At 50.6% G+C, this 461373-nt stretch carries 417 protein-coding genes, 6 tRNA genes, 3 rRNA genes, 9 pseudogenes and 3 riboswitches (2 of these 438 cut by a window edge); of the genes and pseudogenes, 363 read left to right on the forward strand and 72 right to left on the reverse strand.

What is annotated here, in order from left to right; translation table 11 throughout:
* From MCJ35_RS04265 to MCJ35_RS04280, 4 genes are all read left to right on the forward strand, one after another.
* Positions 1-200, forward strand: partial view of a PDDEXK nuclease domain-containing protein gene (locus MCJ35_RS04265; RefSeq protein WP_051400558.1) — the end only. Its footprint begins 826 nt before the window's first position; only the last 200 of its 1026 coding nucleotides appear in the window; its start codon lies beyond the left edge, outside the window; it ends in the stop codon at positions 198-200.
* Positions 201-556: 356 nt separating this feature from the next.
* The gene (locus MCJ35_RS04270) at positions 557-1825 is read left to right on the forward strand and encodes an alkyl sulfatase dimerization domain-containing protein (RefSeq protein WP_025482810.1); all 1269 of its coding nucleotides are present in this window, start codon (positions 557-559) and stop codon (positions 1823-1825) included.
* A gap of 68 nt (positions 1826-1893) precedes the next feature.
* Positions 1894-2172 carry a type II toxin-antitoxin system HicB family antitoxin gene (locus tag MCJ35_RS04275; protein WP_025482809.1) on the forward strand — a complete coding sequence of 93 codons (279 nt, stop codon included), beginning with the start codon at positions 1894-1896 and terminating at the stop codon, positions 2170-2172.
* Positions 2173-2274: 102 nt separating this feature from the next.
* Positions 2275-2454 carry a DUF6019 family protein gene (locus MCJ35_RS04280; RefSeq protein WP_034576156.1) on the forward strand — a complete coding sequence of 60 codons (180 nt, stop codon included), beginning with the start codon at positions 2275-2277 and terminating at the stop codon, positions 2452-2454.
* A 198-nt stretch (positions 2455-2652) separates the two neighbouring features.
* Here MCJ35_RS04280 and arfA read toward each other — a convergent pair whose 3' ends face one another.
* The 5 genes from arfA to MCJ35_RS04305 form a co-directional block, all read right to left on the reverse strand.
* A complete protein-coding gene (arfA, locus tag MCJ35_RS04285) occupies positions 2653-4167 on the reverse strand; it encodes an arabinosylfuranosidase ArfA (protein ID WP_008722452.1) in 1515 nt (504 codons plus the stop codon).
* A gap of 29 nt (positions 4168-4196) precedes the next feature.
* Entirely contained in the window at positions 4197-5081 is an 885-nt protein-coding gene (locus MCJ35_RS04290) for an ArsR/SmtB family transcription factor (RefSeq protein WP_025482808.1), read from the reverse strand.
* Positions 5082-5231: 150 nt separating this feature from the next.
* Entirely contained in the window at positions 5232-6068 is an 837-nt protein-coding gene (locus tag MCJ35_RS04295) for a carbohydrate ABC transporter permease (protein WP_025482806.1), read from the reverse strand.
* 3 nt (positions 6069-6071) lie between these two features.
* The gene (locus MCJ35_RS04300; RefSeq protein ID WP_008722459.1) at positions 6072-6974 is read right to left on the reverse strand and encodes a carbohydrate ABC transporter permease; all 903 of its coding nucleotides are present in this window, start codon (positions 6972-6974) and stop codon (positions 6072-6074) included.
* Positions 6975-7079: 105 nt separating this feature from the next.
* Positions 7080-8504, reverse strand: coding sequence for an ABC transporter substrate-binding protein (locus MCJ35_RS04305; protein WP_227796656.1), 1425 nt, complete (start codon positions 8502-8504; stop codon positions 7080-7082).
* A gap of 508 nt (positions 8505-9012) precedes the next feature.
* Between MCJ35_RS04305 and MCJ35_RS04310 the strand changes: the two genes are divergently transcribed.
* Positions 9013-9174, forward strand: a complete 162-nt coding sequence (locus MCJ35_RS04310) for a hypothetical protein (protein WP_155858381.1) — start codon at positions 9013-9015, stop codon at positions 9172-9174.
* 2 nt (positions 9175-9176) lie between these two features.
* Here MCJ35_RS04310 and MCJ35_RS04315 read toward each other — a convergent pair whose 3' ends face one another.
* Both MCJ35_RS04315 and MCJ35_RS04320 read right to left on the reverse strand, forming a co-directional pair.
* Positions 9177-10268 carry a HAMP domain-containing sensor histidine kinase gene (locus MCJ35_RS04315; protein ID WP_025482801.1) on the reverse strand — a complete coding sequence of 364 codons (1092 nt, stop codon included), beginning with the start codon at positions 10266-10268 and terminating at the stop codon, positions 9177-9179.
* On the reverse strand, positions 10265-10939 hold the full coding sequence (locus MCJ35_RS04320; protein WP_025482800.1) for a response regulator transcription factor: 675 nt from the start codon (positions 10937-10939) through the stop codon (positions 10265-10267). The genes MCJ35_RS04315 and MCJ35_RS04320 overlap by 4 nt, the downstream gene beginning before the upstream one ends.
* A 178-nt stretch (positions 10940-11117) precedes the next feature.
* Here MCJ35_RS04320 and MCJ35_RS04325 point away from each other — a divergent pair, with 178 nt between their 5' ends.
* The 4 genes from MCJ35_RS04325 (at position 11118) to MCJ35_RS04340 (ending at position 17852) form a co-directional block, all read left to right on the forward strand.
* The gene (locus MCJ35_RS04325) at positions 11118-12293 is read left to right on the forward strand and encodes an efflux RND transporter periplasmic adaptor subunit (RefSeq protein ID WP_025482799.1); all 1176 of its coding nucleotides are present in this window, start codon (positions 11118-11120) and stop codon (positions 12291-12293) included.
* Positions 12294-12305: 12 nt separating this feature from the next.
* Positions 12306-15311, forward strand: a complete 3006-nt coding sequence (locus MCJ35_RS04330) for an efflux RND transporter permease subunit (protein WP_025482798.1) — start codon at positions 12306-12308, stop codon at positions 15309-15311.
* A 74-nt stretch (positions 15312-15385) separates the two neighbouring features.
* Complete coding sequence (locus MCJ35_RS04335; RefSeq protein WP_130789656.1) at positions 15386-16573, forward strand: TolC family protein; 1188 nt, start codon at positions 15386-15388, stop codon at positions 16571-16573.
* A gap of 31 nt (positions 16574-16604) precedes the next feature.
* Entirely contained in the window at positions 16605-17852 is a 1248-nt protein-coding gene (locus tag MCJ35_RS04340; RefSeq protein WP_025482796.1) for a TolC family protein, read from the forward strand.
* A 22-nt stretch (positions 17853-17874) separates the two neighbouring features.
* Here the strand turns inward: MCJ35_RS04340 and MCJ35_RS04345 are convergent, their stop codons facing one another.
* Together MCJ35_RS04345 and MCJ35_RS04350 are read right to left on the reverse strand one after the other, a co-directional pair.
* On the reverse strand, positions 17875-19761 hold the full coding sequence (locus MCJ35_RS04345; RefSeq protein WP_025482795.1) for a sensor histidine kinase: 1887 nt from the start codon (positions 19759-19761) through the stop codon (positions 17875-17877).
* Complete coding sequence (locus tag MCJ35_RS04350) at positions 19761-21314, reverse strand: response regulator transcription factor (protein ID WP_025482794.1); 1554 nt, start codon at positions 21312-21314, stop codon at positions 19761-19763. Before MCJ35_RS04350 ends, MCJ35_RS04345 begins: the two co-directional genes overlap by 1 nt.
* 148 nt (positions 21315-21462) lie before the next feature.
* On the opposite strand from MCJ35_RS04350, the gene MCJ35_RS04355 reads away from it, so the two are divergent.
* The 9 genes and pseudogenes from MCJ35_RS04355 to amrS all read left to right on the forward strand — a co-directional run.
* Positions 21463-22497, forward strand: coding sequence for a substrate-binding domain-containing protein (locus tag MCJ35_RS04355; RefSeq protein ID WP_025482793.1), 1035 nt, complete (start codon positions 21463-21465; stop codon positions 22495-22497).
* A gap of 141 nt (positions 22498-22638) precedes the next feature.
* Positions 22639-22866 (forward strand): HPr family phosphocarrier protein, encoded by a 228-nt coding sequence (locus MCJ35_RS04360; RefSeq protein ID WP_008722508.1) that lies wholly within the window; start codon positions 22639-22641, stop codon positions 22864-22866.
* A 347-nt stretch (positions 22867-23213) separates the two neighbouring features.
* Complete coding sequence (locus MCJ35_RS04365; protein ID WP_025482792.1) at positions 23214-24101, forward strand: MurR/RpiR family transcriptional regulator; 888 nt, start codon at positions 23214-23216, stop codon at positions 24099-24101.
* A 263-nt stretch (positions 24102-24364) separates the two neighbouring features.
* Positions 24365-25141 carry an ABC transporter ATP-binding protein gene (locus MCJ35_RS04370; RefSeq protein ID WP_240299369.1) on the forward strand — a complete coding sequence of 259 codons (777 nt, stop codon included), beginning with the start codon at positions 24365-24367 and terminating at the stop codon, positions 25139-25141.
* A 25-nt stretch (positions 25142-25166) separates the two neighbouring features.
* A complete protein-coding gene (locus MCJ35_RS04375) occupies positions 25167-27797 on the forward strand; it encodes an ABC transporter permease subunit (RefSeq protein ID WP_240299370.1) in 2631 nt (876 codons plus the stop codon).
* 33 nt (positions 27798-27830) lie between these two features.
* Positions 27831-28952, forward strand: a complete 1122-nt coding sequence (phnW, locus tag MCJ35_RS04380; RefSeq protein ID WP_025482791.1) for a 2-aminoethylphosphonate--pyruvate transaminase — start codon at positions 27831-27833, stop codon at positions 28950-28952.
* Between the two features lies 1 nt (position 28953).
* Positions 28954-29721 (forward strand): phosphonoacetaldehyde hydrolase, encoded by a 768-nt coding sequence (gene phnX / locus MCJ35_RS04385; RefSeq protein WP_025482790.1) that lies wholly within the window; start codon positions 28954-28956, stop codon positions 29719-29721.
* A gap of 173 nt (positions 29722-29894) precedes the next feature.
* Positions 29895-31301: an AmmeMemoRadiSam system protein A gene (amrA, locus tag MCJ35_RS04390; protein ID WP_025482789.1), complete on the forward strand. Its 1407-nt coding sequence runs from the start codon at positions 29895-29897 to the stop codon at positions 31299-31301.
* Positions 31302-31321: 20 nt separating this feature from the next.
* Positions 31322-32059, forward strand: a pseudogene (gene amrS, locus MCJ35_RS04395) (AmmeMemoRadiSam system radical SAM enzyme); the annotation flags it as partial.
* Here amrS and MCJ35_RS31855 read toward each other — a convergent pair.
* On the reverse strand, positions 31980-32234 hold the full coding sequence (locus MCJ35_RS31855) for a DUF6783 domain-containing protein (protein WP_353656105.1): 255 nt from the start codon (positions 32232-32234) through the stop codon (positions 31980-31982). The pseudogene amrS and the gene MCJ35_RS31855 overlap by 80 nt on opposite strands.
* On the opposite strand from MCJ35_RS31855, the gene MCJ35_RS31860 reads away from it, so the two are divergent.
* The 7 genes from MCJ35_RS31860 to MCJ35_RS04420 all read left to right on the forward strand — a co-directional run bounded on the left by MCJ35_RS31860 (position 32133) and on the right by MCJ35_RS04420 (position 36998).
* Entirely contained in the window at positions 32133-32378 is a 246-nt protein-coding gene (locus MCJ35_RS31860) for a DUF6783 domain-containing protein (protein ID WP_353656106.1), read from the forward strand. The genes MCJ35_RS31855 and MCJ35_RS31860 overlap by 102 nt on opposite strands.
* A 346-nt stretch (positions 32379-32724) precedes the next feature.
* Positions 32725-33057, forward strand: coding sequence for a hypothetical protein (locus tag MCJ35_RS31865; protein WP_353656060.1), 333 nt, complete (start codon positions 32725-32727; stop codon positions 33055-33057).
* 296 nt (positions 33058-33353) lie between these two features.
* Positions 33354-33788 (forward strand): hypothetical protein, encoded by a 435-nt coding sequence (locus MCJ35_RS31870; RefSeq protein ID WP_353656061.1) that lies wholly within the window; start codon positions 33354-33356, stop codon positions 33786-33788.
* Positions 33789-33825: 37 nt separating this feature from the next.
* A riboswitch (TPP riboswitch) is annotated at positions 33826-33942 on the forward strand.
* A 77-nt stretch (positions 33943-34019) separates the two neighbouring features.
* Positions 34020-34316: a thiamine-binding protein gene (locus MCJ35_RS04405; protein ID WP_008722530.1), complete on the forward strand. Its 297-nt coding sequence runs from the start codon at positions 34020-34022 to the stop codon at positions 34314-34316.
* A complete protein-coding gene (locus MCJ35_RS04410) occupies positions 34285-35058 on the forward strand; it encodes an ABC transporter permease (RefSeq protein ID WP_025482786.1) in 774 nt (257 codons plus the stop codon). The genes MCJ35_RS04405 and MCJ35_RS04410 overlap by 32 nt, the downstream gene beginning before the upstream one ends.
* A gap of 85 nt (positions 35059-35143) precedes the next feature.
* Positions 35144-36172 carry an ABC transporter substrate-binding protein gene (locus MCJ35_RS04415; RefSeq protein ID WP_025482785.1) on the forward strand — a complete coding sequence of 343 codons (1029 nt, stop codon included), beginning with the start codon at positions 35144-35146 and terminating at the stop codon, positions 36170-36172.
* Positions 36173-36242: 70 nt separating this feature from the next.
* A complete protein-coding gene (locus tag MCJ35_RS04420; protein WP_025482784.1) occupies positions 36243-36998 on the forward strand; it encodes an ABC transporter ATP-binding protein in 756 nt (251 codons plus the stop codon).
* Positions 36999-37151: 153 nt separating this feature from the next.
* Here the strand turns inward: MCJ35_RS04420 and MCJ35_RS31880 are convergent, their stop codons facing one another.
* On the reverse strand, positions 37152-37310 hold the full coding sequence (locus MCJ35_RS31880) for a DUF6783 domain-containing protein (RefSeq protein WP_353656107.1): 159 nt from the start codon (positions 37308-37310) through the stop codon (positions 37152-37154).
* Between the two features lie 59 nt (positions 37311-37369).
* Here MCJ35_RS31880 and MCJ35_RS04425 point away from each other — a divergent pair, with 59 nt between their 5' ends.
* From MCJ35_RS04425 to MCJ35_RS04470, 10 genes are all read left to right on the forward strand, one after another.
* Positions 37370-42022, forward strand: a complete 4653-nt coding sequence (locus MCJ35_RS04425; protein ID WP_025482782.1) for an EAL domain-containing protein — start codon at positions 37370-37372, stop codon at positions 42020-42022.
* A 299-nt stretch (positions 42023-42321) separates the two neighbouring features.
* Positions 42322-43104, forward strand: coding sequence for an SDR family oxidoreductase (locus MCJ35_RS04430; protein WP_025482781.1), 783 nt, complete (start codon positions 42322-42324; stop codon positions 43102-43104).
* A gap of 11 nt (positions 43105-43115) precedes the next feature.
* Positions 43116-44558, forward strand: a complete 1443-nt coding sequence (locus MCJ35_RS04435; RefSeq protein WP_008722541.1) for an FAD-binding oxidoreductase — start codon at positions 43116-43118, stop codon at positions 44556-44558.
* 16 nt (positions 44559-44574) lie between these two features.
* Positions 44575-46008, forward strand: a complete 1434-nt coding sequence (locus MCJ35_RS04440; protein ID WP_240299371.1) for an FGGY-family carbohydrate kinase — start codon at positions 44575-44577, stop codon at positions 46006-46008.
* A 69-nt stretch (positions 46009-46077) separates the two neighbouring features.
* Positions 46078-46869: an electron transfer flavoprotein subunit beta/FixA family protein gene (locus tag MCJ35_RS04445; protein ID WP_025482779.1), complete on the forward strand. Its 792-nt coding sequence runs from the start codon at positions 46078-46080 to the stop codon at positions 46867-46869.
* On the forward strand, positions 46866-47843 hold the full coding sequence (locus tag MCJ35_RS04450) for an electron transfer flavoprotein subunit alpha/FixB family protein (RefSeq protein ID WP_025482777.1): 978 nt from the start codon (positions 46866-46868) through the stop codon (positions 47841-47843). The genes MCJ35_RS04445 and MCJ35_RS04450 overlap by 4 nt, the downstream gene beginning before the upstream one ends.
* Positions 47815-49239, forward strand: coding sequence for an FAD-binding oxidoreductase (locus tag MCJ35_RS04455; protein WP_025482776.1), 1425 nt, complete (start codon positions 47815-47817; stop codon positions 49237-49239). Before MCJ35_RS04450 ends, MCJ35_RS04455 begins: the two co-directional genes overlap by 29 nt.
* On the forward strand, positions 49181-49957 hold the full coding sequence (locus MCJ35_RS04460) for an electron transfer flavoprotein subunit beta/FixA family protein (RefSeq protein WP_240299372.1): 777 nt from the start codon (positions 49181-49183) through the stop codon (positions 49955-49957). Before MCJ35_RS04455 ends, MCJ35_RS04460 begins: the two co-directional genes overlap by 59 nt.
* Complete coding sequence (locus MCJ35_RS04465) at positions 49950-50918, forward strand: electron transfer flavoprotein subunit alpha/FixB family protein (protein WP_008722555.1); 969 nt, start codon at positions 49950-49952, stop codon at positions 50916-50918. The genes MCJ35_RS04460 and MCJ35_RS04465 overlap by 8 nt, the downstream gene beginning before the upstream one ends.
* 66 nt (positions 50919-50984) lie before the next feature.
* Positions 50985-51563 carry a glycerol-3-phosphate responsive antiterminator gene (locus MCJ35_RS04470; RefSeq protein WP_034576142.1) on the forward strand — a complete coding sequence of 193 codons (579 nt, stop codon included), beginning with the start codon at positions 50985-50987 and terminating at the stop codon, positions 51561-51563.
* 111 nt (positions 51564-51674) lie between these two features.
* On the opposite strand, the gene MCJ35_RS04475 is transcribed toward MCJ35_RS04470, so the two are convergent.
* The 3 genes from MCJ35_RS04475 to MCJ35_RS04485 are packed head-to-tail and all read right to left on the reverse strand — an operon-like array spanning position 51675 to position 56381.
* Complete coding sequence (locus MCJ35_RS04475; RefSeq protein ID WP_008722559.1) at positions 51675-53252, reverse strand: BCCT family transporter; 1578 nt, start codon at positions 53250-53252, stop codon at positions 51675-51677.
* A gap of 36 nt (positions 53253-53288) precedes the next feature.
* A complete protein-coding gene (locus tag MCJ35_RS04480; RefSeq protein WP_025482767.1) occupies positions 53289-54941 on the reverse strand; it encodes a sulfatase-like hydrolase/transferase in 1653 nt (550 codons plus the stop codon).
* Between the two features lie 27 nt (positions 54942-54968).
* The gene (locus MCJ35_RS04485) at positions 54969-56381 is read right to left on the reverse strand and encodes a sulfatase-like hydrolase/transferase (RefSeq protein WP_025482765.1); all 1413 of its coding nucleotides are present in this window, start codon (positions 56379-56381) and stop codon (positions 54969-54971) included.
* A 485-nt stretch (positions 56382-56866) separates the two neighbouring features.
* Here MCJ35_RS04485 and MCJ35_RS04490 point away from each other — a divergent pair, with 485 nt between their 5' ends.
* The 6 genes from MCJ35_RS04490 (at position 56867) to MCJ35_RS04515 (ending at position 63478) form a co-directional block, all read left to right on the forward strand.
* Positions 56867-58129 (forward strand): MFS transporter, encoded by a 1263-nt coding sequence (locus MCJ35_RS04490; protein ID WP_025482763.1) that lies wholly within the window; start codon positions 56867-56869, stop codon positions 58127-58129.
* 368 nt (positions 58130-58497) lie between these two features.
* Positions 58498-59598: a TRAP transporter substrate-binding protein gene (locus MCJ35_RS04495; RefSeq protein WP_240299373.1), complete on the forward strand. Its 1101-nt coding sequence runs from the start codon at positions 58498-58500 to the stop codon at positions 59596-59598.
* Between the two features lie 77 nt (positions 59599-59675).
* Positions 59676-60218, forward strand: a complete 543-nt coding sequence (locus MCJ35_RS04500; RefSeq protein WP_025482761.1) for a TRAP transporter small permease — start codon at positions 59676-59678, stop codon at positions 60216-60218.
* Positions 60215-61507 (forward strand): TRAP transporter large permease, encoded by a 1293-nt coding sequence (locus MCJ35_RS04505; protein WP_025482759.1) that lies wholly within the window; start codon positions 60215-60217, stop codon positions 61505-61507. The genes MCJ35_RS04500 and MCJ35_RS04505 overlap by 4 nt, the downstream gene beginning before the upstream one ends.
* A gap of 60 nt (positions 61508-61567) precedes the next feature.
* Positions 61568-62740 carry a mandelate racemase/muconate lactonizing enzyme family protein gene (locus tag MCJ35_RS04510; protein ID WP_081739030.1) on the forward strand — a complete coding sequence of 391 codons (1173 nt, stop codon included), beginning with the start codon at positions 61568-61570 and terminating at the stop codon, positions 62738-62740.
* Positions 62741-62794: 54 nt separating this feature from the next.
* The gene (locus tag MCJ35_RS04515; protein WP_025482757.1) at positions 62795-63478 is read left to right on the forward strand and encodes a GntR family transcriptional regulator; all 684 of its coding nucleotides are present in this window, start codon (positions 62795-62797) and stop codon (positions 63476-63478) included.
* A 164-nt stretch (positions 63479-63642) separates the two neighbouring features.
* Here MCJ35_RS04515 and MCJ35_RS04520 read toward each other — a convergent pair whose 3' ends face one another.
* A complete protein-coding gene (locus tag MCJ35_RS04520) occupies positions 63643-64665 on the reverse strand; it encodes a PTS sugar transporter subunit IIC (protein WP_025482756.1) in 1023 nt (340 codons plus the stop codon).
* Positions 64666-64903: 238 nt separating this feature from the next.
* On the opposite strand from MCJ35_RS04520, the gene MCJ35_RS04525 reads away from it, so the two are divergent.
* The 4 genes from MCJ35_RS04525 (at position 64904) to MCJ35_RS04540 (ending at position 69117) form a co-directional block, all read left to right on the forward strand.
* Positions 64904-65452, forward strand: a complete 549-nt coding sequence (locus tag MCJ35_RS04525; protein WP_025482755.1) for a phosphatase PAP2 family protein — start codon at positions 64904-64906, stop codon at positions 65450-65452.
* Positions 65453-65472: 20 nt separating this feature from the next.
* Entirely contained in the window at positions 65473-66498 is a 1026-nt protein-coding gene (locus MCJ35_RS04530; protein ID WP_008722579.1) for an MBL fold metallo-hydrolase, read from the forward strand.
* Positions 66499-66765: 267 nt separating this feature from the next.
* Positions 66766-66870, forward strand: a riboswitch (THF riboswitch).
* 158 nt (positions 66871-67028) lie between these two features.
* Complete coding sequence (locus tag MCJ35_RS04535; RefSeq protein WP_008722581.1) at positions 67029-67595, forward strand: folate family ECF transporter S component; 567 nt, start codon at positions 67029-67031, stop codon at positions 67593-67595.
* A gap of 304 nt (positions 67596-67899) precedes the next feature.
* Positions 67900-69117: an NAD(P)-dependent oxidoreductase gene (locus MCJ35_RS04540; protein WP_025482754.1), complete on the forward strand. Its 1218-nt coding sequence runs from the start codon at positions 67900-67902 to the stop codon at positions 69115-69117.
* Positions 69118-69271: 154 nt separating this feature from the next.
* Here MCJ35_RS04540 and MCJ35_RS04545 read toward each other — a convergent pair whose 3' ends face one another.
* Positions 69272-70642 carry an MATE family efflux transporter gene (locus tag MCJ35_RS04545; RefSeq protein WP_025482753.1) on the reverse strand — a complete coding sequence of 457 codons (1371 nt, stop codon included), beginning with the start codon at positions 70640-70642 and terminating at the stop codon, positions 69272-69274.
* A 190-nt stretch (positions 70643-70832) separates the two neighbouring features.
* Between MCJ35_RS04545 and MCJ35_RS04550 the strand changes: the two genes are divergently transcribed.
* Positions 70833-71624 carry a Cof-type HAD-IIB family hydrolase gene (locus MCJ35_RS04550; protein WP_008722600.1) on the forward strand — a complete coding sequence of 264 codons (792 nt, stop codon included), beginning with the start codon at positions 70833-70835 and terminating at the stop codon, positions 71622-71624.
* 112 nt (positions 71625-71736) lie between these two features.
* Here the strand turns inward: MCJ35_RS04550 and MCJ35_RS04555 are convergent, their stop codons facing one another.
* Positions 71737-73296 (reverse strand): putative polysaccharide biosynthesis protein, encoded by a 1560-nt coding sequence (locus MCJ35_RS04555; protein ID WP_025482751.1) that lies wholly within the window; start codon positions 73294-73296, stop codon positions 71737-71739.
* 383 nt (positions 73297-73679) lie between these two features.
* On the opposite strand from MCJ35_RS04555, the gene MCJ35_RS04560 reads away from it, so the two are divergent.
* The 19 genes from MCJ35_RS04560 to MCJ35_RS04645 all read left to right on the forward strand — a co-directional run bounded on the left by MCJ35_RS04560 (position 73680) and on the right by MCJ35_RS04645 (position 95391).
* Positions 73680-74201, forward strand: coding sequence for a TRAP transporter small permease (locus tag MCJ35_RS04560; protein WP_008722607.1), 522 nt, complete (start codon positions 73680-73682; stop codon positions 74199-74201).
* Positions 74202-74205: 4 nt separating this feature from the next.
* Positions 74206-75498, forward strand: coding sequence for a TRAP transporter large permease (locus MCJ35_RS04565; protein WP_008722609.1), 1293 nt, complete (start codon positions 74206-74208; stop codon positions 75496-75498).
* 7 nt (positions 75499-75505) lie between these two features.
* Positions 75506-75790, forward strand: coding sequence for a DUF6783 domain-containing protein (locus MCJ35_RS31890; RefSeq protein WP_488473290.1), 285 nt, complete (start codon positions 75506-75508; stop codon positions 75788-75790).
* 2 nt (positions 75791-75792) lie between these two features.
* Positions 75793-77610 (forward strand): sensor histidine kinase, encoded by a 1818-nt coding sequence (locus MCJ35_RS04570; RefSeq protein ID WP_025482750.1) that lies wholly within the window; start codon positions 75793-75795, stop codon positions 77608-77610.
* A 6-nt stretch (positions 77611-77616) separates the two neighbouring features.
* Positions 77617-79347 (forward strand): response regulator transcription factor, encoded by a 1731-nt coding sequence (locus MCJ35_RS04575; protein WP_025482748.1) that lies wholly within the window; start codon positions 77617-77619, stop codon positions 79345-79347.
* Positions 79348-79489: 142 nt separating this feature from the next.
* Positions 79490-80842: an ABC transporter substrate-binding protein gene (locus tag MCJ35_RS04580; RefSeq protein ID WP_025482747.1), complete on the forward strand. Its 1353-nt coding sequence runs from the start codon at positions 79490-79492 to the stop codon at positions 80840-80842.
* A gap of 155 nt (positions 80843-80997) precedes the next feature.
* A complete protein-coding gene (locus tag MCJ35_RS04585) occupies positions 80998-81891 on the forward strand; it encodes an ABC transporter permease subunit (protein WP_207302021.1) in 894 nt (297 codons plus the stop codon).
* A gap of 11 nt (positions 81892-81902) precedes the next feature.
* A complete protein-coding gene (locus MCJ35_RS04590) occupies positions 81903-82730 on the forward strand; it encodes a carbohydrate ABC transporter permease (RefSeq protein ID WP_008722616.1) in 828 nt (275 codons plus the stop codon).
* Positions 82731-82795: 65 nt separating this feature from the next.
* On the forward strand, positions 82796-84994 hold the full coding sequence (locus MCJ35_RS04595; RefSeq protein WP_488473309.1) for an alginate lyase family protein: 2199 nt from the start codon (positions 82796-82798) through the stop codon (positions 84992-84994).
* Between the two features lie 41 nt (positions 84995-85035).
* Positions 85036-86214: a glycoside hydrolase family 88 protein gene (locus tag MCJ35_RS04600; RefSeq protein ID WP_025482745.1), complete on the forward strand. Its 1179-nt coding sequence runs from the start codon at positions 85036-85038 to the stop codon at positions 86212-86214.
* Between the two features lie 150 nt (positions 86215-86364).
* Positions 86365-87990 (forward strand): WG repeat-containing protein, encoded by a 1626-nt coding sequence (locus tag MCJ35_RS04605; protein WP_025482744.1) that lies wholly within the window; start codon positions 86365-86367, stop codon positions 87988-87990.
* 154 nt (positions 87991-88144) lie between these two features.
* Positions 88145-89341 carry a cysteine desulfurase NifS gene (gene nifS, locus MCJ35_RS04610; RefSeq protein ID WP_008722624.1) on the forward strand — a complete coding sequence of 399 codons (1197 nt, stop codon included), beginning with the start codon at positions 88145-88147 and terminating at the stop codon, positions 89339-89341.
* Between the two features lie 27 nt (positions 89342-89368).
* Positions 89369-89806: a Fe-S cluster assembly scaffold protein NifU gene (gene nifU, locus MCJ35_RS04615; RefSeq protein WP_008722626.1), complete on the forward strand. Its 438-nt coding sequence runs from the start codon at positions 89369-89371 to the stop codon at positions 89804-89806.
* On the forward strand, positions 89803-90879 hold the full coding sequence (gene mnmA / locus MCJ35_RS04620; RefSeq protein WP_008722628.1) for a tRNA 2-thiouridine(34) synthase MnmA: 1077 nt from the start codon (positions 89803-89805) through the stop codon (positions 90877-90879). The genes nifU and mnmA overlap by 4 nt, the downstream gene beginning before the upstream one ends.
* Positions 90880-91184: 305 nt before the next feature.
* Positions 91185-92207, forward strand: a complete 1023-nt coding sequence (locus tag MCJ35_RS04625; protein ID WP_488473310.1) for an N-acetylmuramoyl-L-alanine amidase — start codon at positions 91185-91187, stop codon at positions 92205-92207.
* A 134-nt stretch (positions 92208-92341) separates the two neighbouring features.
* A complete protein-coding gene (locus MCJ35_RS04630) occupies positions 92342-93148 on the forward strand; it encodes a DUF6612 family protein (RefSeq protein WP_008722631.1) in 807 nt (268 codons plus the stop codon).
* Positions 93149-93240: 92 nt separating this feature from the next.
* Positions 93241-93329, forward strand: a tRNA-Ser gene (locus MCJ35_RS04635).
* Positions 93330-93610: 281 nt separating this feature from the next.
* Entirely contained in the window at positions 93611-94126 is a 516-nt protein-coding gene (locus MCJ35_RS04640; RefSeq protein ID WP_025482741.1) for an RNA polymerase sigma factor, read from the forward strand.
* Positions 94123-95391, forward strand: a complete 1269-nt coding sequence (locus MCJ35_RS04645; protein WP_025482739.1) for a DUF4179 domain-containing protein — start codon at positions 94123-94125, stop codon at positions 95389-95391. The genes MCJ35_RS04640 and MCJ35_RS04645 overlap by 4 nt, the downstream gene beginning before the upstream one ends.
* A gap of 33 nt (positions 95392-95424) precedes the next feature.
* Here the strand turns inward: MCJ35_RS04645 and MCJ35_RS04650 are convergent, their stop codons facing one another.
* The 4 genes from MCJ35_RS04650 to MCJ35_RS04665 form a co-directional block, all read right to left on the reverse strand.
* Entirely contained in the window at positions 95425-95589 is a 165-nt protein-coding gene (locus tag MCJ35_RS04650; protein ID WP_165443117.1) for a hypothetical protein, read from the reverse strand.
* 6 nt (positions 95590-95595) lie between these two features.
* Positions 95596-95787, reverse strand: coding sequence for a hypothetical protein (locus tag MCJ35_RS04655; protein ID WP_008722637.1), 192 nt, complete (start codon positions 95785-95787; stop codon positions 95596-95598).
* Between the two features lie 191 nt (positions 95788-95978).
* On the reverse strand, positions 95979-96866 hold the full coding sequence (rsiV, locus tag MCJ35_RS04660) for an anti-sigma-V factor RsiV (RefSeq protein WP_034576136.1): 888 nt from the start codon (positions 96864-96866) through the stop codon (positions 95979-95981).
* Between the two features lie 15 nt (positions 96867-96881).
* Entirely contained in the window at positions 96882-97385 is a 504-nt protein-coding gene (locus MCJ35_RS04665; protein WP_025482736.1) for an RNA polymerase sigma factor, read from the reverse strand.
* A gap of 170 nt (positions 97386-97555) precedes the next feature.
* Here MCJ35_RS04665 and MCJ35_RS04670 point away from each other — a divergent pair, with 170 nt between their 5' ends.
* On the forward strand, positions 97556-98818 hold the full coding sequence (locus MCJ35_RS04670; RefSeq protein WP_240299374.1) for a peptidoglycan recognition protein family protein: 1263 nt from the start codon (positions 97556-97558) through the stop codon (positions 98816-98818).
* A gap of 99 nt (positions 98819-98917) precedes the next feature.
* On the opposite strand, the gene MCJ35_RS04675 is transcribed toward MCJ35_RS04670, so the two are convergent.
* Positions 98918-99727, reverse strand: a complete 810-nt coding sequence (locus tag MCJ35_RS04675; RefSeq protein WP_025482731.1) for a histidinol-phosphatase HisJ family protein — start codon at positions 99725-99727, stop codon at positions 98918-98920.
* 302 nt (positions 99728-100029) lie between these two features.
* On the opposite strand from MCJ35_RS04675, the gene gap reads away from it, so the two are divergent.
* From gap to MCJ35_RS31895, 9 genes and pseudogenes are all read left to right on the forward strand, one after another.
* Complete coding sequence (gene gap / locus MCJ35_RS04680) at positions 100030-101061, forward strand: type I glyceraldehyde-3-phosphate dehydrogenase (protein ID WP_008722649.1); 1032 nt, start codon at positions 100030-100032, stop codon at positions 101059-101061.
* Positions 101062-101168: 107 nt separating this feature from the next.
* Entirely contained in the window at positions 101169-102383 is a 1215-nt protein-coding gene (locus tag MCJ35_RS04685; RefSeq protein WP_008722651.1) for a phosphoglycerate kinase, read from the forward strand.
* 88 nt (positions 102384-102471) lie between these two features.
* Positions 102472-103224 carry a triose-phosphate isomerase gene (gene tpiA, locus MCJ35_RS04690; RefSeq protein WP_025482729.1) on the forward strand — a complete coding sequence of 251 codons (753 nt, stop codon included), beginning with the start codon at positions 102472-102474 and terminating at the stop codon, positions 103222-103224.
* A gap of 92 nt (positions 103225-103316) precedes the next feature.
* Positions 103317-104858, forward strand: coding sequence for a 2,3-bisphosphoglycerate-independent phosphoglycerate mutase (gene gpmI, locus MCJ35_RS04695; RefSeq protein WP_025482728.1), 1542 nt, complete (start codon positions 103317-103319; stop codon positions 104856-104858).
* A 181-nt stretch (positions 104859-105039) separates the two neighbouring features.
* Positions 105040-106764: a cache domain-containing sensor histidine kinase gene (locus tag MCJ35_RS04700; RefSeq protein ID WP_025482727.1), complete on the forward strand. Its 1725-nt coding sequence runs from the start codon at positions 105040-105042 to the stop codon at positions 106762-106764.
* On the forward strand, positions 106761-108326 hold the full coding sequence (locus MCJ35_RS04705; protein ID WP_025482726.1) for a response regulator transcription factor: 1566 nt from the start codon (positions 106761-106763) through the stop codon (positions 108324-108326). Before MCJ35_RS04700 ends, MCJ35_RS04705 begins: the two co-directional genes overlap by 4 nt.
* Positions 108327-108430: 104 nt before the next feature.
* The gene (locus tag MCJ35_RS04710) at positions 108431-109282 is read left to right on the forward strand and encodes a purine-nucleoside phosphorylase (protein WP_240299375.1); all 852 of its coding nucleotides are present in this window, start codon (positions 108431-108433) and stop codon (positions 109280-109282) included.
* Positions 109283-109311: 29 nt separating this feature from the next.
* Positions 109312-110697, forward strand: coding sequence for an ABC transporter substrate-binding protein (locus MCJ35_RS04715; protein ID WP_025482724.1), 1386 nt, complete (start codon positions 109312-109314; stop codon positions 110695-110697).
* Positions 110675-110815 (forward strand): annotated as a pseudogene (locus MCJ35_RS31895) (DUF6783 domain-containing protein); the annotation flags it as partial. The gene MCJ35_RS04715 and the pseudogene MCJ35_RS31895, both read left to right, overlap by 23 nt.
* On the opposite strand, the pseudogene MCJ35_RS31900 reads toward MCJ35_RS31895, so the two are convergent.
* Positions 110759-110986, reverse strand: a pseudogene (locus MCJ35_RS31900) (DUF6783 domain-containing protein); the annotation flags it as partial. The pseudogenes MCJ35_RS31895 and MCJ35_RS31900 overlap by 57 nt on opposite strands.
* On the opposite strand from MCJ35_RS31900, the gene MCJ35_RS04720 reads away from it, so the two are divergent.
* The 5 genes from MCJ35_RS04720 to MCJ35_RS04740 all read left to right on the forward strand — a co-directional run bounded on the left by MCJ35_RS04720 (position 110892) and on the right by MCJ35_RS04740 (position 114943).
* A complete protein-coding gene (locus MCJ35_RS04720) occupies positions 110892-111761 on the forward strand; it encodes a carbohydrate ABC transporter permease (protein WP_025482723.1) in 870 nt (289 codons plus the stop codon). The pseudogene MCJ35_RS31900 and the gene MCJ35_RS04720 sit on opposite strands and share 95 nt — an antisense overlap.
* An 8-nt stretch (positions 111762-111769) precedes the next feature.
* A complete protein-coding gene (locus MCJ35_RS04725) occupies positions 111770-112603 on the forward strand; it encodes a carbohydrate ABC transporter permease (RefSeq protein ID WP_025482721.1) in 834 nt (277 codons plus the stop codon).
* A gap of 25 nt (positions 112604-112628) precedes the next feature.
* Positions 112629-113561: a nucleoside 2-deoxyribosyltransferase gene (locus MCJ35_RS04730; protein WP_025482720.1), complete on the forward strand. Its 933-nt coding sequence runs from the start codon at positions 112629-112631 to the stop codon at positions 113559-113561.
* 290 nt (positions 113562-113851) lie between these two features.
* Positions 113852-114556, forward strand: coding sequence for a DUF6896 domain-containing protein (locus tag MCJ35_RS04735; RefSeq protein WP_025482719.1), 705 nt, complete (start codon positions 113852-113854; stop codon positions 114554-114556).
* A gap of 30 nt (positions 114557-114586) precedes the next feature.
* Positions 114587-114943 carry a hypothetical protein gene (locus MCJ35_RS04740; RefSeq protein ID WP_025482718.1) on the forward strand — a complete coding sequence of 119 codons (357 nt, stop codon included), beginning with the start codon at positions 114587-114589 and terminating at the stop codon, positions 114941-114943.
* Between the two features lie 249 nt (positions 114944-115192).
* Here the strand turns inward: MCJ35_RS04740 and MCJ35_RS04745 are convergent, their stop codons facing one another.
* Positions 115193-116878 (reverse strand): helix-turn-helix domain-containing protein, encoded by a 1686-nt coding sequence (locus MCJ35_RS04745; RefSeq protein WP_034576129.1) that lies wholly within the window; start codon positions 116876-116878, stop codon positions 115193-115195.
* 228 nt (positions 116879-117106) lie between these two features.
* Here MCJ35_RS04745 and MCJ35_RS04750 point away from each other — a divergent pair, with 228 nt between their 5' ends.
* From MCJ35_RS04750 to arcC (MCJ35_RS04775), 6 genes are all read left to right on the forward strand, one after another.
* The gene (locus tag MCJ35_RS04750; RefSeq protein WP_025482715.1) at positions 117107-118468 is read left to right on the forward strand and encodes a YjiH family protein; all 1362 of its coding nucleotides are present in this window, start codon (positions 117107-117109) and stop codon (positions 118466-118468) included.
* A 253-nt stretch (positions 118469-118721) separates the two neighbouring features.
* Entirely contained in the window at positions 118722-120239 is a 1518-nt protein-coding gene (locus tag MCJ35_RS04755; protein ID WP_025482714.1) for a YfcC family protein, read from the forward strand.
* A 24-nt stretch (positions 120240-120263) separates the two neighbouring features.
* On the forward strand, positions 120264-121259 hold the full coding sequence (locus MCJ35_RS04760; protein WP_025482713.1) for an NAD(P)-dependent oxidoreductase: 996 nt from the start codon (positions 120264-120266) through the stop codon (positions 121257-121259).
* A 57-nt stretch (positions 121260-121316) separates the two neighbouring features.
* Positions 121317-122438, forward strand: coding sequence for a Rossmann-fold NAD(P)-binding domain-containing protein (locus MCJ35_RS04765; protein ID WP_025482712.1), 1122 nt, complete (start codon positions 121317-121319; stop codon positions 122436-122438).
* Between the two features lie 14 nt (positions 122439-122452).
* Positions 122453-123724 carry an agmatine deiminase family protein gene (locus MCJ35_RS04770; protein ID WP_051400555.1) on the forward strand — a complete coding sequence of 424 codons (1272 nt, stop codon included), beginning with the start codon at positions 122453-122455 and terminating at the stop codon, positions 123722-123724.
* Positions 123725-123751: 27 nt separating this feature from the next.
* Entirely contained in the window at positions 123752-124693 is a 942-nt protein-coding gene (arcC, locus tag MCJ35_RS04775; protein WP_025482710.1) for a carbamate kinase, read from the forward strand.
* 126 nt (positions 124694-124819) lie between these two features.
* On the opposite strand, the gene MCJ35_RS04780 is transcribed toward arcC (MCJ35_RS04775), so the two are convergent.
* Positions 124820-126142 carry a cation:proton antiporter gene (locus MCJ35_RS04780; protein ID WP_025482708.1) on the reverse strand — a complete coding sequence of 441 codons (1323 nt, stop codon included), beginning with the start codon at positions 126140-126142 and terminating at the stop codon, positions 124820-124822.
* Between the two features lie 149 nt (positions 126143-126291).
* On the opposite strand from MCJ35_RS04780, the gene MCJ35_RS04785 reads away from it, so the two are divergent.
* The 6 genes from MCJ35_RS04785 (at position 126292) to MCJ35_RS04810 (ending at position 135002) form a co-directional block, all read left to right on the forward strand.
* Positions 126292-127185: a LysR family transcriptional regulator gene (locus tag MCJ35_RS04785; RefSeq protein ID WP_008722678.1), complete on the forward strand. Its 894-nt coding sequence runs from the start codon at positions 126292-126294 to the stop codon at positions 127183-127185.
* A 79-nt stretch (positions 127186-127264) separates the two neighbouring features.
* Positions 127265-129040 (forward strand): ABC transporter ATP-binding protein, encoded by a 1776-nt coding sequence (locus tag MCJ35_RS04790; RefSeq protein ID WP_025482706.1) that lies wholly within the window; start codon positions 127265-127267, stop codon positions 129038-129040.
* A gap of 26 nt (positions 129041-129066) precedes the next feature.
* The gene (locus MCJ35_RS04795; protein ID WP_025482704.1) at positions 129067-129936 is read left to right on the forward strand and encodes a DegV family protein; all 870 of its coding nucleotides are present in this window, start codon (positions 129067-129069) and stop codon (positions 129934-129936) included.
* Between the two features lie 18 nt (positions 129937-129954).
* The gene (locus MCJ35_RS04800) at positions 129955-131406 is read left to right on the forward strand and encodes a sensor histidine kinase (RefSeq protein WP_034576131.1); all 1452 of its coding nucleotides are present in this window, start codon (positions 129955-129957) and stop codon (positions 131404-131406) included.
* Between the two features lie 47 nt (positions 131407-131453).
* Positions 131454-132350, forward strand: coding sequence for a GerMN domain-containing protein (locus MCJ35_RS04805; RefSeq protein WP_240299783.1), 897 nt, complete (start codon positions 131454-131456; stop codon positions 132348-132350).
* 66 nt (positions 132351-132416) lie between these two features.
* Positions 132417-135002, forward strand: a complete 2586-nt coding sequence (locus MCJ35_RS04810; RefSeq protein ID WP_025482701.1) for a ComEC/Rec2 family competence protein — start codon at positions 132417-132419, stop codon at positions 135000-135002.
* A gap of 85 nt (positions 135003-135087) precedes the next feature.
* Here the strand turns inward: MCJ35_RS04810 and MCJ35_RS04815 are convergent, their stop codons facing one another.
* The 4 genes and pseudogenes from MCJ35_RS04815 to MCJ35_RS31905 form a co-directional block, all read right to left on the reverse strand.
* A complete protein-coding gene (locus tag MCJ35_RS04815) occupies positions 135088-135558 on the reverse strand; it encodes a low molecular weight protein-tyrosine-phosphatase (protein ID WP_025482700.1) in 471 nt (156 codons plus the stop codon).
* Positions 135559-135740: 182 nt separating this feature from the next.
* Positions 135741-136667, reverse strand: a complete 927-nt coding sequence (locus tag MCJ35_RS04820; protein WP_025482698.1) for a type II toxin-antitoxin system death-on-curing family toxin — start codon at positions 136665-136667, stop codon at positions 135741-135743.
* Positions 136668-137157: 490 nt separating this feature from the next.
* Positions 137158-137751: pseudogene (locus tag MCJ35_RS04825) on the reverse strand (IS3 family transposase); the annotation flags it as partial.
* Positions 137690-137860 (reverse strand): DUF6783 domain-containing protein, encoded by a 171-nt coding sequence (locus MCJ35_RS31905; protein WP_353656108.1) that lies wholly within the window; start codon positions 137858-137860, stop codon positions 137690-137692. The pseudogene MCJ35_RS04825 and the gene MCJ35_RS31905, both read right to left, overlap by 62 nt.
* On the opposite strand from MCJ35_RS31905, the pseudogene MCJ35_RS31910 reads away from it, so the two are divergent.
* A pseudogene (locus MCJ35_RS31910) lies at positions 137819-137944 on the forward strand (DUF6783 domain-containing protein); the annotation flags it as partial. The gene MCJ35_RS31905 and the pseudogene MCJ35_RS31910 overlap by 42 nt on opposite strands.
* On the opposite strand, the pseudogene MCJ35_RS32510 reads toward MCJ35_RS31910, so the two are convergent.
* The 3 genes and pseudogenes from MCJ35_RS32510 to MCJ35_RS04840 form a co-directional block, all read right to left on the reverse strand.
* Positions 137917-138012 (reverse strand): annotated as a pseudogene (locus tag MCJ35_RS32510) (IS3 family transposase); the annotation flags it as partial. The pseudogenes MCJ35_RS31910 and MCJ35_RS32510 overlap by 28 nt on opposite strands.
* 151 nt (positions 138013-138163) lie before the next feature.
* Positions 138164-138505: pseudogene (locus tag MCJ35_RS04835) on the reverse strand (transposase); the annotation flags it as partial.
* 604 nt (positions 138506-139109) lie between these two features.
* Positions 139110-139499 (reverse strand): UPF0236 family transposase-like protein, encoded by a 390-nt coding sequence (locus MCJ35_RS04840; protein WP_025482692.1) that lies wholly within the window; start codon positions 139497-139499, stop codon positions 139110-139112.
* A 116-nt stretch (positions 139500-139615) separates the two neighbouring features.
* Here MCJ35_RS04840 and MCJ35_RS04845 point away from each other — a divergent pair, with 116 nt between their 5' ends.
* The 6 genes from MCJ35_RS04845 (at position 139616) to MCJ35_RS04870 (ending at position 144741) form a co-directional block, all read left to right on the forward strand.
* A complete protein-coding gene (locus MCJ35_RS04845) occupies positions 139616-139822 on the forward strand; it encodes a hypothetical protein (RefSeq protein ID WP_008722699.1) in 207 nt (68 codons plus the stop codon).
* A gap of 100 nt (positions 139823-139922) precedes the next feature.
* Positions 139923-141314 carry a serpin family protein gene (locus tag MCJ35_RS04850; protein ID WP_051400554.1) on the forward strand — a complete coding sequence of 464 codons (1392 nt, stop codon included), beginning with the start codon at positions 139923-139925 and terminating at the stop codon, positions 141312-141314.
* 301 nt (positions 141315-141615) lie between these two features.
* On the forward strand, positions 141616-142506 hold the full coding sequence (locus tag MCJ35_RS04855; RefSeq protein ID WP_162158509.1) for a DUF1266 domain-containing protein: 891 nt from the start codon (positions 141616-141618) through the stop codon (positions 142504-142506).
* 54 nt (positions 142507-142560) lie between these two features.
* Positions 142561-143538, forward strand: coding sequence for a DNA polymerase III subunit delta (holA, locus tag MCJ35_RS04860; protein ID WP_025482685.1), 978 nt, complete (start codon positions 142561-142563; stop codon positions 143536-143538).
* 17 nt (positions 143539-143555) lie between these two features.
* Positions 143556-144128, forward strand: a complete 573-nt coding sequence (locus tag MCJ35_RS04865; RefSeq protein ID WP_025482683.1) for a TIGR01440 family protein — start codon at positions 143556-143558, stop codon at positions 144126-144128.
* A 28-nt stretch (positions 144129-144156) separates the two neighbouring features.
* A complete protein-coding gene (locus MCJ35_RS04870; RefSeq protein ID WP_025482682.1) occupies positions 144157-144741 on the forward strand; it encodes a cytidylate kinase-like family protein in 585 nt (194 codons plus the stop codon).
* Between the two features lie 256 nt (positions 144742-144997).
* Here the strand turns inward: MCJ35_RS04870 and MCJ35_RS04875 are convergent, their stop codons facing one another.
* The 3 genes from MCJ35_RS04875 to MCJ35_RS04885 form a co-directional block, all read right to left on the reverse strand.
* Entirely contained in the window at positions 144998-145141 is a 144-nt protein-coding gene (locus MCJ35_RS04875) for a hypothetical protein (RefSeq protein ID WP_240299376.1), read from the reverse strand.
* 52 nt (positions 145142-145193) lie between these two features.
* Positions 145194-145343 (reverse strand): hypothetical protein, encoded by a 150-nt coding sequence (locus MCJ35_RS04880; protein WP_034576109.1) that lies wholly within the window; start codon positions 145341-145343, stop codon positions 145194-145196.
* 68 nt (positions 145344-145411) lie between these two features.
* Entirely contained in the window at positions 145412-146644 is a 1233-nt protein-coding gene (locus MCJ35_RS04885) for a helix-turn-helix domain-containing protein (RefSeq protein ID WP_025482677.1), read from the reverse strand.
* A 185-nt stretch (positions 146645-146829) separates the two neighbouring features.
* On the opposite strand from MCJ35_RS04885, the gene MCJ35_RS04890 reads away from it, so the two are divergent.
* Genes MCJ35_RS04890 through MCJ35_RS04900 form a run of 3 tightly spaced genes read left to right on the forward strand, consistent with a single transcriptional unit; the run spans position 146830 to position 150868 of the window.
* Complete coding sequence (locus tag MCJ35_RS04890; protein WP_034576107.1) at positions 146830-147684, forward strand: HAD family hydrolase; 855 nt, start codon at positions 146830-146832, stop codon at positions 147682-147684.
* Between the two features lie 60 nt (positions 147685-147744).
* Positions 147745-149454: a glycoside hydrolase family 3 protein gene (locus MCJ35_RS04895; protein WP_025482675.1), complete on the forward strand. Its 1710-nt coding sequence runs from the start codon at positions 147745-147747 to the stop codon at positions 149452-149454.
* Positions 149455-149467: 13 nt separating this feature from the next.
* Positions 149468-150868 carry an MFS transporter gene (locus tag MCJ35_RS04900; RefSeq protein WP_240299377.1) on the forward strand — a complete coding sequence of 467 codons (1401 nt, stop codon included), beginning with the start codon at positions 149468-149470 and terminating at the stop codon, positions 150866-150868.
* 81 nt (positions 150869-150949) lie between these two features.
* On the opposite strand, the gene rpsT is transcribed toward MCJ35_RS04900, so the two are convergent.
* Entirely contained in the window at positions 150950-151213 is a 264-nt protein-coding gene (gene rpsT, locus MCJ35_RS04905; protein WP_008722714.1) for a 30S ribosomal protein S20, read from the reverse strand.
* A 192-nt stretch (positions 151214-151405) separates the two neighbouring features.
* The gene (locus MCJ35_RS04910) at positions 151406-151729 is read right to left on the reverse strand and encodes a hypothetical protein (RefSeq protein ID WP_240299378.1); all 324 of its coding nucleotides are present in this window, start codon (positions 151727-151729) and stop codon (positions 151406-151408) included.
* Between the two features lie 106 nt (positions 151730-151835).
* Here MCJ35_RS04910 and gpr point away from each other — a divergent pair, with 106 nt between their 5' ends.
* The 17 genes from gpr (at position 151836) to dhaM (ending at position 169313) form a co-directional block, all read left to right on the forward strand.
* Positions 151836-152846, forward strand: coding sequence for a GPR endopeptidase (gene gpr, locus MCJ35_RS04915; RefSeq protein WP_025482673.1), 1011 nt, complete (start codon positions 151836-151838; stop codon positions 152844-152846).
* 451 nt (positions 152847-153297) lie between these two features.
* Positions 153298-154683, forward strand: a complete 1386-nt coding sequence (locus MCJ35_RS04920; protein ID WP_025482672.1) for a stage II sporulation protein P — start codon at positions 153298-153300, stop codon at positions 154681-154683.
* Positions 154684-154850: 167 nt separating this feature from the next.
* Positions 154851-156665 carry a translation elongation factor 4 gene (gene lepA / locus MCJ35_RS04925; protein ID WP_008722721.1) on the forward strand — a complete coding sequence of 605 codons (1815 nt, stop codon included), beginning with the start codon at positions 154851-154853 and terminating at the stop codon, positions 156663-156665.
* 90 nt (positions 156666-156755) lie between these two features.
* Positions 156756-157997 carry a radical SAM family heme chaperone HemW gene (gene hemW, locus MCJ35_RS04930; protein ID WP_025482671.1) on the forward strand — a complete coding sequence of 414 codons (1242 nt, stop codon included), beginning with the start codon at positions 156756-156758 and terminating at the stop codon, positions 157995-157997.
* A gap of 74 nt (positions 157998-158071) precedes the next feature.
* Positions 158072-158815: a DNA alkylation repair protein gene (locus MCJ35_RS04935; protein WP_025482670.1), complete on the forward strand. Its 744-nt coding sequence runs from the start codon at positions 158072-158074 to the stop codon at positions 158813-158815.
* Positions 158816-158943: 128 nt separating this feature from the next.
* On the forward strand, positions 158944-159510 hold the full coding sequence (gene ahpC / locus MCJ35_RS04940) for an alkyl hydroperoxide reductase subunit C (RefSeq protein ID WP_025482669.1): 567 nt from the start codon (positions 158944-158946) through the stop codon (positions 159508-159510).
* 4 nt (positions 159511-159514) lie between these two features.
* Entirely contained in the window at positions 159515-160180 is a 666-nt protein-coding gene (locus MCJ35_RS04945) for a thioredoxin family protein (RefSeq protein ID WP_008722725.1), read from the forward strand.
* A gap of 246 nt (positions 160181-160426) precedes the next feature.
* Entirely contained in the window at positions 160427-160996 is a 570-nt protein-coding gene (locus MCJ35_RS04950; protein WP_025482666.1) for a glycerol-3-phosphate responsive antiterminator, read from the forward strand.
* A gap of 179 nt (positions 160997-161175) precedes the next feature.
* Positions 161176-162672, forward strand: a complete 1497-nt coding sequence (gene glpK / locus MCJ35_RS04955; protein WP_008722736.1) for a glycerol kinase GlpK — start codon at positions 161176-161178, stop codon at positions 162670-162672.
* A 51-nt stretch (positions 162673-162723) separates the two neighbouring features.
* The gene (locus MCJ35_RS04960; RefSeq protein WP_008722738.1) at positions 162724-163437 is read left to right on the forward strand and encodes an MIP/aquaporin family protein; all 714 of its coding nucleotides are present in this window, start codon (positions 162724-162726) and stop codon (positions 163435-163437) included.
* 114 nt (positions 163438-163551) lie between these two features.
* Positions 163552-164991 carry an NAD(P)/FAD-dependent oxidoreductase gene (locus tag MCJ35_RS04965; protein ID WP_025482665.1) on the forward strand — a complete coding sequence of 480 codons (1440 nt, stop codon included), beginning with the start codon at positions 163552-163554 and terminating at the stop codon, positions 164989-164991.
* Positions 164992-165006: 15 nt separating this feature from the next.
* A complete protein-coding gene (locus tag MCJ35_RS04970; RefSeq protein ID WP_008722740.1) occupies positions 165007-166272 on the forward strand; it encodes an NAD(P)/FAD-dependent oxidoreductase in 1266 nt (421 codons plus the stop codon).
* Positions 166273-166275: 3 nt separating this feature from the next.
* Positions 166276-166632, forward strand: coding sequence for a DUF1667 domain-containing protein (locus MCJ35_RS04975; RefSeq protein ID WP_008722744.1), 357 nt, complete (start codon positions 166276-166278; stop codon positions 166630-166632).
* Between the two features lie 195 nt (positions 166633-166827).
* The gene (locus MCJ35_RS04980; protein ID WP_008722745.1) at positions 166828-167022 is read left to right on the forward strand and encodes a hypothetical protein; all 195 of its coding nucleotides are present in this window, start codon (positions 166828-166830) and stop codon (positions 167020-167022) included.
* 140 nt (positions 167023-167162) lie between these two features.
* Positions 167163-168149, forward strand: coding sequence for a dihydroxyacetone kinase subunit DhaK (gene dhaK / locus MCJ35_RS04985; RefSeq protein ID WP_025482662.1), 987 nt, complete (start codon positions 167163-167165; stop codon positions 168147-168149).
* 90 nt (positions 168150-168239) lie between these two features.
* Positions 168240-168863, forward strand: coding sequence for a dihydroxyacetone kinase subunit DhaL (dhaL, locus tag MCJ35_RS04990; RefSeq protein WP_025482661.1), 624 nt, complete (start codon positions 168240-168242; stop codon positions 168861-168863).
* Between the two features lie 69 nt (positions 168864-168932).
* Entirely contained in the window at positions 168933-169313 is a 381-nt protein-coding gene (gene dhaM / locus MCJ35_RS04995; protein WP_008722747.1) for a dihydroxyacetone kinase phosphoryl donor subunit DhaM, read from the forward strand.
* A gap of 44 nt (positions 169314-169357) precedes the next feature.
* Here dhaM and MCJ35_RS05000 read toward each other — a convergent pair whose 3' ends face one another.
* Both MCJ35_RS05000 and MCJ35_RS05005 read right to left on the reverse strand, forming a co-directional pair.
* Positions 169358-169708: a NusG domain II-containing protein gene (locus tag MCJ35_RS05000; RefSeq protein WP_025482659.1), complete on the reverse strand. Its 351-nt coding sequence runs from the start codon at positions 169706-169708 to the stop codon at positions 169358-169360.
* A complete protein-coding gene (locus MCJ35_RS05005; RefSeq protein ID WP_025482657.1) occupies positions 169705-170211 on the reverse strand; it encodes a hypothetical protein in 507 nt (168 codons plus the stop codon). The genes MCJ35_RS05000 and MCJ35_RS05005 overlap by 4 nt, the downstream gene beginning before the upstream one ends.
* A gap of 238 nt (positions 170212-170449) precedes the next feature.
* Between MCJ35_RS05005 and MCJ35_RS05010 the strand changes: the two genes are divergently transcribed.
* From MCJ35_RS05010 to MCJ35_RS05045, 8 genes are all read left to right on the forward strand, one after another.
* A complete protein-coding gene (locus MCJ35_RS05010; RefSeq protein WP_240299379.1) occupies positions 170450-171820 on the forward strand; it encodes a tetratricopeptide repeat protein in 1371 nt (456 codons plus the stop codon).
* 106 nt (positions 171821-171926) lie between these two features.
* Positions 171927-172472, forward strand: coding sequence for a Gx transporter family protein (locus tag MCJ35_RS05015; RefSeq protein ID WP_120056848.1), 546 nt, complete (start codon positions 171927-171929; stop codon positions 172470-172472).
* Between the two features lie 82 nt (positions 172473-172554).
* Positions 172555-174075, forward strand: coding sequence for a UDP-glucose--hexose-1-phosphate uridylyltransferase (gene galT, locus MCJ35_RS05020; protein ID WP_008722766.1), 1521 nt, complete (start codon positions 172555-172557; stop codon positions 174073-174075).
* Between the two features lie 281 nt (positions 174076-174356).
* Positions 174357-174806, forward strand: a complete 450-nt coding sequence (locus MCJ35_RS05025) for a PTS sugar transporter subunit IIA (RefSeq protein WP_008722768.1) — start codon at positions 174357-174359, stop codon at positions 174804-174806.
* 4 nt (positions 174807-174810) lie between these two features.
* Entirely contained in the window at positions 174811-175872 is a 1062-nt protein-coding gene (locus MCJ35_RS05030) for a PTS fructose transporter subunit EIIC (protein ID WP_008722770.1), read from the forward strand.
* A gap of 83 nt (positions 175873-175955) precedes the next feature.
* Positions 175956-176264 (forward strand): PTS fructose-like transporter subunit IIB, encoded by a 309-nt coding sequence (locus MCJ35_RS05035; protein WP_008722775.1) that lies wholly within the window; start codon positions 175956-175958, stop codon positions 176262-176264.
* A 141-nt stretch (positions 176265-176405) separates the two neighbouring features.
* Positions 176406-178442 (forward strand): BglG family transcription antiterminator, encoded by a 2037-nt coding sequence (locus tag MCJ35_RS05040; protein WP_025482655.1) that lies wholly within the window; start codon positions 176406-176408, stop codon positions 178440-178442.
* Between the two features lie 118 nt (positions 178443-178560).
* Complete coding sequence (locus MCJ35_RS05045) at positions 178561-178893, forward strand: cupin domain-containing protein (RefSeq protein WP_025482653.1); 333 nt, start codon at positions 178561-178563, stop codon at positions 178891-178893.
* Between the two features lie 58 nt (positions 178894-178951).
* Here MCJ35_RS05045 and MCJ35_RS05050 read toward each other — a convergent pair whose 3' ends face one another.
* The 3 genes from MCJ35_RS05050 to MCJ35_RS05060 form a co-directional block, all read right to left on the reverse strand.
* Complete coding sequence (locus MCJ35_RS05050; RefSeq protein ID WP_240299380.1) at positions 178952-180220, reverse strand: FAD-dependent oxidoreductase; 1269 nt, start codon at positions 180218-180220, stop codon at positions 178952-178954.
* A 122-nt stretch (positions 180221-180342) separates the two neighbouring features.
* Entirely contained in the window at positions 180343-181752 is a 1410-nt protein-coding gene (locus tag MCJ35_RS05055) for a spore germination protein (RefSeq protein WP_008722785.1), read from the reverse strand.
* 420 nt (positions 181753-182172) lie between these two features.
* On the reverse strand, positions 182173-182571 hold the full coding sequence (locus MCJ35_RS05060; protein ID WP_008722791.1) for a desulfoferrodoxin family protein: 399 nt from the start codon (positions 182569-182571) through the stop codon (positions 182173-182175).
* A gap of 209 nt (positions 182572-182780) precedes the next feature.
* Between MCJ35_RS05060 and MCJ35_RS05065 the strand changes: the two genes are divergently transcribed.
* The gene (locus tag MCJ35_RS05065; RefSeq protein ID WP_008722793.1) at positions 182781-183215 is read left to right on the forward strand and encodes an RrF2 family transcriptional regulator; all 435 of its coding nucleotides are present in this window, start codon (positions 182781-182783) and stop codon (positions 183213-183215) included.
* Between the two features lie 75 nt (positions 183216-183290).
* On the forward strand, positions 183291-184190 hold the full coding sequence (locus tag MCJ35_RS05070) for a YitT family protein (RefSeq protein ID WP_008722795.1): 900 nt from the start codon (positions 183291-183293) through the stop codon (positions 184188-184190).
* A gap of 58 nt (positions 184191-184248) precedes the next feature.
* Here MCJ35_RS05070 and MCJ35_RS05075 read toward each other — a convergent pair whose 3' ends face one another.
* Complete coding sequence (locus tag MCJ35_RS05075) at positions 184249-184989, reverse strand: ThiF family adenylyltransferase (protein ID WP_025482649.1); 741 nt, start codon at positions 184987-184989, stop codon at positions 184249-184251.
* Positions 184990-185323: 334 nt separating this feature from the next.
* Here MCJ35_RS05075 and MCJ35_RS05080 point away from each other — a divergent pair, with 334 nt between their 5' ends.
* The 12 genes from MCJ35_RS05080 (at position 185324) to MCJ35_RS05135 (ending at position 196638) form a co-directional block, all read left to right on the forward strand.
* On the forward strand, positions 185324-187303 hold the full coding sequence (locus MCJ35_RS05080) for an NAD(+) synthase (RefSeq protein ID WP_240299381.1): 1980 nt from the start codon (positions 185324-185326) through the stop codon (positions 187301-187303).
* A 41-nt stretch (positions 187304-187344) separates the two neighbouring features.
* Positions 187345-188139, forward strand: coding sequence for a TrmH family RNA methyltransferase (locus MCJ35_RS05085; RefSeq protein WP_008722800.1), 795 nt, complete (start codon positions 187345-187347; stop codon positions 188137-188139).
* 41 nt (positions 188140-188180) lie between these two features.
* Positions 188181-188423, forward strand: coding sequence for an NfeD family protein (locus MCJ35_RS05090; RefSeq protein ID WP_025482648.1), 243 nt, complete (start codon positions 188181-188183; stop codon positions 188421-188423).
* Positions 188420-189643, forward strand: coding sequence for a patatin-like phospholipase family protein (locus MCJ35_RS05095; protein WP_240299382.1), 1224 nt, complete (start codon positions 188420-188422; stop codon positions 189641-189643). The genes MCJ35_RS05090 and MCJ35_RS05095 overlap by 4 nt, the downstream gene beginning before the upstream one ends.
* 72 nt (positions 189644-189715) lie before the next feature.
* A complete protein-coding gene (gene argF / locus MCJ35_RS05100; RefSeq protein ID WP_025482646.1) occupies positions 189716-190705 on the forward strand; it encodes an ornithine carbamoyltransferase in 990 nt (329 codons plus the stop codon).
* Positions 190706-190710: 5 nt separating this feature from the next.
* The gene (locus MCJ35_RS05105) at positions 190711-191013 is read left to right on the forward strand and encodes a DUF6637 family protein (protein WP_008722804.1); all 303 of its coding nucleotides are present in this window, start codon (positions 190711-190713) and stop codon (positions 191011-191013) included.
* 38 nt (positions 191014-191051) lie between these two features.
* Entirely contained in the window at positions 191052-192032 is a 981-nt protein-coding gene (locus MCJ35_RS05110; RefSeq protein ID WP_025482644.1) for a biotin--[acetyl-CoA-carboxylase] ligase, read from the forward strand.
* Complete coding sequence (mutY, locus tag MCJ35_RS05115; RefSeq protein WP_025482643.1) at positions 192019-193194, forward strand: A/G-specific adenine glycosylase; 1176 nt, start codon at positions 192019-192021, stop codon at positions 193192-193194. Before MCJ35_RS05110 ends, mutY begins: the two co-directional genes overlap by 14 nt.
* A gap of 40 nt (positions 193195-193234) precedes the next feature.
* Positions 193235-194125, forward strand: a complete 891-nt coding sequence (locus MCJ35_RS05120) for a diacylglycerol/lipid kinase family protein (RefSeq protein ID WP_008722807.1) — start codon at positions 193235-193237, stop codon at positions 194123-194125.
* A gap of 99 nt (positions 194126-194224) precedes the next feature.
* Positions 194225-195370 (forward strand): RNA polymerase sigma factor RpoD, encoded by a 1146-nt coding sequence (gene rpoD / locus MCJ35_RS05125; RefSeq protein WP_007870074.1) that lies wholly within the window; start codon positions 194225-194227, stop codon positions 195368-195370.
* Between the two features lie 130 nt (positions 195371-195500).
* Positions 195501-196166 carry an epoxyqueuosine reductase QueH gene (locus MCJ35_RS05130; protein ID WP_025482640.1) on the forward strand — a complete coding sequence of 222 codons (666 nt, stop codon included), beginning with the start codon at positions 195501-195503 and terminating at the stop codon, positions 196164-196166.
* A gap of 205 nt (positions 196167-196371) precedes the next feature.
* On the forward strand, positions 196372-196638 hold the full coding sequence (locus tag MCJ35_RS05135; RefSeq protein ID WP_008722810.1) for an HPr family phosphocarrier protein: 267 nt from the start codon (positions 196372-196374) through the stop codon (positions 196636-196638).
* Positions 196639-196846: 208 nt separating this feature from the next.
* Here the strand turns inward: MCJ35_RS05135 and MCJ35_RS05140 are convergent, their stop codons facing one another.
* Positions 196847-197389: an AAA family ATPase gene (locus tag MCJ35_RS05140; protein WP_025482639.1), complete on the reverse strand. Its 543-nt coding sequence runs from the start codon at positions 197387-197389 to the stop codon at positions 196847-196849.
* Positions 197390-197742: 353 nt separating this feature from the next.
* Between MCJ35_RS05140 and gltB the strand changes: the two genes are divergently transcribed.
* The 18 genes from gltB to htpG all read left to right on the forward strand — a co-directional run bounded on the left by gltB (position 197743) and on the right by htpG (position 218720).
* Complete coding sequence (gltB, locus tag MCJ35_RS05145; RefSeq protein WP_008722819.1) at positions 197743-202284, forward strand: glutamate synthase large subunit; 4542 nt, start codon at positions 197743-197745, stop codon at positions 202282-202284.
* Between the two features lie 14 nt (positions 202285-202298).
* A complete protein-coding gene (locus tag MCJ35_RS05150) occupies positions 202299-203786 on the forward strand; it encodes a glutamate synthase subunit beta (RefSeq protein ID WP_025482638.1) in 1488 nt (495 codons plus the stop codon).
* 1 nt (position 203787) lies between these two features.
* The gene (locus MCJ35_RS32515; RefSeq protein WP_488473291.1) at positions 203788-203880 is read left to right on the forward strand and encodes a DUF6783 domain-containing protein; all 93 of its coding nucleotides are present in this window, start codon (positions 203788-203790) and stop codon (positions 203878-203880) included.
* Positions 203881-203961: a DUF6783 domain-containing protein gene (locus MCJ35_RS31930; RefSeq protein ID WP_353656110.1), complete on the forward strand. Its 81-nt coding sequence runs from the start codon at positions 203881-203883 to the stop codon at positions 203959-203961.
* 13 nt (positions 203962-203974) lie between these two features.
* Entirely contained in the window at positions 203975-204181 is a 207-nt protein-coding gene (locus tag MCJ35_RS05155) for a hypothetical protein (RefSeq protein ID WP_025482636.1), read from the forward strand.
* A 109-nt stretch (positions 204182-204290) separates the two neighbouring features.
* Positions 204291-205289 (forward strand): LacI family DNA-binding transcriptional regulator, encoded by a 999-nt coding sequence (locus MCJ35_RS05160; RefSeq protein ID WP_008722823.1) that lies wholly within the window; start codon positions 204291-204293, stop codon positions 205287-205289.
* Positions 205290-205586: 297 nt separating this feature from the next.
* Entirely contained in the window at positions 205587-206585 is a 999-nt protein-coding gene (locus MCJ35_RS05165; RefSeq protein ID WP_008722824.1) for a LacI family DNA-binding transcriptional regulator, read from the forward strand.
* Between the two features lie 84 nt (positions 206586-206669).
* A complete protein-coding gene (locus tag MCJ35_RS05170; protein WP_008722825.1) occupies positions 206670-208190 on the forward strand; it encodes a sugar ABC transporter ATP-binding protein in 1521 nt (506 codons plus the stop codon).
* A 17-nt stretch (positions 208191-208207) separates the two neighbouring features.
* Positions 208208-209176, forward strand: a complete 969-nt coding sequence (gene alsC / locus MCJ35_RS05175) for a D-allose ABC transporter permease (RefSeq protein WP_008722826.1) — start codon at positions 208208-208210, stop codon at positions 209174-209176.
* A 16-nt stretch (positions 209177-209192) separates the two neighbouring features.
* The gene (alsE, locus tag MCJ35_RS05180) at positions 209193-209870 is read left to right on the forward strand and encodes a D-allulose 6-phosphate 3-epimerase (RefSeq protein WP_008722827.1); all 678 of its coding nucleotides are present in this window, start codon (positions 209193-209195) and stop codon (positions 209868-209870) included.
* A 12-nt stretch (positions 209871-209882) separates the two neighbouring features.
* A complete protein-coding gene (gene alsK / locus MCJ35_RS05185) occupies positions 209883-210794 on the forward strand; it encodes an allose kinase (RefSeq protein ID WP_025482634.1) in 912 nt (303 codons plus the stop codon).
* Positions 210795-210903: 109 nt separating this feature from the next.
* Positions 210904-211974, forward strand: coding sequence for a D-allose transporter substrate-binding protein (alsB, locus tag MCJ35_RS05190; RefSeq protein ID WP_025482633.1), 1071 nt, complete (start codon positions 210904-210906; stop codon positions 211972-211974).
* 85 nt (positions 211975-212059) lie between these two features.
* Positions 212060-212524, forward strand: a complete 465-nt coding sequence (gene rpiB, locus MCJ35_RS05195) for a ribose 5-phosphate isomerase B (RefSeq protein WP_025482631.1) — start codon at positions 212060-212062, stop codon at positions 212522-212524.
* On the forward strand, positions 212517-213461 hold the full coding sequence (locus tag MCJ35_RS05200; RefSeq protein WP_227809953.1) for an ROK family protein: 945 nt from the start codon (positions 212517-212519) through the stop codon (positions 213459-213461). The genes rpiB and MCJ35_RS05200 overlap by 8 nt, the downstream gene beginning before the upstream one ends.
* Before the next feature lie 274 nt (positions 213462-213735).
* Positions 213736-214617 (forward strand): Rpn family recombination-promoting nuclease/putative transposase, encoded by an 882-nt coding sequence (locus MCJ35_RS05205; protein ID WP_025482629.1) that lies wholly within the window; start codon positions 213736-213738, stop codon positions 214615-214617.
* 159 nt (positions 214618-214776) lie between these two features.
* Positions 214777-215268 (forward strand): DUF5721 family protein, encoded by a 492-nt coding sequence (locus tag MCJ35_RS05210; protein WP_025482628.1) that lies wholly within the window; start codon positions 214777-214779, stop codon positions 215266-215268.
* 37 nt (positions 215269-215305) lie between these two features.
* Positions 215306-216535, forward strand: a complete 1230-nt coding sequence (locus MCJ35_RS05215) for a sigma-70 family RNA polymerase sigma factor (protein ID WP_008722836.1) — start codon at positions 215306-215308, stop codon at positions 216533-216535.
* 172 nt (positions 216536-216707) lie between these two features.
* Positions 216708-218720, forward strand: a complete 2013-nt coding sequence (htpG, locus tag MCJ35_RS05220) for a molecular chaperone HtpG (protein ID WP_025482625.1) — start codon at positions 216708-216710, stop codon at positions 218718-218720.
* A gap of 133 nt (positions 218721-218853) precedes the next feature.
* On the opposite strand, the gene MCJ35_RS05225 is transcribed toward htpG, so the two are convergent.
* Both MCJ35_RS05225 and MCJ35_RS05230 read right to left on the reverse strand, forming a co-directional pair.
* Entirely contained in the window at positions 218854-219816 is a 963-nt protein-coding gene (locus MCJ35_RS05225) for a sigma-54 interaction domain-containing protein (protein ID WP_227796416.1), read from the reverse strand.
* Positions 219817-219934: 118 nt separating this feature from the next.
* A complete protein-coding gene (locus MCJ35_RS05230) occupies positions 219935-221344 on the reverse strand; it encodes a sigma 54-interacting transcriptional regulator (RefSeq protein WP_025482623.1) in 1410 nt (469 codons plus the stop codon).
* Between the two features lie 520 nt (positions 221345-221864).
* Here MCJ35_RS05230 and MCJ35_RS05235 point away from each other — a divergent pair.
* From MCJ35_RS05235 to MCJ35_RS05295, 13 genes are all read left to right on the forward strand, one after another.
* Positions 221865-223016 (forward strand): acyl-CoA dehydrogenase family protein, encoded by a 1152-nt coding sequence (locus MCJ35_RS05235; protein ID WP_008722849.1) that lies wholly within the window; start codon positions 221865-221867, stop codon positions 223014-223016.
* A gap of 44 nt (positions 223017-223060) precedes the next feature.
* Positions 223061-223528 carry a MaoC/PaaZ C-terminal domain-containing protein gene (locus MCJ35_RS05240; RefSeq protein ID WP_008722851.1) on the forward strand — a complete coding sequence of 156 codons (468 nt, stop codon included), beginning with the start codon at positions 223061-223063 and terminating at the stop codon, positions 223526-223528.
* A 13-nt stretch (positions 223529-223541) separates the two neighbouring features.
* A complete protein-coding gene (locus tag MCJ35_RS05245) occupies positions 223542-224294 on the forward strand; it encodes an SDR family NAD(P)-dependent oxidoreductase (RefSeq protein ID WP_008722858.1) in 753 nt (250 codons plus the stop codon).
* A 20-nt stretch (positions 224295-224314) separates the two neighbouring features.
* Positions 224315-225613: an acetyl-CoA hydrolase/transferase family protein gene (locus MCJ35_RS05250; RefSeq protein ID WP_025482619.1), complete on the forward strand. Its 1299-nt coding sequence runs from the start codon at positions 224315-224317 to the stop codon at positions 225611-225613.
* Between the two features lie 14 nt (positions 225614-225627).
* Positions 225628-226851: an L-lactate MFS transporter gene (locus tag MCJ35_RS05255; protein ID WP_025482618.1), complete on the forward strand. Its 1224-nt coding sequence runs from the start codon at positions 225628-225630 to the stop codon at positions 226849-226851.
* 16 nt (positions 226852-226867) lie between these two features.
* Complete coding sequence (locus MCJ35_RS05260) at positions 226868-228139, forward strand: GntP family permease (protein ID WP_025482617.1); 1272 nt, start codon at positions 226868-226870, stop codon at positions 228137-228139.
* Between the two features lie 25 nt (positions 228140-228164).
* The gene (locus MCJ35_RS05265; protein WP_025482616.1) at positions 228165-229823 is read left to right on the forward strand and encodes a class I adenylate-forming enzyme family protein; all 1659 of its coding nucleotides are present in this window, start codon (positions 228165-228167) and stop codon (positions 229821-229823) included.
* Positions 229810-230742 carry an MBL fold metallo-hydrolase gene (locus MCJ35_RS05270; RefSeq protein WP_025482615.1) on the forward strand — a complete coding sequence of 311 codons (933 nt, stop codon included), beginning with the start codon at positions 229810-229812 and terminating at the stop codon, positions 230740-230742. Before MCJ35_RS05265 ends, MCJ35_RS05270 begins: the two co-directional genes overlap by 14 nt.
* Before the next feature lie 29 nt (positions 230743-230771).
* Positions 230772-231575, forward strand: coding sequence for an electron transfer flavoprotein subunit beta/FixA family protein (locus tag MCJ35_RS05275; protein ID WP_008722878.1), 804 nt, complete (start codon positions 230772-230774; stop codon positions 231573-231575).
* 14 nt (positions 231576-231589) lie between these two features.
* A complete protein-coding gene (locus MCJ35_RS05280; RefSeq protein WP_008722883.1) occupies positions 231590-232597 on the forward strand; it encodes an electron transfer flavoprotein subunit alpha/FixB family protein in 1008 nt (335 codons plus the stop codon).
* A 21-nt stretch (positions 232598-232618) separates the two neighbouring features.
* The gene (locus tag MCJ35_RS05285) at positions 232619-234544 is read left to right on the forward strand and encodes an oxidoreductase (RefSeq protein ID WP_025482614.1); all 1926 of its coding nucleotides are present in this window, start codon (positions 232619-232621) and stop codon (positions 234542-234544) included.
* 240 nt (positions 234545-234784) lie between these two features.
* Positions 234785-236161: an RNA polymerase factor sigma-54 gene (locus tag MCJ35_RS05290; RefSeq protein ID WP_025482613.1), complete on the forward strand. Its 1377-nt coding sequence runs from the start codon at positions 234785-234787 to the stop codon at positions 236159-236161.
* 203 nt (positions 236162-236364) lie between these two features.
* Positions 236365-237219, forward strand: a complete 855-nt coding sequence (locus MCJ35_RS05295; protein ID WP_025482612.1) for a PhzF family phenazine biosynthesis protein — start codon at positions 236365-236367, stop codon at positions 237217-237219.
* A 17-nt stretch (positions 237220-237236) separates the two neighbouring features.
* On the opposite strand, the gene MCJ35_RS05300 is transcribed toward MCJ35_RS05295, so the two are convergent.
* On the reverse strand, positions 237237-238106 hold the full coding sequence (locus tag MCJ35_RS05300) for a helix-turn-helix domain-containing protein (RefSeq protein ID WP_240299383.1): 870 nt from the start codon (positions 238104-238106) through the stop codon (positions 237237-237239).
* A gap of 378 nt (positions 238107-238484) precedes the next feature.
* On the opposite strand from MCJ35_RS05300, the gene MCJ35_RS05305 reads away from it, so the two are divergent.
* Positions 238485-238946: a YbhB/YbcL family Raf kinase inhibitor-like protein gene (locus tag MCJ35_RS05305; protein WP_008722899.1), complete on the forward strand. Its 462-nt coding sequence runs from the start codon at positions 238485-238487 to the stop codon at positions 238944-238946.
* Between the two features lie 1123 nt (positions 238947-240069).
* Positions 240070-240330 carry a putative signal transducing protein gene (locus MCJ35_RS05310; protein ID WP_008722904.1) on the forward strand — a complete coding sequence of 87 codons (261 nt, stop codon included), beginning with the start codon at positions 240070-240072 and terminating at the stop codon, positions 240328-240330.
* 8 nt (positions 240331-240338) lie between these two features.
* Here the strand turns inward: MCJ35_RS05310 and MCJ35_RS05315 are convergent, their stop codons facing one another.
* On the reverse strand, positions 240339-241142 hold the full coding sequence (locus MCJ35_RS05315) for an EcsC family protein (protein WP_025482610.1): 804 nt from the start codon (positions 241140-241142) through the stop codon (positions 240339-240341).
* 212 nt (positions 241143-241354) lie between these two features.
* Here MCJ35_RS05315 and MCJ35_RS05320 point away from each other — a divergent pair, with 212 nt between their 5' ends.
* The 4 genes from MCJ35_RS05320 to MCJ35_RS05335 all read left to right on the forward strand — a co-directional run bounded on the left by MCJ35_RS05320 (position 241355) and on the right by MCJ35_RS05335 (position 245431).
* Positions 241355-241804 carry a MarR family winged helix-turn-helix transcriptional regulator gene (locus MCJ35_RS05320; protein WP_008722908.1) on the forward strand — a complete coding sequence of 150 codons (450 nt, stop codon included), beginning with the start codon at positions 241355-241357 and terminating at the stop codon, positions 241802-241804.
* The gene (locus tag MCJ35_RS05325) at positions 241794-243149 is read left to right on the forward strand and encodes an MATE family efflux transporter (protein WP_008722910.1); all 1356 of its coding nucleotides are present in this window, start codon (positions 241794-241796) and stop codon (positions 243147-243149) included. Before MCJ35_RS05320 ends, MCJ35_RS05325 begins: the two co-directional genes overlap by 11 nt.
* A gap of 208 nt (positions 243150-243357) precedes the next feature.
* Positions 243358-244536 (forward strand): glycosyl hydrolase family 18 protein, encoded by a 1179-nt coding sequence (locus MCJ35_RS05330; RefSeq protein WP_025482608.1) that lies wholly within the window; start codon positions 243358-243360, stop codon positions 244534-244536.
* Positions 244537-244657: 121 nt separating this feature from the next.
* The gene (locus tag MCJ35_RS05335; RefSeq protein ID WP_240299784.1) at positions 244658-245431 is read left to right on the forward strand and encodes an inositol monophosphatase family protein; all 774 of its coding nucleotides are present in this window, start codon (positions 244658-244660) and stop codon (positions 245429-245431) included.
* A gap of 75 nt (positions 245432-245506) precedes the next feature.
* On the opposite strand, the gene MCJ35_RS05340 is transcribed toward MCJ35_RS05335, so the two are convergent.
* Positions 245507-246637 (reverse strand): helix-turn-helix domain-containing protein, encoded by a 1131-nt coding sequence (locus MCJ35_RS05340; protein ID WP_025482607.1) that lies wholly within the window; start codon positions 246635-246637, stop codon positions 245507-245509.
* Between the two features lie 406 nt (positions 246638-247043).
* Here MCJ35_RS05340 and ptcA point away from each other — a divergent pair, with 406 nt between their 5' ends.
* The 8 genes from ptcA (at position 247044) to MCJ35_RS05380 (ending at position 256623) form a co-directional block, all read left to right on the forward strand.
* Complete coding sequence (gene ptcA, locus MCJ35_RS05345) at positions 247044-248060, forward strand: putrescine carbamoyltransferase (protein WP_025482606.1); 1017 nt, start codon at positions 247044-247046, stop codon at positions 248058-248060.
* A 26-nt stretch (positions 248061-248086) separates the two neighbouring features.
* The gene (locus MCJ35_RS05350; protein WP_025482605.1) at positions 248087-249493 is read left to right on the forward strand and encodes an APC family permease; all 1407 of its coding nucleotides are present in this window, start codon (positions 248087-248089) and stop codon (positions 249491-249493) included.
* A 55-nt stretch (positions 249494-249548) separates the two neighbouring features.
* Complete coding sequence (gene aguA, locus MCJ35_RS05355) at positions 249549-250640, forward strand: agmatine deiminase (protein ID WP_008722920.1); 1092 nt, start codon at positions 249549-249551, stop codon at positions 250638-250640.
* A 184-nt stretch (positions 250641-250824) separates the two neighbouring features.
* Positions 250825-251766: a carbamate kinase gene (gene arcC / locus MCJ35_RS05360; RefSeq protein ID WP_025482603.1), complete on the forward strand. Its 942-nt coding sequence runs from the start codon at positions 250825-250827 to the stop codon at positions 251764-251766.
* A 171-nt stretch (positions 251767-251937) separates the two neighbouring features.
* Complete coding sequence (locus MCJ35_RS05365) at positions 251938-252924, forward strand: diaminopimelate dehydrogenase (protein WP_008722923.1); 987 nt, start codon at positions 251938-251940, stop codon at positions 252922-252924.
* A gap of 122 nt (positions 252925-253046) precedes the next feature.
* Positions 253047-253143: riboswitch (NiCo riboswitch) on the forward strand.
* A gap of 191 nt (positions 253144-253334) precedes the next feature.
* Complete coding sequence (locus MCJ35_RS05370; protein ID WP_034576116.1) at positions 253335-254195, forward strand: cation diffusion facilitator family transporter; 861 nt, start codon at positions 253335-253337, stop codon at positions 254193-254195.
* Positions 254196-254320: 125 nt separating this feature from the next.
* Positions 254321-256339: a molybdopterin-containing oxidoreductase family protein gene (locus MCJ35_RS05375; RefSeq protein WP_025482599.1), complete on the forward strand. Its 2019-nt coding sequence runs from the start codon at positions 254321-254323 to the stop codon at positions 256337-256339.
* 77 nt (positions 256340-256416) lie between these two features.
* Positions 256417-256623 (forward strand): DUF378 domain-containing protein, encoded by a 207-nt coding sequence (locus MCJ35_RS05380; protein ID WP_008722930.1) that lies wholly within the window; start codon positions 256417-256419, stop codon positions 256621-256623.
* Positions 256624-256711: 88 nt separating this feature from the next.
* Here MCJ35_RS05380 and MCJ35_RS05385 read toward each other — a convergent pair whose 3' ends face one another.
* On the reverse strand, positions 256712-257584 hold the full coding sequence (locus MCJ35_RS05385; protein WP_025482598.1) for an AraC family transcriptional regulator: 873 nt from the start codon (positions 257582-257584) through the stop codon (positions 256712-256714).
* A gap of 210 nt (positions 257585-257794) precedes the next feature.
* Here MCJ35_RS05385 and MCJ35_RS05390 point away from each other — a divergent pair, with 210 nt between their 5' ends.
* From MCJ35_RS05390 to MCJ35_RS05415, 6 genes are all read left to right on the forward strand, one after another.
* On the forward strand, positions 257795-258742 hold the full coding sequence (locus MCJ35_RS05390; protein ID WP_025482597.1) for a Gfo/Idh/MocA family oxidoreductase: 948 nt from the start codon (positions 257795-257797) through the stop codon (positions 258740-258742).
* Between the two features lie 82 nt (positions 258743-258824).
* Complete coding sequence (locus MCJ35_RS05395) at positions 258825-259718, forward strand: DUF1266 domain-containing protein (RefSeq protein ID WP_025482596.1); 894 nt, start codon at positions 258825-258827, stop codon at positions 259716-259718.
* A gap of 33 nt (positions 259719-259751) precedes the next feature.
* Positions 259752-260732 carry a Gfo/Idh/MocA family protein gene (locus tag MCJ35_RS05400; RefSeq protein ID WP_025482595.1) on the forward strand — a complete coding sequence of 327 codons (981 nt, stop codon included), beginning with the start codon at positions 259752-259754 and terminating at the stop codon, positions 260730-260732.
* Positions 260733-260948: 216 nt separating this feature from the next.
* Positions 260949-262892 (forward strand): OPT family oligopeptide transporter, encoded by a 1944-nt coding sequence (locus tag MCJ35_RS05405; protein WP_008722938.1) that lies wholly within the window; start codon positions 260949-260951, stop codon positions 262890-262892.
* Positions 262893-262991: 99 nt separating this feature from the next.
* Positions 262992-263342: a PqqD family protein gene (locus MCJ35_RS05410; RefSeq protein WP_025482593.1), complete on the forward strand. Its 351-nt coding sequence runs from the start codon at positions 262992-262994 to the stop codon at positions 263340-263342.
* Between the two features lie 152 nt (positions 263343-263494).
* Positions 263495-264793: a DUF1576 domain-containing protein gene (locus tag MCJ35_RS05415; RefSeq protein ID WP_050927340.1), complete on the forward strand. Its 1299-nt coding sequence runs from the start codon at positions 263495-263497 to the stop codon at positions 264791-264793.
* Between the two features lie 93 nt (positions 264794-264886).
* Here the strand turns inward: MCJ35_RS05415 and MCJ35_RS05420 are convergent, their stop codons facing one another.
* Both MCJ35_RS05420 and MCJ35_RS05425 read right to left on the reverse strand, forming a co-directional pair.
* Entirely contained in the window at positions 264887-265195 is a 309-nt protein-coding gene (locus MCJ35_RS05420; protein ID WP_008722943.1) for an AzlD domain-containing protein, read from the reverse strand.
* Positions 265185-265904 carry an AzlC family ABC transporter permease gene (locus MCJ35_RS05425; RefSeq protein WP_008722945.1) on the reverse strand — a complete coding sequence of 240 codons (720 nt, stop codon included), beginning with the start codon at positions 265902-265904 and terminating at the stop codon, positions 265185-265187. The genes MCJ35_RS05420 and MCJ35_RS05425 overlap by 11 nt, the downstream gene beginning before the upstream one ends.
* 604 nt (positions 265905-266508) lie before the next feature.
* Between MCJ35_RS05425 and MCJ35_RS05430 the strand changes: the two genes are divergently transcribed.
* From MCJ35_RS05430 to MCJ35_RS05460, 7 genes are all read left to right on the forward strand, one after another.
* Positions 266509-266943, forward strand: coding sequence for a PTS sugar transporter subunit IIA domain-containing protein (locus tag MCJ35_RS05430; protein WP_025482591.1), 435 nt, complete (start codon positions 266509-266511; stop codon positions 266941-266943).
* A gap of 41 nt (positions 266944-266984) precedes the next feature.
* A complete protein-coding gene (locus MCJ35_RS05435; protein ID WP_240299384.1) occupies positions 266985-268175 on the forward strand; it encodes a glycoside hydrolase family 88 protein in 1191 nt (396 codons plus the stop codon).
* Positions 268176-268196: 21 nt separating this feature from the next.
* Entirely contained in the window at positions 268197-268688 is a 492-nt protein-coding gene (locus tag MCJ35_RS05440) for a PTS sugar transporter subunit IIB (RefSeq protein WP_008722957.1), read from the forward strand.
* 31 nt (positions 268689-268719) lie between these two features.
* On the forward strand, positions 268720-269508 hold the full coding sequence (locus tag MCJ35_RS05445) for a PTS mannose/fructose/sorbose/N-acetylgalactosamine transporter subunit IIC (RefSeq protein WP_008722959.1): 789 nt from the start codon (positions 268720-268722) through the stop codon (positions 269506-269508).
* Entirely contained in the window at positions 269498-270307 is an 810-nt protein-coding gene (locus tag MCJ35_RS05450; protein WP_008722960.1) for a PTS system mannose/fructose/sorbose family transporter subunit IID, read from the forward strand. The genes MCJ35_RS05445 and MCJ35_RS05450 overlap by 11 nt, the downstream gene beginning before the upstream one ends.
* Positions 270308-270512: 205 nt before the next feature.
* Positions 270513-272522 (forward strand): alginate lyase family protein, encoded by a 2010-nt coding sequence (locus MCJ35_RS05455; protein WP_025482588.1) that lies wholly within the window; start codon positions 270513-270515, stop codon positions 272520-272522.
* Positions 272523-272574: 52 nt separating this feature from the next.
* A complete protein-coding gene (locus tag MCJ35_RS05460) occupies positions 272575-273579 on the forward strand; it encodes a LacI family DNA-binding transcriptional regulator (protein WP_008722964.1) in 1005 nt (334 codons plus the stop codon).
* 158 nt (positions 273580-273737) lie between these two features.
* Here MCJ35_RS05460 and MCJ35_RS05465 read toward each other — a convergent pair whose 3' ends face one another.
* The 3 genes from MCJ35_RS05465 to MCJ35_RS05475 all read right to left on the reverse strand — a co-directional run bounded on the left by MCJ35_RS05465 (position 273738) and on the right by MCJ35_RS05475 (position 276168).
* The gene (locus MCJ35_RS05465; protein ID WP_025482587.1) at positions 273738-274259 is read right to left on the reverse strand and encodes an ECF transporter S component; all 522 of its coding nucleotides are present in this window, start codon (positions 274257-274259) and stop codon (positions 273738-273740) included.
* Positions 274260-274492: 233 nt separating this feature from the next.
* Positions 274493-275140: an HAD family hydrolase gene (locus MCJ35_RS05470; protein WP_025482586.1), complete on the reverse strand. Its 648-nt coding sequence runs from the start codon at positions 275138-275140 to the stop codon at positions 274493-274495.
* Between the two features lie 50 nt (positions 275141-275190).
* Complete coding sequence (locus tag MCJ35_RS05475; RefSeq protein WP_240299385.1) at positions 275191-276168, reverse strand: ROK family protein; 978 nt, start codon at positions 276166-276168, stop codon at positions 275191-275193.
* A 231-nt stretch (positions 276169-276399) separates the two neighbouring features.
* Here MCJ35_RS05475 and MCJ35_RS05480 point away from each other — a divergent pair, with 231 nt between their 5' ends.
* Both MCJ35_RS05480 and MCJ35_RS05485 read left to right on the forward strand, forming a co-directional pair.
* Positions 276400-277344, forward strand: coding sequence for an AEC family transporter (locus MCJ35_RS05480; protein ID WP_025482584.1), 945 nt, complete (start codon positions 276400-276402; stop codon positions 277342-277344).
* A gap of 16 nt (positions 277345-277360) precedes the next feature.
* Complete coding sequence (locus MCJ35_RS05485; RefSeq protein ID WP_025482583.1) at positions 277361-278230, forward strand: DMT family transporter; 870 nt, start codon at positions 277361-277363, stop codon at positions 278228-278230.
* A gap of 45 nt (positions 278231-278275) precedes the next feature.
* Here MCJ35_RS05485 and MCJ35_RS05490 read toward each other — a convergent pair whose 3' ends face one another.
* Positions 278276-279289, reverse strand: a complete 1014-nt coding sequence (locus MCJ35_RS05490) for an asparaginase (RefSeq protein WP_008722978.1) — start codon at positions 279287-279289, stop codon at positions 278276-278278.
* Positions 279290-279518: 229 nt separating this feature from the next.
* Between MCJ35_RS05490 and MCJ35_RS05495 the strand changes: the two genes are divergently transcribed.
* The 9 genes from MCJ35_RS05495 to MCJ35_RS05535 all read left to right on the forward strand — a co-directional run bounded on the left by MCJ35_RS05495 (position 279519) and on the right by MCJ35_RS05535 (position 287698).
* Complete coding sequence (locus tag MCJ35_RS05495) at positions 279519-279983, forward strand: NfeD family protein (RefSeq protein WP_008722979.1); 465 nt, start codon at positions 279519-279521, stop codon at positions 279981-279983.
* Positions 279984-280073: 90 nt separating this feature from the next.
* Entirely contained in the window at positions 280074-281024 is a 951-nt protein-coding gene (locus MCJ35_RS05500) for an SPFH domain-containing protein (protein WP_008722981.1), read from the forward strand.
* Between the two features lie 125 nt (positions 281025-281149).
* Positions 281150-282544 (forward strand): MATE family efflux transporter, encoded by a 1395-nt coding sequence (locus tag MCJ35_RS05505; RefSeq protein WP_025482582.1) that lies wholly within the window; start codon positions 281150-281152, stop codon positions 282542-282544.
* Between the two features lie 40 nt (positions 282545-282584).
* Entirely contained in the window at positions 282585-282767 is a 183-nt protein-coding gene (locus tag MCJ35_RS05510) for an HPr family phosphocarrier protein (RefSeq protein WP_008722985.1), read from the forward strand.
* A 304-nt stretch (positions 282768-283071) separates the two neighbouring features.
* Positions 283072-283908, forward strand: coding sequence for an NAD(+) diphosphatase (gene nudC / locus MCJ35_RS05515; protein WP_025482581.1), 837 nt, complete (start codon positions 283072-283074; stop codon positions 283906-283908).
* A 75-nt stretch (positions 283909-283983) separates the two neighbouring features.
* Positions 283984-284652, forward strand: a complete 669-nt coding sequence (locus tag MCJ35_RS05520) for an HAD family hydrolase (RefSeq protein WP_008722989.1) — start codon at positions 283984-283986, stop codon at positions 284650-284652.
* Between the two features lie 159 nt (positions 284653-284811).
* A complete protein-coding gene (gene ilvN, locus MCJ35_RS05525; protein WP_008722991.1) occupies positions 284812-285315 on the forward strand; it encodes an acetolactate synthase small subunit in 504 nt (167 codons plus the stop codon).
* A gap of 147 nt (positions 285316-285462) precedes the next feature.
* Positions 285463-286473 (forward strand): ketol-acid reductoisomerase, encoded by a 1011-nt coding sequence (ilvC, locus tag MCJ35_RS05530; RefSeq protein WP_008722993.1) that lies wholly within the window; start codon positions 285463-285465, stop codon positions 286471-286473.
* Between the two features lie 307 nt (positions 286474-286780).
* A complete protein-coding gene (locus MCJ35_RS05535; protein WP_025482579.1) occupies positions 286781-287698 on the forward strand; it encodes a hypothetical protein in 918 nt (305 codons plus the stop codon).
* Positions 287699-287832: 134 nt separating this feature from the next.
* Here the strand turns inward: MCJ35_RS05535 and MCJ35_RS05540 are convergent, their stop codons facing one another.
* Both MCJ35_RS05540 and MCJ35_RS05545 read right to left on the reverse strand, forming a co-directional pair.
* On the reverse strand, positions 287833-288714 hold the full coding sequence (locus tag MCJ35_RS05540; RefSeq protein ID WP_025482578.1) for a LysR family transcriptional regulator: 882 nt from the start codon (positions 288712-288714) through the stop codon (positions 287833-287835).
* A gap of 248 nt (positions 288715-288962) precedes the next feature.
* Positions 288963-289862, reverse strand: a complete 900-nt coding sequence (locus tag MCJ35_RS05545; RefSeq protein WP_025482576.1) for a LysR family transcriptional regulator — start codon at positions 289860-289862, stop codon at positions 288963-288965.
* 173 nt (positions 289863-290035) lie between these two features.
* On the opposite strand from MCJ35_RS05545, the gene MCJ35_RS05550 reads away from it, so the two are divergent.
* From MCJ35_RS05550 to MCJ35_RS05895, 71 genes are all read left to right on the forward strand, one after another.
* On the forward strand, positions 290036-291313 hold the full coding sequence (locus tag MCJ35_RS05550) for an L-cysteine desulfidase family protein (RefSeq protein ID WP_008723002.1): 1278 nt from the start codon (positions 290036-290038) through the stop codon (positions 291311-291313).
* A gap of 2 nt (positions 291314-291315) precedes the next feature.
* On the forward strand, positions 291316-292509 hold the full coding sequence (locus MCJ35_RS05555) for a dicarboxylate/amino acid:cation symporter (RefSeq protein WP_025482575.1): 1194 nt from the start codon (positions 291316-291318) through the stop codon (positions 292507-292509).
* 373 nt (positions 292510-292882) lie between these two features.
* Entirely contained in the window at positions 292883-294142 is a 1260-nt protein-coding gene (gene hydF / locus MCJ35_RS05560; protein ID WP_025482574.1) for a [FeFe] hydrogenase H-cluster maturation GTPase HydF, read from the forward strand.
* A gap of 225 nt (positions 294143-294367) precedes the next feature.
* Positions 294368-295507 carry an N-acetylglucosamine-6-phosphate deacetylase gene (nagA, locus tag MCJ35_RS05565; RefSeq protein ID WP_008723008.1) on the forward strand — a complete coding sequence of 380 codons (1140 nt, stop codon included), beginning with the start codon at positions 294368-294370 and terminating at the stop codon, positions 295505-295507.
* Between the two features lie 173 nt (positions 295508-295680).
* Complete coding sequence (locus MCJ35_RS05570) at positions 295681-296148, forward strand: ribosome maturation factor RimP (RefSeq protein WP_008723010.1); 468 nt, start codon at positions 295681-295683, stop codon at positions 296146-296148.
* A gap of 51 nt (positions 296149-296199) precedes the next feature.
* Complete coding sequence (nusA, locus tag MCJ35_RS05575; RefSeq protein ID WP_025482573.1) at positions 296200-297387, forward strand: transcription termination factor NusA; 1188 nt, start codon at positions 296200-296202, stop codon at positions 297385-297387.
* A 67-nt stretch (positions 297388-297454) separates the two neighbouring features.
* Positions 297455-297727: an RNase P modulator RnpM gene (gene rnpM / locus MCJ35_RS05580; RefSeq protein WP_008723014.1), complete on the forward strand. Its 273-nt coding sequence runs from the start codon at positions 297455-297457 to the stop codon at positions 297725-297727.
* On the forward strand, positions 297687-298052 hold the full coding sequence (locus tag MCJ35_RS05585; RefSeq protein ID WP_420361333.1) for a L7Ae/L30e/S12e/Gadd45 family ribosomal protein: 366 nt from the start codon (positions 297687-297689) through the stop codon (positions 298050-298052). Before rnpM ends, MCJ35_RS05585 begins: the two co-directional genes overlap by 41 nt.
* Positions 298039-301548: a translation initiation factor IF-2 gene (gene infB, locus MCJ35_RS05590; RefSeq protein WP_240299386.1), complete on the forward strand. Its 3510-nt coding sequence runs from the start codon at positions 298039-298041 to the stop codon at positions 301546-301548. Before MCJ35_RS05585 ends, infB begins: the two co-directional genes overlap by 14 nt.
* 200 nt (positions 301549-301748) lie before the next feature.
* Positions 301749-302150: a 30S ribosome-binding factor RbfA gene (gene rbfA / locus MCJ35_RS05595; RefSeq protein ID WP_008723021.1), complete on the forward strand. Its 402-nt coding sequence runs from the start codon at positions 301749-301751 to the stop codon at positions 302148-302150.
* Positions 302150-303100, forward strand: a complete 951-nt coding sequence (locus tag MCJ35_RS05600; RefSeq protein WP_008723023.1) for a DHH family phosphoesterase — start codon at positions 302150-302152, stop codon at positions 303098-303100. Before rbfA ends, MCJ35_RS05600 begins: the two co-directional genes overlap by 1 nt.
* A 35-nt stretch (positions 303101-303135) precedes the next feature.
* Positions 303136-304071 (forward strand): tRNA pseudouridine(55) synthase TruB, encoded by a 936-nt coding sequence (gene truB / locus MCJ35_RS05605; protein WP_240299387.1) that lies wholly within the window; start codon positions 303136-303138, stop codon positions 304069-304071.
* 47 nt (positions 304072-304118) lie between these two features.
* Positions 304119-305072 carry a bifunctional riboflavin kinase/FAD synthetase gene (locus tag MCJ35_RS05610; RefSeq protein ID WP_025482569.1) on the forward strand — a complete coding sequence of 318 codons (954 nt, stop codon included), beginning with the start codon at positions 304119-304121 and terminating at the stop codon, positions 305070-305072.
* Between the two features lie 212 nt (positions 305073-305284).
* On the forward strand, positions 305285-305551 hold the full coding sequence (gene rpsO, locus MCJ35_RS05615; protein WP_002569329.1) for a 30S ribosomal protein S15: 267 nt from the start codon (positions 305285-305287) through the stop codon (positions 305549-305551).
* 278 nt (positions 305552-305829) lie between these two features.
* Entirely contained in the window at positions 305830-307950 is a 2121-nt protein-coding gene (locus tag MCJ35_RS05620; RefSeq protein WP_008723039.1) for a polyribonucleotide nucleotidyltransferase, read from the forward strand.
* 40 nt (positions 307951-307990) lie between these two features.
* The gene (locus MCJ35_RS05625; protein WP_008723041.1) at positions 307991-308692 is read left to right on the forward strand and encodes a hypothetical protein; all 702 of its coding nucleotides are present in this window, start codon (positions 307991-307993) and stop codon (positions 308690-308692) included.
* Positions 308693-308857: 165 nt separating this feature from the next.
* Positions 308858-310315, forward strand: coding sequence for a glutamate--tRNA ligase (gltX, locus tag MCJ35_RS05630; RefSeq protein WP_008723043.1), 1458 nt, complete (start codon positions 308858-308860; stop codon positions 310313-310315).
* A complete protein-coding gene (locus MCJ35_RS05635; RefSeq protein ID WP_025482565.1) occupies positions 310305-312131 on the forward strand; it encodes an ATP-dependent helicase in 1827 nt (608 codons plus the stop codon). The genes gltX and MCJ35_RS05635 overlap by 11 nt, the downstream gene beginning before the upstream one ends.
* The gene (locus MCJ35_RS05640; RefSeq protein WP_025482563.1) at positions 312128-312664 is read left to right on the forward strand and encodes a cob(I)yrinic acid a,c-diamide adenosyltransferase; all 537 of its coding nucleotides are present in this window, start codon (positions 312128-312130) and stop codon (positions 312662-312664) included. The genes MCJ35_RS05635 and MCJ35_RS05640 overlap by 4 nt, the downstream gene beginning before the upstream one ends.
* A 94-nt stretch (positions 312665-312758) precedes the next feature.
* Complete coding sequence (locus MCJ35_RS05645; RefSeq protein ID WP_008723049.1) at positions 312759-313088, forward strand: DUF1292 domain-containing protein; 330 nt, start codon at positions 312759-312761, stop codon at positions 313086-313088.
* 161 nt (positions 313089-313249) lie between these two features.
* Positions 313250-313930: a response regulator transcription factor gene (locus MCJ35_RS05650; RefSeq protein ID WP_008723051.1), complete on the forward strand. Its 681-nt coding sequence runs from the start codon at positions 313250-313252 to the stop codon at positions 313928-313930.
* Entirely contained in the window at positions 313927-315450 is a 1524-nt protein-coding gene (locus tag MCJ35_RS05655) for a sensor histidine kinase (protein WP_025482561.1), read from the forward strand. Before MCJ35_RS05650 ends, MCJ35_RS05655 begins: the two co-directional genes overlap by 4 nt.
* Positions 315451-315590: 140 nt before the next feature.
* Positions 315591-316883 (forward strand): DUF3798 domain-containing protein, encoded by a 1293-nt coding sequence (locus MCJ35_RS05660; RefSeq protein ID WP_008723055.1) that lies wholly within the window; start codon positions 315591-315593, stop codon positions 316881-316883.
* 78 nt (positions 316884-316961) lie between these two features.
* Complete coding sequence (locus MCJ35_RS05665) at positions 316962-318551, forward strand: sugar ABC transporter ATP-binding protein (protein WP_008723057.1); 1590 nt, start codon at positions 316962-316964, stop codon at positions 318549-318551.
* Positions 318552-318563: 12 nt separating this feature from the next.
* Positions 318564-319643, forward strand: a complete 1080-nt coding sequence (locus MCJ35_RS05670; protein ID WP_025482558.1) for an ABC transporter permease — start codon at positions 318564-318566, stop codon at positions 319641-319643.
* Positions 319640-320767 (forward strand): ABC transporter permease, encoded by a 1128-nt coding sequence (locus tag MCJ35_RS05675; RefSeq protein WP_008723061.1) that lies wholly within the window; start codon positions 319640-319642, stop codon positions 320765-320767. The genes MCJ35_RS05670 and MCJ35_RS05675 overlap by 4 nt, the downstream gene beginning before the upstream one ends.
* The gene (locus MCJ35_RS05680; RefSeq protein WP_025482556.1) at positions 320764-321240 is read left to right on the forward strand and encodes a DUF6672 family protein; all 477 of its coding nucleotides are present in this window, start codon (positions 320764-320766) and stop codon (positions 321238-321240) included. The genes MCJ35_RS05675 and MCJ35_RS05680 overlap by 4 nt, the downstream gene beginning before the upstream one ends.
* Before the next feature lie 34 nt (positions 321241-321274).
* A complete protein-coding gene (locus tag MCJ35_RS05685; protein WP_155858378.1) occupies positions 321275-321415 on the forward strand; it encodes a hypothetical protein in 141 nt (46 codons plus the stop codon).
* A 520-nt stretch (positions 321416-321935) separates the two neighbouring features.
* A 16S ribosomal RNA gene (locus MCJ35_RS05690) occupies positions 321936-323466 on the forward strand.
* A gap of 80 nt (positions 323467-323546) precedes the next feature.
* A 5S ribosomal RNA gene (gene rrf / locus MCJ35_RS05695) occupies positions 323547-323664 on the forward strand.
* A 6-nt stretch (positions 323665-323670) separates the two neighbouring features.
* Positions 323671-323743: transfer RNA gene (locus tag MCJ35_RS05700), tRNA-Ala, on the forward strand.
* 234 nt (positions 323744-323977) lie between these two features.
* Positions 323978-326868, forward strand: a 23S ribosomal RNA gene (locus tag MCJ35_RS05705).
* Together the 16S, 23S and 5S rRNA genes with 2 tRNA genes alongside form the textbook arrangement of a ribosomal RNA operon.
* 96 nt (positions 326869-326964) lie before the next feature.
* Positions 326965-327036, forward strand: a tRNA-Gly gene (locus MCJ35_RS05710).
* 218 nt (positions 327037-327254) lie between these two features.
* Positions 327255-327503, forward strand: coding sequence for a hypothetical protein (locus MCJ35_RS05715; RefSeq protein ID WP_025482554.1), 249 nt, complete (start codon positions 327255-327257; stop codon positions 327501-327503).
* A gap of 285 nt (positions 327504-327788) precedes the next feature.
* Positions 327789-328511: a DUF554 domain-containing protein gene (locus MCJ35_RS05720; RefSeq protein ID WP_008726122.1), complete on the forward strand. Its 723-nt coding sequence runs from the start codon at positions 327789-327791 to the stop codon at positions 328509-328511.
* Between the two features lie 33 nt (positions 328512-328544).
* Positions 328545-329711, forward strand: coding sequence for an aminotransferase class I/II-fold pyridoxal phosphate-dependent enzyme (locus tag MCJ35_RS05725; protein WP_120057637.1), 1167 nt, complete (start codon positions 328545-328547; stop codon positions 329709-329711).
* 109 nt (positions 329712-329820) lie between these two features.
* The gene (locus MCJ35_RS05730) at positions 329821-330375 is read left to right on the forward strand and encodes a VanZ family protein (protein WP_240299388.1); all 555 of its coding nucleotides are present in this window, start codon (positions 329821-329823) and stop codon (positions 330373-330375) included.
* Positions 330372-331121, forward strand: a complete 750-nt coding sequence (truA, locus tag MCJ35_RS05735; protein ID WP_025482552.1) for a tRNA pseudouridine(38-40) synthase TruA — start codon at positions 330372-330374, stop codon at positions 331119-331121. The genes MCJ35_RS05730 and truA overlap by 4 nt, the downstream gene beginning before the upstream one ends.
* On the forward strand, positions 331118-332302 hold the full coding sequence (locus MCJ35_RS05740) for a cation diffusion facilitator family transporter (protein ID WP_008726116.1): 1185 nt from the start codon (positions 331118-331120) through the stop codon (positions 332300-332302). Before truA ends, MCJ35_RS05740 begins: the two co-directional genes overlap by 4 nt.
* Positions 332303-332328: 26 nt before the next feature.
* Complete coding sequence (locus MCJ35_RS05745; protein ID WP_025482551.1) at positions 332329-332862, forward strand: RNA polymerase sigma factor; 534 nt, start codon at positions 332329-332331, stop codon at positions 332860-332862.
* Positions 332863-332995: 133 nt separating this feature from the next.
* Positions 332996-333067 (forward strand) — tRNA-Gln (locus MCJ35_RS05750).
* A gap of 152 nt (positions 333068-333219) precedes the next feature.
* Positions 333220-334251 carry a lysylphosphatidylglycerol synthase transmembrane domain-containing protein gene (locus MCJ35_RS05755; protein WP_025482550.1) on the forward strand — a complete coding sequence of 344 codons (1032 nt, stop codon included), beginning with the start codon at positions 333220-333222 and terminating at the stop codon, positions 334249-334251.
* A gap of 153 nt (positions 334252-334404) precedes the next feature.
* Positions 334405-335079: a YczE/YyaS/YitT family protein gene (locus MCJ35_RS05760; RefSeq protein WP_025482548.1), complete on the forward strand. Its 675-nt coding sequence runs from the start codon at positions 334405-334407 to the stop codon at positions 335077-335079.
* Positions 335080-335358: 279 nt separating this feature from the next.
* Entirely contained in the window at positions 335359-336387 is a 1029-nt protein-coding gene (locus tag MCJ35_RS05765; protein WP_025482547.1) for a Gfo/Idh/MocA family protein, read from the forward strand.
* A 106-nt stretch (positions 336388-336493) separates the two neighbouring features.
* Positions 336494-337486, forward strand: coding sequence for a LacI family DNA-binding transcriptional regulator (locus MCJ35_RS05770; RefSeq protein WP_025482546.1), 993 nt, complete (start codon positions 336494-336496; stop codon positions 337484-337486).
* Between the two features lie 86 nt (positions 337487-337572).
* On the forward strand, positions 337573-338658 hold the full coding sequence (locus tag MCJ35_RS05775) for a uroporphyrinogen decarboxylase family protein (RefSeq protein WP_025482544.1): 1086 nt from the start codon (positions 337573-337575) through the stop codon (positions 338656-338658).
* The gene (locus MCJ35_RS05780) at positions 338648-339694 is read left to right on the forward strand and encodes a Gfo/Idh/MocA family protein (protein WP_025482542.1); all 1047 of its coding nucleotides are present in this window, start codon (positions 338648-338650) and stop codon (positions 339692-339694) included. The genes MCJ35_RS05775 and MCJ35_RS05780 overlap by 11 nt, the downstream gene beginning before the upstream one ends.
* A 16-nt stretch (positions 339695-339710) precedes the next feature.
* Positions 339711-340889, forward strand: coding sequence for a hypothetical protein (locus MCJ35_RS05785; protein WP_150825040.1), 1179 nt, complete (start codon positions 339711-339713; stop codon positions 340887-340889).
* A gap of 150 nt (positions 340890-341039) precedes the next feature.
* Positions 341040-341111 (forward strand) — tRNA-Gln (locus MCJ35_RS05790).
* Between the two features lie 211 nt (positions 341112-341322).
* Positions 341323-341394, forward strand: a tRNA-Gln gene (locus MCJ35_RS05795).
* A 96-nt stretch (positions 341395-341490) separates the two neighbouring features.
* Positions 341491-342204, forward strand: coding sequence for a Crp/Fnr family transcriptional regulator (locus MCJ35_RS05800; protein WP_240299389.1), 714 nt, complete (start codon positions 341491-341493; stop codon positions 342202-342204).
* Between the two features lie 72 nt (positions 342205-342276).
* Complete coding sequence (gene asrA, locus MCJ35_RS05805) at positions 342277-343308, forward strand: anaerobic sulfite reductase subunit AsrA (RefSeq protein ID WP_025482538.1); 1032 nt, start codon at positions 342277-342279, stop codon at positions 343306-343308.
* Positions 343308-344102: an anaerobic sulfite reductase subunit AsrB gene (asrB, locus tag MCJ35_RS05810; protein ID WP_240299390.1), complete on the forward strand. Its 795-nt coding sequence runs from the start codon at positions 343308-343310 to the stop codon at positions 344100-344102. The genes asrA and asrB overlap by 1 nt, the downstream gene beginning before the upstream one ends.
* 10 nt (positions 344103-344112) lie before the next feature.
* Complete coding sequence (gene asrC / locus MCJ35_RS05815; protein WP_008726103.1) at positions 344113-345075, forward strand: sulfite reductase subunit C; 963 nt, start codon at positions 344113-344115, stop codon at positions 345073-345075.
* 21 nt (positions 345076-345096) lie between these two features.
* The gene (locus MCJ35_RS05820) at positions 345097-347196 is read left to right on the forward strand and encodes a molybdopterin oxidoreductase family protein (RefSeq protein WP_025482537.1); all 2100 of its coding nucleotides are present in this window, start codon (positions 345097-345099) and stop codon (positions 347194-347196) included.
* A complete protein-coding gene (locus MCJ35_RS05825; protein WP_008726099.1) occupies positions 347183-347605 on the forward strand; it encodes a 4Fe-4S dicluster domain-containing protein in 423 nt (140 codons plus the stop codon). Before MCJ35_RS05820 ends, MCJ35_RS05825 begins: the two co-directional genes overlap by 14 nt.
* Positions 347602-348915 (forward strand): NAD(P)/FAD-dependent oxidoreductase, encoded by a 1314-nt coding sequence (locus MCJ35_RS05830; RefSeq protein WP_025482536.1) that lies wholly within the window; start codon positions 347602-347604, stop codon positions 348913-348915. Before MCJ35_RS05825 ends, MCJ35_RS05830 begins: the two co-directional genes overlap by 4 nt.
* 4 nt (positions 348916-348919) lie before the next feature.
* On the forward strand, positions 348920-349858 hold the full coding sequence (locus MCJ35_RS05835; RefSeq protein ID WP_025482534.1) for a TDT family transporter: 939 nt from the start codon (positions 348920-348922) through the stop codon (positions 349856-349858).
* Between the two features lie 297 nt (positions 349859-350155).
* Positions 350156-351358: an acetate/propionate family kinase gene (locus tag MCJ35_RS05840; RefSeq protein WP_025482531.1), complete on the forward strand. Its 1203-nt coding sequence runs from the start codon at positions 350156-350158 to the stop codon at positions 351356-351358.
* Positions 351359-351463: 105 nt separating this feature from the next.
* Positions 351464-352216, forward strand: a complete 753-nt coding sequence (locus tag MCJ35_RS05845) for an acyl-[acyl-carrier-protein] thioesterase (protein WP_025482530.1) — start codon at positions 351464-351466, stop codon at positions 352214-352216.
* A complete protein-coding gene (locus MCJ35_RS05850; RefSeq protein WP_025482528.1) occupies positions 352209-353042 on the forward strand; it encodes a CvfB family protein in 834 nt (277 codons plus the stop codon). The genes MCJ35_RS05845 and MCJ35_RS05850 overlap by 8 nt, the downstream gene beginning before the upstream one ends.
* A 148-nt stretch (positions 353043-353190) precedes the next feature.
* Positions 353191-353403, forward strand: a complete 213-nt coding sequence (locus tag MCJ35_RS32520; protein ID WP_051400548.1) for a DUF6783 domain-containing protein — start codon at positions 353191-353193, stop codon at positions 353401-353403.
* Between the two features lie 2 nt (positions 353404-353405).
* Positions 353406-354248 (forward strand): YitT family protein, encoded by an 843-nt coding sequence (locus tag MCJ35_RS05855; RefSeq protein WP_025482527.1) that lies wholly within the window; start codon positions 353406-353408, stop codon positions 354246-354248.
* Between the two features lie 227 nt (positions 354249-354475).
* Positions 354476-355588 (forward strand): ABC transporter ATP-binding protein, encoded by a 1113-nt coding sequence (locus MCJ35_RS05860; protein ID WP_008726084.1) that lies wholly within the window; start codon positions 354476-354478, stop codon positions 355586-355588.
* Positions 355589-355729: 141 nt separating this feature from the next.
* A complete protein-coding gene (locus tag MCJ35_RS05865; protein WP_008726083.1) occupies positions 355730-356818 on the forward strand; it encodes a PucR family transcriptional regulator in 1089 nt (362 codons plus the stop codon).
* A gap of 13 nt (positions 356819-356831) precedes the next feature.
* Entirely contained in the window at positions 356832-357500 is a 669-nt protein-coding gene (gene ftsE / locus MCJ35_RS05870; RefSeq protein WP_008726081.1) for a cell division ATP-binding protein FtsE, read from the forward strand.
* A gap of 6 nt (positions 357501-357506) precedes the next feature.
* Positions 357507-358415 carry a cell division protein FtsX gene (locus tag MCJ35_RS05875; RefSeq protein ID WP_008726080.1) on the forward strand — a complete coding sequence of 303 codons (909 nt, stop codon included), beginning with the start codon at positions 357507-357509 and terminating at the stop codon, positions 358413-358415.
* 33 nt (positions 358416-358448) lie between these two features.
* Positions 358449-359657, forward strand: a complete 1209-nt coding sequence (locus MCJ35_RS05880) for a murein hydrolase activator EnvC family protein (protein WP_008726078.1) — start codon at positions 358449-358451, stop codon at positions 359655-359657.
* 77 nt (positions 359658-359734) lie between these two features.
* Positions 359735-361090, forward strand: coding sequence for a S41 family peptidase (locus MCJ35_RS05885; RefSeq protein ID WP_488473311.1), 1356 nt, complete (start codon positions 359735-359737; stop codon positions 361088-361090).
* 511 nt (positions 361091-361601) lie between these two features.
* Positions 361602-363584 carry an excinuclease ABC subunit UvrB gene (gene uvrB / locus MCJ35_RS05890; protein WP_008726074.1) on the forward strand — a complete coding sequence of 661 codons (1983 nt, stop codon included), beginning with the start codon at positions 361602-361604 and terminating at the stop codon, positions 363582-363584.
* A 149-nt stretch (positions 363585-363733) separates the two neighbouring features.
* Positions 363734-364912 (forward strand): N-acetylmuramoyl-L-alanine amidase family protein, encoded by a 1179-nt coding sequence (locus tag MCJ35_RS05895; protein WP_025482525.1) that lies wholly within the window; start codon positions 363734-363736, stop codon positions 364910-364912.
* A gap of 586 nt (positions 364913-365498) precedes the next feature.
* On the opposite strand, the pseudogene MCJ35_RS31950 reads toward MCJ35_RS05895, so the two are convergent.
* Positions 365499-365600: pseudogene (locus MCJ35_RS31950) on the reverse strand (DUF6783 domain-containing protein); the annotation flags it as partial.
* Between MCJ35_RS31950 and MCJ35_RS31955 the strand changes: the two are divergent.
* From MCJ35_RS31955 to MCJ35_RS06030, 30 genes and pseudogenes are all read left to right on the forward strand, one after another.
* Positions 365556-365696: pseudogene (locus MCJ35_RS31955) on the forward strand (DUF6783 domain-containing protein); the annotation flags it as partial. The pseudogenes MCJ35_RS31950 and MCJ35_RS31955 overlap by 45 nt on opposite strands.
* 81 nt (positions 365697-365777) lie before the next feature.
* On the forward strand, positions 365778-366407 hold the full coding sequence (locus MCJ35_RS05900) for a 3D domain-containing protein (protein ID WP_034576078.1): 630 nt from the start codon (positions 365778-365780) through the stop codon (positions 366405-366407).
* Between the two features lie 78 nt (positions 366408-366485).
* Positions 366486-368162 (forward strand): methyl-accepting chemotaxis protein, encoded by a 1677-nt coding sequence (locus MCJ35_RS05905; protein ID WP_025482523.1) that lies wholly within the window; start codon positions 366486-366488, stop codon positions 368160-368162.
* 26 nt (positions 368163-368188) lie between these two features.
* Positions 368189-369961: an EAL domain-containing protein gene (locus tag MCJ35_RS05910; RefSeq protein ID WP_025482522.1), complete on the forward strand. Its 1773-nt coding sequence runs from the start codon at positions 368189-368191 to the stop codon at positions 369959-369961.
* 295 nt (positions 369962-370256) lie between these two features.
* Positions 370257-372020 (forward strand): methyl-accepting chemotaxis protein, encoded by a 1764-nt coding sequence (locus MCJ35_RS05915; protein WP_025482521.1) that lies wholly within the window; start codon positions 370257-370259, stop codon positions 372018-372020.
* A 168-nt stretch (positions 372021-372188) separates the two neighbouring features.
* Entirely contained in the window at positions 372189-372299 is a 111-nt protein-coding gene (locus tag MCJ35_RS31960; RefSeq protein ID WP_488473312.1) for a hypothetical protein, read from the forward strand.
* Positions 372299-372580, forward strand: a complete 282-nt coding sequence (locus MCJ35_RS31965) for an EAL domain-containing protein (RefSeq protein WP_025482519.1) — start codon at positions 372299-372301, stop codon at positions 372578-372580. Before MCJ35_RS31960 ends, MCJ35_RS31965 begins: the two co-directional genes overlap by 1 nt.
* 76 nt (positions 372581-372656) lie before the next feature.
* Entirely contained in the window at positions 372657-374417 is a 1761-nt protein-coding gene (locus tag MCJ35_RS05920; protein WP_025482517.1) for a HAMP domain-containing methyl-accepting chemotaxis protein, read from the forward strand.
* Between the two features lie 553 nt (positions 374418-374970).
* Positions 374971-375630 carry a type I-C CRISPR-associated protein Cas5c gene (gene cas5c, locus MCJ35_RS05925; RefSeq protein WP_240299392.1) on the forward strand — a complete coding sequence of 220 codons (660 nt, stop codon included), beginning with the start codon at positions 374971-374973 and terminating at the stop codon, positions 375628-375630.
* On the forward strand, positions 375631-377511 hold the full coding sequence (gene cas8c / locus MCJ35_RS05930; protein WP_025482515.1) for a type I-C CRISPR-associated protein Cas8c/Csd1: 1881 nt from the start codon (positions 375631-375633) through the stop codon (positions 377509-377511).
* Between the two features lie 4 nt (positions 377512-377515).
* Positions 377516-378343, forward strand: coding sequence for a type I-C CRISPR-associated protein Cas7/Csd2 (cas7c, locus tag MCJ35_RS05935; RefSeq protein WP_081739019.1), 828 nt, complete (start codon positions 377516-377518; stop codon positions 378341-378343).
* Between the two features lie 80 nt (positions 378344-378423).
* The gene (locus MCJ35_RS05940) at positions 378424-379878 is read left to right on the forward strand and encodes a Gfo/Idh/MocA family oxidoreductase (RefSeq protein ID WP_240299393.1); all 1455 of its coding nucleotides are present in this window, start codon (positions 378424-378426) and stop codon (positions 379876-379878) included.
* Positions 379875-381038 (forward strand): sugar phosphate isomerase/epimerase family protein, encoded by a 1164-nt coding sequence (locus MCJ35_RS05945; protein WP_025482513.1) that lies wholly within the window; start codon positions 379875-379877, stop codon positions 381036-381038. The genes MCJ35_RS05940 and MCJ35_RS05945 overlap by 4 nt, the downstream gene beginning before the upstream one ends.
* Positions 381032-381976, forward strand: coding sequence for a sugar phosphate isomerase/epimerase family protein (locus MCJ35_RS05950; protein ID WP_025482512.1), 945 nt, complete (start codon positions 381032-381034; stop codon positions 381974-381976). Before MCJ35_RS05945 ends, MCJ35_RS05950 begins: the two co-directional genes overlap by 7 nt.
* Positions 381942-383054 (forward strand): Gfo/Idh/MocA family protein, encoded by a 1113-nt coding sequence (locus MCJ35_RS05955; RefSeq protein WP_240299394.1) that lies wholly within the window; start codon positions 381942-381944, stop codon positions 383052-383054. Before MCJ35_RS05950 ends, MCJ35_RS05955 begins: the two co-directional genes overlap by 35 nt.
* A gap of 243 nt (positions 383055-383297) precedes the next feature.
* Complete coding sequence (locus MCJ35_RS05960) at positions 383298-385835, forward strand: hypothetical protein (protein WP_240299395.1); 2538 nt, start codon at positions 383298-383300, stop codon at positions 385833-385835.
* Between the two features lie 75 nt (positions 385836-385910).
* Positions 385911-386639: a glycerophosphodiester phosphodiesterase family protein gene (locus MCJ35_RS05965; protein WP_025482510.1), complete on the forward strand. Its 729-nt coding sequence runs from the start codon at positions 385911-385913 to the stop codon at positions 386637-386639.
* 27 nt (positions 386640-386666) lie between these two features.
* Positions 386667-387830 carry a methyltransferase domain-containing protein gene (locus tag MCJ35_RS05970; protein ID WP_025482507.1) on the forward strand — a complete coding sequence of 388 codons (1164 nt, stop codon included), beginning with the start codon at positions 386667-386669 and terminating at the stop codon, positions 387828-387830.
* A gap of 130 nt (positions 387831-387960) precedes the next feature.
* Entirely contained in the window at positions 387961-388812 is an 852-nt protein-coding gene (locus tag MCJ35_RS05975) for a LicD family protein (protein WP_025482506.1), read from the forward strand.
* Positions 388805-391105, forward strand: a complete 2301-nt coding sequence (locus MCJ35_RS05980; protein WP_051400542.1) for an NTP transferase domain-containing protein — start codon at positions 388805-388807, stop codon at positions 391103-391105. Before MCJ35_RS05975 ends, MCJ35_RS05980 begins: the two co-directional genes overlap by 8 nt.
* Before the next feature lie 27 nt (positions 391106-391132).
* Complete coding sequence (locus tag MCJ35_RS05985; protein ID WP_240299396.1) at positions 391133-392362, forward strand: glycosyltransferase; 1230 nt, start codon at positions 391133-391135, stop codon at positions 392360-392362.
* 19 nt (positions 392363-392381) lie between these two features.
* Positions 392382-393548: an FkbM family methyltransferase gene (locus tag MCJ35_RS05990; protein WP_240299397.1), complete on the forward strand. Its 1167-nt coding sequence runs from the start codon at positions 392382-392384 to the stop codon at positions 393546-393548.
* Between the two features lie 57 nt (positions 393549-393605).
* The gene (locus MCJ35_RS05995; protein ID WP_051400540.1) at positions 393606-394715 is read left to right on the forward strand and encodes a glycosyltransferase family 32 protein; all 1110 of its coding nucleotides are present in this window, start codon (positions 393606-393608) and stop codon (positions 394713-394715) included.
* Positions 394716-394726: 11 nt separating this feature from the next.
* On the forward strand, positions 394727-395803 hold the full coding sequence (locus MCJ35_RS06000) for an FkbM family methyltransferase (RefSeq protein WP_025482499.1): 1077 nt from the start codon (positions 394727-394729) through the stop codon (positions 395801-395803).
* A 54-nt stretch (positions 395804-395857) separates the two neighbouring features.
* Positions 395858-397018 carry a glycosyltransferase family 2 protein gene (locus tag MCJ35_RS06005; RefSeq protein WP_162158508.1) on the forward strand — a complete coding sequence of 387 codons (1161 nt, stop codon included), beginning with the start codon at positions 395858-395860 and terminating at the stop codon, positions 397016-397018.
* A 112-nt stretch (positions 397019-397130) separates the two neighbouring features.
* The gene (locus MCJ35_RS06010; protein ID WP_025482497.1) at positions 397131-398369 is read left to right on the forward strand and encodes a glycosyltransferase family 2 protein; all 1239 of its coding nucleotides are present in this window, start codon (positions 397131-397133) and stop codon (positions 398367-398369) included.
* Positions 398370-398404: 35 nt separating this feature from the next.
* The gene (locus MCJ35_RS06015; RefSeq protein WP_081739018.1) at positions 398405-399844 is read left to right on the forward strand and encodes a DUF4422 domain-containing protein; all 1440 of its coding nucleotides are present in this window, start codon (positions 398405-398407) and stop codon (positions 399842-399844) included.
* A gap of 48 nt (positions 399845-399892) precedes the next feature.
* Complete coding sequence (locus tag MCJ35_RS06020; protein WP_025482494.1) at positions 399893-401215, forward strand: glycosyltransferase; 1323 nt, start codon at positions 399893-399895, stop codon at positions 401213-401215.
* A gap of 10 nt (positions 401216-401225) precedes the next feature.
* Positions 401226-402401 carry a capsular polysaccharide synthesis protein gene (locus MCJ35_RS06025; protein ID WP_025482493.1) on the forward strand — a complete coding sequence of 392 codons (1176 nt, stop codon included), beginning with the start codon at positions 401226-401228 and terminating at the stop codon, positions 402399-402401.
* Positions 402402-402430: 29 nt separating this feature from the next.
* Positions 402431-404809 carry an FAD synthase family protein gene (locus MCJ35_RS06030; protein WP_025482492.1) on the forward strand — a complete coding sequence of 793 codons (2379 nt, stop codon included), beginning with the start codon at positions 402431-402433 and terminating at the stop codon, positions 404807-404809.
* A gap of 248 nt (positions 404810-405057) precedes the next feature.
* Here the strand turns inward: MCJ35_RS06030 and MCJ35_RS06035 are convergent, their stop codons facing one another.
* Positions 405058-405423 carry a helix-turn-helix domain-containing protein gene (locus tag MCJ35_RS06035; RefSeq protein WP_025482491.1) on the reverse strand — a complete coding sequence of 122 codons (366 nt, stop codon included), beginning with the start codon at positions 405421-405423 and terminating at the stop codon, positions 405058-405060.
* Positions 405424-405903: 480 nt separating this feature from the next.
* Here MCJ35_RS06035 and MCJ35_RS06040 point away from each other — a divergent pair, with 480 nt between their 5' ends.
* From MCJ35_RS06040 to MCJ35_RS06245, 41 genes are all read left to right on the forward strand, one after another.
* Complete coding sequence (locus MCJ35_RS06040) at positions 405904-406071, forward strand: hypothetical protein (protein ID WP_162158507.1); 168 nt, start codon at positions 405904-405906, stop codon at positions 406069-406071.
* A 38-nt stretch (positions 406072-406109) separates the two neighbouring features.
* On the forward strand, positions 406110-406499 hold the full coding sequence (gene flgB, locus MCJ35_RS06045; RefSeq protein ID WP_025482489.1) for a flagellar basal body rod protein FlgB: 390 nt from the start codon (positions 406110-406112) through the stop codon (positions 406497-406499).
* 32 nt (positions 406500-406531) lie between these two features.
* Positions 406532-406849, forward strand: a complete 318-nt coding sequence (gene fliE, locus MCJ35_RS06050; protein WP_025482488.1) for a flagellar hook-basal body complex protein FliE — start codon at positions 406532-406534, stop codon at positions 406847-406849.
* 36 nt (positions 406850-406885) lie between these two features.
* Positions 406886-408589, forward strand: coding sequence for a flagellar M-ring protein FliF C-terminal domain-containing protein (locus MCJ35_RS06055; protein WP_025482486.1), 1704 nt, complete (start codon positions 406886-406888; stop codon positions 408587-408589).
* Between the two features lie 37 nt (positions 408590-408626).
* Positions 408627-409628 (forward strand): flagellar motor switch protein FliG, encoded by a 1002-nt coding sequence (gene fliG, locus MCJ35_RS06060; protein WP_240299785.1) that lies wholly within the window; start codon positions 408627-408629, stop codon positions 409626-409628.
* Positions 409603-410436 carry a FliH/SctL family protein gene (locus MCJ35_RS06065; protein ID WP_240299398.1) on the forward strand — a complete coding sequence of 278 codons (834 nt, stop codon included), beginning with the start codon at positions 409603-409605 and terminating at the stop codon, positions 410434-410436. The genes fliG and MCJ35_RS06065 overlap by 26 nt, the downstream gene beginning before the upstream one ends.
* A gap of 8 nt (positions 410437-410444) precedes the next feature.
* Entirely contained in the window at positions 410445-411746 is a 1302-nt protein-coding gene (locus tag MCJ35_RS06070; protein WP_025482482.1) for a FliI/YscN family ATPase, read from the forward strand.
* Positions 411747-411760: 14 nt separating this feature from the next.
* Positions 411761-412219 carry a flagellar export protein FliJ gene (locus MCJ35_RS06075; protein ID WP_025482481.1) on the forward strand — a complete coding sequence of 153 codons (459 nt, stop codon included), beginning with the start codon at positions 411761-411763 and terminating at the stop codon, positions 412217-412219.
* Positions 412220-412287: 68 nt separating this feature from the next.
* On the forward strand, positions 412288-413535 hold the full coding sequence (locus MCJ35_RS06080) for a flagellar hook-length control protein FliK (protein ID WP_025482480.1): 1248 nt from the start codon (positions 412288-412290) through the stop codon (positions 413533-413535).
* Positions 413536-413552: 17 nt separating this feature from the next.
* Positions 413553-414128, forward strand: coding sequence for a flagellar hook assembly protein FlgD (locus MCJ35_RS06085; RefSeq protein ID WP_025482479.1), 576 nt, complete (start codon positions 413553-413555; stop codon positions 414126-414128).
* Positions 414129-414157: 29 nt separating this feature from the next.
* A complete protein-coding gene (locus tag MCJ35_RS06090; protein ID WP_081739017.1) occupies positions 414158-414541 on the forward strand; it encodes a TIGR02530 family flagellar biosynthesis protein in 384 nt (127 codons plus the stop codon).
* 69 nt (positions 414542-414610) lie between these two features.
* A complete protein-coding gene (locus tag MCJ35_RS06095; protein ID WP_025482476.1) occupies positions 414611-415612 on the forward strand; it encodes a flagellar hook-basal body complex protein in 1002 nt (333 codons plus the stop codon).
* 92 nt (positions 415613-415704) lie between these two features.
* Positions 415705-415905: a flagellar FlbD family protein gene (locus tag MCJ35_RS06100; protein ID WP_025482475.1), complete on the forward strand. Its 201-nt coding sequence runs from the start codon at positions 415705-415707 to the stop codon at positions 415903-415905.
* Positions 415906-415932: 27 nt separating this feature from the next.
* The gene (locus tag MCJ35_RS06105) at positions 415933-416757 is read left to right on the forward strand and encodes a motility protein A (RefSeq protein ID WP_025482474.1); all 825 of its coding nucleotides are present in this window, start codon (positions 415933-415935) and stop codon (positions 416755-416757) included.
* Entirely contained in the window at positions 416747-417715 is a 969-nt protein-coding gene (locus tag MCJ35_RS06110; RefSeq protein ID WP_025482473.1) for an OmpA/MotB family protein, read from the forward strand. Before MCJ35_RS06105 ends, MCJ35_RS06110 begins: the two co-directional genes overlap by 11 nt.
* Before the next feature lie 23 nt (positions 417716-417738).
* Complete coding sequence (locus tag MCJ35_RS06115) at positions 417739-418785, forward strand: flagellar motor switch protein FliM (RefSeq protein WP_025482471.1); 1047 nt, start codon at positions 417739-417741, stop codon at positions 418783-418785.
* Positions 418786-418814: 29 nt separating this feature from the next.
* Entirely contained in the window at positions 418815-419177 is a 363-nt protein-coding gene (locus MCJ35_RS06120; protein ID WP_025482469.1) for a response regulator, read from the forward strand.
* Positions 419178-419189: 12 nt separating this feature from the next.
* Entirely contained in the window at positions 419190-419639 is a 450-nt protein-coding gene (flgC, locus tag MCJ35_RS06125; RefSeq protein WP_025482467.1) for a flagellar basal body rod protein FlgC, read from the forward strand.
* Between the two features lie 41 nt (positions 419640-419680).
* A complete protein-coding gene (gene fliN, locus MCJ35_RS06130; RefSeq protein WP_025482466.1) occupies positions 419681-421021 on the forward strand; it encodes a flagellar motor switch protein FliN in 1341 nt (446 codons plus the stop codon).
* Positions 421018-421311, forward strand: a complete 294-nt coding sequence (locus MCJ35_RS06135; protein WP_034576030.1) for a flagellar biosynthetic protein FliO — start codon at positions 421018-421020, stop codon at positions 421309-421311. Before fliN ends, MCJ35_RS06135 begins: the two co-directional genes overlap by 4 nt.
* Positions 421304-421960, forward strand: coding sequence for a flagellar type III secretion system pore protein FliP (gene fliP, locus MCJ35_RS06140; RefSeq protein WP_025482464.1), 657 nt, complete (start codon positions 421304-421306; stop codon positions 421958-421960). The genes MCJ35_RS06135 and fliP overlap by 8 nt, the downstream gene beginning before the upstream one ends.
* A gap of 24 nt (positions 421961-421984) precedes the next feature.
* A complete protein-coding gene (locus MCJ35_RS06145) occupies positions 421985-422248 on the forward strand; it encodes a flagellar biosynthetic protein FliQ (RefSeq protein ID WP_025482463.1) in 264 nt (87 codons plus the stop codon).
* A gap of 6 nt (positions 422249-422254) precedes the next feature.
* Positions 422255-423007 carry a flagellar biosynthetic protein FliR gene (locus MCJ35_RS06150; protein WP_025482460.1) on the forward strand — a complete coding sequence of 251 codons (753 nt, stop codon included), beginning with the start codon at positions 422255-422257 and terminating at the stop codon, positions 423005-423007.
* Between the two features lie 44 nt (positions 423008-423051).
* Positions 423052-424125, forward strand: coding sequence for a flagellar biosynthesis protein FlhB (gene flhB, locus MCJ35_RS06155; protein WP_025482459.1), 1074 nt, complete (start codon positions 423052-423054; stop codon positions 424123-424125).
* 21 nt (positions 424126-424146) lie between these two features.
* Positions 424147-426273, forward strand: coding sequence for a flagellar biosynthesis protein FlhA (flhA, locus tag MCJ35_RS06160; RefSeq protein WP_025482458.1), 2127 nt, complete (start codon positions 424147-424149; stop codon positions 426271-426273).
* Between the two features lie 19 nt (positions 426274-426292).
* On the forward strand, positions 426293-427069 hold the full coding sequence (locus tag MCJ35_RS06165) for a sigma-70 family RNA polymerase sigma factor (protein ID WP_025482457.1): 777 nt from the start codon (positions 426293-426295) through the stop codon (positions 427067-427069).
* Between the two features lie 19 nt (positions 427070-427088).
* Positions 427089-427880: a flagellar hook-basal body protein gene (locus MCJ35_RS06170; RefSeq protein WP_025482456.1), complete on the forward strand. Its 792-nt coding sequence runs from the start codon at positions 427089-427091 to the stop codon at positions 427878-427880.
* Positions 427881-427891: 11 nt separating this feature from the next.
* Complete coding sequence (locus tag MCJ35_RS06175) at positions 427892-428680, forward strand: flagellar hook-basal body protein (RefSeq protein WP_025482454.1); 789 nt, start codon at positions 427892-427894, stop codon at positions 428678-428680.
* A 40-nt stretch (positions 428681-428720) separates the two neighbouring features.
* Positions 428721-429338 (forward strand): chemotaxis protein CheC, encoded by a 618-nt coding sequence (locus MCJ35_RS06180; RefSeq protein WP_025482452.1) that lies wholly within the window; start codon positions 428721-428723, stop codon positions 429336-429338.
* A 2-nt stretch (positions 429339-429340) separates the two neighbouring features.
* Positions 429341-429826: a chemotaxis protein CheD gene (locus MCJ35_RS06185; RefSeq protein WP_025482450.1), complete on the forward strand. Its 486-nt coding sequence runs from the start codon at positions 429341-429343 to the stop codon at positions 429824-429826.
* Between the two features lie 19 nt (positions 429827-429845).
* Positions 429846-430799: a chemotaxis protein gene (locus MCJ35_RS06190; protein ID WP_025482448.1), complete on the forward strand. Its 954-nt coding sequence runs from the start codon at positions 429846-429848 to the stop codon at positions 430797-430799.
* A gap of 12 nt (positions 430800-430811) precedes the next feature.
* Positions 430812-431210 carry a bacteriohemerythrin gene (locus MCJ35_RS06195; protein WP_025482446.1) on the forward strand — a complete coding sequence of 133 codons (399 nt, stop codon included), beginning with the start codon at positions 430812-430814 and terminating at the stop codon, positions 431208-431210.
* Between the two features lie 54 nt (positions 431211-431264).
* Entirely contained in the window at positions 431265-432047 is a 783-nt protein-coding gene (locus MCJ35_RS31595; RefSeq protein ID WP_025482445.1) for a PocR ligand-binding domain-containing protein, read from the forward strand.
* Entirely contained in the window at positions 432034-432951 is a 918-nt protein-coding gene (locus tag MCJ35_RS06210) for a hypothetical protein (RefSeq protein WP_240299399.1), read from the forward strand. The genes MCJ35_RS31595 and MCJ35_RS06210 overlap by 14 nt, the downstream gene beginning before the upstream one ends.
* Before the next feature lie 45 nt (positions 432952-432996).
* Entirely contained in the window at positions 432997-433794 is a 798-nt protein-coding gene (locus tag MCJ35_RS06215; protein WP_025482442.1) for a ParA family protein, read from the forward strand.
* Positions 433775-434353 (forward strand): late competence development ComFB family protein, encoded by a 579-nt coding sequence (locus MCJ35_RS06220; RefSeq protein WP_025482441.1) that lies wholly within the window; start codon positions 433775-433777, stop codon positions 434351-434353. The genes MCJ35_RS06215 and MCJ35_RS06220 overlap by 20 nt, the downstream gene beginning before the upstream one ends.
* A gap of 122 nt (positions 434354-434475) precedes the next feature.
* Positions 434476-437025: a flagellar filament capping protein FliD gene (fliD, locus tag MCJ35_RS06225; RefSeq protein WP_025482440.1), complete on the forward strand. Its 2550-nt coding sequence runs from the start codon at positions 434476-434478 to the stop codon at positions 437023-437025.
* A gap of 37 nt (positions 437026-437062) precedes the next feature.
* The gene (locus MCJ35_RS06230; protein WP_025482439.1) at positions 437063-437467 is read left to right on the forward strand and encodes a flagellar export chaperone FliS; all 405 of its coding nucleotides are present in this window, start codon (positions 437063-437065) and stop codon (positions 437465-437467) included.
* Positions 437468-437475: 8 nt separating this feature from the next.
* The gene (locus MCJ35_RS06235; RefSeq protein WP_025482438.1) at positions 437476-437877 is read left to right on the forward strand and encodes a hypothetical protein; all 402 of its coding nucleotides are present in this window, start codon (positions 437476-437478) and stop codon (positions 437875-437877) included.
* A gap of 20 nt (positions 437878-437897) precedes the next feature.
* Positions 437898-439214 (forward strand): flagellar filament capping protein FliD, encoded by a 1317-nt coding sequence (gene fliD / locus MCJ35_RS06240; RefSeq protein WP_240299400.1) that lies wholly within the window; start codon positions 437898-437900, stop codon positions 439212-439214.
* Between the two features lie 77 nt (positions 439215-439291).
* On the forward strand, positions 439292-440491 hold the full coding sequence (locus tag MCJ35_RS06245) for a nucleotidyltransferase family protein (protein ID WP_025482437.1): 1200 nt from the start codon (positions 439292-439294) through the stop codon (positions 440489-440491).
* 42 nt (positions 440492-440533) lie between these two features.
* On the opposite strand, the gene MCJ35_RS06250 is transcribed toward MCJ35_RS06245, so the two are convergent.
* The 7 genes from MCJ35_RS06250 to MCJ35_RS06280 all read right to left on the reverse strand — a co-directional run bounded on the left by MCJ35_RS06250 (position 440534) and on the right by MCJ35_RS06280 (position 445679).
* On the reverse strand, positions 440534-440782 hold the full coding sequence (locus tag MCJ35_RS06250) for a carbon storage regulator (RefSeq protein WP_025482436.1): 249 nt from the start codon (positions 440780-440782) through the stop codon (positions 440534-440536).
* Positions 440754-441254: a flagellar assembly protein FliW gene (fliW, locus tag MCJ35_RS06255; protein ID WP_025482434.1), complete on the reverse strand. Its 501-nt coding sequence runs from the start codon at positions 441252-441254 to the stop codon at positions 440754-440756. Before fliW ends, MCJ35_RS06250 begins: the two co-directional genes overlap by 29 nt.
* A gap of 14 nt (positions 441255-441268) precedes the next feature.
* Complete coding sequence (locus MCJ35_RS06260) at positions 441269-441907, reverse strand: hypothetical protein (RefSeq protein WP_051400539.1); 639 nt, start codon at positions 441905-441907, stop codon at positions 441269-441271.
* Positions 441908-441959: 52 nt separating this feature from the next.
* On the reverse strand, positions 441960-443036 hold the full coding sequence (locus MCJ35_RS06265; RefSeq protein WP_240299401.1) for a flagellin family protein: 1077 nt from the start codon (positions 443034-443036) through the stop codon (positions 441960-441962).
* A gap of 109 nt (positions 443037-443145) precedes the next feature.
* Positions 443146-444828 (reverse strand): flagellar hook-associated protein FlgK, encoded by a 1683-nt coding sequence (locus MCJ35_RS06270; protein WP_025482430.1) that lies wholly within the window; start codon positions 444826-444828, stop codon positions 443146-443148.
* 45 nt (positions 444829-444873) lie between these two features.
* On the reverse strand, positions 444874-445356 hold the full coding sequence (gene flgN, locus MCJ35_RS06275; RefSeq protein ID WP_025482428.1) for a flagellar export chaperone FlgN: 483 nt from the start codon (positions 445354-445356) through the stop codon (positions 444874-444876).
* Between the two features lie 17 nt (positions 445357-445373).
* On the reverse strand, positions 445374-445679 hold the full coding sequence (locus tag MCJ35_RS06280; RefSeq protein ID WP_025482426.1) for a flagellar biosynthesis anti-sigma factor FlgM: 306 nt from the start codon (positions 445677-445679) through the stop codon (positions 445374-445376).
* 207 nt (positions 445680-445886) lie between these two features.
* Between MCJ35_RS06280 and MCJ35_RS06285 the strand changes: the two genes are divergently transcribed.
* The 11 genes from MCJ35_RS06285 to MCJ35_RS06335 all read left to right on the forward strand — a co-directional run bounded on the left by MCJ35_RS06285 (position 445887) and on the right by MCJ35_RS06335 (position 457671).
* On the forward strand, positions 445887-447314 hold the full coding sequence (locus MCJ35_RS06285; RefSeq protein WP_240299402.1) for a hypothetical protein: 1428 nt from the start codon (positions 445887-445889) through the stop codon (positions 447312-447314).
* Entirely contained in the window at positions 447301-447636 is a 336-nt protein-coding gene (locus tag MCJ35_RS06290) for an EscU/YscU/HrcU family type III secretion system export apparatus switch protein (protein ID WP_240299403.1), read from the forward strand. The genes MCJ35_RS06285 and MCJ35_RS06290 overlap by 14 nt, the downstream gene beginning before the upstream one ends.
* 13 nt (positions 447637-447649) lie before the next feature.
* Positions 447650-449032 (forward strand): N-acetylmuramoyl-L-alanine amidase family protein, encoded by a 1383-nt coding sequence (locus MCJ35_RS06295; RefSeq protein WP_240299404.1) that lies wholly within the window; start codon positions 447650-447652, stop codon positions 449030-449032.
* A gap of 16 nt (positions 449033-449048) precedes the next feature.
* Positions 449049-450194: an N-acetylmuramoyl-L-alanine amidase family protein gene (locus MCJ35_RS06300; RefSeq protein ID WP_025482424.1), complete on the forward strand. Its 1146-nt coding sequence runs from the start codon at positions 449049-449051 to the stop codon at positions 450192-450194.
* Between the two features lie 30 nt (positions 450195-450224).
* Positions 450225-450989, forward strand: coding sequence for a lytic transglycosylase domain-containing protein (locus MCJ35_RS06305; RefSeq protein ID WP_025482422.1), 765 nt, complete (start codon positions 450225-450227; stop codon positions 450987-450989).
* Between the two features lie 22 nt (positions 450990-451011).
* Positions 451012-451626 (forward strand): PilZ domain-containing protein, encoded by a 615-nt coding sequence (locus tag MCJ35_RS06310; RefSeq protein ID WP_025482421.1) that lies wholly within the window; start codon positions 451012-451014, stop codon positions 451624-451626.
* Positions 451623-452735, forward strand: a complete 1113-nt coding sequence (locus MCJ35_RS06315; protein ID WP_025482420.1) for a glycosyltransferase — start codon at positions 451623-451625, stop codon at positions 452733-452735. The genes MCJ35_RS06310 and MCJ35_RS06315 overlap by 4 nt, the downstream gene beginning before the upstream one ends.
* Before the next feature lie 103 nt (positions 452736-452838).
* A complete protein-coding gene (locus MCJ35_RS06320) occupies positions 452839-453696 on the forward strand; it encodes a flagellin N-terminal helical domain-containing protein (protein ID WP_025482419.1) in 858 nt (285 codons plus the stop codon).
* 183 nt (positions 453697-453879) lie between these two features.
* Positions 453880-454812 carry a flagellin N-terminal helical domain-containing protein gene (locus MCJ35_RS06325; protein ID WP_025482418.1) on the forward strand — a complete coding sequence of 311 codons (933 nt, stop codon included), beginning with the start codon at positions 453880-453882 and terminating at the stop codon, positions 454810-454812.
* Positions 454813-454940: 128 nt separating this feature from the next.
* Positions 454941-456317, forward strand: a complete 1377-nt coding sequence (locus tag MCJ35_RS06330) for a tetratricopeptide repeat-containing glycosyltransferase (protein WP_025482417.1) — start codon at positions 454941-454943, stop codon at positions 456315-456317.
* Position 456318: 1 nt separating this feature from the next.
* On the forward strand, positions 456319-457671 hold the full coding sequence (locus MCJ35_RS06335) for a glycosyltransferase (protein WP_025482416.1): 1353 nt from the start codon (positions 456319-456321) through the stop codon (positions 457669-457671).
* Positions 457672-457719: 48 nt separating this feature from the next.
* Here MCJ35_RS06335 and MCJ35_RS06340 read toward each other — a convergent pair whose 3' ends face one another.
* The 5 genes in view from MCJ35_RS06340 to MCJ35_RS06360 are tightly spaced (at most 39 nt apart) and all read right to left on the reverse strand, a layout consistent with a single transcriptional unit that may run on beyond the window.
* The gene (locus MCJ35_RS06340; protein WP_240299405.1) at positions 457720-458649 is read right to left on the reverse strand and encodes a C39 family peptidase; all 930 of its coding nucleotides are present in this window, start codon (positions 458647-458649) and stop codon (positions 457720-457722) included.
* Positions 458650-458669: 20 nt separating this feature from the next.
* A complete protein-coding gene (locus tag MCJ35_RS06345) occupies positions 458670-459725 on the reverse strand; it encodes a protein-glutamate methylesterase/protein-glutamine glutaminase (protein WP_025482414.1) in 1056 nt (351 codons plus the stop codon).
* Positions 459726-459764: 39 nt separating this feature from the next.
* On the reverse strand, positions 459765-460580 hold the full coding sequence (locus MCJ35_RS06350) for a CheR family methyltransferase (protein WP_025482413.1): 816 nt from the start codon (positions 460578-460580) through the stop codon (positions 459765-459767).
* Between the two features lie 29 nt (positions 460581-460609).
* A complete protein-coding gene (locus MCJ35_RS06355) occupies positions 460610-461089 on the reverse strand; it encodes a chemotaxis protein CheW (protein WP_025482412.1) in 480 nt (159 codons plus the stop codon).
* Positions 461090-461107: 18 nt separating this feature from the next.
* Positions 461108-461373: the 3' end of a chemotaxis protein CheA gene (locus MCJ35_RS06360; protein ID WP_240299406.1), read on the reverse strand. The gene runs 1837 nt beyond the window's last position; the window shows 266 of its 2103 coding nt (coding positions 1838-2103); its start codon lies beyond the right edge, outside the window; its stop codon occupies positions 461108-461110.

The raw sequence follows: 461373 nt of genomic DNA on the forward strand, positions 1-461373 counted from the left end.
AGGTAAACGATGAACACGACAATCCACCTATCGGCATCATCTTGTGTACGGACAAAGACAGCGTAGCCGCCGAATATGCATTAGGTGGTCTTTCAAACAATATCTTTGCTTCCCGGTATGTTTCTTATATTCCAAACAAAGAACAGCTTATCGCACAAGTGGAAGCAGTATTGCAGGAATGGCATAGTGAAAAAAAGTAAAAAAGACAGGGCACGGTAGCCAGCAAAAAAAATTGCCACCGTGCCCTGTCTTTTTATGGGTGCAGTTTTATGGCGTCTGTTACGAAATAGGAAGCCGATTACAAGGAAACAGGTATAGTTTCCTTGCCGCTTGATACGAGGCTTTGTCTGCCATGAGGTCTTGCATGGTTTCCTCAAAGTCAGCCAAACCATATCCGCGAATGGCTCCGCGATTGCTCCGGCCACAAGGTTTATCTTATTCTTACTGATTTTGCCAGAATGAATGCCGGAATAATTACGATTTCATTTCCCCAAAACCCTGCTATAATAAAGTTATTATTGTAATTGGAATTGAAAGAAGAAAGGACGGGCACATTATGCTGATGGAACAGGGCGGCAGGAAGCTGCGGGAATTTACAGAGGCCAGTTATCAGGAGACACACACAAAGGTTACGGACGGGATATGGCACATATCGGGGCTGGGACACAGCAATGCGGTGGTGATTGAGGGGGAATCCGGTGTAATCCTGATTGATACTTTAGATTCCCTGGAGAGGGGCAGGAAGCTGCTGTCAATCATCCGGGAAAAGACTGGGAAGGAGGTGGGGACGGTCATCTATACCCACGGACATCCGGACCACCGTGGCGGCGCAGGCGCTTTCCTGGAGGGAAAACCTGAGATCATTGCCTTTGCCCCTAAGACGGCTGTGCTGGAGAGGACGGAGCGGCTTAAGGATATCCAGAACCTGCGCGGTTTCAGACAGTTTGGATACGGGCTGACGGACGAGGAAAACATTTCCCAGGGAATCGGGCCAAGGGAGGGCATGGCTTATGGGGAACACCACGCTTTTGTACCGCCCTCTGTTGTGTATGATCAGGACCAGGTAATCCGCGAGATAGACGGGGTGCGCCTGGAAATGCTCCGCCTTCCCGGAGAGACCGAGGACCAGATCATGGTGTGGATTCCTGAGAAAAAGGTGCTGTGCTGCGGGGATAATTACTATGGCTGTTTCCCCAATCTTTATGCAATCCGCGGAAGCCAGTACCGTGACCTGGCCGTCTGGATTAAAAGCCTGGATGTCCTCATGTCATATCCGGCAGAGTATCTGCTTCCGGGGCATACGGGCGTCATATATGGGAATGATACTATAAAAGAGGTCCTGGGTAATTTCAGGACTGCCATTGATTATATACTGGAAAAGACCCTTGAGGGAATGAACCTGGGCAGGAGTGAGGACCAGCTGGCGACTGAAATCAAACTGCCGCCGGAATATGAAAGCCTTCCTTATCTGGGGGAATATTATGGATGTGTGGAATGGACCGTCAGGGCCGTCTATACCGCATATCTGGGCTGGTTTGACGGGAATCCCACCCATCTTCATCCCCTTTCGCCAAAAGCCAGGGCGGATAAAAGGACGGCGCTTATGGGCGGAAGGACGGAGGTCTTAAATGCAGCCAGAAAAGCCTGTCAGGATAAGGAGTACCAGTGGTGCCTGGAACTGTGCGACCAGCTGCTGGACAGTGACGGGGATGACCGGGAGGCGGCCCTTCTGAAATCAGATGCCCTTAAATCCATTGCAGGGTATGAGACAAGCGCAAATGGAAGACATTACTATCTGTCCTGCGCAAAGGAATTGAGGGGTTAAGTCTGTACAAGCAGAGGAAACCGGTATATAATGATATTGCTTTATTTTAGATATTGGAGGAAGAAAATATGACATTTACTTACCCGGCTGTATTCACACCCCATAAGGATGATAAGGGTTTTCATGTAGTGTTTCCGGATCTGGAGTGCTGCGAGGCAGATGGTCCGGATCTGGAGGATGCGGTGGAAAATGCAAGGGAAGCTGCCTATAACTGGCTTTACCTGGAGGTGGAGGAACAGACCTACGATTTTCCGGCCCAGTCCCATATAGAAGATATGGAGCTGGAGGAAGGTGCTTTTGTGAAGCAGATCATGGTCATTGTAAAGATCATGCCGGATAATGATTAACGGATATCAATGAAAATTAAGATTTTGTATACTTTGTTTCCCGCCCTTTTTGTCATATAATGGAATATATTACACTGCTATGGCATGATAAGGAGGGATAAAATGAGTATGGCAACAGGTATGGGCGTTTTCTTTTTTATTTTTGCACTTTTGTTATACATCGGTATCTTTGCACTTATTTTCACTGTTACCTATTTTGTATTCAAAAAGGCAATCAAAAACGGGCTTCTTGAAGCATACAAGGAAATCGAGAAAATGAAACATCAGGATTTCCAGGAATAAACAGATATACACAGGGATTATCAAAAATAACCAGTTCATACAACTGCAGAAAGGGGGCTGTCTCCCGGACATATGACCGGTCCGCATACCGGTTTGGGTCTGGGGACAGCCCTGTTTTTGTGTATTTAATTCGTAATGTATTTATTCCTGGTTGTTCTGCGGCAATTCATAATCATAAGGGTGGCGTACAAATGCGGATTACTTCCCAAGCCGTATCACATTCCAGGAACAGCTCTTCATGACCGTTGTGAAAATGCCGTCCTCCATCTGATATTCCTTTTTGGGGTAAGGCGTCACCTTTTCGCCTGTAAGGGAATTAACCGCCTTCATATCGTCATTTTCCATTGCAAGATATTCGATGACACGGTAGCCCTCAAAGCTGTTTAAGTCTGCTTCGAATGGGATATCCTGTCCGGCGCAGCGGTTGACCGCGAAGATGGTGACCTCGTCCTTCTCCTCATTATATACGGCTGCGGCGTCAATGTCCGTTACCTCCCCGTGCCTGCTGGTGTCATGGCAGGTGGAGCTGATCACGGGCGTCAGGGCAATGCCGCGTCCATATCTGGATGCGTGCAGGAAAGGATAGTAGATGGACTGGCGGAAGGCGCCGCCCTCGTTATCCGTCATAATCGGCGCGATTACATTGACAAGCTGTGCCAGGCAGGCAATCTTTAAGCGGTCCGCATGTTTCAGGAAGGTGATGAGGATCAGGCCTACTAAAAGCGCGTCCTCGAAGTCATAGATATCTTCCAGGAGATGGGGGGCTGTCTGCCATGGACGGTTTGCCATCTCCTCACTGTCGGATGCCTTGGAGTGGAACCATACGTTCCATTCGTCAAAGCTTAGGTTCAATGTTTTTTTGCTGCGCTTCTTGGCCTTGATATAGTCACAGGTGGCGGTTACCGTGTGGATGAAACGTTCCAGGTCCTGGGTCTTGGCCAGGAAGTCCTCGGTGTCATTGTCATAGTTGCCGTAATACTGGTGAAGGGAAATGTAGTCCACGTAATCATAGTCCTGTTCCAGAGACACGGCTTCCCATTCCGGGAAGGTGGCCATGTCCACATTGGAGCTTCCGCAGCTGACGAATTCCAGGGAGGAATCCATTTCCTTCATGGCCTTGGCTGTCTCGGCTGCCAGGCGTCCGTACTCGTAGGCTGTCTTATGTCCCATCTGCCATGGGCCGTCCATCTCGTTGCCAAGGCACCAGGTCTTTATATTATAAGGTTCCTTCACGCCGTGGCTTTTCCGCAAATTGCTGTAATAGGTGTCTGTGTCAAGGTTGCAGTATTCCAACAGGTTCAGGGCGTCCGCAATCCCCCTGGTGCCGAGGTTGACGGCCATCATGATGTCAGACCCGGCCTTCTTCGTCCAGCTGGAAAATTCTCCCAGTCCAAATTCGTTGGTTTCCAGGGTGCGCCAGGCCAGGTCAAGACGTTTCTTCCTCTGGTCCTTTGGCCCCACGCTGTCCTCCCAGAAAAAATTGGATACAAAATTGCCTCCCGGATAGCGGATGATGGGAACCTGCAGTTCCTTTACCAGCTCCAGCACATCCTTCCTGAAGCCTTCCCCGTCTGCCGAGGGGTGTCCTGGCTGATAGATGCCGTTGTACACAGCCCTTCCCAGGTGTTCGATGAAGGATCCGTATACGCGCTTATCCACCGGTGCAATCCTGAAACTTTTATCTACAATCATTTTTGCCTTTTTGCTGCTCATGATATTCCTCCTGAAAATTGGTTTATGGGTCATTCATATCTCACGCATACATATATATCCTGGGGGTAATCCCCGAATTTGCTGCCGAACAAGGTCAGGCCGCCGGGATTGCCGGAGTCCTCGTTTACTGCAAAGCGCAGTGTCCAGTAATCCTTTTCCGTATGGAAATGTCCCAGTGGCTTTTCTGCCTTCAGTTCCTTGTCCAGGTAAACGCCCAAACTGTTGATTTCATAGCGTTTGAGGATACCGTACTGCCCGGCGTGCCACCAGGAAGGCGTATACCTGCCGCGCCTGTCGCCGAAATCCCCGGGGGACTGCCAGGTGCACAGATGCTCGTCATTGAGGAAAAGGTCTATGTCGGATACGGCGTCAATCTTCACATCCGGGTATTCGGAACACATTTCCGCACAGATTTCTATGCTGGTGACCTGGCAGTCATCCGGCACATAGTTGGGGATGTAGTATTCCACATACCCCTTTGAGAACCAGATAAGCTCCGCGTTCTCACGTCTTGGGTCGTAGAAGCAGCGCGGGTCGTCGTAATCCCCGATTACGCTGTGTTCGGTTGCAATCCCGCAGGTAGGGGAGATTTCGGCACGGGTGTACTGGCCCACCTTCAGGTTTACATCGTAATGGGTAACGGCCAGGCGCGGCGTGGGGAAGAGCAGCATGTAGTTGGTTCCCACCAGGCTGCATACTTTTCCGTATTGTTTGCTTTTCTTGGATTCCACCAGATGGGCGCTCTCCAGCTTTTTGATATGGGAAGTCATGATGGCGCTGCTGACGCCGACATTTTCTGCCAGTTCCTTGATGTTCATGCTGCGCTTGGACAGGCAGCCGATGATTTTCAGGCGCACAGGGCTTGCAAGCGCCTCGAAGAACTCCAGATTATCTTCCGATATGCTGACTCTCATAACCACTCCTCCTCGTAGCGGCCGCAGCTGCGCGGCCGGTTGTATGTCCTGCTTCCAAATCCCGCTTCCAAATCCTGCTTCCTGCTTTCAAATCCAGCTTTCAGATCCTGCTTCCTGCTTTCAAATCCAGCTTTCAGATCCTGTCAGATCCTATCCTTTCACGCCGCCGGCAGTCATCCCGTCGATAAAGTAAGACTGGAAACAGATGAACAGGATCAGGATCGGTATGATTGCAAAGCAGGAGCCTGCAATCAGGATATCATAGTTGTTGCCATAAGGCGTAATCAGTCCTGCCAGTCCGACGGGCAGCGTAATCTTTGTGGCGGTGCGCATGACAATCATGGGCCACAGGAAATTATTCCAGCTCTGCATGCCCTGGTAGATGCCCATGGCTGCAAAGGACGGTTTCATTAATGGTAACATAATTTTAAGGAAAATGCCATATTCCGTGCAGCCGTCCACCCTGGCGGCATCCAGGAAATCCCTTGGAATACCGCTTAGATACTGGCGGAAGAAGAATACCAGCATGGGGAGGACCAGATAGGGAAGGATGATGCCCCACATGGTGTCGATGGTTTTCATGGCAATGGTCATGCGGTACAGTGGAAGGAGGATGATTTCCGTAGGTATCATCATCACAAGGAGGACGCAGACAAACAGGAGGTTCTTACCCTTAAAGTCGTACATGGCAAACCCATAGCCCACGCATGCGCTAAGGAATAAGGTCATGGCCACCTGGACAATGGTGATGGTCAGGCTGTTCCTGTACCAGTAAAAATAGGAATTATTGCCGCCAAAGAGCTGTACATAGTTGTTCAGGGAAGCCTTGGCAAAGTCAATGTTAAAATTCAGTCCGTTCCTCATCAGTTCGGATCCCGGGCTTAAGGACGCAACGGCCAGCAGGACCAGGGGCAGGAGGGTGATGCCTGCCACAAGGATGAAGAACAGGACAAGACAGATGGAAAATGCATTTTTTTTGGCTTTCATCCTCTAGTCCTCCTTTCGGAACGTTCCGTTGATGCCCAGCTGTATCAGGTTGATGATCAGGACCATGACCAGAAGGAAGCATCCGATGGCGCTTGCCAGGCCGATGTTGTTCTGTTCCCAGCCCATCCTGTACAGATAACCCACAATGGTGGTGCCAACGTTGTTGGGCGAGGTGTTGCCGTTAAACAGGATGTAGGATTCCGTGAACATTGCCAGTCCGGCAAATATGGATATGGTCAGCACATAGACCGTTGTGGGCTTTAATAGCGGAAGGGTGATGTGCCTGAATTTCTGAAGGGCAGAGGCGCCGTCAATGGAAGCGGACTCATACAGTTCCTCGGGAATCTGCTGAAGCCCGGACAGGTAGTACATCATATTGACACCGGTCCAGCGCCACATGCAGATGGTAAAAAGGGCAATCCATACGGTCAGGGGCTTTCTCAGCCACACAATGGGACCATTGCCCAACATGGCCATGACCTGGTTGGCAAAGGAACCTTCCAGTTCGCCGTAAATCAGGCGGAAGATGGTGCCTGCAACCACCACGGATGTAAGGGCCGGTACAAACATGGAGCTTCTAAAGACGGTCTTGCATTTCATCAGCTTGGAATTAAGTATGGTGGCCAGGAGCATGGGGACCGGTATCATAAGGCACAGGGTCACGATTGTGTAGAACATGCTGTTCCTGACCGCCTTAAAAAAGATAGGGTTCATAAGGGACTTATAGTTTTTAAGACCCACAAAGGTATTGCCTGAACCGGATACCTTCTGGAAACTCATGACCACGGTATTGATGACCGGATACACAAAAAAGATGGAAAAGGTCAGGATAAATGGCAGTATGAAGACATACGGTGCCACTTTCTGGGAATACAGAAAATGAGAAACTATCTTTTTGCGGTTCAATCTCGATTCCTCCATTCATGGGATAAACGTATGCTTGGGGGCGCAGGGATTGTTGATGGCGCCCCCTTTCCTCATACTGTTTGATTCATACGCGGGATTCAGATATTATTCATCGTAAATGACGCTGGCCTGTTCATTCTCAAGCAGCTGGTCCACGTCCTCGTCCAATGAAAGTTCAAATGCATTGGTGTAGGTGGTGGTTCCAAGTATGCTGCGGACATTGGCGTATGCGCCGGAGATATTGGGGGCGGTCAGGTCAATTCCGTATTCAGCCCTGATTTCGTTCAGCACGTCAAATGGATTGGTCCTGAAGTACTGGATGAATTTGTTGTTCTGGTCATGGGTCAGTTCCCCGTCATCCCAAAGAGAGGTCCTGATTGGGTCGAATCCTAATTTCTCCCAGATATATCGGTTGCCTTCCTCGGACAGCTTTGCATATGCCAGGAATTCCTTTGCCAGGTCCTGGTTGGCGGACTGGTTAGTTACACTGGTCCCGGTTCCGCCCTGGAGCACGCAGCGGGTATCTCCCTTGTTCCATACAGGAATCTTATAGATTGCAATCTTACCGTTTAAGTCAGGACAGTAATCCGTGAAACGTCCCATGTACCACAGCGGCATGGCGATGGAGGCAACCCCGGCATTATTCAGGTGGCCGTACCATTCCTCACAGTGGAACTTGCCGCCAGGGGCAACTTCACAGATGCCTGCGTCAATCATCTTGCGGATGAAGGTGATGGCCTCGCCGTGCTCCGGCGTATCGATGTTTGGCTGGCCGTCTTCGGTCACATACTGCACACCCTTTTCCAGAAGCAGAAGCTGGGGAAGGAACAGGTCGCTCAGTTCCACCGCGCACATGGGCTTGCCGGTCTTTTCAAGAACCGTAAGGCCTGCATTGTAGTAGTCATCCCAGGTTTCGATGGTCCCGGGGTCAACACCAGCGGCATCCATGATATCCATGTTGTAATAGCACACGCTGGCGCCCAGATGGAAATCAATACCGTACTGGTTACCCTCGGAATCCCCGTACATGTTAACACGGGACATGACAATGTCATCCTTGTACGGCTCTACCACGTCATTGATGGGCAGCAGGTAATTATCCTTTAAGAATGTGGCGTATCTTCCGATTTCAATATCTGCGATATCAGGGGCGCCCGTGCCTGACTGGAGGGCTACCAGCAGCTTTGTATGTACGGCGGAGCTTTCGCCTGTGGTCACGGTCAGGTTGATGGGCTTATCCGGATGGGATTCATTCCATTTGTCCGCCATTTCCGTATAGAAGTTTACGTGAAGCTCCTGGAAGGTCCACAGCGCCATCTCGGTTCCGCCATCCACAAAGGTGTTGGTGCCTGTGGTCCCGCCGCCCGCCGGGTCGGCTGCCTGTGCGGCGGGCGCTTCTGTGGCGCCTGCCTCGGTCTTTGTATCTGCTGCAGGTGTCTGGTCAGTGGTGCCGGCCTTGGAACCGCATCCCATTAATGATGTGCTTACAAGTGCTCCGCATAATAACATACTTAATAATCGTTTCCGCATAATTCCCTCTCCTTTTAAACAGTTGTCATCCATTGGAATCACATTAAAATATAAAGTTGAATACACGTGTATTTTGCTAAAGCTAAATCGAAAAGATGTTTTTAAGATTTAGTTTTAAGTTAATATTATTATAATGGATATGTGTATAATAGTCAATATATAAGAAGTATAGTTTGATATTTTTGGATATAATGCATATAAAATAGAAATAAATTCATTTAAAATGACTCGTTAATTAATATTAAAATTAATTCATTGAAATTAAGGAAAACAAGGATTAATTTGTTTGTAAATTGTACAGACCCAAAAAATGGGGAATAAACGATGGGGATGGGGGTGATAGGAGAGAAATTAAAAGCAGATGTAGGGGAGGCAAAAGACGGATAGAAGAAAGACAAAGGGCAGATGGAGGGAAGGTAAGAATCAGGTGGAAGGAGGGCAAAAGGAAAATGGGCAGAAGAAAAGCAGATTGCAGTCGAAAGACAATCAGAAGACAGGCAGAACGCAGATGAAAGGTAATCAGAAGACAGGCAGAACGCAGATGAAAGGTAATCAGGAGGCAGGCAGAACGCAGTCGAAAGACAATCAGAAGGCAGGCAGAACGCAGATGAAAGGCAATCAGAAGGCAGACAGAAGAGGGATAAACGGATGGCAGGCCATCCGTTTATAAGACTACATAGGACAGGACTTCTCCATATCCGGAATGAAACCCGTCTGGATTTCCGGCAAGGTGACTGTAAACGTGGTGCCGATACCTTCCTCGCTTCCCACCGTGATATGTCCCTTGTGCAGACGGACAATCTTATCCACCACGGTCAGTCCGATACCGTTGCCCTCGGTAGTGTGGGAGGGATCCCCCTGATAGAAACGGTCAAATATGTGAAGACGCATGTCCTGGCTCATGCCGCATCCATTGTCAATGATCTGGAATATGGTATTGCCGTCTTGCTGATGCAGCTTTATCTTGATTTTTCCCCTGTCAGGGGAGAATTTGACGGCATTGTCAATCAGGTTGATCCAGACCTGGTTTAACAGGTTCCGGCTGCCATGATAGCTGACCTCGTCCATATCGATGATCAGTTCCAGTTCTTTTTTCTGCCATTTGGATTCCAGCAGAAGGATGGACTGGCGCACTTCCTCGGTCAGGTCAAACCGTTCCATATCAGATAGTATGCTCATATTCTCAATTTTGGAAAGATTCAGCACATTGGCCGCCAGCTGGGAGAGGCGGGTGGATTCATGGATGATGATATCCAGATACTCGTCCCGGTCCTCCTGGGACAGATCCGGATTTTTAAGCAGTTTTGCAAACCCCCGAAGGGACACGATGGGGGTCTTGAATTCATGGGAGAAATTATTGATGAAGTCAGAGCGCAGAAGCTCGGTATTCTCAAGCTCCTGGGCCATGGAATTAAAACTCTCGGAAAGCCGGACAAATTCATGCGTCAAATCCAGATGGACCCGCACATGGAAATTACCGTCGGCCAGCTGGTTAATGGCGTCTATCAGATCCCGGATGGGTCTTAAGGGAATCCGGCTGGCCAGGATGGTCAGGACCATCCCCACCAGGGCGCTGACCAGGATGATGAATGGAATGGGACGCCAGAACTGGGGCATGGGTATGTCGGCCTGATACCAGATTTTCAGGTACAGGTACATAAGGGCGCCCTGGAGGGTCATGACTGCAAACATGATGACAAATATGATAAGGGACAATACCAGGGTGATGGTTCCCAGTGGTTTGTGTTTCGGCTTGTGTTTCATATATGTTTCACCGCCTTGTAGCCCAGGCCGCGTATGGTTTCGATGGTGAATTCCGGATAGTGTTCGAACCGTTTGCGCAGCCGGTTGATATGTACATTGATGGTATTGTCATCGGTTTCCGATTCGATTCCCCATATCTCATCCATGAGCTGGATGCGGGTAAATATCTTGCCGGGATAGGACAGTAGCTTGTACAGAAGATAGAATTCCTTCCGGGGCAGTGTCTGGCTGCTGCCGTCCCTGGTGACGGAAAGGGAATCATAGTCCAGGATTACGTTTCCTATGGTGATTTTCCGTTCGCTGGCAATCTGCGCCCTTCTCAGCAGGGCGCGTATGCGCAGGACCATTTCCTCCTCATCCACCGGCTTTGTCATGTAGTCGTCTGTTCCGGCCATGAATCCTTTGCGTTTATCCTCTGGCAGCAGCTTGGCGGTGACCATGAGGATGGGCAGGTTGTAATCCATGGAACGCAGCTGTGTGGTCAGCTCGTATCCATCCATGCCCGGCATCATGATATCCAGCACGGCCAGGTCGATGTGGTGGCTGTCAAGGAGTTTTAAGGCTTCCTCCCCGCTGCTGGCCGGAATTGGGTTGAAACCGTTGCTTTTCAGGACAGCCTCCATTAATTTTCTTGTATTCTTATCGTCTTCAACGATTAAAATCTGGAACATGGCATTCTCCTCCATCTGAAATCTATTATACATTTATAGCATCCAAATATAAAGTGAACATGAATAAATCACAGAAAGTTCACTTTTTTTATTCGTGTACAACCGCTTTTGTTAATGTTCAATTTATCTTCAGGTTTTACTATATGAGACGAATGCAAAATGGTAAAGGAGAGCGACAATGGATAAGAAAATGAAGGTAAAGATAGGAATCGGAGCAGCCATTGCAGTTGTGGCAGTCCTTCTTGTGCTGTCAGGAAAGAAAAAAGGACAGCAGGGCCCTGTGGGAATGGGGCAGGAGGCGGCGGCAACCATCGTGAAGGCGCAGAAGCCGTCCGTTGGGGATATCAGCCTGACCACGGGGCTTACCGGAACCGTGGAACCCTCTGACGTTGTCTATGTATATGCCAAGGCTTCTGGCGATGTAACAAGTGTGCTGGTAAAAGCAGGTGACATGGTGGAACAGGGCCAGGTCCTGTGTGAGATTGATACGGAGCAGGTGGAGACTGCCAGGAATTCCATGGATTCCGCGTCCGTATCCCTTTCCGAGGCCCAGAGCAATCTGAGCAGGATGCAGATATTGTACGCCAGCGGCGATTTGTCAGACCAGGAGTATGAACAGTATACCAACAAGGTCAAGTCAGCCAGGCTGCAGTATGAATCAGCCAAGCTGGCCTATGACAGGCAGGTGGAATACAGCACGGTCACGGCGCCTATCAGCGGCAAGATCGAAAGCTGCGACATAGAGGTCCATGACCGTGTCTCCCAGTCAGCCCAGCTGTGCGTTATTGCAGGGGAAGGGGAAAAACGTGTCTCCTTCTACGTGACAGAACGGATGATGGGGAATATTGCCGTTGGCGACAGGCTGGATATACAGAAGGATGGCACGGGGTATGAGGCATATATCAGTGAAATCAGTTCCATGGTGGATTCGGATACCGGCCTTTTTAAGGTAAAGGCAGAACTGAAAAATGCAGACGGCATTGCCACTGGCAGCACCGTGAAGCTGAATCTGGTGACTGAGCATACGGAAAACGCAATGATGATTCCGGTGGATGCTGTTTACTACAGCGGAGGGGACGGATATGTTTACCTCTACCAGGATGGTGTTGCGGCGATGGTGCTGGTGGAAGTAGGGCTTTATGATGCGGAACACGCTGAGATACTGTCGGGACTGTCCGCTGACGATATGGTTGTCAGCACGTGGTCTTCTAATCTGTACGAGGGCGCCAGGGTACAGCTGAGGTCGGAAGACGGTCAGGACGATGGTGCAGATGCCCAGGGCCAGCCAGGTGCGGATACCCAGGGCCAGCCAGGGCCAGACGCCCAGACGGCCGCAGACAACCGTGCAGAATAGGGAGGCATACATATGGGACTTACAAGACTTGTACTGAAACGGCCGGTAGCCACGGTCATGACCCTGCTCTGCCTTCTGGTGTTCGGCATTTCCTCCGTGTTTTCAGCAACCCTGGAGCAGATGCCGGATACGGATACGCCCATGCTCATTGTAATGGGAAGGTATTCCGGCGCAGGACCTGAGGACATCAATGAACTGGTGACAGAACCCATCGAAGATGAGGTCAGCACCTTGGAAGGCGTGAAGGGCATGTCCTCCTCGTCCAGCGACGGACGGTCCATGGTCATGCTGGAATATGACTACGGCACGGATATGGATGAGGCTTACGATGACCTTAAGAAGAAGCTGGATAACCTGGAACGCCAGCTGCCTGATGATGTGGAGACTTCTGTCATGGAAATGAACAACAATGCCAGCACCACCATGATGCTGTCCATTGCCCATAAGACAGAGACAGACCTCTACGATTACGTGGACCAGAAAATCGTTCCTGAATTTGAGAAAATCACTTCCGTGGCAGATGTGGAGGCCATGGGAGGTTCATCTGAGTACATTAAGATTGAACTGCAGTCAGAAAAGATGGCGCAGTATAAGCTGACCATGAACCAGATCAAGTCAGCCATGAGCGCCGCCAACCTGTCCTACCCTTCCGGGGACGCGGTGGCAGGCAACCTGGAACTGTCCGTGACAACTTCGGTTGAGAACGATACATTGGATGATTTAAAGCGGGTGCCCATTACCACCTCCAGCGGGCAGATTGTTTACATGGAGGATATAGCCAACGTATATGAGGCCGAGGAACAGAGGGGAGGCATTTCCCGGTATAATGGCCAGGAGACCATATCCCTGTCCATCTCCAAGCAGCAGAGCAGCACGGCCATGGATGTGTCGTCCGCGGTACAGAAAACCATTGCCTCCCTGGAGGCGGCTGACGAGGACCTGAAGATTACGGTTGCAAGGGATACGGCGGACAGTATCTTAAGTTCCCTGCAGGATGTGGCGGTGACCATGGTTCTGGCAGTCATCATATCCATGATCATCATTTTCATATTCTTTGGTGACTATAAGGCATCCCTGATTGTTGGAAGCTCCATTCCCACCTCCATCCTGCTTTCGCTGATACTCATGACCAGTGTGGGATTTTCCCTGAACGTCATTACAATGAGCGCACTGGTATTGGGCGTCGGCATGATGGTGGATAACTCCATTGTTGTTCTGGAGAGCTGCTTCAGGGCAACGGATGCATGTGAGGACAAGGGATTGCTGGGGTATGCAAAGTCAGCGCTGGGCGGTACGGGAATCGTCCTCCAGTCCATCATAGGTTCTACCATTACCACCTGTGTGGTTTTCATCCCTCTGGTATTCTTGCAGGGCATGACGGGCCAGATGTTTAAACCGCTGGGATACACCATTGTGTTCTGTATGACGGCATCCCTGTTCTCAGCCATGACCGTGGTGCCATTAAGCTATATGATGTATAAGCCTAAGGAAACGGAAAAAGCGCCAATGTCCCGCCCGGTGGTCCATCTGCAGAATGCATACCGCCGCATCATGCCGGGGCTGTTAAAACATAAGGCCGTGGTCATGCTGTCATCGGTGGCCATCATTATTGCCACCCTGGTACTGGCAAGCGGAATGGAGACAGAGCTTATGACATCCGATGACACGGGGACAGTAAGCGTATCCATTGAGACAAGGCCGGGAATCCTGTCAGAACAGGCGGACGAAATGCTGTCCAGGGCCGAGGCAATTGTGGCTGCGGATGAAAATGTGGAGTCCTACATGCTGCGCTATAACAGCAACAGCGGCACCATCACCGCTTATCTGGAAGATGACAGGACCATGGACACGGATGAGGTGGCAAGCCTGTGGGAAAAGGAAATGGCGGATATTGACAACTGTACCATCACGGTAGAGGCGTCCACGTCCATGAGCTTCATGGGAAGGGGCAGGGGATATGAGACCATCCTGCGCGGAACCCAGTATGATGAGCTGAAAGAGGTAAGTGACAGGATTGTAAAGGAAATGACGGCCAGGAGCGATGTGGCGAATGTCCATTCCAGCATTGAGAATACAGCGCCTATTGTAACCATTGAGGTGGATCCGGTCATGGCGGCGGCAGAGGGGCTTACCCCTACGGAAATCGGGAGCATGGTGAGCCAGATGCTGGACGGCGTGGAGGTCACCACACTGGATATTGACGGACGGGAGGTCAGCGTGATGGCTGAATATCCGGAGGAGGACTACAGGACCGTGGACCAGGTGAAAGGAATCATCCTGACCAAGCCTTCCGGCGGTTATGTGGCGCTTAGGGATGTGGCTGAGATTTATTTCAAGGACAGCCCGGCGTCCATTTCCAAGACCGATAAATCCTTTGAGATAACAATTACGGCAGATTATACCGGGGGAAATGTGAAAACAGTGATTGACAGGGAGGTCATCAATCCGAACCTGTCAGGCACAATCACTACCGGGGTCAATTCCAGGGATAAGATGATGCAGGAAGAATTCTCGGCGCTTTACAAGGCCATTGCCATTGCCGTGTTCATGGTATTTGTGGTCATGGCTGCCCAGTTCGAGTCGCCCAAGTTCTCTTTCATGGTCATGACCACCATACCATTCAGCCTTGTGGGTTCCTTCGGGCTTTTGAAGGTGACGGGCGTGACCATCAGCATGACTTCCCTGTTGGGTTTCCTGGTCCTGGTGGGAACCGTTGTCAATAACGGTATCCTCTATGTGGATACGGTGAACCAGTACAGGATGACCATGGACCTTAAGACTGCCCTCATTGAGGCAGGGGCTACCAGGCTCCGTCCCATCCTCATGACAAGCCTGACCACCATCCTGTCCATGATTCCAATGGCCCTTGCCATTGGCAGCAGCGGTTCCACAACCCAGGGACTTGCGGTGGTTAATATCGGAGGCCTGACAGCCGGTGTGCTGGTGGCGTTGTTCATCCTCCCGATTTATTATGCGGTCATGAATGGCAATAAGAAGCGGGTGGTTCTTGATATATAGAAGCACTTGATATAATAGAAGTATCGGTAAGGAAAGGTGAGTACATGACAGGTAGAATGAAAGCAGGATGGGGGATGGCTGGGGAGAATGTGGCAGGAAAGAGTGTAATAGGAAAGCCCGTGGCAGGTATCCTTCTGTGCATCGCGGTTGCAGCGTCATCGCCCTCCGTTTCCCTGGCGGGAAGCCCGGAATTTGCGTATACTGCGGAGCAATGGGCTTCCTTTAGGGATAATAAACTGGAATTTGATGAGATTGCATATCTGATCCACGAATACAATAACACGGTCATCCAGAACCAGATTGCGTATAAGGAGTACAGAGGGGAGACGCGGGACGACATTTCCCAGGATTATTACGATGCGGCGGATGATGTATACGGCGCCATGGATTATCCTGACTCAAGTGATTCCGACTATGCCAGCAGGCTGTCCTCCTATCTGAACAGCCAGATCCAGGTGGATAAGCTGAGGGAGCAGGGCGATGATAATGTGGATGACGGGGAGATTAAGAAGTTAGGCTACGACCAGACGGAAGCCACCCTGGTAAAACAGGCCCAGACATCCATGATTAATTACTGGACCCAGGCCTATAACCTGGAGAGCCTGAATGAGGGCAAGACCCAGGCCCAGCTGGCCTATGACTCCACGGTCACGAAGTTCAGCGCGGGTATGAGTACCCAGGCGGATGTGCTTACGGCTAAAGAGTCCGTGTCCTCGGCAGAAGCCTCCATCCTGTCAGCCCGGACCAGTCTTGATAAGACCAGGGAGGAACTGTGTCTGATGCTGGGCTGGACCTATGGGGCGGATGTGGAGATCTGCGATGTGCCGGAACCGGATCTTGACGGTATCAGCGCCATTGACCTGGAAGCGGACGTCACAAAGGCGCTGGAGAACAACTACAGCCTGAAGATATTGGAGAAACAGATAAATTACGCGGTCAGCGCCACCAACAGGGAAAGCCTGGAACAGTCCTATAAGAACCAGAAGGAGGTTGCTGCAAACAGTGTGAAGACCGCGTATCAGAACCTGATACTGGCAAAAGAGGATTATGTGCAGGCACAGCAGTCCTATGAATTAGAGAGCAGCACCATGGCAGCCGCGGACAGGAAGCTTCTCGCAGGCACCATGACAAGAAATGATTACCAGAAACAGAAGTCCTCTTTTACGACCGCAGAGGTAAATGTCCGCACAAAGAAACTGGCGCTTCTGACAGCCCAGGTCAACTATGACTGGGCCGTGGACGGCCTGGCGTCCGTGTCATGACAGGGGCAGGAATCGGAAAGGAGGCAGAAAGATGAAGGGAAAATATTGGCTTCTGTCAGGTATGCTGTCCCTTTCCATGGCTTTGTCAGGCACATTGACGGTCCTGGCAGAAGGGGCGGATGCGGAATATACGACAAATACAGAATATACGGCAGATATAGAATCCATGGCAGATACAGAATATACAGCAGATAGGGCAGATACGGGGGTATCCATGGCAGCTTCCGCGGTAATACAGGAGGCCGCATCCCCGGAAATGACTGTGGAATACGGCAATCTGCGCACTCTTTTGAAAGAAGGCAACCTGACCCTTAAAAAGACCATAGAAGACCAGGAAGATTCCATCAATGCGTATCAGGAAATGTGGGACACCATGAAATGGGAACAGGATAACCTGGAAGATAAGGCGGAGGAAATGGAAGATGACGCGGACAGCAAGGGAATGGAGACAGCCGCCCTTTACGCATCCAATGCCTCCATGCTGAAATCTTCTGCCAAACGTATCTATAACCAGATAAAGAACCTGACAGATGAAAAGAGCACCAGAAGCATTGAGAAATCCGCGGACTCCTATACCTACACGGCCCAGACCCTGATGAATTCCTACAATCAGATGGCCAGCAATGTTAAGGCCACGGAAAAAAGCGTAAATGCCCTGGAAGCTTCTTACCAGTCCCTTGTCAGGAAGGGCCAGGCGGGAACCGCCACACAGGCAGAGGTACAGGAAGGGCAGAACCGCCTGGAACAGGCCCGCACATCCCTGGCCTCCCTTAAGGAACAGGAAAAGCAGCTGCGGTTTAAGCTGCTTAACATGCTGGGGCTGGAGGACAGTGAATCTGTATCCATCGGAGCCATACCTGAGCCGGACCTGTCCGCCATCGGGGCCATTGACTTTGAGGGCGATAAGAGTAAGGCCATTGGCAATGATTCCAATGTCCAGAGCCAGCGCCATTCAAAGGCCGTCAGCACAGCGGAGATTAACCAGAGGTTCAGGCAGGTGGATGAGGCGGAGGGAACCGCTGAAGCCTCCATTACCGCCGCCTACCAGGAACTCCAGGCACAGCTTTTACAGTACCAGGCAGCGCTGGAATCCTATACAGGCGCGGAACTTGTTTACCAGTCCCAAAAGCGCAGGCAGGCGGCAGGTATGCTGTCCAATACGGAATATCTCCAGGGAGAGGCGGACTATGCCAAAAGTAAGGCTGCAAAAGAGACTGCTTCCATGAACCTGGTCCAGGCGTATGAATCTTATTGCTGGGAGGTGAAGGGGATTAGCTGACGGGGGACTGCAGCAGGCCACATCACACCTGCTCCAGCGAATCCGTAATATGCCGCGCCGGTATCCGCACGGTGACCTCGGTCCCCCTGCCCAGCGTGCTGGTAAAGGAAAGGCCGTACATTTCCCCATACAGGCTTTTGAGCCTGAGGTTCGTGTTATAAATCCCGATATGCCCGGGGGAAGCCTGCTGCTTTACCCCGGCGTCCATATCCGCATGCCCCATATCGTGCATCAGGGTATCCAGTTTTTCAGGCGGTATGCCTGCCCCGTCGTCAGAGATGATGAATTCGATATCATCCCCTGACTTCCATCCGGTGAGCAGGATGCTGCCTTTTTTCTGTTCCGTTGTCATGATGCCGTGTAAGAATGCATTTTCCACAATGGGCTGGAAGGTAAGCTTGGGGATGGTGTAATCGTAAAGCTCATCCGGCACATCCATCACAAAGGTGACGCAGTTGTCATAGCGCATGTTCTGCAGGCTGATATAAAGGCTCACATGCTGGAGTTCTGTCTCGATGGAGTTCATAAGCCCGTTGCGGCTTAAGGTCAGCTTGTAGAAACGGGACAGGGCCTGGATGGCCCGTGTTACCTCCTGGTTCCTCCCGGTCTGGGACAGCCAGTTTATCATGTCCAGGGTATTATAGAGGAAATGCGGATTGATCTGGGCCTGCAGGGCGCGGAATTCAGCGCGCCGCAGATTGTCCGCGGCATCCTTCTGGCTGTCCATGAGCAGGCCGATTTCCTCTGTCATGTAGTTGTAGGTGTCGGCCAGCACGCCGATCTCGTCACAGCCTGTGTCACCGATGTCTAAGGGCTGGGGCCGTCCGGTGCGGACCTTTTCCATCTGCAGGGCAACGGTAATGATACGGTCTGCTATGGAGCCGGACAGCTGAAAGGAGATGTACATGGCAATCGCCGTAAAGAAAAGGTAGATCAGCGCAAAGTGTGTCATCATGTCCCGGCCAGCGTCCGTGATATGGAGGGCGGGAATCACGGAAACCATGATCCAGTCCGTGTCCTTGATTGGAAAATAGGCCGCGTAAGCAGAGCTGTCCATAAATGAAACCAGGGAAAACTCCTTTTCCATGCCCATGCGTGAGTTGAATTCGGAATGGGGCATATAGTACATCCCGGCCAGCGCCATGTCTGATGCAGAGACAATCACATCCCTGCTGTTGATGATGAACGCGGCCTCGTCCATGACCGTCGCGTCCTTGCTGAGCACATTATCAAAGGAAGTCCTGGAAAAATAGACTGCGATATAGGCAGAAGCGCTTCTGGAACTGTCAATGGCAGGTTCGCTGTCCGAATATGGAATGCGCGTGATATATGCAAGGCGCCCATTCTTTTCCGCCTCGGTGGGGGACAGGTACAGTTCAGGGCAAAGCAGGGAAGTACTGTGGGAGGTGCTGTAAATCCCGTACCAGTAGCTGCTGGATATTGTGGACATGGGCAGGAACAGGGCGTTATTGATCTGGTTGTACTGCTGCAGGTCACCGTACGCCTGGTCATCATAGTATATTTTCACATCTGTGATCAGGGAGGTGTCTGTCATGCTGCGGGCCAGATGGAAGAGGCTGTTCATCCTGGAGGTAGAAATCGTCTTATCCTTTGCATCCTCTATGGGGATACGGAACACGTCCTGTACAAACAGGGAGTTGGTTATGGTATCAGAGGATGAGGACACATGGGATATCAGGTTCTCAAGGGAATTGACGGTCTGGGCGGACAGCACCTGCTCAGAGCGTATGCTGTCCTTCATGACAATATCATAAATGCGCAGGAAAAAGAAGCCTGACAGCACTGCGGTGGGCAGCAGGATCAGGACGATATGGGATATGACCAGTTTCGTCTTCAGCCGCATATCATACGTATAGCGGTGGATCAGCTGTTGGATTGGATTTTTCATCAGAGCATCTTCTCCCTGTATTCAGAAGGGGACAGCCCCACGATTTTTTTAAATGCCTTGCTGTAATAATTGCCGTCGCTGTATCCCACCTTGGAGGATATGTCCGCTATCTTATAGCGGGGGTCGCTTAAGAACTGCTTGGACATCTTGATCCTGTAATCCGTCAGGTACTGGTTTAAGGTCTGGCCTGTCTCATTTTTAAATACCGTACACACATAGCTGGGTGACAGATGGACGTGTTCGCTTACATCCGGGACGGATAGGGAGGGCGCGGCGTAATTCTGCTGGATGAATTCCTTAATCTGGAACACCACGGGATTCTCGCCCTGGCTGTCCTCCAGCTGTTCAAAGAACTGCCTGATCTTGGCACACAGCAGGTCATGAAGTTCCTTCAGGGTAGCGCACCCCATGACGCCCTCCCAGATGCTTTCCGTATTAAGTCCTTCTTTCTGCCACAGGGAAATGTAGTTGTTCATGCCGTGTTCATCCAGCTTGCTTAAATACTTATAATAGATATCCTTGACCTGGCTGGGACCCAGCACGTCATTGGGCACAAACGACTGGTAAAGCTGTCCTGCCAGTTTAAGGGCCTGGTCCTCCTGCTTTTCGGCCAGGGCCATGGAGAATTCCAGCAGCACGTCGGCCGGGGGATGGAAGGGGGCATTGGCCGTGTCCTTGTCCAGGATGAAACCATATTCATGGAAGAAGCTTTCTTTTAAATGCTCCTTTGCTTCCATATAGGAGATGTGTGCCCGCTCCACGCCGCTGACCACCGGGCCTACGGAAACGAAGAAACGGGAGATTTCATTCAGCTGTTTGGACAGGAAGGCGGCGCAGTCGTGAATCAGCTTCTCCTCCTGCCTGGCATCGGAATACAGGAAAATGATGATATAGCGGTCCGCCCGTATGAAATACATCTGTCCTATCCCCTTGTCCGCCAGCATGCTGCTGAATGAATCCCTGACCTCGTCCATCCTGTTCTCAGGAAGCAGGGTGACGGGGGTCTGGCTGTCCAGCAGCAGGGCGCTGAAACAGGTGGAGGAATTGATGGGAAGCCCAAGACTCCCAATCAGTTCACCGGCCTCATCAAGGCTTTCCGGCTCCGGTTCGGTCAGCAGGAGGGTGAGATGGCCCAGCTGTTCCTTTTCGTGGCTTCTGGACGCGGCCAGGTGGGTGCTCATGGTCCTGCGTGTTTCCACGGCCTCGCCCAAAGCCTGTTTCAGCTCTTCCATATCCAGGGGTTTTTCCACATAACTTACGGCCTTCAGCTTGATGGCTGCTTTCAGATATTCCTTATCTGAGTAAGCGCTCATGAAAATGATGACAGTACCTGGATTGGCGGCCAGGATCTGCTCCGCCATCTGGACGCCGTTCATCCGCGGCATCCGTATATCCGTAAGCACGATGTCGGGCGATTCCTTCAGGGCTGTTTCAAGGCCGTGGACACCGTCATCAGCCAGGAACACTCCGGATATCCCCAGACCCTGTAAATCCAGGCGGTCCCGTATGCCTTCCCTGGTCAGCTTCTCATCATCAGCAATTAGTAGTTTCATCTATATCAACGTCCCTTTCTGTCGGTAAACCCATAATGATGGCTTATATCATTATTTTAACAAGAATTCGATAATTTGCAATGAAAATAGACAAAATCCCCTGTTAGGTATATACTGGAAAAAGAAATTCATTGAAGGCGGTGGGAAGATGAAAGGCAGGCATGGTGCATGGATACTTGCTGTGATACTGATGATAGCAGGGATTTTCATAAGTTCCTGTTATGGACAGCAGCTTCATGACAAGGGGACCTACGCCATTATCATGAAGTCCAGGGACAACTGGTATAACGAGCTGGCCAGCCAGGGATACCGCCGTGTCATAGAGGATGCGGGCAAGAACTGCATCACCCTGTATCCGGATGAGGCCACGGCACAGGAACAGGTCCGGCTGATCCGCAACCTGATCCACGAGCAGGTGGATGCCATTGCGGTGGCTGCCAATGATGAAGATGCTCTGGCGCCGGTCCTCCGGGAGGCCAGGGAAAAGGGGATATCCGTGATTACCCTGGACGCGGACGTCAAGGCGGACAGCAGGAGCATTTACATTAAACCGGTGGACGCAGAAAAGCTGGGGCGTGCCCTGGTACGTTCCGCCTGTGACATATGCAGCGGCAGCGGCCAGTGGTGCATCCTTTCCGCGGGCAGCCGTTCCGCCAACCAGAATGAGTGGATGTACTGGATGAAAAAGGAACTGGAGGAGTCCGGATATAAGGACATGCGCCTGGTGGACATTGCTTTTGGGGAAGGCGTGTACGATAAGGCTGTAAAGGAGACGGAACGCCTGTTAAAGAACTACCCGGAGGTGAAAGTCATCTGCAGCCTGTCCACGGAGGGAATCAAGGCTGCCGCGGATGTGGTAAAAAAGCAGGGAAAAGAAAAGACGGTGAAGGTAATAGGCCTGGGCCTGCCCAGCCAGATGGCGGAATACATTGGGGACGGGGAAGAGGATATATGCCCTGTGATGTACATATGGGACCCGGTGGAGATGGGAAAGGTGGCGGGCTTCGTGTCCATGGGGCTGTGGTCCGGGAACATAGAAGAACAGCCGGGGAAGGATATCCTTCTGGATAATGGCGCCGCATACAGGATAAGCACGGGATATGACGGCGGTCTGGAAATCATATCCGGGGAGCCAATCCGTATCGATAAGGACAATATTGGGTACTGGGAAACGCGGTTATAGGAAAAGAAAGGACAATTTTACGCCATTTAAAAAGATATTACCATAGAATTGCAATGGTCTGCGTGCTATGATAAGAGCGTAAAGAAAAAGAACGGTATACAGATGAAGAATTCGAAATATACTATACGGAGGTGAATAAAGATGAAACATATACTTGTAAAATTTGACCAGGCAGACCAGATCATTAATTTCGTCCGGATCATCAACCGCTATTCATATGATGCAGATGTAAAATGCGGCAGCCGTGTGGTCGATGCCAAATCAGTGGTCGGGGTGTTATCCCTGGCAAAGTCCAAAACAGTTGAGCTGATCCTTCACACAGATGAATGTGACGGGCTTCTGGAAGAAATCGCTCCTTATGCAGCGTGATTGAACATGAATTCCCATACTTAAAATACAGGAACCGGCCGGTTGCAGGATATGCACCGGCCGGTTCCTTTTTCCCTGGATTATCCTGCTTTTCTATATTTTACCATCCCTTTACGAAAGTTTTATAAAACAATGGTATCGCTCCTTCTGGCAGGATGTGACAATGGACAGGAACCTGCCCGCAATCCTTTGTACGGAAAAAAGTACAAAGGGCTGCAGGGTCTTTGATCCGGACAGGAAAAATGGCACTTGGGTACGGGCGCAGGACGGATGCTGGGATCCTGTAGAAAAAGTACCGGGCAGATAATTGGGGGTTCGGAAACAGAATCCCGGAAAGAAGGGGAGAAATGGCAAAACCATTGGAATATGAGATAAAAAGAATATATGCCAGCCTGCGCAAATCCGAACAAAAGGCAGCGGACTATTACCTGGGGTATGACGGACCGGTGGAGACAATGTCCATTGCGGCCATGGCCAGGGCGGCCGGGGTCAGCCAGCCCACCGTGATGCGGTTCGTGAAAGCTCTGGGACTGGAAGGCTTTAAGGAATTCAAGTACCAGGTCCTGAAGGCGTCCCTGGGCGGTAATGGCAGTGGGATGGGAGAGGAGGAAGGCGGGCGTTCAGAGGAGGTCCTGCGGTATGGCTATGAGATATCCGCCCGGGACCGGCCGGAGGAAGTTCCCGGGCGCGTGGTGGCCCAGTCCGTGTCTTATCTGGATGATGCGTTAAAACATATATCCCCGTCATCCATCGGCAGGGCGGCAAAACTCATCTGCGGCGCCAGGCAGATTGCCGTCTACTACGTGGAGAATTCGGCCTCTGTTGCAGGGGACCTGGTCACAAAGCTTATGTATCTGGGGTTTAACTGCATCATGTACAACGATATCTATCTCCAGCATATAAGCGCCGGCAATCTGGACAGCCGGGATGTTGCAATCGGCATATCCTATTCCGGTTCATCTAAGAATACGGTGGACGTGATGAAGCTGGCGAAAAAGAAGGGGGCTGCCACCATTGCCATCACGAATTTTGAACATTCGCTGATTGCGGGCCATGCGGATATACTGCTGTGTACCAGCAGCCAGCAGCTCCTGTATGGCAATGCCATATTTTCCCGCATGTCCCAGACTGCCGTGGTAGACATGATTTACATGGGTATCATCCTCAGGGACTATGGACATTTTACAGGAAAGCTGGATGAGAGCAGCCGGATCATACGCAGGCATGCATACTGAGGGCAGCCGGATCATACGCAGGCAGGCGTACTGAGGGCAGCCAGGTCATACGCAGGCATACCGGGGCGTGCTTGGCAATTCATTCCCGCCGTATTAGAAAGAAGGTTTTGTAGAAATACTACAAGCCTTCTTTTTTTCCATTTTGTGGCTTTACCCTCCCTTTACAAAGGACTTACATGGATCTTGTTGTATTCGGCCGGACGGTTGTGCTTTAATGTGGGTGTTTAGAAAAACGGTCTGGGCAGATTAAAAGGAGGGCATTTATGCTGGAATTAAAACATATCAGGAAATCATTTGACGGGGTAACCATATTGGAGGACATCAACCTGACAATCGGGGACGGGGAAATCGTATCCATCCTGGGTCCGTCGGGATGCGGGAAAACCACCCTGCTGAACCTGATTCTTGGAATCACGGACGCGGACAGCGGGCAGATGCTGTTCCAGGGACAGGACATCACCCGGGTTCCCATGGAGGAGAGGGGATTTAACATTGTATTCCAGGATTATGCGCTGTTCCCCAACCTCAATGTATATAAGAACATTACATACGGGCTTAAGAACCGGCCGGGGATTTCCACGAACCAGGAGGTGGAGGAATTCATTGACCTTTTGGGACTCAGGGAACATCTGTGCAAACGGATTGACCAGCTCTCCGGCGGGCAGAAGCAGAGGGTGGCGCTGGCCAGGACCATGGTCATGAAGCCCAGGATCCTGCTGCTGGACGAACCCTTAAGCGCCCTGGACGGGGTAATCAAGGAATCCATTAAAGAAAAAATCAAGGAGATTGCCAGGGAATTCAAACTGACCACGGTGATTGTGACACATGACCCGGAGGAAGCCCTGACCCTTTCCGACAAGGTGATGATTGTGAATCAGGGAGGCATTGCACAGTTTGGCAGGCCGGAGGAGATTATAGGCGCGCCAGCGGACGGCTTTGTGGAGGAATTCATCTTAAACCAGCTGGAGATAAAAAAGAACAACATTTTCTCCCTGTTCCAGAGGGAACTGGCTGACCGCGTGATCATGCAGGCGGGCTGACCGGGAAATGATGGGAGATTTTACAATGAAGACGATGAAAGAGAGAGAAATCAAGGGCATTTACGCGCTGGTCACCGGTGTTTTCCTGGTATTCCTGCTGGTTCCCATCCTGCTTCTTTTGGGGAAATCCTTTGAGTGCCAGGGAGGCATTGCCCTGTCGCATTATGCGGATGTGCTTACCGGGAAGGGATTTGCGGGAGCATTTGCAAGGAGCGCGGTTGTGGCCTCCCTCAGCGCGGCCGTGACCACGGTCCTGGCATTCATCCTTTCCTATACCATCCATTACACCAATGTGCCCAGAGGGCTTAAGGGGTTCATACGCCTGGCGGCCGTGATTCCCATGCTGCTGCCCACCATCACATATGGATTCGCAATCATCTATTCCTTTGGGAAACAGGGGCTTCTGACCAGGCTGTTGGGAAGGCAGCTCTTTGACATATACGGCTTCTGGGGACTGCTTTTGGGGTATGTGATCTACACCCTTCCTGTTTCCTTCATGCTGATATTCAATTCCATGAGTTTTATTGATAAAAAGTTCATGATTGTATCCAGGATCATGGGGGACAGCCCGTTTTCCACCTTTCTTGGAACCGTGCTCAGGCCGCTTCTTGGAACCCTGGCAGCTTCGTTTGTACAGTGCTTTTTCCTCTGCTTCACGGATTACGGCATCCCGGCGTCCGTGGGAGGGCAGTATGACGTGGTGGCTTCGGTGCTGTACAATGAAATGCTGGGAAGCGTGCCGGATTTCAACCGCGGGGCCGTGGTGGCCATGTCCATGCTGGTGCCGTCCGTTGTGAGCATTTCCCTGCTCCATTACCTGGAGCGCTATAATATCCGGTACAGCCGGATTTCCAATACTGAAATCCGCAGGGGCAGGCTCCGGGATGTGTTCTGCGGCGCGGCGTCCTGCGCCATCCTGACTTGCGTCCTGTGCGTGTTTGCCGTCATATTCGTGGTGCCCATGGTGCAGGAATGGCCCTATCAGATGGATCTTACATTCAGCCATGTATGGGATGTGTTCCGGGATTCCTCCCTGTCAGCAGTGTACAGGAACTCCATCCTGGTTGCGGTGCTGACCGCCCTGACCGGCTCGCTGATTGTTTACGGGGCAGCCCTTGCAACGGCCAGAAGCAGCCTGGATCAAAGGCTGAAGGACATCATAGAAAGCATTGCCCTGGTGACAAACACCATACCAGGCATGGTAATCGGCATTGCATTCCTGTTCACCTTTTCCGGCACCCCGGTGCAGAATACGTTTTTCCTCCTGGTCATCTGTAATGTGGTGCATTTTTTCTCCACGCCATACCTGATGATGAAGAGCTCCCTTGCGAAAATGAACGCATCCTGGGAGACAACCGCCCTGCTCATGGGGGATACCTGGTTTAAGACTATCCTGCGGGTGGTCACGCCCAACGCGGTGTCCACCCTGCTGGAGGTATTCAGCTATTATTTTGTCAATGCAATGGTGACGGTCAGCGCCGTCATTTTCATCGCAGGCGCCAGGACCATGGTCATCACGACGAAAATAAAGGAACTGCAGTATTATACAAAATTCAATGAGATATTTGTGCTCTCCCTCCTGATCATGGCCACGAACCTTGGGGCCAAGGCGTTGTTTGGCGCTTTATCAGGAAGAAGGGAAAATATAAAAATGAAAAGAGGAAAGTTTATGAAAAAGTGGAAAAAAGCAGCAACCCTGGGAATGACTGCATTGATTGCAGCGTCAGCCCTCACATTAACCGGCTGTTCCGGGAAGGAATCACAGGTGGTAATCTACTCCAATGCGGATGATGAGGCCATAGAAGCCATGAAACATGCCCTGGACGGCAATGGATTTGAAGGAAAATACCTTCTCCAGTCCTTTGGGACCTCTGAACTTGGCGGCAAGCTGCTGGCAGAGGGGACCAACATAGAGGCGGACGTGGTCACCATGAGCTCCTTTTACCTGGAAAGCGCCCAGGACCAGAACCATATGTTCGCGGACCTTGCCTTTGATGCCGGGGCAATGGAGGAATACCCCTCTTACTACACGCCCATTACGAAGCAGGAGGGCGCAATCATTGTCAACACCGAGATGATGAAGGAAAATAACCTGGCCATGCCCGTCTGTTTAAAGGATCTGTCAAAGCCGGAGTATGAGGGCTTTGTATCAGTGACGGATATCAAAAGTTCATCCACCGCATGGCTGCTGATGCAGGCCCTTATCAGTGAATACGGTGAGGACGGCGCCAGGGAAGTGCTTACCGGGATTTATAAAAATGCCGGACCCCATGTGGAAAGCTCCGGATCGGCTCCCCTTAAGAAGGTGCGCGCAGGGGAGGTGGCCATTGGATTCGGCCTGCGCCATCAGGCCGTGGCAGATAAGGCCCAGGGACTGCCGGTAGACTATGTGGATCCCCTGGAAGGGAACTTCTCCCTGACTGAATCCGTGGCAGTGATTGATAAAGGCGGTAAGACTAGCCCAATGGCCCAGAAGATGGCTGAGTGCATCATTAAAAACGGAAGGGCGGAGCTGATTAAGACATATCCCCTGCCGGTTTATGAAGGGGAGCAGGGGAATCCTGCCAATATGTCCGCCTATCCAAAGGTATTTCCCCAAAAGCTGACAGTGGACCTGCTGAAACAGCATCAGGACCTTTCAGAAAGCTGTAAATAAACCACAAACAAGAAGAAAGAGGAGTAAACGGATATGATGAATTATAAGCTGCTGACACCGGGGCCTTTAACGACCACGGATACCGTGAAGAAAGAGATGCTGTTTGACCACTGCACCTGGGATGATGATTATAAGGAAATCACACAGGAAATCCGCAGGAAACTTCTTGGGCTGGCCCATGTCGGGGAGCCTGAATATACATGCGTACTGATGCAGGGCAGCGGGACCTTTGGGGTGGAGTCCGTCCTCACAAGCTCCGCCGGGCCGGAGGACTGCCTGCTCATTGCCTCCAACGGCGCCTACGGGGACCGGATGGCGGATATTGCAAAGCACGCAGGAATCCCGTTCATCCAGTACTGTGAGGAGTATGACCGGGTGCCCTGTGCGGACCGGATCCGTGAGCTCATTCAGAAGAACCCGGAAATCACCCATGTCTCCATGGTGCACAGCGAGACAACATCCGGGATTTTAAACGATATCGCATCTGTGGCAAAGGTGGTGAAGGAAGCGGGGCGTGTCTTTATCGTGGACGCCATGAGCAGCTTCGGCGGCGTGGATATACCGGTCGGGGATTTAGGGATTGATTACATCATCAGCAGCGCCAACAAATGCATCCAGGGTGTGCCGGGATTTTCCTTCATCATCTGCCGCCGGGATGAACTTATGAAATGCAACGGGAAGGCGCCAAGCCTGTCCCTGGACCTGTACAGTCAGTGGGAGACCATGGAAAAGGACGGGAAATGGAGATTCACCTCCCCCACCCATACGGTGCTGGCCTTTGCACAGGCGCTCAGGGAAATGGAGGAAGAAGGCGGGATTGAGGCCAGGAGCAGACGGTATGCCGGCAATAACAGGCTGCTGATTAAAAAGCTGGCGGAACTTGGGATCCGTCCATATATTGAAGGGGAATATCAGGGGCCCATCATCACCACTTTTTTCTACCCGGAGGACAGCAGCTTTTCCTTTGAGGAAATGTACCGTTACATAAAGGAACGGGGATATGCCATCTATCCTGGCAAGGTGACGGACGCGGATACCTTCCGGATTGGTAATATCGGGGAGATTTATGAGGATGATATCATAAAGCTTTACGGTATAATAAAAGAGTTCCTGGAGGATAAGGAAAACCAGGAAAATGACAGGGAGGAACAGTAAAATGGCATTATTTGACGCAGTTATTCTTGACTGGGCAGGCACCACCGTGGATTACGGGTGCTTTGCCCCGGTACAGGCCTTTGCGGAGGCATTTGGGGAATACGGCATCCAGCCCACCATGGACGAGATACGGGGGCCCATGGGCATGCTGAAACGCGACCATGTGCGGACCATGCTGGAGATGGAGCGGATTTCCGGGGAATGGGAAAGAATCCACGGCCGGGCGTTTACCCAGGAGGATGTGGAACAGGTCTATCTTCTCAGCGAAAGTAAGATCCTTGGCCTGGCAGGCGGATTCACCGATGTGAAGCCGTATGTGACAGAAACCGTGGAAACGCTGCGCGGCCACGGAATCCGGATCGGCTCCACTACCGGATATACGGATGCAATGATGGGCATCGTGGCGCCTGCCGCTGCGCAGAAGGGCTACAGCCCGGACTGCTGGTTCAGCCCGGATTCCACGGGACACAAAGGGAGGCCGTACCCATATATGATTTTCCGCAACATGGAGGCCCTGGGGCTATCCGATGTCAGGCGGGTCATGAAAGTGGGGGATACGGTTTCTGATATAAAAGAAGGAAAAAACGCAGGTGTTTATACGGTGGGCATCGTGGAGGGAAGCTCTGCCATGGGCCTGTCCATGGAGGAATATGAGGCCCTTTCCCCGGAGGACAGGGAATATGCCTGCAAGACCGTGAGCCGGAAGTTCCTGGAGGCAGGGGCTGACTGGGTGGTCAGGGATATACGGGGGGTCCTGGAACTTATATAAGTTCCGGCTGTCAGCTGCATCTGCGTGTCAGGGGTGTCGGCTGCAGCTGTTTTCCAGGGCTGTCAGTTACATGTGCCGGTTTCATGGTTCCCCGGCATTGAAGTATTCCTTTCTTTTGGCTATAATATTAAGTAGTTATGGTTGGAAAGGCAACAAAGGAAAGGAGATGCCCTATGGCTATTATTGCAGGAATCATGGTACCCCACCCGCCCCTTATCATACCCGATGTGGGACGGGGCCAGCAGGTACGGATAAAGGATACGGTGGAGGCATATCACCAGGCGGCCAGACTGGCCGCGGCCTCAAAGCCGGACACCATTGTGGTGCTGTCGCCCCATGCCGTGATGTATGCGGACTATTTCCACATTTCCCCGGGAACAGGGGCAAAGGGTGACTTCGGCCAGTTCCTGGCTCCCCAGGAAGCAGTGGAAGTGGAATATGACACTGAATTTGTAAATGAACTCTGTGACCTGGCGGATGATATTGATTTTCCCATGGGCAAGGAAGGGGAGAGGGACAGGGAGCTGGACCATGGAACCATGGTTCCCTTATACTTCATCAACCAGTATTACCATGATTACCGTCTGGTGCGGATTGGCGGTTCCGGCCTTCCCTTTACAGACCATTACAGGGCCGGACAGTTGATTGCACAGGCGGTAAAGCGCCTGGGCAGGAGGACGGTCATCATTGCCAGCGGCGATCTTTCCCACAAGCTGAAAGAGGACGGCCCTTATGGTTTCAGCGTCCAAGGGCCGGAATACGATAAGCGCATCATGGACGTGATGGGCATGGGCAGGTTTGGAGGGCTGTTGGATTTCACGGAAGGGTTCTGCGAAAAGGCGGGCGAATGCGGACACAGAAGCTTTACCATGATGGCGGGCGCCATGGACGGTATGGCGGTAAAACCGCAGCGCCTGTCCTATGAGGGTCCCTTTGGGGTAGGATATGGTATCTGTACCTTTGAAGTACAGGGGAAGGATGAGGGCCGCTGTTTCCTGAAGGCATATGAGGAGCGGGAACAGGCCGTGTGCAGGCAGAAGCAGGAAGCGGAAGACGCCTACGTATCCCTGGCAAGAAAGTCCCTGGAACATTACGTGCATACCAGAAGGATGATACCGGTCCAGGCAGTGGAGGAAGGCCTGCCCGGCGAAATGTTAAAATCACGCGCAGGCGTCTTTGTCTCCATCCATAAGAACGGTGCGCTGAGGGGCTGTATCGGCACCATCGCGCCTGTGTGCGGGAATGTGGCTGAGGAAATCATCCAGAACGCGGTAAGCGCTGGCATCCATGACCCCAGGTTCCCGTCCGTCAGGGAGGATGAACTGCAGCAGCTGGTATACAGCGTGGATGTGCTGGGGGAGACATCGCCCATAAGCGGGCCTGAGGAACTGGATGTGAAGCGTTACGGGGTCATTGTGACAAAGGGACGCAAAAGAGGGCTTCTGCTGCCAAACCTGGACGGAGTGGACACGGTAGGGGAGCAGATCGGCATTGCCAGGCAGAAGGCCGGGATTGGGCCGGATGAGGACGGGGTCGGTCTGGAGCGCTTTGAAGTCATAAGGCATGGTGATAAGGGATGAGGATGACATGTGATGTATGCATGCACCGGTGCAGCCTGGAAAACGGGCAGACCGGTATCTGCCGGGCCAGAGGGAACCGGGGCAATGGGATTGTCCCCCTGAATTATGGCAGGCTTACATCCATGGCCCTGGATCCGATTGAGAAAAAGCCCCTGCGCATGTTCTGTCCCGGAAGCCGGATCCTGTCCGTGGGAAGTTTTGGCTGCAATTTAAAATGTCCCTTCTGCCAGAACCACGGGATATCCATGGCCGGGGAAAGGGACAGTGAGGTGGTGACGGTGACGCCGGGGCAGCTGGCGGACAGGGCCGCGGACCTCAGGGACAGGGGAAACATCGGCGTGGCCTACACGTACAATGAGCCGCTGGTGGGATGGGAGTTTGTCCGGGATACGGCCCGCCTTGTCAGGATGGCAGGCATGAAAAATGTAATCGTGACCAATGGCAGTGCATCGGACCGGGTGCTGGACGGACTGCTGCCCTATACAGATGCCATGAACATCGACCTGAAAGGATTTACGGACCGCTATTACAAAAAACTGGGAGGCAGCCTGGAGGTGGTGAAGCATTTCATAGAACGCGCGGCAGGAGAATGCCACGTGGAGCTGACAACACTGATTGTGCCGGGGGAAAATGATTCAGAGGCAGAGATAAAGGAACTTGCCGCATGGGTTGCGTCGGTTAATCCGCGGATTCCCCTGCATATAACCAGATTCTTTCCGATGTGGAAGATGACGGACCGGGATGCAACGGATATAGGCTGTCTGTATGCGCTGGTGGAGGCGGCACGCGGCCGCCTGGAGTATGTGTTTGCGGGGAATTGCTAGGGCGTGTTTGAAAATTGCTTTCCGTCAGCTGTGCGTTCCACTTTGTGGGAGATTTGGTCCCGATGAGGGAGGCGTAGCGGGCTACGTTGACCGAATTGGGACCAAATATGCCGCGAAGTGGGGCCTGCAGACGGCGGGAATGAATTTTCAAACACGTTCTAGGCGTGCAGATACCGGTAATGGATTTTCTGTCAGGGTCAGGCTCTTCTCACAGCAGGTGTCCAGGAAAAATGGATTTTTCAACAAATATTAGCAAGGATTCTCCCATCCTCTAAGGTGGTGAGATGAATTGCCAAAAACAAACTTAACGGCAGTGGTGGGCGGAGAGTAATCGGTATCCCCCACTGCCATGAGGTCAACCACGCATCTACGTAGGATGCAGTCGCACTTCGACAATATACCGGGCGTGGATTGAAACAATAGGTTCGGATACCCCTTGCCACGGATGCGCATATAATGATAGTAACGGATGCAAATGCACTGCCGCCTGAAGCCCGGCAGTGCATTTGCTGTATGCCACAAGGGGGAGAGTATGATGTATTACAATCAAATGGATGGATGTAACTTTGGTGCTCAGGATGACTTAGGGCCCCGGGAATGTGATTGCTGCTGTTGCCGCGGCCCGGCAGGGCCTATGGGTCCTCAGGGGATACCTGGGCCGGAAGGGCGGCAAGGGGCAACAGGCCCCACAGGCCCACAGGGCATCCCCGGGCCGGAAGGACGGCAGGGGGAAACAGGCCCCACAGGCCCACAGGGCATCCCCGGGCCGGAAGGGCGGCAGGGGGAAACAGGCCCCACAGGCCCACAGGGCATCCCCGGGCCGGAAGGACGGCAGGGGGAAACAGGTCCCACAGGTCCACAGGGCATCCCCGGGCCGGAAGGGCGGCAGGGAGAAACAGGCCCTACAGGTCCCATGGGGCTTCAGGGAGTAACCGGACCCCGCGGGGCAACAGGGGACACTGGACCACAGGGGGCAACAGGTGAGGATGGTCCACGGGGAAATACAGGAGCCACTGGCCCTCAGGGAGAAGCTGGCCCAACCGGACCAGCCGGGCCCCAAGGCCCCATGGGTCCCCAGGGGGACCCTGGCCCGGAAGGCGTACAGGGGCTGCGGGGTGCCACCGGTCCTCAGGGGCCAGCCGGCCCCCAGGGAGATGCAGGGAATACAGGGGCTGCCGGAATACAGGGCCCAACCGGCCCAACCGGGCTGCAGGGACCCACTGGCCCCATGGGTCCGACTGGCCCGACCGAACCATATCCCGATGACATATTTGCCTCATTCATTAATTTTGCCGCTCACTTCGTCAATGCGTCGCTGATGCCCATGGGAATCGGGGTGGAGGATGTGACCAACCACATTGTGTTGACGGATCCGACCCATATAACGCTGGAACCTGGGTTCTATTCCATCTTTTATGAAGTGTCGGTATTGTATCCGGGGACCACGTTCATGCAGATTACTCCGTTCTATAACGGCAGTGCCCATATTGAATACGGGATTTATTTCATGACGGGCCCGGACCGCTCCAGCGCCTTCGGGTCGGTGTCGTTCATCATTGAGGTGCCGCAGCCCACGGTGTTCACGCTTACCTACAACAGCCCGGTGGACGGAACGGAAGGCACCCTGACCATGGTAATCAGGAAGCTGCGCAGAGAAACTTAAATTGACTTTTAAAACAGGCCGTAGTATACTGTAGCAAGAAAACAAAGAGGGGTGCTGGTCTGCAATCCATACCGGCTGAGATGGAACTTCGGTTTCCGAACCCTGATACCTGATCTGGATAATGCCAGCGTAGGAAGTGCTCAGACCATGTCTGTTATATCCCGCCCGGATTGTCCGGGCGGGATTTTTATGACCGGCACCACGAATAAAAGACGAAGAGGAGAGGTATCCATGAACGCAAGCGTAGCTATTCAGACATTACCGGAGGCAGGGAACAACGAGGAGTTAATCCGTATTGTGGATGAGGTGATTGATTACATTAAAAGCACGGGGTTAAACTACTATGTAGGACCTTTTGAGACGGCCATTGAAGGGGATTATGACCAGCTCATGGACATTGTAAAGGAATGCCAGCACATTGCAATCAGGGCAGGCGCACCTTCCGTTGCCGCCTACATCAAAGTATCCTACCATCCTGAAGGAGATGTGCTTACCATTGAAAAGAAAGTTACAAAACATCACCAGTAAGATATGGTCGTTTTCAGCAGCGGCATGCATCCTGGCTGTGTGGCAGGCAGCGGTATCCCTCGGCTGCATTGAGGGCTTCATGCTGCCTTCCCCCGTCCAGGTCCTGAGGACTTTTATAAGCGAGTTTCCCATACTTATGGACAATGCCGGGATAACCATGGCGGAAGCAGCCCTGGGGCTGCTGTTTGGAATTGCCACGGGTTTTGCCGCGGCTGTGTTCATGGACCGCTTTGAGCGGGCGTATCAGGCATTTTATCCCATCGTGGTCCTGACCCAGACCGTACCGGCCGTGGCCATGGCCCCGCTTCTGGTGCTTTGGTTTGGCTATGAGATGACGCCTAAGGTCATATTGATTGTCATTACCACATTTTTCCCAATTACGGTGGGGCTGCTCACCGGATTTAAGTCCGCTGACCCGGATGCGGTGAACCTGCTGCGGGCCATGGGGGCGGGGAGGATGCAGATATTCCGTTACCTTAAGCTGCCGGGAGCCATGAACCAGTTCTTTTCCAGCCTTAAGATATCGGCAAGCTATGCAGTGGTAGGGGCGGTCATATCAGAGTGGCTTGGCGGTTTTGGCGGACTGGGCGTGTATATGACAAGGGTAAGGAAGGCGTTTTCATTTGACAAGATGTTTGCGGTCATCTTCCTTATATCGGTCATCAGCCTGCTGCTTATGCGGGCAGTGGAACTGCTCCAGAAGAAATGCATGCCATGGGACAACGGCGCCAAGGACAGATGATCATGCCATGGGATAACGGCGCCAGGTACAGATGATCATGCCATGGGACAGGAGGCCTGGACGGGACAGGCAGGAGGAGGAACAGATGAAAAAAACATATACAGTGATTCTGGCAGCGGCATTGCTTGGAATTGCCCTGACCGGGTGCGCGGGAGCATCCGGCGGGAGCAGTCAGGCGGCGGGTGACCGGAAGGAACAGTCCCTTAAGGAGATTACCTTTGTACTGGACTGGACGCCCAATACCAACCACACAGGCTTATATGTGGCCCAGGAAAAAGGATATTTTAAGGATGCCGGGCTTAATGTGACCATGGTGCAGCCCCCGGAAAATGGCGCGGAGGTGCTGGCCGCGTCCGGCAAGGCGCAGTTTGCCATGTCCTTTCAGGACAGCCTGGCGCCTGCGTTTTCAGGCGAAAACAAGCTTCCGGTGACAGCGGTTGCGGCGGTCATCCAGCACAACACATCCGGCATCATTTCCCGGAAGGGGGAGGGGATGGACAGGCCCAGGGGACTGGAAGGCAGACAGTATGCCACCTGGGACCTTCCCATTGAAAAGGCCACTATCCGGGAGGTTGTGGAAGCGGACGGCGGGGATTTTGATAAGGTTAAGCTGATTCCCAGCATGGTTACGGATGAGGTGACTGCCCTTAAGACAAAATCAGTGGACGCCATCTGGATCTTTTATGGCTGGGCCGGGGTGAAGACGGAGCTGGAAGGACTGGAAACCGATTATTTTGCATTTGCAGACGTGGATCCTGTATTTGATTTTTACACCCCGGTCATCATTGCTAATAATGATTTCCTGGAAAATGAACCCGACACGGCAAAGGCGTTTATGGAAGCAGTGAGCCGGGGGTATATGGATGCGGCCAGGGACCCGCAGGCGGCGGCGGATATCCTCTGCAAGGCGGCGCCTGAGCTGGACCCGGAACTTATAAAGGCAAGCCAGATTTACCTGGCTGATAAGTATCAGGCAGATGCAGCGCAGTGGGGATACATTTCCCCGGAACGCTGGAACGCATATTATGACTGGCTGTCCAGGAATGGGCTGACGGAAACGCCGATTGAGGAAAATACAGGCTTTTCCAATGAATATCTGCCAAAGGACGGATGACGGGAACGGATTTTTAGACACGGCCTGATCCGGATAGAGGGAAGGCGTGGCAAAGGGACGGGAGGAATACATGGCACAGCTGAAGGTTGAGGGGGTATCCAAATCCTTTGACGGGGAACCGGTCATCCGGGATATCTCCATTGAACTGCACAAGGGGGAACTGGTATCGCTGTTAGGCATCAGCGGTGGCGGTAAGACCACCCTGTTCAACATCATTGCAGGCTTAAGCACCCCGGATGAGGGGCGGGTGGTGATGGAAGGGGAGGATATAACAGGATGCCCGGGGCGGGTAAGCTATATGCTCCAGAAGGACCTGCTCTTCCCCTTCAGGACCATTGAGGATAACGTGGCCCTTCCCCTGATTATCAAGGGCGTGAAGAAAAAGGAGGCCAGACAGCAGGCAGGGGAGTATTTTGCAGGATTCGGCCTGGAGGGAACCCAGAAGAAGTATCCGGCCCAGCTCTCAGGCGGGATGCGCCAGAGGGCGGCGCTTCTTAGGACCTATCTTTTTTCCGGCAGCGTGGCGCTGTTGGATGAGCCCTTCTCCGCCCTGGACATGCTTACCAAACAGTCGGTCCACAACTGGTATCTGGACGTGATGGAGCAGATCCGCCTTTCCACCCTGTTCATTACCCATGACATTGACGAGGCAGTGCTCCTGTCTGACCGGATATACCTGCTGACAGGAAAGCCGGGCACCATAACCGGGGAAATCGTGGTGAAGGAGCCGAAACCAAGGGCAAGGGATTTTCAGGTGACGGACGTGTTCCTGGATTATAAAAAGACCATATTGAACCATCTGAAGAAGTACTCGGATGAAGTATGACATAAAAGGATTCCCATCAGTAATGGCCGGGAATCCTTTTTCCGTACTGGAGCGTGTTTGAAAATTCATTCCCGCCGTCTGCCCTAAGGAATCCACCAGAGGTACCCCCTTAGGACCAAGCACGCCCCACTTCGCGGTATATTTGGCCCCGATTCAGTCAGCGTAGCCCGCTACGCCTCCATCATCGGGACCAAATCTCCCACAAAGTGGGACGCACAGCCGACGGAAAGCAATTATCAAACGCGCTCCAGGGGCCTGAAAGAAGATTCTCTGGTTGACGGGGATGCTGAAAAAAGAATATAATGGTACCATAAGTGTTAGGGAATGAATTTTCAAACACGCCCTGGCAGATTAGGGAAAAGAGGTTGTGCATGAACACGGTGAAAAGCAGCAACGAAACCAGTATTTATATTATTGATGACAATTACCGGATTGTACATTTTAATTCAACCCTTCGGGATAAGTTCCCGGAACTGCAGTGCGGTGACATATGTTATGAGAAGCTGTGCCAGGAAGTGAGGCCATGCGCACGCTGTCCCTTTAACCAGGAGGGTGACGAGGCGGTGGTATTCTATAATAAGGTGGTCCAGAAGTGGCTGGAGGTAGGGACTGGCCGGATTGAGTGGCCTGGAAAGGGCACATGCAACATGGTCCTGGTGCGCGAGATCCGTGAGGGGAATAAGAACCTGTTTTACAGCCTGACCAATATATCTGCATATGACGAGCTGTATGAGCTGAATCTAACCAGGGACAGCTACCGTCTTCTGTATCATGTGGAGGACAAGTATGTAATCCACGGCATGGAAGGAAAGCTTAGCCGGATGCTTGAGGAAGTGGCGGGGCACATGGTCCATCCGGATGATGCTGGTTCCTTCCGGGAATTCTGGAACAGGGATACAATCAGTGAATGCCTGAAGCATGAGGGGGATAACGCGGCGCTCAAGGGACAGTTCAGGAGGCTGCGCCTGAATGGCGCCTATACCTGGGTGTCCCAGATTGTGGTACCCCTTAAGCGCGGTTCCAATGATGATGAGACCGTGATGTGCTTTATCCAGGATATCAGCGAACAGAAATCCAGGGAAGATGAGATAAAGAGGATGCTGGCCTCAAGGGACGGGGAGTTTGACCATCTGACCGGACTGCTTAGAAGGACCGTGTTCCTTAAGCGCGCCCAGGAATTCCTTTCCAAAAAGAACGGGTCATACTGTCTGGCAGCGGTTGATATAGAGCATTTCAAGCTGTTTAATGAATGGTACGGACAGGAGGAAGGGGACAGGCTTCTGGCCAGGATTGGCGGCCATCTTAAGGATATTGAGACTTCATACAACGGGATTGCAGGATATATGGGAGGGGATGATTTTGTCATCATCATCCCGGATGACAGGGAAGCCATCGGGGAACTGCAGAACCGGATCATGACGTATGTAAGGCAGAGCGGGGGAACGGCCGGTTTCCTGCCTGCCTTTGGAATCTATGGTATTGAGGACGGATCCCTGTCCATCAGCACCATGTACGACAGGGCGTGCATAGCCCTGGCATCGGTGAAGGGAAGCTACGCCAGGAGGCTGTGCCGGTATGACAGCCGTATGATGCGGGAGATGGAGGAAAACCATAAGCTGCTGTCCGAGGTGCAGAAGGGGCTGGACCATGGGGAATTCTTATTTTACGCACAGCCCAAGTGTAACCTGAGTACGGGCAAGATCGTGGGGCTGGAAGCCCTTGTGCGCTGGAACCATCCGGTCAGGGGGCTGATCCCTCCCGGCGTATTCCTCCCGCTTTTAGAGAATAACGGCCTGATTACCAAGCTGGACCTGTTCATCTGGGAAGAGGTCTGCCGGAAACTGCGCAGATGGATTGACAGGGGACACCGTCCGGTCCCCATATCGGTCAATGTTTCCAGGATGGATATCTATGCAGTGGATGTGGCCGCTGTGTTTAAGGAGCTGGCAGACAGATATGCCATTGAACCGCGTCTGTTGGAAGTGGAGATTACAGAAAGCGCTTATGTGGAAGAGTATAATGTCATTACCGGCGTGGTGGAATCACTGCGGGAGGCTGGTTTTACTGTCCTGATGGATGACTTTGGAAGCGGTTATTCCTCCCTTAACATGCTGAAGGATGTCAATGTGGACGTGCTCAAGATTGACATGAAATTCCTTGAGATGGATGGCAGGTCCATGGGCAAGGGCGTGGAAATCCTGGAGGCAGTCACAAGGCTGGCCAATATCATGGGGCTGCGCATAATCGCGGAAGGGATTGAGACAAAAGAGCAGATTGATTTCCTGATGAACATGGGATGCACCTATGGACAGGGGTATTATTTCTTCCATCCCATGCCCATAGAGGTATTCGAACCCCTTCTGGCGGATGAGGATAACATAGACTTCCGGGGAATCAGGGCAAAACAGATTGAACGTGTAAGGCTTAAGGACATGCTGGAAGAGGATATTGCCAGCGATGCCATGATGAATAACATACTGGGCGCTGTTGCATTCTACGAGGTATATGACGGGCAGCTGGAGCTGCTGCGGGTAAATGAACAGTACTGCGCGCTTACAGGCACCAACGCAGTGGAACTGGAGGAACAGAGGAAATCCATCCTTAAGGATACCAGGGAAGAGGACAGGGAGTCTGCTTTTGGCATATTTACCCAGGCATATGATAATCCGCTGAAAGGGGCGGAAGGGGACCTGCGCCGCAGAAGAGGGGACGGCACCTATATGTGGATGCATCTGCGCGTGTTCTTCCTCAGGGAGCAGGATGGACGGAAGCTGTTTTACGGCGCGGTGTCCGATATTACGGAGCAGCGGCGCCGGGAACAGATGCTGGAGGCCTCCCAGAGGGCCTTATCTGCCGTGGTCCACATCTCTGAGAAGGATGAGTCCTTCATGCAGCTGGCAGAGGATAACCGCCGTGTGGCAGCGTCCATATTTGCACAGATGACGCCAGGCGGCATGATTGGCGGATACTGTGAGGATGGATTCCCGCTGTATTTTGCCAACCATGAGATGGTACGGCTTCTGGGCTATGAGACATTTGATGAACTGGCGGAAGCAATTGATTATCAGGTGGTCAATACCATCCATCCCGATGACCGGATGCGGGTGGGGAAGGATATCGGACCGGAATATTACGCAGGGCTGGAGTATACCACCACCTACAGGATGCCAAAAAAGGACGGGACCTGGTTCTGGACCCTGGATAAGGGCCGTGTAATCGAGGCAGAGGACGGGAGGCTTGCGATTGTCAGCGCGTGTACGGATATCTCTGAGACCATGGAGGCCCAGCGTCTCCTGCTGGAGAGCAACAGCAGCCTGAAACAGAGGAATGGGGAACTGAATTTCCTTAACAACGACATGCCGGGGGGATACCACCGCTGTGCCAAGAACAGTGATTTTGATTTCACATACATAAGCAACCGTTTCCTGGAAATATTCGGATATACCAGGGAGCAGATTAAGGAACTGTTTGATGACAAATTCATAAATATGGTGCATCCGGATGACAGGGACAAGGTGCAAAGAGGGGTGAACTTCCTTACCAGCAGCGAAAAACCCTATAATATGGAGTACCGGATGAAGGCAGCCAGGGGATATATCTGGGTCATTGACCAAAGCAGGCACATGATGTATGAGGGAAATGAATTCTTCCAGGGAGTGGTCCTGGATGTGACGGAGCTGGTAACCCTGCGGGAGCGTCTTCAGCTGCTTCTGGCCCATGTGCCGGAGGATTTTGTCCTTGTCAGCTGCCATGACGGAAGGTTTGAACATGAAATCATTGCTGACGGGCTGGCACGGACCATGGGCTATTCCAGGGAAGGGTATCTGGAACTTTTAAAGGACGGAGGATATCTGAAGGGACAGACGGGCCATGGATTTGAAACCCTGCTCCGCGAAATCAGGGAAATGTCGGAAAAGGGCGGAAGCTTTGTACATATATCACCGTTCCTGTGCAGGGGCGGCAGGCGTATGTGGATCAGGACAGAGGCCATGTCCGTGGAGCGTACGGTCAATGAAACCATTTACCTGTTTAATTACAAGGATGTGACCGGTATACAGGAGAAAAGGATGGAGCTGGACCTTCTGGGACGGAAACAGGAATCCATCCTCAGGCTGGCTGATATTAACAGCTGGGAGTGGAATCTCAGACAGGATACCCTGGTACTGACCAATGTGACGGATTCAAACTTCATGAAGTATTTCTGCAGCAGGAGAAGGGAGGCTGGGAACGTCATACGCGGCCTGTCCCAATGCCTGGAAACCCTGACATGCATTCCCGGTGAATACAGGCAGGCGTTACAAGCCTTCAATGAAAAGCTTCGCACGGACCGGAGCGGGGAGACCCTTGTTTTTGAATTCCCTGTGGCTGCAAAGGACGATTCCATGGTGTGGTTCAGGACAGCGGCCCAGACGCTGGTGGATGAAGACAATACCCCGGTGGTCGTGGTGGGATATACCACGGATATTACCGAGACCAGGCTGCAAAGCCAGATGCTGACAAGGATGGCCTCCACAGACCCCCTGACCGGGCTTTTAAACCGCCAGTCCGCCATACCGGCCATACAGGCTTACCTGGCCCAGGGAACACGGAATCCATCATCCCTGATCATGTTTGACCTGGATAATTTTAAGCTGGCCAATGATGTGTTTGGACACGATTTCGGGGATACCATGATTGTCCAGAATGCAAGAAAGCTGAAAAGTTATTTCCGCAGCGATGACATCGTATGCCGTATTGGAGGGGATGAGTTCATCGTCCTGTGCAAGAATATCAGCGAAAAGGATGTGGAGGCAAAGCTGGTCAGGATTGTGGATGAAATGTCCATGACACGCCGCGGAGGAGGACGCGATATCGTATTCTCCCTTTCGGCGGGCTATGTCATGGTACCGGAGCAGGGGACGGATTTCGATGACCTTTACCATAAGGCGGATGTGGCGCTGTTTGCAGCCAAGATGTGCGGCAAGTGCGCGTTCAGGAAGTATGAGGCTTCCATGAAGAACATCAGGATTGAGCTGGCGGAGTGACGGGGATGGATTTTCAGGGCCGCCAGACCAGGCGGCAGGAAATGCCATGTGTAGAGACAAAATGTATAATAAATCCAATTGTATATTGTGCATAGTCACGAAAGAAAACAATTATTTAAAACCCTATTGACAAAATTGCACATTGTTGAGAGAATGAATACATAAGTTGTGAGATATCATAGAGAGAGGTAACTTAGGCCATAACTATGCGCTTAAAGTCCCTCTCTTTTTTGTGTATGTTACGCGCGGATGTACATGAGGGTTGAACAAATTATGAATCCATATGAGGAGGAACAGGTATGAGTTATAATATTGAAGATTTTAATCTGGATTTTTTTTCATTGAAGGGTAAGAATGCGGTTGTCACGGGAGGCAACAGCGGTCTGGGGCAGGCGTTTGCCCTTGCATTAGCTAAGGCAGGGGCGAATATCCTGGTTGCCAGCTATGCGCTGGATAAGGGAGAAACCCAGAAGATGATTGAGGATACCGGGGTTAAATATGAATTCATCCAGGCAGATATATCAAAGCCAGGAATTCCGAAACAGATTGTGGAGAACTGTGTGAACAGCCTGGGCAGTATTGATATCCTGGTAAACTGTGCTGGTATCTGCATCTGCAAGGATGTTCTGGATTTCGGCAGGTCCGAGTGGGATCCAATGATAGCCATTAACCTGACAGCGGCATTTGAACTGAGCCATGAGGCGGCCCGTTTCATGATTCCGCAAAAGAGTGGAAAAATCATCAATATCTGTTCCCTGTTTTCCTATTTGGGAGGATTGGGTTCCCCCGCATATGCGGCCATGAAGCATGGATTGTCCGGCCTTACCAAAGCATATGCTGATGAATTGGGTAAGTACAATATACAGGTTAACGGTATTGCGCCCGGATACTATGCGACGGATATCACGGTTGGGACGAGGAGCAATCCCGAGACAAATAAGAGGGTCCTGGACCATATTCCGGCCGAGAGATGGGGGGAGAGGCAGGATTTGATGGGGACCGTGGTATTTCTTGCCAGCAGGGCATCAGAGTATGTAAATGGTTCAATGGTAATTGTTGACGGCGGATATATGGTCAGATAGGAGATAAGGACATGGAAAGGCAGACAATCATTGAGGAACTGGGAAAAATAGTACCATCAGGATATATGGTAACAGATGAAACCATCTTAAAAGAACACAGTGTGGACCGGTTCCGCAAATTTGAAAAGGTATTCGGCGTGTATAGCCGTCCGGTTCCCGCGGCGCTGGTGCGTCCCAGGACCCCTCAGGAAACAGCGGATATCATAAGATTCTGTAATGACAACAAGATTGCCGTGATTCCCCGCACAGGCGGTTCCTCCATTGAAGGCGGTCTGGAGGCGGCTGTCCCTGACAGCATCGTAGTGGATGGAAGCGAGATGGACCAGATCCTTGACATTGACACATATAATATGCAGGTCACATGCCAGTGCGGTGTGAACCTGGAGGTGTTGGAAGAAACACTGAGGAAGCTTGGATATACGACCGGTCATTCACCACAGTCAAAGCCCTTGGCCCAGATGGGCGGTCTGGTAGCCACTAGGAGCATCGGGCAGTTCTCTACCTTATATGGGGGGATTGAGGACATGCTGGTTGGACTTGAGATGGTCATGGCAGATGGTACCATTGCCAGAATTAAAAACTGTCCGCGCCGGGCAGCAGGACCGGATATCCGCCATATCCCCATGGGAAGTGAGGGGGCCCTCTGCTTCATCACGGAAGTAACGGTCAAGATATTTAAGTATATGCCGGAGAATAATAAGTTTTACAGCTGGCTTCTGGATGATATGAAGACAGGATTCGAAATACTCAGGGAGGTCATGGTACAAGGATATAAACCATCCTTTGCAAGGCTCTATGATTTTGAGGACGGGGAATATTATTTTTCTCATTTCTGTGAAGGGAAACCAGTGCTTATCTTCATGGTCGAGGGACCAAAGGGCGTGGCGGAGGCCACCGGGACAGCCATAGAAGAGATAGTAACGCATTTCCATACCTATAAGAAGGTGGACAGCCATTACATAGATACATGGTATGCCGGATTGAACTGGAACGAAGGTAAGGTGGCGGAAGAGTATAAATTAATTGAAAAGACCCACAATGTTGGGTTCACAACGGAAATATCGGCTAATTGGAGTAATATCCATGACATATATGAAAATGTCATCATGAGGATTAAAAATGAAATTCCGGACATCACCATGGTGGGCGGACATTCATCCCACAGCTACATGAACGGGACCAATCTATACTTTATGTATTATTACAATGTGGTAGACTGTGATGTGACGGAGGAAATCACGAAATACCATAACCCGATTAATACAATCATTGTGGAAGAGACACTGAAGCGGGGCGGTTCCATGTGCCACCATCACGGTGTGGGCAAATACAGGGTGCGGTGGATTAAGCAGGAGCATGGAAGCGCATACCCTGTGCTGAAAAAGCTGAAGGAAGCGCTTGATCCCAACAATATCATGAATCCAGGAACCATCTTTCCCATTGAGGATAATTAAAGAAAAGAGGAAAGCAATGAAATACATACTTGCAATCGACGGGGGCTCCCAAAGCACCAAGTTAATTATTTTTGATACCCATGGAAATATTATCTGTGAGGAGAGTGAACCGCTGCGTCCGATGTCACTTCCAAAGGTGGGATGGGTGGAACACCCGGATGACGATTTGTGGACATCCCTGGTGGCGGTCAGCCAAAGACTTATGGAGCGGTTTGAGGGTGACCCTGGTGACATTGTGGGAGCAGGCCTGTGCAGCATCCGTTTCGACCGCGTGATATTAAAGAAAGACGGCACGCTGGCCCAGCCGGCGCTGAGCTGGATGGACTCCAGGGTTTCAGTTCCCTATGTACATGATAATCCGGAGGCAGCGTATGTCACATCCACCAACGGTTACCTGACCAGAAGGCTGACTGGGGAATGCAGGGATACTGCGGCCACCTATCAGGGACAATGGCCGATTGATACGGATACATGGGAGTGGAGTAATGATGGGAAAGTGATGAGCCATTACAATATTCCCAGGGAGATGCTATTTGACCTGGTGATGCCCGGGGAGATACTGGGATATCTGACAGCAGAAGCCGCGTCAATCCTGCATCTGCCCAAGGGGCTGCCCATTGTGGCTACCAGCAATGATAAGGCGGTGGAATCGCTGGGAACAGGGACCATTGACTATGAAAACGGGATGATTTCACTGGGGACTTATATATGCGGCGCGGTCCATGGGGAATCCAACCCCAAAGACTGCAGGAATTACTGGGTGAATTTTGCATGTATGCCTCATAAGTATCTATATGAGAGCAACGGAATCAGAAGAGGTATGTGGCTTATAAGCTGGTTTAAGGAGCTGCTGGGCGAGGAAGTGCGGATGCATGCCAGGGAACTGGGCATAGGGCCGGAACAATATTTGGAAACGCTGGCAGCGGATGTGGCGCCGGGAAGCGATGGACTGATGATCATTCCGGAGTGGCTAGCCCCGGCAGGGCAGCCTTATAAGAAGGGCATCATGCTGGGCTTTGATGTAAGGCATGGGGCAGGGCACATTTACAGGGCAATCATGGAAAGCATAGCCATGACCATGAAAAACAGGATGGACGAGATGTGCGCGGAACTGGGAATCACTCTGAAGCAGATAACTGTTTCAGGAGGAGGGTCCAACAGTAACCTTTTCATGCAGATTTTTGCAGATGTCTTTGGGGTTCCCGCCGTGCGCAATGTGGTAAACGGTGCGGCGGCCGTGGGTGCGGCAATCTGTGTGGCTGTGGCAGCCGGAATATATCCTGATTTTGGGACAGCGGCGAAGGAGATGGTAAGGGTGAAGGATATCACAGATCCGATTCCTGCCCATGCAGGGTTATATAAAAAAATAAACGAAGGAATTTATAGCAGCCTTACGTCAGTGACAGATGGTCTGATGAAGCGGGCATACGACATTTTTGATGGGAATTAATCTGGCGTGGAAAAGGCATCGGTGTGGAAACGGTGCCTTTTCGCTCGGCAGGGACCGCGGGGTGGGAAAATGAAACTTCTGGGATGTTTTAAGATAGTGCCGGACTTGGAGCAGCTGGCCGAAGAGGAATGGAAGCCGGATGAACAAGGGATTATTGATACAAGATTTGTCAGGAGGGAATGGAACTGTTATGATGAGAGCCTTCTGGAATTAATGCTCAGGGCCAGGGACCAATCTGCCAGGGGGGAGACGTTGGAGGCATTGACCGTAAGCGGTACGCTTCAGGATGGGGTTATTAAGACACTGTATGCCCTGGGGTTCGATAAGGTAATCAGGGCCGGGACCTGTTCCGGGATAGTGTTCTCCCCATATCATACAGCCAGGCTTATCAGCAGCTATTGTAATGCCGGACAGCCGGATTGTCTCATTTTAGGGGCACAGTCATCTGATGAAGGGAGTGGAATGGTTCCCTATCTTGTGGCAGAGATGCTGGGATGGCCCTGTGTTTCCGGGGTCATGGATTTTGCGCTGGAACAGGACCGGGGTATTGTGGCAGAACATATGCAGTTTTCTAAGAAGATGCGCCGCCGCATGAAGGCGCCCTGTGTTCTGGTCGTGGGCAATGTACCGAATACTTATCTCAGGATCCCTACCCTGAAAGAACGGCTCGGGGCGTCGGGGCGGAAGGTTGAGGAATGGGGAACGGACCATGTCAAGGAGGAAAAGATGGAACCACAGCTTGTTAAGCTTGAGAGGAAGGGACAAAGCCGTGCATCCATACATCTGGATGTGGATGACACAGAAGAATTGGTGCGCAGGCTGTATCTGGAACATATAGGCGGGAGGATGATGGACAGTTGACCTGTTATCTGATTTTGAATATGTGGGCAGGGGAATGGGAGCGCCAGTGGGCGGGACTGTGGCAGGCGTATATTAATATATGCAGCTGCTGCCAAAGCGTCAGGGTAATTGTTTTTTCCGGTCTCTCCCATGAACTTGGGTTTGTCCAGGGACTTAAGGTGGATGGTGCATTGATACTGGAAGATGCATTCTATAATCCGGAGAACCTGCTGTCAGAAATTGAAAAAAATAGTAATAGAAATGCCGTTTACATATTCGGATATGGTGATTATTCACATGAGATGGCTGTAAGGCTGGCTTTCAGGCTGGGAGGGGATTCCCTGACAGCCGTCAACCGCTTTTGGTTTGAGGGCGGCTGTATTCTTGCCGCAAGAAATGTTTACTCCAATAATATGGAAGGTACTTTCTGTGTAAAACGTTTTCCGTTCTGTGTAAGTCTCGTCCGCTCAACAGAAAAGACCGCGCCAGGGATTTCGGGACCGATACCGGATGTCCGGAGAAAAAACATATCAGATAACAGTGGGTATGTGATGGAATACTCAGAAGAGCCGGTTGGAACAGATTGCTCCCTGGAAGATGCACGGATCCTGATTGCCCTTGGAAGAGGCGTACGGACGAAAGAGGACTATCGTAAGGCGGAGGAACTGGCCAGGATGCTGGGGGCTGGGATTGTGGCCTCGCGTCCCCTGGTAATGCAGGGGATTGCCCCGCTTGAGAGACTTGTGGGGGCATCCGGCATCATTGCACACCCAAGGCTGTGCATTGCGGCGGGGGTGTCAGGGGCAGCGGCATTTTACGTGGGAATAGAAAAAAGCGGCTATATCATAGCAATTAACACGGATTCGGATGCATTCATCATGAGCCGGGCGGATGTGGCGGTTGAGCGGGATTACAGGGAAGTATTTGGGGCGTTAAGAAAATATCTTATAGAGGAGGAAATGCCGGATGATTTTGCAGATGGAGGAAAAATTTGAGGATTATCTTCGGGACGAATCTAAGCTCCAGGGGTATGCGGATAGTATCTCATTTCCTTCGAGTGAGGATGATATACGGCAGATCATAGAAGGAAACCGGGAATCGTGTATTACCATCCAGGGAGGAAGAACCGGGCTTGTAGGGGGGGCGGTCCCTATGGGGGGGCATCTGATGAACCTTTCCAGAATGAACCGTATCTTGTCTTATGACAGCAGCTGCCAGGATAACGCCATCCTGGTGGCGGAGCCTGGGGTATCACTGATGGAACTCGAACAGGCAATCCGTTGTAACAGCAGGAAAAGGCCTATGTTCTGGCCCTGTATGCCTACTGAGAAATCTGCAACTGTAGGAGGATGTGTGGCTGCAAACGCCAGGGGGATTTACGGAAACGTGTATGGTCCGGCAGGGGAATATGTGGAGGAAGTACGCCTGATGCTGTCCAGTGGGGAAATCGTGGAAGCCTCCAGGGACAAGGACAGCCGCCTTTTGGAAGAAATTGTGGGAAGTGAGGGCATATTGGGGGTTATCACCCGGGTAACGCTGCGTCTGGTACCCAGACCTGCCTGTATATGGGGACTGGCCCTGTTTTTCAGGGAAGAGGGGATGGGAGCGGCATTTGCGGACGCTATTCCTGCTGATACAGGGAAGGAGGCATTTGTGGCAGCGGCAGAATGGATAGACAGAAGGGGGATTGAACTCCTTGAGGAGAGGAAAATGTCCATGAGCAGGCTCAGGGACTTCCCGGAAATTGACAGACAGTACAGCTGCGCCGTCCTTCTGGAGCTTCATGCCCAGGATGAGGAACATATGCTGGAACTGGCTGGACGCCTGATGGAACTGAGCGCCGGATACGGCGCTGACCCGGACTGCACATGGGCCATGGCTGGAGAGCAGGAAGCATGCAGGCTGCGTGAGTACAGGCATGGTGTGGCGGAGGCAGTGAATATGAAGGTAGAAGAAAACCATCGCCGGTGCAGCAGGATTGTGAAGCTGTCCTCAGATATGACCATGGTGGGGGGATTTTCCGGGATTTTGGGCCAATACCGCGGCCTGCTGGACCAATCAGGCATGGATGGCACAATCTTTGGACATATAATGAGCCGGGACCTTCATATGAATCTGCTGCCGGTCAATGAGGAAGAATATGGGACAGCCCGGAAAATCCTTGAGGGACTGGCTGGACAGGCCCTGTGCGGCGGGGGAAGGCCTGTCAGTGAACATGGAGCCGGAAAGATAAAAGCTGGGATGTATGGAGTGATGGAAACCCGGAAACGGATGGCCAGGAAGCAGTCTTTTGATCCCGGGGGAATGTGGAACAGAGGGGATGTGGCAAACGATGGACTATGCGGTATGTATCAAACAGGTACCAGCCATATCGGAAGGGGATATGGATGAGCGGACAGGTAATCTTATCCGAAGCGGTTTGGGACAGGTGTGCAATCCCTGCGATCTGTCTGCTTTGGAAGCGGGGATACGGATGAAGAGGCAGATGGGGGGGACTGTGACCGTGTTTTCCGTGGGACCGGATTCAGCCAGGTCCGTGCTTATGGACGGGGTGGCCAGAGGGGCGGACAGGGGGGTCCTCATCTCGGATCCGGCGTTGTCCGGCGCGGATGTACCGGCAACCGCATATACCCTGGCCCAAGCCATAAAAAGTACAGGACAATATCCCTGCGTGCTCACAGGAAACCATACCACGGACGGGGATACAGGATTCGTAGGGGCGGCTTTGGCACAGTGTCTTTCTTATGCGTACCTGTCCGGGGTAAAATCCATAGTAACAATAGAAGAGGATGGGATTACCGTGATATGTGAAAGAACAGGATACACACTGCGTATGAAAGCGTTGTTTCCCTGTGTGATTTCCGTGGAGCCCGGTGTGGCGGCACCCGCAATACCGACATTTTCAGGCAGGATAAAGGCAGGGAAGATGGACTTTGCAAAGATAGGGGTGACGGATCTGGAAGATACGGATGCAAGCCATTATGGCAGCGCTGGTTCTGCAACAAAGGTGAAGCGTATATATCCTCCTGTCAGGGAAAAGAAGACGGCTGTGCAGGTGGCTGACGGGGTCACGGCGGCCAGTATGATATGGGAGAAATTGCATGGATAGGGCGGATGGGAGTGTCAGGGATACCGGAATCCTGGTTTTTTTGGAAATGACTGAGGGCGGGATATGTGATGTGGGCCTGGAGATACTCTCCCATGCGGCAGACATGGCGGCCCGGGCGGGGATACCCTTGTATGCCTTCCTGCCCGATAACAGGGAATTGGCCGGATATCCGGTGAGGACCGTATACTGTGCCTCTGAGTCCCTGTGCGATTCGGAGGAGCTTCAGTTTCTGGCGCTGAAAGAGTGTGTGGCGGCATGCCGCCCATCCATCCTTCTGATTGGCAGCACCTTTCTGGGAAGAAGGCTTGGGGCCCAGCTTGCAGTGGAATTTGGCACCGGGGTCACAGCGGACTGCACTGCCCTAAAGCTGTATGATGGGGAATGTCTCCTGCAGACAAGGCCTGCTTTTGGCGGAAATGTCATGGCGGACATCATCACGCCAGACAGAAGGCCGCAGATTGCTACCGTGCGGCCGGGAACATATGAGAAGAAAATGGCGGGCAGTGGGATGCGGGTGCCCAGGATAATCATTCCTATGGTCAGTGCCGGCCGGCGGGAGTGGGTGCTGGAGCGGAAGCGGCCGGAAAAGGAATGGGGCCTTCAGGAATACCGGACAGTCCTGGCTGTTGGCAGGGGACTTAAGAAGCGGGAGGACATATTGCTATTTCAAAAGCTGGCCGGCTATCTGGATGCAGGGCTTGGATGCAGCAGGGCTTTGGTGGAGAAGGGATGGATGTCCCCAAGGCATCAGATTGGCCTGTCGGGAAACTATATACGGCCGGAAGTGGTCATTACTTTTGGGATTTCAGGCTCTGCGCAGTTTCTGGCCGGTTTGAAATCGCCGAAAATGATGATTGCTGTCAATTCCGATCCCAAGGCTCCCATATTTGACATGGCACACCTGCCGGTCTGCGCCGATTTATATGAAACAGCGGAGGCATTCTGTGGTATGTTTTCATGATTTGTTGTATAATAGAGGTCATCAATCAATTTGGTTGAAACATAGGGGAAGGGGATTACTGAAGATATGGAACAACTGACAAAAGAGATATTCCTGGATATGACGGAGCGGTGCCCGGTCATACCCGCAATCAAGAATGACCAATGGCTGTCCGCCTGCAATGAATCGGAATCAGAGATTGTATATCTGATATATGGGAACATATGCAATATCATGGAACATATTGATACGTTGAAATCCATGGGGAAATATGTGGTAGTGCATGTCGATCTGATTGAGGGGCTGGCATTAAAGGAAATCAGCGTGGACTTCATTAAAAAGTATACCAAGGCGGATGGCATAATAAGCACGAAACCGGGGCTGATAAAGCGTGCCAATGAACTGGGGATGTTTACGGTACAGCGTTTTTTTATGACAGATGCACTGTCATATGCCAATATTGTAAAATATGTGCATAATACCAATCCCGATGTGGTGGAACTGCTTCCGGCAGGGCTGCCCAAGGTAATCCGTTACCTTTTGGAGGAGATACAGCGCCCGGTGGTGGCCAGCGGCCTGCTTCTGGATAAGAAGGATGTCATAACCGCGCTGGGCGCCGGTGTACATGCGGTATCTACTACCAACCGTGAACTGTGGGACTGCTGAGAAGTGGCAATACACCAGATCGGCAGGGCTTTAGTGGCAGCATTCAATGGAAAAAGCAGTGGATTAGGAAAAATCATCCTGTAATCCACTGCTTTTTACGTTCCTATGAAATCATCCGGCATCCTCCATCTGATCATCCTTTGGCAGGCTGCTATCAGGATGACCTTCATTGCCGTCCGGTCCGCTATCCATTAATGTGGGCCGGGATACCACCTTCATCAGGGATACCATGCACAGGATAAGCAGGAACATGGCTGGAAGGCCGCCAAAGGCGGAAAGCTGTTTCAGGCCTGCCACGCCCTGGGTATTAATCATGAGAATGGCTATGGAGCCTATCAGGATACCCCATAATATCTTTAACACAGTTGGCGCTTCCGGGTTTTCCGGATTGGTTCCCTTCCAGCAGAGGCCGGACATGGCATTGATTGTGGAATCTGCCGCCGTGACAAAGGAAATGAATGTAGCAAATACAATAAGCGGGATTGTAATCTTTCCAAGCGGGATGAAGCCAAGCACCTGGTACAGTACTTTTTCAAACCCCTCGGCCTGAATCAGGACGTACAGATCCTGGACGTTCAGATGATAGTAGATTGCGCTGCCGCCGAAGATACCGATCCAGAATACGCAGAACAGGGATGGGACAGCCAGATTGATCTTAATGAAGTCCTTGACCGTGTGGCCGTAGGATATGCGTCCCAGGAACAGGGCGGTAACCGGAGCCCAGGCCATCCAGTTCCCAAAATAGGAGATGGTCCAGAAGTGGGTCCAGTGTTCCGGATCCAGGGTACCGGTAAAAAGATTCCTGGTAAAAAAGTTGTCGGCAAATACACCAAAGGATTCCGTGGTCAGGTTAAGTATATACGCAGTGGGCCCCATGATAAAAAGCATGAGGATGATGACCATGAACAGGCGTACATTAAAAGTAGACAGGAAACGGATGCCCTTCATCAGCCCGCTGGCAGAGGAGATGATGAATACAGTGATGATGACGCAGGCAACCAGGGTCCACAGCGCTGGCCTGCTTGCGATTCCGGTAATATTTGAGACCCCGCCGGAAACACTTAATATGCCGGTGCCAAGGGAGGATGCCATACCGCAGGCCATGGTGAATAGGCAGATGCTGTCAAGCAGGGAAAGGCATTTCTTTGTGCGCCCCAGTCCAATGGCAGGGGAAATACAGCCCTGGAAACTATAGGGCTGTTTCATATTGTAATATGCAATGGCGAACATGAGTCCCGGGACACAGTAAATCGCATACGGTGTTATGGTCCAGTGGACAAACATGGTGGACAGGGAGAACATGGCGGCTTCGTTGGAATTGGGTTCAATACCCAGGAAAGCAGGAGGGGCTGCCAGATGAAAAATCGGTTCAGCCGCAGCCCAGAGAATCATACCGGCCGCCACGGTGGTACACAGACTTACGGCAAACCATTCCCTTACCCCCAGAAGAGGTTTGGCGTCCCTTCCTCCGATAACCTTGTTGCCAATAGGAGAAAAATAGACGATGACACAGATGACCACCATTGCCAGGGATGTAAGTGTGAACAGCCAGCCGAAATTGATTTTCACCCATGTGTTGAGTCCCTGGACAATGCCCAGGAATGCATCTGTCTGGGTAAGGCAGAGGATGACTGCCAGTACCATAAGGATGAATGTTGGAAAGAAAACGGTCTTTCTGAGTTTTTTCAATGTAACCCCTCCTAACTAAAACAATACGGATATGATTTACAGGACCTGGCCGGAGGCGCTTCTGGGGCGGACCAGGGTGCGTATGTAACGTCTGCCTCCTGGAAAATCCGGTGTATAATCCCAATCCTCATCAAAGTTGTTATTAGCGCTGTCTATGATGCGCTTTTTCTCATGGGCAGTGGTATAGTACTCAATGATATGTTCAGGGTGGAAGCGGTCTGTAATTGATTTTCTCATGCTCTCAACCAGGGACGCATACTGTGGTTCATCAATCAGATCATGCATTTCTGAAGGATCCTCCCTGAGATTGAACAGCTGGCCCTTGAACTCATGGATATGTATGAGCTTATAACCACCTCTTACCACGGCGTAGCATGGCCAGAAAGTTCCGTCTGCGTGGAATTCAATGAAAATATCCCTCTCTTTTACGGACTCAGGTTTATTGATATAATCAAAGAGGCTGACGCCGTCGGACGGAAGCCTGCTGGCGTTAAGTGTTCCCGTGATTTCACGGATGGTCATACCTATATCCATGAGGGAACATGGATCCGTGATGGTGGTGCCGGCATGTTCCTGTCCGGGAAGCCTTAGGATCATGGGGATTCTTGTGGCCCACTCATGGAAATTACGCTTTTGTATCATGCCGCGGTCAATCAGCATATCCCCATGGTCACTGGTGAACATGATTACGGTATTATCTATCAGGCCTTCGTCCTCCAACAGGTTCAGCAGTTCTCCTATCCTGTCGTCCACATAGGTTGCGAGGGCAGCATAGGCACGTCTCGCATTCTGCAGATGGTACGGGTCTGCAAGGTCAATATCCGTTATGTTTTCATGGGCATTGATCCAGATATCCTGTATGTTCTGGGGACAAGCCTCAATTTCTTCCCTGGAAGGCGCATCCATCTCCATGTCCTTGTACAGGTCCCAATATTTTTTGGGAGGCATGAACGGGTCGTGTGGGTTGTGGGTGGATACCACAAGGCAGAATGGTTCGTGCGCATTCTCCTTTCCAATCCCATAAGCATTAGGTTTGCCAGGATAGGATGGGGAATCCGGATCCCAGTAAAAGTTGCCGTGTATGTATTCCTTTGCACGGAAAAATGTCTCATCATCATAGTTCACATAGAGGTTGGATTCTGTTGGGAAACACAGGTCCCCGCTGTAATGGACTGCGTGTGAAGGATATTTTGGGGGCGGCGCATCCGGGGATTTTGGCTTGCCGAACCAATCCTCAGGATAATGGGCCTTATGTCCTTTGGACGGGTCACCTTCATCCGCAAAGGAGGGTTTGGGGACAGGATACCAGTTAAAGGAACCGGGGTATATATCTGTCGTCAGTCTGCGGTTGAAGCCATGAAGCTGGTCAGGCCCAAGAAAATGCATCTTACCGCTCAGTACCGTATCATAACCGGCCAGTTTGGCATAATGGGCAAAGGTTGGCTCGTCACTGGCAAAGGGTGATGCATTGTCATAACAGTCCAGCTCACTGCAAAGGCGGCTGGTCATCATGGATGCCCGGGCCGGGGCGCACAAAGGGCATGAGGTGTATGCGTTCTCAAAACGGATTCCTTCCCGGCACAGACGGTCCAGGTTAGGAGTCATGACCTGTTTGTTGCCATAGGCTCCGGTCATGAAGGGTGTGAGCTGATCAGCCATGATTAACAGTATATTATATCTTTTATCCATAACTCCCTCCCATGTGTTAAGTGAATATCATTCATAGTCATAGGTGGCCTGCATCACGGCACAGCATCCGTTGGGATCCAGCTGCCCGTCAGCCTTAGGGGCATCCGTCCAGTATGCTTCCAGATCCCTCCGCCAGGTGAGGGCCTTTTCTTCCAGTTCTTTGGCCAGTTCAGGCATTTCTTCCACCAGGTTGTGTTCTTCGCCCATGTCCTGGGATAGGTCGGAGAGCCAGACCTCATGCTTTGTCTCTGTTTTCGGGTCCAGGGGGAGGCTCCATCCATCCCTCAGGAAGCCATTGATGACAAGCTTGTAATTGCCGCGTCTGACTGCGGTCTGCTGGCCCATTTCCCAGTACAGGCAGTCCTTGTCACGCCTGGCGCCAATGGTCATTACAGGAAGGATATCGCATCCGCTGATTTCATAATCAGAAGCATTGCCTCCGGCTGCATTGATGAAGGTTGGGAATATATCGGTACCCATGCACGGTTCGCTGATGACCTGACCGGCAGGAACCATGGCAGGCCAGCTAAAGATGGCCGGTACCCGTATGCCTCCGTCAAAAAGACTGAATTTATGCCCTTTTAATCCGCCTGTTGATCCGCCATAGTAGTAGTCTTTCCTCTCATCCAGCCAGTTCCTGGATTCCTTGGACGGCCCATTGTCACTCTGGAAATAAATGATTGTGTCATTGAAGATGCCCCGGCGTTTCAGATAGTTCATGATCTCGCCAACCCCGTCATCCACCGCACTGAGCATGGCGGCCATAATCTGCCTGTCTTCTGGAAGGTGTTTAAAACGTTCCAGATATTTATAGGGGGCATGCATCGGGTAATGAGGCGCATTGAATGCACAGTAAAGGGCGAACGGCATGTCCTTCTCCACCTGCTCCCGGATGAATTCCAAGCCCTTCCTTGCAAATAATTCGGTGGAATATTCCCCTGTATACTTTAAGCAGCGCTCATCATTTTCCCATAAATCATGATTGGGGTTGATGCCGGGATGGGAATTGGCTTCCGTGTAGTGAATATGTGAGAAATAATCATTCACACCAGAAAGAAAGCCGCAGAAATAGTCGAATCCCATATGGGTGGGTCGGCATTCCGGCACGGCTCCCAGATGCCATTTACCGACCATTCCGGTAGCATAGCCAAGATCCTTTAATGCACTTGCAAAGGTCGGTATTCCTGGATTCAGGCTGGTGGTTGTCTTAATCCCGCCAAGAATTGAGCGGACACCTGTCATGTAGGGATAACGGCCGGTCAGCAGGCAGGCCCTGGATGGGGAACATACAGCGCTTCCGGCATAAAAATCAGTGAATCTTGCCCCTCCGGCAGCCAATATATCCAGATTGGGTGTGCATACATCGGTGGAGCCCATACAGGATAAATCTCCATAACCCTGGTCGTCTGTCAGGAATACAATAATATTTGGTTTTTTCATAATCGTCTCACCTTTCTGAATGGGTTGGTTTGATGCCATAACAAAAAAAGAATGATGTGCCCGTCTCAACGGCACAACCATTCTCTTATACTCTGCTGGCTTATAGCGCTATAAAGTTATCATAGGATATTTGTCAGATGTTGTCAATATGATGACTATAAAAAAAGTTTTTTTAAGCAGTATAGACAAAAACACACACTATTTATTGACAATTATCACGAAGAGAAAAATGCACATTGACAAATGGAAAACGCTAGTGTAGAATGAGCCCATAGGTACTAAGAGATTCTAGAGGAAGGTATTTACCTGATTTGTGTTGGGTAATTCTTTCCTCTTTTTTGCGTTGTTTTTTATAAATACGCAGGGCAGAATCAGACACTCCTTATGTAAAAGTCCGTACCGGTGCGGGGTTTCATAGGGTACCGGTACCTGTGAAAAAGGGGAAGGGAAACAGAAAGATTATATGATGAGGAGGGCATTTTCAAATGAAACAAAAATGGACGTTGAAGCGGGTAATCCAGTTCTGCTGTCTGTGTGGGGCAGGCCTGATGTATTATGTTCCTTATGGATTCAGCATTTATTATGATACCTTTATCGAAGCATTTGGGGTGAGCAACGCACAGCTTGGGGCGATTCAGAGTGCATATACCATGGTGTCCATGTTTACGTATTTTTTTGGCGGATTGGTTGCGGATAAGTTCTCAGCCAGAAAGCTGCTGGTATTCTCCTATGTGGGGACTGCCGCGCTTACTTTCTGGTTCGGTATGTTCCCTGCCTATGCGGTTGCCCTGCTGATTATGGGGCTGATGGGCTTCATTAACACGGTTACCTTCTATTCAGCCATGATGAAGGGGGTCCGTATCTTTGCGGGAGAAGGTAATGAAGGCATGGGAATGGGATGGCAGGAAGCGTTCCGATGCCTGGTGGCCTCCGGTGCTTCCATCCTGGCCATGTTCTTATTCAGTCAGTCCGCTGATGATATAACCGGACTGCGCAATGTAATCTGGCTGTTTGCGGCAGCCATCCTGGCAATCGGTATCCTCAGTTTCATTTTCCTTGAAAGGGATGTGGTAACCCAGGATGCGGACCACAATCTTATGAATAACCTTAGGATCTGTTTTAAGGACGTAAACATATGGCTGATTTCGTTGATAGTAGCCTGTCTGTATATGTCCAATGTGGCAATCCGGTTCATGACCCCGTTTGCAACCAGTATTTTTGGGATTACTGTTTTAATGGGAGCTGTTTTGGGCAATTTCCGCGAGTATATGCGTCCTTTTGGCGCATTTGCCGCAGGTTCCCTGTCAACCAGGGTTGGAATCACAAAGGCCATGTTCATTTTCTCAGCCATATTCTGTGTCCTGAATTACGGACTGGCATTCATGCCCCAGTCCAAGAGTCTGGTATATGTAATATTCATTATGGCTGCGGTTGGATGGATTGTGCTGGGCGCTATGAGAGGCCTGTATTTTGCGCCCATTGGGGAGGCAAATATATCCATGGCCATAACCGGGACCGCAGTGGGGATTATTGCCACCATAGGATATATTCCGGATGCGGTCATGCCCATGGTGTACGGTAAAATCATAGACTCCTTCCCGCCGGAACGGGCGTACCCCATAATATTTACAATCGCCGGGACCAGCATCCTGCTGGGGCTTGTGCTGATGCTTGTGTTCATGAAGAGAAATAAAAAGAGCATAGCGGCGCTGATGGAAAAGAAACGCCGGGAGGCCACTGGTTCCTGATAATTTCATACCAGCCGCTTGAATGGCTGCTGTCCATCCTTTGTGGTGGTAGTTCCTGGCTTCAGGGAACTATCACCTTTTTTGGATTATGGCACAGATGAATATTAGGCCTAATAAAGACTTGCCACATTTTGTGAATGGGCAAGGAAATATTAGGTCTAATTTTGCGCTTTTAAAAGTAAGACACAAATAAAATAGTTCTTACTATTGTAATATGTGCATAATATTAGACCTAAAAATTAATAAATATTGCACATAGACACAACGGCAATTAATTTATATAATAAATGCATGAAACAAATTAGACCTAATATTATCAAACAACATGGGTCGGGGAATCAACACCGAAAAAGCAAAGGAGAATCATTATGAAATCAAGAAAAATCATGGCGTTACTTTGTTGTACCGTACTGGCAGCCGGTCTGACCGGATGCGGCGGTTCAGGGACATCCTCCCAGGTTACATCCGCAGCCGGACAGGAAGCGGCAGGGACCTCAGAGGCGGCAGGACAGAAAAGTGAAGGGGCCGCGGCTTCATCAGATGCAGCCCCGCAGGATGACAAGACCTTTAATATCGACCTGGCCACGGCCTATGCATCCGATGGTCCGGCCGGAATGGCCCTTCTACAGTTTGTGGCAGATGTGGCGGAGCAGTCCGGCGGCACCATCAACATCAGCCTTTTTGCAGATGGGACCCTGGGAAGCGCTTCCGACAACTATTCCTCCGTGGCCAGCGGGGACCTGGACATGGCCATGACCGGACTGGAGGGACTGGATCTTTACGCACCTGAATACACCTTCCTGGACTGCCCGTTCCTGATTAAGGACGAAGCCCACCTGAAAGCCCTGCTGGACAGCGGGATTGGTGATAAACTGAAAGAACGCTATGAGGAAAATGGTTTCGTGACCCTGGGCTGGCACCAGAGGGATGTCCGTGAACTGGCTTCCAACAAGGAAGTGAAGTCCCCGGCCGATGTAGCCGGATTAAAACTCCGTCTTCCAGGCATGACCGTGTACGTGGATACATGGAGCGCGCTGAATGTAAGTTCCACCACGGTTGCCATGAGTGAACTTTATACGGCCCTGCAGACCAAGGTGGCAGAGGCCTGCGAGGGCGGCTATGAGCAGATGGATACCCTGAAGCTTTATGAGGTGCAGAAGAATATTGCTGAGACAGACCATGTATATGAGTTTGTGGGATTGTTCATCAACAAGGACCTGTACGATTCCATGAGCGACAGCCAGAGGCAGGTATTGAATGACTGTGCGGCTAAGGACCTGGCCTATGCGGACCAGCTGGCCAAGGAAAACAGGGAGCAGTACAAGAAGGACTGCCTGGACGGAGGCATGACGTTAGTGGATGTGGACCGTGATGCATTCCGCGATGCCCTGACGGATTATTACAAGCAGCAGTTTGAGACAAAATGGACCGTATCTACATATGACGAGGTCATGAGCTACGCAAAATAACAGGACAATCCGGCCGGGGCAGCGGGCAGTATTTTGGCCCTGTTACCCGGCTGGTTTCATCAAGGAGGTCTTCCCGCATGTTCAAAAAAATCGCACACTGTTATCTTAAAATAGTGGAAACCGTCTGTGTATTCCTTCTGCTTTTAATCCTGGCCTGCATGTGTATCCAGATTTCCTGCCGTCTGCTTACCATTGGACAGAATTTTACAGAGGAGCTTTCAAGGCTGAGCTTCAGTCTCCTTATCTTCCTTGGGGCGCCGCTGGCGCTGACGGAGGGAGCGGATATTGCTGTTGATATGGTTGTGAATATGCTTCCCCAGGCAGCACAGAGGATCATCAGCATCCTGGTCAGTGCCCTCACTGCGGTATTCAGCGTGTTCTGTATCCGAAGCCTGATTACATTTACAGGAAGCAACCAGGGCGTCACCGCTGTTTCCATGACATGGATAAAAATGAACTGGCTTTACTATGCGTTCATGTTTTCCTTTGGCTGCATGCTGGTTGTCTCCATCATAAAAGCAGGAGCCGCCATCCTTGGAAAACCCCAGACCATGGATATTAACGCAGAAGCAAAAGAAAAGGCTTTGCAGGAAGAAAAGGAGGTTGACCTGGGCATATGAAACTTATTATAATTGTAATCCTGATCTGCATGCTGGCCCTGTTCCTGTTAAAGGTCCCGGTATATATCAGCATGGCCCTTACCGGCTGTGCTTTGATGATGGCTACCACCGGAATGAAGTGGAGTATACTAAGCCAATATCTGTATACAGGTACCAACTCATTCACCCTGCTGGCAATCCCCCTGTTCCTTCTGGCCGCCAAGCTGATGAATACGGGCGGGATAACGAGGAAGCTGTTTGCGTTCTGTATGAAGGTGGTGGGCTGGCTTCCGGGAGGCCTGGGCCATGTGAATATCCTGTCCAGCGTGATTTTTGCCGGGATGTCCGGCACCGCCGTGTCGGATGCCGGCGGGCTGGGGGCCATCGAAATCAGGGCCATGAATGAAAATGGATTCGACAATGACTTTTCATGCTGTGTAACAGCCGCTTCCTCCACGCTGGGTCCGATCATACCCCCAAGCATCCCCCTGGTGGTATATGCCACCGTGTCCGGCGCATCCGTTGGGGCTCTGTTCATGGCTGGAATCGTACCTGGCATTGTAATGGCATTAATCATGATGGTGGTCGTCACCATCTATGCGGTCAGGCGTCATTATCCCAGGACCAAATTCCCCACTGCCAGGGAGTTTTTCCACGCGCTGAGGGAAGGTATCCTTCCGCTCATGGCCCCCTTCATCCTGCTGGTGGGCATCTACGGCGGCGTGTTCACCCCTACCGAAAGCGCTGCCATCGTGGTGCTTTACAGCCTTGTGCTGGATGTATTCGTTTACCGTGAACTGACCATGAAGAAATTCATCGCCATCCTGCGGGAAACCGTAAGGGATTCCCTCACCATTGCCCTGATCATAGCAGGCGCCACCTTCTTTGGCTATGTGGCGACCAGGGCCAAGATCCCGCAGATGATACTGGCTTCCATGACCAGCATCGTGTCCAATAAGTTCACGCTGTTAATCATCATCAACGTGTTCCTGCTGATCATCGGCTGCTTTCTGGAGACTGCGTCGGCCATTACCATTGTGGTTCCGCTGATCCTTCCGCTTCTGGCTGCCTATGACATCAACCTGACCCAGTTTGGCATTGTCATGGTGCTGAACCTGATGATCGGGCTTCTGACTCCTCCGTTTGGGCTGGTCCTTTTTGTCATCAGCAAGATTGGCCATATTTCCATCGGAAGGTTTTCCAAAGCCCTGGTGCCGTGGCTGGGCGCCCTTCTGGCAGCCCTGTTGCTGGTTACCTTTGTCCCCCAGTTAAGCCTGTGGTTCCCCACCCTGTTGGGGATGAGCGTGTGATGATGGCTCTCCGGGATGTGTTTTGATATTGTATCTATTAAGAAAGAAGAGGAAATTACCATGAAAATCACAGCAGTAAAAGGAATCCCCCTGGGCTGTACCTGTTCCCCCATCAGTGACGCCCTGTCAACCTCTGCTGCCAGACAGGCGCTTCTTGTGAGGATAGAGACCGACTCCGGATATTACGGTATCGGTGAGGCATTTACATACGGGGCCCCGCTGGCTGTCATGAAGTACATTGTGGAAATGCAGCTGGCCCCCATCCTGGTTGACCAGGACCCGGCGCGGATTGAATTGCATTGGAACACCATGTACTGGCGCACCATTGCCCATGGCCGCAGAAGCATGGTAATGGGAGCAATCAGCGGTATTGACATTGCACTCTGGGATCTGTTGGGAAAAATCTGCCATATGCCTGTGTATAAGCTTCTGGGCGCGTGCTCGGACACGGTCCCGTCCTATGCCAGCGGAGGTTTTTATGCACCGGGTAAAGGGATTGACGGGCTGAGGGCAGAACTTGAGGGATATATGGAAAAAGGCTATCAGGATGCCAAAATCAAGATTGGGCGCAACCTGGACCGTCCCGGTTCCCCGCTGCGTTACATGGCGAACCAGGAATACAGCGTGACCGTGGAAGAGGATATCAGGCGCATGGAGACAGCCAGGGAGATCCTTGGGCCGGGCCGCCTGATTGTGGATACCAATGCGTCCTGGGATTCCTATACGGCCATCCAGGCCGGGCCGGAGCTGCACCGCCTGGGTGTGTGCTGGCTGGAGGAGCCGGTTCCCTTTGAGGACCTGGAGGGGATGCAGCGGATTTCCAGGGAGCTGCCTGACATACTGGTGGCGGGCTGTGAGACACAGCAGGGGCTGAAGAATTTTGAAACCATGGTGCGCATGGATGCGGTTGATATCCTGCAGCCCGACATCGGCTGGGCGGGAGGATTCACGGAGTGCCGCAAGATCGGCGCCATGGGAGAGGCGGCCGGACGGAAGGTTTCCCTCCACTGCTTTGGTTCCGCCGTGCTGTTTGGGGCCAGCCTGCACCTGGCGGCATCCATGGCCAATACGGAAATGATGGAATCCGAGGAGAATCCCAATCCTCTGAAAACAGACATTGTCAAAGAGCCGTTCCAGGCAGACCGCCATATGAACTTTTACGTCCCCCAGGGGGATGGTTTGGGGGTTGAGCTGGACTGGACGAAATTGGAAAAATATATTATAATGATGTAAAATAACTGGAATTAAGATTCAATAAGGTCCAGTGCTGCAGGGGAGAGTTGCCACATGGGAAAGAGGCATGAAGGACCTGAGCTGCTTGCGGATGAGGTGGCACAGAAAATCAGGGCAAAGATTCAGAATCAACAATATCAGCCAGGGGACCGCCTTACCGTACGTCTGCTCTGCGAGGAATTCGGGACCAGCGAGACCCCGGTCAAACAGGCGCTTAACCAGCTGGTCGCAACGGGCCTTGTGGTATCCATACCAAAGTGCGGCATGAAGGTGCGGACCTTTAACTTCCAGGACATGAAGGACAACTGGGAGGCGCGCCTGATGATAGAGCAGTTCTGCGCCGTGCCTGCAGTGGAGCGCGTACGCCATGACGAGGATTTCGTAAAGCATATCCAGGACCTACTGGATATCTCCAACCGAGAATACGGCAAGTGCATTGCGGATTTTACAAAAGAGAACTTCAACCTCCTCACCGAGCATGACCTCATGCTGCACACGGAACTGGTCAGATGCAGCCGCAACCAGCAGATCATGAATATGTACAACAGCCTGAATGCCCATTCCTGCATGTTTGCAGGATATGGCTGCCACACCCCGGAGACCCTGCGCCAGGTACAGAACCAGCACACGGAGATAGTGGACCAGCTGTTGCTGTGTGATGTGGATGGACTGAGGAAGGCGCTGGAATCCCACATTTACAGTACGGTCCAGATTTACAGGTCGGCTTGGAAGGAATAGGCTTCCGGGCAAAGGCGGTGAAAGGTGATGCCTGAAAGAAATGATGAAAGGAATTACCATTGAAAGATGTCATAAAACAGACAGGAAGACAGGAATCCACCGTCTAGCGGATTCCTGTCTTCCTGTCTGTTCATATCCCTGCCAGACGGCAGTGGTTCCGGTTTCTAAAGGTCCAGCTTCAGATCCCCTTCTTTAATCCATCCCATCTTCCTTAAAATCTCACCAAAGATAAAAGTAAGGACTGCAGGAAGCACAAAGCACACCATAAGGATTCCAATCCACATACTGGAACCGCCTCCCATGGCGGTATAGATCCCGATGGGGCCTACCAGGCCGCAGGTGCCCATGCCTGAACCGGCAGGGATGTTCTGGAGACGGAAGACCATGGTGGCAATGGGTCCGGTTATCATGGATGCCAGTGTGGGAGGTATCCAGATGCGCGGGTTCAGGACGATGTTGCCCATCTGAAGCATGCTGGTGCCAAGCCCCTGGGCCATCAGGCCGCCAATCTTATTCTCCCGGTAGCTCATGACTGCGAAGCCGATCATCTGGGCACAGCAGCCCGCCGTGGCAGCGCCCCCCGCAAGTCCGTCCAGGGAAAGGGCGATGCAGATGGCCGCGCTGCTGATGGGGAGGGTGAGGGCAATGCCGATAAGGGCTGAAACCAGGATACCCATGATGAAGGGCTGCATTTCCGTGGCGGTCTTGACCAGGTTGCCGAACCAGTCCATGAATCCGGCCACCCCGGGACCTACAAACTGGGCAATGAGCACGCCGGAGATGATGGTGACGCCGGGAGTCACGATGATGTCCAGGCGGGTTTCCTTGGATACGATCTTGCCAAGCTCCGCCGCCACGATGGTGGCCACCAGGGCGCCTACGGGGCCGCCCAGGGTGTTGCCGGCGATTCCCACGGTGGCTGCGGAGAACAGTACCAGCTGCGGTGCCTTTAAGGCATGGGCAATGGCGATTCCCAGCGCAGCGCCTGTGGCGCTTTTGGCATAGTCTGCAATCACGTTGAAGATTTCAATACCGAACTGCTGGCCCAGGGTACCGAAGATGGTCCCGATGAGCAGGGATGCAAAAAGGCCGAAGGCCATGGCTCCCAGCGCATCAATCAGATAGGTCTGTACGGTGATGTTCACATTTTTTCGTTTCAGAAACTCCTTGACACTCGTCGATTTCATACTCATACGCTCCCTCTTTTAGCGGTTTCGGAAAAACACACCCTAAGGTGTTTTTCAACCATGCTTTAGTTAGGGATTTTATCATAGTTTTATAAAAATGCAAGTTATTTCGATTAGAATACACTAGATTGTGAAAATATTAACATATTGCAAATTTATAGGCAGTGGGATATAATGGTACGAACAGGGGACATTATTTTTAGAACTGCATTGCATGAGCTTCAGCGGTCAGAGAGAGGTGGACAAAATCGAATTCCGTTTTTTATATTTACTGCAGGAGCTGCACACTCCGCTGGTTGATGGGCTTATGACCTTCATCACATCCCTGGGGGACCATGGCATATTCTGGCTGTTGCTGGCCGCCGTGCTTTTTGCGGTCCCAAGGACCAGGATGATGGGCGGGTGCATGCTGGTATCCATCGGTATCGGTTTCCTTCTGGGGAATGTGGCCCTTAAGAACATGGCTGCCAGACAGCGTCCCTGCTGGCTGGATCCGTCGGTACAGCTGCTGGTCCAGGTTCCCCGGGATTTTTCATTTCCATCCGGGCATTCCATGGTTAGCTTTGAAGGGGCGGTTACTGTTTTCATGCTTAACAGGAAGTGGGGGATACCGGCCCTGATGCTGGCTGTGCTGATTGCATTTTCCAGGCTGTATCTGTTTGTGCATTTCCCCACGGATGTGCTGGCAGGAGCGGCGTTGGGGACCGTGATTGCCTGGTGTGTGGCCAGGACGGCAAAAAGGCGGCGCTTAAATGATCCTCCCCGGACAATGACAGAAAAATCGTGACAGAAAGACAGGTGGCAGATATGTTGGAACGCGCACCGGGTATCTATGAAGTGGTGCTTCACAGCAATCAGAAAAGCATTGATGAGATAAAGATTTTCCTCATTCCCGGCAGGGAAGGGGAGCGCAGCCTGATGGTGGATGCCGGTTTCAGGAAAAGGCAGTGCCTGGAAACCATGGAGGAAGCCATGGGAAGCCTTGGGATTACGTATGATAAGCTGGATATTTTCCTGACCCACAAGCACCATGACCACTGCGGGCTGGCCAGCGTCTATGCGGAGCGGGGGGCCAGGCTGTTCATGAACCCCCAGGAAGACAGGCATTGCTATGACTGCCTGTACTATAACCACAGCCATGGTTCGAAAGAGGACCAGCCAGAGGTGCTGAGGGCCGTGGGCGTGACAGAGGAAGGGACGCCCGAGGTCTGGAACATGTTCATGGAAGTGAACCGGCGGGTCAGCGAGCACAAGGGCTGGGAATTTGAGATTCCGGGATTTTCCTATACGCCTGTGAAGGCGGGGCAGATCCTTTCCTATGGAGGATATGATTTTGAGGCAGTGCCCCTTAAGGGACATACCTTCGGGCAGCTGGGGCTTTATGAAAAGAACCGCAGGATACTGTTCTGCGCGGACCAGGTCATTGACGGGATTGTCCCCATTGTGGGTACCACCTACCCGGATGAGCACCTGCTGATGGGGTATTTTGAATCTCTGGAGCATTTTAAGCATGAGTATGCGGACTGCCTGGTGCTGCCGGCCCATAAGCTTCCGGTGGCGGATGTGAAGCGGGTGGTGAACCGGATCGTGTTTGCCTATCTTGACAAGACGGACCTGATTAAGCATATCCTGGACCATGGCCATCACAGGATGACCACCAAGGAGGTGGCGTGCCTGGCTTACGGCATGGAGTCCGTGCCAAGGGATGAGGCGGAGTTCATCAAGCTTAAGATGGTGATCAGCAAGACATTTTCCTGTCTCGAATACCTGTATGACACGGACTTCGCCATCCGTTCCAAGGAGGATGGGATTTATTACTGGGAATCCCCGTAGGCGCCTTTGTTCAACAAATATTAGCAAGGATTCTCCCATCCTCTAAGGTGGTGAGATGAATTGCCAAAAACAAACTTAACGGCAGTGGTGGGCGGAGAGTAATCGGTATCCCCCACTGCCATGAAGTCAACCACGCATCTACGTAGGATGCAGTCGCACTTCGACAATATACCGGGCGTGGATTGAAACAAAAAGTGCTTGCATATTTCACCATATGGTGTATAGTATAGTAAGTGCCGTGTTGAACGGCATAATAAAATATTGAAAAGCAGAGTAGGCATATGTGCGTTAAGTGCCGGCTGAACAGGGAGTTGTCAGCTGGACGAAAGGAACCTTCGGTTTCCTGCGGTACATAAGCCGCATCCCGCTGCATACAGAGATGATGGAGCGGCCTGACTGCGCGGATTTTCCGTGCAGGGCCGCTTTTTGTGCCTTCCATGGATGCACCGCCGTGCGCGGGGCAGCCCAATGGCAATACCTGGCATGCTCTCCGTCTGTAGTACGAGAAATCTGCAAAGGAGGTAATTGCCATGAAACGATTCAATGAAACATTCACAAGTTCTTTCCGGGAACTGAAGCAGGTGAGGACCATCACGGTCTGCGCCATGCTGGCAGCCATTGGTGTGATCCTGGGCTCCCTGACCATCTACATAACAGATACGGTCAGGGTAGGCTTTTCCGGGATTCCCAACATGCTGGCCGCCTATCTGTTCGGCCCTGTGGCCGGAGGCGTGTTTGCCGGCGCCCTGGATATCCTCAAGTACCTGGTAAAACCAATGGGGCCATTCATGCCGGCCCTGACCCTGATCGTGGCGTTAAAGGGCCTGCTGTACGGATGCGCGTTTTACAAAAAGCCCATCAGCTTCTGGCGGGTACTGGCAATCCAGCTGGTGGTTGCCATTGTCTGTAACCTGCTTTTAAACACATGGGCGCTTTCCCTGTTATACGGAAAGGCATTCATGGCAATGCTGATACCGCGTATCATGAGGAACCTGATCATGTGGCCCATCGATTCCCTGATCTTCTTCAATGTGGCAAAGATACTGGAGGTGACAGGGGTGTTCCGTGCCCTGGGCAGGAGCAGGGCTGCCGCATAAAAGTTATTTTATTAACGGATGAAAAATTTAACAATATCTAGGAATGGGAAAATGCCTCCGGCGGACCTGTAAAATGGTCTGCCGGAGGCATTTTCCCGTATAAAGGCCCAGGGCAGGGCCGTGGGCAGCAACTGGAATATCATGGGAAATTCCCCGTGATACCGTTAATTTTGCGTCAAGCTGTTCTGCAAAAAGTACACCATCGCTCTTGCAGCCGTCCTAAGGCCGTGCTATGATGGGTCTGCAAAAAACGGAATGAAGAGAAAACAGATGACCATGTTTCAAAATGAGGAGGAAACATACCATGGCAGTTCATGTAATTGACGAAGCAGATAGATGCCTTCAATGTAAAAAACCGATGTGCCAGCAGGGATGCCCCATCCATACGCCGATCCCGGCCATGATCAAGGCCCTTAAGGAAGGCGGCCTTGAGGATGCGGGAGCCATGCTGTTTGCCAATAATCCCATGTCCCTTGTGTGTTCCCTTGTGTGCAACCATGAGCGCCAGTGCGAAGGACACTGCGTCCTGGGGAGGAAAGGGCAGCCGGTTCATGTGAGCAGCATTGAGAACTATATATCGGATACATGCCTGGAGAGGATTAAGATAGACTGCGCGCCTAAGAACGGGAAAAAGGTGGCTGTTATCGGGGCAGGTCCCGCAGGCATCACCATTGCAATCATGCTGACCCAGAGGGGCTACAGCGTGACCATATTTGATTCCAGGGACAAGATCGGGGGCGTGCTCCAGTACGGCATACCGGAATTCAGGCTCCCCAAGTCCATCCTGGACCGTTATAAGAAGAAGCTTCTGTCCATTGGCATTAAAATCAGGCCCAACACCACCATCGGCGGCGCACTGGAGATTAAGGACCTGTTCCGCGACGGATACAAGAGTATTTTCATCGGCACAGGGGTGTGGCGTCCAAAGACCCTTGGGGTTAAGGGGGAGTCCCTGGGCAATGTCCATTTTGCCATTGATTACCTGGCGAACCCGGATGCATATGATCTGGGGGATAAGGTGGCAATCATCGGCGTGGGCAATTCCGCCATGGACGTGGCCCGCACCGTGATCCGGAAAGGTTCCCGCCATGTGACCCTGTACGCCAGGGGCAGGCACTCTGACGCCAGCCTCCACGAGACACAGTATGCAATGCTTGACGGGGCAAAGTTTGAATTCTGCAAGGGGATTGTGGAAATCAATGATGACGGTCCGGTGTTTAAGGACGTATTCTATGATGAGGAGGGCAATATCACCGGGTATTCAGAGGATACGGAACAGGTTCACGTGGATTCGGTTGTCATCTCCATCAGCCAGGGGCCAAAGAGCAAGCTGGTCAACACAACGGACGGCCTGAAGGCCACCAGGAACGGCCTGCTTCAGACCTCGGAGAATGGCGCCACCACGGTGGAAGGGATATTTGCCTCCGGCGACGTGGTCCTGGGCGCCAAGACCGTGGTGGAGGCAGTGGCATATTCAAAGACCGTGGTGGATGCCATGGATGAATATATGAAGGATAAATAACCGTCCGGCGGCATGGGATTTTCCCGTCATACACGGTTTGGCTGGCTGCGTGCCTGCCGGATATGAAAGAGCAGATACCGTTCCCTTTTGGGAATCAGGTACCTGCTCTTTTCATTATCCCATACTGCATGATTGGATTTAAAAGACCGCAGTACTACCCCATGGTCCTCCTAAGCTTCCGGAAGGATATTATGAACAACGTAACCGTGGTACATACCGCAATGGTATCCGCGATGGGCTCTGACAGGAAAACAGCAAACACCTTGTTCTCAAAAAGTCCGGGCAGCACATAGATAAGCGGGATCAGCAGGATGACCTTTCTCAGCAGGGCCAGGAACAGGGAGGTCTTGCTGTCGCCCAGGGCGATGAAGGTCTGCTGGCAGGCCAGCTGGGCGCCGAAGAGCAGGGCGGCCGCCATATAGACATGGATGGACCAGGTACTGAAGGCGGTCAGGGCAGCGTCCTTTGTAAAGATGGAGATGAACACCCCCGGTGCAAACATGCTGACAGCCCACAGCACGGTGGAATAACACATACATGTGGCCAGCAGGATCCAGAAGGTGCGGCTGACCCGGTCTATCTTCCTTGCGCCGTAGTTGAAGCTGATGATGGGCTGCGCGCCCTGGGTCAGGCCCTGGAGGGGGAGGAGGGAGAACTGCATCACGCTTCCCATGATGGTCATGGCGCCCACGGCCACGTCCCCGCCGTATTTTAACAGCGAGGTATTAAAGCAGATGTTCAGGATGCTTTCCGTGAACTGCATGACAAATGGGGCCGCGCCCAGTGCGATGGCAGGCATCAGGATATCTGCCCTGGGCTTCATATAACAGGGGCGTATCTTTAAGTAGCTTTTACCGGACAGAAGGAACAGCACCACCCAGGTGGCGGAGATGCCCTGGGAGATAATGGTTGCCAGGGCCGCGCCCCGTACCCCCATGTGCAGCCCGAACATCAGGATTGGGTCCAGGATGATGTTGCAGACAGCGCCGATGAGCACGGTAAGCATGCCTGTCTTTGCATATCCCTGGGCATTGATGAATGCGTTAAGCCCAAGGGCCAGCTGCACGAAGATGGTTCCCAGGGAATAAATCTGCATGTAGGCCCAGCCATATTCGATGGTATTGCCGCTGGCACCGAACATCAGCAGGATGCTCCTGCCAAAGGTCAGGAAGAATACAGTGAGCACAAGGGCCACCGCAATCAGGGCAGTGGTACAGTTGCCCAGGATGTTCTCAGCCTCCTCCTTCCTGCCCTTCCCAAGCATGATGGACGCCCTTGGCGCTCCGCCCATGCTCACCAGGGCGGCAAAGGCCGAGATGGCCATGATGACCGGGAATGTGACACCCACACCGGTCAGGGCGCTGGCGCCCACGCCGGGCAGGTGGCCGATGTACATGCGGTCCACCATGTTGTATAAAACATTGATGATCTGGGCAGTGATGGCAGGAACAGCCAGCTTAAACAGCAGCCGTCCCACGCTTCCTGAACCCAGGTCTATTTCTTTTGCTTCTTTTGCAGAACCCATAAAAATTCAATCCTTTCCATATATAAATATCCGAATGTCTAAAAAACAGCCGTTTAATAAATATATATCCAAACCAGAAGAAAGTCAATAACGGTACTTCCGCAAATGTTTCCATACTGCTATAATGGTAACAGCCTCTTGACAGGAGCGCGTGTTTTCGGGAAAACGGGACGGAAAGGAAGGAAAGGACATGGTTAAGGCGATATTTTTTGACATAGACGGTACGCTGAGAGGATTTAATCAAAAGGGGATTTCAGAGGATACCAGACATGCCCTTGACAGGGCAAGGAATGCGGGGATACGGCTGTTCATTGCGACGGGCCGCCATTTCCTGGAGGTGGAATCGGAGAACCTGCTGGAGGGACTGGCATTTGACGCGTATATTACCCTGAACGGCCAGTACTGCTATGAAGGAACCCCTGGCCGTCCGGTCATCTATAAGAACCCTATCCCACGCAGCCAGATTGCCATCCTTCTTAAGATACTGGAAGGGACACCATTCCCCTGTCTGTTCATGGAAGCGGAAAACTGGTATCTGAACTACGTGGATGAGCGTGTGATCCGGGTGCAGGATGGGATCGGAACCAGGATTCCTCCGGTGGGGGATGTGAGGCAGGCCCTGGAACATGATATATACCAGGTGATCCCCTATCTTAATGAAAGGGAAGCCGTCAGGCTGGCAGCCTTCCTGCCGGAATGTGGGTATACGGTATGGCATGACGGGGAAGGCGTGGATTTAACCCCCAAGGGCGGAGGCAAATGCTCAGGCATCCGGGAAGTGATTGCCCGGTACGGGATTGAACCTGAGGAAATGGCGGCCATTGGGGACGGGAATAACGATGCGTCCATGCTTGCATACGCAGGCATTGGTATCGCCATGGGCAATGGGACCAGAAAGGCCCTTGAGGCCGCGGATCATATCACTGGCAATGTGTGGGAAGGCGGTCTGGCCCAGGCAATCGATTATCTGCTGTCACAATAAAACAGTCCATTGGAGGGGGGAGTGCACCCCCTCCTTTTCTTATGGTAGTGATTACCCTTACGGAAGCGGCTGCCCTTACAGAAATGATTGCCCTTACGGAAGCGGCTGCCCTTTACGGAAGCGGTTTCCTTTTATGGAACAGCAGAAGCAGCCCCATATAGCAGAGGCACAGGAACAGGATATTCACTGCTGTCTCGACAAAGAGCGGCAGGCTGCCAAGGGAGGCTGCCACACAGGAGAATGCCAGGTACATCCCAATGGATATGAGAAGGAGGATGACCGGCTTCACAATCATGTTGGCCGTGTCCCAGTGGAAAGGGACCTGCCGTTTCACTGCCAGGAAACTCATAAGCGCCAGGGCCAGCTCGCTGGCCAGCATCCCCCAGAGATAACCCTGGATCCCAAACCTTGGAATGGCAAAAAGCACAAAAGCCAGCCGTATGACCATGGCCCAGACATTCTGGAAAAACGTGACCGAGGTTTTCCCAAGTCCGTTTAAGATGCTTCCCATGGTGGTGGCCAGATACATGAACGGGCACAGCCATGACAGGATGGTGATGAAGGTGCCTGCATTCTGGTCATGGAACACGCCCACGCCCAGCTGGTTACCGAATAGGGTGAAGATGCCGATGCACAGGACCCCCATGTAGCAGCTGTAGCGCAGGGACATGGAAATCATGGAGGAGATACGTCCCTCGTTGCCGTCCGCCTGGGCCTGGGCAACCGTTGGAAGCAGCAGGACGGCCATGGAATTGGTGATGGCGGAGGGGAACAGGATGAACGGCAGGGCCATGCTGGTGAGCACGCCGTATATGGACAGGGCCTCTGAGTTGGTAAGGCCGGAACTCATCAGCTTGTTGGGAATCCAGATTGCCTCGGCGCTGCCAAGGACATTGAGTATCAGCCGGTTGCCCATCAGTGGAAGGGCCAGGGCCATCAGTGGGGCGGCTGTTTCACGGAAGGAGAGGGGGATTGCCTTCCTTATCTTATTACCCTCCGTTCCGGCAGGCGGGAAGAATCCAAGGCAGAATACGGTAAATGCAGCCGAAGCCATTTCCCCGATTAAATGACCGTATACCGCAAGGCTGACCGTGATCTCACGTCCTGAATCCAGCCATACGCCGGCCATAAGGAACACGGCCCCCATGCGGATGACCTGTTCCGCCACCTGGGAGAACGCGGGCACCCTGGCCTTCTGCATGCCATAATAATAACCGTTGATACAGGCGTGGAGGGCTGCAAAGGGCACGGACACGGCCATCACGGGCAGGTAAGGGGCGCACCTTGGTTCTAACAGGAACTTTTCCGCCAGGAAACCGGCGTTGCCGTAAATGCCCCAGGCCAGGAGGAATGACATGCCCATGGCAATGACCAGGCCTGTCTTGAACACGGCCCTGCCCCGGGCCTGGTTGGCGGCCACGTACTGGGACAGCGCGGTCTGGATGGAGCCTGCGCACACCGCGAAGCAGATGCTGAATATGGGATGTACCATATTGTAAATACCCAGCCCCTCTGCGCCAATGGTCCGGGACATGAATATACGGTAAAAAAATCCCAGGATACGGCATATGAACCCCGTTGAGGTGAGGAGCAGTGTTCCTGTAATGAATGCCAGCTTCCGTGGGGAGAGGCGTTTGGATATGTTTGAAGATGGTGTTAAGGACTCCTTCATGAGAACTCCGGGAAATGGGAATTATTAAAAGTATATTGGGAGCGGGCGGGTTTTATGACATTCCAGGCCCCCTTCCCGGTACATTAAGAAATCATAAGGACAGCATAAGAAAAGCATAAGGATAGCTAAAAAGGGCACGCTGCAGCATTAAGATACCATAAAAATAGTGTTAAAATATTGTTAATAATAGCCTGTTAAAATTTCTTAACAGGCATATTTTTTGTGCATAATATATAAAAAGATAAAATTTTACTAAAATTCACAAAAACTTACGGTAGGAGAGTCCCGCCATCTCCTTTATAATATTTTTATAATGACTTAGTCAGTAAGAGCTCGCTGCGGTCAGGTTTCTTAATGCCATCATCAAAAGAAGGGAGAGTGCCATGTCATCTCTGTTTCAAACCATTGACAAGATCAAACCTGTATATGACAGGACCTATGCATTCGTCATGTTCCTGTGCAAACTGCTCCTCACCGTGGATATCCTCATCACCTGTATGGCGGTTGCCGGACGTTACATACCGTTTATCCCGGACCCGGCCTGGAGTGAGGAGGTTGTGCTGACCTGTATGGCCTATATGGCAGTGCTGTCAGCCGCCCTGGCCATCCGCAGGAATGCCCATATCCGCATGACTGCCTTTGACACCTATCTGCCAAAGCAGGTGGTGCGGGCCCTGGATATCCTCTCGGACGCAGCTGTCCTTGTGCTTGCCGTCATCATGATTACCGTGGGCTGGAAGTATGCAAAGGGCATTGGCTCCAAGGGCTTCTATGTGAGCATGCCCTGGCTGTCCAGGTTCTGGATGTATTTCCCGGTTCCCCTGGCAGGCGTGGCGATGCTGATATTTGAGCTGGAAGCCCTGTATAACCACATAAAAGCAATCTGCACCAGAGAGGAGGAATGATCATATGGGCGGTGGGAATACTGCAATCCTGATTTTACTTGCAAGCTTTTTTGCCATGATATTACTGAGGTTCCCCATTGCGTACGCAGTGGCCCTTTCCTCTGTGCTCTGCCTGCTCTACCAGGGTCTCCCCCTGGCAGCCATCTGCCAGCAGATGGTGAAGGGAATCAGCTCCTTCAGCCTGATGGCGGTGCCGTTTTTCATTGTAATGGGCTGTCTCATGGGCTCGGGAGGCATCTCTGAGAAACTCATAGCCCTGGCCGATGCCTGTGTCGGATGGATGCGGGGCGGCATGGCCATGGTGAATATTGTGGCATCCTATTTCTTTGGAGGGATTTCCGGTTCCGCTGCGGCGGACACGGCCTCCATCGGTTCCATCCTGATCCCCATGATGGTGGAACAGGGCTATGACGATGACTTTTCAACTGCGGTCACCATCACCTCCTCCTGTGAGGGGCTTCTGGTGCCTCCCAGCCACAATATGGTCATCTATGCAACCACGGCCGGAGGCGTTTCCGTGGGAAGCCTGTTCCTGGCAGGGTACATACCGGGCGCGCTGCTGGCGGTTTCCCTGATGATAGGTTCCTATATCATTTCCGTGAAGCGCAATTATCCAAAGGGCGACCCGTTCAGCATTTCCAACCTTTTAAAACAGCTGAGTGTGTCCTTCTGGGCCCTGGCGGCCGTGCTGATCGTGGTGGTAGGCGTGGTGGGCGGCGTGTTCACTGCAACTGAGTCGGCTGCCATTGCGGTCATCTACAGCCTGGTTGTCAGCGTGTTCATCTACCGGGGACTTGACTGGAAAGGCGTGTGGCGGGTCATGGGAGAGTGTGTGGACACACTGTCCATTGTGCTGATCCTCATCGCGACCTCCAGCATATTCGGTTACTGCCTGACCCGTCTCCATGTTCCGGTGATGGCTGCAGGTGCCATAACAGGTTTTACCAACAACCCCATCATCCTGGCCCTGCTGCTGAACCTGATCCTGCTGATCCTTGGCTGCATCATGGACATGGCCCCCATCATACTGATAGCCACGCCAATCCTGCTGCCCATTGCCACCTCCATCGGACTTGACCCGGTCCAGTTCGGCATCATGGTAGTGTTAAACTGCGGCATCGGCCTTCTGACCCCTCCGGTGGGCGCCGTGCTCTTCATCGGCTCCGCCGTCTCCAAGGTGCCCATGGAGCGGGTGGTGAAGGCTACCCTGCCGTTTTACCTGTGCATGGTCATCACCTTGCTGCTTATTACGTTCATCCCGGCCATCAGCCTTTGGCTGCCCCAGGTGCTGGGCTAGAGCCTGTTTGAAAATTCATTCCCGCCATCTGCACGCCCCACTTCGCGGTATATTTGGCCCCGATTCAGTCGGCGTAGCCCACTACGCCTCCATCATCGGGACCAAATCTCCCACAAAGTGGGACGCACATCTGACGGAAAGCAATTTTCAAACACGCCCTAGGATTACAATCAAAATCATACTTGAGGGCTGTCCCGGCAGGGCAGCTCTTTTTTCAGTTGTTTGCAAGAAACAGGGCGCATGGTATAATAGAGGGAAGCCCATCGCAATGGGACAGGCGTACGGGAGGTAGTCATGAAGGAACTCATATGGGGAAAAACGCTGCGCTCGCGGCTGATACGGTACAATTTTTTCATTATCTGCGTCATTGCCATATTTGTCAGTGTGTGCACTTACATAACGGCCAGCCGCAAGACGCTGGAGGTGGCCAAGAACTCGCTGCAGCACCAGGTGGAGGGGGTATCCTACCGCTACCAGCTGGCCTACGAGGAAATGATCAACATCGTGCTCAACTGCACGGAGCGTGGAACCTTCAACCTGGGGGAAGTGGGCAGGCAGACAACGCCTGCGGCCAGGAAGAAGGGACTGGATTATGCGGAGCGCATCAAGGATTACTGTGCAATCACGGAGTACGGGGACTATATTGTGAAGCTGTCCGTCTTTGACGACAGGGGGAGCCTTGTGCAGACAGGCACCTCCTTTGGAAGCACGGAGGATGCCAGGGAAATATTAAAAGGCGGCTGGCTGGAGGACGAGTTGTTAAAAACAATGGACAGCTATGAGCTGGACCTGGTGCCCAACCCGTTTTTCCAGCATGAGGGAAATGTGCTCCCCATTGCCAGGACCCTGGGCAGCAGCGCCGCGCCTGGGGGCTGGGTGGTGTTAAGCCTTTCCACCCAGCTGTTCCAGGATATGCTGGAGGATGCGGGCGGCGGCCAGGAAGCCGTGGTGGTGACCGGGGACGGCAAGCGGGTGGCTTCCCTCTACGAGCCGGAGGAACACAGGGAGGAGAATGACAGGATCATCCGGAGCCTTCTGGACTCCGGGAAGGATAAGGGGCTTCTTGAGATGAAGGTCCACGGGAAGCAGAGCCTGGTGGCCTTTGAGAAATACCAGCGCAGCGGTATCCTGGTATATGAGAACCTGGCCCTGGACAGCCTGACCAGCGACCGCCTTATGATCATCCAGACCGTCATCATCATGTTCGCGGCCTGCCTGATATTCGGGTTCATCCTGTCCGTGCTCATCACCAACCAGATTAAGAAGCCCATTGACCGCCTAGTCAGGCACATCGGGGATGTGGCGGCCGGGGACTTTACAAGGGACCCTGATATTGAGGGTGAGGACGAAATCGGGACCGTGGGCAAGGTGGTCAATGACATGTCCCAGCAGATTGACGGACTGATGGCGGAACGGCTGGAGAATGAAAAGGAAAAGGGCGTGCTGGAACTGAAAATGCTTCAGGCCCAGATTAATCCCCATTTCCTCTACAACACCCTGGATTCCATCCGCTGGATTGCCGTCATCCAGAAAAACAGCGGCATTGTGAAGATGGTGACCGCCCTTTCCGGCCTGTTAAAGAACATGGCTAAAGGCTTTGACGAGAAGGTCACCCTTCAGCGGGAACTGGATTTCCTGAACGATTATGTGACCATTGAAAAGGTGAAATATGTGGAGCTGTTCGACCTGGAGGTAAAGGTGGACGATCCGAAGCTTCTGAACGCCATGGTAATCAAGCTGACCCTTCAGCCCCTTGTGGAAAATGCCATCTTCAACGGCATAGAGCCGAACGGCAAACACGGCACCATCCTGATCCGCGCATATGAGGAAGAAGGATGCCTGCTGATCCAGGTAAGGGATGACGGCCGGGGGATACCGAAAGAGAAGCTTGCCGCCATCCTTGACAACACGGAAAAGGTCAAGGGCAATACCATGAGCGGGATTGGCCTACCCAATGTGGAGCGCCGCATCAAGCTGAATTACGGGGAGCAGTACGGCCTCACCATTGAGAGCGAAGAGGGGAAATATACGGAAATCACTGTTAAGATACCCCTGGAATATGATACAATCGTGGGGCGGGGGGATGGAGCCGATGAAAAAGATAAGGGGTAATGAGATATGTACCGTGTGATGATAGTTGATGATGAACCATTGATCCTGGCCGGGATTGCATCCCTGCTGAACTGGGAGGAGCACGGCTGTACCGTGGGGGCCAGGTGCGCCAACGGCCAGCAGGCCCTCAGGCAGATGGAGGAACAGAAGCCGGATATCGTGATAACGGATATCAAGATGCCGGGCATGGACGGGATTGAGCTGATGAAGCAGGTCAAGGACAAGGGATGGGACGATGTCATCTTCATCCTGCTGACCAACCTGGAAGAGTTCAGCCTGGCCCGCCAGGCCATGAGCCTTGGGGCAGTGGAATATCTGGTGAAGATGGAACTGACAGAGGATAAGCTGGCTGACAGCCTGAAGGCGGCCGTGGCCCGGCGTGAAATGAAACGCAAGGCAGAGGCGGCCGATACCGTCATGGCCCGGTCGGAGGAGGACATACTGAAAGAGTATATAGAGGGACTTCTCATCGGGCGAGGGGAGATGGTCAATGGGGATGGTACGGGGATAGGACGCGATGTGGATATCCGGGCCGATGTGGATACCTGGGGTAATGCAGATACCCGGGCGGATGCAGATACCCGGGTCAATGCAGATATCCGGACCGATGCAGACCGGACGGCTTCTGGTACCATCCCTGTATTCCGGGAACCAATCATGGCCATCATCAGTTTCAACTATGGTTATGAGGGATTTTCCTCTGATTTCACAAGGGAGGACCAGAAGAAGGTAATCTCCTTTGCGGAAAATATCATCGGGCAGATGGTAAAAGGTTATTTTGACCACAGCTGCCTGGTGCGCAGGGAACTGACCAGCCTGGTGCTGGTGGTTTCGGCAGAGGGCATGCCGGATTACAGGGAGCAGATGAGAAGCCTTGGGGAGAAAATCATTTCCGTGGTAAAGGACTACTTCGAGGTGTCCGTGTCCGTACATGTCAGCACCAGGAAGGAGAGCCTTGAGGACTTTGGCGAGCTTCTGTATGAGGCCATGAGCGCGGCCAACCATTATTTTTACTGCTTTGCTGACCCGGTTGTGTTTTATTCGGCTGAGTGTGAGACAAGCGCCAGACATACGGCAAGCTTCCATATCGGATTCCTGAAAAAGGATCTGTCCCAAGCCGTTGCCATGAATGACAGCGCCGCCCTGGAAGGGATATTGGACCAGGTGGTATGCCTGCTAAAGGAAAATAACCCCTCCAGGCAGCAGGCCGTGAACGCCTGTGCAAACCTGTATTTTTTCCTGGCCTCCTTTTTTGAGGAAGGGGAGGAAGAGGATTTCCCCTATGAGGTCAATATCATGGAAAAACTGGGGAGGCTTGGGACCCTGGGCCAGATCATACAGTGGATTAACTGGTTTAAGGCAGCCGTTTCCTCCATTTTAGAACGCCGCAGGGACACGCGGGTGGATAAGATTGCGGAGATGGTGCGGGAATATGTGATGGAGCACTATAAAGAGCGCATAACCCTGGGCCAGGTAGCGGAAGCTCTGAACATCAGCCAGGGATATTTAAGCACTGCCTTTAAGAAACAGTCCGGGGAATCATTTACCAGCTATGTGTCCGCCATTAAGATAGAAAAAGCCAAGGAGCTGATAGAAGGCCATCAGTATATGATGTATGAGATATCGGACCTGCTGGGCTTTGACACGCCCTTTTATTTCAGCAAGGTATTCAAGAAAGTCGCGGGGATTTCGCCGAAGGAGTACGAGGCCCAGTGCCTGAAGCAGAAAAAATTATAAAAACATGAAAATTTTACATGTAAAAATCATGCCCACCTGAAAATTTTGTAAAAAGTATGTTGAGGGTGGATTCGGTTCATAAAACCTTTCTGGTATGATTATATCAAGATTTGAAATAACAAATTTTAAGGAGGGTTTTATTATGAAATTAAAAAAGACAGTGGCACTGGCATTGGTAACAGCCATGACAGCAACCATGGCAGCTGGATGCGGCGGATCATCTTCGGATAAGGGCGCTGCACCGGAGACCACGGCGGCAGGAAGCGAGGCAGCGGACAGCAAGGAGACAAAGGCGCCTGAAACCGGCACAGGGGAGAAGCAGAAGCTGACCGTGTCTGTCTGGGACAATGACGCTACCCCGCAGTTCACTTCCGTTACAAAGGCATTTAATGAGAAATATCCGGACGTGGAGGTTGAGTTCATTGACGCCCCGTCCGATGAATATAACAACAAGGTAACGGTCATGCTGGCTGGCGGCGATTCTGACCCGGATGTCATATTCGTAAAGGATACAGAGAACCAGGTAACCATGAAGGATAAGGGACAGATCATGAACCTGGATGAATATATTGCAAAGGACGGCATTGACCTTGGGATGTATAACGGGGTTGCGGACCAGTTAAAGATGGACGGCAACAGCTATACGCTTCCATTCCGTAAGGACTGGTACATGCTGTACTACAACAAGGATTTATTTGACAAGGCAGGTGTGGAATACCCATCCGCTGACATGACATGGGATGAGTATGAGGAACTGGCTAAGAAGATGACAAGCGGCGAGGGAAGCAGCAAGGTATACGGAACACACAACCACACATGGCAGGCCCTGGTTTCCAACTGGGCTGTACAGGATGGGAAGAATACCCTTATGAGCGAGGACTACAGCTTCTTAAAGCCATACTATGAGCAGGCTTTAAGGATGCAGGACGAAGGCGTGCTGCAGAGCTATGCCAACTTAAAGACAGGCGGCATCCACTACATCAGCGTATTTGAGCAGCAGCAGTGTGCAATGCTTCCCATGGGTTCATGGTTCATCGGGACCCTGATCCAGGATAAGGATGCAGGCAAGTTTGACTTTAACTGGGGCGTTACAGCCATTCCCCATCCGGCTGACACCAAGGCCGGTGCAACCGTTGGTTCCACCACACCGGTTGCAATCAATGCAAAATCCGATGTGCCTGACCTGGCATGGGAGTATGTGAAGTTCGTCACCGGCGAAGAGGGCGGGGAAGTCCTGGCCGACAACGGTATCTTCCCGGCAGCAGAGTCCGAGGCCATCAGCAGCAGGCTGGCCGCAATCCCAGGATTCCCTGAGGACAGCCAGGATGCGCTCAAGACCACCAGCTGGGTCCTGGACCGTCCGCTGGATGCCAAGATGGCAGCCGTAAGGAAGGTTCTGGAAGAAGAGCATGATCTGATCATGATTGGCGAGGAAGATGTGGATACCGGTATTGCCAACATGAACCAGAGGGCCCAGGAGGCAAGGGAAGACTAAGGATTCACGGGATAAAACAAAGAGCGTCTGATTATTCAAACACGCCCTGGTTTAAGGGCGTGGCACGCGCTGACGTGCTGACGGAGGTTGGACGCTCTTTTTGTGCCTTAAAATAAGTGTGTAAGCGTGTTTGAATAAGGGATATGGTGATGGAAATGACAGGAAAACAGAAAAAAGCATTGAAGAGGAACGCCATTGGCTACTCTTTCATACTTCCGAATTTTATCGGATATTTTATCTTTATATTTGTTCCGGTAATTCTGACCTTTGTATTATGTGTGATGAAATGGGACGGCTCCAGCGCGCCCATGGAGTTTGTAGGGCTTAAGAATTTCGTGAAGCTGTTCCATGACAGCGGCTTTCGGATTTCAGTCAGCAACACCCTCTTTTATGCGGTCTTTACCGTTCCCCTTACCATGGTGGCGGCCCTTCTGATTGCAGTGCTGCTGAATTCCAAGATTAAGGGAATCGTGGTTTACCGTACCGCGTTCTTCTTCCCCTATGTTGCCTCGCTGGTGGCGGTGGGCGCTGTCTGGAACATGCTGTTCCAGCCTGAGTTCGGCCCGGTTAATGAATTCCTCAAGTTCGTCGGCGTTGCCAATCCGCCTAAGTGGTGCGCGTCCACGGACTGGGCCATGATTGTCATCATCATTGTCAGCGTGTGGAAGTACATGGGGTATTACATGGTGGTGTACCTGGCCGCCCTTCAGGGCATTTCCCAGGACCTGTACGAGGCAGCCAGCATTGACGGGGCCACCGGCTTTAAGAAATTCCGCTATATCACCATTCCCATGCTTAAACCTACCACCTTCTTTGTCATCATCATGATGACCATCCAGTGCTTCAAGGTATTTGACCTGATTTACGTCATGACGGGAGGCGGCCCGGGACGTTCCACCAATGTGCTGGTGAACCATATCTACAACGCGGCCTTTGTGGACTTCAAGTTCGGATATGCAAGCGCAAGCGCCCTGGTGCTCTTTGCCATTGTGCTGGTGGTGACCCTGGTACAGTTCCAGGGTGAGAAGAAGTTTACGGATTACGTATAGGAGGCAGGAAGATGGAGACAAGAACATTACATAGCAAAGTTATAATCTATACACTGCTGACCGTACTGGCAGTCCTGGTGGTGGTTCCCTTTTTCTGGATGCTTCTGGCTTCGGTCAAAACCAGCAACGAGGTGTTCAGCATTCCCATGCGGCTGTTCCCCAAAGAGTTCCAGTGGGGCAATTACCAGACAATCTGGGATAAGATTCCCCTCCTGACCTTTTTCAAGAACACATTCAAGATTGCGGTCCTGACAACGCTTTTACAGGTATTTACCAGCTGTTTTGCGGCTTACGGCTTTTCCAAGGTGGAATTTAAGGGAAGGGATATCCTGTTCCTGATATCCGTGACCACCTTTGCAGTGCCTTGGCAGGCATATATGGTGCCTCAGTTTGCGCTGATTTCCAGGATGGGCCTTACGGACTCCCATCTGGGACTTATCCTGATGCAGGCATTTTCAGGGTTCGGCGTGTTCCTGATCCGCCAGTTCATGATCGGCGTTCCCAATGAACTGCTGGAGGCTGCCAGGATTGACGGGCTTTCCGAGTACGGCATATTCGCAAAGGTTGCCCTGCCCCTTGTGAAACCTGGTATTGCAACCTTGGTCATCTTTACTTTTGTAAATATATGGAATGACTTTATGGGACCGCTGATTTATTTAAACAGCACCAGATTAAAGACCATCCAGCTGGGCATCAGGATGTTCATTTCCCAGTATGGCGCGGACTATGCGCTTATCATGGCGGCTTCGGTGTGCTCCCTGATTCCGGTCCTTGTTGTGTTCATGGTCTGCCAGAAATGGTTTGTGGAAGGAATCACGGCTGGAGGCGTAAAGGGCTGATGGAGAAGGAAATGGATGAAAGGATAGCCATGGATGAAAGGACAGCCATGGATGGAAGGGCGGTCATGGATGGAAAGACGGCCACGGATGGAAAGACGGCCGTATACGGAGCCATATCCGATGACTGGAAGTGGTGCAGCGAGTACTGCCAAAATTACTGGCCCGAGGAATGCGCCCATATCCTGCGGATTGCGGATGATGCGGTAAGGCAGAGGTTCGTGTTCGACCTGCCCTGGGACATGGAGCAGACCGTCAGGGCAGTGGAGTTCGGCGGAAATACGGGCGGGATTGACTGGCAATACATGCCGGACGGGGATCCGGAGTTCATCTACCAGTTTAACCGCCACCGTTACTGGATCTGTCTGGGCCAGGCCTATGCCATGACGGGGGATGAACGGTATGCGGAATGCTTTGCCAGCCAGATGGTTTCCTGGGTAGAGAAGAATCCCATCACGAAAGAGACAAAAAGGACCACATGGCGCAGCATCGAGGCTGGAATCCGGGGAGAGAACTGGGTAAAGGCCATGGAATATTTTAAGGACAGCCGGACCGTGACAGATGGGATAAAGGCCGTGTTCAGGAAAGGTCTATGGGAACATGGGAATTATCTCATGAACCACCGGACGCCCTTCAGCGACAAGAGCAACTGGGGCGTGCTGGAAAGCCATGGACTGTTCTGCATCGGGGCCGCACTTTTGCGGGAGTCCGGGCAGGCGGGACAGTCCGCACAGGAGGGACGGTCCGTACAGCCTGGACAGCCCATGCAGACGGAGCATCCCATTCAGCCGTACAGCCCCGGTGAAGCCGCCCTCTATGTGGAGGAATCCCTGAAGCGCCTGGTGCGCCAACTGTCCATCCAGGTCATGGATGACGGGGTCCAGTGGGAGCAGTCCCCTATGTATCACAACGAGGTCCTGCGCTGCGTGCTGGAGGTCCTGCGCATGGCACGCCTCCACGGCATCCGCGTGCCGGACATCCTGAAGGACAAGGCACGGGCCATGGCCCATGCGGACCTGGCCTGGATGAAACCGGACCATACCCAGCCCTGTAATGGGGACAGTGACAGGACGGACCTGAGGGATGTGTTCACACCCGCCGCATTCTTACTGAAGGACAAACACCTGCGGTATGCCGGATATGGACGTCTTGACTTTGAAAGCGTGTGGGAACTGGGGCCGGAGGCCGCCATGGAATATGAAAGCATGAAGTCTAAGGAACCGGAGCAGCTTTTTTCCGTCATGGAACACAGCGGGAACTGGTGCCTGCGCTCCGGCTGGCATGGGGACAGCGACTACCTGCATTTCAAGTGCGGTTCCCTGGGCGGCGGACACGGACATTTTGACAAGCTTCACATCGACCTGTCCGTCCACGGGGAGGATGTGCTCATTGATTCCGGCAGATACACCTATGTGGACGGGGGCCTGCGGCGGCAGCTCAAATCCTCCTGCGCCCATAATGTCCCGGTGGTGGACTGGCAGGAATACACACAGTGCACCGGCTCCTGGGATGTAAAGGGGACGGCCTGCGCCACGGGACAGCAGTGGTGCAGGAAGGGGGAATTTACCTTCCTTCAGGGAACCCACCTGGGATACCTGCCCGCTGGAGTCCTGGTGAACCGCCGGATTATTTCCATCGGCACCAGGATCCATGTTATCGTGGACGGGTTCTATGGACAGGGAACCCATGTGTGCAGCCAGATTTTCCATCTGAACCCGGCTGGAACCACGGAAATTAAGGGGAATACCTTCCTTTATCATGGAAGGGCTGCCGAGGCCGTGTTTACCGTGCTCACCCCCGGCGCTGCCCTGGAACTTGAGGATACCCCGGTTTCCTTCCATTACAACCAACTGGAACAGGGACCATGCGTCAGCATTTCCAGGGAAAACAGCCTGTTTACTTCCATGGTGACCGTCATTACAGGTTACGGCGGGGAAGATGGGGAACGGTGCGACATCCGGCGCGTGCCTGTCATTGCCCCTGTTACCGGGCGTCAGCTTGGGGACGGGGAGGCGGAGGCGGTCCGCATCCGGGAAGGAGGGCATTCCTGGCTGGTGGTCATCAACCACAGGGAGACAGGGGCTGACAGCGAATACATCGGCGCTGACGGCTGCTACGGCCTGGGGCGCGTGATGGCCTGCGATGAAGCGGGATATGGGGAACCGGCCCAGGGGACGGATATCCCAGGAATCCCGGGAACTTCAGGACGTCCGGGAAATCCAGGGACTCCAGGGACCGCCCCGCTGATGACCGTGCTTCAATGGTAGGACGCACAATGGAACCATAAGGATCATGATGAGGAGCGATTATGCAGACAAAATCCAGTTTACTGACATATAAGACCATAAGCAATCAGGAGGCCGGGGAGTACCTTGCAAAGGCAGTGGACCTGGTGAGGGGGAACCTGGACCGATTTACGGACCGCTTTCCATACTCCAACAGCGAAGGAGGATTTTACCAGCCAGGTGATAACCGGGAGTGGACCACAGGGTTCTGGACCGGGGAAATATGGCTGGCCTACGAGATGACCGGGGAGCAGGTATTCAGGGAAGCCGGAGCCGTCCAGGTGGAATCCTTCCTGGACAGGATTGAAAAAAGAATAGACACGGACAATCACGACATGGGCTTTTTATACACCCCGTCCTGCGTGGCAGCCTGCCGTCTGACAGGCAGCAGGACAGCAAAAAAGGCAGCCCTGCTGGCGGCGGATAACCTGCTGGAGCGTTTCCAGGAAAAGGGACAGTTCTTCCAGGCGTGGGGGGAACTGGGAGCCAGGGACAATTACAGGCTGATCATTGACTGCCTGCTGAACATGCCCCTGTTATTCTGGGCCAGCGAGGTCACCGGGGACATGGTTTACCGGGAAAAGGCAATCGCCCATATACGGACGGCCGTGGGCTGCGTCATCCGCCCGGACCGTTCCACCTATCACACGTATTTCTTTGACCCTGATACAGGGAAACCCTTAAAGGGCGTGACCCATCAGGGCAACCGGGACGGCTCTGCCTGGAGCCGGGGACAGGCATGGGGGATTTACGGCTGCGCACTCAGTTACCGCGTGGAACACGACCCGAGATATATGGAAATGTTCCGGGATGTGACTGATTATTTCCTGGAACACCTGCCCTCGGACCTGATCCCGTACTGGGACTTTGACTTTGACGACCCCAGTGGGGAACCAAGGGATTCCTCCTCCGCGGCCATTGCCGCCTGTGGAATGCTTGAGATGGCAAAATACATGGAAGGACAGGAGGCGTCCTATTATACGGATATGGCCAGACGCCTGGTAAAGGCCCTCTGCAGCAGGTGCGCGGTAAAGAGCAGGAAGGAGTCCAACGGCCTGCTCCTCCATGGCACCTATGCCAGGGACAGCGCGGGCAATCCCTGTTCCAACCGGGGCGTGGATGAATGCAACACATGGGGGGATTATTTTTACATGGAAGCCCTGGTGAGGCTGGTAAAGGACTGGGAGCCATACTGGTATTAAGGCGGGCATGTTTTTTGGTATCCGCGGTATTGACCGTCCGGATACATCGGGTTTATCATAGGAGTGTACACTGCCTGCAGTCAGGGGCTGCGCCGTGTACGCTCCTAATTGTATTTGTCATGTCATGTTTGGGGACAGGGGGACAGGCAGATGAGAAAACTTCTGTTTGTGTTTTTTTGGCTTGCGGGATTGGAACTGGTTGCCGCAGCAGGGATATTAGTGACATCCGGTATCTATAATGACAGCAGCCATCCGGCCGCCGGGCAGGGGAACCGGTATGGGGATTACCAGGGGACGGTGGAAGGGGAGATTTACATTTACAAGGACCATGACCCGCGTTTCCACATAATCACGGACCCGGTACTGACCGACAATCCGGTGTCATATTCAGGAGGACTGGTCATACTGGAGCGGGACGGTCTGTATGGATACGCTGATTTTGAAGGAAACCGTGTCACGGACATACAATATGAAAACGCAGGCCGGTTCAGCGAAGGGCTGTCAGACGTTAAGAAGGATGGGAAATACGGTTTCATAGATGCATCCGGCCGAGAAATCATCCCTGTGATCTATGACCAGGTATCCCCGTTTGAAAACGGATATGCCGCAGTCAGGCTGGATGGCAAAAGAGGCGTGATTGACAGGAACGGCGGCATTGCGGTGCCCATTGAGCACACCCATCTGTTTACCGGTCATGATGACATTGCGCTTACCGGAGCCAATATAAAGACAGGCGAAGGGAAAGGGGATTACAGGACCATATACGGATTTGTCAATTACAGGGAAGGAACCCAGGTCCCTTACCAGTACCAATCCATAAGCAATCTTTCGGACGGGTATTACAGTGTCAGCAAAGGGGCGGGATATGCCCTGATGGACCCTCTTGGCAGGGAAGTGACGGAGCCGGTCTATGACTGGATTGGAAGCGTCAGCGGCCGGATTGCCGCGGCCTGTCTGGATGGCAGATACGGCTACATCGACCTGGAGGGAAGGGAGATGGTGCCCTTTGGATACGACGCCGCATTTTTATTCTGCTATGGCCGGGGGTCGGTTTCAAAGGATGGGAAATGGGGATATGTGGACAGGAACGGCCGTGAGGTCATTCCACTGTCCTATGATTTTGCATCCAATTTCCAGAATGGGCTGGCAGTGGTCATCAAAGACGGCAGATACGGCCTGATTGACACCAATGGAAAACCGCGGATCCCAATCCAATATGACTGGGTCAGCGCGCTGGGGGAGGATGGTGTCATTACCGTCATGAAGGACGGCCGTTTCGGGTTCGTGGATGCGAAGGGAAATGAAATCGCTCCTGCCATATATGATCATGTCTATGACTTTAACGGCGGCTATGCAAAGGTGGAGCTGGAGGGAAAGACCGGATACATGGACCGGCGGGGAAGACTTGTAACCCCCGCTGCCTACGATGACCCGGATGGAGATAAAAACAGTGGGACGAGTAATTTCTACCTTCAGCGGGACATTGGCGGGGATATGATAGAGGTGCCCCTTCTGCCGGATGTGAATGTCCGTGTAAAGAAGGCGGACAGCTCTTTCACCGGCTGGTATCACAAAGGCTGGCAGGTCACTGGGTTCTATGACAATGACGGCAGGAAGCTGGCAAGCCCTGGAGACGGATATGAGGTGTATATCCTTCCTCCCAGGGACGTATCCTATACCTATACAGGGTGTTATGGAAAGGCAATGATGTTCTGTTATAAGAATGGGGACAGATACGGCCTGTTCTGCGTGGCGGATACGGACGGTCCGGAATAGGGCATCCGGGGTGGATATTGTCACTGTTTTGCATATAATAACAGTACCAGACAAAATATAAGTATTCCTATTGAAATTGTAGGAATACTATGATATAGTAGGAAGCGTAGATGAAGCTTTTAACTTTAGGACTACAGAAAGGCGGATTTTTAATATGAAACAGTTGATTTATCTTGATAATGCGGCCACCACCAAGACAAGGCCGGAAGTGGTTGAGGCCATGCTCCCGTATTTCACGGAGTTTTATGGCAATCCTTCCTCGGTCTATGATTTTTCCACAGAGAGTAAGAAAGCGGTGAACCATGCAAGGGAGACCATTGCCCGGGCATTGGGGGCAAAGACCAATGAAATATATTTTACGGCAGGCGGCAGCGAGTCCGATAACTGGGCCCTGACAGCAACTGCGGAAGCCTATGCTTCAAAGGGAAAACATATCATCACCACCAAGATTGAACACCATGCAATCCTCCACACCTGCCAGTATCTGGAGAAGAGGGGATACGAGGTCACCTATCTGGATGTGGATGAGAACGGAGTGGTCAAGCTGGACGAACTTAAGAAGGCAATCCGGCCGGACACCATCCTGATTTCCATCATGTTTGCCAACAATGAGATCGGGACCATTGAGCCGATTAAGGAAATCGGCGCAATCGCAAAAGAACACGGCATCCTTTTCCACACAGATGCGGTACAGGCCTTTGCCCATGTGCCCATCCAGGTGGATGAATATAATATTGACATGCTCAGCTCCAGCGGCCATAAGTTAAACGGGCCAAAGGGAATCGGATTCCTCTATATCCGCACAGGCGTGAAGATCCGCTCCTTTATACACGGCGGCGCACAGGAGCGCAAGCGCCGCGCGGGCACGGAAAATGTCCCTGGCATCGTGGGCTACGGCAAAGCGGTTGAGATTGCCATGAATAATATGGAAGAGCGCACAAAGAAGGAAACGGAACTCAGGGATTACCTGATGGACCGGGTCATGGACGAGGTGCCGTTTACCAGGATCAACGGCTCACGCACCAGCCGCCTTCCTAATAATGTGAACTTTGCCTTCCAGTTCATTGAGGGCGAATCACTTTTGATTAAACTGGACATGGCCGGAATCTGCGGTTCCAGCGGTTCTGCCTGTACGTCAGGTTCCCTGGACCCGTCCCATGTGCTGCTGGCCATCGGCCTGCCCCATGAGATTGCCCATGGTTCCCTGCGCCTGACGCTGAGCGAGGAAAACACAAAGGAAGAAATGGATTACGTGGTGGAGCAGATTAAGGAAGTAGTGGCTTACCTGCGCAGCATGTCGCCCTTATACGAAGACTATATGAAGCATAACAAACACAACAAACAAAATTAAGACAGAAATCCATCAGGAGGAAAACAGATGTACACCGATAAAGTAATGGACCATTTTGAGCACCCAAGGAATGTGGGTGAATTAGAGAACCCCAGCGGCATGGGAACCGTAGGCAATCCCAAATGCGGCGATATCATGAGGATTTATCTGGACATTGACGAGAACCAGATCATAAGGGATGTAAAGTTTAAGACCTTTGGCTGCGGCGCTGCCGTTGCCACCAGCAGCATGGCAACCGAGCTTGTGAAAGGCAAATCCGTACAGGAAGCCATGGCAGTGACCAACAAAGCAGTGATGGAAGCACTTGACGGACTGCCGCCTGTTAAGGTACACTGTTCATTACTGGCAGAGGAGGCCATCCACGCCGCCCTCTGGGATTATGCACAGAAAAACGGTATTACCATTGAAGGACTGGAGAAGCCCAAGGATAATATTGAGGAAGAGGAAGAAGAGGAAGACTATTGAGTAAGAAGGTTGTAGTAGGCATGTCCGGAGGAGTTGACTCCTCCGTGGCTGCCTGGCTTTTAAAACAGCAGGGATACGATGTCATTGGCGTGACCATGCAGATATGGCAGGATGAGGATACGGATGTCCAGGAGGCAGAAGGGGGTTGCTGCGGCTTAAGCGCTGTGGATGATGCCCGCAGGGTTGCCATGGACCTCGGTATCCCTTATTATGTAATGAATTTTAAGGAAGAGTTCCGGACGAACGTGATGGACTATTTTGTGGGCGAATACGTGGCTGGAAGGACCCCCAACCCGTGTATTGCCTGTAACCGCTATGTGAAGTGGGAATCGCTGCTGCGCCGCAGCATGGCAATCGGGGCGGATTACATCGCAACCGGGCATTATGCGCAGATCTGCCAGCTTCCAAGCGGAAGATATGCCCTTAAGACCTCGGTGACAGCACAAAAGGACCAGACCTATGCACTGTATAACCTGACCCAGGAGCAGCTGGCCCGAACGCTGATGCCTGTGGGAAGCTACCACAAGGACGAGATCCGCAGGATGGCGGAGGACATAGGCCTGCAGGTGGCCCACAAGCCGGACAGCCAGGAAATCTGTTTCATTCCGGACCACGACCATGCCCGCTTCATAGAAGCCTATACAGGGATGCAGGTCCCTGAAGGGAATTTTGTCGACCTGGAGGGCAATGTGCTTGGAAAACACAAGGGAATTTCCCATTACACCATAGGCCAGAGGAAAGGGCTGAACCTGTCCATGGGACATCCCGTGTTCGTGGTGGAGATACGGCCTGAGACCAATGAGGTGGTTATCGGGGAAGGGAAAGATGTATTTACAAATGTCCTCTGCTGCGATAAACTGAACTGGATGGCAATAGACGGCCTGCATGGGGAATCCATGGAGGTCACTGCCAAAATCAGATACAGCCACAAGGGTTCCCCGTGCACCATCCGTGAGATTGGCCGTGGTTTGGTGGAGTGCAGGTTCCATGAACCGGTCAGGGCAGCCACGCCGGGACAGGCCGTGGTGTTCTATGACGGGGACTATGTGGCGGGCGGAGGTACGATTTTATGAGATTGCAGATAAAAAGATATGGGGCCGCGGCCCTGGCAGGAATCATGGCAGGCAGCCTGGCGCTGACAGGCTGCGGCAGCTATGCGTCAAGCAGTGAACTGAGGCAGCAGGCGGAAGCCTCCCTTTTGGACCAGGCGGACAGCGGGAGCGGGTCCGGCCAGGGCCTCCAGGTGGAACCGGACAGCGGGACACCGGACAATCCGGGAACACGGGATGGCCAGGGGACGCCGGACGGCCAGGATGACCGGACCGGAGGGCCGTCAGCTGAAACCATCCGTGTGGAGACCGGGCTTACAACCGCCCCCATGCCTGAATTTGAGTCCGTGAAGGACGATGTATATGTCAAGACAGAGGATGGGGGAAGCGTCCGTCTGCGCTCATCCTGCGACACGGGCAGCGATGCCAACATCGTGACATACGCCAGTTCCGGCACCAGGCTTACACGTACCGGAAAGGGAAGTGAATGGACCAGGATTGATTACAACGGTACCCCGGCCTACATATCATCTGCATTTATTACCACGGACGTGCCGGAGACACCGGCTGCACCGGCTGGCGGCGTGTGTGTGGACAGCGGGGAAGTGACGCTGAACCCGTCCTGGAAGTATGCGGAGTTCTCCAAAATCAACACAGGGGCTGCCGTCCTGTACCGTTCAGAGGCAGGGACCAGGAAGAACATCACAATCTGCGTCAACGCGGGCCACGGCACCAAGGGCGGTTCATCCGTGAAGACCCTGTGCCATCCCGACGGCACGCCCAAGGTAACAGGCGGCACCACTGGCGCAGGCGCCACATCCGCGGCAGCCGTGTCCGGCGGCATGACCTTTGCGGACGGCACGGCGGAGAGCAAGGTAACCCTTGCCATGGCCAGGATCTTGAAGGATAAGCTTCTGGCGGCAGGCTATGATGTGCTGATGATACGTGAAAATGATGACGTCCAGCTGGATAACGTGGCAAGGACCGTGATTGCCAACAATGCCAGCGACTGCCACATTGCCCTTCACTGGGATTCCACCACCAGTAACAAGGGGGCATTTTACATGAGCGTGCCCAATGTGGAGTCCTACAGGAACATGGAGCCGGTCAAATCCCACTGGCAGCAGCACAATGCGCTGGGGGAAAGCCTGGTGGCAGGCCTGAAAGGCGCCGGGGTAAAGATTTTCTCAGGCGGTTCCATGGCTATGGACCTGACCCAGACCTCCTATTCCACTGTCCCGTCCGTGGATATTGAGCTGGGGGATAAGGCATCCGACCATTCACAGGCAACCCTGAACACGCTGGCAGACGGCCTGCTGGCCGGAATCAACCAGTATTTTGGGCAATCATAGGATACTGCACATAAAAGCCTTGTTTGTTTATTAACATTTTCTTACATAACCCTTCTTATAATAGACAAAATCTGAAAACTGCATTACAATGGGTATAACAGTTTAATTATTGTCAATATAAGGAGGGACTTTTTATGAAATGTATGAAACGCCTGCTGGCTGTTATCCTTGGCGCAGCGCTTCTCTGCCCTATGACCGCGTATGCCGGCCAGACAGAGGAAGCCAAGACATTGTATGACCAGGTACAGGAGAAGAGCAATGCCATCACGGACATGAATGCTTTTTATGATTTCAAGATTAAGCTTGGCGGTTCCATGATGGAGAATGCAGGTCTTACCGACACAGACATGCGGCTGGAGATGAATGTCAAGATGAACCATCTGACGGAGCCGGCCCTGATGCGCTACATGGCTTACTGCAGGATGACCGACCAGGATGGCAGCCAGATGACTTATTCCATGTACTATCTGGACGGATATATGTATATGGATATGCTGGGACAGAAGATTAAGATGCCCATGGCCATGGGTGACATGATGCAGCAGAGCATGGCCAGCGCCAATGCCTTTGATGTCCCCACGGATATCATTAAGGATATGAACCTGTGGGATGAAGGCGAGAACAAGGTAATCGGATTTACCATTGATGACAACCGGATGAATGAATTCCTTCAGACCGTATTAAGCTCCACCGGACTTACGGGAATGGTGGACGGAACCAGCATGAGCCTTCATAACATGAAGGGCGAGTATGTTGTGGATCCAAACGGCAATCTGATTAAGATGCGCCTTAAGATGGATATGTCCATGACCATGGACGGCGAGACCATGACCATGAGCATGGACGGCGATGTGGGTATTGCGGATCCCGGCCAGCCAGTGGATGTTCCGGTTCCCAATGTTGCCGAGTACACCGATATAACGGCAGCAGCCAACCAGTAATACCGGCCAGTTATAAAAAAGAGTAAAAAAGTTATGCCAGCTACTACACAAAACACGAAATTTAGTGTATAATGCAGTAGTTGGCATTTTTTGGAGGAGTACCCAAGTGGCTGAAGGGTCTGGCTTCGAACACCAGTAGGTCGGTAGCACCGGCGCGAGGGTTCAAATCCCTCCTCCTCCGTTTGAAACGCCCGGCGCGGGTATGGGCATCCATTCCTGCTAAGCGTACTTTAGACCGTCAGTTCATGGACTGGCGGTATTTTCATGTCTGAAATCCAGGTATTCATATCTGAACCCCAGGTGTTCGTGTCCGAACCTCAGGTTTTCATGTCCACTGGCCCCGGTTCCGGGGTATTTTCAAAAATATCCAAATTAAATGGGACTTTTTCCGGCATTTTACAGTCTAATAGATAGAAGCATGGAAAACATGTGACTGTACGTACAGAAAAGAGAGGAACAGCAATGGAAAACTTAATAAAGAAAGCAAAATTGCGGGATGCGGATGCTTTTACAAAGCTGATGCAGAAGCAGATGCAGAACATGTACAAAACAGCCCGGGCTGTTTTATACAATGAGGAGGATGTGGCGGACGCCATATCAGATACCATACTGGCATGCTGGGAAAAAATCGGACAGTTGAAGCAGGATGGATATTTCAGGACCTGGATGACCCGCATCCTGGTCAACAAGTGCACCGATATCATACAGAAGAAAAAGCAGTTCTGTCTGATGGAAGATGTGCCGGAGATTCCATCCCGGGATAATGGATATGAGGACACGGAATGGAAGGAAGCGCTGAACATGCTGGGTGAGCGGTACCGGTTAATCATGATGCTGTACTATGTGGAAGGTTTTAAAATCAGCGAAATCAGCAGTATCCTGGATATCGCCGAGAGCACGGTCAGGACCCGCCTGTCCAGGGGAAGGGAAAAACTGGCAGAGGATTACCGCCCGGAACTGAGGAGGAAACAGATATGAATAATAAGGATATCATAAAGACATTGCAGGAAGAGGTAGAAATCCCTCACATTGTACAGAAAAAGGCAGACGCTGCATTTGCAGCCATCCACAGGGAAGCAGAAAACAGCAAATCCGTCGGCCCCGTCGTAAGACTTCCTGCAGACAGAAGGATGGGAGATGACCGTGGACAGCGGGGGTCCCGCAGGAAACCGGGGACACACAGGCATCCTGGAAGGAAGATATGGATAGCGGCGGCAGTGGCGGCGCTGGCTGTGGGTACCATCACTGCGGTGGCCGATTATATGAAACGCAGCAAGAGCCTTACCGAGGGGATGCAGGTCACTGAACAGCAGCAGGTGCAGATGCAGGAAAAGCACCTGTCAGCCATAGTGAACCGGTCCTGTACGGATAAAGGAATCACGGTAACGGCAGTGGACAGTATAACGGACAATTATTACACCCATATTGCCTTCCGGGTGGAGGGGTATAAGGTGGATGTGGGAACCCAGCCTGATTTTGGGACAATTAAGGTTACGGTTGATGGAAAGGACGGGTACGACGAAGCTTCCCCGGAAGACAGCTTCAATTACACTGCAGGCTTCTATAATGGCTTTATCATGGGGGAGGACGGGAAAATCATCCAAGCGGACGGCTTCCCGGTACAGACCGACGAAGCCGGCAACCTCATCGAAAACTATACAATGGACGACGGGACCATGGAGTACCAGATTACCCTGTCCAACACACAAAAAAGGGGATTCTTCATCAATAAGCCGGTCCATGTGGAACTGTCCGGTCTGGGAACCGTGGCCAAGGCAGCGTATGAGACGGATATTGACGGCACCTGGACCTTTGATTTAACCTTGTCCGGTTCACCGGAACTGAAAGAGTGCAGCCTTAACACGCCGCTGGGCAATACGGGGGCAAGTGTGGTAAAAGCGGAGATTTCCCCCATTTCCCTGGGAGTGGAGTATGAATTTCCCCGGCAGCTGGAACCAGGGACCGCGGTTGATGAAAATGGACAGGAAAAAGAAACCACATTTTATGCGGAGCCGCCCTGGCTCATGGGCGTGCGCATGAAGAATGGGACCATGTATCCGTATATTTATCTGGGACCAGGAAGCATGGGATATGAATCAGAGGAATCCAGCCGTTACAGGACCATGTTTGCCATTGACCGGGTGCTGGATGTGGACCAGGTGGAAAGCCTGCTGTTTGCAAAGCCTGCAGGGGAATGTGGGACAACACCGGAGGAAATGTTCTATATGGTACCGGTGGGATAAGGACAGGTGCTGTATATGTACAGCCCTGATGAATCAGGACTGCATGCCGCGCTGGGGGCATTCTTCCGGTATGGAAGGGGTTGCGTTATCAGCTCCCGGAAGGTCAATCTCCGGTATGTCCCCATCTCCATAGGTGCTGCTGTTCCGGCCCGGAAGTTCCATTGGTTCCATAGGTCTTTGGGTCTGTCCTGCATCCATGTTCCATCACCCTTTCGTAAACATGTTCTCCACATAGTTGCGCATTTCCTGGCGGCTTTCAATGGTCCTGGCCCCATCCACAATCCGCTCCTGTTCCGGTTTGCTCAGTCCGGCAAAGCGGTTCAGGGCATCGGAGTGCATGGCCAGTTCCATGGTAAAGCCGATGGGCAGTTCATCGTTGTTAATCTTATTTATCATGTTCATCACCTCACGGTTAGTATGGAACCGGGACAGCAAAAATATGCGCGTACATTATGATATGAATTCCTGTTTTCAAATACGACCCAGTGCATGACAGAAAGCCGTGACCACATACAGTCACGGCTTTATCAGGGTTTTCCTTATCAGGATTTATTTTCCTTATAAGAATTTACTTTTCTTTTGATGATTTAAAATGTTCCGGTTACCGAAGCGGGAATCGTGAAATCAACCGCCCCCATATAACCGGGAGCCACCTCATATTCTGCAAATGCTATCACAAGCTCGCCCCTGTCATTGAAATAGTAGCTCTCGTCTCCCGTCAGACCCTTGAAGTCATCCTCAGGCATCTCGGAATTGTAGAAATAAATGATATTGTCGTCAGCCGCCATCTGGTCGGTCATCTGCTGTTTGATGTTATTGCTGACAGCCTCCAGCATACCCGGCTTATCCTTAAGAAGTTCCTTGAGGGGGATTACATTGCCTGTGGATTTATCAATGGTAAATATCTTTACAAACTGGGTGCCGCTGGCCATGGTAAGGGTGGTGTCAATCCGGATGCACAGGTAGCGGTCCGTGTCGGTGACCACCTTGTAGCTGGAATCCAGTCCATAATGCCCCTGTCCGTTATCCTTGGCAACCTCCTCCTCATACATGGCAATCAGCTCATTGGCATAATCCTCAATGGACTTGTTGGCAGGGACCTGAGTGTCCTGTCCATTGTCCAGGGTGACCTGGGGGACCTTTATGTCTGCCTGTAAGTTTCCGCGGCTGTCCTCAAAGGTGCGGAAGGTAACCACTTTGGCGATGGAACCGATGAGGGGAATCTGTTCCATTGCATTGGCAGTGGTGGGGTTTAAATTGGCGAGTAGTGTTATGGTCAGCATGGCTGCAACGGCTGCGCCGCCTGTCTTCTTAAAAGATTTCATGATAATCACGCCTTTCTGTTCTTTTTTTGCCTGGGCAATGCCTGCTTTCATGCGCTGCCTGGCTTCTTCCGGTACGGGGATGTGTTCATATTCCTGCTTTAACATATCAATCTGTTTCGATTCGTCCTGTTTTAAATGTTCCTGCTTCATGGACATGGCTCCTTTCTAAGACTTATCCGGTATTTCCCTGTAATGCTCTGCCTCCAGGTTCAATCTGAGCTTTTTTAAGGACCTGTATAATCTGGCTTTTACTGTGTTTAAGTTGTCGCCTACAATATCCGCAATATCCTCCAGCTTTAAATCTTCAAAGTACCGCAGCAGGATTATGGTCCTGCTCTTGTCATCCAGCTGGTTTAATACAGTCCGCAGCTCCAGGTCCCGGTACTGGTCCTCCACCGGTATCTCCGGCAGTTCCTCTGTGGTTGTTTCCTTCTTTTTCCTGCGCAGCATATCCAGGGCGGTGTTGACTACGATCCTGTAAATCCATGTGGACAGGTAGTCTTTATTCCTGACCTTTCTGCAGTCCCTGATTGCCCGGTAGGCGCTTTCCTGGACCACATCCAGGGCATCATCTTCATTGCGCATATAGCTATATGCAAGGCGGTAATAACGCTCATAGTTATCAGTGAGGATCTGTTCCGTCTCCGCCGTATTGTTCTGAAAGCCCATGCAATGCATCCTCCTTTCATTTGGTTCTGTCTGTTAGACGTTTGAGGATTCCGTAAAGTTGCATCCATTTAAACATTTTATCGTAAGAAATCAGAAATGCAACATTCATTGTAATTTAATGTGAAAAATGCTATATTGTTAAAAGGAATCTTATGAAAGGTGTACGGTAGATGAGGGAAGATCATACAAAGGATATGGATTTAAATAAGGAAATGGAAGATATCCGCCAGGTACCCCTGGAGCCGGGGAACAGGACTGCTTCGGGAAAGGAAAGACCCAGGGAAAGGCCGGTCGGCGCTTCCTATACAGGCGGGACGCCGGCGCGGCGCAGCAGCGCGGGCGGTATGGATGAAGGCCCGGGCGGCATGCCAGGACGGCGCAGCAGCGCGGGCGGTATGGATGAAGGAATGGGCCGTGTGCCGGGACGGCGCAGCAGCGCGGGCGGTATGGATGAAGGAATGGGCCGTGTGCCGCGCCAGCGCAGCAGTGTGAATGTCACGGATGGCAGCGGGGCACAGGCCGGAACCCAGGGACATGGACGTTCCAGGGCAAAAGGAGGCAGGGGAGCAGAGGAGGTCCGCTCCAGGCAGGGAAGACCGGCCCAGGCAGGGGAAGCGGGCAGGAGACGGGAACCAGGGCTGACGGAAACCAGGACGCCCAAATCCAGGAATCAGCGGACCGGACCGCCGCCGCTTGAATCCGCGCCGCGTGAAGTCACGCTCCCCCCGGTTGACGGGCCAGGGGAATCCTACCCGCATCCGGCAGGAAAGGCAGCCCGGGGCAGCGGTGGCAGAAGGAAAGGTGTTCCTTTCATCGCACTCCTGCTTGTGCTGGTCCTTGGGATTGGCGCGGGCCTGGGCGGCGGTTATTATCTGTGGGGCTGGGAGAGGCCTTACACCATTGACCTGAAGTCAGTGGAGGTACCGGAATGGGTAAAACAGGAATTCATCAGGAAGAACATTTTCTCAAGGCCGGATGTGAGCCGGAAACGGATTAATAATATCGTAATCCACTATGTGGCCAATCCGGGAAGCACGGCAAAGAACAACAGGGATTATTTCGACAGCCTGGCGGACCAGGACCCGCAGAAGAGCGGTACATCCACCAGCAGCCACTTTGTGGTGGGCCTGGAGGGGGAGGTCATCCAGTGTATCCCGGTCACGGAAATCGCCTATGGCAATGCCCCGCGCAATGACGATACCATTTCCATTGAAGTCTGCCACCCGGATGAGACAGGCAGGTTTAATGACGCAACCTATGAATCCGTGGTGAACCTGACGGCCTGGCTGTGCAGGGAACTTAAACTGGGGTCAAAGGACGTGGTCCGCCACTATGACATCAATGGCAAGCTTTGCCCCAAGTACTATGTGGACAATGAAGATGCATGGGTACAGTTCAGAAAAGATGTGGATGCTGCCATGAAGGAGCTGTAGGAACGGCCCCAAACCGGATACCCGGCCGCCGGCAGGAGAGGACGGCCGCTGGAATACATAGGAATCAATACGGTTCAGGGCTTTCAGGAAATAGAAGGTTCATAATGGGAGGAACTCAGGCTTGCGTCCATGGAACATGGTATAATAGCGGAACCCGCACCTTAGGAGGAAGCGGCGGCATTCCTGGAACCCGTAGCCCAGATAGTCCGGGGTATGGGCATCTGAGCCGATGGTGATGATTTCGCCGCCCAGTTCCCGGTAGCGCTTTAATATCCTGCGGGAGGGATTGGGCTGTGCAAGGCCGTACCGGAGGCCCCCGGTATTGCACTCCAGCCCTTTGCCATGTTCGATAAGCTCCATGAGGATGGGGTCAATCCACTGGCTGAAGCGCTCATAAGAATAGGAAGCGTTCTGGTGAGGCGCGTAGCGGACAATGTAATCCAGGTGCCCAAAGGAATCAAACACATCATATAGGTTCCTGGCGCGCTCTAAGGATACCTTGAAAAATTCCTCCAGACCGCGCTCCTCGCCGTAATGCTCCCAGTAGCTTAGTTCATAGGGATCCATGCCGGAAACAAAGTGGCTGGAGCCAATGATGAAATCAAAGCTGGAGCCGTGTTCACGGATAAACTCATGGAGATATCCATCCAAATGGTTCTGAAGCCCAAGCTCCACCCCTATATTAATACGGATACGCCCCTCATATTCAGCCTGGAATGCCTTCATGGCAGAGAGGTAAGAGGGGATGTCCAGGTTAAAATCCGTGTCACAGAACCCCGAATCATAATCATGGTGGTCCGTGATGCAGATTTCCTTCATGCCAAGTTCCATGGCCTTTTCTATCTGCCTGCGCACAGGCGTATCTGAATCACCGGAAAATGCAGTATGCAGATGACAGTCGTTAATCATAAATGTTTCTCCTTGTGGTCAAATCATTCAACAGGTTCATTATAACAGAAAGTTCCCAAAATAGAAGCCAATAATAATAATAATTTAGATGTATAAAGGTGTGAAGATTTGTGGTATAATGAAGACTAAGCATTCATTTGGACATAATCACCAAGGGGATGAAAGAAATTTCCAGAAAAAGCCTGTCCTGCGAAAAATTGAAAAAAGGACTTGCCATTTCCAGAGAAATTGATTACAATGTAAGAAGGTTGATTATTATTTAACAATAATATAATTTTTAACAAACTAGGAGGAATTGAATCATGGCAGTAAAAGTAGCAATTAATGGTTTTGGACGTATTGGACGTCTGGCTTTCCGTCAGATGTTCGGAGCAGAAGGTTACGATGTAGTAGCAATCAATGACTTAACCGATCCTAAGATGTTAGCTCATCTCTTAAAGTATGATACAGCACAGGGCGGATACGCTGGTGTTTATGGACAGGGCCTTCATACTGTAGAGGCTGGTGAGGATTCCATCACTGTTGATGGCAAGAAGATTACCATCTACAAGGAGCCAAAGGCTGCTGACCTTCCATGGGGCCAGATTGGTGTTGACGTAGTTCTGGAGTGCACAGGCTTCTACTGCTCCAAGGACAAAGCACAGGCACACATCGATGCAGGCGCTAAGAAAGTTGTTATTTCTGCTCCAGCAGGCAATGACCTTCCTACTATCGTATACAGTGTTAACGAGAACGTACTGACAGCTGATGACAAGATTATCTCCGCTGCTTCCTGTACAACCAACTGCCTGGCTCCTATGGCTAAGGCACTGAATGATTACGCTCCTATCCAGAGCGGTATCATGTCCACCATCCACGCTTACACAGGCGATCAGATGATTCTGGACGGACCACACAGAAAAGGTGATTTAAGAAGGGCAAGAGCCGGCGCAGCCAACATCGTTCCTAACTCCACCGGCGCTGCTAAGGCTATCGGCCTGGTTATCCCAGAGCTGAACGGCAAGTTAATCGGTTCCGCACAGCGTGTTCCGGTACCGACCGGTTCCACCACAATCCTTACAGCTGTTGTTAAGAAGGCTGGCGTTACCAAGGAAGACATCAATGCCGCTATGAAGGCTGCTGCTTCTGAGTCCTTCGGATACAACGAGGATGCCATTGTTTCTTCCGACGTAATCGGTATGAGATTCGGCTCCCTGTTCGATGCAACCCAGACCATGGTAGCTCAGATTGCTGATGATCTGTATGAGGTTCAGGTTGTTTCATGGTATGACAACGAGAACTCCTACACAAGCCAGATGGTCAGGACCATTAAGTACTTTGCTGAGCTTGGCTAATTGAAGCAATAAGTTGACTCATGAGGGGTCCGGTCGTTTGGACCGGACCCTTTTTTGCGCAGGGGTTCCTGCATGGAATCTTAAGACTCTGAAAGGGGATTAATACAATGTTAAATAAGAAAACAGTAGATGATTTAAAGGATTTACAGGGCAAGAAGGTACTGGTGCGCTGCGATTTCAACGTGCCGTTAAAGGAAGGTGTCATCCAGAACTACAACCGTATCGACGGTGCCATCCCAACCATCAAGAAGCTTCTTGACCAGGGCGCAAAGGTTATCCTGTGTTCCCATCTGGGCAAGCCAAAGGGCGAGCCTGTACCTGAGATGAGTCTTGCACCGGTTGCCCCGGCCCTCAGCGAGAGACTGGGCGTTGAAGTTAAGTTTGTGGATGATGCCAAGGTTACCGGACCTGAGACACAGAAGGTTGCCGCTGAATTAAAGGACGGCGAGGTTCTTCTGCTTCAGAATACACGTTACAGGATTGAAGAGACCAAGTTCAAGGATGGCGATGCTGCTACGGAAGCCTATGCCAAGGAACTGGCTGACCTGTGCGACGGCATTTTTGTAAATGATGCATTCGGTACCGCCCACAGGGCGCACTGCTCCAATGTAGGTGTCACAAGATACACCAAGGAGAACGTGGTTGGCTACCTGATGGAGAAGGAGATTAAGTTCTTAGGACAGGCAGTTGAGAACCCGGTCCGCCCATTCGTGGCCATCTTAGGCGGCGCAAAGGTTTCTGACAAGATTAACGTAATCAACAACCTCCTTGACAAGGTTGACACCCTGATCATCGGCGGCGGCATGGCTTACACCTTTGCCAAGGCACAGGGCCAGGAAATCGGCAACTCCCTGTGTGAGGCTGATAAGCTGGATTATGCGCTTCAGATGGTTAAGAAGGCAGAGGAGAAGGGCGTTAAGCTGCTGCTCCCTGTTGACCATGTAGAGGGCAAGGAATTTTCCAACGACACAGAGCATAAGGTAGTGGATGTGATTGATGCCGGCTGGTCAGGATTTGATATCGGACCTAAGACAATTGCTCTTTACAAGGATGCATTAAAGGGCGCCAAGACCGTTGTATGGAACGGACCCATGGGCGTATTCGAATTCTCCAACTTTGCAGAAGGTACACTGGAAATCTGCCGTGCGGTTGCTGAACTGACAGATGCAACCACTGTCATCGGCGGCGGCGATTCCGTGAATGCTGTTAAGAGACTGGGCTTTGCCGACAAGATGACACACATTTCCACTGGCGGCGGCGCTTCCCTGGAATTCTTAGAGGGCAAGGAACTGCCAGGCGTTGCGGCAGCAGACAACAAATAACAGGACAGTTTATATGACAAAGCGCTTTTGCACATAAGTGCCTGAAGGACGGGCGCCAAGCGCTCAGTGTAAGGAGAGGGGAACCATCATGGCAAGAAAGAAAATTATCGCAGGCAACTGGAAGATGAACATGACACCATCAGAGGCAGTTGCCCTGGTTAATGAGTTAAAACCACTGGTAGCAAATGACGATGTGGACGTAGTATTCTGCGTACCCGCAATCGACATCATCCCGGCTATGGAAGCTGCCAGGGGAAGCAATATCTGCATCGGTGCGGAGAACATGTATTACGAGGAAAAGGGCGCTTACACAGGCGAGATTGCCCCTAACATGCTCACGGACGCAGGCGTAAAGTATGTAATCATCGGACATTCCGAGAGACGCGAATATTTTGCTGAGACAGACGAGACCGTGAATAAGAAGGTGCTGAAGGCATTTGAGCACGGCATCACCCCGATTGTCTGCTGCGGCGAGTCCTTAACCCAGAGGGAGCAGGGCATCACCATTGACTGGATCCGCCAGCAGATTAAGATTGCTTTCCTGAATGTAACGGCTGACCAGGCTAAGACTGCTGTCATCGCATATGAGCCAATCTGGGCAATCGGCACAGGCAAGGTAGCAACCACGGAGCAGGCTGAGGAAGTATGCGCAGCCATCCGCGTCTGCATCGGTGAGATTTATGACGGGGCCACGGCAGAAGCCATCCGTATCCAGTACGGCGGTTCTGTATCCGCATCCTCAGCGCCGGAGCTGTTCGCACAGGCCGACATTGACGGCGGTCTGGTAGGCGGCGCTTCCCTCAAACCGGATTTTGGGAAAATCGTGAACTACAATAAGTAATAAGCAAGCAATGTATTTGCCCTGCGGCCGGAGAAGCTGACTGCAGGGCATCATTCTCTTTGACAGCAATGAAAAAAAGGAGATTTTTAAATATGAGCAAGAGACCAACAGTATTAATGATACTTGACGGCTACGGCCTTAACAGCAACTGCGACCACAATGCTGTGTGCGAGGGTAGGACCCCTGTCATGGACCAGCTGATGAGCCAGTGCCCCTTTGTTAAGGGCGAGGCCAGCGGGATGGCAGTGGGACTTCCGGAAGGACAGATGGGCAACTCTGAGGTGGGCCATCTTAACATGGGGGCAGGCCGCATTGTTTACCAGGAACTGACCAGGATCACCAAGTCCATCCAGGACGGTGATTTTTTCCAGGTGCCTGAATTCCTTACCGCGGTGGAAAACTGCAAGAAGAACGGCACTGCCCTTCATATGTTCGGCCTTGTGTCCGACGGAGGTGTCCACAGCCACAACACCCATATCTACGGCCTTCTGGAACTGGCTAAGAGGAATGGCCTTGACAAGGTGTATGTACACTGTTTCCTTGACGGCCGCGACACCCCTCCGGAATCCGGCAAGGGATTCGTAGCTGATCTGGAAGCCAAGATGAAGGAAATCGGCGTGGGCGAAGTGGCATCCGTTATGGGACGTTACTATGCCATGGACCGTGACAAGAGATGGGACCGTGTGGAGCTGGCTTACAATGCGCTGACAAAGGGCGAGGGAAACCGGGCCGCAAGCGCTACCGGAGGAATCCAGGCATCCTATGATGATGGCAAGGCAGACGAGTTCGTGATACCTTTCGTGGTTGAAAAGGACGGTAAGCCAACCGCCACCATTAAGGACGGGGATTCCGTGATATTCTACAACTTCCGCCCGGACCGCGCAAGGGAAATCACCCGCGCATTCTGCGATACGTCCTTTGACGGTTTTGCAAGGGATAAGAAGCTGGACCTTGTGTTCGTATGCTTTACCGATTATGATGAAACCATTGAAAACAAGCTGGTTGCATTCAGGAAGGAGAGCATCACCAACACCTTCGGCGAATTCCTGGCAGCCCATGGCAAGACCCAGGTAAGGATTGCCGAGACTGAGAAGTATGCCCACGTTACCTTCTTCTTTAACGGCGGTGTGGAGGAACCTAACAAAGGCGAGGACCGTATTCTGGTTCCCTCACCAAAGGAAGTTGCCACCTACGACTTAAAGCCTGAGATGAGCGCCAACGGCGTGTGCGATAAGCTGGTGGAAGCCATCAGATTAGGCAAGTATGATGTAATCATCATCAACTTTGCCAACCCGGACATGGTTGGACATACAGGCGTGGAGGATGCTGCCATCAAGGCCATCGAGACAGTGGATGCCTGCGTGGGCCGTGCAGTGGATGCCATCAAGGAAGTGGACGGCGTCATGTTCATCTGTGCCGACCACGGCAACGCGGAGCAGCTGGTGGACTATGAAACAGGGGAGCCATTTACGGCCCACACCACCAACCCTGTCCCGTTCATCCTGGTGAATGCGGACCCAGCCTACAAGCTGCGCGAGGGAGGCGCCCTGTGCGATATCATCCCAACCCTCATTGAGCTGATGGGAATGGAGCAGCCTGTGGAGATGACAGGAAAGTCCCTGCTGGTGAAGTAAGGTTTGATTGGAGTTTAATGGATTGTAATGTATGAGAAGGCCGGGCGGCCGTGACTGCCCGGTCTTTTTTTGCGCCCCAATCACAAAATACACACACCAATCTAAAAATAGGGCACTTGTGCCGATACGCTCCCCTGCCATATAATGAGAGGAGGAGAAAACATCTGGAGGTGCCTGTCATATGAAACGGCTGGAAAAATTCTTTAATATGAAAATGATTCGGAACCGTATAATCGCCGTACAGCTGGGGGTCATCATTCCGGCTGTTATCCTGCTGGGGGTAATGATATACGGCATGACAAGCGCCATGCTCATAAAGACAAACTCGGAATCCTATCTAAAGGTCCTTGAATCAGCAGATATCATTTTGAGCCATTATCTGGATTCCTACCGTGACATTGCCAGGAACGTGCTGGCAGACCCGGTTCTTCAAAATGACCTTACGATAAGCAGCAATTCCCGGTCAGGTGGAAGACGGATAGAAGAGCGCCTGTTCGTGGATCTGGACAATGCGATGGAAAAGTATATCATGGGATTTTCCGGCGCCAGGTCCATCTATCTGTATGATTCCAGGGGAAGGCTGTTCTATCTGGATGATTCAGGTCAGGGCAGGTCTGCGGCAGACGCAGCGGACTATGGTGTTATCTCAGCCACGCCATGGTTTAAGAAGGCGGCGGCGCAAAAAGGATATGAGGGGTTCGCGGGCCGGAATGTAATTACCGGGAACAGGGAGCAGTTTTCCTGCATCAAGCTCCTTAAGAACCTCGATACCCAGGATGTGATTGGAATGATGATATTGAACTTTGACAAAGCGGCCTTAAAAGAGGTATTTCCCTCTTACCGCCCAGAGCAGGGCGCATATGCTGTGGTGGAACAACAGGAGGAGGGGGGATATGATGTGGTCCTGTCATCCGGCGCAGCCATGGAGGAGCAGGAGATTGCCCGCATACTGGTAAAGGGGGACCCGGACTATCATCTGTCCAGGTATGGCAGCTCGGAAATGGACTGGGAGCTGGTACACATGGTGCAGAACCGGAACCTGTTAAGTGAAGCAGGTAAGATACAGGGCATTATTATGAATGGGCTGGCGATAACCATTGTCCTTCTGCTGGTGCTGACGGTTCTTTTGTGTAACCGGATCACAAAGCCCCTTTACCAGCTGAGGGATGACATTGTACGTGTGGGGGAAGGGGAACGCTGCCTGGAAACAGATTTTCCGGATGACGAGATTGGCGCCATCGGCCAGGAATTCAGCCGTATGGTAAATGAAAAGCTTACCCTGGCCGACCAGGTCACACGGGTGGAGCTTAAGAATAAGGAGGCGGAACTGGAGCTGCTTCAGTCCAACATCAATCCCCACTTCCTGTATAATACCCTGGATTCCCTTTACTGGATGGCCATCCTCCATGAGGCCGAGGATGTGGCGGAGCTTACAAAGGCATTGAGCGATGTGTTTAAGATTGCCCTCAGCAAAGGGGAAAAGTTCATTCCCATACAGAAGGAGCTGGATTTTGTCAGAAGCTATCTCTATATCCAGAACATCCGTTTTGAAGGGAAGATCCATGTGGACATCCAGGCCGATGAAAGCCTGATGGGATATAAAGTCATAAAGCTGCTGCTTCAGCCATTTGTGGAAAATGCTGTTTACCATGGGCTGGAGCCTAAGCTGGGAAGCGGCACCGTTGTCATAAAGGTTTACAGGGAGCAGGATTTCCTGTGTTTTGAAGTGGCGGATGACGGGGTTGGCATGGATGTGGATGCTTCCCTTTCCAAAGGATACGCCCTGAGAAACAGTCTGGAACGCATCCGTCTTGTCTATGGTGATGATGCAAAGGTGGAATTTAAGAGCAGCCCCGGACAGGGGGTACAGGTGAAAATATCGTTGCGGGCGGGGGTAAAGGAATGATAAAAGTGGTTCTGATTGAAGATGAAAACGTAGTCTTAAAAGGCATGGCCATGGTATTGAAGCGGGAGCCGGATGTGGAACTGGCAGGCACGGCAGAAGATGGGAACCAGGGATTGGAGCTGATATACAGGGAACATCCCGATGTGGTCCTGACGGATATCCGCATGCCGGGACTGTCGGGCCTGGAGATGATAGAACAGGCCCAGATGCGTTTTCCGGACACGGTGTTCATCATATTCAGCGGATTTTGCGAGTTTAAATATGTCCAGCAGGCCATTGGCCTGGGCGTGCTTGCCTATCTGGAAAAGCCGGTGACGGTCAGCGATTTGCGGGGCGCCCTTAAAAAGGCCGCCAACCTGGTGGACTACAAGAAAAATTATATACGCATGAAGGAGCGCACCCAGCAGGTAAACCGGGTCATGGTGGAGCAGGCCCTGTACGACCTGATGAACCAGCCGTCCGCCATGGAAGCTGCAAACATGGAGCGGCTTCTGGAGGTGGGGGAATATCTTAGCTTTTCAACTGAGCTGGCCGTGTTATGCGCCGGGAAATTATCCTGGAAGGAGTCTGGCGTGGATGAATACCGGAAACTGATCAATGCAATGACATTTTCAATTGCAGGGAACCACAGCCTGGATATTTACACCCTGACCGTGGAGGAGCAGCTGTATTTTGTATACTTCAACCAGGAATGCCAGATATTTCCCTTTTATCAGGAGATATCCGGGCAAAGGCAGGCGCTGGAGGACCAGGGCATATCCTTTTATGGGGGAATCAGCAGCATACATCAGGGCATCTATGGGCTGAAGGACGCGTTTTCAGAGGCCAGGAGCGCCCAGAACTATGCGTGCTTCCTGGAAGCGGAGGAGATTGTGCGCAGCGAGGATGTGGAGTATCGGAACCATATTCCGGCGGAGATTACGGACAGCCAGTATTCCATGGAGTTTAATTTCCGTCTGCAGAATTACAGCCAGTTCAGGAAACAGGCCGGGGCATACCTGTCCTACCTGGCTAAGGCGGGAATCATGCCGGAGCTTCTGAGGAACGAATGCCTGGACCTGGTATACCTGGTACAAAAACTTTCGCTGGAATCCGGTGGTGTTGGGGAAGATAGGCTGCCCGTCATCAGCCACAGTGAAATCATGGACCTGGAATCCGCGGAGGAAATGACGGACTGGGCGCGCCGCATGACGGATCGTTTCCTGCTGGAGGTGGAGCAGGACCAGAATACGGAAAGGGAACACCCTGTAAGCGTGGTGAAAAAATACATAGACCAGCATTATGCTGAGAGCATCACGCTGGAAACCCTGGCGGACCAGGTCCATATGAACCCCACATATCTGAGCGTCCTGTTTAAAAAGGAAGAGGGGGTTGCCTACAGCCATTATCTGGCCCAGGTCCGCATCCGCCAGGCGGCAGGGCTGCTGGAAAAGGGGGAAAAGGCAAAGGATGTGTGCAGGAAGGTGGGATATTTCGACTACCGCTACTTTAACAAGCAGTTTAAAAAATATGTGGGCATGACACCGGACACCTATAAGCGTACAAAGATAGGGCTTGAATAAAAGAGATTCTTGAAAATGGCCCAACAATCCAAAATAAAGGCGGATTTAAAAAATTACCGGCTCACCTTACAATGGAACCATAAAACACAGAGGAGAGTCGGGACATGAAAATTCAAAACTTAGATTACACAGATGCAGGCTTAATGATGTCTGCCCTCAGGGAAACAGTGGATTATATCAGGAGCCGGACAAGAAAGGTACCTGAGATTGCCATGATCTTAGGTTCCGGGCTTGGGGATTACGCGTCCCAGCTGGAAAATGCCGATATCATTCCTTATGAGGACATCCCTAATTTCCCAAAACCGACGGTCAGCGGACACAGCGGCCGGTTATTCGTGGGGGAAATCGCAGGAAAATGCATTGCCGTGATGCAGGGAAGGAACCATTATTACGAGGGGTATGACACCCAGACAATCACTTATCTTGTCAGGGTACTGCGCATGCTGGGGGCAGGCAGCCTTATTCTCACCAATGCCTGCGGGGCCGTGAGCAGACATTTCGTCCCGGGGGACCTGATGATCATCGAGAATCATCTGGCACACTTCTGCCCGCCGCCCCTGAGGGGAGCACACCTGGAGGAACTGGGACCGAGATTTACCGATATGAGCAGGCCCTATGACCCGGAGTACATGGAACTGGCCCGCAGATGTGCAAAGGATATGGGAATCAGGATACAGCAGGGCGTGTACGGTTACTGGCCCGGCCCCACCTATGAGACTGCCGCGGAGGTCCGCGCATATGGAGTCCTGGGGGCCGACGTGGTGGGAATGTCCACCGTGGCGGAGGATATGGTGGCTGTCAACTGCGGAATGAGGGTATTGGGCATTTCGTGCATAACCAACATGACATGCATCCATTCCTCAGGTAAGACCAGCCACGATGAAGTCATCCAGGTCATGGAGCAGATATCTGAGAAGACCGTGAAATTGCTGAACCGGATTGTAGAGGAAATGTAGGCGCACAGGTGATAAGGAGGAGAAGGATAATGAGAAGCAGGCAGATGATTTCAGTGTTGTTGGCCGCAGTGATTGCACTTTCAAGCGTGGGATGTTCCGGCGCCCCCTCATCCGGGACCGGTTCTTCCGGCTCCGGCAGCCCTTCGGGGACAGAGGCCGGACAGACTGAACAGGGTGGACAGGCCGGACAGGATGGGGAAAAGGTAGGGAATGGTAAAACAGATACAAAGGAACGGACCATTACCTGGATGACCGTGCGTTCCTCATGGCCTGCCATGAACATGATTGCTGAAGATTATATGAAGGAAAACCCGGATGTAAAAGTGGAGTTTGAGGTGATTTCCGACCGTTCCACCTATAACCAGAAGCTGAAGATCCTGGCTGCCAGCAACGAACTGCCGGATCTGTTTGACAGCGAGGGGGATACCCTGCTCAGTGAGATTGCCTCTACCGGGGCCTTGGTGGATGTGGACGGCCTGTATAAAGACCTGGGCTATGACCGCATGATGAACATTGGGGAAAACTATGCGCGTCTGTCCGACGGTAAACTCTACAGCCTTGCATGGGAGAACAACATTGAATATTTCTGGTACCACAAGGATTTATTCAAAAAGGCCGGAATCCAGAAGACGCCGGAGACCTTTGATGAATTACTGGATACCTGCCAGCAGCTAAAGGATGCCGGGATCACACCCATCTCCACGTGGCCGGGCTGGGCCCTGTTACGCTGGATGGCTTTTATCCCCTACCGCCTGGAGGGCAATGATTACATTGAGAAGCTGAAGGTGGGGGAGGCGAAGATGGGTGACCCCGTGGGCATCCAGGCGGCCAATTTCTTCCAGAAGCTGGGTACGGAATATTTCCAGCCCGGTTGGTCCACCAGCGACTATACCAGCGCCCTTGAGAATTTCCTTTCAGGAAATGCTGCAATCTATTACATCGGTACCTGGCAGTTCAGCAGTTTCATGGATGAAAACAGGGAACTGAAAGACGATTACGCATATTTCTATATGCCTTCCATGGAAGGAGCGGTGAATGGCAGGACCGATATGTGGGCCAATGCAGGCACAGGCACGTCCATCAGTAAGGATAAATATGACGACCAGTTAAAGGATTTTATCAAATATGTGCTGGACAGTTATCCTGAAACTGCATTTTATAAGACCAGCGTCATGCCGCCCATGGATTTTGACACCACGCTGGGAACCTTCTCGGACTTTGACCAGAAGGTCATGGATGACTGCAACAACCTGACAGATTACGGATACAGCTGGGATGTGCGCATGGACTCTGCCACGGTTGAGGTGATGAATAAGGAGATTGTCAACCTGGGTATGGGCGCCATAACGCCTGAGGAATTTGCACAGCGCATTGACGCCGCTATTGCTGAAAATGCCCCCAAGTTCTTTCAATGACCTGGCAGACCTTAGGGCCTGTTTGAAAATTCATTCCCGCCATCTGCACGCCCCACTTCGCGGCATATTTGGTCCCAATTCGGTCAACGTAGCCCGCTACGCCTCCCTCATCGGGACCAAATCTCCCACAAAGTGGGACGCACAGCTGACGGAAAGCAATTTTCAAACACGCCCTAGAATGAGGAGGATTCCACATGTGTCTACACCGAAAACAGGATCCATACATTTTCCTTGCCCTGCCCCTCATCGTATATCTTGCAGTGGTCCTGATTCCCATATTTTCATCCATATATTACAGTGTCATGGACTGGAACGGTATTACGGAAATGAAGTTTGTGGGAATAAGGAACTACGCCAAGATGTTCAAGGACCCAAACCTGCCCACCTGCCTGTTTAACAGCCTGAAATATGCTGCCGTCGGCACCATATTCCAGGTGGGCGGAGGCCTTATCCTGGCCATCCTGGTCCAGCAGATACGCAAGGGACAGAATATCACCAGGGTAATCCTGTTTACCCCGGTGGTCATATCCGGTATGGCCATGAGCCAGACCTTTAAGAAATTATTAGCCATCAGCCCGGACGGCGTGGTCAATGCGTTTCTGGGAGCGGTCGGGTTGTCACATCTGAAAACCGCGTTCCTGGCAGACATGGACCTGACCTTGTGGGTGGTGGCAATCGCCGAGGCATACCGTTTCTGGGGACTGTACATGGTGGTGTTCCACTCAGCGTTTACCTCCATTGACAGCGAGGTCATTGAGGCGGCTTCCATTGATGGGGCCGGATACTGGAAGACACTGCTCTATGTCCGGCTGCCCCTGATCCGCCCGGTTATCATCAACTGTATCGTATTGGCGGTCATTGGCACCTTAAAGGCATTTGAAGGTCCGTTTGTCCTGACCAACGGAGGTCCGGGATATGCCAGCGAGCTGATGGCAACCTATATGTATAAGACGGCATTTAACAACATGGAATATGGATACGGCAGTGCGCTGAGCCTGATTATTGTAGTGGAATGTATTGCGATTTTCGGACTTATCAATGCCCTGACAAAGCGGAAGGAGTGAGAAGGAGCATGAAAAACATAAAATCCCTGAAACGGCTGCCCCTTTACTGCCTGATCCTGCTTGTGGCGGTTATACAGACTTATCCCATCCTGTGGATTTTCCTGTCCAGCATCAAGCCTTCACAGGAGCATCTGATGAACCCGCCCTATGCCCTGCCAACAGCGCCTACGCTTGCCAACTATGTAAGCCTTCTGGATTCCATGATACCCACCTATTTTAAGAACAGCGTGGTAGTGGCAGCCATAACCCTTACAGGAATCGTGGTGCTGGGGGCGCTGGCAGCATATCCTTTATCCAAAATGCAGTTTAGGGGACGTACCCTGGTGCGCAACTTCTTCATGCTGGGCATCATGATTCCCATTTTTGTATCCCTGGTCCCCATGTTCGGGCTATACAACAGGCTGGGGCTTAAGAATACATACTGGTCCCTGATAATACCCCAGGTAGGGTTTGCCATACCCATGGCCATGTACCTCTATATTGGCTTTTTGGACCAGATACCGGACGCCCTTATTGAGGCGGCCTATATGGACGGCGCCGGTTCCTTCCGTATATTCCTGGAAATCATTGTGCCCCTTCTGCATAATGCCATTGCAACCATTGCCATATTTGAGTTTGTATTTGTGTGGAACGAGTTTACATTCGCAAATACGTTCATCAGTACCAGCGCAATGAAAACAGTCCCGGTAGGACTGAATGATTTCATCAATAATTTCGGCCTGAGGGACTGGGGGCTTACCTTTGCGGCTGTATCCGTGACAGTACTGCCCACACTGATAGTATTCTTTATATTAAATAAGCAGGTAATGGCAGGAATGACTGCCGGAGCCGTGAAAAGTTAACTTTACATGAGAAAGGAAATAGCAGATGTCCAGTAAATTATATATACAGAACAGGATTTATAATGTAAATGACCGCCTGATTGCCCTTGATTTATACGAAAGAATCATTGATTGGATAGACAAGGGGCTTCTGGCTGATATGAAAGAGCCATACCTTCCTTTTAAGAGCACCAACAATACCAGCGTTGACCAGGAGGCGGGAATATTTGAAATGGATGTGCAGGCCCTGGCTGACTGCAGCGGGGTGGTGGGGTATTTTGACGGATGGACCTATGACCCGGGCTGTGGGTTTGAAATTGGCTGTGGGTACGCATGGGGATATCCGGTCAACATCATCTCCACGGATATTTTCACCAGTTCGGTGGGGGATTCACAGGATTTTTACCATGCAAGCAGACTGGTGGAGCATATTTCAAATTTTGCGGCTGTTTCGGATCTGAATCAGGAGATAACGGATTACAGGCAGAGGAACATGGATGTGCTGGAACGGGCCCTGACAGTTTTTAAAAACAATCTGATCCGCGATTTCGGGACGCCCAGACCGGCCCCTGTACCCATTCAGTCCTTGCCGGTGGAGTATGACTATTACCTGGATCCTAATTTTAAATATACGGAATCCGGACAGATGCTGCTTGAGAAAATCAAATCAGCAATCCAGGCAGCAGGAAAGACCTGTGTGACAGGGGACAACCAGGGCGATATAGAGGAGGATATTGACCGCCTGAGAAAAAGCGGCCAGGCCATCCTGCTATTTGATGCGGCGGAACCCAATATTGACTCAGCCGTCCTTGGGGGGATTGCATATGGAATCGGCCGGAAACCCATTGTATACTCCAGCAATAAGCAGCGGATCCATATGTCAGGCAGGTTTGTGTGCCAGCTTAACAGCATGAACTGTTATTCGGCTGAGAAGGTGGTGGAATCCTTGGAGGAACTTGTGAAGGTGATTGGGGAATAGTTGCGGGGAATCTACGTGATAGCTATGCGGATAGCCATGTGGATGGATATATTTCTGAAAAGACGGATTTCTGAAAAGACGGTCAGGTATTGCCTGGTCGTTTTTTTGTTATCATCGGTATGGTATCACTTTTAAAATCAGCGGTTATTAAAGTTGATTCTATCATTTGACTTCTATGATATACTTGATTTATAAAATATGCTTGTCTGAACTGCCGCTTAACCAGAAGCATGGAGACATCAAAAAAGAATGGGTCACTGATGATACAGCAGTTAGTATAGGATGATTCTATGGATGATAAAATAAAATCAATGATTGATGAATATATAGCCAAGGTAGAGGATGTATGCTGCAAACTACTGGAAGGAATAAACAGGCAGGAAAACCTGGAATTAAGAACGAAATGGGATTTCTTTGAATACAGGGGAAAAGTGCGTAAAACCGTGTTCATCATCGGTGGTACCACATACAGACTTCATGGGAACGGCTGCTTTGCTTTTGGCGATGGGCTGTATTTGGATTGGAATTTTGGTTACAGAAGCAGATGGTGCGGTATTGATCCCAGGATACTGGGGATGACCCTCAAGCAGGGAGGGAGCAGCCAAACGGAATATTTCGATGGCAAATTATTGGAAGAAGCTTGTGAGCTGGCTGTCATTGAAGGCGAAATGTTTAAAAAGAACGGACTCTATCATTATGCGGTGAATAAAAAGGATACATTTACGCCGGAGTTCCCAAAGGAATATGACACTTTGACAATAGAGTATTTTCGTGAAACGTGGATACTTCCAAGAAGTAAGATGACGGATAGGTTTTTGAGAAAAAGTAATTGGATTTGTAATCAGATATACGGCAATCAAAATAGATATGTTTTACGGTTCTTTCTAGGAGAAAACGAAATATATTCAGTTCCATATGATGACATGAACTATCCGGAGAATGCGGTTAAAATCATGACAGACACCATTCTCTGGAATTTGAAGAAGCAGGGATAGGGATTGTGCAGATTAAGGAGGGCTTTGCATATGTCCAGGGGGGATGACCAATATTATCGTGGTTATGAAGGTGAGCCGGAAATCGGGTTTTACACAATAAAGGAAAAAATAGTTATTTGGGCAGGCTTTTTTGACGATATAATGGAGCAGATGAAACCATCCCGGTATGGATGGACTGGAATTGCATACTACTATCATTTACATACCGGATGGTATGATGAAGACTTTTGGCAGATTCCAGACTTAGAAGAATGTCTGCGGCAGTTCGAAGGAATAAATATATCTGAATGCCGGTTTGAAGGGTCTAAAAATGTGTTAGCATCCATCCGGAGCATGCTTTCATTGGCCATACAGGAAAATGAAAACGTATGGATATCGGAGGGATGACAACCGATGAGCAGACCATGCACCACCAGGTTTTGCTGCAGGTTTATGACAATTGGTTAAGGAGGGACCGATGCCTATTACTGCAGGCATATTGTTGGCTGATGAATAGGAGGACTGTTCCATAGGTTATTAATTTCCTATGGAACGGTCCCTCTGATTATAGGCTTTAACCTGTTGGGTATGTCGGGGTTTTTCGCGTTTCAAAAAATGGAGACATACAAAACTGAAAACCCTCCGCTCTCCCTTAGCCTACCTGTAATGGGAAAAATAGTCAAACTGATTCAAAAGAATCGTAAGGCGAAGCCCGATAATACTGTCAAGATTAGAGAAGCTGACATGAATCAGGTTCTCTATTTTTGCAATCCTGGCATGGAGGGTGTTTACGTGGATGAATAATTTTTCACTTGTTATTTTATAGGAAAGCTCATTGGAGAAAAAGTATTCCAGGGTAATATATAAATCCGAGGAATGCTTTTTGTCGTAATCCACAATGGGCTTTAAATAGGAGTGATATAATTCATTGAGGTAGGCATCATTGATATTGCCGTTGCTGTCAGTGAACAGTTTGATGATTCCCAATTCCCCGTATACCAGGAGACACACATTCTCCTGTTTGTTTTTTGCGTAATTAATCGTAAAAGCAGCTTCATTAAAGGCCCTTCGCAGATCCCAGTAATGGTGGAGGTCACTGATACCCATAATGAAATGGGAAGTATTAAAATAGGTGGAAAGGGCATCGTATAACTGTGCGCCCATGGCCTTGATGGAAGGCACCTTGTCATCCATCAGGATGACCCACTGTTCCTTATATAAAAAGACCAGAAATTTATCATTGTATAGTTTGATATGTTTTAAATGGTTCATAAATCCGGTCAGCAGTTCCACATTGTTAAAGATATTTAAGTCCTTCCGGCTGTTAATTAAAAGCAGGTAATAGTTACCGCTGAGTTCTGTGTTCAGGCTCAGGCCAATCTGCTTTTTGCGGGCGCGGTCCTCATGGGACATATCCAGGAGACTTTCAAAAACAACACTTTTAAAATAATAATTTGATTTCTCGAATTCAGCGGTAATGCTGTTTTTCAAAGAATAGATGGATTCGATGGTCTCCAGCCGGCAGATTAACTCCGGGGGCAGTGTCTCTGCAAAAAAGCGGTATTTTACAATGATAAAAAACGCGGAGGTAAACTTTGAAATATGGGAGGGAATGATAAAATACTGATACTCCCTGTTAATGGCTGTGTCCTGGTATCTGTATCCATTCATTGTGACGCCGTTAAAGTTCTCACCAATGGGAATGCGGTGGTGCAGGGCGCTGATTCTCAGGTTATACAGTTCCGTGTTCCAGTTATTGTCGTTTGAGCTGTCCTGCAGCCGCAGGTTATAGTCCGCAATGGCGATGGTAATCTGTGTCAGGTTGTGTACGATTTCACACAGGCTGTTGAGGGTATAGTTTTTGGACAGGTAATTGATGATGGAATTCTGGAAATTCTGGTTCTCAACAAGATACTGCGTCTGATTGTTGATGACCAGATTCTGAATCAGGACAATCATGTCACGCCATGGAACATTGTCCTCTATAAATATAAGAGGAATGTGATAGTTCATCAATAAGTTTTTCTGTTCCGTGGTTATATATTCTTCATACAGCTTATGTGTGATGACACCTGAAATTTTTTTCTGGTGCAGGGTATTGATGAATTTCTCGGTGAGGCAGGTGCGCATAAAGCGGCTTATAATCAGGATATCACCTTCATGGAGCCAGTCGTCAATATCCTCCACATCCATGACGGTTGCGCTTTTTATGACACGCTGAAGTCCCTGTTCCGTTATGACCGTATCACAGGAATACATTTGTTTTGTATTGAGAAGATCCCTTATGGAAACTTCCTTAAAATCGTTGTGAAACGTATACTTTAATGAATTATCTCCCATCATATCCACCGCCTTATATGAGATTATATCATTGTTCCCTGAACATGCAAAGATGATAATTTAAACTTAAAGTGAAAAGGCCGAAAAATGAATTGGTTATACATACAAAAATAGAAGTATAATTTTGTATGTATACACAATAGAAAAAACAGTATTAACAGATTATACTTGTTTTAAAAATCAGACCTCCCAATGGGGCAGAACATGGAATCATCACATAGGAGAATCGATATGGAGAGCCAAGGCAACAGAACGTATACTTTAAAGGAGTTATGCAGATTTCTTATCCCGTCGGTTTTGGGAACGGTAATCTTTCTGCTTCCAATCCAGTGGCAGGGGAATATGACCATATTCATTGGCATCATTACGGATATGATGCAAAAGCTGTTAGCTCCTGTGATTACGGCTATGGTGGTAGCCGCCATTGTACTGTCGGCAGTATGCTCTACCGTCAGGCGTTTCCTGAAGCCGGCCTGTATTGTGGAAAGTGAACGCTGGAACAGCCTTTTTTCCTGTAATACGTTCTATTATGTATGCCGCCTCCTGGGAGCGGTATTCGCGGTCATGGTTTACTTTGGGGTTGGCTTTCATATTGTGATTTCACCGGATACAGGAGGGACCATGCTGAATCTGCTGAAGACCATTACCGTGTGGTTTATGGCAGCGGCATTTCTGATTCCGCTGCTGACGGATTTTGGGATTATGGACTATGTTGGCACGATGCTGCGCAAGGTGACCAGGCCGGTATTCCGTTTGCCGGGAAGGGCGGCGGTGGATCTGCTGGCCTCATGGCTGGGGAGCAATACAGTGGGAGCGGTCCTCACCATTAAGCAGTATGAGCGCGGATACTACACGGCCAGAGAGGCGGTTGTAATCGCGTGCTGCTTTTCTGCGGTATCCCTGCCCTTCAGCCTGGTGATTGCTGCCATGATTGGGGTGGATCATTTGTTTGTTCCCTTTTATCTCATTGTCACAATTACCGGAACTGTGAGCGCGGCAATTATGATTCGGATTCCGCCCCTTCGTCTGTATCCGGACGAGTTCTGCCCGGATGTGGGAAAACAGGTGAAAGAGGAAGAACTGGAAGGCTACACCATGCGCCAATGGGCCCTGAAGCTGGCGGTTGAGAAAGCGGCAAAGGGGCCTGGACTGAAACAGATCCTAATCAGCGGGCTGGACACATTTATGGGAATTGTGTTCCAGACAGCGCCTATCGTAATGGCCTTCGGTACCATAGCCTGTGTAGTGGAGGTTTATACTCCGGTGTTTAAATGGCTGTCTATTCCCTTTGGATTCTATCTGCAGTTACTTGGGATTGAGGATGCCTTTTCTGTGGCCCCTGCAGCCATCATAGGGTTTATCGATATGTTCCTTCCCTCCATTCTGCTGGCAGGAGTGGGGAGTTTAAAAACGAGGTTTGTATTGGGCGCATTGTCGCTGGTCCAGATTATATACATCACTGAAATCGGTTCTATCCTGATTTCCTCTAAGGTGCCAATCAGATTGAAGGATCTCTGCTATATATTCATAGAGAAGACAGTGCTGGCATTGCCAATCATCATTTTGCTGACCAAAATGTTCCGATTAGTTTAAGGCGGGGTTATTGTGGTGGAGGAATACCAGAAATGCGCCGCCCGGGAAATGAATCTGTATGGGATTATAAGATGGGACTGTTGCCTTGACAGTCTCATTTTTTTCGGATTCCCATATTGGTGATTCATACATTCTTTTAATCGTGACTTTGTGTATCCCGCCAATGTATTTCCGGGCCTGTTTCCACTAAAATAAAATCACGCAATACGGTAATGGTAAGTGCAAACAAAAAGAAGAGGAAGGTGAATTAAAAATGGGAGGAACCCAAAAGAAAAAAAAGGAAAGGAAGGGGCTGAATTCGTACGTTGTCGTATTTGCAGTCATAGTGCTGATGGCCCTTCTGACCTGGTTTATACCTGGCGGGGAATACGAATTGGACGAAGCGGGTTATGCAATTGCAGGAACGTACAAAGAACTGCCGGCCAATCCCCAGGGACTGTGGGATGTAATCACGGCACCAATCACGGGTATGGTTGGAAATGGAGCCGTCAGCGGAGCTATTTCCATTTCCCTTTACATCATGCTTTTCGGAAGTTTCCTGAAGATGATGGAAGAGACAGGTGTGATTGGATATGCGCTGACATCCGTGGCAAAGAAGTTTCAGGAAAAACCCTATGTTCTGATAACAATCTTGGTGTTTATCCTGTCATTCCTTGGCACATCCCAGGGAGCATATGAGGAATGTGCGATTTATGTATCCCTATTCCTGCCCATATTCCTGGCCCTGGGCATGGATACGATTACGGTTGTGATGATTTCCGTATTTGGTACCCAGATTGGCTGTGCGGCATCTGCAATCAACCCCTTTTCCACAGGTATTGCTTCGGATATTGCAGGAATATCCTTTGGAGACGGAATTATTCCCAGATTAATCCTATTCTTTGTACTGTCAGGTACGGTTGCGGCCCTAATCAGCCTATATGCAAAAAAGGTCCAGGCCAATCCGGAAAAATCCATACAGTTTTACCGACGGAAAGAGGATTTGGAAGCTTTTGTAAATTCTGAGGAAAACAGCGGCGCATCTGACAATGTAAAGCATATGAAAGGACTTTTAATTGTATTTATCCTAACCTTTGTCATCATGCTGCTGGCATTATTCCCATGGACTTCCATCAATGAGAATTTCACATTCTTTACATCCGTTGCAAAGTGGATCAATACAACCCCCATTATCAGCACTGTAATCGGAAGCAATGTGGTGGCATTCGGTGACTGGTACTTTACGGAACTGACAGCCCTTATGATGGTGATGTGTCTGATTGCAGGCTTTATGGCCGGATATGATTTGGACAGGATCATCAACATTATCATCAAAGGAGCAGCAGAGCTTGTGTCAACAGCCCTGATTGTCCCAATGGCGCGCGGCATACAGGTAATCATGACATCTGGAAATATCACATCCACCATCCTTCATGCAACAGAAGTGACGCTTGGCTCCCTGCCGGTGGTGATTTTCGTGTTCCTGGCATTTGTTATCTATCTGATATTTGCCTGCTTTCTTCCCAGCTCCACGGGACTTGCCGGAGCCACCATTTCGGTTATGGTGCCCCTTGGCACATTTGCAGGAGTACCGCCCTATGTGATGATAATCATCTATAACTTTGCTCTTGGCATTGCCAAGATGTTTACGCCAACCTCCATTGCGGTCATGACCTGTACGCAATACGCGAAGATTGATTATATGTCGTGGGTCAAAGCTGTCTGGAAACCGCTGGTTGTAATCTTTTTGGTGTGTCTGGCATTTGCACTGGGACTGACACTGATGGGGTAAGGCTTCATTGCCGGGAGGAAAGATATGAAGATATTGATTGCAGATTATGCAGAACTTTTAATGCCCGCACATGATTTGGAAACCCAAGTCTTAAAAGACGGGCTGGGAACAGATTGTGAGGTGGAGGTATACAGGTACGCGGATGAAAAGCGGGATGAATTTTATGGAAGGCTTTCAGGGACGGACGCCCTGCTCACCGGTTTTATTGAGATGGATGCAGAAGCCATGGACCATGCCCCCAACCTGAAGGTGATATCCATTAATGCAACCGGTTATGACAAGGTAGATCTGGCTGAGGCAAACCGCCGTCATATTGGAGTATGCCCGGTGGGGGAGTACTGTACCATTGACGTTGCGGAGCATACAATCTGCGTCATGCTTGCATTGATTAAAAATCTGAAACATTACATACACGCACTGGAGCGTGACCACAATTGGGACTATCAGATTGTGGAGCCTAATAAAAGAACCAAGAATATGACACTCGGCATCTTTGGCCTGGGAAAGATTGGAACAGCGGTTGCGCTGCGCGCACAGGCCCTGGGGATGCGTGTCATGGCCTATGACAGATACGTAAGTCCCACATACGCGGAAGACTTTGGGGTAAAGCTGGTGGATTGTCCGGAGGACATATATGAGGAGGCGGATGTAATCTCAAATCACATGAGCCTGACAGAGGGCAGCCACGATTTTTTCAACATGGATGCATTCCGCAGGATGAAAAGACATCCCTATTTTCTAAACGCGGGCCGGGGTGCTTCGGTGGTGGAAGAGGATTTGAAGCAGGCCCTTGATGAGGAGCTGATAAAAGGCGCGGCCCTTGACACCATCCGGGATGAGAGGCCGGAACATATCGCACGGAACCCACTCCTTGGAAGGGATGATGTCATCATGACGCCCCACACCGCGTTTTATTCCACCTCCTCGGTGGAAGACCTGGAACGGACGTCCGCAAAGAATATTGTGCACTATCTAAATGGAGATTTGGATAAAGTATTCAAACTGGTTACAAAGTGGTAGTTAACACTGAAAAAATACTGGATAAAAACTGAAAAAAGAGAAAGGAGACAAGAAAAAATGGCAATATCATTAAAAGGAAGAAACTTTTTTGCACTGGAGGATTTTACACCGGAGGAAATCCGCTACCTTCTGGACCTGGCAATCCGGCTGAAAAAGGAGAGCAGGGAACATATCAGACATCAGGACTATATTGGGGAGGACTTCCTGCTGTTGTTTGAGATGAACTCCACACGTACACGATGTGCATTTGAGACATCTGCAAATGATTTGGGGATGGGGACCACATTCTTATCCAATTCCCATTTTGGGAACACGGAAACCATCAAGGATTCCATGAGGGTATTTAGCGAGATGTACAGTGCCATTGGATATAGAGGGGCCAAACACAGCACACTGTTAGAGATGGCAAAAGACAGCACGATTCCTATTATCAATGGATACACAGACCATCAGCACCCCACTCAGATGCTGGCAGATGCCATGACCCTGGATGAAGTCTGGGGACGTGAAAATTATAAGGGAAAGACCTTGTGTTTTATCGGACGGGGCGGCGCCGTGAACTCCTTCTCATATGGTGTTATGTGTGCTATGCTGGGGATGAACTTTACTTACATTACGTCATACATAGAAATGGATGAGGCATTAGAGGGACTGACAGCGGCAGAGAGGGCTACCTTCCGCAGGTTTGTACCCGAGGGTGTGGTATCCCCTAATTGGAATACGAAAATGGAAGCCAGAAAACGTAAGATTGTGGAAGACTTGTTTGCAAAATACAGTCCTGAGTGTAAATTTATTGAAACTGATGATATCAACGCCATAAAGGGAGTGGACGTAATCACCACAGAAAACTGGGGATTCTTCACGGACCCTGTTGAGACATGGCTTCCTGGAATCGTACGTTTTCGTCCGTACCAGGTGAACAGGGAATTGTTGAAGCGCACAGAAAACCCGGATTGTTTTGTGATTCACATGCTGCCCTCCACCCATAATATGGACCATGCATCAGGCCAGAAGCTGCTGTCTGTTATCGAGGATCCGGATTTGCGGGAGTTCCTTAAGGGGGGGATGGAAGTGACGGACGAAGTCTTTGAGCAGAACGCGGCATATATTTTCCAGGAAGCAGGAAACAGAAAACATAGCATTAAGGCTGTTATAAAAGCAGTGTTAGGTGAGAGATAGAGGAGGAACCGGTTATGGATATATTAAAATATAGAGGATTGGATTACAGTGATTTTAGGGTACCGGGAGAATTTGAACCCCAGGAATATGTAATCCTGGGATGGCCGGCAATGGCAGAGTGCATTAAAGGATACAGTCTGCACAAAGCATTTGCCCAGTTAATCAAAATCATAGTGGAGCAGGCGGAAGGCGTGACCGTGTATGTAAACTGCCCGGATCAGGCGCGCGTGGAAAGCTGCAAAAAGGCATTGGCAGAGGAAGATGTGGATATTAATCAGGTGGTAATCACCACTTATCCGGACGGCAGCAACTGGACAAGGGATTACGGTCCTGACATACTGGTGGATGACAAAGGCCACCGTCTCCTGGCTAACCCAAGGTTTAACATGTACGGACAGAGCACGATTGACAGTGTGACTTCCACTCTCTGCGCAAAATTTGCTCCCCATCTTGCTCTTGAGATTGGCTGCAGGGATTTCCTCAATTCCACATTAATCACCGAAGGCGGGGACAAGGAATTTAACGGAAACGGTGTGTTGATGGCTTTGCGGGATACCGAAGTGACCAAGAGGAATCCCCACATGTCCACGGAAGAAGTAGAGGAGGAGTTAAAGCGGCTGTTTAACTTAAAGAAGGTGCTCTGGCTGGAGAAGGGTGTTTTTGACGATGAACTGACCACCTCGGGTGTGTTGGATTATGTGGACGGGGAACCGGTTTACCGCTCTTCTTCCGCCAACGGCCATATGGACGAGTTTGCCAGATTTGTGGGATCCAATACCATCCTCCTCACCGAAATCACAGACGAGGAGGCGGCTAAGCTGAATTCACACCGCATCACAAAAGAGCGCTGCGATGCCGCATACGAGGTTCTGAAAAATGCAACAGACGCAGAAGGCAATCCATATAAGATTGTGCGTATGCCTGCGCCGGAACCCTTCTACGTATATTCCAAACCGGGTGACTGGATTAATGATACATGGTCCTGCCGCTATGGGGAAGGAAATGACTTCCTGGATGACGGAACCCCCATGCCCACAGGAGATATGATTATGCAGCCCGCCTTAAGCTACGTTAATTTCCTAATCCTAAACAACATTGTGATTGCGCAGAATTACTGGGAAGAGGGCAGGCCGGAAAGCATCAGGGAACGGGATAAGAAGGCCCTTGCTGTCTTGCAGGAGGTATTTCCCGATAGGAAGATCGTGCCATTTATAAGTACTGCCCTGAATATCCGCGGCGGTGGTGTGCACTGCGCTACAAAGAATGTGGGAAAGGCATCCAAATAGGTTGAATGAGACAAAAGAGGTGAGACCATGTCAAAAATAGTAATCGCCCTGGGCGGGAACGCCCTTCAGTCCAAGAACAGTAAGCCGACTTCAGAGGGCCAGCTGGAGGTGGTAAGGCATACATGCGGGAGACTGGCTGAAATCAGTGCGCAGGGCTATGAGATGAGCATTGTCCATGGCAATGGACCACAGGTGGGAAGAATCCTTTTGGCCTTCGAGGCTGCTAAGGATGTGACGCCTGTCATGCCCTTTGATGTGTGCGGCGCTATGAGCCAGGGGTATATTGGATACCATATTCAACAGGCATTAAAGTATGCGCTCAGTGTCAGGAATAAGCATTGCCCGGTTGTGACCGTTGCCACGCAGATTGTGGTTGACAAAGACGATAAGGCATTTGAAAATCCTACAAAACCCATCGGCCCTTTTTACACAGAGGCAGAAGCAAAGAAGCTGATACAGGAAAAGGGATACGTCATGAAGGAGGATGCGGGAAGGGGATGGCGCAGGGTGGTTGCCTCCCCCGCTCCCCGCAAGATTATGGAGATAGATGCAATCAAGAACCTTTGGAAATCGACAATCGTGGTTTCCTGCGGAGGAGGCGGCATCCCGGTAGTGGAGAATCCTGACGGGACATTAGAAGGAGTGGCTGCCGTGATTGACAAGGATTTTGCGGCGGAACTACTGGCAGAGCAGGTGGATGCGGATATCATGATGATTCTGACCGAGGTGGAAAAGGTTGCTGTTAACTGGGGCCGGCCGGATCAGAGGAACCTTAACAACATGAGCCTGAAGGAGGCGGCCCGGTATGTGGAGGAAGGGCAGTTCGCCCCGGGCAGCATGCTTCCCAAGGTAGAGGCGTGTATGAAGTTTGTGCGCCAGAACCCGCAGAAAAAAGCCATCATCACCAGCCTGGATAAAGCATTGGAGGCCCTGGAAGGTAAGACCGGGACAGTGATTACGTTCGCGTAAGGTCATCAGGGTGTGATGAGATAGGCAGGATACATAAAAGTAATAAGAATAAGGCGCTCTAAGCCTGCCTGTGAGGTACAAAGGCCGTATCGCAGGGGTAGGTTTGGGACGCCTTTTTTGATGATGTTAAACAACCGCATGCCGGGCCTGGGCTGATACCATTTCATCTGTCTGTCCATTGCTGTTTTCAACGGCGCCCTTCCCTGTATCCGCCGCCAGTTTTTTCGCTGTTTTTTCCACCGCTTTCCCCGCCGCCTTCTCCGGTATACTTCCTGACAGCTTAATCGCCGCCTTGGAACAGGCCGGGCCTACCATTTCATAGAGCAGGCCGCTGGACAGGATGATGGTGGACAGCATGAGGCCGCTTTCAGTTGGCAGCATGCGCTGGCCCAGGACAGCCAGGCCGATGGAAACGCCTGCCTGGGGAATCAGGGCCAGGCCGAAGTAACGGCGGATTTCCGGTGATGCGTGGATGATGGCGGCGCCCATGCTGGAGCCTGCGTATTTGCCTGCAATCCGCACCAGGAAATAGATGACCCCGATGACGCCGGCAGCAGCCAGGCTGGGGATGGCCAGCCGCATGCCGGAAAGCACGAAGAACATCACCAGCAGCGGAGGCGTAAACTGGTTCAGCTGCTTAAACAGATGTTTGTTGCCGCTGGCATTGACATATGCCGTGCCGGAGGCCATGCAGGCCAGGAGGGGGGATACGTTCATGGAAGTGCATATGCCGGCCACGCCCATGATGGTGACACAGGCCAGGACAAGGCTGTGGTCCTTACTGCGCCGTTTGTGTATGAGCCTGCTGAGCATGATGCCGGATACAGCGCCAATGGCCAGGGCGGCCACATTGAACAGCACGGGCAATGCAATCTGTGATACCGTGACAGAACCGGTTCCGGAGTTGGCCTGCACAAAGGCAGCGCAGACGCTGAAAGCCACCAGGGCCACTGCGTCGTCCAGGGCAACCACCTGTAGGATGGTGTCGATGAACGGACCCTTTGCCTTGTACTGGCGGATGGTCATGATGGTGGAGGCCGGAGCGGTGGCGCAGCCAATGGCCCCAAGGAGCAGGCTGAAGGACAGGGACAGGCCTAAAAGCAGCATGGCAGTGGTGATGAACACGCCTGCTGTCAGGGATTCAAACAGGGTCAGTATGACCATGTTCTTTCCGTTGGCTTTCAGGGATGAAAGCTTGAAGTATTTGCCCACCCCAAAGGCGATGAAGGCCAGGGCCAGGTCCGTGACAAAATCCATCTGGCCGATATATTCAGAAGGAACCAGATTCAGGCACCATGGCCCGATGATGACTCCTGCAATAATATAACCCGTAACGTTGGGCAGGTGAAGCCTCTTTGTGATGCGTGTAAGCAGAAAGCCGGATGCCAGCATGATTGCGATACTGAGTATGATTCCTGCTGCTCCCAGATTTGATAAAAACAGTGCCATATGGAACACTCCTTTCTGCGGACAGGGCATAAGGAATTACCCTGTTCCTTTTTTGTTTTGCTTGATTATAGTAGCATTTGGTGATAAAATCAAATGATATTAATTAACTGGTATATAAAATTTATTTATATTGTGAAGGAGATGGTATCGTGTTCGATGCAAAGGTGAAAACCCTGCTGTCCGTCATCGAGACAGGAAGCTATACAAAAGCAGCAGAAAAGCTGAATCTGACCCAGCCCGCGGTAAGCCATCAGATACGGATGCTGGAGAATGAATTCGACATAAAAATCTTTTATAGGGATAAAAACAAGCTGAAACTGACACCTCAGGGCAAGATTCTGGTACAGTATGCACGCAGGGCAGCAGCTGTGTATGCCAATGCATGCCAGGCCATCGAGGACAGCAAATCGGAGACCAGACACCTGAACGTGGGGATTACCCCCACGGCAGGGGAGACCATCATCCCCCAGGTACTGGCTACGCTCTGCAACGAGAACCCGGGCATCCATATAAATATCGGTGTGAATACCATTCAAAAAATTTATACCCGGCTCAAGGCATATGAGCTTGACTTTGCCGTGGTGGAAGGCGCTGTGCCGGACGCGGCCCTGGTGACCACCACCCTGGATACGGATTATCTGTGCCTGGCCGTATCCCCTATCCACAGGCTGGCCAGGGCCAAGACTGTCTCCATCCGTGAAATCCGCCATGAGAAGCTGATTTTAAGAAGCCAGAGTGCGGGTACCAGGCAGCTGTTTGAAAAGCATCTTGGGGCCAGGAACCTGAGCCTCTCTGAATTTAATGTTATGATGGAACTGGATAATGTGTCCATGATTAAGGAACTGGTCAGCATGGACCTGGGGATAACAATCATCGCAAAAAGCGCGTGCCGTGAGGAACTGGCAAGCGGCCGCCTGTCCATCATCCCCATTGAGAATTCTACCATGGTCCGGCAGATTGACATGGTCTACCAGAAGGATTTCATCCACCCGGAACTTATAGAGAACATACGCAGGATATATGAAGAGCTGAAGGCAAAATAGCCCTTCCATTTTTATGGGAAATAGGATAGAATGGATGATAGTGATTTGCTGAAAATGATTTAACAGGAGTAATGTGATTGTGAGTGGAAAAAAAGGCATGAGGACAGGGAAACTGCTTAGGAGTTTCCTTCCCTATTATGGAAGGTATAAAAAAATATTGGTTTTCGACCTGGTGTGCGCGGCCCTGACCACACTGGGGGAGCTGGTGTTGCCTCTGATGCTGCGCTATATCACCAATCAGGGGATGCAGGACCTGGCGGCCCTGACCACAGGGATTGTGGTCAGGATAGGAATGCTTTACCTGGTCCTGCGTATCATTGATTCCCTGGCGGCTTACTATATGGCTTACACCGGCCATGTGATGGGCGTGTATATTGAGACGGACATGCGTCAGGATGCATTTGAACATCTTCAGATGCTTTCGGACAGTTATTACAGCAACACGAAGGTGGGGCAGATCATGTCCCGTATAACCAGCGATCTTTTTGATGTCACGGAATTCGCCCACCACTGTCCTGAGGAGTTTTTTATCGCGGCCCTGAAGACAGTGGTTTCATTCATCATACTTTCAGGCATTAACCTGGAACTTACCTTGCTGATATTTGTACTGATACCGGTTATGATCGTGTCCTGCACATGGTTCAACATGAAGGTGAAAGAGGCATTCCGCAGGCAGCGCAACCAGATTGGCGAGCTTAATGCCCAGATTGAGGATACCCTTCTTGGCAACCGGGTGGTCAGGGCATTTGCCAACGAGCCGGTGGAGATTGAGAAGTTTGGAAAAGGCAATGAAGCCTTCATGAATATTAAGAAATACACCTACCGTTACATGGCTGCGTTCCAGATTACAACCAGGTCCTTTGACGGGCTGATGTATGTGGTTGTCATTGTGGCCGGGGGCATTTTCATGATACAGGGTAAGGTGGAGCCGGGGGATCTCGTGGCTTATACCATGTATGTGACCACCCTGCTGACCACCATCCGCAGGATTATTGAATTTGCCGAGCAGTTCCAGAGAGGAATGACGGGGATTGAACGTTTCCAGGAAATCATGGACGTTGTGCCGGATATCAGGGACAGGAAGGATGCCGGGAACCTGGAAGGAATCAAAGGCGCCATTACCTTTGACCATGTAAGCTTTGAGTATCCGGACGACCATGTGCCGGTTTTGGAAGACATCAACCTGCTTGTGAAGCCCGGGGAGCGCATTGCGCTTGTGGGGCCTTCGGGAGGCGGCAAGACAACGCTCTGCAACCTTCTGCCCAGGTTTTATGATACCACAACGGGGAGCATTTCCATTGACGGACATGATATCCGGGGCGTAACCCTGAAAAGCCTGCGCTCCAACATCGGTGTGGTCCAGCAGGATGTGTATCTGTTTTCAGGGTCTGTTTTTGAGAATATCAGCTATGGACGGCCGGGGGCAACCAGGCAGGAAGTGGTGGAGGCAGCCAAGCTGGCTGGCGCCCATGAATTCATATCAGAGCTTCAGGACGGGTATGACACCTATGTGGGTGAGCGCGGTGTTAAGCTGTCAGGAGGACAGAAGCAGCGCATCAGTATTGCCAGGGTATTCCTTAAGAACCCGGCCATCCTGATCCTGGACGAGGCAACCTCGGCCCTTGACAATGAAAGTGAATACCTGGTGTCCCAGTCCCTGGAGAAGCTGGCCAAGGGCCGTACGACCATTACCATAGCACACCGTCTTACCACCATACAGGGGGCGGACAGGATTCTTGTGCTGTCCGGCAGCAGGATTGTGGAGGAGGGGAACCATGAGGAACTTCTCTCCAAAAAGGGGATGTACTATCAGCTGTATACAACAGCCAACCGTTTGAACCAGGGAATTGCATAGAGGAGATTTTAAGGAGAATTCATTATATGAAGATAGCTATTGTTGCTGACAGCAACAGCGGGATTACGCAGGATGAGGCAAAGGAACTGGGGGTATCCGTCCTCCCCATGCCTTTTATGATTGACGGGACTGTTTATTATGAGGGAATTGACTTAAGTCATGAGGAGTTTTACAAAAAGATGGAGGAAGGGGCTGACATCACCACCTCACAGCCATCCCCCAAGGATGTGCTGGAATGCTGGGACTCCCTTTTGGAGGAATATGACCAGGTTGTCTATATTCCCATGTCCAGCGGGCTCAGCGGCTCCTGCCAGACCGCCCTTATGCTGGCAGAGGATTACGACGGAAGGGTGCAGGTGGTGAATAACCAGCGCATTTCCGTAACCCAGCGCCAGTCTGCCCTGGATGCCAAGGACCTGGCGGCAAAAGGATACTGTGCAGAAGAGATAAAGGATATATTGGAAGCAACCAGGTTTGACAGCATCATCTATATTACGGTGGATACCCTTAAGTACCTGAAGAAGGGAGGCAGGATCACGCCTGCGGCTGCTGCCCTTGGCACCTTGTTGAAAATTAAGCCGGTGCTGACCATAGAAGGGGAGAAGCTGGATGCATTTTCAAAGGCAAGGACCATGAAGCAGGCGAGGCAGACCATGCTGACGGCCCTGGCCCATGACCTGGAGGAGCGTTTGGGCGACAAGGATGCAGGGCATACCTATCTTCAGATTGCCCATACCTGCAATGAGGAAGCGGCGGAGGAACTGGCGGAAACGGTAAAGGAACTGTATCCCCTGGCGCCGGTGTTTGCGGCCCCTCTTTCACTGAGCATTGGCTGTCATATCGGGCCGGGAGCCCTTGCGGTTGCCTGTACCAAAAAGTTAAAGGAGCTGGAGTAATTGCCCAAGGAAAAATTCATGGATAGACTTCGCACCTATGGCATGAGCATAAAGGTGCCGCTGGCCGGACTTGTGATTGCAGTGGCCATCCTGCCCCTGTTCCTTCAGGCCGCTGTCATGCTGGGGTCTTTTAACCAGGGACAGCTGGACGCCAGGACCATAGAGATACAGAACCAGTGCGTCATCCTGAGTAATAAGATGACCAGGTCCGGCTACATGACTGCGGAGAAGAAGAACGCCACGGGATTGGACAGCCAGATGCAGGCCATTGCAGATGTATATAATGGAAGGATTGTCATTGTGAACACCAACTTCCGTGTGGTCACGGATACCTTTAACCTGGCAACCGGCAAGTATTATATATCAGAGGAAGTCATCAAGTGCTTTAAAGGGGAGAACAGCAGCCATTATAACAGGGACATGCAGTATCTGGCCCAGACCATACCCATATCTGACCCGGCCAATGAAAAGAGCATTAACGGAGTGATTGTGGTCACCGCCTCCACGGAGAATATCCTGTCCCTGACAGATAAGGCCATGGGCAAATCCAACCTGTTCCTGGTATGCATGTGCCTGGTGCTGGCCGTGCTGGCAGCGGCTGCGGTCCATATCATCATGCGGCCCTTTAAGAAACTGCAGATGTCCTTTGACCGGGTGGCCCAGGGAGACCTGGACGCGGATATCTCTGAGGATACCTACAGGGAGACAAGGCAGTTATCCCTTTCCGTGCAGAAATCCCTGAGCAAGCTGAAGGCAGTGGACCAGTCCAGACAGGAGTTTGTATCCAATGTGTCCCATGAGCTGAAGACGCCCATTACCTCCATCCGCGTGCTTGCGGATTCCCTGATGGGGATGGAGGAGGCTCCGGTGGAATTATACCGCGAATTCATGACTGACATATCCGACGAGATAGACCGGGAGAACCAGATCATTGAGGATCTCCTGATGCTGGTGAAGATGGATAAGTCGGCAGAAAGCCAGATGAATATCGGGCAGGTGAACATCAACGCGGAACTGGAGCTTATATTAAAACGCCTGCGTCCCATTGCAAAGCGGGGGAACGTGGAACTTGTGCTGGAAAGCATACGCGAGGTGACGGCGGATGTGGATAAGGTGAAGATATCCCTTGCCATCACGAACCTTGTGGAAAATGCCATCAAATATAACCGGGATTCCGGTATGGTAAGGGTCACGCTGGACGCGGACCACAAGTATTTTTATGTGAAGGTGGCGGATACGGGAATCGGTATACCGGAGGACGCCCTGGAGCATATATTCGAACGCTTTTTCCGTGTGGATAAAGCGCGTTCCAGGGAGGTGGGAGGCACCGGACTGGGCCTTGCCATTGCCAAGAATGTAATCCAGATGCATCATGGCATTATCGATGTGGAAAGCACGCCTGGAGAGGGCACTACCTTCAGCATGAGGGTTCCCCTGACCTATGTGCCGAGACAGGAGGTGAAGTCATGATCAGGACGGGATTAAGGAAAATGCTTCTGTTTTGGGTATTTTTAATCATGTCTTCATGGGCGTTCATGGGCTGCAGCAGGGATGAGACACCTACGGCTGCGCCGGAGGAAGGCACCTACCTGGTTTATTACCTGAATTCAGCGATTACAAAGCTGGTACCCAGGTCATATGAGGCTGTTTCAACCAATCAGGAGGCCCTTGTGGCGGAACTGATGGACCAGTTCATCCATGTTCCCAAGGATCTGGACTGTCAGCCAGGTATCACGGATAAGGTGACATTTCAGGGAAGCCGTCAGGAAGAGCAGGTCCTGTACCTGTATTTTGATGTGAACTACACGGCCATGAAGCCTGAGCGGGAAATACTCTGCCGGGCAGCCCTGACCAGGATGATGACCCAGATCCAGGGGGTTGACTATATCAGCATATACTGCGGGGACCAGCCGCTGATGGACCGCCAGGGCAATCCGGTGGGGGTACTGACATCTGGTGATTTCATCATGAATACCAGCAATGTAAATGCATACGAGAAGACGGAGCTGACCCTTTATTTTGCGGATGAAGCCGGCGCCAGCCTGGTGGAGGAAAAACGTGAGGTGGTCCATAATATCAACACCTCCCTGGAACAGCTCATTGTGGAACAGCTCATTGCAGGGCCCGGACAGGAGGGCCATTACCCCACCCTTCCGGCGGACTGCAAGATACTGAGCCTGTCCGTGACGGACAATGTGTGCTATATCAACTTTGACTCGGCATTCCTTGCAACCACGCTTCCGGTCAGTGAATATGTGCCTATCTATTCCATTGTGGATTCCCTTTCAGAGATGACATCGGTGACCAAGGTACAGATTCTGGTGAACGGTTCGCAGAATGTGATGTTCAGGGATGTGATTTCCCTCAATACCGCCTTTGAGAGAAGCCAGGAGTATATCGAAGGCGCGCAGTAGGGAATGCTGCGGATCCATTCCCGCCGCGTGGTGCGTTTGAAACTGAATTGAAAGGAAAAACTTAATATGAAAAGACCGCTTATTGTATTGGCAGCTGGTTTTGTACTTGGAGAGGTGCTTGCCCTGCAAGGTCAAAAAGCGGTGTCCCAGGGGCTTTTGTGGTGGCTGTATGCCGCCGCAGGGCTTTTTGGGGTGTGGTCATACCGGATGTTGTTCCCACCATCCGGCGGAAAAAGACAGGGCAGCAGTGCTGGAAAAACAGCGCTTCTGCTCTTTTTTGTGCTGGCAGCCGGAGGGTGTGCCGGGTATGCCAGAGGTGCATGGGAAAGGGACAGGCTGGACCGTGAAGAAGTATCAGCCGGGGAATTTGCAGGCGCCAGGGCCGTTGTTCAGGGAACGATAGGGAAGGCAGAACCTGGGGAAGGCAGTTTATCCCTTGTACTGGAGGCGGTCAAGGCCCGGGTGGGGAAGGTTGGCAGGGAATATGACCGGGTGATTGTTTATGTGAAAGATGAAGGGGATGGCGGGCTGCCGCGTCTGTTTCCCGGGATGGCGGTTGAGATAAGAGGCAAGCTGGAGGCAATAGAGAGGCCCAGGAACCCAGGGGAATTTGATTTTCGCAGGTATTACCGTTCCAAAGGCGCTGCATGCAGGATGTTTGGGGAGCAATTAAAGGTCACAGGAGAAGAGTACATTCCTTACCAGACCTTTCTTATGAAGTTCAGATCAGGATGCGCCGGGATACTTGACAGAATCTGCCCGGCACAGGACAGCGCGGTGTTCAAGGCAGTACTTCTCGGGGACACATCCGGCATGGAACCGGAGGTGCGCTCCATGTACCAGCGTCATGGGATTTCCCATCTTTTGGCGGTCAGCGGCCAGCACCTGGCCATTATAGGGGGAGGAATCTATCTTATCATGCGCCGTCTGGGGCTGGGCTTTGGCCGTGCCGGGATGATGGGGGCGATGTTCGTCATAAGCTATGGAATCATGACAGGAAGTTCCGGCTCTGCCATCCGGGCTGTAATCATGACCATGTGTCTGTGGCTGGCAGCGTATGGGGGAAGAAGTTACGATACTTTGTCCGCCCTGGGGCTTGCAGCAATCATCCTTTTGTGGAAATCCCCGTATCTGCTGTTTGCCAGCGGTTTCCAGCTGTCTTTTGGCGCGGTATCTGCCATCGGGGGTCTGGGCGGCTGGCTCAGGTCTGGTTTTCATATGGAAAAAGGATGGAGGAACACAATCCTGATGAGCCTGTGCGTCCAGATTGTCATAACGCCTGTGGTGCTTTACCATTATTACCAGCATCCCTTGTACGGCATTTTCATGAATCTTCTGGTGATACCGCTTATAGCCATACTCATGTATTCGGGGATTCTGGGAATCTTTCTGGGAAGTTTCTGGCTGAAGGGAGGAATCATCGCAGTCGGGGCAGGGCACTATGTGCTGTGTTTTTATGAGTGGCTGTGCAGGCAGGCGGAACGCCTGCCGGGATACTGTCTTGTGATGGGGAGGCCGTCCTGGATTCAGATAGTCCTGTATGGAGCCGGGATGGCCGGGGCGCTGTATGGGATCCGGCGGTTGGGGGGCGAGGAACATGGGGATGGGATGGATGATGGTATAATGGATGGCAAAAATGAGGGGAGAAGGGATGGAATAGTAGGTAACGTAAGGGATGGCACAGACGATAGAATAAAAGATGGCGTAAACAATAGCAATAGGGACAAGGTTGGTGGTGGAAAGTGCAGGTACCATATATCCAGGTTCCCTATAGCGGTAACTGCATGTCTGTATGGCCTTTTCTTTTTAATCCTGCTTCCTGTACCGGGAAAGGGGTTAGAGGTAATAATGCTGGATGTGGGGCAGGGAGACGGAATCGTGATGCGTACGGAAGCATTTACCATACTGGTAGACGGCGGAAGCAGCAGTGACAAAAGCCTGGGGGAGAAAACACTGGAACCATGTCTTAAAAGTATGGGTGTGGATACGGTTGATTTTGCTGTGGTGAGCCATGGGGATAGTGACCATATAAGCGGTCTGCTGTATCTTATGGAACACTCAGAGGACATCAGGGTCAGGAACCTGATACTTCCCATGCCTGGCCGGGGTCAGGAGATATATGATGAATTGGAGCAGGCAGCGGAGGCTGCGGGCGGAAAAGTTTTCTACTTGGCACCATCGGATTGCATACAGGCAGGCGGCCTTTATCTGACCTGTCTGTATGCAGGGGGAGAACCGCCGCCGTCAGATGACCGCAACGCCCATTCACTGGTACTGTGTGCGGATTATAAAGGCTTCCATATGCTTTTTACCGGGGATATGGGGACGGAGCAGGAAAAGGGAATGCTGAAACTGGCAGAAAAGGAGGGAAGCCTTCAGCAGGAACATCTAAGCCATGTACAGGTGCTGAAAATGGCCCATCATGGTTCCAATACGTCCTCTGGCGAGGAATTCCTGGACTATTTGAATCCGGACCTGGCGCTTGTCTCATATGGGAAGGGCAATTCTTATGGTCATCCGTCCCCTGAAGTGATGGAACGGATGAAAAAATGCCGTATCCCTGTGATGGAGACAGGATACGGCGGCGCAGTCATATTGCGGACGGATGGGAAAACGCTCAGGTGTGGATACTTTATGGATGGCAGGAGATAGACAGCCGGCTGTTTATGCAAAGAAGTATCGGCAGAGGTGGCGTTTGGGATTTCACTCCGTATCCTCCTGATGCGTGTCTGACCGTTTATTTCCACTGATTCGGGCTGCGCAGTATTTTTTCCAGAAGGGCATTGCATCCAGTGGTGATGTCATTCCAGGTGGTTTCAAAATCACCTGTATACCAGGGGTCCGCCACATCCCTGCTGCTGCCGGCAAATTCCAGTAACTTATGGATTTTGTTATCCGGGTCGCCTCCGGTGATGCGTGTCATGTTGCGGATGTTCCAGTCATCCATTCCAATCAGATAATCAAATGTCCCATAGTCCCTGGGTTTCATCTGTTTGGCCTGATGGCCCTGACAGCTGATGCCTGCCTGGCGCAGTTTTTCCCGGGTGCCCTGGTGGGCGCTGTTTCCAATCTCCTCTGTGGAGGTGGCGGCTGAATCGAGGAAAAACATGTCCTCCAGTCCTTTTTTGTGGACCAGGTCCTGGAAATAGTAGAGGGCCATGGGGCTTCTGCATATGTTGCCATGGCAGATAAATAGTATTTTTATCATCTTGATTATATCCCTTCATAAGCCTTCAAACCTTGATATTACGGGCTGTCCGGCGCTTTTTTCATTTTTCGTGTTTTGCTCCAAACCTACTCTAATCTTTGTAAATCTACGCAAATTCACAGGGGAATGGTGTAGTAAAAGTGATATTCAAATCACTTCTCAATGCTGATCGTGGTTCAGTCTTACCCTTGTATACAATTCATAATCACGCTTACCATCATTTCTTTCTCCTCTGGGTTGGATTCTGCAATCATAATTGTAAGAGCCACAAGAGTGTGGTCATCTATCAATTTTTCTCCATTTTTGAATAGCACATTATTTTTGTCCAAAAAGTAAAGAAATATTGTGGCTGCTATTCTTTTATTACCGTCGGAAAAGCTGTGATTTTTCGTTACAAAGTATAGAAGATTTGCAGCTTTTTCTTCAAGCGTTGGATACACATCTTCACCGGAAAAGCTTTGATAAATTGCTCCAATGCTCCCCTTAAAAGAATCATCTTTTTCATTTCCAAAAAGAGAACTGCTGTCGCCAAATTTCATACTGCTAATTACATCTCTGCATTCTTCATAAGTCAAGACATAGATTGCCTTGTTTCCTGTTGGGCGGCTCATATTCTGATGATCATACGCATCTAAAAGTTCCAGTGCCTGACTATATTTTTCAACAACTGTCAACACTTGTTTTGTATCAAGACTATTTTCTGCTCTTTTCATAACACGTATTACCTCATTTAACTGATTCATACGATTATGATTCACAGCATAACCTTTGATTATGTACTCTTTTAAAATAGAATTTGCCCAACGCCGGAATTCAACACCGCGTTTAGACTTTACACGATAACCAACAGAGATAATGACATCTAAAGTATAAAACGGAACTGGTTGTTTTACTCCATCAACACGCAATTTTTGCGTGTTGTTCTCTTTGTCCAACTCTTCATCTGTGAAGACATTATTTATATGTTTTCTTATTGTTTTTTCATCACGTTCAAATAAAAGTGACATTTGATTAGCGCTAAGCCATACTGTATCGTTTTCTATTGATACTGGTAAAAAAATTCTTTTATCTTTCGTTTCAAATAGCACAATCTCTTTTTTATCATCCATTACATTTCTCCTGTTACTTTATTTTATTATAACAGAACACTTTCCATATAACATACTTCCTGCCACAATTGGGTAGAAACCGTCTACCCAATTCATATCACAACAAAATATCTGTCAAAATTCCACACTAATACAAAAAGTACTCTTTTTAAATTTTTACTTGTCACATCAAGGCTCTGACCTAAATTCAAATGGCGTAGTAGTGGTGTGGTAAGCGCCTTTCTCTGTCGTGAAGCCATTGATTTTACTGGCTTTTCCGGGATTTTTCAAGATGTTGCCGTGGCAGACGAAAAGGATATTAATGGTATTCTGAAATTGCTTGCTCATACACGTTATCTCCGTTGAATTTTGATAGCTAAAGTCTACTATAAATTTGCGTGATGGACAAGAGCAATTTTCTGTTTGCGACCTTTACAGCCAGTTTATCATTTCGTATAATGGGTACAGGCAGTTCTGATCTGACCCCAAAAAGTTAGACAAAAATTGATGGTTACGCAACTAATGAGGATTGAATCCTGTATTGGACAGGGCTCAGTCCTTTTAGTTTGTTCTTAATCCGTTTGTTATTATAGTAATCTATATATTTTTCCAGTTCAACTCGAAATTCTTCTACGGAGCTAAATTCCCTCAAATACAGCAATTCCGATTTCAGCAATCCAAAAAAATTCTCCATGACAGAATTGTCTAGGCAGTTTCCTTTCCTGGACATGCTTTGACGGATACCTTTTTCCTGTAACCGCTTTTGGTATTGTTTGTGCTGATATTGCCATCCCTGATCACTATGAAAGATAAGGTTTGTATCCTCCGGAATCTTTAAAAATGCCTGATCGAGCATATCTAGGACCTGATTCAGTACTGGATGTTCACTGATGTTATAACTGATGATCTCCCCATTATACATATCGAGGATTGGCGAAAGATACAGTTTCTTTCCAAACAAAGAGAACTCGGTTATATCTGTTGTCCATTTTTTATTTGGCGCATCTGCCTTAAAATTCCGTTGAATGAGATTTGGTGCTATTTTACCTACCTGCCCTTTGTAAGACCGGTATTTTTTGATTCTTACCATGCATTTCAAGCCTAGAGCGTGTTTGAAAATTGCTTTCCGTCAGCTGTGCGTCCCACTTTGTGGGAGATTTGGTCCCGATGAGGGAGGCGTAGCGGGCTACGTTGACCGAATTGGGACCAAATATGCCGCGAAGTGGGGCGTGCAGATGGCGGGAATGAATTTTCAAACAGGCTCTAGCAGTCCCATCAGACGCTGTACCGTTTTGTGATTAATCCTGTAACCACGGTTGTGGAGCTCCATAGTAATCCGGCGATAACCATAGCGTCCTTGATTTTTCCCGCTCTTGAACTAAGGCGTTCAATTTTTTTAAGTATTCATTCTCCATTCGAAGGCGTTGCACTTCTGCCAATAAATCTTCGTTCGTATTTATATCGTTTTTAGTTTTTCCAGGTCGTTTTGTTCCCATCTTAGAAGCCCTTCCTCGATTTTCTTTATATAGAGCCTCTTTTCCTTCTTCATCGTATTTCCGTTCCCACATAAGTACCGTTCTTGGGGATGGAATATTAAAATGAGCGGCAGTCTGCTGTTGGGAGGCTCCTGTGCTATGCATATATTCTACAACAGAAACCTTAAAATCTCCACTGTATGTTCCAGGCCTTGTGCAAAGCCCGGCCTCCCCATTTTCATTATATAGATGAATCCACTTTCTCAAGGAGGATCTGTCCATGCAATATTTTTGGGCCAACGCTTTAATACCCAGACCACCCTCAAAGTATTCCTTTACCAACTTAAGCTTTAATTCATCACTGTACATTCTTCTTCCTGACATAGAAAAACCCCTTTTATTAGACGATTTTTCTGTCTAACAAAAGGGGGTTCACTTCACCTACCAAAGCAAATGTGACTATTTTTTGAGTTAAAATTCTTTGGAAGCCACTCACTGGAGTGAACTGCCTTTTTTGTACCTTTATTATAAAACAAGTTTGGTTTATCTGTCAATCATGATTTTTACGTGTGATAGCGTCAGTTTACTTTCGGAAACAAGAGGATAGGACTCATCCCTATGGCATGATTAAAATCTGTTCCTTCCAGGTTGTCATATCCTGTCTGTTTTTTACCGCCTCTTTTCAGTTTCCTGATTTTACGTTCAGCAGACACACAAACCAAAGGTTCCCTGCCGCTTGCCTTCCTTGACTTGTGCGTATGCTTCCCTGTATGGTTGTAGTCAGATAATAAAACGTATTTTAGGCAACCAGCTCCCGGTTAATCCGTACGCGCATCCATTTCAGGCTATGCTGTTCAAACCCTGGCACCCAGTCGCACCCATGCCCTCTCCAGTCCATCGGGCGGCGGCTCAGCCTCTTGCTCGGTACATGGCTTACCTGGCCTTGTATACAGCATTTCCAGTTGGTCCCTGCCTCTTCCGCCCGGATTCAGATTCCGTCCCATTGGTTCAGGAAATCGCCAAGTGCCCCCTCTACCTCCGCATACTTCCTGTCTTCCTCTGTTACCTTCAGAATCTCACCATAGACCTTCTGCAACATTTTTGTGGTGACCCTCAGGCATTCCCAGATTCCACCTTTTACTTCTTCCGCGCTGTCCGGTGGATGCGATACCGAGGCATTCACATATTTCATCGTATGGAACTTATCCAGCACAAAACGGCCCTTCCATAGGACTTCACAGGAAGACTGGAGCCGCCGGTAGATGTCAAGGACTGCTTTTTCATCCAGTGGCGCACGGGTGAAGGACTGATGTATGGGCCGGATGGATTTCTCAACAAGAAAGTACAGAGTGACCGGCTCAATGGATTTGTGGTCCAAAGGATCGGCAGGCCTCTGATAAAGGTTATGAAATGCCTTTTTTATTATACAGAAAAATGGGGGTACAATTTAAGTCAATTATTCGAGGTTTGCTGTAGTAATAGGAGTGTTCTTAAATGAATCCAGGAGAATTTTCAAATAAATTTGAAGTGACATTAGCCGAATCAGGAGCGTTGCCGAAGGGATTTGGAGTCTTGCCAGATAATTTAGAAGACTTACCGGACAAAGTACAGGGGCATACCATGTGCTTTGCAGACCGGACTTATGACCGGAGAGAAATGATTTCCTTAAATGGCCTGGCTTATGGTATAATAAACCCATAATATGACAGTTCAAATATACTATGTGAATCCCTTAATGTTTTATCAGACTTATAATAAAACATTGAGTTACCGGATTGTGATTGCAGGAGGATGAAGGATTATGGGAAAAGGATGGAAAAGAGAAAGGAAAAGGGGCTGGGTGCATACGTCTGTTACCATCTGCACATCCGCTTTCTTTTGTTTGACTGCAGTCTTCTGCGGGGCAGTGTTTCTGGGCGGCTGTGCAGGAACAGGCAGCGCCAGTGTAAAAGCTCCAGCACCTAAAACAGTAAATTACAAGGCTGATGACTACGACAGCTGGAATGAATTGATGCAAGAAAACCAGATATCAGATTCCTTTAAAGATGCACTGGAGCAATTTGCCTTTCAGAGCGGAAGCCGGGTCCTGAGGGCAGGCCATGGGAATGTCAATTACAGTCCCCTCAGTCTGTACTATGCGCTGGCCATGGCTGGATGCGGTGCAGACGGTGAGACTGCTGCCCAGATAATGGACAGCCTTGGGGTGCAGGACCAAAGCCAGCTATCCGGGCAATGCAGGAAGCTTTATCAATGGTTTTATTATGATGGGCAGCATCGAAAGAGCCGGAACCAGGAATATAAGGAAGAAGATGACAGTTCCATAGAGTTGGCCAATTCCCTCTGGATTTCCAATCAGCTGAAACTGAAAAAGGATTACCGGAAAATGGCTGCCGCCCAGTTCTTTGCATCTTCCTATCAGGTGGATTTCACCAGCCGGGAAGCCGGGGTACAGATGGGAAAATGGATTTCCCAGGAGACAGATGGAGTGATGCAGCCTGAATTACAATTGTCTTCCGATACAATGATGGCGATTTTGAATACATTGTATTTTTATGGAGGCTGGAAGGGTGCCTTTTCTGTGGCAGAAACAGCTGATGATAACTTTACAAAGACTGATGGCAGCCAAGTGACCTGTTCCTTCATGAACCGTGTGGATAATTCCGGGAGATTCAGGAAAGGGGATGGCTGCACGGTGTCTGCCCTGGCCACAGGCAATAACTGCAGCATGGTATTCCTGCTGCCGGACCAGGGGCATAGTGTGGATGAGTTCCTTAATACGCCGGAGCAGCTGGAAACCTCTATGGATACGGATTACAGAAAATGGAAGAGCGGTAAGGTGACATGGAAAGTACCTAAATTCTCCTTTGGCAGTACATTTGAACTGACCGGGCTGTTGCAGGACATGGGCGTGGAGAAAATGTTTGTTCCAAAAGCTGAGTTCAGCAAAATCTCAGAATCGCCCTTGTTTGTAACCAATGTTATTCAGGAAACGCATATGGGGATTGACGAGAAAGGGGTGGAAGGAGCCGCTTATACCATGATAGTCTTAGAAGAAGCAGGTATCTTCATGTCTGAAGAGAAACTGGAGGCAGATATGATTCTGGACCGTCCGTTCATCTATGGGATACAGGACAATAGAACCGGTACATGGCTGTTCCTGGGCGTGTGCCGTAATCCGGCGGATGGGCAGTAGGATAAAATGGTATATGGGCTGATGCACTTTAAACCATGATATATCGCGAACTATAGATACACAGAAAATCGTGATACGCAGCAAACCATGGTATACAGCAGACCGTGATATACAGCAAATCGTGATACACAGTAAACCGTGATACACAGCAAACCATGGTATACAGCAGACCGTGATATATAGCAAATCGTGATACACAGTAAACCGTGATACACGGCAAACCGTGATACACAGCAAACCATGATATACAGCAAGTATATGGGATATGTTGCAAATCATGGGATTAAACGGAGGAACTATAATGAGATGTAGTAGAGTCGTAACAGCGATACTGCTCTGTGCGGTATTTTCCGGCAGTATTCCTTCTATGCATGGAGAAATCCTGGCGTCCCAAACAGGAAAGCCCCATGCCGCGGCGTCCCGGATAGGAAAGCTCCGGGCGGCGGTATCCCAGGCAGGAAAAATCCAGGCCGCGGCGTCCCAGACAGGCACCGCCCAGTTCACTGAATCCCGGACCTATCCCGATACGGTACGCTGGTTCACAGCCACCTATGCTGTCTGGAGTGTGCGCAATGGCGCTGACCTTTATACGCCGGGAGGAGGAACGCCGGATGAAGCATTTTATGCATTGGTCATTAAAAGCGTCATGGAGCGGGACTGGGGTATCCGGGACCGCCAGTCTGCCCAGTCAATGATTTCATGGCTGGAGAACGAGGGGCATAACCAGGCGCTATTGAAGTATTATGAGGAGCATGATCTGGGGCAGTATGAGACGGATATAGATTTGAATGCATCCTGGGACAGCGGCCAGGGGGAAATCTCCGATGGGGAAGCGGCCCGGCAGATGGCTGCATATATGGGATACAGGACATATGGGGCGTATGCTGCCTCGGGATGGGACTACAGCCGCGCCCTGATGCTGTTAGGCCAGTGTTATGTGGCGGGGTACTATACGTATGAGGAGGCCATGGACAAGTCCCTGGAGTTGGGGAAAAAGCTCCAGTCCATGTTCCCGTCCTGGGAGGATTTCATGCAGAGCTATATGTATGGATTCGTGTACTGGAGCAGATCAGACCCTACAGAACCACAGTCCGAGTTTCAGTACCGTGTAAGCATTTATCACTATCTGGACTCTTTGGAGGACGGTCCATTTAAGATGGATTGGAACATGGAACTGAAAAAAGAGTGGTGATCATGGCCTGATTTGTGCTATACTTAATACAGAATATGGAAGGACAGCCCTTATATGCAGACATTAAACCAGGACATAAAGGACCACAGCTTTAAACCGGTGTACCTCCTGTTTGGCGAAGAGGCATTTCTGAAAAAGAGCTATAAGAACCGCCTAAAGGATGCCATCACGGACGGCGACACCATGAATTATAATTATTATGAGGGAAAGGGCATGAATGTGAACGAAATCATCGGCCTTTCCGATACCATGCCATTTTTTTCTGAAAAGCGGCTTATACTGATGGAGGACAGCGGGTTCTTCAAGGGCGGTGCCGGTGCGGATGAGATGGCGCAGTACATGGAGCACATTCCTGAAACCACATGTCTTATTTTTGTGGAATCAGAAGTGGATAAAAGGAGCAGACTATATAAGGCAGTTAAAAAGTACGGGTACGCGGCGGAACTGTCACATCAGGATTCCAGCCGGCTGGCCAGATGGGCTGCAGGCATCCTGTCTAAAAATGGCAGGAAGATAACAGGACGTACCATGGAGTTTTTCCTCAGCAAGACCGGGGATGACATGGAGAATATAAGTTCGGAGCTGGAAAAGCTTATCAGTTATACCATGGGCCGTGATATTGTTACGGATGAGGACGTGGAGACAATCTGCACCACCCAGGTGACCAACAAGATATTTGATATGATTAGCGCTATTTCAGCCAGGCAGACAAGGAAGGCCATGGACCTGTACGAAGACCTGCTGACGCTGAAGGAGCCGCCCATGCGGATTCTTTTCCTGATTGCCAGGCAGTTTAACCAGATATTACAGGTGAAGGAACTGGTGGGAAAAGGAATGGATAAGGGGACCATTGCATCTAAACTTAAACTGCAGCCCTTTGTGGTGGGGAAAATCATGCTCCAGGCAAAGACATTTTCAAAAGAGCAGATCCTATCCTATGTGAACCTCTGTGTGGATGCAGAGGAAGGTGTGAAGACAGGTAAGCTCCAGGACAGGCTTGCCGTGGAACTTTTGATAACCAATCAATATTAATAAGAAGGATGAAGGCGATGGATATGATGGAGACAATTGAACTGAAGGATATTGAATGCCAGGTAAAACAGGTGTTTAAGGAACTGCTTGAGGTGGCCCGTTTAAAGCCTGGTCAGATACTGGTCGTGGGCTGCTCTTCCAGCGAGATAGACAGCTTTAAGATTGGTTCCCACTCCAACGGTGATATCGGGATGGCTGTATATACAGCCCTGAATGAGGAGTGCAGGCCCCTGGGGATTTATCTGGCGGCACAGTGCTGCGAGCATCTTAACCGAGCACTGATCCTGGAAGAGGAGGCTGCGCTGAAATATGGCTATGAGCCGGTCAATGTGGTTCCCCAGCTCAAAGCAGGAGGTTCCTTTGCGACGGCAGCATATGCAACCCTGGAACGGCCTGTGGCGGTGGAACACATAAAGGCGCATGCGGGGATTGACATCGGGGATACCCTTATCGGCATGCATTTAAAGGATGTAGCCGTGCCTGTGCGCATCCAGACCAAGGAAATCGGCAGCGCCCACGTGGTATGCGCAAGAACCAGGCCTAAGTTCATTGGCGGTATAAGAGCCCGCTATGATGAGGAGAATATGTAGCAAAAACAATAACAAGGAGGAGTGGTTTATGAACAGAGCGATTACAATCAGCCGTCAGTATGGAAGCGGGGGCAGGGAGCTGGGGGAAAAGCTGGCTAAGAAGCTTGGGATTCCCTTCTATGACAAGGAATTGATTGCAATGATAGCCAAAGAGGGCAACATAGAACCATCCATACTGGAAGCAAATGATGAGGTGGAACCGGACCTGGACAACTACTCCACCCGTCTGATTGAACCGGAATACCAGATTGCCATGACACAGCGCATTTACGCGGTCCAGGAGACAGTCATCAAATCATTGGCGGAAAAGGGCGCGTGTGTGATTGTGGGCCGCTGCGCGGATGCCATACTTCCTGATGCAGTGAATATCTTCGTATTTGCTGATATGGAGAGCCGCATCAGGCGGATCATGTCCCTTAATCCTGACCTGTCCAGGGACGAGGCAGTGAACAGCATTGAAATCGTGGACAGGAGGCGCAAGGCCTATCATGAGTATTATTCCCCAATCGAGTGGGGAAAGATGGATGCCTATGACATCTGCGTGAACAGCGGTTTGATTGGCGTGGACGGCTGCCTGGACGCGGCCCTGGCGTATATAGGGCATGTAAGATAGTACATAATGAAGCAGGACATGATAAAGAAGTACATAATAAAGAAGTATTTAATAAGTATATAAGTATATAAGTATATAAGTATATAAGTATATCCGAAAGCCCTGATGGCCGGTCATCTGATGATGTCTGTGCCCTCAGGGCTTCTTGGCTTATGATGGAATGAAAATGGATGAGATTCATATATAAGGCCAGATAAAGCCAGGGATGACACCGTATCGGAAATCGTCCCTGGCTTTTGTGCCCTTTAATGATTGATTAATTCCCTCCAGGCCCATCCCGCCGTGGCCTTGAAGATTCCGGCAGCGGTTCCACATAACCGCAGCTTTGCTTCTTTACATGGTCCGTGTCGTTGGAGCAGTCCCTGTTGGTTGCCTGGGCTGTTTCTTTTTCCTGGTTCATTGTTATCACCTCCTGGTTCGGATATTCCGTCTGTTTGCGAAAAAGGCAGCTGTCAGCTGCCTTCTTTCACAATCTTTTCCAGAACCTGAATCAAATCCTGCAAGGTTTCCAGGTGCACATTGCGCTTCAATATGTCATTCTTCAGGTCTATGGAAAGACTTTCAAATTTGTCCCGTATTTTCGGGGAAACATAGGATGCCATTTCTATCACCTCGGTGTTAGTATGCGGCAAAGCGGGGACTTTATTCATGGTTCATGAATCATCATTCATTATTCTTTGTTCATCTGGCTCCGGTACTGTTTCGGGGACACTCCATGTATCCGTTTGAAAATTTTAATGAAATAATTTACATCCGTAAACCCGCAGCCGGCAGCCACCACATGAACGGGCAGGGTTGTTGAGTTGAGCAGGAGCAGGGAATGACGTATACGGACACTGTGGATGTAATCAGTCAGGTTGCCCCCGGTCTCCTTTTTGAACAGCGCCGACAGATATGACTTGGTCACATGGCACATGTCCGCAAAAAAGGCAAGGGTCAGCGGCTCGGCATAGTGGAAATCCGTATATGTGATACAGCGCTGTATGATTTGGGAATAATTCTTCATGGAGTGGTTCCTTACGAGAAGGCAGTACTTGTGGACCATTTCATTGTCAATGGCATCCAGCTCGCTCATGGAACGGGCCTGGTTGATGCGGACGGCAAAGCGGGTGGAGAGGTCATCAATATAAACGGGATGTACGTGCCCTTTCTGCACGGATTTGCGGCAAAGTGTGTTGAAGATGATCATCAGGTTTTTTCTGTTCACCAGGGCATTATCCGTGCGCGGTGTAATCCGGTAGGTTTTAAACAGGGTGTAATACCGGCTGGCCTTGTCCTGGTTTCCGCAGGTAATGGCATCCAGCATCTTTTCCTCTACCTCATATCGCTCCTCAATGCTACTCATGGCAATGGTGGGGCTTTCGTTTAAATGCAGGCTGTCCGGAGCAGATTCCAACGAAAGCCCGCCCTCCCCTGGAATGGGACGGAACGTATGGTCCACGCCGAACAGGTTGTCCGCGATGGTTACAATGGTTGCTTCAAATGCCTTTAAATCCGCAGGAACCGGCACATTATTGTAAAATGCCTGAAGTTCCCGAAGCAGGTTGTCAGGCAGCTTTTTGCGGGCCATGGTCCGTTGTATCTGGGTGATGGTGGGAGGTGTTTCCAGCACAGGACCGGCCAGTATGACCACATCCCGGGACACAGGGGACAAAGATGCGCGTCCAATCCGTATGATATAGAGGATGAGGGAAAAATCATCGGTGAGCTTTATGATTTCCCCTACATGGCAGCCCTGTTGAATCAGATATTCCAGTCCGCTGTAATCATAATCAGAATAAAGCTTATATCTTAACTCCATATCTGCCTTATACAGGTTGGAGAAATCAGGTTCCACCTGAAGGCAGTTCACATGGTGGGCCTGGACAATCTGGGAGAACAGGTTGAGGATATCCGTATTCATCGAATTTTCCTTTCTTAACAAAAAATTAATACGATTATTTTTCGATTATTTAGAATGATATTATACTATTTTCCAGTATAACAAAAAATCATACTATTTTAAAGTAATATTCTCTCTTTTTTATTCTTGGATTTTAAGGTACATTCCAATCAGCACAATTACTTTATGCGAAGGAGGAAGTCAATATGGGACATTTGGACAGCAACCCTTTTGCAGGATTTAAAAAGCAGAAGGACTATCTGATATGCGTTGATTCAGACGGATGCGCCATGGATACCATGGACATCAAACATTTTAAATGCTTCGGTCCCTGCATGGTAAGGGAATGGGGATTGGAAAGCTGGAAAAAAGATATCCTGGACCAATGGAATAAAGTCAACCTGTATTCCATGACAAGGGGAATCAACCGGTTTAAAGCCCTGGCCCTTGTACTGGAATGGGTTGACAGCCTATACTGCCAGATTCCGGGAATCCAGGAACTGGCAGCATGGACCAGGGAGGCAGACGAACTTTCAAACAGCTCCCTTGAGAGACAAATGCGTTCCTGCCCCAGTATCTGCCTTAAGAAGGCACTTGACTGGTCAGGGACAGTGAACCGGGAAATCAGCCGGCTTCCCAAGGCGGATATGAAGCCGTTTCCAGGCGTAAAGGAAGGAATCATGTTGGCGCATCAGTATGCGGATATTGCAGTTGTGTCATCCGCTAATCCGGACGCGGTGGCAGATGAGTGGGGCAGGCATGGGCTTTTGGCAGATGTAGATATCCTGCTGGCGCAGGACGCAGGCTCCAAGTCTTACTGCATTGGAAAGCTTCTGGAATATGGATATGAAAATGACCATGTGATGATGGTTGGAGATGCGCCGGGAGACTGTCAGGCAGCCGGGATGAACAGTGTGCACTTTTATCCCATCCTGGTAAACCGTGAATACGAGAGCTGGATGACCATCATGAAATCAGTGAAACGTCTGGTTGATGGCACGTTTACCCAGGAGTGGGAGAAACAGCTTAGGGATGGATTTGAAATGAATCTGAAGGCGTAGATGACAGCGGACGCACGGACACAGGAGTTTCACATTTACAAAGAGAAGGAGAATAGGATAATGGTAGATTTAAGAAAGAAACCGTACTATCTTAACGAGGAACAGGTAAAATGGGTGGAGGAAACCATAAGTTCCATGAGCCTGGAAGAAAAAATCGGGCAGCTTTTCGTAAACATGGTAGCTAATGCGAAGGAGCGTAAGCCTGAAAATATTAAGGCGGTAATTGATACATATCACCCAGGCGCCATCCGATACCACAATGCGCCTAAGGAGGAATTGTGGGAAATGTCAAAGAACCTGCAGGATGTATCCAGGATTCCCCTTCTCATTGCATCCAATTGTGAGATGGGCGGAAACGGCGGGGTCAATGAGGGCACGCCTCTTGCCAACGGGGCGGCCATGGCGGCCATGGACAGCGAGGAAGCTGTATACGAGATGGCTTCCATCAGTGCAATGGAAAGCGCGGCCGTGGGATGCAACTGGAACTTTGCACCGATTGTGGACCTGACTTACAACTGGAGGAATACTATTGTCCAGCTCAGGGCGTTCAATGATAAGCCGGAGGATGTCATCCGGTATGCAAAATCCTTTTTTAAGGGCATGAAGACACAGAATTTTGCCACCTGCATGAAGCATTTCCCAGGAGACGGCACGGAAGAAAATGACCAGCACCTGATTATGGGCATCAATGATATGAGTGTGGATGAGTGGGATAAAAGCTTTGGACGGGTGTATAAGGAACTGATTGACGAGGGCTGCATGACTATCATGGCAGGCCATATTGCCCTTCCTGCCTATTCCAGGAAACTCTGCCCTGGTATTAAGGACGAGGACATACGACCCGCTACCCTGGCCCCTGAACTGATAAACGGACTGTTAAAGGAGCAGCTTGGATTCAATGGTCTTGTGGTCACGGATGCATCCCATATGATTGGTATGTTTGGCGCAACCATTCCAAGAAGGGAACAGGTTCCGGGTGCAATTGCAGCCGGGTGCGACATGTATCTGTTCTTTAATGACCGGGACGAGGATTTCGGATATATGATGGAAGGCTATCAAAACGGCACCATCACGGAGGAGCGGTTAAACGATGCCCTTCACAGGATACTTGGAATTAAGGCAGCCCTCAATCTCCATGTGCTTAAAGCAGAGGGGATGCTGGTTCCGCCAAAGGATAACCTGGCTGTCGTGGGATGCAGGGAGCACCACGATGCAGCGGCCAGGATGGCGGACCGTTTTGTGACACTGGTCAAAGACCGGTGTAATTACCTTCCCATGACAACGGACCGGTATAAAAAACTGAAGCTGGTCTACATCGGCTCCGAGGCCACGGTGATTGCAGGCACAAAATTCAAGAGCAATGATGATGAAATCATAAAAGATATTGTCACCCAGCTGGAAGCACAGGGGTTTGAAGTGGATGCAATGGTAGACCAGAAAAAGGGAAAGATGGAAGCATTTAAAAGCAGATTTGACGCAGTGCTTCTGGTACTGAATGTGCAGGGTTTTGCCCAGTTCAACACCATGCGCGTGAAATGGGATGAACCGGCCAAACAGCCATGGTACATGTCGGAACTTCCAACCTTTGTTGTGTCCTTAAGTTATACGAATAACCTGATTGACGTACCCATGGCGCGCTGCTACATTAATGCATATATGCCCCACCATGAGGCATTTGAGGCAGCCCTTGATAAGATGATGGGAAAGAGTGAATTCAAAGGACGCTGTAATGACAATGTTTTCTGCGGAAGATGGGAAACAAGATTCTAAGGGGGATAAGAAAATGGAAGACAGACAGAACAGGCCCTTTGGGCTGAGAGATAAAATAGGTTATTTATTCGGGGATTTCGGCAATGACTTTACATTTATGTTTGCCAGCACATTCCTCATGGTGTTCTATATGAAGGTACTGGGTATCCCTGGTGCCCTGGTGGGAACCCTGTTCCTGGCAGCCAGGGTGGTGGATGCATTCACGGACATTACAATGGGACGTATTGTGGACGTGTGCAGACCGGGAAAGGACGGTCGGTTCAAACCATGGATACGCCGTATGGCGGGGCCGGTGGCAATTGCCAGTTTCCTGATGTATCAATCTTCACTGGCCGGTGCATCCATGACCGTCAAGGTCGTATATATGTATGTGACCTATCTATTGTGGGGAAGTATCTGTTATACAGGTATCAATATACCTTACGGCTCCATGGCTTCCGCTATCACGGATAAGCCGGATGAGCGTACGGCCCTGTCCACGTTCCGTGGCATCGGAGCTAATCTGGCCCAGCTGGTCATCGGGGTTCTTGGGCCTGTCATTATCTATACCACGGATGAGGGCGGCGCCCAGGTAATCCGGAATGACGGAGCCATATTCCCGGTCATGGCAGGTGTCTTCTCCATATGCGCCATTATCTGTTATATCATCTGCTATAAGTGCACCACGGAAAGGGTGAAGATTGAAAAGGACCCGGATGCTCCTAAGGTGACGCTGGCAAAGACCTTTGCTACCATATTTTCCAGCAGGGCCATGCTGGGAATCATCGGGGCAGCATTGTTCCTGATGCTGAGCCAGCTGCTGATCGGCGGCCTTAATAATTACCTGTATGCGGATTACTTTGGGGATATTAAGGCATTTTCCAGCTATACATTCATCAATATCATGCTGTCTCTTGTGCTGGCAGCCTTTGTCGGCGGCATTACCAGGCGCATGGGCAAGAAGGAAGCCGCTGTGGTGGCCACGGCGTTTACTGGTGTGGTTTACCTGATATTATTTGCGCTGAAACTCAGTAACCCGTGGATTTATATGGTGTCAGCCGCAATTGGTTTCCTTGGCGTGAACTTCTTTAACCTGGTTATCTGGGCTAACATCACGGATGTTATTGACGATGCAGAAGTAAAGAATGGAAAAAGGGAGGACGGGACCATCTACGCTGTCTATTCCTTTGCAAGAAAGGTGGGCCAGGCACTGGCCGGCGGGCTGAGCGGCTATGCGCTGCAGATGATTGGCTATGAGTCGGCGGCCAAAATACAGACACCGGAAGTCTTAAATGGCCTCTATACCATCTCCACCCTGGTTCCCGCGCTTTTGTTCTTCTGTGTGACCCTGATGCTGCTCTTTGTATATCCTTTAGGAAAGAAGAAAGTAGAAGAGAACTCCGCAATCCTGAGGGAACGCAGGGCTGCCCGATAAAAACAGCAACAAAAAACCATCATCGGTGGGTTAAGCCGGTGATGGTTTATTCATTACCAATTCATTCGTCATCTCTATAAATTAAGCGATGGAATTAACAGCCTTGGATAAACGGGATACCTTGCGGGAAGCCGTATTGCTGTGATATACTCCCTTGGTACAAGCCTTATCAATCTCAGAAGTAGCAGCCAGTAATGCAGCCTGGGCAGCAGCCTTGTCCCCAGCAGCAATAGCAGCGTCCACCTTCTTGATAGCGGTTTTAACCTTGGATCTGATCGCCTTATTTCTTGCAGCCTTAGTCTCGTTTACTAAGATTCTTTTCTTTGCAGATTTAATGTTAGCCAATGAAATACACCTCCGTTTCTTTACGTATAATCTTTGTGTTTTCCATCAAAGTCTGGACACGGACAGTTTAATGTAAACATACTATTGTATTCTAGCTGATCTGGAACGGAATGTCAAGACAAAAATGGAGTAATTTTCAAGAAAAACAATAGAAATCAGAAGAATCCTGTCTGTGGCAGCCAGAATCCCTTGTTATAAGCCCTGGCGGTTGAAAATAACCCGTTCCGGCATGATTTCCAAAAGGGAGCTTAAGAGTTTTTCAAAATTCTCATCCGTGGATTCACGGCGTCCAATCCGCTCACCGCCCTTGTAAAAATTCATGATGGTCCTTCTGCCCCAAAAGCAGACCTCAACTTTTGTAAGGTTTGGATACCTGCACCTGATGGTCCTTCCCCAGAACTTATGGATTATAATACCTCCGTGGCCTGCAATTAATTTGCGTCCAAACGGTGATGCGGCCGGGGAAAGGGCAAGGAGGCCCAGGAATGTTTGAATCTGTCTTCCCATCAATGTCAAACCACATCCACCCTGCGCTTTGCCTCGTATCATGGAATAAAAATCTGCTATTTTGCCTAAAATAACCATAGTAAACGTACAAATATCAGGCGAGAGGTGAATGGGTATGCAGGAAAATGATGCCGTAGAGGCAGTAAATACAGGGTTACAGGGAGGGTTTGACATAAGGACCGACCTTGCGCTGGAGCAGAGGGAAAGCTTTGAGGGGGACGGCGGCGAGATATCCGGGGTTAAGCTTAAGGAGTGGCATCACCAGAAAAGCCAGGTTAAGCTGACCGAGGTGAAAATACTCAATGACCAGGGAGCCAGGGCTATGGGCAAGCCCAAGGGCACCTATCTGACACTGGAGGCCGACCGCCTGTCCAAGGCGGATGATGAATATCACAGTGAGATATCAGAAGAGCTGGCGCACCAGATAAGGAAGCTGATGAGTGAGATGATTAATTGGAAGGAAGAGGACCTGCCGTCGGTACTGGTGGTGGGTCTTGGCAATCGTTCAGTCACCCCGGATTCCCTGGGGCCAAGGGTACTGGGAAACCTGCAGGTTACCAGGCATCTGGACGGACAGTATGGGGAAACCTTCTTAAAAGACAGGAAACTTCCCGCCATCAGCGGGATAGCGCCAGGGGTCATGGCACAGACAGGGATGGAGACAGCGGAAATCCTGAAGGGAATCATCAATGAAACCCATCCGGATCTAATCATTGCCATTGACGCCCTGGCAGCCAGAAGCGTGCGCAGGCTTGGAACCACCATACAGCTTACGGATACCGGAATCCATCCAGGCTCAGGCGTTGGGAACCACAGGCACAGCCTGACCCGTGAAAGCCTGGGGGTCCCTGTGCTTGCAATCGGGGTGCCTACCGTGGTTGGGGCGGCGGCCATTGTCCACGATACGGTGTCCGCCCTGATACGGGTCCTGGCGGACAACGATAAGACAAAAGGAACAGGCAACTGGATTGAGGATATGGATTCAGACCAGCAGTACCAGCTGATACGGGAACTGCTGGAGCCGGAATTCGGCCCCCTGTACGTGACCCCGCCTGACATCGACCAGTCCGTGAAACAGCTGAGCTTCACCATATCAGAAGGAATCCACCAGGCTGTTTTTCCGTAGGAAAACCAGTGGCTGCTATAAAGAGAAGGATGAATGACAAATGAATGAAAGTAGCCAATGACAATGATGAATGACAAATGAATGACAGTAGCCAATGACAATGATGAATGACAATGTGTAATGACAAGCCTGAAATGCAGATGTACCCGCCATGGAATAAAAAACGCAATATCCATATCACACCTGCATATCATGATATTAGAGCGTATTTGAAAATCCGTTTCTGCTATCCTTCTTAAGGAATCCGTCACAGGACGTCCTATAGGACGCTTCTTACGACGTTCCTCAGGACAAAGCCTGTCCCATTCCGTGGCATATTTGGTCCCGGTCCGGTCCGCGCAGCCTGCTGTGTCTTCCAAGCCGGGACCCTAATTTCCCATAAGGTGTGACACACGGCTGGCAGAAAGCATTTTCCAAACACAACCTAGTATGATGACAGGTGAAAAATGATATGAGATTAAGACGTGGAGGCTCAGGGCGGCTGATGCGCCGGTTTCTGGCCGGCACAATCCTGCTTATGCTGCTGCTTCTCGGCGGACGTTTCATTGGCCGGGCCGCGGGCAGCATCCCGAGAAATGATTACAGGAACATGATAAAAGCCGGAGGCCAGTGGCTGGTGGAGGCCATATGGACCCAGGCCCGCCCCGGGGAGCAGATAAGGAGGGGACAGGATGGCGACGGTCAGCATCAGGGAATTACTGACCCTGACCCATCCTACCGGAAATACCAGACGGTCAGGACATTTTACCAGGAACACCAGTATCTGGCCTGGTATGGCAATGAGGAGACCGGACAGCAGTCACTGGAGGAACCAGGCAGCCTGATGGCATCAGGCCAGGGAAATATGTCAGGCCAAGGAAATATGTCAGGCCAAGGAAATATGTCAGGCCAGGGAAATATGTCAGGCCAAGGAAATATATCAGGCCAGGGAAATACATCAGGTCAGGGAAATGCATCAGGCCAGGCAAATACACCCGGCCAGCTATACACCACGGGCCAGGGCGGAGTGCTGCCCGGCGGCAATGTCCTTCAGGCCTCGGAAACCCTTACCGGCACCCTGAACCGCCCGCTTACCGGCAATACATATGTAATGGAGCAGCTGGCGGATTATGACTTCCTCATGAAACATTTTTATAGCGTACATACTTCTACCACAGCCGGAAGGGACCTGATGGATGCAAAGACCCTTCTGGGCAAAGACATGTCTATGAAGGGGGACAATTCCAAGCCCCAGATCCTGATTTACCATACCCATTCCCAGGAGGCGTTTGCAGATTCCGGTCCGGGCCAGACCGTGGTTGGGGTAGGGGATTACCTGACAAAGCTTCTGGAGGACAAAGGTTATAATGTATATCACGACAAGTCTGTATATGATTTGAAAAATGGACAGCTGGACCGCAGCAAGGCCTACAATTACGCCCTGGACGGGATAACGAACATCCTGCAGCAGAACCCGTCCATCGAGGTGGTGCTGGATATCCACCGTGACGGGGTGGGTGAGAACCTGCATCTGGTGACGCAGGTGGACGGAAAGGATACTGCCCAGATCATGTTTTTTAACGGCCTGAGCCAGACCCCGGAAGGTCCGATTGAATATCTCCAGAACCCGAACCGGGAGGATAACCTGGCCTTCAGCCTGCAGATGCAGCTGGATGCAGCGGCCTACTATCCCGGCTTTACCAGGAAAATCTATCTCAAGGGACTGCGCTATAATGAGCATCTGCGTCCCAAGTCCAGCCTGATTGAGGTGGGGGCGCAGACCAACACATATCAGGAGGCGTTAAATGCAATGGAACCCCTGTCGGAGCTGTTGGATATGGTGCTGTCAGGAAAATAAAGGGACCCCGGGGACTTTATGGGCAATGCAGAGGCATAATCAAAACAAAAAGTTGCACTCAGAAGCAAAAAATGGTATATTCTACTAAGCGAAACCAGTGCGCGGGGCCTTCCCCGCAATGCTGGCTAATAGACTGTAAGAAACCTGAATGTGAGAAAGGAACCAATATGGCCCACGTTGACCAAAGTAAAATCAGAAATTTTTGTATCATAGCACATATCGACCACGGCAAGTCCACCCTGGCTGACCGTATCATTGAGAAGACCGGCCTGCTGACCAGCAGGGAGATGCAGGAGCAGGTACTGGACAATATGGATCTGGAGCGGGAGCGTGGAATCACCATCAAATCCCAGGCTGTCCGCACCGTATATAAGGCAAAGGATGGGAATGAATACATTTTCAACCTTATCGACACCCCGGGACATGTAGACTTTAACTATGAGGTATCCCGCAGCCTTGCGGCCTGTGACGGCGCGGTGCTGGTGGTGGACGCATCCCAGGGCATAGAGGCCCAGACACTGGCCAATGTGTATCTGGCCCTGGACCATGACCTGGACGTGTTCCCTGTCATTAATAAGATTGACCTGCCAAGCGCGGAGCCTGAGAGGGTGGCTGCGGAGATTGAGGATGTGATTGGCCTGGATGCCAGCGACGCGCCCCATATATCCGCCAAGACAGGGGTCAACATTGAGGATGTGCTGGAAGCCATTGTCCACAAGATACCGGCCCCCGAAGGGGACCCACAGGCGCCGCTTCAGGCCCTGATTTTCGACTCTACCTATGATTCCTATAAAGGGGTCATCATTTTCTGCCGTATCATGGAGGGCACGGTGAAAAAGGGCACCCCTATCCGGATGATGGCAACCGGGGCAGAAGAAGACGTGGTGGAAGTGGGATATTTTGGCGCCGGACAGTTCATACCGTGTGAAGAACTGAGCGCCGGCATGGTAGGATACATCACGGCCAGCATTAAGAATGTAAGGGACACCCGGGTCGGAGACACAGTGACAGGGCGGGACAACCCCTGCGCCGCCCCTCTGCCCGGCTATAAGAAGGTAACCCCCATGGTGTACTGCGGCCTTTATCCTGCCGACGGCGCCAAGTACAACGACCTGAGGGACGCGCTGGAAAAGCTCCAGCTCAATGATGCCTCCCTGTTTTATGAACCGGAGACCTCCCTTGCCCTGGGATTTGGATTCCGCTGCGGTTTCCTGGGCCTGCTTCATCTGGAGATAATCGAAGAGCGCCTGGAGCGTGAATATAACCTGGACCTTGTCACCACTGCCCCTGGAGTTGTGTACCGTGTATATAAGACCACGGGAGAGATGATTGAACTGACCAACCCTTCCAACCTTCCGGATCCAACGGAGATTGAATATATGGAGGAGCCTATTGTCAGCGCTGAAATCATGGTGACGACTGAATTTGTAGGACCAATCATGACGCTCTGCCAGGAGCGCCGTGGTAATTACCTTGGCATGGAATACATTGAGACAACCAGGGCACTGTTAAAATACGAACTGCCCCTGAATGAAATCATTTACGATTTCTTTGACGCCCTCAAGTCCCGATCCAGAGGATACGCGTCCTTTGATTACGAGTTAAAGGGCTACGAGCGTTCCAGCCTGGTGAAGCTGGACATCCTGGTCAACCGGGAGGAGGTGGACGCCCTTTCCTTCATCGTCCATGCGGATTCTGCTTATGAGCGGGGCAGGAGGATGTGTGAACGGCTTAAGGAGGAAATCCCCAGACACCTGTTCGAGATTCCCATCCAGGCTGCCATCGGCGGCAAGATCATTGCCCGTGAGACAGTGAAAGCCGTGCGCAAGGATGTGCTTGCCAAGTGTTACGGCGGTGATATCAGCCGTAAGAGGAAGCTTCTGGAAAAGCAGAAGGAAGGCAAGAAACGTATGCGCCAGATTGGCAATGTAGAGATACCACAGAAGGCATTCATGAGCGTATTGAAGCTGGATGAGGAATAATCATCCCATGAATAACAGGCGTATCGGATGCCATGACGATTTCATACAGGGTGCTAACCCTTCATACAGAACGGATGAGATGACCACATTATGACAAGCAAAAATAAAAAGCCCATGGAGCTGTATGTCCATATACCCTTTTGCGCCAGGAAATGCCTTTACTGTGATTTCCTGTCCTTTAGGGCGCTGGCATCGGTCCATGAGGCGTATACCGCACAGCTGATACGGGAGATAGAAGCGCAGGGTGCCTTTTGCCGTGAATACCAGGTGACAACCATATTCATAGGGGGAGGCACTCCTTCTGTCATGGAACCATGTCTGATAGCGGATATCATGCGCGCGCTCAAATATCATTTTGACGTGGCGGAGGATGCGGAGATTACCATAGAGGTGAACCCGGGAACCCTGCTTTACAACAAACTCCATATCTACCGTGAGGCAGGAATCAACCGCCTGAGCATCGGCCTTCAGTCCACGGATAACCGGGAGCTGAGGGACCTGGGAAGGATACACACCTTTGAGGAATTCCTGAAAAGCTTCCAGTGTGCCAGGATGGTTGGATTCTCTAACATCAATGTGGACTTGATGAGCAGTATTCCGGGGCAGACCCTGGAGTCTTTTAAGAATACGCTGAAAAAGGTTGCCATGCTGAAACCGGAGCATATATCTGCCTACAGCCTTATCATCGAGGAGGGGACTCCTTTCTGGGACCATTATGGGCAGGGAGCGGCTGGCAGCTGGCGGTCAGCCGGCCAGGATGGTAAGGAACATCCTATGGCCGCTGACGGCCCGTCTTTTCCGCCGCTTCCGGATGAAGACACGGAAAACAGGATTTATCACCTGACCAGGACCTTCCTCACGGAACAGGGATATGGGCGTTACGAGATATCCAACTATGCAAAGCCCGGTCATGAGTGCCGGCATAACATCGGCTACTGGACAGAGGTACCCTATCTGGGGCTGGGACTGGGCGCATCCTCCTATCTGGGCGGATGCAGGTTCAGCAATACCAGTGACCTGGATATGTATCTGGGTCTGGATTTTAACCGGGCGCCGGAGGAGGTCCTTGAACAGCTTCACGGCCCCCTGCAGGAACTGTCCAGGGAGGCCAGGATGGAGGAGTTCATGTTCCTGGGCCTGCGTCTTACAAAAGGGGTATCCGGGATTGATTTTGTTTCCATGTTCGGCATCAAACTGGAGACCGTGTTCGGTCCTGTCATAGAACGTCTGATATCCGACGGGCTTCTGGAGAAAAACGGGGTCTGGATTTCCCTGACCGAGTGGGGGATGGATGTGAGCAATTATGTGCTGAGTGAATTCCTGCTGTCGTGATTTGTAATACAGGTATTTGAAACACAGTCATGAATACGGGGGCATCAAAATATATTGGGAGGAGAGGACGGATCATGCCGGACATGACCATACGTGAACACATGAGGGATCGGCTGAGGGCGGAAGCGGACCCGGAATACAGGGAGTTCCACAGCAGGCTCCTGCCCGGAACCGCGGGAATCCTGGGAGTGCGCACTCCGGTCCTGCGGGCATTGTCAAAGGAACTGCTTAAAGGGGACTGGAAGGGATACATAAGTCAGGTCCAGGCCGCCTGGAAGGCGGATGGACAGGGGGACGATGGGGTTTATTACGATGAACTGATCCTCTGGGGACTCTGTATATGCAGGGGATTTAAAAAGTGGGAGGATGCGGTGCCTTATATCACCGGATTCATACCAGCCATCAACAACTGGGCCGTATGCGATATTTTCTGCGGCTCCCTGAAAATGGCAGGCAGATACAGACAGGAGGCATGGGAATTCATCCAGCCCTATCTGGAGTCAGGACAGGAGTACGGCATACGGTTCGGCGTTGTCATGATGCTGTCCCACTTCGTGGATGAAGACCATGTAAAAGAAGCGCTGGAGCGCATGGACGCAGTCAGGCATGAGGGATATTATGTGAAAATGGCCGTGGCCTGGGCCTTGTCCATCTACTTCATCAAGCTTCCTGAGGCGGTAATGCCTTATCTGGAACAGAATCATCTGGATGACTGGACCTACAACAAAGCGCTGCAGAAGATTACGGAATCCTTCCGGGTGGACCAGGAGACGAAGGCAGTCATCAGGTCCATGAAGCGGCCGATGAGGCAGGCTTGACCATCAGGTCCATGAAGCGCCTGTTGAGACAGGCTTGACCGGAAAAATAGTTGTGATATCAGATTACCTGTGCTACAATCGAATTAATTCTGAAAACGTTGGCAATCAATACAGAAAGGAGCGTATGTATGGGTAATCTGATTAACAAGGCAGTGGATGATTTTACGGTACAGGCATATGACCAGGGCAGGTTCAGGGAAATTACCAGGGAAGACACGCTGGGCCATTGGTCCGTGTTCTTTTTCTATCCAGCGGATTTCACCTTTGTATGTCCCACGGAGCTTGGGGACCTGGCTGACTTCTATGATGATTTCAAGGAGGCTGGCTGTGAGATTTATTCTGTCTCAGAGGACACACATTTTGTCCATAAAGCATGGGCGGATGCTTCGGACACCATCAAGAAGATCCGGTATCCCATGTTAGGCGACCCGGCAGGCGTGCTTGCAAGAAACTTCGGCGTGCTGGTGGAGGAAGAGGGCCAGGCCTTAAGGGGGACTTTTGTGGTGAACCCGGAAGGAAAGATTAAAGTGTATGAAATCCATGATATGGGCATTGGCAGGAACGCGCAGGAGCTGCTGCGCAAGGTCCAGGCAGCCCAGTTCGTGGAAGAGCACGGTGACCAGGTGTGTCCTGCCAGGTGGAAACCGGGTGAAGAGACACTGACTCCCAGCCTGGATCTGGTTGGAATGCTGTAAGGAGGTGGCTGTTACGATTGATCTTGCAAGGATTCCGGAAGAAAGCAGCCTGATTGACGAGGGGCTGAAGACACAGCTTTCCGGCATTTTCGGTAAAATGGAAGGCCGGGTGGCCATAAAGGCGGTGGTGGACCTTTCAAGGGAAAAGGACTGTGAGCAGGCGGCGTTCTTAAAGGCGGTTTCAGCCTTAAGCGATAAGCTGGAGCTGGAACTTTACGCGCCCGAGGAGGCCGGACAGGTGCCTGAACTTAATACACAGTGGCTTCCCGTCACCGGGCTTTACAGGGACGGCCGGTATGGCCGGGCATCGTTTCACGGTGTGCCGGGCGGCAAGGAGATTAATTCCTTCGTGCTGGCAATCTATAACCTTGCAGGCCCCGGCCAGGAGATGTCCCGGGGACTGAGGAAGAAGATTGACAAGCTGGATAAAAAGACCAACATCAAGATCTGCGTTTCCCTGGCCTGCCATCACTGTCCGGTCGTGGTGTCTGCCTGCCAGCGCATCGCCATCCTCAATCCCAATATTGAGGCTGAGATGATTGACGCGGCGCTTTATGAGGACCTGGTGGCAAAGTACGATATCAAGAGGATACCCATGATGATCTTCAATGACAGCGAAATCCACATGGGGAGCAAGGAAATTGAGGAAATCGTCACTTTGTTAAAATAATAACTAAAAAATGGAAAATAAAGCAAAAAATTCATTAATTCTGCACAAAAAATGCGGTGATTATTGAGAAAAAACTGTAAGAATTTTAAGAAATAAATATAATGTGTTGCAAATCTATGTGCATTATGCTATATTGGATTTAGATAAATAATGGTGCTGAGATGATGAGAGCATAGTAGAACGACAGAAATGTTGGTTTAACGCTATGCTCTTTTTTGTTTTTGTTTGAGAAGGAGGGGGATTCCAATGGACCAGAAATTTTATGACCTGATTGAATCAAACCCGGTCATAGCGGCTGTCAAGGACATGGATGGACTGAATGCCTGCTGTGCCAGGGAAGAAATCAAGGTGGTATTCATTCTTTTCGGAGACATCTGCAACATCGGGACAATCGTCAGCCAGATTAAGCAGGCAGACAAAGTGGCAATGGTACATGTTGACCTGATAACAGGACTCAGCGGCAAGGAAGTAGCGGTTGACTTCATAAAGAACAATACATTGGCGGACGGCATCATTTCCACCAAACCCGGATTGATTAAGCGGGGCAGGGAGCTGTCCCTTTACACGACACTCAGGGTATTCGTGCTGGATTCCATGGCATTTGAGAACATTGAACATCAGATGGCCGTGGCCAGACCTGACATCATAGAAATCCTGCCGGGGCTTATGCCTAAGGTAATCCGCAGGGTGTGCAGACTGGTCCGTGTACCGGTCATTGCAGGGGGGCTTATATCAGACAAGGAAGATGTGATGGCTGCATTGTCAGCCGGGGCCATATCCGTTTCAACAACCAACCCAAAAGTATGGCTCATGTGACACAAAGGGAATCAATACGGAACTGAACTGGATTCCACGGGGAATGGAAGACGGTTTTAGTATAAATGATACATAAGCAGGTCCATGGATGAAAGCACCATGGAAGGAAATGGAGTGTATCACAACAAGTTAGGAACTTCCGCGATAGGAAATATCGTGGAAAGAAAAGGAGGGTTTTTATGGCAAAGTATGTAATGGCACTGGATTCAGGAACAACAAGCAACAGGTGTATCCTTTTTAACGAGAAAGGTGAGATGTGCAGCGTTGCCCAGAAAGAATTCACACAGTATTTCCCGAAGCCGGGCTGGGTAGAGCACGATGCCAATGAAATCTGGTCCACACAGCTGGGCGTAGCAGTAGAGGCCATGTCGAAGATTGGGGCGACGGCAGAGGACATTGCTGCCATCGGTATCACCAACCAGCGTGAGACCACCATTGTATGGGATAAAGAGACAGGCGAGCCTGTATACCATGCAATCGTATGGCAGTGCCGCAGGACATCTGAGTACTGTGACAGTTTAAAGGATAAGGGCCTGGTTGATACCTTCCGTGCCAAGACAGGACTTGTAATTGACGCATATTTCTCAGGAACCAAATTAAAATGGATCCTGGATAACGTAGAAGGCGTGCGGGAACGTGCGGAAAAGGGCGAGCTGCTGTTCGGTACCGTGGAGACATGGCTGATCTGGAAGCTGACCAAGGGCAGGGTCCATGTGACGGATTATTCCAATGCATCACGTACCATGCTGTTCAACATCAATACCCTGGAGTGGGATGACGAGATTCTGACGGAACTGAACATACCAAAGTGCATGCTTCCGGAAGCAAAACCGTCCAGCTGTGTTTACGGCAATTCCGATTCCTCCTTCTTTGGCGGGGAAATCCCCATTGGCGGCGCAGCAGGAGACCAGCAGTCCGCATTGTTCGGCCAGACCTGTTTCAATGCAGGCGAGGCAAAGAATACATATGGAACCGGCTGCTTCATGCTGATGAATACAGGCGAGAAACCGGTATTCTCCAGCAACGGCCTGGTTACCACCATTGCATGGGGACTTGACGGCAAGGTCAACTATGCGCTGGAAGGATCCATCTTCGTTGCAGGCGCGGCCATCCAGTGGCTCCGCGATGAGATGAGGATCATTGATTCCTCGCCGGATTCCGAGTACATGGCCAAGAAGGTCAAGGATACCAATGGCTGCTACGTGGTTCCTGCATTTACAGGACTGGGAGCACCCCACTGGGATCAGTATGCAAGAGGCACCATTGTAGGCATTACCCGCGGCGTGAATAAGTACCATATCATCCGCGCAACCCTGGATTCACTCTGCTACCAGGTGAACGACGTACTGCAGGCCATGAAGGCTGATTCCGGCATTGAGCTGGCAGCGCTTAAGGTGGACGGCGGCGCAAGCGCCAACAATTATCTGATGCAGACCCAGGCCGACATCATCAACGCTCCTGTCAACCGTCCCATGTGCGTGGAGACAACGGCAATGGGCGCCGCATACCTGGCAGGCCTGGCAGTGGGATATTGGGCCAATAAGGAAGAGGTGCTTAAGAACTGGGCAATTGACCGGACATTTACACCTGAAATCTCTGAAGACAAGAGGACAGAGATGGTCACAGGCTGGAACAAGGCAGTAAAATGTTCCTATGGATGGGCAAAAGAAGATTAATCGTACGGGGTATGGAACTGTTGACGACAAATTAGACAAGGGGGTTTCTATATGTTGCCATATATTGCGGAGTTTTTAGGAACAATGATACTGATACTTTTAGGTGATGGTGTTGTAGCTAACGTTACGCTGAACAAATCCGGTATGAAGGGCGCTGGTTCCATCCAGATTACCTTTGCATGGGGCCTTGCAGTCATGGTTCCCGCGTTCATCTTCGGCGCTGCGTCCGGCGCGCATTTCAACCCGGCCCTGACCATTGCCCTGGCAGTGGACGGCAGCCTGGCATGGGGACTGGTCCCAGGATACATCGTGGCGCAGTTTGCAGGCGCATTTGTGGGCGCGGTACTGGTTTACCTGCTGTTCAAGGATCAGTTTGACGCAACTGAGTCAGCTGCAACCAAGCTGGGTGTTTTCTCTACCGGACCATCTGTTCCGAATATGGGACGCAACATCTTAAGTGAAGCAATCGGTACGTTCGTACTTGTATTTGCTATAAAGGGTATTGGCCAGGTAGCAGGTATTCCTGCTGGCGTTGACAAACTGCTGGTATTCGGAATCATCGTATCCATCGGTATGTCCCTTGGCGGACTGACAGGTTATGCCATCAACCCGGCACGTGACCTTGGACCACGTATTGCACATGCAGTGCTTCCGATTAAGGGCAAAGGCGATTCCAACTGGGGTTATGCTCCTGTTGTCATCATCGGGCCGGTTGTGGGAGCAGTGGTTGCAGCATTACTGTACCAGGCAATTCCGTGGGCATAAGTTTTATATAATTACATATTGATTGCGTGAGAGTGGAGCGGAGCAAATGGGTATGGAAACATACCTTGTTTGCTCCGCTTTTTATGAGGCAGTCGAAGGAAGGGAACGAGGAAAATGTATGACGTAATAATAATCGGAGCCGGAGTCGCAGGCTCTGCATCTGCAAGGGAGCTGTCCAGATATAAGGTAAATGCCTGTGTCCTGGAAAGGGAAGAGGATGTGTGCTGCGGGACTTCCAAGGCCAACAGCGCAATTGTCCATGCCGGATATGACGCGGCAGAAGGCTCCCTGATGGCTAAGCTGAATGTGGAGGGCAATCAGATGATGCCCGGCCTTGCGAGGGAACTGGATTTCCCCTTTAAACAGTGCGGATCCTTTGTGGTATGCCTGGACGAGGAACAGCTGCCCGACCTTCAGGCACTTTACGAAAGAGGCGTGGCAAACGGGGTGAAGGACATGGAAGTCATCACGGATAAGGCCAGAATCAGGGAAATGGAGCCTAACCTGACCGATGAGGTGGCGGGAGTCCTCTATGCACCGACCGCAGGAATTGTATGTCCATTTAACTTAAACATTGCATTGGCTGAGAATGCATATACAAACGGCATTGACTTCAAATTCAACACGGAAGTCCTTGATATTGAAAAGATTGAAGGAGGCTGGGCCTTAAAGACAAACCAGGGCGTGTATGAAACCAGATATGTGGTAAATGCATCCGGTGTCCATGCTGACACATTCCACAACATGGTCAGCCAAACAAAGATTCACATCACCCCAAGGCGGGGCGATTACTGTCTGCTGGATAAGAGCGCGGGAAACCATGTCAGCCGTACCATCTTTGCACTGCCTGGAAAGTATGGGAAGGGCGTACTGGTATCTCCTACGGTCCACGGCAACCTGATAGTAGGGCCTACAGCCATAGATATTGAAGATAAGGAAGCCACGGCAACCACAAGGGAAGGCCTGGACGAACTGATTGACAAGGCGGGGATGAATGTGAAGAACCTGCCCATGAGGCAGGTGATTACCTCATTCGCAGGCTTAAGGGCCCATGAGGACCATCATGAATTCATCATTGAGGAACTGGAAGACGCGCCCGGATTCGTGGACTGCGCCGGTATCGAGTCCCCTGGCCTTACCAGCTGCCCGGCCATCGGCAGGATGGTGGCAGGGATACTGAAAGACAGGATGGGGCTGGAGCCCAATCCTGATTTTGTGGGAACCAGAAAAGGCATCCTGGACCCGGACACCCTTACAAAGGAAGAACGGGCGGAGCTGATTAAGGAAAAGCCGGCTTACGGCAACATCATCTGCAGGTGTGAGATGGTGACGGAAGGGGAAATCCTGGACGCAATCCACAGGCCTCTTGGCGCCCGTTCCCTGGACGGCATCAAGCGCAGGACCAGGGCAGGGATGGGACGCTGCCAGGCCGGGTTCTGTACGCCAAGGTCCATGGAACTGCTTCACCGGGAACTGGGACTTCCCATGACGGAGATTACCAAGTCAGGCGGGGAATCGAAACTTGTAGTGGGAACCAACAAGGACAGAATATAGAAAGGAGCGCTTAAGATGAAAGAATATGATATCGTCATAATCGGCGGCGGTCCTGCGGGTCTTGCTGCAGCTGTGGCGGCCAGGGATAACGGGATAGAAAGCATCCTGATACTGGAACGCGACAGGGAACTGGGAGGAATCTTAAACCAGTGCATCCACAATGGTTTCGGTCTCCACACGTTTAAGGAGGAGCTTACAGGGCCGGAATATGCGGCCCGCTATGAGGAGCAGGTATTTGAACGGAACATTGAGTACAAATTAAACACCATGGTCATGGATATCAGCCATGATAAAGTGGTGACAGCCATGAACCGGGAGGAGGGCCTCTTTGAAATCCAGGCCAAAGCCGTAATCCTGGCAATGGGATGCAGGGAGCGCTCCAGGGGCGCGCTGAACATTCCGGGTTACCGTCCGGCCGGTATCTTCTCCGCCGGCACGGCCCAGCGGCTGGTGAACATGGAAGGCTTCATGCCCGGGCGGGAAGTGGTGATCCTGGGATCCGGTGACATCGGGCTGATCATGGCAAGGCGTATGACCCTGGAAGGCGCCAAGGTCAAGGTGGTGGCTGAACTGATGCCGTATTCCGGCGGCCTGAAGCGTAACATCGTGCAGTGCCTCAATGACTACGACATCCCCCTGAAGCTGAGCCATACCGTGGTGGACATCCGGGGCAAGGAACGGCTTACGGGAATTACCCTTGCGGCTGTGGATGAAAAGGGGAAACCCATTCCCGGAACAGAGGAGGATTATACATGTGATACCCTGCTTCTGTCCGTGGGACTGATTCCTGAAAATGAGCTGTCCGGCTCCATGGGCGTGGAGATGAACCGCGTCACATCCGGCCCGGTGGTCAATGAAAGCCTGGAAACCAACATCGAAGGCGTATTTGCCTGCGGCAATGTGCTCCACGTACATGACCTGGTGGACTTTGTGTCCGAGGAAGCGGCGGCAGCCGGAAAGAACGCGGCCAAATATGTGAAGGACGGGGAACGGGCCGGAGGCGGACAGGAAATCGTCCTGAATGCAGTGGACGGAGTCCGCTATACGGTTCCGTGTACCGTTAATCCGGAGCGTATGGAGGATACCCAGATTGTCCGGTTCCGTGTGGGCAATGTTTATAAGAACTGTTATATCGGGGTTTACTTTAATGATGAACGGGTGATGCACAGGAAACGTCCGGTTATGGCTCCCGGTGAGATGGAGGAGATAAAGCTGGAAAAAGATAAATTACTATTGCATCCGGAACTTAAGACCATTACAATAAAGGTAGAGGAGGCATAAACCATGGAAAAGAGAGAACTTATCTGTATCGGTTGTCCAATGGGGTGTCCTCTGACCGTTCAACTGGAGGATGGGGAAATCCTCAGCATTACAGGCCAGACCTGTAAGCGGGGGGAGGTATATGCCAGGAACGAGGTCACCAATCCCACCAGGATTGTCACATCCACCGTCATGGTGGAAGGCGGCAAGGTGGGAAGGGTTTCCGTCAAGACAAAGGACAGTATACCCAAAGGAAAGATCTTCCAGTGTGTCAAGGCCTTAAAAGGCGTGACCGTAAAGGCGCCTGTGCACATTGGCGATGTGATTGTTGCCAATGTGGCTGATACGGGGGTAGACATTGTAGCAACCAGGAATGCGTAAGTGGAATGTCCGCGATTGAGCACCATCGTGGCAAGAAACAGACAGTCGGCAGCTGCCCAAAGGGAGGCTCTAAGCAACAGGAATGAAGCTTTCAGCGTCCGTAAAACAGCGGCCGGCTTCCTGTGGTTCATGAAGCAGGGCGGTAACTAACAGACGGGCCGTGTGAAAGCGGCCTCAGGTAAAGGAGGACTTTACATGGAGAAAAAGCAGCTGGATATCAACAACATGAACGGAATGACGGAAGAAGAGGATAAAACCTGCGGTCTTAATGATATGAACTGCGTGGCAGATGAAGAGGATAAGACCTGCGGCCTCAATGACATGAACTGTGTGGCGGATGAAGAGGACAAGACCTGCGGCCTTAACGACATGAACTGCCTGGGCGAGTAAGCGGGGAAGGCAAAGCAGAGACTCCCGGAGGGAGTCCCTGCTTTGTGCGGTAATATAAGGGGCTGCATAGGGTCCTTATGGAGAGGGACCCTGCAGGCTGTCATGGAACTGTATCATAATAATATAAGGGGGTTCGCAATATGAAGAAATTTATCAACGATGTAGCGCTGGTAGAGGAACAGATGATTAAGGGCATGGTCAAGGCTTATCCGCAGTATCTGAGGAAGCTGGACTGCGGCAACGTCGTGGTGCGCGCGCATAAGAAGGAGGGCAAGGTTGCCCTGATTAGCGGCGGCGGCAGCGGACACGAGCCTGCGCACGGCGGGTTCGTGGGAACCGGGATGCTGGATGCGGCAGTTGCAGGAGCCGTGTTTACCTCCCCGACCCCGGACCAGATTTATGAGGGCATCAAGGCGGTTGCAACGGACGCAGGCGTGCTGATGGTTGTGAAGAACTATACCGGTGACGTGATGAACTTTGAGATGGCTGCTGAGATGGCCGAGATGGAGGGAATCACGGTTAAGCATGTGGTGACCAACGATGATGTGGCGGTCAAGGACAGTCTTTATACCGTGGGGCGCAGAGGCGTGGCCGGGACCATTTTCGTACATAAAATCGCGGGCGCCCTGGCAGAGGAAGGGGGAACCCTGGACGAGGTGCAGGCCGTTGCCCAGAAGGTCATTGATAATGTGAGGACCATGGGCGCTGCCACCCAGGCGTGTACGGTTCCCGCAGCGGGAAAGCCGGGATTTGAACTGTCGGATGATGAGATGGAAGTGGGAATCGGCATCCACGGGGAGCCGGGAACCCACAGGGAATCCATGAAGACAGCGGATGAGATAACGGATATGCTGCTGGAGCAGATCCTGGGGGATATTGATTATAATGGTTCTGAGGTTGCTGTCATGATCAATGGCGCAGGCGCAACGCCTCTTATGGAGCTGTTCATCATCAATAACCATGTATCGGATGTGCTGGCTGAAAAGGGAATCAAGGTTTACAAGACAATGGTGGGAGAGTACATGACATCCATTGAGATGCAGGGCTTCTCCATTTCCCTGCTCCGCCTGGATGAGGAGCTGAAGCGGCTGCTGGACGCCCCGGCAGATACTCCGGCCTTAAGATAGGGACCGGGTGAACGGATTATTTCCCCGCCTGTAACGGGCGGGGTTTTTATAATGATTATGATATGAGGAAATCTCAGAAAGGTGGTCACCATGGCAGACAGTAAGAAAGTATTGGAAATCATCAGGGCAATCGGCCTTAAAATGGAGGAAAAGAAAGAGTATCTGACGGAATTGGACCAGCCAATCGGGGACAGCGACCATGGCATTAACATGGCAAGAGGGTTCGGGGCGGTGGAAGGCAAGCTTCCAGGTCTGGAAGGCAAGGATATCGGGACCATTTTAAAGACCGTCGGCATGACTCTTGTATCCACGGTGGGCGGCGCCTCGGGGCCGTTGTACGGCTCTGCGTATATGAAGGCGGGGATGGCCATGGCGGGGAAGGAAGAGATGGATATGGATGATTTCCTGTCCATGATGAAGACTGCGGTGGAGGCAGTGGAGCAGAGGGGCAAGGCAACGGTGGAGGAAGCCACCATGCTGGACGCCATGGTTCCGTCGCTGAAGGCCATGGAGGAAGCCGTGGCAGAGGGGAAGACCACAAAAGAAGCCCTGGATGCAGGTGTTCAGGCGGCATGGGCAGGAGCTGAGCATACCAAGGACCTGGTGGCCACCAAGGGGCGCGCCAGCTATGTGGGCGAGCGCGGCCTGGGCCATCAGGATCCGGGGGCAACTTCCTATTCCTATATGCTGGAGGTTGTGGCCGGACTTATGTGACTGGAACCATAAGGCGGCTGGAACGTGTTTGGAATATCATAGGAAAATGGAGAGGAGCAAGGATAAGGTATGGTAGGATTTGTGATTGTTTCCCATAGCGGGAATCTGGCTAAGAGCGTGGTTGAACTGACAGCCATCATGGCGCCTAGCGCAAGGATAGCGGCAGCGGGCGGCATGGATGACGGAGGATTTGGGACCAGCTTTGAGAAGATACAGGCAGCCATTGAGTCCGTGTATTCAGATGACGGCGTACTGGTGCTGATGGATATGGGAAGTGCGGTAATGACCACGGAGATGGTCATAGAGACATTTGAAGGTAAAAAGGTGGAGATGGTGGACTGTCCCCTGGTGGAAGGGGCGGTAGTTGCAACCATTGACTCTGTGGGTGGAATGGACTTTGAGTCAATCAAGAAAGCCCTGGCAGGAGTGGGGACATCCAGGAAGTTCTGAGACAGGCATGCTATATGGGGGCCGGGCTTACGCATTGGCACACCCTATTCCTTCCCCGTGATGGTTACAATCATCTTGTTGGGAAGGCATACAATGGTATCGCTGCTCAGGTGCTTCTTACCCTGGTGCACGCAGACCTTGTCAGGGCAGCTGGCTTCGCTGCACCAGATTTCCCCGTCTTTTACAATGAGATGGTTGGTGCCCCCGCCTGCGCCGGTGACAGTGAGTTCTGTATCCTTACTTAAATCCAGGGTCCTTACCACCTTGCCGTCCACGCTGATCTGGGCTGTGGCGGCAGGCGCCCTGTGTGAGACATAGTTAAATCCAAATACGGCCGCGGCAATCAGAAGGATAGCTGCGGCCAGTATCATATCGCGTTTTCCTAAAACTTTCATTGTTCAGCTGCCTGTTTCAGGCATTCCTCCACTCCGTTGATAAATGGATAGACATTGATGCTGACGGTAGAGACCGCATCGGTGGCATAACCATCCTGGTTGGCAAGTCCGTTCACCTTCTGGTGTTCAATGACGTATCTGCCCACTGCGTCTGCCTGGGCTTTCCAGGTGGGGCCGTTTTCCGTCATGACGTAGTGCCCGTCCATGCTCAGCTTCTGCTTGCCGTTGCCTTCGGCGTCAAAGGAATCCCATACGCAGGATACGATGATCCCGTTTGCCACGGTGATGCTGGTTGAATCCCTGTATCCGTTGGAATCAGGCTCCGGCGCTTCATAGGTATAGGTGCCGTCAGCCAGGGGAACCTCAGGCTGGTTGGTGGTGACAGGCCCTTTTAATGCGTGGTACAAAGGGTTCGAGACTGCTATGACGGCAATGGACATCACTGCCATGACAGCAATGCCGATGGCGCTTCTTGTGCTGGAAGTCATTGTTTTTCTGCTCATTGTATCACTCCTCGGAATTTAGTAGTAATGTGCCGTCTGAAAGGTATCCCGGCACATTGTTTATTTTATCACAATTAGAACGGTTATACAATCAAATTCCGCTGTAAGTTTAAACCAGGATGGATTGGGAGCGGATTGATATTACGGGCATTGAAAACATACATTATATGGAAATCCATGGTATAATCCTTATAGGCGGGACTGAGGGAAGGAACCGGGCCGGGAGGGGGAAAGGTGTATGGATGAGCGGGAGAGGATTGAGGATAGAAGGGATTGCGGGGGGATGCAGGAAAATGATAAAGGGGATTCCGGAGGGATGCAGGAAGATGATAAAAGGGATTCCGGGGAGATACAGGAAGATGATAAAAGGGATTCCGGGGGGATGCAGGAAGATGATAAAAGGGATTCCGGAGGGATGCAGGAGAATGATAAAGGGGATTCCAGAGGGATACAGGAGATGGTTTTGGATGGGGGCCAGGGAAAGGGGTACAAGAAGGGGCCGACGATTACCAAGTGCCTGATCCTGTTCTGTATCCTGTATTTTGTGTATCAGGGACCGGCCTGCGGCAGGCGGGTTACGTACCGGTTCGTGTTTGGCCCCGGACAATCCGCGCAGGCTGGGCTGGGTGAGCAGTATTATAATGACGGGGAGTTTGAAAAAGCGGCGGAATACTATCAGCAGGTGGTGGATGACATCTATGCCAGGGGCGGACGGTTTCAGCCGGAGAACGGACCCCTGTATTACCGCCTGGGGGTTATCTACTATAATCTTGGGGAGTATGGACAGGCAGTTAAGTATCTGGATGAATCCGCGGATGTGGACCAGCGTACCTCCAATACAGAGGATCTGGCGTGGGATTATTTTGCCATAGGGAGGGTTCTCAGGGAAGCGGGAAAAAGTGAGGAATCAGTTGATTATTACAGGAAGGGCCTGAAGGCCATTAAGAAGGTCAGCGGAAATGATTCAGAGGATGCGGCTGAGTTTTTGATTGGCCTCGGGGACTCCTATAAAAAGAATGAGGAGCATGACAAGGCGCTGGAATCCTACCAGCAGGCGCTGGGGATTTATGAAAAGCACCAGTCTGACCCGGTCTGGATATATATAAGGATTGCAAGGAGCTATGAGAAGCTGGATGATTATGCATCTGCGGAATCATATTATAGGAAAGCTTCACAGACTGGAAGCGCGGATAACTATACGATGGGCGTGATATGGTTTAATCTTGGCATGCTGTATCAGGATACCGGGAAGGGGGAAGAGGCATTTTCCCTGTATCAGGAAGCGTTGACACTGATTAATAAGGACGGCGGTTATGAGGCTGCGGAGTCATCGGTGCAGCATTACCTTGCGTCTGCTTACGCCGAAATTAAAAATGATCTGGACAGCGCCATCCGTTATTCTTTATCGGCCTGCCGGATCAGGGAGGAACTGGCATCGCCCCATCTGGAGGATAAGGAAAGGCTTGGGGAGTTTAAGGAACAGCTTAAGGGCTTTTATCAGGAATCCACAGGGGACGGCACGGATGAAGGGTTTGAGTCCTGGTATTGGCAGCAGATGGAAGAGGGGGGCTTCCTGATAAATCCTTTGGATACATCCGGGAATATATGATATACTGGGATGTGTTTAAAAGACGTGTCATAAAAATGTGATTCAAAGGATGCGTTCCAAAATGATTCGGCAATGCACTGCAGGGCCGGACAGGCAGAGGTGTCATATGGTTGTAATCAACAATAATAAGAAGAAAGCAGGCAGACAGCGTATGTCCACCAGGAAGATAGCCCTGTTCGGGCTTCTGACTGCCCTGGCTGTTGTGTTAGGATATGTGGAGTCCCTGATACCGGTTTATCTGGGGGCGCCGGGGGTGAAGCTGGGACTGGCTAATCTGGTTACCATGATTGCCCTTTACTGTATGGGGGTAAGGGCTGCGATTGCCGTTAATCTGGTCCGTATCTTTTTCTCGGGTTTTACATTCGGCCCTGCATCAGCCATCCTTTTTAGTCTGGCGGGCGCAGGCTTAAGCCTGACTGTCATGGGGGTGTGTAAGAAGTTCCGTCTGTTCGGCATGGTGGGGGTCAGTATACTGGGCGGGGTGGCCCACAATATCGGGCAGTTTATGATGGCCGCTTATGTGGTCCATACCTTTGGGGTATTTGCGTATCTTCCCGTGCTTCTTGGGGCCGGAACCGTGGCCGGAGCCATGATTGGGCTGTTAGGCGGGATGGTGGTACAGCGGATCAGCCGGGTTTTCCGAGAAATTTGATATATTTCCTAAGAAATTGCCATTGTCTTGACGGCAGGGGCAGGATATAATTAATAGTAATGAGAAAATGGAGGGTGCTGATATGGTTTATAAAGCAATCAAAGGACTTGTACAGTATGGTCTTAACACTGGCCTTATCACTGAGGTGGATGCTATTTATGCCAGGAACCAGATCCTGGACGTAATGGGGATGGATGAGTACCAGGAGCCGGAAGGGGAAGGATTTGAGGGCGGCCTGGAGGAAATCTTAAAGGTTCTTATGGACCATGCCCATGAAACCGGGGTTTTGAAGGATGACAGCGTCGTATATAGGGATTTATTTGATACAAAGCTGATGAACTGCCTGATGCCAAGGCCAAGCGAGGTGGAGCGGGAATTTTGGGAGCTTTATAAGGTTTCCCCGGAAAAAGCCACGGACTGGTATTATAAGCTGAGCCAGGATTCGGATTATATACGCCGCTACCGGATTGTCAAGGATATGAAGTGGACCACCGATACCCGGTACGGTACGCTGGATATCACGGTTAACCTGTCCAAGCCGGAGAAAGACCCTAAGGCCATTGCGGCTGCCAAGCTTGCCAAGCAGAGCGGGTATCCCAAGTGCCAGCTCTGTATGGAAAATGTGGGCTATGCGGGCCGCGCCAACCATCCGGCCAGGAATAACCACAGGATCATCCCGGTTACGATTAATGACAGCCAGTGGGGATTCCAGTATTCTCCGTATGTATATTACAATGAACACTGTATCGTGTTTAACGGCCAGCATATTCCCATGAAGATAGATAAGGCCGCCTTCAGGAAGCTGTTTGACTTCATTAAGCAGTTCCCCCACTATTTCCTGGGATCCAATGCAGACCTTCCCATTGTGGGCGGTTCTATTTTGAGCCATGACCATTTCCAGGGGGGACATTATACCTTTGCCATGGCTAAGGCTGCCATGGAGAAGCATTTTACATATAAAGGATTTGAGGACGTGGAGGCTGGAATCGTGTTCTGGCCCATGTCCGTGCTGAGACTGAGGGCAGAGGATGCAGGCCGCCTGATTGAGCTGGGGGACGTGGTCCTTAATGCATGGCGTGGGTATACGGATGAAGCTGCATTCGTATTTGCAGAGACAGAGGGTGAACCTCATAATACCATAACGCCCATTGCGCGTAAGGTGGGGGATATGTATGAGCTGGACCTGGTACTGCGCAACAATATCACCACAGAGGAATTCCCTCTGGGCGTGTACCATCCCCATCAGGAACTGCACCATATTAAGAAGGAGAATATCGGCCTGATTGAGGTCATGGGTCTGGCGGTGCTGCCGTCCAGGCTTAAGACGGAACTGGCTGAACTGGGAACCTATATAATAGAAGGAAGGGACATCCGCAGCAATGAAACACTGGAGAAACATGCGGACTGGGTGGATGGTTTCCTTCCCAAATATAAGGAAAAGGGCATTGCCGTTACTGCGGAGAATGTGGAGTCCATCCTTCAGGAGGAAGTGGGATATGTGTTCGCCAGGGTTCTGGAGGACGCAGGTGTATATAAGTGTGATGAAGCGGGACGTGAGGCATTTGGAAGATTCTTAAGGAGTGTTGGATTTTCGGAATGCTAAGATAAGATACAGGAACAGATAAGACACAGGAATAGATAGGATACAGAAAAGATAAAGATATGTTACAGGAACAGAAGGCGGATATGGATATGTTGGATCCGCCTTCTGTTTTTACATTTCACCCCCTCCAACTTTTTGTAAAAAGTTTTTGCAAATCTTCTATCTGTTCAATCTCCTGAAATTGATTTATGATAAAGCCTGTAAGGACAAGACATACTTCTTAAGCGCTTAAGAATCAGAGGTTTCAATATCCGGCATGGCCGGAAGGAGGTTATAAAGGGATGAGTCAATTAATTAATAAGAATTGTATTGTATTTGATATGGAAGGGGACAAGAAGGACATTATCCGCACCCTGGCAGGGGAGCTGCACAGGGCTGGCAGGATAACGGACGCAGAGGAGTTTTTCCAGGATGTGCTGGCAAGGGAGGCCATTGCGGCAACCTTTGTGGGCTTTGATATGGGACTTCCTCATGGCAAGACAGACCATGTGCTGGAGGCCAGCGTGTGCTTTGGCAGGACCAGGGGACCGGTGGTGTGGAATGAGGAGTCGGGGGATACGGTTGACCTGGTCATCCTGATAGCGGTTCCTTTGTGCGAGGCAGGGGACACCCACATGAAGATCCTGGCCAACCTGTCCAGGAAGCTGATGCATGAGGAGTTCAGGGATTCCCTGAGGAAGAGTGACAGGGAACAGGTATACAACATATTAAGTGAAGTTCTGGAGGGGTAGGAAGATGAAAGAGCAGTTAAGGATATTAAAGAAACATATATTGACAGGCACATCACATATGATTCCCTTTATCGTAGCAGGCGGTATCCTGTTTTCTCTGGCAGTCATGCTGAACCCGGAAGGGGCGGCAACGCCGGAGACAGGCTGGCTGGCAGGACTTGCACAGATCGGTTTGGGCGGACTGACGCTTTTCATCCCTGTGCTGGGCGGATATATTGCATATTCAATCGCCGACAAGCCCGGCCTTGCGCCTGGTATGATCGGGGCTTATCTGGCAAGGGAAATGGGCGCCGGATTCCTGGGCGGCATGGCCGCCGGCCTGATAGCAGGGGTTGTGGTCAAGGAGTTAAAACGGATTAAGCTTCCCATCGCGCTTAAGACACTGGGTTCCATCTTCATCTATCCGCTGGTGGGGACACTGGTTACCGGAGGCATCATTGTATGGGGCATCGGAGGGCCGATTGCAGCCCTTATGAACGGTCTTACGGCCTGGCTGTCCGGGCTGGGCGATGTGGGTAAGGTACCGCTGGCCTCCATCCTGGGAGCCATGACTGCATTTGACATGGGCGGCCCCATCAATAAGGTGGCAACACTGTTTGCACAGACCCAGGTTGATACGCTTCCATACCTGATGGGCGGCGTTGGCGTCGCCATCTGTACGCCCCCTATCGGCATGGGAATCGCAACGCTTCTGGCTCCTAAAAAGTACAATGTTGAGGAAAAGGAAGCTGGCAAGGCAGCCATCCTTATGGGCTGTGTGGGTATTACCGAGGGAGCCATCCCATTTGCGGCCAATGATCCCTTAAGGGTCATCCCGTCCCTGATTGTGGGCGCCGTGGCAGGCAATATCATTCCATTCCTGACAGGGGTCCTGAACCATGCGCCATGGGGCGGAATCATCGTGCTTCCGGTTGTGGAAGGGAAAATCTGGTATCTGATTTCTGTCCTGGCAGGTGGATTTGTGACAGCGGTTATGGTAAACTTATTAAAGAAGGATTATGTGGATGTAACGGTTGAAAAGGAAGATACCGTGGATCTGGATGAGATAACATTTGATGAATTTTAAAGAAGATAAATGTGGTAAAAGTAAATAATGATGAAAATAAATAGTGATGAAAAGAAAACAGGATTGACATGGAGGACGATAAAATGAAAGTAGTAGGAATTACATCTTGCCCATCAGGCGTGGCACATACATACATGGCGGCAGAAGCGCTTAAATTATCCGGCGAGAAGCTGGGGATGGAAGTAATCATTGAGACACAGGGCGGAGCCGGTGTTGAGAACCAGTTAAAGCAGAAGGACATCGACGAGGCTGCATGTGTGGTCATTGTCAATGATGTGGCCCTGGAGGGACTGGACCGGTTCAAGGGAAAGAAGGTCCTGAAAATGGGGGTTTCAGACCTGATTAAGAAGTCTGACGCTGTCATGAAGAAAATCCAGGATACCTTTCAGTAGGGTTTGTCAGGGGAGTGTATAAGATAAAGTAAAGGATGAGGGGAGCGGGGAGCGCTCCTCTTGTCCGTGTATCCATATGGGGCATGGCAGTCAGGGCGTCCGGTAAAGGAACAGGCAGGCGCCGTACAGGAGAAGAAGATTATGTTTAATGGGAGAATGCTTAATATCATCCGCTATCTTAAGGAACAGGGGGAATCCACCTATAAGGCGGCGGCCAGGGATTTGGGGGTATCGGAGCGGAGCGTGCGGTATGATGTGGACCGGATTAACGATATCCTGTCCCTGGAACACCTGCCGGAGATTGAAAAACACTCCAAGGGCGTACTGGTGTATCCCAGGAACCTGGACTTAAAGGGACTGGAGGACGGCAATGAGGTGGTATATACCAGCCGGGAACGCATGTCCATCCTGCTGCTGATCCTGATGATACGCAGCGAGGACCTTAAGATAAACCAGCTGAGCCAGCAGTTCAGGGTGTCCAGGACAACGGTGAAGAATGATATGGCGGCCCTGGATGAGGAACTTAAGAAGGATGGGATGGGTATCGGGTATTCCGGACATTTTTACCTTTCCGGCCCAAAGCTTAAGCGGACCACCCTGATGAACCAGGAGTTCAGGAAATACATTGAGTACCTGATTAATCCTTTTACGGAATACAATTCCTATGAATTTTACTGTATCCATATCATACATAAGGCGTTTGAGGGCATTTCCATTCCCAATGTGGTCATGGCGGTGGACGGATTACTGGAGGATCTGGGCTGTACCCTGACCAGCAGTTCCTACCTGTGGTACATGTCCAATGTGGTGGTGCTTATATGGTATGTACTGCATGACAAGGTCTATCCCCTGGATATCTCGGTGATGCCCGGCTATGACAGGGAGGTTTACGGCAGGTTTGGGAAGGACCTGGAGGTAATCATAGGCAGGCCGGTATCAGGGGATTATATTGCCATGATGGCGAAAATGTTTGATTTCACCAATAAGATTGCAGGAGGAAAGGGGGAGGTGGACCCGGTCCACGCCCAGGCAGTGACATTTTCCCTGATTTCCTCCATGTCAAAACGGCTGAACATGCCCTTTGACAAGGACAGTTCCCTGGTGGAAGGGCTGCTAAACCACATGATTCCCCTGATACAGAGGATTAATAATCATGTAAGCATCAAGGATAACGTGGTTTCCCTTCTGGGTCCGAAGGAGCAGCAGCTTTACAATGTGGTGACCCAGGCCTGCAGCGAGGTGGAGACCCTTGACCAGCTGGGCAATGCGGATGAGCTGGTGTATCTGACCATCTGCTTCATGGCCAGCATCCGGAGGATGAAGACAGCGCCCTACAAGAAGGTGCTTCTGGTGTGCGGGCACGGTTACGGCACCACTACCATGTTAAAGGAGGCGCTGCTCAGCGAATACCAGATCCACATCATGGACACCCTTCCTATCTATAAGCTGTCCTCCTACCCTGACTGGGCTGCCATTGATTATGTTTTGTCAACCATTAAGGTGAATAACAGCCTGCCAAAGCCGTGCATAACAGTGAGCCCCATCCTGCAGCAGGAGGACAGGGCTGCCATAGAGGGGCTTGGAATCTCCAGGAAGGCAATCCTTTCAAGCTATTATTCCATTGAGGAAAAGCTTGGGTTCCTGGATGAGGCAACGCGGGCCAGGGTGATGGATGTGGTGAAGAAGGAACTGGGTTACCAGACCGCCCAGGTGTTCCATAACCCCAGGAATTTCAGTAGCTTCCTGAAGTATGACTGCATTGAACTGGCAGAAGAGGCCGCGGACTGGAGGGAGGCGGTGCGCTTGAGTGCAGGGCCTCTGCTTAGGCGGGGATTCATTGAGGAGTCCTATGTATCCAACATGATAGGGTTCATAGAAGAACAGGGCTTTTATGCTGTTTCCGACGGGTCCTTTGCACTGCTTCACGGAAAAGGCGCAGAGGGAATCAGGAAGACCAGCTTAAGCCTTCTGGTAACAGGAAAACCAGTGGAATTCGGGGATAAGAAGGCCAATGTCATATTCTGCCTGGCCAGCCGCGACTCCAGGGAACATATACCGGCAGTGGTGACCCTGATGCGCATGGTGAAGACAACCTCCCTGATCCACGATTTAGTCCGGTGCAGGACGAAGGAGGAGGCGTACCAGTGCGTGCTTAACTGCGAGTTTGAGGTCCTTTGACTGTGGGGAGGATGGGGAGGATGGGTTTGCGCACAGGGCCAGTCTGTACAGACAAAAAATCCTGTGTTATAATGAACTGGACTTTGAAGATGAAATCAGGGAAAAGGAGTACATGGATATGTTAGATGAGAGATGGGTATTTCATGAAAATGCAGAAGCAGTCCAGGCTGGACCGGGAGTTGTGAGAAGGGTCCTGGCTTACAGCAAGGATCTGATGTGTGTGGAGAATACATTTGAGAAAGGCGCGGTGGGCAGCCTTCACCATCATCCCCACACCCAGATCACATACGTTGTAAGCGGTGAATTTGAGTTTGATATTGAAGGTGAGAAAAAGATTGTAAAGGCCGGAGACACCATGCTGAAGCTGGATGGGGTGGAACATGGATGCGTATGCCTTGAGGCAGGTATCCTCCTGGATATCTTTAACCCCATGCGCCAGGATTTTGTGTAAATCCGTGAAAAGGATGGAGAAAAAATCCTGCTATACAGAACCATGCTGCACTGGTGATTCAGGCGAAAATACCGGCCAGCCCCAGGTCCTCCACCTTTTTATGGATATACCCTTTATCAATGGAATATAGCCCCAGGTCGTTCATGCGCCGGAACAGGCAGGAGCCGGAAAATGTATATTTTTCCCTCAGGCCTTCCGGCGTTTCCATTTGTTCCCTAACCCATGCAATGGCCTCGCCCACGGCCAGTTCCCGGGGGAATTCAAGGAGGGGACGGCCGGAGAGGAACTGCACCATGTTATGCCCGGCCAGGACGCCAGTGACAATGGCTTCTGTGTGGCCCACCAGAAGCCCCGCCTTTTCACCGGCACAGAACAGGTTGGCCCGCTGGTCCACCTTCAGGCTGTTGCTCCGCCTACACATGGCAAGATAGCGCATGGAGTTGCCTTTCCCGCCTGCATACGGGTCTTCATAACGGGCGCATTCAAATCCCGGAATCTGATGAAGCTTTTCCAGAGGGTAATAGGGAGTCATCATTTTGGCGTGTCCGGTGTCCAGCAGGATGATGTTTTCGGCAAATTCATCCAGGGCATATTGCTGGCAGGCCTTGATGGAAAGATGGTTTTCCCTGAGTTCCCGGGGAAGGGGGATGACGGCCACTCCATTTTCATCCAGGGCTTTTATGATTTCGGGGGACAGGGATTCCTTGAACAGCTTGCAGGACCCGCTCATGGCCCCATATGAGCCGTCATGGGCTGCCGCCTTAAGTTCGGTAAGCCCGGTAAGGCCGCAAAGGCTGATGCGCCCGCCGAAGCTGGGGCAGCGCAGCACGCACATGGCACATCCGTTTCCATATTGCCTGCAGTTGTTCATAGGCCCGGCGGTTCCCGTGGCGTCGATGAACCCGTCGGCCTCATAACAGTTGCCACTGTCGTCACGGACGGACAGGATTGTGGTATTGTCCCCGGATAAGTCTGCGCTGGCCACCCTGGATTGCCTGTGTATGGAAACGCCCAGCTGAAGCAGCCGCTGTTCTACTGCCACGGGCGTTTTTATTATATCATACAGGTCGGCGTGCTGATGGCCCGGAAAGGAAATGCATTTGTGGCGCAGGCATGTGTCAATGGCCCGGAACATATCGTCCCCGCCCATGGCAGCCATCTCCTCCGTGGCCGTGAAACGGCCGTTGTTGCGTATGATACCGCCTACCAGACCTGTTCCAAGCAGGGAGTCCGTGCGCTCCAACAGGGTTACGCTGGCACCGTTTTTGGCTGCCTGGGCGCTGGCCGCACAGCCGGCCCATCCGCCTCCTACAATTACTATTTTCATAATCACGCCTCCTCCTGTATAGTAAGATTATATTATGTATCCGCAGGGATATAGACCTGCAAAATGAACAACCGCCATACCTGTATACAAGTATGGCGGTGCTTTTTCCTGCCGCAGGATTCCTATTTCTCAGTGTGGGGGAGACGGCCCCTGAGGAACCGTTTCCTTAACTCGTTAAGACTGAAGGGAATCAGGGGGTACACATAACTCTTTCCTGCAATGGTCTTGTTAAATACAATGGCACAGATGGCGATTACCGTGCCGATGATATATCCCCATACATTAAAGACAGCGGTCAGTATCAATATAATCACACGCATGAACTTCATGGCATAGCCCAGTTCAAAACTGGCCTGGGAATAATTGGCAATCGTCACGAATGCCATGTACAGCATGGTCTCACTGTTAAACCATCCGGATTTCACCGCATATTCCCCAAGCACGATACCTGCAATCACACTCAGCGGGGTGGTTAGCATGCTGGGGGTATTCACCGCTGCCAGCCGCAGGCCGTCAATGGCAAATTCCAGTATGAGCAGCTGCCATATAAGGGGCACGTTCAGTGGGTCGGACACGCGTATGAATGCCAGCCAGTCCGGGATATAGGCAGGATTCTGCATGAACAGGAGCCATGTGGGGGTCAGCATCAGGGCCAGGACGGAGATGGTCATCCTGGATAAACGCAGGTAGGTTCCTGTTACAGGCGGGAAGTAGTAGTCATCCGCCTCCTCGATGATGTCGAACACGGAGGAGGGAAGGATCATGGCTGAAGGGGAGTTGTCCACCAGTATGATGATATTTCCCTCCAGGACCGATGCGGCGGCCGTGTCCGGGCGCTCTGAAAATTTAAACTTGGGAAATGGATTGAACCATTTATACGGGAAAATGCACTCTGCCAGACTTTCCTGGTTCATGGTCAGGGCATCCACCTTCAGGTCCTTAATCCGGTCCTTTATTTTCTTCAGAAGCTGTTTATCCACCCGGTTTTCCATGTAGCAGATGGCGATGTCGGTGTGGGAGCTTTCGCCTGCGGACATGATTTCCATGGTAAGCTTTGGGTCGCGGATACGGCGGCGGATCAGGGCCGTGTTGAAAATCAGGGTTTCCACAAAGCCGTCCCTGGAACCACGCATGACCTTATCCTTCTCAGGCTCGCTTACCCCCCTGGAAGGGTAGGTGCGGCAGTCGATGGTGATACATTTGTCAAAGCCGTCAATAAACAGACAGGATACGCCGGACAGAAGCTGGGTAATCATGTCCGTTTCATTGGACAGCAGGCCGATTTCCCCATATGGGACATACTGTTTGGAGAAGGCGTGGGCGTCCTTTGGCATGTCCTCCGGCTTAATGGTGGAGAAGACCTGGAGGATTTTTAAGAGGGAATCATCCTTCGTAAATCCATCTATAAAATATAGGCAGGCCTCGCGGCCTCCGATGTGGACAATACGGTATACCACATCAAAATTCGTCTGGACATTCAGCTTTTCGTGAAGGTGGGTGATATTGTCTTTTAAATTTTGGGAAAATTCCATTGTTTATTCCTTTCTGCGCGACTTCAGATGAAAAAATTGCATAAAGTTAGTATGCACTGAGTAAATGTTATTATACATAAGTACATTTGTCTTTAGAGTAAAGACAAATGGGAGAAATTTATATAAAAAGAAGCTGACAGGGGAACGCTTTTTGCTAATGTGCACAAAAATCGTTGACAAATCATGGAAAGGGTGGTATAGTGTCCATGTAAGAAGCACAAAGGAGTGCCTTACGGGTTTTTGTTTGGTATGGGGATGCCAGATAAACTAATAGTGTGACGGTTTTGATCGTGACTGAGAGCTGCCTTCTGTGGGGGAAGGGCAGCTCCCTTTTTTTGTTTATCCGGTCTTATATGCCGGATTTATCCAAGGCTTCCCGTTCGGATCCGCCTTAAGCCTGGCTTCCCGTTCAGGTCCGCCTTAAGCCTGGATTTCCGTTTTCCATAATCCATGAAGGTTGCAGTAGGCGTAAGCGGCCCTGGGCGAATCTCCTTTTTCCAATGTAAAGTGCGCCACCGGTTCACAGGACGGGGTTAAGCAGACGCGCATGGTGCAGCCGGCCTTTGTGACCAGGCAGACCCAGCCGATGTTGTGTCCGCCGTCCATGGGATGGAATATCTCACCCACCTTCACGGTTACGTGAAGCCCCTCTGTCTCCACCACCGGAAGATGCTTTTCGCTGGCGCCTTCCGCCATGACCGGCTCCAGTACTTCAAATGGCCTGCAGGTATCGGGAAGGGCTGCATTCGGGGCGCTGCACAGGGCTTCTAACACCACGATGCGGTTCTTATCAGTGAGAAATACAGGTTCCTGGTTCAAGTCTGTTTTCATGTCAATCCTCCATTCTGAATTTCAGTCATGCAATATGTTCTGTATCAACATGCTTATGTTTCCCTGAAATGGTGCCGGTCTATTCATACATGGGATAAGTTTCTATTGACATATTTCCTACAGGAATAGTATGATAATCATATATGGATAATTTTCACCGCATCTACAAACACTAAACCAAAAGGACGTGAATATACATGTTAGTATCAACAAAAGGACGTTATGCCCTGCGCACCATGGTGGACCTGGCCATACACGGGGACGGGGAGCCGGTTAAGATTAAGGATATAGCAAACCGCCAGGGGATTTCCGGCAAATACCTGGAGCAGATCATCTCCATCCTGTCCAGGGCCGGCTATGTGCGCAGCATCCGCGGGAACCAGGGCGGTTATTATCTGGCTAAGCCGGCAGCAGAATACACGGTGGGAATGATACTCAGGGTGACCGAGGGAAGCCTGGCGCCCGTGGACTGCCTGAGCGGCGGCGAGAATCCCTGCACAAGGCAGATGGACTGTGTGACCCTCAGGCTGTGGAGGGAGCTGGACGAGGCCATCAGCGGCGTTGTGGACCGTTATACGCTGGAGGACCTGGTGCAGTGGCGCAGGAACATGAAGGATAATTATGTGATTTGATGATGATTGGGAAATGGCCTGATCATTAGGGAGAGGGGATAAAATAAAGGCAGATAATGGGAGCGGGAGAACTTTATGAAATGGATCAGACGTAGTTCGGACTTCATTAATAAATGGAAAAAGGACAGGCGGGTAAGACTTGGCATCACACTGGCGGCTGTGATCATTTCAGCGCTGATACAGACCTATGCCCTCCAGGTGTTTGTCCGCCCGGCGGGCATCATCTCCGGAGGATTTACCGGTATTGCCATGCTGGTGGAGCGCCTGGGAGGACTGTGGGGAGTGGACATCCCCATGCAGATAACCATGGTAGCCCTGAATATTCCGGTGGCCCTTATGTGCTGCAAGGGAATCAGCATAAGATTCACTGTGTTTTCCCTGGTGCAGGTATTTTTAAGCAGTATTTTCCTGCAGGTATTTAACTTTACGCCCATATTTACCGACGAAGTGCTTAATGTGATATTCGGCGGGGTTATTTTTGGATGTGCCATCGTGATTGCCCTCAGGGGCAATGCTTCCAGCGGGGGCACTGATTTTATTGCCCTTTTTGTATCCAACAGGACAGGGCAGTCCATCTGGAGCTATGTATTCTTTGGCAATGCGGTGATGTACTGCTTTTACGGCGCCATATTTGGCTGGAAGCATGCCGGATATTCCATCATCTTCCAGTTCATTTCCACCAGGATGATATCCGCGTTCCACCACAGATATGAACTGGTCACCCTTCAGGTCACGACCATGAAAGGGCCTGAGGTGGTGGAGGCATATATCGGGCATTTCCGCCACGGCATGTCCTGTGTGGAGGCAATGGGAGGTTATAGTAAGAAGAAAATGTATCTGTTGAACACGGTCCTTTCCGCGTATGAGGTAAATGACGCCATCCATGTGATGCAGGGCGCGGATGAGCACGTGATCATCAACGTGCTGAGGACCCAGCAGTTTGTGGGAAGGTTTTACAGGGCACCCCTTGAGTAGGGGCGCCCTGACGCCGGAATGGATTTTGAAACATATCCTGCCGTCTGGCGGATGGGGGTCATGAAATCCCGCATATATCCCGGACAATTTCCCCTGCCATCAGAAGACCGGCCACAGGAGGCACAAAGGATATGCTTCCGGGGGTTGCGCGGCGGCTGCCTGTATCCTCCCCGGATGGCCCGGGTGTCAGGGGCTGTTCCGGGGACCAGCAGACCTTCAGGTTCCTGATGTCCCTGGCCTTTAACTCCTTACGCATGATACGGCACAGGGGGCAGACGGAGGTGGCCGAGATATCGGATATGCGGAGCAGCTCCGGATGGAGTTTATTGCCGGTGCCCATGGAAGCGATGATGGGGATGCCGTGTTCCCGGGCATAGGATGCCAGGGCCAGCTTGGCTGTCACGGTGTCGATGGCGTCCAGGATGCAGGCAATGGACTTGGAAGGAGGGAGCTGTTCCATGATGGATTCAAAGAGCGCGTCCAGGTTATGGGGGAGCACGAACTGTTCGCTGGTAATCACCAGGGTGTCCGGGCACATGTCAGCGATTTTCTCCTTCATCACAAGTGTCTTCGGGCGTCCGATGGTACTGTGGAGGGCAATGCTCTGCCGGTTGATGTTGGTAAGCGAAACCACATCGTTATCAACCAGCACCAGGCAGCCGACCCCGCACCTGGCCAAAGCCTCCGCCGCATGTGACCCAACCCCGCCGATACCAAAAACAACAACAGCAGAATCCCTAAGCCGTCCCATGCCATCCCCGCCTAGAAGCATCTCAGTTCTGGAAAATTCATTTATCATCATATCACTCCTAAAAACAGCATATTTTCAAAAATTGTACCTCATATGAGGAAAAAAGTAAATGTAATTGTCTTCCAACAGGCAAGAATAGGGGGTATCTTGAGGGAAAAAATTATGGTATAATGTCCGCGTAGGCAATGAGCCATGCAAAATAAGGCAAAGAAGGATTTCTGTTGTGCTATACATAAAGAAATCCTGTATTGGCTTATTTTAGAGGGCGAAGCCCGCAATCCCCGATGGAGCGTAGCGGAATCGGGGTGCATGGCGGACCGGCGGACCCAGTACCCCTAAAAACCAAAGCGCCTACCCCACAAAAAAACACGGAGGCCAAAACATGAAAGACGGATTCATCAGGGCAGCAGCAGTCACTCCCAAAGTCAAGGTAGCTGACCCGGAATATAATGCACAGCAGATCATAGAACTAATCAACCAGGGCGCAAGCAGGGGCGTGAAACTCATGGTATTCCCGGAGCTCTGCCTTACGGCCTATACCTGCAGCGACCTGTTTTTCCAGACATCCCTGCTTGCAAAGGCCAGGGAACAGCTTTCCCGCATCATCAAAGCCAGCAGGGATAAGGATATCCTGGCATTCATCGGTATGCCCTGGGAGCGGGACGGCAAGCTCTACAACGCAGCCGCAGCCATCCACAGAGGGAAGCTTCTGGGCATCATCCCCAAGAAGAACCTTCCCAATTATTCGGAATTTTACGAAGCCCGCCATTTCTGTCCTGGCAATGAGCGCCCGGTATTCGTATCATGGGAAGGCGGACAGGTCCCTATGGGCATGAACCTTCTCTTCCGGTGCAGTAATCTCAGGGACCTTACAATCGCGGTGGAGATCTGCGAGGACGTATGGGTACCCTGCCCGCCCAGCATCCGCCACTCACTGGCAGGCGCAACCGTTATTGTCAACTGTTCCGCCAGCGATGAGACAACGGGCAAGGACGTGTACCGCCATGAACTGATCTGCAGCCAGTCCGCCAGGCTTGTATGCGGCTATGTCTATGCCAATGCAGGCGAAGGCGAGTCCACCCAGGACCTGGTATTCGGCGGCCAGAACATAATCGCTGAGAATGGCACCTGTCTGGTGGAATCCAGGCGGTTTACCAATGAAAGCATCTGTGCCGACCTGGATATGGAGCGCCTGGACAGCGAGCGCAGGCGCATGAGCACCTTTCCTGCCCCGGAAGAAGCCCGCAGGGAGGGCGGATACATGATTGTGGATTTTGAACTGTCCCTTGACAGCGCTGTCAATGCAAACGCCCAGACCGTCCAGGCAGACGGCCTGAAAGAATCCGGCAGGGATGTCCTGCGCTTCATTGACCCGGCTCCCTTTGTGCCGGGGGATGAGAGACAGCGCAGCCGCCGCTGTGAGGAAATCCTGTCCATCCAGGCAATGGGGCTTAAAAAGCGTCTGGAGCACACGGACAGCCAGCACGCGGTGGTGGGCCTTTCCGGCGGCCTGGATTCCACGCTGGCCCTGCTTGTGACTGTCCGGGCCTTTGACGCGCTTAAATTACCGCGGACCAATATCCACTGCATCACCATGCCGTGCTTTGGGACCACGGACCGGACCTACAACAACGCCTGCGCCATGGCGGCCAAGGTTGGGGCTGAACTTAGGGAAATCAATATCCGCCAGGCCGTGAGCCAGCATTTTACGGATATCGGACAGGACATGGACAACCACGACGTGACCTATGAGAACAGCCAGGCCAGGGAAAGGACCCAGGTCCTTATGGATATTGCCAACCAGGTGGGAGGGCTTGTGATCGGTACCGGGGATATGTCGGAACTGGCGCTGGGCTGGGCCACCTACAACGGCGACCATATGTCCATGTACGGTGTGAATGCGTCCGTGCCAAAGACACTGGTGCGCCACCTGGTCCGCTACTATGCGGATACCTGCCGGGAGAAAGAACTGGCAGATGTGCTTTTGGATGTGCTGGACACCCCGGTCAGCCCGGAGCTGCTGCCGCCTGAGGACGGAAAGATTTCCCAGAAGACAGAGGATCTGGTCGGGCCTTATGAACTTCATGACTTCTATTTATATTATATCCTGCGGTACGGCTATGCCCCGTCCAAAATCTACCGCATGGCGGTACAGGCATTCAGGGGGCAGTATGACAATGGAATCATACTGAAGTGGATGAAGGTATTCTACCGGAGGTTTTTCAGCCAGCAGTTTAAGCGTTCCTGCCTGCCGGACGGACCCAAGGTGGGTTCTGTGGCAGTGTCCCCCAGAGGGGACCTGCGTATGCCCAGCGATGCATGCAGCAGGCTTTGGCTGGAGGAGCTGGAGAAACTGGGCTAGAGCGTGGATGATCAGGAAATAACAGATACAGGAGAAAAATTATGATAAACAGCACGGCCAATAAACAGGTAAAGCGTGTGGTGAATTTAAGGAACAGGGCAAAGGCGCGCAGGGAGGAAGGCGTGTATGTGGCGGAAGGACTGCGCATGTGCCGGGAGCTTTCGATAAAGGACACGGAAATCCTCTATGTAACAGAAGGTTTTGCAGGCGACCGGGAGAACCGTAAGTGGATGGATGGATTCCGGTTTGAGATAGTAACGGATGTGGTCATGAAAGTGATGGCAGATACCCAGACACCCCAGGGCGTTCTGGCCGTGGCCAGACAGAAAACATACACGCTGGAGGATATACTGAAGGCTCCCCGGAATGGAAAGCTGGCAATCATGGTTCTGGAAACCATTCAGGATCCCGGAAACCTCGGAACCATCGTAAGGGCCGCGGAAGGCGCCGGCATTACAGGAATCGTGATGAACCGTGAAACCACGGACATCTATAATCCCAAAGTCATCCGTTCCACCATGGGGTCCATATGCAGGATGCCGTTTGTCTGTGTGGATGATATCCGCCAGGCATGCCAGACTATGAAAGACAGCGGTGTGCGTCTGTTTGCGGCTCATTTAAAGGGAATGAATAATTATGACCAGGAAGATTATACTGACAATGTGGGCTTTTTGATCGGCAACGAGGCAGGCGGGCTGACAGACGGGACAGCGGCCATGGCTGACTGCTATGTGAAGATTCCGATGGCGGGCAGGGTGGAATCCCTGAATGCGGCGGTTGCCGCGTCCGTCCTCATGTTTGAGGCTGCAAGACAGCGCAGGAACCGGAAAGGGTAGGCCGGCTATGCCATAGACGCCCACAGGAAGGAGGACAATGCATGGCATCACTTGGATGGCTTGTATCATTTCTGGTGTTCATGGGCGTGGAGATGGTATTTTGCTGCCTTACCTCGCTGTGGTTTGCAGTGGGTGCGCTGGGGGCCTTTGCGGTGGCCCTTACGGGCGGTTCCATGGAACAGCAGCTGGCGGGGTTTGTGGCAGTATCATTCCTTACGCTGATTCTTATACGGCCAGTGGCATTCTTGATGGGCAGACACGTAAAGGACGGGCAGAAATCATGAAACTTCAGCTGGATTTAAACAGGGAATACGGCATTGTACTGGAGGGCGGCGGGGCCAAGGGCGCCTATCAGGTAGGCGCATGGCGCGCCCTCCGGGAGGCCGGGATCAGGATAAAGGGTGCGGCAGGCACCTCGGTGGGCGCTTTGAACGGCGCCCTTATCTGTATGGATGATTTTAAGAAGGCAGAGCGCATATGGGAAAATATCCGCTACTCCAGGGTGATGGATGTGGATGATGAAATGATGGAGCGGCTTAAGAAGTTCAGCCTCCGCAGGATTTCCAGCATCACATCCCTGAATGTGGGGGAGCTTATATCCGGAATCAAGCGGATCCTCAAGGACGGCGGATTTGACATTGCCCCCTTAAAGGGACTGATTGAGGATGTGGTGGACGAGGAGAAAATCAGGAACTCGGACAGGGAGCTTTACGTGGTCACCTATTCCCTTTCAGACCGACAGCCTTTAATCGCCAATGTAAAGGAGGCGCCGGAGGGGACCATTGGCGACATGCTCATGGCCAGTGCATATTTAATCGGTTTCCGCCAGGAAAAGCTGGGGGGCAAATACTATATGGACGGCGGGGGTATCAACAACGTGCCTGTGGATGTGCTGATAGATAAAGGATATAAGGATATCATCGTGCTGCGCATCTATGGATACGGCATTGATACGGAGAAAAAGCTGGAAGTTCCTGAGGACGTGAACCTGTACCATGTGGCGCCCAGGCAGGACCTTGGCGGGATATTGGAGTTTGACAGGAAACGGGCCAGGAGGAACATGCTGCTGGGCTACTTTGACGGCAAGCGCATGCTTTACGGTCTGGCGGGCCGGGTATATTATATTGACGCGCCGGAGGGCGAACCTTATTATTTTGATAAGATGATGTCGGAGATTCCCTGCCTTTTGTCCTATCTGAAGCCTGAATATCCAGCTACAGGCCGCAGCGGTCAGGGGGATACGGCCCAGTCCGATGAACTGCCGGGCTACCGGGTGTATACGGAAAGGATTTTCCCGCAGCTGGCAAAGGAACTGAAGCTTAAGGACGGATGGGATTACAGGGAACTGTATCTTTCCCTGCTGGAGGACCTGGCAAAACAGTACCGTATCAGCCGCTTTAAAATTTATACGGTGGATGAACTTCTGAACCTGATTCACAGAAAAGCGGGGAGCGCTGCGCTGAAAGCATTGATTCCCACTCTTGACAGCAGCCCGCAGGTGTAGTATATTATGCATAAAGATGCATAAATATTAATAGAATACAGCCATATGCAGTGGTGGGAGACGGAGGACATTATGAATTTAAAGGGAAGACATTTTTTAACGCTGAAAGATTATACACCGGAGGAGATTACATACCTGCTGGACCTTTCAGCGGAATTGAAGGAGAAAAAGAAAAAGGGAGTCCTGACAGATACGCTTAAGGGAAAGAATGTGGCCCTGATATTTGAGAAGACCAGCACCAGGACCCGCTGCGCATTTGAGGTTGCGGCCCATGACCTGGGCATGGGTACCACCTATCTGGACCCGTCCGGTTCCCAGATCGGCAAGAAGGAGAGCATCGCGGATACCGCAAGGGTCCTGGGACGGATGTATGAGGGGATTGAGTACCGCGGGTTCGGCCAGGAGATTGTGGAGGAGCTGGCGAAATACGCAGGAGTGCCTGTGTGGAACGGCCTTACCAATGAGGACCATCCCACCCAGATGCTGGCAGACCTTCTCACCATCCGCGAGCACCTGGGACATTTGAAAGGCGTAAAGCTTGTGTATATGGGCGATGCGCGCTATAATATGGGTAACTCCCTGATGATTGCCTGCGCAAAGATGGGTATGCACTTTGTTGCATGTGCGCCGGCCAAGTATTTCCCCGACAAGGCACTTGTGGCGGAATGTGAGGCATTTGCAAAGGAAAGCGGCGGTTCCATCACCCTGACGGAGGATGTGATGACCGCAACCAAGGGAGCGGATGTGATAGATACGGACGTGTGGGTTTCCATGGGAGAGCCGGACGAGGTTTGGGAAGAGCGTATAGAGGAACTGACCCCCTACAAGGTGACAAAGGCTGTTATGGATAATGCCGGACCCAAGGCCATTTTCCTCCACTGCCTGCCTTCCTTCCATGACCTGAAGACCAAGATTGGCCATGAGATGGGAACGCGCTTTAACGTATCGGAACTGGAAGTAACAGACGAGGTATTTGAATCCAGCCAGTCCGTTGTGTTTGATGAGGCTGAGAACAGGATGCATACCATCAAGGCTGTAATGTTGGCAACGTTAGGAGAATAGCACATATGCATGGGCAAAGAGGAAGGGGTGAGCGCCATGCCGGGATATTCCTGGACATGGCCCACCTGATACTGGGGATTGCGATTATAATCCTTGCCGTGCTGTCATTCATTAACCCGGAGGGAAACCATATGCTGTTCCCTCTGGTGTTTTTGCTGGCAGCATTATTAAACGCTGTAAGCGGTGTATTTGAATGTAAGACCTGGGGACGGGATAAGAAGAAACGCCGCCAGGGCATATTGCAGCTGGCGCTAGCCGTGGGACTGGCTGTCCTTGGCATCTTAAGCGCCATCAGTATCTGGGCGTAATACCGGGAACAGACCTTCCCACATAAAAGAGGTGGCAGATGAAGTCGGAGATTTTAAACATGCTGAGGGCCACGGGCGGTTACCTTTCCGGCCAGCAGCTATGTGAACATTTGGGGGTCTCCCGCACAGCCGTGTGGAAGGCCGTCAATGATTTAAGGGAAGAAGGTTATATAATTGAAGCTGTCCGCAACAGGGGATACCGCCTTGTGGAGGATGCGGATGTGATTACCCAGGCTGAGCTTAAATCCATACTGAAAACAGGCTGGATTGGGAACAGGCTGGAATATTTTGATGAAACGGATTCCACCAATACAAGGGCCAGGAAGTTTGCCGAGGAAGGGGCGCCCCACGGCACCCTGGTGGTTGCTGACAGCCAGTCCTCGGGAAAAGGACGCCGGGGCAGGCTCTGGACATCACCCAGGGGCGTGGGAATATGGATGAGCATGGTGCTGCGTCCTGACATTGCCCCTGTCCATGCATCCATGCTCACCCTGATTGCCGGAATGGCGGTGGTACGGGGCGTGAAGGAGAGCACGGGGCTGGATGCCATGATTAAGTGGCCCAATGACGCCGTGCTGGCAGGCAGGAAGATATGCGGGATCCTTACGGAGATGAGCACGGAGGATGAGTCCATCCGTTATGTGATAACCGGAATTGGGATTAATGTCAATATTGATGAATTTCCCAAAGAAATCCGTGACAAGGCAACTTCCTTAAAGATGGAACTGGGAAAAAGCGTCAAGCGCAGCCCTGTGATCCGGGCGGTGGCCGAGGCATTTGAGACTTATTATGATATTTTCCTTGAGACGTGTGACATGTCGCGTCTGAAGGAGGAGTATAACAGGGAACTGGCCAATACGGGCCGGGAGGTACTGGTGTTGGACCCCAGGGGACAGTATGAAGGTACGGCCCTGGGAATTGACGATGAAGGAAGCCTTCTTGTGAGGAAAAAGGACGGTACGGTGGTGCCTGTCATATCCGGGGAGGTGTCGGTAAGAGGTATTTATGGATATATTTGATACAGCGCATTTGTATGACGGCCTCCAGGTCATGGAGCGGGAGCAGGCCCCCCTTGGCAGGGAGGAACGTCTTAAGGCCATGGAAAAGCCGCTGCTGGCCTGGTATGGCAGCAGGGCACGTTCCCTGCCCTGGAGGGACGACCCGAAGCCTTACCGGGTATGGATATCGGAAATCATGCTGCAGCAGACCAGGGTGGAGGCAGTGAAGCCGTATTTTGAGCGTTTTATGAAAGCATTCCCTGAGGTCCGGGACCTGGCCGGAGCGGAGGATGATTACCTTATGAAAATGTGGGAAGGCCTTGGGTACTATAACCGGGCCAGGAACCTTAAGGCAGCGGCCCGGATGGTGATGGAAGAATACGGCGGCTGCCTTCCTGCATCCTTTGAGGAACTGATAAAGCTTCCCGGAATCGGAAGTTACACCGCAGGGGCCATTGCATCCATTGCCTTCGGGATTCCCATGCCGGCAGTGGACGGCAATGTGCTCAGGGTCATCTCGCGGGTGCTGGGGGACCGGGGGGACATCAGGAAGGCTTCGGTAAAGGCAGGGATGGAACAGGAACTGAAGGCCGTCATGCCCTCCGGGGATGCCAGCCGCTATAACCAGGGGCTGATTGAGATAGGGGCTTTGGTCTGTATCCCGGGAGGGGAACCCAGGTGCGGTGAATGTCCGCTGGCATCCGTGTGCCTGACGCGCAGGAATGGATGGTGGAAGGAAATCCCTTATAAATCTCCAAACAAGGCGAGGAAAATCGAGGAAAGGACCGTTTTCATCATAGAATATCAGGATAAGGTGGCAATCCACAAGCGTCCCATGAACGGGCTTCTGGCAGGGCTTTATGAGTTTCCCAATGCCTGCGGCCATCCGGATGCGGATGAGATACCTGCGGTATTGGGAATGAATCCCGGATGCATAAAGGCCGTTACCCCGCTTCCCGCTGCAAAGCATGTGTTTTCCCATGTGGAATGGCATATGACAGGATATAGGGTGGTGGTGGATGAGGCTGCCGCGGATCCGGTGTTTCCTGGCGGACGGGAAGAGAGAAAAGGTGTGGCGGATGAGGCTGCGGCCGGGGACTGGTTCTTTGTTTCCAGGGAACAGCTGGCTTCCTCCTATGCCATTCCCAATGCATTTCAGGCCTACACGGCATTGGTTGGATAAGTTTGTCAAAATTGGTTACAATGAAAAGGAGGAATGATGGATGAAAAAAATGCTGTTTGTTTTTAATCCCCGTTCCGGCAAGGAGCAGATTAAAGGTCATCTGATGGAAATCCTGGATATCTTCACCAGGGCGGGCTATGAAATCCGCGTCCATGTGACCCAGAAACAGTCTGACGCGGTGGAGGTTGTTGCCAGATACGGCAACCGCGTGGACGTGGTGGTGTGCAGCGGCGGGGACGGCACCTTGAACGAGACCGTGACCGGAATGATGAAGCTTAAGAAACTCCCCATGCTGGGATACATTCCTGCCGGTTCCACCAATGATTTTGCATCCAGTCTGGAAATCCCCAAAAGGATGCCCCAGGCAGCGGCAGATATTGTGGAGGGCATGCCCTTTGCCATTGATATCGGAACCTTCTGCCATGACAGGTATTTCATGTATATTGCGGCCTTTGGGGCATTTACGGAAGTGTCCTACCTTACCTCCCAGGACAGGAAGAACCTGCTGGGACACCAGGCCTATATGCTGGAGGGGGTTAAAAGCCTGGCCGGAATAAAGCCCTATCACATGAAGGTGGAATGGGATGACCAGGTGCTGGAGGAGGACTTTGCTTTTGGGATGGTGACCAACACCAGGAGCGTGGGGGGATTCAAGGGGCTGGTGAACCAGTCCGTGGCCCTTAACGACGGCATGTTTGAGGTCCTGCTCATCCGCATGCCCAGGACCCCGGTGGACCTTAGCAATATTGTTTCCTATATGTTCCTGAAGGAAGAACCCAATGAATACGTATATAAGTTTAAGACAGCGTCCATCCGCCTGACCTCGGAATGGGGCGTTGACTGGGTACTGGACGGCGAGTACGGCGGCACCAGGACAGAGGTAAATATTGGAAATTTGAAGGAACGGATACGGATACTCCTTAAAAAATAAATAAAATGTCGAAATATGTTGAAATACAGTGGCGAGTGGTATATAATGATAAGTTGTGGGAGTCTCCACATTTACCTTTAAGCGAAAGGACGTTTATCAGTGGAAAAGGACGATTTTTTAAAGAAGCTGGAAAAGCTGGTCGAACATGCAAAATCCAAGCACAACACGCTGGATGCAGGGGAGATTAATGATTTTTTTACCGGGGATAACCTGTCACCGGAACAGATGGACCAAATTTACAGTTACCTGGAGAACCGTAATATTGACGTTGTTCCCGTACTGGACGAAGCGATGCTTACCGAGGACACTGTTCTGCTTGATGACATTGATTTAGACCTGGATTTAGACGACGACAGCTTCATTAAAGATGCAGAAGAGGAAGAAATCGACCTGGATGCAGTGGATCTGTTGGAGGGTATCGGTACAGAAGACCCGGTCCGCATGTATCTCAAAGAAATCGGCACAGTGCCCCTTCTTACGGCAGACGAGGAATTAAACCTGGCCCAGCGCAAGGCTGACGGCGATGATTATGCCAAGGAGAGGCTTATCGAGGCCAACTTACGTCTTGTGGTCAGCATTGCAAAGCGTTATACCGGCAGAGGGATGAGTTTCCTGGATCTGGTCCAGGAAGGCAATCTGGGCCTGATTAAGGGCGTGGAAAAATTTGACTATACAAAAGGTTATAAGCTAAGTACATATGCAACATGGTGGATCCGCCAGTCGGTTACAAGGGCATTGGCAGATCAGGCGAGGACCATCCGCGTACCAGTGCATATGGTTGAGACGATTAATAAGATGTCCAAGATGCAGAGGAAGCTTACCCTGGAACTTGGCTATGAGCCGTCGGTGACAGAGCTGGCAGAGGCTCTGGACATGACCGAGGACAAGGTTATGGAAATCATGCAGATTGCCAGGGAACCGGCATCACTGGAGACACCGATTGGTGAAGAGGATGATTCCAACCTGGGCGATTTTGTGGCTGACAATAATGTGGTGACACCGGAAGGCAACGTGGAATCCGTCATGCTCCGCGAGCATATCGATGCACTTCTGGGCGATCTTAAGGAGAGGGAGCGCCAGGTCATTGTACTCAGGTTCGGACTGGAGGACGGGCATCCCCGTACCCTGGAGGAAGTGGGCAAGGAGTTCAATGTTACCAGGGAGCGTATCCGCCAGATTGAGGCCAAGGCATTGCGCAAGCTGCGCAATCCGGTCAGAAGCAAGAGAATCAGGGATTTCCTGTAATTGATAGGTAGGTCAGGGTGGAGAGGTCGTTTGGCAGGCGGCCTCTTTTTCTGGTGTACGCGTACTTTGCAGGTTTGTCTGGATGTGTTCCGGGGGAGCGGAACCGGATTAAGTCATAAGGAGGCCAGGGATGGCGCAGGACGGTCAGAAACGGAATTATCAAAAAGAGATGGAAGGGCTGATGGAAGGATTTAAGCGGGAAGGGAAAAGGCCCAGCCTGCTGCTGCACAGCTGCTGTGCGCCGTGCAGCAGCTATGTCCTGGAATACCTGTCCCAATACTTTGATATCACGGTGTATTACTATAATCCCAACATTGCCCCGGAAAAGGAGTATGAGGCACGGGTAAGGGAGCAGGAACGCCTTATAGGGGAAATGAAGGTTCCTGGTCCGGTCCGGTTCATGGCAGGGGAATATGTGCCGGAAGATTTTTACGCGGCTGTCAAAGGGTATGAGAAGGTGCCGGAGGGCGGGGAGCGCTGTGTTAAGTGCTTTGAGCTGCGCCTGGAACATGCTGCCGTAATGGCAAAGGAAGGCGGTTATGACTATTTTACCACCACCCTTTCCATCAGCCCCATGAAAAATGCAGCCAGGCTTAATGAAATCGGCCAGAGGATGTCGGCCCTATATGGCGTGCCATATCTGGTATCTGATTTTAAGAAGAAAAACGGATACAAGCGTTCCGTGGAGCTGTCAGGGGAATATGGCCTTTACCGCCAGGATTACTGTGGCTGCGTGTATTCCCAGGCAGAGGCCAGGGCGCGCAGGGAAGCGGCAGAGGCGTCCGGCCGTTCTTGATCCGTCCGTATGGAAAGCAGGTTACAGGCGTCTTCTGGATTGTGAAAAAGTTGCTTAGGATTTTCCCGATTAACTTGACATAGACAGGCAGATGTAATAGAATCTTTCATAGGAGACATTGCGCAAGACGGTGTCCTGGGAGTATGTCCGTATCATGGGATATTCTTTCAAATGAGTATAAAATAGTGAATAAGGAGAGTGTATTATGATCAGTAAAACATTAACAGTTATTAATCCATCCGGTTTACACTTAAGACCAGCAGGAGTCCTGTCCCAGACAGCCATGAAGTTCAAGAGCGATATTACGATTGAGTGTGGGGAGAAGAAAATCATCGCTAAGAGCGTACTGAATGTTATGGCAGCCGGTATTAAGAGCGGAACTGAGATTAATCTGATCTGCGATGGCGAGGACGAAGAAGAGGCTATGAAGACCCTGACCGAGGCAATTGAGAGCGGACTGGGTGAGATGTAAGCTTAGATGTAGGATTATTTTGAAGGTTATATTTAGGATTATATATTACTGCGGTATGGCATTGAATCTGCCATACCGCTTTTTCTATTGGGTTCTTTTGGTGAAATGTCCGATGCATGGTCAGATACACTTCCTGGACGCTGTATTGCCACGGTTCCTGCTGCCTGTCATTTCCTGAGAAAACAAGGCGAGGATAAAACATCTGATGTCAGTTGCATTTAATTGCTTGAAGTACGGACTCCACGCTTCTGTCCAACTCAAGGTTCTCTATCCTGAGTACCGGACATGTAACTGTTTTCAGCCACGCCTCATGTTTGGCCAGGCTTCTTCCGGACCTGCTTCCTGAATCATAGGAGGATGCCCACTCTATGAATTCGGCAGAGGCCTGGTGCCTGCTGTTTCCGGGCAGGATTGCATCGCCGTACCGCTCTGCTTCCCGTCTTTTTAGCCGTTCTATCCGTATGTCCGCGGGAACGTGTACAAATACAACCAAATCAAATATAGATGCCAGTTCATCATACCACCCGGTCACGGAGCCGCTGAGCACCCAATGGGGGCTGCTGTTTAAATCGCGGTCCATCAGGGCCGCGTAATCCTCGTGTCTGCGCGTGACTGTAAAAGGGGCCTGGGTGGGCAACCAGAAATAGCTGTCCGAGTCAAAATGGCTGTAGCCTGTGTGTTCACATACTTTTTCTGCAATCGTCGTGGTGCCTGAGCCGGAGGCGCCGAATATGTGGATGTGCTTTTTCATAAGTCCCTCTTTTGTGGTGCGGATGCTGAAAATGTCAGGTTTCTGTGTATACGTAACGATATAAGTATATCACAGATGTAGGGAATATGTATGAAAAGTCCATTGAAAATGCATGGAAATAAAGTGATGGATATGTATGCACAAAAATGAAAATTCTATTATAATGATAAAATATGACAGATAATATAACATGGGAAATATTAGTTATCGAATTATCTGACAATTACAGATAAAAACTTATTTACAAAAAGAAAAAATTGTAGTATCATCACCACTATAAAAAACAGGCGGAAGTTCCCCCAGGATATGTCCCCCCAGACACTCCCTTCCGCCAAAAGAAAGGAAGTATGCTTATGGATTCCAAACAGAAACAACCAGGACTGTACGACCCGCGTTTTGAGCATGACAACTGCGGAATCGGGGCGGTTGCCAACATCAAAGGCATCAAGACCCATGAGACAGTCAATCAGGCACTCCACATCGTGGAGAATCTGGAGCACAGGGCCGGCAAGGACGCCGAGGGCAAGACCGGCGACGGCGTTGGCATCATGCTTCAGATTTCCCACCGCTTTTTTGAAAAGGTGACACAGCCTCTGGGCATCCATATCGGTGGCGAGAGGGAGTATGGCGTGGGTATGTTCTTCTTTCCCCAGGATGAGCTTGCCCGCAACCAGGCGATGAAGATGTTCGAAATCATCGTGAAGAAGGAAGGCCTTGCTTTCCTGGGATGGAGGGTAGTCCCCACTACCCCGGATATCCTGGGAGAGAGGGCCGTGGAAGTGATGCCATATATTGCCCAGGGCTTTGTGGCCAAACCCGCCCAGGTAAAGCCTGGCCTGGATTTTGACAGGAAGCTGTATGTGGTGCGCCGGGTGTTTGAACAGAGCAACGAGGATACATATGTGGTTTCCCTGAGCAGCCGTACCATTGTGTATAAGGGAATGTTCCTGGTGGGAGAGTTAAGACGGTTTTTCGCGGACCTTCAGGATGAGGATTACAGGTCTGCCATTGCCATTGTCCATTCCAGGTTCAGCACCAATACAAACCCCAGCTGGATGCGCGCCCATCCATACCGATTTATCGTGCATAACGGTGAAATCAACACCATCCGGGGCAATGCGGATAAGATGGCTGCACGTGAGGAAAACATGGAGTCGGAGTATTTTAAGTATGACATGCACAAGGTGCTGCCCATCATCAGCCAGGAAGGCTCTGACTCGGCCATGCTTGACAATGCGCTGGAATTCATGGTGATGAGCGGCATGGACCTGGCCCTGGCCGTGATGGTTACCATTCCGGCACCCTGGGAGTATGACAAGTACATGGACGGCGAGATTAAGGATTTTTACCGCTACTACGCAACCATGATGGAACCATGGGACGGCCCGGCCTCCATCCTGTTTACGGACGGGGATGTGCTGGGCGCGGTGCTTGACAGGAATGGCCTTCGTCCTTCCAGGTATTATATTACGGAGGATGGGTATATGATCCTTGCCTCAGAGGTGGGGGCCATTGACATTGACCAGACAAAGGTGGTGAGGAAGGACCGCCTCCGTCCCGGGAAAATGCTTCTGGTGGACACAAAAAAGGGCGAGCTGGTGGATGACGAACACCTGAAGCATTATTATGCGTCCCGCAAGCCTTACGGCGAGTGGCTGGATTCCAACCTGATTGACATTAAGGAGCTGTCCGTGCCCAATAAGGGCGTGCCTGCCATGGAGGAGGAACAGCGCCTGAAGCTGCAGAAAACCTATGGCTACACATATGAGCAGTATAAGACCATGATCCTGCCCATGGCGCTCAACGGGGCGGAGGCGGTGTCGGCCATGGGTGTGGACAGTCCCCTGGCAGTCCTGTCAGCCAAGCACCAGCCCCTGTTTAATTACTTTAAGCAGCTGTTTGCCCAGGTTACCAATCCGCCCATTGATGCAATCCGGGAGGAAATCGTGACCTCCACCACCGTGTATGTGGGCGAGGAGGGCAATATCCTGGAGGAAGCGCCTGAGAACTGCAAGATCCTCAAGGTGGAGAACCCCATCCTCACGGAAACAGACCTGCTTAAGATCAAGAACATGAAAAAGCCTGGCTTCAAGGTAGAGGAAATCCCCATCACCTACTACAAGAACACGTCCCTGGAAAGGGCCATTGACCGCCTGTTCCTGGAGGTGGACCGTGCCCATAAGGACGGGGCCAACATCATCATCCTGTCCGACCGGGATATTGATGAGAACCACGTGCCCATCCCCTCCCTTCTTGCGGTATCAGCCCTCCAGCAGTACCTGGTAAGGACCAAGAAGCGCACCAGTGTTGCCCTTATACTGGAGAGCGGGGAGCCAAGGGAGGTCCATCATTTTGCAACCCTTCTGGGATACGGCGCATGCGCCATCAACCCTTATCTTGCCCATGAATCCATCCGCTCCCTGATCCAATCGGGAATGCTTGATAAGGACTATTATGCGGCGGTTATGGACTATGATATGGCGGTGCTTCACGGTATCGTGAAGATTGCTTCCAAGATGGGGATTTCCACCATCCAGTCCTATCAGGGCGCCCAGATTTTTGAGGCCATCGGCATTTCCAGGGAAGTGGTGGACAAATATTTCACCAACACGGTCAGCCGCGTGGGCGGCATTACCCTGGAGGATATTGCAAGCGATGTGGATACCCTTCATTCATCTGCATTTGACCCACTGGGACTGGATGTGGACCTGACCCTGGACAGCGTGGGAAGCCACAAGTCGCGTTCAGGCCAGGAGGAGCATCTGTATAATCCCCTTACCATCCATCTGCTCCAGGAAGCCGCCAGGACCGGAAGTTATGACACCTTTAAGGAATATACGGCCGAGGTGGACAGGGATGACAAGACATACCATCTGCGCTCCCTGATGGATTTTAAGTTTCCCGGGGACGGGGGGATTCCCCTGGACGAGGTGGAGGGCGTGGACTCCATTGTGACCCGTTTTAAGACAGGCGCCATGTCCTATGGCTCCATTTCCCAGGAGGCCCATGAGTGCCTGGCGGTTGCCATGAACCGGATCCACGGCAAGTCCAACACGGGCGAGGGCGGAGAGAGCTTGGAGCGTCTGGCGTCTGGCCAGGGAAAGAATAACAGATGTTCCGCCATCAAACAGGTGGCTTCGGGACGGTTCGGGGTCACCAGCCGGTACCTGGTGAGCGCGCAGGAAATCCAGATTAAGATGGCCCAGGGCGCCAAGCCGGGCGAGGGCGGGCAGCTGCCCGGCAAGAAGGTGTATCCGTGGGTGGCAAAGACAAGGCATTCAACCACGGGCGTCAGCCTGATATCGCCGCCGCCCCATCATGACATATATTCCATAGAGGATCTGGCCCAGCTGATATATGATTTGAAGAATTCCAACACAAAGGCCAGGATATCCGTTAAGCTGGTGTCTGAGGCAGGGGTTGGGACAGTGGCCGCGGGCGTGGCCAAGGCAGGGGCCCAGGTCATCCTGATTTCCTCTTATGACGGCGGGACCGGGGCGGCCCCCAGGAATTCCATCTATAATGCAGGTCTTCCATGGGAACTGGGCGTGGCGGAAGCACACCAGTCCCTGATCATGAACGGCCTGCGCGATAAGGTAATCCTTGAGACGGACGGTAAGCTGATGACAGGCAGGGACGTTGCCATTGCCTGTATGCTGGGCGCGGAGGAGTTCGGTTTTGCCACGGCTCCCCTTGTGACCATGGGCTGCGTGATGATGCGCGTGTGCAACCTGGATACCTGCCCCATGGGGATTGCGACCCAGAACCCGGAGCTGCGTAAGCGTTTTAAAGGCAAACCGGAGTATGTCATCCATTTCATGAAGTTCATTGCAGAGGAACTGCGGGAATACATGGCTGCCCTGGGCGTGCGCACCGTGGATGAGCTGGTGGGACGCACGGACCTTCTGTGCACCAAGGATGGGACGCCCTGCGGCCGCGGCAGGAAGGTGGACTTAAGCCGTATCCTGGATAATCCTTATGCAGGGCAGAAGGTGGCAGGATACCATGAGAAGCAGGCCTTTGACTTTAAGCTGGAGGACACCATTGATGAACAGGTTTTCTTGAAAAAGCTGAAAAGCGCCCTTGGCAGCGGGCAGAAAAAGAGCGTCCAGGTGGATGTCTCCAATGTGAACCGTACCCTTGGGACCATTTTTGGCTCGGAAATCACCAGGAAGTACCCGGAAGGGCTTGATGAGGATACATTTACCATCAGCTGCAACGGAAGCGGCGGACAGAGTTTTGGAGCCTTCATACCGAAGGGACTTACCCTGGAGCTGGTGGGGGATTCCAACGATTACTTCGGAAAGGGGCTGTCCGGCGGCAAGCTGGTGGTGTACCCGCCGACCGGCGTCCAGTTCAGGGCCGAGGACAACATCATCATTGGAAATGTGGCCCTGTACGGGGCAACCAGCGGCAAGGCGTTCATTAACGGGATTGCAGGCGAACGGTTCTGCGTGCGCAATTCCGGGGCCACCGCTGTGGTGGAAGGCGTGGGGGACCATGGCTGTGAGTATATGACAGGCGGATGCGTGGTGGTGCTTGGAACCACGGGCAAGAACTTTGCAGCCGGTATGAGCGGCGGGATTGCCTATGTGCTGGATGAGGAGCGCAGCCTGTATAAACGGTTAAACAAGGAGCTTGTATCCTTTGAGGAAGTGACGAATAAATACGATGTACTGGAACTTAAGGGACTGATCCAGGAGCATGTGGCGTATACCAATTCAGAGAAGGGCAAGCGTATACTGGACCATTTCAGCGAATACCTCCCCAGGTTCAAACGGATTGTTCCCCATGATTACCGCCGCATGATGAATGCAATCGTGCAGATGGAAGAAAAGGGATTAAACAGTGAACAGGCGCAGATTGAGGCATTTTATGCCAATGTCAGAGGATAAGGAGGTGGGACATCATGGGAAAAATGACAGGATTTTTAGATTATGAACGGGAAGTAAGCGCTGAAGAAGCTGCCAGGGACAGGATAAAAAACTGGAATGAGTTCCATATTCCCTTAAGCGAGGAGGAACAGAGGAAACAGGGCGCGCGGTGTATGGAATGCGGCGTTCCCTTTTGCCAGTCTGGCGTCATGATGAAGGGGATGGTAAGCGGATGCCCGCTTAACAACCTGATTCCTGAGTGGAATGACCTGGTCTATACAGGCAACTGGCAGGAGGCATTTAACAGGCTTAAAAAGACCAACAGTTTCCCGGAATTCACGTCCAGGGTCTGCCCGGCCCCCTGCGAAGCCGCCTGTACCTGCGGCCTGAACGGGGACCCGGTGACGGTAAAGGAAAATGAACGGGCCATCATTGAGAAGGCCTACGATATGGGGTATGCCCTGCCAAAGCCGCCCTCCATCCGCACCGGTAAGAAGGTTGCTGTGATTGGCTCCGGTCCGGCCGGGCTGGCAGCTGCCGACCAGCTGAATAAAAGGGGCCACTCGGTGACCGTGTTTGAACGCAGCGACCGGGTGGGAGGCCTTATGATGTATGGAATCCCCAATATGAAGCTGGAAAAATGGGTGATTGAGCGCAAGGTGGAGGTGATGAGGGCGGAAGGCATTACCTTCATCACCGGGGCAAATGTGGGAAAGAATTATAAGGTGAACCGGATCATGAAGGAATATGACCGTGTCATCCTGGCCTGCGGGGCATCCAATCCCAGGGATATAGACGTGCCGGGAAGGGACGCCCAGGGGATTTATTATGCGGTGGACTTCCTGAAGGCTACCACCAGGAGCCTCATGGATTCACACCTGGAGGACGGGAACTATATCACGGCCAGGGATAAGCATGTGGTTGTCATCGGCGGCGGGGACACGGGCAATGACTGTGTGGGTACCTCCATCCGCCACGGCTGCGCATCCGTGACCCAGCTGGAAATGATGCCAAAGCCCCCTGTGAAACGGGCGGATGACAACACATGGCCGGAGTGGCCTAAGGTCCTTAAGACTGACTACGGACAGGAAGAGGCAATCTGTGTGTTCGGCGATGACCCAAGGGTTTACCAGACAACGGTGAAGGAGTTTGTGAAGGATGCAGAGGGCCGGGTGTGCAAGGCTGTTATCTGTGACCTTGTGCCGAGAAAGGATGAGGGGAGCGGCCGGACCTTCATGGCACCGGTGGATGGCAGCGAGCGGGAAATCCCTGCGGACCTGGTGCTTATCGCTGCCGGGTTCCTGGGAAGCGAGACATATGTGGCGGACGCATTTGGCGTGGAGCTGGATGGGCGTTCCAATGTGGCTGTGAAAGACGGTTCTTACCAGACCAATGTGGACCGGGTGTTTGCGGCGGGCGACATGCACCGGGGCCAGTCCCTGGTGGTATGGGCCATCAGGGAAGGGCGCGAGGTGGCGAAGGCCGTGGATAAGAGCCTGATGGGGTATTCCAACCTGGCTTAGGGTGTGTTTGGAAATTGCTTTCCGTCAGCTGTGCGTCCCACTTTGTGGGAGATTTGGCACAAATGAAGGGCGTATAGCGGGCTATGTAACCTGAATTTGGGCCAAATATGCCGCGAAGTGGGGCACGCAGATGGCGGGACTGGATTTTAAAACACGCCCTGGGACGTGGCCCTGACAGTGGTATTCAGATGGATTGGTTGGCGCCCGGCGGCGGGGATTATCTGCGTCATGGAAATGGCGGGGATGGTTCCTTGCCGCCGGGCGTTTTCCTGTCCGATATCCTTTGTCCGGTATCCTTTGTCCGGTATCTTCTCATCCGGTATCCAGTGAATCCGGGGTTCTTAATATCCCCGGCTTTTCATTCTGTCATATGCAGGGAAGAACGGCTGCCCTGACAGATGTTCCGGCGCGGGAGCGGGAACTTGACTTGACATGTCTTGAAACCGCATTATAATTAATAGGAGAAAGTAAAGTACGCTGAGTGTGTAGGAATGTGAGGGAAGTATGGAAGGCAATAAACGGGTATCCATTATAGATGTGGCAAAAAAGGCAGGGGTTTCCATAGCAACTGTCTCAAGGGTCATTAACAGGAACGGTGGGTATTCCAAGGAGACGGAGGAGCGGGTCAGGAGGACCATAGAGGAATGCGGCTTTACTCCCAACGTCAATGCCATTGGTCTGAGGACCAACCGCAGCAACAGCATAGGCGTGATCGTGCCTGATATCACCAATGAGTTTTTTGCCAGGATCATACGGGAACTGGATGCATTCCTGCTCAGCAGGCGCTATTCCCTCCTGGTGTGCAATTCCAATGAGGATTATATGCTGGAGAACATGCATATTAAGGGTCTGGCGGAAAAGCATGTGGACGGGATCATATATATATCCGGTCAGAATGAAATCAAGAAGATGAATGAGATTAAGGGCCTGCCCATCGTGTATATAGACAGGGCGCCTAAGAATGCGGAGGTGCTGATCCTGTCGGATAATGAGACCGGGGGATACCTGGCGGGCCGTGAACTGATACAGAAGGGATGCAGGCGGATCCTGTTCCTGAGGGATATCCGTTACGCCTCCACTGTGCGCAGCCGTAAGGAAGGATTTGTGAGGGCGCTTCAGGAAAAGGGAATGGCCTTCAGCGAAGAGCTGGAGATGAGCTGTTTCCCTGAATATGCAGAGGCCAGGGTTGTGCTGGAACGGCTTCTCAAGGAAAAGGGATGCTTTTTTGACGGCATATTCGCAACCAATGACATGATGGCCCTGGCCTGTGTCAATGTCCTGACGGAGAATCAGATTAAGGTGCCGGGCCAGGTTAAGGTGGTGGGGTTTGATAACATTTCCCTGACCCAGTTCACAAGCCCCCAGATAACCACGGTTGCCCAGGACACAAAGGAGCTGGCCATCCATGCGGCGGATACCATTTTGAAGATGATAGAGGATGAGGAGATAAAGCAGAAGAGGACAATCATACCGGTCAGGCTGGTTGTGAGGGAAACAACCTGACGGAAGTGCGGCAGGGACAAGGCGGCTGGGACATAGCGGTTGGGACAAGGTAGCTGGGATATGGCGGCTAGGAAATAGTGGTGAGTACTGGAAAACCTTTTCATTACGGTGAAAGGGTTTTTTATTTTACGTAAAGAGTAAACGTTTACCAATTATAATATAAAATATGCACAAAAAATATAGTAAAAAATCGTTAAAATAGCAGAAATAAACATTTATACTTGACTTTTTATACGTAAAGGTTTACTATACAGTCACGAGATACGAAAACCTTTACGTAAAGCAAGGAGGCCTGCCATGGATGGTAATGCGAAGCTCTCTATTGTGGACGTGGCAAAACGTGCAGGGGTTTCAACCGCAACGGTTTCACGGGTCATCAACCATAACGGGGGATACTCCAGGGAGACGGAAGAAAAGGTGCGCCGGACCATTGAGGAGTGCGGGTTCACCCCCAATGCCAATGCCATCGGCTTAAGGACCAACAAGAGCAGATGCATCGGGGTGATTGTGCCGGATGTGACCAATGAGTTTTTTGCCAAAATCATCCAGGAGCTGGATTTCTATCTGCTGAAGCATGGGTATTCTCTTCTGATTTGCAATTCCAATGAGGATTATGAGCTGGAAAACATGCACATCAAGGGGCTGATAGAAAAACACATTGACGGGATTGTATACATATCAGGACAGAATGAAATCAAGAACATCAATGAAATCAAGCATATACCCGTGGTCTACATTGACCGCGCCCCGCTCAATGCCAGGATGCTGATCCTGTCGGATAACCAGGAGGGAGGCTACCTGGCCACTAAGGAGATGATTGACAAGGGCTGCAGACGGATCCTCCTGCTTCGGGACGTCCGGTGCGCCTCGACCATCCGGTACCGCAAAGAGGGATACATAAGGGCTTTGAAAGAAAACGGCATCCCCTACAGGGAGGAACTGGAGGTCAGCTGCTTCCCGGATTATGCGGAGGCAAGGAAGGTGATGGATCGGCTGGTCCGCTCCGGCGGCTGTTACTTTGACGGCATATTTGCCACCAATGACATGATGGCCCTGGCCTGTATCAATGTGCTGATGGAAGCAGGGATTAAGATACCGGAGCAGGTTAAGGTGGTGGGATATGACAATGTTTCCGTCACCAGGTTCACCAGCCCTCAGATAACCACCATTACACAGGATACGAGACAGATGGCAATTGCGGCCGGCAGGACCATACTGAGGATGATACAGAAAAAGGAAATCAGCGAGAAGCGGACCATCATCCCGGTGAAGCTGGAGGTGAGGGGGACTACCTGATAGTCCGTGTGCGGACTGCCGGTACTGGTCTATCAACCGGTTCTGCGGTTCCCGGTACAACATAAGGGGAAAAGAGGAGGATTTATGGAGACATTAGTAAAAATGGAAGGAGTCACGAAGGTGTTTCCCGGAGTCAGGGCCTTGGATAACATTTCGTTTGAAATCAAGGCAGGAGAGGTGCATGTGCTCATGGGGGAAAACGGGGCAGGGAAATCCACCCTGATGAAGATACTCAGCGGCGTATACCAGCCCACCTCAGGTAAGATTACGGTAAAGGGAAAGGAATTCACACACCTGACCCCGAAGGATTCCTATGAATGCGGCATCAGCATCATCTACCAGGAACTGAGCGTCATCAATGAGCTGTCCATCCTGGAGAACCTGTTTGTGGGAAAGCTGCCCACCAGGCGGGTGGGAGGCATCCGGGTGGTGGACTATAAGGGGATGACGGGCAGGGCCCAGGAGGTCCTTGACAAGGTGGGGTTAAAACGCAGGCCCAGCCAGCTGGTGGAGGAAATCAGCATATCCGAAAAGCAGCAGTGCGAGATTGCCAAGGCCCTCATATCCAATGCGGACGTCATCATCATGGATGAACCGACCTCTTCCCTGACAACTTCTGAGACAGCCCACCTGTTCGATATCATCCGCCAGCTGAAGGCAGAGGGCAAGGGAATCGTGTATATATCCCATAAGATGGATGAGATTAAGGAAATCGGCGATGTGATTACCGTGCTTAAGGACGGCACCTATGTGGGGACCAGGAATGTCAAGGAGATAACGCTGGATGATGTGATAAAGATGATGGTGGGACGCGAGATCAAGGGGACCTACCACAATGAGGAGATAGAGGATTTCAGCAAAGAGCCGGTCATCTTTGAAGCCAGGAACATCAACCGGAAGGACGGCAAGGTGCGGGATGTGTCCTTTCAGGTGAGGAAGGGCGAGATTGTGGGCTTTGCAGGACTTGTGGGGGCAGGGCGCAGCGAGCTTATGAACGCCCTGTTCGGGGCTGAACCAAAGCTTTCGGGACAGGTTTTCATCGGGGGCCGGGAGGTGACCATACGCTCGCCTTATGAGGCCATCAAGAACGGGCTGGCCATGGTGACGGAAAACCGCAGGGAGACGGGCTTCCTGAATAATTTCAGCATCAAACAGAACATTTCCATTGTCCCCTTCCTCAAGACATCCAGGGGAAACGGGTTGATCGGCCTGCTGGATAACAAGGCGGAAGAAGAATATGCGGCAAAACAGAAAACGGACATGAACATCAAGTGCCGGGACGTGGAGCAGAACATAACGGAACTGTCAGGAGGCAACCAGCAGAAGGTAATACTGGGAAAATGGATGGCGGCTGAATCCAGCGTCATTATCTTTGATGAACCCACAAAGGGAATTGACGTTGGAAGCAAAAGCGAGATATACGTGCTGATGCGCAGGCTGGCCAGCCAGGGAAAGGGAGTCATCATGGTGTCCTCGGAGATGCCGGAGCTGCTGTCCGTATGCGATACCATCTGTGTGTTCAGGGACGGCGAGATACGCATGACCTACGCGGTCAGGGAAGCAACAGAAGAAAAAATATTGAAATCATCAACCGGTGAAGAGTGATCAGGAGGGGAAGAACCATGAATAATCAGACGGAAGTAAAGACAAAACCAAGTTTCGGGGTGCTTTGGCAGAAATACGGCACCATGGGCATATTCCTGCTGCTGCTGGCAGTGCTTACCATTGCAAAGCCGTCCAGCATCTTCAACCCTGACAGTATCCCGCAGATACTGAAGCAGAGCGCGGTGAACATCCTGCTGGCCCTGGGCGAATTCTTTGCCATCCTCATTGCCGGTATCGACCTGTCCGTGGGCGCGGTTGCAGGGCTGGTGGGGATGCTGACAGCCATGCTGATGGTGAACGGGATCCCGGTAATCCCGGCGCTCCTGCTGGGAATCCTCATTGGCACCATGATCGGTTTCTGTAATGGGATGCTGGTGAATAAGACAGGGCTTCATCCCTTCATCATCACACTGGGCACCCAGTCCATATTCCAGGGCCTGATGCTGGTCATCTCGGATTCCAGGAACATTTACGGGTTCCCGGCATCCTTTACAAAGACCATGAGCGCCAGCATCCTCTACATACCGGTGCCTGTCATCATTGCCTTGATCGTGGCAGCCGTCTGCGCCTTCTTTACCACAAAGTGCAAGGCTGGCCGCAATATATACGCCCTTGGAGGCAATATGGAGGCGGCCTGGTACTCAGGCGTCAATGTGAATCTTCACAGGCTTCTGGTGTTCATGATTTCCGGAACCTGTTCCGGTATTGCCGGAATCGTGCTTCTGGGCCGTGTGGGCGCTGCGGCACCCACCGCAGGAACCGGATACGAGACATACGCCATTGCGGCAACCATTATCGGCGGCACCAGCTTCATGGGCGGCAAGGGTAAGATACTGGGGGTTGTGATCGGGGGCATGATTATCGGTATCATCAACTATGGCATGACGGCCCTGATGATTCCCAGCAGTTACCAGAAGATAGTGATGGGCGCCCTGATCATCATCTCGGTTGCCATCGACCATTTTGTTGCCAAGGCAAAGAACTAAACAGGAGGACAAGATTATGAAACCAATGTTTAACCCTTCCCTGATGTGCATGGACCTGCTTAACATCAAGGAACAGCTTCAGATACTGAATACAAGGGCTGATTTCTACCATGTGGATATCATGGACGGCCATTATGTAAAGAACATCACATTGTCACCGGATTTCTGCAAGGCCATCCGCCCTGTGTGTGAGATTCCCCTGGACTGCCACCTGATGGTGACGACGCCTGATGATTTTATTGAACCGCTGGCAAAGGCAGGAGTGGGTTACATATGTCCTCATGCAGAGACCATTAACGCGGACGCGTTCCGCATCGTGAATAAGATCCATTCCCTTGGATGCAAGGTGGGGGTTGTCTTAAATCCGGCTACCCCGGTGTCCTATATCCAGCATTATATCCATCTGCTGGACAAAGTAACGGTCATGACCGTGGATCCCGGCTTTGCCGGACAGCCGTTCATCCGTGAGATGCTGGACAAAATCAGTGAGCTGAAGGCCCTGAAGGAGGAAAAAGGGTACGGCTACCTCATTGAAGTGGACGGCTCCTGCAATGAAAGGACCTTCGGGGACCTGGCAAAGGCGGGGACGGAGGTATTTATCGTTGGCACATCCGGGCTTTTCAACCTGGATAAGGACCTGGCAGCTGCCTGGGATAAGATGATGGATAATTTTAATAAAGCTGTGGATCGGTAAGGTGGGGACATTATGGGACAGGTAATAGGAATTGACATCGGAGGGACGAATCTCCGTCTTGGCTGTGTGTCGGCAGACGGGCAGCTGGAGCATTTTGAAAGGAAATCAAGCGCCCCCATGCTAAAGGAAGGCGCGGTAGATGTCCTGTGCGGGGAAATCGGGGACTACATGGAACGGCATTTCCTCAACGGCTGTATAGACGCTGTCTCAGTTGGGGTCCCGTCTGCGGTCAGCAAGGACAAAAGCTTTGTGTATTCCACACCCAACCTGAAGGGGCTTGAGAATATCGACCTTGGGCATCTTCTGGAGGAAAAACTGGGAATCAGGGTGTTCGTGGACAGGGATGTGAATTATCTTCTGTGCCATGACATCAAGAAATACAACCTGGACCCGGAGCGGGATAAGACCATACTGGGCATGTATCTCGGAACCGGATTCGGCAATGCAATTTATGTCAACGGACGTTTCCACGCAGGGAAGAACGGGGTTGCGGGGGAGCTGGGACATATCCCGTTCTTCCATCTGAAGGAAACATGCCCCTGCGGAAATGTGGGCTGCGTGGAACTGCGCTGCTCCGGCGCCCATCTGCAGAGGATACGCAACCAGTATTATCCGGACACGGAAATCGGGGACATTTTCACAAAACATGGGGATGAGCCGGCCATACTTGAGTTTGTGGAGGGGCTGGCATACCCAATCAGCACGGAAGTGACCATCCTGGACCCGGATTATGTGGTCATGGGGGGCGGCGTCATGATCATGAAGGATTTCCCCATGGAATATCTGATTGAGCAGGTGAAAAAAAGGACGCGCCATCCATATCCGTCGGAGAACCTGGAATTCATATTCCCGGAGCACACCCAGACAAGCGGGGTGGCCGGAGGCGGACTGGCTGCATTTGACGCCATGAAGCGGCGGCGTTAAAGGTTTTAAGACAGTGAAAACAGCAAATCCACGTCTGTGCAGGAGGCTGGTACTGCTTCCATGCAAGGACGGGAAAATAAAAAAACATATGTATAAAGGAGAGGTAAAAATGAAGAAAAGAATGTTAGCAGCAGCACTTTCAGTGGTAATGGCAGTAGGCCTGTCAGCATGCACATCAGGCGGGAATGCCACCACGGCTGCCCCGGAGGCCAAGACAGAGGCGGCAAAAACAGAGGAAGCCAAGACAGAGGAGGCCAAGACGGAAGCGGAGGCCAAGGAAGCCGCGGCAGGTGTCAGCGATAAGAAGTATGCGGTCATCTTAAAGACCCAGGCCACTGACTTCTGGGTAAAGATGTGGAAGGGCGTGGAGGCGGAAACCGCTGTAAAGGGCGTGAAGGTGGATCTGTATTCCGCACAGAGCGAGGATGACCTGGAGGGACAGCTTACCATCCTGGAGAGCTGTATCCAGCAGGGATATGACGGAATCGCCATTGCCCCCCTCTCAGGCGTGAACGTGCTGCCTGGTATCGGGGAAGCGACGGCAAAGGGCATCACCATCGTGGATGTGGATGAGAAGTTTGACGAGACAGAGCTGGCAAACCAGGGCGGCGCATGCGTGGCATTCGTTGCAACGGATAATGTGGCGGTAGGAGCCAAGGGCGCACAGTACATTGTTGATACGGCAGGCGAGGGCGCAAAGGTGGCTATCATCGAGGGTAAGTCAGGCAACCAGTCTTCCGAGGACAGGACCCAGGGGGCAAAGCAGGCATTTACAGATGGCAAGATGGATATCATCAGCAGCCAGGCGGCTGACTGGGACCGCCAGAAGGCCATGGATATCGCCTCCACGCTGATCCAGCAGAACCCTGACTTAAAAGGCATCTACTGCTGTAACGACGGCATGGCACTTGGCGCTGTACAGGCTGTCATCAATGCCAACAAGCTGGGGGAAATCATGATTGTGGGTACGGACGGCGATGCGGAAGCAGTGTCCTCCATTGCCAACAATGAGCTCAGCGCCACGGTTGCACAGGACCCGGCTCAGATCGGCGCAACCAGCCTGGATCTTCTGATTGAGGCGGTTGAAAGCGGTAAGAAGGGCGAGGTTGGGACATTCCCGGAAAAGACACCGGTGGAGTCTGTTCTGGTTACTGCTGAAAATGCAGCTGATTTCCAATAATGATGTGAGACTGGCAGGGCTGCAGTGGTAACTGCGGCCCTGCGCGTATGTACGGACCGAATGGACAGAGGATAGGAGACAGGATATGAGAGTTGGATTTGGTAATGACCATGTTGCAATTGAACTTAAAAACATTTTGATGGGACATCTTAGGGATAAGGGATATGAATGCATTGATTTCGGCCCCACGGACCCGGCGGACAAGGTGAACTATCCGGAGCCCGGACGCCTGGTGGCGGAAGCGCTCATGCGGGGGGAGATAGACAAGGGAGTATTGATCTGCGGTACGGGAATCGGTATTTCCCTGGCAGCCAACAAGGTGCCCGGCATCCGCGCGGCCGTGTGCTCCGAGCCTTATTCCGCAAAGCTTACGGTGGAGCACAACAACGCCAATATCATAGCCATGGGCGCAAGGGTGGTTGGGCCTGAACTGGCTAAGATGATTGTGGACGAATTCTTTGGCGCTGAATTTGAAGGCGGAAGACATGCCGTGCGCGTGGATATGATATCTGCAATTGAAGCGGAATATGGGGCGAAGTGGCATGAATAGGCTGGTGGGCGTTGAAATCGGCGGCACAAAGCAGCAGATTGCGGTAGGCACGGCCCAGGGGGAAATCCTGGACAGGAGGACGGTCAGGCTGGGGGATAAGACCAGCGCCGGGGATATCCTTATGTGGCTGAAGGACAATATCCTGGAAATCCAGGAGCGGTGGGAAATCGGCGGAATCGGCGTGGGGTTCGGCGGCCCGCTGGAGTTTAAGACGGGCCGGGTCCTGTGTTCCCTTCAGGTGCCGGGATGGATGGATTTCAGGCTGAAGGAGTGGTTTGAGGAACAGTTCGGGGTGCCTGCCGTCATTGTCAATGACACGGTCCTGGGCGGGATTGGGGAGCTGGTTCTTGGCAATGGCGCAGGGAGCAGCCGCTTTTTCTATACCAACATCGGCACCGGGATTGGAGGCGGCCTGTATCTGGACGGCAGATACTATGACGGCTGCGGATACGGTGCCTGTTATCTGGGCAATACATGGGTTCCTGACTGGAGGGACAGCAGGCCGGGGGCAATGACAAGGCTGGAGCTTATCTGCTCCGGGAAAAGCATTGAGAAGCGGCTGAACACGCCGGGATATGTGGCAGGGGAATCCTGCCTGGAACCAGGGAACGGGTGGGTGTCCTGCGCGGACCTGGCAGAGGGGGCAGGGGCAGGGGATTTGTTCTGCTGCCAGGAACTGGACCGGATTGCACGGACGTTTTCCCTAGGGCTGGCCAATGTGCTGGCAATTGCCGCGCCTGACCGGATTGTTGTGGGCGGAGGCGTGGCCAAAATGGGGGACCTCCTGTTTTCACGCATCCGCAGGTATACACAGGAGTATGCCTTTGTGGCCGATGCCGGACATTATGGGATTGTGGAAAGCAGGCTCATGGATGATGCCGTCCTGGCCGGGGGCCTCCTGACGGCAGGGAATCCCGGGCTGGCGCAGTGGGGATGAAACCGGAAGCGCTGTATGCGCCGCACATCATGCTGCGGCGCATGTGCCTGCATATAGTCTATATCAAGACTCTATTCAACGCAGGTGATTTATGTTAATATATGTTCACTGAAGGGGCTGCCCTTATCAATTAAATCTGGATATCTGTCTGCATTGGTTTTCTTATTTCTGTTTATCATTCCCATGTATCATTCCACATTTCATGTTTTATGAAGTATCATCATCAAGCGTCATTCCATGTCATCATATCTGCCTATCTGTAAGGAGGAATATCGTGAACCATCCTGCCGTGTACCTGCCTGATCCGTATCTCAAAACCCTGGCGGACAGCGATTGCCCGCTGGACATTTCCCTGACCAATGATTTTGCCTTCAAGAAAACATTCCGTAACAAAAAAGCACTTACCGGACTGTTAAGCTGTCTTCTGGATATCCCAGCCGGACAGATTGCGGACATTGGGTTTCCCGACACGTTCCTTCACGGAGACTATGTGGAGGACCATGAGGGAATCCTGGATATCCGGCTGGTCCTGAATCATCGGAAGCATATTAATATAGAAATCCAGATGCATACCTATCCATTCTGGGAAGAGCGCTCCCTGTTTTACCTGGCAAAGATGTATACGGAAGATTTTTGTAAGGGCGAGGATTACTCATCCCTTAAGGAATGCATACATATCAGCATCCTAGGTTTTGATTTGGAACAGAAGAAGCTTTTCAGCGTAATCCGGCTCATGGGCGACAGGAACTGCCGTGTTTACAGTAGTAAACTGAGCCTTCGTGTGCTATACTTAAAGCAGATAGAAAATGCCACTGAGGAAGAAAAGCAGACAGATGTCTACAAGTGGGCCAGGTTGATATCGGTCCGCGGCTGGGAGGAGTTGAAGCGGATGGCAGGGAGTGATGAATATATGAACGCGGCTGTGGAGGAGATGGAGAGGATTAACGCCGATAAGGAGTTAAGGTACCGGTATCTGATGCGGGAGAAGGCGGCCAGTGATGAGACAACGATACGGAACTATTATATTCAAAAAGGAGAACAGAGGGTAAACCGGCTGATACAGATCCTGCTTGAAAACTGCCGTTCCGATGATATATGCAGAATGATTCATGATAAAGGACTTCAGGAAAAATTATTTGATGAATTCGGTTTATGACAATAACAGACCCAAAGACAGCTTTTCATGAAAAGGCTCATGAGGAGCTGTTTTTTTGATAAATGCCACATCAGTTTTTATTTGACGGAAATAGGCAAAAACTGTATAATTGAGTAAGAATTTGGAAAACTGCGGTTGGCTGCGGTGCGGGAGAGGGCTATGGTTGCATTAAAAGTAGAAGATGTCAGGTCATTTACGTCCAAGCTGTTTGTAAAAGAGGACTTTGACCGGTTTCTTGTAAAGGAAATCAACATTATCACTTATAACAGTTTTACGATTGACGGTCATGTCAGACAGGGATATTATACCCAGGAGGAGCTGGAGGAGAACCGGATTGAGGATTTTTCTTCCTGGAAAATGTTAAAGCCTCTCTGCTTTTCCCTGATTAAAGGAAAAAAACTTCCCGGAAGCTTCCATATCGTGTTATCCCTTGCCCCACGGGATGTGGAAAAGTTTGCATCCTCCCTGGGCACGGGAATAGATGGCAGCCAGATTCAGGGATTGTATCTGAATATCCGTTACGAAGACGGAGCATTATATTGTATAACGGGAACTTCGCTGAACTTTTTTACCCTGGACAAGACACTGGAAACAGAGTGGGATAATGCGGTAAAGGCCTTTATGCGTTCCCATGAGATAGTGTGCACTTGAGGTAAGGCAGGTCCCATATGAGGGGGGAGGGCAACGTATGGATAAAATGGAATTGTCTCGTAAGCTGGAACAGCTGGCTGCATTGGCCGCATCCAGGGAAAACCGCCTGGAGATGACGGAGGTGCTGGATGCATTTAAGGAACTTCAGGTGACGCCGGAGGAGATGGAGGACGTTTACCGCAAGCTGGAACGGAAAGGCGTCCAGATCCAGGTGCCGGAGGAGGGGGAGGAAACCCTGCCTGACAGCGACCTGATCCTGGAGGATGACCTGGCCCTGGAGGACGGGGGGATGGTCAAGGAGGACTTCCGCTGGAAGTTCAGGGACAGTGATTCGGATGATTTGGATGAGGGCGGTTTAGGGGGCCTTGGAGGCAGTGAGGAAAGCGGGGAGGAGGAACTGGATGAATACCGGTCAGAGCGGATCCTGGACGGGGTTTCCACCGCTGACCCGATTCGGGAATATCTGAAGGAAATTGGATCCATTTCCCTTCTGACCCCGGAAGAAGAGACGGACCTGGCAAGGCGCAAGTCCGAGGGGGACGCAGAGGCGGGACGGCAGCTGGTAGAGGCCAACCTGCGTCTGGTGGTGAGCATTGCAAAGCGGTATACGGGACGTGGAATGGGCTTTTTAGATCTGGTCCAGGAGGGCAACCTGGGACTTATGAAGGCAGTGGAGAAGTTTGATTATTCCAAGGGATACCGTCTCAGCACCTACGCAACCTGGTGGGTGAAACAGTCCATTACCAGGTCCCTGGCAGACCAGTCCAGGACCATACGGCTTCCGGTCCATATGGTTGAGGCGGTGAATAAAATCCGGAGGGCCCAGCGCAGTCTCTCCGTAAGGCTGGGACGGGAACCATCCACGGAGGAAATCGCAGAAGAAGTAGGAATGCCGGAAAAGCGGGTTACGGAGCTGATACAGGCATCCGGGGACACGGTATCCCTGGAGACTCCGGTGGGAGATGAGGAGGGCTCCAACCTGGGGGATTTTGTGGCGGATGATGCCAATGCCTCCACGGAAGACAAGGCGGAGAGCTTCCTGCTTCGGGAAGAGATTGACGCCATGCTGCAGGGGCTTAATCCAAGGGAACGGGAGGTCATCATCCTGCGGTTCGGACTGGAGACAGGCCATCCCCTTACGCTGGAGGAGGTGGGCAGGCGCTTTAACGTGACCAGGGAGAGAATCCGCCAGATAGAGACAGCGGCCTTAAGGAAGCTGCGCAACCCGTCCAAGAGCAGGAAAATCAGGGATTTCCTGCCGGGATGACAGGGGAAAAGGCTAATGTGATATACATTTCCACAGAGTTATTAGCACTCAATAAAAATGAGTGCTAATTTTTTATTGACATTTTCCCCTGCAGGTACTAAAATGTAGTTTGTGAGTAAACATGTAAATTTAAGAAGAAACACAATGATAGAAAGAAAGAGGCGGATACGAGATGGCAAAGAAAGGCAGTTTATCAATTACAAGCGAGAACATTTTCCCGGTAATCAAGAAATGGCTGTATTCTGACCATGATATTTTTTACAGGGAACTTATCAGCAATGGTTCTGATGCGATTACCAAGCTTAAGAAGCTGGAGCTGATGGGGGAATATGAGAGACCCGAGGATGTGGAGTACAAGATCCAGGTAAGTGTTAACCCGACGGACAAGACCATTAAGATTACGGATAACGGTCTGGGCATGACTGAGGATGAGATTGACAAGTATATTAACCAGATTGCGTTTTCCGGTGTCCAGGACTTCATGGAGAAGTATAAGGACAAGGCAAATGAGGACCAGATTATCGGCCATTTTGGTCTGGGCTTCTATTCCGCGTTCATGGTTTCAGACAAGGTGTCCATTGACTCCCTTTCCTACGCAAAGGATGCAAAGCCCGTGCACTGGGAATCAGAGGGCGGCATTGAGTTCGAGATGGGCGAAGGGGACAAGGCTGAGGTGGGTACCACCATCACCCTTTACCTCAATGAGGACAGCACCGAGTTCTGTAATGAATACAGGGCAAGGGAAGTGATTGAAAAGTACTGTGCGTTCATGCCGGTGAATATCTTCCTGGACAATGAGACAGCAGAACCTCAGTATGAGACCATTGAGAAGGATGAGCTTAAGGACAAGGATACGGTTGTGGAGACCGTGATTGAGCCGGCAAAGACCGAGGAGAAGGAGAATGAGGACGGCACCAAGGAAACCGTTGAGATAGAGCCTTCCAGGGAAAAATATAAGATCTTAAAGCGCCCGGTGGCGTTAAATGATACAAATCCGCTGTGGAACAAGCATCCCAATGAGTGCAGCGAGGACGATTATAAGGATTTCTACCGCAAGGTATTCAGGGATTACAAGGAACCGCTGTTCTGGATCCACCTGAACATGGATTATCCGTTCAACTTAAAGGGAATCCTGTATTTCCCCAAGATTAACATGGAATATGACAGCCTGGAGGGAACCATCAAGCTTTACAACAGCCAGGTATTCATTGCGGACAATATCAAGGAAGTGATTCCTGAGTTCCTGATGCTGTTAAAGGGCGTCATCGACTGTCCGGACCTGCCCCTTAACGTATCCAGAAGCGCGCTGCAGAACGATGGTTTTGTAAAGAAGATTTCTGATTATATTACCAAGAAGGTGGCTGACAAGCTTTCCGGCATGTGCAAGACGGACCGTGAGAACTATGAGAAGTACTGGGATGATATCGCGCCATTCATCAAGTTCGGTTATATCAAGGATGAAAAGTTCTCTGAGAAAATGGGGGATTATATCCTTTATAAGAATCTGGAGGGCAAATACCTCACCCTTCAGGACTGCCTGGATGAGAACAAGGAAAAGCATGAGAATACGGTGTTCTATGTGACCAATGAAAAGGAACAGAGCCAGTATATCAACATGTTCAGGGAGGAAGGCATTGACGCTGTCATCATGCCTGCTGCCATTGACAATCCTTTCATCAGCCATGTGGAGCAGAAGAAGGAAGGGCTTAAGTTCCTGCGCATTGATACGGACCTGAACGCTGCGTTCAAGGAAGAGGTCAAGGAGGACGACGAAGAGTTCAAGAAGACTTCCGATGAACTGACGGAACTGTTTAAGAAAGCCCTTGGCAATGACAAGCTGGACATCAAGGTAGAGAAGATGAAGAACGCAGGCGTGGCTTCCATGATTACCGTGTCCGAGGAAACCCGCCGTATGCAGGATATGATGAAGATGTACAGCATGGGAGGCATGGACATGGGCATGTTCGGCGGCACGGGAGAGACACTGGTGCTCAACGCCAACCATCCCCTGGTACAGTATGTGCTGAACAACAAGGAAGGCGAAAACACAGGTAAGATCTGCGAGCAGCTTTATGACCTGGCAAGTCTGGGCCACGGACCGCTGGCGCCGGAGCGTATGACTAAATTCGTGAACCGCAGCAATGAAATCATGCTGATCATGGCTGGGGAGAAGAAAGAATCATGATTATGGGATCTCGGCTGAACCGGTAATCTTGGCAAACGTAATATAGATGACATAACAGGAATGCCTGTAGGTCCGGACCGCTGTCCGGAACCTCAGGCATTCCTGTTTTATGGTGAGGAGGATCTGGCCTGCATCATATATCCTTTAGCCTATGGTTCAGGGCTGCCCGGTCCATGCCAAGGATCCGCGCGGCCTCATCCATATCCTGGGTATGACGCAGGACCTCCGTGATATACGTTTTTTCAAACTCGGCAACCGCCTGTTTTAAGGACTTGAACTCCGGTTCCTGGGATATCCGGGGGGCCGGGCTGTGGGAAAAACGGTAGTTCTCTTTCAGAAGGGGACCTGTTATCTCGGACGCATCCTCCAGTACGTAAAGCTTTTCCATGAAATTCTGTATCTCCCGGATATTGCCCAGCCACTCCTGATCCATCAGGAAGTCCATGGCTTCCGGTGAAAATGTTTTCTGGCAGCCATAAATCTGTCCGAACCGCAGGGAGAGGTATTCTATCAGGGCGCGTATGTCCTGCCTGCGTCTGGATAAGGGAGGGATATCAAAGGACACCACATTGAGGCGGTAATATAAATCCAGCCGGAAGTCCCCGGCCTTTATCATCTTGGGAAGGCTGCGGTTGGTGGCGGCAATGATGCGGATGTTGACGGATGTGTCCTCAGTGGAACCGATGCTCCTCATGCTGTGCTCCTGGACCACCTGAAGAAGTTTTGTCTGTAAATCCAGGTCCAGCTCGCCGATTTCATCCAGGAACAAGGTTCCTCCTGCTGCCTGGGCAACCAGCCCCTGGCGGCCGGAACCGCTGCTTCCGGTAAACGCGCCTGACTCGTAGCCGAAGAACTCGGATTCAAACAGTTCAGACGGGATGGCGCTGCAGTTAATGTGGATGAAGGGCGCCCCGGCCCTGGGGCTGTGGCGGTGGATGAATTTTGCAAGGCAGTCCTTCCCGGTGCCGGAAGCGCCTGTAATCAGTATGTTGGCGTCAGTGGGGGCGATGCTCAGCGCATCGGAATACAGCTTTACCATGCTGCTGTCCCTGGCCACAATCCCCTCATTTAAAAGATTGTCACTAAAATGTTCCATATCGGTATCTTACCTCGGCTGTTGCCCCCCTGGGATGTGCAGATGGCGGAAATGAATTTTCAAACACGTCCTGGCGCCATCGTGTCAGTGCAGGGCATTTCCATGTTTTATGTGTGTTTTAAATGCCGTATTTCTTGCGCTTTTTGGAAAGTGTGGAAATATCCACCCCCATGGCTTCCGCTGCCGCGGTGGTGGTCTTGTGGCGTTTCAGGGCTTCACAGATCAGACGTTTTTCCAAAAGGACGGTGGCATCCTTCAGGTTCAGGTCCGGGGAATCCAGGTCTGAAATCATTCCAAGGATGCTTTCCCCTCCCGGTACCGTAAGGGAGGATGGAAGCTCTGCAGGGGTAATCACGTCATTGGTGCCGATTACCACCAGGCTTTCGATTATGTGCATCAGTTCACGGATATTGCCCGGCCAGTCATGGCGCATAAGGACATCCATGGCGGAAGCGCCCATGGTTTTGTGGGTGGAGTATTTTTTGTTGAAGCGGTTCAGGAATGCATTTACTAAAAGGGGGATTTCCACTGTCCGCTCACGCAGCGGCGGAATCTCCACTGTCACAACGTTCAGCCTGTAATATAAATCCAGACGGAATTGTCCGTCCTTAACCATCTGTTCCAGATTGCGGTTGGTGGCGGCGATGATGCGGATATCTAAAGGCACGGTCCTGGCCGACCCGATACGCCGTACGCTCCGCTCCTGGACCACCTGTAAGAGCTTTGCCTGTATGTCGAGGCCAAGCTCACCGATTTCATCTAAGAACAGGGTGCCGCCGTCGGCCAGTTCAATAAGGCCGGTCTTACCGGTCTTGGATGCACCTGTAAATGCTCCGGCCTCGTATCCGAACAGCTCGCTTTCAAACAGGCTTTTTGGAATGGCCCCAAGGTTAACATGGATGAAATTCCTGTTTTTACGGTTGCTGATGGAGTGGATGAATTTGGCATACACATCCTTGCCCACCCCGGACTCGCCCAGGATCATCACCGAGGTGGTGACTGAGGCAAGCCTGGTGGCTATTTTATAAATCTGCTTCATCCGTATATCTGAGACAATGATGTCCTTGGATAAAAGGGAGGAGGTCAGCAGCTCATTCAACTGGGATTCCAGGGCCAGGTTCCTGGCATTTAACTGGTTTAGCTCTGACTGCATGCGGATGGATTCGCTGCAGTTGGTGACAGAGTAAATCAGGTACCTGATAACACCGCCGCTGTCCCGCACAGGGGTCAGGGTCGTGGCAATGAAGTCCTCATTGGGATAGGTTACGATGTCGGTAAGCTCCTCGCCTGTTTCCAGCACCTGGTCCGCCATTACGGGACCGGACAAAGTGACCAGGTTCCTGCGGGATATGATCCGTATATCCTGGCCGATAAAATCTTTTACGTTAAAGCCCGCCATGGCGCTGTAGTAATCATTGCCCCATAATATCATACCCTTTGCGTCCGCAATGATGATTCCCAGCTTGCAATGGTCTAAAAGGCAGTACAATGTCTGAATATCAAGTTCTTTTGTTTCACTGTTCTCCACGGTCAATCTCCATTCTCTTATCATCACTGATGGTAACCCGATTAAGCAATGCCCTGTTCAGCGGCCAGCTCCTGTTATTAAGAATAGAACATCATTAATTTTTTGTCAAACACTGTTTGGATGATTATTCCTGACAACGATAAAAACAAGAATGATATTTGTGCAATATGTCGGTGCCTGATCTTGAAAAAAATCATAATCCATGTTAAAAACATAGCAGGAATTTTGAAAAAAATCAACATCTTAATTGATTTATTTTTTCCGACAATAGTTTTAATTCAAGCAAAAAAATAAATAATATTTTTTTTTGTTTTTTATTATCACTGTATTTACAAGGTATTTTCTACATTTCTTTTGTCTGTTCCCTCTTTTTATCAGTGCAAAAAAGCCGATATCCAAAAAAACAGGAAAGAAAATTGCTATATATCAGGGCAGAGGGTAAAAAAATAACACCAGAGTCATTTCAACCATGGATTGTTAATTTTTTTACAAATCAAAGACTTATTTTAAGGAGGGGCTTATGAACAAATATTTTTTAACTGAGGACCAGCTGATGATTCAGGAACTGGCAAAAAAGTTTGCCGACGAGGTAGTGGCGGCAACGGTAACGGAACTGGACGAGAAGCATGAATTCCCAATGGCAGAGGTGAAACAGTGCGCGGAGATGGGATTTTTAGGGGTCTGTGTGCCGGAAGAGTACGGCGGCGCAGGACTGGACCATTTAAGTGACGTCCTGGTCATGGAACAGCTTGCGCGCCATTCCTCTTCCCTGGCCTCCATCATCGATGCCCATGCATCCCTTGGAAGCATGCCTATCCTCATGGCGGGTTCTGAAGAGCAGAAACAGAAATATCTGGCTCCGGCAGCAACTGGGGAGACACTGTGCGCCTTTGCACTGACCGAACCGCAGTCAGGTTCTGATGCGGCCCAGATCCGTACGACCGCTGTCCTGGACGGGGATGAGTGGGTAATCAACGGCTCCAAGGCATTCATCACCAACAGTACATATGCATCCACATTCCTGGTGGCTGCAAAAACAGATCTGGAGGCAAAGGGCAGCCGCGGTATTTCCATTTTCATTGTTCCTGCAGGCCTTCCGGGATTTGAGGTGGGCAAGCCTGAGGAGAAGATGAGTAACCGCAGTTCCTATTCCTGCCCATTGTCCTTTACCGATGTGCGCATCCCGAAGGAGAACCTGGTAGGTGAGCTGAACCGCGGGTTCCCAATCTTCATGAAGTGTGTGGATGACGGCCGTGTGGCAATCTCCGCAGTGGCAGTGGGCATGGCACAGGGAGTCCTGGAGCGTGCGGCCAAATATTCCAAGGAGCGTGTGACCTTTGGCCATCCCATCTGTGAGAACCAGGCCATTGCGTTCAAGCTGGCCGAGATGGCAACTGAGATTGAGGTGGCAAGGGCCATGCTGTACAATACGGCACGCATGAGCGACAACGGGGTTCCCTTCAGCAAGGAAGCAACCATGTGTAAGATGTTCTGCTCCGAGATGTGCGTGAGGGTATGTGATATGGGCCTTCAGATCATGGGCGGCTATGGCCTGTGCAATGAGTATGAGGTGGAGCGTTTCTACCGGGATGCAAAGCTTCTGACCATTGGGGAAGGGACGTCTGAAATCTGCCGCATGGTGGTCGGAAGGCATGTGCTGAAGGAATACTAAAAATCAATAACCGGACAGGATCCGGGATACAGGAGGGGTTTTAGATGAAACGTTCATTTTTGTACCTGAGTGAGTTCCATGTGGGTGATACGTTCACCACGCTGTCAAGAACCGTCACGGAGACGGATGTGGTGCTGTTTGCAGGGATAACGGGGGATAACAACCCAATCCACACGGACAGGACTTATGCGGAAAGCCTGCCGTTTAAGAGCAGGATTGCCCATGGCCTTCTGGGCGCAGGCATTGCCACCGGCCTGTGGGGCCGCATGGGCCTGGTGGACGGTTCCGCCATTGCGGCGCTGAGCACGGAGTGGAAGTTCGTAGGCGCCATCAAGATAGGGGATACCATCCACTGTGAGGTGGAGGTGCTGGAAGCCAAGCAATCTAAATCCAAGCCGGACAGGGGCGTGCTGAATATCCAGTATACCATCCTGAACCAGGACAATCAGGTCTGCCAGGTGGGAAGCATGGCAACCATGCTGTACTGGGCGCCGCCAAAAGAAAAGGAATGAGGAGGAATTACATATGGAAATCAGAAGATATGATGATAAAATCGCGGTTGTAACAGGCGCTGCCAATGGAATCGGACTTAGCATGGTAAAGCGGCTGGTGGAAGAGGGGGCCAGGGTGGCTGCCCTGGATATTGATACCGAAACAATGGAAAAGGAATATGCGGGCCAGGAGGAAGACATTTTTAAGGTTTACTGTGACGTATCGGAAAAAAAGAGCGTGGACGAGGCCATCGCAAAGGTGTTAGGGCACTATGGAAGGATTGACGTGCTGTTTAGCAATGCGGGAATCATCGGGCGCCAGAGCCTTCTGGATACAACCGAGGAGACATGGCGCAAGGTGATTGATATCAACTTAAACGGCATGTTCTTCGTGAACCAGGCAGTGCTGCGCTCCATGGTGGAAAAAGGAATAAAAGGAGCAGTGGTCAATACCAGCTCCATTGCCTCCGCAACCGTTTCCACCAACACAGGCGCCTACAGCGCCAGCAAGGGAGGTGTTACCCAGTTTACCAAATGGGCTGCCCTTGAGATGGCGCCTCACGGAATCCGCGTCAATGCAATCGGGCCGGGAACCAGCGTTACCAGGATAACCGAGGGCACGCGTTTTAACCCGGAGAGGAATGAGAAATTCCTGCGCAACATACCTATGGGCCGGTATGGGGAGCCTGAGGAGGCAGCGGCGGCAGCCCTGTATCTGGGCAGCGAGGATGCCAGCTACATCACTGGCGTCACATTGCTGGAGGACGGCGGGTTCTCACTATTCTAGGGAAAGGTTGAGATATGGATATGAGTTGGAAAGAAAAATATGCAGATAAGATTTATACAGCGGCAGAAGCGGTCTCCCATGTTAAATCAGGGGAAAAGATCATCTTTGGGGACTGGGTCAGCGAGCCGCCCGCATTGGTGGAGGCGCTGGTAAACCGGGCGGATGAACTTAAGGGAGTGGAAATCATACACGGAATGAGCCCGGGACCCAATGCTTATGTGGCTCCGGAATACGAGGGTATTTTCCATCACACGTCCCTGTTCATCGGACCTAAGACCAGGAAGGCCTATGCGGAGAAACGGATTGATTACATCGGCGGAACCACCTTCAGCCGCTGGCCGGACCTGTTCGCAAAGAACCCGGACTTAAATCCACACTGGGCGTTCATCCAGGTTTCAGAACCGGATGAGGAGGGGATGTGCAGTTTTGGCAATGCGTGCTGCTTCTCAGAACCTGCCGCCAGGACAGCGGACCGCATCATTGCGCAGATTAATCCCAAGATGCCTACGCTGGGGGGCAAGAAGATTTCCCTGGATAAGATTGATTATATTGTACCGGCTGAATCCGGTCTTTATACCATAGGACGGGCGGAGATAGATGCCAAGACCCAGACCATTGCCGATTATGTGGCGGAACTGGTGGAGGACGGGGCTACCATCCAGCTAGGAATCGGGGCATTGCCGGATGCCATTGCAAGGAACCTGATGGGCAAGAAGGATTTGGGCGTACACTCTGAGACGCTGACCGAAGCCATGATGGAACTGGTGCAGGCCGGGGTCATCAACAACAGTAAGAAGACCCTGAACCCGGGCATATGCATAGGCGCCCAGGCAGCCGGTTCCGAGAAGTTCTATGAGTTCATTGACCACCATCCGCTGTTTGCCGTATATCCGGTGGATTACGTCAACGACCCATATGTGGTGGGGCAGAACTATAAGCAGACCTCCATCAACTCCTGCATGGAGGTGGACCTGAAAGGACAGGTGAATTCCGAGACCGTGGGCGGACGCCAGTACAGCGGCATCGGCGGACAGCTGGACCACGTGCGGGGCGCCCAGCTGTCAGAGGGCGGCAAGTCCATCCTGGCCCTTAACTCCACGGCCAGGCAGGACACTATTTCCAAAATCGTGCCATATTTTGCGCCGGGGAACGTAACCACCATATCCAGGTATGATGTCCACTACATCGTGACGGAATATGGCGTTGCGGACCTTAAGTACAAAACAGAGGGCCAGAGGGCCCTTGCCCTTATATCCATCGCCCATCCCAAGTTCCGCGACGAGCTTAAGTTTAAGGCAGCGGAAATGGGAATTCTGTAATTAGGAGATGTGCAATGACCATAACAAAACAAAAGAACAGGCGTATCATCCTGAGCGCGCTGTTTGTCAATGCATTCTGCTGCGGAGGCGTGTATGCGTGGAGCGTGTTCTCCGGTTCCCTGGCAGAGTACCGTAACTGGGACTACGGCCAGGTGACGCTGGCATATTCGCTGATGTCGCTGATGCTCTCGTTTTTCGGGATTGCGGGCGGCAAGATACTGGACCGGTTCGGGCCTAAAAAGCTGATGCTTGCGGCCAGCGTCATGTGGGGCGGAGGGTGGTTCCTGACAGGATGCGTGGGACAGCTCTGGCAGCTCTATCTGGTGTTTGGCATCATGACGGCAGTGGGGTCCGGCCTGGCGTACAATCCCAGCATCACCACAGCGGTCCGGTGGTATCCGGACAAAAAGGGCTTTGCCTCAGGGCTTATAACGGGAGCCACGGGCCTGTCCTCGCTGGTGGTTGCCCCGGTGGCGAATATGCTGTTGGAGCGGTATAATGTATCCGTGGCATTCCGGATCGTGGGGGCTGCGTTCCTGCTCCTCATGTTCTGCGCAAGCCTTTTGACGGATACACCTGAACCTGGATGGGCGCCAGAAGGCTGTGACGCCGGGGGAAAGACATCGGGCGCCAGCACGGTAAAGGATTTCACATGGAAGGAAATGTTTGGGGACAGGCGTTTTTACCTGATATGGCTGGCATTTTTAGGGGGCTGTGTGTCCGGCCTTATGCTGATTGGGCACGCATCCACCATCGGAAAAGAGGTTGCCGGCATAAGCAGCGGCGAAGCAGCGCTCCTGGTGGGAATCATGGCAGTGGCCAATTTCCTGGGCCGTATGCTGATGGGCGCCCTGTCCGATAAAATCGGCCGCTACCAGACAATCCTCATATCCCTGGCAGCCAGTACCGTGGGAATGGTCGTGTTGTCCCAGGCAAAGGGATTCGGGATATTCGTAACAGCGCTTATCCTGCTGTGCGTCTGCTTTGGCGGCGTGCTGAGCGTGTTCCCCAATATCGTGTCTGAGAACTTCGGGCTTAAGAACATGGGAATCAATTACGGAATCGTGTTCACTGCCTATGGAATCGCAGCCCTGATTGGTCCCATGACGGCATCCGCGGTCAAGAATTCCAGCGGTTCCTATAACATGGCATTCATCATAGCGGGGATATTTGCGGCGGCGGCATTTGTGCTGGTATTCGTAATCTATCGTATGGCTAAGAAAAATACTTTGAAATAACAGAGGGAGAAAAAATATGGGTGTACTGTTAGCGTTTACTCTTCTTGTAATATTGATGTATAAAAAGGTCCCGATCATCGTTGCTGCCCCGGTGTGCGCAGTGGTAATGGCCGCCCTTTCAGGGCTTAATATCATGTCCGCCCTGACAGGCGACTACATGGAAGCAATGGTCGGCTTCATTAAATCTTATTTCATACTGTTCCTTATCTGTGCTATATTTGGGCGCATCATGGATGTGTCGGGCGCTGCTTACTCCATCGGAAAGTGGCTGGGCGCAAAATTAGGCGCCAGATATGCAATGTGGGGCGTAAGTGTTGCAGCCCTGGTGCTTACCTATGGCGGCGTGTCCTGTTTTGTCCTGGTTTTTGCGATTTATCCAATTGCCCTTGTATTGTTTAAAGAAGCTGATATCAGCCGTAAGCTGATTCCCGGAACCATCATAGCAGGCATGTCCACTGCACCCAATATTTTATGGGGGTCTCCTGGACTTTGCAATGTCATTCCGACTACATATCTGGGCACGACCGTTAAGGCAGCCCCGTTGGTCAGCGTAATCTGCTCCATATTCTTCTATCTCAGCGCAATGGCTTATCTGATATTCGAAAACCGTAAGATGCAGAAGAGGGGCGAGAGATTCATTCCAACTGAAAAAATAGAAAAGCTCCTTGCGGATAACGCAGCGAAGAAAGCAATCAATCCAGGCCTTGCGCTGGTTCCTATTGCTGTCATCATCATTACATTAAACGGATTTAACCTGGATGTTAACATCGCGATGCTGTGCGGGGTCATTGCCGGATATATCCTGTTCTGGGGAAATATCACAGACAAGATGGATACCATGGTAGTGGGGGCGCAGAATGCAATCGGTTCCATTATGAATACGTCCACTGCAGTGGGTATCGGCGGCGTTGCTAAGATTACTGCTGCATTTGGTTCACTGATGCAGTGGGTATCCAGCCTTGGCGGTTCTCCTCTTGTTTCCTGGGCCGCGGCAGTTACCATGATTGCCGGCGCTTGTGGTTCCGGTTCCGGCGGAGTTGCCCTGGCCTGTTCCACATTGGCAGATAAATATCTGGCAATGGGCGTGAATCCTGAAATCCTTCACCGTATTGCCAGCTGTGCATGTATTGTCCTGGATTCCCTTCCATGGAACGGCGTCATGATTACCGTCATGCAGGCATGTGACCTGACCCATAAGGAAGCTTATAAGCATCTGTTCATGATAACGGTTGTACTTGCATTCTTCAATCTGCTGCTTTGCGTGGGCCTGGGCCTGATTATGTATTAAAATACCTTTCAAAAAGGAAGATGACATGAAATCTTTAGAGGAACGCCGGAAGGACCTGCTGGCCCGTTTTCCTGTATGGAAGAAAATGACGCTTTACCAAGGTCTGGCGTCAAAGGCGGCCGAAGGCCCGGAGCGTGTGTTTTTGCTGGTAGAGGGAAGGGAATTTACCTACGGGGAAGTCCTTGGGGAAGCGGACCGCATAAGCGCGGCCTTATGGTCCATGGGACTTACAAAGGGCGGCTGTGTGGCCGTTGCCCTGAGTAACCGGATTGAATTTGTCACGGTCACATTTGCCCTGGCGAAAGCCGGGGCAGTGAAGGTGCCTGTGAACCGCAATGCAAGCCTGAGGGAACTGGAGTATATCCTGGAACAGACCGGGGCCAGGTTCCTGATTACGGAAAGACCTGTGGAGGCTGAAGATAAGTCTGCCTGTCCCGGACTGTGCCATATCATCTGCCTGGATGGCACCGCAGGGGCGGACGGGCGGTACCTTTCATGGGAGGAATTTCTGGAAAAGGGGAAGGCCCCGGCCATGGAGATGCCCTGGCCGGATGCGGACAGCATTTCCGACATCATTTATACTTCGGGAAGCACAGGGCGGCCGAAAGGAGTGATGCTTTCACATGACATGCTGTGGCGCAGCGCATTTGCCAGCTGCGTGAACAGGGGATATGAGACGGGGCGCAGGATATATGTACCCCTTCCCCTGTTCCATGTATACGGTTATGTGGAAGGGCTGCTGGCGGCAATCCTGGTAGGCGGGAGCATCCTGATCACCAGAGGCAAATTTGACGTGAAAAAGGCACTGGATGCCATGGAGCGCTGCGGAGCCAATGATATCTTAAGCGTGCCGTCCATCATGATGAAACTGCTCCAATATCCTGAGCTGGGACAATACCCGCTGAAGGAACTCCACGCAGTCTACTGTTCCGCCTCCATCTGTCCAAGATGGGTGTGGAAGGCGATACGGGAAAGACTCAGGGTACAGGAAGTGATCACGGGATACGGGATGACCGAGGTGTGCGGGGCATCCATGCAGACAGATCCTGAGGATGATGATGAGGTCCTGGCCGGACGTGTTGGGAAAATCCTCTATGGAGGCCCGGCAGGGGATGAGCGCCTGAATGGAAATATAATCGAGTACAAGGTGATTGACGAAAACGGTGAGGAACTGCCTTTAGGAGGCTGCGGCCAGCTGCTGTGCAGGGGACCGATCGTGACCAGGGGATATTACCGGGACGGGGAGGCAACCGCCCTGGCCGTGGATCAGGAAGGATGGCTGAAAACAGGGGACGTGGGGTATTTTGATGAAAAAGGGTACCTCAAGTTCCTGGGCCGCTGCAATGATATGTATAAGATTAACGGGGAAAATGTCTCGCCCCAGTACCTGGATAAAATCATATCCAAGTGTGAACACGTGGTAACGGTGGAGACGGTAGGCGTGCCGGATGAGAAGCTGGGGTATATCGGCGCTGCGTTCGTGGATGCGGACAACCCGGACCAGGAGACAAAGGAATCCATTGTGGATTACTGTAAAGCCAACCTGGCGCCATACCAGGTGCCCAGATATTTTTTCTTTACGGACAGCTGTACCTGGCCTCACACAACTACTGGCAAGGTACAGAAATTCAAGCTCCGGGAGATTGCAAGGAAACGGATGGAGGAAGAGGATGGCCAGGTTTGAACATGTGGCGGGCAACACGGGCTGCCTGAGTCTTAAGGGAAACTGTATCCCTGTGTACTGCATGACCGAAAAGGAATGGATCATCATGGATTCCGGCTCACGCTTTGACCGGGATGAGTTAATCCATTATCTGAAGGAACATACAATCAATATAAAAGCAGTGCTCACCAGCCATGCCCATTATGACCATGTGGGGAACCATGCCGTGCTTCAGGAAATGTTCGGATGTGAATGTGTCATGACGGCCTTTGACGCAGGGGCGCTCCATGACACGGTGGCCTTAAAGTCCTGTTTTTATTCCTGCACGGAAACGGAAATCAGGAAGAATTTTTCTGATATGGTGTGCAGGGCTGACAGGCTGATAGAAGACGGGGCAAAGGAAATCCTGGTGTCCGGCGTCCGGTTTAAGGTAATTGGACTGCCGGGCCATGCGGCCAGCCAGGTGGGGTTCGTGACGCCGGATCAGGTGGCGTATCTGGGCGACTGCCTGCTGGGACCTTCTGAGGCCCGGCAGGAAAAGGTAATCTATATGCTCAACTGGAAGACAGCACTTGATACCATGAGGATGGCGGCAGGGCGTTTTGACGGCTCTCCCTGCATCCTGTCCCATTATGGGGTATACAGGGACATGAAGCCTGTGCTGGAAGCCAATATCCAGGCATTTGAGGAGATGGAGGGGCGCATCCGGGAAATCATGCCGGAGGAGTTTTATCTGGAGGACATGGTGAAAGGGCTGACAGGGCATATGGGCATAGTGGTAAAGAGCCTGCCCAAGGCCCGTCTCATGGAGCGGGTGGTGCGTTCCATCCTGGAATATATGGCTGAGACAGGCGGACTGGATATAGGGATAAAGGACGGTGTGATTGTATATACCCGCGGCGGTCAATCCCATGTGTCCGGCAATACCCGGACACACTGACAACAATGAAAATAAGAGGTGGATGATATATGAATATATTAGTTTGTATCAAACAGGTACCGGATACAACCGAAATTAAAATCGATCCGGTAACCAATACATTGATCCGTGCAGGCGTTCCAAGCATCGTCAATCCCTTTGACGCATATGCTCTGGAGATTGCCGCCCGGATTAAGGATGTGACACCAGGAACAAAGATAACGCTTTTGTCCATGGGACCGGAGCAGGCCAAGGCGGCTTTAAAGGAGTGCCTGGCCGTGGGCGGTGACAAGGCGTACCTGGTCAGCGACAGGGCCTTTGGCGGAGCCGATACCCTGGCTACCAGCTATACCCTTAAGACAGCCATTGAAAAGCTGGAGGAGACGGAAGGTAAATTCGATATCATTTTCTGCGGCAAACAGGCCATTGACGGCGATACGGCCCAGGTCGGACCTGAGATTGCGGAGCATCTTGATTATCCTCAGGTCACCTACGCGGTGGAAGCCAGGGTGGAAGGCGGGGAGGTCCTGGTAAAACGCGAGACAGGGGACGGCTTTGAGGTGCTGGCAGCCAGCATGCCGTGTGTTGTCACGGTCACAAAGCCCTACTTTGACCCAAGGTTCCCTACCATCAAGTCCAAGCTGGCAGCAGGGCGTGCGCAGATACCGACCCTGACAGCGGACGACCTGCCTGTGGACAGGGAAAGCATCGGTTTAAAAGGTTCCCCTACCAAGGTTAAGAAAAGCTTTACTCCTCCCCAGAAGCAGGGTGGGATCAAGATTTCTGAGGACAGCAGCGAGGCATCGGCCAGGAAGTTATTCGCCATGTTAAGCGATGCAAATATCATTGGATAGAGGGAGGGACTGACATGGAGGCTAAGAATAAGGATTTATGGGTATTTATAGAAACGGATGAGGAAGGAAAGGCCAGGAACGTGGGCCTGGAGCTTCTGAATCCGGGAAGGCGCCTGGCTGATAAGCAGGGCGGGGAACTGATAGGCGTGGTAATCGGATGCGGCATCGGGGAGGCTGTGAAGGCAGCCGTTGCATACGGGGCTGACAAGGTAATCGCCGTGGACGGCGAAGAATATAAACATTACACCACCGACGCTTACACGGACGCGGTCTGCGCCCTGGTTGAAAAATACGGGCCTACCACCATGCTGATTGGCGCAACCAATGAGGGCCGGGACATGGGGCCGCGTATTTCCTGCCGTCTGAGGACAGGACTGACAGCGGACTGTACGGGCCTTGATATTGATGAGGAGAGCGGCAACATGGCATGGACACGTCCTGCCTTTGGAGGAAACCTGATGGCAACCATCCTCTGCCCCAACCACCGCCCACAGATTGGCACGGTCCGTCCGGGCGTGTTCAAAAAGGGTGAAAGGGATGATGCAAGGCAGGCAGAGGTCATCCATGAGGATATCCACATCACGGCTGACAGGATACGCACCCGCCTGGTGGAGGTCATCCATGAGATGGGGGCGGAGAACGTGGATCTGGAGGGCGCTGAAATCATCGTGTCCGGCGGCCGCGGGGTCGGAGGGCCTGAAGGCTTTGCGCCCTTAAAGGAACTGGCTGACCTGGTAGGCGGTGTTGTGGGGGCGTCCCGCGCCGCAGTGGATTCCGGCTGGATTGCCCATGCCCATCAGGTGGGACAGACCGGCAAGACCGTTGGACCCAAGGTGTATATTGCCTGCGGCATATCCGGGGCCATACAGCACGTGGCGGGAATGAGCGGTTCCGGCACCATCATAGCAATCAACAAGGATCCGGAAGCCCCAATCTTTCATATTGCTGATTACAGCGTGGTAGGGGATTTAAAGCTGGTAATCCCCGTACTGATCCAGGAAATCAAGAAGAGCCGCGCTTAGACGAAAGGAAGTCATTTTCCTATGTATGAATGTTTATTTGAAGAAAACCACATTGGCACCATGAAGCTGAAGAACCGCCTGATCGTGCCGGCCATGTCCACCCGTTTTGTGGGGGAGGACGGCAGGGCCACGGAGCAGTTCATTGCCTACCATGAAACCAGGGCAAAGGGCGGCTGGGCACTGATCATCACGGAAGATTTCCTGATTGACGAGGGAGTGGGCGTTAAGAAGGAACTGCCGGGACTTTGGGATGACGGGCAGATTGAAGGTTATAAGAAGTGCACGGACCGGATCCACGCTGCAGGCGGGAAAATCTGCGCCCAGATTTACCATGCGGGAAGGAATACACACAGCGGCATCACAGGCATCCATAACGTGGGTCCCTCCCCCATCTGCGACCCTTCCAACCGGGAGGTGCCCCATGAACTGACGGTTGGGGAAATAAAGGCCATTGAGGAAAAATTCGCGGATGCGGCGCTGCGGGCCAGGAAGGCCGGATTTGACGCAGTGGAGCTTCACGGCGCCCATGGATACCTGATTGCCCAGTTCCTGTCCCCGTTCTCCAACCGGAGGGCGGATGAGTACGGAGGCACGCTGGAGAACCGTGCCAGGTTTGCAGTGGAGACAGTGAAGGCGGTGAAGGAAAGGGCGGGATGGGATTATCCTGTGCTGCTGCGGATTTCAGCCACGGAGTTCATTGACCAGGGCATGAATGTGGAGCAGGCAAAGGCCATCTGCCGGCTGGTGGAACAGGCCGGGGCGGATGCCATCAACTGTTCCCAGTCAGGGCCGGCCACATTTTACAATACGGTTCCCAGCTTCTATGTGCCAAGCGGCGCGTTTGTGGAACTGGCAGATGAGATAAGGAAGGTTGTGGGCATCCCGGTTGCTACGGTGGGGAGGATTAACAGCCCGCAGCTGGCGGAGGAGGTAATCCTGTCCGGCAAGGCAGACCTGGTGGCCATGGGGCGGGCTTCCGTGGCAGACCCGTACCTGCCCGCTAAGCTCCAATCAGGGGATACGCAGTCCATACTCACCTGCATCGGATGCTGCCAGGGATGCCTTGGGAGCACGTTAAGGAAAAAGACACTTACCTGCCTTGTGAATCCATTTGCAGGCAAGGAAACCACATATTCGCCGGAGGACAGGGCAGGACATATTAAGAAGATAGTGGTTGCCGGAGGCGGCATCAGCGGCTGTGAGGCAGCCATTGTGGCGGCCATGCGGGGCCATCAGGTAATTCTGGCGGAGCGGGAAGCACGGCTGGGAGGCCAGTGGATTGCGGCCGGCATCCCATGCAGCAAGGCGGATTTTCCTTCCTTTGTGAGCTGGCAGAAGCATATGCTTTTACGCCTGGGAGTGACCGTGCTTCTGAACCAGGAAGCGGACCGGGAGTTCCTTCTTAAGATGGCGCCGGATCTGGTGCTTGACGCAACGGGAAGCACGCCTGTGATGGTGCCTGTTCCCGGAATCGAAACCGCGGGGACTGCATTTGCCCAGGAAGTCCTTACAGGGAAGAAACCGTTCGGCAATCATCCGCTGATCATAGGCGGAGGGCTTGCGGGTGCGGAAACCGCGGAGTTCATTGCAGGCTATCAGGTTCCGGTGGAGCTGGTGGAGATGCGGGAGGCCATTGCCATTGACTGCGAGCCTGGCCCGAAGTATTTCCTTCTGAAGGCATTGAGGGAGCTGGGCGTGTCCATGTACACCATGACAACCGTGAAAAGGGTGGAAGGAACAACCGTTGTCCTGGAAAAGGATGGCAGGGAAATGCGTGTGGAAGGCATTGACCAGATCATCCTGGCAGTGGGGATGCGTCCATCACAGGGACTTAGGGAAATGCTGGCTGACACGGGGCTGGAGGTAAGGCCCATCGGGGATGCGGCCTCGGTGAAAAACGGGTTTTCCAATGTGCAGGAGGCATTTGCGGCAGCCTGTGATATCTGAACCTGCCGGATGACAGTGTCCCATTGAGGCCCGGTGTGCGGCATGGGTTTCGTTGTGCGGCATGGGTTCCGGTGTGCGGCGTGGGTTCCGGTGTGCGGCGTGGGTTCCGGTGTGCGGCATGGGTTCCGGTGTGCAGCATAGGTTCCGGTGTACGGCATGGTTCCGGTGTACGGCATGGGTTCCGGTGTATGGCATGAATTCCTGTGGATATGGCTTCCGTTAATAAGAGGAGGGGATTGCGTGGAAAATGGTCTGGTCATGAGCCAGGAACTGAAACAGAAGCAGACGCTGTCCGCGTACCAGTACCAGTCCCTTCATATCCTTCATCTGGGCAATGCCCAGGTAGGCGAACTGCTGAAAAAAGAATATCTGGAGAATCCCTTCATTGAACAGAGGGAGGGGTTCTCGGGAGAAGAGTATCAGTGGCTGGAATATTATAAGGCCAATGTAAAGGAAAGCAGGCCAATTCCAGGGAATGGCAGCGGACCGGAAGCCGGGGATGCGGACGGGGACAATGGAAAGGAGTATGGTACATCCGGGTGCGACTGGAGGATGGATATCAAGGAACAGCTTTATGACGGCCGCACACCGGAGAACCGGCGGCGCCTGTTGGAACAGATGATCCTTCTTCTGGATGACCATGGCTTCCTGGCCTTTTCTGAGCGGGAAGGAAGCAGGCTGTTAAAGATACCGGTCAGGCAGTACCGCGTTCTCAGGAAACAGCTGATGGAGCTGGAGCCTGAGGGAATCGGATGCGTTTCCATGGGAGAGTATTTCCTGTTCCAGCTTATGAAAAAAGGAATCCATGTGCCGGACGCCTTCCGGGATCTCTGCATGAACCATCTGGAAGATATAACAGAGATGACCTTTGTCCAGATTGCGCATATGATCCACGCCTCCTTTCAGGAGGTCAAGCGGTGGGTGCGGGTCCTGGGTACGCTTAAGCCGTATCCAATCCGGGATTCCGGGGAAGGCTGCGCTGTGGAAACCGTGATTCCCGACATTTTAATCGTACCCAGGGGCGGTGGACTGGAGGTCAGGGTTAATGATTATTACATGCGCCAGTACTGTGTCAGCGATTTTTACCGCAGGACCATGAAGGATGAGGATAATGAAGAACTGCAGGAATATATGGACAGGAAGCTATTGAGGGCCAGGCAGATATATCTGGCAGTGAGCAGGCGCAACCGGACCATCTGCAGGATGGGGGAATACCTGCTGAAGGTCCAGGGCAGCTTTTTCAGAGGCGGATTCCTTACCGGGATGACATATAAGATGTTTGCGGATGAACTGGAAGTCCATGAATCCACGGTATGCCGCATTGTCTCCAACAAATATGTGTCATGTCCCCAGGGCATCCTGCCCCTTAAGTATTTCTTCAGCAAGGGCGTGGACGTGGTGGATGGTCAGGGCCGCGTCACAGGCACCATGGGGAAATCCAGTGTCAGGGAACTGATTGCATTCCTCATTGAAAAGGAACCGGGAGACAGGCCCTACAGTGACGGGAAGCTGGCTGATATGCTGAAAAAGGAATATGGCCTGAGGATTTCCAGGAGGACCGTTTCCAATTACCGGGAGGAAGCCGGGATACGGAGCGTGTATGAGCGGAAGGTGTAGGGAAGGATAGAAGGGCGGGAAAAACTGGTTTATGGTTTTCCTGCTTTTTGCGTGGGCTGATTTTGGGTGGAGCATATGCCATATAAGATATCCTTGACATTATATTAACCGCATGAGAAAATGATGAAATGTGAAAAAGGATAGGAGGACCCCGGATTATCACAGACATCCATGAGAACCGGGCAGTGGGAGAGGATATGATTATGAACGTAAATGTTTATGTTGCAAGTGCATTCAGTAAAGATGATATGGGCGGAAACCGCGCAGGCGTGGTGCTTGCGGGGCCGGATCTGAATGAGGCGGAAAAAACCGGGATAGCATATCAGTTAGGGTATCCGGAGACAGCCTTTGTGTCGGAGTCAGGGCGTGCTGACCTGAAACTGGAATATTTTACACCCACAGGGGAAGTCCCCTTGTGCGGTCATGCAACCGTGGGCACGTTTGTTGTGCTGAGGCATTTACATATGTTAGATAAACCGTGTTACACCATCGAGACGAAATCAGGTATCCTGCGGGTCACTGCCGGTGAGGACGGCCTGATCCTCATGGAACAGAATGCCCCGCGTTTTTATGAAACGCTGGATAAGGTTGATTTACAAAGGTGCTTCTGTCCGGACATCATTGCGGATGACATGCCTGTCCAGATTGTCTCTACCGGATTAAAGGATATACTGGTCCCCATAAGCAGTCCGGCGGCTTTAGGGGATATGATCCCTGATTTTGCGGAGGTTTCCAGGCTGAGCCGGGAAAAGGACTGCGTGGGTGTCCATGCCTTTTCGCTTATGAAGGAGGCGGGAGAGTTGACCGCGGTATGCAGGAATTTTGCCCCTCTCTATGGAATCAATGAGGAATCCGCAACCGGCACCTCCAACTGTGCCCTGGCCTGCTACCTGTACCAATACGGTTTGAGGCAGTCCCGGTATGTGTTTGAGCAAGGACATAATTTAAACAGCATTTCCAGGATATACGTCCATGTGGAAGGTGACAGCCATGCTGTCTCAGGAGTCCGTGTGGGCGGATACGGATATGTGGATGGCAGGAAGAATGTTGAGGTTTAGGGACAACGGCGGAATCCCTATATAATAGGAAGCCAATATTCAATCAGGCTTTTCCCATCCGCGTCCATATCCTCGCCATATCGTGCGAAATCATATGGCGCATGCCCATTCAGACGGCAGGTGGACTGTGGAAACCATGTCTTGTAGATATAATCTGCCACCGGCTGTAAGCTGTCCGTGCTCCTGGCCCTGAAACGGAAGATGACATATTTTCCGGCAGGAAGTTCCTTTGCCTCCATTCCCGGGGGAAGCCTGCCGGGCTGAGTCTGTTCTGATGCGGCATAGTAGTCAAAGGCAGGCTGTCTGTCCGCATCCGCATCCCATTTCGTGTAATCATTAAGGCCAACCAGGAAATCAGGATCCTTCCGGTTGGGGATTGTGTGCTTTGCGGCGTGGAGCCTGCGCCAGCACTGTCCTATGACAAAGAAGCCAAGGCGTGTGTTTTTCTTATATCCAGCCAGGTATATGGGGCCGCTTTCCATTGTGTGTATATCCATTATCCTGTCTCCCCTCAGTGCATCTGTCCCGTCTGCGGTAAACTTAAGCTGCAGGGGATGGAAGTCCCCCTTTTTCCTGAATGCCCTGGGACTGGTTCTGAACAGCGCCCTGAACCCCACTGTAAAAGCTTGCTGGCTGCCATACCCTGCGGACAGGGCAATGTCCATGACAGGCCGGTCCGTGAACACCAGCTGCCTTGCAGCCTCGGTCAGCCGCCGCCTCTGGATATAGGTGTGCAGGGAAAGCCCGGTAATGGATGTGAACATCCGGCTAAGATGGTATCTGGAATACCCGGCTTGCCGGGAAATGCTTTCTGAGTCCAGCCTGTCCTCCAGATGGCTGTCAATGTAATCAACCACTTCCTGGATAATCTGTATATTCGTTTTCATACTTCATCCTCCTGTATGATTCGATGATATTATTATAATACATCCGGAATGGTTATGTTTCACATTTTGTGCTGGGTCTGTCATATCCTTACCCTTTCAACCTTATCAGGCTCATTCGATACGATATAATAAAAAATAGTTATTTTTTTAGCCGGTTACGTCTTTTCTATAAGCTGAAAACCGCATGGTTACTGGGTTTCTTGTAAAATGGGCATATGTGTAAAGCGACAAAATAGTTCACAATCGGTGCCCGGATATACAAAAAGAGTTATGGACAGTAACATGAAGTTATGATACAAAATGAACTGTTTGACATTTCCGCACGCTGATATTAGAATGGAAATGGTTAAGTTGTGTAGCATTTGAGAGGGAAAGCGAATGGATTATTTAATGATTACATCTCCCTGTTTTGAACACGGGGGGATGATTCCAAAAGAGTATACCGGATATGGAGCGGACGGATCACCCGAATTGGTGTTGACTGGTTTAAGCAAAGATGCTGTATCTATCGCAATTATTATGAATGATATGGACCATCCAATACCAGCCTATAATCATTGGGTCATCTGGAATATTCCCGCCATATCTGTAATCCCAGGGAATATCCATCATGGGGAACAAGTGAGCTCTTTAGGTGGTGCCGTGCAAGGACTTGGCTATGGAAAACACCGGTATCGAGGACCAAAGCCGCCATTTCAGTGGTCACATATGTATCACTTCAATGTGTTTGTGCTGGACTGTTTTCTTGATTTGCCCAGTACCTCCAGGAAAAAGGATTTAATGGAAGCTATGCAAGGGCACATTTTGCAGCAAGCTGTTTTAGCAGGGCACTATAGATGATGTGCGCCTTATTGGGTAAGAGTGCCTTCGTCGGATAAGGCGAACGACAGAATTTTGTAATAAACGGAGGTTTTGCATTGAAAAAAACAACGAAGTCTTTTATCTTTTGGTGTCTAATCATATCTGTTTTCGAGATTTTTATGCACCAAATCGGACAAGATTCAAAAAGCATTGTACTCATTAGATTTAACCCATTACTGAATATAATCGCTGACTCCCAAGGCCCATTATATAGTTTAATGGACTCTGGTTTGCAAGTGCCATGTAATACGATTACTGGCCAAATATCTATCTATTGGTATATTGGCTTAGTTTTAACTTTTTTGCTTTATGGTATTGTCTTAGATGGAATAAAAATGCTATTTCGCAAAATTACCCACAAAGACAAATAGATTGACGTAGTACGCCTTATTGGTATAAGGCACCCCAATCCCCCGATAAGGGCCGCTTTCGCTGCCTTGCTAAACGCTCCGCCTGTGGAGCGGCTACTCGCCCTTGCGGGCGCTGAAAGACGTTAAACCTTACCGCCTGGGAAAAAGGTGTGTCTCTCATATTTGAAAGCGTCCGGAGGATGCGTAGCCGCCCCGTAAGGGCGGTGAAAAGGGCCGTCGCTGGCGGTTCTTTTCTGGTTTTGGGGTCCGGTCCCCAACAAGCGTTTTGCAGGAGTGCATATACTCCTGCCCTGCTTGCCACGATTGTTTTGTATGGGATTGGTACATCGGCCACGCATGGAAATAGCCCAGGCATGTGACGGCGCCAATCTCACGTCAGGGAGATCATGCGGAACGATAGAAGCATGTTTTCGGGGATTCAGGATTAATCATACAGGCCCCTCGGTTAGGCACCCGCAAAGGCCGTCCTGCCTCTTGCGGTTTCGGGATAAGTATGGTATACTATGCACATCAGCAGGTCGGACAAGGGCGTGCTGATTTTATATTTCGTGGTGCCCAACTTTACAAAACCATGTAATGCCCATTTCATGTGGGTTTGCGGGGCCTGACCATGGAACAATCTGTCATCTTATGGCGACTGAAATAGCTATACAGGCAATGAAAAATATCAATGGAACCACAAAAAACAATCTGGAAAATAAGACGGATATACAGCGAAAGGGGGAACGGCCATGATTACGGTTTTTAACAGGAAAGAACTTCTTGTCACCTATTCCATGGAGCTTCAGTCCAAGGCCAGGAGCGCCCTTGAAGGGTGCGGGATTGACTATATTGTGGACACGGGCGGCACTGCCGCGCGCAATATAGGTTCAGGGCCGATTGGGGTGGACCGGTTGGGAAGCAATCCCTCCTGCTCATGTGAATATAAGATATATGTGAACAGAAAGGATTATGAAAAGGCCCAGGCGGCATTGGCCGGTAAACTGAAATAGGGTGGATACTATCTACAGATACGTTCCAGGAAACGGCGCTTGTATTTCATTTCCGCGTAATCCGTGATTTTCTTCATATACACCGCGTCATACATTCCGCCAATCACCCCTGCAACCGGGATTCCCTGGAGAAACTTCATATATAAGAGTTCATGGGAGAGTGCTTCTGCTGTCAGACGTATCTCTTCCTTTTTATCCAGTCCGGCAAAGGCCTGGTCAGGGGAAAGGGATACGGATCCTGTAATCATCCGGTTCAGTCCTTCATCAGCCATGATCCGTTCTTCCCCTGATAAAAGGGGGGTGCGGATTAACCGTAGGATAAAACACTGCTCGCCGGCCGTATCATAGGTGAAGCCATAGCTGAGGGCAAGTTCGTAGATTGCCTTCAGGATCATTCCCGTGAACAGGGGAATATCGGGCAGCCCGATACCAAGGACGCCAAGCCCCATACCGCTGGCGCCGGATGCCAGGAGGTTGACGGCCTTGCTGTTTTTGGCATTTTTTGAAAATGCCTTCAGGTTTTTCCTGCTTTCTTTCAGGCCCACGGCGTAAGCGTTGACCTTGTAAGCCATCTCGCGATTTTCTTTGTGGTATGTTTTCTCTATGACGCCGGTTCCCTTTTCAAACACCAGTTCAAATGCCTTACAGAATGCCAGGTCAAGGGTAGAGGACAGTCTGTCAGGCACAAACCGTTCCAGCTGACGGTTTAGGACAGGCTGTCTTTCTTTTCCTGCGTTCAGGAGGAAGCGGTCCTCCTGCTTCTTAAGCGCGGCCCACTCTGCTTCACGGGCCGGTTTCCTTCTAAATCTCATGCTATCACCTCTGCTTTTCAGGTTAAATCCAAATCATTCCTGCTGTCTGATATGATACCACAAAAACCCGTGAATGGGAAACAGATGGGAAACTGTTAAAACTATTATGGACATTATGCTTGACAGACACATGAGAAGCCGTTATAATGGTTGATTGTTGCAACTGTTGTATAATGCAATTAATTACACGTAATCATGAACCGGGAGGAAGCATGAACCAGTATATAGGAATATACCGCCGTTGTGAGCTATTATATATACGGACTGAGTTGGAAAAGTATGGACTTCAGCCTCTGGAGGGGAAAATCCTTATTTTTTTGCGCAAGGGATGCTGTACCCAGGAGGATGTATGTATCCATTTTGACATGGATAAGGGCAGGATTGCCAGGAACCTGTCGGAACTGGAGGAGAAGGGGCTGGTCTGCCGGGTTGTGAATGAAAATAATAAACGGCAGAAGCTGGTAAGCCTGACCTTGCAGGGGAATCAGATCCTGTCTGAGATAGACAGGATTTTTGAAAAATGGGATGCTGTCTGCTTTTCCGGTTTTACGGAGGAAGAACGCTGTCTGTACCAGGATTTTGTCAAGCGCATTGCCGAAAACGCCATGGAATACAGACACAATCAAATCATTCAGAGGGAAGGAAGTACATATGATAAATAACCTGACAGAGGGGAAACCTTTAAAACTACTGTTTTTCTTTGCAATTCCCATGGTGGTGGGAAACCTGTTCCAGCAGCTTTACAACATGGTGGATTCCATGGTGGTGGGCCGGTTCGTGGGCGAGGACGCCCTGGCCGCGGTCGGCTCATCCTTTCCGGTGGTATTCCTTTCCGTGGCTGTGGCGGCCGGACTTTCCATGGGATGTACCGTTGTCATCTCCCAGTTCTTCGGAGCCGGGAAAATCAGGGAAATGAAGGTGACGGTGTCAACCGCCCTCATATCCCTTGGCGTAATCGGACTTATCATCATGGGCATCGGGGAACTGTCCTCCTTTCCGCTGCTTAAGCTTTTGGGAACGGACCCGGATATCATGGCGGATTCCCTGTCGTACCTGAGGATTTATTTTGGCGGTGCAGTGTTCCTTTTCCTGTATAATTCCCTGAACGGTATCTATAACGCCCTGGGTGACAGCCAGACCCCGTTAAAATTCCTGATGGTGTCGGCCCTGACCAACATTGTCCTGGACCTGCTGTTTGTCATTAAGTTCAATATGGGGGTGGCCGGGGTGGCATGGGCAACCCTGATTGCACAGGGGCTGTGCGCATTCATCTCATTTTTCGTGCTGGTTGGCCGGCTTCGGAGGATGGAGGATGAGCCTTGCGCCAGGGGAAGGGATTTTGCCTTTTTTGACATGGATGCCGCAAGAAGGATTGCAAAGGTAGGGGTTCCCTCCATGCTACAGCAGTCCATTGTCTCTGTCAGCATGATGATGATGCAGGGACTGGTCAATTCTTACGGAAAAGTATTTGTGGCAGGTTACACGGCAGCCACTAAGATTGATACCCTGGCCATGCTGCCGAACATGAACTTTTCTAACGCAATGTCCAGTTATACGGCCCAGAACATCGGGGCAGGGAAGGTGGACCGGGTAAAGCAAGGGTATAAATCCTGCATGTTCATGGTTTTCATATTCTCTGTAATCATCACCCTGCTCATCTACCTGTTCGGACCCCAGCTTCTGGGACTGTTCCTGAAGCAGGGCTCCGAGGGCAGCGCCATGAGCTACGGCCTTAAATATATGAAGACCGTATCCGTGTTCTATCTGCTGATGGGCGCACTGTTTGTGGGCAACGGCCTGCTGCGCGGGGCAGGGGACATGGGGGCGTTCATGCTCAGCTCCGTCGTCAACCTGTTTGCGCGCGTGGCAATCGCTTACCTGCTTGCACACTACATAGGCGCCAGCGCTATCTGGTGGTCCATTCCTACGGGATGGGCAATTGGATTCATATTCTCCCATCTGAGGGTTAAGAGCGGGAGATGGATGTCCAAACGGCTGGTGGATTAACCGGGAAATGATGCTCAGATGACTGATGGATTAACCGGGAAATGATGCTCAGATGACTGGTGGATTAACCGGGAAATGGATGTTCAGACGACTGGTGGATTAACCGGAATTTGGGCAGGCCGTCCTTAACTGCGCAGTGGATACATTTCCGTATTAGGATTGCCTGTTGCTGCATATAATTCAATAAATACAGGCTCAGGAGCGCGCTTTGGATATATATGTGGTAAAACAGGGAGACAGTGTGGATTCCATTGCAAAATCATACAATATTCCTACAGAAACATTATTATGGGACAATCAGATAGAGTACCCATACCGCCTGGCCGTTGGCCAGGCTCTTTATATTTCTGACGGTAATACGGTGGAGGGGAGGAAACTGCTCTATACCAGCGGATATGCGTATCCGTTCATCAACGAGGAGGTCCTGGAGGAAACCCTGCCGTATCTGGATGGGATGAAGGTATTTTCCTATGGCTTTACCCTGGAAGGGGAATTAATCCCGCCCATCAGCGATGACGCGTGGATGATAGGGCGGGCGCAGCAATGGGGGACGCGGCCCATCCTGACACTGACACCCCTGGGGGAAGACGGGCATTTTAATAATAATCTGGTATCGGCCCTGGTGCGCAGCCACGAGCTGCAGCAGCGGATCATATGGGAACTGGGCAGGACCATGCAGGATAAAGGCTTTGGCGGTCTGGACATCGACTTTGAGTATGTGCTGGCCGATGACAGGGAGGGGTTCGCCGCATTTGTGGGCCTGGCCACCAGGGTCATGAACCTGTTTGGGTATCCGGTCAGCGTTGCCCTGGCCCCCAAGACCTCGGCTGAGCAGAGGGGACTTTTGTATGAGGGGATTGATTACGCCCTTTTGGGGTCGGCTGCCAACCGCGCCATGCTGATGACCTATGAGTGGGGATACAGCCAGGGTCCGCCCATGGCCGTGGCTCCCATCAACATGGTGAGGCGGGTGGTGGATTATGCGGTCACCGCCATTCCAAGGGATAAGCTGAGCCTGGGCATACCTAACTATGGATATGACTGGGCCCTTCCCTATGAGCGGGGCGTGACCAGGGCCAAAACCATCAACAACCATGAGGCGGTGCAGCTTGCCATTGATTTCGGTGTGGATATCCGGTTTGATGAGACTGCCATGTCACCCTACTTCCGGTACTGGCAGTATGGAGTCCAGCATGAGGTGTGGTTTGAGGATGTGAGGAGCATCAAGGCCAAGTTCGACCTTATCAGGGAATATGGGCTGTCAGGGGCCGGATACTGGCAGCTGATGAGCCTTTTCAGGGCCAACTGGCTGATGCTGAACGAGATGTTCTACATTGAAAGGGAGTGGCCTGTGATGGAACGGCTGGATGGGGCAGATGGAACATAAGGATATTGCGGCAGATATGGGAGGTGGGGAAACCGCATTGTCTTGCTGAATCCTTTCATTGTGGTATAATAGACCAATACGGATTGATAGGATGGATGACACGGCAGGAGGGCATATGGGAATGAAGATTGACGCGGCAAAGGTGATGGAACTGGTAAGGACGGTCAAACCACTGTTCCTGGACCATGAGCAGGCAGCCAGGATTGAGGTCAAAGGTCTGGCTGATTTTGTGACCCAGGTGGATTTTAAGGTGCAGGAGATGATTCAGGACGGGCTTATGCAGCTGTATCCGGATATCCAGTTCATGGGCGAGGAAAAGGATAACAGCGACATTGATTTTACCGGGCCGGTGTGGATCCTGGACCCTGTGGACGGAACCACCAACCTGATACATGACTACAGGAACAGCGCATTGTCCCTTGCATTTTGTGACAACCGGCAGCTGGAACTGGGAATCATTTACCAGCCCTATACCGATGAGATGTTCCATGCCGTCCGGGGAGGCGGGGCGTGGCTTAACGGCAGGCCTATCCATGTGAGCCGGGTGGATACCATGGAGCGGAGCCTGATAGCCATTGGCACAAGCCCTTATGACCATGGGCTGGCGGACAGGAATTTCAGGGATTTCAAAGAGGTGTTCCTGCGCTGCTCCGATATCAGGAGGAATGGCTCCGCGGCCCTTGAACTTGCCCATGTGGCCTGCGGCCGCACGGATGCATATTTTGAGCAGGTGCTACGGCCCTGGGATTTTGCGGCAGGAATGCTGCTGGTGCAGGAGGCAGGGGGAACCGTGACGGATTATGATGGGGAACCGCTGGATGTTTCAACGCCGTGCCAGGTGGCGGCGGCTAATGGCCTGATTGGGGAGGAACTGCTTGTAATCCTGGGGAAGTGATAGGACAGACGGTAAGATGATAAGAGAATAGGATGAAAAGAGAATAAGATGATATAATCAGAAGACATGCCAGGCTTACTTCCAGGGCATGTCTTTCTGATATTCAAAATAAACCCTCAGGAGCTGGCTGCGCTTGGTCACATTTACCTTCTGGAAAATGTTGTGCACATGGGTCTTGACCGTACCGATGGAGATGAACAGCGCGTCGCTGATTTCCTGGTTGTTTTTATCCGTGAGAAGAATCCTCAGGATATCCTGCTCCCGGGAGGTGAGCTGGTAGTGGCTGGCAAAATGAAGGAATACGGTGTTGCTGTCCGGCCCATCCGGCTGGATTTGCCCCTTGCTGTCAGCCTGTCCCTGCGTTCTGCCATCCGGGAGGGTGGAGGTGGGCGTCCCGTCCTTCGTCATCACCTGCGTCCCATCCTCCGTCATCACCTGCGCCCCGTCCTCCATCATGGCTGTCCTCCCGGTATCCGCTGCGGGAGCCGTGCTTCCGGCCATGTCCGGGGCCTGGATTTTAATGAGCGGACCCTGCAGCTGCCGGGTCAGGTATGCAAGGGCATACACTGAATACAGGATGCTCATCATGTCCTCAGAGAGGCTGCGGTTGTTGATCTTGACCATGATATCCGAGTAGACGTCAAAGGAAAAGATGACGATGGTGTCTTCAGCCAGTATCAGTAGGGAAAAAACAGCGGTGATCCAGAGCAGGCTTTTATAGGCATGCATTTCCCTGTCCAGCTCCCCGGGATGCTTTTTCAGGTACAGCAGTCCGGAAACGCTCAGATACAAGGTAAAGAGCTGGGCCGGAAGATAGTAGAGCCATACCTTGAACGCGCCGTATCCCGCAGTGGGGATGAACAGGAGGCTGAGTCCTAAAAGCACCAGCGCGGCTGTATCCCGGTTCTTTGGGCGCCGGGAAAGCACCTGATGCTGGATGGAAACCAGGCAGAAGGAGGTTACCAGGAAAATCAGTGTCTTAAAGGCAGGCGCACTCATGAACTGCAGGTCATAGCGGACAGAGAACCCATCTAAGAATTCAGTCATGTAGATAATGATGTTGTCAAATATATAAAAAAGGAAGAGAACGGCGGTTGCGGCAGTCAACGGCCTTTTTTTGTGCCTGTAATTAATGATGCAGAAGGTAAGAACCACTGTATAAAGAACAATAAGGAAAATGTTGTAAATGAAAATCAGTATATCCATGAAATCCTCCTCTGACATGCTGCTGTATCCGGCAGTTAAAATATATCAAAAAACAGAGGATTTAGCAAATTGTTTCTTTGGATGAATTGAAAGAAAGTTGTGCATTATGCATAAAAAGTTTAGGGAAGTTTAGTTGGTTTATGATGAAAGTATGAATAAAATCATCCTTTTTCATGAGGGAAAAGGAAGGGGGCATATATCTGCGAATCCATCCCGGGGATGATTTTAAACCCTGTCCCAGGGCGCTATGATGATATCACAAGGCGCCGGACACAAGAAGCCTTAGGACGCACCCTGTATGTGATTCATAAATACGCTTATGATCCATAACAGGATTCGCATCCATAACAGGCTTCACCTCCGGACGTAGGAAAAACAAAAAACATATTATTAGGAGGAAATGAACATGTCAGTAAAGGATTTCATCGACACAAACGAATTTACCAAGGAGGAGCTGATGGACATCATCAATCTTTCATTAAAGATTAAGAGGTGCATCAAGGCCGGTTACTATCCACAATTATTAAAGAACAGATCCCTGGGCATGATTTTCCAGCAGTCATCCACCAGGACAAGGGTTTCCTTTGAGACAGCCATGGAGCAGTTAGGCGGCCATGCGCAGTACCTGGCGCCGGGACAGATCCAGTTAGGAGGACACGAGACAATCGAAGACACAAGCGCTGTGCTGTCCCGTCTGGTAGATATCCTCATGGCACGTGTGGACCGCCATAAGAGTGTGGCAGACCTGGCTAAGAACGCAACCATCCCGGTTATCAACGGCATGTCTGATTATAACCACCCGACTCAGGAAATGGGCGATCTGTGCACCATGATTGAGCATTTACCGGCAGGTAAGAAATTAGAGGATTGCAAGGTGGTATTCGTAGGCGACGCCACCCAGGTATGCGCTTCCTTAATGTTCATCACCACCAAGATGGGAATGAATTTCGTACACTTTGGACCGGAAGGCTATCAGTTAAATGAAAACCACAGGGCAATCGCAGAGGCAAACTGCAAGGTGAGCGGCGGTACCTTCCTGGTTACGGATAATGAAGATGAAGCCCTTAAGGATGCGGATTTCGTGTACACAGATGTATGGTACGGCCTGTATGACGCAGAGCTTTCCGAGGAAGAGAGGATGGCTATCTTCTATCCTAAATACCAGGTGACCCCTGCCATGATGGCCAAGGCCGCGCCCCATGTGAAATTCATGCACTGTCTGCCTGCCTCCAGAGGGGAAGAGGTTGTGGATGAAGTGATCGACGCTGGGTATTCCATTGTGTTTGACGAGGCTGAGAACCGCCTGACCGCCATGAGGGGACTGCTTGTATATTTCCTGGGACAGGCTGAGAAAAAAGCGGACGAAGAGGAAAAAGCAAAGGCAAAGGCTGACCTGGAAGTATTCTTAAAAAAGGCGCTGTAATTTAGCATGAAAAGGGGGCAAGACACATGGCTGAAACACACGGAAAGAAAAAATTTAAATTGACAGATGCAATCCTGTCCGTTATCTGCGTCGTATTCGTGGCAGAAGCAGCGGCGCCGGTGGCTGCAATCGGAAACTCCCAGTATTTCTGGTGGATTTTCCTCATGCTTACCTTCCTGCTGCCCTATGGGCTGATTGCCTCGGAGCTGGGCACTACCTATGACGGGGAAGGCGGCCTGTATGACTGGGTGAGAAAGGCCTTTGGCGCCAAATGGGGAACACGGGTTTCCTGGTATTACTGGATTAACTTCCCGTTGTGGATGGCATCCCTGGCAGTTATGTGCCCGGAAATGCTCAGTATCATCATCGGACATCCCATTGGGGTTATTCCCTCATTAATCATTGAACTGGCATTTATCTGGGTGATTGTGGCTATCAGCTTTTTCCCTGTGTGCGACAGCGTGTGGATCCTCAACGGCGCTGCCCTGATTAAGGTGCTGCTGGCTGTGATTGTAGGCGGACTTGGCATATACGGGGCAGTGACCCATGGAGTGGCCAACGAGTACACGGCGGCTTCCCTGATGCCCAGCTTTGATGCGAAGAGCCTGTCCTTCATATCCGTCATCCTGTTTAATTTCCTGGGGTTCGAGGTGGTGTGCACCTTTGCAAACGATATGGAGAATCCCAAAAAACAGATTCCACAGGCCATTGTTTCAGGCGGCCTTGTGATTGCGGCAATCTACATATTCTCTGCCTTTGGGATTGGCGTGGCCATCCCTACCGCTGAGGTCAGCACCAGCAGCGGCCTTATTGACAGCCTTCAGCTGCTGACCGGTAAGACCGGCGGGCTTTTCATCTCCATCATGGCAGTCATGTTCGTGCTCACGCTGTTCGGCAATATGATTTCCTGGTCCCTGGGCGTGAACAATGTGGCCAGCTATGCGGCTGAACAGGGTGATATGCCAAAGGTATTTGCCAGAAAGAGCGTTAAGAACGGTATGCCGGTGGGAGCTGCCGTGATGAACGGCATTGTGGCCAGCGTGGTCGTGGTCATTGCGCCCATCCTGCCTAACCAGGATCTGTTCTGGAGCTTCTTTGCACTGAACCTTGTAATGTTCCTGCTGGCATACCTGCCCGTATTCCCGGCGTTCCTGAAGCTGCGGGCCATTGACCCGGAAACGGAGCGGCCCTTTAAGGTGGGGGGAAGCAGGGCATTCTTAAAGGTGCTGGCAGCCCTTCCCATGATCATGATTGTCATATCCCTGGTATTCATTGCAGTGCCCATGAGCTTTGACGCCCAGACATTAAATGAAGTGCTGCCCATTACCATTGGATCCGTCGTGTTCATCGGCGTAGGGGAAATGCTGGCAGCCAAAAAGGGGAAGGGACTCAGGCCCGGCGGGGCTGCCATGGAAAAGGCGGCGCAGCTGTAAGAAAACGTGAAATAAGGCATAAAAATAAAAACAAAATGAGAGGAAGGTATTTTACATGAAAACATATACAACTACCCCAAAACAGGACGGTTTCAGGATGCCGGGAGAATTTGAGCCGCATGAGGGCTGCTGGATTATCTGGCCCGAACGCCCGGATAACTGGAGACTGGGCGCCAAACCGGCCCAGAAGGTGTTTGTGGAGGTGGCAAAGGCCATCAGCCAGTTTGAGCCGGTGACCGTGTGCGTAAGCAATGCCCAGTATGACAATGCCAGGTCCCAGCTTCCTGAGGATGTGCGTGTGGTGGAAATGTCCACAGACGACTCCTGGATCCGCGACTGCGGCCCCACCTTTGTGACCAACGGGTCTGAAGTCAGGGGCGTGGACTGGTCCTTTAACGCCTGGGGCGGACTGGTGGACGGGCTGTATTTCCCATGGGATAAGGACGACCATGTGGCCAGGAAGGTCTGCGACATTGAGCGCAAGGACAGATACCGTCTGGATGACTTTATCCTGGAAGGCGGCTCCATCCATGTGGACGGGGAAGGGACCCTGATTGTCACCGGGGAGTGCCTTTTAAGCGAGGGCAGGAACTCCCATCTCACAAAGGAAGAAATCGAACATGTGCTGAAGGAGTACCTGAACCTGGAGAAGATTATCTGGATTCCATATGGCATTTACAATGACGAGACAAACGGACATGTGGACAATATCATCCACTACATTGCCCCGGGCGAGGTCATCCTTGCATGGACCGATGACAAGGAAGACCCTCAGTATGATATCTGCCAGAAAGCATACGCCGTGCTCAGCTCTGAGACGGATGCAAAGGGACGCAGTCTTAAAATCCACAAGCTGATGCTTCCCAAGAACATCCTCATCACAAAGGAAGAGAGCGAGGGCGTGGACGCTGTGGACGGGACGCTTCCGCGTATGGAGGGCGACAGGCTGGCTGCTTCCTATGCAAACTTCTATATCGCCAACGGCGGCGTGGTATTCCCTATGTTCGGTGACGAGAACGACGAGAAGGCCAGAAAGACGCTGGAAGAATGTTTCCCGGGCCGCAAGGTAGTCGGGCTTTACGCCAGGGAAATCCTGCTGGGCGGCGGCAACATCCACTGTATTACACAGCAGCAGCCTAAGGCATGAGCCATTGCGCACAGAGGATAGGGATGCCGGACTGGACGTAAGGACAGGTAAGGATAGCGGACAGGCAGAGATGGCGGACAGGAAAGGATGGCTGACAGAAAAGGATGGCTGACAGAAAAAAATAGCTGACAGAAAAAAATAGCTGACAGAAAAGAATAGCTGACAAAAAGGGAGAGGGTACATTATGTCAAGAATCGTAATAGCCCTGGGCGGCAATGCCCTGGGCAATACGCCGAAGGAGCAGCAGGAGCGCATTGACAATGCGGCTCCGGCCCTTATCGGCCTCATAAAACAGGGCCATGAAATCATCATCAGCCATGGCAACGGCCCCCAGGTGGGGATGATACGCCAGGCATTTGACACGGCCAGCGCGGTGGATGGGAAGGTTCCGGCCTTTGACCTGCCGGAGTGCACGGCCATGAGCCAGGGCTACATCGGATTCCACCTGCAGAAAGGGATTAAGAAGGAACTGCGAAGGGAAGGCATGCCGTGGCATGTGGCGACCGTGGTGACACAGATTGTGGTGGACAAGGAGGATCCTGCCTTCTTAAATCCAACCAAGCCAATTGGCAGTTTTTATTCAAAAGAAGAGGCTTTAAAGATGATGGAGGAAAATCCGGGCCTTTGCATGAAAGAGGATGCAGGCAGGGGATACCGGCAGATGGTGGCGTCCCCAAGGCCCATGGATATCGCGGAAAGGGATTCCATCTTAAACCTCCTGGACCATGAGTTCATTGTCATTGCCTGCGGCGGAGGCGGGATTCCTGTGATCCTTAATGAGAACGGGGATTATGAAAGCGTGCCTGCCGTCATTGACAAGGACTTTGCGTCTGCCAAGCTGGCGGAACTGGTGGATGCGGATTACCTGTTCATCCTCACGGCGGTGGACCGTGTGGCGGTCAATTACGGGAAACCCGGCCAGCGGGAACTGAAGGAAATCACGGTGGAGGAAGCTCAGGGATTATGCAGCCAGGGCCACTTTGCACCGGGCAGCATGCTTCCCAAGGTGGAGGCTGCCATGGAATTTGCACGCAGCAAAAAGGGCAGGAATGCGGTCATCGCATCCTTGGAAAAGGCACCGCTGGCCATGATTGGGGAGAGCGGCACCAGGATAGCCCTTGGGTAATCAGATGGAGGATTTAGTGCTCAGATAAAGGCAGCCCTATATAGGGACAGCCCCATGGGAGATGTGGGTAATCATATCTCATCGGGGCTGTAAGGAAATCTGCTTGCCATGAACCACTGACTTATAGTATAATTTACAAAAATTAAATCCAATACAAAGGAGTGTTCTTACATGGCAATCAGAGTTGGAATTTTAGGATATGGTAATCTGGGAAGGGGTGTGGAATGCGCGGTTAAACACAATCCGGACATGGAACTGGCGGCTGTTTTTACAAGAAGGGATCCGCGCAGCCTGACCATCCTGACAGAGGGGGCAAAGGTTTTATCCGTGGATGATGCGCCTTCCATGAAGGATGATATCGATGTGATGATTCTCTGCGGAGGCAGCGCCACGGACCTTCCGGGACAGACGCCGGACATGGCAAGGTATTTTAACGTCATTGACAGCTTTGACACCCATGCCAACATCCCGCAGCACTACGACGCGGTTGACAAGGCCGCAAAGGAGGGCGGACATGTGGGAATCATTTCCGTGGGCTGGGATCCTGGCATGTTCTCCCTGAACCGCCTGTATGCCAACGCCATCCTGCCGGGCGGGAAGGATTATACCTTCTGGGGCAAGGGCGTGAGCCAGGGGCATTCGGATGCCATCCGCCGGATTGAAGGGGTAAAGGATGCCAGGCAGTACACCATACCGGTGGAGGACGCCCTTCAGGCAGTGAGAAGCGGGGCAGGGCCGGACCTTACCACCAGGCAGAAGCATACCAGGGAATGCTTTGTGGTGGCAGAAGAGGGCGCTGATAAAAAGGCCATTGAAGAGGCAATCGTGACCATGCCCAATTATTTTGCCGACTATGACACAACCGTCCATTTCATATCGGAAGAAGAGCTGATGCGAGACCATGCCGGGATTCCCCATGGCGGATTTGTCATCCGCACGGGAAGGACGGGCTGGGAGGATGAACACAGCCATGTGGTTGAGTACAGCCTGAAGCTGGACTCCAACCCGGAGTTCACCGCATCCGTCATAACCGCATATGCCAGGGCCGCGTACAGGCTGAGCCGTGAAGGGCAGACTGGCTGCAGGACCGTATTCGACATTGCGCCTGCATATCTTAGCGCCCAGGACGGGGCTGAACTGAGGAAACATCTGCTGTAAATGCAGACAGGACTTTATCATGCACCAATCCCTCCCATTCCTCATACCATAATACAAACGGATATGGGGATTGGATGACATCCATTCCCGCCATCCGTATCTATTGCACTGCATATATTGCTACAGTACAATCTGATCAGGCCTTAAAATGGATGGAACATCCATGGAGGAGCCGGGCCGCTTTAGCGGCAGCAGGTAGGAAACACCTGCGGGACAGTCGTTTACTCGTATTGTCCCGCAGGTGTTTTTTTATTATCCGGGCCGTGTACTGTTTTATGGGAGGGAAAGTTATGACAGGAACTGAGTTCACAGGGGAACGCCTGATAGGGAAATGCCGTACAGGGAAATTTCATATAGGAGGGCACAACCATACAATAAACCACGGACCGGGCGGGCATAAAGATACCGCCATGCACGTCTCAAGGGTCAGCATTGCAGTGAACATGGTCCTGACAGCCGGAAAGCTGGCAGCCGGGATCCTGGGCCACTCCCACGCCATGATATCGGATGCAGTCCATTCCGCGTCGGATGTGTTCAGCACCCTCATCGTGATGGCAGGGGTTACCATGTCTGCCAAACAGTCGGATAAGGAACATCCCTATGGGCATGAGCGGCTGGAGTGCGTGGCGGCGCTGTTCCTTGCCTTCATCCTGTGTGCCACGGGGCTGGGAATCGGCTTTGGCGCGGTAAGGGAGGTGATATCAGGGGAAGTGAAGGATGCGGCCATACCAGGGCTTATGGCCCTGATGGCAGCCATTGTCTCCATCGTGGTAAAGGAGTGGATGTACCGTTATACCATAAAAGCAGCTGATTCCATACACTCCAGCGCCTTAAAGGCGGATGCATGGCATCACCGTTCCGACGCCCTGTCCTCGGTGGGGGCGTTTGCGGGCATATGCGGGGCGCGGATGGGGTTTGCCTTCATGGACCCGGCTGCCAGCATTGTAATCTGCCTATTCATCTGCAAGGCGTCCCTGGATGTGCTGCGGGACGCTCTGGACAAAATGGTGGATAAGGCCTGTGATGAGGAGACGGAAAAAGCCATAAAGGGAACTGTGCTCACATCCCCCGGGGTGGTGCGGATTGACGGCTTAAAGACCCGGCTGTTCGGCCCCAGGATGTATGTGGATATCGAAATCGCGGTGGACCCTGACCTTAACCTGCAGCAGGCCCATGCCATTTCAAGGGAGGTACACGATACGGTGGAGGAACAGTTCCCCCAGGTAAAACACTGCGCTGTCCAGGTCAACCCCCTCAACAGGGAAGGATAGGGAATCCCGGAAAAAGGAATGGATTCTGTTTGACGGACAGACCGGAATTATCTATACTTAGAGCATATCTGAAAGACACTTGGAAAAACAGATTAAAAGTATGAAACAGGAGAATATGAAATACGATGACAGAATGGAAAAAAACAATATGCCCTTATGACTGCCCCACCTCCTGCGGCCTGCTGGTGAAAACGGACGGAACCCGGATATTGGAGGTAAAAGGGGATCCGGGCCATCCTGCCTCCCATGGACTGATCTGCAGGAAAATGCACGGTTATGCGGATTCCATCCATTCCCCCAGCCGGATCCTCACGCCCATGAGGCGGGTAGGGGAAAAGGGGGAAGGCAGGTTTGTTCCTGTTTCCTGGGACGAAGCCATATCGGAGATAACCGGAAGGTGGAAGGAAATCCTCAGCCGGGACGGAGGGGATGCCATCCTTCCGTTTTACTATTCAGGGGTCATGAGCGTGATCCAGCGCAAATGCGGGGATGCCTTTTTCAACAGGATGGGGGCATGTTCCCTGGTCAAGACGCTTTGTTCCTCGGCCAAGGGAGCCGGATATGAGGCTGTCATGGGCCACACCGGATGCCTGGACCCAAGGGAGCTTAAGCACAGCGATTTCCTTCTGATTTGGGGCAGCAACATGAAAGCCACCAGGATCCAGTCCATGCCGGCACTGGACAGCGCAAGGAAGGCTGGGAAACGGGTGGTGCTGATTGAATCATGTGCAGAAGATATGGCGCCCTACTGCGATGGGACCATTCTTATACGGCCTGGTACGGACGGCGCCCTTGCACTGGCCATGATGCATGTGCTGGTGAGGGAAGGCCTGGCTGCTGAAGATTATCTTCGTGAATGGTCCTGCGGCTGGCCTGGGTTTAAGGAGACATTGCCCGCCTATACGCCTGTGTGGGCAGAGGGGATAACCGGGATCCCGGCAGATGTGACAGAGGCACTGGCCATGGAATATGGACGGGCCTCCCGGCCCGCCATCATACTAGGAAGCGGTCCTTCCCGCTATGGGAACGGCGGTATGACCGTGCGCCTGATTACCATACTCTCCGCCCTGACCGGGGCATGGGGCAGGCCGGGAGGCGGGCTGTGCGGATGCAATCCCGGTATCGGTCCCTGTGTGGACGATACCATTGTGACGCGGCCTGATTTCAGGACAAGGCAGGGCAGGAAGGTAAACATCAACCAGCTGGCCCAGGCGCTGAACGGGAGTCATGGGCAGGATCCCATTCAAAGCCTTTATGTGTATGGAAGCAATCCGGTGGGGTCGGTAAGCAGCCAGGCGGAAACAGTGAAGGGGCTTATGAGACAGGACCTGTTCACGGTTGTCCATGAGCGGTTCATGACGGACACGGCCAGGTATGCGGATATCCTGCTGCCGGCCACATTTTCCGTGGAACAGCCGGACTGTTATCTGGCCTATGGCTACTGTACCTTTGGTACGGCTTATAAAGTCCTGGAACCGGCGGGACAGTGCAGGAGCAACTGGAACACGTTCCGGCTTCTGGCCGGGGCAATGGGATATGAGGAAGCGTATTTTAAGAAGACTGAGGAAGGGATGGTGGAAGAACTGCTGGCCCATCCCGGACCAGGGCTGGCCAAAGCAACCGACAGGGAATGGGATATCCTGGAAAAAGGCGGCGTCATCTCCACGCCCTTTGCGGACCACATGGACTTTAAGACGGAGACAGGGAAAATCATGATTGTGAACCCGGGCCAGCCTGAACCCATGCCGCGGTATACATCCGCCCACGGCGGGGAATACCCTCTGCGGCTCATTGCCGTACCCAGTGGATATACCCTCAATTCCATTTTCCTGGAACGGGAGGACCTGACCGGGAAACGGGGTCCCATGAAGCTGATGCTGCACCCTCTGGATGCGGCTGGGCGCAATATCGGGGATGGGGATAAGGTGATTGCATATAACGACCTGGCCCAGGTGGAATTTACGGCCAGCCTTACCCCCTGGGTGGCCAGGGGCGCGGTGGCTGTGGCCGGGGTATACGGTATGTCCCTGTCCGGATCCGGCCTGCTGGTCAACGCCCTTCACCACCAGCGCCTGTCCGATATAGGGGAAGCGACCACGTTAAATGACAATACCGTTGAGGTCCGTCCTGCATTTCATCATTAAATGTATAAAATACCATTTTCAGGTACATACTGTTATTGGGTATAAGCCAAATGTCCACAATAAGGAGGTTAACATCTATGGGAAATAAGGCTTTAGATTGTACAGCCCTGACAGTAAGCCTGATTGGGGCGATTAACTGGGGACTGGTTGGATTTTTTAACTTTAACCTGGTATCATGGATTTTCGGAAATGCTTCCTGGATTACCAGGGTCATTTATGCGCTGGTCGGGCTATGCGGACTGTATCTGATTACATTCTATTCACGTACAGGACAGGAAGCATAACAGGATACAGTAAAGGCAGGAACCTGTGGGGAATCGGATTGCCAAGGCAGACCGGTGCATCCGGGTTCCTGTTTTCGTATGTTCCTATTTATGGTACCGTATCCCCTCTGATTCTGTTTCGGTACTCCCTGGGTGAGAGTCCGGTCAGCTTCTTAAACACATCGCCAAAGTAGTTGCCGTCCGAAAACCCGCAGGCAATTGCAATGGAAGTCACTGTCCCATCTGTGTTCCTCAGCAGGTCGGACGCCTTCTGCACCCGGATATAATTTACATATTCCTTAAAACAGAATCCGGTGGATGCCCTGAACTTCCGGGAAAAATAAGTGGGGCTCATATTGGACATGGCAGCCATGGCATCCAGCGTCAGATGTTCCCTATATTGGAGGTTGATATACCGGGCCGCCTTCACGATTGCCGCCTCCGAGTCATTGAGGGAGTCCTTTTCCTGCTGCGTATCCTGGCAGCGTCCTATGAGGACCAGGATTTGGAAGAGCAGGCTCTGCTGCTGTACGTGGGAATAGGCATCCTCCTGTCCGTTTTCGTGGGACAGATGGCCTAACAGGCCTTCTATCCCGGGGCGCAGGGGCTGGGGGATGGCAATACGGGGATTTAAGAAGACGCGCTCAAAGCCTTCCCGTCCGCAGGACGCATGGAAGGCATCGGCCTCCTCCTTGGTAAAATACATATCATACCGCTCAGCCTGCAGCCCTTCCTCATACAAGGCCCTGTGGATCTGAAGCGGCGGTATGATGACCGCATCACCTGGCTTCAGGTAATAAATATCCTGGTCAATGAACATTCTGCACTGTCCGGAGAGCAGATAATATATCTCATAATAGGAATGGTAGTGGGGACGTTTCATGACATAGCTGGATGAACGGCGGATCCGGCTGATCTGGATGCTGTTTTTAGCGGCCGGACCGTTTTTTGCAGCTGATATTCTGTGCGGATGAATGGCCATCTGTGATTCCTCCCTGCTGATATGTTTCCCTCATCTGTCCGCCCCTCCATCCTGGCAGAGGGTGAAGGCAAAAAAACTGTAGTTAATCCTGAAAAACATATAAAATCCGTATTAATTGCTGTATTTTTGTTATATCATAAGGTCACAAAACAGTAAAGTGAAATCATCTGAAACAACAGGATGGACTCTGAAAAGAAATGGGGAATCAGTATGATGCGTTTGTTTAGATTAGGAGGGGACACAGGGACCGGATCAGGGGCCAGGGAAGTATCAGGGGATGGGATCATGGATGCGGATAGGGTGCTGGCGGCAGTGCCGGCAGTGGATGCAGTGTATGTGAAGCATCCGGGACATCTTACGTTTCAGGGGGCCAGGCGGCTTTTGTCCGGGGGGATACATGTGATAATGGAAGGGATATCCGGCTTTGACCGGGCACAGGTACTGGAGTTACAGATGGCGGCCGATGATGCTGGCGTTGTCTACACAGAAGCCTTTAAGGCAGCAGCCAATCCCTGCCTTCACGGCCTTAAGGGGGAAATGCACCGTCTTGGACGCATTAACCGCATGACATTCATGTCCTGCGCCCGTACGCCGCGTCATGAGTGCAGGGAAGAAGCGGCGGATACGCTGCCTGCGCCAGATCTTGCCCATGGGGCGCTGGTGGAGCGGGGGGCCGACTGTATTTTCACCATGATTGCATGCTTTGGGATACCGGAACAGATTCAGGCAGAACCTATTTTCTGTGAAAACGGCATGGACATTGCCGGAAGCGTGCAGGGCAGGTATGAGGGGAAAGGATGTAAAGGGGCGGAGGCCGAAATCCTCTATTCCCAGGTGTCCGCAAGCCATGTGCCCAGCCAGATCAGAGGGGAAAAAGGAAGCCTTGTCATACGCAGCATTGCAGATCCGTCGGAACTGTGTTTTTACGGCCGGGATGGGGAGAAGGAAGTGCTGGCCCTGCGCACATCTCCGGTCATTACGGATGAAGAAATCAGGACGTGGATTGCCAGGGCCTGTCTGGGAATTCATTCCCGTCATCGGTATGTCCCGCTTCGCGGCATATCTGGCCCAAAGGATGGGGGAGGCTATGGGGAATGGCGCCAAAACGTGCTCATGACCCATGAGGTGATGGACAGGATCCGTTCGCAGGTGTTATAATGAAAGTCAGTGCACCGGCGCTGGGGTGTGTTGGAAACTTTCTTTCCGCCGTGGGCACCAGATCTATCAATGGAGGCGGGATATGAGGAAAGCGGCAAAAGCAAAGGGGATATTGGCACTTACGTTACTCTGTTCCCTGTTCCTGTGCATCACTGCATATGGTAACTGGAAGAATGAAGGCGGCCAATGGCACTATTATGACAAAAACGGACAGATGGTGTGCAATGATTTCAAAAAGTCCGGCAATTCCATGTTCTATCTGGATGAAACCGGCAATATCGCCAGGAACTGTGAGAAGGTAATCGGCAATTACCTGTACCGGTTTGATGCAGACGGGAAGTTCACGCGTTCCAGGCTGGGAGAGGACGGCCAGCCGGAGTACCTGGAAGGGGATTACGCCCTGAACCACCGCCAGCAGTACCTGAACAAAAAGGCCAACCCCTATAACGACAACCAGGTGGTACAGTGGTTTAATGCCACCTACGCCATCCTGACAAAGCATAACAGCTGTAATATCCGGGCCTATGGCGGTGAACTGCTGCTGGCTGGCGTGGAGGGGGAGGACGATGGCAGCTCCGACAATTCAATAAAGGAAAGGAACAGGAAAATGCTGTCAAAAAGCTGGGGGGTCACTGACCGGGCCAGCGCGGACGCGGCCCTTCTGCGGCTGCTGGAGTCAGGCAGGGCCACCGGCTCGGCATGGGATTACAGCCGCGCCATGTCAAACCTGGGATTTTACTATCTGGCGGGGTATTATCCCATCACCGAATCCTTGGACCGTTCCCTGGAGGTTGCCAGAACCATACAGCAGACCTATGGCTCCTGGGATGAATTCATTGCCAGCTACCTGGCAGGATACCATGCCTGGGCCGGGGATGAGGCGGAAAACAGGGATTTAATCTATGAGGGGCTGAAGGGAAGTGCGTTTAACCCCTATGCTGTGGACTGGAACCTGGAACTTAAGAAGACCTGGTAGATATCATGAACCGGAATATGGAGGAAACAGAATATGAGATGGGGCATCATGGCAACCGGAACAATCGCTGCAAAATTTGCAGACACGGTGATGAAAATGGGAGGAGAAGAGCAGCTGACAGCCTGCGGCTCAAGATCCATGGAAAAGGCGGAGGAATTTGCAGGAAGGTACGGTATCCGGCATGCATATGATTCCTATGAGGCCCTTGCGGCGGACCCGGAGGTGGACGCTGTTTATGTTGCCACGCCCAACAACCTGCATTTTGACAATTGCAGGCTGTGCCTGGACGCGGGGAAACACGTGCTTTGCGAAAAGCCCTTTACCACCAGCGCGGACGAGGCCAGAAGGCTGTTCGGCATGGCAAAGGAAAAGGGGCTGTTCATCATGGAGGCGTTCTGGATCCGCCACCTTCCGCTCTTAAAGAAGATGCAGGAACTGATAAAAGAGGGCGTGATCGGGGATGTGGTCTATGCCAGAAGTGATTTTGGGTTTACCGCCCAGGGCGCCAGGAAGGACAGGAAGTTTGATTCCGCACTTGGGGGAGGCGCGCTTCTTGACATCGGGATCTATAACCTGGGATTCATGCACATGGTGATGGGGGATACGAAGCCTTCAGGCTTTACGTCCAGCTATCATATCAATGAGTATGGTACGGATGATTTCAGCTCCATCCTGTTGACTTATCCAGGAAACCGCACCGCATCCGTAACCGTGTCCATAGGCATGGCAATGCCGAGGGAAGGGGTTGTGTACGGTACGTCCGGCTCCATCCGGCTGCCGGATTATCAGATGGCTGAGAAGATGGTTGTATGCCCTTACGGCGGACAGCCCCAGGAAATCTGCATTCCCTTTGAAATCAATGGGTTTGAATACCAGATCCGGGAAGCCAGCCGGTGTGTGAAGGAAGGCATGTACACCAGCGATGTGCTGAAGGAAAAGGATACGCTGGCCGTACTGGAACTGATGGATGGAATACGGGCATCCTGGGGACTTAAGTTCAGCTGCGAATCATAAAGACTCAATAAGAAATAAGAAAATATTTCCGGCTTCCACCCTTGATTCTGAAATGTGGATTAATATAATTAAGGGTAGAAGCTGTATTTTTGCCAAAAAATGCGCTAAAACTTTAGAAAATTCATGTAATTTTTACCATTTTCCGAAAAAACATGGAAATTATTTTCCTGCAGTGTTATAATAGGGCGATATTATATACAAAGGAGTGATAGTTACATGAAAGATGAAAATGGTTTTAAACCATTTATACCGGCAGATAAGGTGGTTCCGGAGATGACTGGGGTATCCATAATCCTGGGTATACTCCTGGCAGTGCTGTTTGGCGCGGCCAACGCATACCTGGGGCTGCGGGTGGGCATGACCGTATCCGCGTCCATCCCTGCGGCAGTCATATCCATGGGAGTCATCCGTGTCATATTAAAGAGGGATTCCATCCTGGAAAACAATATGGTGCAGACCATTGGCTCGGCAGGCGAATCAGTGGCAGCCGGCGCAATCTTTACCCTGCCCGCCCTGTTCATGTGGATGAGCGAATGGGGTGAGGGGGCGCCGTCCCTGGTTGAGATTTCCCTGATAGCGCTGTGCGGCGGCGTCCTGGGCATACTGTTCATGATACCCCTGCGCCAGGCCCTGATTGTAAAAGAACATGGAACACTTCCGTATCCCGAAGGCACTGCCTGTGCCGAGGTGCTGATTGCAGGGGAACAGGGCGGTTCCAAAGCCGGTGTCGTATTTGCCGGAATGGGGATTGCCGCATTTTATAAGTTTATTGCGGACGGTCTGAAGCTGTTCCCCAGCGATGTGGACTATGATATCCGCAAATACGGCGGCGGCGTGGGCATGTCCGTGCTTCCGGCCCTGGCAGGAGTGGGATATATATGCGGTTCCAAGATTTCCTCCTACATGTTCTCGGGCGGGATCATTTCCTGGCTGATACTGATGCCCATCATCAAGCTGTTCGGAAGCGGACTTACGGAGCCTTTTGCACCGGCCACCGCATTGATCAGCGATATGAACAGCCAGGCCCTTTGGGGGTCTTATATCCGCTATATCGGCGCAGGAGCCGTGGCGGCCGCTGGTATGATAAGCCTGATTAAGTCCCTTCCCATGATTGCCTCCACCTTTATGGACGCAATGCGGGATTTAAAGGGCGGCCGCCAGACCTCCACCCTCCGTACGGACCAGGATATCCCAATGAACATCGTGCTCATGGGCGTGCTGGCCGCGGTTGTGGTCATCTGGCTGGTGCCGGCTGTTCCCGTAACCTTTGTGGGGGCGCTGCTGATTGCAGTATTCGGTTTCCTGTTCGCAGCTGTTTCCTCACGTCTGGTAGGCCTTGTGGGCTCCTCCAATAACCCGGTGTCCGGTATGGCCATTGCAACCCTGCTGGTATCCTCCCTTGTACTCAAGGCTGTATCCGGTTCAGGCCACGACAGCATGATGGGCGTGATTGCCATCGGCGGCGTCATCTGCGTCATTGCAGCCATTGCGGGCGACACCTCACAGGATTTAAAGACAGGCTTCCTGGTCGGCTCCACGCCCAAGAAGCAGCAGGCTGGTGAGCTTATCGGCGTTGTCTCATCCGCCATTGCCATCGGAGGCGTGCTGTATCTGCTTAACCAGGCATGGGGCTACGGTTCCACCGAGCTTCCTGCTCCTCAGGCCATGATCATGAAGACCGTGGTGGAGGGCGTGATGGACGGCAACCTTCCATGGAATATGATCCTGGCAGGCGCTGCCATCGCTGTTGTGATTGAAATCCTGGGCATCCCCGTAATGCCTGTTGCGGTTGGCCTTTACCTCCCGCTTAGGACCACGTCGGCCATCATGGTGGGCGGCCTGATCCGTCACTGGTATGAAAAGCGCAGGTTTGCAAAGGAAGAGGACAGGAAGGAAGCTATTGACAAGGGCGTCCTCTATACTTCCGGTATGATTGCAGGCGAGGGACTGGTGGGTATCCTGTTGGCCGTGTTCGCCATCGTACCCCTGGCAAGCGCAAGGGGCGGTTTCCTGGCTGATTTCCTGAACCTTTCCGCCATGGACAACGGGCTGGGCGCATTCCTTTCAAGCCCGGCATCCAAGCTTGTATCCCTTGTGGCATTTGCGGTCCTGATGCTGACCATGTTTAAGTTTACAATATGGCATAAAGATAAAAAATAAGACAGCGCTGTCATATCCAAGTGGGGCGCGGGTTAAGAAGGTGCCGGATTCCGGCGCCTTCTGTCCATATCATATAGTGAGTGAAAGGATGGTGCGGGTTTGGGCCGTATAAAGATGAAGGATGAAAACTATCTGGAGCAGATTCCTGTGAGGAATCCCGGTTTCCCATGGAAGGAAAATGAACAGGGAATCGTGACTGTTGACATGGTCCACCGGGGATTTTTTCCGATGCTTGCACAGAAACTGTGGGTCACTCCCAAAGTGAGCCACATTAAACTGGATTGCTTCGGCAGCTTTGTATGGAAGCAGATTGACGGTAACAGGAACCTGATTGAGATCGGCGTCATGGTAAAGGAGGAGTTCGGTGAGAAATGCGAACCGCTGTATGAACGTCTGGCAAAGTATTTTGAAATGCTGAAAAATAATAAGTTTGTTGAATTTAAAAGGTGAGGAAGGGCTGTGCCAAGATTCCCGTTCCGCTGTCCTGTGTTTTTGCAATAAAATATTCTGCACAAATTTGGCAGTTAAAGTAAAAAATGTCTTTGCTAAATATCCTTCTATCAGTTATGATAGAAAAAGAGCTGTAATTGGGAGGATATTTTATGAAGAATATGGAACATTTCCATGAAATGAAATCACTGACAAGGACACAGAAGTTTTGTCTTCTTTCATTGATTCCGGCTTATTTTATTGTCATAGGTCTGGTGGTCCAGCCCTTGCAGGAAATTGTCCCAGGAATTGTGAATATCATCAGGGAACCGGATTTCCTGATAACGGATTATTTTGTTGTTGGCGGCGTTGGGGCTGCTTTGATTAACGCAGGCATGCTGACCCTGATGAGCATCGGGATCATCTACTTTATGGGCATGGATATGGATGGCCATACAATCACTTCCAGCTGCCTGATGTTCGGCTTTTCCCTGTTTGGAAAGAATCTTCTGAATATCTGGGCAATTCTTGCAGGCGTATACCTGTATGCCAAGTACCATAAAACATCCATGAAACGTTATATCTATATCGGCCTGTACGGAACCAGCCTTTCGCCCATCATCACCCAGATGATGCAGGTGGGAAGCCAGCCTCTTGTCATACGCCTGTTCATAGCGGTCAGCGTGGGAATTGTCATTGGTTTCGTGCTGCCGCCCCTAAGTACCCATGTCCACTATGCGCATAAGGGGTATTCCCTCTATAATGTGGGGTTTGCGGCGGGAATCATTGCCACTGTCATCGTATCTCTGGTTAAGTCCTTTGGCATTGAGGTGGAATCCAGGCTCATATGGTCCACGGGCCATAACACGATGTTCGGGATCCTTCTGTCCGTCCTCTTTGGCGGCATGATTGTATTCGGTGTTGCTGTCAGGGGGAAAGGGCTGTTCGAATCCTATAAAAGGATACTTAAATCCTACGGAATCGGAGGGACTGATTATCTCCGGGATGAGGGCGGGGCCACCACTGTTTTTAATATGGGGATTAACGGCCTGTTTGCAACCTATTTTTCCCTGGCGGTGGGCGGGGATCTGAACGGGCCGACCATCTGCGGGATTTTTACCATTGTGGGTTTCAGTTCCACGGGAAAGCATCTGAGGAACATTGCCCCCATCATGCTGGGGGTCTACCTTGCCAGCTTTACAAAGACATGGGAAATCTATCAGCCATCCCCCATGCTGGCCCTGTTGTTTTCCACCACACTGGCTCCTGTGGCGGGAGAGTTCGGACCGGTGGCAGGTATCATAGCGGGCTTCCTTCACTCGTCCGTGGCGCTGAACGTGGGGATTGTTTACGGCGGCATGAACCTGTACAACAACGGGTATGCAGGAGGTATCGTAGCCATTTTCATGGTGCCGGTGGTCCAGTCCATCCGGGACAGGAGGGCGCGGGCCAGAGGAGGGTTATCCCTGTAATAGGAAACAATATGAAACAATATAAAACAAGAAACGTGTCCTGTGGCTGTCTTTTTGTGGCAGCCATGGGACACGTTTCTATTTCTTTATATGTCAGACCATCAGGAGTTCCAATACCAAAACAGCGGCGCACCCTGCCAGGGATACCTGGAACAGGCTTTTCCCCCTGTAGGCCAGGATGATTGCAACGGCCAGGGCGGCTGCGCCTGACCACAGGGAGGCCGTGGCGTGAAGGATGGCCGGGAAGGTCATGACGGACAGGGTTACGTAGGGGACATAGTAAAGAAAGGATTTTATATAAACATTTCTGATTTCCTTTTTTATCAATGTCAGGGGCAGCAGACGTATCAGGTAAGTGACGCCTGCCATGACCAGGATATAAAGATATACATTACGGTTCATCTGCCTGTTCCTCCTTTAATGGGAATAGGATTGCGGCTGCGCCTGCAATCAGGATGGTGAGTATAATGATTTTAAAGCCGGATGATATGTGGTTCAGCGCAGGTATCCGGGTAAACAGCCAGCTGAGCACCATGGATACAAGGATGACGCAGGTAAGGATCCGGTTGCCCTTGGCGGGCGGTATGACCACGGCCAGGAACATGCCGTAAAGGGCCACGTTCAGGGCGCTCAGGAGACGGGCAGGCAGCAGGTCGCCGGAGATTGCGCCTAACAGGGTGCCCAGGGTCCAGCCAGGAACAGCCACGCACATCAGCCCATAGCTGTAAAACGGGCTCAGCATGCCGGGGCGGCACACGGAGACCCCGAATATTTCATCGGTAACGCCATACGATATTAAGAAACGGTGGAAAAAGGGAAGCCCTGCCTTGAGTTTCTGGGACAGGGAACAGGACATCAGGCAGTACCGCAGGTTGATGATCAGCTGGGCAACGGCCATTTCCGCAAAGGGCGCGCCGGCCTGGATGATACCGAGGGCCGCAAACTGCCCCGCGCTTGTAAGGTTGGTAAATGACATGACCACTGCCTGCCAGGTGTTAAGGCCCGCGCCGCTGGCCATGATCCCGAAGGTAAAGGAAACAGCCAGATATCCCAGGCCAATGGGAATGCCGTCCTTTAATCCCGATTTAAACTGTGTTCCATTGCTTTCCATAATTACCCCTCATATGTAGAATGATGTGGCCGGGCTGTGTGGTTCACTGTATGTAAAGCCCCGGCGTCCTTTCCAATTATATCAGGAAAATCCTGGTTGTAAATCGGGTTTTTCATGAAAAACAGGAAATATTGCGGATCAGGCTCTTTCAATTACCTTACAATACCGCGGAGCGCGGGAACCATGAAAGCCTTATAAAGGAAAAAGGGTTTTACTGGAAAATGCTCCTGATTTTTTATGATGGAGGACGGATGTGGATTTGGATACTGGATTGCCGGATAGACAGAAGATGTAAACCAATGAGTGAATAAAGCATGTAAACCAAAATGGTTTACTATATACGAGTGCTTTGGAAAAACTGGAATGAAGGGAGTGAAATTCCTGATATTGGAGAATATAATGTGATATATGCACAAAATGTAACGAGATATTTGTGCAATATATCAGAAAAGTATGGCATTTTGAAAAATCATATTGACAACCATGGCAAATAATACTATACTTCAATCATGAGTAAACCGGTTTACCAAAAACGAGATAATACGGACAGAATAAGAGGGAACAAGCAAAGAATCAGTAAACTGTTTGAGAAGGGAGTAAACAAATGACAGGAATCATTGTAACGGGCCATGGACATTTCCCCACAGGGATATTAAGCGCCATCGCATTGGTGGCAGGAAAGCCGGAGAACACGGCCGGGGTGGACTTTGAGGAGGGATGCAGCTCATCTGATTTAAAGGAGGCCATGAAACTGGCGGTGGAATCCCTTGAAGGGGAGGAAGTCCTGATCCTCGCCGACCTGGTGGGCGGTACGCCATTTAATGTTGCGGCGGCCCTGAAGCAGGAGTATACGGGGAAACGGATAAAGGTCATGGCAGGCGTGAACATGGCATCCCTGGTGGAGGCCGTATTCTCCAGACCCATGTATGGGTTAGACGGGCTGGTGGAGGCCGTGCTCACGGCAGGCAGGGAAGGCATTAAGGATCTGGACGGCCTGGGCAATGATGAGGAAGGGCCGGAGTTTGAAGGCGGCCTGTAAACAGATGTGGTATGATGATAAAAAGATGAGGTGAGGGAGACATGATAAAAAAGATACATGTGGAACCAATCAGGAAAAAGGACAGCTACCTTGGGGGCAGCCTTCTCACCAAAAGGGAGGTGGAGTCTGCCATCGGGGATGTGGTAAGGCAGGTGCGCTGCAATATGAAGTACTTTGGGACAAGGTTCCCGTCTTCCGCGGCAAAGGACCAGACATACGGCATCATTGAAAACATCGAGTGGACCGACGGCTTCTGGACCGGGCTTTTGTGGCTGTGTTACGAGTACACGGGGGACCAGGATTTCAGACGGCTGGCGGAACAGAATGTGTCCTCGTTCCTGAACCGGGTGGAAAAGCGCATTGAACTGGACCACCATGACCTGGGCTTCCTTTACTGCCTGTCCTGTGTGGCAGGGTATAAGCTGACCGGCTCCGGGGATGCCAGGAAGGCGGGCCTCCTGGCAGCGGATAAACTGATGGAGCGTTTCCAGGAAAAGGGCGGTTTCATCCAGGCATGGGGGAAACTGGGGGCCAGGGACAACTACCGGCTGATCATTGACTGCCTGTTGAATATCCCGCTGCTGTACTGGGCCACGGAGGTAACGGGGGACCATACATATAAAGATGCGGCTGTGCGCCACTATGAAACCGCATGCAATCATGTAATCCGCCAGGATGCCTCGGCCTACCATACATTTTATTTTGACCCGGAGACAGGGGAACCCTTAAAGGGCGTTACAAGGCAGGGGTACAGCGATGATTCGGCCTGGGCCAGGGGACAGGCCTGGGGGGTATACGGAATCCCCCTGAATTACAGGTATACGAGGGATGACAGCGCCTTTAACCTGTTTGAGGGCATGACCAACTATTTCTTAAACCGTCTGCCTGAGGACGATGTGTGCTACTGGGACCTGATATTCACGGATGGTTCCGGCCAGTCCAGGGATTCGTCGGCAGCAGCCGTGGCCGTGTGCGGCATCCATGAGATGCTTAAGTACCTTCCTGAGGTACACCCGGACAAGGAGACCTATCAATACGCCATGCACCGCATCCTCCGCTCCCTGATGGAGGGGTACACCAACCCGGATATAAAGGAAGGCGCGCCGGTGCTTCTCCACGGCGTGTACTCCTGGCATTCAGGCAAGGGCGTGGATGAGGGGAATATATGGGGAGACTATTATTATATGGAAGCGCTGATGCGTTTCTACAAAGACTGGAACTTATATTGGTAAGGATAAAAGGAGGAAATCATAATGCCAGTACCGAATATCGTAGCATTCAGAATTGACGAAAGGCTGATCCACGGGCAGGGACAGCTTTGGATTAAGGCCCTGGGGGTCAACACGGTGATTGTGGCCAATGACTCTGCCAGTGAGGACGCCATGCAGCAGACACTGATGAAGGCCGTGGTCCCAAAGACCGTTGCCATGCGCTTCTTCTCCATCCAGCACACCTGTGATGTGATCATGAAGGCGTCCCCCAAGCAGACCATCTTCATCGTGTGCAAGACAACAGAAGACGCCCTTAAGCTGGTGGCAGGAGGCGTTCCCGTGAAGGAAATCAACGTGGGCAACATCCACCATGCCCCGGGCAAGGAAGATATAAGCAAATACATTGCCCTGGGAGAGGAAGACAAGGCGGCCCTCAGGGAGATGCGGGATAAATACAAAATCACATTCAATACGAAAACCACTGCATCCGGCGATGACGGCACTGCAAAAGTGGATTTAAATAAATACTTATAATAAAAAAGGGAGAATAAAGGAGGGAATGATCGTGACAATCAGTATGTTTCAATGTTTGCTTATCGGTTTATGGACAGCGTTCTGTCTTGCAGGTATGCTGTTCGGTATCTACACCAACAGGTGTCTTGTGATGGCGGCGGGCGTGGGCCTGATACTGGGGGACCTGCCAACCGGACTTGCCATGGGAGCTGTGGGGGAACTGGCGTTCATGGGCTTTGGCGTGTCCCAGGGCGGTTCCGTGCCGCCTAACCCCATGGGGCCTGGTATCGTGGGAACCATTATCGCCATCACCATGAAGGATTCGGGCATCGATGTGGGTTCTGCCCTGGCCCTTTCATTTCCGTTTGCAGTGGCGTTCCAGTTTGTGATCACAGCCACCTATACGTTTGCCACCACACTGACCAGCTTTGCCTACAAGGCCCTGGATAAAAAGGACTTCAGGGGTTTTCGCATCGCGGCCAATGCGACGGTGTGCATATTCGCAATCGTGGGTTTCATCATTGGGTTCGGAGGCGCATTCAGCTCCGAAGGCCTTTCAAGGATCATTTCCCTGATTCCGGCCTGGCTCAGCGACGGCTTGGGCGTGGCAGGGAAAATGCTTCCGGCCATCGGCTTTGCCATGATCCTCAATGTAATGGCTAAAAAGGAACTGATCCCGTTCGTGCTGCTGGGCTATATTGCAATCGCCTACCTGAACCTTCCGGTCATGGGCGTTGCAGTGATCGGCACCGCAATCGCATTACTTGTATTCTTTCACGCAGGCAAGGGCGCCGGCGGATCTGTAGAAGAAGTGGAGGTTGAATTTGAAGATGGCATCTAATCAGTTGGAGAAAAACGATTATTTAAAAACATCCCTGCGGGCGTATTTCCTGCAGAACGGTTTTAACTACGGCAATTACCAGGGCCTTGGATACGCCAATGTGCTGTATCCCTCCCTTCGCAAGATGTATAAGGACGATGATGACAAGCTTCAGGAAGCATTGAAGGAAAACATTGAGTTCTTCAACACCAACATCCATTTCCTTCCTTTCATAACAAGCCTGCATCTGGTGATGCTGGAGAATAAGACTCCCTCCAGTGAAATCCGCAACATCAAGATGGCGCTTATGGGCCCCCTGGCCGGAATCGGCGATTCACTGGCCCAGTTCTGTCTGGCTCCCCTGTTTGCAACCATCGGCGCCTCCCTGGCCATGGACGGCCTGATCATGGGACCCATCCTGTTCTTTGTGGCCATGAACGTGATCCTTCTGGGGGCAAAGGTGCTTACAGGCATGTGGGGATACAAGCTGGGAACCAACATCATCGCAACCCTCAGCAGCAAGATGGAGCAGATATCCAATGTGGCCAGCATGATTGGCGTAACGGTCATATCCGGCCTGGCCGTGAACTTTGTAAAGATTACCACGCCCATACAGTATGTGGCCAGCATGCCCGGCGACCAGCAGAAGGTAGTGGCAATCCAGGAGATGATTGACGCCATTGCCCCCAGGCTGCTTCCTGTACTGTTCACAGGACTGATATTCTACCTGATTAAGGTGAAGAAGTGGACTACCTACAAGCTGGTTATCTTAACCATCGTGATTGGCGTGGTGCTTTCACTGCTGCACATCATTGCGTGATGTGACGATTCATGGACAAAACCCCCGGCAGTTTGATTTGCCTGGGGTTTTGTCCGTATCAGCCGGCCGGACGCCACGGACAGCCGGACGCCACAGACAGCCGGACGCCACAGACAGCTGGACGCCACGGATGGCTGTGGCTGTCTGACGGCATCCGGCTGCAGGATCATGCCATACCATGAATGAAAACAGGAGGAGGACAACAATGAAACAGGACCGATTCACCGCCCTTAAGGAACGGACCAGCGGATATATACGACAATATGACCCTGCCTTTGTAACGGAATACATGGGACGGCGCTGTCCCTTGGAGGCGGAAAGGGTGATTGCGCAGGCGGACCGCCTTATGGAGCAGACCTTTACCTTTGAGGACAGATGGGATATGGAACCCTGCGCCGCCCCATACACCCTGAAGGAAATGGTCTGGGATCACAGCCCCAACCAGGACCCGGAATGGATATTCATGCTGAACCGCCATGAATACCTTCATAAACTCCTGCTGGCATACCGCCTCACAGGAAAACAGGCATATATAGGAAAACTGGAATGGTATATGGAACACTGGATGGCATCCAACCCGATCCTTCCCAAGGCCACCCTGGCCACCCGTTCCATTGACACGGGGATCCGGTGCATGAGCTGGCAGTTCCTTCTGGTCCATCTCATAGGGGAAGGGCTTATGGGACAGCGGCAGGCGGAGAAGATACTGGACAGCATGAGGAGCCAGTTTGCATATATGAGGAATGGATATATTGGAAAATACACCCTCAGCAACTGGGGCCTGCTCCAGACCGCTGCCATCTGCCACGGTTTTTTGTGGTTTGGGGAATACCTGCCGGAGGACGGACTTTCTGAGTGGGCGTGGAAGGAACTTGAAGACCAGCTGGCGCTGCAGGTCCTGCCGGATGGTTCCCACTGGGAGCAGTCCATGATGTACCATATGGAGGTGCTGCTGGCCTGCATGAAGCTTCTGGCATACTGGAACGGCGATGTGCCGGAGGAAAGGACATGGCTGCTGGCAAAGACCGTGGAGATGAGCCGGTATGTGATGTACGCGGCCGGGCCTGACCATTGCCAGATTGCCCAGTGTGACAGCGATGTAACGGATGTAAGGGATGTGCTGACAAAAGCAGCCGTATTGACAGGGGACGGGCGGTTCCGGTCTGCCGGATTTGAATCCATGGACCTGGACAGCGCCTGGCTTTTGGGACGGGACGGAATCTGCAGATATGAACGGCAGAAGCCGGTGTGTCCAGAGTCCAAGAACCTGCACGCGGAGGATACGGGAAATGTCTATGTGAGGAGCAGCTGGTCCGAAGACAGTCATTTCACCTATCTTAAGTGCGGCCCCCTGGGCAGCAGCCACGGACATGCGGACATGACCCACATTTCCCTGTATTATAAGGGCAGGCCGTTCCTGGTGGACAGCGGAAGATACTCTTATATGGAAGAAGAACCTCTGCGCCCGGCCTTAAAAAGCGCCCAGGCCCATAATGTGTGCGTGATTGACGGCGAGTCCCATGGGATTCCCAGGGGCGCCTGGGGATATGATTCATACGGGGAATGCCTGAAAACATATTACAGGGAGCAGGGACCGGTGCAGTACTGTGAAATGGCATATCACGGCACCCTGTCATCCGGCCGGAATTACCTTGTCATCCGCCGGGTCCTCATGGCCGACCCGGGTATCTGGCTGATTGTAAACGACATAGGGTGCGGGGGTGGGCATGCACTGCGGGAATATTATCATCTGGATCCCCGCGTGGAGGCATTGCAGGAAGCACATGGCATGGAAGGGGGATGGACCCTGCGTTCCGGGGACACCGGCCTGAACCTGCTGGGCCGGACCGGGTTCATAAAGGAACCGTGTGTGGTATCTGAAACATATAACCAGCTTTCGCCCAGCGCCTGCCTGGTAAAGGAGACGCGGTTCACGGACCGGCATACGGACTGGACCTGCCTGGCCGGGGAGGATGTGGCGATGGGCGGCGTGCCCGTGTATCAGTATGGCAGCCCGGAACCGGTATCCGGATCAGAAGTGGTTTCAAGGACCTTTACCTTATCCTCCGGCGAATCCTGGATCTTCCTCATATGGAACCGGGAAACCTTTAAGGGCGGTAAAATGTATCTCTGCAATGGAATCCCCATATACGGGAAGGCAGCAGTGATTCATTGCAGGAATGGGAATCGCACACTTTACCGATTGAGAAATTAATGGTATAGTTATAAAAGTTATAAATCCTTTGAGCTGGGTGGTGGAGGTCTGTATGAAGAAACTGACAATTAATGAGATTGCTGAACGGGCGGGTGTTTCCAAAACAACGGTATCCTTCTATCTCAATGGCAAGACCAACAAGATGTCCGAGGAGACAAAACAGAGGATACAGCATATCATTAATGAGACAGGATATGAGCCAAGCGCTGCCGCCAGGGCCATGAAAGCCAAGAGCAGCGGGCTTGTGGGCGTAATCCTCGGGGACAGTTCGGATGCCTACTGCGCAAGGGCGTTAAAGGGAATCGAGGATGCGGCAAGCGCCCAGGGATATCAGATCATGATGGGCAACAGCGGCCTTGCCTTCCAGCAGGAAAAGGATTATGTGGAGCGCATGTTAAAGCTGGGCGCGGAAGGTTTCATCATCCAGTCCACCTACCGGTTCGGTATGCTGGCAGGGGATTTGGAGAAAAAGAAGAAGCCCATTGTCTACCTGGATGCAAAACCCTATGACTTTAAGGGAAGATATGTAAAAAGCAATAATTACGACTGTGTCTACCAGGTAATTACCGAGTGCATAAAAAAAGGATATGAGGATTTCCTTATGATATCCGACGGGGAGGCGGCCATCAGCGCGGGCTTTGAGAACACCCAGGGATACAAGGACGCCCTTCAGGACGCGTGCAGGGACGGGGGCACCCAGTATCTGCAGGACGGTATCAAGTCGGCCCAGGTATATGAAATGCTGAAGGAAAAGGTGGATTTAAACAAAAAGACCCTGATTTACGTGGCCAGCCCGGGCCAGCTTCAGGTGGTGTACCAGGCAATCCGCAACTACCCGGACTATATGGGCCTGTTCCCGGATACCCTGGGCCTGGTCGGTTTTGACGTGGAGGGATGGACCAGGATGACCACGCCCGCCATATCGGCAATCATCACCCCTGCCTATCAGGAGGGGGTCAGGGCCATGGAGGAACTGGTGGATGTGCTGGACGGTAAGAAGCGGGAAGGCGATGTGGTATTTAAGAATATTGTTAAGTGGAGGGAGACAACCCTTTGAATATGCAGCTGTGTGCGGCGGGACTGATTGTATGACGTGAATCAGCCCCGCCGCTGCCATCTGGCGGCAGGATACGGGCCTGTACACTGCCGTCCCGTACCCTGCCAGCCTGTACCCTGCCGGCCCATACACGGCCGGTCAGCCGGAAAACCGGTTCCTTAAGCAGCCATGGCTGCTTCCAGGGGCCTGCGGAGCACCGGATACAGCGCGCATGCGATGACCAGTCCTCCGGTGCCCTGAATCAGGTTGGAAGGGACGCTGGCCAGGGCAGCGCCTGGTCCGTAGAGGAAGATTTCACAGAGGAAGTATCCTCCCGCCACCAGCGCCATGTCAATCACGCCGCAAGCCGCTACGGCAAGGTAACCGTGCCTTCCCTGGGCGGTAACGCCGTGGTAAAGGTGGCTGCAGGAAAATGCCACCAGCCCTTTTATGACGAATGTAATGGGCACATAAATGAAATACCCGCCTAACAGGTCCGCCATGCAGGAGCCGATCCCGGCTGCCAGGAATGCCTCGGCTGGTCCCATGAAAATCCCGCAGAGGATGACCACCGCGTCGCCGGGGTGGATATAACCGCCGGTGCCGGGGGTGGGGATGCGGATTGACATGGTGGCCACACAGGCCAGGGCTGCAAAGAGTGCGCACATGACAAGTTTTTTGGTTGATAAGCGTTCCATAATACAGATACCTCCTTTTATCTTCTGGGCTGGTTAGGGACGCAGGGGGCGGGGACGGACTGCTGGGCATGCCCCCGGATCCTGTCTGCATCCGCCTTTGCCAGACGTTTGCTGGTACCTACTATAACGGAAAAGTGGACTGAGCAAAATATCCAGTTGATGATATTTTGACCAGTCCACTTTTTGCGGTTTTTGGTTTGTTCATCTAACGTCCTGGAGCAGTTTTCAGACATGCCCTAGGCGGGACATCCGTCCCGGAACCATTGCTCCATATCTCCCGGCGCCGCGAAACGGCAGGTGGAAGGGATGCCTTCGGGATCATGGCAGCCCCACAGGGCCAGGGCACTGTCCGTTCCCGCTGCCAGGGCGCATTCCATGTCGTAGACGCTGTCCCCCACATAGAGCACCTGGGACGGCCTCACATCATTCATCCACATATATGCATTCATGGGTTCGGGGCCAGGTTTGTGATGGACCGTGTCATCTGCCGTGACGGTACATTGAAAATATCCGGCAATCCCAAATGGGACGAAGGTACTCTCATATTGGCTGGCGGTCTTGGAGGTTATGATGCCCAGGTCATAACCTTCGTTTTTAAGATATTTTAACAGGGGGCGGATGCCTTCGTAGACATAGGCTGTGTGCTGATAGGAATTCATATACTTTTCCCACAAGGGATAAATCCTGAATATCAGTTCCGGGGACTGGATGCCAAGCATTTCAAATGCCTGCAACCCCGGGATGCCAAGCACCGGCGCCAGCTTCCCCACCTCCCGGTGCTCCCCGGTCACTTCCCTGAGGGCTTTCTGCAGGCTGTGGAGTACGGCGGCCGTGGTATCAATAAGCGTGTTGTCAATATCGAATACAATATGTGAATATCTCATGGAAACCTCCTTAAGTGAAAAATGTTGTGGATGGGTCAGGCCGGATTTCCTCAGGAATGCCTGCGGGCCACGGCAAACAGTCCGTTTTCATAGTCTTCCTGGTAACTGTTAGACAGTTCGATGGCAGGAAGGGCCTTGGCCGGGATAAGGCCGGCGCAGCCGCGCCGGATATGGTCCAGCTTTCCCTCCAGAAGAGGGTGCCGGTAAAGGACAATCATGGCCGGGTTGACGGTAAAGGTATAAATCTGGATCAGCCTGATATAAAGCTCCGTCACATCCATGGTCCGCGGGTTTCGCCTCAATTCTTCCCAATACGGTTCCATGAAGGGAAGGAAGGCTGGCTCGCAAAAACCGGAAGTACCGGCCCAAAGCCGGTTGTCTATCACCATGCCTCCGCCCATGCCGCAGCTGCCCATGTACAGCGTGATAAGGGAATTGGCCCTGAAGCGGTAGCTGTTCCAGCATCCCATGGTCAGATAGTTCATATCGTTATCCAACACCACGGAAACCGGGGTGACGGACTTAAAATGTTCAATCAGGTTAATGCCGTGCAGACATGGGAATGCTTCGGATTCCTCCACCATGCCGCGGCTGACCAGGGCTGCGATTCCCACTGCTGCGGCCTTGAGCCGTTGGTGGCGCCCTGCAATGTCAAGGATAAGACGGTCCAGCTTCTCAAGGGAAAATACCTGGAATGAAACCTCTGCCTGTTCCACAGGTTCCTCATCCAGGTTCTTAAGGCTCCACCGCATCCGTCCCTCCTCCACCTGGATTAGAAGATAGAGGCGGTAATCCGGGTTCAGCTGATAGTAACAGGCGCATCTTCCGCCGGTGGAGGTGCCGGTACCCTGGGTGAGGACCTCGCCGCCGGAGCAGAGTTCTTCCAGCAGGCGGGTAACTGTGGGGAAGCTTAGCCCCAGCTGCCTGGCAATCTGGCTTTTTGAGACGGAACCTTCCTGTTCCATGAATGTCCGGATCCGGTCTGTGTTGATCTGTTTGATTGATACGGGATCTTCTGTTTTCATCATAACCCCCTTATTATTGGAGATATTAATATACTTTTTAATATTATATTAATAAGTTAATTCCATTAAATCACAAAATGTCAGGAATGTCAACTGGCTGTTGAAATATTTCCGCTGCCAGTTGTGCTGTTTCTGATGTCAGGCCAGGCCCGGCGGGGCTGAAAGTCTTGACAAATAAAACGGGAACGTATATTGTTACAGGGATAGTGGACAAAAGAGTGGAGGCGGACAGACGTGGAAAATCTGATATTCAGCTTGAATGCAACAATCCCGGTTTTTATACTGATGGTGCTGGGGGTATTATTCAGGAAGGCGGGGCTGATGGACAGCCGTTTTGTGGACCAGATGAACCAGTTCGTGTTTAAGGCGGCGCTTCCGGTCCTGCTGTTTGAAGACCTGGCCAATTCTGATTTTTTCCATGTATGGGATACCGGATTCGTGCTGTTCTGCTTCGGGGTTACCCTGATTGGGATCCTGCTGGCAGCATGCATTTCCATGACACTTAAGGACAAGGGACTCAGGGGGGAGTTCATCCAGGCATCCTACCGCAGCAGCGCGGCCCTTCTGGGGATTGCGTTCATTAAGAATATTTACGGAAATGCAGGCATGGCCCCGCTTATGATTATTGGAAGCGTACCCCTTTACAATGTGATGGCGGTCCTGGTGCTGTCCTTTACAAGACCGGGTCAGGGGAAAATGGACGGACAGGCCCTAAGAGGCACCATCCGGGGCGTCTGTACAAACCCGATCATCCTTGGGATCCTGGCCGGGATGCTGTGGTCCGTGCTGGGTATCCCGCAGCCTGCCATCATGGAAAAGACCGTGTCGAGCCTGTCGGCCGTGGCCACGCCCCTGGGTCTTATGGCCATGGGCGCGTCGTTTAACTGGGAAAAGGCCGGAAAGGCCATGGGGCCGGCCCTCTGCGCGTCGGCCATCAAGCTCCTTGGGCTGACCGCTGTATTCCTCCCCATAGCTGTCATGGCCGGATTCCGGAATGAACAGCTGGTGGCAATCCTGGTGATGCTGGGGTCTGCCACCACTGTGAGCTGCTTTGTCATGGCGAAGAATATGGGGCATGAGGGGGTCCTTACTTCCAGCATCGTGGCGCTGACCACCTGCGGAAGCGCCTTTACATTGACCTTATGGCTGTATATCATCCGGTCCATGGGACTTATATGATGAAGGGGGAAACCGTATGAAGGCAAGATTTGAGATTATATTTTCCATGGCTGCGTTTGGAACCATCGCAGTGTTTGTAAGGAACATAGGACTGCCATCCAGGGAGGTGGCCCTGTACCGGGCGGTCATCGCCGCCCTGGCCCTGCTCCTGTGGCAGCTGTGTACCCGCCAGACCGTCAGATGGCAGGATGTGAAAAAGGAACTGCCCCTGCTGTTCGTGTCGGGGGCAGCCATGAGCGTGAACTGGATTCTGTTGTTCGAAGCCTATAAGTATACCACGGTAGCCATGGCAACCCTGAGTTATTACTTTGCCCCGGTAATCGTGACAGTGGCAAGCACGGTCTTATTCAGGGAAAAGCTGACAGGAAAGCAGATATCCTGCTTTGTCATGTCCACCCTGGGGCTGGTCATGGTAATCGGTGTCAGCGGCGGGGGCGGCAGCCATGACCTGTTTGGAATCCTCCTGGGACTGGGGGCCGCGGTGTTCTATGCGTCCGTGGTCCTGATCAACAAGGGCATCCGGCACGTATCCGGTCTGAACAGGACCTTCATGCAGTTCCTGGCAGCCATACTGGTAATGACGCCGTACATATCCATGACAGGAGGTTCCCACCTGGGAAGCCTTGACATCAATGGCGCCGTGAACCTGATGGTGGTGGGGGTGTTCCATACCGGGATCTGTTACTGTATGTATTTTTCCTCCCTCCGGTATCTGAAGGGACAGGAGGCATCCATATTAAGCTACATTGACCCGGTGGTGGCGGTCATCATCTCGGTGGCAGTGCTCCATGAGGCGGTATCGCCCCTTCAGGCCGCCGGAGGCTTCATGATCCTTGGATTTACCGTCTTGAACGAGTGGGACGCAGGCGCCGCGCGCCGCAGATGACAAGGACCTGGCTCTGGAATGGATTTTCAGACACACTCTGGCAGTTCAGTGCGGATTGCTGTTCCAGAGCACGTCGCGGTTGATTGTCTCATAGAACAGCCTGCGTATTTCGTCCGGATCCCTGGTCTGTCCAAGAATCCACATGGTCTTGGTGACCACTGCCTCCAGGGTCATGTCGTAAGCCTCCAGCAGGCCGAATTCCTGCTTGATGTTCCGCCCTACCTCGTATACGGACATATTGCTGCCCTCGTTGGTGACCTGGGTGGTCATGATCACGGTCTTGCCCCGGCCTGTCCAGTGGCCGATGGCCCGGTAGTAATCGCCCTTCTCATAGGAGGGGAGGCCGCCCACGCCAAAGGATTCGATGATGAGCGCGTCAAAGTGCCCGGCCATATAGTCCAGAAGGGACGTGTCCGTGGAGGGAATCAGCTTCATAAGCCCCACGTTGGAATCCAGTTCATGGAAGAACCTGACCGGTTCCGTGCTCCTGTCCTTGTCGTCCAGATAGAATATGATATGGTCCTCCTGTATGACGGCCACATTGGGGAAGTTGATGCTGGAAAATGCATTATAGCTTTTTGTGCGTTCCTTTTTCCCCCTGGTTCCTGCAATGGCCTTTCCGTCAAACACGATATTCACGTCATGCGCCCTGGGGTCTGAGGCAAAGCGCAGGCTGTCGGCCAGGTTGGTCCGGGCGTCCGTGTTTTCCATGTCAATGGGCTTTTGGGAGCCGGTGATGACAATGGGCTTATGGGAATGCTGGATCAGGTAGGACAGGGCGGCGGCTGTATAGGCCATGGTGTCCGTGCCATGGGTTATGACGAACCCGTCATACTGGTCATAATGGGCTTCTATGGCAGACGCAATGGTCAGCCAGTGGGACGGCTGGATGTTGGTGCTGTCGATGTTCAGTATCTGGATGGTATCAATCTGGCAGTAGGTCCTGCTGTCCGGCACGTAAGAAAGGATTTCCTCCGATGTGATGACCGGCTTTAAGCCGCGTTCCGTGCGCTTGCAGGCAATGGTCCCTCCGGTGCCCAGCATGAGAATACGTTTCATGGTCTAGTACCTCTTTTCTTTTGTTTTTCATAGTATATCCCTAAATTAAAAACATATAATAATTAACTGTAACAGGTTTCGTGTCCTGTTTACAATTATATTAAGAATAATATAAATTTACAATCCCTTGATTGCTTTTAGGCATATCTATGATAGAATAGCAGTATAACCAATTTTCTCCAGAGTCACTGTACTTGTTGGCAAACAAACTCTAGGAAGGGGGATTCATATGTCTGTTGCGTGGCTTATAGCATTTGTTGTATTTCTGGTAGTGGAGGGCATGACTGCATCCCTTACCAGCATCTGGTTTGCAGGAGGGGCGCTGGCCGCCCTGGTGGCGCAGGTCTGTGGAGCGTCCTTGCGGCCGCAGCTTGCGGTATTCGTAATTGTCTCATTTGCCCTGTTCATGATGGTCCGTCCGTTTACAACCAGGTATCTTCACCGGAAGAAGACAGATACCAATGTGGACAGCTTTACCGGCCGCAAGGCGGTTGTAAAGGAACGGATTAATAACGAGGCCGGTACCGGCTCCGCCATACTGGCAGGAGAGACCTGGCTTGCCAGGTCGGCCGTGGAGGGCGTGGTATTTGAACCGAATACAGTGGTGGTCATCACGGCTGTCAGCGGCGCCAAGCTGATTGTGAAGGCTGTGGAGCCGGAACATAAGGTGGAGCTGCCGAAGGAGGATGCCTGAAGGGATATATCTGAAGGAATATACCTGAAGGGACATACTTAAAACATAACTAATAATTAACTAAAGGACAACAACTTAAGGAGGAGTAATATGTTTGGTGCAATCGGAGGTTTTCTCGTTTTTATCATCATTGCCGTCATTATCCTGTTCATCCTGTCCACGTGCATCCGCATCGTGCCCCAGGCCCAGGCGCTGGTAGTGGAACGTCTTGGAGCGTATCAGGGGACGTACAGCGTGGGAATCCATTTCCTGATCCCGTTTTTTGACCGGGTTGCCAAGAAGGTGAACCTGAAGGAGCAGGTGGAGGACTTCCCGCCCCAGCCCGTCATCACCAAGGATAATGTAACCATGCAGATTGACACGGTGGTGTTCTTCTATATCACGGATCCGAAGCTGTATGCTTACGGCGTGGAGCGGCCGCTGCTGGCCATCGAGAACCTGACAGCCACCACGCTGCGTAACATCATCGGCGACCTGGAGCTGGATGAGACACTGACGTCCAGGGAGACAATCAATGCCAAGATGCAGGAGTCCCTGGACATTGCCACGGACCCGTGGGGCATCAAGGTGACCAGGGTGGAGCTTAAGAACATCATCCCGCCCGCAGCCATCCAGGAGGCCATGGAGAAGCAGATGAAAGCTGAGCGTGAGCGCCGTGAATCCATCCTCCGCGCCGAGGGCGAGAAGAAGTCCATGATCCTTGTGGCTGAAGGTAACAAGGAATCCGCAGTGCTTAATGCAGAAGCAGAGAAGGAAGCGGCCATCCTGCGCGCGGAAGCTGAAAAGGAAAAGAAAATCAAAGAGGCAGAGGGCCAGGCGGAAGCCATCCGTTCCGTACAGCAGGCAACGGCCGACGGTATCCGCTATATCAAGGAAGCAGGCGCTGACAATGCGGTGCTCCAGTTAAAGAGCCTGGAAGCCTTCCAGGCAGCCGCCAACGGGAAGGCCAACAAGATCATCATTCCTTCTGACATCCAGGGGATAGCGGGGCTGGTCAAGTCCATTGCCGAGGTTGCCGCGAAGGACGAAGCCGCAGAATAAATTCCGGTAGACAAAAATGATAATATGATATAAGATGAGAATTGACAGTAGTGCCCATCAGCGTGTTTTGACTGATGGGTGCTATTTTATCTGAAATAAAGAATACGATAGCGTGAGGATGGGTTATGGAGGGAGAAGTCGTAAAAAAGAACCGGATTACGGAAGGGAGCATATTCGGACAGCTGCTGCTGTTCTTTTTCCCCATATTGTTCGGGACGTTTTTCCAGCAGCTTTATAATACGGCGGACGCCATGGTGGTTGGGAGGTTCGTGGGTAAACAGGCCCTGGCCGCGGTTGGCGGCAGCACCAGTACCCTGATTAATCTCCTGGTGGGCTTTTTCGTGGGTCTGTCCAGCGGCGCCACGGTCGTCATATCACAGTTTTACGGCGCCAGGAAGGCGGATAAGGTCCATTGGGCCGTACATACCTCCATTGCGTTTTCCGTAATAGGCGGCATTGTTTTCATGATCATAGGACTGGCAGGGTCCCCATGGGCCCTGGAAGCCATGAAGACGCCTGAGGATGTGATGGGGCATTCGGTTGTCTACATAAGGATTTATTTCCTGGGTATCATAGCGAACCTGATTTATAACATGGGAGCCGGGATACTGCGCGCGGTGGGGGATTCCAGGCGGCCCCTGTATTTCCTCATAGCCAGCTGCCTTACCAATATTGCCCTGGACATACTGCTGGTGGCGGTCCTGCGCATGGGAGTGGCGGGGGCTGCCATTGCCACCATCTCCTCCCAGCTGTTAAGCGCCATCCTGGTGGTGCGCACCCTGATGAGGACCGATGACATGTATAAGCTGGAATGGAACAAGGTCCGCATCGACCGCAGGATGCTTCAGCGGATCGTGCGTATCGGCATACCGGCAGGCATGCAGTCCGTCATGTACAATATCTCCAATGTCATCATTCAGGCCGGCGTGAACACCCTTGGTACGGACAATGTGACGGCCTGGGCTACTTACGGCAAAGTGGACGGCCTGTATTGGATGATGATCAATGCCCTGGGCATATCGGTCACCACCTTTGTGGGCCAGAACTATGGCGCCGGGCGCATGGACCGGGTGCGCAAGGGGGCGGGCGCATGCATGGTGATCGGCGTGGTGCTTACCGCGTCCGTGGGAGTGCTTTTGTATAACGGGGGCCACCTTCTGGTGGAACTGTTCACCACGGACCAGCAGGTGCAGGCCATCAGCATGGACCTGCTGCATTTCATGGTTCCCACCTTCATCACTTACATTGCCATTGAAATCCTCTCGGGCACCCTCAGGGGCGTGGGGGATGCCTGGGTTCCGCTGATCCTTACCGGAATCGGCGTGTGCGCGGTCAGGGTGCTCTGGATCATGTTCGTACTTCCGAAGTACCACACAATCATCGGCGCAGCCTTCTGTTATCCGCTTACCTGGAGCCTGACAACCATTGCCTTTGTGATTTACTACTATTTCTTCAGCAGTCTCAGGCGGTGGGAGGTAAAACCTTTCTTTAAAAGAATCAGGATGTATAGGCGTTCCTGATTGGGGAAGACTTTCTGTATAATGAACAGGAGGTACCCATATGACGACAAGAGAGGTTACATTTGATTCAATAGAGGAAGTAAAAAAATTCGTGAACCAGGTAGAACAGTATCCCGAGGACGTGGATGTGTGCTGCGGGAGCTGCATGGTGGATGGGAAATCCATTCTGGGAATCCTGAGCCTGGGGATACGCAAGAAGCTGAATGTGGTAATACATGACTGATGGGCCATGGTCCGTTGCCATGGTTCACAGGGCTTACAAAAGGGCGGACGTGGGTGTTCAGGCATGCCCCAAGGCCCGTACAGCCAAAAGACGGGGAGCGGTGCTGTCCGCGGGAATGCTTTTGAGGGTTTTCCCGGCGGGGCGCCTTTGGCTCCTGCTTTGATGCAGGAGCCACCCCGTTTTTTTGTTTACAAGAATGGAAGGGGTCCCAAAATCCAAATATAAATCCAAATTTACATCAATGCTTTCATGTGGTACAATAGATTCCATATCTTCAGGAAAGATGAAAGGACGATGACATAAGATGATTCAGGACATTGCGCCGCATACATACGATCCTGTTTTCAGGAATAAGGAACCTGAGGACCAGGATTACGTGCTGCATTATGAGTATAATAAGGTGATGCTTCTCAAACAGGGGGATGGGATGGCCATCCCTTCCTTTGGAGACTTAAAGGAGGAGGCAAAGGAGATTAAGGCTGGGGCACAGTATCTGTTCTCCATTGACGGCAGGGCCTATTACTGTGTGACTGATATGGACGTGCCGGAGTTTGGCGGGTTTAATCTGGAGCCTCTCACTGTTTTCCGCAGCCTGGAACCGTTGCATCAGGCGTTTGCGGGTATTACCGGAAGCCAGCTCTACCGGTGGAGGCAGAGCCGGCAGTTCTGCGGACATTGCGGGACAAGGATGGAACCCAGCGCCATGGAGCGCGCCATGGTGTGTCCGGATTGCGGACAGACAGAGTATCCGAAAATCAGCCCGGCGGTGATTGTCGCCATTACCAACGGCGATAAGCTGCTTATGTCCAGATATGCGAAGGGGGCTTACAGGAATTATGCCCTGATTGCAGGATTCGTGGAGATAGGGGAGACCTTTGAGGACTGTGTGCGCAGGGAAGTCATGGAGGAAGTAGGGCTTAAGGTTAAGAACATACGTTATTATAAAAGCCAGCCATGGGCGTTTTCAGATACGGAAATGATTGGATTCACAGCGGAACTGGACGGTGATGATACCATACGTCTGGAGGAGGAAGAGCTGTGTGAGGCCGGGTGGTTTACAAGGGACGAGATAGTGGAATACGGACCGTATATCAGCGTGGGCCATGAGATGATGAAGGCATTTAAGGACGGCAGGATATAGGAGAGGTATATGCTGCTGGATGATGGGACTGCAGGACTGCTGCTATAGAGGAAAAGAAAGGATTGTGTGGATGTTATGAATCAGAAGGATTATATCCTGTTTGACCTGGACGGTACCCTGACTGATCCAAAGGAGGGGATAACCAAGTCGGTGCGCCATGCCCTGAACCATTATGGAATCCAGGTGGATGATCTGGACACCCTGACGCCTTTCATAGGGCCTCCGCTGACGGACAGCTATAAGAAGTATTATGGCTTTTCGGATGAGCAGGCATGGGAAGGGGTGCTGGTGTACCGGGAATATTTCAGCGAGAGGGGATGGCATGAGAACAAGGAGTATCCTGGTATTAAGGAAATGCTGGATGCCCTTAAAAAAGCCGGAAAGGTGCTTTTGGTGGCAACCTCCAAGCCTGAGGAGTTTGGCAGGAAGATTCTGGAGTATTTTGGCATGGCGGGATATTTTGATTTCATTGGCGGCGCGGATATGGAAGAGACCAGGGTGCGCAAGGCGGATGTGATCCGGTATGTCCTTGAACAGTATGGGCTTGACAGGACGCCAGAGACCCTGGCCCGCTGCGTGATGGTGGGGGACCGGGAACATGATGTGCTGGGGGCCAGGGAATGCGGCATGGACTGCGTGGGGGTTCTCTATGGATATGGTGACAGGCAGGAGATGGATGGGTGCCGGCCGGCCTGGATTGCGGCCACGGTAGATGAATTAAAGGATTTACTTTTGACATTATAACCTGCACTCATAATAACCATTCCTATTATGCAATTGACAAATAGAACAATGGTTGCTATGATTGAAATTACTATTAAGAAGGTCCACGATAGAAGACATTGTGGAACATAAGGAGGGGCAGTGTTAAAGCTGTCCGCCATGATGAGAGGGTGGGATTATATGGATGACAGAATCGTGTTATCGCTGCTTGTAGACAATACCGCTGGTGTGCTGGCCCGGGTAGCCGGACTTTTCAGCCGCCGTGGTTACAATATTGAAAGTCTGACCGTTGGCGTCACTGCGGACCCGCGGTACTCCAGGATGACCGTGGTCTCACTGGGTGACCAGACTGTTCTGGAGCAGATTAAGAACCAGCTTAATAAACTGGAGGATGTAAGGGATATCAAGGAACTGCAGCCGGACCGTTCCGTGTACAGGGAACTGATGATGGTAAAGGTCAGGGCCAATGCCGCAGACAGACAGTCCGTCAGCGCCATCTCCAGCATTTTCCGCGCAACCATCGTGGATGTGGGCAAGGATTCACTGACCGTCATGCTGACAGGAGACCAGTCCAAGCTGGACGCGTTAATCAACCTGCTTGAAGATTATGAAATCCTGGAGCTGGCCCGAACAGGCCTGACAGGGCTGGAACGCGGCGCCGAGGATATCAGGATGCTTCCGTAAGTTCCCGTGCAAGGGAAAGGGCGGCATGGATGGAATTACATAACTGTTAAGTAAGAGCTTAAGGGGGCGGCCAAGGGCGGACTGAGAGTCGTCGGTTTTGTTGCCTTAACATATACATTTTCAAAGGAATTAAGGAGGATAAGAGCAATGCCAAAGATTTATTATCAGGAAGATTGTAATTTATCATTATTGGAAGGCAAGACCATTGCTGTCATCGGTTACGGCAGCCAGGGACATGCACATGCATTAAACTTAAAGGAGTCAGGCTGCAACGTGATTGTTGGTCTGTATGAGGGGAGCCGTTCCTGGAAAAAGGCTGAAGAGCAGGGATTTGAAGTATATACGGCAGCTGAGGCAACCAAGAAGGCCGATGTCATCATGATCCTGATTAATGACGAGAAGCAGGCAGCCATGTACAAGGAGTCCATCGCTCCGAACCTGCGCCCGGGCATGATGCTGATGTTTGCCCACGGTTTTGCCATCCATTTTGGACAGATTGTTCCGCCTAAGGATGTTGACGTGACCATGATAGCGCCAAAGGCTCCGGGCCACACCGTAAGAAGCGAGTACCAGAGGGGCAGGGGAACCCCATGCCTGATTGCCGTACATCAGGATGCAACAGGCAAGGCAACCGATATGGCGCTGGCTTATGGCCAGGGAATCGGCGGCGCAAGGGCAGGTATCCTGGAGACCACCTTTAAGGTAGAGACTGAGACAGACCTGTTCGGCGAGCAGGCAGTTCTGTGCGGCGGAGTCTGCGCCCTGATGAAGGCTGGTTTCGAGACGCTGGTAGAAGCAGGCTATGCTCCTGAGAACGCATATTTCGAGTGTGTACATGAGATGAAGCTCATTGTAGACCTGATTTATGAGAGCGGTTTTGCCGGCATGAGATATTCCATCTCCAACACGGCTGAGTACGGCGATTATATCACCGGACCAAAGATTGTTACAGATGAAACCAAGAAAGCCATGAAGAAAATCCTGTCCGATATCCAGGACGGCACCTTTGCAAAGGACTGGCTGACAGAGAACCAGGTGGGCTGCCCTCACTTTAACGCCATGAGGAAGAACGAGGCAGACCAGCCGCTTGAAAAGGTTGGATCTGAGCTTAGGAAGCTGTATAGCTGGAATGATACGGATAAGCTTATCAACAACTGATCATACATATAAGGTTAGGAGAAACGGATGTCCACTGAGAGGGGCATCCGTTTTTTACATGTTATCCATTGAATTGTGGGTAAATCCATGCTAATATAACACCATGGATTGTGTCTGCGGAACTTCTTTTCCGCAGGAATTCTAATCATCTGCAATCAGCAGATATCGGGACGCCAGGGCGTTTCAGAAGGCCGGTTCGGCCAAAGATTCAATTTCAGCAGATAAAATATGGGGATAAGGAGGGATGATGCCGCGGGATTGTTGAAAAAAAGCAGTATTTCCATTATAATTGAAGGGAGAAGGAAGGATGGTCAACAAACCACTGCAGTGGCACTGTGCGTTCCAGGCCATATTGCAGATTGAATTGGAGGAGGACCAGGACTGCCTCCAGTTTCTGAAGGAGTATAATCTCACGGAAAAACCTCTGAGGATTGATACGCTGGTGGTAAAAAAGATACCGGGCCAGGCCGTTAGGAAGAATATCGGCCGGATTTTCAGGCAGTATAATGTGATGGAATACAAAGGCCCCGGGGATTATCTTAGCGTCAATGATTTCTATAAGGTGATGGGATATACCGGTGTCCTGCAGTCAAATACAAAACGTGAGCAGGAGATACGACCGGATGACCTGACCGTATCCTTCATAGGATTCCATTACCCAAGGAAACTGATCGGTTTTTTAAAAGCCCGGTATTCCGCTGGGGTAGAAGAGGTTTTTCCGGGTATTTACTATGTGTCCGGTTTGATGTTCCCCACGCAGGTCGTGGTACAGAATCAGTTGTCAAAGCTGGAAAATATATGGCTGAGCAGACTGTGTGGGAATCTTGGAAGGCAGGATGATATTGAGGTTCTGGCAAAGGAATACAAGGGAAAGGATAAAGATCCCTTGTACAGCGCTGCCATGGATTTGATTGTCCGGGCAAATTGGAATGTATACGAGGAGGGGATTGAAATGTGTGATGCATTGAACGAGTTGTTTGCTGAAAAAATGGAAAAATCAAAACAGGAGTGGAAGGCGGAAGCGAAAGCGGAAGGAAAAGCGGAAGGAAAAGCGGAAGGAATCGCAGAGGCGATTCTGGCATTCCTTGACCATCTGGGGGATGTGCCGGCTGGTTTGAGAAGACATGTGCTGTCCCAGAAGAATCTTGAAGTATTGAATAAATGGTTTGAGATAGCAATAAAGTCAGATACAGTAAGGACTTTCCGGCAGAATACCGGATTATGACGGATACTTTTGCACGCCTTCCTGAATCCGGGAACCCACTGCATCATATTGCCGTCGATGATAAAAACAGCCCTGCCGCATTGGCAAGGCTGTTTTCATATGGTCAATGACGTCCCCCGGCAAGCGGCAATGCGTCAATATAAAAACTCCAGGAATGTCTTGAGTGCCATGGCCTGGTTGGAAGGGTGGTACGCAAAGCCGATGGTCCTTCTGTGGATGGGAATCTCCAGGGGTATCTCCACCAGGGAGCCGTTGTCCAGCTCCTTTTGCACCAGTTCCTTTATGACACAGCCGATTCCAAGGCCGATTTTTGCAAATTCAATCAACAGGTCCATGGTGGTCACTTCCAGGACCTGGCGCGGCAGTATGTTGTTATCCGACATGTACTCATCCACATGGTGGCGGGTCATGTTGCTGGTATCCAGGAGCATGATGTTGCCGGTCTCAAAAATATTGGTGTCCCTGCCTTCCCTTAGATACAGGTTTTCAAGGTAGGACGGGGTGGTGACAAAGATATCCTGTATGTCCATCACAGGTATGAACGCAAGATCCCTGCGCACCGAAGGCTCTGCAACCAATCCCAGGTCAATCTTCTGCTGTTCCAGGCGGGTCAGGGTCAGGGCCGTGGACTGGCTCTCAATGGTTACCTTCATGTGCGGGTATTGGTCGATGAAGGTTTTCAGGTAAGGGAGCAGGATATATTTGCACAGGGTATTGCTGACGCCGATGCGCAGATGGCCGATATCAAATTCCTGGATCCGCTTAAGCTCCATTTCCCCGCGGTCCAGGGCATCAAATGCCTCCCTGGTATGTTCAAACAGGATTTCCCCCTCCGCTGTAAGCTGTACGCCTCTGGAACTGCGGGTGAAAAGGGACAGCCCCAGGCTGTCCTCCAGCTTGCTGATGGCCTTGCTGATGGCTGGCTGGCTGATATAGAGTTCCTTGGCAGCCTTGGAAATATTCCCGGCTTTTGCCACCTCGTAGAATATCTTGTATTGTGACAGGTTCTGCTCCATGATTGTCCTCCCTGCAATATAACATTTTTTCATATGAAAATGTGTACTGTATAACTTTCATTATAACAACACATGTCCTGAAATGTAAAGTACGGAAGGGGATGATTTTCAAGGATTTTAAAAAATGTAATTTTCCTCTTTTCGGTTCACCTTCCCTATTTTCCATAATATACTTATAATATATCCTCCTGGATGAAAAACTGCAGCCGTACCGGCATAGGAATGGTCCTGCAGGATGGATGGCGGATTTACCTGCCGGGGGCGGGAGGAAGGAATGTCCCGGCCAATTCGATGAATGCATTCATTTCACGGGTCACCCATTTATCCTTATGGTAGACAATCTGGCGCCAGGTCTGCATGTGGAAATCCTTCACATTAAGGGCCGCCAGGCAGCCGGATTCAATGTCGGAGAGGATGGTAAACCTGGGAAGGAAGGAGACGCCCATATTGGCCCGCAGCAGGTTGATGATGAATTCCGTATTCCCGATTTCGAGGAAAGGGCGGATGGTCATGTCCTGGGCTGCCAGGTATTGCTCCAGTATGAAACGGTAGCTTGCATTTTTCTCAGTCAGGATGAAGGGCTGTCCAATGACTTGGGGCAGGTCCAGGTCCTTCCGGCCGGAAAATGGGTGCTTTACGGAGGATACGAATACAATGTCCTCAGGCTCTTCCAGGACCTTGATCCATTTGTCGTCATACATACGCTTGTCTAGAAAATACACGATGTCAATGGCATTGCTGTTCATCATGTCCAGCAGGGTACCTGGGGAATCGGTGATGATGCTTACGTTAACCCGTGGGTACAGACGGTGGTACTCTTTTAACAGAGGGGGGAAGATGGATGCACAGATGGACTCAATGGTGCCAAGGCACAGGCTTCCGGTCAGTTCCGTGGCTTCCGTCACGGCATCCCTGGCGCATTCCAGATCCCGCATGATGGCGGCCGCATGTTCAAAGAACACAACGCCCTGATGGGTTAAGGTGGTCTGTTTGCCAATGCGGTCAAACAGGTGGACATTCAGCTCTTTCTCCAGCTGCTTGACCTGGATGGTGACAGCGGCCTGGGAATATCCCAGCTGCTTGGCTGCTTTTGAAAAACTTTTTAACTGAGCTACCTGAAGAAATGTTGCAATCTCTCGTAATTCCATAGTATACGTCCTTTTTAAATTGATTTTTCTATAAAAATTTTTAAACTATATCATAAAAACATTAAATTTTACAACCATTTGTTTTTATGGTACATTAAGCTTAATGAGAAATCAATACCAAATAATGACTATTTTCCCAAAAATCAGTCAAAAAAAGAAAGGAATCAAATATCATGGAAAAAGACAATGTAAAGTACAACGCGTATATTCAGATACTGAAGGAGGAACTGCTTCCTGCCATGGGATGTACGGAGCCCATTGCCCTGGCCTATGGCGCTGCATTGGCCAGAAAAGTACTGGGGGATCTGCCGGACAGGGTGGTTATCGGGGCGAGCGGAAGTATCATCAAGAACGTGAAATCCGTGATTGTTCCTAATACAGACCATTTAAAAGGAATCCCGGCCGCGGCGACAGCCGGAATCGTGGCAGGTGACCCGGATAAGGAGCTGGAGGTAATTGCCCAGGTGACACCGGAGCAGATTGCGCAGATGAAGGAATTTATAGGGAATACCGACATTGAGGTGGAACATGTTGACAATGGCATCACCTTTGACATCATCGTGACACTGTATAAAGGAAGTTCCTATGCAAAGGTGCGTATCGCCAATTATCATACCAATGTCGTACTGGTTGAAAAGGACGGGGAGGTTTTAAAACAGATAGAAGTGGCCGGAGAGGACGAGGAGGGCCTGACGGACAGAAGCCTTCTTAATATGGAAGATATCTGGGATTTCATCAACACGGTTGACATTGCGGACATCAAGGAGGTCCTGGACCGTCAGATTTCCTACAACATGGCCATTGCAGAGGAGGGCATCAAGGGGAACTACGGCGCCAACATCGGCAAGGTGCTGCTTGATATGTCAGGCAATGATGTACGCACCAGGGCAAAGGCCATGGCGGCAGCTGGTTCCGACGCCAGGATGAACGGCTGCGAACTGCCGGTCATCATCAATTCAGGCAGCGGGAACCAGGGGATTACGGCATCGGTACCGGTCCTTGTATATGCTGAGGAGCTGAAGGTCACTGAGGAGAAGAAATACAGGGCGCTGGCTCTGTCTAACCTTACTGCCATTCATCAGAAAACGCCAATCGGAAGATTATCCGCATATTGCGGCGCGGTCAGCGCAGGGGCAGGGGCAGGAGCAGGAATCGCTTATCTGTGCGGCGGAAGCTACAAGGAAATCGTACATACGGTTGTCAATGCCCTTGCCATTGTATCCGGCATTGTCTGTGACGGTGCAAAGGCGTCCTGCGCAGCCAAGATTGCTTCGGCGGTTGATGCAGGGATCCTGGGCTATAACATGTATATCCGCGGTCAGCAGTTCTATGGAGGAGACGGCATCGTGACAAAGGGTGTGGAGGAAACACTTAAGAATGTTGGCAGGCTTGGAAAGGAAGGAATGAAGGAGACCAACGAGGAGATAATTAAAATCATGATTGGAGATTAGGTATGAAAAAAATAACAGGTAGTTTACCGTTCCGATTACTGTTGGGTGTTATCCTCGGTATCATCGTCGGACAGATTTGCGGCGATGGTCTTATGCACGTCATTGTAACAGTTAAGTACATATTGAATCAGATTATTGTATTCTGTGTTCCGTTAATCATTATTGGTTTCATTGCCCCTTCGATTACAAGGCTGGGCAATAACGCATCAAAAATGCTTGGGGTTGCTGTTACGCTTGCATATGTCTCGTCAATCGGTGCTGCGCTGTTTGCCATGATGGCAGGCTATTTCCTGATTCCTCATCTGTCCATTATTTCTGAGGTGGAGGAACTTAAGAAACTGCCTGACATCGTGTTCCAGCTGGATATTCCCCAGATCATGCCGGTCATGAGCGCCCTTGTGTTTTCCCTGCTTCTTGGTCTGGCGGCTACATGGACCAAGGCAGAGGTAATCACGGATGTCCTGGAGGAGTTCCAGCAGATTGTTCTTTCCATTGTGACAAAAGTAGTCATTCCGTTGCTTCCTGTTTTTATTGCATTTACATTCTGCGCCTTATCATATGAAGGCACCATTACAAAACAGCTGCCTGTATTTTTAAAGGTGGTAATCATTGTCATGATTGGACATTTCATCTGGATGACCCTGCTTTATGTGATTGCCGGTGTCTATTCAGGAGCGAATCCCCTGGATGTCATCCGGAACTACGGGCCGGCCTACATCACTGCGGTAGGTACCATGTCTTCCGCAGCCACCCTTGCGGTCGCCCTGCGCTGTGCCAAGAAGTCACAGCCGCCCCTGCGGGATGATATGGTGGATTTCGGCATTCCACTGTTTGCCAATATCCATCTGTGCGGATCTGTGCTGACGGAAGTATTCTTTGTCATGACGGTGAACAAGATACTCTACGGTTTCATCCCCTCCATGGGGACCATGGTTTTATTCTGTGCACTCTTAGGCATATTTGCCATTGGAGCGCCCGGTGTGCCAGGAGGCACGGTAATGGCGTCCCTGGGGCTGATAATAGGTGTCCTTGGATTTGATGAGTCGGGCACGGCATTGATGTTAACTATTTTCGCCCTCCAGGACAGCTTCGGGACCGCATGCAACGTGACTGGCGACGGCGCCCTGACCATGATCCTTACCGGATTTGCGCAGAAACATGGGATTAAGAGACAGAAGCTTGAGAGTGGTCTGTGACTGGGGCCGGATGGGCTGCCAGTGGTCTATAGGATGTCCAAGTACCGTTCTCCTTCCTGTGTCCAAAGGCCGTTTTATCCACGGGGATTGACAGCCTGGGGGAATATGTAGTAAGATGGAAAAAACAGGCTTCTGCGCTGGCAGGTATCCCTTACAGCAAAGCAGCCCGCGCGGATATTCCCAAAACAGGATACCGCGGACAGACGGGAACAGAATATGTGTTGACTGACCTGAAGCAGGGCTGAGAGGGAAGGCGGGTACACTTGAACGTAATTGTCAGGATACGCCTGTTTTGGCGTATCCTGTTTTATGTTTTGGGATATTTTATGTTTTGGGACATGATGCAGAACACGGACAGGAGGAACAGATACATATGGGAATGAATGACACACCTTCATCAGAACGGGTCCATATCGGATTTTTTGGAAGGAGGAATGCCGGAAAGTCCAGCGTGCTCAATGCTGTCACAGGCCAGGACCTGGCCGTGGTATCCGGGGTAAAGGGAACCACCACGGATCCCGTGCAGAAGGCCATGGAGCTTCTTCCCCTGGGCCCGGTGGTGATGATTGACACCCCTGGAATTGATGATGAGGGGGAACTGGGCGGCCTGCGTGTGAAAAAGAGCTACCAGGTGCTTAATAAGACGGATGTGGCGGTCCTGGTGGTGGACCATGGCCAAGGTATGGCGGCTGAGGACCGGGCGCTTCTTAAGAGGATACAGGAAAAGCATATACCGTGTGTGATTGCCTGCAATAAGGCGGACCTGGATGATCCGGCTGAGGATCCGTGTAATCCGGGAAAGCAGGTGGAAGCAGGCGGGGAACCGCAGGAACCATATCCGGCTTCCCTTCCCGTAATCAAGGTCAGCGCCCTTACCGGACAGGGCATTGATGAACTCAAGGAATGTCTGGCGGACCTGGGGAAGGTACAGGAGAGCGGGCGCAGGATTGTGGGGGATCTGCTGGAGCCATCGGATTTTGTCGTCCTGGTGGTGCCTATTGATAAGGCTGCGCCCAAGGGACGCCTTATCCTTCCGCAGCAGCAGACCATACGGGATATCCTGGAAGCGGATGCGGCCTCCATTGTACTGAAGGAGGATGAACTGGCAAAGGCGCTGCCGGCGCTGGGAAAGAAACCGAAGATGGTCATCACGGACAGCCAGGTATTTGGAAGGGTGGCAAAGGATACGCCGGAGGATATCCTGCTGACATCATTTTCCATCCTGTTTGCAAGGTATAAGGGAAATCTGGCGCCCTTGGTAAAGGGGGCGGCGGCCTTAAAGGGTATCGCCGCGGGCGATAAAATCCTGATTTCGGAGGGGTGTACCCACCACAGGCAGTGCAATGATATCGGAACCGTGAAACTGCCTGGCTGGATTCGGCAGTATACCGGCGTGGAACCGGAGTTCCATTTTACATCCGGAACAGGGTTTCCCGATGATTTAAGCGGGTACAGCCTCATTGTCCACTGCGGCGGATGCATGCTTAATGAAAGGGAGATGAAGTACAGGATGGAGTGTGCGAGGGACCAGGGAATCCCAATGACCAATTATGGCATATTGATTGCCTATACCCAGGGAATCCTGAAACGAAGCCTGGGGCCGTTCCCGGAGATTGCATCCCTTCTCGGATGAAATGAAAATAAAATAGTTTTAAATGTATAAGATAAAGGTACGGAATCAGGCGGTCTGCCTGTTTCCGTGCCTTTTGCCGTGTTGCTGCCTGCCACCGGAAATAAAATAAAAAGAAAATATTTTTATTTATGATTTAATATTGAAAATTATTTTTTGTGTGCTATACTTGTGATAAGGGAAGTTAATTATAGACAGAATAATATCATATGGAAAAGGAGAAGCGATATGAAGATTCAGGGTAAGAGAGTCTGGATTGCAGGCCAGTTCATGGCGGCCCAGATGGAGATTGAGAACGGGACCATTAAGCGGATTGACGGGTACGGTGCAGGTACGGCGGACCAGGATTACGGGGATAAGAGGATCCTGCCCGGGTTTATTGACATCCATACCCATGGCGCCTATGATTTTGATACCAACGACGGGGAGCCGGAGGGACTTCGCAACTGGATGAAGCGGATTCCGGAAGAGGGCGTCACATCCATCCTTCCAACCACGGTGACCCAGATGCCCGAGGTGCTCACCAAGGCGGTTGCCAATGTGGCGCGCGTGGCCAAAGAGGGATATGAGGGCGCTGAGATACTGGGAATCCATTTTGAGGGACCTTTCCTGGATATGGAGTATAAGGGGGCCCAGCCGCCGGAGGCCATTGCAGTTGCTTCGGTGGAGCAGTTCAAGAAGTACCAGGAAGCTGCCGGGGGGATGATTAAGTATATTACCCTGGCGCCTGAGCGCGATCCGGACCATGCGCTGACAAGATACTGTTCCACCCACGGCGTGGTGGTCAGCATGGGACATTCGGCGGCAACCTATGAGCAGGCACTGTTAGGCATTGCCAACGGCGCCACCTCCATGACCCATGTTTATAACGGCATGACCCCATACCATCACCGCAAGCCGGGGCTGGTGGGGACCGCGCTCAGGGTCAGGGATATATATGGGGAGATCATCTGCGACGGCTGTCATTCCCATCTGGCTGCGCTGAATAATTTCTTTACAGCCAAGGGCAGGGATTACTCCATCATGATCAGCGATTCCCTCAGGGCGAAGCACTGCCCTCCGGGAGGACAGTACCAGCTGGGCGGCCATGACATAGAGATTGGCGATGACGGCCTGGCAAGGCTTAAGGGGACCGATACCATTGCGGGAAGCACGCTGAACTTAAACCGGGGCCTTAAGATCCTGGTGGAGGACGCCATGGTGCCCTTTGACACGGCAGTCAATTCCTGCACCATCAACCCGGCCAGATGCCTTGGGGTGGATGACCGCAAGGGCAGGATTGCAGTGGGCTGTGACGCGGACCTGGTGGTGCTGGAGGATGATTACAGTGTGCTCCAGACCTGGTGCAAGGGACGTGCAATGCTCTAAAATACGGGATATTTTCAATAAAATCCCTGAAAATGCTTGCATTTACCAGAACATGATGGTATAGTGTATACGATAACTAATGTAGAGTACTGATAAAGAGTGGACGCCGGTCCACTCTTTCGTTTTGAGTAGAGCTCATACAATACTGTACGGATTGGAAAGGTGGTGTAGCAATGGGAAAAAAGGAAAACTATGAGAGCAGGGTGGAACGTTACCTCCTGCCGCTGATGGAAGAACATCATTTTGAGCTTGTGGATGTGGAATATGTAAAGGAAGCAGGAACCTGGTATCTGAGGGCTTATATTGATAAAGAAGGCGGAATTGCAGTGGATGACTGTGAGGTCATCAGCAGGAAGCTTGGGGATTGGCTGGATAAAGAAGATTTCATTGATGAAAGCTATATCCTGGAGGTCAGTTCCCCGGGACTTGGCCGTCCCCTTAAAAAGGAAAAGGATTTTATCAGAAGCATGGGCAAGGACGTGGATGTGCGTCTGTACCGCCAGATTGATAAGCAGAAGGAATTTACAGGGGCCTTAAGTGCATATGATGGGAATACTGTGACGCTGACCATGGAAGACGGAAGCCAGATGGTATTTGAAAAGCCGGATATTGCCCTGATACGGCTGGCACTGGATTTCTGATACTGCATTGATAGTTAATTCACATGCCCAGGCATGGATAGGAGGATAAACATGAACAAGGAACTGTTAGAGGCAATGGAAGTGTTGGAGAAGGAGAAGAACATCGCCAAGGACACACTGATTGAAGCGATTGAAAACTCACTGCTCACAGCCTGTAAGAACCATTTTGGAAAAGCCGATAACGTAAAAGTCACGGTAAACCCCAACACCTGTGATTTTGCTGTATATGCAGAAAAAACCGTGGTGGAGCAGGTGGAAGACGATATAATGGAAATCAGCCTGGCGGATGCCAAGATGCTGAGCCCCAAGTATGATTTGGGTGATACGGTGCAGATCCCGCTGGATTCCAAGAAATTCGGCCGTATTGCAACACAGAATGCCAAGAATGTGATTTTACAGAAAATCCGTGAGGAAGAGCGTAAGGTTCTTTACAATGAGTATTATACTAAGGAAAAGGATGTCATGACCGGCATCGTGCAGCGTTATCTTGGCAGGAACGTAAGCATCAACCTTGGAAGGGTGGATGCAATCCTCAATGAGAGCGAGCAGGTAAAGGGCGAGACCTTCCGGCCGACCGAGCGTATCAAGGTATATGTGCTGGAGGTTAAGGACACGCCGAAGGGACCAAGGGTTTCCGTGTCAAGGACACACCCGGACCTTGTTAAGCGCCTGTTTGAGTCCGAGGTTGCAGAGGTGCGTGACGGCACCGTGGAGATTAAGGCCATTGCCAGGGAAGCAGGTTCCAGGACAAAGATTGCAGTTAAATCCAATGATTCCAACGTGGATCCGGTAGGCGCATGCGTCGGCCTTAACGGGGCAAGGGTGAACGCCATTGTAAGTGAACTCAGGGGTGAAAAAATCGATATCATTAACTGGGATGACAATCCTGCCTATCTGATTGAGAACGCATTAAGCCCGGCCAAGGTGATCTGTGTGGTGGCGGACGAGGAAGAGCGCGAGGCACAGGTAATCGTGCCGGATTACCAGCTTTCCCTGGCCATTGGCAAGGAAGGACAGAACGCAAGGCTGGCAGCAAGGCTGACCGGATTCAAGATTGACATCAAGAGCGAGACCCAGGCAAGGGAGATGGGGCTTTTTGAGCAGATGGGGCTTCAGTACGGAGATACCCCTGCGCCAAGTTTCGAGGAAGACAGCTTTGAGGACGACAGCTTAGAAGATACAGAAAACTATCCGGAATATGAAGAGGGCTACCAGGAAGACGGAAACCAGCAGGAATAGGAAATTCCACGATAAGACAGGTTGTGGAGAGATTAGGGATACTCTGAAAAGATTAGGAGTGATGTGAGTGAGTATTAAGAAAGTTCCGCTCAGGCAGTGCATTGGCTGCCAGGAGATGAAGAGCAAGAAAGAAATGATAAGAGTCATAAAAACCGCCGAAGATGAGATTATGTTAGATGCCACCGGCCGTAAGAACGGAAGAGGCGCTTACCTGTGTCCATCAATGGAATGCTTAAAGAAGGCCGTGAAGAGCAAGGGGTTGGAACGGTCCTTCAAGATGGCGATTCCGAAAGAGGTATATGAAACTCTGGAAAAGGAGATGGAAGAGCTTGGTAAATAGCAAAAAACTGTTAAGCCTGATAGGCCTTGCAAAAAGGGCCAGGAAGGTGGTCAGCGGTGAATTTTCGACGGAAAAGTCTGTTAAGAGCGGAAAGTCACACATGGTAATCGTATCGGAGGAAGCTTCGGACAACACGAAGAAAATGTTTACCAATATGTGCACTCACTATAAAGTCCCAATCTATCTGTTTGGTACCAAGGATGAACTGGGGCACGCCATGGGGCAGGAGTTTCGAGCATCCCTGTCCGTGGAAGATGCAGGGTTCGCAAAGTCAATGGCAGGACTAATGAATATAAATGGAGGTAGTTTGAATGAGAGTAAGTGAACTGGCAAATGAACTGGGTAAAACCAGTAAAGAAATATTGGAAATCATAAAACAAAAAGACAACGCAGCCGCCTTGTACGCTGCATCGAATGTGACGAGGGATCAGGAGAATATTGTGCGGAATTCATTAAGCCCTAAAAAAGCAGCTGCCCCGAAGGCAGAGGCACCAAAAAAGGAGGCGCCAAAAGCAGAAGCGCCCAGGACAGAGGCTCCTAAGACGGAGACCCCCAAGACGGAAGCACCAAGGACAGAGGCATCGAAGCCGGAAGCATCCAAGGCTGCGGAGTCAGCCGGCAAGGCAGAACCGGCCAAGAAAAAGCTGACAGCCGTGTTCCGCCCGCAGAATGCACAGCAGCAGATTAAGCGTCCGGTACCGCCAAAACCGCAGCCAAAGCCACAGCCGCAGCAGACACAGGCTCCAAAGACTGAGACGATGGCTGCAGCGCCGGCACCGCACCAGGAGCCGGTACGTCCCCAGGTTCAGGCCCAGGCAGCGGAGGCTGCGCCGGTTAAAGAAACCCCTGCAGCCCAGACAGCGCCTGCAGCCCAGACCGCAGATAAGGGGAATGCGCCTGACAGCCGCGAGGCCGCAAGGCCGCAGCATACATCCCAGGAAGGCCAGGGCAGCCATGAGGGAGGGTACCAGGGAAACCGTCCCCAGGGAGGTTATCAGGGTAACCGCGAGGGAGGCTACCAGGGCAACCGTTCTCAGGGAGGCTATCAGGGCAACCGCGAGGGAGGCTACCAGGGCAACCGTCCCCAGGGCGGAGGCTATCAGGGCAACCGTGAGGGAGGCTACCAGGGCAACCGTCCCCAGGGCGGAGGCTATCAGGGCAACCGCGAGGGAGGCTACCAGGGCAACCGTCCCCAGGGCGGAGGCTATCAGGGCAACCGTGAGGGAGGCTACCAGGGCAACCGTCCCCAGGGCGGAGGCTATCAGGGCAACCGCGAGGGAGGCTACCAGGGCAACCGTCCCCAGGGCGGAGGCTATCAGGGCAACCGTGAGGGAGGCTACCAGGGCAACCGTCCCCAGGGCGGAGGCTATCAGGGCAACCGCGAGGGAGGCTACCAGGGCAACCGTCCCCAGGGCGGAGGCTATCAGGGCAACCGCGAGGGAGGCTACCAGGGCAACCGTCCCCAGGGCGGAGGCTATCAGGGCAACCGCGAAGGAGGCTACCAGGGCAACCGTCCCCAGGGCGGAGGCTATCAGGGCAACCGCGAGGGAGGCTACCAGGGCAACCGTCCCCAGGGCGGAGGCTATCAGGGTAACCGCGAGGGAGGCTACCAGGGTAACCGTCCCCAGGGCGGAGGCTATCAGGGCAACCGCGAGGGAGGCTACCAGGGCAACCGTCCCCAGGGCGGGGGCTATCAGGGCAACCGTCCTCAGGGCGGGGGCTATCAGGGCAACCGTCCCCAGGGCGGAGGCTATCAGGGTAACCGTCCCCAGGGCGGAGGCTACGGCGGAAGGCCACAGGGCGGTTATGCAGGTGACAAGGATAAGGATGCAAGGGATACAAGAGGCGTAAGAGGAGACAGCCGCCGTCCGGGAACCAGGGACAGCAAGCCATCCTTTGAGACTTCCATCCAGGCTAAACCAACCAGTAACCGTCAGAACAAGAATGCACATAGAAATGACCGTTATGACAAGAGGGACCGCACAGAGGACGGAAAGAAAGTCCCGAAGACAGGCAAGGGCGCATTTATCATGCCGCAGCCTAAAAAGGAAGAGGCAAAGGCGGATGAAGTGAAGACCATCACCCTTCCGGATGTGCTGACCATCAGGGAGCTGGCGGATAAGATGAAGCTTCAGCCTTCTGTCATTGTCAAGAAACTCTTCTTAAAGGGCCAGATCGTAACCCTGAACCAGGAGATTGACTATGAGCAGGCAGAGGAGATTGCCATGGAATTTGACGTCCTCTGTGAAAAGGAAGTAAAGGTAGACGTGATTGCAGAACTTCTTAAGGAGGATGAAGAAAGCTCCGAGGATATGATACCCAGGTCACCGGTTGTGTGTGTCATGGGCCACGTTGACCACGGCAAGACATCCCTTCTGGATGCAATCCGCGAAACCAATGTGACTGCAAGGGAAGCCGGCGGCATCACACAGCATATCGGTGCATCTGTCATCGAAATCAATGACCGCAAGATCACCTTCCTTGATACGCCCGGACATGAGGCATTTACAGCAATGCGTATGAGGGGTGCCCAGTCAACGGATATTGCCATCCTGGTAGTTGCTGCAGACGACGGCGTGATGCCTCAGACCGTTGAGGCCATCAACCATGCAAAAGCGGCTGGGGTTGAAATCATTGTTGCCATCAACAAGATTGATAAGCCCAGCGCCAATGTGGATAAAGTAAAGCAGGAACTCTCCGAGTATGAACTGATTTCCGAGGATTGGGGCGGCAGCACTATATTTGTGCCTGTTTCCGCACATACTAAGGAAGGCATCACCGATCTTCTTGAGATGGTCCTTCTTACGGCAGATGTAATGGAGCTGAAAGCCAATCCGAACCGTAAGGGCAGAGGCCTTGTGATTGAGGCGGAGCTGGATAAGGGCAAGGGCCCGGTTGCAACCGTACTGGTACAGAAGGGTACGCTGCGTGTGGGTGATACCATTGCCGCCGGCGCATGCTTCGGAAAAATCCGTGCAATGATGGATGACCGGGGACGCCGTGTGAAGGAGGCCGGACCGTCCACACCTGTGGAAATCCTTGGCCTTAACGATGTGCCCAATGCAGGCGAAGTGTTTGTGGCAACTGAAAATGAGAAAGAAGCAAGAAGCTTTGCCGAGACATTTATCTCAGAAGGCAAGAATAAGCTGATTGAAGATACAAAAGCAAAACTGTCCCTGGATGACCTGTTCAGCCAGATTAAGGCAGGCAACGTAAAGGAACTGCCGCTTATCATCAAGGCAGACGTACAGGGTTCCGTGGAGGCTGTGAAGCAGAGCCTTACCAAGCTGTCCAACGAGGAAGTAATGGTTAAGGTCATCCATGGCGGCGTGGGTGCAATCAATGAATCCGATGTTTCCCTGGCATCCGCCAGCAACGCAATCATCATTGGTTTCAACATCCGTCCGGATGCAACCGCCAAGTCCATTGCCGAGAGGGAGAAAGTGGATGTCCGTCTTTACAAGGTCATCTATCAGGCCATCGAGGATGTGGAGGCAGCCATGAAGGGTATGCTGGATCCTGTATTTGAGGAAAAGGTAATCGGCCACGCCGTTATCCGCCAGACCTTCAAGGCGTCAGGAATCGGTACCATCGCAGGTTCCTATGTGCTGGACGGCAAGTTCCAGAGAGGCTGCAGCTGCCGCATCAAGAGGGGCACGGAGCAGATATTCGAGGGACCGCTGGCATCCTTAAAGCGTTTCAAGGACGATGTGAAGGAAGTGGCTGCAGGTTATGAGTGCGGTCTTGTATTTGAGAAGTTTAATGATCTTCAGGAAGATGATGAGATTGAGGCTTACATCATGGTAGAAGTACCCAGATAGGCCTATACAGATGATGACAGGCCCCACGCCTTAGGACGTGTTTGAAAATTCATTCCCGCCATCCGTACGTCCCACAAAGTGGAACGCACAGCTGACGGAAAGCAGTTTTCAAACACTCCCTGGCGCTGCGTTCCAACATGCGGCGCCGGGAAGCGCTGCGGCCTGTCACGTCCTTTCCTGGAAGATAAGAGAGGAGTTTCATGCGTAAGAACAGCATAAAGAATACCAGAATCAATGCGGAGGTGCTCAGGGAACTGAGTGAGATCATACGCACAGGCATCAAGGACCCGCGTATCCATCCCATGACCAGCGTGGTTTCCGTGGAAGTGACGCCGGACCTTAAATACTGCAGGGCCTATATCAGTGTCCTGGGCAATGAGGATGCTGCAAAGGCAACCATTGAAGGCTTAAAGAGTGCGGAAGGATACGTGCGCAGGGAACTGGCAAGAAGGATTAACCTGCGCAATACACCAGAACTTAAATTCATTCTGGACCAGTCCATTGAGTATGGGGTCAATATGTCAAAACTCATCGATGAGGTCACAAAGGACCTTAAAGATAAAGAAGGACCGGATGAGGATGGTGAAGAGGAGGAGAGCTGATGACAATTCTTGAACAGATGTTAGAAGGTACTGGTTCCGTAGCAATTTTAGGACATATACGTCCTGATGGGGACTGCCTTGGCTCTACCTTGGGACTGTATAACTATCTCCGGCTTAATTATCCGGCTGTCCGCGCAGCCGTTTACCTGGAGGAAGCCTCAGGCAAATTCGGCTATCTCCGGGGCTTTGAGGAAATCCGCCACCAGGCGGACGAAGAGGCCGTGGACCTCTGTGTCTGCCTGGACTGCGGTGACCTTGGAAGGCTGGGGGGATTTGCCTGCATCCTGGAATCAGCAGGCAAAAGCCTGTGCCTGGACCATCATGTGACCAACACACGTTTTGCGGACACCAATCTGGTGGAAGACGGTGCAAGCTCAACCTGTGAGGTCCTTTATGGCCAGCTGGACAGCCAGAAGATTGACAGGACGGTTGCTGAATGCCTGTACACAGGAATCATCCACGACACAGGCGTGTTCAAATACTCCTGTACCTCCGCCAGGACCATGGAGATAGCGGGAAAGCTGATGGCCAAAGGAATTGATTTCGGCTCCATCATTGATAACAGCTTTTATAAAAAAACATATATCCAGAACCAGATCCTGGGAAGGGCCCTGCTGGAAAGCGTTACATTTTTTGACGGCCGCTGCATATTCAGTGCAATCCGCCAGAACGAGATGGATTTTTACGGTGTGGACAGCAAGGATATGGATGGGATCATCGACCAGCTGCGGCTGACGGAGGGCGTGGAGGTGGCTATTTTCCTTTACCAGTCAGGCGCACAGGAATTCAAGGTCAGCATGCGCTCACAGAGCCATGTGGACGTGAGCAGGATTGCTGCCTTCTTCGGCGGCGGCGGCCATGTAAGGGCGGCCGGATGCACCATGTCGGGAAGCATCCATGATGTAATCAATAACCTGTCCCAGCACATAGCCAGGCAGCTGGATTTATAAGAAGGCGGCGTGGACAGGATAAAAGGACTGAGACTATGTACCATGGAATCATGAATGTATATAAGGAGCCGGGCTATACCTCCCACGATGTGGTAGCCCGGCTCAGAGGAATTTTAAAGCAGAAAAAAGTCGGACATACCGGAACCCTGGACCCTGCGGCCGAGGGTGTGCTTCCCGTATGCCTTGGCATGGGCACCAGGCTCTGCGACATGCTGACGGACCGTACCAAGACATATGAGGCAGTCCTGCTGCTGGGGATGACCACCGACACACAGGATACGACGGGACAGGTCCTGGATGACCGGCATCAGGCGGCCATGGGACTTGATGAAGTGGCCGTGACAGAAGCCGTGCTGGGATTTAAGGGGGATTATGACCAGATTCCTCCCATGTATTCAGCGCTTAAGGTGGATGGGAAAAAGCTGTATGAGCTTGCCAGGGCAGGAAAGGAAGTGGAACGCCAGGCCAGACGGGTCCAGATCCTCGAAATCCGTGTGGACAGGGTGGAACTTCCCAGGGTCTGGATGACCGTTACCTGTTCCAAGGGGACTTACATAAGGACCCTGTGCCATGACATCGGAGGGAAGCTGGGCTGCGGCGGGTGCATGGAACATCTGACACGCACCAGGGTGGACCGTTTTGACATAAAAGACAGCCTCCGGCTGGATGAGATAGAAACGATAAGGGATGAGGGCAGGCTGGATACATGCATCCTTCCGGTGGAAACAGCCCTTGAGGGCTATGCCGTGCTGAAGGCTCTGCCGGAGGCGGACGCCTTCCTTTATAATGGCAATCCCTGCTTTAAAGGCCAGCTGGATGCCGGGGACGGCTGCCTTGACGGGCTGGAGGACGGCCTGAGATTCAGGATGTATGACAGCAAGGGACATTTTGTGGGTGTGTATGAGTATCAGGACGGCAAACACTGGTGGAAGCCGTGGAAAATGTTCCTGGCTGCCCCGGAGCGTACCTGATACCATCATGTTTGACACCATACTGAAGGAAAATGAGGAATAGCAGGATGAGGTATATAACAGACACCACGGAATTTCAGATAGAGGAGCCAACCATTGTCACCCTGGGTAAGTTTGACGGAAGGCACAGGGGGCATCAGAAGCTTTTGCGCACCATGAAGGAACTGAAGCAGGAGCTGGGCTATCCCACGGCCATCTTTACATTCAGCATCGCGCCCCTGACCCAGATGTCCGGCCAGCCCCAGACCGTGATAACCACCAACATGGAGCGGCGCGCCAATATGGAACGGATGGGGATTGATTATCTGGTGGAATATCCGTTTAATGAAGAAATCCGCCGCATGATGCCTGAGGATTTCGTGAAGGATATACTGGCGGGCCGCATGGGCGCCAGGGAGATCGTGGTTGGGCCGGACTGCAGCTTTGGCTATCAGGGCGCGGGCAATGCAGAACTCCTGAAACACATGGAAAAGGAGCTGGGATACCATCTCCATGTGATTGAAAAGGAAAAAGACCATATGCGCGATATCAGCAGCACCTATATAAGGGAAGAGCTGGAGAAGGGAAATGTGGAAAAGGCCAATGCGCTGCTGGGGGAGCCTTATTCCATACATGGGAAAGTAGTCCACGGCAACCACATCGGTTCCAGCATCCTGGGATTTCCCACCGCCAACTTAGAACCGCCTGCCATCAAGCGCCTTCCCCGGTTCGGGGTTTATGTATCCAGGGTCCTGGTGGACAATGTCTATTACCGCGGGGTCACCAACATAGGGAAGAAGCCGACGGTAGAGGGGCAGTATCCTGTGGGGGTGGAGACTTATATCTTTGACCTGGACAGGGATATATACGGGGATACCATCGAGGTCCAGCTCCTGGCCTTTGACCGGCCGGAACAGAAGTTTGCATCCCTGGAAGAGCTGAAGCATAGGATTGAGATGGACAAGGAGTTTGCGGCAGGGTATTTTGAGAGGCACCCGGAGATTGAGGTGGCGGGACGCTAGGAAGAGGGCGGAAGGAAACCGCTGGAATGAAAATAGGCCAAAAGAAACCGGTCAAATGAAAACATATGGCCGGAATGAAATTACCGGTTTACATTTGTCCGCGATCGTGTTATACTGAGTCGGCATGAGATTACGCCGATGCCCGGTTAACTGGTTACTCCAGCCATTTGCCTGGTTTGCGGTGAGACTAATTATTTTAAGGAGGAACTACCATGATTTCCAAGGAAAAGAAAGCACAGATCATTGCAGAGTATGGCCGTAAGCCTGGTGACACAGGTTCACCTGAGGTTCAGATCGCTATCCTGACAGAAAGGATTACCGAACTGACCGAACATTTAAAGCAGAATCCTAAGGATCATCATTCCAGAAGAGGTCTTCTGATGATGGTTGGACAGAGAAGGGGTCTTCTGGATTACCTGAAGAAAACGGATCTGGAAGGATATCGTGCATTAATCGAGAAGCTTGGTATCAGAAAGTAATTCTGAAGATTAGGGTGGAGGGGACTCCACCCTATATTTGCTTTTCAAACATGGGAGAAGTAATACGGTATGATGCCTTGGTATCTGCGGCATTTTACCGGAATGGGCGGACAGGAGAGATACTCCGAGACCGCTGATGTACCCGCAGGATGGTTAGGACAGATAAAGGTTCCGGCTATTGCCGGTGTCCGGCGGGCAGATCAGTAGTTTCGGCATCTTTTTTGTCTCCGTCATAACATTAATTCATTATTTTTTTAGAAAGAAAAGGAGACACCAGTATGTTTAAAAGTTTTAGTATGGACCTGGCCGGACGCAAGCTGACCGTAGAAATCGGCAGGGTAGCGGCCCAGGCCAATGGCGCAGCATTCATGCATTATGGCGACACCGTGGTTCTTGCAACCGCCACAGCATCCTCAAAGCCAAGGGAGGGCATTGATTTCTTCCCCCTGAGCGTGGAATATGAGGAGAAGTTATATTCTGTGGGCAAGATTCCCGGAGGTTTCAATAAGAGGGAAGGAAAGGCATCCGAGAACGCCGTCCTTACCTGCCGTGTCATTGACCGTCCCATGCGCCCCCTGTTTCCGAAGGATTACCGCAATGACGTGACCCTGGACAACATCGTGATGTCCGTTGACCCGGACTGCAGCCCTGAGCTGACAGCCATGCTGGGTTCTGCCATTGCAACCAGCATTTCCGATATCCCGTTTGCAGGACCATGTGCAACCACACAGGTCGGCCTTGTGGACGGTGAGTTCGTCATCAACCCCACGGCTGCCCAGAAGCAGGTATCCGACATGGCCCTGACCGTTGCCTCCACCAGGGAGAAGGTCATCATGATTGAGGCTGGCGCCAACGAAGTGCCGGAGCAGAAGATGATTGACGCCATTTTCAAGGCACATGAGGTGAACCAGGAAATCATCAGATTCATCGACACCATTGTTGCTGAGTGCGGCAAGGAAAAGCATTCCTATGAAAGCTGTGCGGTTCCGGAAGAACTGTTTGCGGCAATCAGGGAGATTGTTCCTCCGGTAGAGATGGAGACTGCTGTATTTACAGATGACAAGCAGACCAGGGAGAAGAACATTGCTGAAATCACAGCCCGTCTGGAGGAGGCATTTGCTGGGAACGAAGAGTGGCTGGCAGTCCTGGGCGAAGCTGTTTACCAGTATCAGAAGAAGACGGTCCGCAAGATGATCCTTAAGGACCACAAGCGTCCTGACGGCCGTGCCATTGATGAAATCCGCCACCTGGCCGCAGAGATTGACCTTCTGCCAAGGGTACATGGTTCAGGCATGTTTACCCGCGGACAGACCCAGATCCTCAACGCCTGCACACTGGCGCCTCTTTCTGAAGCCCAGAGGATTGACGGACTGGATGAGAATGAAACCAGCAAACGCTACATGCACCATTATAATTTCCCATCCTTCTCAGTTGGCGAGACAAAGCCAAGCAGGGGACCGGGACGCCGCGAAATCGGCCATGGCGCGCTGGCGGAACGGGCGCTGATCCCGGTGCTGCCAAGCGCGGAAGAATTCCCATATGCAATCCGTACCGTATCCGAGACAATGGAATCCAACGGTTCCACATCCCAGGCAAGTATCTGTGCCTCTACCCTGTCCCTGATGGCGGCCGGCGTTCCCATCAAAGAGATGGTGGCCGGTATCTCCTGCGGCCTGGTAACCGGTGACACGGATGACGATTATCTTGTGCTGACCGATATCCAGGGCCTGGAAGATTTCTTCGGCGACATGGACTTTAAGGTGGGCGGTACAAAGAACGGTATCACTGCCATCCAGATGGACATTAAGATCCACGGTCTTACAAGACCTATCATAGAAGAGGCGATAACCAGGACAAGGGAAGCCAGGATGCACATCCTGGACGACGTGATGAAGCCTGTCATCTCCGAGCCAAGGAAGCATTTAAGCCCGTATGCCCCGAAGATCAAGCAGATTACCATTGATCCACAGAAGATTGGCGATGTGGTAGGAAAGCAGGGCAAGGTCATCAATAAGATCATTGAAGAAACCGGTGTCAAGATTGACATTACCGATGATGGTTCCGTGAACGTATGCGGTACCGATGAGGCCATGATTGACAGGGCAATCACCATCATTACCGGAATCGTTACGGATATAGAAGCCGGCATGGTATTCGAGGGCAAGGTGGTCCGTATCATGAACTTCGGCGCGTTCGTTGAGCTTGCCCCCAACAAGGACGGAATGGTACACATTTCCAAGCTGTCCGATAAGCGTGTGGGTAAGGTAGAGGATGTGGTTAACATTGGCGACGAGGTTACGGTAAAAGTAACCGAGGTTGACAAGATGGGCAGGATTAACCTGACCATGAGGCCAAGCGACCTGGCTGGAAAAAAGGAAGAGGCTAAACCAGAGAACTAATCTCTGATAATAGCAATAAAAAAGAGGAGAAAAAGTAACTATGAAAAACATGAGAACAAAGTTGGCAGTGCTGCTTGCGGCTGTGATGATGGTCTGCAGCATCGCGCTGACAGGATGCCAGAGCAAGCTAGTACCGGCAGACCAGGTAGTAGGAGCGCTGTATGAACTGACTGTTAAGGAAAATGCAGTTCCTGTCAAGGACCTGCTTGGCTTTGCATCTGAGGATGACGTAAGGGCTTCCCTGCTTTCTGATGACTATGAGGATATGTCTGACATGTTCAAGAATGAGTTTTCCGGCATGGGCATCGAGTTTACGGACGATGAGATCAAGGAAATGTCCGACACCATGTCCAAGCTTCTGAATAAGCTGAGCTATACAGCTGAGATCCAGGAAGAGGGCAAGGATGAGACAACGGTTGTCCTTAAGGTAACAGGCTATTCCAGCGATGACATGAATCAGATCATGACCGACCTTATGACCGAAATCCAGACCAATATGGATGAGGAGACCCTGACAGCCCTCATGACAGGGGATGAGGAAGCAACCATGGCCCTGATGCAGGATGTGATCAAGCAGGTAGTTGTGAAGTTTGGCGAAATGGAGCCGACAACAGAAACCACTGACGTTACCGTTAAGTGCGAGAAGATGAAAGTGGAAGTAAGCGGCAAGGAGAAGGTTTCATGGATGCCTTCTGACATGGATAAGTTTGTGGATGATCTGGAGAACGCATCTTTTAAGTAAATCCGTAGCAGGATTCCATCAGATATGCAGTATAACCGGACAGTGCCTGGGTAAAATCAGGCATTGTCTTTTTTTTGCCTTCGTTATATAATGTGTTTTATGAGTCATCACCGGGAATGACAGAGCATTTCCAGGAATAAGGAAAATATAGGAGACTGATAAGAGATGAGCAGAGTAAGGACAAGATATGCACCCAGCCCAACCGGAAGGATGCATGTGGGAAACTTAAGGACGGCATTATATGCTTACCTGATTGCAAAACACGAGGGCGGGGATTTCCTTCTCCGCATTGAGGATACAGACCAGGAGCGCTATGTGGAAGGCGCGGTGGAGATCATCTACCAGACACTTAAGGACACCGGATTAATCCACGACGAGGGCCCGGATAAGGACGGCGGGGTGGGTCCCTATGTCCAGAGTGAACGCCAGGCATCCGGCATTTACCTGGAATATGCAAAGAAGCTGATTGATAAGGGGGAGGCATATTACTGCTTCTGTACCCCTGAGCGCCTTGCATCCCTTAAGGAGACAGTGGGGGGCGAGGAAATCATGGCATATGACAAGCATTGCCTGGGACTGTCCCAGGAGGAAATCAGGGCCAACCTGGAAGCGGGCCTGCCCTATGTCATCCGCCAGAACAACCCCACCACGGGAACCACCACCTTTAACGATGAGATTTACGGCGATATCACGGTGGATAACTCTGAGCTGGACGACATGGTGCTGATTAAGTCGGACGGATACCCCACCTACAATTTTGCCAATGTGGTGGACGACCATCTGATGGGAATAACCCATGTGGTAAGGGGCAATGAATATCTGTCCTCCTCGCCCAAGTACAACCGGCTTTACCAGGCATTTGGCTGGGAGGTCCCGGTTTACGTACATTGTCCGCTGATTACGGACGAGCAGCACCACAAGCTGAGCAAGAGGAGCGGCCATTCCTCCTTTGAGGACCTGCTGGAACAGGGCTTCCTGTCAGAGGCAGTGGTTAACTATGTGGCCCTTCTTGGATGGTCGCCCGAGGACAACCGGGAAATCTTTTCCCTGGAGGAGATGGTGAAGGAATTCGACTATCACCGTATGAGCAAGTCCCCGGCTGTATTTGACATGACAAAGCTTAAGTGGATGAATGGCGAGTATATAAAGGCCATGGATTTTGAGAAGTTTTACGGGATGGCGGAGCCGTACATCAGGTCCGTGATCAAAAAGGACCTGGACCTTAGAAAGATAGCAGCCATGGTCAAGACAAGGATTGAAGTATTCCCTGACATTGCGGCACATATTGACTTCTTTGAGGAACTGCCGGAGTACGATGCTGCCATGTACACCCACAAGAAGATGAAGACCAACAGTGAGACCTCCCTGAAGGTGCTTACGGACCTGCTTCCTGTTTTGGAGGCCCAGGAGGATTACAGCAATGATGCCCTTTACGCTGTCCTATCCAGGTATGTGGAGGAGAACGGCGTCAAGACAGGCTATGTCATGTGGCCAATCCGCACCGCTGTTTCCGGCAGGCAGATGACACCGGCCGGGGCCACGGAAATCATGGAGGTACTTGGCAAAGAGGAGTCCCTGTCAAGACTGAGGGCAGGCATAAAGAAAATCAGCGATGGCATTTAACGATACACAGAAAAAAGCAATCCGGCACAGGCAGGGCCCTATGCTGGTTCTGGCAGGACCCGGTTCAGGCAAAACCACAGTCATTACCAACCGGGTCCGTTATCTTACGGAGCAAGCCGGAGTTGACCCGTCCCATATCCTGGTGATAACATTTACCAGGGCGGCGGCCAGGGAGATGAAGGAGCGGTATGAACAGATGACCCAGGCAGGATGCGGCAGGGTTTCCTTCGGAACCTTCCATTCTGTCTTTTTTCTGATTCTTAAACTTGCCTACCGTTACCAGGCGTCCAATATTGTAAGGGAAGAGCAGAGGATACAGTTCATAAAGGCACAGTTAGGTGACTGCGGCCTGGAGGTGGAGGATGAGGGGGAATTCATATCCTCCATCCTCAGCGAGATCAGCATGGTCAAGGGAGAGATGATGGACCTGGACCATTATTACGCAAAAAACTGCCCAGAGGAAGTATTCAAGCAGCTGTACAGCGGATACGAGGAACAGCTGAGGCGGCACAGGCTTCTGGATTTTGATGATATGCTGGTCATGTGCCACCAGCTTTTTACGGAGAGGCAGGATATCCTTTCTGCATGGCAGGACAAATACCAGTACATACTAATCGATGAATTCCAGGATATTAACCGGATCCAGTACGAGATCGTGAAAATGCTGGCCCTGCCTGAGAACAACCTGTTCATTGTGGGTGACGATGACCAGTCCATATACCGCTTCAGGGGCGCCAGGCCCGAACTCATGCTGGGATTCGAGCGGGATTACCCGGATGCCAGACGGCTTCTTCTGGACACCAATTACCGTTCCAGCCGCCAGATCGTGGAGGCGGCCGGCAGACTGATTGCCCACAACAGGACACGGTTTGAAAAGGACATAAAGGCAGCCAGGGGGCCGGGGAGGCCCGTCGATATCCGGGAGTGGCCTGAGCCCATGGATGAAAGCCTGGCAATTGCCATGGAGCTGCGGGACTATGCATCCATGGGCATTGCCTACCAGGACATGGCAGTGCTTTTCCGGACGAACATGGGGCCAAGGCTTCTCATAGAAAAGCTGATGGAGTACAATATCCCTTTCAGCATGCGCGACACGGTGCCCAACCTTTATGACCACTGGATCGTGAAGAACGTGCTGTCCTACATTAAGGCTGCGTCAGGGGACCTTGGCAGGGCCAATATCCTTTCCATTATCAACCGTCCCAAGCGTTATGTAAGCCGGGATGCCCTGGAGCACCAGACCGTGGACTGGGAAGCGGTGAAATCCTTTTACCAGGACAAGAGCTGGATGTTAGACAGGATTGAGCAGTTGGAGTATGACCTGCTCATGCTTAAAAGCATGTCCCCTGCAGCGGCCGTGAACTATATCCGAAAGGCCGTGGATTATGATTCATATCTCAGGGAATATGCGGGGGAGCGCAGGATGAAGGTGGAGGAGCTGTTCGAAGTGCTGGACCAGCTTCAGGAGAGCGCAGGAGGATTTAAGACATATGAGGCCTGGTTTGCCCACATGGACGCCTACAGGGAGCAGCTGTTAAAACAGGCCCAGGGAGGAAACGGCCCGGAACAAGGCGTCAGCCTGATGACCATGCACAGCTCCAAGGGCCTTGAATTCAGGGTGGTCTATATCCTGGATGCCAATGAGGGGATAACCCCCCATCACAAGGCCGTGCTGGACCAGGATCTGGAGGAAGAGCGCAGGATGTTCTACGTGGCCATGACAAGGGCAAAGGAGCGGCTTCACGTGTACTATGTAAAAGAGCGGTACCACAAAAAGCAGGAAGTATCGCGGTTTGTTAAGGAGGTGGGACAATGACGGGTCTTATCCATATATATCACGGGGACGGCAAAGGAAAAACCACAGCAGCCGTCGGCAGCGCGGTCCGGGCAGCGGGGCGCGGGAAAAAGGTGCTGATTGCCCGTTTCCTGAAAACAGATGACTCAGGGGAAGTGATGGGCCTGGGCCATGTGCCTGGCATCACCCTGCTTCCCTGCGATGAGAATTTCGGATTTTCCTGGGAAATGTCAGATGTCCAGAGGAAGGCGGCGTCCCTATATTACAATAACCTGTTCCGGATGGCATGGGAAATGGCAGCGGGCCAGGATGGGGCTGACGGGTTTGACATGCTGGTGCTGGATGAGGTCATCGGCGCCTGCGGCCTGGGTTTTGTCCATGAAGATGTGGTGGTTGAGATGCTTCGCGGCAAACCCGGCGGCCTGGAGGTCATCATGACGGGACGGGGACCGTCCGATGAGTTGATGGAATGTGCAGACTATATCACGGAAATGGTCATGCGCAGGCACCCCTTTGAAAAGGGGATATCTGCACGTGAGGGGATTGAATATTAGAGCGAATATTTTCTTGCATTTTTCCAGTGAGTCTGATAGAGTGTAAGAATAGATACACAATTTAAAGAAAGCAGATTAAGAGAGGAATCATAATATGGCAGATGAGAAGAACTTAAACGAGGAAGAGCAGGAGATGACCGTTACCCTCACCCTGGATGATGACACAGAGGTGGAGTGTGTGGTACTGACCATTTTCAATGCAGGGGAGCGTGAATATATTGCCCTTCTCCCGGTTGAAGGCGCTGATTCAGAGGAAGGGGAAGTCTATCTTTACCGCTACAGCGAGACAGAGGACGGGGAACCTGCCCTGGACAACATCGAGGACGATGATGAGTATGAGGCTGTGGCAGATGCCTTTGACGAGCTTTTAGATGCCCAGGAATATGACGAGCTTGTAGGCGAGGATGAATTAGAAGAAGAATAGAGGTCCATACTGATGATATATCAGGCTCCGGGAAGGATTCCGGAGCTTTTTTGATGTTTTTTGTAATTATCATGTCCAAGCTGTGAAACTTGTGTGAAAACATGGAAATCTTCCAGCTTTTTTGTTAAAATAAGTCCTAAGTAAGTGAAGGAGGCTGAGCCATGGATGCGCTTAAGATATTAGTGGTAGACGATGAGGCCAGGATGAGGAAGCTGGTCAGGGATTTCCTGACCAATAAAGGCTTTACCGTAATTGAGGCAGGAGACGGCGAGGAGGCGGTGGATACCTTTTTCGCGCAAAAGGACATTGCGCTGGTACTGCTGGATGTGATGATGCCCAAGATGGACGGGTGGGAGGTGTTAAAGACCATCCGCAAATATTCCCAGGTACCGGTCATCATGCTGACGGCCAGAAGCGAGGAGCGGGACGAGCTTCAGGGATTCTCCTTGGGGGTGGATGAGTATATATCCAAACCCTTCAGCCCCAAAATCCTGGTGGCAAGGGTGGATGCAATCCTGCGCAGGAGCAATGTGGTCTCAACAGAGAATATGAACGTGGGCGGGATCTGCATTGACAAGGCCGCCCATCAGGTAACCATAGACGGCAGGGAGATTGAGCTGAGTTACAAGGAATTCGAACTGCTCAGCTATTTTGTGGAGAACCAGGGCATTGCCCTTTCCCGGGAGAAGATACTGAACAATGTGTGGAATTACGATTATTTCGGGGATGCCCGCACCATTGACACCCATGTGAAGAAGCTGCGCAGCAAGATGGGGGAAAAAGGGGATTATATTAAGACCATATGGGGAATGGGCTATAAATTCGAGGTGAGTGAAGGATGAAACATTCAATCAGGGTGAGATTCACCATTATTTTTATCGGCCTTATGGCAGCGGTGCTCCTTACCCTGTGGGCGGTGAACAGCTTTTTCCTGGAAGGTTTTTATACCAATGAAAAGCTGAAACTGCTGGAAGAAGCATATGAACAGCTGAATGAATTTGTCATTGACAAGGCTGAGGACGGCGAGAACATCATAGACGACCTGCAAAGCCTTTACTCCAAGGACGGGGAGCAGACCGAGGCCAGCCGCATGCTCCGGCTGATGAGCGAGAAGTATAACATCACCATTGCCATTGTGGACAGCATGAATGACAACATGGTGCCCTCCTACCGGGACGGAAGGTTCCTGGCCGACAGGGTGCACCAGTATATACTTGGAAAAAATGAACCCCAGACAGAGACTCTGATTTCCGAAGACAATTATAAGATACAGAAAAGCTATGACAGGCGTTCCCAGGGCTATTACCTGGAAAGCTGGGGTTTTTTTGACGACAACAGGACCATCTTCATCATGTCCATGCCCCTGGCCAGCATCCACGAGAGCGTGGACATCTCCAATAAATTCATGGCCTATGTGGGTCTGGCGGCCCTGGTGTTCGGCAGTATCCTTATGTACGGTACTACGAAAATGGTGGTATCCCCCATCCGTTCCCTGGCAGCCCTTTCGGCGCGGATGTCGGAGCTGGATTTCGAGGCCCGTTACACAGGAAGTTCAGAGGATGAAATCGGCGTCCTGGGCAACAGCATGAACACATTGTCGGAAAAATTAAAGGAAACCATCGGGGAACTGAAGACCGCCAACAATGAACTTCAAAGGGATATAGAAGAGAAAATCCGCATCGACGAGACCAGGAAGGACTTTATCGCCAATGTATCCCACGAGCTGAAGACCCCCATTGCATTGATCCAGGGGTATGCGGAAGGCCTGACCGAAGGCATGGCGGAGGACCCGGAGAGCAGGGATTACTACTGTGACGTCATCATGGACGAGGCCAATAAGATGAACAAGATGGTAAAGCAGCTTCTTACCCTGACAGCCCTTGAATTCGGCAATGACATGCCTGTGATGGAACAGTTTGATATCGTGACCCTGATTAAAGGCATACTCTCATCCGCAGGCATACTCCTCCAGCAGAAAGAGGCTTCCGTTGTATTTGAGCAGGAAGGGCCGGTGTGGGTATGGGCAGATGAATTTAAGATAGAAGAGGTCATCACCAATTACCTGAATAATGCAATGAACCATCTGGAAGGGGAAAAACGGATAGAAATCCGTCTGGAAAATAGTGGAAACGAAGTCAGGGTTACCGTTTTCAACACCGGACGGCATATTCCGCAGGAGGATATCGGGGATCTCTGGACTAAGTTCTATAAGGTAGATAAGGCAAGGACCAGGGAATACGGCGGCAGCGGCATTGGGCTGTCCATTGTCAAGGCAATCATGGATTCCCACAATAAGGCCTGCGGCGTTGAAAATGTAGACGGAGGAGTGGAATTCTGGTTTACCTTGGACAGCGGGATGTAGGCCGATGAGGGGACAATTACCCGCATTGTACCGTGCATATTGTTTCGACCTGTTGATTTATAGTTGACAAAAAATGTGCATATGCTACAATTAATAGGTACCTATTGTCCCCTTTTAAAATTAGATTTTGGAGGTTTGTTATGAAGAAGTATCTTAGCATTCTGCTTGCAGCAGCCGTTGTTACGGGACTTGCTGGCTGCGGCGGATCCAACACCGGCACTACCCAGGCACCTGCCACCCAGGCTACCGAGTCCAAGGCACCCGATGCACAGGCCGACACACAGGCAGATGATGCAGAGGAGACCGAGGCATCAGACGCCGGCGATTTCCACATCGGTATCGTCACTGGTTCTGTGTCACAGTCCGAGGACGACAGACGTGGCGCCGAGGCGTTCCAGGCCATGTATGGCGAGGATATGGTTAAACTGGCCATCTATCCTGACAACTTTACAGAGGAACTTGAAACAACCATTCAGACGATTGTTAACCTTTCCGATGATCCTCAGATGAAGGCAATCATCGTTAACCAGTCTGTTCCGGGCACAACCGAAGCTTTCCGTAAGATTAAAGAAAGCCGCCCCGACATCATCTGTATCGCAGGTGAGGGCCATGAGGACCTGCCGGAGATTGGAAGCGCTGCCGACCTGGTCTGCAACAACGACTTCGTTGCGCGTGGTTACCTGATCATCCGTACCGCCCATGAGCTGGGCTGCGACACATTTGTACATATTTCCTTCCCGCGTCATATGGCATATGAGACCATGAGCCGCCGTGTGGCTGTCATGAAGGAAGCCTGCAAGGAATTTGGCATGGAGTTCGTCCTTGAGACTGCCCCAGACCCAACCTCTGACGTCGGCGTTGCCGGTGCACAGGCATACATCCTTGAGAAGGTTCCGGAGTGGGTTGAGAAGTACGGCAAGAACGCTGCCTACTTCTGTACCAACGATGCACATACCGAGCCACTGCTTAAGCAGCTGATGGAATACGGCGGCTACTTCATTGAGGCTGACCTTCCTTCACCGCTGATGGGTTATCCTGGCGCACTGGGTATCGACTTAACTGCTGAGGCAGGAGACTTTGATAAGATCCTTGCCAAGGTTGAATCCACCATCGTTGAAAGAGGTGGCGCTGACCACTTCGGTACATGGGCTTATTCCTATGGCTACACAACATCTGCAGGTCTTGCACAGCACGCCCTGAACGTCCTTAATGGCGAGAGCGAGCTGGATGATATCGATGATATTGCCAAGGCTTATCAGGTATTCTCTCCAAAGGCTGAGTGGAATGGTTCCAACTACACCAACGTGGAAACCGGCGTTAAGTTAGACAACGTTTTCCTGGTATATCAGGATACCTACATCATGGGTGATCCCGGACATTTCATGGGCTCTACACAGATTGAGGTTCCAGAGAAATACTTCACCATTAAGTAAGACGCTTTATAATACTAAATTTGGACAACAGTGGGGGGAGTTCACTCTCCTCCTACTGTTTTTAAGTGGGGCATAACGATGATAAATGACAACACTCCCTTGTTGGAGATGCGGAATATCAAAAAGGATTTCTTTGGAAACCAGGTCCTTACGGATATCAACTTCACACTGAAAGCAGGTGAGGTGCTGGGCCTTGTAGGCGAGAACGGAGCTGGCAAGAGTACGCTGATGAAGCTCCTTTTCGGTATGGATGTGATCAGGGAAACCGGCGGATATGGCGGAGACGTCCTGATTAACGGTGAGAAAGTTAATTTCTCCACACCGTTTGATGCGCTGAATGCGGGAATTGGCATGGTTCACCAGGAATTTTCCTTAATCCCGGGTTTTACAGCCACGGAAAATATCCTGTTAAACCGTGAACCGATGAAGAAGAATATAATTTCAGAAGTTTTTGGAGATAGATTAAATACCCTGGACTATAAGGAGATGGCCGGACGTTCTGCACAGGCCATTGATAAAATGGGCGTAAAGATTGATGCGGATATGGTCATCAGTGACATGCCGGTAGGGCATAAGCAGTTCACTGAGATTGCCCGTGAGCTCAGCAAGGAACAGCTGAAGCTGCTGATTCTTGATGAACCTACGGCCGTATTGACTGAGAAAGAGGCAGAGGCCCTGTTAGATTCAATCCGCGGCATGTCCGCCAAAGGCATTGCCGTGATTTTCATCACCCATCGCCTGCATGAGATCCTGACCGTATGCGATACGGTTGTAATCATGCGTGATGGTTATGTTGTAAAGGATGTGCCGTCCAAGGAAACGGATGTGGCGGACATTACCAAGTGGATGGTGGGCAGGAACATCCAGTCCAGTGAAAGGGCCGACATCAGGATTAACCCGGATGCCCGGACCATCATGTCCATCCGCAATCTCTGGGTTGACATGCCCGGTGAGACCGTGCGCAACGTCAATCTGGACATCAAGGAAGGCGAGATCCTTGGAATCGGCGGTCTGGCTGGACAGGGAAAGCTGGGCATTCCCAATGGAGTCATGGGACTCTACGAAGCAGGCGGCTCAGTGGAATTCGATGGACATGCCATTCCCCTTAACAATCCCAGGAAGTGCCTGGATTCATCCCTTGCCTTTGTTTCCGAGGACAGAAGGGACGTGGGCCTGCTGCTGGACGAAACACTTGAGTGGAACATTGCTTTTTCCGCCATGCAGATTCAGGACAAATTCCTTAAGAACTATCTGGGCGGCCTGATTAAATGGAGGGATGAGAAAGCCATCCATGAAGTGACCCAGAAGTACATCGACGAACTCATGATTAAATGTACCAGTTCCCTGCAAAAGGCCAAGGAACTTTCCGGCGGTAACCAGCAGAAGGTGTGCCTGGCCAAGGCATTTGCCCTTGAACCTAAATTCCTGTTTGTTTCCGAACCCACGAGAGGTATCGACGTCGGTGCGAAATCGCTGGTTCTGGACGCCCTGAAGAAGTTCAACAAGGAACACGGTGTCACGGTGGTCATGATTTCGTCCGAGCTTGAAGAACTGCGGACAACCTGTGACCGCATTGCGATTGTTTCGGGCGGTAAGATTGCTGGAATCCTGCCGGCGACCGAATCTTCAGAAGAATTCGGCCTGCTCATGGTCAGCCAGGTTAAATAAGGGGGAGACAGCATGGGAAAAAATGAAAATATGACAACAACTCTTGGCTATAAGTCAAAAATCAAGGAATTGGTGAATGATTTTGGCCTGCCAAGATTAATCATCGCCGGGTTCCTTCTGGCGCTCTTCATTCTGGCACCGCTGGTTGGGGCAGACCTTCCTACCCAGATAACCAACACGATTAACCGTTTCAGCTGGAATGCAGTACTGGTTCTGGCCATGGTGCCCATGGTGCATTCAGGCTGCGGCCTTAACTTCGGCCTTCCGCTTGGCATTATCTCAGGCCTTCTGGGCGCGACCATGTCCATCCAGTTCGGCTTTACCGGGCCTATGAGCTTTGTTATGGCTATTTTAATTGCAACGCCCTTCGCACTGGTGTTTGGCTGTGGCTATGGCTGGCTGTTAAACAAGATTAAAGGCGGGGAGATGATGATTGCCACATATGTGGGCTTTTCGTCAGTTTCCTTTATGTGTATGATGTGGCTTTTGCTGCCCTACAGCAGCCCGACCATGGTCTGGGGCCTGTCAGGCAAGGGACTCCGTACCACCATCTCACTGGAGGGCTTTTATGACAAGGTCCTGGCTAACTTCCTGCAGATTAATATCGGGCATTTTTCCATACCGGTGGGCAGCCTTCTGTTCTTCGCCGTGCTTGCCTTCCTGATGTGGGCGTTTCTTCACACAAAGACCGGCACTGCCATGACCGCGGTAGGGTCAAACCCGGATTTTGCAAGGGCATCCGGTATCAACATTGACAAGATGAGAATGCTTTCGGTTATCATGTCCACTTGGCTTGCCGCGGTTGGCATCCTGATGTATGAGCAGGGATTCGGTTTTATCCAGCTCTACACGGCGCCGTTTTTTATGGCGCTCCCGGCGGTGTCCGCTATCCTGATTGGAGGCGCTTCGGTCAATAAGGCGTCCATTACCAATGTAATCATCGGTACGTTCCTGTTCCAGGGAATGGTAACCATGACCCCAACGGTAATGAATTCCATGATTCATATGGATATGAGCGAGGTTATCCGTATCGTTGTTTCCAACGGTATGATTCTCTATGCTTTGACCAGAAAGACGGAGGCATCAAAATGAAAGAAAAGAATAAAAAAATTGAAGGCAACCGCATACTGGAATTTGCCGGGAATAATTCTGTGCCAATCATGTTTGTCATCATCTGTGCCGTCTGCATTCCGGTGTCCGGCTTTTCGCCGGGTTATCTGCTGAACGAAATCATGACCAGACTGGGCAGGAACGCGTTTTTGATTCTTAGCCTCTTGATTCCAATCATGGCTGGCATGGGCTTGAATTTCGGTATGACACTGGGGGCCATGGCTGGGCAGATTGGCCTGATTTTTGCGGCCGACTGGCAGATATGGGGAATCCCGGGAATGGTTCTTGCGATGATTATCTCAATTCCGATTTCCATCCTGCTAGGCATCTTCTGTGGAAAGATGCTTAATATGGCAAAGGGCAGGGAGATGATCACCAGCTATATCATCAGCTTTTTCATGAATGGTATCTATCAGATGGTAGTGCTGTACATGATGGGGCCGGTCATCCCGATTATCCATTCTTCCATCAAACTGCCCAGAGGCTATGGAGTCCGCAATACGGTCAGCCTCCTGCACATGAGGCAGTCCTTGGATAACCTGTTGGCGATTCACATCGGCGGAGTTAAGATTCCGGTTCTGACTTTGATTGTCATCGGTCTGATGTGCCTGTTCATTGTGTGGTTCAGGAAGACGAAACTGGGCCAAGATATGCGCGCTGTGGGCCAGGATATGGACGTGGCCGGAGACGCCGGCATCAAGGTGGAGCGGACCAGAATCATTGCCATCGTGATGTCAACGGTCTGCGCCGGCATCGGTATGGTCATTTATCTGCAGAATATGGGCAATATTTCTACCTACAGTTCACACACGCAGATTGGTATGTTCTGTATCGCGGCTCTGCTGGTCGGCGGGGCTTCTGTTGACAGGGCATCTATCGGCAACGTGTTCCTGGGCGTCATCCTGTTCCATCTGATGTTCATCGTGGCACCGTCGACGGGTGCGAAGATTACAGGCGACTCCATGATTGGAGAGTATTTCCGTGTGTTCATCTCCTATGGCGTCATCACGCTTGCTCTTATCATGTATGAGACTAAAAAGCGGAGAGCAAAAAGCAAAGCCGGTCAGGTACTTAAGCTTGCACAGGGTGAGGAGGAAGAAAATTGAAGATGAAACGAACCTTTCTGTTCCGGGCGGGAGCAATTCTGCTGCTGCTCATCATAGCAGGCATCATGATGGTCATTGGCCGTGGCCATACCGTGTATATCGACAATAAGTCCCTTGATTACAATGGACAGACTTATTCCACTCCTTATAAGGTGGTGGTGTTCGTGGACGGCGAACAGGTAGCGAAACTCCGTGATAAAGAAAGAGGTATGGCAACCTGTATCGGTCAGAAGTTCAACATGACTCTTGAGATTACACAGGAAAAAGGCGGCAGCGAGGAAACCGTTAACGTGGCGCTGAACCTGCCGCATCACATGGATGGCATTGCCATTAACCTGCCGGCGTATCTGGCGGGACTTCCCGAAGATGCATATCTTTCCGAATTCCAGATTGCGGTGGAAGAAACGGAAGAGCCGAGCGAGGAAGCGCCTATAGACGGCGCGGTGGATGAGTTTGATTTAGGAGATATTTAAATCCAGTACCGTTAATTTTATGATGCAGCCATGGATGGAAACATGGCTGCATTTTTATATAGCAAGCGTTGCAGGGACGAAAAGCGGGGGGTACCCCGTGGATGCAGGTGTGGATGATATAGAAAACGTGTATGGGATATTTGATAAGCATGTTCAGGACATGCGGGAAGCATAAGTGTTATATGAATAGAAGAGGGGCATGAGGCTTACGTCGAATGGAAGAAATGCGAATTGTTAAGATAATTAAAAAAAGTTAAAAAAGTTGTTGACAATTGTCGAAGCATCTGGTAAGATATCTCTTGCGCTGCGGTGAGAGCCACAACGCAGGAACACAGAAAAGAAAAAAGTTAAAAAAGTTGTTGACAAACACAAGCAACTGTGATAAGATATAAAAGTTGCTGCTGAACAAGCCGACAACACAGAGAACCTTGATAATTGAAGATTGAACAGTATGTAAAACCCTGAAAATTCTAAAAACAGAAGGCCTGGTTTGGGCCTTTGGATTTGAGAAAATTCAGAACAAAACCAAGTAATGAAGGTTAAAGATAACTAGCCAAGCTAAGTAGTCTGAAACCAAGGAACACTCTTTATGGGGGTGTCCGCAAACGTAACGGTCCTGAGAGACGGACCGCAACTAATGCGGACTAAGTTTTCACGTAACACTCGTGGAAGACCTCGTGTAAGTGAAAAACTTATAATTTGAGAGTTTGATCCTGGCTCAGGATGAACGCTGGCGGCGTGCCTAACACATGCAAGTCGAACGAAGCATCCCATAGGAAGTTTTCGGATGGAATATGGGATGACTGAGTGGCGGACGGGTGAGTAACGCGTGGATAACCTGCCTCACACTGGGGGATAACAGTTAGAAATGGCTGCTAATACCGCATAAGCGCACAGTACCGCATGGTACGGTGTGAAAAACCCAGGTGGTGTGAGATGGATCCGCGTCTGATTAGCCAGTTGGCGGGGTAACGGCCCACCAAAGCGACGATCAGTAGCCGACCTGAGAGGGTGACCGGCCACATTGGGACTGAGACACGGCCCAAACTCCTACGGGAGGCAGCAGTGGGGAATATTGCACAATGGGCGAAAGCCTGATGCAGCGACGCCGCGTGAGTGAAGAAGTATCTCGGTATGTAAAGCTCTATCAGCAGGGAAGAAAATGACGGTACCTGACTAAGAAGCCCCGGCTAACTACGTGCCAGCAGCCGCGGTAATACGTAGGGGGCAAGCGTTATCCGGATTTACTGGGTGTAAAGGGAGCGTAGACGGCGATGCAAGTCTGAAGTGAAAGCCCGGGGCTCAACCCCGGGACTGCTTTGGAAACTGTGTGGCTGGAGTGCAGGAGAGGTAAGTGGAATTCCTAGTGTAGCGGTGAAATGCGTAGATATTAGGAGGAACACCAGTGGCGAAGGCGGCTTACTGGACTGTAACTGACGTTGAGGCTCGAAAGCGTGGGGAGCAAACAGGATTAGATACCCTGGTAGTCCACGCCGTAAACGATGAATGCTAGGTGTCGGGGGGCAAAGCCCTTCGGTGCCGCCGCTAACGCAATAAGCATTCCACCTGGGGAGTACGTTCGCAAGAATGAAACTCAAAGGAATTGACGGGGACCCGCACAAGCGGTGGAGCATGTGGTTTAATTCGAAGCAACGCGAAGAACCTTACCAAGTCTTGACATCCCCCTGACCGGACAGTAACGTGTCCCTTCCTTCGGGACAGGGGAGACAGGTGGTGCATGGTTGTCGTCAGCTCGTGTCGTGAGATGTTGGGTTAAGTCCCGCAACGAGCGCAACCCTTATCCTTAGTAGCCAGCATTTCGGGTGGGCACTCTAGGGAGACTGCCAGGGATAACCTGGAGGAAGGTGGGGATGACGTCAAATCATCATGCCCCTTATGATTTGGGCTACACACGTGCTACAATGGCGTAAACAAAGGGAGGCAGCCCTGCGAAGGTGAGCAAATCCCAAAAATAACGTCCCAGTTCGGACTGTAGTCTGCAACCCGACTACACGAAGCTGGAATCGCTAGTAATCGCGGATCAGAATGCCGCGGTGAATACGTTCCCGGGTCTTGTACACACCGCCCGTCACACCATGGGAGTCAGCAACGCCCGAAGTCAGTGACCCAACCGGAAGGAGGGAGCTGCCGAAGGCGGGGCAGGTAACTGGGGTGAAGTCGTAACAAGGTAGCCGTATCGGAAGGTGCGGCTGGATCACCTCCTTTCTAAGGAAGAAGAAGTAAGGGTTTTATATACTGTCCAGTTTTCTGATTATCAAGCAATTGAATAAGGAAGACGAAAGATTTCTGGTGCCGATGCGCTTAGGGGACACACCCGTTCCCATCCCGAACACGATGGTTAAGACCTAAGCGGCCGATGGTACTATGCTGGAGACGGCATGGGAGAGCAGGTGGGTGCCAGATTACCGTGGGGGTGTAGCTCAGTTGGGAGAGCACCTGCCTTGCAAGCAGGGGGTCAAGAGTTCGAATCTCTCCATCTCCATTCGGGATTGTCCTAACAGGACGGTCCCCATACGTACCTTGAAAACCGCATATTGAAAAAATGAATTGAGTATCCTAAGAAATTAGGATAAACAAGACATCCGAGGCCATACAAGCGATTGTATGGAAAGAAACAAACTTGTGAACGCGAAAGCGTTCAAGAAGAACCTAGAACCAAAGGGCCCAACGCTATGGGCCTTGACGGAAACCCGCACCCGCAGGTGGAAGTCATCTTGGTTAAGCTGATAAGAGCGCAGGGTGGATGCCTTGGCACTAAGAGCCGATGAAAGACGTGATAAGCTGCGAAAAGCTTCGGGGAGGAGCAAATATCCTTTGATCCGGAGGTATCTGAATGGGGAAACCTGGCTGAGCAACCCTCAGTCGTCGTATGGTGAATACATAGCCATACGTCGGGAACCCGGTGAACTGAAACATCTAAGTAACCGGAGGAAGAGAAAGAAACATCGATTCCCAGAGTAGCGGCGAGCGAAATGGGAGGAGCCCAAACCAGCGTGCGTGCATGCTGGGGTTATGGACCGCATAAGTGAGCCGATCTGTTAATGGAACTGCCTGGGAAGGCAGGCCACAGAGGGTGAGAGCCCCGTACATGAAAACAGTAGGCAGCGGCGGTATCCAGAGTACCACGAGACACGAGAAACCTTGTGGGAAGTCGGAGGGACCACCCTCCAAGGCTAAATACTACTTAGTGACCGATAGCGCATAGTACTGTGAAGGAAAGGTGAAAAGGACCCCGGGAGGGGAGTGAAAGAGAACCTGAAACCCTGTGTTTACAAGCTGTGGGAGCACGTTAAGGTGCGACCGCGTACTTTTTGTAGAACGGTCCGGCGAGTTGCCGGTACTGGCAAGGTTAAGCACTTAAGGTGCGGAGCCGAAGGGAGACCGAGTCTTAAATGGGCGTCAAGTCAGTACAGGCAGACCCGAAACCGGGTGACCTATCCATGTCCAGGTTGAAGCGGAAGTAAAATTCCGTGGAGGACCGGATCCACATCCGTTGAAAAGGGTGGGAATGAGGTGTGGATAGGGGAGAAATTCCAATCGAACCCGGAGATAGCTGGTTCTCCTCGAAATAGCTTTAGGGCTAGCCTCGTAACAAGTTTAGCGGAGGTAGAGCACTGAATTCCTAAGGGGGCGTCAAAGCTTACCAAGGGATATCAAACTCCGAATGCCGCATAAATGATGTACGGGAGTCAGACTGCACGAGATAAGTTGGGTAGTCAAAAGGGAAAGAGCCCAGACCTACAGCTAAGGTCCCAAAGTGTGTGTTAAGTGGAAAAGGATGTGGGATTTCAAAGACAACTAGGATGTTGGCTCAGAAGCAGCCACACATTCAAAGAGTGCGTAATAGCTCACTAGTCGAGAGGTCCTGCGCCGAAAATGTCCGGGGCTGAAACACAACACCGAAGCTTAGGAATGTACGTGAGTACATTGGTAGAGGAGCATTCTTAGGACGGCGAAGCGGTACCGATGAGGAGCCGTGGAGTGCTAAGAAGAGAGAATGCCGGAATGAGTAGCGAGATGGAGGTGGGAATCCTCCAGGCCGAATATCCAAGGTTTCCAGAGTAAAGCTGATCTGCTCTGGGTAAGTCGGGGCCTAAGGCGAGGCTGGGAGGCGTAGCCGATGGACAACAGGTTGAGATTCCTGTACCATGCATCATCAGAACTGTGGGGACACAGAAGGACAACACATCCCGGGAATGGGAATACCGGGGCAAGCGTAGTAGGGGTTAAGCTGGCAAATCCGCTTAACAACCCGAAGACGTGACGCGGAACGAACTGAAGTAGTGAAGTGTGTGATTCCGGCTGTCAAGAAAAGCCGCTATCGTGTGATGCATGCCCGTACCGTAAACCGACACAGGTGGATGAGGAGAGAATCCTAAGGCCGGCGGGAGAAGCATTGTTAAGGAACTCGGCAAAATGACCCCGTAACTTCGGGAGAAGGGGTGCCACAGAGATGTGGCCGCAGAGAATAGGCTCAAGCAACTGTTTAGCAAAAACACAGGTCTATGCAAAACCGTAAGGTGAGGTATATGGGCTGACGCCTGCCCGGTGCTGGAAGGTTAAGAGGAGAGGTTAGAGCAATCGAAGCTTTGAATTTAAGCCCCAGTAAACGGCGGCCGTAACTATAACGGTCCTAAGGTAGCGAAATTCCTTGTCGGGTAAGTTCCGACCCGCACGAAAGGCGTAATGATTTGAGCGCTGTCTCAACAATGCACCCGGTGAAATTGAAATACCAGTGAAGATGCTGGTTACCTGCGCCAGGACGGAAAGACCCCATGGAGCTTTACTCCAGCTTGATACTGGGATCCGGTGCTGCATGTACAGGATAGGTGGGAGGCTAAGAGATATGGACGCCAGTCTGTATGGAGCCATTGTTGGGATACCACCCTTGCGGTACTGGGTTTCTAACCTGCGCCCATGACCTGGGCGGGGGACAATGTCAGGTGGGGAGTTTGACTGGGGCGGTCGCCTCCGAAAGGGTATCGGAGGCGCTCAAAGGTTCCCTCAGGATGGTTGGAAACCATCCAAAGAGTGCAAAGGCATAAGGGGGCTTGACTGCGAGACTGACGGGTCGAGCAGGTACGAAAGTAGGACTTAGTGATCCGGTGGTATGAAAGTGGGATTGCCATCGCTCAACGGATAAAAGCTACCCTGGGGATAACAGGCTTATCACTCCCAAGAGTTCACATCGACGGAGTGGTTTGGCACCTCGATGTCGGCTCATCGCATCCTGGGGCTGTAGCAGGTCCCAAGGGTTGGGCTGTTCGCCCATTAAAGCGGTACGCGAGCTGGGTTCAGAACGTCGTGAGACAGTTCGGTCCCTATCCGGCGCGGGCGTAGGAGATCTGAGAGGAGCTGTCCTTAGTACGAGAGGACCGGGATGGACAGACCGCTGGTGTACCTGTTGGCCTACCAGGGCCATGGCAGGGTAGCCAAGTCTGGACGGGATAAACGCTGAAGGCATCTAAGCGTGAAGCCCCCCTCAAGATGAGATTTCCCATGCGAAAGCAGTAAGACCCCTTGAAGACGACGAGGTGGATAGGTTAGAGGTGGAAGTGCAGCAATGTACGGAGCTGACTAATACTAATCGGTCGAGGGCTTAACCAGAAGGTTCAGGGAGAAACAGGAAGTTTGTCAGTTCGGTTTTCAATATGTGGTTTTGAGGGTACGTTAATGTAATTCTCAATTGAATCAGTTTTAAATGCGCGAGTGGCTCAGTGGTGGAGTATCGCCTTGCCAAGGCGAGGGTCGCGGGTTCGAATCCCGTCTCGCGCTTTTTTGATGGCTGGAATTTCCTTGATTTTATAGGGATTTCAGCCTTTTATGTGCTCCAAAATGCTGTAGACAGTTGTATACACCTCTAATCTGGTCAAAGGGAGAAATTTCCAGATTGGAGAAGGTATTTCCCCCTTCTTGGAATTATGGTAAAATAAAAATGGCCATAAACAGACGGTATTGACTGCTTCCGTCAGCTGAATCCATGAGGTGACAATATGAAGAGATTGGAGATTTCCTTTTTTGATACAGATGAAAAAGTCATAGTCGATGAAAATGCACTGGTTATAGCTCTTGATAATAAAACTACACCGGATGGTCTGACAAGGTGTATTATCTTGGAAGCCGACGGGAACCTGCCAAAAAAATTATTGGAACGTCCCTTGATGTTTTATATTTATGATGATGTACCAATCTTAAAATTATATAGGAGTGCATACATTTCTTCTTATCAATGGAAAGCTTAAAGCGTATAGTTAGGTTGGGTAAATACTTTAAATAAGGCCGTCCTGGGCGCCGGCGCATGATTTTGATATCAGCATGACAGCAGGCAGGAAGTTTCCTTTGGGCAGCTTCCTGTCTTGTCATATCTGGAAAATTGTACTATAATAGGCGAAATGGACTGCCCTGTCCCAATGAGGCGCCAGCCAGATGCAGAGGAACATTACCAGATTCACATTACCAGATGCACAGTAACAAAAGGGCTGGCTGCCAAAGCAGGGAAAAGTCACAGAACAGGCAGGTATAGAGGGATGACAGGATTAGGGACAATTGTAAATATCGGGGCAATCCTGGCCGGATGTATGGTTGGGATGCTGCTGAAGGGGGGACTTCCAAAACGCCTTCAGGATACCATCTCCAGCGCGGTGGGGCTGTGCGTGGTGTTTGTGGGGATAACAGGAGGAATAAAGGGCCTGATGACCATGTCCGGCAGCGGCTTTGAGACAAGGGATACCCTTGTGACTGTTGTGTGCATGGTGGCGGGAGCGGCGCTGGGAGAGTGGATTAATATTGAATATAAACTGGAGCAGTTAGGCGGCTGGTGTAAGTCCCGGATTCCGGGGGGCCAGAAGTCAGGGACTTTTACGGAGGCATTTGTCAGCTCATCCCTGCTGTTCTGCGTGGGCGCCATGGCAATCGTGGGCTCACTGGAGGACGGACTCAGTCATAATTACAGTACACTGTTTACAAAAGCAGTGATGGATGGGGTGCTGTCCATTGTATTTACCGCCACCCTGGGGATTGGAACCGTCTTCTCCATCTTTCCGGTAGGGATATACCAGGGCGGTATGACTGCGCTGGCCGGACTGGTGAAGCCGTATCTCACGGACCTGATGATTGTCAGGATGTCCTGTATTGGTTCCATCCTGATTTTCGGGCTGGGGCTGAATCTTGTCCTAGGAAGTAAAATTAAAATCGGCAACCTGCTTCCGGCGGTGTTCCTGCCGTTGATTGCATGTGCCCTTGGTTTTTAGGAATATACGGATATAAAAGGGAGGATGATGGAAATGGAATTTGCAAAGAGAATGGACCGCTTTGGGGAGGGGATCTTTTCAAAGCTGGCTGAGATTAAGAGACAGAAGCTTAAGCGGGGGGAGGAGGTCATTGACCTTAGTATCGGCGCACCCAATATACCGCCCGCGGCCCACATTACAGAGGCGCTCTGTAAGGCTGCGGCCGACCCTAAGAATTATGTGTATGCCATCAGCGACAGGAATGAACTGCTGGATGCTGTTTCCGGCTGGTATATGAAGCGCTATGGGGTCGCCCTGGACCCTGACAGGGAAATCTGTTCCCTGCTGGGCTCACAGGAGGGCCTTGCCCACATTGCGCTGACCATGGTGGACGAAGGGGATATAGTGCTGGTTCCTGACCCCTGCTACCCTGTGTTTGGGGATGGTCCCCAGATAGCAGGCGCTAATCTGTACTACATGCCCCAGAAAAAGGAAAATGGATATATAATCCGCCTGGACGGGATACCTGAGGACGTGGCAGAAAAGGCAAAGCTTATGGTGGTCTCTTATCCGAACAACCCGACCACTGCCATGGCGCCTGATTCATTTTATGAAGAATTGATTGCATTTGCGTCAAAACATGATATCATCGTGCTTCACGACAATGCATACAGTGACCTTGTGTTTGACGGAAGGACCTGCGGCAGTTTCCTGCGTTTCCCAGGTGCCAGGGAGGTTGGGGTGGAGTTTAATTCCCTGTCCAAGACATACGGCCTGGCAGGTGCCAGGATTGGCTTCTGTCTGGGCAATGAAGAGGTGGTGTCCAGAATCAAGCTGTTGAAGTCCAATATGGATTATGGCATGTTCCTTCCTATCCAGGCAGCAGCCATTGCAGCCATAACAGGCGACCAGTCCTGTGTACATACCACGATGAAAGCCTATGAGACGCGCCGTAATATCATGTGCGACGGATTTACGGGGATTGGATGGAAGATGGAGCGGCCCGCAGCAACCATGTTTGTGTGGGCAGGAATTCCGGAGAAGTTTAAGTCCTCAGAGGAGTTTGTGATGGCGCTGGTGGAAAAGGCCGGGGTCATGGTAACTCCCGGCAGCGCCTTTGGCCCGTCCGGCGAAGGTTATGTGCGCCTGGCCCTTGTACAGGATGAGGAAATGCTGAATAAAGCCATCCGGGCCGTGGATGCCAGCGGTATCCTTAAATAAACGTGATAGTGAAGGCTGAAGGAAAATGCAGATGGGTGCATGGGAGCAGCCGGAAGGAGGACGCAGGTGGGTGCATGAGTGAGTCCGGAAGAAAAGGAGTAATGACAGGATGAAGGACAGAAAGACAACGGGCCTGCATGGTAGCGGGAAGACAATGGACCTGCCGGGGCGCGGTAAAACATCGGGCCTGCCGGAACACAGGACAGCGGCAGGTCCGGGACAGCGGGTGGCCCTTATCCTGCTGATTGTATATATATGCTTTATATATGGCAATTCCCTTACGCCTGCCCATATTTCCTCCAGGGAGAGCGGGTTCCTGCTCATGAAGCTTCATGACTTTTTGGAAATGATTGGTTTTGACAGCAGATGGCTTACTGAACATATTGTGAGGAAAAGCGCGCATTTTATAGAGTATACAGGTCTGGGCATCCTTCTTGCCTTTTACTGCAGGACATGGATGCCCAAAGGAATCAGGAAGCCCAGGCTGGCGGCAGAGCTGGCATTCCTTGTGCCCTTTGTGGATGAAACCATCCAGCTGTTTGTGGATGGACGGTCCGGACAGGTGGATGATGTTTGGCTGGATCTGTGCGGAGTGATGTGCGGTCTGGCGTTGACAACGGTACTGGCTTTCATGAGAAAAACAGATAGGGGAAAATTAAAATGAATTATATCATTTGGCTGTCCTATGACGGGACGCGTTATGACGGATGGCAGAAGCAGGGCAATACGGAAAAGACCATCCAGGGAAAACTGGAACGCGTCCTGGAGAAGCTGGATGGGGAACCGGTGGAGGTACGGGGCAGCGGAAGGACGGACGCAGGCGTCCATGCCCGTGGCCAGGTGGCTGATTTCCAGTTAAAGGGAAAGAGGGCGCCGGAAGAGGTAATGGAGTACCTGAACAGGTATCTTCCCGAGGACATAGCTGTGTGGAGGATCCAAACAGCGCCGGAGCGGTTCCACAGCCGCTTAAATGCTGTGAGGAAGACCTACCGCTACCAGATTGAACTGGGACCTAAAAAGGATGTGTTCCGGCGCAGCTATTATTATGGTCTGGGACAGGAACTGGACGTGGCTTCCATGGAAAGGGCCGCAGCATACCTGACAGGTACCAGGGATTTTAAGAGCTTCTGCGGCAATAAAAAGATGAAAAAATCCACGGTACGGACCCTGGAGTCCATACGCTTTGAACGTCTGGAAGATACCAGGCTTCATATATCATTTACGGGAAACGGGTTTTTACAGCAGATGGTGCGTATCCTGACCGGAACCCTGATTGAAGTGGGACAGGGCAGGAGAAAGCCGGAGGACATGAGGTCCATTCTGGAGGCGCTGGACCGGCAGGCCGCCGGGTTTACAGCCCCGCCAGAGGGGCTGTTTCTTGAAAAGGTAGAATATGGGGAACTGATATGACTGATTTTTTGGTAAAACATTTTGTTAAGAACCATGAACAGGTGGAGAAAGACGAGGTCAGGACAGAGTACGGCACCCTTGCAAGCGGGGTGGGAATCTGCTGTAACCTTCTGCTGTTTGCAGCCAAGCTGATCATTGGAATACTGGTGAACAGTATCTCTGTCATGGCAGATGCATTTAATAACCTGTCCGATGCAGCCTCTTCCATTATTGGCTTTATCGGCGTTAAGATGGCGGAAAAGCCGGCTGATGATGACCATCCATTCGGACATGGAAGGATTGAATATATTTCGGCTTTCATTGTGGCCTTCCTGGTCATCCAGGTGGGTTTTTCACTGTTTAAGTCATCAGTGGGAAAGATAATCCACCCTGAGGATATGACCTTTAGATGGATTTCCATTGTCATCCTCCTGCTTTCCGTGGGAGTGAAGCTGTGGCTGTCCATGTTTAATAAGAAGCTGGGGAAAAGAATCAATTCCAAGGTCATGATGGCAACCTCGGCAGATGCAATGGGGGATGTGGCAGCCACATCGGCCACGATTTTTTCCATTGCAGTTTATGGCATCGCCGGTTTGAATGTGGATGGTATCGTGGGAATCATCGTATCCGTGGTAGTCATGATTGCCGGTGTGAATATTGCAAAGGATACCCTGGCGCCCCTGATAGGAGAGGGCATTGACCCGGAGTTTTACGAGGAAATCAGTAATTTTGTGGAGAGTTTTGACGGTATAGTGGGAACCCATGATCTGATTGTACATAATTATGGGCCAACCAGAAGCATGGCATCCATCCATGCGGAGGTTCCCAATGACTGCGATGTGGAGTTCAGCCATGAGATTATTGACCGCATTGAACGGGAGGCTCTGCGGCGGTTCCGTCTTCTGCTCGTAATCCATATGGATCCGGTGGAGACACACAATGAACTGGTTGTTAAATTTAAAGATATGGTGGCCGATGTTCTGGAAAATATTGACAGCCGCCTGGAATTCCATGATTTCAGGATGGTGGACGGACAGGCCCGGATCAACCTGATTTTTGATTTAGTAGTTCCCTGGGAATATAAACAGTCTGCCCAGGGTAAACTGAAAGCAAGGATTAGCGATGAGGTCAAAAAGCGGGATGGGCGATGCGAGTGCGTCATTACCGTGGAGAACAGTTTCATGTCGGGAAATAGAGAGTAGGCTAATCCCCAAAGGGGGAAGGGCAGATGACACAGGAAGAGATGATACAGGCAATGGCAGAGGGGGACAGGGAAGCTTTCCGCCAGTTTTATCAGGAAACCGCCCGCCCGGTGTACAGCTTTATCCTGTCGCTGACAAAAAGCCCCTATGAGGCAGAGGACCTGATGCAGGAAACGTATCTTTGCGTATGGACCAAGGCCGGCTCCTACGTCCCGTTGGGAAAGCCTCTGGCATGGGTTTTTACCATTGCCAGGAATCTCTGCTACATGAGGTTCAGGGAGCAGAAAATGGTAAGCAATGTTGCCCTTGAAGACCTGGAAGGAAAGGAGGAAGGGGCGTATTGTGAATCCCTGGAACAGGCAGCGGACAGGAAGGTGCTCTTAGATGCCCTCGGTAAGATCAGCGAGGAGGAGCGGCAGATCGTGCTCCTTCATACGGCGGCCGGAATGAAGCACAGGGAAGTGGCACAGACCTTGGAAATGCCTCTGGCCACAGTCCTGTCCAAGTACAACCGCTCCATGAAAAAGCTTCAGAATATCCTGAAATATCCGGGCGCCTGAATGGCTGTCCGGGGAGAGATTCAAAAAGTCTTTGGAAAAATAGATGGACTTTGGGAAAATACTTTGGAAAAATATTCAAAAAGGTACTTGACGAAAATTAAACTATGATATATAATAACTTTCGTTGTGTTATTGGGCTATCGCCAAATGGTAAGGCAACGGACTCTGACTCCGTCATTTCAAGGTTCGAATCCTTGTAGCCCAGTTATTGAGGAAACCGGGAATCCAGTTCATGGATTTCCGGTTTTTTATGATGCGCCGCTGGCATATTGCCTTGCGGGATTATTTGGTTTATGGTATCCTATCCTGTAAGCGATGTTTTGCCAGAGCGCCAGATATCTGGGAAAAGGGGTTTGAATGTCTAGTAAAAAGAAAAATATATTGAACGCTGTATTTTTGCTGATTGTATTCTTCCTGACCATTTACAGTGTGTTTAAGGGAGAAGATTTAAGCGATATAGCGGATACCATAACCGAGGCGTCACCGGTGTTCCTGATCCTGGGCGTGTCCTGTGTGGTATTCTTCATATGGGCGGAGTCGGCCATCCTCCATTATCTCTTTGGAACGCTGCATGTAAAGGCAAAGCGGCGGACCTGCTTCATGTATTCGGCCATTGGCTTTTTCTTCAGCTGTATCACGCCCTCGGCAGGAGGAGGGCAGCCGGCCCAGGTGTACTATATGAGGAAGAATATGATACCGGTGCCCGTGGCAACGGTGGTGCTGATGGTTGTGACCATTACATATAAGTCCGTGCTGGTCATTGCAGGATGTCTCCTGGCTGTGTTTGGGAGGGGGATGCTGGACCGTTACCTGTATGAGGTCATGCCTGTGTTTTATCTGGGTCTTACCCTGAACGTGGTGTTCTGCCTTGCCATGCTGATCCTGGCGTTCCATACGTCCCTGGCAAAGAATATTGCCATGAAGCTGCTGGGATTCCTGGTGAGGCTGCATATACTGAAGGATAAGCCGTCCAGGACGGAGCGTCTCACCCTGACCATGGACCACTACAATGAAACCGCCTTGTACCTGCGACAGCACAAGGAAGTACTGGTGCGGGTGACGCTCCTTACTTTCTGCCAGAGGATTGCCCTGTTTTCCGTCACATATTTTGTCTATAAAGCCTTTGGGCTAAGAGGGACCCATGCAGCAACCCTTATCCTTTTGCAGTCAACCATATCCATATCAGCAGACATGCTTCCCCTTCCTGGGGGCATGGGAATCAGTGAGCATCTGTTCCTGACCATATTTGACCCTATTTTTTATGGGGACCTGCTGCTTCCGGCCATGGTACTTTCACGGGGAATTGCTTATTATGTGCAGCTGCTGTTCAGTGCTGCCGTGACATTAGGCGCCCATATCCTGGTCGACAGACGGCAAAAAGGAACCTAAAAAATTTTTAGGTAATCTAAAAATGATTGTGCATATTGCTGAATTTTCATCTTCAAGTTGGTCAGTATGCCCATTGTAGAGGATAATAGAACGTGCTATGATTAAATATATAAAATATTTTAGGTACACTAAAAAAATTAGAGGTGTTAGCACGTGAAAAATTCAGATATGTTCAAGCGTTATGGAATGTTTATTGCAGGAGTCATATTCAGTGCATTGGGAATAAGCCTGATTACAAAAGCAGGGCTGGGAACGTCGCCGATTACCAGCCTTGCTTTTGTGTTGACCTTTATTTTCCCGCATACCCTGGGTACCTTTACCATGATGGTCAATTCTGTTATGTTTATCATCCAGGTAATCCTGCTGGGGAAAGCGTTTCAGAAAATCCAGCTGCTTCAGCTTCCTGCGGCGCTTTTATTTTCCGTCTGTATTGACGGCTGGCTCAGCATCCTGAGTTATTGGCAGACAGGCGGCTATGTGGGACAGGTGCTGATGCTGCTGCTAGGCTGCGTCTTCCTGGGGCTTGGGATTGCACTTGAGGTCATACCCAATGTCCTCATCCTTCCCGGTGAAGGACTGGTACGTGTGATTGCAGGGCTTACCGGATGGAGGTTCGGCCGTGTGAAGACCGGGTTTGATATGAGTATTGTGGCCAGTGCGGTGGTGGTTTCCGTCCTGGTAAAGGGACAGGTGCTGGGCATCCGGGAGGGAACCGTGATTGCGGCCCTGATTGTGGGGAGCATATCCCATTTCTTTATCGAGAAGGTTTCTGCGGCCCTTGGGGGCTGGATTCCGTCCTATACAGAGGCAGGAGACGCATGTTCATAAGGGTTGTAGGAGTACATCCATCTGCGGTTTGAGCGGCAGGTGGGTGTTTTTATGTGGGTTTATCCAGTGATGCGTTATAAAAAGGGTATTACATAATAGGGTAGTAATCAGATGAATAATTGATAAATTAGAGAAAAATACTTGACAAATTAGTGGAACATGTTAAAATAAACATTAGTTACGCGCGTAACTAATGCCCTGCTTTTATATTTGAAAGATATTTTTTTTCTTGCTAAGTTACACGCGTAACTGAGGAGATAGGAGAAGGAGGAATGGAGATTGGAACAAAATAGGTGCCCGAGGATTGGAATCATAGGCTGTGGACAGATTGCGAAAATCCGTCATGTGCCGGAACTTGCGGGCTGCAAGGATGCAGAACTTGCTGGTTTTTACGATTATGTGCCGGAACATGCCAGGTCCCTGGCCAGCCAGTATGGGGGAAAGGTCTATGACCGATATGAAGAGATGCTGGAGGATGAAACCGTTGACGGGGTTGTAATCTGTACTTCCAATGACAGTCATGGAAGGATTTCCGTAGAAGCCCTTAAGAGGGATAGGTATGTTTTATGTGAAAAACCCATGTGTATGAGTCTTGAGGAAGCTGGACAGGTGCTGGAGGCGGAGCGGGAGAGTAAGGCATTCTACATGGCAGCCCATAACCAGCGTTTTACTCTGGCCCATAGAAAGGCAAAGGAGATTTTAATGGGCGGCCAGATGGGAAAAATCATTGCCTTCAGGTGCACCCTGGCGCATGATGGACCAGAACGCTTCAGCATTAACCGGTCCACATCCACCTGGTACTTAAACAAACGGAATTCAGGCTTTGGGTGTATCACCGATTTGGGGATTCATAAGTGCGATGTACTTAGTTATCTTTTGGGAGAGCCTTTTATAAGGGTTGGGGCCATCGGTGGTACCAGGGACAAGTGTGATGCAGAGGGAAGGCTTGTGGATGTATATGACAATGCAGTCTGTGTCCTGGAGAGCAGATCAGGTGTTATGGGAACCCTTAACCTGTCTTATTCCAATTATGGGCCCATGGAAAACGGGACGGTTTATTATTGCCAGAAAGGGGTGCTCCATGTCCAGTACAGTCAGGACTGTGCACTGGAGGTAATCATGGATTCCGGTGAGAAAATACGGTACATAAGCCAGGAGAATCCGTCTTCACAAGTGGTCGGTACTTTTGTAAAAGCAATACGGGACCATGGCCAGTCACCTGTGTCTGCAAAGGAGTCCTATGAGGCAATGCGTGTGGTATCTGCAATAGAGGAGTCTGCCAGGACAGGAGCTTTTATCAATTTATAATAGGATATGTGAAGTCAGATAGCCTGGAGGATATAGGATTATCCTTTCCTTTTTCTGAAACTGGTAATATAATAACACCAGAATAAATGGAAGGGAAAGAACGAGTATGTCAAAGCGAAAGGAAGTTGCAGCAGCAGCAGGTGTGTCTGAGGCTACAGTATCCCATGTAATAAATGGAACAAAGTATGTGAGCCCGGAACTTGCCGCACGGGTAAGGAAAGCCATCGAAGAAAAGGGCTATTATTTAAACCAGGCAGCCAGGTGCCTGGCTACGAACAGAAGCGGACATCTGGCGCTGGTGGTGAATAACTTAAAGAACCCACGTTACGCGGAAGTGGCAGAAGCCATGCAGGAGGAAGCCAGGAAACGGGGATACATTGTATCTGTCATAGATATCAATATTTTTAACTTTAATGAAGATGCTATTTTTGACCTGATAGCCAGAAATGTAGACGGATTATTCCTGGCAACCTACATTGATAGCATGGAACCGGCTATACGCAGGGCTTGTGAAAGCGGTATCCGTGTAGTCTCAGGCTGTCCGGAATTTGGCAGGGTTCTGAAGATTGACTATGAGGATTCCATTGGAAATCTGGTCCGGTATCTGGCAGGGGCTGGCCATAGGCGGATTGCTTTTCTTAGCGGCTATTCACTAAAAGAGTCATCTCATGAAAAATATGCTAATTTCTGCCAGGCCATGGACGCTAATGGCCTGAAGATACTGCCGGAACTTATGATTGATGGTCAGATGCCTTATATCGCCGACCTGGATACTGGATTCCAGGCCATGAATCAGCTTTTAGAAAGAGGTACGGAGGTAGATGCGGTCTTCGCTGTCAACGACCTGGTAGCTATTGGGGCGATGAAGGCTTTGCGGCAGAGGGGGTTCCGTGTCCCGGAAGATATTTCCGTGGCGGGATGTGATGATATTCCATTTGCTTCCTATGTTGAGCCGGTATTGGCCACCATCAGTGTCCCCAAAGCGGAGATGGGAAAACTTGCGGCAGAGATGCTGTGCGATATCCTGAATAACAGGCCCTGTGAGGACCATTATCTGAAAACTACATTTAAAGCAGGAGCATCAATCGGATATGTGTAAAGCGTAAAAGATGCTGGGATATTGTATTGCCAGACATGTTCCGGATGTGGTTATCAGGGAAACCATATAAGAAAGGAAACTTAAAGATGACGCATAAAGAACGTTTGATGGCAGTAAAAGAAGGACGGAAGACAGACAGACCAGCATTTGTGGCCTGGGGGCCCCATATGAACCTGGTAGACAGAAATGTAAAGGATTTTACCGAGGCAACCATTGCATATCAGAATACATATCAGTTTGATTTTATAAAACTGATGCCTAACGGTATGTATTTTACAGAAGATTTCGGACAGATGTTAAAGCCAGCCGCCCATATTTATGATGATACCTGGATGAACGTACAGGCAAGTGCAGTTAATGATCCGCATCAGTGGTCTAAGATTAAGGTGCCGGACCTGAAAAAAGGCGCCCTGGCAAGGGAAGTTGAGGTCTGTAAACGGGTGAATGATTATTATCAGGGAGATGTGCCGGTGTTAGCCACTGTTTTCAGCCCGTTCATATGGATGGGGGAGATGACGGGGGGATTTTTCCATCCGGAGGTAATCCTTTCACATTTTGAATATTCGGGCAGCTATGCACGGGCAGCCCTCGAGGTGATTTCTGAAACCAATGAGCGGCTTATGGAAGCATTTGTTGATGCGGGGGCTGCTGGTTTTTTCCTGGGGTATCAGTGTGGAATGGCTAAGCTGATGGGCAGGGATATGTTTGACGAGTGCGCAAGGAAATATGATGTAAGGAATATTAATGCAATTAAAGACAGGACATGGTTTAACATGGCTCATATCTGCCATGGGGATGCCGGCACCAGCCAATGGTTTTTGGATTATCCGGTAGATGCATTTAACTGGGCGGACCAGGAACAAGGCCAGTTGACCATTGGCGAAATGCGTCAGAAAACAGAACGGGTCCTTGTGGGCGGGCTGGATCATGCCAATGGACATGGTTATAAGGAACTTGAAGGCAGATATAAACCTAGCTCTGATTTTGCTGGGAATGACAGGGATGAGATAAAAGCCCATATTAAAAAGAAGGTGAAAGAAGCCTTAAAGTCGGGTGGATTAAAAACAGTCATATCCGGAGGATGCGGCTGGTCTGAAGGTTCCCTTCCCAGATTTCCTCTTTGGAGGGAAGTGATGGAGGAAATCGGGGAGGAAGGCTGGGATGAAGCATAAGATATTGCTCCTTGGAATAGGATTTTGGGGCCGGCGATGGCTGGAACTGATTTTAAAGTCAGGACGCTGCCAGCTGGCGGGTGCAGCAGGCAGTGAGGACGAAATGCAGGAAGTATGTATCAGTTATGGAATCAATCCTGCAATCACGTTTACTGATTTCAGGAAAGCCATTGCCCGGACAGCGGCAGACATTGCAGTGGTAGTGCTTCCGGGTGTACTGCATTTTGAAGCGGACAGGCTGGCGTTGGAAAAAGGCATGAATCTGATTACAGAGAAGCCGCTGGCAATGAATATGGAGGAGGCTATGGAGTTACTGCGCCTGAAAGCCAGATATCCACTCCAGCGGTTCATGGCTTCGCAGAATTACCGATGGAGACCCTGCAACCAGGCCATGAAACGGGCCATTGACCATGGTATGATTGGCAGGATGGAGTCCATACTTTTGGAATTCCGCCAGCAGGAGGATTTACAGGGATACAGGGCGGGATTAGAAATGCCTCTTCTGCAGGATGTGTCCATCCATCATTTTGACCTGATACGGTTTTTTACCGGTGCGGATTGTAAGGAAACGTATTGCTGCGTTAGCAGACCGTCCTGGTCCCTATATCAAGGAAAGCCGGATACACAGGCAATCTTCCGGATGAGCAACGGTGTTACGGTCACATATAGCGGAAGCTGGGCAGCCAGGGGAAAGGAAACTTCCTGGGACGGGAATTTCACGATTACAGGGGACAAGGGATGCCTGACCCTGGATGCAGATGGAAGGGTGTATTTTTATAAACATGAAAAGGCAGATGCGGTTGTACTTGATACTGCCAGCCAGCAGGGAGAAGAAGTCGGTCTGCCTGAAATGAAGTATGCAGAAATGGAATACGGTTTCCATATGTTCCTGGACAGTGTTGAGCAGGGGGATGTTCCGGAAACCACCCTTGAGGATAATGTGAAGAGCTTTGTCATGGTCATGGCCTGCCTTGAATCTGCAAAGCGCGCAACGGTAGTGGATTGTGATGAGATGCTGCGGCAATATGCACGGTGAAAGGAAAAAGATGATTATGTCACAGGAAAAATATACGATTAGAATGCGTCTGTCGGCTTGGTTTGGACTTGCAGCTTTGGTTTTTGGGGCTTTTTGTGGAGGCGCAATGGCTTCCGGCGCTTATGCCACCAGCTATTTTGCCAGATATGGAGGCGGCCATATGCTTATCTTCATCCTTATTTTTATGACCATCATGGCAGTCTGCTGTATTCTGGGTATCAATGTAATCAGGGCTTATAAAGTAACGGATTATAATGGATTCTATCTTGCACTATACGGTCTTCATAGGGATGGTTCCAGTCCCGGACTTAGGAAGATTGTCACGCTGTTTTTTGATTTTTATACCATATTGTCAGGTATTGCCGCCTGTGCAGGCGCAATGGCCCTTTTCGGCGCACTTGCCAATTCAACCACTGGAATGCCTGTACAGGCAGGTTCACTGATTGCAGCTTTTGTATTTGCCATCCTTAGCGTTTATGGCAGTGCATTCCTGCGTAAATTCAACACTGTGATGACCCTGGCTTTGACAGGCAGCCTTTTGGCGGTCCTGGCTGCTGTGTGTGCCATGCGGGGAGATGTGCTTATTGGCCTGCTGGGAGATTTTAAGACAGGGGTGGACTGGAGCGGGGCTTCTCTTGCCACGGGTTACACCATGCTCATTTCATACTGTTTTAATGTGGGTTCATGGGGAGCTACCCTTAGCAGTTATTCGGAAAAAATCCGGGACCAGAAGGATGCGGTCGGTTCTGGTATTATGATTGCAATTTTTGTCAGCGCACTGTTTTTTGTCACATCCTGTATCGTGCTTCCGTATCTGCCGGAACAACTGAACTCCACCCCGATTCTGAACATCTGCCAGAATTATCTGGGAAGCACGCTTACCCTTATTTACTGGATTGTTATTTTCATTGCGGTAATTACTACCGGTCCAACCTTTGCATTCAGTATAGCGGCGCGTTTTATCAAGCTTTGGAAGAATTCCGCGATTGACCGGAAGCTTAAGGTTTTTGTCATAGCACTTGCCTTTATGATTGTGTGTTATTTTGTGTCCCTTATGGGATTAATGAAAATTGTACAGATTCTCCTCACCTCCACGGGGGCCATCGGTGCGTTTTCTATTTTTATTCCACTGCTTGTTTCCATTTTCCGTATCCACAAGCTGAACCTTGCAGAAAGGAGTGGGAGTCCTGATTGATGAAAAGAACTATTAAAATAATTTTGACCCAATTTTGGCCCAATAATAAAAAAAGTGCTTGACTAATTGCCACAATATGGGTATAATTAATCCCGCAGCTGTTAATCACCAGCGTGATTTCCAACAACTGCGGGATTAAAAAGTTAATGATGGGCTATCGCCAAACGGTAAGGCAACGGACTCTGACTCCGTCATTTCAAGGTTCGAATCCTTGTAGCCCAGCTAGGAAGAAGCTGGCCAGCATAAGACAGGTGCTTATGCCGGACAGCTTTTTGCATTTCATGGGATGGCGGATATCACTGCCGTGTATATCTTTTTGAGAATCCATAATGACAGATATTGGTCAAATGATATTGTGAAAAAAATTTCATTTTATATATTGATATATTTTGCCGATCATGGTAGAATAATGAACGGTCAACAGATACATGATTGGGCTATCGCCAAATGGTAAGGCAACGGACTCTGACTCCGTCATTTCAAGGTTCGAATCCTTGTAGCCCAGCTAAGACAAGTCTTTAGATATGAGGAGAGGTCCTTATGTTTAAAGACTTTTTTTACAGGGTGGTTTTAACGGGATGGGAACGTTGGACAATAGGTCATGAGGGAAGGCATGGGGGATGACGCGATGACGGTTGGGGATGCGCTTGAGATTTCAGATATATTAAAGGATGCCAGTCCGTCCAGCAGGGCAGAAATCATGTCCTTTGCCTATATAAAAGGGTATGAGAAGGGGCAGCACGTGTTTTACGATAGTGAGGAGCTGTCCTGTTTCTATATTATAATAGAAGGACTTGCCTCCCTCTATAAGCTGAATACCCTGGGGGAAAAGAAGGTGGTATTCATATACGGACCTGGAAAGATGCTCAATGAAATCATGTTCCAGGACCTGCCGGTATCCATTAACTGTGAAATCCGGGAAAGGGCCCAGGTGCTGGTGCTTTCCAAGGAGCGGTTCTGGCACGTGATGGAGCGGGACCCTGGATTGACCAGGGCTGCCTTTGACGCCATGGCCCTCAGGATACGCAGGCTTTACAGACAGCTTAAGAACACCACCAATGCCATGAAAGGTGAAAAAAGGCTGGCTGCAAAGCTTTACAAGCTGGCCAGGGACTATGGGGTCATGACGGACAAGGGGGTGCTGATCCAGATGCATCTCAGCATCACCTACCTGTCGGAGATGCTTGGCTCCCAGAGGGAGACGGTATCCAGACAGGCCAAGAAATTAGGGGATTTGGGTCTTATATATGTGGAAAAGAACCATTTCTGGGTCCCTGATTTAGAAAAATTAAGTGATTATTTTAAGCAGCCGTGATATAAATCACGGCATTTTTTATTTTTATCTGTTATAGTTAAATTATTAACAAAGAAAAGGAGTATATGCTGCATGGGATACCGTCTGCGGGAAGATGAACTGCGTCAGTTGTTTGAGATGTGGAACCGGGATTATGTGGTTTATGGACCGAAGTGCATGACCGGGGAAGGGATGTATTCGGATACGGATGTGGTAAGATATGAGCGGCTGAAAGGGTTTGAGGAACTGGAATGGGAAAAGAAGTCCGCTTACTCATTTAAGGAGGCAGTCCTGCCAATTACACAGATCCTCTTTTATTTTACGGAAGGGGAGGTAAAGGAGGCTGAGCCTGAGAGGAGGAAACCGGCGCTTCTGATTATGAGAAGCTGCGATATCCATGCGCTTAAAAGGCTGGATACGGTTTATCTGGATAACCGCTTTGAGGACAGCTATTATGCGCGCCTGAGGAAGGGGCTGCGCCTTGTGCTTTTGGGCTGCAGCGAATCCTGTGACAACGGGTTCTGCGTGTCTATGGGAACCAACCGGACAGAGGAATACGATGCAGCCATGAATATAAAGACAGTGGACGGACAGGTCCAGGCAGAATTAACAGGCAGTATGGACGGACTGGACGCCTGGCTGGATGGACTGGGAGCCGGTATGACAGAGGCTGCGCCGGATTTTGTCAGTGAAAACCATGTGAAGGTAAGGATACCGGAGGAATGTGGGCCTGAGCATGTAAAGGCCGGTCTGTGGAAGGATTATGACAGCCGCTGCATTGGCTGCGGCCGGTGTAACTTTGTCTGTCCCACCTGCACCTGCTTTACCATGCAGGATATATTCTACCAGGACAATGGAAGGGCGGGAGAGCGGCGCAGGGTACACGCTTCCTGTATGGTGGACGGCTACACGGATGTGGCGGGCGGAGGCTGTTACCGTAATTCCAAAGGAGAGCGCATGCGCTTTAAGGTCCTGCACAAGATATCTGATTTTAAGAAACAGTTCGGATACCAGATGTGCGTGGGCTGCGGCCGGTGTGACGACATCTGTCCGGAATATATCTCATTTTCAGCCTGCGTGAACCGTTTGGCGGATATGGGAAATGCCGAAAAGGAGGTGCGCTGATGAAGGGCCGGGAGTATGCACCATTTTTGTCAAAGATAGTAAAGGTAAAAAAACATACGGAGATTGAGTACACCTTTTCCATGGAGTATTTTGGGGATGTGAAGCCGGGACAGTTTTTTGAGGTATCCATCCCAAAGTACGGCGAAGCCCCCATCTCGGTCAGCGGGATCGGGCCGGACTACGTGGACCTGACCATCCGCCGGGTGGGCCGGGTGACCGGAGAGGTATTTGAACGGTATGAAGGGGATTCCCTGTTCATGCGCGGACCTTATGGAAATGGTTTTGATGTGGATGATTATAAGGACAGCGAGCTTGTAGTCATCGCCGGAGGCACCGGGGTGTCGCCGGTGCGCGGCGTGGTGGAGTATTTTTCCCATCATTCCGGGGAGCGTAAGGGCATGACATTGATTGCGGGTTTTAAAAGTCCCGGTGATATCCTGTTTCAGGAGGATTTTAAGGAATGGGATCAGACCATGGACCTGATCCTTACCGTGGACGGGGCAGAGGATGGCTATGGGGGAAGGGTGGGACTTGTGACAAAGTACATATCTGACCTGGACCTTAAGGACGCGTCATCTGCAAAGGCCATCGTGGTGGGACCGCCGGCCATGATGCGCTTCTCTGTCAAAGGGCTTTTGGAGCGCGGCTTCCTGGAGGAGAATATCTGGGTAAGCTATGAGCGGAAGATGTGCTGCGGAATCGGCAAATGCGGACACTGCCGCATCGGGGATAAATACGTCTGTGTGGACGGACCGGTATTCCCCTATACGGTGGGAAAGAACCTGTTGGATTAGGAGGCGTGTAATGGATATCAATACAAAGAAGTTAAAAAAGAATGCCTTCCGGGTCACCAAGGAGCGCGGACTGACCGCATCCCGCGTCAGGGTTCCGGGCGGGCACCTGGATGCCAGGTATCTGTCAATGATACAGGAGATTGCCCAGCAGTATGGCAATGGCAGCGTCCACATGACGGTGCGCCAGGGGTTTGAGATTCCCGGTATCCGGTATGAGGACATGGATAAGGTAAATGAACTTTTACAGCCCATCATCCAGGGCATCGGCATTAACCAGGATAAGCCGGGCTGCGGCTATACTGCGTCGGGCACCAGGAACATTTCCGCCTGCGTGGGCAATCAGGTCTGTCCCTATGCATGCTATGATACCAGCGGATTTGCATTTAAGATTGAAAAGGCGGTATTTCCCAATGACCTCCATGTGAAGGTGGCCCTGACCGGGTGTCCCAATGACTGCGCCAAGGTCAGGATGCACGACTTTGGCATCATGGGAATGACGCATCCGGAATACAGGCAGGACCGCTGTGTCAGCTGCGGCGCCTGTGTGAAGGCCTGTGAGAAAAAATCGGTTGGCGCCCTGAAAACAGTAAATTACCGGGTGCAGAGGAATCATGAGAAGTGCATTGGCTGCGGCGAGTGTGTAATCCAGTGTCCCACCAGGGCATGGGTGCGCAGTGGGAAAAAGTATTACCGCCTGACCCTTCTTGGAAGGACCGGCAAGAAGAATCCGCGCATGGGGGAGGATTTCATCAAATGGGCGGATGAGGAGAGCATTATAAAAATCATCACTAATACCTATGAGTATGTGAAGGAATATATTGACCCCGAGGCGCCCGGGGGCAAGGAGCATATCGGATATATCGTGGACCGGACCGGGTTTGAGGAGTTTAAGAAATGGGCCCTTAAGGATGTGACCCTGCCGGATATGGCTGAGCTTGCGGAGCGGATTTACTGGAGCGGGATAAAATATTAATGGGGAAGGAGTAAGGAACGCATGAAAAAGGTACAATCAACCTGCAACTACTGTGCCCTGGACTGCAACATGGATTTTTATGTGGAGGATGGGCGGATCGTGAAGGTGCTGCCGACCAAGGGGTATCCGGTCAATGACGGCTTCTGCTGTATCAAGGGACTTTCCCTGGACAGACAGCAGACCGTGGTCAAGACATCGCCCCTTCCAAGGATACGCCAGGCAGACGGCTCCATGAAGGAGGTCTCATGGAATGAGGGTTTTTCTCATGTGGCGGATAAGCTGAAGGAGCTGCAGGAGAAATACGGGAAGGAGAGCGTGGCCGGAATCAGTACGGGACAGCTTACCATGGAGGAATTTGCGCTGTTCGGTCATGTGATGAGGAATTATCTCAAGACCAATGTGGACGGCAATACCCGCCTTTGCATGGCGACTGCCGTGGTGGCCCATAAGCAGAGCTATGGATTTGACGCGCCGGGATATACCCTGAAGGACCTGGAGCTTTCCGACACCATCGTATTTGTGGGAGCCAACCCGGTGGTGGCACACCCGATCCTGTGGAAACGGGTGCGCCAGAACCCTGACAAGAAGGTGATTGTCATTGACCCCAGGAAGTCGGAGACAGCCATGAACGCGGATTACTGGTATTCGGTTAAATGCAGGGGGGACCTGAGGCTGTTCTATATCCTGGCAGGCGTGCTCATTGATAAGGGATATGTCTGTGAGGAATATATAGAAGCGCACACAGAAGGGTATGAGGAATTTAAGGGGTTTGTGAAGGATTATACCCTGGACCGGGCAGAGGAGATGACCGGGCTTTCAAAGGAACAGATCCTTGAGCTGGCGGAGCTGATCCACAGCGGGAAGCGTGTCTCCTTTTGGTGGACCATGGGCGTGAACCAGGGATACGAGGCCGTGCGAACCGCCCAGTCCATCATCAATATCGCGCTGATGACAGGCAACATAGGACGTCCGGGAACCGGGGCCAATTCCATCACAGGCCAGTGCAATGCCATGGGCTCCAGGGCCTACAGCAATACGGCGGTCCTGTACGCTGGCGGGGACTTTACCAATCCGGCCAGGCGCGCCAGGGTGGCGGAGGCGCTGGGGGTGGACGAAAGCGTGCTGGCTGAGAAGCCCACAGCCACCTACAACCAGATTATTGAGGGAATCAATGAGGGAAGGATCAAGGGCCTCTGGATCCTCTGCACCAATCCAAGGCACAGCTGGACCAACAACGAGACATTTGCCAGCGCGGTGAAGAAGCTGGAGCTGTTCGTGGTTCAGGATATCTATGACACCATTGAGAGCGCTGAGGAATGTACGGTATTCTTCCCCGTGGTTCCGGGAATCAAGAAAGAGGGAACCTACATCAACCTGGAGCGCCGCCTTTCCGCCATGCGCCCCTGCCTTGAGAAAAAGGAAAATGAGATTACGGACTACGAGGCCATCCTGGGCGTCGGAAAGGCCCTGGGCATGGGCAGTCTCCTGAACGGCTGGGAGACGCCCCGGGACTGTTTTGAGCTGATGAAGAAATGTTCCAAGGGCATGCCCTGTGACATCACCGGAATCACCTGGGAAATGTTAGAGGATTCCCACGGTATCCAGTGGCCCTTCAGGGAAGGGGACGCCCTCCAGGAGGATGAGCGCAGGCTTTACGGCGACGGATGCTTCTTCACGCCCAGCAAGAAGGCGCAGTTTAAGTTTGAGGCGCCCAAGGAGAACCCGCTGCCTGCCACAGAAGAATTTCCATATATACTTAACACGGGACGCGGCTCCGTGGGACAGTGGCATACACAGTCCAGGACCAGCGAGGTACAGTTTATCGGGGATGTGTCGGCAAAGGAGGCATACCTGTATATGAATCCTGACACGGCCGCCGCCAGCCATATTGAGGAAAACAACTGGATCAAGGTCCACTCCGCCAACGGGCAGCAGGCTGCCTTCCGGGTCAGGATATCGGAGCAGGTAAGGCCCGGGGAGCTTTACGCGCCCATCCATTACATTGAATGCAACCGGCTGACCCCATCCATTTACGACCCATATTCCAAGGAGCCATCCTACAAGGCAACGCCTGTGTGGTTTGAGAAAACAGAAGGAGGAAATGCATATGCTGCGGATTAAAATTGACAGGAGCCGCTGCATCGGCTGCCTGACCTGTGTCACAGCCTGTGTGGTCAGCCATGAAAGCTGCGACGCCAGGAACCGGGTGGTCATTGACAGCCAGGCAAAATGCGCGCCCATATTCTGCCGCCATTGCGAGCGCCCGGAATGTGTCTACACCTGTATGACCGGGGCCATGCATAAGGACCCGGATACCGGCTTCGTGGAATATGACAGGGAGAAATGCGCCAGCTGTTATATGTGCATCATGGCCTGTCCCTACGGCGTGTTAAAGAGCGACCGGCTGGAGCATAAGGAAATCATGAAATGCAACATGTGCGTACACCGTACAGAAGATGGTTCCCCTAAGCCCATGTGCGTGGAAATCTGTCCCATGAATGCAATTACACTGGAGGAGGTGGATGTATGAGATATGTGGTATTAGGCGCGTCTGCCGCCGGGGTAAACGGTGTGCGGCAGCTGAGAAAGCAGTGCCCGGAGGCTGAAATCATCCTGGTATCTAAGGACAGCACGGTATATTCCCGATGTATCCTGCATCATTATCTGGGAAACATGCGGACAAAGGAGGAGCTTTGTTTTGCAGAGGAGGATTTTGAGGACAGGTACAAGGTGGACTGGAGGAAAGGCGTCAGCTGTACGGCACTGGATGATAAGGAAAAAAAGGTCATCCTCTCAGACGGGACCAGCATTTCCTATGACCGGCTCCTGATTGCCACCGGCTCCCACACGCTCCTTCCTCCGGTTAAGGGGCTTCTGGAAACAGAAGGCGTATACGGCTTCCATAACCTGGATGAAGTGGAGTCCATTAAGAAACGGGCCGGGAAGGCGGAACACATCGTTGTCATGGGCGGCGGCCTTACGGGACTGGACGCGGCGGTTGGATTCCTCCACCTTGGGAAAAAGGCGGACCTGGTAGAGATGGAGGGGCATCTGCTGGCAAAACAGCTGGATGCAAGAAGCTCAAAAACCTACGAGGAGGCCATGGAAAATGAGGGCATCCGCCTGCATCTGGGCGTGGGTATCCGGGAAGTGTGTTCGGAAAATGGAACAATCACATCCCTGAAGCTGACGGATGGTTCAGAGCTGGCATGCGATATGCTGGTAGTCACTGCGGGCGTGCGGCCGAACATTGATTTCCTGAAAAGCTCCGGTGTGGAGTGCGACCAGTTTGGTCTTGTGATTGACCGGTACGGGCAGACCAGTGTTCCTGATATTTACGGCGCAGGCGATGTGACCGGGCGTTCCCCCATCTGGCCCGCGGCAGTGAAGCAGGGCATGGTGGCGGCCGTGAATATGGCCATGGATGATGCGCAGGAAGGCAGACGGGCAGCCATGGATGATGCGCAGGAAGGCGGACGGGCAGCCATGAATGATTCGCAGGAAGACAGACGGGCAACCATGGATGACTTCTTTGCCAGTAAATCCACCATGAATTTCCTGGACATACCCACCATGTCATTGGGTATCCCGGAGCGGCCGGACCACAGCTATGAGGTGGTTTTGGAAGACAGGGACGGCATTTACCGTAAGGTCATCCATAAAAACGGAAAGATATACGGGGCAATCCTTCAGGGCGACCTGTCCTACGGCGGTGTGCTTACCCAGCTGATTGCAAGTAAGATTGACGTATCCAAAGTGAAGAAGCCATTATTTGAGATTGACTACTCAGATTTTTTCCATACAAAAGATAATTTTGAATTCTATTATGAGGAGGCTTAAGCCTATGAAAGAGAGACTGAAAAACATGCCCATCCCGGTAGTGGCAACCATGCTGGGCGCGGCAACGCTGAGCAATATCTATCAGGGACTTGGATATGACTGGGTCCGCCATCTGACCATGTGGGCGGCCACGGCAGTGCTGCTTTTTTATATCGGGAAAATCATCCTTTACCCTTCGGTTGTAAAGGGGGAGTATAAGAATACGGTCCCGGCCAGCCTCTATGCGGGAATCACCATGGTAACCATGATTCTGTGCAGCTATTATAAGGACTGGGCGCCGGGTCCGGCCAGGATTGTCCTGATTGCGGCTGTCTGTATCCACGCCGTACATATCCTGGTTTTCCTGTTTAACAATGTGTTTCACGGCGTGAAGCTGGATACCTTTGTCCCAAGCTGGTTCGTTACATTTAACGGGATCATGGTATCCACCGTGGTAGGCTTGGCCATGCTGCCTCCCATCATGGCAAAGGCCGTGCTGGTATGGGGGCTGTGCATTTACACCATCACCATCCCCTTCATGGTGTGGAGGCTGGCCACAAGGGAAGTCAAACCGGCTATGTGCCATACCCAGGCCATTGTGCTGGCCCCCTGCAGCCTTTGCCTGGCAAGCTATCTGAACCTGGCTCAGGAACCCAGCATGGTTCTTGTGGGCGTCCTGTTTTTCTGTGTTCTTGCCTCGCTGGTATTCATCATTGTCAAGCTGCCCGTATTTTTTGCGGTTCCCTTTGCGCCCGGTTTTGCAGGACTTACCTTCCCCATGGCAATTGGGATCGTGGCCTCCAACAAGGCGGCTGCCTTTTTCACTGGCGCGGGCCAGGAGACCCTTGGCTATGTGGTGAAACAGATTGCGGGTATACAGATTTACCTAACAACGGCCATCATCGGCATGGTATTGTTCGGTTTCCTGAAAATGCTCTTTGGCCCCGGCAAAAAGGCGGCTTAACAAGAATCCGGCTTTCACTTATGGCATGGATGGATTCTTGATCCTACATATGCGTCCGCTTAGGCGGGCGCATATTTTTATGGACACCTTCCGGGAACTGGTATATAATTTTCCTAACAAGTATAAGGATGTGGCTGAAAATTGCTTTCCGCCGTCTGCCCTGTGGGGAGCTGGCGGTGGACTTCTTAGGGCAGTTGGCGGGAATGGATTTCCGGACACACCCCGGGTATGGCTGAACCATCATTTCCGCGGGATGATGGATGTTCGGACATTTCCCGGAGGGAAGGGGAGGTTCACATGAAAATTCTGGTTATCAACAGCGGCAGTTCCTCACTGAAATTCCAGGTGATTGATTCGGAAACCGAGCGGGTCCTTGCAAAGGGGCTTTGTGAACGGATTGGGATTGACGGCCGTTTTACCTATAAAACAGATACAGGCGTGTCATTGAAGGAGCCGGTTCCCATGAAGGACCACAAGCAGGCGGTACATACCATACTGGATATGCTGTCGGACCCGGATAAAGGCGTAATCAGGGAATTTTCAGAGATTGACGTGGTGGGACACCGGCTGGTCCACGGAGGGGAGAAGTTCACTGGCTCTGTTGTCATCAGCGAAGAAGTCATTCATGCCATGACGGAGTGTAATGACCTGGCGCCCCTGCATAATCCTGCCAATCTGGTGGGGGTGGAGGCCTGCCGTGAACTGATGCCGGACACCCTGATGGTGGGGGTATTTGATACGGCATTTAACCAGACCATGGAGCCAAAGGCATTTCTGTACGGCCTTCCCTACAAGTACTATGAACGGCATAAAATCCGCCGCTACGGTTTTCATGGAATCAGCCATAAGTACGTTTCCCGCAGGGCGGCCCAGTTCATGGGACAGGACCCGGGGCGGGTGAAGACCATTGTCTGCCACCTGGGGAACGGCGCCAGTATCTGTGCGGTCAAATACGGTCAGGTGGTGGACAACTCCATGGGATTCACGCCTCTGGAAGGGCTGGTGATGGGGACCCGCTGCGGCGATGTGGATGCGGGGGCGCTGGAATATCTTGCTAAGAAGGAGGACCTGGACATCAAGCAGATCGTGGCCATACTGAACCAGGAATCCGGGGTACTGGGCATATCCAAAAATTTTTCCAGTGACTTTAGGGAATTAAAGGATGCGGAAATCAAATACCACGAAAAGGCAACCCTGGCCAGGGAGATATTCGCATACAGGGTGGCCAAGTACGTGGGCAGCTACGCCGCTGCCATGAACGGCGTGGACAACATTGTCTTTACGGCCGGAATCGGTGAAAATGATTCCGATATACGTGAGGAGATATGCAGTTATCTGGAATACCTGGGCATTACCATTGACGAGGTAAAGAACCGGGAGCAGGCAGAGGCCGTGAAGATATCAGACGGCACCTCCAGGGTCAATGTACTGGTCATAAAGACCAATGAGGAACTGGAGATTGCCCGGGAGGCGGCTGCCGTGGCGGAAGGGCTTGTATAATCCGGTTTATCTGTGATACAATGTCCTGGTACACTGACGCTGTACAGGAAGATTCATGATAGGATTCATGACGAAAGGCGAAACGAAAGGCAGAACGAGGTAAATATGTATACGATTAACAGCAGGGTCCGTTATAGTGAGACGGACGAACGCGGACAGCTCTCCCTTACTGGGATCATCAACTATATGCAGGACTGCAGCACGTTCCAGTCAGAGGATGCAAGGGTTGGTGTTAAGTACCTGGATACAGGCCACAGGGCGTGGCTTCTGTCCTCCTGGAGGATTATGATTGACCGCTATCCAAAGCTTGGGGAATGGCTGGTGGTAGGGACATGGCATTGTTCCTCCAAAGGGATTTACGGGTACCGTGATTTCGTAATCCAGGACGAAAAGGGGCATGACTGTGTCAGGGCGGCTTCCGTGTGGTTTCTCTATGATACGGAGAAAAACATGCCAATCCGGGTACAGCCGGAGGACACGGAGCCTTACGGTGACAGGGAACCGCCCCTTGAACTTGGCCCGGCGCCAAGGAAGATAGCGGTGCCGGTAACTTATGAGACAGGGGAACCCATCGTGGTGGCGCGGCATCATATTGATACCAACCACCATGTGAATAATGCCCAATATGTGGATATGGCCAGGGAATCCATCCCGGAAGGGCTTAAAATCAGGGAAATACGGGCAGACTATAAGAAAGCGGCTGTTCTGGGTGATGTCATCATTCCCCATGTCAGCCAGGAGCCGGACCACGTGTGGACGGTTGCCTTAAACAATACGCAGGATGACGCCTACGCAGTGATATGGCTGCGGACCGAACCGGAAGAAGAGGCCGGACCAGAGGGGGAGAAAGATGATTGAATTAGGAAAAGTACAGGAACTTGAAATATTAAGGGAAAAAGATTTTGGCGTATACGTCGGTGAGAATGCAGGGGATGAGGCATCGGTCCTCCTTCCAAAAAAACAGGTCCCGGAAGGGGCAAAGGTGGGGGATAAGATCCAGGTATTCATTTACAAGGATTCCTCGGACCGCCTGATTGCCACCACGGCCGCACCCAAGCTCCAGGTGGGGGAGACCGCCATGCTGGAGGTAAAGGATGTGGCGAAGATAGGGGCTTTTCTGGACATGGGATTGGAGAAGGACCTGCTGCTGCCTTTTAAGGAGCAGACCCATCCGGTACGCAAGGGGGAGCACTGCCTTGTTACCCTTTACGTGGACAAGAGCAGACGTCTGGCAGCCACCATGCGGGTATATTCCCATATGAGCAACCAGTCCCCATATAAAGCGGATGACTGGGTGAACGGTACGATTTATGAGATTAATGATACCATTGGGGCATTTGTGGCAGTGGACAATAAATATTATGGGCTGATACCGAAAAAGGAGCTTTTCGGAAGGTTCCGGGAAGGCGATACGGTGCAGGCCAGGGTGACCAGGGTGCGCGATGACGGGAAGCTGGATCTGTGCGCGCGGGAGAAGGCCCATGTGCAGATGGGGACGGACGCAGAGGCCGTGCTCAAGGTAATCGATGACTTTGACGGGGTGCTTCCTTTTAACGACAGGGCCAACCCGGATGTCATCATGCGCGAGTTCCACATGAGCAAGAACGCATTTAAACGTGCGGTCGGCCGTCTTCTGAAGGAAGGTAAGATCCGCATTACGGAAAAGACCATTGAGCGTATATAAATGCAGATAAATGTGTATAAATGCAGATAAAGATGCGTAACCGGCAACCGGAGTCATCAGGCAGTCCCATATACGGCGGCTGCCTTTTTATGTACCGGGGCATGCCGTGGGCGTGGATGGATTTACAGGGATGTACGGGGATACGCGGATGACGGAGCGCAAGTTTCAATTACACCTTAGGGCCTGTTTGAAAATTCATTCCCGCCATCTGCACGCCCCACTTCGTGGCATATTTGGCCCAAATTCACTTAACGTAGCCCGCTACGCCGCGTTCATTTGGGCCAAATCTCCCACAAAGTGGGACGCACAGCTGACGGAAAGCAATTTTCAAACACACCCTAGCGTGGGGAGGGAGATATGACTATGAACAGAAGAAGCCCGGCAGTAGATTATATCCTTATTGTGGCAGGGACATTCCTTATTGGGTTTGCAATTAAAAATATCTATGACCCGGTCAGCATGGTAACAGGAGGCGTGTCCGGCCTGGCCATCATTGCCAAGGAGCTGTGGTCCGTTCCTTTGTGGCTGACCAATACCGTTCTCAATATCCCGCTGTTTGCCGCGGGCCTGTTTGTCATGGGATGGAAGTTCATCAAGCGGACCCTGTTTGCAACCGTGATGCTTTCCGTTTCCCTCTATATCCTGCCCGAAGGCTCTTATATGGGAAATGACATCCTGCTGTCAGCACTGTTCGGAGGTATCATAAGCGGCGTGGGCACCGGGATGGTGTTTTTGACCAGCTGTACCACTGGCGGTACCGATATGCTGGCAGCCCTGGTACAGAAACGGATGAAGCATTACACCCTGGCCCAGATCATGCAGGTGCTGGACGGGCTGATCGTGATAGCCGGCGCATCCGTGTTCGGGATCAGAAGCGCCCTGTACGCGCTGATTGCCATCTTCTGCGTGGCAAAGGTAACGGACGGGCTGATTGAAGGACTGAAGTTTTCTAAGCAGGCATATATCATTTCCGATGTGTATGGACAGATTGCGGATGCCATCATGGAGCGCATGGGCCGTGGGGTCACCAGCCTGGACGCCAGGGGCATGTACTCTGACCAGGAGAAGAAAATGCTTTTCTGCGTGGTTTCCAAGAAGGAAATTGTGCAAATCAGAGAAATTGTGGCCGAGTTTGACCCCAAAGCCTTTGTGATTGTCAGCGATGCAAGAGAAGTTTTCGGTGAAGGATTCATTGAATTCCATTGATTTCCGGGTTTGATTAACATAATTAACAAAAAATTTACGGAAAATATTGGAATGCATTGTGATTTACAGCACATTTTTTTTTTCGTATACAAATTAGCTAAATCCCCAAAATGGATTTTGTGGATTTACAATATGGATTCCTCATTTGCTTTCATGTATGATATTAACAGTTACACGAAAGGCGTTCATGCATGTAAGCAAAGCGAATTTTAGGAGGAAAAGACAGGATGGCTAGTTTATTACTGAAGAATGTAACTAAGAAGTATCCAAACGGTTTCGTTGCAGTTAAAGAGTTTAATCTGGAAATTAAAGATAAGGAATTCATCATTTTCGTAGGACCTTCAGGATGTGGTAAGTCCACCACCCTTCGTATGATTGCCGGTCTGGAGGACATTTCTTCCGGCGAGCTTTACATCGATGACAAGCTGGTGAACGACGTTGAACCAAAGGACAGGGATATTGCAATGGTATTCCAGAACTATGCACTTTACCCGCATATGTCCGTATATGACAACATGGCATTCGGCCTGAAACTGAGGAAGACACCAAAGGAAGAAATTGACCAGAAGGTACGTAACGCTGCTAAGATCCTCGACCTGGAGCATCTTCTGGACCGTAAGCCGAAAGCGCTTTCCGGCGGCCAGAGACAGCGTGTTGCCATGGGCCGTGCCATTGTCCGCAGCCCCAAGGTATTCCTGATGGACGAGCCGCTGTCCAACCTGGATGCCAAGTTAAGGGGACAGATGCGTGTTGAGATTTCCAAGCTTCATCAGAGGCTGGAGACAACCATCATCTATGTAACACATGACCAGACTGAGGCCATGACACTGGGAACCAGGATTGTAGTCATGAAGGACGGCGTGATCCAGCAGGTGGACAGCCCGCAGAATCTGTATGATAAGCCATGCAACAAGTTCGTTGCCGGATTCATCGGAGCGCCTCAGATGAACATGATTGATGCCGCAGTGGGCAAGGATGGCAGCGATGTGACCCTCAGCTTTGGCGGACATACGGTTGCACTTCCGGAAGGAAAGGCAAAGAAGCTGGAGGAAGCAGGCTATGTGGGCAAGACAGTTACCCTTGGCATCCGTCCGGAGGACCTGCATGATGAGGAATCCTTCCTTTCCATGTCGCCTAAGAGCGTATTTGATGCAACCATCCGTGTATACGAGATGTTAGGCTCCGAGGTCCTGCTGTACTTTGATATTGATGATGCTGACTTTACCGCCAAGGTGAACCCGCGCACCACTGCAAGACCCGGTGATACCATCCAGCTGGCACTGGATTTAGAGAAAATCCATATTTTCGATAAGGACACGGAACTTGTGGTTCTTAACTAAGTTTCATAAACCGTAAATGAAATTTAAGGTAAAAAGAAGCAGGAGAGCATACAACTCTCTTGCTTTTTTTGTAATTTTGCATTAAAATATGAAAATAGGGATATTAGTTACTCCGAATACGTTTGAAAAGGAGATTATAGAATGATTTCAAATCAGATACTTCAGACCACACTTGATGGATTAAAGGCAATTACGAGAATTGATTTGGGTATATGTGATACAGAGGGAAAAGTGCTGGCATCCACATTTACAGATGCAGAGGATTCCGAAAGCTCCATATTGGTGTTTGTGGATTCACCGGCAGACAGCCAGGTGATTCAGGGCTACCAGTTCTTTAAGGTGTTCGATGAGCACCAGCTGGAATACATCCTCCTTGCCAAGGGTGCAAGCGATGATGTATACATGGTGGGGAAACTGGCCGCATTCCAGATCCAGAACCTGTTAGTGGCATACAAGGAGCGTTTTGATAAGGATAACTTCATCAAGAACCTGCTTCTGGACAACCTGCTGCTGGTGGATATCTACAACAGGGCCAAGAAGCTGCACATTGACACGGATGTAAAGCGTGTCGTATTTATCATCGAGACCCATAATGAGAAGGATGTCAACGCGCTGGAGACAGTAAGAAGCCTGTTTGCATCCAAGACCAAGGACTTCATCACGGCCGTGGATGAGAAGAACATCATCCTTGTGAAGGAAGTCCGTCAGGGCGAGTCCTACAGCGAGCTGGACAAGACCGCCAACACCATCCTGGATATGCTGAACACCGAGGCCATGACCAAGGTGCGTGTTTCCTATGGAACCACCATTAATGATATTAAGGAAGTGTCACGTTCCTACAAGGAAGCCAAGATGGCCCTGGATGTAGGAAAGATTTTCTATGCCAGCAAGAATGTGATTGCATACAACAACCTGGGAATCGGACGCCTGATTTACCAGCTTCCTATTCCGCTGTGCAAGATGTTCATCCGCGAAGTGTTTGACGGCAAATCACCGGATGATTTTGACGAGGAGACACTTGCCACCATTAACAAGTTCTTTGAGAACAGCCTGAATGTGTCTGAGACTTCCAGACAGCTGTATATCCACCGCAACACCCTGGTATACCGCCTGGATAAGCTTCAGAAGAGCACAGGCCTGGATCTTCGTATCTTTGAGGATGCCATCACATTCAAGATTGCGCTGATGGTTGCAAAGTATATGAAGTATATGGAGAGCTTGGACTATTAAACCGGAGTAACAGATGATAGAATTAAGTCGCGTATGCAAGACCTACGAAACCGGCAGCAAGGCTGTGAAGGATATTTCCCTTACCATTGATGACGGGGAGTTTGTATTCATCGTAGGCAGGAGCGGTTCCGGCAAGAGCACGCTGATGAAGCTGCTTTTAAAGGAACTGGAACCCACAAAGGGACGTATTGTGGTGAACGATATGGACCTGGGAAGGATGCCGAGACGGTATATTCCCAAATATCGGAGAAGATTAGGCGTGGTCTTTCAGGATTTCAGACTCCTGAAGGACCGCACTGTGTTTGAGAATGTGGCATTTGCCCAAAGGGTAATCGGGGTGCCGGGCCGGGTGATTAAAGAGACCGTGCCTGAGATGCTCCGGCTGGTTGGGCTGTCTTCCAAGTATAAGGCCTATCCCAGGCAGCTTTCCGGAGGAGAGCAGCAGAGGGTGGCCATTGCCAGGGCTCTCATCAATAACCCGGAAGTACTTCTGGCGGATGAGCCTACCGGTAATCTGGACAGCTTTAACACCCATGGAATCATGAAGCTTCTGGAGGAGATTAACCAGAGGGGGACAACTGTGATTGTGGTCACACACAGTCAGGAAATGGTGGATGAGATGAATAAGCGTGTCATTACCATGGAACGGGGGTCGATTATCAGTGATGAGAGGGGCAAATAAACAGCAATGAGGATCAGTACATTTTGGTATTGCCTGAAACAGGGCGTCATTAATATATGCAGGAATATTTTGTTTTCGCTGGCTTCCATAGCGACTATTTCTGCATGTATTTTTTTATTCTGTCTTTTTTTTGCCCTGGTGGCCAATGTGCAGAATGTTTCGAAGACAGCACAGACAACGGTCGGCATAACCGTGTTCTTTGACGAACAGCTTCCGGAGGAACAGATCCTGGCTGCGGGCGATATCATCCGCGGCTGGGGGGAGGTCAGGGAAGTCAACTATGTGTCGGCCAAACAGGCATGGGAGAATTTTAAGACACAGTATTTTGAGGGGATGGAGGAACTGGCGGAAGGGTTTGCAGATGATAACCCGCTGTCAGGCTCTGCTTCCTATGAGATATTCTTAAACAGCCTAGAGGACCAGGATGGGATTGTCAACCGGCTGGAGGGCATGGAGGGCGTGCGCAAGGTGCGCTATTCCAGCGCGGCCGTGGCAGGCTTTACCAGCGCGGGCAGGATGATTGGGGCATTGTCCGTGGTCATTATCGGCGTGCTGCTGGCAGTGGCCGTGTTCCTGATCAGCAACACCATTTCGGTGGCAGCCTCCTTCCGGCGGCGTGAAAATGAAATCATGCGGTTCATAGGGGCTACCAATTATATGATACGGGCGCCGTTTGTGGTGGAAGGGGTGCTCTTAGGCGCCTTTGGGGCGGTAATCCCTTTGATCGGGATGTATTTCCTGTATCAGAAGGCGGTCATCTATGTAAATGAACAGTATCAGATGATAACAGGGCTTTTCAGGCCCATTGCCCTGGGGGATATTTTCCCTTATATGGCAGGTACGGCAGGCGCGCTGGGGATTGGAATCGGCTTCTTTGTAAGCTTTTTCACGATTCACCGCCATCTGAAGGTTTAGTGCCTGTCTGAAACGTTGGGAAAGGAGCGTTCCATGAAGGGAAACAGACGGATCCGGGCAGCGGCTTTGGCCGGCGGCCTGCTTCTGGGAGGGATGGCTGCATTTTCCTCCTATGCCACAAGCGTGGAGATTGAGGACGCCAAGAAGCAGGTTTCGGCCCTGGAAGAGGAAAAGAAAAAAGTAGAAAGCACCCTGAACCAGCTGGAAACGTTGAAAGCGGATACGGCTGCCTATGTAAAGAAGCTGGACGGCAGCCTGTCGGCATTGTCAGATGAGCTGTCCCAGCTGGAGACACAGATTACGGTCAAGGAATCGGAGATAGAGACAGCCAGGGTGCAGTTAGAGGAAGCAAAGGGTGTGGAAGAACACCAGTACAGCACCATGAAGCTGCGCATCAAGTACATGTATGAGAATGGGGAGAGCAGCTTTGTGGACATGGTCATGGAGTCCGGAAGCATTTCCGAACTTCTCAACAGGGCTGAATATGTAAGCCAGATTGCTGAATATGACAGGAAGATGTTAAAGGAATATGCGGCTGCAAAGGATGAGGTGGCGGACAGGGAACTGGCCCTTGAGGAAGAACACCAGGGCCTTCTTTCGTTACAGGAGACTACCCAGGCCAAACAGGCGTCCATGCAGAAGCTGATGGATTCCAAAAAGGCAGAGCTGGATTCCTATAATTCCAAGATTGCATCGGCCCAGTCTGAGATAGACCAGTATAATGCGGACATCAAAGCCCAGGAAGACCAGATGAAAAAAATCGAGGCCGAGATGAAGCGCAGGGAAGAGGAAGCCAGGAAAAAGGCAGAGGCGGCCGGCAAAACGTATACCGTGTCAAATTTGGGGAATATTAGCTTTAAGTGGCCCTGTCCATCCAGCAGCCGCATCACCTCCAATTTCGGGGACAGGGAATCGCCTACGGAAGGCGCTTCCAGCAACCACAAGGGAATGGATATCGGCGCCGCAACGGGAGCGGATATCATTGCGGCGGCGGACGGAGAGGTTGTGATTTCTACATACAGCTATTCAGCTGGCAATTATATCATGCTTGACCATGGAGGCGGCGTCAGCACGGTTTATATGCACTGCTCCAAGCTTTTAGTGGGCGTTGGGGAGAAGGTGAAGCAGGGACAGGTGATTGCCAAGGTGGGTTCCACCGGCTATTCCACCGGTTCCCACCTGCACTTTGGAATCCGTTCAGGAGGGACTTATGTGAATCCCCGCAGTTATGTTAGCCCCTGATGCGTCATAAGTATAGATTAGAAGGGACAGATAGGAGACTTAAATTGGATAATCGCGATTTTGATCAACAGAGAAATATGGATGGGAACGGCAATCCGGACGGAGGCGCGGGGCGCCAGGGTAATGGAAGGAACCGGTTCTGGGCCGGTGTGCTGGCCGGGGCCTTGGTTACTGCCTTTGTGGGCCTGATTGTGGTGGGAATGTCGGCCGGCATATACATTTTCGGAAAAAAGGTGTTGAACCATCAGCCGGGTGCCCAGACAGAGGGACGGGCGCCCGCGATCTCAAACGGGACCAAGAAGCCGGAAGGCGTGGATTTTGGGCGTGTGACGGCCAAGATGGATTTAATCCAGCAGATCATAGGGGAATACTTCCTGTATGAAGAGGATGCGGAAAATGTGGAGGACTTTATCTACCGCGGCATGCTGGCTGGCCTGGATGACCCTTATTCCGTGTACTATACGAAGTCCGATTATACGTCGCTTCAGGACAGCACCAAGGGTACCTATTCAGGTATCGGTGCCATGATCAGCCAGAACCGTACCACCGGACTTTGCACCATTGTAAAGGTATTTGAAGGATCGCCTGCCCTGGAAGCAGGCATGCAGCCCGGCGACATCATCTATAAGGTTGGGGATACCATGGTTGCCTCTGAGAGCCTGGATGTGCTGGTGAACAACTACATCAAGGGCGAGGAAGGCACTCCGGTGGAGATTACGGTTTACCGCGCGGATAAGGATGAATATGTGGACCTGACCGTGAAACGGCGTAAGATAGAGGTGCCCACCGTGGAGCACAGGATGATGGACGGCAATATTGGATATATCGCTGTCAGTGAATTTGATGTCATCACAGTGGAGCAGTTTGAAGCTGCCGTGGATGAACTTCAGAAAAATGGAATGGAAGGCCTGATCATCGACCTGAGAAGCAATCCAGGCGGTGTCCTGGACGGCGCCGTGAAGATGGCGGATTACCTGCTTCCCGATGACATTTCCAAGTATGACAAGGGAGAGGGCAAGACCCTGATTGTGTACACGGCTGACAAGAATGAGAAGGGCGATGTATATACCGCATCCGACAAGCATGAGCTTGACCTGCCGATTGTCATACTGGTAAATGGAGACTCCGCAAGCGCTTCAGAGGTATTTACAGGCGCCATGAAGGATTATGACAGGGCAACCGTGGTGGGGACCACCAGCTATGGAAAGGGAATCGTACAGAACCTGATTCCTCTGGGGGACGGCTCTGCAATTAAGATTACCACAGCCCATTATTATACCCCAAGCGGATTTGACCTCCATGGAAAGGGGATTGAGCCGGACGTGGAAGTGGAACTGGATGAGAAGCTTAAGACCCAGGCCGTGGTGAAGCCGGAGGAGGATAACCAGATCCAGAAGGCGGTTGAGGTGCTGGAAGGCAAGCTGGGGAAGTAGACGGCGTTGTTTATTGTTAGGGACGATGAGATGGATGGGAGTGACCTGCCGGTGGCAGTCACTCCTGTTTTGCTGTTTGGATTAACCGGGATGTTGCCTGCTGGAACTGAGTCCTGGTTGCCGGACCAAGCCCCTGACTGTCGGATTCGCTCCTGTCCGTAATTTTAATACCTTATGGAAGACGGTTCAACCGGACAATACAGATATTGGGGAAACAGAACAAACATTCGATTACGGTCTATACTTTCTAAGGGCAATCTGGTATAATGAATGAAGTGTGTTATGGATAATGTAAGTTGGACAAAAGAGTAAGAAATTCATTATAAAATCTTATAGGATGCTATTTTGTGCTGTTCAGTAGTAAATAATATAGTTTTATTAGCAGTTAAATTCTGAAATTTGAGAGTACGGCCATTAGGCAGCTGCCCAGATACCTGATTTCAAAGATTTTACGGATTTCTGCTTAACAGACGTACTTTTAATTGGGTCATCAAGGAGGTAAAAACGCATTATGGAGTTCAAATTACACAGTGAATATCAGCCCACCGGCGACCAGCCGCAGGCTATCGAAGCCCTTGTCAAAGGCTTCAAGGAAGGTAACCAATTCGAGACTTTACTAGGCGTCACAGGCTCCGGTAAGACCTTTACCATGGCCAACGTAATCCAGCAGTTACAGAAGCCAACCCTCATCATCGCCCACAACAAAACCCTGGCAGCCCAGCTCTATTCCGAGTTTAAGGAGTTCTTCCCGGAGAACGCGGTGGAGTATTTTGTGAGCTACTACGACTACTACCAGCCAGAAGCCTACGTGCCGTCCACGGACACCTACATTGAAAAGGATTCATCCATCAATGATGAGATTGACAAGCTGCGCCATTCGGCAACGGCCGCCCTGTCAGAGCGGGAGGATGTGATTATTGTGGCGTCCGTGTCCTGTATATACGGCCTGGGAAGTCCCATTGACTATAAGGAGATGGTAATATCGCTGCGCCCTGGAATGATAAGGGACAGGGACGAAATCATCCACAAACTGATTGATATCCAGTATGACCGCAATGACATGGATTTTAAGCGTGGTACTTTCCGGGTAAGGGGGGATGTGCTGGAGGTATTTCCTGCGTATTCGGACAGTGCGGCTTACAGGATAGAATTCTTTGGGGATGAGGTTGACCGGATAACGGAGATTGATACCCTGACCGGAGAGATTAAAGCCCAGCTGGGGCATATTGCCATTTTCCCGGCATCCCACTACGTGGTGCCAAAAGAGAAGATGATGGAGGCAACAGAGAATATCCTGGCTGAACTGAAAGAACAGGTTGCATTTTTTAAAAGCGAGGATAAGCTGCTGGAAGCACAGAGGATTTCGGAGAGGACTAATTTCGATGTGGAGATGATGCGGGAGACTGGTTTCTGCTCTGGAATTGAGAACTATTCACGCCATCTGACAGGAGGGCTTCCTGGTGAACCGCCTTGCACGCTGATTGATTATTTCCCGGAGGATTTCCTGATCATTGTGGACGAGTCCCATATTACCCTGCCGCAGGTCAGGGGCATGTACGCCGGGGACCGGTCCAGGAAATCAACATTGGTGGATTATGGTTTCAGGCTTCCTTCCGCGCTGGATAACAGACCCCTTAATTTTTCTGAATTTGAGGATAAGATTAATCAGATGATGTTCGTATCCGCTACTCCGTCCGTATATGAACGGGAACATGAACTGATGCGCGTGGAACAGATCATCCGTCCTACCGGACTTTTGGACCCGGAAGTTACCGTACGCCCGGTGGAGGGCCAGATAGATGACCTGATTTCTGAAGTGAACAAGGAAGTGGCAAACCATCATAAGATACTGATTACCACATTGACAAAGCGGATGGCAGAGGACCTTACGGATTATATGCGCGAGGTGGGGATCCGGGTCAAATACCTTCATTCTGATATTGATACGCTGGAACGGGCACAGATCATACGTGATATGCGTCTGGATGTGTTTGACGTGCTTGTGGGCATTAACCTTTTAAGGGAAGGACTCGATATTCCAGAGATTACCCTTGTTGCAATCCTGGATGCGGATAAAGAGGGCTTCCTGCGTTCTGAGACTTCCCTGATCCAGACAATCGGCCGTGCGGCCAGGAACTCAGAAGGACATGTAATCATGTACGCGGATAACATGACGGATTCCATGCGCGTGGCTATCGGGGAGACCAACCGGCGCAGGCAGATCCAGCAGGCATACAACGAGGAGCATGGAATTACGCCCACAACCATTAAAAAGGCGGTCCGGGACCTGATTGCCATATCAAAGGCAGTGGCAGATAACGATGAGAAGTTTAAAAAGGATCCGGAATCCATGGATGAGAAGGAACTCAATAAGCTGGTCAAGGAGTTGGAAAAGAAAATGCGCCAGGCCGCAGTGGAACTTAACTTTGAGGAGGCTGCAAGGCTTCGTGACCGGATGATAGAAATTAAAAAAATACTCATAGATATGGAATAATTTGTAACTTGTCCTATCCACAGGGATTGTGTTTGAAAAATGTAATATTCTTTTAAGGATTATTAAATTGTACAATATCAATAGCTTTATTATAATAAAGATAGGCAATTGGTAGAAAATTCATATAATGGTGGATAGGAGGAGTTGTTATGAGAAAAAAGAAAGGTATATGCTTATTGTTAGCAGTTGTCATGGCAATCAGTACCGGATTTACCGCCTTGGCGGCAGATACGAAGATTGATACGGTGAAGCTTACATTTTCATATGATAAGGCACCTGCAAGCGGGGACAACATAGGTAATATTAAGGTCAAGGCAGACAGCAGTGAGTTTTATGTGGAATCAGCAGAATATACGAATTCAGATGACCAGGATACATGGACCGTGGGGGATGTACCGGAGGTGAAGATTGAACTGTCAGCCAAGGATGGCTACCGTTTTTCCTACACATCCAAGAGTCACTTTAAATTTACAGGATGTAATGCCGAGTTTAAGAAGGCCAAGATTTATGACAGCGGCGCGTATATAGAGGTATATGCGGAACTGAAGCGCATTGGCGGTAAGCTGGAAGGCGCCACGGACCTGGACTGGGAAGATACCACGGCTGTATGGGAAGAGATTGAAGGAGCCAAGAGTTATGATGTGAAGCTTCTCAGGAATGATAAGACAGTGACAACTGTGAGCACCACCAGGACATCGTTTGATTTTGCAGGATATTTTAACAGGGAAGGTGATTATACCTTCCGGGTAAGGGCTATATCTCGGTATAACAGTAAGGCTGGTGAGTGGTCTGAAGATTCCAGTTCCTTTTATGTGGATGAGGATGAACTTGGAAGATACGGCGGCAGCGGCCACTGGGTCCAGGACCAGAAGGGGTGGTGGTATGCCTTTGATACTGGCGGTTATCCATCTTCCTGCTGGAAGCAGATTAATGGAGCCTGGTACTATTTTAACAGTTCAGGTTATATGTTGACCGGCTGGCAGCGTCTGGACAGGGATTGGTATTACCTGAATCCCAGCGGCGCCATGACAACGGGCTGGCAGGCCATCAATGGCCAGTGGTATTATATGGACGGCAGCGGTGTGATGCAGACCGGCTGGCAGGCTGTGAATGGAAGATGGTACTATATGAACAGCAGCGGCGCCATGCAGACCGGCTGGCAGAGGCTTAATGGCCAGTGGTATTATCTGGATCCCAGCGGCGCCATGCTTACGGGCTGGCAGGCCATTAACGGGAAGTGGTATTATCTTGGGAGTAATGGCGTGATGTATGCCAATACGACCACACCGGATGGCCGCTATGTGGGGTCCGATGGGGCTTGGCAATGAGCCATGAGTGTGATAGGACAGAAATAAACATATAAATCAAAGATTCTGCCGCTTTTGTCTGATAAGAGGAAGAGGACTAAACCTAGCAAAACTTAATTGTTAGATTTAGTCCTTTTTTTGAGCTGTCAATATCAGTGAGGTGTTCCCTGGTTCTCTGACCCCTCATGTCCATACCCGTCTAAGGAGCCGTTTTCTTCCCAATAATCAAATCTCTTAGTAATTTCTTTGTGCGTTTCTTCAGTGATAGCCGGAAGTTTGTCCCCCATTGATAACCGGCCTGGCGGAATCCCTTTTCTACCGCTTCCCTTAATCAGGTAATTATTGAGGCATCACCACCGGATAAGGATACGGCCATGTCCACCATATGGGTTGCCATGGCGTTTACGCCCCATTCCCCGTTTTTTATACAAATGAATCAGACATTTTTTGAGATTACGAATCCTGGAAAAAATAAAATAACTCAAATAAATTGTAATTATTTTAAAAAATATGTCGATATCTACAGAAGAGGATAAATTTTGATTTACATGATACAGAGTGGAGATGAACTATGAAAAGGACCGCGATATTTCTTTTGATAAGTCTGTTATCTGTTTTTACTGCCATCACAGGTTTTTGTCCGGTTTCCGGTACCAGGGCGTGTTTGAAAATTCATTCCCGCCATCTGTGCGCCCCACTTCGCGGTATATTTACCCTAAATTCGGGTCATATAGTCCGCTATGCGCCCTTCATTTGGGCCAAATCCCCTGCAAAGCGGGACGCGCGGCTGACGGACTGTGATTTTCAGACATGCCCCGGTATTTTTGGGGAGGAAGCTGAGATTCAAAAGAAAGAATCGACTCCGGCAGAATCAGATTCTTTGGGGATGGAATATGAAGGTGAATTTTCTATTGCCGCGTATTGTGGATGTAAACTTTGCTGCGGTTCCGGTAATAAGGTACAGACGTATTTTGGGACACAATTGACTCCCGGCCATTCCATAGCTGCGGATTTCCAGCTTTTTTCCCCGGGTGACAGACTTCAGATTGAAGGAACCTGTTACACGGTTGAAGACAGGGCCAGGTCTAATTCATCTGTTTCACTTCTCGTATATTTTGATTCTCATTCCGAAGCAATTGAATTTGGACGGAAGACACTGAGCGTATATCGGATTTGTGAAGAAGAGGCGGTTGTGGAAGGCGAGCCTCTGGGAACGTTCACCGTAACCGGATATTGCAGATGCAGACAATGTACGGGAATCTACAGTGAAAAGAATATGACTTTTACCGGGATGGAGCCTGTGCCAAACCAAACCATCGCCGCTGATCCGAGTATGGTCCCGCTAAACTCAAAGCTGTTGATTAACGGCATTGTCTATACAGTGGAAGACACGGGAAAGAATATTACCGGGCGGCGGCTTGACATATATTTTGAAAGCCACGAAGAAGCGGTTACATATGGAAGAAGGGAGGAAATGGTTTATCTGATTGAACAGCCGGAACAAGGGGGAGGATAAGCCGTCATCCCTTGACCCATATATGCCAGTACTGGATATTACGGAGACAGTATTGAGTTAAACTTTTGGAGAGATTCTATGAAAAAGGCAATGAAACAATCTACACTGATTTACATTTTGAATGGGGTTTCTATTTTCTCCCTTCTGATTACACTCCTCAGCGTACTTTATTATGGCAGCATAAACAGTAAAATCCAACAGGCCGCCAGGAACCGGTATGAACTGACCTATAATGCCAACCGGTTCATGAATGGGTCGGCGTACTTAACAAATGAAGTCAGGGCGTATGCTGCAACGGGAGACAAGACTCATTATGATAATTATTGGAATGAAATCAATGTCCTGAAAAACAGGGATGCAGGTGTGGCGGCGATGAAGGAGATTGGGATAACCCCCAATGAACAGTCCATGATTGAACAGATGTCGTCCCTGTCCAATGAACTGGTGCCCCTTGAAGAAAATGCCATGGATTATGTTTCGGCCGGAAATAAGTCCGCGGCAGTTGGATATGTATATGGGGATGATTATAATCAGTCGGTTGAGAAGATAAACAAGCTGAAAAGTGATTTCCTCACCACGCTTGATAAAAGGTCCTCCAGTAATGTAAACAGCCTGATCCTTCAGTCACGGGTGTCGCTTTTTTTATTGATTCTTTCCGTATTTATAACGATGGCGTTTCAGGTTATCATATCGCAGATCTCACGTAAGAAGATGATTGAGCCTGTGATTGATATCATGAACCAGATGCGCGAAATAGCAAGTGGCAGGCTGTCAGTGGAATTTAACCTGGATTCAGACACGTCCGAGGTAGGGATGCTGATTGAATCCATCCATTCGACGAAAAAGGAACTGAGGAAATACATAGAAGATATCAGGGAGACCCTGACTTCCATGGCTAATGGTAATATGGCCATACAGACCGGTACCGAATACAAAGAAGAATTCAAACCAATTCAGGATTCCCTGCAGTTGATTCTGGAATCCCTGAACCGTGTGCTTCATGATATTGAAGCGGCAGCGGAACAGGTTTCTGCCAGTTCTAACCGGGTATCATCATTTGCACAGACCCTTTCACAGGGCGCAACAGAACAGGCAGCCTCTGTGGAGGTCCTGAACAGGGAAATTGATAACCTTTCCACGCAATTAACGGAAGCAGCCCAGAAGGCTTCCATTTCACGGGAGGAATCAATCAATGCCAGCGGGCTGCTTAGAAGAAGCAATCAGATGATAGAAGGATTGTCAGGAACAATCCGGGAAGTATCCAGCGCCTCCAGCAAGATTGGCGGGATTGCAAAAATTATAGAAGATATTGCGTTTCAGACCAATATCCTTGCGTTGAATGCCGCTGTGGAGGCGGCAAGGGCCGGGGAAGCAGGGAAAGGTTTTGCCGTGGTGGCTGATGAAGTGCGGAACCTGGCTACTAAAAGCTCAGAGGCTGCAAAGGATACCACGGCCCTTATTAACGACACCTTAAAGCTGATTGATACAAGCGCCAAATTAACGACCGATACCGCAGGATCCCTGGCAGATGTCATGATGGGAGCAGAGCAGGCTACCGATATGGTGGGGGATATTGTGCGCGCATCAGAATATCAAAGGGAGGCCATCCATCTGATTCAGGAGAATCTGAATCAGATAACCGATGTTGTACAGAACAATGTTGCAACGGCAGAAGCCTCATCTGCCGCCGCTGAAGAACTCAATCATCAGGCGGAAGCGCTGAAACAGTCCACACAACGTTTTATACTGCGCTGAGAATGGTGTTTAATGGAGGGATGCATATGACAGAAGAACAGGCGGTTGCTTTTACAAAAGAAATATGCCGGATGTATTTTGAAGAGCGGAATCATGATAAATTGATGGATTATATCTCAAAAGACATTGTCTGGATTGGGGTGCGTGGAAAAAAAGGCTTTAACACATTTGGGAATCTGCAGGAATATCTTCGGATTGGGAAAGAGGTTTATAGCGGAAGTGTCCATCTGGATAATCAGGAATGCCGCGTACTGGAAATCACGAAGGACCTGACCTGCGTTTTAGCCTGTATGGATGTGTATACACCCCCAGAAGAAGGACCTGTTTTTACGGAACATATCCATATTACAATCATATACCGCAGGGAGGGCAGTGAATGGAAAATCCTGCACGTCCATAATTCCTTTGCGGACGGGACTTATGGGGAAACTACTACGGCGGCGGATTCCCGGCACTGGAGGGATTTCATGATGATAAAAGAAGAGGCAACCAGGATGGCGGCCAAGGAAGTGGAGGAAGTCAGGAAGCTGGATACGCTTACCGGTATCTATAATATGGAAGGCTTTGCTGAGTGCCTGGAAGATATCCTGCAGAAGAATCCATCCAAACATTACGTAATCTTAAAATTTGGAATCAACCAGTTCCGGTATATTAATCATGTGTTAGGTTACCGGACAGGGGATTGTATACTTAGGGAAATTGCCTCCAACCTGAAGAATTTATGTATCGGCAGTGAAATATGTGCCCGGATTGAAAAAGATAATTTTGCCATCCTGCTTCAGTATGAAAACCGGGAAGAGTTAGATAAGCGGATTGAGAGTTTTTGGGGGCGTTTCATCAGCCAGGAGACAGAGGAGGAGCTGGACATCAACGTCCATTTTACCGGCGGCGTATGTCCGATTGAGCCGGGAAGCAGGGAATCCGTCAAACAGATGTTAGATAAAGCCATGCTGGCCCAGCATTATAGGAAATCGTGGAAGTGGGAGAACCGTTACATCTACTATGATCCGGAAATGGAACGCAACCAGCTGATGGAACAGGAGTTGGTTGAAACTGCAAGGTATGCAATGGAACGCAATGAGTTCCGTATGTACTTCCAGCCGCAGGTTTATTTGGATTCCGGTGAGGTGGCGGGGACGGAAGTACTGGTACGCTGGGTGAAACCTGATGGAAGAATCGTCATGCCGGATGAATTCATCCCGGTTTTCGAGCAGACAGGATTTATAAAGACCCTGGATTTCTATATGCTGGAGAAAGTCTGCAGCCGTATGCGGGGCTGGCTTGACGAGGGGCTTCGTGTGTGCCCTGTTTCCATTAACCAGTCCAGGCTCCATCTGGAGGACCAGCATTATGCGAAGCAGTTCTGCGGAGTCGTGGACCGTTATCATATACCGCATGAACTGATTGCCTTTGAATTGACGGAAAGTGCGTTTTCGGAATATGATCAGATGATTCAGAGGCTGGCCGCTGAACTTCACTGCTATGGGTTTCGGCTGGATATTGATGATTTTGGGACAGGTTACACGGCGCTTAATCTTTTAATGCAGATTGAGCCGGATGTTTTAAAGCTGGATCGGAGCCTGACCGCAAATTACCAGAATCCGAGAGGGAATCTGGTGCTTAAGAAAATGATAGAGATTGCAAAGGAAACTGAGACTACCATTATCTGTGAAGGCGTGGAATACCCGGAGCAGGAGGCGTATTTCAGGCATCTGAAGTGCGATATTGCACAGGGATATCATTATTACAGGCCTATGCCGGAAGAGGATTTTGTGGTAAAAATCCTAAAAAAAGCTTGAATGCAAAAGAATGACATCGCTGAGGCGGTGTTTTTTCTTACCAATAAAGGAATGGCATATGGATGGCTTCCAATCTGCCTGTATATTTTTTATATTCCATGCTGAAAAGGATTATAAAATTGCAGAATATGTCGATAACCATATAGAGAATTATAGAATCAGAGCCTGGGACAGCAGCATTCCTTAACAGAAACATAAAAAATAATGGAGGGGGAATATGGGGGTGGCCACAGGAACAATTGTTAAAATCGGCAAGTGTATTACCAAAGAAAACTTACAATTAGGAGAAAACGGTATGTTAAATAAAATGAAAATAGGAAAAAGGCTAACTTTGTCATTTGCCCTGATTATTATGGTATTCATCATCTCATCCGCTGTTTCAGCATTCAGTGTCTATTCCGTATCCAAAAGTCTTAGTAAATTTTATAATGGACCGTTTCAGGTGGTGAAAACCTCTTTTGACATGCGAAGGGCGATTCAGAGTGCTGAGCGCAGTATCTTGTGGTCCTGTACAACAGAAGACAGCGCCGCCACAGACTCGCGGCTGGACCAGGCGGCTGCGGACCTGGAGATAGTGAGGGATGGAATCACACTGCTAAAGGATAAATTCCTGGGAGATATGAGCCTGGTCACGGAATTTGAAGCCACCATGGAGGCGAGCAAAATCATTAAGGATCAGGTCATCTCATTGAGCAAGGCAAATCAGGTGGATGCATCCATTGCCCTGTATGATTCTCAGTATGCCCCCAAATTAATGGAAGCAAAGGGATTGCTGAATCAGATTGCGGAGTTTTCCCAATCAAAGGCGAATGAATTTGATCAAGACGGTATAAATACCAGGAATACTGCATTTATCTCCATTGCCATATTAACGGTCGCGATTCTCCTGCTTGTACTTTTCCTGAGTACAATATTGACCAGAAGCCTGACAAAACCGATTTTTGAGATTGAGGAAGCGGCCGGCCGGATGGCAGAAGGGGATTTAACAGTAAAGATAGGTTACACGGCACAAGACGAGCTGGGACATCTCGCGGAAAGCATGAGGACCATGACGCAGCGTATCTCCTATTATATGGGTGAGATTACAGTGGCAATGCAGCAGATGGCTTCAGGAGATTTGAATGTTGCATCGCGGGAGACGTTCAAGGGTGATTTTGGCCCTGTTCAGATAGCAATCCGTTCCCTGGTAGGTTCGCTGAATGATATCCTTATGCAGATTGGGCAGTCCTCGGACCAGGTTGCAAGCGGTTCAGACCAGGTGTCCTCAGGTGCCCAGGCCCTCTCCCAGGGCGCCACGGAACAGGCCAGCTCCGTGGAGGAACTGGCAGCCACAATCAATGAGATTTCCTCACAGGTAAGGGCTAATGCAAAGAGTGCGCAGCAGGGCAGCGAGCTGGCGGAAGATTCCGGGAGGAAAATGGAGGAAGGCAACCGTCAGATGCAGGAAACCATAGCGGCCATGGCCGAGATTAAAGATAAATCAGGGCAGATTGGGAAAATCATCAAGACCATTGAAGACATTGCATTCCAGACGAATATCCTTGCATTAAATGCTGCCGTGGAGGCGGCGCGCGCCGGGGACGCAGGAAAAGGTTTTGCCGTGGTGGCAGACGAGGTGCGCAATCTTGCCAGTAAATCGGCGGAGGCGTCCAAAAGCACGGCAGCCCTCATTGAAGGTTCCATGCAGGCTGTGGAAAGAGGAACGAGGCTGGCTGATGAAACAGCACAGACGCTTAGCCTGGTTGTGGAAAGCTCCAAACAGGTGGTTGCTGTTGTGGACGACATATCACAGGCATCTGCTGAACAGGCGTCCTCCATTGCGCAGGTCACGCAGGGGATTGACCAGATTTCCAGCGTGGTGCAGACAAACTCAGCCACTGCCGAGGAAAGTGCTGCTGCAAGTGAGGAATTGTCGGGGCAGGCGCAGCTGCTCAAAAATCTGCTTAGCCAGTTCAAGCTTAAGGATTCTTTTAGGAAAGCAGAACCAGCTTATGGGCAGGAAGCCTTCGTGTCTGGTAATTCCGGGGAATTACCGCTGACGGATTCCGGCAGATATTAATGATGATGAAGTAGTCCATACATACACTTTGGCCGCTATCGTGCTGGCAGTATTGTTTTACAGCATGCGGAATGTTCCCAGTAACTGTTTTCAACCATGGAGGCCCTTTAGGAGGACGGATTCCTGTTTTCCATGGACGATTTTGGGAGTGGGTATTCCTCACTCAATATGTTAAAGGACATTCCTGTCGATATTGTAAAGTTCGATTTACGATTTCTGGATGGGAGCGTAAAGGGGAACAGGCGGGGCGGAGTATTTTATAGAATATCATCCAACTGATGAAGGACCTGCAGGTTACCGTTCTTGCAGAAGGGGTGGAGACGGAAGAACAGATGAAATTCTTGCGTGAAGTGGGCTGCCATTACGCCCAGGGATATTCCTATGCCCGGCCAATGATGCTTGAGAAAGCGGAAAACCTATTGATGGAAGAGCATGGGCACAGGGACGATGTACCATGGGGGGAGGGAAAAATGAGACGTTTACCAACAGTTAACTATATCATAAGATGGCAGCGGATACTAAGTAATAAATGGCTGCAGTCATGGAGTGGGAGCGGATAGCAGAGGTAAAGGATGTTAAGCCGGATAAATGATAAGACATACCAGGAAATATTTATTTACTAAGGAGAATGGATTTATGAGAAATTTGAAAATAGGGAAAAAACTATCCATCACATTCGGAATTATCATTGTTCTTTTTTTGATTTCACTTATAGTTTCGTTTGTCAGTTTAAACAATTCGGGAAATAACTTTAAGGATTTTTATACGGTAGGATATCCGGTTTCGAATAAGACAACGGATATGCGCCGTGCTACCCAGACAGGCTTGAAATGCATAGCCCTCAGTATGCTTACGGATGATGTTGCGGAGACCCAGAGCTATATTGACCAGGCCAATGAACAGCTTGACTCCCTGGCACCAGGATTTACATTTTTAAAACAGAATTTCCGGGGAGATACATCCGTGCTGGACCAGGCGCAGAAATGTCTGGATGAGGCCAAGCCATACAGGGAACAGATTATTGATCTGGCAGGGAAGAACAGGAATGCGGAAGCAGCAGAACTGCTGTTTGATAAATACCAGCCATTAATGCTTAAGTTCAGGGATTTGATGGGCGAGGCCGATTCTGCCACGACAGAGATTGCCGAACAGGACTATAATCAGTCGGTCAGGGCCCAGAATACTGCCCTTGTATTTTTACTTGTGATTGCAGGGCTGGCCTTGACACTTACCGTTATCCTTGCAGTCTACATCACCAAAGCCCTGTCTAAGCCCATAAGCGAAATTGAGGATGCTGCTAAGAAAATGGCTGCAGGAGATTTGGAGGTATCAATCAATTACGTTTCAAAGGATGAGTTAGGAAGCCTCTCCGAAAGCATGCGGATTCTGACTCACAATTTCAAGGGGATTATCCAGGATATGGGGATGGGGCTGACCGCCTTGGGCAATGGTGATTTCAGTGTGGATTCCCAGGCCAAAGAGCTTTATGTAGGCGAATTCACGCAGTTGGCCACATCCATGTATCAGATTATTGACAAGCTTTCATCCGTACTGGGTCAGATTAACCAGTCTGCCGACCAGGTTGCTTCTGGCAGCGACCAGGTTGCTTCTGGTTCACAGGCACTTTCCCAGGGTGCAACAGAGCAGGCATCCTCCGTGGAAGAACTGGCGGCAACCATCAACGAAATCTCCAATCAGGTTAAGTCCAACGCAGATAATGCACAGCATGCCAACCGGATGGCAGATGATGTGGGACGTAAGATGACCGAGAGCAACCAGCAGATGCAGACCATGATTGAAGCCATGAAGGAAATCAGCAGTTCCTCCAGTGAAATAGGGAAAATCATCAAGACAATTGAGGACATTGCGTTCCAGACCAATATCCTCGCCCTGAATGCGGCGGTTGAGGCGGCCCGTGCAGGGGAAGCAGGAAAAGGTTTTGCTGTGGTTGCGGACGAGGTCCGGAACCTTGCCAGTAAATCAGCGGAGGCTTCCAAGAATACGGCGGCACTGATTGAGAGTTCCATTGTTGCAGTGGAAAAAGGTACCAGGATTGCAGATGAGACGGCCCATACACTGTTAGAGAGCGTGGAGGGCGCCCAGCAGGTAACCAAAACCATTGACCAGATATCCAGGGCATCTGAAGAGCAGGCATCTTCGATTAGCCAGGTAACTCAGGGAATTGACCAGATTTCCAATGTGGTGCAGACCAATTCCGCTACCGCGGAAGAATCGGCGGCGGCCAGTGAGGAGCTGTCAGGGCAGGCACAGATCCTAAAAGGTTTAATCAGTCAGTTCAAATTAAAGGATTCAAGGAATGAAACCGCATCATCTGTGCAGGATATGCCGAGGCAGCCCATGCAGATTCCTGCATTTTCAGACGGAAGCAAGTATTAAATATATGTTTGGACAGAATTCGGATTTAAAAATCGTATGTTTCAATCGGAAGTGTAATCTGATATATGATTAAAAGATGGCTCCTTTTTGGTAAGAATTCAGATATGACGATTCTTATGGAAAAGGGGCATTTTTTATGGTTGCGGTTAAGGTGCAGATACGACAGGTTATTTTTTTAGCTAAAAGACAGTATAAACTATTATAAACCAGCCTTTTGTGCCGATAAAAGTAAATGGACCCTTTGCAAAGAAAAGGGATTGTGGGAAGCAGGGAAAAATAATGCAGTGAAATAGTTACATAGCCTTAAATGGCTATGGGGATTGAAGTTAACACATATGTAAGAGATTTCCGTGCAATGAATGAACCGCCGTTTTTACATAGCCAGGATGGCATATGAGGATTGAAGGACTACACAGTTTACATCAGGAATGAGAACATTTTTATATTATATGAGCTGTACTTATGATTAAACCTGCTTTTCCACGTTCCAGCCATGCCTAGATTGTAGATATCCCACCCTTACCGGTGTATGGGATGGGAATGAGGTGATTTTTTGAGTGATAAAAAAATGATTCCTCCTCAGGGACGGAACATGCCCAGGGTATGCTATGAGGTAAGGGGACGGTATGCACTGTTTACGGACCCCATGACCAAAACCGGCGGGGATCTGCATTCATATCCGGTTCCCACTTATTCCGCCGTTACAGGATTGACGGAAAGCATTTACTGGAAGCCGTCCATTAAGTGGAAACCGTTGCGGATCCGGATTTTAAATCCTATCCAGTATCAGTCAAGGAGTAAGCTTCTGCCTGTTTTTAAGACAGGCGGAAAGGATTTGGCCTATTACAGCTATCTAAGTGATGTATGTTACCAGATTGAAGTTGAACTGGCCTGGGGCAGTGACCGGTATGCTTTGGACCGCAATGTGGCTAAGCATCATGAATCCATGCTGCGATGGCTCAGGCGGGGAGGAAAGCTGCCTGTTTACCTGGGGACTACCGAATGTTTCGCATATGTCAGGCCATGTACCTTTGGAGCCGGGTCAGGATATTATGATTCTGTGGATATGGACTTTGGAATCATGGTCCACAGCAGGGATTTTGAAAAGAGGGAGGTCCGTCTGGCGCCTTACAGGATGCATCAGGGCGTAATCCGGTTCCCGGACCAGGAAGGATGCATTACCAGGAAGTGCAGGGCAGGAGGGGATTTGTAAATGAATATGATGCAAAGCCTGGCCGGCGTGTATGATGCTCAGTCCTCCTTGGCCGGCGTCAAGAGGGAGGATACGGATGCGGTGCTTCTTCCGCTGTTCCATACATCCCTGGCTGCGCAGATAACCGTGACAATTGATATGCAGGGGGATTTTATAGATGCGCAGGCCTTGGATTTCAGGGAAGATGAGGTGTATACGATTATTCCTTCCACAGTGGATTCGGCCAGCCGGTCCGGTCCGGAACCGCCTCCTAATCCATTAAATGACAAGTTGATTTATCTGATGGGAGATGGGGATTCCTATATACAGGACGAAAGGGCAGCTGCGGATATCCGGAAACGGTGCAGGGCCCATGAACAGCAGCTTGCCGCATGGGCATCCAGTCCATATGCGGTTCCTCAGGTAAAAGCGGTCAGAGCCTATCTGAACCGGAAACGGATTGCCTCCGACCTGATTGCGGTAAAGGTCATCCTGCCTGAGGAAGATGGAACCATTGATGGGAAAAAGAAAATAGCGGATAGGGATATTCTGTCCTGTGTGGTCAGATTCAAGGTAGTGGATACCGAGGCAGGGGATGGATATGTGGCGGAGACATGGAAGAACCGGGAACTGTTTCAAAGCTGGATATCCTACTACACTGCTTTTGTAATGGAGAATGGGAAGAAAGATGTATGCTATGTAACGGGAGAGTATACGGTCTGTGCCGGCAAGCATGCCAATGGCATCAGAGGGAGCGCGGATTGGGCCAAGCTTATTTCCTCCAATGAAAACGGCAATGTTGTTTTCTCGGGAGATTGGTTTTGCCAGGGGGATGACGCGGTGACAATTGGCATGCTCACAAGCTATAAGGCCCATTGTGCCTTAAGCTGGATGATTAAACGCCAGGGATATGTATTTGGCAGCAATATCCGGGTGTGCTGGGATCCGGATGGCAATCCCCTGGCGCTTAATCTGTTTGCAGATACAGCTGAAATCCTGGGGAAACACGAATATAGATTTTTTGCCGGAAGGAAAGCTTATGAAAGTTATCTGGATGTGTGCTTTTCAGGATTCCTTCTGGATGATAAAGAATATCATATGCTGGTGCTGGATGCGCCCAATAAGCAGGACCATAAAGGCAGGCTGGCAATTCTCGATTATGCGGAAATGCCGGCAGGCCTTATCTATCAGCGGATTAAGCAATGGCATCGGACTGCCTGTTGGCAGTTTGTGATGAAAAACAGGACATTTACCGGCGCTCCTTCAGTGGAAGATGTGGTGACTGCCGCATATGGAACGGAATATGGGGGAGGATTTGCGGTAATGGACAGTACCTTATCTGCACGTCAGGCCAACCGTGTGGTGTCTGTCATATTATCAGGCGGGTCCATGCCTTCAGACATTGTGGAAAAACTAGTCAAACGGGCGGGAGACCCCTGCCGTTATCATGAATACAATCATTGGCTGCTGGTCCTGCAGGTTACATGTGCTGTCCTTAACCGTGATGTGATAAGAGGAGATATCATGTTAGACAGATTAAATAAGGACCGCAGCTATCTTTGGGGCCGGCTCCTGGCTGTTGCTGATTACCTGGAAAGGCTGTATTTCAATGAGGTCAGGGAAGGGCGCTTGACAGGAGTATGCAGATATATGCAGATGTTCTCCCGCTCACCGGAAAGATATTGGGGGGTTATCCGTAAAAGACTGGTTCCATACCTTAAAAAGGCCAGCAGGCTGAAATACGGATTGTATGCGTGTAAGCTCATGGACCAGATGACAGACATGCTTTTAGGCCAGGCGGATTCGGACGAGCCGCTGGGGGCTGCTTACCTGACAGGTTTCAGTTCCCAGCAGCTATGTTTTTTACGGATGGATTACGCAGTCAGGAAGGGGAAGGGATAGACTTATGAAAAGGCAGGATTTCATTATGGTATTCAAGGTGGAAAATGCAAACCCGAACGGGGATCCATTGGAGGGGAACCGCCCAAGGACCAACGACAATGGGTATGGGGAAATAACAGGAGAGTGCATCCGCCGAAAAATACGTAACCGGTTCATCCACATGGGGCAGCCCGTATTCGTCCAGTCCGACAGCCTTTGCGTGGATGGATACAGTTCCCTGGCGGAACGCCTGGCTGCAAGAAAGGACATTTTTAATGCACTCAAGGATGGGAAGACACAGAAAGAGGGTATACGCCTTGCCTGTGAAACATGGCTGGATGTACGGCTGTTTGGACAGATATTTGCTTTTCTTGGTGTCAAGACCATGAATGCTTCTGTTCGCGGCGCCGTTACCATATGCCATGGGACGTCCGTAGAGCCGGTGACTATCAAGGATATCCATATCACCAAGAGTACAAATGGCCGGAATAAAGGCGGTGTACAGGAAAAATCCTCTGATACCATGGGTTCTAAGAGTGTGGTGGAACAGGCATTGTATGTGGTAAAAGGTTCGGTCAATCCATTTTATTCAGATAAGAATGGGGTGTGCGGGGAGGATGTGGAGGTATTGAAGACAGCCCTTGCCACTATTTTTGAAAATGATGAGTCCTGCGCCAGGCCGGCTGGTTCCATGGCAGTGTGCAATTTGTACTGGTTTGAACAGCCGGAGAATGGTGCATGTGTGCCAGTCTATAAAATCTTTGAATTGCTGGATGTCCAAAACCAGGGCGGCCGGTATGCCTGCCGCTTAAAGGATGTGCCGGAAGGGGTACGGGTGACGGAACTGGTTTAGGTTTATGCGGATGAATCATTATATTTTGCCGAAATGCGCCGATATAAGTACATAGGTAAACAGAAAGGGACGGATTACATATGAAAAAGGTGATTACATATGGCACGTTCGACCTGTTCCATGAGGGGCATTATAAATTACTGGAGCGTGCCAGGGCGTTGGGGGATTATCTGATTGTAGGTGTGACCACGGAACATTTTGATGAGATAAGAGGCAAGGTCAATGTGATAGATTCCATACTGGAACGCATTGACAATGTAAGGCAGACCGGATTTGCAGATGAAATCATCATAGAGGACCATGAAGGACAGAAGATTGAGGATATCCAGCGTTACGGTGTGGACACCTTTACGGTTGGTTCTGACTGGGTGGGAACCTTTGATTACCTGAAAGCATTCTGTAACGTGGTATATCTGGAACGGACCCCGGATGTCTCGTCCACACAGCTGCGGGAGAGCCGTTTCAGGATTGTGAAGACAGGTATCATCGGTACAGGGCGCATTGCCCCCAGGTTTGTGGCCGAAGCTAAGTTTGTCAGCGGAATCAACATCATATGTGCGTATAATCCGGAGAAGGAGAGCGCCCAGGCTTTTACAAGGAAATGTGGGATTAAATGTTACACAAGGGATTATGGGGCATTTCTTGACAAGGTGGACGCAGTGTACATTGCATCGCCTCATGAGACACACTACGATTACGCGAAGCGGGCCCTAGAACAAGGGGTCCATGTGTTGTGTGAGAAACCCATGACCTTTACAGAGACGGAGACCGTGGAGTTATATCAGCTGGCCAGGGAGAAGCGCTGTGTTCTGATGGAAGGTATCAAAGCAGCCTACTGTCCTGGCTTCCAGCAGTTAATCAATGTTGCGAAAAGTGGGAAGATTGGGGAGATACGCGACGTGGAAGCCTGCTTTTCCAGGATAGCGGACACAACTGCCAGGGAGATGACAGATGAGAATTACGGAGGCGCATTCCTGGAATTTGGCGGATATGCGCTGCTTCCGGTCATCAAGCTTCTGGGAACAGACTTTGAGGATATAAGGATAGACAGCATACCGGCGGAAAACGGCATTGACCTTTACACTAAGATTCAGTTTAAATATAAAAACGGCCTGGGGCTTGCCAAGGCCGGCGTGGGCGTCAAGTCCGAGGGCCAGTTGGTGGTGGCGGGCACAAAGGGATACATCCTGGCCCAGTCGCCATGGTGGCTGACCAAACGGTTTGAGATACGCTATGAGGACCCAACGGTAATAGAACGGTTTGAGCCCAACTTCCAGGGAGATGGACTGCGGTATGAAATCAGTGAATTCGTGTCCAAGATTAATAACCCGGATTTATGCCATTTCAAACTGACGCCTGAGGAGTGCACTGCCATGGCCAGGGTGACCGAGGCGTTTATGGGGCAGAGGAGAGGGTGGTGGGAGAAGCGGGAACGGGCGGGATTAGGGATTGCGTCAATGGTAATACCAGCTTCAGGGATTACTTCAGTGGCGGCATCAGAAATGACATTAGTAAGGCAGGTAGCGAAGGTATGATAAGAGGAATACGGTATTGTGCCGGGATGGACATATGGCAGGTTGAGGATGCAGGGATTGGCCTGGTGGAATATGTGTTTGGACGGGAACTGGAAGGGGAAAACCAACAGGCGGGAATTCTTTTGACCACAGGCTGGATAACCGGACTATCCATCTCATTTACTGATGTGGAAGATGGAAAGTTTCCAGAGGCTCTTGACAGGGCCTCCGGGTTAAATGCTTCTTATCTGGTAATAGAAACAGCTGGAGCCAGGGGCGGGATGGACATATGCCGGATTCTGATGGATTACCTGGAAAAAATAAAGCTGGCCGGAGTGAAGATATATATCGAAAATGGATATAGCCGCAAAAATGATTCCCTCTATGACCAAATAACAGGGAATACATATTCTGAGGCGTCCTTCCTGGCAGGAATAGTGGACCGGTTGAATCGGGAAACAGGGACAGGGTGTTTTGGGATCTGCCTCAACACAGGACATGGGAACCTGCTTAGAAGGAACCTGTGTGGGATGATTGAATATCTGGGCCGGCGGATTGGTCTCGTTCATGCCACCGATCATGATGGAAACAGCAGCCAGTGCCAGATGCCGTATACATTCACGAAAGGGAGAGGGGAACTGACAACAGACTGGTACGGTATCATAGGTGCCTTGGCAATGACTGGCTTTAAGGGGGCGGTTGTATATGATATTACCGGTCTTTTGGAAGTTTCACCTGCCTGTCTGCATCCTGGCTGGTACAGGCTGTTATCCTCTGTTGCGTTGGAATGGGAAAATATTCTTGAACTTGAGGTATTTTTAAAGGAAACCTTACAAGTGGATTTTAATGAAGCCGGGAAGAGGGGGGGACCGGTCCTCTTCGGTGCAGGGAGAATGTTCCTTAATTATATGGATGTATGGGGGGATGCATACCCGCCGTCTTTTATTGTTGATAACAACGAAAAGCTGTGGGGAAGTATGCTGAGGGGCATCTGCATCCGGCCTCCGTCTGCACTTTTAGGGTGCAAAGGACATCCTCCCTTAGTCTTAATCTGCAATATGTATCATGTAAGTATTGAAAAACAGTTAAAGGCCATGGGAATAAGATGGCGCAGGTATGATGATAAGTATTTTTTCAGATATCAGGATTTTGGCCGGAAACAGGGAGTAGACGTATGTTGAAGATAGGGGTACAGTCCAAAGGAATCCTGGACAGTGAAAGACTGAATCTGGCGGATGGGTTCGAACAGATTAAGAATGCCGGATTTGACTGCATTGATTTAAACCTGGATGTATTCCTGAAAAATTCAGAGCTTTACCAGGGAGAGATGAACCAGTTCTTTGAGCAGGATACGGGAGCACTGAGACAATATTTCACTCCCTATGACCAAGGGGCAAAAAGGTTCGGCCTTACCTATTCCCAGATGCATGCACCATATCCGGTATGGGTTCAGGGAAGGGATGTGCAGAACTGTCACATGATAGGAAACGTGATTCCCAGATGTCTGGAAATAGCCGGATTTCTGGGGATTCCTTACGTTGTAATCCATCCCTTTAAGATGCAGTACAGACAGGCCTGCAAGGAAGAAGGGAGACAGAACCTGAAGTTTTTCCAGGGTTTGATTGAAACAGCCAGGGAGAACCATGTGATAATCTGCCTGGAAAACCTCTATGAATCCATTGGCGGCCGACTGGTGGAGGGAGTATGCTCCGCACCGGAGGAAGTCATATGGTATATTGACAGCCTGAACCAGGCTGCAGGGGAGGAACGGTTTGGATTCTGTCTGGACACCGGACATTTAAATCTGGTGAGACGGTCTCCTTATGAAACAGTCCAAAGGCTGGGGAACAGGATTAAGGTCCTTCATCTCCATGAAAATGACGGGATGGACGATCTGCATCAGATTCCTTACACATTCGGAAGAAAAGCAGGGGATGGATTTGACTGGGAGGGACTGCTTGCGGGGCTTCGGGAGACAGGATATGATGGAGTGTTGAATTTTGAGACATTTCCTTCCATGAACAGCTTTCCGGATAGCGTGAAAATGGATGTGCTCAAGACAATTGCCGGAATAGGGAGATACTTTGCCGGCCAGATTGGAGCGGATGGGCAGGCATGAATGGAAAACATGGACGGAAGATGGGATGGAAGGGATGGCAGGCGGTATGCTACATGCAAAGGGACAAGGTAAAAGGACGCAGAGGGCAGGCGTTATCGGTACGGGGAGGATTGCCGGCCGTTTTATGCCGGAAGTATGTCTGGTAAGCGGTATCCGTGTACAGGGTGTTTATAATCCTCACCGGGAAAGCGCTGAACGGTTTGCCTCCAGGTGGGGGATTGAGGCATATGGGGATTTAACATCATTCTTTCAGGGGATTGACCTTGTATATGTGGCTTCCCCTCATGAAACACATTATTCCTATATTAAGGCAGCCCTTAGGCAGGGAAAGCATGTACTGTGTGAAAAGCCTCTTGTCCTTAAGCGGAGTCAGGCTGAAGAGCTGTTTGCTTATGCCGGGGCACATGGATTGGTATTATTGGAAGGGATAAAGACGGCCTTCTGCCCTGGTTTTGGGAAACTGCTGGAACTGGCACGCAGCGGAGCTATTGGGAACATACGTTATGTGGATGCCTGTTTTACCAAGCTGGAATCCGCAGAGAGCAGGGAACTGAATGACAGGACCTATGGGGGAAGCTTTACGGAGCTTGGAAGCTATTGCCTGCTTCCGGTTATAAAGTTATTGGGAAATGGATTTGAAGACATACGGTTTGAATCCATAAAAGGAGATAATGGGCTGGATGTATTTACAACGGCATCCTTCCGGTATCCTGGCGGACTGGCGGCAGTGGTCTGCGGTTTGGGCGTAAAGGCAGAAGGAAGGCTGATGATAGCCGGTACTAACGGATATGTCATAGCACAGGCGCCGTGGTGGAAAACCACGGATATGGAAGTGCATTATGAAAATCCGCTGGAAGTGGATAAGGTTTCAGAGCCGTTTCAGGGGGATGGGCTGCGCTATGAGATACAGGCTTTTTTAAATATGGTGAATAAAAAGGGGGACTGGGGATTGGGCAGCTCCTATGGGATGCGTGAGGATTATGGAGTGCATGGATTTGGAATGACACCGGAGGATTCCATTACTTTGGCGGATATCATGGGGAGATTCATGGAAAAGGAGGGCAGGGACCAAGGTTGAATCTGGAGAGGTTGGAGGAACTGGGGATTACGGATGTTGAAAAGACGAAAAATTAAGGTCATAGTATTATCTTTTGTCGATTCATGCCGATAACCATATATATACTTCTAAATACTAATATTTTTTAAAAGTGTACTATATCAGAGCCATGGGAATCAGCTGGTTGAGGTGCTGCCTGCAAAGGACATTAGCAGGGAGTGCGGCCGTTGCCATATTTAAAGCAGGTTAAGAGGATAAGAAGCAATGAGGAAAGCGCAGAAGAAGAAAGCCGAGGACTTTATAGAGCTGTTAGGGCAGGCCCATGAGGAAATCCGCAAGGCGGTAGAGTCAAAGAAAGATGGAATTGCCATGGATTTACTGGGGCAATGCCAGGAGGGCGTCATTGAGTTAGGGAAGCTGATTGAAGGGGCGGAAGGGGAAGGATTCATGACCATTCCGTATCTGGAGGATTATTGTAAGCTGACCTATTGGATATATCGGGAGATTGAAGACGGAGGGAGTGGCGTTGACGCAGATAAAGCCTATGAACGGCTTCAGATGTCACTCGTCCCCATTGGGGCCAGTATAAAAAATGATATAAAAGTCAGGTTGGAAATTCTATTCCTTCCTTATAAAGCGTCTATGTGGGATTCGTTAGAGAGTGTCTGGATGGCGGCAGACGCTGACCCGGACTGTGATGCATATGTGATGCCCATTCCTTATTATGAGCGCAATGCAGACGGCTCTTTTGGGACATGCCATTACGAAGGCGGGGAACTGCCGGATTATGTCCCGGTAACACATTATGAGTCTTACTCTTTGGAAAAAAGACAACCGGATATCATATATATCCATAATCCATACGACCATGGGAATTATGTGACAAGCGTGGATCCAATCTATTATTCCAGCCATTTGAAAAAATACACAAGCGAATTAATATATATACCGTATTATGCGACGGCTGGCGATATGAGTGAAGGGCAGTCCCTGTGTCCGGCCTATCACAATGCGGATTATATTGTGGTACAGGCGGAAAAATACAAACAATTTTTCAGCCAGGCCATACCGCGGGAAAAGATACTGCCATTAGGTTCGCCGAAGTTTGACAGGATTCTCCGGCTGTGTGGGAATCCGCCGGAACCTCCTGTGGAGTGGGAGGCGGATATGGCTGGAAAAAAGGTGTATTTTTATAATACCAGCATTAACGGCATGCTGTCAGATACAAAACGATTTTTATTAAAAATGGAATATGTATTCAAGTGTTTCCGAGGAAGAAAGGATGCCTGCCTTTTGTGGCGCCCCCATCCTTTGATGGAAACTACCTTCCTGTCCATGAGGAAGGGGTACAAACCATTTTATGATGAATTGAAGCGCACTTTCATACAGGAGCACCTTGGAATTTACGATGATACTCCGGATATTGAGAAAACGATTGCGCTTTGTGACGCCTATGTGGGGGATGCGGGAACCAGCGTGACTTCCATGTTCGGTATTGCAGGAAAGCCTGTGTTCATATTGAATAACTTAATCAATACATTGCCCGAAGCGGATGACTGGCGTGGCGGGATTATCAATGGCTTTTTCTTCGATGGTCCGGACGAATGGATGGTAACACAGGGAAATAAGCTCTACCATTCGCCAGACTGTGATTATCATTATGAATTTTACTGCGATTTATCTGAATATACGTCTGGTGATTATTATCTCCGGGCAGTGGAGATGAATGGAAGGATATATGTATGTCCCGCGAACGCCCAGGATATCCTGGTTGTCTCTGACCATAAGATAATTGAGAAGATTGCGCTGAAACGTTATACCGGACAGCGGGGGGCGTTTTGTAATGCGTGGAGGATTGGTAGATACCTCTTCCTGATTCCTTTTAAATATCCGGCTATTGTCCGCTATGATACAGAAAACGGCGGGGTGGATTACATCACGGGATATAATGATATTTTCATCAAACATGCACAGGGGGAGTGGAGGATTGGCGGGAGCTGTGTATGGAAGGGAAGGCTGCTGCTTGCCTCGCCAGCTGATGACAAGGTTCTCGTAATCGACAGTGCAGGGATGGAGGCAAGGGTGCTTACAACAGGCAGCGCCAGCGGATGTGGCTGTATAGGCATGATTACTTATGCAGGTGGAATCTGTATGCTTCCATATGCAGGTATAACGGTCGGTTGCTGGAATCCGGATACCGGGGAGCTGACCGAATATACGGATATACCGGAGGGATTCCAATGTAAGGACAGATTATCCGGCCTTCCTAGTTCAGAACATCCGTTTGGGTACCCAGCGGTTTACCAGAATGAGATAGTCCTGCCGCCAGTATGTGGGAACATGTTCCTGTCAATTGACATGGGAGCTGGAACCATACAGGAGTGGGAGCCTCCCTTCACGGTTTCATGGGAAGGACGGAATGGATATTTCCCAGTGGGGATGGTAGGGGTGTTCTTGAGGAGGACGGATACATTGGGGAAGGGGACATATCGTTTTTTCTATGAACCGGAACGAAAGCTGTATGATATCAATATCAGGACCAAGGAATTTAAGGAAATAGGAATTATGTTCGACTTGGATGAACTGCTTGGACACGAACCGGGTTTTGGTCGAAACTCAGACTGGTTCAAATACGGTTGTGTGGAAAATGCGCTGTATTCGTTAAAGGATTTTCTGGATGGAACCGATAAAGGCCATCCCTTTAACCGGGAAGAGCAGTTGAAGGCTTACAGGGAAATTGCGGAAAATAGTGATGGAACCTGTGGAAAAAGGATACATGCGTTTGCGTGCGCAAACGTGTGAAAACCAGAGGTTCCGTGACGCCGTTGCAACGGTGGATATAAGGGAGCGTTTTATGATGGCGGGAGGGAAGAGGCATTGAAGATATGGGCGCATAGGGGCTGCAGCCAGAATTATCCGGAAAATACGATACTTGCGTTTGAAAAGGCAGCGGGACTGAAAAACCTGGAAGGTATCGAGCTGGATATCCAGCTTACAAAGGATGGTCAGATGGTTGTGGTCCATGATGAGAGGGCAGACCGCACCACGGATGGAACCGGATATATCCGGGATTATACATTGGCGCAATTAAAGAGGCTGAGGATAGACGCGGGGCCTCTCCCTTGCCAGGCAATACCGACAATGGAGGAAGTATTTGACCTGTTGGAAGACCGTCTGAGAGCTGGACTGAAGCTTAATATTGAATTGAAGAACAGTATCTGTCCATATGAGGGCATGGAAGAAAAGATTGTGGCTATGGCGCGTAAAAGGGGCTTAACGGGCGCGGTCATATATTCAACCTTTTATGCCAGGTCACTGGAAAAAATCAGGATGCTTGATCCGGACGCGGAGCTTGGAATATTGGATACAAAGGCATCGGACTGTCTGTATAAGCTGAAGGGCGGGTGCGGGGCCAAGGCGTTGCACCCATTCTGGAGGTCAATGGATCTGCCGGCAGAGGAACTAAAGGGGTATAGGGTGCGGGCATGGATGTCAGGGCATCTGTACCCGGAGCGGCCTACGGGTACAAGGCTGGATTTAATGAGGCTTGAGGCGCAGGGGATTACGGATGTGTTCCTGAATGAGCCGGAGGAATACCTTGGATAAATTATAAATAAGCAGGAGGCGGGCGTCATGGATAAGAAGCGGGAAGCGGTTATATGGGGAGCCGGAACGTATGGGAAGATACTATTGGAGGTATGTCGTGAATTGGACGGATTCCATATAACCGCATTTTATGATATCAATGCAGATATACAGCAAACGTATATAAATGGAATAGAGGTTTATACAGAAGAAAAGTTTGTGCGCTACATGAAAGACCATCCGGAAGCGATTGTCATCATAGGGGTGATACATACTGAAGCAGTTAATGAGATAAAAAGAGGGATGGAAGAATACGGCTTAACAGAAAACCGGACCATGAATCAAAGAGACATCGCAAGAGAATATAGGGAATACATTAAAAACAAAGGGCTTCCAAATAAATATGAAATTGATTATGAAGGACAGATAGCAGTATGGGTTGATAACCTGATGGAAGAAGTGGGTTTTTGGTGCAATGAGGTGGCGAAAAAACAGAAGGGAAGTTATGCCGGTCAAATGCGGGCTGAACAGTTTTCATGTGATAGGGTAATGTCAATTGTTAAAGAAAACGACATTGTTATTGATGTTGGCTGTGGGTTAGTACCTCAATATGGCATGGAGCTTCCTGGGGGTGGGGGAGTGGAACTGCTGTCGATAGATCCACTTGCCCCATTTTATAACCAGATAAATCAAAAGTATGCGGATAAAGCCCCGGAGATTAGGTTTGGATTGTTTGAGTTCCTGTCAAAAAGCCTAAAAAAAGGATATGCAGATATCATCCTGGTGGATAATGCGTTAGACCACTGCATTGATCCATTCATGAGTATCCTTCAATGCTTGTGTGTTTTAAAGCCTGGAGGTTGTCTTTCTTTAAAGCACATTAGTAATAACGCGGTGTACGAATTATATCAGGGGTTACACAGATGGAATTTAGACTGTGAACAAGGCGATTTTATTATTTGGAATCAGGAGAATTATATAAATGTGTCCAAAAGATTGGAAGGGTCGGTAAGGATTGATGTGAAACAGGATAAGGAGTCCCTTCAGGGCTGGAATAATATTGTCGTAAATTTAACACCTTCAGAAAAATATAGGCTGGAAGATTTTATCAGCCCAAGCCAGGAAGGGCATCAGATGGCAGTAATTATCAAACATTTATTTGAATGGATGGCTGATTCGGAGAATAACAGGGTGTTTAGGAAGATGCTGTAATCTGTCTTCGGATTTAACATATGGGGTTCCATTCAGCAAAGTGCGTGATGGATGGTGTGGAAGCCCTCTAAAAGCCGGTAGTCCTACAAGCTAATAAAGAATAAGCATAAAACTAAGGTGGTAACATTGGATGCTTAAAACGGAAAACCAGAGACATGTGTTGACAGAGACAGAATTAAAACGGTTACAGGGTATAGAATTGGAATTATTAGTGGAATTTGATAGGATTTGCCGAAAGCATGGTATTATATACAGCATCGATGGCGGTACACTTTTGGGAGCGGTGCGGCACGGGGGATTTATCCCATGGGATGATGATGCAGATGTTATCATGGTTCGCTTTGAATATGAGAAATTCAGGTCAGTTGTAAACAAAGAATTAAATAAAGACAAATTTTATTTTCAAGATATGGATAATACCCCTGGATACCGATGGGGGTATGGAAAACTGCGCCGAAATAATTCAAGTTTTATTCGATTGAATCAAGAGCATATGCCATATGAGCAAGGAATTTTCATGGATATATTTGTATGTGATAATGTTCCGGATAATTATTATATAAGAAGTATATGCAATTTCATAAGTTTTATATATAGAAAATTTTTTTGGTCAAAGATTGGAATGGAGACGGAAAGAGGAATAAAAAAATATCTGTATTGGATTATGGCAAAGATACCGGAAAAAAGACTTAAATATAGTTACCGTAAATATGTAAGATATAGAAATAAAAAAATGTCAAATTGGGTAAAATGTCTGACATTCCCGGCATGTAATAAAAGCTATGGTTATAAGAGGGAATGGTATGAAGATACAATCGATATACCTTTTGAAAATGTAATCTTAAAAGGCAGCAGAAAAAAAGAAGAGTATTTGCATTTTTTGTATGGGGATTTCATGTCGCTGCCTCCCATTGAAAAACGAAAAGTACATCCTGTTTCAAAAATAGAATTTCCTTTTGCTGGGGGTATAACAAATGAATAAGATAATGTTTGATTTATTAATGTATATGGAAAATGGAGAGCAATGGAATAGCAGAGAGATTGCTAAGGAACTTTATAAGCCTTATTCCATAATAGATACAGAACTGGCTAATTTGATTCAGGAAGGATATATAGAGAATGGAATCCTTACAACGAAAGGAAAGGATTATTTACAGAATCATAGGGTAACAAATGCCATAATTTTGGCAGCAGGTGTTTCTTCAAGGTTTGTTCCTTTATGTTTTGAGAAACCCAAGGGTATTCTACCCGTAAAGGGAGAGGTGATGATTGAGCGGCAAATCCGTCAGCTTCACGAGGTTGGCATAAATGATATTACTGTGGTTGTGGGATTTATGAAGGAACAGTTTGTCTATCTTCAACAAAAATATGGAGTAAATATTATCGAAACAAATGATTTTAAAATTCGGAACAACCATGCAAGTGTGTGGGCTGCAAGGGAGAGGCTGGGCAACACCATCATAACATCTTCGGATCTATACTTTAACAAAAATATCTTCCAAAAATATGCTTATGATGCATATTATTGCACAATCTACAAAGAAGGAAAAACGGAAGAAAGAGGCATCAAAACGGATGCTTATGACAGGATTCTGGAAACGCGATATGGTGTGGCAGACTCATGGGTAACTCTGGGCTATGCTTATTTTAACAAGCGGTTTTCAGATAATTTCATTAAAATCCTTACCGATGAATTTGACAGACCAGAGACAGTAAACAAGTTTTGGGCAGATATTCAGGATGAACATTTGTCCGAGCTATATATGTACGCAAAGCGGGTTGATAATAATATTATTTACGAGTTTGATTATTTGGAGGAATTAAGAGATTTTGATGAAGTTTATTTGTCAGATTCCGGATCATCCCTGATGCGAAAAATTGCAACGGCTTTAAATACGGCAGAGAAGAACTTATCAAAATTTACACCTATCACAAAAGAAGACCTAAGTAAAGGATTCACATTTTCTTTTGAACAGAGAAAGTACATATGCAAAATTGACGATAATCTTGAGGTGACTGAAATACGCAGATATGATGATAAGCTACAGGAATTAGTTAATATTACTGAGAGCTTTACAACCTATTATCATGATACACTGCCTTTATGTGCTGCGGAAAATGTCATTTCTGATTTTGGGAACATGCCTTTATCCATGGGCTTTCAGGAACGCTATATTGTAGGTAATACATATTCATATCTAGAGGATAATAATTTTATCGGAAGTACCTATCTCTTACCATTTTATGAAATGATTTCTGAAGAATGCCAGACAATCTTTGGAGCAAAATATACAGATTCCAGAACCCTGACAGGAATGAATTGTCTGATGATTGTTTTGATGTCGTTGGCGAAGAACGGTGACAGTGTCATGATTTTAGGGAGCGCAAGTGGTGGACACGCATCGGTGAAACCGATTTGTGAGAGGTTAGGCCTGGTTGTTAAGGAAGTGCCATATGATTATAAGAACTTTGATTTAGATTATACGAAACTTAATTATATATTATCAGAAGAGAAAACTGATTATATACTTTTGGCGCCATCTGATATTATAAGTCCTTTAGACATCGGAAAAATTAATTTGAGACAGACCGTCCTTTTATATGATGTAAGTCAGATGCTGGGACTTATTGGAGCAGGACTGATTGATAATCCATTGAATATAACTGACAATATAGTTATGTTTGGTGGCACGCATAAGACCTTCCCCGGACCAGCATGTGGACTTATCATGACGAACAATGATTTCCTGCATGAAAGATTGGAGACAACAATTAATCCGATTTATATCAGGCATACTCAGATGCATCAAAAGGTAAGCCTGTTATTTACATTGGTAGAGTTTGAAAATTTTGGTCATGCTTATCAGGAACATATTGTGGCATTGGCGAATGAACTTGGCAGAAGTTTATGGGAATTGGGAATGGATGTTGCCAAAAAAGATGGCAGATATTCCAGAACACACCAGGTATTTATACGGACAGATAAGAAAACAATGGATTGTATTTTTGATAATAGTGTAAAATATGGGATTACTTTAAATAAAAAAAGTAAGGAGTTGTTTTCTGGTTATGGAATACGCTTGGGAACTCAGGAAATCGCCAGATATAATTGGCCGCTAGAGTCTATGAAGAATGTAGCGCAGATAATTAAGACTATTTCAGAAGAAAACATAAACATTGAAAAGCTTACTGCATTGATTAATGGACTGCCGGAAAAGAAGATACAGTTTACATTTGATGAAAGTGCAGCAAATTATTTCCGTAAGTATTTATAAATTCATAGAAAGAAGAGGAACGTGTTTATGGATGTATTACTTAGCATTATTGTTCCAATTTATAGAGTTGAAGAATATTTGCGGCAATGCATTGACAGCATTATCAGTCAAACATATAAGAGGTTGGAGATACTCCTGATTGATGACGGCTCTGACGATAACTGCCCTTTTATTTGTGATGAATATGCGAGAATAGATAAAAGGATAAAAGTGATTCACAAAACGAATGGGGGGTTAGATAGTGCCCGTAAAGCGGGAGTTATGGCTGCTACAGGTAAATATGTGGGGTATGTGGACGGCGATGATTGGGTTGAACCACAAATGTTTGAGAGGCTGGTATACTTAGCTGAAAAGCATAAGGTAAGCGTTATAGAGTCAGGAATAATAGATACAGCAGGCGATTATACTTATGTCAGGACATCAAGGCAAAAAGAAGGAGTTTATATAGGGGAAGATTTTGAAAGGGAAATTGAACCTTATGTGTTGTATGGGGGGGAGTTTTTTGAATATGGAATAACCGCCAGTTTATGGAATAAAATATTCGAAAGGGAATTAATAAGGAAGTACCAGATGTTACCTGAATTAACTGCACATTTATTGGATGATTTAATGTGTTCCCTTCCATGTATTGTGGATGCAAAATCAATTTGCATTACATACGAGGCATTTTATCACTATAGAGTAAGAAATAATTCATATAAATATACCATAAGAAGGGATATAGCCGAAATAGTCAGGAGATGTTATCCTGGATGGATTGAACGTTTTTCTGCTGCAAAAAAGGCATCCCGCATAGATAAACAAATGGAGTATGTTGCGATGTATCTTTTGCTGATGAAAGCAATCTATGTATTTGATGATACAAAGGATGGGAACATACTTACTCCGTTTGGCGGTATTGAGGGAAATAAGAAAATTGTATTATATGGAGCTGGTGCAACAGGAATATATATATATGACTATTTAGTAAAACAGCAGGGGATGAATGTAATATGGGTTGATAAGAATCACAAAAATCTGCAAAGTAATTTGCCAGTTATCTCACCCGACGCCATTAAAGAGTTTGATTTTGATTATATTGTAATATCTGTATTATGGGCTTCAAAAGTCAATGATATAAAGAGAGAACTAATTGAATTTGGTGTGTCTGATAGAAAAATCAGATGGATTTGTGATAAATATATTTCAGAGCCACAATTGCTGCTAAAAAAAGCTCGAATTAAAGGTATTGCTATTTTTCCACGATTACAAAATTGACAAATAGGAGATTAGGATTATGGATGTACGAAGATGCTTTCCTTGTGATGAAAAAGTGGATAATAAAAGCTTTGAGAGCAGGATAGAGCGGATATATCATGCTTTGTTAGATGAAAAGTCCCAATATATTTTTTCTTGTAGAATGATGTATAGCCTTACAAAGGATTATAAATATATCTCGAAAATTTTAGCAAAAACTGATGCAGGTAGACAATTTTCTGAAAAATTAGATTCGGTTATTAATGAAGTTGGTTTTTTTAATGGAACAGGTATTGATTGGTGTGGGTCTGGGGAGTTTGGTGATTGTTTGGTTGGGGATGGGCAGGGGGCGTTAATATATGGTGCCGGTATTAAAGGTACCCGTCTTGTCCAACTTTTCCCGGAGAAGAATTGGAAGGGGTATATTGATCGATATAGGAGAGGAATATTAAATGGGCTCCCAATTTTAGGAATTAATGAGTGTAATAATCTTTCTGATAAAAGTATTGTGATATCAAATACAATGAACCCCTATGATATAAAAAATGATTTAGTAAATGAAGGTGTTTCAGAAAAAAATATTATTATTTTAAGAGAATATGATTCTATTGCTGGACAAAATATTTATTTTGATGATGCGATACTGCGGAATGTGAAAGAAATTAAAGGTGCGTTTATTGATGTGGGATGTTATGATGGCGCAGATACCATAAACTATTTCAAACGAACCGGAAATATTAATGCACCAGTAATTGCTATTGAAGCAGATGCAACAAACTATAATATCTGCAAGAAAATCTTGCAGGCTTATAAAAATGTATCTGTAATTAATGTAGGATTATCGGACAAAAAAGAAGTTAAAAAGTTTAATCAAATAAGTACATCAAACTCTAAATTTTCCGAGAGTGGAAATGTCGAAGTAAAAACAGTTCCTTTAGATACAATTGTAGAGAAGCAAAGTGTTGGATTTATAAAGATGGATATAGAAGGTTATGAGGAAAGGGCTCTTAGGGGAGCAATGAAAACAATAATTGAACAACATCCAATATTAGCTATTAGTATTTATCATAAGCGTTCTGATATATGGAAGTTGCCGGAACTATTACTTGAAATGAATCCGGGATATAGGTTTTATTTGAGACATTATACAGTTGGGGTGACTGATACAGTGATTTATGCAATCGATAAAAGAAACTTAATAGTATAGGGAATATGAATAAAAAAATTCAGTGATTTTATTTTACTACAGATGGAGAATACAAGGATGGTCGATTTAATACATTGCGGAAAAAAAGATTTTGCAGACCAAGTCAAAAATCGAAAATTTGTATGTTTTGGGGCTGGAAAGCGCTTCTTGAAGTTTTTGAAATATTGGGTATCGGAAGAGAATATTAATAATATACTGTGTGTTATCGACCAAAATAAAGTAAACGAAAAGATGGAATACCTTGATAAAGATATACCAATCTATAGTATGGAATATTTCATTAGTAATAATCAATGTGATGATTTTATTCTAATCATAACTAATCTGTATGATTGCATGGAAATAGTAGGGACTTTAGATCAATATGCCCTGTTTAATGATAAGATTTGTTTTATAGAATACATAATAGATGATGGGTATCAGGGACAAACATTTAATCTCACAACAGATTCTGCTTCTGAAATTGATAAAATAATACATTACTGCTGGTTTGGGGGGACTGAGATTCCGGGAAATCTACAAAAATGTATTGATAGCTGGAAAAAATATTGCCCCGATTATAAGATAATTCGATGGGATGAAAGTAATTATGATGTCGCCCAAAATAGGTACATGAAGGATGCATATGATGCTCAAAAATGGGGATTTGTTCCGGACTTTGCAAGATTAGATATTATTTATAACCATGGGGGGATTTATTTAGACACAGATGTGGAATTAATAAAATCGTTAGATGTATTGAGAAAGAATGAAATGTATTGTGGGTTTGAGGATAATCATTATGTGAATTTAGGATTAGGATTTGGTGCAGTTAAAGGCCATGGGTTAATAAAAAGGATGTTGGATATGTATGACGATTTGATTTTTGATATACGTTGTGGAAATCCAACTGCGAGTCCGGTTTACCAAACACAAGTATTGTCTGAGGAAGGCATACAAATAAATAATACGTTTCAGAGGATGGAGAATGTTACGGTATATCCTTCAGAGGTACTGTCACCTATAGGGTTTCGAAGAATTGGAAGTGGTGTGACACGGAATACGGTTTCAATTCACCATTATGATGCTTCATGGGTGGAGGATAGATTGAAAAACAAGGAGAATTTGAAGAAGAATAAAGACAGATATTTTCAGAGAGCCAAAAATGTATTTTTAAACAAATCTTAAGAGGGAGAATCATGGAAAAGTGGATTGGAGAGTGTTCTGAAGTATATAAAATGATGGGTGATGATATTTCGAGGAAGATATATGAGACACGAATTATGTATTCGTTGACAGGGGCGGATGAATATAAGTACAGATTGGTGAATGAATTTTCTGTATGGAAAGATTTGCAGTGTTTATTAGATGGATGCAGAAATAAAAAGCCTATTTTATTATATGGAATTGGAATACGTGGTAGGATTCTGGTGGATTTTGGTGAAAAATGGGATGCGATTATAGATAATTCCTCTGAATATGAATCAAATGCAGAGTATAAAGGAATTAAAATATATAATACAGAAGCTGCTAAAAAAAATTATCCGGATGCAGTAATTGTTGTTGCAAATAGGGAGGGTTTTGAGGAGATTCAAAAGAGTTTATTAGAAGTAGGATACGAGAAGGAGGACATAATTAATTTTGGGAAAATGTGGAACGATTTTCGGGATTCACAGTATTTTAGTCTGGAACAGCTTCCGCATGCAGATGACGAGGTTTTTGTAGATTGCGGAGCTTATGATGGTATGACATCCGTGCAATTTTCAAACTGGTGTCAAGGAAGATATGAAAAAATCATTTGTTATGAGCCTGACACTCAGAATGTCCGAAAATGTGAAGAAAATTTGAAAAGAAATTTGACTCAAAATAAATATATTATTATTCCGAAAGGGAATTGGAGTGGTGTGGATCAACTCTTTTTCAACGAAGAGGGAACGGTGGCATCAAAGATTGATCAGAGAGGAACGGCAGTAATTAATGTGACATCCATTGATGAAGATGTAAAAAGCGGCAAGATTTCAAAGATTACATTTATTAAGATGGATATAGAAGGAGCAGAGTTCGACGCGCTCAAAGGGGTTGAAAAAGTGATTAAAGAGCAATCTCCTAAACTGGGAATTTCTGTATACCATAAAAGAGATGATATATTTAAAATCCCGGCTTTAATTAGACAGTTCAATCCGAGCTATACTTTTTACTTAAGACATTACTATTTAGATGATACAGATACAGTTTTATTTGCGGTTCCCAAAATGGAAAAGCTATGCATCAGGTAATTATTTTAGGGATAGATGTTTTTGAAGAATGTTAAAGTTAGGGAGCAGAATAGAATGTTAAAGTTAGGAGTGGTAGTTCCTGTTTATAATGCGGAAAAGTATTTGGATAAGTGTATTTCCAGCATTATAGGCCAAACGTATGGCAATATGGAAATTGTACTGGTGGATGATGGGTCAACTGATGGAAGTGGAACGATATGCGATAAGTACGCAGAAAGAGACAGTAGGATACATGTGATACATCAGAAAAATCAAGGAAAACTTGCAGCAAGATACCAAGGCGTTAAAATGCTTATGTGTAAGTACATAACATTTGTGGATGCGGATGATTGGATTGCTAAAGACCTCTATGAAAAGATTGCTGTCTATATGGAACAAGATATAGATGTCATTTCTTTTGTAATTACAAGATATTTTTCAGATGATTGTATAGTGGAGTCAAAAGATAAATATACCGTTGGAGAATATGGAATTGGGAGATTGGCAAGCGAGATTTTACCATCTATGATATGGGATTACGACAGGACACGGTTTGGATTGGACCCATCTCTTTGTAATAAAATTTTCAAAAGAAATCTTCTTTTATCACAGCTAAGAGCGGTACAGAAGATTAATGTATCGTACGGAGATGATATGGCTGTAATATATCCGTTGATGTTAGAAGCTGAAAGTCTTATGATTACAGATTGCGGATTATATTATCATCGGCAAAGAAACAGATGTGAAGTTGCACCATATTATGAAGATGATTTATTTTTTGATAAAATACTAATACTTTATCATTATCTGAAAGAACGCATGGGCGATGTTCCCTTATTTGTTAAGCAATTAGACTATATGTTGGTTAGTGAGATTAGAGGCAGGCTCAGAAAATATGGAAATTATCCAAAGAGGATGTATTTATTCCCGTTTAATCAAGTTAAAGCTAATCAAAGTATTATTCTGTACGGTGCAGGGGCAGTTGGACAAGCATATTATAAACAAATCAAGGAATTGACTTATGCCAATATTGTGGCATGGGTAGATAAAAATTGCAGACAATATGAAGATTTAGAAGTTGAAGGTGTAGAAGTCATAAGGAACATTAAGGAATATGATTATATTGTAATTGCGGTAGAAAATGAAAAGGCTGCGTGTCAGATTACAGATAATCTGGTTAATGAGATGAAAATCGAAAGAGAGAGAATTATTTGGAAAATATATTATGGTAACTAAGCATTATCTGTCACGGGAAAACATAGATGGAAGAAAAATGTATGAGTGCCGCAGCTATGCTGAACGATTTTTCGTTGGAAGTCCATAATAGGCGAAATAAAACGGAGGAATCATGAAATTTTCAATTGTTGTTCCTGTATATAACGTAGAACCATTTTTAGGGGATTGTTTGGAAAGTATTTTGACACAAAACTATGATGATTATGAAGTCATCTGCGTTAATGATGCATCGACAGATAATTCCTTGGTAATTCTACAGGACTTTATAAAAATGAATAAAAAGATTAGATTAATAAATAATTCCGTTAATAGAGGACTGTCCTTCAGCAGAAATTGCGGTATCAGGAATGCTTCAGGGAAATATATTTTGTTTGTGGATTCAGATGATATTCTGTGCCAAGGGGCACTTAAGAAACTGTCAGAAGAGGCGGACCGGTATGATACAGATATCATCTATTTTAATATGATGGTAAAAAATGAAGGACAGTGGGCGAAAGAGAAAGGGGGTCCGCAAAAAAAACATTATAAATATGAAGGGACATACACAGGACAGGAATTGTTTGTTAAACTGTACCAAAATGATCAGATAATAGTTGAAGTATGGCGTCAACTGTTCTTAAAAAAGTTTATAGATGAGAATAATCTGTATTTCTATGAAGGGATAGTGCATGAGGATGCTCTCTTTTCCGTTATTTGTGCGATGAAAGCCAGACAGGTATCATATCTTGAACAGGAATTATATATATACAGAAGACGGGATGGCTCTATAATGTCGAAGTTGTCTGCTAATAGAATGGAATCTTGTTTTATTGTGCTCATAGAGTTATGGAATTTTTGGTATAGTAACACATTTTCGGCAGAGGTAAATGAAGCGCTTGGCAGATATTTGAAAATGTTATTCCATCAGTTTAGGTATATGAGATGTTATTTCCCGGAGGTTAATACAATATCTTATGGCGGGCCCGCAGAACAATTTATGTTTACTATGTTGACCTCAGATGATTGCGCTCATATTAAATCTTCTTATTTATCAAGCGCTCAGTTAAAGTACATAAAAACTGCTGAGAAGGTAATTGTATATGGTGCGGGAAGAGTCGGAATAGAAGTAATCCATTTGCTGCGTTTGGAAAATATTGAGGCAGATGTTGTTGCTGTTTCTAATAAGCATATAAATCCAGACAATGTATTGGGTATAAAGATTGAACAGATTGATGAATTAACAGGCTTAGAACATGCCGTAATCATAGCAGCGGTTACTGAAAAATATCGCGGAGAAGTTTCAAACAAACTAAAGCAGCTAGGGATGCTGGATAATGTGATTTTTTTACAACCAAAGGATGCTGTACTGTAGCAATATATAAACCATGAGATAATAGGGACGAGTTTATGGATACAGAAAGAATTATCATATATGGAAAAGGTAGTGTGCTTCAAAAGAATGCCTCACTGATAAATTGGAAATCTATCATAGCAGTTGTAGATATGAAGGCTGTACCGGGGGAGCAGTTTTTCGGTGTGCCCGTCATTCCTCCAACGGAAATTGTAAATCTGGAATTTGACTATGTAGCTATTGGTTCTGAAAAGTTTTATGAGCAGATAAAGGGACGCTTGCTGGGGGAATTTCTGGTTCCGAAAGAAAAAATTATTTCCTGGAAACTCCTTATCTCACCAAAGTATATGTTTGGAGATGTATCCCTAGACATCCTAAGAAAATATATTAAAAATAATAATATCTTGAGTGTGCTTGATATAGGAATGTTGGTAATCCCTGAATATCTTTTTTCCAAAGAGGAATTATCAGATATTGATTTACACATAGATGGAATCGGAGAAACGATATACCCATGTTATGATCTGATATATGGCACGTGTTATCGGACACTTGGAGCTTGTAAAGATAAATATGATTTGGCGCTCATATGGTCTGAACAGGATATAGGCGCGGTGCTGAATGAACTCCGTTGGAAGGTAAAGCATATTATGATAGTCCTTCCATACTTTAAGAATCAGAAGAAACAGGGAGATTTAAATCAGCAGATAGAGCAATATGGGGAATTAAAGCATTTTTCTACTGTGGATGGGCAAATTTGGATTCTTGATTGTACAGATATGGTGAAAAAAGATATGGATTCCCCAATCTATGTGGTTACCCACAAAAAATATGGTGTTATACAAGATAAGCCCTACATTCCAATTTGTGTAGGCAATGCATATAAAAATGATGATTTTCTGTCTGAATCTGTGGGGGATAATATATCACATTTAAATATAAAGATAAATGAATGCACTGCAATTTATTGGATATGGAAAAATACATGTTCACCATATGTAGGTATAAATCATTATCGCAGATATTTTTATAACGATGATATTATGAATTCAGGAAACTTCCTGGATAGCCATCACATCCATGCCATTATGCAGGAGTATGACATGATTGTGCCCATGGCTGTAAGAAGTGAATTTTGTACATGCATGGAAATAATTCAGAATTCGATTGATAAGGATGCCTTTGAAAATGGGAGGACAATATTGAGAAACATTATGTTGGAAAGGCAGCCAGCATATGTTACGGTATTTGACGATGTAATGAATGGGCATAAAGGGATATTACTGAATATGTTTGTGATGAAAAGGGAGATTTTTAATGAGTACTGTCAATGGCTTTTTTCATTTTTGATAGAGGCAGCTGAAAAAATCGAGGTAGACAAATATGATGCATATAGTAAAAGGGTAATAGGTTTTTTTGCAGAGCGCATGCTGACAGTCTGGCTGACAATGCATCCATATAAGATGAAAGAGCTGCCGGTTTTGCTTCTGGGGTAAGGAGAGGTTGTTGGAAAAGATTATGGAATAACAAGGAGAATGTTATAGTTGAAGGACAGTAATATGGATAAGAAAATCATTTCAGTATCAGTAATCATAACCATCCACAACGCAGAGGCATACCTTCGGGAATGCCTGGACAGCGTTGTGAACCAAACTTTTAAAGATTTTGAGATTTTATGTATTGACGGCGGCAGTTCAGATTCCTCTCCGGAAATACTGCGGGAATATGCAGCAAAAGATACCAGAATCAGAATCATAAATGACAACAATACCAGCTATGGGCACAAGATAAATATCGGGATGGATTCTGCCGTGGGAGAATATATAGCGGTGGTGGAGTCCGATGATCTGCTGGAGCCTTATATGCTGGAGGAACTTCATAAAATTACCGAAAGATATTCTCCTGATTTTGTTAATGGGGAATATCGTTATTTTTTTGATATCGGGGATGTAAGGATATTCATTCCCCACACAATGTATTGTCTCCAGCCATACCATCGCCTTATACATAACCATAAATGTCCAAAGAACTATGAAATCATGGACCGCTACTGGACAGGCCTTTATAGAAGCGAATTCATAAAACGAAACCATATCCGTCTGAATGAGTCTCCAGGCGCGTCCTTCCAGGATATGTCCTTCCGCTTTTTACTCAGTATCCTGGCGGATACATGTTATCATACGGATATACCTGTGTATCAATACCGTATGGATAACCCGGGATCTTCCATGAAAGACCAATCGAAAACGGTAGTGATTGCGGATGAACATGATTATCTGGAAGAGGAATTGAGAAAAAGGAGTATTACGGAAAAAGAAGTATGGGAACAGAAATACTATTGGAAATATTGTGATTTTCATGGAAATATCCACCGGCTTCAGGGATTAGGCAGGATGGCCCTTTTTGAACGATATATGGAAGAATTAGAAAGGGATATTGATAACATCCCGGATTACAGCGAGGATAGATATCCCTATGCTTCGTGGTGGATTTTAGAACACAGGCAGGAGTATTTGGGACAGCTGGATCAGGAATATAGGGCCTATGTGCAGAAGATGGAGCATTTTCAGAATTTGTATCAAAGCATCATACGAATCAAGCAGGTGGTTATCTTTGGCGCAGGGAAACATGGTGAGACGGTTTACCGTAGATACCTGAATACCTTTCAACGGTTTGTGTGCTGTTTTGCTGACAACCGCAGGGAGGGCAGTAGACAGATATTTGGAATACCTCTTCTGTCTCCAGGTGAAGCGGTTAGGAAATATGGGGAAGCCGTATTTGTTGTGGCAAGCAGTATATATGGGTCGGAAATGAAGAAGCAGCTCATTAATCTGGGAGTTGCGGAAAAATCTATATACAGCATATGAGGAGAGAATAATGTTTGGAATATCCGAAGCAGCTGATTTGATTAAGATATTTGAATCAGACAGGCCCATTGTTTTATATGGTGCAGGTTTTTACCTTAATCAGTTTCTGACAGAACTGCTCATGATGAATCATAGCTACATAAAGAGGATTGAATGCATCCTGGTACTTGACATGAAGGGAAACCCGTCAGATGTAATGGGGATTCCTGTAAAAAAATATGACGGTCATATTCTAACCCCACAGCATGATGTGCTGCTGACCTTGGGAAAGCGTTATTTTGATTCAGTATACGGGTGTTTGGAAGGTAGTGGAAGCCGAATCGTTTCAATTGACTTTGATATGTTTCAGAGAAAACCATATCAGGAGGTTTATGCAAGTATTGAACCCTTTTTGTCTGAATTCCTGGAGAAGCATAGGGATGGAAATTATAAGGAACTGAATTCTTCCCGTGCAAGACCGGGGGATTTCTGCGTGAGGGCATGGAGCTGCTGGTGGCAAGGGGAAGATGAGGCACCAGAACTTGTGAAAGCATGTTGGAACAGCCAGAGGAAGAATCTTCCAGAGGGGATTCCTCTTGTAATCATCACCAGGGATAATTTTGGACAGTATATTGCACTGCCGGACTATATACTTGAAAAAGTGGAGAGAGGAAGTATTACGCTGACTACATTGTCTGATATTATAAGGGTTAACCTGTTATATAAGTTTGGTGGAATCTGGTTTGATTCAACACTGCTTCTTACGGGGGATTTGCCAGTCAAGGTTTTTGATTTTCCTATATACACCAGGACCCTTCCTGAGACACAGTACTGTACAAAAACAGTCTGGGCAGATTGGTTCATCTCCGCGACCCCCGGTCATTTATTGTTCCGGTTTGTGTCAGATGCTTTTAATTATTACTATTCGGTGTATGACAGTATACGGTATTATTTCATGATAGATTACCTGATTGCCATATGTTGTAATACATTTTCTGGAGTGCAGGATGATTTGATGAATATTCCTAATAATAATGAAACTGCACTTGAATTGGGGAGACATCTGCAGGATGAATTTGATGACATGGAGTATAGGAGACTGACCAGTGGATCCTATGTACAAAAGCTGTCATATAAAATCAGTTGGAAAACAGATAGCCGGAAAGAAGATAGCATTTATTGGCATGTTATTAAAAACAATCAATAGGATACATCTTTTGGTCAGGGAGGATATGAATGGAAGAAAAAGCAGACATTAATCAGATCATTGCGGATATGCCCACAGCCCTTTTAAGCTGGTACGGCTTTGAGAAGCCTGGGCGTATCCTTTACATATCCGGTGGGGAGGACCATCTGTCCCGTTCATTAAAGGCGCAGGGCAGGGATGTATCCTGTCTGGGCATGGAAGGGTCCGTGTCGGAGACATTCCTGTCCGGACACTTGGGAAGCTTTGCTTACATCATGGCCGTCCAATGTCTGGAGCAGGCCGATGATCCAAAAAAGGTGCTGACAGCCTGGCGCATGCTCCTGTCAGAGGATGGGACCTTGCTGCTGGGGGTGAATAACCGTTTGGGGCTGTGTTATTTCTGCGGGGAGCAGGATATCTATACCAACCGCAGTTTTGACGGCATAGAAAACTACCGCAGAATCCGCATGGAAGATAAGCAGGATATGATGGGCAGGATGTATGCAAGATTCGAATGGGAGCAGATGCTGGGGGACAGTGGTTTTTCCCATAATAAATATTTTTCCGTACTGCCGAAGCTGGAGGCCCCACAGCTCCTTTTTAGTGAAAAAATCCTGCCTATGGAGGAGCTGGGGATGCGCCTGTTTCCCATGTACCACAATCCGGATACGGTATTTTTGGAAGAGGAGTATCTTTACACTTCCCTTAGTGAAAATGGGATGTTCCATCAGATGGCGAATTCTTATTTGATTGAGTGTTCCTTAGACGGGGTATGCTCGGATGCGGATCAGGTGACATTATCCGTGGACCGTGGAAAAGAAAGTGCACTGGCAACCATTGTAAAAGATAACGGTCAGGTGGAAAAGAAACCTTTATATCCAGAGGGGATAAAAAGGCTGCAGGTACTGCATGCACACCACAAGGAACTGGAAAGCCGGGGAATCCAGGTCGTAAAGCTGGGATTGGATCATGGAAGCTGTGTGATGCCCTTTGTGCCGTGTGAGGCCGGGTCCCTGTATCTGAGGAAACTGTTTTATAGTGATATTGACCGGTTCGTTGAAAAAATGGATGAATTCCGGGACCTGATTCTTCAATCCTCCAATTTGATTCAGCGTCATGTAAAGGTATCTGAACTGCTGGATGAGGAAAAAAAGGAGCTTGGGGAGGACGGTACGGACAGGGATGACCTTGGCATGGAAATCTGCCTGGAACATGGGTTCCTGGACCTGGTTCCGCTGAACAGTTTTTATGAAAATGACACTTTCCTGTTTTTTGACCAGGAATTCATGGAAGAAAACCTGCCGGTGAAGGTGCTGCTGACAAGACTGGTGGATCTGACATACCAGGGGGATGCACGGATGCCATATATCCTGCCGGCGGAGTTTTTCCTGAAGCGTTACGGATTGGAGGAGCATATTGATGTATGGAGAAGGAAAGTCTGGAAGTTTACGGCACGGCTGCGCAACGAGAGGCAGCTTCGCAGCTTCCATGAGAAGTACCGGAGGAATGACGGCATTGTGAACTCCAACCGGCAGCGCATGAATTATTCTGCATCAGAATATAAGCGGATATTCATAGATATTTTCAGCGGATTGGAAAATAAGAAACTGTTCCTGTTCGGTTCGGGTAATTTTGCAAAACAGTTTACTGCATATTATAAAAATGATTATACCATATCTGCCATATTGGATAATAATCAGGAAAAGTGGGGGCAGGATTTAAATGGAATCCCCATTGTTTCTCCTGAAACCATAACACAACTGGAACCATATCAGTATAAGATAATCATATGCATCAAAAATTATGTAGGCGTCATGAAACAGCTTAAGCTGATGGGGACTGTTAATTATGCTGTTTATGATACGGAAGCAGAGTACCAGCGCAGACCTGCAGGAATCCCTGGCATTGGGATAACTGGCAGAAGGAAGTCGGATTTTGTGGAACCTGATATGGAGCCAAATGGCTCACCGGGCGGTACAGGAACAGGTGAAGTAACTGGGAAAAAATATCACATCGGTTATATTGCAGGTGTATTTGACCTTTATCATATCGGTCATCTAAATATGTTTAAACGTGCTAAGGAACAGTGTGATTACCTGATTGTCGGCGTTGTGACGGATGAAGGGGTACGCAGGAACAAGAAGACGGATCCCTTCATTCCATTTAGTGAACGTATAGAACTGGTACGTGCCTGCAGATACGTGGATGAAGCAGTTGAAATCCCGTTAGATTATAACACAACCAGGGATGCTTACCGTCTGTACCGGTTTGATGCCCAATTTTCAGGCAGCGATTATGCGGACAATCCGGACTGGCTGGCTGATAAGCAGTTTTTAGAAAACCATGGTGCGGAAATGGTGTTTTTTCCCTATACGGAAGGCACCAGCTCGTCAAAAATAAAGGAGGTCATCAGCCGGCAGTTATTATGAGTGGACCTGAGGAAAAAAGATACACGCACATATGATGGGGATTCTGCAAGAAGAGACAATTTAAGAAGTTTTGAGAAGTACCCAGGCCGCCACTTAAAGTTGCGGCCTTTTCCTGACTGTAAAATGAAAAGTAAAGCTTTCCCTGGTCCGTTCATACGGTTGGGAGTGTGCTTGTTGGCCTGCAACGGTATTGTAACGTGTGAAAGATATATCATGAATAAATGCATGAATCATTTAGATTAAAAATCTTAAGAATCGTTCCCGTCGTTGTCATCCGCCTGCGGATTTCTGTAGTCCAGCATTTTCTGCTGCATATGCAGAAGTTCTTTTGCCATGACAAGGAGGTAGTCCTGTGTGTCAGGCAGCAGTTGGGAGAATAAATCTAAAAGTTCCTTTTTATGAGGAGAGGATACAAACATTTCCCCTTGTCCACGTACCAAATATTGTTCAGATACATTGAATGTGATACAGATAATCCGGACATACGTGTCGGATAAAGGTCGTATGCCGTTTTCAATCATGGAATAGGAAGTCTGAGTTATTCCCAAATATTTTGCAAATTCTGTCTGTGTGTACCCAAGGGCCTTTCTTACCTGCTTTAAACGCTGAAGCACAAATTTACCTCATTTCTATATTACATATAGCTAATTCTGCCTGGCGTCTTACTGTTCTCATCCGCATGGAAAATTCTTCCACCAAGCAGGGGGAGCATATTCCTATGATAAACCTAAAAAGCAAATTTGAACATACCAAATATGATTTTAAGATACACATTTATAATTTTTTATTTACAAACAGTTGACGGAGCAACCAGCATTGCTTCAATGTAATACATTTTAAACGATTATTTTATATTATCATATCATAGGTTTTATAAAATTCAAGGCTTATAAATATTCATATTCTATTTTTATTTTGTGCTCATATCCTTTTATTTTCAGGTAACAGATTTCTCATAGATATAAAAAGAATAGATTTTTTTAATAATCATGTCATATCTTAATTGATTTTTTATTAATTTGGTGATATTATAATATAACAAAGAAAATAAAACATATCTGTTAAGAACCGTTTTAAGGAGTGATATGAATAATATGCAAAAGACAAGGTCTGAAGAAATGGCTATGATTTTCAGGCAGCTTGCACCTATCAATCAGCGATATCTTCTAATGATGGTTTATGTGGCAGATATCGCGGAAAAGAATGCAAGAAAAAAGCACTGGGCACAAATGGAAAACAGGCAGGGAAATCATGAGGCCTGAAAACCCGGTCTATTTTTACGGAAAAGGAAGTTTTAAAGATGTCAGGATTATATGGAAATGGAATCGCACTTACGGAAAAGGTGCTGGATTTTTTGTGGGCCAGACAGAGTATAACACTTAATAATATAGCGAATGACGATACGCCTGGATTCAAGTCACAGCATGTCTCATTTGAAGACGAACTGATACGTAAGTTCCAGGGCGTGGAAAAAAGTCCCAATGCCCCATCCGCGGTTTCCAAGGCTATCGAAGGAACCAAGGCCAGACTTGAGACAACTTGGGCCGAATCCAGCCGTTTGGATGGCAACAGCGTGGACATGGATCAGGAGCAGGTGGAGCTGGTCCGCGCCGCCTATGAGTATCAGCATATGGTCAGTTCCATTAATAATGAAATCACGCGTCTGCGGAATGCTGCAAAGGCATTTTAGGAATACTGGATAAAAGGGGAAGGGAAGCGGATATGGAAACAGGTACATCGTTTATTACGTTAATGAAAGCGTGGGAACCAATACAGAAGTCACCTGATGTAAAAGGGGGCGCAGGCTATTCGTCAGAGACACCTATATTCAGGGATGTCCTTCATAATGTGGTCGGTCAGGTTTATTCCACACAAAGGGATGTGGAGAAGAAACAATATCTTCTGGCCACAGGACAACTGGATGACGCGCATTCACTTCCCATAGCAGAGGCAAAAGCCGCGCTGAGCCTTGAGGTGATGATATCCCTGCGGAATAAGGCCATGGAATCATACAGCGAGCTGATGAAGATGAATGTCTGATTTTTCATATAAACAAAAGTAAAAGGCTGGATTATCATGCAAAAATTAAAAGACTACTGGCAGAATCTATCAGACAATTCAAAAAAAATGCTTATGGCAATTGCAGGAGGGACTGCTGCAATTGCCATTATTGCGGTGTTGGTTCTTAAATTGGGTACGAGCACGGATTACAGCACCCTGTTTACAGGCCTTAACAAGGAGGAAGCCCAGGAGGTGGTCGCTCTTTTACAGGAAGAGGGGATTGACTACCGGTTTAATGATAAAGATGGGGCAATCCGCGTTCCTGCGGCAGGGGCAGACCAGACCAGGGCTGAGCTTCTCGCCAAGGGATATCCTAAAAGCGGTTTTACATATGATATGTACCGCAGTAATGCAGGGCTCATGACAACGGAGTCAGATAAGAAGCAGTATACCTTATATGACTTACAGGACAGGCTGGGAGCGCAGATACGCCTGTTTGAAGGGGTACAGGATGCCAAGGTGACTATTGCTGAGGCAGCGGAACAGAAGTATGCCCTTCAGGATAATACGAACATGGATGCCTCCGCTTCCGTGGTTGTTACCATGGCGGCAGGACAGAGTCTGAATGACAGCAAGGCATCGGCAATTAAGAATCTGATAGCCAGGTCGGTGAGAGGACTGAATTTCACCAATGTGGCTGTTTTTGATGCGGATACAATGATGGAAGTGGGGGGGAGCAGTACAGGGGAGGATGCCTTTGGAAGCGCCAAGGACCTGGCGGCCCTGACCGGACTGATTGAGAATAATATCAGCATCAATGTGCGCCGCGTTCTGGAAAAGCTGTACGGACAGGGCAATGTGGCTGTATCGGTAAAGGGAACCCTGAATATGGAGCGTCTGATACAGGAGAATACCCGGTACAGTACGCCGGAGAAGATAAATGAGCAGGATAAAACAGGACTTCTGAACAGGGAAGACACGCTGAATGAGAATTCGGCGGCATCGGACCAGGGGGCTGGAGGCGTGGCTGGAGCAGATGCCAATGCGGATACACCGCGTTATACCAATCAGGCTGATACCCAGGCCATAGCAGACAGCTACAGCAACAGCAGCGCCACCAGGGAATGGCTTTACGATTCGGTAAAGGAACAGCGTCAGGTGGACCCCGGGGTGCTGGAAAATGCGACGGTGGGCATTGTGATCAATACAGATGATACCACTACGGTGACCAATAACCAGCTGATTAACCTGGTGGCCGATTCCGCGGGTATTCCACGGGACCAGGCCAGTCAGAGCATCACCATTGTCAGGGCGCCGTCCCAGGAAGTGGTGCCGGTCATTGTCCCGCCGGATCAGCCGGGGACGCTGGATAAAAGTCTGCCCCTTCCCATCATCATAGCCATGATAGCTGGCGGGGTTTTAATCCTTCTGCTTCTTTTATTGCTGCTCATGGAGAAAAGGCGCCGCCGCAAAAAGACGGATGAGTATGTGGATTCACCCAATCTTTACGCTGTAGGGGAAGAGGCCGGTGGGGCGGAGACGGAAGTTCCTGTCAATGTCCTTAATACGGAAGCCGGTATCCAGATGCAGGCAGAGAATGCTGAGATGGAACGCAATGAGGAAATCCTTAACCTCAGGATGCAGCACAGCCTGAAGCTGAAACAGAACATAGGGGATTTTGTGGACCAGAATCCCCAGATAGCAGCCAAGCTTGTACAGAGCTGGCTGAGGGGGGAGGTAGAGGATATTGCCGGAAACCGTAGAAGAAAAGAAAGATAAGACGGAAGCGGCCAAGGGGCCTGTGGATATCAAAAACATGGATACAAAGCAGAAGGCGGCTATTGTGGTTGTTTCCCTTGGGGCTGACAGGGCTTCCCAGATTTATAAATATCTGAATGAACAGGATATTGAGGACCTGACCTATGAGGTGGCCAAGATGGGAAGGACCACCAACAGCCAGGTGGAGGGGGCGCTGGACGAGTTCTATAAGCTCTGCCTGACCCACAAGATGATGACGGATGGCGGGCTTGATTATGCCAGGAATGTTCTGGAGAAGGCTTTTGGGGAGACAACGGCAAGAAGCCTGTTGGAAAAGGTGTCTAAAACCCTTCAGTCCAAGCCCTTTAATTTCTTTATGAAGGGCGATCCCAAGGCCCTGCTGTCCCTTCTGCAGCACGAACGTCCTCAGGTCATCGCGCTGATCATGTCCTACATGGACCCGGAGCAGGCGGCCCAGGTGCTGGAGCAGCTGCCTGAGGCCAAGCGGATCCCCACCCTGGAAGGGATGGCGAAAATGGACCGGGTATCCCCGGAAGCCATCGCCATTGTGGAAGAGGAGATGAAGCGCAAGTTTGCCACCATCATTACCAGCGAGGATAACATGAACCTGGGCGGTGTGGATTATGTGGCGGATATCATGAACCATGTGGACCGCACCAATGAAAAACGCATATTTGATGAAATGGATAAGATTAATCCTGACCTGTCCCAGAGCATCCGCGACAAGATGTTTGTATTTGAAAATATCCTGGATATGGATGACCGTTCGGTACAGCGCTTTGTCCGTGACTGTGATCCAAGGGATATCGTATATGCGCTTAAGAGCGCGTCCGATGAGATGAAGCAGGTATTCTTCTCCAACATGTCAAAACGTATGGCTGAAACCGTACAGGCTGACCTGGAGATTACCACCAATGTCAGGATGAAGGATGTGGAGGAAGCGCAGCAGCGCATTGTCAATATCATCCGGAATCTGGAGGATGCTGGTGAAGTGATTATCAAGAAGGGGGGAGATGATGATGACAACATCATCGTCTAGCTGCATCATAAAGCCGGGAGCGGGAATCGAAATCATGCGGTTTGTCCCTCCTTCCGAGACGGATATGGCACCGACAAGACAGGAAGGCGGGGTTAAGGGGCCGGAGCATGCCGGGACCGGGGAAAACCATCCCGGTCCTGCCCCAAGGGCGGCAGGACCGGAAACAGCGGATTTTGTTGGGAACGCCAGGGAGGAAGCCCGGCAGATACTTCTGAAGGCCAACCAGATGGCTGGGGATATCCTCAGGGATGCAGGGATACAGGCAGGGCAGCTTAAGAAAAACGCCATAGAGGAAGGCTGCAAGGAAGGCTTTGAAGCGGGATACAGAACGGGAACAGAGCAGGCGGCCGCAGAGCAGGCTGGGTTTTTCAGACAGAAGGAAGAAGAATTCAGGAGCGGTATGGAGCAGGCCCTGGCATCCATTGACCGGGAAAAGGAAAAGAGTCTCAGGAACTACCTGGAGGAATTAAAGGATTGTTCCATTGCCATTGCTGAAAAGGTCATACACATCAGCCTTAGGTCCAGCGGGGAAGTCATCAAGAGGATGCTTGCAGCTGAGACGGAAAAGCTGAAAAAGACGGCCTGGGTCAAGATATATATGGAAAAGACGGACTATGACATGATGGTGGAGGCGGACGCGGATGTGGTCAGTGAACTGGCCAAGCTGTCGGATAATATAAAATTCGTGGTCATGGATAAGGAGTCCAGTGGAAACTGCATCATTGAGATGCCGGATGAGATAGTTGATATCAGTGTGGATACCCAGATGGAGAACATCCGGGAAATACTGGGAAATATCAGGTTTTAGGAGTGCTTATGTTTGAGAAAATCCCCAAACTTGTTTCTAAATCAGAAACAGTCAGCCATATCGGGAAAATTGAAAATGTGGTGGGTATGTTGATGGAGGCTTCCGGCGGAAGGTGCAGTATCGGCGATATCGTGATGATTTACAACGAAGAGCAGAACTGCCAGATGCCGGCCGAGGTGGTGGGCTTTAAAGACGGAAAGATACAGATTATGACATATGAGGCCACAAGCGGCATCACCTCAGGAAGCTTTGTCCGCAATACGAAACGCCGCCTGAAAGTGCCGGTGGGGGATTTTCTCGTGGGCAGGATCATCAATGCCATGGGGAGTCCCATAGACGGCAAGGAGGAGTTTAAGGCGAACCGCTTCTACACGGTCAGCAGTCCTTATACCAACCCCCTTAACCGTCCCCCTATCAGGGAACGCCTGGAGTTTGGCATTAAGGCCATAGATGGTCTTAATACCATTGGAAAAGGACAGAGGATTGGGATATTTGCAGGTTCCGGCGTGGGTAAGAGTACCCTCATGGGCATGATAGCCAAAAATGTGAAGGCGGACATTAATGTCATTGCGCTGGTGGGGGAACGTGGAAGGGAAGTGCTGGAGTTTGTGGAAAAGGACCTGGGGGAGGAAGGGATGCGCCGCTCCATCCTGGTGGTGGCCACCTCGGACCAGCCGGCCATGCTGAGGATGAAGTGTCCTCTGGTGGCCACCACCATAGCGGAATATTTCAGGGACCAGGGCAATGATGTACTGCTTATGATGGACTCCCTTACCCGTTATGCCATGGCCCAGAGGGAAATCGGCCTGGCAATCGGGGAACCGCCCATTGCCAGGGGATATACGCCCTCCATCTACGCGGAATTCCCCAGGCTTTTAGAGCGGAGCGGTAATTTTAATAAGGGTTCCATAACAGGGGTCTACACCGTGCTGGTGGAGGGGGATGATACCAATGAACCCATAGCGGATACGGTGCGGGGGATACTGGACGGGCATATCGTGTTGAGCCGGCAGCTTGCCAATGAGAACCATTTTCCTGCCATTGACATCGGGGCCAGCATATCCAGGCTTATGGTGGATGTGGTTGGGGAGGAACACAGGAAGGCGGCCTCGCATTTCCGCAACATGCTGGGCCTGTACCAGAAAAATTCAGACCTTATCTCAATCGGCGCATATAAAAAGGGGACCAACGCGGCCCTGGACGAGGCGGTTGCCAGGATAAACAGCATGAATTCATTTTTGCGGCAGGGCATTGAAGAGTCATTCACTTACGACCAGACCCTAAGTCTCATACAGAATATCGCAGGTTAAAGGAGGGACTGCTGTTGAAACGGTTTAAATACAGCCTTGATACCGTGCTGGATTATAAGACCCAGGTGCTTGATGAACTGAGGTCGGAACATGCGGTCATTGCCAGGAATGTCATGACGAAGCAGGAACAGATTGTCAGGATGAAGGAACGATTAAACGGTTTTCAGGAGGGGTTTGACCAAACGAAATCCATGGGCGCTTCCATTGAGAACTTCCGCCTGTATGACATGTGTATCGGGAGGATGGAAGAGCTCATCAGCCAGGAGAAGGAAGAGCTGTCTTTTTTAAGAAAAAGGGAAGAGAGCAAAAAGAAAGAGGTGATATCCGCAAAGGTGGACACCTCCAAGTTTGAAAAGCTGAAGGATAAGAGGATGCAGGCATATCAAAAAGCCGAGATGAAGGAAGAAGAGGGCTTTGTGGAGGAATTCATCATAAGGGACATTACGAGAAGCCGGTATCAGGGCCGGGTATAGGCCGGATTAAGGTAATCATGGCTGTCAGGCTGTTGATTATAAATATCATATAGAAAGGAGGGACAGGCATGGAAAGGATGGACTTGACACAGATGGTGCGGCAGGCCGTGCAGACCGCGGATTCCGGCGTATCTCCAAACCGGGATAAAGAGGATGACAGGAGCGGCGGGGACTTCCTGCAGATGTTAAGAGGCAGGCAGCAGGCGTTAGACCGCCGGGACAGGGAAGAGCGGCTGTCGAAGAAGGATGGGTCCGGGGGTAAGAAAAAACCGGCGGTGAAACAGGAGGACGGCGCAGAGGGACAGGAGTCCGGACAGGGGCTGTTGGAAGCCACAAAAGCAGGCGCAGGCGATATCCTGAAGGGTTTCACATTGCAGTTCCGGTTGGATCAGGGACAGCTTACAAGGGAGTGGGATGCCGCTGTTTTAGAATCACATCACACGGGTTCCCGGATGCCGCTGCAGGATCCGGTTGTCCTGGAAGGTGCGGGGAATGAACCTGTTAAGGAGCCACGGCAGGCGCTGCCGGATTATACGGTTTCCTGGCCGGAAATCCGGACAGATATGGAACAACAGATTCCGGATATGGGGAAAAGCCCCGCTGGCCAGGCGGTAGGACAACTTCAGGCCTTGGGAAAAGAAGAGCCATTCCCGGTACCTGTGGCAGAAAAAAGCCGTAACCAGGAAGAACCTGTCAGAGTCAAAACGATGGACGGGCTTACCAGGCCGGTAACGCAGGAACATGGACCCCAACAATCCGTTTCGGATGCCCCTGTGAAGGCGCAGACCCAGGACAGGACCGGCGCCAATGAACAGCCGGAAAAGGAACTGCCCTTGGCTCATGCAGTGGATTCGCGGCCAATGGTATCCAATCAGGATTTTGGGACCGTGGGACAGGCAGAGGCACAAAGCCCTGTGAGGACAACCATGGAGGAACTGCCTGAGGCGTTTGCCAAGGCCCTGGCAGACAGGATGCCGGATAATAACGGCACGCTGACCATTGAGTTTGAACCGGCTTCCCTGGGAAAGGTGACCTTGAGGGTCATATATGAGGCTGGGCGTACATCGGTGTCGCTGATGTCGGACAACCCTAAGACACTGGAAATCCTCAGCCAGAATGCGGGGCAGATAGCTGGAATCCTGGAGGATAAGACAGGCAGGGAGACAGTGATATACACATATCAGCCACAGCAGCAGTTTGCTGATAGAAGGGAAAGCGGCAGGGAAGGGCGCAGGGAGCCGGGGAATCAGAAAAGCGACAGAAGAAGGGAGCAGCGGGATTCATTTGCGCAGCAGCTCCGGCTGGGCCTTGTATAAACAGGAGGATGAAACAGATGGCAGATGGTATTACGGTAAGCGGAACCGCGGACCCTTATACACAACAGGTTTATTCAGCAGGATCCAATGAAAAGAATACGCTGACAGTTACCAGCTTTATCAAGCTTCTGGCAGCGCAGCTGGCCAATCAGGACATGACCAATCCCATGTCTAACAGTGAGATGATGGGCCAGATGACACAGATGGCCATGGTGCAGTCCATGGGCGCCATGACGGATTCCATCACCACATCGACGGCGGTTACCAGTCAGACGTATGCCGCAGGCCTGGTGGGGCAGGAGCTTACGGTGGCAGTAACAGAGGAAGGGCCTAACGGCCTGCCGGTGCCGGTAAATGTCAAATACGGAACGGTGGTATCCGTGAATCTGACCGGAGGCGTGCCTATGATTAAGCTGGAAGGCGATGATGAGGAATATCCTCTTTCCTATGTTCTTGGTATTGGCCGCATTGATAATCCTTATGCGGAGGAAGGGAAGGATAAGGAAGAGGAGGATAAGGGAGGAGAAAGTGAAGAAATAACGGAGGAAGGTAAAACAGGGAATCCCCTCCTGGATGAGAACCTGTATGTCTGATTTTTTTATGCATATCAGGGAGGAAGAATATGATGGGAGTAAACGGAGTATATAATCCAGGCCTTGCCCAGACGGCCGGAACCGGCAAAGCCATGTCCGGACAGGACGGGAATGGCCGGGGTGCCAGTTTTGGCGAGATCTTAAAGGCCCGTATGGATGACAGCCTGAATTTTTCCAAACATGCCTCCAGACGTTTAGAGGAGCGGGGCATCGCGGTTGACAGCCAGCTTTTGGGCAGACTGGAGCATGCAGTGGAGGAGGCGCGCAGGAAAGGCGCCAGGGATGTGGCGGTCATAGGCAGCCAGGGCGTGTTCATTGTCAATGTGCCGAACAACGTGGTGGTCACCACCATGACGCAGGAAGATATGAAAGACAGGGTTTTTACAAATATTGATAGTGCTGTCCTGATGTAGGCAGGACTGACAGAGTGCCTGGCCGGATGCCAGAAGCGCACCGGCAGGGGCAGCAGAAAGGACTGAATCATGTTAAGAGCAATGGACTCAGCGGTCGCAGGTCTGCGGGCGCATCAGAGTAAATTAGACGTTATAGGAAATAACATAGCAAATGTCAACACCTTTGGATTCAAGGCACAGACCTTTACTTTTAAGGAGGCTATGTACCAAAGCGCCGTCAATTCCACCGGAGGGGTCCTGGGAACGGCTGCAGGAACCAACGGCGCCCAATACGGTTACGGAACATTGATGGGCGCCATTATCACGGATATGACGGCCAGCACGCCGTCCCAGGTAGGTGGGCTGAACGCATGTCTCAATGCCCAGGGCTTTTTCATCACCGCGGCTGTACCGGACAAGAGCACATCCCTGACAGGGACAGACACGGCCGAAATCACAGCCAATATTAAGGGAGCCGGTTATGAGTATACCCGGGTGGGGCAGTTCCAGCTGGACAGCCGTGGACATCTCACGGACGGGAAGAACTTTGTCTATGGTTTCCGGGAAAAAGATGATGCAAGCGATGTGGATCCCGATAACCTGATGTCCCTGCGGGTCCCCACAGCCGCAAAACTGGAAATCGCAACGGACGGCACAACCTCATGGGCATTGGAATTTGACGATGACGCGGAATCACTCCTGACCTCCAGCATACAGATTAATAGCCTGGGTGAGGTTACGGTGACGATTCCGGTAGACGTGACCAAAGCTGATGGTACCACGGCAACTGAGGACCGCCAGGTAACCATCGGTAAGGTTGGAGTGGCTACCTTCCAGAACCAGGAAGGACTTATGAAGGCCGGAGGCAGTTACTATGTGGCTTCCACGGGCGACAACTCAGGCGCCTGTTCAGCCACTGTCCCGGGAGGGGCCACCTCCTCCCTTATGAGCGGTTATCTGGAGGCGTCCAATGTAGACCTGGCAAAAGAGTTCTCAGAGATGATTACAACCCAGAGGGGATTCCAGGCCAATTCAAAAATCATAACGGTCAGTGATGAGATATTATCAGAATTGGTTAATATGAAGCGGTAATAATATGAAGCGTTAACATCGTGAAGTGTTAACGGACAGGTTTTCCCTGGTTCCTTTCGGGAACCGGGGAAGGACTGGGAAAGAGGGGGCATATGATAAAAGTCATCCGCCTGAACGGAGAAATACTCTATCTCAATTTGTTCCAGATTGAATACATGGAGTCGATTCCGGAGACAAAGATAAAAATGATGAATGGTAATTATTACCTGGTAAAAGATACGGTTGATTCAATCATGAAGCAGATAGCGGTATTCCTGAACAACTGTATGAACTTTGATGACAAATCAAAGTAAAGCTGTGGGCACAGGAGGCATCGTAACATGGACATAACAACATTGATTGGAATCGCAGTTGGCGCTTTCCTAATCGTTAATGGAATCGGAGCCGACAAATTGGGGAATTTTGTGGACAGGTCCAGTATCCTGATTGTCGTGGGAGGGACTCTTGCGGCTACGGTTGCAAGCTATCCGCTGTCCATCCTGATGGATATCCCCAAACATATCATGGTTCTTTTCCGTGGAAAACAATACAACATTCCGAAACTTGTTGAGCAGCTGGTGGATCTGGCCATGATAGCGAGGCAGAACGGCCTTCTGGCCCTGGAAGAAAAGGCGGATGAGATAAAAGACCCTTTTTTCAAACAGAGCGTACTCATGATTGTGGATGCCAATGACCCGGATAAAGTGCGCTTTGTCCTGGAACGGGAGCTGGAAAACATGATGACACGTCATGACGAGGTAGCGGGATTGTATGAAAAGGCATCGGCCTATGCGCCGGCCTTCGGTATGATAGGAACCCTGGTAGGACTGATTAATATGCTCAAGGGCCTGAACCTGGATGGCGAAGGCGGGGCCGGCAACCTGGGACAGGATATGTCGGTGGCACTGATTACCACTTTCTACGGAAGTGTCCTGTCCAATCTGGTATTCCATCCCATAGCAAAGAAACTGCGGATACGCCAGGATGAGGAAGAACTATACTGTTCCACCATCATAGAAGGAATCATCGCAATCCAGTCAGGGGAGAACCCCAAGTATCTGAGGGAGCATCTCCTGGCCTCTATCAAGCAGTCACAGCAGAGGAAACTTCTGTCAAAAGCAGAAGCCGGCGGCGGTAAGGGCGGAGGAAGCACGGATGAAGAATAAAAAAAACAGGCCTACGGATGGCGGCGGAAACTGGATGGATACATATGGGGACATGGTGACCCTTCTCCTGACCTTCTTTATCATGCTTTTTGCCATGTCAAGCCTGAACCAGCAGAAGTGGGAACTGTTCGTGCGCAGCATCTATCCCCATTCTAATGAGGAGGTACAGGAGCAGGTGGCGATTAATACGCCTTTGGATGATACCAGCAGCAAGATAGAGGGGACGCCGGATATTCCGGAGACCATGGCTGAAATCGATATTGACAAGCTCTATCTGACCCTGGCAGAGCGGATGAATGATATCGGCATAGATGGCGTGACCATATCCAGAGGCGAAGATTACACCTTCATTGTGTTTGAAGACAAAACCTTTTTTGACGGTGACAGTTCAATCCTGACAGACCAGGGCAAGACTACCCTGGATGTGTTTTGTGATGTCATAAGCCCTGCCCAGGACGGTGTGTCGCAGATTAATATCATGGCGCATACGGCCCAGGGGAACCCGGACCGGCCAAACAATCCCAGGACGGACCGTATGCTGTCTGCCATGCGTGCCGCGGAGGTCTGTATATTCATACAGGAAAAAGGGATAATCGAGCCTGAAAAGCTGGTGAATATAAGCTATGGGCAGTTCCGCCCGGTTGCGGATAACAGCACACGGGAGGGAAGGACTAAAAACCGCCGTGTGGAGATACTGATGATTGATGAGGGGGCGGACCTTCATTCCATGAACCGGTATTATGATGAGTACAACAGCGGCGTAAATGCGGACAGGACAGTGGTCACGGGCCAGGAGGCCAATGGAACCGGCCATGGGTTTGCACCTGCATCCCCCAGCGCCGACGGCGTATCCACTACCATGTCCCCCCTGACGGACAGCACGGAGAACGCGTCTGCTGAACCTGGTCTTTCTTCCGATGGTACGGCAGAAGAGGCCGGAGGAACAGTGGCTGAATAAATTTAGTAAAGGTGGCTTTAGCAATGGCAGATGTATTATCCCAGAGTCAGATAGACGCGCTTCTTAAGTCCATACAGGGCAGCGGGCCTGAAGAAGAGGTGCAGGCGGTTGAACAGAAGACAGAAGCAGAAGAAACAAAATACAGCAAATATGATTTTTACAGTCCAAGGAAGTTCACTAAGGACAAGATGAAAATACTCAACAGTGTATTTGAAAACTATGCCAGGATACTGACTTCCCAGGTGAACGGCATATTCAGGGTACTGACAGATATTACAGTGCTGGAGGTCCAGGAGCGCAGGTACTATGAGTTTGTAAACTCGCTTCATGAGAATGACAGTATTACCATGGCTAATGCGGAAATCCAGGATAAGATAAAGAACAATGTCCCGCTTATGCTTCACGTCACCCCGGGACTTGTAATCACGCTTATTAACCACATGCTGGGCGGCGGTGATGAGATTGTCAAGGTAGAGCCGAAATACCGCTATTCGGATGTGGAGGTGGCCTTGTACCGGCGGGTGGTGGAATACTTTGTCCTGGCATTAAAGGATGGGTTTTCCAATTACATAAATGTCAGCTTTAAGGTTCAGAGGGTGGAGGAAAACCCAAGCATGGTCCAGGAGGTGGGGCTGGATGAAACCGTGGCCATCGTGCACCTGAATGTGGATGTGGCGGGACTGGCGGTGGAAAAGATAAAGCTCTGTATACCGGGAACCCTGCTAGAGTTCATTTTCCATCTGATAGACAGCCGCAAGCATATAGCCCGTGGCTTTGCCTATGAGGATAACAAGGAGGTAATCCTGGATCACATCCGTTTCTCCCAGCTTCCCATAACGGGGCAGCTGGGAACCGTGGAGCTGGGCCTTAGGGATTTGGCGCAGCTTCAGGTAGGCGATGTGATCAGCCTTAATAAGCCAAAGGACAGCCATCTGAAGATATTCGTGGGGAGACAGCCGTGGTTTACCGGAAAGATGGGGGTTTACAAGAAAAACGTAGCAATCCGTATAGAAGACAGGATCTATGCCGGACCGGAGAAAGAACGGGATATGGAAATCCTGGATGATTAAAAATACAAATTAAAGTGAGGGAAAGCACCATGGAAAAGATTATGTTGGTAGACGACGCTGCATTTATGAGGATGATGATTAAAAATGCGTTGACACAGAAAGGGTACAGTAATTTTGTGGAAGCCCAGGACGGGGCGGAAGCCGTGAAGAAGTATGATGAGGAAAAACCGGACCTGGTCATCATGGATATTACAATGCCCAATATGGACGGGCTTCAGGCCCTTAAGAAAATCAGGGAAACAGACACTTCCGCCAAGATTGTCATGTGTACGGCCATGGGCCAGGAGAGCATGGTTGTGGATGCCATTAAATCAGGCGCTAAGGATTTCATTGTAAAGCCCTTTAATGCGGAACGGATTGTCCAGACCGTCAATTCAATCTTAGGCAAATAAGGAGGAAGGGTAATGGCATTTTTAAGCTCATTCGATATCTGCGCCTCCGGTATGAGTGCGCAGCGCGTAAGGATGGATATCGCTGCCGAAAACATAGCCAATATCGACACAACCAGGACAGAGGCAGGAGGACCATACCGGAGGAAAGACGTGATGTTTGAAAGCTACGGCACAGGCTCCTTTCGGGAAGCCCTGCTAAGCGCCGCCCAGGGAAAAGGCTTTGCCAGCAGGAATGCGGGAGTAAGGGTATCGGGCATTGTTGAGGATGACCGGGAGATGAAGCGGGTGTACAATCCCAGCCACCCGGATGCGGATGCGGATGGATACGTCAGTCTGCCCAATGTGGATTTATTGAAAGAGACAGTTGACAGTATGTCAGCCACCAGGTCATACGAAGCAAATGTAACAGCCCTGAACGCAATGAAGCTGATGGCACAGAAAGCACTGGAGATTGGAAAGTAAGGGCGAAGGTGGAGACATGATGATACAAGAAGGAGATAAAGATGGGCGTTAGCGACTTTAATGATATGGAACTGGACGCCATAGGCGAAATAATGAATATCAGCCTTGGTGCGTCCGCAACAGCGGTTTCCACCATGCTGGGCACAAAGGTGAACATTACCACACCGGTAGTGCGGGTGCTGACAAGCGATGAATTTGAGTTCAAGAGCCTGGAGCCGGCTGTAGGTGTGGAGATAGCTTATACGGAGGGCCTTGAGGGCAGTAATATCATGATGTTCCGCCGCAACGATGTGCGGATTATCGTGGGAATGCTCATGGGGGCTGATATACCAGATGAAGAATTTGAAATGAACGAAATCAATGTGAGCGCAATCTGCGAGGTCATGAACCAGATGATGGGGTCTTCGGCCACAGCGCTCTCGGAATTTCTTGGGAATCCCGTAAACATATCTACGCCTGTTTCCTTTCCGATTGAAAGCGAGAATAGTTTTAAAGAAAAATATTTCACGCCGGATGTGAAGATGGTAGTGGTTCGTTTTTCCTTGGAGATAGAAGGGAAACTGGAAAGCGAATTCTTGAATATCATGTCATCCAAGCTGGCAAAACACCTATTGGAACCCTTTGAGATCAGTTTCCAGCAAGCGGAACAGTATCAGATGGAGGAGGATGCCAGAAAGCAGGCGGAGGAGGTCCGTGAGGAACCGGCGCAGGAGGAGCCTGTAAATGTGGCGGAGACAGCCGGGGAAGGATCGGCCGTACCGGAGCCATCCCCTGACAACGCTGCCCAGGGCGGGATGCAGGCGGCCCCAAAACCCATCCAGGAACAGCCGCAGCATGCGCCTTCGGCTGCCCCGGAAACCGTCCAGGAACAGCCGCAGTATGCGCCGCAGGCTCCCCAGCCTCAATACGCGCCTCCCATGGGACAGCCAGTGCTATATCAATCCGCACCAGATCCGGTCATGCTCCAGCTGCTGAACCAGATGCAGCAGTCCCAGGCCCAGATGATGGAGTTCGTGAAGGACATGAAGACGAAGGAAAAGCAGCAGCCGCCAAGGGATAATATCCTGATCCATCCGTTAAACTCCCCGCAGATGGAGAACGGGTTGGAAGAGGGGGTGGAGGAGCGGGCCAACCAGGAAATGCTCATGAAGGTCCCGCTGGAACTTTCCGTGGAAGTGGGAAGGACCAAGAAGCTGGTCAAGGATATATTGGAACTGACCCAGGGATCCCTTGTGGTATTGGATAAGATGGCTGGTGAGCAGGCCGATCTGTTCGTGAATGGCCAGTGTGTTGCAAAAGGTGACATTGTGGTGGTGGAAGACAACTTTGGCATCCGTATAACGGAAATCGTGGCCAGGGACCTGAACCCGGAGATTTTATGATGGATAATAGCTTTTTATCATTGGCAGGCGCAGTACTTACCGTGGGATGTATATTGCTCCTGGCATACTGGTGCAGCCGGCTTATGGGAAAGACATACATGAAAGCCACATCCGGCCGGAACCTTAAGATCCTTGAGCAGGTCCGGATTGGAGCTGATAAGCAGATCCTTCTTGTAAGGTTACGGTCCCACATGTACCTTATCGGCGTCAGTCAGGCGGGAATCCAGATGTTGGAAAAGCTGGAAGAGGAATACGGGGAACCGGAAGAAAGGGAGGAGACAAATGAATGATCTGCTTGCCGGCCTGAACGGGGGCAATGTCCCGGCGCTTGATTTGATATTCATGATTACCCTGGTGGCCCTGCTGCCCTCCATTGCGGTCATGATGACTTCCTTTACCAGGACCATCATCATACTGTCATTTACCAGGAATGCCATGGGGATACAGCAGACACCTCCCAATACGGTCCTGGTAGGTATTTCGCTGTTCCTGACCCTCTATATCATGAGTCCGGTCATCGGAAGGGTCAATGCCGAGGCTTACCAGCCTTATACCCGGGGAGAGATAACCCAGGTGGAGGCAGTGCAGAGGATGGGGGGTCCCGTCAAGGAGTTCATGCTCAGGAACACGGAAAAGGAGACGCTGGATCATTTTGTGGAAATGTCCGGAACCCAGACAGAGGAAAATGTTGAGGACTATCCATTTACCGTGGTGACGCCTGCTTTTATGACAAGCGAGCTGAAGCGGGGGTTTGTGGCGGGATTCCTTATCTATCTTCCCTTTCTGCTGATTGACATCGTTGTGGCAACCACCCTGATGTCCATGGGAATGGTGATGCTTCCGCCCACCATGGTTTCCCTTCCCTTTAAGCTTTTGCTGTTTGTGACTGTTAATGGCTGGGAACTGCTGTTTTCCAGTATTGTCAGGAGTTTCCGTTAGGAAATCCTGCGTCAGGAGGTAATTATGACTAATCTACAGGTACTTGACATCATGTACCAGGCATTCCAGCTGGCCCTGAGGCTTTCCATGCCGTTCCTGCTGGTGAGCATGGCTGTGGGCGTCCTTATCGCTATATTCCAGGCAGCCACCCAGATTAATGAGCAGACCATGACTTTTGTCCCCAAACTCCTGGCCATCCTGGCCATGATGGGAATCCTGGGAAGCTCCATCCTGGCCATGCTTCAGGACTTTACACGTCAGGTGTGTGCCATGATAGCAGGAGGTTAACAGGGAATGCTCATCTTATTTTCCCTGATTGTCATGCGCATGAGCGGGGCCATTGCCCTTAATCCCATGTTCGGGAGGGTCAATTTCCCTTCCAGGGCAAAGGCAGGCTTTGTACTTCTGTTGTCCCTGCTGCTCTATACCACCGGCGGGGCCGGCATGTACCGCGGACCAGCCACCATGGTGGAGTACGCCGTCATGCTGCTGATGGAGCTGTTCATTGGTTACACACTTGGTTTTGCAATGGAACTGTCGGTCCTGGTGGTACGCTTCGCATCTTCTGCAATGGACTATGTGATGGGTCTTAATATGGCCCAGATTTATGATCCGCAGTACAACACCCAGATGACCATTACATCGGGAATGTATTATGCCTTCCTGATGCTTCTGTTTTTTGCCATGGACGGCCATCTCAGGCTTCTTGGGATTATCTATGGCTCGGCCCGCCTCGTTCCCTTCGGGGCGGTGCGGATAAGCCCGGGACTGGCACTGGCGGTCCTGGATATGTTCCAGCAGGGCATTGTCATGGGCCTTCAGTTTGCGCTTCCTGTCATCGGCCTTGAACTGGTTGCGGAGACAGCGGTGGGAATCCTGATGCGGATCATACCGCAGATTAATGTGTTTGTGGTTAATTTCCAGGTCAAGATCATAGTGGGCATGCTGATGCTCCTGTTCCTGTTTTCTCCTATGTCGGACAAGCTGTATGACATCCTGGATTACATGTTCCAGTGGCTGGATCGCATGGTAAGCCTGATGGCCTGAGACTGGCAGGGGGAACGAGGCAGCAAAAAAGGGGGTGAGGGGCAGTGGCTGGAAGCAACGGACAGGAAAAGACTGAGAAACCGACCGGTAAACGGCGCCGGGACGCCAGGAAGGAAGGCAATGTATTCCAGAGCAAGGACATAACCACGGTCATCCTCCTGCTGGGGGTATTCTGGATGATACGGCTCATGATGCCTTACATCTATAAGAATGTAAGGTCATATATGGAATGGATCCTGGAGGGGGTGGGCAGGAATCCGCAGGAACTTATGTCCTCCCAGCTGTTTTCCGTAACCGTGCTTACGTTCCTTAAATGCGCCCTGCCCCTGCTTCTGACCGCACTGCTATTGGGTATCCTGGCCCATGGGACACAGACCAGGTTCAATGTGTCTTTTCAGGTCGTAAAACCTAAATTTGGAAAGCTTAACCCTTTTACCGGGATAAAAAAACTCTTTGCCCTGAAAAATGTCATAGAGCTTGTGAAAAACCTGTTTAAGATAAGTCTGCTGTTAATCCTGCTCTATAACCTGATAAAGGGAGACCTCGTGCCTGTGGCCAGGATGATTGACATGCAGCCCCTGGTTTCGGCTGCTTATATGTTAAACATGGCTTTTGACCTGGTGGTCAAGGTCAGCATGGCTTTTGGTGTGGTGGCTTTCTTTGATTTCCTTTACCAGCGGTGGGAATATGAGCGGGACCTTAAGATGACCAAGCAGGAGGTAAAGGATGAGTTCAAACAGACAGAGGGTAATCCGGAGATTAAGGGACGTATACGGAGGATCCAGCGTCAGATGGCCCTCAGCAGGATGATGCAGAAGGTTCCCCAGGCGGATGTGATTGTCAGGAACCCCACCCATTATGCGGTTGCCCTTAAATACGACCCCAGCCATCATGGCGCGCCGGTGGTCCTGGCCAAGGGGCAGGATGAACTGGCCCTCAGGATTGTAAAGGTGGGGGAGGAAAACGGGGTTTATATCACGGAGAACAAACCTCTTGCAAGGGCCTTATATGCCTCCTGCGAGCTGGGACGTGAGATACCTGCCGAGTTTTACGGTGCGGTGGCGGAAATCCTCCTGTATCTCTACCGGACCGGACGCAGGGAAGATATGTTCAGATAAACGAATCGGATGGAGTTACGGATGAAGAAGATACTGAGTTATTCGGTCGTACTTTTTGTACTGATTATCATACTGCTGTTAATCATACCGCTGCCGGCTGGTCTGGTGGATGTGGCAATCATATTAAATATGTCCCTTTCCATGATGATCCTGGTAACGACCATGACAATACGGGAACCCCTGGAGTTTTCCATTTTCCCGTCCCTGCTGCTGGTGACCACCCTGTTCAGGCTGGGAATCAATGTTTCCACAACCAGGAACATACTGACCAATATGGGTTCATCGGGCCAGGTCATCAGGGCCTTCGGCGACTTTGTGCTCCGTGGGAACGTGGTGGTGGGTTTTATCATCTTCCTCATCATTGTACTGATGCAGTTCATTGTAATCACCAAGGGCGCCGAGCGTGTGGCTGAGGTTGCCGCAAGGTTTAACCTGGACGCCATGCCGGGTAAGCAGATGGCCATTGACGCTGATTTAAGTTCCGGCCTCATCAATGAGCAGCAGGCCAAGGAGCGCAGGCAGAAAATCCAGAGGGAAGCGGATTTCTACGGGGCAATGGACGGCGCCACCAAGATTGTGAAGGGCGATGCCGTCATGTCCCTGATTACAACGGCCATCAATCTGATAGGGGGAAGCATCATCGGTATCATCCAGTCCGGGGAATCCATCGGCGATGTACTGAACACCTATTCCATCGCCACGGTGGGAGATGGTCTGGTGTCCCAGATACCGGCTCTGCTCATATCCACGGCCACGGGTATGATTGTGACCAGGGCCGTGTCCGAGGGAAGCCTTAATGAGGACATCTCCAAACAGTTCATGGCCCAGCCCTATTCCATTATGCTCAGCGGCGTGGCCATGGCTGTCATGACCTTGATACCAGGCATGCCGGTCATCCAGCTGGGGATGGTTGCGGTGGGGCTTCTGGCCAGCGGTTATTACCTGTCCAGGAAGATCCAGGCAGAACCGGCCCTTCTGGGCGTGACCGCGTATCAGGAGGCACAGGGGGAACAGACGGCCCTGGAGGAGGCGGCTGCATCCATGCCGGTGACGGAGGATGAGTATTACAAGGATGTGAATAACGTATATAACCTTCTGACCGTGGAGCCGGTGGAGATGGAATTCGGATACAGTCTCATTCCCCTGGCTGACGAGTCCGTGGGAGGCAGGCTGATCAGCCGGATTGTCATATTCCGCAGGCAGTATGCCCAGGACATGGGATTTGTCATCCCATCCATCCGTTTGAGGGACAGTTCCGCTTTAAGCACAAACCAGTACTGTATCAGGATTAAAGGCGAGGAGGTGGCCAGGGGGGAAATCCTTATGGATTATTATCTGGCCCTGGAACCGGAGCATCCTGAAAAGGAAGTGGACGGCATAGAGACAGTGGAGCCTGCCTATGGAATCCCCAGCCGGTGGATCCGGCCGGAGGACAGGGAACGGGCCGAGGCATACGGATATACGGTCATTGACCCGCTGTCAGTCATGGTCACCCATCTGTCGGAGGTCATACGCCAGCATGCCTTTGAACTGATTACCAGGCAGGAAGTGATACATCTGGCGGAGAATGTGAAGAAGAATGCCCCTGAGCTGGTGGAGGAGGCATTTCCAGGACTTATCCCATACAGCCTGTTCCAGCGCGTATTGACCAGCCTGTTAAAAGAGGGTGTTCCCGTAAAGGACCTGGAAACCATCCTTGAAACAATGATAGATGTGGTGTCTGAGACAGGCCTGCCTGTCAAAGATATTGATACCATCGTGGAACACATAAGGACAGCCCTTAAGCGCACCATTACCCGGATGTACTGTGAGGATGGAAGCATGAAGGTAATCACCCTTGATTCGGAACTGGAACGCACCATGGTCAGTTCCATAGCAAAAGGGGAGGGAGGGTATTATCTGGCCCTGAACCCGGACCTGCTTCAGGGGCTTATACGGCAGATGGCGGAACAGCTTAGGAAGTTTAACGGCTTTACCCAGAACCCGGTCATATTGACCTCCCAGATCATGCGGGTGCATTTCTACCGCCTGATTGAGCAGTTTTACCCAAAGGTGCGGGTGCTTTCATTTAATGAGGTGGCAAATAATGTCCAGATACAGTCAATCGGCAGCCTGAAACTGGAAGGACCGGGGCTGCAGGATGGCTGACAGTGAAGGATGATTTGATATGCGGCAGTTGGATGAATTGAAGGAAAAGACAAATGAAGAGCTGCTGGCCATGTATGTCAGGGACAGGCAGCTGGAAGTGAAACAGGAGCTTACGCTCCGATATCTCTATATAGCCAAGGCGGTTGCAATCCAGATGCATAACCTGTATGCGGATTTCATGCAGATGGAGGATATCATCAATGAAAGCGCCATTGCAATCATGAAGGGAATCGACCGGTATGACCCGGAAAGGGACAATAAATTTGAGACATTCATTTCCAGACGCATCCGGGGGATGATTATAGATATCATCCGTAAAAATGACTGGATGCCAAGGAATTACCATAAACAGCACAGATCCATTGAGAACGCCAGGATTGAGCTTGCGGACCAGTTTGGGCGCCCTCCCACGGATGATGAGATTGCAGGCCATCTGAAGATGGACGTCAGGAAATGCCAGAGGCTTCAGCGGATGAGCACCATGGTAAATGTGCTGTCGCTGGACATGGTAACAAACAGGGAGGAGGATGGGCAGTCGGTCCAGATACCCAGCAGTGACATGGACCTGCAGCCTGAATCAGCTTATATGAGAGAGGAAGCAGTCAGTATCCTGACAACGGCGGTCGGGAAACTGAAAGACAAGGAGCGGATGGTGATTTCCCTCTACTATGTGGAGGATCTGAACATGACCCAGATAGCCCAGGTGCTGGGGGTCAGTGAACCGCGTATATCACAGATCCACGGCAGCGCCATCCGGAAACTCAAGACTTACATGAATACCTATATTTACGAATAGGAACAGGAGGAAATGCCATATGTACCAGGGATTTTACAATCTCACATCAGGAATGCTGACCCAGGGCCGTAATCTGAATGTCATCAGTAACAACATGGTAAATGTCCAGACATCGGGCTATAAGCGGGATACCATGGTCACCAGCACATTCCAGGAAGAAATGCTCTACCGGACCGGACGGCATAACAAGGAAAACCCCACGCCTCTTGCCGTCACGTCCAAGATAAAGACCGCGTCCAGGACCTATGTGGACCACGACCAGGGAAGTCTTGAACAGACAGACGGGATTTATGATTTTGCCATTGGGGGCAGCGGTTTTTTCTGCATCCAGACCCCGGATGGCGAGCGCTATACCAGGAATGGTTCCTTTGCCGTGGATGAGGAGGGATATCTCACCCTGCCGGAGGCGGGGCGGGTGCTCTCGGAAGATGGCCAGCCCATACGGATTGATGATGAGGACTTCAGCGTGGATGCCAGGGGCCGTATAACGGTTTATGAAAGGCAGGAGGAGGATTCGCAGGAGGAGCCTGAACTCCGGCAGTTAGGCACTATAAGGATTGTGGATTTTGGGGACTATGACCAGATGCACAAGGAGGACAACGGACTGTTTTCCACGTCCCAGGCGCCTGTCCAGGCACAGGAGGAACCGCCCCAGATTTTCTGGAAGAACGTAGAGAAGTCCAATGTGGACATGGTGGACGAGATGACCGCCATGATGACTTCCCAGAGGGCTCTTCAAAGCGCGGCGCAGATGCTCAGGATGTATGACCAGATCATGAGCAAATCCGTGACAGATGTAGGCAGATTGTAAGGAGGGGACATATGAACCAGTCATTTTACGTGGGAGCGCTGGGAGCAGGGAACTGTACGGAAAAGTTCAGCGTGATTTCCAATAACCTGGCCAATGTGAACAGCAATGGCTTTAAACCCAAGACATCGGTATTTTCACAGCTGGTCAGCTACAACCTCAATGATGCTGAGGATGCGGTGACAGAGCTGCAGGCCGGGGCCGGCATGAAGGTGCAGAGGACCTATACCAGCTTTGACACGGCAGGGCTGACACAGACGGGAAGCACCATGGATCATGCCATACTGGAACCCAATGCATTCTTTATGGTGCAGGATCCGGCCACAGGGGCTGTCAGTTATACGCGGGACGGACATTTTCACAGGGCGGAGCGGGAAGACGGCTTTTATCTCATGACGGACGCAGGCAAGCTGGTACTGGACCAGAACCGGGAACCACTTAAGGCGGATGTCACGGATGTGGATAAAATACAGGCGGAAATGGGGGAAGAGGAGGAAGAGATTGAGGAAGAGGAGGAAGACGAGAACGAGGAAGACAAACCCAGGGTCAGCCTTTATACCTTTGCCAATCCAAGCCGTCTGGTCAGCGCGGGTAATAACGAATATGTCCCCGTGGACCCGGGGGCGCAGCCAATCCTCATAGAGAGACCATCCATGACAACCGGAGCCTTAGAGGTGTCAGGTACGGATATGGCGAAGGAGCTGGTCAGGATGATTGAGTGCCAGCGCGCATTTACCTATGCCCTGCGCATGGTGACCACCTCCGATGAGATAGAGGGTACCATCAATACCCTGCGGGGTTAATGACAGCCGGGGAAGATGAACGGAAGAAAGCGAGGCAGACATGAAAATCAGGAATTATGGGGATTTGAATCTTCAGGAACTTGACATAATGAGGGAAATCAGCAGCATTGGCACAAGCCATGCAGCCACAGCCCTTTCCAAGTTCCTCCAGAAGGAGATACGTATTACCCTTCCCCAGGTCAGTATCCTGGGATATGAGGATGCGGTAAACCGCATCGGTAACATTGAAGAAGTGGTGGCCGCCACACTGGTGAAGATGGACGGGGATGTGGACGGACTAATGCTGTTTTTATTTAATATGGATTTTGCCAATACGGTCCTGGAAAAGCTTCTGAACCAAAACTATACTTCCTTTGAGGAAATGGATGCGTTGGCCTATTCAGCGCTGGAGGAAGTGGGGAATATCATTATCTGTTCCTATATCAACGCCTTTTCACAACTGGTGGACATGAGCATCCATCTGTCCGTTCCCAGCTCCACGGTGAACATGCTGGGCGGGATACTGACGGTACCCATTGCCGAATATGGCTATGAGACAGATAAGCTGATGTATTTCAATGCTGATTTTGTAATGGAAGGGAAACGGCTTTCAGACTGGCTGCTGATGCTTCCGGACATCCGTTCGCTGAATCATATTTTAGGGAAGCTGGGTGTTTAGAGATGGCGGAAAAGGAAATCAAGGTTGGAATTGGGGATATGAAGTTTACCAGGGAGGAGGGCAGGATCATCACATATGCTCTGGGATCCTGCATCGGTATATCATTCTATGATCCGTTTTTGCGGCTGGGCGCCCTGCTCCATATCATGCTGCCCGCCCAGAACGGACTCTCCGACCCCAATATTTATAAATATGCGGATTCCGGTATCCGCGAGACCATACGTAAACTCATGGCCTTTGGCATGGTAAAAGCCAGGACAACGGTTAAGATTGCAGGGGGCGCAAAGATGTTTGAAATCCGGGGGAATGCGGATTTTGGGAATATCGGGCAGAGAAACGCCGCCATGGTAAAGAAAATACTGGCAAATGAAAATATGAGGATTGTGGCTGAAGATACAGGCGGTACATACGCGAGGACCATGCTGCTGCAGCTGGAGAGCGGGGATGTCATAATCCGGACGTTTGGAAGACCTGAAAAGCATTTATAGTAGAAAGGAGTTTTAGTCTATGCAGAAAGAGAAGGAAGGCATCCTGCTGGAATCAGGGACAAATGAAATTGAAATCATGAAATTCTCTGTCTTGGGCGAATTTTATGGTATTAACGTGGCAAAGGTAAGGGAAATCATCATGAGTGAGAAGGTGAAGCCCATGCCCCATGCACACCCGGCAGTGGAAGGAATCTTTAAACCCAGGGAATCACTGATTACCGTGATTAACCTTGCATACTATCTGTCCGGGACACGGCCGGAAAACGGCGGAAGGGATTTATTTATTGTTACCAATTTCAATAAGATGACAGTTGCCTTCAGGGTACAGGGGATTGAGGGTATCAGCCGCATCTCCTGGAGGGACATACAGAAGCCGGACAAGACCATTGCCAATGGGGATGAAAGTGTTGCGACAGGCATTGCCCAATGTGAAGGGCAGCTGGTAACCATATTGGATTTTGAGAAAATCGTTGCGGAGATTGCACCGGAGACAAGCATCCAGGTTTCGGAGGTTGAGGCCATGGGCGACAGGCCCCTGTGCGAATCCCCTATCATGATTGCGGAGGATTCTATCCTGCTGCGGCGGATGATAGATGACTCCCTGGAGCGGGCGGGTTTTACAAACATCATGAATTTTAACAATGGGCAGGAGGCATGGGATTACCTTGTATCAATCAAGGATGATCCGGATCTGTATCAGAAGGTGAATCTGGTCATAACAGACATCGAGATGCCGGAGATGGACGGGCATCGTCTGACAAAGCTGATTAAGGACGACCCAAGGCTTAAAAAGCTGCCAGTGGTCATATTCTCATCCCTCATCGATGAGCAGATGCGCAGGAAGGGCAGGGAGCTGGGAGCGGATGAACAGCTGGCCAAACCGGAAATCGGCCATCTTATATCCATTCTGGACGAGCTGCTGACAAAGTACGGCCAGGACATGGAAAAAATGCAGGGACAGAAGCATGCTTAGGAGGATGAGGACATGAGGTATGAGATGACAAAGGACCTGGAAACCGGCAATGCCTTGATTGACAGTGAACACCGTCAGCTTTTTAAGGCGGTGAATGACCTGTTGGACGCCTGTTCCCAGGGAAAAGGACGCAGCTATGTGGAATCCACCCTGGATTTCCTTGTATCCTACGTGGCTAAGCATTTTGGGGATGAGGAAAAGCTTCAGTCACAGTCTTCATATCCTGGATACGCTGCCCACAGGCAGTTTCACGAAGCGTATAAAAGGGAGTTGGACAGGGCTGCCCAGGATATAAAAACCCAGGGCGCCTCCATCGCCGCTTTAAACAGCCTGAACCAGATGGTTGGAAAGCTGTTGATGCATATCAGGACGGATGACAAAAAGGTTGCCCAGCATGTAAAGCAGTCCTGACTGGCGGGGCGGAGGGGAACCGCGTATATTGATGGAAAGAAGATGTAAAACAGTATGGATATAAGGAAAATCGTAGATTTAAATGAGTTCCAGAGGATACAGGACCTGTTTTCCGATGCAACAGGGCTGGCCGCCATTGCCGTGGATTCCCGGGGAGAGTATATTTCCAGGGGAAGTAATTTTACGGATTTCTGCATGAAATATACAAGGGGAAATGCGGAAGGCCTTAAACGCTGTGAAAAATGTGACAGGGAGGGAAAGGGTTCCTACTACTGTCACGCAGGCCTTATGGATTTTGCCGCGGACCTGGTCATCAATGGGGAGAAGGTAGGCACTGTAATCGGCGGGCAGGTGCTCCCCAAGAAGCCGGATCCCGGAACATTCAGGAGGATTGCCGGAGAACTTGGGATTGATGAGGAGGAATACTTAAAAGCCCTTAATAAGGTACCTGTCCGGTCTGAGAAAATGATACGTTCTTCAGCGGAACTGTTTTCCACGGTCATGAACCAGTGGATTAACCTTAGCTATTATCAGAAGATAAATCAGTCAAAGATGCAGGTATTTAACCACGAATCCCAGAAGGTCCAGGACGCGATGGGGCAGATTAAGTCTAAGACAAGACAGCTGGAGCAGACTGCAACCATGGAGAAAATGCTGTCACTGAACGCATCCATTGAGGCAGGCCGGGCAGGCAGGGCCGGAGTGGGATTCAGCGTGGTGGCGGAGGAAATCGGCAGGATGGCCAATGAATCATCCGCTGTGTATGGTGCAATCCATGAACTGGTGGACCGTGTGGAGGATTCGATTGAAAAGATGGGTAAAATTGAGTTTGAATAGATGCATCCCGGTCCTGGTTTCAGCGGCCCTGGTCCTTGCCGTGCCCTGGGGCGTTCATGGAGCCCAGGAGGGGACCTGGGACCGGTCGGAGGATGGAAAATACTGGATGTACTTCTATTCCCCTGGCAATCCGGCAGAGGATGAATGGATTGAGGACCAGGGGAAGGAATACTACGTGGATTCCAAAGGCCGTATGAAGACGGGATGGGTAACGGACAAAAGAGACAAAAACAAGTATTACATGGGGGAAGACGGGGCCAAATGCTTTAACATGTTCACGCCGGACGGTCACTATGTGGGACCGGACGGACTTATCCTGGAATCCTTTGACACCTACAGGAAGGCTGTTAAAAAGCAGCTTGAAAGGCTGATGAAGGACAAGGCCTATAAAGAAAGGGACGGCGCCCCGCGCCCCGGTTTCATGCTGTGGGACATAAACGGGGACGGATACCGGGATGTGGTGGCGGTGGACCGTGCGCAGATGCCTGGGCGGGTGGTACTGACTGCTGTCTGGGACCCGTTGGAGGAAGAACTGGTGCCTGCCTCGCAGGCAGATCCGGATGATCCGGATGAGTCTTTCCTTTCCTATAACCAGGACAGCCAGTCCGTGTGGCTTACCATTGCAAAGGATAGCGGTGAACGGGACTTCTTCCAGATGAAGGACAATGGATTCCAATTTGAGGACGTATGGCATTTCGAACTGGATCAAGATGATTGGGGAGATGCCGTATATTATGTAAATGGGGTTAAGTATGACGCGCAGGAGTGGGGACAGGCCCTTACCCAGGCCAGCCTGGAAGCAGGCGCCGCTGTGACGGAAGGATTCCTTCCACTGGATGCAGGGACGGTGAAACTGGCAGTGGATTGCAGCCCTGAGGAAGAGATGCCCCTGTGGCAGCAATAAGTCCATTACCATACATAAAATAAGATTAAATTCGGAGGTAACGCTTTGGCTACTATCATAACTGTTTCCAATCAGAAGGGCGGCGTGGGAAAGACAACCACTTCCGCTGCACTGGCTGCCGGGATTGCGGCAAGAGGACTGAGGGTGTTGGGCGTGGATCTGGACCCACAGGGAAACCTGGGTTTCTGCCTGGGCGTGGAGTCGGCCAATGGGCCTACGGTGCTGGATGCGTTAAAAGGCGCGCTTCCGGTTCAGGAAGCCATCTGCCGGACAGAGTACTGCGATATACTGACCGCGGACATCACCCTCAGCAACGGGGTGGAGCGTACATCCTCCGGTCCTGGGGAATACATACTGAAGGACACGCTGGAACCGGTGATGGATCAATATGATTACATCATCATCGATACACCGCCGGCTCTTAACCTTCTGACCGTGAACGCTTACACGGTTTCCGATTACCTGATCATACCGCTGGCATCGGACATCCTGAGTCTGGTGGGGCTGGCGCAGCTCAAGGAAACCATCGAGTCTGTCAGGGAAAGCTTTAATCCTGGCCTTAAGGTCATGGGGATATTGCTGACCCGCTTTAATAAGCGCACCCTTCTCTCCAGGGATGTGATGGAGATGGCTGAGCAGCTGGCGTCCCAGATTAATACCGTGGTGTTCAGGACCAAAATCCGCACCGGTGTGGCCATTGCGGAAGCCCCGGCCCATGGTGAGAGCATATTCGACTATAACCCGCGCTCGTCAGCCGTAAAGGATTACCAGGACTTAATCCAGGAAATCGCAGAGACCATCTATCTAAAGGAGGTGATGGAGAGTGCCAAGGAAGACCAATAAGACATCCCATGTGCTGAACCTGATTACCAATGGAAGCGCTCCGGAACAGGAGGATACCGCGGATGGAAAACAGGAAGAGGCAGAACAGGGAAAACAGGACGTGAAGACGGAAGGGGGAACGCTTAAGGAACCCGTGCCAAGAATCACGGCCTCCGGCGATAAGACGGTCATTGTGGTGGATGATACCAGCCAGAATGACAATATTTCCAGCAAGATCCTGGACCGTCTCACGGACCAGCTGGAGGAGGAGATACAGGGAAAGCTGGATAATTACCATATGGTTAATGTGATGGAGCAGATCCTTAAGCGGCTGAACCTGAGCCATTACATGAAGCAGTATGACGTATGTATGTGCAGCCGCTGCCAGTCGGATGTGACGGCGCTGATCCTGACCAGGCTCCCTGCAAAGTATGTTGTGGTGGACGAGAGCTCCACGGCTCCCATCATAGGATATTATGAAAGTAAATACAAGGTAAGGATCCTCACGGAAATCATTAAGGCGTGTATGGATGTAAAAGAAAATCCGAGGCACGACCGTTCCGGCCCCTATGACAAATAAAGAATAAAAAGTGCACAGGTTGATAAACTTGAGCACTTTTTATTATTTTTTTAATGAAACCGCCGATATATAAATCATAGACAGGAAGCTTATAAAGCAGTGGATGTGAGAGGAGAATACAGATGGCAAGCGTATCAGGGGCAACGAGCAGCCTTGGGAATACCAGTTTAAGAGGGTATGGCGGTTTTGGTTCCGGAATTGACCGGGATTCCATTATTGAGCAGATGACGGCCGGAACCCAGTCTAAGATAACAAAACAAAAGAATAAGATGACAAGCCTTGGCTGGAAGCAGGAGGCATTTCAGGCGGTCAGCGATAAGATACTGGCTTTGCAGGATAATTATTTTTCCTTTGCTTCGGGCAGCAACCTTAAATATCCCAGCATGTTTGCGAAGAATCAGATAACATCGGTGGGGGATTCGGATATCACGAAGTTTGTGTCGGCCACAGGGTCTTCCAATATGTTGGATTATCTGTCCATACTGGGGGTGAACCAGCTGGCCAGTTCTTCCACCCTTCAGTCTGCTTCCAAAGGCACTTCATCAATCAATACAAGCATAACCGGGGACAGCCTTACCAACCCTGTGTATAAAAGTTCCCTGCTGCAGGGAAGACAGCTGAGGTTTGGCACATATAGTGGGGACCAGTACCAGTCGGCAGGTATATTTACCTTTCCGCCCTCTTATAAAGATAAGGATGCGGACGGCAGGGATATCACCGTGCCCATCGACTATACCATAGATCTGAATGCCACGGTGGAAGTGGATGGGGTATCCATGACGGGAGGGGAAAAACTGGCCATGCAGTTAAATAAGGCATTGTCCCAGTCAGGCATACAGTCAGGAGAGGATCCTATTTCAGATGTGATGGAATTTGTTTATACCCCAGGCGGCACAATGCAGTTACAGGCCAAAGCAGGGACAAGCACCAACCTGATCATCAATTCCAGTTCAAGCGCCCTCACCGCCCTGGGATTTAATCCCCAGAATGCGGACGGGAGCGACAAGACGGTTTCAGATGGAATCAATCTGGATGAACTGAATGCAAACCAGAACCTGTTTAACGATACTTATGTGAACAGGCAGACCATGACCCAGTATCTTACAGGAAAAAAACTTACAATCAGCTTTGGCGGCCAGACAAAGGAAGTGGAGCTGGTTAAAAGCGGCGACACCTTCTCAACCCTGGATGATTTAAAATCTGTCATACAGGGCAGGCTGAACCAGGCCTTTGGTACAAATAATATTGAAGTGGCCGGAGGTACGCGTTACGATGCGGACGGGAACCCGGTCATTGACCCGCTGTCCTTCAAGTTAGGAAGCAACGCATCATCCAACCAGACACTGACGGTTACCTCCGACAACGCCGAAATCAGGAATGTCCTGGGTATACAGAAGGGCGCCAGCAATAAGCTGAACCTGGAAGGGAGTATCAGGGATAATATGGATAAGCTGATACCGGGGGACGGTCCTGACGCAGAGGCGAAGCGGGCGCAGTTCCTTAGCTCCCTGGAGTCAGATGGTCTGGTAATCAATGGTGTAAAAATCGCCGGCGTCACGGCTGACACCAGCATCCAGGCTATGATTGATAAGATAAACGACAACAAGGATGTGGGGGTCAAGGCTTCCTACCTCAGCAGCACCAACCAGTTCGTACTGATTTCAGCTGAGACGGGCAGCGGCAGGGAGATTCAGCTGGATGGCGCCTCTGCGGATTTATTCGGAGCCATAAAGGATGCGGACGGCAACTATATAGATGGAAATTTTGATATGGGAAAGAATGCCCAGATTCTGGTAAGCTACGGCAACGGCATCAATACAATGATTGAGAGCTCCTCCAATACCTTTGACCTTGAGGGACTGAGGGTTACGGTATCCCAGGAGTTTGGGGATCTGACCGAAACAGGCGGTGTCTGGAGTTCCGACAGGTCCAAGGCGGTTACCTTCAGCGCCAAAGCCGACGTGGACGGCGTGACCGAGATCGTGAAGAAGTTCATCGAAGAATACAATGAGATGATAAAGGAAATCAACACCCAGGTCACTACCAGGCCGGATAAATCCTACGGGCCGCTGACTGAAGAGCAGCAGGAGGAAATGTCGGATAAATCCATTGAGAACTGGGAGAAGAAGGCAAAACAGGGGCTGCTCTACAATGATGCCACCATGCGTGCGCTGAACTTGGATATGCAGGGAATACTGACAAGCCTGATGGCAAACGGCGCCAACTACAAGGATCTGGAGGAAATGGGTATTTCCATTTCCGATGATTACCTGGACGGGGGCACCATAGCCTTTGATGAGGCTAAGTTCAAGGCCGCCATGACCAGCGACCCTGAGAAGGTGTCCAATATCTTTACAGGCGGCGGGGATGTGAAGAAGGGGCTGGCCAGTATCATTGAGGATACCCTGACCCCCTATGCCACCAAATATGCCAACAGGAACGGCAATTCCTATGGACGCCTGATTGAGGAGGCTGGTTCTGAGAAGATACCGCTCTCAGTAATGAATAACCAGATTTATAGACAGTTAAAACAGATGCAGCAGGACCTGGATACGCTGAATGCAAGGCTTGCCAATGAACAGGACCGTTACATCAGCCAGTTTACCACCATGGAGACATTGATTAACCAGATGAATAGCCAGGCCAGCTATCTGGCCCAGTTCCAGGCGTGATGGAAGGCATGTCGTATCTGCCAGGGAAGGAAATGGAATGAACGGTTATCAAAAATATAAAGAGAACAGCATATACTCCATGAGCGGTCCGGAATTGCTGCTGTTGCTGTACGAGGAGGCAATCCGCCGCCTGTCAAAGGCGGAGTATGCGCTGGAGGATAAGGAATACGGGATATTTGAAGATTCCCTTTTGCGCACGTCACGTATTGTCCGGTATCTGATTGATATATTGGACATGCAGCAGCCAATCAGCCGGGATTTAAGACGCATATACAACTATCTGATTTATGATATCAGCAGGATTAAGGCCGGGCGGGAGCGGGAAAAGGCGGAGATAGGCAGGATCCGCCATATCCTTTCCGAATTAAGGGATGCCTTTGACCAGGCCAGCTTAAAGACCAAGGACACGCACATGGTCCAGAGCAGGGGAATCCTGGGTTAGGAGATAATATGGCACTTGATGTGGAACAGATCATGTTCCTGCTGCAGAGACGTTTAAATGGGATGCAGGAAATGAAAAGGCTCACAGGAGAACTTCTGGAGTCAGCTTCAAGAAATGACCAGGTATCCATTGGACTTCTTCTTCAGATGCGGGCTGATGAGATGGCCAGGCTTGAAGCGGCCGGGGAACGAATCTGGCTGATGGCCGAACAGGGGCCGGAGGAGGCAGGACAGGTCCGCAGGCTGATGTCCCAGGAATTCCTTAAGGCCGGCCGTCCGGAGGGATTTGAGGAGGGAAGGATTTTTGAGATACGCAGTAAGACCGCTTCACTGCTGAACCAGGTCAGGGAGGCGGACCGGCGCCTGAACCAAAGCATTGGCGGCGGGCGGTCCTACTATGCATCTAAATAAATAAGAAAGGAGGAACCGCCATGATTGTTAACGGCATATCCGGCAGTAATTACCAGTATCAGGGCATGCTCAATCTGATCCGGCTCTCAGGCACAGGACGTTCTTCAGGTTATCAGGCCGTAATTCCCGTGAAGCGGGTGGATTCGGCCACATCTTCGTCCAAGGCTGCTTATGGGGATATACAGGATTTTTTAAAGAGCTATCAGTCAAAGCTGACAGGACTGGAGACAACGGCCGCCAGGCTTACCCAGGGCAGCAGCAAAAATGTATGGAATGATTACCAGGCAGCCACAACGGACAGCTCCGTGGCCGTGGCTTCTGGGACCTACAGGCTGAAAGGAGATACGGATATCACCCTGAATGTCCAGTCCCTTGCCCAGACGCAGCAGAATGCCAGCGCGGCCCATCATGCCCAGGAGCAGGTGGATGCAGGGGCGGATATGGACTTTGAGATTACGGGGCCTGATGGCAATACGGCGTCTGTGTCCATAAGCAGTGTCAATGATAATGGGACAGCCAAGACCTATCATCAGATGTATCAGGAAGCGGCAGGGGCAATCAATGCCCAGTCCGGCGCAGGTGTCCGGGCATCCGTATCCAATGTGGAGGGAAGGGTATCCCTGGTTCTTTCATCCGGCAGGGAAGGGGAAGCAGGCGGATTTACGGTCAGTGGAACCACCGGGGCAGCATCCGGGATTGAGAATGCTGCCATCCGGGCACAGGACGCTGTTTATTCGGTGACTGAAAACGGAACCACCCGGACCCTGCGCTCTGATTCCAACAAAGTCAGCCTGGATTACGGCAGGATTGAGGCGGAGTTAAAAGGAACCGGACAGGCCAGGGTTTACACCGGGATTGATGAGGATGCCGTGGTTTCAGCCGTGGAAGACCTGGTGGCAGGCTACAATGATGTATCCGGTTTTCTGAAAGAAAACGCGGGCAGGGGAACCGGGGCAGCTTCACACCTGGCATCCTTTGGACGGGGGATGGCGGATGCCAAGACCCTGAAGGCTGTGGGAATCACCTACAATAAGGACGGGAAACTGGAATTAGACAAAGATGCCTTAAAGAACGCCCTGGAGACGGATTTGGAAGGTACGAAGTCCCTTCTTGGCGGGCAGTTCGGCATAGGGGAAAAGGCGGCCAGACGGGCGGAGTCAGCCCTGTCAGCCCCGGTTCAGAGGATTGTGGACCGCGACCTTGCCGCTACCGCCGGTAACAGGGGGCAGGATGTATCTTCTGCCAATTACAGGTATCTATCCAATTTTGCCAGAAGCGGGCCATACAACATAACCAATTTCTATACGGTGGGTCTGCTGCTCAACACCTTGGCATAAAGAAATGTGTTTGGCAAAGCTGTACATACTCTATGTGCAGCTTTCTTTGAATCAGGTCACTGCGATGGGAGGGATATATGGATCGGTTAATATTTGAGGGACGTTTTCTTGTGAATCTGGTAGGCGGTATCGTGCGTCAGGATGACCTTAAGGCCATACACAGCAGGATTGACTGGGAGCATATGTACCGGACGGCAGATTACCACAAGATTGCCAATATAGTTTACTTGGGGATTCTTGGAAATGGAGAGAAGGTACCGGAACGTTGGATGGAACGGTTTTTTGGGCGGTATCAGGAGGCGCTTTTTTACAGTGACACATCGGAGGACGCTGAAAGGGAGATACTGACGCTTCTGGATATGATGGGAATCCCATGTGTCATTTTGACCACCAGCAGGATACGCCTCCTGTACCAGATACAGGAGATGTCCGCCAATAACCCGCTCAGGCTTAAACTTGACGGGGAGGACTATTCGCTGGCAAAAGGGTATCTGGTGGATTTGGGTTATGAAACAGAGCGGATTTATAAGGGATATGGGGAACGCATGGGGCGTCCATCCGGCTTTTGCGTGGAACTGTACCATAAAATACCATTCCGCACGCGCCCCTATGAAAAGGGGATGCAGCGTATCATGGAGACAGCCTTCATAAGGAATTCCTTCCAACATGTGAGGACCATTTCCATTGAAAACCGTTATGTTTTCATGGCGGCCCAGGCAGCATACCACTATACGGCAGATGAACTTTTAATAAGGGAAGTCCTGGACCTGTATCTATACCACAAGACGTGGAGGGAGGAAATGAACCGGGAGTATATCACCAACCGGCTGAAAGAGTTCCAGATTGATGGACTGGCTGAAAAAATCCTGCAGATTGCCTATATGTGGTTTGGTTCAAAGGAGGATATCCTGGGAGACGGACAGCCCGATGATATGGGGGTATATGATGTGCTGGAGAACCGGATCCTCAGCAGAGGGGCAATCACCCGGGAGACAGACCATCAGGCCCTGCGCCTGGCATCCTTGATAAAGCAGGACATTGAGAAGGAGAGACGAAAGGACAGGCGGGCGGTATTCATGGAACGGCTGGAGGGTTACAGGACGGCGTTCATGAGGAAATTCCGTTGGCTTTTCCCTGAATTCAGATATATGTGCGCCATCTATCCTTTCCTGGAAAAGATACCGGTACTGCTGCCTGTCTACTGGGCCCGCCGGGGAATCCGGCTTATGGCCGGCCTTCTGGCAGGGAAGGTTAAGGATAAGGATACCTATGAGTAATCATAAAGATGGAAATAGAGCTGGAAATCATGGTTTTCCAGCTCAGTATGTATCATGATTGAGGAGATGCTGACGCAAAGCGTCCTGAAGCGACCGGACCGAACTCTTTTCAGGAGCAAGGGAGGCCTTGTTCATCCTCTCCGCCTCGAACAGTTCCTCACGGACAACAGAAACCTGTTTTGGCGCCTCAATTGCAATGCGGACCCCGCTGGAAGCGCAGTCCGTAATCGTAATCCGGATGTCATCACCAATCAGGATGCTCTCATTCTTTTTTCTCCGCAGTATCAGCATTCCCATCACCCCTGTCATTTATATTTGGCGTCCCTGCCATGCCTGGAAAGGAACTTATCTCATGGCGGTAACCATAGCCGGGATTTTCAAGGACGACCTGTTTTCCGCTCCGTGTCTGTGGGTTGATTGCAAGGGGGCATTTCATATTGACCGTATTCTCAAGGTAGTTGTTCCGTATTACACATAGCGCATAGTAAGATAGTTCCCCGCTGTCTGACACATCTAAGCAGGTAAGATCTTCCTGGGAAACAATGGGGGAATAGTCCGGGGACAGGAATGCAGGGTTGATGACCACAAAGGCGACCTCCGGCTGTTCCGTGGACTGCATCAGAATCAGGGACCCCTCGTCTTCACTGAGACAGATCGGAAGATAGTATTTCAGATTGGGAAAGCCGAAAAAGCCTTCGGTGATGGTAACCAGGTCCTCCTGGTCATATTCCACCTCTCCATAATAATCAGTCTGTATATTCATAAGTTTCATGACTCCTATATTGATAAGTTCATATTGATTCCCGAGGAATCCTCGCGGGGAGGAATATAATGAAAGCCGCCGGTATATTCAAACTGTATATCGGGGTATTGTGTGACAATGGTCATGACAAGGGGCGGCACATAGGAAAGCTCGCCTTTTGCCACACGCAGTTCAAAAGAACCGCGCTGTACCGCATAAGCAGCCGCGGCTTCTGCCGGAACCTGGACAGAGGCGGTATGGACCGGGGTATCGGAACCATCGGATATAGCCGCCTTTGCAGAAGCCGGAGAGGCGGTATCCCCATTTGGAACGGAAACTGGGATGGACTGGCCGGTCCTTTGTCCGGAAGGCGCCAGGGAAATCTTACCGCCCTTTTTAACCATTGCCCCATGTCCGGTCCCTGCCATGGGGCCGGCAACGGGGGCTGCCGGATGGCTTGCTTTGGTTTCTTTTGAAAAAGCAGCATTCACCTGATTCAGGAAATCGTAGTCCACACAACCTGCAGCCCTAAACCGGGACCGGAAGGCCTGGTGGCGCACCAATGCTTTATGACGCTCCAAGGCCATGCTGTCTGCCGGAACCAGGCGTGCGTTCTGGGTGAAGCGGATGGCTTGAAAGGGAACCGAAGTGATTTTTATAAGCTGTTCCATCATGGGCACCTCCTTCCGGGCATTAAAAAAGTCAGGAAATCAGCTGTATCACCTATTATTTCACAAAATCAAATAAGGAGGATGACATCATGTTAGATCCGACCCGGAGGGCCGCGTTGTAGGACTGCTGGTAAGAAAACATCTCAGTTATGGCCTCATAGGGGTCTGCTCCCAGTTTTGTTTTATACTGCTCCGTCAGGGCCAGCTTGATGGTGGTCAGCTTTTCCTCGGTTGATTCCAGAAGGGAATACTTATTGCCCAGGTCGCTGTATACGGTGCTGACCGAATGCTCTGTTTCGGTCATTGTATCCATGATTGAAACAAGGGCAGAGGAGAAATCCTCCCTGCTCCCCCCGCCAATATAGTTATCGGAAGCAATGACAGCCTTGCCCACCAGTGCAATGGGACCGTTGTTCAGCCTGTTTATGACTTCGTCCCTTGCCTGGCTGTCCGGCATTGCGTTCAAAGCGCTGGAGGGAAGTCCGGTGATGAGGTTAAGACCGCCTGTATTGGTGTCCAGAAGCGTTTCAGGTTCCGAGATGTTGCCATATCCCACATCCATATAACCGGTCTCACGCATGGCTTTGACGATATTATCCAGGGTTTCATCACTGTCCGTACCAGTAGGCGGATTGCCTTTGGTGCCGCTGAATTCATATTGATAGGTCCCGTCCGGCTGCTGGGTCAGTGTCATCACCATTTTGGTGACACTGTCATCACCTGCAAACGTATGGGAAAATGTCAGCTCCCTGCCATCTGCACTTAGGGTGAAGGGCGGGGTGGTGGTGTCGCTGCCGCCAAAAATGTAATTATTCTGATACTGTGAGTTTAAATCATTGACCATGGACTGCTGCTTCTGGAGCAGGTCATCCCGCACTGTCTGCACAATCTGCATATCACTGTTATTGCTGTCAGAGCGGATATACTCTATCTTTTTCTTGGCCTCAGACAGCCTGTTCTGAATGGAACGGGCCCCAAGCTCCTGCTGATAGAGCCGGTTCTTCACATTGGTAATAAGCCCAAGCTTGCTCAGGGTGTCCTGGTACTGATTGTCTATTTTCTTGCCTTCATAGTAGGCCAGGGGATTATCGGCAGCGTTTTCGTAAGCTTTCCCGCTGGATACCTTATTCATGCTTTTATTCAGCCTACTGTGTACATCATTGATGGAATTTGTAAAATTCCGGTAGTATGATGAATTAGTGACGCGCATATTGTTTTATACCTCCATCATTCGGTTCTATTTATCTTCCCACAAGGCCGGTACCGCTGATTAGCGTGTTAAGTGCTTCATCCAAAGCTGTCATCAGACGTGAGGCAGCATTATAAGCTGAAAGATAGGTCATCATATTGGACGCCTCTTCATCCAGGCTGACTCCTGACATGGAATCCCTGGAATCCTGTATGCTGTTTAATACCGTCACATTGGTCTTAAGGGCGTTGATATTGCTGCTGGAGTCATTGGCCAGTATGGTGGATATATTATTCATATAGTCTGCAAAGGATTTATTCCCCAATTCAGGGTGGGCCTTTTTCATGTTATTAAGCATGGACAGAACCGTGTCCTTGGAACTGCCATCCTTTTTTCCCAGATGTACGGTTCCATTAATCCATTCTTTGCTGATACCGATGGTCAGGGCAGTGATATCTGCAGCAGGGTCGGTCCTGTTGGTGAGCAGTTCGCCCTGACCGCCTTCGGCATTGGCTTCGTTTATGATTTTCGCGAAATGGGAGGCCAGTTCATCCAGGCGTTTCATATAGTACTGATAGCCCCTCACATTATCCTGGACAGAAGAACCGGGTGCAACCGGGTCTCCGGTGCCTTTCTTGCCAAGCATATCCAGGCTGGCCTGTATGGAGCCTGAGGCGAGCTGGATACCGATGGCAGAGGCTGATTTGGCAGTCTGGCCGCTGGAAGAGGCAGGGGTGAATTGGATGGAAACAGCAGTGGGGTCTGAAGGATTACTGCCCACGGGGGTGAGCCTGCCATAGTTGCTGCCGAGCGTGCCTTCGGTGCCGTTGATAAGGGTAAGCCTGTTGGTGGTGCCCTCGGGGTCGGTAGAATCCCTGTATACAAGCTCTACCTTAAGATCATCCGGCCACTCTTTCCTGCCGATGATATTGCCTTTGGAATCATAATGGTAAAGCTCTTTGGGGGCATCGATGATATTGCCTGAAACCGGGTCCGTCATCTTACCGTCGTGTTCCGCGTCTTTAAAATAAGTCACTTCGATAGGGATGTAGCTGGCCAGCTCATCCAACAGGCTGTTCCGCTCATCCAACAATTCCAGGCTCTGCTGTCCAAGAATCTGATTCTGTTTAATCTGGTGGTTCAGATTCCCAATCTGACGCAGGATGTCATTGACTTTATCCACGGAGCCCTGTTCGCTGGTGCCTGTTCCGTCCAGCTTGCTCAACTCTGCCTTTTCGGCAGCTTCTATCTGACGGGCAGCATCGTTCAGGAGGTTGGTGAGGGACTGCATACGGGAACGGAGTTCGCTCTCATACACAGAGTCATTGCCTTTATCCTGCAGATTGCTAAGGGTGGACTGGACATCGTCAAATGCAGTACGGATTCCATCAATGTTGCTCTCGTCCAGGGCTTTGGACAGAGTGTCCAGGGCTGACTGCAGGGTATCGGAATATCCGGATTTGTTAATCTGGGCCCTGTACTGGGCATCCAGATAGGGGTCACGGATCTGGCTGACTTTATCCATGCTTACACCAAAGCCAACTGCAATCTGGGAACCGTTCATATAACGGGAAATGGGATTGCTGTAATTCAGGCTGGAAGTCTCAAGCTGCTGCCGGGTATAGCCCTGCGTGTTCATATTGGAAAGATTCTGTCCGACTATGTCCAAACGTTTCTGGCTGGCCTGCAGGGCCGAGAAAGCAGTGGAAAAGCCGGAAAATGTTGCTCGTATCATATGGTATCATCCTCCGGATTGTTGTTGGTGGCGGTAAGTGTCCGCCTATACGTATCGGTCGTGAAAAAAAGAAGAAGGTCCTTTGGCAGTCCTGCCGTTTTCATCGTACACCTCCCCTGTTGTGCTGGATAGGATTTGGCTGAATTCCCTGAGCCTGACATGTATCATCCGATCCGCGGTATCCTTTACCTCAAGGAGATGCTTAATCTGGCTGTCCAGCTGGGTGAACAGCGGGGAGAGGCGGTCAGCCTGTTCTACGGTGGCCTGGTTCAGGATCTGGCGGAAGGCAAGCCCCTTAAAGCTCATGGCATCAGCAAGCCGCAGGCGTTTCTGCTCCAGTCCCCTAAGCTGTAACAGGTAGACCTGTTCACGTTTAAGGATACCGTCCATCCTGTCATGAAAGCCCAGGGAAGCTGTTTCGGCTTTCTCTTCCTCAAGCCGGGCAATGTCCTGAATGGTATCGGTAAGCTGTTCAATGGAGCGGGCAAATTCCTCCAGGGTATCACTTGTGTGGTTCTGATTTTCCATGCTTTTATTCTCCTTAACTAACGGTAGCCAAGTAATTTCTCAGCGATGCGTCTGGCGTCCGGATGGTAGGTTCCTGATTCCACCTGCTGCTTTAAATACAGGACCCGCTCGCTGCTTACGCCGCCTTCCAGCCTGGCTGCGGCCTCCCGGGCAAGTACCCGGGCAAAGGATACATCATCTTCGGGATAAGGGGACCTGTTAAGCGATATCTTATCATAATTGCCAGCTTCCCTGCCGGCAGGCGTATTCTGTGTGTTGGTAGCGGAGGTAATGGACCGGTAGTCCGGATAATCCGTATTGCCGGTATAAAATTTGATGTTCATGACACCCTCCTTTCATTTCATGTTTCTGAAATTGGATTCCTTTTGCTGCTATACGTATGTTATCGGCGTTTTTTAAACGGGGATAAGGAAGTTTTAGAAAAAAAGAGAGAATTTTTTTAAAAATAACCCTAATGGTTATGGCAGAACGCGCCGATATATAAATAGATATGGACTGAATTTCTAAGTATAGTCCAATACGGAGGTATTATGGCTAATATCTTACAGGTAACCGGTCCTTCCCTGAATCCGGACCACAGGAACATATCGGACAGCCAGAGGGCTGCGGAGTATGGGGACAGCCAGAAAATCCAGAATCCGGTGGATCCGTCCCGTGTTGTCAGGGCGGACGGGCAGAAGGAAGGGAAAAGCGGGGACGCCACAGGAGAAAGAAGCTATAGCATAATTGACTATGAAAGCAATTATGGAGCTTTCATAAAGAATCTGGGGGAAGGCATGGAACTTCCCGGACTTTTGGAACAGCTTTTTTCCAGGGAGATGGCCGGACTGCTGTTTGGTGACCAGTCAGAGGTTGGGGAACTGGTAGAGAGGCTTCTTTCCTCTGTAAAGGCGGAGTCGCCGGAAGAACTGCTTTCATTCCTTAAGGGGCAGCAGCTTTCCCAGGCCAAGTTTTCAGGCCCTTTTTTTGACGGACTGAGGAACGTACTGTTCCAGGATGCCTCCGGGAATATGAAGGAAGCGGTCCTGGCCTTTTTAAAGACATATAATGATTACTCTTCAGGAAGCCATTTCCTTCAGCAGATGCATACCCTTACAGACGATATAAGCCATCTCCTGATGAATCCTTTCAGGGATGATTTCCGGCAGCTTATGGACGGCATGGACTGGGAGGCTGCCAATGGAGATACGGCAGCCAATACAAGCTTCCTGAATGGCAGGCTGATTCCATTCCTTTCCAATTATATATCCAGGAGCCACGATTATGGAGCGGTGAGGGATGCTGTCATGCATCTGATTTTCCATGCGGTGCGTTATGAGAACGGAAACCTGGACAGGCTGCAGCATTTGTTCGACCGTGTGGCGGAAAGCCGCGGTGTGGAGCGTTTCTTTAAGGATAATACAATGCCTCCTCTGGACAGCATATTGAATGCCCATGGGCAGAAGGAAAAGGGAGGGTTTGCGGACGCTTTTTCTTCCCTGCTGTTAAAGGGGGCGGGCGGTGAGGCGGGAGTGGAGAATATCCAGCAGTTTTATCAGATCATGAACGGCATGCTTCTGAATGAAAGCGTATACCTTCCGCTTCTGCATATCCTGTTCCCCTTCCAGTACCAGGGGAAGGATGTGATGTCGGAAATCTGGGCGGATCCGGATGCAGGCAGGGAGGGAGAGGATGGGGGCAGGAAGATAAAGATGCTGTTCCACTTTGACGTCCAGGGATTGGGAAGGTTTGAAATGCTCATGGTGTTCCGGGACCGGGTAGTGGATATGCAGCTTGGAGTGCCGCCTGTCCTTGCCGGCCGGTCCGGGGACATCCAGGAGCACGTGGCCGGAATCATGAAGAAGAACGGTCTGGATCCGGGCCGCCTGCTGGTAAGGGAAAAAACGGATAATCTGAGGATTGAGGATGTATTTCCGGAAATAAGGGATAAGGAGAGGACCATCAATGTCAGGATTTGAGGAATTGATGAAAAAAAAAGCCGTTGCCCTTAAATACGACGCCCAGAAAAACGGGGCACCTGTGGTTGTGGCTTCCGGCATGGGATATATGGCAGAAAAGATTACGGAAGCCGCCATGGAAGCCGGGGTTCCCGTATATGAGGATGATTCCCTTGCCACGCTTCTAAGCCAGATGAAACTGGGGGCAGCCATCCCCGGGGAACTTTACCAGGCGGTGGTGGACATATACATATATTTTCTTGGCTTTGTACCGGAGGGAATCACGGATGGCCGGGAAAGGCCCGGCGCCGCAGGCCAGGATCATATTGAGGATAAGATATAAGGAGGGACAGCAGATGCCATGCAGGTGGATTAAGGGGGCGGCAGCTATCATATTGGCCTGCTGCCTTGCACAGGGTGGCGCCGTTACATCCATGGCAGCCACCAAGCCTATTAAGACAGTCAGCGTGCGGGTGAATTCAAGGCTGGAAGCCGGAAGCACCCTGCCAGACATAGAGATTGGAACAGGAAACCCGGAAAATGGAAAGGTGCGGGTGTCTAGAGGCAACAGCAAGTACCATGTCTCCAGGGCAGAATGGGTGGATAAGGCCGGGGATGAGCTGAAGGCAGCGGATGAGCCCAGGATGAAGGTTACGCTGGAACCTGAGGATGTGGGGGAGGATTATTTCCTTGCAAGCTATAAGTCCTCGGATGTCAAGGTCAGCGGAGGTACGTTCGTATCCGCAAGGCGGGACGGGGACAGCCTGGTGGTGACGCTCAGGGTCAATGGTGTGAAGGGGGAGTATGACCCTCCTAAGGATGCCTTCTGGAATGAGAAGAATCTGGGTGAAGCCAGATGGGATAAGCCGGAGAATACATCCGGGTATTATGAGGTCCAGCTGTTCAGGGGCGGGAAATCTGTCCACAATATATCTAAGACATCGGCAGTCAGATACAATTTTTATCCGTATATGACAAAGGAAGGCGATTACACCTTCAAAGTAAGGACCATACCATCAACGGATATACAGGTGAAATACGGGAAGAAAAGCGAATGGATTGAATCCGGGGAGCTACAGATAACGGACCGGTATGTATCGGATGGCAAGGGACAGCAGAAAAAGGACAGTACCCTGACCCGTGGGACTGCGGATACGGTTGGCTGGATAAAGGAAGAAGAGGGCTGGCGTTACCGCTATCCGGACGGCGGTCTCATAAGGGGCGGCTGGGGACTGATTGATGGCCAATGGTATTATTTTAACATGGACGGTCTTATGCTTACCGGCTGGCAGAATGTGGACGGGCGGTACTATTATCTCTATCCTGACGGGCAGATGGCTGTGGGATGGGCCAGGATTGACGGAAGATGGTATTATTTCTCCACCGGGGAAGAGGCCGGGGAACCCGCAGGCTCCATGGCCGGGGCCGGCTGGAAGGTGATTGGGGCATATTATTATTATTTTAATGAAGACGGCTCCCTTTATACCGGATGGCTGTCCTTGAATGGCAGGAAGTATTATCTGAACACGGTGGACAACAGCCTTCAGGGAGCCATGTTCACCGGATGGATCATAAGGGATAGCCAGACCTTCTATGCGGATTCCAATGGGGAGCTGGTGGAAGGCTGGTGCCAGATAGACGGGAACTGGTATTATTTTTATCCGGGTTCCTATGAGATGGCAAGAGATACGCAGATCAGCGGTTTTTATGTGAACCAGGATGGGATATGGATACGGTAGCAGGAGGTGGTTCGGATTGAAGAAAAATAGGATGATGAAGACGGCCCTGGGGCTGGGCACAGCCATGACTGTTTGGATGGGGCTGTGTGCCTACGGTGCCCAGTCCAGCGTGATTGAGAGTGTGAACGTAACCTTTAAGACCGTCTATGGGGAGCCGGAAGAGATACCGGAGCCGGAAATCACGGTCAGCGGTAAAAGCTGCTTCTTTGGGGATGTCCAGTACCGCACGGATTATGATAACTGGAAACCGGGGCGCAAGGTCCGGGTGGAGGTCACGGTGGCGGCGGAGGACGGAAAATACTTCCCCGCCACCCTGAACCGGTCCAAATGCAAGGTCACGGGCGCTGACTTTGTGTCAGCCAAAGCCCTGGATGATTCCAGCCTTCAGGTGAAGGCGGATTACCGGCCGGTCACGGTGCTGGGAGATACACAGAAAGCAGGCTGGAGCGGTACGGCCAAAAAAAAGGCCGTGTGGAAATCCGTGGAATACGCGCCGGGTTATACCCTTACCCTGTACGGTGATAATAAAGTAGTTAAAAGGATGACAGTGGAAAGCAACAGTGTCAATCTGGCCGACTATATGACGGACATGGACAAAACCTATTATTATGAAGTAAAGGCAGTGCCTGTTACCTCGGATGAGAAGAAGTATCTGAAGGAAGGGCAGTATGTGACTTCCACGGACCAGGAGTTTGACTGGGAGGATTACGAGAAGGAAGAAAAGCGCAGCCAGGGACCTGGGGACGGTGGTTCCTTTAAAGGGGACAATTATGTGATGCCGGACGGTTCAAAGGCAGTTGACACATGGAAGCTTGTTTCCGGCAAATGGTACTATTTTGACGGCAGCGGAAACCGGGTAAAGGGCTGGCTTCATACAGGGGACAGATGGTACTATATGGACCAGAACGGCGCCATGTGTATGGGCTGGATCAGCCCCGGCGATGGATTCTGGTATTATCTGGGAGAAAATGGGGACATGCTTACGGGCTGGATACAGCCAAACCCTGGAACGTGGTATTATCTGGGGACTGACGGCCGGATGCAGACCGGCTGGATGAATGATAACGGAACCTGGTATTATCTGGACAGCAGCGGCAGCATGGCTGTGAACCGCACGGTTGACGGCTGGAACATAGGTCCTGACGGAAAGGCTTCAAGGTAAGGCATATCAGGATGAAAGGAGCAGGATAAAATGAGTTTAATCACATCGGCGGCAGAGGCCCGGACCATCATGAGGCAGGATGGAGGAAACGCCGGCCGGGTTTCTTCACAGGACAACTCCTTCCGGAGTGTGTTAAAGAATGGGATTTCAGGCATTGCGGAAGATATGGACACCATATTTGAGGAGGCGGCGGCAAGATTCAATATTCCTTCCGGGCTGATCCGGGCAGTGGCAAAGGCAGAATCCAATTTCAACCCCAAGGCCGTATCCCATGCCGGAGCCATGGGCGTCATGCAGTTAATGCCGGGAACAGCCCGGGGCCTGGGGGTATCAGATCCATATGACGCCAGACAGAATATCATGGGAGGCGCTAAGTATCTGAAGGAAAACCTGGAACGGTTTGGGGATGTAAGCCTGGCCCTGGCGGCGTATAACGCAGGACCGGGAAGCGTCCAGAAATATGGCGGGATCCCTCCCTATAAGGAAACCCAGAATTATGTCAAAAAGGTAATGGCTTATATGGGAGAGCCTGGCCTGAACGCTGGCAGGACCGTCACCACTGGAACTGGCAGTGCTTTTCCCGCCAGGGGAGACGGCCTGGCGCTTAGCTATCTGTACGGGGGGAAGTTAACCGGAAACAGCCTGACTGCGTCATCTGCGTGGATGGATAACCTGTCCGTCCGGCAGGAAGGGGACAGCATAGTCATGGACAAGGAGAGCTTTGCCAGTCTGGTACAGATGATGCGGATCCAGATGATGATGAATGCGGACCGGGAAGTGGGAGCGCTGATATAAGGGCAGAAGGAGTAACGGATATATGGTGTTAAAAGATTGCAGCAGATGTATGGTATATAACCAAAAGGGGCAGCGCCTGTCAGAAGCAAGGGTCGTTCACGTAAAGGACAGTGTTTCACTGTTCTTTTCTGATTATAAGTTTCAGGATTCACGTTTCCAGGCAAGGGTGGATTTTTTTGATGACCAATGCGGCCTGATTGTAACGAAATGTGAGGTCATCATACGTAGGAATCCAGCATACATGGAAACAGGGGAGCCATGGACCGCAGACTGCCGCATCCTGGATGTGAAGAATGTGGTTCAGCGTCAGAGGGATATACGGGCCAAGGTATATCTGGAGGTGGAGTTTGAACTGGGGAATGGGAGACATTTTTATGGTACAATCCGCAATCTCAGTGCGGGAGGATTATATATCACCACGGTCCAGTCTCTTAAGAAAGGGGAGGTCATATCCTTCCCTTATTGTTTCCGTACCCTGGAGCGGAGGTTCCATGTGTGTATCCTTTGGGTGAAACGCGTGGAGGGCGGAAGATACGGATATGGATGCAGGTTTATAAAGCTGACGGACGGAGCCGAGGCAGCCATACGTTCTTTTGTCTATAAAAAACTCCTGGAGAAGAGAAAGGACCTTACATGAAGATAAATCTGGTGATGATTGTCAGGAATGAGGAACGTTATCTGGAACGCTGCCTGAAAAGCGCAGTCCATCTTGTGGACCACATGGTCATAACCGACACCGGTTCCACGGACAGGACAAAAGAAATTGCGGGCAGCATGGGGGCGCTGGTTTTGGAATATGGGTGGACCGATGACTTTTCCGCTGCCCGCAACTTTGGACTGGACCATTCGGACGGGGACTGGAACCTGATCCTGGATGCAGACGAGATGCTGCGGTTTTGCTCTAGGAAAGCGTTGGAGGAACGGATATCCAGGCTGTCAGACAGATACGGACAGGCGTGGATGGGAGCCATTACCAGATACGATTCCTATCTTGACGGCGACGGGACCAGTGTCAGCACATCCCTGATTCCAAGGTTTCTTCCAAAAGGCATCCGGTATTCCGGAATCATCCATGAGCAGCCGGACACAGGAATCCCGTGCTATCCTCTGTATCTGGAGGCGGACCATGACGGTTACATCAACCGTGACAAAGGGGAGAGGAACCTTCCCTATCTTGAGAAAGCGGTCAATATGTACCCGGAGGACGTGTATTACAGGTTCCAGATGGCAGCCACCTTGCGGAACATGAAACGGCTGGAGGACAGCCTGGACTGGTTCCGCGGCTTTTATGAAATGGTGCCCCCACAGGCAGGCTACCGGACCGAGGGTGTGCTTTCCTACCTTTACACCCTGCTGGACCTGGGCGGGCCTGTCTGTCTTGATGAGGCATGGTGCATAATCAGGCGGGAGAAGCCCGTATTGGGAAAAAGGGCTGATTTCTGTTTCCTGTGCGGGCTTTTTTATATGAGGCTGGTGTTGTCGGACGTGAAGCAGTACTATCATCTGCTGCCGGAAATTGAAAGCAGTTATTTGGAGTGTCTGAGGATTGGGGAACACCCGGAACAGGGCGGCGTGGTTGGCGCAGGTTCCTTTAAGGCGGCCTATAATCTGGGGCTTTGGTATGAGGTGTCAGGCAACAGGGAGAAGGCGGGGGAGTACTACAGGCAGTCAGCCCTTGCCGGGTTCGGGCCGGCCTGGGAGCGGCTTGAGGATATTTTGGTCAAACCATCAGATTTTTCTTATTAATCCGGCAAAAACGCCGATAGACATAGTAAAGGAATTGAAAAGCATATCGGCAGCGCCCGGATAGGTGCAGGGCGGAATATAGACGGAAAGGCGGAGTGGACAGATGCAGATACAGAACAACATAGCATCCGTGAATTCATCCAGAAACCAGAAAATCATAAAAGGTAAATTGGATAAATCCTTAGAAAAACTGTCGTCCGGGTTTAGGATTAACCGGGCAGGGGATGATGCGGCAGGATTGGCCATCTCGGAATTGATGCGCAGCCAGATAAGAGGTCTTGACCAGGCCATGCGCAATGTAAATGACGGCGTAAGCATGACCAATACGGGGGAAGGCGCCCTGACAGAGATTCATTCCATGCTTCAGAGGATGAAGACACTGGCCGTACAGTCCGCCAACGGGACCTATAGTTCCACGGCCAGGGAAAATATCGAGTCAGAGCGGCTGCAGCTTCTGGATGAGATTGACCGGATCAGTCAGACCACGGATTTTGACGGTATCCCTCTGTTTAAGGAGTATCCCGGCGATACGGTCCCCGCATGGTTTGAACCGCCGGAGAAAGAAGGGGATATCACGCTCCAGATCGGGCATTCGCAAGCCGAGACCCTGGACGTGAAACGGTATTATATGGGGAGTAAGGAACTGCTCTTAAAGGATATGGATTTTACCACTGTGGACAATGCCAACCAGGCAGTGGATACGATTGAGGATGCCATTGAGGCCATATCCGATGTGAGGGCGTCCTTTGGGGCATCCTTAAACCATCTGGAACATACCAACAGCAACCTTGGTGTGACAAAAGAAAACATGACGGTGGCCGAGAGCCGGATCCGGGACACCGACATGGCGGAGCAGATTACAGCCTATACCACGGAGAATATCATACTCCAGTCATCCAATTCCATGATGGTCCACGCCAACAGCCTGCCGGATCTGGTAATCCAGCTGTTACAGGGATAAAGGATGAAAGAAAAAGTATAAAAACCCCTTATATATATTTTAAAATTGACGATATTCAAAATGTAAGGCAACATAATATAAATAGAGCTTTGCAGATACGCTCCATAAAGGGCCCTTATGGACGTATGGGCGGGGACAGGGAGGTTCCTGCCGGATATATTTAAAATCAAGGAGGAAATATTTATGGTAATACAGCACAATATAGCGGCAATCAATTCTTACAGAAACTTAGGCACCAACCAGAGTGCATTGAACAAGAACCTGGAGAAACTGTCATCCGGTTATAAGATTAACCGTGCAGGCGACAACGCTGCAGGACTTGCTATTTCTGAGAGCATGAGATCCCAGATTAACGGATTAAACCAGGCGGCAGCCAATGCCAACGATGCAATCGGCTTAATCCAGACAGCAGAAGGTGCCTTGACAGAGGTTCACTCCATGCTTCAGCGTATGACCACCCTGGCTACCCAGGCAGCAAACGGTACATACAACTCTGTTGCCCGTGGTAACATCCAGTCCGAGATGAACGAGCTGATGGCAGAGATTGACCGTGTTGCCAACAACACGGACTTCAACGGCATTAAGCCCCTGGAGAATAAGAACGGTTATTCCGCAAATCCTGATGCGGTTGGAGGTGCCATTGGTGGTAACAGACCTGGCAGTACCCACAAGATGACCTTCCAGATTGGTCCGACAGCCGGTGAAACAATTCTGGTCAGCGGACAGTCCATGACGGTTTCTGGTATCTTTAATGCTACCAGGGCTTCTTATAGTACTATGACCGGCAGCACTGTTGATGAAAACCACATCCTGTATGTTGGGAAAAATACCACAACCTACGCCAACAGGGCCATCACTGCTATCAAATCAGCCATCGATACCGTATCTTCCTACCGTGCTAAGCTCGGTGCTGCGCAGAACCGTCTGGAGCACACCATCAGCAACCTGGAAGTTACTTCTGAGAACATCACAGCAGCTGAGAGCCGTATCCGCGATACAGACATGGCTGATGAGATTACAAACTACACCAAGAACAATATCCTCCTGCAGGCTGCCCAGTCCATGCTTTCCCAGGCAAACGCAGCTCCTCAGGGCGTATTGAGCCTGTTACAGTAATTCTTTAACAGCGGTTGGTACTGGTTCCGCCCTTTCAGGCGGGACTACCTTAAGAAAAAGCCATTTCAAAAGCAGGTAGCTGAGAAATGGCTTTTTCCTTTACAGACAGAAGGTATGGAGGCATTATCTTGGAGAAACAGGGCGAAGTGTGTATTTCCCAGTGCATGATTGTAAAAGATGAGGAACATAACATAAGGAAAGCACTTTCATGGGGAAAAGGGATTGTCTGCGAACAGATCGTGGTGGACACAGGAAGCAGGGACCATACGGCCCAGATAGCAGAATCCATGGGTGCCAAGGTCTATCATTATACCTGGACCGATGACTTTTCCGCGGCTAAAAACTATGCAATCAGCAAGGCCAGAGGGGAGTGGATTGCATTCCTGGACGCGGATGAGACATTCGCTCCGGGACATGGGGAAAAGCTTCCGGGGATTTTAAGGCAGCTGGGGCCTACCAGGGCAGAGGGGGTAGCGGCCGGATGGATGCAGCTGGATGAAGATGGAAAGGTCAGCGCCGCAGGAACCCAGATCCGCATCTTCCGCAACCGGACTAATCTGGGCTACCGCAGGAGGATCCACGAACAGCTTGGATGGATGGACGGAACCCCCATGCATGTTGCTGACGCCACAGGGGAGCTTTCCATTCTGCACAGCGGTTACAGAGGTGCTGCGTGGGAGGATAAAAAGGTAAATGGAAGGAACCTGAACCTGATTCTTAAAGAGCTGGAGGACCATCCTGGCGACTATGAGATGATGGGGTATCTGGGGGATGAGTATTATGCGGCCGGGGATTTGGATAAGGCGGAGTCCTGGTACAGGGAGTCCATAGCATCCATGCCTTCCGTGTTGGACGGGAGGGACCAGAGAAGTGCGGCTACTTTTACATATCTTTTGCAGATTATGGAAGAAAATGGGAATGAAATCGATGAAATGCGGCCTATTTATGAAAAGGCTTCGGAAATCCTTCCAAAGGAAGCTGATTTTGATTATTTAATAGGTAAATATCTTGCGGCTGACAGGGATTATAAGGAGGCTGTATTTTACCTGGAACAGGCTTTGGACAAGTTTCAAAGGTACGGAAGTTATAACCGGGCCATGCTCATAGGGAGCCATTTGCGGGAAACATATGAACAACTGGCCCGTTGCTGCAGGAAGACTGGAAGAGATGAAAGGGCGGTGAGCCTGTGCATTGCCGTACTCAGGTCTGACCCCTATTCCATGGAGGCGTTGTACATCCTGCTGGAAGCATTCAGGGGAAATGGGCCCCGTCCGTCCGTGGCTCCTGAAAAAGCCATGGGCATATTGGAACAGCTGTATTGTCTCGATTCGATGAAAGACAGGCTGTTTGTCCTGAAGGCGTGCTCTAAACTGGGGTGGCCGGAGCTTGAGGCGTATATAAAGGAGCGGTTTACAGCGGAGGAGCTGTCATACATCCGTTCCGTATGGTCCGGCGCCATATCTGCCTGTCCTGAAGAAAAGACGCAAAGAGAGGGAGGAACGTAAGATGCGATGTGCAGATGTGCGGCTATCACAATGCATGATTGTCAAGAATGAGGAAAAAAACATTGAGCGGGCATTGTCCTGGGGAAAGGACATTGTGTATGAGCAGATTGTAGTGGACACGGGAAGCACGGACCGGACCGTCGAGCTTGCCCGGGCCATGGGCGCAAAGGTTTATGATTTTCAATGGATTGACGACTTTGCGGCTGCTAAGAATTATGCAATCAGCAAGGCGTCTGGGGAGTGGATTGCCTTTTTGGATGCAGATGAGTATTTTCCTCCGGAAGAGGCTAAGAAGCTGATGCCGTTACTGAACAAACTGGCGAGGACACGGTATTATGTCATGCTTACATCCTGGATGCATGTAGGCCGGGATGAGAAAATCTTTGCAGGCGGCGTTCAGACACGTATCTTTAAGCGGATGGAGGGCCTGCGGTATAAAAAAAGGATTCATGAGGAACTGGAACTGGACGGAGGCAGTATTGTTAACTGTACGGTGGATGCCAGCAATGAATTAGCCATCCTACATAGTGGATATGACCTTAATTCCAGTGAGGATAAGCAGAAGGGGGACCGCAATGCCAGGCTGATCCTTATGGAATTGGAAGAGCACCCGGACGATTATGATATGATGGGTTATTTGGGAGACGCCTATTATTCAATTAGGGATAATAGCGGGAGGGCAGAGGAATGGTACAGGAAATCCATTGACCGGATGCCGGCACATATTGACGAGTACGATGTCAGAAGCGCGGTTACTTTCTGGAAGCTCATGACAATTTTATTTAAAAAGAATGATGAGCAGGCCATGATGGAAATCTATGGAAAGGCAATCCGGCTGATTCCGAAGGAATGTGATTATGATTATGTTGCAGGTAAATTCTATGTGGGAAAACAGGATTTCAAAAAAGGCGCATACCACCTGGCGAGGGCGCTGCAGATCCTTGAGAAGCATGGAAGCGTTAACAGGGGTGAACTTCTCACCGGCAACCTCCAGGGAACATGGGAACTTCTTGCCATGTGTCATTATCAGAACGGGGAACTTGACAAATGCGTTAAGTGTTGTACTGCCCTGCTGAAAGCGGACCGTTACCTTATGTCAACCCTGGTCATGATGCTCTGTGCCTTTAAATGGGATGAAGAGAGGGATGCCGCTAAGGCCGCTGATGCCGCAGACGTGGCCATGTTCCTTGGAACCATCTATGATATGAACAGCTTAAAGGACCGTATCTTCATCCTGCGGGCCGCCATGAAAGCAGATTACGGGAATCTGGTGAAGGTGGTCAGGGGCACATGTTCCAGCGAGGAACTGTACTGCTTTGACCGCTCCATGGAACAAAGAGGCCGGCAGCCTTAGGAAGGCGCCGGCTATAGGATTGCCATATGATGGCGGAACTGCACGGAGTCACCCATTATCTTCCGCCCCCTGCCCAACCGCCCACAGGGGCGCGCCGTTGTCATGACACTGTTTCAGTTCCGACATAAGCTGGACTAACTTCCATTCTTTTGTACTGTTCTCATAGCTGTTGGGATCCGCTATGCGTACATTCCCATTGTTCAGGTACTCTGTAATCAGGATAAAATGCCCGTTATCCGTAAGGGCCCCCTTTCCCATAAGCGCAATCAGGATATGTCCGCTGTCCAGCAGTCCGGCTGCATTGCCAACGGTCCGGTGCTGTACGCTCTCTACGTGGATTCCATGGGCTGATAAGGAATCCTGTATCAGATTATGGTAGGAACCGCCCTGGGGAGCGTAACAGCCATTGTCAGCAGCCCATTCAGCGGCTGATACAGGCGTGGTGGGGGTGGATGAGAAGCTGTTGATTATCATGGCAACGGCAGTGGGGCCGCAGCCATATTTCTTCATGGGGTCCTGGCCGCCGTACAGATAATCCCCCCATCTGGCGTCGGCCTGGTTGTAGTAAAGCATGGGCCCCATGGCAGTGTTGAGCATGACGGTGTAGGTGGCTTCCTTTTGTTCCGGCTCCTTATCCAAGGACAGGTCATCCAGACTTCCCAGTTCCTGCGACGGTTCCAGGTAGGGGATGGACGGGGTGTCAGGTTCGGACAATCCATTATCATCCTGCTCTAATCCGCCCGTTCTGGCCTGCGCGGCGGAACGGGAAGTATCGGATACCAGGCCGTCGGATACAGGGGCAGATGCCTGGCCGGATATGTTCCGGTACAGGCGGCCCGCCTTTTTAAGCGCAGAAGGCCCCACATAGAAAGAAAGGCTGGATGTCATGATCAGGGATGATATAAGGATACCGGATTGGATCCAGGATGCGTAAGAAGGCTTTTCCTTTCTGGCTTTTACATTTTTTCTTTTTTTCATATCTTTGTAAATGGCCCGTCTCAGGGCCTGGATAGTCTGTTCACGACCAGCTGCGGAATGGACTGCAGGGGCGACTGGACACAGACTGCCCCAATTTTGTACGCCTCCATGGGCATTCCATATACGACGCAGGTCTCCCTGTCCTGACCGATGGTATAGGCCCCATTCTTACGCATGCGCAGAAGGCCGGCAGCTCCGTCAGCCCCCATACCGGTCAGCAGGATGCCGATAGCTTTATTCCTGACAGTTTGGGAAACAGAGTCAAACAGTACGTCCACGGAAGGACAATGTCCATTGACCTTTTCGCCGGCACTGCACTGGACGGCATAACCTGTCCCCATGCGGACCAGGCGCATCTGCTGGCCTCCCGGTGCCAGAAGGGCCAGTCCGGGATGAAGCCGGTCCCCGCCTTTTGCTTCCCGGACCTCAAGATTACACAGCCGGTTCAGGCGTTCGGCGTACATGGCCGTGAATCCCGGGGGCATGTGCTGGGTTATGACAATGCCAGGCATATTCTGGGGAAACTGCTTTAAGACTTCCAGTATTGCCTCGGTGCCTCCCGTGGATGCGCCTATGGCGATGACGGTCCCATTGTCTGATTCCGGTTTGAATTGTGACATTACCTTGCCTGATATACGGCGGCTGGAAGTGGCCGGGGCTGTCTGGGATGGGGGAATGCGGATCTTGGACTGGGAAGCCACAATCAGTTTGGAAATAAGCATGGATAGGAATGCATCTTTACTTATATGGCTGTTCATGTCCGGCTTCCGGACAAAGTCAACCGCACCGGCCGCCAGGGCATCAAACACCTTTATGTTGAGGGAGGATACCAGTATGACCGGGAGCGGATGCCTGGGCAGCAGCTCTTTTAAAAAATCAAGACCTGACATTCCCGGCATTTCGATATCCAAGGTCAGGACGTCAGGTTTGAGGACAGGTATTTTCTTACTGGCATCAAAGGCATCTGTCGCATATCCTATGATTTCCAGATGTTCATCCTTTGAGAGCTGGGTAATCAGCCAATTTCTATATACTGCTGAGTCATCAATGATCATCAGCCGGATTTTACGTTCCATATCATTTCCTTCTTTCTGGTAATTCAGTGTAAATAACCGTTACCGTGCCTTGCGGTAAATGGCAGGCATCAGGTATTGGTAGGGGCATTCTGTCTTGTTAAGGCTTTCTGAATGCCCGATAAAGAGATAGCCGCCCGGTACGGTTGAGTTATAAAAACGCCGGACCAGGCCGACTTTGGTGGGCTGGTCAAAGTATATCATCACGTTCCGGCAGAAGATTAAGTCAAAAGGCCTTCTGAAACGGATTGGGTCCATCAGGTTAAATGTCTTGAATATGACGTTCTGCTTAATGGCCGGGGCAATGCAGTATGAGCCGTCCCCTGATTTGACAAAATACTTCTGTTTCCAGGATTCCGGTACACGGGCCAGGCTTTCCTCCTGATAGACCGGATTTTGGGCTGTGTCCAGTATCTGCTGCGATATATCCGTAGCCAGGACACGGGTATCCCAGCATGAGGCCTGGGAACCGAAAAATTCCTTCAGATACATGGAAATCGTGTAAGGCTCCTCACCGGAGGAGCAGCCCGCGCTCCAGATGGAAAGGACCCGGTCCTGTTCATGGGCCTTGGCAAGATTGGGAAGGACCGTATCCTTAAGATACTTAAAATGGGCCTCTTCCCGCATGAAATATGTATAATTCGTAGTCAGCTTATTAAGCATGCTGGTTACCATATCTCGGTTCTGGCCGGATATGATTTCATCCACATAAGGTTTAAAACTGGTGTAACCATTGGCTGTAAGCATGTTTGAGAGGCGGCTCACAATGAGCTGCCTCTTTTTTTCAAGGTCAATGCCGTAATTTTTTTTGATATAGGTGTAAAGCCTGTGAAAATCTTCATCACTTAAAGTTAACATAGTTGGACTCCTGTGGGATATCTTGGCAATTAATACTGGTAGCTGGCCAGCGCGTGGCAGTCAAAGGACATCAGAACGCTGCCGTCTTCTATATTTATCATGCCGTCCAGTAGCTTCTGCTGCCGTTTTACAGGAATAGGCCGTACATTCTGGAAATTGATGTCCATTACCTGACGGACGGAATCTACCACAATACCCAGGGAAGTGGAATCCACGTTGAGGACAACGATACATGTCTTATTGGTATACTCCACCTCTGGCTTGCCCATACAGAGACGTATATCAACTACAGGAAGAATCTGTCCCCGCAGATTTATGATTCCCTTAATGAAGGAGGGGACCAATGGAAGAGGGGTGATGGCATAAGCGTTTATGATCTCAATTACATATTTTGTACTGAGGAACAGGACAAGACCACCTGAATCAAAGGTAAGGCAGCGCTCCACTGAATGGTTCATATCCTCGTTTTCCTGTTCCTGTCCAATCTGGATTTCGATTTGTTCTGACATAATTCATCCCTCCGCGTGTTATATGTTTTCAATGGCAGCAGCATGCAGGCTGAGTATATCAAGTATTATGCTGATATTTCCGTCACCCAGGATGGTGCATCCGGTTATGCCGTAATTTTTAAGTTCAAAGCTGTTTAAATAGGTTGGCAGCGGTTTGACCACCACCTGCTGCTCGCCTATCAGGTCATCCACAAACAGGCAGTAGGAGCGGTCGCTGGCCTCTACCCAAAGAAGGATGCCCTCTTCCATGGAAGTGACCTCCGTATCCAGACGGTAGAAGTTAT

The organism is Enterocloster sp. OA13, from assembly GCF_022440595.1.
Taxonomy (GTDB): Bacteria; Bacillota; Clostridia; order Lachnospirales; family Lachnospiraceae; genus Enterocloster; species Enterocloster hominis.

Coding starts and splice junctions, on each gene's coding strand:
- MCJ35_RS04270 (WP_025482810.1), top strand. CDS start 557: ATGCTGATGGAACAGGGCGGCAGGAAGCTGCGGGAATTTACAGAGGCC.
- MCJ35_RS04275 (WP_025482809.1), top strand. CDS start 1,894: ATGACATTTACTTACCCGGCTGTATTCACACCCCATAAGGATGATAAG.
- MCJ35_RS04280 (WP_034576156.1), top strand. CDS start 2,275: ATGAGTATGGCAACAGGTATGGGCGTTTTCTTTTTTATTTTTGCACTT.
- arfA (WP_008722452.1), bottom strand. CDS start 4,167: ATGAGCAGCAAAAAGGCAAAAATGATTGTAGATAAAAGTTTCAGGATT.
- MCJ35_RS04290 (WP_025482808.1), bottom strand. CDS start 5,081: ATGAGAGTCAGCATATCGGAAGATAATCTGGAGTTCTTCGAGGCGCTT.
- MCJ35_RS04295 (WP_025482806.1), bottom strand. CDS start 6,068: ATGAAAGCCAAAAAAAATGCATTTTCCATCTGTCTTGTCCTGTTCTTC.
- MCJ35_RS04305 (WP_227796656.1), bottom strand. CDS start 8,504: ATGCGGAAACGATTATTAAGTATGTTATTATGCGGAGCACTTGTAAGC.
- MCJ35_RS04310 (WP_155858381.1), top strand. CDS start 9,013: ATGAAAGGTAATCAGAAGACAGGCAGAACGCAGATGAAAGGTAATCAG.
- MCJ35_RS04315 (WP_025482801.1), bottom strand. CDS start 10,268: ATGAAACACAAGCCGAAACACAAACCACTGGGAACCATCACCCTGGTA.
- MCJ35_RS04320 (WP_025482800.1), bottom strand. CDS start 10,939: ATGTTCCAGATTTTAATCGTTGAAGACGATAAGAATACAAGAAAATTA.
- MCJ35_RS04325 (WP_025482799.1), top strand. CDS start 11,118: ATGGATAAGAAAATGAAGGTAAAGATAGGAATCGGAGCAGCCATTGCA.
- MCJ35_RS04330 (WP_025482798.1), top strand. CDS start 12,306: ATGGGACTTACAAGACTTGTACTGAAACGGCCGGTAGCCACGGTCATG.
- MCJ35_RS04335 (WP_130789656.1), top strand. CDS start 15,386: ATGGCTGGGGAGAATGTGGCAGGAAAGAGTGTAATAGGAAAGCCCGTG.
- MCJ35_RS04340 (WP_025482796.1), top strand. CDS start 16,605: ATGAAGGGAAAATATTGGCTTCTGTCAGGTATGCTGTCCCTTTCCATG.
- MCJ35_RS04345 (WP_025482795.1), bottom strand. CDS start 19,761: ATGAAAAATCCAATCCAACAGCTGATCCACCGCTATACGTATGATATG.
- MCJ35_RS04350 (WP_025482794.1), bottom strand. CDS start 21,314: ATGAAACTACTAATTGCTGATGATGAGAAGCTGACCAGGGAAGGCATA.
- MCJ35_RS04355 (WP_025482793.1), top strand. CDS start 21,463: ATGAAAGGCAGGCATGGTGCATGGATACTTGCTGTGATACTGATGATA.
- MCJ35_RS04360 (WP_008722508.1), top strand. CDS start 22,639: ATGAAACATATACTTGTAAAATTTGACCAGGCAGACCAGATCATTAAT.
- MCJ35_RS04365 (WP_025482792.1), top strand. CDS start 23,214: ATGGCAAAACCATTGGAATATGAGATAAAAAGAATATATGCCAGCCTG.
- MCJ35_RS04370 (WP_240299369.1), top strand. CDS start 24,365: ATGCTGGAATTAAAACATATCAGGAAATCATTTGACGGGGTAACCATA.
- MCJ35_RS04375 (WP_240299370.1), top strand. CDS start 25,167: ATGAAGACGATGAAAGAGAGAGAAATCAAGGGCATTTACGCGCTGGTC.
- phnW (WP_025482791.1), top strand. CDS start 27,831: ATGATGAATTATAAGCTGCTGACACCGGGGCCTTTAACGACCACGGAT.
- phnX (WP_025482790.1), top strand. CDS start 28,954: ATGGCATTATTTGACGCAGTTATTCTTGACTGGGCAGGCACCACCGTG.
- amrA (WP_025482789.1), top strand. CDS start 29,895: ATGGCTATTATTGCAGGAATCATGGTACCCCACCCGCCCCTTATCATA.
- MCJ35_RS31870 (WP_353656061.1), top strand. CDS start 33,354: ATGGGTCCGACTGGCCCGACCGAACCATATCCCGATGACATATTTGCC.
- MCJ35_RS04405 (WP_008722530.1), top strand. CDS start 34,020: ATGAACGCAAGCGTAGCTATTCAGACATTACCGGAGGCAGGGAACAAC.
- MCJ35_RS04415 (WP_025482785.1), top strand. CDS start 35,144: ATGAAAAAAACATATACAGTGATTCTGGCAGCGGCATTGCTTGGAATT.
- MCJ35_RS04420 (WP_025482784.1), top strand. CDS start 36,243: ATGGCACAGCTGAAGGTTGAGGGGGTATCCAAATCCTTTGACGGGGAA.
- MCJ35_RS31880 (WP_353656107.1), bottom strand. CDS start 37,310: ATGGTACCATTATATTCTTTTTTCAGCATCCCCGTCAACCAGAGAATC.
- MCJ35_RS04425 (WP_025482782.1), top strand. CDS start 37,370: ATGAACACGGTGAAAAGCAGCAACGAAACCAGTATTTATATTATTGAT.
- MCJ35_RS04430 (WP_025482781.1), top strand. CDS start 42,322: ATGAGTTATAATATTGAAGATTTTAATCTGGATTTTTTTTCATTGAAG.
- MCJ35_RS04435 (WP_008722541.1), top strand. CDS start 43,116: ATGGAAAGGCAGACAATCATTGAGGAACTGGGAAAAATAGTACCATCA.
- MCJ35_RS04440 (WP_240299371.1), top strand. CDS start 44,575: ATGAAATACATACTTGCAATCGACGGGGGCTCCCAAAGCACCAAGTTA.
- MCJ35_RS04445 (WP_025482779.1), top strand. CDS start 46,078: ATGAAACTTCTGGGATGTTTTAAGATAGTGCCGGACTTGGAGCAGCTG.
- MCJ35_RS04455 (WP_025482776.1), top strand. CDS start 47,815: ATGATTTTGCAGATGGAGGAAAAATTTGAGGATTATCTTCGGGACGAA.
- MCJ35_RS04460 (WP_240299372.1), top strand. CDS start 49,181: ATGGACTATGCGGTATGTATCAAACAGGTACCAGCCATATCGGAAGGG.
- MCJ35_RS04465 (WP_008722555.1), top strand. CDS start 49,950: ATGGATAGGGCGGATGGGAGTGTCAGGGATACCGGAATCCTGGTTTTT.
- MCJ35_RS04470 (WP_034576142.1), top strand. CDS start 50,985: ATGGAACAACTGACAAAAGAGATATTCCTGGATATGACGGAGCGGTGC.
- MCJ35_RS04480 (WP_025482767.1), bottom strand. CDS start 54,941: ATGGATAAAAGATATAATATACTGTTAATCATGGCTGATCAGCTCACA.
- MCJ35_RS04485 (WP_025482765.1), bottom strand. CDS start 56,381: ATGAAAAAACCAAATATTATTGTATTCCTGACAGACGACCAGGGTTAT.
- MCJ35_RS04490 (WP_025482763.1), top strand. CDS start 56,867: ATGAAACAAAAATGGACGTTGAAGCGGGTAATCCAGTTCTGCTGTCTG.
- MCJ35_RS04495 (WP_240299373.1), top strand. CDS start 58,498: ATGAAATCAAGAAAAATCATGGCGTTACTTTGTTGTACCGTACTGGCA.
- MCJ35_RS04500 (WP_025482761.1), top strand. CDS start 59,676: ATGTTCAAAAAAATCGCACACTGTTATCTTAAAATAGTGGAAACCGTC.
- MCJ35_RS04505 (WP_025482759.1), top strand. CDS start 60,215: ATGAAACTTATTATAATTGTAATCCTGATCTGCATGCTGGCCCTGTTC.
- MCJ35_RS04510 (WP_081739030.1), top strand. CDS start 61,568: ATGAAAATCACAGCAGTAAAAGGAATCCCCCTGGGCTGTACCTGTTCC.
- MCJ35_RS04515 (WP_025482757.1), top strand. CDS start 62,795: ATGGGAAAGAGGCATGAAGGACCTGAGCTGCTTGCGGATGAGGTGGCA.
- MCJ35_RS04520 (WP_025482756.1), bottom strand. CDS start 64,665: ATGAAATCGACGAGTGTCAAGGAGTTTCTGAAACGAAAAAATGTGAAC.
- MCJ35_RS04530 (WP_008722579.1), top strand. CDS start 65,473: ATGTTGGAACGCGCACCGGGTATCTATGAAGTGGTGCTTCACAGCAAT.
- MCJ35_RS04535 (WP_008722581.1), top strand. CDS start 67,029: ATGAAACGATTCAATGAAACATTCACAAGTTCTTTCCGGGAACTGAAG.
- MCJ35_RS04540 (WP_025482754.1), top strand. CDS start 67,900: ATGGCAGTTCATGTAATTGACGAAGCAGATAGATGCCTTCAATGTAAA.
- MCJ35_RS04545 (WP_025482753.1), bottom strand. CDS start 70,642: ATGGGTTCTGCAAAAGAAGCAAAAGAAATAGACCTGGGTTCAGGAAGC.
- MCJ35_RS04550 (WP_008722600.1), top strand. CDS start 70,833: ATGGTTAAGGCGATATTTTTTGACATAGACGGTACGCTGAGAGGATTT.
- MCJ35_RS04555 (WP_025482751.1), bottom strand. CDS start 73,296: ATGAAGGAGTCCTTAACACCATCTTCAAACATATCCAAACGCCTCTCC.
- MCJ35_RS04560 (WP_008722607.1), top strand. CDS start 73,680: ATGTCATCTCTGTTTCAAACCATTGACAAGATCAAACCTGTATATGAC.
- MCJ35_RS04565 (WP_008722609.1), top strand. CDS start 74,206: ATGGGCGGTGGGAATACTGCAATCCTGATTTTACTTGCAAGCTTTTTT.
- MCJ35_RS04570 (WP_025482750.1), top strand. CDS start 75,793: ATGAAGGAACTCATATGGGGAAAAACGCTGCGCTCGCGGCTGATACGG.
- MCJ35_RS04575 (WP_025482748.1), top strand. CDS start 77,617: ATGTACCGTGTGATGATAGTTGATGATGAACCATTGATCCTGGCCGGG.
- MCJ35_RS04580 (WP_025482747.1), top strand. CDS start 79,490: ATGAAATTAAAAAAGACAGTGGCACTGGCATTGGTAACAGCCATGACA.
- MCJ35_RS04585 (WP_207302021.1), top strand. CDS start 80,998: ATGACAGGAAAACAGAAAAAAGCATTGAAGAGGAACGCCATTGGCTAC.
- MCJ35_RS04590 (WP_008722616.1), top strand. CDS start 81,903: ATGGAGACAAGAACATTACATAGCAAAGTTATAATCTATACACTGCTG.
- MCJ35_RS04595 (WP_488473309.1), top strand. CDS start 82,796: ATGGATGGAAAGACGGCCACGGATGGAAAGACGGCCGTATACGGAGCC.
- MCJ35_RS04600 (WP_025482745.1), top strand. CDS start 85,036: ATGCAGACAAAATCCAGTTTACTGACATATAAGACCATAAGCAATCAG.
- MCJ35_RS04605 (WP_025482744.1), top strand. CDS start 86,365: ATGAGAAAACTTCTGTTTGTGTTTTTTTGGCTTGCGGGATTGGAACTG.
- nifS (WP_008722624.1), top strand. CDS start 88,145: ATGAAACAGTTGATTTATCTTGATAATGCGGCCACCACCAAGACAAGG.
- nifU (WP_008722626.1), top strand. CDS start 89,369: ATGTACACCGATAAAGTAATGGACCATTTTGAGCACCCAAGGAATGTG.
- MCJ35_RS04625 (WP_488473310.1), top strand. CDS start 91,185: ATGCCTGAATTTGAGTCCGTGAAGGACGATGTATATGTCAAGACAGAG.
- MCJ35_RS04630 (WP_008722631.1), top strand. CDS start 92,342: ATGAAATGTATGAAACGCCTGCTGGCTGTTATCCTTGGCGCAGCGCTT.
- MCJ35_RS04640 (WP_025482741.1), top strand. CDS start 93,611: ATGGAAAACTTAATAAAGAAAGCAAAATTGCGGGATGCGGATGCTTTT.
- MCJ35_RS04645 (WP_025482739.1), top strand. CDS start 94,123: ATGAATAATAAGGATATCATAAAGACATTGCAGGAAGAGGTAGAAATC.
- MCJ35_RS04650 (WP_165443117.1), bottom strand. CDS start 95,589: ATGGATGCAGGACAGACCCAAAGACCTATGGAACCAATGGAACTTCCG.
- MCJ35_RS04655 (WP_008722637.1), bottom strand. CDS start 95,787: ATGATAAATAAGATTAACAACGATGAACTGCCCATCGGCTTTACCATG.
- rsiV (WP_034576136.1), bottom strand. CDS start 96,866: ATGAAGCAGGAACATTTAAAACAGGACGAATCGAAACAGATTGATATG.
- MCJ35_RS04665 (WP_025482736.1), bottom strand. CDS start 97,385: ATGGGCTTTCAGAACAATACGGCGGAGACGGAACAGATCCTCACTGAT.
- MCJ35_RS04670 (WP_240299374.1), top strand. CDS start 97,556: ATGAGGGAAGATCATACAAAGGATATGGATTTAAATAAGGAAATGGAA.
- MCJ35_RS04675 (WP_025482731.1), bottom strand. CDS start 99,727: ATGATTAACGACTGTCATCTGCATACTGCATTTTCCGGTGATTCAGAT.
- gap (WP_008722649.1), top strand. CDS start 100,030: ATGGCAGTAAAAGTAGCAATTAATGGTTTTGGACGTATTGGACGTCTG.
- MCJ35_RS04685 (WP_008722651.1), top strand. CDS start 101,169: ATGTTAAATAAGAAAACAGTAGATGATTTAAAGGATTTACAGGGCAAG.
- tpiA (WP_025482729.1), top strand. CDS start 102,472: ATGGCAAGAAAGAAAATTATCGCAGGCAACTGGAAGATGAACATGACA.
- gpmI (WP_025482728.1), top strand. CDS start 103,317: ATGAGCAAGAGACCAACAGTATTAATGATACTTGACGGCTACGGCCTT.
- MCJ35_RS04700 (WP_025482727.1), top strand. CDS start 105,040: ATGAAACGGCTGGAAAAATTCTTTAATATGAAAATGATTCGGAACCGT.
- MCJ35_RS04705 (WP_025482726.1), top strand. CDS start 106,761: ATGATAAAAGTGGTTCTGATTGAAGATGAAAACGTAGTCTTAAAAGGC.
- MCJ35_RS04710 (WP_240299375.1), top strand. CDS start 108,431: ATGAAAATTCAAAACTTAGATTACACAGATGCAGGCTTAATGATGTCT.
- MCJ35_RS04715 (WP_025482724.1), top strand. CDS start 109,312: ATGAGAAGCAGGCAGATGATTTCAGTGTTGTTGGCCGCAGTGATTGCA.
- MCJ35_RS04720 (WP_025482723.1), top strand. CDS start 110,892: ATGTGTCTACACCGAAAACAGGATCCATACATTTTCCTTGCCCTGCCC.
- MCJ35_RS04725 (WP_025482721.1), top strand. CDS start 111,770: ATGAAAAACATAAAATCCCTGAAACGGCTGCCCCTTTACTGCCTGATC.
- MCJ35_RS04730 (WP_025482720.1), top strand. CDS start 112,629: ATGTCCAGTAAATTATATATACAGAACAGGATTTATAATGTAAATGAC.
- MCJ35_RS04735 (WP_025482719.1), top strand. CDS start 113,852: ATGGATGATAAAATAAAATCAATGATTGATGAATATATAGCCAAGGTA.
- MCJ35_RS04740 (WP_025482718.1), top strand. CDS start 114,587: ATGTCCAGGGGGGATGACCAATATTATCGTGGTTATGAAGGTGAGCCG.
- MCJ35_RS04745 (WP_034576129.1), bottom strand. CDS start 116,878: ATGATGGGAGATAATTCATTAAAGTATACGTTTCACAACGATTTTAAG.
- MCJ35_RS04750 (WP_025482715.1), top strand. CDS start 117,107: ATGGAGAGCCAAGGCAACAGAACGTATACTTTAAAGGAGTTATGCAGA.
- MCJ35_RS04755 (WP_025482714.1), top strand. CDS start 118,722: ATGGGAGGAACCCAAAAGAAAAAAAAGGAAAGGAAGGGGCTGAATTCG.
- MCJ35_RS04760 (WP_025482713.1), top strand. CDS start 120,264: ATGAAGATATTGATTGCAGATTATGCAGAACTTTTAATGCCCGCACAT.
- MCJ35_RS04765 (WP_025482712.1), top strand. CDS start 121,317: ATGGCAATATCATTAAAAGGAAGAAACTTTTTTGCACTGGAGGATTTT.
- MCJ35_RS04770 (WP_051400555.1), top strand. CDS start 122,453: ATGGATATATTAAAATATAGAGGATTGGATTACAGTGATTTTAGGGTA.
- arcC (WP_025482710.1), top strand. CDS start 123,752: ATGTCAAAAATAGTAATCGCCCTGGGCGGGAACGCCCTTCAGTCCAAG.
- MCJ35_RS04780 (WP_025482708.1), bottom strand. CDS start 126,142: ATGGCACTGTTTTTATCAAATCTGGGAGCAGCAGGAATCATACTCAGT.
- MCJ35_RS04795 (WP_025482704.1), top strand. CDS start 129,067: ATGAAGATAGCTATTGTTGCTGACAGCAACAGCGGGATTACGCAGGAT.
- MCJ35_RS04800 (WP_034576131.1), top strand. CDS start 129,955: ATGGATAGACTTCGCACCTATGGCATGAGCATAAAGGTGCCGCTGGCC.
- MCJ35_RS04805 (WP_240299783.1), top strand. CDS start 131,454: ATGTCTTCATGGGCGTTCATGGGCTGCAGCAGGGATGAGACACCTACG.
- MCJ35_RS04810 (WP_025482701.1), top strand. CDS start 132,417: ATGAAAAGACCGCTTATTGTATTGGCAGCTGGTTTTGTACTTGGAGAG.
- MCJ35_RS04815 (WP_025482700.1), bottom strand. CDS start 135,558: ATGATAAAAATACTATTTATCTGCCATGGCAACATATGCAGAAGCCCC.
- MCJ35_RS04820 (WP_025482698.1), bottom strand. CDS start 136,667: ATGGATGATAAAAAAGAGATTGTGCTATTTGAAACGAAAGATAAAAGA.
- MCJ35_RS04845 (WP_008722699.1), top strand. CDS start 139,616: ATGAATCCAGGAGAATTTTCAAATAAATTTGAAGTGACATTAGCCGAA.
- MCJ35_RS04850 (WP_051400554.1), top strand. CDS start 139,923: ATGGGAAAAGGATGGAAAAGAGAAAGGAAAAGGGGCTGGGTGCATACG.
- MCJ35_RS04855 (WP_162158509.1), top strand. CDS start 141,616: ATGAGATGTAGTAGAGTCGTAACAGCGATACTGCTCTGTGCGGTATTT.
- holA (WP_025482685.1), top strand. CDS start 142,561: ATGCAGACATTAAACCAGGACATAAAGGACCACAGCTTTAAACCGGTG.
- MCJ35_RS04865 (WP_025482683.1), top strand. CDS start 143,556: ATGGATATGATGGAGACAATTGAACTGAAGGATATTGAATGCCAGGTA.
- MCJ35_RS04870 (WP_025482682.1), top strand. CDS start 144,157: ATGAACAGAGCGATTACAATCAGCCGTCAGTATGGAAGCGGGGGCAGG.
- MCJ35_RS04875 (WP_240299376.1), bottom strand. CDS start 145,141: ATGAACCAGGAAAAAGAAACAGCCCAGGCAACCAACAGGGACTGCTCC.
- MCJ35_RS04880 (WP_034576109.1), bottom strand. CDS start 145,343: ATGGCATCCTATGTTTCCCCGAAAATACGGGACAAATTTGAAAGTCTT.
- MCJ35_RS04885 (WP_025482677.1), bottom strand. CDS start 146,644: ATGAATACGGATATCCTCAACCTGTTCTCCCAGATTGTCCAGGCCCAC.
- MCJ35_RS04890 (WP_034576107.1), top strand. CDS start 146,830: ATGGGACATTTGGACAGCAACCCTTTTGCAGGATTTAAAAAGCAGAAG.
- MCJ35_RS04895 (WP_025482675.1), top strand. CDS start 147,745: ATGGTAGATTTAAGAAAGAAACCGTACTATCTTAACGAGGAACAGGTA.
- MCJ35_RS04900 (WP_240299377.1), top strand. CDS start 149,468: ATGGAAGACAGACAGAACAGGCCCTTTGGGCTGAGAGATAAAATAGGT.
- gpr (WP_025482673.1), top strand. CDS start 151,836: ATGCAGGAAAATGATGCCGTAGAGGCAGTAAATACAGGGTTACAGGGA.
- MCJ35_RS04920 (WP_025482672.1), top strand. CDS start 153,298: ATGAGATTAAGACGTGGAGGCTCAGGGCGGCTGATGCGCCGGTTTCTG.
- lepA (WP_008722721.1), top strand. CDS start 154,851: ATGGCCCACGTTGACCAAAGTAAAATCAGAAATTTTTGTATCATAGCA.
- hemW (WP_025482671.1), top strand. CDS start 156,756: ATGACAAGCAAAAATAAAAAGCCCATGGAGCTGTATGTCCATATACCC.
- MCJ35_RS04935 (WP_025482670.1), top strand. CDS start 158,072: ATGCCGGACATGACCATACGTGAACACATGAGGGATCGGCTGAGGGCG.
- ahpC (WP_025482669.1), top strand. CDS start 158,944: ATGGGTAATCTGATTAACAAGGCAGTGGATGATTTTACGGTACAGGCA.
- MCJ35_RS04950 (WP_025482666.1), top strand. CDS start 160,427: ATGGACCAGAAATTTTATGACCTGATTGAATCAAACCCGGTCATAGCG.
- glpK (WP_008722736.1), top strand. CDS start 161,176: ATGGCAAAGTATGTAATGGCACTGGATTCAGGAACAACAAGCAACAGG.
- MCJ35_RS04960 (WP_008722738.1), top strand. CDS start 162,724: ATGTTGCCATATATTGCGGAGTTTTTAGGAACAATGATACTGATACTT.
- MCJ35_RS04965 (WP_025482665.1), top strand. CDS start 163,552: ATGTATGACGTAATAATAATCGGAGCCGGAGTCGCAGGCTCTGCATCT.
- MCJ35_RS04970 (WP_008722740.1), top strand. CDS start 165,007: ATGAAAGAATATGATATCGTCATAATCGGCGGCGGTCCTGCGGGTCTT.
- MCJ35_RS04975 (WP_008722744.1), top strand. CDS start 166,276: ATGGAAAAGAGAGAACTTATCTGTATCGGTTGTCCAATGGGGTGTCCT.
- MCJ35_RS04980 (WP_008722745.1), top strand. CDS start 166,828: ATGGAGAAAAAGCAGCTGGATATCAACAACATGAACGGAATGACGGAA.
- dhaK (WP_025482662.1), top strand. CDS start 167,163: ATGAAGAAATTTATCAACGATGTAGCGCTGGTAGAGGAACAGATGATT.
- dhaL (WP_025482661.1), top strand. CDS start 168,240: ATGGCAGACAGTAAGAAAGTATTGGAAATCATCAGGGCAATCGGCCTT.
- dhaM (WP_008722747.1), top strand. CDS start 168,933: ATGGTAGGATTTGTGATTGTTTCCCATAGCGGGAATCTGGCTAAGAGC.
- MCJ35_RS05000 (WP_025482659.1), bottom strand. CDS start 169,708: ATGAAAGTTTTAGGAAAACGCGATATGATACTGGCCGCAGCTATCCTT.
- MCJ35_RS05005 (WP_025482657.1), bottom strand. CDS start 170,211: ATGAGCAGAAAAACAATGACTTCCAGCACAAGAAGCGCCATCGGCATT.
- MCJ35_RS05010 (WP_240299379.1), top strand. CDS start 170,450: ATGGATGAGCGGGAGAGGATTGAGGATAGAAGGGATTGCGGGGGGATG.
- MCJ35_RS05015 (WP_120056848.1), top strand. CDS start 171,927: ATGGTTGTAATCAACAATAATAAGAAGAAAGCAGGCAGACAGCGTATG.
- galT (WP_008722766.1), top strand. CDS start 172,555: ATGGTTTATAAAGCAATCAAAGGACTTGTACAGTATGGTCTTAACACT.
- MCJ35_RS05025 (WP_008722768.1), top strand. CDS start 174,357: ATGAGTCAATTAATTAATAAGAATTGTATTGTATTTGATATGGAAGGG.
- MCJ35_RS05030 (WP_008722770.1), top strand. CDS start 174,811: ATGAAAGAGCAGTTAAGGATATTAAAGAAACATATATTGACAGGCACA.
- MCJ35_RS05035 (WP_008722775.1), top strand. CDS start 175,956: ATGAAAGTAGTAGGAATTACATCTTGCCCATCAGGCGTGGCACATACA.
- MCJ35_RS05040 (WP_025482655.1), top strand. CDS start 176,406: ATGTTTAATGGGAGAATGCTTAATATCATCCGCTATCTTAAGGAACAG.
- MCJ35_RS05045 (WP_025482653.1), top strand. CDS start 178,561: ATGTTAGATGAGAGATGGGTATTTCATGAAAATGCAGAAGCAGTCCAG.
- MCJ35_RS05050 (WP_240299380.1), bottom strand. CDS start 180,220: ATGAAAATAGTAATTGTAGGAGGCGGATGGGCCGGCTGTGCGGCCAGC.
- MCJ35_RS05055 (WP_008722785.1), bottom strand. CDS start 181,752: ATGGAATTTTCCCAAAATTTAAAAGACAATATCACCCACCTTCACGAA.
- MCJ35_RS05065 (WP_008722793.1), top strand. CDS start 182,781: ATGTTAGTATCAACAAAAGGACGTTATGCCCTGCGCACCATGGTGGAC.
- MCJ35_RS05070 (WP_008722795.1), top strand. CDS start 183,291: ATGAAATGGATCAGACGTAGTTCGGACTTCATTAATAAATGGAAAAAG.
- MCJ35_RS05075 (WP_025482649.1), bottom strand. CDS start 184,989: ATGATAAATGAATTTTCCAGAACTGAGATGCTTCTAGGCGGGGATGGC.
- MCJ35_RS05080 (WP_240299381.1), top strand. CDS start 185,324: ATGAAAGACGGATTCATCAGGGCAGCAGCAGTCACTCCCAAAGTCAAG.
- MCJ35_RS05085 (WP_008722800.1), top strand. CDS start 187,345: ATGATAAACAGCACGGCCAATAAACAGGTAAAGCGTGTGGTGAATTTA.
- MCJ35_RS05090 (WP_025482648.1), top strand. CDS start 188,181: ATGGCATCACTTGGATGGCTTGTATCATTTCTGGTGTTCATGGGCGTG.
- MCJ35_RS05095 (WP_240299382.1), top strand. CDS start 188,420: ATGAAACTTCAGCTGGATTTAAACAGGGAATACGGCATTGTACTGGAG.
- argF (WP_025482646.1), top strand. CDS start 189,716: ATGAATTTAAAGGGAAGACATTTTTTAACGCTGAAAGATTATACACCG.
- MCJ35_RS05105 (WP_008722804.1), top strand. CDS start 190,711: ATGCATGGGCAAAGAGGAAGGGGTGAGCGCCATGCCGGGATATTCCTG.
- MCJ35_RS05110 (WP_025482644.1), top strand. CDS start 191,052: ATGAAGTCGGAGATTTTAAACATGCTGAGGGCCACGGGCGGTTACCTT.
- mutY (WP_025482643.1), top strand. CDS start 192,019: ATGGATATATTTGATACAGCGCATTTGTATGACGGCCTCCAGGTCATG.
- MCJ35_RS05120 (WP_008722807.1), top strand. CDS start 193,235: ATGAAAAAAATGCTGTTTGTTTTTAATCCCCGTTCCGGCAAGGAGCAG.
- MCJ35_RS05130 (WP_025482640.1), top strand. CDS start 195,501: ATGGCGCAGGACGGTCAGAAACGGAATTATCAAAAAGAGATGGAAGGG.
- MCJ35_RS05135 (WP_008722810.1), top strand. CDS start 196,372: ATGATCAGTAAAACATTAACAGTTATTAATCCATCCGGTTTACACTTA.
- MCJ35_RS05140 (WP_025482639.1), bottom strand. CDS start 197,389: ATGAAAAAGCACATCCACATATTCGGCGCCTCCGGCTCAGGCACCACG.
- gltB (WP_008722819.1), top strand. CDS start 197,743: ATGGATTCCAAACAGAAACAACCAGGACTGTACGACCCGCGTTTTGAG.
- MCJ35_RS05150 (WP_025482638.1), top strand. CDS start 202,299: ATGGGAAAAATGACAGGATTTTTAGATTATGAACGGGAAGTAAGCGCT.
- MCJ35_RS05155 (WP_025482636.1), top strand. CDS start 203,975: ATGGATTGGTTGGCGCCCGGCGGCGGGGATTATCTGCGTCATGGAAAT.
- MCJ35_RS05160 (WP_008722823.1), top strand. CDS start 204,291: ATGGAAGGCAATAAACGGGTATCCATTATAGATGTGGCAAAAAAGGCA.
- MCJ35_RS05165 (WP_008722824.1), top strand. CDS start 205,587: ATGGATGGTAATGCGAAGCTCTCTATTGTGGACGTGGCAAAACGTGCA.
- MCJ35_RS05170 (WP_008722825.1), top strand. CDS start 206,670: ATGGAGACATTAGTAAAAATGGAAGGAGTCACGAAGGTGTTTCCCGGA.
- alsC (WP_008722826.1), top strand. CDS start 208,208: ATGAATAATCAGACGGAAGTAAAGACAAAACCAAGTTTCGGGGTGCTT.
- alsE (WP_008722827.1), top strand. CDS start 209,193: ATGAAACCAATGTTTAACCCTTCCCTGATGTGCATGGACCTGCTTAAC.
- alsK (WP_025482634.1), top strand. CDS start 209,883: ATGGGACAGGTAATAGGAATTGACATCGGAGGGACGAATCTCCGTCTT.
- alsB (WP_025482633.1), top strand. CDS start 210,904: ATGAAGAAAAGAATGTTAGCAGCAGCACTTTCAGTGGTAATGGCAGTA.
- rpiB (WP_025482631.1), top strand. CDS start 212,060: ATGAGAGTTGGATTTGGTAATGACCATGTTGCAATTGAACTTAAAAAC.
- MCJ35_RS05200 (WP_227809953.1), top strand. CDS start 212,517: ATGAATAGGCTGGTGGGCGTTGAAATCGGCGGCACAAAGCAGCAGATT.
- MCJ35_RS05210 (WP_025482628.1), top strand. CDS start 214,777: ATGGTTGCATTAAAAGTAGAAGATGTCAGGTCATTTACGTCCAAGCTG.
- MCJ35_RS05215 (WP_008722836.1), top strand. CDS start 215,306: ATGGATAAAATGGAATTGTCTCGTAAGCTGGAACAGCTGGCTGCATTG.
- htpG (WP_025482625.1), top strand. CDS start 216,708: ATGGCAAAGAAAGGCAGTTTATCAATTACAAGCGAGAACATTTTCCCG.
- MCJ35_RS05225 (WP_227796416.1), bottom strand. CDS start 219,816: ATGGAACATTTTAGTGACAATCTTTTAAATGAGGGGATTGTGGCCAGG.
- MCJ35_RS05235 (WP_008722849.1), top strand. CDS start 221,865: ATGAACAAATATTTTTTAACTGAGGACCAGCTGATGATTCAGGAACTG.
- MCJ35_RS05240 (WP_008722851.1), top strand. CDS start 223,061: ATGAAACGTTCATTTTTGTACCTGAGTGAGTTCCATGTGGGTGATACG.
- MCJ35_RS05245 (WP_008722858.1), top strand. CDS start 223,542: ATGGAAATCAGAAGATATGATGATAAAATCGCGGTTGTAACAGGCGCT.
- MCJ35_RS05250 (WP_025482619.1), top strand. CDS start 224,315: ATGAGTTGGAAAGAAAAATATGCAGATAAGATTTATACAGCGGCAGAA.
- MCJ35_RS05255 (WP_025482618.1), top strand. CDS start 225,628: ATGACCATAACAAAACAAAAGAACAGGCGTATCATCCTGAGCGCGCTG.
- MCJ35_RS05260 (WP_025482617.1), top strand. CDS start 226,868: ATGGGTGTACTGTTAGCGTTTACTCTTCTTGTAATATTGATGTATAAA.
- MCJ35_RS05265 (WP_025482616.1), top strand. CDS start 228,165: ATGAAATCTTTAGAGGAACGCCGGAAGGACCTGCTGGCCCGTTTTCCT.
- MCJ35_RS05270 (WP_025482615.1), top strand. CDS start 229,810: ATGGCCAGGTTTGAACATGTGGCGGGCAACACGGGCTGCCTGAGTCTT.
- MCJ35_RS05275 (WP_008722878.1), top strand. CDS start 230,772: ATGAATATATTAGTTTGTATCAAACAGGTACCGGATACAACCGAAATT.
- MCJ35_RS05280 (WP_008722883.1), top strand. CDS start 231,590: ATGGAGGCTAAGAATAAGGATTTATGGGTATTTATAGAAACGGATGAG.
- MCJ35_RS05285 (WP_025482614.1), top strand. CDS start 232,619: ATGTATGAATGTTTATTTGAAGAAAACCACATTGGCACCATGAAGCTG.
- MCJ35_RS05295 (WP_025482612.1), top strand. CDS start 236,365: ATGAACGTAAATGTTTATGTTGCAAGTGCATTCAGTAAAGATGATATG.
- MCJ35_RS05300 (WP_240299383.1), bottom strand. CDS start 238,106: ATGAAAACGAATATACAGATTATCCAGGAAGTGGTTGATTACATTGAC.
- MCJ35_RS05305 (WP_008722899.1), top strand. CDS start 238,485: ATGGATTATTTAATGATTACATCTCCCTGTTTTGAACACGGGGGGATG.
- MCJ35_RS05310 (WP_008722904.1), top strand. CDS start 240,070: ATGATTACGGTTTTTAACAGGAAAGAACTTCTTGTCACCTATTCCATG.
- MCJ35_RS05315 (WP_025482610.1), bottom strand. CDS start 241,142: ATGAGATTTAGAAGGAAACCGGCCCGTGAAGCAGAGTGGGCCGCGCTT.
- MCJ35_RS05320 (WP_008722908.1), top strand. CDS start 241,355: ATGAACCAGTATATAGGAATATACCGCCGTTGTGAGCTATTATATATA.
- MCJ35_RS05325 (WP_008722910.1), top strand. CDS start 241,794: ATGATAAATAACCTGACAGAGGGGAAACCTTTAAAACTACTGTTTTTC.
- MCJ35_RS05335 (WP_240299784.1), top strand. CDS start 244,658: ATGAAGATTGACGCGGCAAAGGTGATGGAACTGGTAAGGACGGTCAAA.
- MCJ35_RS05340 (WP_025482607.1), bottom strand. CDS start 246,637: ATGGATATACTGATTTTCATTTACAACATTTTCCTTATTGTTCTTTAT.
- ptcA (WP_025482606.1), top strand. CDS start 247,044: ATGTCAGTAAAGGATTTCATCGACACAAACGAATTTACCAAGGAGGAG.
- MCJ35_RS05350 (WP_025482605.1), top strand. CDS start 248,087: ATGGCTGAAACACACGGAAAGAAAAAATTTAAATTGACAGATGCAATC.
- aguA (WP_008722920.1), top strand. CDS start 249,549: ATGAAAACATATACAACTACCCCAAAACAGGACGGTTTCAGGATGCCG.
- arcC (WP_025482603.1), top strand. CDS start 250,825: ATGTCAAGAATCGTAATAGCCCTGGGCGGCAATGCCCTGGGCAATACG.
- MCJ35_RS05365 (WP_008722923.1), top strand. CDS start 251,938: ATGGCAATCAGAGTTGGAATTTTAGGATATGGTAATCTGGGAAGGGGT.
- MCJ35_RS05370 (WP_034576116.1), top strand. CDS start 253,335: ATGCACGTCTCAAGGGTCAGCATTGCAGTGAACATGGTCCTGACAGCC.
- MCJ35_RS05375 (WP_025482599.1), top strand. CDS start 254,321: ATGACAGAATGGAAAAAAACAATATGCCCTTATGACTGCCCCACCTCC.
- MCJ35_RS05380 (WP_008722930.1), top strand. CDS start 256,417: ATGGGAAATAAGGCTTTAGATTGTACAGCCCTGACAGTAAGCCTGATT.
- MCJ35_RS05385 (WP_025482598.1), bottom strand. CDS start 257,584: ATGGCCATTCATCCGCACAGAATATCAGCTGCAAAAAACGGTCCGGCC.
- MCJ35_RS05390 (WP_025482597.1), top strand. CDS start 257,795: ATGATGCGTTTGTTTAGATTAGGAGGGGACACAGGGACCGGATCAGGG.
- MCJ35_RS05395 (WP_025482596.1), top strand. CDS start 258,825: ATGAGGAAAGCGGCAAAAGCAAAGGGGATATTGGCACTTACGTTACTC.
- MCJ35_RS05400 (WP_025482595.1), top strand. CDS start 259,752: ATGAGATGGGGCATCATGGCAACCGGAACAATCGCTGCAAAATTTGCA.
- MCJ35_RS05405 (WP_008722938.1), top strand. CDS start 260,949: ATGAAAGATGAAAATGGTTTTAAACCATTTATACCGGCAGATAAGGTG.
- MCJ35_RS05415 (WP_050927340.1), top strand. CDS start 263,495: ATGAAGAATATGGAACATTTCCATGAAATGAAATCACTGACAAGGACA.
- MCJ35_RS05420 (WP_008722943.1), bottom strand. CDS start 265,195: ATGAACCGTAATGTATATCTTTATATCCTGGTCATGGCAGGCGTCACT.
- MCJ35_RS05425 (WP_008722945.1), bottom strand. CDS start 265,904: ATGGAAAGCAATGGAACACAGTTTAAATCGGGATTAAAGGACGGCATT.
- MCJ35_RS05430 (WP_025482591.1), top strand. CDS start 266,509: ATGACAGGAATCATTGTAACGGGCCATGGACATTTCCCCACAGGGATA.
- MCJ35_RS05435 (WP_240299384.1), top strand. CDS start 266,985: ATGATAAAAAAGATACATGTGGAACCAATCAGGAAAAAGGACAGCTAC.
- MCJ35_RS05440 (WP_008722957.1), top strand. CDS start 268,197: ATGCCAGTACCGAATATCGTAGCATTCAGAATTGACGAAAGGCTGATC.
- MCJ35_RS05450 (WP_008722960.1), top strand. CDS start 269,498: ATGGCATCTAATCAGTTGGAGAAAAACGATTATTTAAAAACATCCCTG.
- MCJ35_RS05455 (WP_025482588.1), top strand. CDS start 270,513: ATGAAACAGGACCGATTCACCGCCCTTAAGGAACGGACCAGCGGATAT.
- MCJ35_RS05460 (WP_008722964.1), top strand. CDS start 272,575: ATGAAGAAACTGACAATTAATGAGATTGCTGAACGGGCGGGTGTTTCC.
- MCJ35_RS05470 (WP_025482586.1), bottom strand. CDS start 275,140: ATGAGATATTCACATATTGTATTCGATATTGACAACACGCTTATTGAT.
- MCJ35_RS05475 (WP_240299385.1), bottom strand. CDS start 276,168: ATGATGAAAACAGAAGATCCCGTATCAATCAAACAGATCAACACAGAC.
- MCJ35_RS05485 (WP_025482583.1), top strand. CDS start 277,361: ATGAAGGCAAGATTTGAGATTATATTTTCCATGGCTGCGTTTGGAACC.
- MCJ35_RS05490 (WP_008722978.1), bottom strand. CDS start 279,289: ATGAAACGTATTCTCATGCTGGGCACCGGAGGGACCATTGCCTGCAAG.
- MCJ35_RS05495 (WP_008722979.1), top strand. CDS start 279,519: ATGTCTGTTGCGTGGCTTATAGCATTTGTTGTATTTCTGGTAGTGGAG.
- MCJ35_RS05500 (WP_008722981.1), top strand. CDS start 280,074: ATGTTTGGTGCAATCGGAGGTTTTCTCGTTTTTATCATCATTGCCGTC.
- MCJ35_RS05505 (WP_025482582.1), top strand. CDS start 281,150: ATGGAGGGAGAAGTCGTAAAAAAGAACCGGATTACGGAAGGGAGCATA.
- MCJ35_RS05510 (WP_008722985.1), top strand. CDS start 282,585: ATGACGACAAGAGAGGTTACATTTGATTCAATAGAGGAAGTAAAAAAA.
- nudC (WP_025482581.1), top strand. CDS start 283,072: ATGATTCAGGACATTGCGCCGCATACATACGATCCTGTTTTCAGGAAT.
- MCJ35_RS05520 (WP_008722989.1), top strand. CDS start 283,984: ATGAATCAGAAGGATTATATCCTGTTTGACCTGGACGGTACCCTGACT.
- ilvN (WP_008722991.1), top strand. CDS start 284,812: ATGGATGACAGAATCGTGTTATCGCTGCTTGTAGACAATACCGCTGGT.
- ilvC (WP_008722993.1), top strand. CDS start 285,463: ATGCCAAAGATTTATTATCAGGAAGATTGTAATTTATCATTATTGGAA.
- MCJ35_RS05535 (WP_025482579.1), top strand. CDS start 286,781: ATGGTCAACAAACCACTGCAGTGGCACTGTGCGTTCCAGGCCATATTG.
- MCJ35_RS05540 (WP_025482578.1), bottom strand. CDS start 288,714: ATGGAGCAGAACCTGTCACAATACAAGATATTCTACGAGGTGGCAAAA.
- MCJ35_RS05545 (WP_025482576.1), bottom strand. CDS start 289,862: ATGGAATTACGAGAGATTGCAACATTTCTTCAGGTAGCTCAGTTAAAA.
- MCJ35_RS05550 (WP_008723002.1), top strand. CDS start 290,036: ATGGAAAAAGACAATGTAAAGTACAACGCGTATATTCAGATACTGAAG.
- MCJ35_RS05555 (WP_025482575.1), top strand. CDS start 291,316: ATGAAAAAAATAACAGGTAGTTTACCGTTCCGATTACTGTTGGGTGTT.
- hydF (WP_025482574.1), top strand. CDS start 292,883: ATGGGAATGAATGACACACCTTCATCAGAACGGGTCCATATCGGATTT.
- nagA (WP_008723008.1), top strand. CDS start 294,368: ATGAAGATTCAGGGTAAGAGAGTCTGGATTGCAGGCCAGTTCATGGCG.
- MCJ35_RS05570 (WP_008723010.1), top strand. CDS start 295,681: ATGGGAAAAAAGGAAAACTATGAGAGCAGGGTGGAACGTTACCTCCTG.
- nusA (WP_025482573.1), top strand. CDS start 296,200: ATGAACAAGGAACTGTTAGAGGCAATGGAAGTGTTGGAGAAGGAGAAG.
- MCJ35_RS05585 (WP_420361333.1), top strand. CDS start 297,687: ATGAAACTCTGGAAAAGGAGATGGAAGAGCTTGGTAAATAGCAAAAAA.
- infB (WP_240299386.1), top strand. CDS start 298,039: ATGAGAGTAAGTGAACTGGCAAATGAACTGGGTAAAACCAGTAAAGAA.
- rbfA (WP_008723021.1), top strand. CDS start 301,749: ATGCGTAAGAACAGCATAAAGAATACCAGAATCAATGCGGAGGTGCTC.
- MCJ35_RS05600 (WP_008723023.1), top strand. CDS start 302,150: ATGACAATTCTTGAACAGATGTTAGAAGGTACTGGTTCCGTAGCAATT.
- truB (WP_240299387.1), top strand. CDS start 303,136: ATGTACCATGGAATCATGAATGTATATAAGGAGCCGGGCTATACCTCC.
- MCJ35_RS05610 (WP_025482569.1), top strand. CDS start 304,119: ATGAGGTATATAACAGACACCACGGAATTTCAGATAGAGGAGCCAACC.
- rpsO (WP_002569329.1), top strand. CDS start 305,285: ATGATTTCCAAGGAAAAGAAAGCACAGATCATTGCAGAGTATGGCCGT.
- MCJ35_RS05620 (WP_008723039.1), top strand. CDS start 305,830: ATGTTTAAAAGTTTTAGTATGGACCTGGCCGGACGCAAGCTGACCGTA.
- MCJ35_RS05625 (WP_008723041.1), top strand. CDS start 307,991: ATGAAAAACATGAGAACAAAGTTGGCAGTGCTGCTTGCGGCTGTGATG.
- gltX (WP_008723043.1), top strand. CDS start 308,858: ATGAGCAGAGTAAGGACAAGATATGCACCCAGCCCAACCGGAAGGATG.
- MCJ35_RS05635 (WP_025482565.1), top strand. CDS start 310,305: ATGGCATTTAACGATACACAGAAAAAAGCAATCCGGCACAGGCAGGGC.
- MCJ35_RS05640 (WP_025482563.1), top strand. CDS start 312,128: ATGACGGGTCTTATCCATATATATCACGGGGACGGCAAAGGAAAAACC.
- MCJ35_RS05645 (WP_008723049.1), top strand. CDS start 312,759: ATGGCAGATGAGAAGAACTTAAACGAGGAAGAGCAGGAGATGACCGTT.
- MCJ35_RS05650 (WP_008723051.1), top strand. CDS start 313,250: ATGGATGCGCTTAAGATATTAGTGGTAGACGATGAGGCCAGGATGAGG.
- MCJ35_RS05655 (WP_025482561.1), top strand. CDS start 313,927: ATGAAACATTCAATCAGGGTGAGATTCACCATTATTTTTATCGGCCTT.
- MCJ35_RS05660 (WP_008723055.1), top strand. CDS start 315,591: ATGAAGAAGTATCTTAGCATTCTGCTTGCAGCAGCCGTTGTTACGGGA.
- MCJ35_RS05665 (WP_008723057.1), top strand. CDS start 316,962: ATGATAAATGACAACACTCCCTTGTTGGAGATGCGGAATATCAAAAAG.
- MCJ35_RS05670 (WP_025482558.1), top strand. CDS start 318,564: ATGGGAAAAAATGAAAATATGACAACAACTCTTGGCTATAAGTCAAAA.
- MCJ35_RS05675 (WP_008723061.1), top strand. CDS start 319,640: ATGAAAGAAAAGAATAAAAAAATTGAAGGCAACCGCATACTGGAATTT.
- MCJ35_RS05685 (WP_155858378.1), top strand. CDS start 321,275: ATGGAAACATGGCTGCATTTTTATATAGCAAGCGTTGCAGGGACGAAA.
- MCJ35_RS05715 (WP_025482554.1), top strand. CDS start 327,255: ATGAAGAGATTGGAGATTTCCTTTTTTGATACAGATGAAAAAGTCATA.
- MCJ35_RS05720 (WP_008726122.1), top strand. CDS start 327,789: ATGACAGGATTAGGGACAATTGTAAATATCGGGGCAATCCTGGCCGGA.
- MCJ35_RS05725 (WP_120057637.1), top strand. CDS start 328,545: ATGGAATTTGCAAAGAGAATGGACCGCTTTGGGGAGGGGATCTTTTCA.
- MCJ35_RS05730 (WP_240299388.1), top strand. CDS start 329,821: ATGAAGGACAGAAAGACAACGGGCCTGCATGGTAGCGGGAAGACAATG.
- truA (WP_025482552.1), top strand. CDS start 330,372: ATGAATTATATCATTTGGCTGTCCTATGACGGGACGCGTTATGACGGA.
- MCJ35_RS05740 (WP_008726116.1), top strand. CDS start 331,118: ATGACTGATTTTTTGGTAAAACATTTTGTTAAGAACCATGAACAGGTG.
- MCJ35_RS05745 (WP_025482551.1), top strand. CDS start 332,329: ATGACACAGGAAGAGATGATACAGGCAATGGCAGAGGGGGACAGGGAA.
- MCJ35_RS05755 (WP_025482550.1), top strand. CDS start 333,220: ATGTCTAGTAAAAAGAAAAATATATTGAACGCTGTATTTTTGCTGATT.
- MCJ35_RS05770 (WP_025482546.1), top strand. CDS start 336,494: ATGTCAAAGCGAAAGGAAGTTGCAGCAGCAGCAGGTGTGTCTGAGGCT.
- MCJ35_RS05775 (WP_025482544.1), top strand. CDS start 337,573: ATGACGCATAAAGAACGTTTGATGGCAGTAAAAGAAGGACGGAAGACA.
- MCJ35_RS05780 (WP_025482542.1), top strand. CDS start 338,648: ATGAAGCATAAGATATTGCTCCTTGGAATAGGATTTTGGGGCCGGCGA.
- MCJ35_RS05785 (WP_150825040.1), top strand. CDS start 339,711: ATGTCACAGGAAAAATATACGATTAGAATGCGTCTGTCGGCTTGGTTT.
- MCJ35_RS05800 (WP_240299389.1), top strand. CDS start 341,491: ATGAGGGAAGGCATGGGGGATGACGCGATGACGGTTGGGGATGCGCTT.
- asrA (WP_025482538.1), top strand. CDS start 342,277: ATGGGATACCGTCTGCGGGAAGATGAACTGCGTCAGTTGTTTGAGATG.
- asrB (WP_240299390.1), top strand. CDS start 343,308: ATGAAGGGCCGGGAGTATGCACCATTTTTGTCAAAGATAGTAAAGGTA.
- asrC (WP_008726103.1), top strand. CDS start 344,113: ATGGATATCAATACAAAGAAGTTAAAAAAGAATGCCTTCCGGGTCACC.
- MCJ35_RS05820 (WP_025482537.1), top strand. CDS start 345,097: ATGAAAAAGGTACAATCAACCTGCAACTACTGTGCCCTGGACTGCAAC.
- MCJ35_RS05825 (WP_008726099.1), top strand. CDS start 347,183: ATGCTGCGGATTAAAATTGACAGGAGCCGCTGCATCGGCTGCCTGACC.
- MCJ35_RS05830 (WP_025482536.1), top strand. CDS start 347,602: ATGAGATATGTGGTATTAGGCGCGTCTGCCGCCGGGGTAAACGGTGTG.
- MCJ35_RS05835 (WP_025482534.1), top strand. CDS start 348,920: ATGAAAGAGAGACTGAAAAACATGCCCATCCCGGTAGTGGCAACCATG.
- MCJ35_RS05840 (WP_025482531.1), top strand. CDS start 350,156: ATGAAAATTCTGGTTATCAACAGCGGCAGTTCCTCACTGAAATTCCAG.
- MCJ35_RS05845 (WP_025482530.1), top strand. CDS start 351,464: ATGTATACGATTAACAGCAGGGTCCGTTATAGTGAGACGGACGAACGC.
- MCJ35_RS05850 (WP_025482528.1), top strand. CDS start 352,209: ATGATTGAATTAGGAAAAGTACAGGAACTTGAAATATTAAGGGAAAAA.
- MCJ35_RS32520 (WP_051400548.1), top strand. CDS start 353,191: ATGACGGAGCGCAAGTTTCAATTACACCTTAGGGCCTGTTTGAAAATT.
- MCJ35_RS05855 (WP_025482527.1), top strand. CDS start 353,406: ATGAACAGAAGAAGCCCGGCAGTAGATTATATCCTTATTGTGGCAGGG.
- MCJ35_RS05860 (WP_008726084.1), top strand. CDS start 354,476: ATGGCTAGTTTATTACTGAAGAATGTAACTAAGAAGTATCCAAACGGT.
- MCJ35_RS05865 (WP_008726083.1), top strand. CDS start 355,730: ATGATTTCAAATCAGATACTTCAGACCACACTTGATGGATTAAAGGCA.
- ftsE (WP_008726081.1), top strand. CDS start 356,832: ATGATAGAATTAAGTCGCGTATGCAAGACCTACGAAACCGGCAGCAAG.
- MCJ35_RS05875 (WP_008726080.1), top strand. CDS start 357,507: ATGAGGATCAGTACATTTTGGTATTGCCTGAAACAGGGCGTCATTAAT.
- MCJ35_RS05880 (WP_008726078.1), top strand. CDS start 358,449: ATGAAGGGAAACAGACGGATCCGGGCAGCGGCTTTGGCCGGCGGCCTG.
- MCJ35_RS05885 (WP_488473311.1), top strand. CDS start 359,735: ATGGATGGGAACGGCAATCCGGACGGAGGCGCGGGGCGCCAGGGTAAT.
- uvrB (WP_008726074.1), top strand. CDS start 361,602: ATGGAGTTCAAATTACACAGTGAATATCAGCCCACCGGCGACCAGCCG.
- MCJ35_RS05895 (WP_025482525.1), top strand. CDS start 363,734: ATGAGAAAAAAGAAAGGTATATGCTTATTGTTAGCAGTTGTCATGGCA.
- MCJ35_RS05900 (WP_034576078.1), top strand. CDS start 365,778: ATGGAATATGAAGGTGAATTTTCTATTGCCGCGTATTGTGGATGTAAA.
- MCJ35_RS05905 (WP_025482523.1), top strand. CDS start 366,486: ATGAAAAAGGCAATGAAACAATCTACACTGATTTACATTTTGAATGGG.
- MCJ35_RS05910 (WP_025482522.1), top strand. CDS start 368,189: ATGACAGAAGAACAGGCGGTTGCTTTTACAAAAGAAATATGCCGGATG.
- MCJ35_RS05915 (WP_025482521.1), top strand. CDS start 370,257: ATGTTAAATAAAATGAAAATAGGAAAAAGGCTAACTTTGTCATTTGCC.
- MCJ35_RS31960 (WP_488473312.1), top strand. CDS start 372,189: ATGTTAAAGGACATTCCTGTCGATATTGTAAAGTTCGATTTACGATTT.
- MCJ35_RS31965 (WP_025482519.1), top strand. CDS start 372,299: ATGAAGGACCTGCAGGTTACCGTTCTTGCAGAAGGGGTGGAGACGGAA.
- MCJ35_RS05920 (WP_025482517.1), top strand. CDS start 372,657: ATGAGAAATTTGAAAATAGGGAAAAAACTATCCATCACATTCGGAATT.
- cas8c (WP_025482515.1), top strand. CDS start 375,631: ATGAATATGATGCAAAGCCTGGCCGGCGTGTATGATGCTCAGTCCTCC.
- cas7c (WP_081739019.1), top strand. CDS start 377,516: ATGAAAAGGCAGGATTTCATTATGGTATTCAAGGTGGAAAATGCAAAC.
- MCJ35_RS05940 (WP_240299393.1), top strand. CDS start 378,424: ATGAAAAAGGTGATTACATATGGCACGTTCGACCTGTTCCATGAGGGG.
- MCJ35_RS05945 (WP_025482513.1), top strand. CDS start 379,875: ATGATAAGAGGAATACGGTATTGTGCCGGGATGGACATATGGCAGGTT.
- MCJ35_RS05950 (WP_025482512.1), top strand. CDS start 381,032: ATGTTGAAGATAGGGGTACAGTCCAAAGGAATCCTGGACAGTGAAAGA.
- MCJ35_RS05960 (WP_240299395.1), top strand. CDS start 383,298: ATGAGGAAAGCGCAGAAGAAGAAAGCCGAGGACTTTATAGAGCTGTTA.
- MCJ35_RS05970 (WP_025482507.1), top strand. CDS start 386,667: ATGGATAAGAAGCGGGAAGCGGTTATATGGGGAGCCGGAACGTATGGG.
- MCJ35_RS05975 (WP_025482506.1), top strand. CDS start 387,961: ATGCTTAAAACGGAAAACCAGAGACATGTGTTGACAGAGACAGAATTA.
- MCJ35_RS05980 (WP_051400542.1), top strand. CDS start 388,805: ATGAATAAGATAATGTTTGATTTATTAATGTATATGGAAAATGGAGAG.
- MCJ35_RS05985 (WP_240299396.1), top strand. CDS start 391,133: ATGGATGTATTACTTAGCATTATTGTTCCAATTTATAGAGTTGAAGAA.
- MCJ35_RS05990 (WP_240299397.1), top strand. CDS start 392,382: ATGGATGTACGAAGATGCTTTCCTTGTGATGAAAAAGTGGATAATAAA.
- MCJ35_RS05995 (WP_051400540.1), top strand. CDS start 393,606: ATGGTCGATTTAATACATTGCGGAAAAAAAGATTTTGCAGACCAAGTC.
- MCJ35_RS06000 (WP_025482499.1), top strand. CDS start 394,727: ATGGAAAAGTGGATTGGAGAGTGTTCTGAAGTATATAAAATGATGGGT.
- MCJ35_RS06005 (WP_162158508.1), top strand. CDS start 395,858: ATGTTAAAGTTAGGAGTGGTAGTTCCTGTTTATAATGCGGAAAAGTAT.
- MCJ35_RS06010 (WP_025482497.1), top strand. CDS start 397,131: ATGAAATTTTCAATTGTTGTTCCTGTATATAACGTAGAACCATTTTTA.
- MCJ35_RS06015 (WP_081739018.1), top strand. CDS start 398,405: ATGGATACAGAAAGAATTATCATATATGGAAAAGGTAGTGTGCTTCAA.
- MCJ35_RS06025 (WP_025482493.1), top strand. CDS start 401,226: ATGTTTGGAATATCCGAAGCAGCTGATTTGATTAAGATATTTGAATCA.
- MCJ35_RS06030 (WP_025482492.1), top strand. CDS start 402,431: ATGGAAGAAAAAGCAGACATTAATCAGATCATTGCGGATATGCCCACA.
- MCJ35_RS06040 (WP_162158507.1), top strand. CDS start 405,904: ATGCAAAAGACAAGGTCTGAAGAAATGGCTATGATTTTCAGGCAGCTT.
- flgB (WP_025482489.1), top strand. CDS start 406,110: ATGTCAGGATTATATGGAAATGGAATCGCACTTACGGAAAAGGTGCTG.
- fliE (WP_025482488.1), top strand. CDS start 406,532: ATGGAAACAGGTACATCGTTTATTACGTTAATGAAAGCGTGGGAACCA.
- MCJ35_RS06055 (WP_025482486.1), top strand. CDS start 406,886: ATGCAAAAATTAAAAGACTACTGGCAGAATCTATCAGACAATTCAAAA.
- fliG (WP_240299785.1), top strand. CDS start 408,627: ATGGATACAAAGCAGAAGGCGGCTATTGTGGTTGTTTCCCTTGGGGCT.
- MCJ35_RS06065 (WP_240299398.1), top strand. CDS start 409,603: ATGATGATGACAACATCATCGTCTAGCTGCATCATAAAGCCGGGAGCG.
- MCJ35_RS06070 (WP_025482482.1), top strand. CDS start 410,445: ATGTTTGAGAAAATCCCCAAACTTGTTTCTAAATCAGAAACAGTCAGC.
- MCJ35_RS06080 (WP_025482480.1), top strand. CDS start 412,288: ATGGAAAGGATGGACTTGACACAGATGGTGCGGCAGGCCGTGCAGACC.
- MCJ35_RS06085 (WP_025482479.1), top strand. CDS start 413,553: ATGGCAGATGGTATTACGGTAAGCGGAACCGCGGACCCTTATACACAA.
- MCJ35_RS06090 (WP_081739017.1), top strand. CDS start 414,158: ATGATGGGAGTAAACGGAGTATATAATCCAGGCCTTGCCCAGACGGCC.
- MCJ35_RS06095 (WP_025482476.1), top strand. CDS start 414,611: ATGTTAAGAGCAATGGACTCAGCGGTCGCAGGTCTGCGGGCGCATCAG.
- MCJ35_RS06100 (WP_025482475.1), top strand. CDS start 415,705: ATGATAAAAGTCATCCGCCTGAACGGAGAAATACTCTATCTCAATTTG.
- MCJ35_RS06105 (WP_025482474.1), top strand. CDS start 415,933: ATGGACATAACAACATTGATTGGAATCGCAGTTGGCGCTTTCCTAATC.
- MCJ35_RS06110 (WP_025482473.1), top strand. CDS start 416,747: ATGAAGAATAAAAAAAACAGGCCTACGGATGGCGGCGGAAACTGGATG.
- MCJ35_RS06115 (WP_025482471.1), top strand. CDS start 417,739: ATGGCAGATGTATTATCCCAGAGTCAGATAGACGCGCTTCTTAAGTCC.
- MCJ35_RS06120 (WP_025482469.1), top strand. CDS start 418,815: ATGGAAAAGATTATGTTGGTAGACGACGCTGCATTTATGAGGATGATG.
- flgC (WP_025482467.1), top strand. CDS start 419,190: ATGGCATTTTTAAGCTCATTCGATATCTGCGCCTCCGGTATGAGTGCG.
- fliN (WP_025482466.1), top strand. CDS start 419,681: ATGGGCGTTAGCGACTTTAATGATATGGAACTGGACGCCATAGGCGAA.
- MCJ35_RS06135 (WP_034576030.1), top strand. CDS start 421,018: ATGATGGATAATAGCTTTTTATCATTGGCAGGCGCAGTACTTACCGTG.
- fliP (WP_025482464.1), top strand. CDS start 421,304: ATGAATGATCTGCTTGCCGGCCTGAACGGGGGCAATGTCCCGGCGCTT.
- MCJ35_RS06145 (WP_025482463.1), top strand. CDS start 421,985: ATGACTAATCTACAGGTACTTGACATCATGTACCAGGCATTCCAGCTG.
- MCJ35_RS06150 (WP_025482460.1), top strand. CDS start 422,255: ATGCTCATCTTATTTTCCCTGATTGTCATGCGCATGAGCGGGGCCATT.
- flhA (WP_025482458.1), top strand. CDS start 424,147: ATGAAGAAGATACTGAGTTATTCGGTCGTACTTTTTGTACTGATTATC.
- MCJ35_RS06165 (WP_025482457.1), top strand. CDS start 426,293: ATGCGGCAGTTGGATGAATTGAAGGAAAAGACAAATGAAGAGCTGCTG.
- MCJ35_RS06170 (WP_025482456.1), top strand. CDS start 427,089: ATGTACCAGGGATTTTACAATCTCACATCAGGAATGCTGACCCAGGGC.
- MCJ35_RS06175 (WP_025482454.1), top strand. CDS start 427,892: ATGAACCAGTCATTTTACGTGGGAGCGCTGGGAGCAGGGAACTGTACG.
- MCJ35_RS06180 (WP_025482452.1), top strand. CDS start 428,721: ATGAAAATCAGGAATTATGGGGATTTGAATCTTCAGGAACTTGACATA.
- MCJ35_RS06185 (WP_025482450.1), top strand. CDS start 429,341: ATGGCGGAAAAGGAAATCAAGGTTGGAATTGGGGATATGAAGTTTACC.
- MCJ35_RS06190 (WP_025482448.1), top strand. CDS start 429,846: ATGCAGAAAGAGAAGGAAGGCATCCTGCTGGAATCAGGGACAAATGAA.
- MCJ35_RS06195 (WP_025482446.1), top strand. CDS start 430,812: ATGAGGTATGAGATGACAAAGGACCTGGAAACCGGCAATGCCTTGATT.
- MCJ35_RS31595 (WP_025482445.1), top strand. CDS start 431,265: ATGGATATAAGGAAAATCGTAGATTTAAATGAGTTCCAGAGGATACAG.
- fliD (WP_025482440.1), top strand. CDS start 434,476: ATGGCAAGCGTATCAGGGGCAACGAGCAGCCTTGGGAATACCAGTTTA.
- MCJ35_RS06230 (WP_025482439.1), top strand. CDS start 437,063: ATGAACGGTTATCAAAAATATAAAGAGAACAGCATATACTCCATGAGC.
- MCJ35_RS06235 (WP_025482438.1), top strand. CDS start 437,476: ATGGCACTTGATGTGGAACAGATCATGTTCCTGCTGCAGAGACGTTTA.
- fliD (WP_240299400.1), top strand. CDS start 437,898: ATGATTGTTAACGGCATATCCGGCAGTAATTACCAGTATCAGGGCATG.
- MCJ35_RS06245 (WP_025482437.1), top strand. CDS start 439,292: ATGGATCGGTTAATATTTGAGGGACGTTTTCTTGTGAATCTGGTAGGC.
- MCJ35_RS06250 (WP_025482436.1), bottom strand. CDS start 440,782: ATGCTGATACTGCGGAGAAAAAAGAATGAGAGCATCCTGATTGGTGAT.
- fliW (WP_025482434.1), bottom strand. CDS start 441,254: ATGAATATACAGACTGATTATTATGGAGAGGTGGAATATGACCAGGAG.
- MCJ35_RS06260 (WP_051400539.1), bottom strand. CDS start 441,907: ATGATGGAACAGCTTATAAAAATCACTTCGGTTCCCTTTCAAGCCATC.
- MCJ35_RS06265 (WP_240299401.1), bottom strand. CDS start 443,036: ATGAATAAGGTATCCAGCGGGAAAGCTTACGAAAACGCTGCCGATAAT.
- MCJ35_RS06270 (WP_025482430.1), bottom strand. CDS start 444,828: ATGATACGAGCAACATTTTCCGGCTTTTCCACTGCTTTCTCGGCCCTG.
- flgN (WP_025482428.1), bottom strand. CDS start 445,356: ATGGAAAATCAGAACCACACAAGTGATACCCTGGAGGAATTTGCCCGC.
- MCJ35_RS06280 (WP_025482426.1), bottom strand. CDS start 445,679: ATGAACATCAAATTTTATACCGGCAATACGGATTATCCGGACTACCGG.
- MCJ35_RS06285 (WP_240299402.1), top strand. CDS start 445,887: ATGGCTAATATCTTACAGGTAACCGGTCCTTCCCTGAATCCGGACCAC.
- MCJ35_RS06290 (WP_240299403.1), top strand. CDS start 447,301: ATGTCAGGATTTGAGGAATTGATGAAAAAAAAAGCCGTTGCCCTTAAA.
- MCJ35_RS06295 (WP_240299404.1), top strand. CDS start 447,650: ATGCCATGCAGGTGGATTAAGGGGGCGGCAGCTATCATATTGGCCTGC.
- MCJ35_RS06305 (WP_025482422.1), top strand. CDS start 450,225: ATGAGTTTAATCACATCGGCGGCAGAGGCCCGGACCATCATGAGGCAG.
- MCJ35_RS06310 (WP_025482421.1), top strand. CDS start 451,012: ATGGTGTTAAAAGATTGCAGCAGATGTATGGTATATAACCAAAAGGGG.
- MCJ35_RS06315 (WP_025482420.1), top strand. CDS start 451,623: ATGAAGATAAATCTGGTGATGATTGTCAGGAATGAGGAACGTTATCTG.
- MCJ35_RS06320 (WP_025482419.1), top strand. CDS start 452,839: ATGCAGATACAGAACAACATAGCATCCGTGAATTCATCCAGAAACCAG.
- MCJ35_RS06325 (WP_025482418.1), top strand. CDS start 453,880: ATGGTAATACAGCACAATATAGCGGCAATCAATTCTTACAGAAACTTA.
- MCJ35_RS06335 (WP_025482416.1), top strand. CDS start 456,319: ATGCGATGTGCAGATGTGCGGCTATCACAATGCATGATTGTCAAGAAT.
- MCJ35_RS06340 (WP_240299405.1), bottom strand. CDS start 458,649: ATGAAAAAAAGAAAAAATGTAAAAGCCAGAAAGGAAAAGCCTTCTTAC.
- MCJ35_RS06345 (WP_025482414.1), bottom strand. CDS start 459,725: ATGGAACGTAAAATCCGGCTGATGATCATTGATGACTCAGCAGTATAT.
- MCJ35_RS06350 (WP_025482413.1), bottom strand. CDS start 460,580: ATGTTAACTTTAAGTGATGAAGATTTTCACAGGCTTTACACCTATATC.
- MCJ35_RS06355 (WP_025482412.1), bottom strand. CDS start 461,089: ATGTCAGAACAAATCGAAATCCAGATTGGACAGGAACAGGAAAACGAG.